Annotated in this window: 460 protein-coding genes, 9 tRNA genes, 2 rRNA genes and 5 pseudogenes (2 of these 476 running past the window's edge); 202 read left to right on the top strand and 274 right to left on the bottom strand. The window is 66.7% G+C overall.

Translation table 11 applies throughout. The annotated features are described in order from the left end of the window. Both N911_RS0102925 and N911_RS0102920 read left to right on the top strand, forming a co-directional pair. Positions 1–808, top strand: partial view of a motility associated factor glycosyltransferase family protein gene (locus tag N911_RS0102925; protein WP_029894179.1) — the end only. It extends 977 nt beyond the left edge of the window; 808 of the gene's 1,785 nt are visible here — the last part of the coding sequence; its start codon lies off the left edge, out of view; its stop codon occupies positions 806–808. Positions 809–849: 41 nt separating this feature from the next. Continuing rightward, a complete protein-coding gene (locus N911_RS0102920) occupies positions 850–2,484 on the top strand; it encodes an ArnT family glycosyltransferase (protein WP_035104268.1) in 1,635 nt (544 codons plus the stop codon). Between the two features lie 64 nt (positions 2,485–2,548). Here N911_RS0102920 and clpB read toward each other — a convergent pair whose 3' ends face one another. From clpB to N911_RS0102905, 3 genes are read right to left on the bottom strand one after another with little or no spacing between them, the layout of a single operon-like run. Further along, positions 2,549–5,167 carry an ATP-dependent chaperone ClpB gene (gene clpB, locus N911_RS0102915; protein ID WP_051693866.1) on the bottom strand — a complete coding sequence of 873 codons (2,619 nt, stop codon included), beginning with the start codon at positions 5,165–5,167 and terminating at the stop codon, positions 2,549–2,551. A 15-nt stretch (positions 5,168–5,182) separates the two neighbouring features. Next, positions 5,183–5,497 carry a chaperone modulator CbpM gene (locus tag N911_RS0102910; protein ID WP_029894173.1) on the bottom strand — a complete coding sequence of 105 codons (315 nt, stop codon included), beginning with the start codon at positions 5,495–5,497 and terminating at the stop codon, positions 5,183–5,185. A 3-nt stretch (positions 5,498–5,500) separates the two neighbouring features. Then, positions 5,501–6,514, bottom strand: coding sequence for a DnaJ C-terminal domain-containing protein (locus N911_RS0102905; protein WP_029894171.1), 1,014 nt, complete (start codon positions 6,512–6,514; stop codon positions 5,501–5,503). A 110-nt stretch (positions 6,515–6,624) separates the two neighbouring features. Here N911_RS0102905 and N911_RS0102900 point away from each other — a divergent pair, with 110 nt between their 5' ends. Then, complete coding sequence (locus N911_RS0102900) at positions 6,625–7,722, top strand: polysaccharide deacetylase family protein (protein ID WP_029894169.1); 1,098 nt, start codon at positions 6,625–6,627, stop codon at positions 7,720–7,722. Positions 7,723–7,778: 56 nt separating this feature from the next. Next, a complete protein-coding gene (locus tag N911_RS0102895) occupies positions 7,779–8,459 on the top strand; it encodes a Smr/MutS family protein (RefSeq protein WP_029894167.1) in 681 nt (226 codons plus the stop codon). A gap of 34 nt (positions 8,460–8,493) precedes the next feature. On the opposite strand, the gene N911_RS0102890 is transcribed toward N911_RS0102895, so the two are convergent. The 3 genes from N911_RS0102890 to N911_RS0102880 form a co-directional block, all read right to left on the bottom strand. Further along, positions 8,494–9,789: an IS5 family transposase gene (locus N911_RS0102890; protein WP_237559957.1), complete on the bottom strand. Its 1,296-nt coding sequence runs from the start codon at positions 9,787–9,789 to the stop codon at positions 8,494–8,496. A gap of 134 nt (positions 9,790–9,923) precedes the next feature. Continuing rightward, positions 9,924–11,498, bottom strand: coding sequence for a BTAD domain-containing putative transcriptional regulator (locus N911_RS0102885; RefSeq protein ID WP_029894165.1), 1,575 nt, complete (start codon positions 11,496–11,498; stop codon positions 9,924–9,926). A gap of 52 nt (positions 11,499–11,550) precedes the next feature. After that, entirely contained in the window at positions 11,551–12,336 is a 786-nt protein-coding gene (locus tag N911_RS0102880) for a ChbG/HpnK family deacetylase (protein WP_029894163.1), read from the bottom strand. 67 nt (positions 12,337–12,403) lie between these two features. Here N911_RS0102880 and N911_RS0102875 point away from each other — a divergent pair, with 67 nt between their 5' ends. From N911_RS0102875 to N911_RS0102860, 4 genes are read left to right on the top strand one after another with little or no spacing between them, the layout of a single operon-like run. Then, positions 12,404–12,703 (top strand): hypothetical protein, encoded by a 300-nt coding sequence (locus N911_RS0102875; RefSeq protein ID WP_138774319.1) that lies wholly within the window; start codon positions 12,404–12,406, stop codon positions 12,701–12,703. Positions 12,704–12,761: 58 nt separating this feature from the next. After that, positions 12,762–13,031 (top strand): helix-turn-helix domain-containing protein, encoded by a 270-nt coding sequence (locus N911_RS16550; protein ID WP_029894160.1) that lies wholly within the window; start codon positions 12,762–12,764, stop codon positions 13,029–13,031. Between the two features lie 51 nt (positions 13,032–13,082). Next, positions 13,083–13,331, top strand: a complete 249-nt coding sequence (locus tag N911_RS16545) for a helix-turn-helix domain-containing protein (RefSeq protein ID WP_035104267.1) — start codon at positions 13,083–13,085, stop codon at positions 13,329–13,331. A gap of 50 nt (positions 13,332–13,381) precedes the next feature. After that, positions 13,382–13,633 carry a hypothetical protein gene (locus N911_RS0102860; protein WP_035104266.1) on the top strand — a complete coding sequence of 84 codons (252 nt, stop codon included), beginning with the start codon at positions 13,382–13,384 and terminating at the stop codon, positions 13,631–13,633. 15 nt (positions 13,634–13,648) lie between these two features. Here N911_RS0102860 and priA read toward each other — a convergent pair whose 3' ends face one another. The 8 genes from priA to ftsH all read right to left on the bottom strand — a co-directional run bounded on the left by priA (position 13,649) and on the right by ftsH (position 23,569). Then, the gene (priA, locus tag N911_RS0102855) at positions 13,649–15,985 is read right to left on the bottom strand and encodes a replication restart helicase PriA (protein WP_029894156.1); all 2,337 of its coding nucleotides are present in this window, start codon (positions 15,983–15,985) and stop codon (positions 13,649–13,651) included. Between the two features lie 10 nt (positions 15,986–15,995). Continuing rightward, positions 15,996–16,709: a hypothetical protein gene (locus N911_RS0102850; RefSeq protein ID WP_138774318.1), complete on the bottom strand. Its 714-nt coding sequence runs from the start codon at positions 16,707–16,709 to the stop codon at positions 15,996–15,998. A 32-nt stretch (positions 16,710–16,741) separates the two neighbouring features. Then, positions 16,742–17,611 carry a UTP--glucose-1-phosphate uridylyltransferase GalU gene (gene galU, locus N911_RS0102845; protein ID WP_029894152.1) on the bottom strand — a complete coding sequence of 290 codons (870 nt, stop codon included), beginning with the start codon at positions 17,609–17,611 and terminating at the stop codon, positions 16,742–16,744. A gap of 37 nt (positions 17,612–17,648) precedes the next feature. Then, entirely contained in the window at positions 17,649–19,001 is a 1,353-nt protein-coding gene (gene glmM / locus N911_RS0102840; protein ID WP_029894150.1) for a phosphoglucosamine mutase, read from the bottom strand. An 8-nt stretch (positions 19,002–19,009) separates the two neighbouring features. Continuing rightward, positions 19,010–19,933 carry a CdaR family protein gene (locus N911_RS0102835; RefSeq protein WP_029894149.1) on the bottom strand — a complete coding sequence of 308 codons (924 nt, stop codon included), beginning with the start codon at positions 19,931–19,933 and terminating at the stop codon, positions 19,010–19,012. A gap of 3 nt (positions 19,934–19,936) precedes the next feature. After that, positions 19,937–20,680, bottom strand: coding sequence for a diadenylate cyclase CdaA (gene cdaA / locus N911_RS0102830; RefSeq protein ID WP_029894147.1), 744 nt, complete (start codon positions 20,678–20,680; stop codon positions 19,937–19,939). Between the two features lie 107 nt (positions 20,681–20,787). Continuing rightward, positions 20,788–21,648 (bottom strand): dihydropteroate synthase, encoded by an 861-nt coding sequence (gene folP, locus N911_RS0102825; protein WP_051693864.1) that lies wholly within the window; start codon positions 21,646–21,648, stop codon positions 20,788–20,790. Next, entirely contained in the window at positions 21,623–23,569 is a 1,947-nt protein-coding gene (ftsH, locus tag N911_RS0102820; protein WP_029894143.1) for an ATP-dependent zinc metalloprotease FtsH, read from the bottom strand. Before ftsH ends, folP begins: the two co-directional genes overlap by 26 nt. Positions 23,570–23,859: 290 nt before the next feature. On the opposite strand from ftsH, the gene N911_RS0102810 reads away from it, so the two are divergent. Next, the gene (locus N911_RS0102810; protein WP_029894141.1) at positions 23,860–24,054 is read left to right on the top strand and encodes a hypothetical protein; all 195 of its coding nucleotides are present in this window, start codon (positions 23,860–23,862) and stop codon (positions 24,052–24,054) included. Here N911_RS0102810 and argH read toward each other — a convergent pair. The 8 genes and pseudogenes from argH to dksA form a co-directional block, all read right to left on the bottom strand. Further along, positions 24,047–25,426 carry an argininosuccinate lyase gene (gene argH / locus N911_RS0102805; RefSeq protein WP_029894139.1) on the bottom strand — a complete coding sequence of 460 codons (1,380 nt, stop codon included), beginning with the start codon at positions 25,424–25,426 and terminating at the stop codon, positions 24,047–24,049. The two genes, N911_RS0102810 and argH, sit on opposite strands and share 8 nt — an antisense overlap. Continuing rightward, a pseudogene (locus N911_RS16540) lies at positions 25,426–26,621 on the bottom strand (argininosuccinate synthase). The gene argH and the pseudogene N911_RS16540 overlap by 1 nt, the downstream one beginning before the upstream one ends. After that, positions 26,618–27,544: an ornithine carbamoyltransferase gene (gene argF, locus N911_RS0102795; RefSeq protein ID WP_029894137.1), complete on the bottom strand. Its 927-nt coding sequence runs from the start codon at positions 27,542–27,544 to the stop codon at positions 26,618–26,620. The pseudogene N911_RS16540 and the gene argF overlap by 4 nt, the downstream one beginning before the upstream one ends. Positions 27,545–27,604: 60 nt before the next feature. After that, positions 27,605–28,006: an rRNA maturation RNase YbeY gene (gene ybeY, locus N911_RS0102790; protein WP_029894135.1), complete on the bottom strand. Its 402-nt coding sequence runs from the start codon at positions 28,004–28,006 to the stop codon at positions 27,605–27,607. After that, the gene (locus N911_RS0102785) at positions 28,003–30,261 is read right to left on the bottom strand and encodes an HD family phosphohydrolase (protein ID WP_051693863.1); all 2,259 of its coding nucleotides are present in this window, start codon (positions 30,259–30,261) and stop codon (positions 28,003–28,005) included. The genes ybeY and N911_RS0102785 overlap by 4 nt, the downstream gene beginning before the upstream one ends. A gap of 151 nt (positions 30,262–30,412) precedes the next feature. Then, complete coding sequence (locus tag N911_RS0102780) at positions 30,413–31,390, bottom strand: PhoH family protein (protein ID WP_029894131.1); 978 nt, start codon at positions 31,388–31,390, stop codon at positions 30,413–30,415. Positions 31,391–31,497: 107 nt separating this feature from the next. After that, positions 31,498–33,018: an NFACT RNA binding domain-containing protein gene (locus N911_RS0102775; RefSeq protein ID WP_029894129.1), complete on the bottom strand. Its 1,521-nt coding sequence runs from the start codon at positions 33,016–33,018 to the stop codon at positions 31,498–31,500. Positions 33,019–33,033: 15 nt separating this feature from the next. Next, on the bottom strand, positions 33,034–33,396 hold the full coding sequence (gene dksA, locus N911_RS0102770; protein WP_029894127.1) for an RNA polymerase-binding protein DksA: 363 nt from the start codon (positions 33,394–33,396) through the stop codon (positions 33,034–33,036). A 192-nt stretch (positions 33,397–33,588) separates the two neighbouring features. Between dksA and N911_RS0102765 the strand changes: the two genes are divergently transcribed. The 6 genes from N911_RS0102765 (at position 33,589) to N911_RS0102740 (ending at position 36,904) form a co-directional block, all read left to right on the top strand. Beyond that, positions 33,589–33,663: transfer RNA gene (locus tag N911_RS0102765), tRNA-Gly, on the top strand. A 6-nt stretch (positions 33,664–33,669) separates the two neighbouring features. After that, positions 33,670–33,744: transfer RNA gene (locus tag N911_RS0102760), tRNA-Cys, on the top strand. 7 nt (positions 33,745–33,751) lie between these two features. Continuing rightward, positions 33,752–33,826, top strand: a tRNA-Gly gene (locus N911_RS0102755). Between the two features lie 132 nt (positions 33,827–33,958). After that, positions 33,959–34,672 carry a class I SAM-dependent methyltransferase gene (locus tag N911_RS0102750; RefSeq protein WP_029894125.1) on the top strand — a complete coding sequence of 238 codons (714 nt, stop codon included), beginning with the start codon at positions 33,959–33,961 and terminating at the stop codon, positions 34,670–34,672. After that, positions 34,672–36,405, top strand: coding sequence for a YcaO-like family protein (locus N911_RS0102745; RefSeq protein ID WP_029894124.1), 1,734 nt, complete (start codon positions 34,672–34,674; stop codon positions 36,403–36,405). The genes N911_RS0102750 and N911_RS0102745 overlap by 1 nt, the downstream gene beginning before the upstream one ends. 181 nt (positions 36,406–36,586) lie before the next feature. Next, positions 36,587–36,904: a TusE/DsrC/DsvC family sulfur relay protein gene (locus tag N911_RS0102740; protein WP_029894121.1), complete on the top strand. Its 318-nt coding sequence runs from the start codon at positions 36,587–36,589 to the stop codon at positions 36,902–36,904. Between the two features lie 67 nt (positions 36,905–36,971). Here N911_RS0102740 and N911_RS0102735 read toward each other — a convergent pair whose 3' ends face one another. Continuing rightward, positions 36,972–39,695 carry a tetratricopeptide repeat protein gene (locus N911_RS0102735; protein WP_035104260.1) on the bottom strand — a complete coding sequence of 908 codons (2,724 nt, stop codon included), beginning with the start codon at positions 39,693–39,695 and terminating at the stop codon, positions 36,972–36,974. A gap of 60 nt (positions 39,696–39,755) precedes the next feature. On the opposite strand from N911_RS0102735, the gene N911_RS0102730 reads away from it, so the two are divergent. From N911_RS0102730 to N911_RS0102715, 4 genes are read left to right on the top strand one after another with little or no spacing between them, the layout of a single operon-like run. After that, entirely contained in the window at positions 39,756–40,124 is a 369-nt protein-coding gene (locus N911_RS0102730) for a molybdenum cofactor biosynthesis protein MoaE (protein WP_029894117.1), read from the top strand. Positions 40,125–40,183: 59 nt separating this feature from the next. Further along, positions 40,184–41,323 carry a glycosyltransferase family 4 protein gene (locus tag N911_RS0102725; RefSeq protein WP_035104258.1) on the top strand — a complete coding sequence of 380 codons (1,140 nt, stop codon included), beginning with the start codon at positions 40,184–40,186 and terminating at the stop codon, positions 41,321–41,323. Further along, on the top strand, positions 41,320–42,369 hold the full coding sequence (locus N911_RS0102720; protein WP_029894113.1) for a hypothetical protein: 1,050 nt from the start codon (positions 41,320–41,322) through the stop codon (positions 42,367–42,369). Before N911_RS0102725 ends, N911_RS0102720 begins: the two co-directional genes overlap by 4 nt. 2 nt (positions 42,370–42,371) lie before the next feature. After that, on the top strand, positions 42,372–43,106 hold the full coding sequence (locus N911_RS0102715; RefSeq protein ID WP_029894111.1) for a UPF0280 family protein: 735 nt from the start codon (positions 42,372–42,374) through the stop codon (positions 43,104–43,106). Positions 43,107–43,169: 63 nt separating this feature from the next. Here N911_RS0102715 and dnaA read toward each other — a convergent pair whose 3' ends face one another. The 7 genes from dnaA to N911_RS0102680 form a co-directional block, all read right to left on the bottom strand. Continuing rightward, positions 43,170–44,528: a chromosomal replication initiator protein DnaA gene (dnaA, locus tag N911_RS0102710; protein WP_029894109.1), complete on the bottom strand. Its 1,359-nt coding sequence runs from the start codon at positions 44,526–44,528 to the stop codon at positions 43,170–43,172. Between the two features lie 459 nt (positions 44,529–44,987). Then, on the bottom strand, positions 44,988–45,644 hold the full coding sequence (gene thyX, locus N911_RS0102705) for an FAD-dependent thymidylate synthase (protein WP_029894107.1): 657 nt from the start codon (positions 45,642–45,644) through the stop codon (positions 44,988–44,990). An 11-nt stretch (positions 45,645–45,655) separates the two neighbouring features. Then, positions 45,656–46,603 (bottom strand): Holliday junction branch migration DNA helicase RuvB, encoded by a 948-nt coding sequence (gene ruvB / locus N911_RS0102700; protein WP_029894105.1) that lies wholly within the window; start codon positions 46,601–46,603, stop codon positions 45,656–45,658. After that, positions 46,600–47,208, bottom strand: a complete 609-nt coding sequence (ruvA, locus tag N911_RS0102695) for a Holliday junction branch migration protein RuvA (RefSeq protein WP_029894103.1) — start codon at positions 47,206–47,208, stop codon at positions 46,600–46,602. Before ruvA ends, ruvB begins: the two co-directional genes overlap by 4 nt. Next, complete coding sequence (ruvC, locus tag N911_RS0102690) at positions 47,205–47,714, bottom strand: crossover junction endodeoxyribonuclease RuvC (RefSeq protein ID WP_029894101.1); 510 nt, start codon at positions 47,712–47,714, stop codon at positions 47,205–47,207. The genes ruvA and ruvC overlap by 4 nt, the downstream gene beginning before the upstream one ends. Continuing rightward, complete coding sequence (locus tag N911_RS0102685; protein ID WP_029894099.1) at positions 47,711–48,466, bottom strand: YebC/PmpR family DNA-binding transcriptional regulator; 756 nt, start codon at positions 48,464–48,466, stop codon at positions 47,711–47,713. Before N911_RS0102685 ends, ruvC begins: the two co-directional genes overlap by 4 nt. Positions 48,467–48,504: 38 nt before the next feature. Beyond that, positions 48,505–49,101, bottom strand: coding sequence for an RlmE family RNA methyltransferase (locus tag N911_RS0102680; protein ID WP_029894097.1), 597 nt, complete (start codon positions 49,099–49,101; stop codon positions 48,505–48,507). Between the two features lie 59 nt (positions 49,102–49,160). On the opposite strand from N911_RS0102680, the gene N911_RS0102675 reads away from it, so the two are divergent. Together N911_RS0102675 and N911_RS0102670 are read left to right on the top strand one after the other, a co-directional pair. After that, on the top strand, positions 49,161–50,660 hold the full coding sequence (locus tag N911_RS0102675) for a glycosyltransferase family protein (protein WP_029894095.1): 1,500 nt from the start codon (positions 49,161–49,163) through the stop codon (positions 50,658–50,660). A gap of 50 nt (positions 50,661–50,710) precedes the next feature. Beyond that, positions 50,711–50,786: transfer RNA gene (locus tag N911_RS0102670), tRNA-Ala, on the top strand. Positions 50,787–50,994: 208 nt separating this feature from the next. Here the strand turns inward: N911_RS0102670 and N911_RS0102665 are convergent. The 3 genes from N911_RS0102665 to N911_RS0102655 form a co-directional block, all read right to left on the bottom strand. Then, positions 50,995–51,318: an Hpt domain-containing protein gene (locus N911_RS0102665; protein WP_029894093.1), complete on the bottom strand. Its 324-nt coding sequence runs from the start codon at positions 51,316–51,318 to the stop codon at positions 50,995–50,997. A gap of 221 nt (positions 51,319–51,539) precedes the next feature. Continuing rightward, on the bottom strand, positions 51,540–52,604 hold the full coding sequence (locus N911_RS0102660) for a tetratricopeptide repeat protein (RefSeq protein ID WP_035104255.1): 1,065 nt from the start codon (positions 52,602–52,604) through the stop codon (positions 51,540–51,542). Between the two features lie 87 nt (positions 52,605–52,691). Continuing rightward, on the bottom strand, positions 52,692–53,453 hold the full coding sequence (locus tag N911_RS0102655) for an HD domain-containing protein (RefSeq protein WP_029894089.1): 762 nt from the start codon (positions 53,451–53,453) through the stop codon (positions 52,692–52,694). Positions 53,454–53,575: 122 nt separating this feature from the next. Here N911_RS0102655 and N911_RS0102650 point away from each other — a divergent pair, with 122 nt between their 5' ends. Both N911_RS0102650 and N911_RS0102645 read left to right on the top strand, forming a co-directional pair. Then, positions 53,576–53,974: a response regulator gene (locus N911_RS0102650; protein WP_029894087.1), complete on the top strand. Its 399-nt coding sequence runs from the start codon at positions 53,576–53,578 to the stop codon at positions 53,972–53,974. Between the two features lie 146 nt (positions 53,975–54,120). Then, on the top strand, positions 54,121–55,059 hold the full coding sequence (locus N911_RS0102645) for a Tim44 domain-containing protein (RefSeq protein ID WP_029894085.1): 939 nt from the start codon (positions 54,121–54,123) through the stop codon (positions 55,057–55,059). A 110-nt stretch (positions 55,060–55,169) separates the two neighbouring features. Here the strand turns inward: N911_RS0102645 and N911_RS0102640 are convergent, their stop codons facing one another. The 14 genes from N911_RS0102640 to N911_RS0102575 all read right to left on the bottom strand — a co-directional run bounded on the left by N911_RS0102640 (position 55,170) and on the right by N911_RS0102575 (position 68,782). Beyond that, entirely contained in the window at positions 55,170–56,255 is a 1,086-nt protein-coding gene (locus tag N911_RS0102640) for a glycosyltransferase family 4 protein (protein ID WP_029894083.1), read from the bottom strand. A 2-nt stretch (positions 56,256–56,257) separates the two neighbouring features. Continuing rightward, positions 56,258–57,211, bottom strand: coding sequence for an aminotransferase class IV (locus N911_RS0102635; protein ID WP_029894081.1), 954 nt, complete (start codon positions 57,209–57,211; stop codon positions 56,258–56,260). Then, positions 57,211–58,239 (bottom strand): aspartate-semialdehyde dehydrogenase, encoded by a 1,029-nt coding sequence (locus tag N911_RS0102630; RefSeq protein ID WP_029894079.1) that lies wholly within the window; start codon positions 58,237–58,239, stop codon positions 57,211–57,213. The genes N911_RS0102635 and N911_RS0102630 overlap by 1 nt, the downstream gene beginning before the upstream one ends. An 8-nt stretch (positions 58,240–58,247) precedes the next feature. Beyond that, on the bottom strand, positions 58,248–59,123 hold the full coding sequence (locus N911_RS0102625) for a methylenetetrahydrofolate reductase (RefSeq protein ID WP_029894077.1): 876 nt from the start codon (positions 59,121–59,123) through the stop codon (positions 58,248–58,250). Then, entirely contained in the window at positions 59,102–59,539 is a 438-nt protein-coding gene (locus tag N911_RS0102620; RefSeq protein ID WP_029894075.1) for a (deoxy)nucleoside triphosphate pyrophosphohydrolase, read from the bottom strand. Before N911_RS0102620 ends, N911_RS0102625 begins: the two co-directional genes overlap by 22 nt. 16 nt (positions 59,540–59,555) lie before the next feature. Further along, entirely contained in the window at positions 59,556–59,879 is a 324-nt protein-coding gene (locus N911_RS0102615) for a hypothetical protein (RefSeq protein ID WP_237559874.1), read from the bottom strand. Continuing rightward, positions 59,876–61,858: a ribosomal protection-like ABC-F family protein gene (gene abc-f / locus N911_RS0102610; RefSeq protein WP_029894071.1), complete on the bottom strand. Its 1,983-nt coding sequence runs from the start codon at positions 61,856–61,858 to the stop codon at positions 59,876–59,878. Before abc-f ends, N911_RS0102615 begins: the two co-directional genes overlap by 4 nt. 84 nt (positions 61,859–61,942) lie before the next feature. Then, positions 61,943–63,025, bottom strand: coding sequence for a 3-isopropylmalate dehydrogenase (gene leuB, locus N911_RS0102605; protein ID WP_029894069.1), 1,083 nt, complete (start codon positions 63,023–63,025; stop codon positions 61,943–61,945). A 24-nt stretch (positions 63,026–63,049) separates the two neighbouring features. Continuing rightward, the gene (locus N911_RS0102600; RefSeq protein ID WP_029894067.1) at positions 63,050–63,544 is read right to left on the bottom strand and encodes a 3-isopropylmalate dehydratase small subunit; all 495 of its coding nucleotides are present in this window, start codon (positions 63,542–63,544) and stop codon (positions 63,050–63,052) included. A gap of 15 nt (positions 63,545–63,559) precedes the next feature. Further along, positions 63,560–64,816, bottom strand: a complete 1,257-nt coding sequence (leuC, locus tag N911_RS0102595) for a 3-isopropylmalate dehydratase large subunit (protein ID WP_029894064.1) — start codon at positions 64,814–64,816, stop codon at positions 63,560–63,562. Further along, positions 64,801–66,336 carry a 2-isopropylmalate synthase gene (locus tag N911_RS0102590; RefSeq protein WP_029894062.1) on the bottom strand — a complete coding sequence of 512 codons (1,536 nt, stop codon included), beginning with the start codon at positions 66,334–66,336 and terminating at the stop codon, positions 64,801–64,803. Before N911_RS0102590 ends, leuC begins: the two co-directional genes overlap by 16 nt. A gap of 335 nt (positions 66,337–66,671) precedes the next feature. After that, on the bottom strand, positions 66,672–67,469 hold the full coding sequence (gene pssA, locus N911_RS0102585; protein WP_035104252.1) for a CDP-diacylglycerol--serine O-phosphatidyltransferase: 798 nt from the start codon (positions 67,467–67,469) through the stop codon (positions 66,672–66,674). A 9-nt stretch (positions 67,470–67,478) separates the two neighbouring features. Then, the gene (locus tag N911_RS0102580; protein WP_029894058.1) at positions 67,479–68,129 is read right to left on the bottom strand and encodes a phosphatidylserine decarboxylase family protein; all 651 of its coding nucleotides are present in this window, start codon (positions 68,127–68,129) and stop codon (positions 67,479–67,481) included. After that, complete coding sequence (locus N911_RS0102575) at positions 68,126–68,782, bottom strand: HAD family hydrolase (RefSeq protein WP_035104250.1); 657 nt, start codon at positions 68,780–68,782, stop codon at positions 68,126–68,128. The genes N911_RS0102580 and N911_RS0102575 overlap by 4 nt, the downstream gene beginning before the upstream one ends. Before the next feature lie 98 nt (positions 68,783–68,880). Between N911_RS0102575 and N911_RS0102570 the strand changes: the two genes are divergently transcribed. Genes N911_RS0102570 through N911_RS0102545 form a run of 6 tightly spaced genes read left to right on the top strand, consistent with a single transcriptional unit; the run spans position 68,881 to position 75,269 of the window. Then, a complete protein-coding gene (locus N911_RS0102570; RefSeq protein ID WP_029894055.1) occupies positions 68,881–70,062 on the top strand; it encodes an ATP-binding protein in 1,182 nt (393 codons plus the stop codon). 4 nt (positions 70,063–70,066) lie between these two features. Continuing rightward, positions 70,067–71,017: a YbgA family protein gene (locus tag N911_RS0102565; protein ID WP_029894052.1), complete on the top strand. Its 951-nt coding sequence runs from the start codon at positions 70,067–70,069 to the stop codon at positions 71,015–71,017. Positions 71,018–71,024: 7 nt separating this feature from the next. Then, complete coding sequence (locus N911_RS0102560; protein ID WP_035104248.1) at positions 71,025–71,888, top strand: aldo/keto reductase; 864 nt, start codon at positions 71,025–71,027, stop codon at positions 71,886–71,888. Positions 71,889–71,895: 7 nt separating this feature from the next. Further along, positions 71,896–72,765 (top strand): DMT family transporter, encoded by an 870-nt coding sequence (locus N911_RS0102555; protein ID WP_029894049.1) that lies wholly within the window; start codon positions 71,896–71,898, stop codon positions 72,763–72,765. Position 72,766: 1 nt separating this feature from the next. Next, entirely contained in the window at positions 72,767–73,669 is a 903-nt protein-coding gene (locus N911_RS0102550; RefSeq protein WP_029894047.1) for a DUF362 domain-containing protein, read from the top strand. Between the two features lies 1 nt (position 73,670). Continuing rightward, the gene (locus tag N911_RS0102545) at positions 73,671–75,269 is read left to right on the top strand and encodes a 4Fe-4S binding protein (RefSeq protein ID WP_029894045.1); all 1,599 of its coding nucleotides are present in this window, start codon (positions 73,671–73,673) and stop codon (positions 75,267–75,269) included. Here N911_RS0102545 and N911_RS0102540 read toward each other — a convergent pair. Continuing rightward, positions 75,259–76,110 carry a ribonuclease H-like domain-containing protein gene (locus N911_RS0102540; protein WP_035104245.1) on the bottom strand — a complete coding sequence of 284 codons (852 nt, stop codon included), beginning with the start codon at positions 76,108–76,110 and terminating at the stop codon, positions 75,259–75,261. The two genes, N911_RS0102545 and N911_RS0102540, sit on opposite strands and share 11 nt — an antisense overlap. 196 nt (positions 76,111–76,306) lie before the next feature. Between N911_RS0102540 and N911_RS17880 the strand changes: the two genes are divergently transcribed. Continuing rightward, complete coding sequence (locus N911_RS17880; protein WP_081859031.1) at positions 76,307–76,843, top strand: SOS response-associated peptidase; 537 nt, start codon at positions 76,307–76,309, stop codon at positions 76,841–76,843. Between the two features lie 49 nt (positions 76,844–76,892). Here the strand turns inward: N911_RS17880 and N911_RS0102530 are convergent, their stop codons facing one another. From N911_RS0102530 to N911_RS0102510, 5 genes are all read right to left on the bottom strand, one after another. Then, positions 76,893–77,246: a hypothetical protein gene (locus N911_RS0102530; RefSeq protein WP_035104243.1), complete on the bottom strand. Its 354-nt coding sequence runs from the start codon at positions 77,244–77,246 to the stop codon at positions 76,893–76,895. After that, positions 77,247–77,846 (bottom strand): DUF8043 domain-containing protein, encoded by a 600-nt coding sequence (locus N911_RS0102525; protein ID WP_029894039.1) that lies wholly within the window; start codon positions 77,844–77,846, stop codon positions 77,247–77,249. A 161-nt stretch (positions 77,847–78,007) separates the two neighbouring features. Beyond that, on the bottom strand, positions 78,008–79,570 hold the full coding sequence (locus N911_RS0102520) for a glycosyltransferase family 9 protein (RefSeq protein ID WP_035104241.1): 1,563 nt from the start codon (positions 79,568–79,570) through the stop codon (positions 78,008–78,010). Beyond that, entirely contained in the window at positions 79,567–80,217 is a 651-nt protein-coding gene (gene thiE, locus N911_RS0102515; RefSeq protein ID WP_035104240.1) for a thiamine phosphate synthase, read from the bottom strand. The genes N911_RS0102520 and thiE overlap by 4 nt, the downstream gene beginning before the upstream one ends. Beyond that, positions 80,217–80,501: an MTH1187 family thiamine-binding protein gene (locus N911_RS0102510; protein ID WP_029894033.1), complete on the bottom strand. Its 285-nt coding sequence runs from the start codon at positions 80,499–80,501 to the stop codon at positions 80,217–80,219. The genes thiE and N911_RS0102510 overlap by 1 nt, the downstream gene beginning before the upstream one ends. Before the next feature lie 159 nt (positions 80,502–80,660). On the opposite strand from N911_RS0102510, the gene N911_RS0102505 reads away from it, so the two are divergent. The 3 genes from N911_RS0102505 to N911_RS0102495 all read left to right on the top strand — a co-directional run bounded on the left by N911_RS0102505 (position 80,661) and on the right by N911_RS0102495 (position 83,349). Continuing rightward, a complete protein-coding gene (locus N911_RS0102505) occupies positions 80,661–81,980 on the top strand; it encodes a malic enzyme-like NAD(P)-binding protein (protein ID WP_029894031.1) in 1,320 nt (439 codons plus the stop codon). Between the two features lie 188 nt (positions 81,981–82,168). After that, entirely contained in the window at positions 82,169–82,741 is a 573-nt protein-coding gene (locus tag N911_RS0102500; RefSeq protein ID WP_029894029.1) for a TetR/AcrR family transcriptional regulator, read from the top strand. A 122-nt stretch (positions 82,742–82,863) separates the two neighbouring features. Then, positions 82,864–83,349 carry a chemotaxis protein CheW gene (locus N911_RS0102495; protein ID WP_035104239.1) on the top strand — a complete coding sequence of 162 codons (486 nt, stop codon included), beginning with the start codon at positions 82,864–82,866 and terminating at the stop codon, positions 83,347–83,349. 40 nt (positions 83,350–83,389) lie between these two features. Here the strand turns inward: N911_RS0102495 and selD are convergent, their stop codons facing one another. The 63 genes from selD to N911_RS0102190 form a co-directional block, all read right to left on the bottom strand. Beyond that, positions 83,390–84,442, bottom strand: a complete 1,053-nt coding sequence (selD, locus tag N911_RS0102490; protein ID WP_081859030.1) for a selenide, water dikinase SelD — start codon at positions 84,440–84,442, stop codon at positions 83,390–83,392. Beyond that, positions 84,439–85,332 carry a LysR family transcriptional regulator gene (locus N911_RS0102485; protein ID WP_029894024.1) on the bottom strand — a complete coding sequence of 298 codons (894 nt, stop codon included), beginning with the start codon at positions 85,330–85,332 and terminating at the stop codon, positions 84,439–84,441. The genes selD and N911_RS0102485 overlap by 4 nt, the downstream gene beginning before the upstream one ends. Positions 85,333–85,426: 94 nt before the next feature. Further along, positions 85,427–86,005, bottom strand: a complete 579-nt coding sequence (gene rplQ / locus N911_RS0102480) for a 50S ribosomal protein L17 (RefSeq protein WP_029894023.1) — start codon at positions 86,003–86,005, stop codon at positions 85,427–85,429. Beyond that, the gene (locus N911_RS0102475) at positions 85,995–87,035 is read right to left on the bottom strand and encodes a DNA-directed RNA polymerase subunit alpha (protein WP_029894022.1); all 1,041 of its coding nucleotides are present in this window, start codon (positions 87,033–87,035) and stop codon (positions 85,995–85,997) included. The genes rplQ and N911_RS0102475 overlap by 11 nt, the downstream gene beginning before the upstream one ends. A gap of 9 nt (positions 87,036–87,044) precedes the next feature. Continuing rightward, positions 87,045–87,671 (bottom strand): 30S ribosomal protein S4, encoded by a 627-nt coding sequence (gene rpsD, locus N911_RS0102470; RefSeq protein ID WP_029894020.1) that lies wholly within the window; start codon positions 87,669–87,671, stop codon positions 87,045–87,047. Positions 87,672–87,691: 20 nt separating this feature from the next. Continuing rightward, complete coding sequence (rpsK, locus tag N911_RS0102465; protein WP_029894018.1) at positions 87,692–88,081, bottom strand: 30S ribosomal protein S11; 390 nt, start codon at positions 88,079–88,081, stop codon at positions 87,692–87,694. A gap of 38 nt (positions 88,082–88,119) precedes the next feature. After that, positions 88,120–88,497 (bottom strand): 30S ribosomal protein S13, encoded by a 378-nt coding sequence (gene rpsM / locus N911_RS0102460; protein WP_029894016.1) that lies wholly within the window; start codon positions 88,495–88,497, stop codon positions 88,120–88,122. A gap of 12 nt (positions 88,498–88,509) precedes the next feature. After that, the gene (gene rpmJ / locus N911_RS17875) at positions 88,510–88,623 is read right to left on the bottom strand and encodes a 50S ribosomal protein L36 (protein ID WP_081859029.1); all 114 of its coding nucleotides are present in this window, start codon (positions 88,621–88,623) and stop codon (positions 88,510–88,512) included. Between the two features lie 27 nt (positions 88,624–88,650). Continuing rightward, complete coding sequence (gene map, locus N911_RS0102455) at positions 88,651–89,427, bottom strand: type I methionyl aminopeptidase (RefSeq protein WP_029894015.1); 777 nt, start codon at positions 89,425–89,427, stop codon at positions 88,651–88,653. An 11-nt stretch (positions 89,428–89,438) separates the two neighbouring features. Beyond that, positions 89,439–90,749, bottom strand: coding sequence for a preprotein translocase subunit SecY (gene secY / locus N911_RS0102450; protein ID WP_029894013.1), 1,311 nt, complete (start codon positions 90,747–90,749; stop codon positions 89,439–89,441). Between the two features lie 6 nt (positions 90,750–90,755). Continuing rightward, positions 90,756–91,226, bottom strand: coding sequence for a 50S ribosomal protein L15 (rplO, locus tag N911_RS0102445; RefSeq protein WP_029894012.1), 471 nt, complete (start codon positions 91,224–91,226; stop codon positions 90,756–90,758). Further along, positions 91,226–91,393: a 50S ribosomal protein L30 gene (rpmD, locus tag N911_RS0102440; RefSeq protein WP_029894010.1), complete on the bottom strand. Its 168-nt coding sequence runs from the start codon at positions 91,391–91,393 to the stop codon at positions 91,226–91,228. The genes rplO and rpmD overlap by 1 nt, the downstream gene beginning before the upstream one ends. A 12-nt stretch (positions 91,394–91,405) precedes the next feature. Beyond that, entirely contained in the window at positions 91,406–91,900 is a 495-nt protein-coding gene (rpsE, locus tag N911_RS0102435; protein ID WP_029894008.1) for a 30S ribosomal protein S5, read from the bottom strand. A gap of 12 nt (positions 91,901–91,912) precedes the next feature. Next, on the bottom strand, positions 91,913–92,272 hold the full coding sequence (gene rplR, locus N911_RS0102430) for a 50S ribosomal protein L18 (protein ID WP_029894006.1): 360 nt from the start codon (positions 92,270–92,272) through the stop codon (positions 91,913–91,915). Between the two features lie 14 nt (positions 92,273–92,286). Further along, entirely contained in the window at positions 92,287–92,823 is a 537-nt protein-coding gene (rplF, locus tag N911_RS0102425) for a 50S ribosomal protein L6 (RefSeq protein ID WP_029894003.1), read from the bottom strand. Positions 92,824–92,842: 19 nt separating this feature from the next. Further along, on the bottom strand, positions 92,843–93,226 hold the full coding sequence (rpsH, locus tag N911_RS0102420; RefSeq protein ID WP_029894001.1) for a 30S ribosomal protein S8: 384 nt from the start codon (positions 93,224–93,226) through the stop codon (positions 92,843–92,845). Positions 93,227–93,240: 14 nt separating this feature from the next. After that, positions 93,241–93,426 (bottom strand): type Z 30S ribosomal protein S14, encoded by a 186-nt coding sequence (locus tag N911_RS17870; RefSeq protein ID WP_081859028.1) that lies wholly within the window; start codon positions 93,424–93,426, stop codon positions 93,241–93,243. Positions 93,427–93,439: 13 nt separating this feature from the next. Further along, on the bottom strand, positions 93,440–93,979 hold the full coding sequence (rplE, locus tag N911_RS0102415) for a 50S ribosomal protein L5 (protein WP_029893999.1): 540 nt from the start codon (positions 93,977–93,979) through the stop codon (positions 93,440–93,442). A 4-nt stretch (positions 93,980–93,983) separates the two neighbouring features. Beyond that, the gene (gene rplX, locus N911_RS0102410; protein WP_029893997.1) at positions 93,984–94,319 is read right to left on the bottom strand and encodes a 50S ribosomal protein L24; all 336 of its coding nucleotides are present in this window, start codon (positions 94,317–94,319) and stop codon (positions 93,984–93,986) included. A 9-nt stretch (positions 94,320–94,328) separates the two neighbouring features. Next, positions 94,329–94,697 carry a 50S ribosomal protein L14 gene (gene rplN, locus N911_RS0102405; RefSeq protein WP_029893995.1) on the bottom strand — a complete coding sequence of 123 codons (369 nt, stop codon included), beginning with the start codon at positions 94,695–94,697 and terminating at the stop codon, positions 94,329–94,331. 16 nt (positions 94,698–94,713) lie between these two features. Beyond that, a complete protein-coding gene (gene rpsQ / locus N911_RS0102400) occupies positions 94,714–94,977 on the bottom strand; it encodes a 30S ribosomal protein S17 (protein ID WP_029893993.1) in 264 nt (87 codons plus the stop codon). Positions 94,978–94,981: 4 nt separating this feature from the next. Beyond that, a complete protein-coding gene (gene rpmC, locus N911_RS0102395; protein WP_029893992.1) occupies positions 94,982–95,173 on the bottom strand; it encodes a 50S ribosomal protein L29 in 192 nt (63 codons plus the stop codon). After that, positions 95,173–95,586 carry a 50S ribosomal protein L16 gene (gene rplP, locus N911_RS0102390; protein ID WP_029893991.1) on the bottom strand — a complete coding sequence of 138 codons (414 nt, stop codon included), beginning with the start codon at positions 95,584–95,586 and terminating at the stop codon, positions 95,173–95,175. Before rplP ends, rpmC begins: the two co-directional genes overlap by 1 nt. Next, a complete protein-coding gene (gene rpsC / locus N911_RS0102385; protein WP_029893989.1) occupies positions 95,586–96,224 on the bottom strand; it encodes a 30S ribosomal protein S3 in 639 nt (212 codons plus the stop codon). The genes rplP and rpsC overlap by 1 nt, the downstream gene beginning before the upstream one ends. A gap of 9 nt (positions 96,225–96,233) precedes the next feature. Then, positions 96,234–96,566 (bottom strand): 50S ribosomal protein L22, encoded by a 333-nt coding sequence (gene rplV / locus N911_RS0102380; protein WP_029893987.1) that lies wholly within the window; start codon positions 96,564–96,566, stop codon positions 96,234–96,236. Positions 96,567–96,580: 14 nt separating this feature from the next. After that, a complete protein-coding gene (gene rpsS / locus N911_RS0102375) occupies positions 96,581–96,862 on the bottom strand; it encodes a 30S ribosomal protein S19 (protein WP_029893985.1) in 282 nt (93 codons plus the stop codon). Between the two features lie 12 nt (positions 96,863–96,874). Further along, the gene (gene rplB, locus N911_RS0102370; protein WP_029893983.1) at positions 96,875–97,702 is read right to left on the bottom strand and encodes a 50S ribosomal protein L2; all 828 of its coding nucleotides are present in this window, start codon (positions 97,700–97,702) and stop codon (positions 96,875–96,877) included. Between the two features lie 4 nt (positions 97,703–97,706). Next, the gene (rplW, locus tag N911_RS0102365) at positions 97,707–97,997 is read right to left on the bottom strand and encodes a 50S ribosomal protein L23 (protein ID WP_029893981.1); all 291 of its coding nucleotides are present in this window, start codon (positions 97,995–97,997) and stop codon (positions 97,707–97,709) included. 1 nt (position 97,998) lies between these two features. Then, positions 97,999–98,619, bottom strand: a complete 621-nt coding sequence (gene rplD / locus N911_RS0102360; RefSeq protein ID WP_029893979.1) for a 50S ribosomal protein L4 — start codon at positions 98,617–98,619, stop codon at positions 97,999–98,001. Between the two features lie 10 nt (positions 98,620–98,629). Beyond that, positions 98,630–99,262: a 50S ribosomal protein L3 gene (gene rplC, locus N911_RS0102355; RefSeq protein WP_029893977.1), complete on the bottom strand. Its 633-nt coding sequence runs from the start codon at positions 99,260–99,262 to the stop codon at positions 98,630–98,632. A gap of 10 nt (positions 99,263–99,272) precedes the next feature. Further along, positions 99,273–99,590: a 30S ribosomal protein S10 gene (rpsJ, locus tag N911_RS0102350; RefSeq protein ID WP_029893974.1), complete on the bottom strand. Its 318-nt coding sequence runs from the start codon at positions 99,588–99,590 to the stop codon at positions 99,273–99,275. 3 nt (positions 99,591–99,593) lie between these two features. After that, a complete protein-coding gene (tuf, locus tag N911_RS0102345) occupies positions 99,594–100,787 on the bottom strand; it encodes an elongation factor Tu (RefSeq protein ID WP_029893949.1) in 1,194 nt (397 codons plus the stop codon). Between the two features lie 12 nt (positions 100,788–100,799). After that, positions 100,800–102,866, bottom strand: a complete 2,067-nt coding sequence (gene fusA, locus N911_RS0102340) for an elongation factor G (protein ID WP_029893973.1) — start codon at positions 102,864–102,866, stop codon at positions 100,800–100,802. A gap of 11 nt (positions 102,867–102,877) precedes the next feature. After that, positions 102,878–103,348 (bottom strand): 30S ribosomal protein S7, encoded by a 471-nt coding sequence (gene rpsG / locus N911_RS0102335; RefSeq protein WP_029893970.1) that lies wholly within the window; start codon positions 103,346–103,348, stop codon positions 102,878–102,880. 32 nt (positions 103,349–103,380) lie between these two features. After that, positions 103,381–103,752, bottom strand: a complete 372-nt coding sequence (gene rpsL / locus N911_RS0102330; RefSeq protein ID WP_029893968.1) for a 30S ribosomal protein S12 — start codon at positions 103,750–103,752, stop codon at positions 103,381–103,383. Between the two features lie 563 nt (positions 103,753–104,315). Beyond that, complete coding sequence (rpoC, locus tag N911_RS0102325; RefSeq protein WP_029893967.1) at positions 104,316–108,473, bottom strand: DNA-directed RNA polymerase subunit beta'; 4,158 nt, start codon at positions 108,471–108,473, stop codon at positions 104,316–104,318. A gap of 85 nt (positions 108,474–108,558) precedes the next feature. Next, positions 108,559–112,758, bottom strand: coding sequence for a DNA-directed RNA polymerase subunit beta (gene rpoB / locus N911_RS0102320; protein ID WP_051693860.1), 4,200 nt, complete (start codon positions 112,756–112,758; stop codon positions 108,559–108,561). Between the two features lie 226 nt (positions 112,759–112,984). After that, complete coding sequence (gene rplL / locus N911_RS0102315) at positions 112,985–113,374, bottom strand: 50S ribosomal protein L7/L12 (protein WP_029893963.1); 390 nt, start codon at positions 113,372–113,374, stop codon at positions 112,985–112,987. A gap of 33 nt (positions 113,375–113,407) precedes the next feature. Beyond that, a complete protein-coding gene (gene rplJ / locus N911_RS0102310; RefSeq protein WP_029893961.1) occupies positions 113,408–113,947 on the bottom strand; it encodes a 50S ribosomal protein L10 in 540 nt (179 codons plus the stop codon). A 166-nt stretch (positions 113,948–114,113) separates the two neighbouring features. After that, on the bottom strand, positions 114,114–114,821 hold the full coding sequence (gene rplA / locus N911_RS0102305) for a 50S ribosomal protein L1 (RefSeq protein ID WP_029893959.1): 708 nt from the start codon (positions 114,819–114,821) through the stop codon (positions 114,114–114,116). A 14-nt stretch (positions 114,822–114,835) separates the two neighbouring features. Beyond that, the gene (rplK, locus tag N911_RS0102300; RefSeq protein ID WP_029893957.1) at positions 114,836–115,258 is read right to left on the bottom strand and encodes a 50S ribosomal protein L11; all 423 of its coding nucleotides are present in this window, start codon (positions 115,256–115,258) and stop codon (positions 114,836–114,838) included. A 24-nt stretch (positions 115,259–115,282) separates the two neighbouring features. Continuing rightward, entirely contained in the window at positions 115,283–115,846 is a 564-nt protein-coding gene (gene nusG / locus N911_RS0102295; RefSeq protein ID WP_029893955.1) for a transcription termination/antitermination protein NusG, read from the bottom strand. An 11-nt stretch (positions 115,847–115,857) separates the two neighbouring features. Next, positions 115,858–116,157: a preprotein translocase subunit SecE gene (secE, locus tag N911_RS17320; RefSeq protein WP_029893953.1), complete on the bottom strand. Its 300-nt coding sequence runs from the start codon at positions 116,155–116,157 to the stop codon at positions 115,858–115,860. Positions 116,158–116,180: 23 nt separating this feature from the next. After that, a tRNA-Trp gene (locus tag N911_RS0102285) sits at positions 116,181–116,257 on the bottom strand. Positions 116,258–116,322: 65 nt separating this feature from the next. Then, positions 116,323–116,472, bottom strand: a complete 150-nt coding sequence (gene rpmG, locus N911_RS0102280; RefSeq protein WP_029893951.1) for a 50S ribosomal protein L33 — start codon at positions 116,470–116,472, stop codon at positions 116,323–116,325. A gap of 3 nt (positions 116,473–116,475) precedes the next feature. Continuing rightward, on the bottom strand, positions 116,476–117,669 hold the full coding sequence (tuf, locus tag N911_RS0102275) for an elongation factor Tu (protein WP_029893949.1): 1,194 nt from the start codon (positions 117,667–117,669) through the stop codon (positions 116,476–116,478). 50 nt (positions 117,670–117,719) lie between these two features. After that, positions 117,720–117,795: transfer RNA gene (locus N911_RS0102270), tRNA-Thr, on the bottom strand. A 41-nt stretch (positions 117,796–117,836) separates the two neighbouring features. Beyond that, a tRNA-Gly gene (locus N911_RS0102265) sits at positions 117,837–117,913 on the bottom strand. A 55-nt stretch (positions 117,914–117,968) separates the two neighbouring features. Further along, positions 117,969–118,054: transfer RNA gene (locus N911_RS0102260), tRNA-Tyr, on the bottom strand. A gap of 18 nt (positions 118,055–118,072) precedes the next feature. Further along, positions 118,073–118,148, bottom strand: a tRNA-Thr gene (locus tag N911_RS0102255). 217 nt (positions 118,149–118,365) lie between these two features. After that, positions 118,366–119,289 (bottom strand): UDP-3-O-acyl-N-acetylglucosamine deacetylase, encoded by a 924-nt coding sequence (lpxC, locus tag N911_RS0102250; protein WP_029893947.1) that lies wholly within the window; start codon positions 119,287–119,289, stop codon positions 118,366–118,368. Between the two features lie 124 nt (positions 119,290–119,413). Continuing rightward, complete coding sequence (gene prmC, locus N911_RS0102245; RefSeq protein ID WP_029893945.1) at positions 119,414–120,268, bottom strand: peptide chain release factor N(5)-glutamine methyltransferase; 855 nt, start codon at positions 120,266–120,268, stop codon at positions 119,414–119,416. Between the two features lie 10 nt (positions 120,269–120,278). After that, positions 120,279–121,340 (bottom strand): peptide chain release factor 1, encoded by a 1,062-nt coding sequence (prfA, locus tag N911_RS0102240; protein ID WP_029893943.1) that lies wholly within the window; start codon positions 121,338–121,340, stop codon positions 120,279–120,281. A 5-nt stretch (positions 121,341–121,345) separates the two neighbouring features. Beyond that, a complete protein-coding gene (locus tag N911_RS0102235) occupies positions 121,346–122,296 on the bottom strand; it encodes a DUF1385 domain-containing protein (protein WP_051694286.1) in 951 nt (316 codons plus the stop codon). Positions 122,297–122,322: 26 nt separating this feature from the next. Then, complete coding sequence (gene rpmE, locus N911_RS0102230; protein ID WP_029893941.1) at positions 122,323–122,541, bottom strand: 50S ribosomal protein L31; 219 nt, start codon at positions 122,539–122,541, stop codon at positions 122,323–122,325. 144 nt (positions 122,542–122,685) lie between these two features. Then, a complete protein-coding gene (locus tag N911_RS0102225; protein WP_051693858.1) occupies positions 122,686–123,660 on the bottom strand; it encodes an FAD:protein FMN transferase in 975 nt (324 codons plus the stop codon). Further along, positions 123,657–125,789: an RnfABCDGE type electron transport complex subunit B gene (locus N911_RS0102220; RefSeq protein ID WP_051693856.1), complete on the bottom strand. Its 2,133-nt coding sequence runs from the start codon at positions 125,787–125,789 to the stop codon at positions 123,657–123,659. Before N911_RS0102220 ends, N911_RS0102225 begins: the two co-directional genes overlap by 4 nt. A gap of 44 nt (positions 125,790–125,833) precedes the next feature. Continuing rightward, entirely contained in the window at positions 125,834–126,409 is a 576-nt protein-coding gene (locus tag N911_RS0102215; RefSeq protein WP_029893936.1) for an electron transport complex protein RnfA, read from the bottom strand. Then, positions 126,410–127,138, bottom strand: coding sequence for an electron transport complex subunit RsxE (rsxE, locus tag N911_RS0102210; RefSeq protein WP_051693854.1), 729 nt, complete (start codon positions 127,136–127,138; stop codon positions 126,410–126,412). It abuts the gene before it with no gap. Further along, the gene (gene rnfG / locus N911_RS0102205; protein WP_029893932.1) at positions 127,135–127,716 is read right to left on the bottom strand and encodes an RnfABCDGE type electron transport complex subunit G; all 582 of its coding nucleotides are present in this window, start codon (positions 127,714–127,716) and stop codon (positions 127,135–127,137) included. The genes rsxE and rnfG overlap by 4 nt, the downstream gene beginning before the upstream one ends. After that, positions 127,716–128,654, bottom strand: a complete 939-nt coding sequence (locus N911_RS0102200) for an RnfABCDGE type electron transport complex subunit D (RefSeq protein ID WP_237559873.1) — start codon at positions 128,652–128,654, stop codon at positions 127,716–127,718. Before N911_RS0102200 ends, rnfG begins: the two co-directional genes overlap by 1 nt. Then, positions 128,651–129,838, bottom strand: a complete 1,188-nt coding sequence (locus tag N911_RS0102195) for a 4Fe-4S dicluster domain-containing protein (RefSeq protein WP_051693852.1) — start codon at positions 129,836–129,838, stop codon at positions 128,651–128,653. The genes N911_RS0102200 and N911_RS0102195 overlap by 4 nt, the downstream gene beginning before the upstream one ends. Positions 129,839–129,841: 3 nt before the next feature. Next, positions 129,842–130,597, bottom strand: a complete 756-nt coding sequence (locus N911_RS0102190) for a cytochrome c3 family protein (protein ID WP_029893925.1) — start codon at positions 130,595–130,597, stop codon at positions 129,842–129,844. Positions 130,598–130,829: 232 nt separating this feature from the next. On the opposite strand from N911_RS0102190, the gene gpmA reads away from it, so the two are divergent. Beyond that, positions 130,830–131,573: a 2,3-diphosphoglycerate-dependent phosphoglycerate mutase gene (gene gpmA / locus N911_RS0102185; protein ID WP_029893923.1), complete on the top strand. Its 744-nt coding sequence runs from the start codon at positions 130,830–130,832 to the stop codon at positions 131,571–131,573. A 9-nt stretch (positions 131,574–131,582) separates the two neighbouring features. On the opposite strand, the gene N911_RS0102180 is transcribed toward gpmA, so the two are convergent. After that, positions 131,583–132,881, bottom strand: coding sequence for a cation:proton antiporter (locus tag N911_RS0102180; RefSeq protein WP_029893921.1), 1,299 nt, complete (start codon positions 132,879–132,881; stop codon positions 131,583–131,585). A 133-nt stretch (positions 132,882–133,014) separates the two neighbouring features. Here N911_RS0102180 and N911_RS0102175 point away from each other — a divergent pair, with 133 nt between their 5' ends. From N911_RS0102175 to N911_RS0102145, 8 genes and pseudogenes are all read left to right on the top strand, one after another. Then, positions 133,015–133,407, top strand: coding sequence for a hypothetical protein (locus tag N911_RS0102175; protein WP_029893919.1), 393 nt, complete (start codon positions 133,015–133,017; stop codon positions 133,405–133,407). A 4-nt stretch (positions 133,408–133,411) separates the two neighbouring features. Beyond that, a complete protein-coding gene (mutY, locus tag N911_RS0102170) occupies positions 133,412–134,551 on the top strand; it encodes an A/G-specific adenine glycosylase (RefSeq protein WP_341860288.1) in 1,140 nt (379 codons plus the stop codon). 14 nt (positions 134,552–134,565) lie between these two features. Further along, positions 134,566–135,492, top strand: a complete 927-nt coding sequence (locus N911_RS0102165) for an AEC family transporter (RefSeq protein WP_029893912.1) — start codon at positions 134,566–134,568, stop codon at positions 135,490–135,492. Between the two features lie 66 nt (positions 135,493–135,558). Then, positions 135,559–136,641: an HD domain-containing phosphohydrolase gene (locus tag N911_RS0102160; protein WP_029893910.1), complete on the top strand. Its 1,083-nt coding sequence runs from the start codon at positions 135,559–135,561 to the stop codon at positions 136,639–136,641. An 85-nt stretch (positions 136,642–136,726) separates the two neighbouring features. Beyond that, entirely contained in the window at positions 136,727–137,992 is a 1,266-nt protein-coding gene (thiC, locus tag N911_RS0102155; RefSeq protein WP_029893908.1) for a phosphomethylpyrimidine synthase ThiC, read from the top strand. 182 nt (positions 137,993–138,174) lie between these two features. Beyond that, a pseudogene (locus N911_RS19060) lies at positions 138,175–138,477 on the top strand (DEAD/DEAH box helicase); the annotation flags it as partial. Beyond that, complete coding sequence (locus N911_RS16525; protein WP_341860287.1) at positions 138,378–139,607, top strand: DEAD/DEAH box helicase; 1,230 nt, start codon at positions 138,378–138,380, stop codon at positions 139,605–139,607. The pseudogene N911_RS19060 and the gene N911_RS16525, both read left to right, overlap by 100 nt. Positions 139,608–139,811: 204 nt before the next feature. Continuing rightward, positions 139,812–141,104, top strand: a complete 1,293-nt coding sequence (locus N911_RS0102145; RefSeq protein ID WP_051693848.1) for an EAL and HDOD domain-containing protein — start codon at positions 139,812–139,814, stop codon at positions 141,102–141,104. Positions 141,105–141,204: 100 nt separating this feature from the next. Here N911_RS0102145 and N911_RS0102140 read toward each other — a convergent pair whose 3' ends face one another. The 3 genes from N911_RS0102140 to N911_RS0102130 are packed head-to-tail and all read right to left on the bottom strand — an operon-like array spanning position 141,205 to position 144,392. Continuing rightward, on the bottom strand, positions 141,205–142,689 hold the full coding sequence (locus N911_RS0102140) for a sialidase family protein (RefSeq protein ID WP_029893904.1): 1,485 nt from the start codon (positions 142,687–142,689) through the stop codon (positions 141,205–141,207). Further along, a complete protein-coding gene (locus N911_RS0102135; RefSeq protein ID WP_029893902.1) occupies positions 142,689–143,600 on the bottom strand; it encodes a dihydroorotate dehydrogenase in 912 nt (303 codons plus the stop codon). The genes N911_RS0102140 and N911_RS0102135 overlap by 1 nt, the downstream gene beginning before the upstream one ends. Beyond that, complete coding sequence (locus tag N911_RS0102130) at positions 143,601–144,392, bottom strand: iron-sulfur cluster-binding protein (RefSeq protein WP_029893900.1); 792 nt, start codon at positions 144,390–144,392, stop codon at positions 143,601–143,603. A gap of 74 nt (positions 144,393–144,466) precedes the next feature. Between N911_RS0102130 and N911_RS0102125 the strand changes: the two genes are divergently transcribed. Continuing rightward, positions 144,467–146,431 (top strand): peptidase U32 family protein, encoded by a 1,965-nt coding sequence (locus N911_RS0102125; RefSeq protein WP_029893899.1) that lies wholly within the window; start codon positions 144,467–144,469, stop codon positions 146,429–146,431. Between the two features lie 405 nt (positions 146,432–146,836). On the opposite strand, the gene N911_RS17315 is transcribed toward N911_RS0102125, so the two are convergent. The 6 genes from N911_RS17315 to N911_RS0102095 form a co-directional block, all read right to left on the bottom strand. Beyond that, complete coding sequence (locus tag N911_RS17315; protein ID WP_051693847.1) at positions 146,837–148,231, bottom strand: thioredoxin domain-containing protein; 1,395 nt, start codon at positions 148,229–148,231, stop codon at positions 146,837–146,839. A 497-nt stretch (positions 148,232–148,728) separates the two neighbouring features. Further along, complete coding sequence (locus N911_RS0102115) at positions 148,729–149,883, bottom strand: hypothetical protein (protein WP_029893897.1); 1,155 nt, start codon at positions 149,881–149,883, stop codon at positions 148,729–148,731. Positions 149,884–149,907: 24 nt separating this feature from the next. Beyond that, entirely contained in the window at positions 149,908–151,998 is a 2,091-nt protein-coding gene (gene sucD, locus N911_RS0102110) for a succinate--CoA ligase subunit alpha (protein ID WP_029893895.1), read from the bottom strand. Positions 151,999–152,094: 96 nt separating this feature from the next. Then, positions 152,095–152,523, bottom strand: coding sequence for an FKBP-type peptidyl-prolyl cis-trans isomerase (locus N911_RS0102105; protein ID WP_029893893.1), 429 nt, complete (start codon positions 152,521–152,523; stop codon positions 152,095–152,097). A 101-nt stretch (positions 152,524–152,624) separates the two neighbouring features. Beyond that, positions 152,625–154,877: an ATP-binding protein gene (locus N911_RS0102100; protein WP_051693845.1), complete on the bottom strand. Its 2,253-nt coding sequence runs from the start codon at positions 154,875–154,877 to the stop codon at positions 152,625–152,627. Further along, entirely contained in the window at positions 154,870–155,487 is a 618-nt protein-coding gene (locus tag N911_RS0102095) for a biliverdin-producing heme oxygenase (protein WP_081859025.1), read from the bottom strand. The genes N911_RS0102100 and N911_RS0102095 overlap by 8 nt, the downstream gene beginning before the upstream one ends. A 78-nt stretch (positions 155,488–155,565) precedes the next feature. Between N911_RS0102095 and N911_RS0102090 the strand changes: the two genes are divergently transcribed. Then, a complete protein-coding gene (locus N911_RS0102090; RefSeq protein ID WP_029893886.1) occupies positions 155,566–156,291 on the top strand; it encodes a lipid-binding SYLF domain-containing protein in 726 nt (241 codons plus the stop codon). A gap of 43 nt (positions 156,292–156,334) precedes the next feature. After that, a complete protein-coding gene (locus N911_RS16520; protein ID WP_035104233.1) occupies positions 156,335–157,384 on the top strand; it encodes a VgrG-related protein in 1,050 nt (349 codons plus the stop codon). Positions 157,385–157,434: 50 nt separating this feature from the next. Here the strand turns inward: N911_RS16520 and N911_RS0102080 are convergent, their stop codons facing one another. Then, positions 157,435–158,877, bottom strand: coding sequence for a diadenylate cyclase (locus tag N911_RS0102080; RefSeq protein WP_029893883.1), 1,443 nt, complete (start codon positions 158,875–158,877; stop codon positions 157,435–157,437). A 119-nt stretch (positions 158,878–158,996) separates the two neighbouring features. Here N911_RS0102080 and N911_RS0102075 point away from each other — a divergent pair, with 119 nt between their 5' ends. The 5 genes from N911_RS0102075 (at position 158,997) to N911_RS18425 (ending at position 163,445) form a co-directional block, all read left to right on the top strand. Then, positions 158,997–159,299, top strand: coding sequence for a late competence development ComFB family protein (locus N911_RS0102075; protein WP_029893881.1), 303 nt, complete (start codon positions 158,997–158,999; stop codon positions 159,297–159,299). A 128-nt stretch (positions 159,300–159,427) separates the two neighbouring features. Further along, complete coding sequence (locus N911_RS0102070; RefSeq protein WP_029893879.1) at positions 159,428–159,619, top strand: hypothetical protein; 192 nt, start codon at positions 159,428–159,430, stop codon at positions 159,617–159,619. Positions 159,620–159,831: 212 nt separating this feature from the next. Then, the gene (locus tag N911_RS0102065) at positions 159,832–161,292 is read left to right on the top strand and encodes a multiheme c-type cytochrome (protein WP_237559872.1); all 1,461 of its coding nucleotides are present in this window, start codon (positions 159,832–159,834) and stop codon (positions 161,290–161,292) included. 3 nt (positions 161,293–161,295) lie between these two features. Further along, positions 161,296–163,272 (top strand): monovalent cation:proton antiporter family protein, encoded by a 1,977-nt coding sequence (locus N911_RS0102060; protein ID WP_029893875.1) that lies wholly within the window; start codon positions 161,296–161,298, stop codon positions 163,270–163,272. Further along, positions 163,269–163,445: a hypothetical protein gene (locus N911_RS18425; protein ID WP_161781589.1), complete on the top strand. Its 177-nt coding sequence runs from the start codon at positions 163,269–163,271 to the stop codon at positions 163,443–163,445. Before N911_RS0102060 ends, N911_RS18425 begins: the two co-directional genes overlap by 4 nt. 1 nt (position 163,446) lies before the next feature. Here the strand turns inward: N911_RS18425 and N911_RS16515 are convergent, their stop codons facing one another. Genes N911_RS16515 through N911_RS0102040 form a run of 3 tightly spaced genes read right to left on the bottom strand, consistent with a single transcriptional unit; the run spans position 163,447 to position 167,435 of the window. Then, positions 163,447–165,876, bottom strand: coding sequence for a [protein-PII] uridylyltransferase family protein (locus N911_RS16515; protein WP_035104228.1), 2,430 nt, complete (start codon positions 165,874–165,876; stop codon positions 163,447–163,449). A gap of 5 nt (positions 165,877–165,881) precedes the next feature. Continuing rightward, positions 165,882–166,220, bottom strand: coding sequence for a P-II family nitrogen regulator (locus N911_RS0102045; protein WP_029893873.1), 339 nt, complete (start codon positions 166,218–166,220; stop codon positions 165,882–165,884). A 12-nt stretch (positions 166,221–166,232) separates the two neighbouring features. Then, a complete protein-coding gene (locus tag N911_RS0102040; RefSeq protein WP_029893871.1) occupies positions 166,233–167,435 on the bottom strand; it encodes an ammonium transporter in 1,203 nt (400 codons plus the stop codon). Positions 167,436–167,890: 455 nt separating this feature from the next. Here N911_RS0102040 and N911_RS0102035 point away from each other — a divergent pair, with 455 nt between their 5' ends. Together N911_RS0102035 and N911_RS0102030 are read left to right on the top strand one after the other, a co-directional pair. After that, complete coding sequence (locus tag N911_RS0102035) at positions 167,891–168,340, top strand: universal stress protein (protein ID WP_029893868.1); 450 nt, start codon at positions 167,891–167,893, stop codon at positions 168,338–168,340. Between the two features lie 75 nt (positions 168,341–168,415). Beyond that, positions 168,416–168,832 (top strand): RlpA-like double-psi beta-barrel domain-containing protein, encoded by a 417-nt coding sequence (locus N911_RS0102030; protein WP_029893866.1) that lies wholly within the window; start codon positions 168,416–168,418, stop codon positions 168,830–168,832. Here N911_RS0102030 and N911_RS0102025 read toward each other — a convergent pair. The 8 genes from N911_RS0102025 to N911_RS0101990 all read right to left on the bottom strand — a co-directional run bounded on the left by N911_RS0102025 (position 168,829) and on the right by N911_RS0101990 (position 174,649). Beyond that, positions 168,829–169,374, bottom strand: coding sequence for a hypothetical protein (locus tag N911_RS0102025; RefSeq protein ID WP_051693842.1), 546 nt, complete (start codon positions 169,372–169,374; stop codon positions 168,829–168,831). The genes N911_RS0102030 and N911_RS0102025 overlap by 4 nt on opposite strands. Positions 169,375–169,403: 29 nt before the next feature. Beyond that, entirely contained in the window at positions 169,404–170,012 is a 609-nt protein-coding gene (locus N911_RS0102020; protein ID WP_029893862.1) for a peptidylprolyl isomerase, read from the bottom strand. Beyond that, the gene (locus tag N911_RS0102015; RefSeq protein ID WP_029893860.1) at positions 170,009–171,169 is read right to left on the bottom strand and encodes a pyridoxal-phosphate-dependent aminotransferase family protein; all 1,161 of its coding nucleotides are present in this window, start codon (positions 171,167–171,169) and stop codon (positions 170,009–170,011) included. Before N911_RS0102015 ends, N911_RS0102020 begins: the two co-directional genes overlap by 4 nt. Positions 171,170–171,227: 58 nt before the next feature. Next, positions 171,228–171,551 carry a hypothetical protein gene (locus N911_RS16510; protein WP_029893858.1) on the bottom strand — a complete coding sequence of 108 codons (324 nt, stop codon included), beginning with the start codon at positions 171,549–171,551 and terminating at the stop codon, positions 171,228–171,230. Positions 171,552–171,553: 2 nt separating this feature from the next. After that, the gene (locus N911_RS16505; RefSeq protein ID WP_051693840.1) at positions 171,554–171,883 is read right to left on the bottom strand and encodes a cupin domain-containing protein; all 330 of its coding nucleotides are present in this window, start codon (positions 171,881–171,883) and stop codon (positions 171,554–171,556) included. A 103-nt stretch (positions 171,884–171,986) separates the two neighbouring features. After that, positions 171,987–172,826, bottom strand: coding sequence for a cyclic di-GMP-binding domain-containing protein, MshE-related (locus N911_RS17310; RefSeq protein ID WP_051693838.1), 840 nt, complete (start codon positions 172,824–172,826; stop codon positions 171,987–171,989). Next, on the bottom strand, positions 172,823–173,617 hold the full coding sequence (locus tag N911_RS0101995; protein WP_029893854.1) for a tetratricopeptide repeat protein: 795 nt from the start codon (positions 173,615–173,617) through the stop codon (positions 172,823–172,825). Before N911_RS0101995 ends, N911_RS17310 begins: the two co-directional genes overlap by 4 nt. 147 nt (positions 173,618–173,764) lie before the next feature. Then, a complete protein-coding gene (locus N911_RS0101990; RefSeq protein ID WP_051693836.1) occupies positions 173,765–174,649 on the bottom strand; it encodes an HD domain-containing protein in 885 nt (294 codons plus the stop codon). A gap of 243 nt (positions 174,650–174,892) precedes the next feature. On the opposite strand from N911_RS0101990, the gene N911_RS0101985 reads away from it, so the two are divergent. From N911_RS0101985 to N911_RS0101965, 5 genes are all read left to right on the top strand, one after another. Next, a complete protein-coding gene (locus N911_RS0101985) occupies positions 174,893–175,189 on the top strand; it encodes a hypothetical protein (RefSeq protein WP_029893851.1) in 297 nt (98 codons plus the stop codon). Then, complete coding sequence (locus N911_RS0101980; protein WP_029893849.1) at positions 175,189–175,593, top strand: hypothetical protein; 405 nt, start codon at positions 175,189–175,191, stop codon at positions 175,591–175,593. Before N911_RS0101985 ends, N911_RS0101980 begins: the two co-directional genes overlap by 1 nt. A gap of 275 nt (positions 175,594–175,868) precedes the next feature. Continuing rightward, positions 175,869–176,033: a hypothetical protein gene (locus N911_RS18420; protein WP_161781588.1), complete on the top strand. Its 165-nt coding sequence runs from the start codon at positions 175,869–175,871 to the stop codon at positions 176,031–176,033. A 79-nt stretch (positions 176,034–176,112) separates the two neighbouring features. Further along, positions 176,113–176,280, top strand: coding sequence for a hypothetical protein (locus N911_RS18415; protein WP_161781587.1), 168 nt, complete (start codon positions 176,113–176,115; stop codon positions 176,278–176,280). A gap of 139 nt (positions 176,281–176,419) precedes the next feature. Then, positions 176,420–177,370: an SAM-dependent methyltransferase gene (locus N911_RS0101965; protein WP_029893845.1), complete on the top strand. Its 951-nt coding sequence runs from the start codon at positions 176,420–176,422 to the stop codon at positions 177,368–177,370. Here N911_RS0101965 and N911_RS0101960 read toward each other — a convergent pair. Next, positions 177,332–177,580 carry a DUF2905 domain-containing protein gene (locus N911_RS0101960; RefSeq protein WP_029893843.1) on the bottom strand — a complete coding sequence of 83 codons (249 nt, stop codon included), beginning with the start codon at positions 177,578–177,580 and terminating at the stop codon, positions 177,332–177,334. The genes N911_RS0101965 and N911_RS0101960 overlap by 39 nt on opposite strands. Positions 177,581–177,589: 9 nt before the next feature. Here N911_RS0101960 and mnmM point away from each other — a divergent pair, with 9 nt between their 5' ends. Next, positions 177,590–178,195, top strand: a complete 606-nt coding sequence (gene mnmM, locus N911_RS0101955) for a tRNA 5-(aminomethyl)-2-thiouridylate-methyltransferase MnmM (RefSeq protein WP_237559869.1) — start codon at positions 177,590–177,592, stop codon at positions 178,193–178,195. An 11-nt stretch (positions 178,196–178,206) separates the two neighbouring features. Next, positions 178,207–179,118: an AEC family transporter gene (locus N911_RS0101950; protein WP_029893839.1), complete on the top strand. Its 912-nt coding sequence runs from the start codon at positions 178,207–178,209 to the stop codon at positions 179,116–179,118. A 320-nt stretch (positions 179,119–179,438) separates the two neighbouring features. Here the strand turns inward: N911_RS0101950 and arfB are convergent, their stop codons facing one another. The 3 genes from arfB to N911_RS0101935 are packed head-to-tail and all read right to left on the bottom strand — an operon-like array spanning position 179,439 to position 181,546. After that, positions 179,439–179,873 (bottom strand): alternative ribosome rescue aminoacyl-tRNA hydrolase ArfB, encoded by a 435-nt coding sequence (arfB, locus tag N911_RS0101945; protein ID WP_029893837.1) that lies wholly within the window; start codon positions 179,871–179,873, stop codon positions 179,439–179,441. After that, the gene (locus N911_RS0101940) at positions 179,870–181,255 is read right to left on the bottom strand and encodes an MATE family efflux transporter (protein WP_029893835.1); all 1,386 of its coding nucleotides are present in this window, start codon (positions 181,253–181,255) and stop codon (positions 179,870–179,872) included. Before N911_RS0101940 ends, arfB begins: the two co-directional genes overlap by 4 nt. 36 nt (positions 181,256–181,291) lie before the next feature. Next, positions 181,292–181,546, bottom strand: coding sequence for a hypothetical protein (locus tag N911_RS0101935; RefSeq protein WP_029893833.1), 255 nt, complete (start codon positions 181,544–181,546; stop codon positions 181,292–181,294). A gap of 46 nt (positions 181,547–181,592) precedes the next feature. Here N911_RS0101935 and recQ point away from each other — a divergent pair, with 46 nt between their 5' ends. Continuing rightward, positions 181,593–183,953: a DNA helicase RecQ gene (recQ, locus tag N911_RS0101930; protein ID WP_051693831.1), complete on the top strand. Its 2,361-nt coding sequence runs from the start codon at positions 181,593–181,595 to the stop codon at positions 183,951–183,953. Here recQ and N911_RS16500 read toward each other — a convergent pair. Together N911_RS16500 and N911_RS0101920 are read right to left on the bottom strand one after the other, a co-directional pair. Further along, positions 183,943–184,455: a hypothetical protein gene (locus tag N911_RS16500; RefSeq protein WP_029893830.1), complete on the bottom strand. Its 513-nt coding sequence runs from the start codon at positions 184,453–184,455 to the stop codon at positions 183,943–183,945. The genes recQ and N911_RS16500 overlap by 11 nt on opposite strands. A gap of 2 nt (positions 184,456–184,457) precedes the next feature. Next, positions 184,458–184,676 carry a hypothetical protein gene (locus N911_RS0101920; protein WP_138774315.1) on the bottom strand — a complete coding sequence of 73 codons (219 nt, stop codon included), beginning with the start codon at positions 184,674–184,676 and terminating at the stop codon, positions 184,458–184,460. A 147-nt stretch (positions 184,677–184,823) separates the two neighbouring features. On the opposite strand from N911_RS0101920, the gene N911_RS0101915 reads away from it, so the two are divergent. The 3 genes from N911_RS0101915 to N911_RS0101905 are packed head-to-tail and all read left to right on the top strand — an operon-like array spanning position 184,824 to position 186,433. Next, entirely contained in the window at positions 184,824–185,417 is a 594-nt protein-coding gene (locus tag N911_RS0101915) for an EF-hand domain-containing protein (RefSeq protein WP_138774314.1), read from the top strand. Positions 185,418–185,438: 21 nt separating this feature from the next. Next, complete coding sequence (locus N911_RS0101910; protein ID WP_029893824.1) at positions 185,439–185,978, top strand: hypothetical protein; 540 nt, start codon at positions 185,439–185,441, stop codon at positions 185,976–185,978. Beyond that, positions 185,975–186,433 (top strand): hypothetical protein, encoded by a 459-nt coding sequence (locus tag N911_RS0101905; RefSeq protein ID WP_029893822.1) that lies wholly within the window; start codon positions 185,975–185,977, stop codon positions 186,431–186,433. The genes N911_RS0101910 and N911_RS0101905 overlap by 4 nt, the downstream gene beginning before the upstream one ends. 1 nt (position 186,434) lies before the next feature. Here N911_RS0101905 and N911_RS0101900 read toward each other — a convergent pair whose 3' ends face one another. From N911_RS0101900 to N911_RS0101895, 3 genes are all read right to left on the bottom strand, one after another. Beyond that, on the bottom strand, positions 186,435–186,920 hold the full coding sequence (locus N911_RS0101900) for a MamS/MamX family magnetosome protein (protein WP_029893820.1): 486 nt from the start codon (positions 186,918–186,920) through the stop codon (positions 186,435–186,437). Positions 186,921–187,188: 268 nt separating this feature from the next. Next, complete coding sequence (locus N911_RS18580) at positions 187,189–187,356, bottom strand: hypothetical protein (protein WP_202593854.1); 168 nt, start codon at positions 187,354–187,356, stop codon at positions 187,189–187,191. A 77-nt stretch (positions 187,357–187,433) separates the two neighbouring features. Further along, a complete protein-coding gene (locus N911_RS0101895) occupies positions 187,434–188,108 on the bottom strand; it encodes an XRE family transcriptional regulator (protein WP_051694281.1) in 675 nt (224 codons plus the stop codon). Positions 188,109–188,171: 63 nt separating this feature from the next. On the opposite strand from N911_RS0101895, the gene N911_RS0101890 reads away from it, so the two are divergent. The 6 genes from N911_RS0101890 (at position 188,172) to porB (ending at position 192,438) form a co-directional block, all read left to right on the top strand. Further along, the gene (locus tag N911_RS0101890) at positions 188,172–188,534 is read left to right on the top strand and encodes a hypothetical protein (protein WP_138774313.1); all 363 of its coding nucleotides are present in this window, start codon (positions 188,172–188,174) and stop codon (positions 188,532–188,534) included. Positions 188,535–188,602: 68 nt separating this feature from the next. Further along, positions 188,603–189,046 (top strand): acyl-CoA thioesterase, encoded by a 444-nt coding sequence (locus N911_RS0101885; protein ID WP_029893814.1) that lies wholly within the window; start codon positions 188,603–188,605, stop codon positions 189,044–189,046. 40 nt (positions 189,047–189,086) lie between these two features. Further along, positions 189,087–189,875: an amidohydrolase family protein gene (locus tag N911_RS0101880; protein ID WP_029893812.1), complete on the top strand. Its 789-nt coding sequence runs from the start codon at positions 189,087–189,089 to the stop codon at positions 189,873–189,875. Positions 189,876–190,017: 142 nt separating this feature from the next. Continuing rightward, positions 190,018–190,311, top strand: a complete 294-nt coding sequence (locus N911_RS0101875) for a 4Fe-4S binding protein (RefSeq protein WP_029893810.1) — start codon at positions 190,018–190,020, stop codon at positions 190,309–190,311. Further along, positions 190,311–191,483 (top strand): pyruvate ferredoxin oxidoreductase, encoded by a 1,173-nt coding sequence (gene porA / locus N911_RS0101870; protein WP_029893808.1) that lies wholly within the window; start codon positions 190,311–190,313, stop codon positions 191,481–191,483. Before N911_RS0101875 ends, porA begins: the two co-directional genes overlap by 1 nt. After that, positions 191,476–192,438 carry a pyruvate synthase subunit PorB gene (gene porB / locus N911_RS0101865; protein WP_051693829.1) on the top strand — a complete coding sequence of 321 codons (963 nt, stop codon included), beginning with the start codon at positions 191,476–191,478 and terminating at the stop codon, positions 192,436–192,438. Before porA ends, porB begins: the two co-directional genes overlap by 8 nt. Positions 192,439–192,488: 50 nt before the next feature. Here the strand turns inward: porB and tsaA are convergent, their stop codons facing one another. Then, positions 192,489–192,971 (bottom strand): tRNA (N6-threonylcarbamoyladenosine(37)-N6)-methyltransferase TrmO, encoded by a 483-nt coding sequence (gene tsaA, locus N911_RS0101860; RefSeq protein ID WP_029893805.1) that lies wholly within the window; start codon positions 192,969–192,971, stop codon positions 192,489–192,491. Positions 192,972–193,006: 35 nt separating this feature from the next. On the opposite strand from tsaA, the gene N911_RS0101855 reads away from it, so the two are divergent. Then, the gene (locus N911_RS0101855) at positions 193,007–193,831 is read left to right on the top strand and encodes a sugar phosphate nucleotidyltransferase (protein ID WP_029893803.1); all 825 of its coding nucleotides are present in this window, start codon (positions 193,007–193,009) and stop codon (positions 193,829–193,831) included. A gap of 178 nt (positions 193,832–194,009) precedes the next feature. On the opposite strand, the gene N911_RS0101850 is transcribed toward N911_RS0101855, so the two are convergent. Both N911_RS0101850 and N911_RS0101845 read right to left on the bottom strand, forming a co-directional pair. Then, positions 194,010–195,206 (bottom strand): HD-GYP domain-containing protein, encoded by a 1,197-nt coding sequence (locus N911_RS0101850; RefSeq protein ID WP_035104223.1) that lies wholly within the window; start codon positions 195,204–195,206, stop codon positions 194,010–194,012. A 143-nt stretch (positions 195,207–195,349) separates the two neighbouring features. Next, positions 195,350–195,841: a hypothetical protein gene (locus tag N911_RS0101845; protein WP_029893801.1), complete on the bottom strand. Its 492-nt coding sequence runs from the start codon at positions 195,839–195,841 to the stop codon at positions 195,350–195,352. A 173-nt stretch (positions 195,842–196,014) separates the two neighbouring features. On the opposite strand from N911_RS0101845, the gene N911_RS0101840 reads away from it, so the two are divergent. The 6 genes from N911_RS0101840 to N911_RS0101815 all read left to right on the top strand — a co-directional run bounded on the left by N911_RS0101840 (position 196,015) and on the right by N911_RS0101815 (position 204,472). Then, on the top strand, positions 196,015–199,587 hold the full coding sequence (locus tag N911_RS0101840; protein WP_029893800.1) for an FAD-binding and (Fe-S)-binding domain-containing protein: 3,573 nt from the start codon (positions 196,015–196,017) through the stop codon (positions 199,585–199,587). Between the two features lie 4 nt (positions 199,588–199,591). Next, a complete protein-coding gene (gene ruvX, locus N911_RS0101835) occupies positions 199,592–200,011 on the top strand; it encodes a Holliday junction resolvase RuvX (protein ID WP_029893795.1) in 420 nt (139 codons plus the stop codon). Next, positions 200,008–201,027, top strand: a complete 1,020-nt coding sequence (gene mltG, locus N911_RS0101830) for an endolytic transglycosylase MltG (protein WP_029893793.1) — start codon at positions 200,008–200,010, stop codon at positions 201,025–201,027. The genes ruvX and mltG overlap by 4 nt, the downstream gene beginning before the upstream one ends. Before the next feature lie 550 nt (positions 201,028–201,577). Then, complete coding sequence (locus N911_RS0101825) at positions 201,578–202,774, top strand: quaternary amine ABC transporter ATP-binding protein (protein ID WP_029893791.1); 1,197 nt, start codon at positions 201,578–201,580, stop codon at positions 202,772–202,774. Next, a complete protein-coding gene (locus N911_RS0101820) occupies positions 202,771–203,607 on the top strand; it encodes an ABC transporter permease (protein WP_029893789.1) in 837 nt (278 codons plus the stop codon). Before N911_RS0101825 ends, N911_RS0101820 begins: the two co-directional genes overlap by 4 nt. A 28-nt stretch (positions 203,608–203,635) precedes the next feature. Beyond that, a complete protein-coding gene (locus tag N911_RS0101815; RefSeq protein WP_029893787.1) occupies positions 203,636–204,472 on the top strand; it encodes a glycine betaine ABC transporter substrate-binding protein in 837 nt (278 codons plus the stop codon). 77 nt (positions 204,473–204,549) lie between these two features. Here the strand turns inward: N911_RS0101815 and N911_RS0101810 are convergent, their stop codons facing one another. The 4 genes from N911_RS0101810 to N911_RS0101795 form a co-directional block, all read right to left on the bottom strand. Beyond that, positions 204,550–205,563, bottom strand: coding sequence for a glycosyltransferase family 2 protein (locus tag N911_RS0101810; RefSeq protein WP_029893785.1), 1,014 nt, complete (start codon positions 205,561–205,563; stop codon positions 204,550–204,552). Between the two features lie 21 nt (positions 205,564–205,584). Continuing rightward, a complete protein-coding gene (gene trpS, locus N911_RS0101805; protein ID WP_029893783.1) occupies positions 205,585–206,574 on the bottom strand; it encodes a tryptophan--tRNA ligase in 990 nt (329 codons plus the stop codon). Between the two features lie 10 nt (positions 206,575–206,584). Then, complete coding sequence (locus N911_RS0101800) at positions 206,585–207,223, bottom strand: site-2 protease family protein (RefSeq protein ID WP_029893781.1); 639 nt, start codon at positions 207,221–207,223, stop codon at positions 206,585–206,587. Between the two features lie 166 nt (positions 207,224–207,389). After that, positions 207,390–207,776 (bottom strand): response regulator, encoded by a 387-nt coding sequence (locus tag N911_RS0101795; protein WP_029893779.1) that lies wholly within the window; start codon positions 207,774–207,776, stop codon positions 207,390–207,392. A gap of 145 nt (positions 207,777–207,921) precedes the next feature. Here N911_RS0101795 and N911_RS0101790 point away from each other — a divergent pair, with 145 nt between their 5' ends. Genes N911_RS0101790 through N911_RS0101780 form a run of 3 tightly spaced genes read left to right on the top strand, consistent with a single transcriptional unit; the run spans position 207,922 to position 209,952 of the window. Beyond that, positions 207,922–208,119, top strand: a complete 198-nt coding sequence (locus N911_RS0101790; RefSeq protein ID WP_029893778.1) for a ubiquitin family protein — start codon at positions 207,922–207,924, stop codon at positions 208,117–208,119. Between the two features lie 4 nt (positions 208,120–208,123). After that, entirely contained in the window at positions 208,124–209,029 is a 906-nt protein-coding gene (locus tag N911_RS0101785) for a PP-loop family protein (protein WP_029893775.1), read from the top strand. Beyond that, positions 209,023–209,952, top strand: a complete 930-nt coding sequence (locus N911_RS0101780) for a bile acid:sodium symporter family protein (protein WP_035104220.1) — start codon at positions 209,023–209,025, stop codon at positions 209,950–209,952. Before N911_RS0101785 ends, N911_RS0101780 begins: the two co-directional genes overlap by 7 nt. On the opposite strand, the gene N911_RS0101775 is transcribed toward N911_RS0101780, so the two are convergent. Genes N911_RS0101775 through nth form a run of 6 tightly spaced genes read right to left on the bottom strand, consistent with a single transcriptional unit; the run spans position 209,942 to position 215,387 of the window. Then, a complete protein-coding gene (locus N911_RS0101775) occupies positions 209,942–210,421 on the bottom strand; it encodes a hypothetical protein (RefSeq protein ID WP_029893768.1) in 480 nt (159 codons plus the stop codon). The two genes, N911_RS0101780 and N911_RS0101775, sit on opposite strands and share 11 nt — an antisense overlap. 26 nt (positions 210,422–210,447) lie before the next feature. Continuing rightward, positions 210,448–210,924: a hypothetical protein gene (locus tag N911_RS0101770; protein ID WP_029893766.1), complete on the bottom strand. Its 477-nt coding sequence runs from the start codon at positions 210,922–210,924 to the stop codon at positions 210,448–210,450. Continuing rightward, the gene (locus tag N911_RS17305; RefSeq protein WP_051693827.1) at positions 210,894–211,991 is read right to left on the bottom strand and encodes a ComEC/Rec2 family competence protein; all 1,098 of its coding nucleotides are present in this window, start codon (positions 211,989–211,991) and stop codon (positions 210,894–210,896) included. The genes N911_RS0101770 and N911_RS17305 overlap by 31 nt, the downstream gene beginning before the upstream one ends. Then, the gene (locus tag N911_RS18220) at positions 211,955–213,382 is read right to left on the bottom strand and encodes a ComEC/Rec2 family competence protein (protein WP_051693825.1); all 1,428 of its coding nucleotides are present in this window, start codon (positions 213,380–213,382) and stop codon (positions 211,955–211,957) included. Before N911_RS18220 ends, N911_RS17305 begins: the two co-directional genes overlap by 37 nt. Positions 213,383–213,423: 41 nt before the next feature. After that, on the bottom strand, positions 213,424–214,674 hold the full coding sequence (gene murA, locus N911_RS0101760; protein ID WP_029893764.1) for a UDP-N-acetylglucosamine 1-carboxyvinyltransferase: 1,251 nt from the start codon (positions 214,672–214,674) through the stop codon (positions 213,424–213,426). Between the two features lie 50 nt (positions 214,675–214,724). Then, positions 214,725–215,387: an endonuclease III gene (nth, locus tag N911_RS0101755; protein WP_029893762.1), complete on the bottom strand. Its 663-nt coding sequence runs from the start codon at positions 215,385–215,387 to the stop codon at positions 214,725–214,727. A gap of 156 nt (positions 215,388–215,543) precedes the next feature. Here nth and N911_RS0101750 point away from each other — a divergent pair, with 156 nt between their 5' ends. The 3 genes from N911_RS0101750 to N911_RS0101740 are packed head-to-tail and all read left to right on the top strand — an operon-like array spanning position 215,544 to position 217,115. After that, a complete protein-coding gene (locus N911_RS0101750) occupies positions 215,544–215,837 on the top strand; it encodes a c-type cytochrome (RefSeq protein WP_029893760.1) in 294 nt (97 codons plus the stop codon). A gap of 18 nt (positions 215,838–215,855) precedes the next feature. Continuing rightward, a complete protein-coding gene (cutA, locus tag N911_RS0101745) occupies positions 215,856–216,191 on the top strand; it encodes a divalent-cation tolerance protein CutA (protein WP_029893758.1) in 336 nt (111 codons plus the stop codon). After that, positions 216,192–217,115: a carbohydrate kinase family protein gene (locus N911_RS0101740; RefSeq protein WP_029893757.1), complete on the top strand. Its 924-nt coding sequence runs from the start codon at positions 216,192–216,194 to the stop codon at positions 217,113–217,115. A 95-nt stretch (positions 217,116–217,210) separates the two neighbouring features. Here N911_RS0101740 and N911_RS17295 read toward each other — a convergent pair whose 3' ends face one another. Next, positions 217,211–217,987, bottom strand: a complete 777-nt coding sequence (locus tag N911_RS17295; protein ID WP_051693823.1) for a PEGA domain-containing protein — start codon at positions 217,985–217,987, stop codon at positions 217,211–217,213. 287 nt (positions 217,988–218,274) lie between these two features. Between N911_RS17295 and N911_RS0101730 the strand changes: the two genes are divergently transcribed. Both N911_RS0101730 and N911_RS0101725 read left to right on the top strand, forming a co-directional pair. Further along, positions 218,275–220,017, top strand: coding sequence for a YeiH family protein (locus N911_RS0101730; RefSeq protein WP_029893753.1), 1,743 nt, complete (start codon positions 218,275–218,277; stop codon positions 220,015–220,017). Between the two features lie 42 nt (positions 220,018–220,059). Beyond that, complete coding sequence (locus tag N911_RS0101725; RefSeq protein WP_237559868.1) at positions 220,060–220,356, top strand: hypothetical protein; 297 nt, start codon at positions 220,060–220,062, stop codon at positions 220,354–220,356. On the opposite strand, the gene N911_RS0101720 is transcribed toward N911_RS0101725, so the two are convergent. After that, a complete protein-coding gene (locus N911_RS0101720; protein ID WP_029893750.1) occupies positions 220,357–220,707 on the bottom strand; it encodes a hypothetical protein in 351 nt (116 codons plus the stop codon). 186 nt (positions 220,708–220,893) lie between these two features. Between N911_RS0101720 and N911_RS0101715 the strand changes: the two genes are divergently transcribed. The 13 genes from N911_RS0101715 to N911_RS0101655 all read left to right on the top strand — a co-directional run bounded on the left by N911_RS0101715 (position 220,894) and on the right by N911_RS0101655 (position 233,795). Beyond that, the gene (locus tag N911_RS0101715) at positions 220,894–223,350 is read left to right on the top strand and encodes a c-type heme family protein (RefSeq protein ID WP_029893748.1); all 2,457 of its coding nucleotides are present in this window, start codon (positions 220,894–220,896) and stop codon (positions 223,348–223,350) included. Beyond that, positions 223,347–224,738, top strand: coding sequence for a sigma-54-dependent transcriptional regulator (locus tag N911_RS0101710; RefSeq protein WP_029893746.1), 1,392 nt, complete (start codon positions 223,347–223,349; stop codon positions 224,736–224,738). The genes N911_RS0101715 and N911_RS0101710 overlap by 4 nt, the downstream gene beginning before the upstream one ends. Positions 224,739–224,804: 66 nt before the next feature. Further along, entirely contained in the window at positions 224,805–225,887 is a 1,083-nt protein-coding gene (locus tag N911_RS0101705; protein ID WP_029893743.1) for a phosphotransferase family protein, read from the top strand. Further along, the gene (locus tag N911_RS0101700; RefSeq protein WP_029893741.1) at positions 225,884–226,471 is read left to right on the top strand and encodes an adenylyl-sulfate kinase; all 588 of its coding nucleotides are present in this window, start codon (positions 225,884–225,886) and stop codon (positions 226,469–226,471) included. Before N911_RS0101705 ends, N911_RS0101700 begins: the two co-directional genes overlap by 4 nt. A gap of 70 nt (positions 226,472–226,541) precedes the next feature. Next, positions 226,542–227,891, top strand: coding sequence for a tRNA (N6-isopentenyl adenosine(37)-C2)-methylthiotransferase MiaB (gene miaB / locus N911_RS0101695; protein ID WP_029893739.1), 1,350 nt, complete (start codon positions 226,542–226,544; stop codon positions 227,889–227,891). Beyond that, the gene (locus N911_RS0101690; protein WP_029893738.1) at positions 227,885–228,376 is read left to right on the top strand and encodes a bifunctional nuclease family protein; all 492 of its coding nucleotides are present in this window, start codon (positions 227,885–227,887) and stop codon (positions 228,374–228,376) included. The genes miaB and N911_RS0101690 overlap by 7 nt, the downstream gene beginning before the upstream one ends. Continuing rightward, a complete protein-coding gene (locus tag N911_RS0101685; RefSeq protein ID WP_029893735.1) occupies positions 228,377–229,054 on the top strand; it encodes a histidinol phosphate phosphatase domain-containing protein in 678 nt (225 codons plus the stop codon). Positions 229,055–229,057: 3 nt separating this feature from the next. After that, complete coding sequence (locus N911_RS0101680) at positions 229,058–229,810, top strand: NAD-dependent protein deacylase (protein WP_272913344.1); 753 nt, start codon at positions 229,058–229,060, stop codon at positions 229,808–229,810. Positions 229,811–229,864: 54 nt separating this feature from the next. After that, a complete protein-coding gene (locus N911_RS0101675) occupies positions 229,865–230,542 on the top strand; it encodes a MotA/TolQ/ExbB proton channel family protein (RefSeq protein ID WP_035104216.1) in 678 nt (225 codons plus the stop codon). Positions 230,543–230,549: 7 nt separating this feature from the next. Continuing rightward, the gene (locus N911_RS0101670) at positions 230,550–230,978 is read left to right on the top strand and encodes an ExbD/TolR family protein (RefSeq protein ID WP_051693822.1); all 429 of its coding nucleotides are present in this window, start codon (positions 230,550–230,552) and stop codon (positions 230,976–230,978) included. A 3-nt stretch (positions 230,979–230,981) separates the two neighbouring features. Further along, positions 230,982–231,788 carry an energy transducer TonB gene (locus tag N911_RS18410; protein WP_029893727.1) on the top strand — a complete coding sequence of 269 codons (807 nt, stop codon included), beginning with the start codon at positions 230,982–230,984 and terminating at the stop codon, positions 231,786–231,788. 1 nt (position 231,789) lies between these two features. Beyond that, entirely contained in the window at positions 231,790–233,109 is a 1,320-nt protein-coding gene (locus N911_RS0101660) for a PD40 domain-containing protein (protein ID WP_029893725.1), read from the top strand. 68 nt (positions 233,110–233,177) lie between these two features. After that, positions 233,178–233,795: an OmpA family protein gene (locus N911_RS0101655; RefSeq protein WP_029893724.1), complete on the top strand. Its 618-nt coding sequence runs from the start codon at positions 233,178–233,180 to the stop codon at positions 233,793–233,795. Positions 233,796–233,868: 73 nt separating this feature from the next. On the opposite strand, the gene N911_RS0101650 is transcribed toward N911_RS0101655, so the two are convergent. Continuing rightward, on the bottom strand, positions 233,869–234,366 hold the full coding sequence (locus N911_RS0101650; RefSeq protein WP_035104214.1) for a phosphatidylglycerophosphatase A family protein: 498 nt from the start codon (positions 234,364–234,366) through the stop codon (positions 233,869–233,871). Between the two features lie 202 nt (positions 234,367–234,568). On the opposite strand from N911_RS0101650, the gene N911_RS0101645 reads away from it, so the two are divergent. Further along, positions 234,569–236,869 carry a methyl-accepting chemotaxis protein gene (locus N911_RS0101645; protein WP_051693821.1) on the top strand — a complete coding sequence of 767 codons (2,301 nt, stop codon included), beginning with the start codon at positions 234,569–234,571 and terminating at the stop codon, positions 236,867–236,869. A 75-nt stretch (positions 236,870–236,944) separates the two neighbouring features. Here the strand turns inward: N911_RS0101645 and N911_RS0101640 are convergent, their stop codons facing one another. From N911_RS0101640 to N911_RS0101610, 7 genes are all read right to left on the bottom strand, one after another. Beyond that, positions 236,945–237,166 (bottom strand): hypothetical protein, encoded by a 222-nt coding sequence (locus tag N911_RS0101640; protein ID WP_138774310.1) that lies wholly within the window; start codon positions 237,164–237,166, stop codon positions 236,945–236,947. Between the two features lie 126 nt (positions 237,167–237,292). Continuing rightward, on the bottom strand, positions 237,293–237,496 hold the full coding sequence (locus N911_RS0101635) for a 2-hydroxymuconate tautomerase family protein (protein ID WP_029893720.1): 204 nt from the start codon (positions 237,494–237,496) through the stop codon (positions 237,293–237,295). A 54-nt stretch (positions 237,497–237,550) separates the two neighbouring features. Further along, the gene (locus tag N911_RS0101630) at positions 237,551–237,961 is read right to left on the bottom strand and encodes a MarR family winged helix-turn-helix transcriptional regulator (protein WP_029893719.1); all 411 of its coding nucleotides are present in this window, start codon (positions 237,959–237,961) and stop codon (positions 237,551–237,553) included. Between the two features lie 10 nt (positions 237,962–237,971). Further along, positions 237,972–238,721 carry a sulfite exporter TauE/SafE family protein gene (locus N911_RS0101625; RefSeq protein ID WP_029893718.1) on the bottom strand — a complete coding sequence of 250 codons (750 nt, stop codon included), beginning with the start codon at positions 238,719–238,721 and terminating at the stop codon, positions 237,972–237,974. Between the two features lie 253 nt (positions 238,722–238,974). Next, entirely contained in the window at positions 238,975–239,361 is a 387-nt protein-coding gene (locus tag N911_RS0101620; protein ID WP_138774309.1) for a putative signal transducing protein, read from the bottom strand. A 120-nt stretch (positions 239,362–239,481) separates the two neighbouring features. Then, positions 239,482–240,573 (bottom strand): FkbM family methyltransferase, encoded by a 1,092-nt coding sequence (locus N911_RS17290; protein WP_051693820.1) that lies wholly within the window; start codon positions 240,571–240,573, stop codon positions 239,482–239,484. A gap of 24 nt (positions 240,574–240,597) precedes the next feature. After that, positions 240,598–241,197: a Maf family protein gene (locus tag N911_RS0101610; RefSeq protein WP_029893715.1), complete on the bottom strand. Its 600-nt coding sequence runs from the start codon at positions 241,195–241,197 to the stop codon at positions 240,598–240,600. Between the two features lie 180 nt (positions 241,198–241,377). On the opposite strand from N911_RS0101610, the gene N911_RS0101605 reads away from it, so the two are divergent. Beyond that, positions 241,378–241,821 (top strand): LexA family protein, encoded by a 444-nt coding sequence (locus N911_RS0101605; protein WP_051693819.1) that lies wholly within the window; start codon positions 241,378–241,380, stop codon positions 241,819–241,821. A 58-nt stretch (positions 241,822–241,879) separates the two neighbouring features. Continuing rightward, positions 241,880–243,136, top strand: coding sequence for a Y-family DNA polymerase (locus tag N911_RS0101600; RefSeq protein ID WP_029893713.1), 1,257 nt, complete (start codon positions 241,880–241,882; stop codon positions 243,134–243,136). 6 nt (positions 243,137–243,142) lie between these two features. Here N911_RS0101600 and N911_RS0101595 read toward each other — a convergent pair whose 3' ends face one another. The 5 genes and pseudogenes from N911_RS0101595 to N911_RS0101575 all read right to left on the bottom strand — a co-directional run bounded on the left by N911_RS0101595 (position 243,143) and on the right by N911_RS0101575 (position 248,423). Further along, positions 243,143–244,078, bottom strand: coding sequence for a DUF362 domain-containing protein (locus tag N911_RS0101595; RefSeq protein ID WP_029893712.1), 936 nt, complete (start codon positions 244,076–244,078; stop codon positions 243,143–243,145). Positions 244,079–244,081: 3 nt separating this feature from the next. Beyond that, positions 244,082–246,286 carry a hybrid sensor histidine kinase/response regulator gene (locus tag N911_RS0101590; protein ID WP_138774308.1) on the bottom strand — a complete coding sequence of 735 codons (2,205 nt, stop codon included), beginning with the start codon at positions 246,284–246,286 and terminating at the stop codon, positions 244,082–244,084. A 31-nt stretch (positions 246,287–246,317) separates the two neighbouring features. After that, entirely contained in the window at positions 246,318–247,199 is an 882-nt protein-coding gene (locus tag N911_RS0101585; RefSeq protein ID WP_081859018.1) for a transporter substrate-binding domain-containing protein, read from the bottom strand. A 91-nt stretch (positions 247,200–247,290) separates the two neighbouring features. Beyond that, positions 247,291–247,745, bottom strand: a pseudogene (locus N911_RS16490) (type 1 glutamine amidotransferase domain-containing protein). Between the two features lie 165 nt (positions 247,746–247,910). Beyond that, positions 247,911–248,423: an HD-GYP domain-containing protein gene (locus N911_RS0101575; protein WP_051693816.1), complete on the bottom strand. Its 513-nt coding sequence runs from the start codon at positions 248,421–248,423 to the stop codon at positions 247,911–247,913. Between the two features lie 102 nt (positions 248,424–248,525). Between N911_RS0101575 and hypF the strand changes: the two genes are divergently transcribed. Continuing rightward, positions 248,526–250,859 carry a carbamoyltransferase HypF gene (hypF, locus tag N911_RS0101570; protein WP_029893704.1) on the top strand — a complete coding sequence of 778 codons (2,334 nt, stop codon included), beginning with the start codon at positions 248,526–248,528 and terminating at the stop codon, positions 250,857–250,859. Here hypF and N911_RS0101565 read toward each other — a convergent pair. After that, positions 250,856–251,428, bottom strand: a complete 573-nt coding sequence (locus N911_RS0101565; RefSeq protein WP_029893702.1) for a BON domain-containing protein — start codon at positions 251,426–251,428, stop codon at positions 250,856–250,858. The two genes, hypF and N911_RS0101565, sit on opposite strands and share 4 nt — an antisense overlap. Before the next feature lie 197 nt (positions 251,429–251,625). Here N911_RS0101565 and fusA (N911_RS0101560) point away from each other — a divergent pair, with 197 nt between their 5' ends. Next, positions 251,626–253,686, top strand: coding sequence for an elongation factor G (fusA, locus tag N911_RS0101560; protein ID WP_029893700.1), 2,061 nt, complete (start codon positions 251,626–251,628; stop codon positions 253,684–253,686). Positions 253,687–253,767: 81 nt separating this feature from the next. Here fusA (N911_RS0101560) and N911_RS0101555 read toward each other — a convergent pair whose 3' ends face one another. The 3 genes from N911_RS0101555 to N911_RS0101545 all read right to left on the bottom strand — a co-directional run bounded on the left by N911_RS0101555 (position 253,768) and on the right by N911_RS0101545 (position 258,654). Further along, positions 253,768–256,893 (bottom strand): efflux RND transporter permease subunit, encoded by a 3,126-nt coding sequence (locus N911_RS0101555; RefSeq protein WP_029893698.1) that lies wholly within the window; start codon positions 256,891–256,893, stop codon positions 253,768–253,770. Between the two features lie 3 nt (positions 256,894–256,896). Beyond that, positions 256,897–258,138, bottom strand: coding sequence for an efflux RND transporter periplasmic adaptor subunit (locus N911_RS0101550; protein ID WP_051693814.1), 1,242 nt, complete (start codon positions 258,136–258,138; stop codon positions 256,897–256,899). Positions 258,139–258,291: 153 nt separating this feature from the next. Beyond that, on the bottom strand, positions 258,292–258,654 hold the full coding sequence (locus tag N911_RS0101545) for a hypothetical protein (protein WP_138774307.1): 363 nt from the start codon (positions 258,652–258,654) through the stop codon (positions 258,292–258,294). 81 nt (positions 258,655–258,735) lie between these two features. Between N911_RS0101545 and N911_RS0101540 the strand changes: the two genes are divergently transcribed. The 4 genes from N911_RS0101540 to N911_RS0101525 are packed head-to-tail and all read left to right on the top strand — an operon-like array spanning position 258,736 to position 262,487. Continuing rightward, complete coding sequence (locus N911_RS0101540) at positions 258,736–259,449, top strand: lysophospholipid acyltransferase family protein (protein WP_029893693.1); 714 nt, start codon at positions 258,736–258,738, stop codon at positions 259,447–259,449. After that, a complete protein-coding gene (locus N911_RS0101535; RefSeq protein WP_029893691.1) occupies positions 259,442–261,091 on the top strand; it encodes a ribonuclease J in 1,650 nt (549 codons plus the stop codon). The genes N911_RS0101540 and N911_RS0101535 overlap by 8 nt, the downstream gene beginning before the upstream one ends. After that, on the top strand, positions 261,091–261,654 hold the full coding sequence (locus N911_RS16485) for a lipocalin family protein (protein WP_081859017.1): 564 nt from the start codon (positions 261,091–261,093) through the stop codon (positions 261,652–261,654). Before N911_RS0101535 ends, N911_RS16485 begins: the two co-directional genes overlap by 1 nt. 59 nt (positions 261,655–261,713) lie before the next feature. Beyond that, entirely contained in the window at positions 261,714–262,487 is a 774-nt protein-coding gene (locus N911_RS0101525) for a fumarylacetoacetate hydrolase family protein (RefSeq protein WP_029893687.1), read from the top strand. 33 nt (positions 262,488–262,520) lie between these two features. On the opposite strand, the gene N911_RS0101520 is transcribed toward N911_RS0101525, so the two are convergent. The 3 genes from N911_RS0101520 to N911_RS0101510 are packed head-to-tail and all read right to left on the bottom strand — an operon-like array spanning position 262,521 to position 265,217. Next, positions 262,521–263,279, bottom strand: a complete 759-nt coding sequence (locus N911_RS0101520; RefSeq protein WP_029893686.1) for a flagellar motor protein MotB — start codon at positions 263,277–263,279, stop codon at positions 262,521–262,523. A 12-nt stretch (positions 263,280–263,291) separates the two neighbouring features. Continuing rightward, the gene (locus N911_RS0101515) at positions 263,292–264,047 is read right to left on the bottom strand and encodes a motility protein A (protein WP_029893684.1); all 756 of its coding nucleotides are present in this window, start codon (positions 264,045–264,047) and stop codon (positions 263,292–263,294) included. 39 nt (positions 264,048–264,086) lie between these two features. After that, entirely contained in the window at positions 264,087–265,217 is a 1,131-nt protein-coding gene (locus tag N911_RS0101510) for a FapA family protein (protein ID WP_029893682.1), read from the bottom strand. 272 nt (positions 265,218–265,489) lie between these two features. Here N911_RS0101510 and rpsB point away from each other — a divergent pair, with 272 nt between their 5' ends. From rpsB to uppS, 5 genes are all read left to right on the top strand, one after another. Continuing rightward, complete coding sequence (gene rpsB, locus N911_RS0101505; RefSeq protein WP_029893680.1) at positions 265,490–266,383, top strand: 30S ribosomal protein S2; 894 nt, start codon at positions 265,490–265,492, stop codon at positions 266,381–266,383. Between the two features lie 4 nt (positions 266,384–266,387). Then, the gene (tsf, locus tag N911_RS0101500) at positions 266,388–267,008 is read left to right on the top strand and encodes a translation elongation factor Ts (RefSeq protein WP_029893679.1); all 621 of its coding nucleotides are present in this window, start codon (positions 266,388–266,390) and stop codon (positions 267,006–267,008) included. Positions 267,009–267,133: 125 nt separating this feature from the next. Further along, positions 267,134–267,853 carry a UMP kinase gene (gene pyrH, locus N911_RS0101495; RefSeq protein ID WP_029893677.1) on the top strand — a complete coding sequence of 240 codons (720 nt, stop codon included), beginning with the start codon at positions 267,134–267,136 and terminating at the stop codon, positions 267,851–267,853. Between the two features lie 2 nt (positions 267,854–267,855). Continuing rightward, positions 267,856–268,410: a ribosome recycling factor gene (gene frr / locus N911_RS0101490; protein ID WP_029893675.1), complete on the top strand. Its 555-nt coding sequence runs from the start codon at positions 267,856–267,858 to the stop codon at positions 268,408–268,410. 2 nt (positions 268,411–268,412) lie between these two features. Beyond that, positions 268,413–269,132 (top strand): polyprenyl diphosphate synthase, encoded by a 720-nt coding sequence (gene uppS, locus N911_RS0101485; protein WP_029897642.1) that lies wholly within the window; start codon positions 268,413–268,415, stop codon positions 269,130–269,132. Between the two features lie 81 nt (positions 269,133–269,213). On the opposite strand, the gene N911_RS17285 is transcribed toward uppS, so the two are convergent. Both N911_RS17285 and N911_RS16475 read right to left on the bottom strand, forming a co-directional pair. Continuing rightward, positions 269,214–269,996, bottom strand: a complete 783-nt coding sequence (locus tag N911_RS17285) for a ribonuclease H family protein (protein ID WP_051693813.1) — start codon at positions 269,994–269,996, stop codon at positions 269,214–269,216. Then, positions 269,993–270,649 carry an MBL fold metallo-hydrolase gene (locus N911_RS16475; protein ID WP_202593853.1) on the bottom strand — a complete coding sequence of 219 codons (657 nt, stop codon included), beginning with the start codon at positions 270,647–270,649 and terminating at the stop codon, positions 269,993–269,995. The genes N911_RS17285 and N911_RS16475 overlap by 4 nt, the downstream gene beginning before the upstream one ends. 175 nt (positions 270,650–270,824) lie before the next feature. Between N911_RS16475 and N911_RS0101470 the strand changes: the two genes are divergently transcribed. The 14 genes from N911_RS0101470 to N911_RS18210 all read left to right on the top strand — a co-directional run bounded on the left by N911_RS0101470 (position 270,825) and on the right by N911_RS18210 (position 284,696). Next, entirely contained in the window at positions 270,825–271,046 is a 222-nt protein-coding gene (locus tag N911_RS0101470; RefSeq protein ID WP_029893673.1) for a rubredoxin, read from the top strand. 67 nt (positions 271,047–271,113) lie between these two features. Further along, positions 271,114–271,920, top strand: a complete 807-nt coding sequence (locus N911_RS0101465) for a phosphatidate cytidylyltransferase (RefSeq protein WP_029893671.1) — start codon at positions 271,114–271,116, stop codon at positions 271,918–271,920. A 7-nt stretch (positions 271,921–271,927) separates the two neighbouring features. After that, on the top strand, positions 271,928–273,142 hold the full coding sequence (gene dxr / locus N911_RS0101460; RefSeq protein WP_029893669.1) for a 1-deoxy-D-xylulose-5-phosphate reductoisomerase: 1,215 nt from the start codon (positions 271,928–271,930) through the stop codon (positions 273,140–273,142). Next, on the top strand, positions 273,139–274,215 hold the full coding sequence (gene rseP / locus N911_RS0101455) for an RIP metalloprotease RseP (protein ID WP_029893667.1): 1,077 nt from the start codon (positions 273,139–273,141) through the stop codon (positions 274,213–274,215). Before dxr ends, rseP begins: the two co-directional genes overlap by 4 nt. Next, entirely contained in the window at positions 274,181–274,963 is a 783-nt protein-coding gene (gene tsaB, locus N911_RS0101450) for a tRNA (adenosine(37)-N6)-threonylcarbamoyltransferase complex dimerization subunit type 1 TsaB (RefSeq protein WP_029893665.1), read from the top strand. Before rseP ends, tsaB begins: the two co-directional genes overlap by 35 nt. Positions 274,964–275,222: 259 nt before the next feature. Continuing rightward, positions 275,223–276,110, top strand: coding sequence for a flagellin N-terminal helical domain-containing protein (locus tag N911_RS0101445; RefSeq protein ID WP_029893663.1), 888 nt, complete (start codon positions 275,223–275,225; stop codon positions 276,108–276,110). 188 nt (positions 276,111–276,298) lie between these two features. After that, on the top strand, positions 276,299–277,186 hold the full coding sequence (locus N911_RS0101440) for a flagellin N-terminal helical domain-containing protein (protein ID WP_029893661.1): 888 nt from the start codon (positions 276,299–276,301) through the stop codon (positions 277,184–277,186). 236 nt (positions 277,187–277,422) lie between these two features. Then, positions 277,423–279,105 (top strand): flagellar filament capping protein FliD, encoded by a 1,683-nt coding sequence (gene fliD, locus N911_RS0101435; protein WP_029893659.1) that lies wholly within the window; start codon positions 277,423–277,425, stop codon positions 279,103–279,105. 18 nt (positions 279,106–279,123) lie between these two features. After that, positions 279,124–279,891 (top strand): flagellar export chaperone FliS, encoded by a 768-nt coding sequence (gene fliS, locus N911_RS18215; RefSeq protein WP_051693810.1) that lies wholly within the window; start codon positions 279,124–279,126, stop codon positions 279,889–279,891. A 3-nt stretch (positions 279,892–279,894) separates the two neighbouring features. Continuing rightward, complete coding sequence (locus tag N911_RS0101425) at positions 279,895–281,037, top strand: glycosyltransferase family 4 protein (RefSeq protein WP_081859015.1); 1,143 nt, start codon at positions 279,895–279,897, stop codon at positions 281,035–281,037. A gap of 300 nt (positions 281,038–281,337) precedes the next feature. Further along, complete coding sequence (locus N911_RS18405) at positions 281,338–282,153, top strand: glycosyltransferase family protein (RefSeq protein ID WP_051693808.1); 816 nt, start codon at positions 281,338–281,340, stop codon at positions 282,151–282,153. A 55-nt stretch (positions 282,154–282,208) separates the two neighbouring features. Continuing rightward, complete coding sequence (locus N911_RS0101415; RefSeq protein WP_029893651.1) at positions 282,209–283,021, top strand: nitrilase-related carbon-nitrogen hydrolase; 813 nt, start codon at positions 282,209–282,211, stop codon at positions 283,019–283,021. Positions 283,022–283,050: 29 nt separating this feature from the next. Beyond that, on the top strand, positions 283,051–284,316 hold the full coding sequence (locus N911_RS0101410) for a YIP1 family protein (protein ID WP_029893649.1): 1,266 nt from the start codon (positions 283,051–283,053) through the stop codon (positions 284,314–284,316). A 44-nt stretch (positions 284,317–284,360) separates the two neighbouring features. Next, positions 284,361–284,696, top strand: a complete 336-nt coding sequence (locus N911_RS18210; RefSeq protein WP_051693806.1) for a hypothetical protein — start codon at positions 284,361–284,363, stop codon at positions 284,694–284,696. Between the two features lie 189 nt (positions 284,697–284,885). On the opposite strand, the gene N911_RS18400 is transcribed toward N911_RS18210, so the two are convergent. Next, complete coding sequence (locus N911_RS18400; protein ID WP_161781586.1) at positions 284,886–285,038, bottom strand: hypothetical protein; 153 nt, start codon at positions 285,036–285,038, stop codon at positions 284,886–284,888. Between the two features lie 530 nt (positions 285,039–285,568). Then, positions 285,569–286,855, bottom strand: a complete 1,287-nt coding sequence (locus N911_RS0101395; RefSeq protein ID WP_081859204.1) for a radical SAM protein — start codon at positions 286,853–286,855, stop codon at positions 285,569–285,571. Between the two features lie 300 nt (positions 286,856–287,155). Here N911_RS0101395 and ahbC point away from each other — a divergent pair, with 300 nt between their 5' ends. From ahbC to N911_RS0101360, 7 genes are all read left to right on the top strand, one after another. After that, on the top strand, positions 287,156–288,403 hold the full coding sequence (gene ahbC, locus N911_RS0101390; RefSeq protein WP_035104208.1) for a 12,18-didecarboxysiroheme deacetylase: 1,248 nt from the start codon (positions 287,156–287,158) through the stop codon (positions 288,401–288,403). A 22-nt stretch (positions 288,404–288,425) separates the two neighbouring features. Beyond that, positions 288,426–289,394, top strand: coding sequence for a porphobilinogen synthase (gene hemB / locus N911_RS0101385; RefSeq protein WP_029893639.1), 969 nt, complete (start codon positions 288,426–288,428; stop codon positions 289,392–289,394). After that, positions 289,391–290,524 (top strand): heme b synthase, encoded by a 1,134-nt coding sequence (gene ahbD / locus N911_RS0101380; protein ID WP_035104206.1) that lies wholly within the window; start codon positions 289,391–289,393, stop codon positions 290,522–290,524. Before hemB ends, ahbD begins: the two co-directional genes overlap by 4 nt. 3 nt (positions 290,525–290,527) lie before the next feature. Further along, positions 290,528–290,989 carry a siroheme decarboxylase subunit alpha gene (gene ahbA / locus N911_RS18205; protein WP_029893637.1) on the top strand — a complete coding sequence of 154 codons (462 nt, stop codon included), beginning with the start codon at positions 290,528–290,530 and terminating at the stop codon, positions 290,987–290,989. Continuing rightward, on the top strand, positions 290,986–291,678 hold the full coding sequence (gene rpe, locus N911_RS0101370) for a ribulose-phosphate 3-epimerase (protein WP_029893635.1): 693 nt from the start codon (positions 290,986–290,988) through the stop codon (positions 291,676–291,678). Before ahbA ends, rpe begins: the two co-directional genes overlap by 4 nt. A gap of 115 nt (positions 291,679–291,793) precedes the next feature. Then, positions 291,794–292,246 (top strand): universal stress protein, encoded by a 453-nt coding sequence (locus N911_RS0101365; protein ID WP_029893633.1) that lies wholly within the window; start codon positions 291,794–291,796, stop codon positions 292,244–292,246. After that, a complete protein-coding gene (locus tag N911_RS0101360) occupies positions 292,243–292,950 on the top strand; it encodes a TrkA C-terminal domain-containing protein (RefSeq protein WP_035104204.1) in 708 nt (235 codons plus the stop codon). The genes N911_RS0101365 and N911_RS0101360 overlap by 4 nt, the downstream gene beginning before the upstream one ends. Here the strand turns inward: N911_RS0101360 and N911_RS0101355 are convergent. Further along, a complete protein-coding gene (locus tag N911_RS0101355; protein WP_051693805.1) occupies positions 292,939–294,309 on the bottom strand; it encodes an SH3 domain-containing C40 family peptidase in 1,371 nt (456 codons plus the stop codon). The genes N911_RS0101360 and N911_RS0101355 overlap by 12 nt on opposite strands. A 73-nt stretch (positions 294,310–294,382) precedes the next feature. Here N911_RS0101355 and N911_RS16465 point away from each other — a divergent pair, with 73 nt between their 5' ends. From N911_RS16465 to N911_RS18700, 9 genes are all read left to right on the top strand, one after another. Further along, positions 294,383–295,402 (top strand): GGDEF domain-containing protein, encoded by a 1,020-nt coding sequence (locus N911_RS16465; protein WP_237559866.1) that lies wholly within the window; start codon positions 294,383–294,385, stop codon positions 295,400–295,402. 63 nt (positions 295,403–295,465) lie between these two features. Continuing rightward, a complete protein-coding gene (locus N911_RS0101345) occupies positions 295,466–295,849 on the top strand; it encodes a chemotaxis response regulator CheY (RefSeq protein ID WP_029893626.1) in 384 nt (127 codons plus the stop codon). A gap of 304 nt (positions 295,850–296,153) precedes the next feature. After that, a complete protein-coding gene (locus N911_RS0101340) occupies positions 296,154–296,609 on the top strand; it encodes an Lrp/AsnC family transcriptional regulator (RefSeq protein WP_029893624.1) in 456 nt (151 codons plus the stop codon). Between the two features lie 15 nt (positions 296,610–296,624). Beyond that, on the top strand, positions 296,625–299,657 hold the full coding sequence (gene pruA, locus N911_RS0101335) for an L-glutamate gamma-semialdehyde dehydrogenase (RefSeq protein WP_029893622.1): 3,033 nt from the start codon (positions 296,625–296,627) through the stop codon (positions 299,655–299,657). A gap of 373 nt (positions 299,658–300,030) precedes the next feature. Then, entirely contained in the window at positions 300,031–300,261 is a 231-nt protein-coding gene (locus N911_RS0101330; RefSeq protein WP_029893619.1) for a hypothetical protein, read from the top strand. 2 nt (positions 300,262–300,263) lie between these two features. Continuing rightward, complete coding sequence (locus tag N911_RS18710; protein ID WP_237559865.1) at positions 300,264–300,440, top strand: TadE/TadG family type IV pilus assembly protein; 177 nt, start codon at positions 300,264–300,266, stop codon at positions 300,438–300,440. Positions 300,441–300,464: 24 nt separating this feature from the next. Beyond that, positions 300,465–300,647: a hypothetical protein gene (locus tag N911_RS18705; RefSeq protein ID WP_237559864.1), complete on the top strand. Its 183-nt coding sequence runs from the start codon at positions 300,465–300,467 to the stop codon at positions 300,645–300,647. 2 nt (positions 300,648–300,649) lie between these two features. After that, complete coding sequence (locus N911_RS16455; RefSeq protein WP_237559863.1) at positions 300,650–301,648, top strand: pilus assembly protein TadG-related protein; 999 nt, start codon at positions 300,650–300,652, stop codon at positions 301,646–301,648. Then, the gene (locus N911_RS18700) at positions 301,581–301,817 is read left to right on the top strand and encodes a hypothetical protein (RefSeq protein WP_237559862.1); all 237 of its coding nucleotides are present in this window, start codon (positions 301,581–301,583) and stop codon (positions 301,815–301,817) included. The genes N911_RS16455 and N911_RS18700 overlap by 68 nt, the downstream gene beginning before the upstream one ends. Positions 301,818–301,841: 24 nt before the next feature. On the opposite strand, the gene N911_RS0101315 is transcribed toward N911_RS18700, so the two are convergent. The 6 genes from N911_RS0101315 to lpxB form a co-directional block, all read right to left on the bottom strand. Further along, the gene (locus N911_RS0101315) at positions 301,842–303,419 is read right to left on the bottom strand and encodes a SidJ-related pseudokinase (protein WP_051693803.1); all 1,578 of its coding nucleotides are present in this window, start codon (positions 303,417–303,419) and stop codon (positions 301,842–301,844) included. Further along, positions 303,416–304,957 carry a hypothetical protein gene (locus N911_RS0101310; RefSeq protein ID WP_029893615.1) on the bottom strand — a complete coding sequence of 514 codons (1,542 nt, stop codon included), beginning with the start codon at positions 304,955–304,957 and terminating at the stop codon, positions 303,416–303,418. Before N911_RS0101310 ends, N911_RS0101315 begins: the two co-directional genes overlap by 4 nt. An 81-nt stretch (positions 304,958–305,038) precedes the next feature. Beyond that, positions 305,039–306,523, bottom strand: a complete 1,485-nt coding sequence (locus N911_RS0101305; protein WP_029893613.1) for a dihydrolipoyl dehydrogenase family protein — start codon at positions 306,521–306,523, stop codon at positions 305,039–305,041. Further along, entirely contained in the window at positions 306,516–307,250 is a 735-nt protein-coding gene (locus tag N911_RS0101300; protein ID WP_035104201.1) for a TVP38/TMEM64 family protein, read from the bottom strand. Before N911_RS0101300 ends, N911_RS0101305 begins: the two co-directional genes overlap by 8 nt. Positions 307,251–307,267: 17 nt before the next feature. Further along, positions 307,268–308,221, bottom strand: coding sequence for a glucokinase (locus N911_RS0101295; RefSeq protein WP_035104199.1), 954 nt, complete (start codon positions 308,219–308,221; stop codon positions 307,268–307,270). 77 nt (positions 308,222–308,298) lie between these two features. Then, positions 308,299–309,432, bottom strand: a complete 1,134-nt coding sequence (gene lpxB, locus N911_RS0101290; RefSeq protein WP_029893607.1) for a lipid-A-disaccharide synthase — start codon at positions 309,430–309,432, stop codon at positions 308,299–308,301. 124 nt (positions 309,433–309,556) lie between these two features. On the opposite strand from lpxB, the gene N911_RS0101285 reads away from it, so the two are divergent. The 11 genes from N911_RS0101285 (at position 309,557) to N911_RS0101235 (ending at position 317,493) form a co-directional block, all read left to right on the top strand. After that, entirely contained in the window at positions 309,557–310,498 is a 942-nt protein-coding gene (locus N911_RS0101285; protein ID WP_237559861.1) for a Gfo/Idh/MocA family protein, read from the top strand. A gap of 79 nt (positions 310,499–310,577) precedes the next feature. Further along, positions 310,578–310,820, top strand: a complete 243-nt coding sequence (locus N911_RS0101280; protein WP_029893603.1) for a hypothetical protein — start codon at positions 310,578–310,580, stop codon at positions 310,818–310,820. Between the two features lie 46 nt (positions 310,821–310,866). Further along, entirely contained in the window at positions 310,867–311,163 is a 297-nt protein-coding gene (locus N911_RS18200; protein ID WP_029893602.1) for a DUF5658 family protein, read from the top strand. A 70-nt stretch (positions 311,164–311,233) separates the two neighbouring features. Continuing rightward, entirely contained in the window at positions 311,234–312,061 is an 828-nt protein-coding gene (locus N911_RS0101270; protein WP_051693802.1) for a response regulator, read from the top strand. Positions 312,062–312,063: 2 nt separating this feature from the next. Next, complete coding sequence (gene kaiB, locus N911_RS0101265) at positions 312,064–312,342, top strand: circadian clock protein KaiB (RefSeq protein ID WP_029893598.1); 279 nt, start codon at positions 312,064–312,066, stop codon at positions 312,340–312,342. Next, positions 312,342–313,052, top strand: coding sequence for a phosphoribosylanthranilate isomerase (locus N911_RS0101260; RefSeq protein ID WP_029893596.1), 711 nt, complete (start codon positions 312,342–312,344; stop codon positions 313,050–313,052). The genes kaiB and N911_RS0101260 overlap by 1 nt, the downstream gene beginning before the upstream one ends. Positions 313,053–313,059: 7 nt before the next feature. Further along, complete coding sequence (locus tag N911_RS0101255) at positions 313,060–313,869, top strand: hypothetical protein (RefSeq protein WP_029893594.1); 810 nt, start codon at positions 313,060–313,062, stop codon at positions 313,867–313,869. Positions 313,870–313,938: 69 nt separating this feature from the next. After that, a complete protein-coding gene (locus N911_RS0101250; RefSeq protein WP_029893592.1) occupies positions 313,939–314,328 on the top strand; it encodes a hypothetical protein in 390 nt (129 codons plus the stop codon). Positions 314,329–314,382: 54 nt separating this feature from the next. After that, positions 314,383–316,896 (top strand): heavy metal translocating P-type ATPase, encoded by a 2,514-nt coding sequence (locus tag N911_RS0101245; protein WP_029893590.1) that lies wholly within the window; start codon positions 314,383–314,385, stop codon positions 316,894–316,896. Beyond that, positions 316,886–317,143 carry a cysteine-rich small domain-containing protein gene (locus N911_RS0101240; protein WP_029893588.1) on the top strand — a complete coding sequence of 86 codons (258 nt, stop codon included), beginning with the start codon at positions 316,886–316,888 and terminating at the stop codon, positions 317,141–317,143. Before N911_RS0101245 ends, N911_RS0101240 begins: the two co-directional genes overlap by 11 nt. Beyond that, on the top strand, positions 317,140–317,493 hold the full coding sequence (locus N911_RS0101235; RefSeq protein ID WP_029893586.1) for a hypothetical protein: 354 nt from the start codon (positions 317,140–317,142) through the stop codon (positions 317,491–317,493). The genes N911_RS0101240 and N911_RS0101235 overlap by 4 nt, the downstream gene beginning before the upstream one ends. Here N911_RS0101235 and N911_RS0101230 read toward each other — a convergent pair. Further along, positions 317,445–319,172, bottom strand: a complete 1,728-nt coding sequence (locus N911_RS0101230) for a glycoside hydrolase family 3 protein (RefSeq protein ID WP_051693800.1) — start codon at positions 319,170–319,172, stop codon at positions 317,445–317,447. The two genes, N911_RS0101235 and N911_RS0101230, sit on opposite strands and share 49 nt — an antisense overlap. A 287-nt stretch (positions 319,173–319,459) precedes the next feature. Between N911_RS0101230 and N911_RS17275 the strand changes: the two genes are divergently transcribed. The 8 genes from N911_RS17275 to N911_RS16440 all read left to right on the top strand — a co-directional run bounded on the left by N911_RS17275 (position 319,460) and on the right by N911_RS16440 (position 328,717). Then, entirely contained in the window at positions 319,460–319,798 is a 339-nt protein-coding gene (locus N911_RS17275) for a polysaccharide biosynthesis/export family protein (protein ID WP_051693798.1), read from the top strand. A gap of 12 nt (positions 319,799–319,810) precedes the next feature. Next, positions 319,811–321,460 (top strand): GNVR domain-containing protein, encoded by a 1,650-nt coding sequence (locus tag N911_RS17270; RefSeq protein WP_051693797.1) that lies wholly within the window; start codon positions 319,811–319,813, stop codon positions 321,458–321,460. Between the two features lie 360 nt (positions 321,461–321,820). Next, a complete protein-coding gene (locus N911_RS18695; RefSeq protein ID WP_051693796.1) occupies positions 321,821–322,453 on the top strand; it encodes a nucleoside-diphosphate sugar epimerase/dehydratase in 633 nt (210 codons plus the stop codon). After that, positions 322,377–325,934, top strand: a complete 3,558-nt coding sequence (locus N911_RS17260; RefSeq protein WP_237559860.1) for an exopolysaccharide biosynthesis polyprenyl glycosylphosphotransferase — start codon at positions 322,377–322,379, stop codon at positions 325,932–325,934. Before N911_RS18695 ends, N911_RS17260 begins: the two co-directional genes overlap by 77 nt. Continuing rightward, positions 325,931–326,731, top strand: a complete 801-nt coding sequence (locus N911_RS0101210; RefSeq protein WP_029893580.1) for an MATE family efflux transporter — start codon at positions 325,931–325,933, stop codon at positions 326,729–326,731. Before N911_RS17260 ends, N911_RS0101210 begins: the two co-directional genes overlap by 4 nt. Positions 326,732–326,775: 44 nt before the next feature. Then, the gene (locus N911_RS18395; RefSeq protein WP_161781585.1) at positions 326,776–327,183 is read left to right on the top strand and encodes a hypothetical protein; all 408 of its coding nucleotides are present in this window, start codon (positions 326,776–326,778) and stop codon (positions 327,181–327,183) included. Next, positions 327,068–328,342, top strand: coding sequence for a right-handed parallel beta-helix repeat-containing protein (locus N911_RS0101205; protein WP_029893578.1), 1,275 nt, complete (start codon positions 327,068–327,070; stop codon positions 328,340–328,342). Before N911_RS18395 ends, N911_RS0101205 begins: the two co-directional genes overlap by 116 nt. 18 nt (positions 328,343–328,360) lie before the next feature. Continuing rightward, positions 328,361–328,717: an Hpt domain-containing protein gene (locus N911_RS16440; protein ID WP_035104187.1), complete on the top strand. Its 357-nt coding sequence runs from the start codon at positions 328,361–328,363 to the stop codon at positions 328,715–328,717. Positions 328,718–328,808: 91 nt separating this feature from the next. Here N911_RS16440 and N911_RS0101195 read toward each other — a convergent pair whose 3' ends face one another. The 13 genes from N911_RS0101195 to sat all read right to left on the bottom strand — a co-directional run bounded on the left by N911_RS0101195 (position 328,809) and on the right by sat (position 345,245). Beyond that, positions 328,809–329,702, bottom strand: a complete 894-nt coding sequence (locus N911_RS0101195) for a tetratricopeptide repeat protein (RefSeq protein ID WP_029893576.1) — start codon at positions 329,700–329,702, stop codon at positions 328,809–328,811. A 119-nt stretch (positions 329,703–329,821) separates the two neighbouring features. After that, positions 329,822–330,550 (bottom strand): ABC transporter ATP-binding protein, encoded by a 729-nt coding sequence (locus tag N911_RS0101190; RefSeq protein ID WP_029893575.1) that lies wholly within the window; start codon positions 330,548–330,550, stop codon positions 329,822–329,824. 2 nt (positions 330,551–330,552) lie between these two features. Beyond that, positions 330,553–331,776, bottom strand: coding sequence for an ABC transporter permease subunit (locus tag N911_RS0101185; RefSeq protein ID WP_029893574.1), 1,224 nt, complete (start codon positions 331,774–331,776; stop codon positions 330,553–330,555). Continuing rightward, on the bottom strand, positions 331,760–332,677 hold the full coding sequence (locus N911_RS0101180; protein WP_029893573.1) for a branched-chain amino acid ABC transporter permease: 918 nt from the start codon (positions 332,675–332,677) through the stop codon (positions 331,760–331,762). Before N911_RS0101180 ends, N911_RS0101185 begins: the two co-directional genes overlap by 17 nt. A gap of 111 nt (positions 332,678–332,788) precedes the next feature. Next, entirely contained in the window at positions 332,789–333,961 is a 1,173-nt protein-coding gene (locus N911_RS0101175) for a branched-chain amino acid ABC transporter substrate-binding protein (protein ID WP_029893572.1), read from the bottom strand. A 53-nt stretch (positions 333,962–334,014) separates the two neighbouring features. Continuing rightward, positions 334,015–334,770, bottom strand: coding sequence for an ABC transporter ATP-binding protein (locus tag N911_RS0101170; protein WP_029893571.1), 756 nt, complete (start codon positions 334,768–334,770; stop codon positions 334,015–334,017). Positions 334,771–335,031: 261 nt separating this feature from the next. Continuing rightward, complete coding sequence (locus tag N911_RS0101165) at positions 335,032–335,718, bottom strand: hypothetical protein (protein WP_029893569.1); 687 nt, start codon at positions 335,716–335,718, stop codon at positions 335,032–335,034. Positions 335,719–335,735: 17 nt separating this feature from the next. After that, on the bottom strand, positions 335,736–336,983 hold the full coding sequence (qmoC, locus tag N911_RS0101160; protein ID WP_029893567.1) for a quinone-interacting membrane-bound oxidoreductase complex subunit QmoC: 1,248 nt from the start codon (positions 336,981–336,983) through the stop codon (positions 335,736–335,738). Between the two features lie 24 nt (positions 336,984–337,007). Continuing rightward, positions 337,008–339,302: a hydrogenase iron-sulfur subunit gene (locus N911_RS0101155; protein WP_029893565.1), complete on the bottom strand. Its 2,295-nt coding sequence runs from the start codon at positions 339,300–339,302 to the stop codon at positions 337,008–337,010. Between the two features lie 6 nt (positions 339,303–339,308). After that, complete coding sequence (locus N911_RS0101150) at positions 339,309–340,544, bottom strand: CoB--CoM heterodisulfide reductase iron-sulfur subunit A family protein (protein ID WP_029893563.1); 1,236 nt, start codon at positions 340,542–340,544, stop codon at positions 339,309–339,311. A gap of 183 nt (positions 340,545–340,727) precedes the next feature. Then, a complete protein-coding gene (gene aprA / locus N911_RS0101145; protein ID WP_029893561.1) occupies positions 340,728–342,731 on the bottom strand; it encodes an adenylyl-sulfate reductase subunit alpha in 2,004 nt (667 codons plus the stop codon). A gap of 51 nt (positions 342,732–342,782) precedes the next feature. Continuing rightward, the gene (gene aprB / locus N911_RS0101140; RefSeq protein WP_029893559.1) at positions 342,783–343,292 is read right to left on the bottom strand and encodes an adenylyl-sulfate reductase subunit beta; all 510 of its coding nucleotides are present in this window, start codon (positions 343,290–343,292) and stop codon (positions 342,783–342,785) included. Positions 343,293–343,964: 672 nt separating this feature from the next. Next, the gene (gene sat / locus N911_RS0101135) at positions 343,965–345,245 is read right to left on the bottom strand and encodes a sulfate adenylyltransferase (RefSeq protein ID WP_029893558.1); all 1,281 of its coding nucleotides are present in this window, start codon (positions 345,243–345,245) and stop codon (positions 343,965–343,967) included. Between the two features lie 310 nt (positions 345,246–345,555). Here sat and N911_RS0101130 point away from each other — a divergent pair, with 310 nt between their 5' ends. The 4 genes from N911_RS0101130 to N911_RS0101115 are packed head-to-tail and all read left to right on the top strand — an operon-like array spanning position 345,556 to position 351,296. Further along, positions 345,556–347,175, top strand: a complete 1,620-nt coding sequence (locus tag N911_RS0101130; protein WP_029893557.1) for a chorismate mutase — start codon at positions 345,556–345,558, stop codon at positions 347,173–347,175. Positions 347,176–347,183: 8 nt separating this feature from the next. Further along, complete coding sequence (locus tag N911_RS0101125; protein WP_051693794.1) at positions 347,184–347,447, top strand: hypothetical protein; 264 nt, start codon at positions 347,184–347,186, stop codon at positions 347,445–347,447. 15 nt (positions 347,448–347,462) lie between these two features. Then, the gene (locus tag N911_RS0101120; protein ID WP_029893553.1) at positions 347,463–349,391 is read left to right on the top strand and encodes an aconitate hydratase; all 1,929 of its coding nucleotides are present in this window, start codon (positions 347,463–347,465) and stop codon (positions 349,389–349,391) included. A gap of 3 nt (positions 349,392–349,394) precedes the next feature. Beyond that, on the top strand, positions 349,395–351,296 hold the full coding sequence (locus N911_RS0101115; protein WP_029893551.1) for a peptidylprolyl isomerase: 1,902 nt from the start codon (positions 349,395–349,397) through the stop codon (positions 351,294–351,296). A gap of 78 nt (positions 351,297–351,374) precedes the next feature. Here the strand turns inward: N911_RS0101115 and N911_RS0101110 are convergent, their stop codons facing one another. The 7 genes from N911_RS0101110 to N911_RS0101080 all read right to left on the bottom strand — a co-directional run bounded on the left by N911_RS0101110 (position 351,375) and on the right by N911_RS0101080 (position 360,013). Beyond that, positions 351,375–351,854, bottom strand: a complete 480-nt coding sequence (locus N911_RS0101110; protein WP_029893549.1) for a metallophosphoesterase family protein — start codon at positions 351,852–351,854, stop codon at positions 351,375–351,377. Positions 351,855–351,862: 8 nt separating this feature from the next. Then, positions 351,863–352,504 (bottom strand): HD domain-containing protein, encoded by a 642-nt coding sequence (locus N911_RS0101105; protein WP_029893547.1) that lies wholly within the window; start codon positions 352,502–352,504, stop codon positions 351,863–351,865. A gap of 2 nt (positions 352,505–352,506) precedes the next feature. Beyond that, positions 352,507–353,685, bottom strand: coding sequence for a bifunctional glutamate N-acetyltransferase/amino-acid acetyltransferase ArgJ (gene argJ / locus N911_RS0101100; protein ID WP_029893545.1), 1,179 nt, complete (start codon positions 353,683–353,685; stop codon positions 352,507–352,509). Positions 353,686–353,786: 101 nt separating this feature from the next. Next, on the bottom strand, positions 353,787–354,752 hold the full coding sequence (locus N911_RS0101095; protein ID WP_029893543.1) for a DUF481 domain-containing protein: 966 nt from the start codon (positions 354,750–354,752) through the stop codon (positions 353,787–353,789). Positions 354,753–354,889: 137 nt separating this feature from the next. Then, entirely contained in the window at positions 354,890–357,424 is a 2,535-nt protein-coding gene (secA, locus tag N911_RS0101090) for a preprotein translocase subunit SecA (protein WP_029893541.1), read from the bottom strand. A gap of 25 nt (positions 357,425–357,449) precedes the next feature. After that, entirely contained in the window at positions 357,450–358,622 is a 1,173-nt protein-coding gene (locus N911_RS0101085) for a (Fe-S)-binding protein (protein WP_051693793.1), read from the bottom strand. Further along, the gene (locus tag N911_RS0101080; protein ID WP_029893538.1) at positions 358,619–360,013 is read right to left on the bottom strand and encodes an FAD-binding oxidoreductase; all 1,395 of its coding nucleotides are present in this window, start codon (positions 360,011–360,013) and stop codon (positions 358,619–358,621) included. Before N911_RS0101080 ends, N911_RS0101085 begins: the two co-directional genes overlap by 4 nt. Positions 360,014–360,027: 14 nt before the next feature. On the opposite strand from N911_RS0101080, the gene N911_RS0101075 reads away from it, so the two are divergent. Both N911_RS0101075 and N911_RS18195 read left to right on the top strand, forming a co-directional pair. Beyond that, the gene (locus tag N911_RS0101075; RefSeq protein ID WP_138774305.1) at positions 360,028–360,576 is read left to right on the top strand and encodes a hypothetical protein; all 549 of its coding nucleotides are present in this window, start codon (positions 360,028–360,030) and stop codon (positions 360,574–360,576) included. 41 nt (positions 360,577–360,617) lie between these two features. After that, a pseudogene (locus N911_RS18195) lies at positions 360,618–360,743 on the top strand (IS5/IS1182 family transposase); the annotation flags it as partial. Between the two features lie 109 nt (positions 360,744–360,852). On the opposite strand, the gene smpB reads toward N911_RS18195, so the two are convergent. From smpB to N911_RS0101005, 15 genes and pseudogenes are all read right to left on the bottom strand, one after another. Continuing rightward, positions 360,853–361,326 carry an SsrA-binding protein SmpB gene (smpB, locus tag N911_RS0101070; protein ID WP_029893534.1) on the bottom strand — a complete coding sequence of 158 codons (474 nt, stop codon included), beginning with the start codon at positions 361,324–361,326 and terminating at the stop codon, positions 360,853–360,855. A 1-nt stretch (position 361,327) separates the two neighbouring features. After that, positions 361,328–363,109, bottom strand: coding sequence for a phosphoenolpyruvate--protein phosphotransferase (ptsP, locus tag N911_RS0101065; RefSeq protein ID WP_029893532.1), 1,782 nt, complete (start codon positions 363,107–363,109; stop codon positions 361,328–361,330). Position 363,110: 1 nt separating this feature from the next. Continuing rightward, positions 363,111–363,419, bottom strand: coding sequence for an HPr family phosphocarrier protein (locus N911_RS0101060; protein ID WP_029893530.1), 309 nt, complete (start codon positions 363,417–363,419; stop codon positions 363,111–363,113). Beyond that, entirely contained in the window at positions 363,416–364,171 is a 756-nt protein-coding gene (locus N911_RS0101055) for a PTS system mannose/fructose/sorbose family transporter subunit IID (protein ID WP_035104186.1), read from the bottom strand. Before N911_RS0101055 ends, N911_RS0101060 begins: the two co-directional genes overlap by 4 nt. A 67-nt stretch (positions 364,172–364,238) precedes the next feature. Next, the gene (gene rsmI, locus N911_RS16435; RefSeq protein WP_341860286.1) at positions 364,239–365,051 is read right to left on the bottom strand and encodes a 16S rRNA (cytidine(1402)-2'-O)-methyltransferase; all 813 of its coding nucleotides are present in this window, start codon (positions 365,049–365,051) and stop codon (positions 364,239–364,241) included. Continuing rightward, on the bottom strand, positions 364,984–365,394 hold the full coding sequence (locus N911_RS0101045; protein WP_029893526.1) for a YraN family protein: 411 nt from the start codon (positions 365,392–365,394) through the stop codon (positions 364,984–364,986). Before N911_RS0101045 ends, rsmI begins: the two co-directional genes overlap by 68 nt. Further along, on the bottom strand, positions 365,370–365,987 hold the full coding sequence (locus tag N911_RS0101040; protein WP_029893524.1) for a ribonuclease HII: 618 nt from the start codon (positions 365,985–365,987) through the stop codon (positions 365,370–365,372). The genes N911_RS0101045 and N911_RS0101040 overlap by 25 nt, the downstream gene beginning before the upstream one ends. Before the next feature lie 65 nt (positions 365,988–366,052). Then, positions 366,053–366,400 carry a 50S ribosomal protein L19 gene (gene rplS / locus N911_RS0101035; RefSeq protein WP_029893522.1) on the bottom strand — a complete coding sequence of 116 codons (348 nt, stop codon included), beginning with the start codon at positions 366,398–366,400 and terminating at the stop codon, positions 366,053–366,055. A gap of 9 nt (positions 366,401–366,409) precedes the next feature. Next, the gene (trmD, locus tag N911_RS0101030) at positions 366,410–367,687 is read right to left on the bottom strand and encodes a tRNA (guanosine(37)-N1)-methyltransferase TrmD (protein ID WP_029893520.1); all 1,278 of its coding nucleotides are present in this window, start codon (positions 367,685–367,687) and stop codon (positions 366,410–366,412) included. Between the two features lie 67 nt (positions 367,688–367,754). After that, positions 367,755–368,036, bottom strand: coding sequence for a ribosome maturation factor RimM (locus tag N911_RS18685; RefSeq protein WP_051693790.1), 282 nt, complete (start codon positions 368,034–368,036; stop codon positions 367,755–367,757). Between the two features lie 17 nt (positions 368,037–368,053). Then, a pseudogene (locus N911_RS19125) lies at positions 368,054–368,275 on the bottom strand (ribosome maturation factor RimM); the annotation flags it as partial. A 2-nt stretch (positions 368,276–368,277) separates the two neighbouring features. After that, on the bottom strand, positions 368,278–368,511 hold the full coding sequence (locus tag N911_RS0101020; protein WP_029893518.1) for a KH domain-containing protein: 234 nt from the start codon (positions 368,509–368,511) through the stop codon (positions 368,278–368,280). A 43-nt stretch (positions 368,512–368,554) separates the two neighbouring features. After that, positions 368,555–368,800, bottom strand: a complete 246-nt coding sequence (rpsP, locus tag N911_RS0101015) for a 30S ribosomal protein S16 (protein ID WP_029893516.1) — start codon at positions 368,798–368,800, stop codon at positions 368,555–368,557. A 57-nt stretch (positions 368,801–368,857) separates the two neighbouring features. Beyond that, on the bottom strand, positions 368,858–370,378 hold the full coding sequence (ffh, locus tag N911_RS0101010; RefSeq protein ID WP_029893514.1) for a signal recognition particle protein: 1,521 nt from the start codon (positions 370,376–370,378) through the stop codon (positions 368,858–368,860). A 122-nt stretch (positions 370,379–370,500) separates the two neighbouring features. Next, positions 370,501–370,893 carry a hypothetical protein gene (locus tag N911_RS0101005; protein ID WP_029893512.1) on the bottom strand — a complete coding sequence of 131 codons (393 nt, stop codon included), beginning with the start codon at positions 370,891–370,893 and terminating at the stop codon, positions 370,501–370,503. A gap of 62 nt (positions 370,894–370,955) precedes the next feature. Here N911_RS0101005 and N911_RS0101000 point away from each other — a divergent pair, with 62 nt between their 5' ends. Beyond that, positions 370,956–371,171 (top strand): hypothetical protein, encoded by a 216-nt coding sequence (locus N911_RS0101000; RefSeq protein ID WP_029893510.1) that lies wholly within the window; start codon positions 370,956–370,958, stop codon positions 371,169–371,171. Positions 371,172–371,202: 31 nt separating this feature from the next. Here N911_RS0101000 and N911_RS0100995 read toward each other — a convergent pair whose 3' ends face one another. From N911_RS0100995 to N911_RS0100985, 3 genes are all read right to left on the bottom strand, one after another. Then, complete coding sequence (locus N911_RS0100995) at positions 371,203–371,544, bottom strand: hypothetical protein (protein WP_029893509.1); 342 nt, start codon at positions 371,542–371,544, stop codon at positions 371,203–371,205. A gap of 154 nt (positions 371,545–371,698) precedes the next feature. Further along, a complete protein-coding gene (locus tag N911_RS0100990) occupies positions 371,699–372,889 on the bottom strand; it encodes a pyridoxal phosphate-dependent aminotransferase (protein WP_029893507.1) in 1,191 nt (396 codons plus the stop codon). 32 nt (positions 372,890–372,921) lie between these two features. Next, the gene (locus N911_RS0100985; RefSeq protein ID WP_029893505.1) at positions 372,922–374,352 is read right to left on the bottom strand and encodes a sigma-54 dependent transcriptional regulator; all 1,431 of its coding nucleotides are present in this window, start codon (positions 374,350–374,352) and stop codon (positions 372,922–372,924) included. Between the two features lie 141 nt (positions 374,353–374,493). On the opposite strand from N911_RS0100985, the gene larB reads away from it, so the two are divergent. The 7 genes from larB (at position 374,494) to N911_RS18390 (ending at position 380,803) form a co-directional block, all read left to right on the top strand. Beyond that, positions 374,494–375,264 (top strand): nickel pincer cofactor biosynthesis protein LarB, encoded by a 771-nt coding sequence (gene larB, locus N911_RS0100980; RefSeq protein ID WP_029893503.1) that lies wholly within the window; start codon positions 374,494–374,496, stop codon positions 375,262–375,264. Then, on the top strand, positions 375,261–376,319 hold the full coding sequence (locus tag N911_RS0100975) for a glycosyltransferase (protein ID WP_029893501.1): 1,059 nt from the start codon (positions 375,261–375,263) through the stop codon (positions 376,317–376,319). Before larB ends, N911_RS0100975 begins: the two co-directional genes overlap by 4 nt. Before the next feature lie 4 nt (positions 376,320–376,323). Further along, complete coding sequence (locus N911_RS0100970; RefSeq protein WP_051693788.1) at positions 376,324–376,980, top strand: phosphatase PAP2 family protein; 657 nt, start codon at positions 376,324–376,326, stop codon at positions 376,978–376,980. A 3-nt stretch (positions 376,981–376,983) separates the two neighbouring features. Then, positions 376,984–378,057: a glycosyltransferase family 4 protein gene (locus N911_RS0100965; RefSeq protein ID WP_029893497.1), complete on the top strand. Its 1,074-nt coding sequence runs from the start codon at positions 376,984–376,986 to the stop codon at positions 378,055–378,057. 79 nt (positions 378,058–378,136) lie between these two features. Further along, on the top strand, positions 378,137–379,489 hold the full coding sequence (locus tag N911_RS0100960) for a protoporphyrinogen/coproporphyrinogen oxidase (protein WP_029893495.1): 1,353 nt from the start codon (positions 378,137–378,139) through the stop codon (positions 379,487–379,489). Further along, on the top strand, positions 379,476–380,549 hold the full coding sequence (locus N911_RS0100955; protein ID WP_029893493.1) for a M24 family metallopeptidase: 1,074 nt from the start codon (positions 379,476–379,478) through the stop codon (positions 380,547–380,549). Before N911_RS0100960 ends, N911_RS0100955 begins: the two co-directional genes overlap by 14 nt. Further along, on the top strand, positions 380,546–380,803 hold the full coding sequence (locus tag N911_RS18390) for a DUF4911 domain-containing protein (protein ID WP_035104184.1): 258 nt from the start codon (positions 380,546–380,548) through the stop codon (positions 380,801–380,803). Before N911_RS0100955 ends, N911_RS18390 begins: the two co-directional genes overlap by 4 nt. Here the strand turns inward: N911_RS18390 and N911_RS0100945 are convergent. Next, positions 380,800–381,627, bottom strand: a complete 828-nt coding sequence (locus tag N911_RS0100945) for a TatD family hydrolase (protein ID WP_029893489.1) — start codon at positions 381,625–381,627, stop codon at positions 380,800–380,802. The two genes, N911_RS18390 and N911_RS0100945, sit on opposite strands and share 4 nt — an antisense overlap. Continuing rightward, positions 381,627–382,619 carry a glycosyltransferase family protein gene (locus N911_RS0100940; RefSeq protein WP_035104830.1) on the bottom strand — a complete coding sequence of 331 codons (993 nt, stop codon included), beginning with the start codon at positions 382,617–382,619 and terminating at the stop codon, positions 381,627–381,629. Before N911_RS0100940 ends, N911_RS0100945 begins: the two co-directional genes overlap by 1 nt. A gap of 113 nt (positions 382,620–382,732) precedes the next feature. On the opposite strand from N911_RS0100940, the gene N911_RS0100935 reads away from it, so the two are divergent. Beyond that, positions 382,733–383,494 (top strand): glycosyltransferase family protein, encoded by a 762-nt coding sequence (locus tag N911_RS0100935; RefSeq protein WP_051693787.1) that lies wholly within the window; start codon positions 382,733–382,735, stop codon positions 383,492–383,494. Positions 383,495–383,858: 364 nt separating this feature from the next. Beyond that, positions 383,859–385,058, top strand: coding sequence for a glycosyltransferase family 2 protein (locus tag N911_RS0100930; protein ID WP_051693785.1), 1,200 nt, complete (start codon positions 383,859–383,861; stop codon positions 385,056–385,058). A 63-nt stretch (positions 385,059–385,121) separates the two neighbouring features. Here N911_RS0100930 and N911_RS0100925 read toward each other — a convergent pair whose 3' ends face one another. The 3 genes from N911_RS0100925 to N911_RS0100915 all read right to left on the bottom strand — a co-directional run bounded on the left by N911_RS0100925 (position 385,122) and on the right by N911_RS0100915 (position 386,197). Continuing rightward, on the bottom strand, positions 385,122–385,475 hold the full coding sequence (locus N911_RS0100925) for an Hsp20/alpha crystallin family protein (protein WP_029893483.1): 354 nt from the start codon (positions 385,473–385,475) through the stop codon (positions 385,122–385,124). A gap of 11 nt (positions 385,476–385,486) precedes the next feature. Then, a complete protein-coding gene (locus N911_RS0100920; protein WP_029893481.1) occupies positions 385,487–385,900 on the bottom strand; it encodes an Hsp20/alpha crystallin family protein in 414 nt (137 codons plus the stop codon). Positions 385,901–385,993: 93 nt separating this feature from the next. Further along, complete coding sequence (locus N911_RS0100915) at positions 385,994–386,197, bottom strand: Trm112 family protein (protein ID WP_029893479.1); 204 nt, start codon at positions 386,195–386,197, stop codon at positions 385,994–385,996. Positions 386,198–386,264: 67 nt separating this feature from the next. On the opposite strand from N911_RS0100915, the gene N911_RS0100910 reads away from it, so the two are divergent. Further along, a complete protein-coding gene (locus N911_RS0100910) occupies positions 386,265–387,134 on the top strand; it encodes a PHP domain-containing protein (protein WP_029893477.1) in 870 nt (289 codons plus the stop codon). On the opposite strand, the gene larC is transcribed toward N911_RS0100910, so the two are convergent. After that, on the bottom strand, positions 387,086–387,865 hold the full coding sequence (gene larC, locus N911_RS0100905) for a nickel pincer cofactor biosynthesis protein LarC (RefSeq protein WP_051693783.1): 780 nt from the start codon (positions 387,863–387,865) through the stop codon (positions 387,086–387,088). The two genes, N911_RS0100910 and larC, sit on opposite strands and share 49 nt — an antisense overlap. A 56-nt stretch (positions 387,866–387,921) precedes the next feature. Here larC and N911_RS0100900 point away from each other — a divergent pair, with 56 nt between their 5' ends. Continuing rightward, a complete protein-coding gene (locus N911_RS0100900; RefSeq protein ID WP_029893474.1) occupies positions 387,922–388,596 on the top strand; it encodes a CBS and ACT domain-containing protein in 675 nt (224 codons plus the stop codon). Here N911_RS0100900 and N911_RS16425 read toward each other — a convergent pair. From N911_RS16425 to N911_RS0100835, 14 genes are all read right to left on the bottom strand, one after another. Then, on the bottom strand, positions 388,593–389,216 hold the full coding sequence (locus tag N911_RS16425; protein WP_341860285.1) for a DEAD/DEAH box helicase family protein: 624 nt from the start codon (positions 389,214–389,216) through the stop codon (positions 388,593–388,595). The two genes, N911_RS0100900 and N911_RS16425, sit on opposite strands and share 4 nt — an antisense overlap. Before the next feature lie 71 nt (positions 389,217–389,287). Further along, a complete protein-coding gene (locus N911_RS0100890) occupies positions 389,288–390,208 on the bottom strand; it encodes a CPBP family intramembrane glutamic endopeptidase (protein ID WP_051693781.1) in 921 nt (306 codons plus the stop codon). Further along, complete coding sequence (locus N911_RS0100885; RefSeq protein ID WP_035104183.1) at positions 390,205–390,549, bottom strand: hypothetical protein; 345 nt, start codon at positions 390,547–390,549, stop codon at positions 390,205–390,207. The genes N911_RS0100890 and N911_RS0100885 overlap by 4 nt, the downstream gene beginning before the upstream one ends. Next, positions 390,542–391,507 (bottom strand): metallophosphoesterase, encoded by a 966-nt coding sequence (locus N911_RS0100880; RefSeq protein WP_029893469.1) that lies wholly within the window; start codon positions 391,505–391,507, stop codon positions 390,542–390,544. The genes N911_RS0100885 and N911_RS0100880 overlap by 8 nt, the downstream gene beginning before the upstream one ends. Next, positions 391,504–392,856, bottom strand: coding sequence for an AAA family ATPase (locus N911_RS0100875; RefSeq protein ID WP_029893468.1), 1,353 nt, complete (start codon positions 392,854–392,856; stop codon positions 391,504–391,506). Before N911_RS0100875 ends, N911_RS0100880 begins: the two co-directional genes overlap by 4 nt. Next, a complete protein-coding gene (locus tag N911_RS0100870) occupies positions 392,850–394,472 on the bottom strand; it encodes a glycosyltransferase family 2 protein (protein WP_035104173.1) in 1,623 nt (540 codons plus the stop codon). The genes N911_RS0100875 and N911_RS0100870 overlap by 7 nt, the downstream gene beginning before the upstream one ends. A 57-nt stretch (positions 394,473–394,529) precedes the next feature. Further along, positions 394,530–395,276, bottom strand: coding sequence for a tRNA1(Val) (adenine(37)-N6)-methyltransferase (locus N911_RS0100865; protein WP_029893465.1), 747 nt, complete (start codon positions 395,274–395,276; stop codon positions 394,530–394,532). Beyond that, entirely contained in the window at positions 395,263–396,774 is a 1,512-nt protein-coding gene (murJ, locus tag N911_RS0100860; protein ID WP_237559858.1) for a murein biosynthesis integral membrane protein MurJ, read from the bottom strand. The genes N911_RS0100865 and murJ overlap by 14 nt, the downstream gene beginning before the upstream one ends. Before the next feature lie 152 nt (positions 396,775–396,926). Continuing rightward, positions 396,927–397,322, bottom strand: a complete 396-nt coding sequence (locus N911_RS0100855; protein ID WP_051693779.1) for a DUF4168 domain-containing protein — start codon at positions 397,320–397,322, stop codon at positions 396,927–396,929. Positions 397,323–397,583: 261 nt separating this feature from the next. Beyond that, entirely contained in the window at positions 397,584–398,243 is a 660-nt protein-coding gene (locus tag N911_RS18185; RefSeq protein ID WP_138774302.1) for a hypothetical protein, read from the bottom strand. 21 nt (positions 398,244–398,264) lie between these two features. After that, the gene (gene mutM, locus N911_RS0100850; RefSeq protein WP_029893459.1) at positions 398,265–399,080 is read right to left on the bottom strand and encodes a bifunctional DNA-formamidopyrimidine glycosylase/DNA-(apurinic or apyrimidinic site) lyase; all 816 of its coding nucleotides are present in this window, start codon (positions 399,078–399,080) and stop codon (positions 398,265–398,267) included. After that, positions 399,080–400,258, bottom strand: coding sequence for a ChaN family lipoprotein (locus N911_RS0100845; RefSeq protein WP_051693777.1), 1,179 nt, complete (start codon positions 400,256–400,258; stop codon positions 399,080–399,082). Before N911_RS0100845 ends, mutM begins: the two co-directional genes overlap by 1 nt. Beyond that, positions 400,249–401,514: a phenylacetate--CoA ligase family protein gene (locus tag N911_RS0100840; RefSeq protein ID WP_029893455.1), complete on the bottom strand. Its 1,266-nt coding sequence runs from the start codon at positions 401,512–401,514 to the stop codon at positions 400,249–400,251. Before N911_RS0100840 ends, N911_RS0100845 begins: the two co-directional genes overlap by 10 nt. A 154-nt stretch (positions 401,515–401,668) precedes the next feature. After that, entirely contained in the window at positions 401,669–402,946 is a 1,278-nt protein-coding gene (locus N911_RS0100835; RefSeq protein WP_029893453.1) for an adenylosuccinate synthase, read from the bottom strand. Positions 402,947–403,067: 121 nt separating this feature from the next. Here N911_RS0100835 and N911_RS0100830 point away from each other — a divergent pair, with 121 nt between their 5' ends. Further along, positions 403,068–404,510 (top strand): transglycosylase SLT domain-containing protein, encoded by a 1,443-nt coding sequence (locus N911_RS0100830; protein WP_051693775.1) that lies wholly within the window; start codon positions 403,068–403,070, stop codon positions 404,508–404,510. Here the strand turns inward: N911_RS0100830 and N911_RS0100825 are convergent. Continuing rightward, a complete protein-coding gene (locus N911_RS0100825) occupies positions 404,433–404,798 on the bottom strand; it encodes a hypothetical protein (RefSeq protein WP_029893449.1) in 366 nt (121 codons plus the stop codon). The genes N911_RS0100830 and N911_RS0100825 overlap by 78 nt on opposite strands. 213 nt (positions 404,799–405,011) lie before the next feature. On the opposite strand from N911_RS0100825, the gene N911_RS0100820 reads away from it, so the two are divergent. Both N911_RS0100820 and N911_RS0100815 read left to right on the top strand, forming a co-directional pair. Continuing rightward, positions 405,012–406,289 (top strand): IMP cyclohydrolase, encoded by a 1,278-nt coding sequence (locus N911_RS0100820; protein WP_029893447.1) that lies wholly within the window; start codon positions 405,012–405,014, stop codon positions 406,287–406,289. Positions 406,290–406,423: 134 nt separating this feature from the next. After that, complete coding sequence (locus N911_RS0100815; protein ID WP_029893445.1) at positions 406,424–408,466, top strand: ribonuclease catalytic domain-containing protein; 2,043 nt, start codon at positions 406,424–406,426, stop codon at positions 408,464–408,466. Positions 408,467–408,469: 3 nt separating this feature from the next. On the opposite strand, the gene N911_RS17250 is transcribed toward N911_RS0100815, so the two are convergent. Next, positions 408,470–408,895, bottom strand: a complete 426-nt coding sequence (locus tag N911_RS17250) for a cereblon family protein (protein ID WP_138774301.1) — start codon at positions 408,893–408,895, stop codon at positions 408,470–408,472. 115 nt (positions 408,896–409,010) lie between these two features. On the opposite strand from N911_RS17250, the gene plsY reads away from it, so the two are divergent. After that, entirely contained in the window at positions 409,011–409,598 is a 588-nt protein-coding gene (plsY, locus tag N911_RS0100805) for a glycerol-3-phosphate 1-O-acyltransferase PlsY (RefSeq protein ID WP_029893443.1), read from the top strand. Between the two features lie 352 nt (positions 409,599–409,950). On the opposite strand, the gene hflX is transcribed toward plsY, so the two are convergent. The 3 genes from hflX to N911_RS0100790 form a co-directional block, all read right to left on the bottom strand. Further along, on the bottom strand, positions 409,951–411,420 hold the full coding sequence (gene hflX, locus N911_RS0100800) for a GTPase HflX (RefSeq protein WP_482764176.1): 1,470 nt from the start codon (positions 411,418–411,420) through the stop codon (positions 409,951–409,953). Positions 411,421–411,602: 182 nt separating this feature from the next. Then, a complete protein-coding gene (locus N911_RS0100795) occupies positions 411,603–412,208 on the bottom strand; it encodes an IMP cyclohydrolase (protein WP_029893437.1) in 606 nt (201 codons plus the stop codon). Between the two features lie 154 nt (positions 412,209–412,362). Then, positions 412,363–412,929, bottom strand: a complete 567-nt coding sequence (locus N911_RS0100790; RefSeq protein WP_029893435.1) for a tetratricopeptide repeat protein — start codon at positions 412,927–412,929, stop codon at positions 412,363–412,365. 354 nt (positions 412,930–413,283) lie between these two features. On the opposite strand from N911_RS0100790, the gene flgB reads away from it, so the two are divergent. The 15 genes from flgB to N911_RS17840 all read left to right on the top strand — a co-directional run bounded on the left by flgB (position 413,284) and on the right by N911_RS17840 (position 425,790). After that, positions 413,284–413,691 (top strand): flagellar basal body rod protein FlgB, encoded by a 408-nt coding sequence (gene flgB, locus N911_RS0100785; RefSeq protein ID WP_029893433.1) that lies wholly within the window; start codon positions 413,284–413,286, stop codon positions 413,689–413,691. Between the two features lie 3 nt (positions 413,692–413,694). After that, positions 413,695–414,135: a flagellar basal body rod protein FlgC gene (gene flgC, locus N911_RS0100780; RefSeq protein ID WP_029893431.1), complete on the top strand. Its 441-nt coding sequence runs from the start codon at positions 413,695–413,697 to the stop codon at positions 414,133–414,135. A 12-nt stretch (positions 414,136–414,147) separates the two neighbouring features. Continuing rightward, positions 414,148–414,483, top strand: a complete 336-nt coding sequence (gene fliE / locus N911_RS0100775) for a flagellar hook-basal body complex protein FliE (RefSeq protein ID WP_029893430.1) — start codon at positions 414,148–414,150, stop codon at positions 414,481–414,483. 40 nt (positions 414,484–414,523) lie between these two features. After that, positions 414,524–416,134, top strand: coding sequence for a flagellar basal-body MS-ring/collar protein FliF (fliF, locus tag N911_RS0100770; protein WP_029893428.1), 1,611 nt, complete (start codon positions 414,524–414,526; stop codon positions 416,132–416,134). Next, positions 416,135–417,142 carry a flagellar motor switch protein FliG gene (gene fliG / locus N911_RS0100765; protein WP_029893426.1) on the top strand — a complete coding sequence of 336 codons (1,008 nt, stop codon included), beginning with the start codon at positions 416,135–416,137 and terminating at the stop codon, positions 417,140–417,142. After that, positions 417,129–417,875: a FliH/SctL family protein gene (locus N911_RS0100760; RefSeq protein WP_035104171.1), complete on the top strand. Its 747-nt coding sequence runs from the start codon at positions 417,129–417,131 to the stop codon at positions 417,873–417,875. The genes fliG and N911_RS0100760 overlap by 14 nt, the downstream gene beginning before the upstream one ends. Before the next feature lie 3 nt (positions 417,876–417,878). Continuing rightward, a complete protein-coding gene (locus tag N911_RS0100755) occupies positions 417,879–419,327 on the top strand; it encodes a FliI/YscN family ATPase (RefSeq protein WP_035104169.1) in 1,449 nt (482 codons plus the stop codon). A 100-nt stretch (positions 419,328–419,427) separates the two neighbouring features. Beyond that, entirely contained in the window at positions 419,428–420,783 is a 1,356-nt protein-coding gene (locus tag N911_RS0100750) for a cobyrinic acid a,c-diamide synthase CobB (protein WP_029893420.1), read from the top strand. A gap of 14 nt (positions 420,784–420,797) precedes the next feature. Further along, the gene (locus N911_RS0100745; protein WP_029893418.1) at positions 420,798–421,178 is read left to right on the top strand and encodes a DUF3568 family protein; all 381 of its coding nucleotides are present in this window, start codon (positions 420,798–420,800) and stop codon (positions 421,176–421,178) included. An 11-nt stretch (positions 421,179–421,189) separates the two neighbouring features. Continuing rightward, positions 421,190–422,281 carry a cobalt-precorrin-5B (C(1))-methyltransferase CbiD gene (cbiD, locus tag N911_RS0100740; RefSeq protein WP_029893415.1) on the top strand — a complete coding sequence of 364 codons (1,092 nt, stop codon included), beginning with the start codon at positions 421,190–421,192 and terminating at the stop codon, positions 422,279–422,281. Continuing rightward, positions 422,278–423,492 carry a bifunctional cobalt-precorrin-7 (C(5))-methyltransferase/cobalt-precorrin-6B (C(15))-methyltransferase gene (locus tag N911_RS0100735; RefSeq protein WP_029893413.1) on the top strand — a complete coding sequence of 405 codons (1,215 nt, stop codon included), beginning with the start codon at positions 422,278–422,280 and terminating at the stop codon, positions 423,490–423,492. The genes cbiD and N911_RS0100735 overlap by 4 nt, the downstream gene beginning before the upstream one ends. Before the next feature lie 73 nt (positions 423,493–423,565). Then, entirely contained in the window at positions 423,566–423,970 is a 405-nt protein-coding gene (locus N911_RS0100730) for a bacteriohemerythrin (RefSeq protein WP_029893412.1), read from the top strand. Further along, complete coding sequence (locus tag N911_RS0100725) at positions 423,970–424,374, top strand: secondary thiamine-phosphate synthase enzyme YjbQ (protein ID WP_029893410.1); 405 nt, start codon at positions 423,970–423,972, stop codon at positions 424,372–424,374. The genes N911_RS0100730 and N911_RS0100725 overlap by 1 nt, the downstream gene beginning before the upstream one ends. Then, positions 424,371–424,781, top strand: coding sequence for a bacteriohemerythrin (locus N911_RS0100720; protein WP_029893408.1), 411 nt, complete (start codon positions 424,371–424,373; stop codon positions 424,779–424,781). The genes N911_RS0100725 and N911_RS0100720 overlap by 4 nt, the downstream gene beginning before the upstream one ends. A gap of 52 nt (positions 424,782–424,833) precedes the next feature. Then, entirely contained in the window at positions 424,834–425,790 is a 957-nt protein-coding gene (locus N911_RS17840) for a Fic family protein (protein WP_081859005.1), read from the top strand. On the opposite strand, the gene N911_RS0100705 is transcribed toward N911_RS17840, so the two are convergent. Next, complete coding sequence (locus N911_RS0100705) at positions 425,757–427,007, bottom strand: ISL3 family transposase (protein ID WP_029893407.1); 1,251 nt, start codon at positions 427,005–427,007, stop codon at positions 425,757–425,759. The two genes, N911_RS17840 and N911_RS0100705, sit on opposite strands and share 34 nt — an antisense overlap. Positions 427,008–427,133: 126 nt before the next feature. Between N911_RS0100705 and N911_RS18385 the strand changes: the two genes are divergently transcribed. Then, entirely contained in the window at positions 427,134–427,301 is a 168-nt protein-coding gene (locus tag N911_RS18385; protein ID WP_161781584.1) for a hypothetical protein, read from the top strand. A gap of 194 nt (positions 427,302–427,495) precedes the next feature. Here N911_RS18385 and N911_RS0100700 read toward each other — a convergent pair whose 3' ends face one another. Both N911_RS0100700 and N911_RS0100695 read right to left on the bottom strand, forming a co-directional pair. Further along, positions 427,496–428,488, bottom strand: a complete 993-nt coding sequence (locus tag N911_RS0100700) for an NAD(P)H-dependent glycerol-3-phosphate dehydrogenase (protein WP_029893406.1) — start codon at positions 428,486–428,488, stop codon at positions 427,496–427,498. Positions 428,489–428,596: 108 nt separating this feature from the next. Further along, on the bottom strand, positions 428,597–428,908 hold the full coding sequence (locus tag N911_RS0100695) for a PilZ domain-containing protein (protein ID WP_029893404.1): 312 nt from the start codon (positions 428,906–428,908) through the stop codon (positions 428,597–428,599). A gap of 182 nt (positions 428,909–429,090) precedes the next feature. Between N911_RS0100695 and N911_RS0100690 the strand changes: the two genes are divergently transcribed. Further along, the gene (locus N911_RS0100690; RefSeq protein WP_051693772.1) at positions 429,091–429,873 is read left to right on the top strand and encodes an N-acyl homoserine lactonase family protein; all 783 of its coding nucleotides are present in this window, start codon (positions 429,091–429,093) and stop codon (positions 429,871–429,873) included. Here the strand turns inward: N911_RS0100690 and N911_RS0100685 are convergent. The 10 genes from N911_RS0100685 to N911_RS0100645 form a co-directional block, all read right to left on the bottom strand. Then, the gene (locus N911_RS0100685; protein ID WP_029893400.1) at positions 429,870–430,631 is read right to left on the bottom strand and encodes a substrate-binding periplasmic protein; all 762 of its coding nucleotides are present in this window, start codon (positions 430,629–430,631) and stop codon (positions 429,870–429,872) included. The genes N911_RS0100690 and N911_RS0100685 overlap by 4 nt on opposite strands. Before the next feature lie 7 nt (positions 430,632–430,638). Beyond that, positions 430,639–431,385 (bottom strand): S-methyl-5'-thioadenosine phosphorylase, encoded by a 747-nt coding sequence (gene mtnP, locus N911_RS0100680; protein ID WP_029893399.1) that lies wholly within the window; start codon positions 431,383–431,385, stop codon positions 430,639–430,641. A gap of 47 nt (positions 431,386–431,432) precedes the next feature. Further along, positions 431,433–431,954, bottom strand: a complete 522-nt coding sequence (locus tag N911_RS0100675) for an adenine phosphoribosyltransferase (RefSeq protein ID WP_029893397.1) — start codon at positions 431,952–431,954, stop codon at positions 431,433–431,435. 140 nt (positions 431,955–432,094) lie between these two features. Beyond that, a complete protein-coding gene (locus tag N911_RS0100670) occupies positions 432,095–433,012 on the bottom strand; it encodes an ABC transporter permease (RefSeq protein ID WP_029893395.1) in 918 nt (305 codons plus the stop codon). Then, positions 433,005–434,045 (bottom strand): ABC transporter permease, encoded by a 1,041-nt coding sequence (locus N911_RS0100665; protein WP_051693770.1) that lies wholly within the window; start codon positions 434,043–434,045, stop codon positions 433,005–433,007. The genes N911_RS0100670 and N911_RS0100665 overlap by 8 nt, the downstream gene beginning before the upstream one ends. Then, complete coding sequence (locus N911_RS19055) at positions 434,042–434,536, bottom strand: ATP-binding cassette domain-containing protein (protein WP_237559857.1); 495 nt, start codon at positions 434,534–434,536, stop codon at positions 434,042–434,044. Before N911_RS19055 ends, N911_RS0100665 begins: the two co-directional genes overlap by 4 nt. Continuing rightward, complete coding sequence (locus N911_RS18965; protein WP_341860284.1) at positions 434,488–435,513, bottom strand: ATP-binding cassette domain-containing protein; 1,026 nt, start codon at positions 435,511–435,513, stop codon at positions 434,488–434,490. Before N911_RS18965 ends, N911_RS19055 begins: the two co-directional genes overlap by 49 nt. Then, positions 435,506–436,168: a type I phosphoribosyltransferase gene (locus N911_RS0100655; RefSeq protein ID WP_029893391.1), complete on the bottom strand. Its 663-nt coding sequence runs from the start codon at positions 436,166–436,168 to the stop codon at positions 435,506–435,508. The genes N911_RS18965 and N911_RS0100655 overlap by 8 nt, the downstream gene beginning before the upstream one ends. Positions 436,169–436,228: 60 nt before the next feature. Further along, entirely contained in the window at positions 436,229–437,323 is a 1,095-nt protein-coding gene (locus tag N911_RS0100650) for a BMP family ABC transporter substrate-binding protein (protein ID WP_029893389.1), read from the bottom strand. A 73-nt stretch (positions 437,324–437,396) separates the two neighbouring features. Further along, positions 437,397–438,716: an amidohydrolase family protein gene (locus tag N911_RS0100645; RefSeq protein ID WP_138774404.1), complete on the bottom strand. Its 1,320-nt coding sequence runs from the start codon at positions 438,714–438,716 to the stop codon at positions 437,397–437,399. A 214-nt stretch (positions 438,717–438,930) separates the two neighbouring features. On the opposite strand from N911_RS0100645, the gene ercA reads away from it, so the two are divergent. The 3 genes from ercA to N911_RS0100630 are packed head-to-tail and all read left to right on the top strand — an operon-like array spanning position 438,931 to position 442,772. Next, positions 438,931–440,085, top strand: coding sequence for an alcohol dehydrogenase-like regulatory protein ErcA (gene ercA, locus N911_RS0100640; protein ID WP_029893385.1), 1,155 nt, complete (start codon positions 438,931–438,933; stop codon positions 440,083–440,085). Then, the gene (locus N911_RS0100635; protein WP_051693768.1) at positions 440,069–441,472 is read left to right on the top strand and encodes a sensor histidine kinase; all 1,404 of its coding nucleotides are present in this window, start codon (positions 440,069–440,071) and stop codon (positions 441,470–441,472) included. The genes ercA and N911_RS0100635 overlap by 17 nt, the downstream gene beginning before the upstream one ends. After that, the gene (locus N911_RS0100630; RefSeq protein ID WP_029893381.1) at positions 441,465–442,772 is read left to right on the top strand and encodes an O-acetylhomoserine aminocarboxypropyltransferase/cysteine synthase family protein; all 1,308 of its coding nucleotides are present in this window, start codon (positions 441,465–441,467) and stop codon (positions 442,770–442,772) included. Before N911_RS0100635 ends, N911_RS0100630 begins: the two co-directional genes overlap by 8 nt. Before the next feature lie 440 nt (positions 442,773–443,212). On the opposite strand, the gene N911_RS0100625 is transcribed toward N911_RS0100630, so the two are convergent. The 4 genes from N911_RS0100625 to N911_RS0100610 form a co-directional block, all read right to left on the bottom strand. Further along, a complete protein-coding gene (locus N911_RS0100625; RefSeq protein ID WP_051693766.1) occupies positions 443,213–444,181 on the bottom strand; it encodes a phosphotransferase in 969 nt (322 codons plus the stop codon). Next, positions 444,178–444,831: an HAD family hydrolase gene (locus N911_RS0100620; RefSeq protein WP_029893377.1), complete on the bottom strand. Its 654-nt coding sequence runs from the start codon at positions 444,829–444,831 to the stop codon at positions 444,178–444,180. Before N911_RS0100620 ends, N911_RS0100625 begins: the two co-directional genes overlap by 4 nt. A 304-nt stretch (positions 444,832–445,135) precedes the next feature. Next, a 5S ribosomal RNA gene (rrf, locus tag N911_RS0100615) occupies positions 445,136–445,250 on the bottom strand. Positions 445,251–445,301: 51 nt separating this feature from the next. Then, positions 445,302–446,059, bottom strand: a 23S ribosomal RNA gene (locus tag N911_RS0100610); it runs 2,180 nt beyond the window's last position.

Below are 446,059 nucleotides of genomic sequence, written 5' to 3'. Positions count from 1 at the left end.
AGGCGGCATCTCCACCTTCGTCATGAAGGACAAGGAGTACGTCATCGACGCGGGCGGCAACGTGGGCGTGACTCTGCTGCGCTTTCTGGAGTGGCTCGGGGCGGAGCGCATGCTGCTGGTGGGCCAGGACTTCGGCTGCCCCGGCGACCGCACCCACGCCGAGGGCCACCACGGCCAGCGCGCCCTGGATGGCAACAAGCAGTACACCCGCCAGGTGAAGGACGCCTCGGGCAACGCCATCGCCACCTCCCCGCAGCTCATCGCCGCGCGGCGAGACATGGAGGACGACTTGGCCCGGCTGCCCCTGCGGGTCTGCAATCTGTACGGAGGCGGCGCGGTTATCAAGGGCGCGGAAATGGTGGACTGGGAGACCATTGAGAACGAACGCCTTCTGCGTTCCAGCGCTCCCGAGGCCGTGGACGCGGTGCTGGGCAAGCTGGAACAGGCCGGGCGCTCCTGCCGCCGTCCCGCCTTCGAACACCGCTCCCACCGCTGGACGACCTCGCTGCGCAACGTGGAGAAGCGGCTGCACAAGCTTTTCAAGCACCTGGACCGCAACCAGTACGAGATCAACCAGACCCTGCGCCAGATAGGCACCTTCCTCAAGCAGGACCCCCTCTACACCCCATACCTCTTCAACGAGATCATGGACGTGGCCGGGTTCGTTCACGCCACGCGCGAGTACAGGCGGGCCGACTTCGTGCCCATCCGCGACATCCTCAAGCGCGCCGTGAACAAGGTCCGCCACATGGACCGCATGCTGTGCGTGGAAACCACCAAGAACAGCGGACAGTCACAGGCGGCCTGACGACCATTGCGTCGCCGGGCATGAGGGGATAAGACCCCCTCATGCTCGCCCGCGCACTGAACACGATCCACCAGGGGGCGCGCCAGCGCCCCTTCCTGTTTCTGGCCCTGGTCCTGGCCGCCATGTGTTTGACCATGCTCGACGCCAGGGCCTTGTGGTTCTCCGACGAGGTCCGCTACGCCAACGCCTTCCAGAACTTCCTGGACGGCCACTGGGTGGTGCTGCACCTCAACGGCGAGATGTACCCGGACAAGCCGCCCCTGTACTTCGGGCTGCTCTGGCTCATCTCCCTCTTCACCGGCGGGGCCACCATGCCCACCTTCATGCTGGGCGCGGCCGTGTCCGGGCTGTTCTTCCTGGGAGCCACCGCCTGGCTGGCCCGGAGCGTGGCCGGGTACGGCAGGGAGACCCTGCTCACCGCGGGAATCGCCCTTCTGGGCTGCTTCTATTTCGTGGGGCTGACCCACTACTCCCGCATGGACCTGCTTTTCGCCTCCCTCATCCTCGCCTCCCAGGCGCTGCTTTTCCTGGGCATGCGGGCCAAGCCCACCGGGTTCTCCTGGCTGGCCCTCACCGGCTGGCTGGCCTCCGCCCTGGCCGTGCTGACCAAGGGGCCGCTGGGCTTCGCCCTGCCCCTGGCGGCCATCGTGGTCTACCTTGCCTGGTCGGGCCGCCTGCGCCGCCTCTTCCGGCTGGACACGCTGGTCGGCCTGGGGCTGGTGATCCTCCTGGTGGGCGGCTGGCTGCTGGGGGCCTGGCTGGTGGAGGGGGACGCCTACGTCAACAACATCCTCTACAAGCAGGTCTACCGCCGGGCGCTGGACTCCTGGCACCATGAGCACCCCTTCTACCACTACCTGCTGACCCTGCCCCTGGTCTGGCTGCCCTGGACCGCCCTGCTGGCCTGCCTGCCGCTCAAGCGCCTGCGCGACGGCGGGTTCTGGCGCGGACTGTGGGCCTCGCGCAAAAACGCGGGCGGCCCGGCGTTCCTGTGGTGCAGCCTGCTGTCCGGCTTCGTGCTGCTGTCCAGCGTGCACACCAAGATCGTCATCTACGCCCTGCCCCTGTTCGCCCCGCTGGCCATCCTCACCGCCCGGGGCGTGCTCTCCCTGGAAGGTGAACGGCGCAAGCGGTTCTGGACCATCGTCACCGGCTACTTCCTGCTGCTGGCCCTGCTGGTGCCGCTGTTCGAGATCTTCACGCCCTGGCCCATCCCCGTGGGCGGCACCGGCCTGGTGCTGCTCTGCCTGGCGGGCACGGGCGCGCTGGTCCGGTACGCCTCCCGTCTGGGCACCGGCCCGGCCCTGGCGGCCATGGCCATTGGCATGGTGGTCACCCTCCAGCCCATCGGGCTCATCACCCTGCCCTCCCTGAACCCGGCCATGAGCCCCAAGGCCACGGCCGAGGTCATGAAGGACTACGTGGAGCGCGGCTACGAACCGGCCGCCCACAACACCTACGCCGGCATCTACACCTACTACCTGGGCCGCGAGTACATGGAGACCCAGGACCTGGAGAAGATCGGCCAGTTCGTGGAAGACAACGGCAAGGCGGTGGTGGCCTTCAAGAAGAAATACTGGCAGCGCTGGGAGGACAAGCCCGCAGACATGCGGGTTGTCTTCGAGCAATGGATCGTGGACCGGCCCTACGTGGTGGCCGTGACCACGGAAGAATAAAAAAGGGCCGGACGCCTCAGGCGTCCGGCCCTTTCGCTTCTCGTTCGCTCCGTCAGCCTCTCCCTCAGGCGGCCGTGCTTTCCCGCTCCTCGGGCTGGCCGAAGATCAGTCCTTCCTCGTCCGCGTCCACGGTCACGGCCTGGCCGTCGGTCAGCCTGCCGGAAATGATCTCCTTGGCCAGCGGGGTCTCCACGTTGGAGGCCAGGAACCGCTTCAGCGGCCGCGCGCCGTAGACCGGGTCGTAGGAGGCCCGGGCGATGAAGTCCTTGGCCGCGTCGGTCAGCTCCAGGTCCATCTTGCGGTCCTCCAGCCGCTGCCGCAGGCCGGTGAGCTGCAGTTCGATGATCTGCTTGAGCTGCTCCGGCAGCAACGGCTTGAAGAGGACGATGTCGTCCACCCGGTTGAGAAACTCCGGCCGGAAGGAACGGCGCAGTTCGCCCAGCACTTGGTCGCGGACGCCCTCGTTGAACTCCCCTTCCGGGCTGATGCCCTCCAGCATGTAGGTGGAGCCCAGGTTGGAGGTCATGATGATGATGGTGTTCTTGAAATCCACCGTGCGGCCCTTGGCGTCGGTCAGCCGCCCGTCGTCCAGGATTTGCAGCAGGGCGTTGAAGACGTCGGGGTGGGCCTTCTCGATCTCGTCGAAGAGGATGACCGAGTAGGGCTTGCGCCGCACCGCCTCGGTGAGCTGGCCGCCCTCCTCGTAGCCCACGTATCCCGGGGGCGCGCCGATGAGCCGGGCCACGGTGTGCTTCTCCATGTACTCGGACATGTCCAGCCGCACCATGTTGTCCTGGGAGTCGAACAGGGACTCGGCCAGGGTCTTGCACAGCTCTGTCTTGCCAACGCCGGTGGGGCCCAGGAAGATGAAGGAGCCGATGGGGCGGTACGGGTCCTTGAGCCCGGCCCGGGCGCGGATGACCGCGTCGGCCACCGAGTCCACGGCCTCGTCCTGGCCCACAACCCGCTCGTGCAGCTGCTCGGGCAGGCGCATGAGTTTCTCGCGCTCGCCCTCCACAAGCCGCGAGACAGGGATGCCGGTCCAACGGGAGATGATCTCGGCGATGTCCTCCGGCGAGACCTCCTCCTTGAGCAGGCGCGGGGCTTCGCCCTCGCCGCCTTCCTCGGTCTGGGCCAGGCGCTGTTCCAGGCCGTGCAGCTTGGAGTAGCGCAACTCGGCGGCCTTGTTGTAGTCGAGCTGCCGCTCGGCCTCCTCGATCTCGCGCTTGGTGCGCTCGATCTCCTCCTTGAGCTGGCGCACCGACTCGATGGAGCCCTTCTCGCGCTCCCAGCGGCTGGTCAGTTCGTCGCGCTCCTCCTTGAGGTTGGCCAGTTCGCCTTCCAGCTTCTCCAGCCTGTCGCGCGACTTGACGTCGGTCTCCTTCTTCAATGCCTCGCGCTCGATCTCTAGCTGCAGCACCTTGCGGTTCAACTCGTCCAGTTCGGTGGGCAGGGAATCGATCTCGGTGCGGATCATGGCCGCTCCCTCGTCGATGAGGTCGATGGCCTTGTCCGGCAGTTGGCGGTCGGTGATGTAGCGATGCGAGAGCACGGCCGCGTCCACCAGCGCGCCATCGAGGATGCGCACGCCGTGGTGCACCTCGAAGCGTTCCTTGAGCCCGCGCAGGATGGAGACGGTGTCCTCCACCGTGGGTTCGTCCACCATCACCGGCTGGAACCTGCGCTCAAGCGCGGGATCCTTCTCGATGTTCTTGCGGTACTCGTCCACCGTGGTGGCGCCGATGCAATGCAACTCGCCGCGCGCCAGCATAGGCTTGAGCAGGTTGCCCGCGTCCATGGAGCCCTCGGTCTTGCCCGCGCCCACGATGGTGTGGATCTCATCGATGAAGAGGATGATGCGTCCCTCGGAGGACTGCACTTCCTTGAGCACGGCCTTGAGCCGCTCCTCGAACTCGCCACGGTACTTGGCCCCGGCGATGAGCGCGCCCATGTCCAGGGAGAAAATGGTCTTGTCCTTCAGCCCCTCGGGCACGTCCTCACGCAGGATGCGCTGGGCCAGACCTTCCACGATGGCGGTCTTGCCCACGCCCGCCTCGCCGATGAGGCAGGGATTGTTCTTGGTGCGGCGGGAGAGTACGCGGATGCAGCGGCGGATTTCCGAATCCCGGCCGATGACAGGGTCCAGCTTGCCGTTGCGCGCCTCGTCCACCAGGTCGCGGCCGTACTTGGCCAGCGCCTCGTAGGTATCCTCGGGATTGGCCGAGGTGACGCGCTGCTTGCCCCGCACTTCATTGAGCACGGACAGCACCTTGTCCTTGTCCAGGCCGAAGGAGCGGTTGATCTTGCCCACCGGGCCGCCCTGGTCGCATAAGGTCAGAAAGACGTGCTCCACCGAGGTGTATTCGTCGTTCATCTTCTTGGCCAGGGCCTCGGACCCCACCAGGACTTCCTGCAGGCCGGGGGTGACGTACACCTGTCCCGGCTGGGCGCCTGGTCCGGTCACTTTGGGTATGCGGCCCAGCTCGTCGCGCACCGCCTTGGCGTATGCCTTGATGTCGTACCCGGCCTTCTCCAGCATGCTGGGCACCAAGCCGTTCTCCTGCTCCACCAGGGCCAGCAGAAGATGGGGCGCGTCCACCTGCTGGTGGCCGAAGGTGACGGCCACGTTCTGGGCCTCGGAGACGGCCTCCTGGGATTTTTGAGTGAATTTGTTCAGATCCATATCTGTGCTTCCTCCTTAGGAAAAATATCCGAGCCGGCGCAACTCACGCACCTGGTTTTCCAGGTCGGTGATACGGTCCAGCAGGTCCACGATGATGGTCCCGCCCACCGTGGGCAGGCCGAAGTCGTCGCAGATGCGGCACAGCTTCTTCATGCGGTAGACGTCCACGTCGGTGAACAGATAATCGCCTTCAGCCGTGCGCACCGGCTCTATCCAGCCCAGCTCCACCATGTCGGCCATGCGCTGGCCGCTGATGGGGGCGATCTCGACGAGCTGGGCCCAGGCGATGAGTTCAGACTGGGCAGGCAAGGTCTTTTCTCGCTTCCGCATACATCAACTCCGGGGGTTGAAATCGCTGGTCTCGGCCAACTTCTCCCACAGCTCCCGCTGTTCGTCGGTCAGTTCCCTGGGCAGCTTGATCAGCAGGCGCACGAACATGTCGCCCTTGTTGACGCCGCTGCCCAGCCCCTTGCCGCGCAGCCGCAGTTTCTGGCCGCTGGAGGAACCGGCGGGAATCTTCATCTCCACCCGGCCGTCCAGCGTGGGAACCTTGACCTGCGCGCCCAGGGCGGCTTCCCAGGGAGTCAGAGGGAGGTCCACGACGATGTTGTTTTCCTCCACCTTGAACCGCGAATGCGGGCGGATGTTGACCTTGAGGTAGAGGTCGCCGGCCTTGCCCCCGCCCATGCCGGGGTTGCCCTGGCCGGCCAGCCGGATGCGCTGCCCGCTCTTGATGCCGGGCGGGATGTTCACGTTGAGGGTCTTGGTCTGGTTGCGCGGGCGTCCATCCGGCCCCACGGCCTGCTCCTGCATGGAAATGGTCTTGGAACCGCCCCGGTAGGCCTCCTCCAGGGTGAGGCCCAGGGTGGCCTCGGCGTCGGAGCCGCGCCGCTGGCGAGGTCCGCCGAAGCCCGTGCCGCCGGTGAAGCCCGCGCGGCCGAACATGTCCTCGAAGCCCCCGGCCTGGCCGCGGCCGCCGCCACCGGCGAAGCCTCCGCCGCCTCCTCCGAAGATGAACTCGAAGAAGTCGGAGAAGCCTTCGAAGCCCGCTCCGCCGGGACCTCCCGCGCCGCCGAAGTGCCGTTCATACCCCGGCGGGGGCTGGAAATCCTGCCCCTGCTGCCAATTGGGGCCCAGGGAGTCGTAGAGCTTGCGCTTTTCGGGATCCTTCAGGACCTCGTACGCCTCCCCCACCTCCTTGAACTTGTTCTCGGCCTCGGGATCGTCGGGGTTGAGGTCCGGGTGGTACTTGCGCGCCAGCTTCTTGTAGGCTTTGGAAATCTCCTCCTGGCTCGCGCTGCGCGACACATCCAGGATTTCATAGTAGTCCTTGTACTTCACGCTCATCTCGGATAGCACTCCTTCGCGGTATCTCCGATTCCGGATTCAAGCCGGCACAACGAACACCATAAACCGCGCAAGCGGCTCGTCAATAATCTGACAGCAAAAAAATGCAGATGGCCCGCTCTCTTCCAGTCGCACTCTACCACTACATTTCCAAGCTTGCGAACGCCATTTCCGTTCACCCGGATACTTTCGCCTCGCACCTCAAGGCCATGGAACGAGGCGGATTCCGGGGCATCGGGCTGGACGAGGCCGTGGATTTCCTGGCTCGCGGCAAGGATTTGCCCAAGGGCGCGGCGCTGCTGAGCTTCGACGACGGATTTCTGGACAACTACGTCCACGCCTGGCCCATCCTGGCCGAGCGCGGCCATAAGGGCGTGGTCTTCGCGGTGACGGACCGCATCGGCCATGAATCTCCCCGCCCCACGCTTGCCGATGTGCGTGACAACGACGCCCTCGCCAAAGACCTGCCCCATGTGGACGAACCGTTCGGGCTGAACGAACTGGGCCATCGCCGCCGCCGCGACCTGTTTCTGAGCTGGCCCGAGGCCAGGCGCATGGAGGAGTCCGGCGTCATGGCGGTTGAGCCGCACACCGCCTCCCACGCCGAGGTGTTCCGCGCGGACGAGTACAACGGATTCTTCCAGCCCGGCCCGCGCTCCCGCACCTTCGACCGGGTGGGATTTCCCGTGCCCTGGGGGCTGCCCCGCTTCGCCACCGGCCCCGGGCTGACCACCCGGGCCTTTCTGCCTTCGGAGGAGCTGCTGGGCCTGGTGCACTCCCTGGTGCCCCAGGACAAAGCCGGGGCGCACGACTTTTTCCGCGACGAAGCCAACGTCCAGCGGCTGCGGCGAAAGATGGAGGCCCTGCCCCGCTCCCGATGGGGGCGGAAGGAAGAGCCGGGGGAGTTCGCCGAAAGGGTGCGGGAGGAAGTGGCCCGCTCGGTACGAACGGTGGAAAGCGAACTGGGCAGGCCCGCGCGCGCCCTGGCCTGGCCCTGGGGCGCCTACTCCCCCGAGGCGCTGGAGGCCGCCCGCGAGTGCGGTGTGGAGGCCATGTTCTGCACCACCACCGGCCCCAACCCGCCGGGCTCGCCCCTGCACGTGCATCGATTCAAGGCCCGCCAGCGGAGCGGGCTGTGGCTTCTCTCACGGCTGCACATCTGGTCGCGCCCCTGGCTGGGCGGCGCCTACGCCCGCCTCAAGCGCTGAGCCCTCCTCCTTGCGGCCCGGCCCGGGCATGACTATGCTCACAGGTGGAGGCAGCCATGTCCGACAATCCCTTCAAGAAGTTGAAGAAAATCAAGGTGGAACGGGAGAAGGCCGAACCTGCCCGGAAGGCCCCGTCCCCAGAGCCGCCTCCCCCGGACGAGGAGGACGCCTTTTTCAAAGCCATGTCCGGCGTCACTCCGCTGGACGGCAAAGAAAAAATCGCCTCCACCAAAAAACCGCCAGCCCCCCGTTCACCCGCCGAGGACGACTCCGCCAGTACCCTGGAAAAACTGGTCAACGGCGAGTTGGACTTCGAGTTGGAGTACACCGACGAATACATGCACGGCCACGTGCGCGGCCTGGATTCCAAGATATTCCGGCGTCTCAAGGCCGGAACGTACGCTGTGGAGACCCACCTGGACATGCACGGCATGACCATGGACCAAGCATACGACTCGTTGCTTTTTTTTCTGCGCGAGGCCTACCTGTCCGGCAACCGCACGGTGCTGCTCATACCGGGCCGGGGCCTGGGTTCGCCCATGGGGCGGGGAGTTCTGAAACGTGAGTTGCAGACCTGGCTGACGCGCGAGCCGCTGAAGCGGGTGGTGCTGGCCTACTGCACCGCCCAGCCGTCCCACGGCGGCGCGGGGGCCCTGTACGTGCTGCTGCGCAGAAAGCGCAAGGGGCAGGGCAAGGTCAATTTCGACCGCGCCGGCTTTTTCGGCGAGGAATGGTAGCTAGTCGGTCCTGAAAAAGGCCTTTCAGATTGAATCAGGCGTACTTTAGTCTGCCCCGACTCCAGGTTCCGAAGCAGAGCCAAGGGGCGAAAAGAGACAAAAAGTGCTTCAGTCCCCGCATCCACTTCTTGAAGTTGAACGCGGCTGCGGCCATCAGCAGGTTGATCGCATCACCGAGGGCCCCTTTCAGGAAGTTTTTGGCCATGCGGAAGTCGTGTTTGAGATGTCCGATCACCGGCTCGATGCCAGCGCGTCTGCGAAAACGTTGCCTGGCCTTTCGTCTCTGGTAGGGCGTGTCGCTTTTCTTCGGCCGGCCCGGAATCAGAATGCTCGTGTCACCGACTTTTTTGCGCCCCCTGTAACCCCGGTCACAGATGGCCGCCTCGGGGCAGGATTCCGTGATTTGCGAAACTTGCTCCAGAACATCCGGCAGGGTGTGACCGTCGAAAACGTTCTCCTTGAAGGACATGGCTCCTACGATCACACCGGTGGTCTTGGTCCAGGCGATGGAGGCCTTGCGTCCGAACTCGTACTTTTTGTGCTCTTTGCCCTTGCCGATGCAAAGCACGTCCGGTTCGTGCAGGCTGTAGGTCTTGTTCTTGTCGGTACGTTTCTGGTCATGGACCCGGCGGAAGAGCTGCATAGCTTCCCTGTGCCTGGCCAACGAATCCTTGGGCAGTTTGCGCTCAAGTTCGCGGATCAGGACGCCAGCCATGGTCCGAATGCGTTTGATGATCTTGCGACTCTTGAATCGCTGGCGCAGGAGGCCTGGCAATTCACGGCGGAAACTGCGGCGCAAGCTGATTCCTTCGAACTCGGCGATGGCCCTGCATCGCTTGATGACCTTGGTCAGAAGCTTCACGTCAGTGGGGAAGGTGATGTTCTTCTCCTGGACCGTGGTGTCCACGGCGATCTCCCGCTCCATGGCGTCGTCGCCGTGCAGACCCACCGAGACCTCGAAGATCAAACGCGCCCCACCCTCGCCGATGCGTTTGCGGAAATAAACCAAGTCCGTGGGGTCACAAGGAAGCCTCCACCGGAAATGCGTCTCACCGCAGAAGGCCTGATAGTAGGGGTTCCGGACCCAAGCCTCAATGACACGCTCGTCGCTCAGATTTTCAAGCTGCTTGAGGATCATGAGCCCGACCATGAGTCTGATGGGCTTTGCTGGACGACCATACTCACTATAGAGGCTAGAAAACTCCTGCTCGAACCTTTCCCAGGGGATGTTCGCTGCAAGCTTGAGCAGCGGGTCCTTGGGATTGAGCTGATCGATGAGGTCCTCGTAGAGGAAATTGCCCTGATCGCTTTTGGCTGGCTTGGCCTTCATCATCACTCCCGAACCGGTGACGGCGCGACCGGTTTCTTGCAGAATCACTACAGTTCCTGGTCGAGAATGATACATTGAATGCTACACTTTGTTAATTTTTTTCAGTGGCATGGATGTTTTTCAGGGCCGACTAGCTACTTGCCGAAGCGGAAGGGCGACTTGCCGGGGTCGATGTAGAGATCGTACTTGCTGGCCCGGTTTTCCTTGCGGCGCTTTTCCGCGGTTTCGCCGCCCGGCTTGTCCAGGTCGTACACCGCCCGGCCGTCCCCGGCGTGCTCCTTGAGGGCCTCGGTGCCCTCGCGCGCGCCCAGGTTCATGGCATCCATCTCCGAGGACTTGGCGTAGAAGCCATGGGCCACACGCAGGGCATCCGAGGCGCGCATGTCGCGTGCGCCTTCCGGACCGCCACGCAGCCGGCCGCCCAGGTCCCGGTACAGATCGCCCAGCCGCTGGTAGGCGCGCGACGCCTTCTCTTCCCCCGGATCCAGGGCCACGATGTCCTCGAACACCTTCTTGCAATCCTGGAACAGGTCCTCGTAACTCTCACCGTCCGTGATGAGGGCGGCCATGCCAAGCAGTGCAGAGCCGTAGTCCATGAGAAGGTCCACCCGCTCTCCATCGCTGAGCATGCTGGCGAGTGTGGGGTCGTTAAGGATTTCCACCAGCACGTCCTGCGACAGTTCGGGAAAGGCGTCGCCGCAGGCGTCGATGAGGTCCCGGCCCAGGCGCAGCGCCTCGCGCCGGGAGGACTCGGCCCTGTTTCTGCGGCTGGCCAGAAACTCCCGGTACGCCTCCCGCAGCACGCCCTCCGCCTTGTAGCGCTCGCCGAAAGCCAAGTAGAGGCGGCCGCGCAAAATCTTGCGGTCTGTGTTGATGGGGCTGACCCGGTCCAATTCCTCCAGGTAGGTCAGCTGTTTGCGCCTGAACCGTTTGGCCTCCTCCGGCGTGGCGTTGAAGGCGCCGGCCATCTGCCCATACAGGTCGGCCAGCCGCAGACGCGGCTCCAGGAACATCTGTGCCCTCTCCACGGCCAGAGCCGCCTCATAGGCGTCTATGGCCTCGGCCACCCGTTCCAGCCGTTCCAAGGCCTCGCCCATGACCACGTGGGCGCGGGGATAGGTGGGATAGCCGCCCACGGCCCGGCCGGCCGCCTCCAGGGCCTCCTCATGACGCCCTTCCCGCAGAAGCCGCCTGGCTTCCAGGTAGAGGGCCTTGTGGCGCGGCGGGGCGATGGTCTCCACGATCTTGGTGATGATGGTGTTCTGCGTGTAGGGCAGCACCACGATGTCGTCCGCACCCTTTTCCGTGAAGTAGGCCACCTTCTCCTCGAACATCTGGTTGGAGACGATGACCGCATGCACATCCCGCAACTGGGGATCGGCGCGCAACGACTCCAGAATGGTCACGTCGTCGCGATCGTTGTGGTCCAGAAAAAGGAAGGGCGTCCCTCCCCGGCCACGCAGGCGGTGCAGGGCCTCGTAGCCGAGCCGGGTGTCTGTGTAGAACTCGACCCGGCTCTCGCGGCTGGCCAGCTCGCCGGAGAGCATGCCCGAAAGCACGGTGTTGAACTTGGCGTTCTCGAAGACCACGAAGACGCCGCCCCGATCCAGAAACTCGGCGATCTCGCCCTTGTAGCCCTCGAAGGTGTCGCCATCCAGCCTGGGCGGAGCGAAGCTCCTTACCCTGCCGGTGCGGGTGGATTCGTCCATGTGTGTCTGTTTCCAAAGGGTTGCCGGAAAAGTACAATCCAACCTTACATTGTCAAGCGGCACCTTCCAGCGGGTCAAGCTCAGCGAAACCGACCAATACCGCCTCAAACCGCCGCGCCAGTGCCGGCATGTCCGCCTGGGCCAGGGCGTGCGTTTCGCGCACGCGCTCTTCGCGGTAGGAGCTGACGCCCTCCAACTCCTCCGGGGCGAACCCGGGATGGCACATCAGCTCCAGCGCCTGCCCGTCCTTGATCCCATTCAGTCCTTCGGCGATGACCGGCTCCAACCTCTCCGGGCTGGCCCCCGGGCCGAACCACGCCGTCAGGCAACCTTGGGGGGAGGGTACGCCCGCCAACCCGGCCCGGGCGGCCATGTCCGCGTCGCACACGCGCAGGGGCAGGCCGAACCGCCGGGCCAGCCGCAGCGCCACGGGCAGGAGATCGGATCGGAAATGCACGTGGTGGTGGCTGTCCAGATGGGTGGGACTTGCCCCCAATGCCTCGGCCACCGCATCGATTTGGGCCTCCCACTCCCGCTCCACCGCCTCGGGCCGGGGAGTGCCCAGCTCTTCGGGACGGAGTGGAAAAAAGCCGGAAGCGTCCACCAACCCGGCCCCCCGTTTTCTTTCCACCAATCCGCGACCGCCGGTCAACTGCAAGTGGACACCGCATCGCCCGGCCAATCCGCTTTTGTATGCGCGTATCCTTTCCAGCGAGCCGGACGCGCAAGCCATGGCCGTCGCCGAGGAAATGGCCCCGGCCTCCAGCAGATCAGCCACGGCCCGGCATATCCCCTCGGACAACCCGACGTCGTCCGCGTTGACGAGGAATCGCTTCATGGTCCCCCGCTTGCAATGTCCGTTCTCACGTCACACCGTTTTCACATTGCAACTGTACACAATTCCCATGTCTCCCCAAACGGATCCCGCACGGGATACCCGCATTCACACGGCGGTCAAGAGACTGCCCCCGAGAGTCAGGCTGGCACTGGGCTGGCTCCTGCTGCTGCTGGGCGTGCCACTGTACATCCTGCCCATCCCCTTGGGACTGGCGTTCATCGTGCCGGGCGTCTACCTGCTGTGCGGCGCATCCCCCGCTCTTGGCCGCCGGTTCGCCACGTTGCGGCGCTCCCTGCCACGCCTTGGCGGAAAACGCGGCACCGCTCGGGGAGGCCGGAGGCGGAAATCCGCCGGGTTGCATCCCTGAATAAGTAACCCCTTGCGATTCCTGTTGAACGTATGTATCTTCCCCAAAGGGGAAGGCTATGGAAGGACCGTTCGAGAGCGACTCGCTCCCCAGCCGGGAGCGTGATGACGACATGCTTCGCCTGGATTTGCACCAAGTTGACAGGCGTACCGCCCTGCGTACTTGGCTCGCCTACCATGGGGTCAGCGAATCCGATTTGGCCCGCAGGCTGGGCGTCAGCCCCTCCACGGTAGCCCGCTTCGTCGGCGGGCAACGCGCATCCAAAAACATCCTAGAGCGGCTCGTTCGCGAGGGGCTGCCGAGGGAACTTCTGGAGCGCGACGCCTGACACGGCCGAAAAGGCTTCAACTCAGGTCAATTTTTTGCCATACTGCGAGCCATGCGGCTCGTTCTGGATTTGAGCGCCGTGGACCGCGAGCGCGCCCTGCGCGCCTGGCTCGTGTACCATGGAATCGGAGAGAAGCGCCTCGCCGAACAATGCGGCGTGACCCCCTCCACCATCACCCGGCTCATCAAGGGTCAGCGCTGCTCCCGCAAGCTCATCGGCATGCTGGTGGACATGGGGATTCCCGCGTCCCTGCTGCCTTCCCCCGGTCCCGGACCCGGCCGTCCCCGCAAAACCGAATGACATTGAAATTTTCCTTTGAATAATCGGTAAGTTTTTGCCAAAATAACCGGATGGCGTTCGTGCTTGACTTGACCCGGGTCAACCCGGAACGGGCCATCAACGCGTGGCTCGTCTACCACGGCATCAGCAAGTCCTCCCTGGCCAAAGAGCTGAACGTGGATCCGTCATTCATCACCTACGTCATCCAGGGCAAACGCCGTTCCCGCACCGTTCACGCCGAACTCATCCGGCTGGGCATTCCCGAGGAGCTTCTGCCCTCCCCCGGCAATGGCCCCGGCCGTCCCCGCGTGAAAAAGGACTGAGCCCGCAGGTCGGCTCTACAGCATGTTCAGCGGATCGAGGTCCAGGTTGAGACGCAGGGGCGAGTCGCGTCCCACCGCGCTCCTGGCCTCGGCGTAGAGTGAGCGCAGATCCGGCCAAGCGTCGGCCTTGCACAGGCAGTGGAAGCGCAGCCTGCCCTTGAGCTGAGCCAGCGGAGCCGGGGCCGGACCCAGCATGCGCACCCCCAGTTCCGCTGCCCGCTCGCGCAACAGGCTGGAGAGCCGCTTCAGTTCCGATGCGCCCCCCTCGTCACCCGCCTTGTGGCTCAACCGGATGAGCCCCAGCTTGGCGAAGGGCGGGTAGCCGAAACGCCGCCGCATTTCCAGTTCCCGGCGGAAGAACCCCTCGTAGTCCGCCCGCAGCACGAAATTCCAGAACGGATGGGACGGGCTTCTTGTCTGGATGAGCACCCGTCCCGGCTTTTCCCCCCGCCCTGCGCGGCCGGATACCTGCACCAGCAGTTGAAAGACGCGCTCTGCGGCCCGGTAGTCTGGCAGATTCAACCCCAGGTCGGCGTCCGCGGCCACAGCCAGAGTGACGTCCGGGAAGTGGTGGCCCTTGGAGAGCATCTGGGTGCCCACCAGCACCTGGGCCTCGCCCCGGGCGAATTTGGCCAGGATGGCCTCCATGCGCTCCTGGTTGCGGCCCGCGTCCCGGTCCAGCCGCAATACGTTCGTGCCGGAGGGCAGCAGGTCGCCCAGTCGCTCCTCCAGCCGCTCCGTCCCTTCGCCCATGGGAAACATGTCCGCCTGCCCGCATTGGCCGCAGACGCAGGGGAAGGGGCTGGAATGGCCGCAGTAGTGGCAGAGCAGCCGCCCCCTTGCCTTGTGGAAGGTCAGGGACACCTTGCATTCGGGACAGCCCACCGGCTCACGGCAGACCTGACAGAACATGATGGGCGCGTAGCCGCGCCGGTTGAGCAGGATGACCGCCTGTTCCCCGGCTTCCACCGTGGCTTGCAGCGCCTCGGCCGTGGTGGAGCCGAGCGGCTCCGGCCCGGCCTGGGACATGTCCACCAGATCCACGCCCGGCAGCCTGCCTCCGCCCACCCGGTTGGCCAGGGTGTGTTTGACCATGGCCCCGCTCTCGCCCGCCTGGTAGGTTTTTACGTCCGGGGTGGCGGAGCCCAGCAGCAGCACCGCCCCGGCCCGCTCGCAGCGGAACCAGGCCACTTCCTTGGCTTGGTAGGAGAGCCGTTCCTCCTGCTTGAAGGACTCGTCGTGCTCCTCGTCGAGAATGACCAGCCCCAGGTCGCGTTGCGGCAGGAAAAGGGAGGAACGGGTGCCCACGACAACCGTCGGCTCCGGCGACCGGGCGGCCCGCTCGAACAGTTTCTCCCTCCTGGCGCGGGCCTGGTAGCCGTGGTGAAAGGCCACCTTCTCCCCCAAGGCGCCGTGGAAACGCCGGTACAGGGCCAGAGCCAGAGCCACCTCCGGGGCCAGCACCAGCACGGAGCGTCCCGCCTCCAGGCAGGCCCGGGCCAGATGCAGGTAGACCAGGGTCTTGCCGCTGCCGGTAACGCCGTGCAGCAGGGCCGGATGGAAAGCCCCGCGCTCCAGCGCCTCGCGCAAATTCCCGATGACCTCCGCCTGTTCCGCCGTGGGCTCCAACGACCAGGCGTCGTCCGCCGGCCCCTCCTTCTCCGGGGCCGGTTCCCAGGCCTCCCTGGCGATGCGCACCAGTCCCTTGTCCGCCAGGGCGGATACGGCACGGTCCGCTCCGTCGCCAAGGGCGGACTTGAGCACCGGAAGCGGCGTGTCCCCCCGTCCAAGAAGGAACTCCAGCACCTCTTCTTGCCGCTTGGCGCCGGGCCGGATGGGCCACGGCGGTTCGCACTCCAGAATGACGTACCGCTCCGCCTCGCGGGCCAGGGGGGTGGCCTGCCCCATTTCGCCGCGCATCCAGGCTCCGGCCAACCGCTCCAGTTCCCCCTGGTCCGCCTTGCGCAGCGCGGCCGCCTCCACCCGGCGCGGCCGTCCGCCGGAGCGGTCCTCAAAGGCCACTTTGGCGCTGCGGAACCCCTGTGGCAACAGCGCGGCCAGCACCTCGCCCAGCCCCCGGCACTGCCGCGCGGCCAGATTGCGGGCCATGTCCAGGTAGTCGGCGTCCAGCAACGGCTCGCGCTCCAGGGGCCAGAGCAGGGGCTTGACCTCCACTCCCGGCGGCGGGTCGGACTCGGTGTCCAGCAAAACGGCCGCTCGGGAGCCGTTGCCCAGCGGCGCCAGCACCCGGCAGCCAGGGAACCAGGCGTCCCGGGGCAAGTAGTCCGGCAGGGCGTAGGTCAGGATGGAATAGGGAGGGGAAAGCAGCAGGACGCTGACGAAGGGGCCCATGGGCCGCCTCCTATCTGGCCAGAAGGAACCAGGAACGGAGCGCGTCCAGAGGGGCGGGCTGCTCCGACGGCGTGGCCACTCCCGCCAGCCTTGAGCGCAGAGCATCCGGAGAGAACAGCTCCGGCCGCAGGCCCATGTTCGCCCCGCGCCACTGCAGGCTGAACTCAATAACCTCGTCCTCCCCGCCGGGAACGGCGTGGGTCGCCTTGCCCGCCTGGGGGAACCAGTTGACCTGGCTTCGCTTGAAATCTTTATAGTCCAGGGTCAGCCGCTCGCCGCTTGGGGCTTGCCTGACCAGGCGCATGACCACCTTGCGCTCGGTGTCGATCCAGGCGCGCCCCTCGCCGGAGCGGCCCAGCACGAGGCATGGCCTGTCGCGCAGGAAGGCGAAGGAACGCGTGTCGGCGTCCACCCCGAAACGCGTCAGCGTCTCCATGGGGTCGGCCATGCGCCAAGGCGCGGTGAGCGGCAGCGGAAACGAGGAGGCGGCGGGCCAGGAGGCGTAGAGCCGGTCGCCTGCGCCAACGGCCGCGGCCATGAGGCGGTCGCCCATCACCCATTCCTGCCGCCACCTTTCGTCGGATCGCCACAGGCGGGCGGTCTCGTTGCGGCTGAACTCGGCCCGGAGGGCGTAGTTGCGTAGCCCGGAGTAGGAGGTGCGCACCTCCTCCATGAACTCCTGCTGGTCCGGCAAAAAGGCCCCCGCCGGGAGACAGGTCAACATCCAAGCGAGGGCTGTCAGGATCGCCAGGCGGGTCAGCTGCAAGACAGCAACTCCCGAAGCCGCTGCACTAGGTCGTCGCGCAGATCCTCGTCGTGCAGGGCGAAGTAGATGTTGGCCGTGAGGTAATCCACCCAGTCCCCGGCGTCGAACCGCTGGCCGTGGATCTTCACCGCCAGCAGGCGGTTTGCCTTGGCCAGCCCCTGCAGGGCGTCGGTGAGTTGGATTTCACCGCCCACGCCGGGCTCCACCTTCTCCAGGTGCTCGAAAATCTCCGGGGTGAGCACGTAGCGCCCGATGACGGCCAGGCGCGACGGGGCCTCGCTGACCGGCGGCTTCTCCACCAGGTTGCGGACCTTGTACTTGCCGGGATTGATCTCCTCTCCGGCGATGATGCCGTAGTTGGAGACCTTGGACTGGGGAACCTCCATGACGCCGACCACGGCCATGTTCTCGCTGCGGGCCACGTCGATGAGCTGCTTGATGCCCGGCTCCGCGCCGAACAGGAGGTCGTCTCCCACCATGACCGCGAAGTTGTCGTTCTTGACCGCCTCGCGGGCGCAGAGCACGGCGTGGCCCAGACCCAGCTGGACCTTCTGCCGTACGGAGATGATGTTGACCATCTCGGCCACCTGCCGCACCTCCGCCAGGAGCTTTTCCTTGCCGCCGCGCTCCAGGACCCGCTCCAGGGTGAGGTTGTAGTCAAAGTGGTCCTCGATGATCTTTTTGTTCTGGTTGTTGATGAAGACCACGTTGTTCAGGCCGGAGGTCATGGCCTCCTCGACAACATACTGCACAGTGGGCTTCTTGTAGACCGGCAGCATCTCCTTGGGGATGTTCTTGGTGGCTGGCAGGGAGCGGGTTCCCCACCCCGCGACGGGAATGACGACCTTGTTGATGATCATGCGCGACCCCTTTTGGGAGGTTACAGTGTGTCCGTACTCAACGTAACCGTTTCCCGACCGTTTCCGCAATGTCCCTGGCCAATTCATCCACCAGGGCCTTGTCCTCGCCCTCCACCATGACACGCGCCTTGGGCTCGGTGCCGGAATAGCGCAGCAGCACTCTGCCCCGCCCGGCCAGCCGCTCCTCGGCCAGGGCCACGCATCTGGCTATCTCCGGTTCGTCGTCGAAAGGAATCTTGCACCCCACCTCCACGTTGCGCAGCACCTGCGGCATGGGGGTCAGCAGGTTGGCCAGCTCGGACAGCGGCCGCTGCTTCTCCACCATGATGCGCAAAAGCTGCAGCGCGGCCAGGATGCCGTCGCCGGTGGTGGCGAAATTGATGAAAATGATGTGGCCCGACTGCTCGCCGCCCAGCACCGCGCCCTCGCGGCGCATGGCTTCGGCCACGTAGCGGTCGCCCACCTTGGTGCGCAGCAGCCTCCCGCCGCACTCCTTCATGAACAGTTCCAGGGCCAGGTTGCTCATGACCGTGGCCACCAGGGTGTTGTTCTTCAACTCGCCGCGCTCCAGCAGGTCGCGGGCGCACAGGGCCATTATCTGATCGCCGTCCAGCACCCTGCCCTTCTCGTCCACCACGATGAGCCGGTCGCCGTCGCCATCCAGGGCGATGCCGATGTCCGCGCCCACCTCCATCACCTTGGAGGCGATGAGGCCCGGATGCGTGGAGCCGCACTCGTCGTTGATGTTCTTGCCGTTGGGCTCGCAGGCGATCTTGATGACCTTGGCCCCAAGCTCCTCCAAGGCCATGGGCGCGACCTTGTAGGAAGCCCCGTTGGCGCAGTCCAGGGCGATGGTCAGCCCCTCCAGGTTGATCCGGGTGGGGAAGGTCTGTTTCAAGGCCACAATGTAGCGGCCCAGGGCGTCGGAGATGCGGTGGGCGCGTCCCACTTCCTCGGGCGGCGGGTAATCCTCGAAGCCGTTGGAGAGGACCATGGAGGTGATGCGGTCCTCAATCTCGTCCGGCAGCTTCATGCCCGCTTCGTCGAAGAACTTGATGCCGTTGTCCCAGTGGGGGTTGTGCGAGGCGGAGATGACCACTCCGGCCGAAGCGCGCATGTTGCGCGAAAGGAAGGAGATCGCCGGCGTGGGCATGGGCCCCACCAGAAAGACGTCCATGCCCGCGGCGCAGAACCCGGAGGTCAGGGCCGACTCGAACACGTAGCCGGACAGCCGGGTGTCCTTGCCGATGACGATGCGGTTGTGGTGCACGCGGGAGGAAAAGACGCGTCCGGCGGCCAGCCCAAGCTTGAGGGCCACTTCCGCGGTCATGGGGTATTGGTTGACCCGGCCGCGCAGGCCGTCGGTCCCGAAGAGTCGTTTGTCGGTCATGCTGTCGCTCAGTTTTCCCGATCCGCCCGCTCGTCCCCGTCGGGCACGGCGCGGACTTCGTCGGGCTTGGCTTCCAAAAGGTTGTAGAATTTGGGCAGGGTGACATCCAGCCCGACCATGCCGCCCTCCGGCGGCAAACCGTTCAGAGGAGCGGCCCGCACCTCGATGCCCTCACGGAATCCGGCGTCCACCGTGAGATACCTGGGCACCTCAAGGTGCAGACGCACCTCCCCGGGGTCGAAGCGGTAGCCGCGCTTCGCCGAGTCCGGCAGACCTACCGGCATCTTGACCCAAATGTCCAGCAACTCGGGCCCGAAAAAGAGGCTGGCGAGAACGCCGGAGGGTTCCGCCTCCACCGTGGGCGGCAGGTCCAGGGCCACCTCCCGCGTGACCTCCTCGGGCCGGGGGGAAGGCAGATCCACGGGACGTGTCGGCACGGCCTCCAGGCCGTCCAGGTATCCCTCGGGGCCAATTACTTGGACCGTGGGCGGATCGGTCTCGGCGCGGCGAAAGCGCCAGCTGGCGTCCAACTCGCCCTTCCACTCCGGCCGGACCGCCATCTCCCGGCTGACCACCCTGTCCGCCCGCACGGTCAGCCGCGGCGGCTTGATCTCCAGGGCTCGCACCGCGCCGGAAAGGGGGAACTGCCCCGGATCAAGGTTGATTACGTTCTCCCCCGGTTCGAGCCCGGAGAGATCCAGGGTGTAGGCCATGTCCGCGGCGGCCAGGTTGCGGATGAGTGCGCTGGGACCGCGCACCCGCACCTCCACCTTGCCCACCAGGCCGTCCATGATGACCATGTCCGAAGGGGTATTGGAGGTGACGACCGGGGCCTGCACCCAGGTCTCCACGCGCTCCCGCCCGGAGACCAGGTACCAGGAGAACACGGCCAGCACCAAAGCCAGCAGGGCGTATTGCCAGTTCTCGCGCACGCCTTACCGCTCCAGCGCTTCCTTGACCTTGCCGAACAGGGAGGCCTCGGTCAGTCCGTAATAGATGCGGCCGCGCTCCACCAGGGAAATCTCCCCCCGTTCCTCGCTGACCACCAGAACCACGGCATCGGTCTCCTCGGTGATGCCGATGGCCGCGCGGTGGCGCGTGCCGAAGGCGCTGGACAGGGAGGCGTCGTGGGTCAGGGGCAGGATGCAGCTGGCCGCCTTGATGCGGTCTCCGCTTATGACCACCGCGCCGTCGTGCAGGGGGGTGTCGTGGAAGAAGATGGTGGTCAGCAGTTCGTCGGAGACCTTGGCGTCGATGGGCACGCCCTTCTCTATGACGTCGCCCAGGGGCACCCGCTGCTCGAAGACCACCAACGCGCCGATGCGCGGCTTGGCCATGGATGTCAGGGAAGTGATGACTTCTTTGAGTGTCCGTTCCCGTACTCCTCCCTTGCGCCAGAAACGCCCCGCGCCCACATCGGCCAGGGCCTTGCGGATGTCCTGCTGGAAGAGGATGATGATGACCAGGAAAATGGAGCCCAGGAAGTTGGCCAGGAACCAGTTGAGGGTGTAGAGCCCCAGCTCGCCGGACAAATAGTACAGGGCCAGCACCAACACCAGTCCATAGATGGCCGGAACCGCCCGGGTCCCCTTGAAGAGCAGGATCAGGCGGTAGTAGATGAAGGCCACCAAGCCGACGTCGAGCAGTTCGCGCCAGCTTATTTGGGAAGCGTCGAGCATGGCATCGGGTTCCTTGGCTGGCGCGGAGTACTCCCTGCGTGGAGCCGGTTCGCCATCCGGGACAATCTAGCCCCTTGTGCGGTTCGAGCGCAAGACGCGCGCCGAATTCATGGGGACATTTCCTCCGCCAGCAGCAGGGCGGAACGGACCAGTCCCACCTCGTGCACCCGGTGGATGCGCACCCCCCTGGCCTGCAGCAGGGCCGAGGCCGTGGCGGTCAACGGCGGCCGGTCGCCCGGCTCCGCTCCCAGCAGTTTGCCCAGCCAGGACTTGTTGGACAACCCCATGTAGACCGGACGGCCCAGCGCGGCCACCTCGTCGATGCGCTGCAAAAGCTCCAGGTTATGCTCCAGGCTCTTGCCGAAGCCGATGCCCGGGTCGAGGACGATGCGGTCCTCGGGAAGCCCGGCCCGCACCAGTTCGTCCATTTTCGCGGCCAGAAAGGAGCGCACATCGTCCACCACGTCGTCGTAGCGGGTCTCCAACTGCATGGTGCGCGGCTCGCCCAGCATGTGCATGAGCACGTACCCCGGCTTGTACTGGGTAAGCACGTCGGTCAGGCCGGGATCCAGGCGGGCGGCGGAAACATCGTTGACGATGACGGCTCCCGCCTCCAGGCAGGCCGCGGCCACCGACGCCTTGACCGTGTCCACGGCCACGGATGCCTCGGCGGCCAGCTCCCGCAACACGGGCAGCACCCGGCTCAGTTCCTCGTCCGCCTCCACCGGGGGCGCGCCCGGCCGGGTGGACTCGCCGCCCACGTCCAGCACGTCCGCGCCCTGGCCCAACAGGAAGCGGCCGTGGGCCACGGCCGCTTCCACGCCTGTGTTCCGCCCTCCGTCGTAAAAGGAGTCCGGGGTGGCGTTGAGGATGCCGCATACGAGAAAGGGGGCGGGGCCAAGGACCCCGCCCCCCTTGACGCGCCAGGACACCCCGGCGCGGCTAGTGGATGGGCTTGTCGTCGTCATCGTCCTCGTGGGTCCAGGTGAATTCGTCATCGTCCTCGCTGCGGCGGTCGTCCTCGCGGGCGGGCGCCCGGCGTCCCGCGCCGGGCTCGCCGTTGGCCCCGGGCTTGGGCATGGGGGGCAATTCCTTGCCCTCCATGAGCAGGTCGATGTCCGCGCCGGATATGGTCTCCCGCTCCAGCAGGGCGTCGGCGATCTTGTGCAGAACCTCGCCGTTCTGCTCCAGCAGTCCCTTGGTTTTTTCGTGCGCCTCGTCCATGAAGCGGCGCACTTCGGCGTCGATGAGCCGGGCGGTGTCCTCGGAATAGTCTCGGCTGTGGCCCAGTTCGCGGCCCAGAAACACCTGGTCGTTGTTCTCGCCGAAGGCCAGGGGGCCCAGCTTGTCGCTCATGCCGAACTGGCAGACCATCTTGCGGGCCAGCTTGGAGGCGCGGTCGATGTCGTTGCCCGCGCCGGTGGTGATTTCGCCCAGGTTCAGCTCCTCGGCCACCCGGCCGCCCAGCAGGAAGCAGAGCTGGTTGAGGAGGTAGCTCTTGGAGTAGCTGTGACGCTCGTCCACAGGCAAGGTCTGGGTGACGCCCAGGGCCATGCCGCGCGGGATGATGGTCACCTTGTGCACGGGGTCGGTGCCTGGCAGCAGCTTGCCCACCAGGGCGTGGCCGCCCTCGTGGTAGGCCGTGACCTTCTTCTCCTCCTCGGAGAGGATGACACTGCGCCGCTCCTTGCCCATGAGGACCTTGTCCTTGGCTTCCTCGAAGTCTTCCATCTCGACTTCGTTCTTGTTCAGCTTGGCCGCGTGCAGGGCCGCCTCGTTGACCAGGTTCTCCAGGTCCGCGCCTGAGAAGCCGGGCGTGCCGCGGGCGATGACCTCCAGGTCCACCTTCGGGGAGAGCGGGCTCTTGCGGGTATGCACCTGCAGGATGCGGGTGCGGCCGCGCAGGTCCGGAGTGGGCACCACCACCTGCCGGTCGAACCGGCCGGGCCGCAACAGGGCGGGGTCCAGCACGTCGGGGCGGTTGGTGGCCGCGATGAGGATGACCCCCTCGTTGGACTCGAAACCGTCCATCTCCACCAGCAGCTGGTTGAGGGTCTGCTCCCGCTCGTCGTGGCCGCCGCCCAGGCCCGCGCCTCGCTGCCGTCCCACGGCGTCGATCTCGTCGATGAAGATCAGGCAGGGGGCGTTCTTCTTGCCTTGGGTGAAGAGGTCGCGCACACGCGCCGCACCCACGCCCACGAACATCTCCACAAAGTCGGAACCTGAGATGGAGAAGAAGGGCACGCCCGCCTCGCCGGCCACGGCCCGAGCCATGAGCGTCTTGCCCGTGCCCGGGGGGCCCACCAGGAGCACGCCCTTGGGGATGCGGCCGCCCAGGCGGGTGAACTTCTTGGGGCTGGACAGGAAGTCCACGACCTCGGAAAGCTCCTCCTTGGCCTCGTCGACACCGGCCACGTCGGCGAATGTGACCCGGGTCTGCTCCTGGGTCATCATCTTGGCCTTGGAGCGGCCGAAGCTCATGGCCCCCCCGCGGCCTCCCCCGCCGCCCTGCATCTGGCGCATGAAGAATATCCACACGCCGATGATGAGCAGCATGGGGAACCAGTTGAAGAGCAGGCTCATGTACCACGGCACGTTGTCCGTTGGCTCGGCCACCACCTGGACGTTGTTCTCCATGAGCTTGTCCACCAGCCCGGTGTCTCCCTCTGGCCGGTAGGTCATGAAGCGCTCATCCTGGACCAACTTGCCCGAGATGCGCTCGCCCTGGATCTTCACGGAAAGGACCTCCCCCTGCTCCACGGCGTGGAGGAAGTCAGAGTAGGCCATCTTTTCCTCGGTGGCCTGCGGCTGGTTGAACAGGTTGAAAAGAACCACCATCACCAGTGAGATGGTGATCCACAGAACCAGATTCTTCGTGATGTTGTTCAATCCCGTCTCCTTTATGGGGATGGCGGCGCGTCGCCGCCCGGGCTGGATGGCTGCGGAAAGATGCCCCTATCTAATACCTCTCGCCACCCCGCGCAAGAACCGCGATGGCATCAATAACAAGCCCCCGTTCCCGTCTTGCCCGGGGGATAAAATGCGGGTAAATCGGACAAAACATCGATACTCCCAACCCTTGGAGAAAACATGACCATGCATGGCCCCACTGCTTTTTCCGCGCTCCGGCGGCGGGATGACGCGTTCGCCGCGACGTACGCCATCAGCGGAGTCCTGTGATGGTTACGCTCAAAGTGGCCATCCAGGCGGTGCGACGGGACCCGGAGGATGAAACCAAGGACCAGGAGCGCATGGTCATCTACGACGTCTCCGGAGAGACAGAGGAAGAGGCCGTGGCCGAAGCCAAGAGCCGCTTCGCCCTGGAAATGCAGCTCGACGGCTGGCAGATAGCCGGGCTGGGAACCATCAGGTAATCCACTCGGCCAGTTCCTCCATCTGCGCACGAACGGACTCCGGCCCGGTGGAGCCAGGCGTCACGCGCCTGGCCACGGCCGCGTCGTAGTCCAGCACCTCGAAGACGTCCTCGCCGATCAGCTCTGAGAAGCCGCGCAGGACGTCCAGGGACAGGTCCTCCAGGCCGAGGCCCTCGTCCTCGGCCTGGGCCACGGCCCTGCCGGTGACGTGGTGCGCCTCGCGGAAGGGCATGCCCTTGCCCACCAGATAGTCGGCCAGCTCCGTGGCGTTGAGGAAGCCTTCCTTGACCGCCCGGCGCATGCGCTCGGGCCGGAACTCCATCTCGGACATCATGCCCGCCAGCAGGGAGAGGGACATGGACAGGGTCCAGTCCGCGTCCAGGAAGGGCTCCTTGTCCTCCTGCAAATCGCGGTTGTAGGCCAGCGGCAGCCCCTTGAGGGTTGTCAGCAGGCCCACCAGCGCGCCGTACACCCGCCCCGTCTTGCCCCGCATGACCTCGCAGACGTCGGGGTTCTTCTTCTGGGGCATGATGGAGGAGCCGGTGGCGTAGGCGTCCGGCAGCCGCACGTACCCGAAGCCGGGGTTGGCCCAGAGGATGAGTTCCTCGCACAGCCTGGAAAGATGGGTCATGGCCAGGGAGGCGCAAAAGACCGGCTCCACCACGAAATCGCGGTCAGAGACCGCGTCCATGGAGTTGCGGAATACCTCGGGGAAGCCGACTTCGTCCGCCACCCGCTTGGGGTCCAGGGGATAGGTGGTGCCCGCCAGGGCGGCCGCCCCCAGGGGGGAGACCTTGATGCGCTTGAGGGAATCCTCCATGCGCTCGGCGTCGCGGCGCAGCATCCAGCAGTAGGCCAGCAGGTGGTGGGCCAGGCTCACGGGCTGTGCGGGCTGCAAATGCGTGCAGCCGGGCAGGATGGTATCCACATGCCTCGAGGCGCACTCCACCAGCACGGCCACCACGCCCTTGATGCCGCGAATCCACTCTTCCACCCGCGAGGCGATGTAGAGGCGGAAATCCAGGGCCACCTGGTCGTTGCGGGAGCGGCCGGTGTGCAGCTTCTTGCCCGTGTCGCCGATGATCTCGGTGAGCCGCGACTCCACGTTCATGTGCACGTCCTCCAGCTTGGTGCTGAAGGAGTACTCGCCGGACTCGATCTCCTGGCGGACCTGGTCCAGCCCCCGGACCATCTCCTCGGCCTCGTCACCGGTGATCACCCCTTGGGCGGCCAGCATACGGGCGTGGGCCATGGAGCCCGCGATGTCGGCCTCGTACAGGGCCATGTCGAAGCTCACCGACTCGGTGTACTCCTCCACCAGCTCGTCCGTGCCCTGGGCGAAACGTCCGCCCCACAGCTTCTCGTCGGCCATTATTTCCCCTTGGCGTAGCTGCGCAGCCGCAGCCCTTGCAGCTTGATGAATCCTTCCGCGTCACGCTGGTCGTAGACCGCGTCCTCCTCGAAGGTGGCCAGGTCGGCGTCGTACAGGGAGTTGGGCGAAGTGCGGCCCAGAGGGTGCACGCCGCCCTTGTAGAGCTTCAGCCGCACCTGGCCGGTGGTCCGCTCGGCCGCCCTGTCGAAGAAGGCCTGCAGGGCCTCGCGCTCCGGGGCGAACCAGAAGCCGTTGTAGACCATTTCCGCGTAGCGCGGAATGAGGGAATCGCGCAGATGCATCAGTTCGCGGTCCATGGTCAGGCCTTCCAGGTCGCGCCGGGCCACGTGCAGGATGGCCCCGCCCGGGGTCTCGTAAACGCCCCGCGACTTCATGCCCACGAAGCGGTTCTCCACCATGTCCACCCGGCCCACGCCGTGCTTGCCGCCGATGCGGTTCAACTCGGCCACGAGCTTGCCGGGCTCCATGCGCTTGTTGTTCACGGCCACGGGGTCGCCGTTCTCGAAATCGATGAGCACCACCCGCGGGGAGTCCGGGGCCTCCTCCGGGGGCACGGCCATGGAGTAGGTGTAGGGCCGCCCTCATCCCAGGGGTCCTCCAGCTCGCCGCCCTCGAAGGAGAGGTGCAGGAGGTTGCCGTCGCAGGAGTACGGCTTGGCCTTGGTCACGGGCACCGGGATGCCGTGCTCCTTGGCGTAGCCGATGAGGTCGGTGCGGGACTTGAAGTCCCACTCCCGCCAGGGGGCTATGGTGCGCAGGGATGGATCCAGGGCGGCCGCGGCCAGTTCGAAGCGCACCTGGTCGTTGCCCTTGCCGGTGGCGCCGTGGGCGATGGCCTGGGCCCCTTCCTTGTGGGCGATCTCCACCATGCGCCGGGTGATAAGGGGACGGGCGATGGAGGTGCCAAGGAAGTAGCGTCCCTCGTACACGGCCCCGGTGCGCAGCATGGGGAAGATGTAGTCGCGGGCGAACTCCTCGCGCATGTCCTCAACGTAGGCGGAGACCGCGCCGGTATTCAGGGCGTTGGCCTCCACGCCGTCCAGGTCCTCGCCCTGGCCCAGGTCGGCCGTGAAGCAGACCACGTCGCAGCCGTAGGTGTTCTTGATCCACTTCAGGACAACCGAGGTGTCCAGCCCGCCGGAGTAGGCCAGCACCACTTTCTTGATCTCGCTCATTGGGCTCCTCCCCTCTCCATATAAATCCATTCCAGAATGGCTTTTTGCATGTGCAGCCGGTTTTCGGCCTGGTCCCAGACGATGGAGGCTTCGCTCTCCATGACCTCGTCGGTGATTTCCTCGCCACGGTGGGCGGGCAGGCAGTGCATGACCCGCGCGCCGGGAGCGGCCCGGATCAGCAGGTCGGAGTTGACCTGGAAGCCCTCGAATACCCGCGCCCGCTTGTCCTGCTCCCCTTCCTGGCCCATGGAGGCCCAGACGTCTGTATTGACGAAGTCCGCGTCCTTCACGGCCTCGGCCGGGTCATGGGTCAGCTTCACCCGGGCGCCCTTTTCCAGGGCCAGATTCAGCACGCCCTCGTCCGGGCCGAAGCCCTCCGGGCAGGCCAGGGTCAGCTCGAAGGGGAACTGGATGGCTGCGTTGATCCAGGAGTGGGCCATGTTGTTGCCGTCGCCCACCCAGGCCACGCGCTGGTTGCCCAGTCCCTCCACGCCACCGTCGATGCGTTCGGCCAAGGTCAGCAGGTCGCTCATGACCTGGCAGGGGTGGTAGGCGTCTGACAGGGCGTTGACCACCGGCACCGAGGAGTAGCGGGACAGCTCGGCCAGCTTCTCCTGGCCGAAGGTGCGCACGATGAGACCGTCGCCGTAGCGGGAGACCACGCGGGCGGTGTCGCGCAGGGGTTCGTTACGGCCGAGCTGGGACTCGCGGTCGGACATGAAGATGCAGGAACCGCCCAGATGGCGCACCGCCACCTCGAAGGAGAGTCGGGTTCGGGTGGAGGCCTTTTCAAAGAGCAGGATGAGGGTCTTGCCCGCCAGGGTGCTCAACCGCAACCCGTTGCGCTTCAAGTCGAGCGCCCGGTGCAGCATGGCCTCGGCTTCCACCGCGGAAAGGTCGAGTATGGTCAGGAAATGGCGCATGGCTCTCCTCCGGATGAGAAAAGAGTCCTCATAGCCCGGCGGAAAGCGCTTGTAAAGCCGTCAGGATGCGGAAGGAAAGCCGGCGGCGTTCACGGTCGCCTCGGTCATGGCCTCCATCTCCGGGCCGTGGTCCAGTCCCGCCAGGTGCAGCAGGCCGTGGGCCAGGAGCCGGACCAGGTGCTCGCGCGGCTCCTGGCCGTAAAGAAAGGTCTCCCGCTGCAACGTGTCCACGGAGAGGACCAGCTCGCCCAAGCCTTCTCCGTCCTCAGCCGCCTCGAAGGATAGCACGTTGGTGGGGCCGGGCAGCCCGGCGTGGCGGCGGTTGAGAGCGGCCATTTCCGCGTCCCCCACCAGCCGCAGCCCCACCTGATCCGCGCCCAATCCCAGCGCGTCGGCCACGTCATCAAGCACTTCGGCCAGTTCACGGCGGGACAGGGGGAACTCCGGCGGCAGCGGGGTCATTTGATGACCTTCAGTCCACCGTCCAGCTTGCTGGGGTCGACCCCGGCCTGGCAGGAACGCTGCATCTGCTGCTGGGCGTCGAGTTGGCCGCTGGGATGCCGCATGCGTGACTCGGGCTTGCCCTCTCCCTCCGGCTTGGCCTGGTCGGGATATTCGATGCGCTGGTGGAACATGCCGGTAAGCACCCGCTGGAAGGCCTCGGACGCCAAGTGCAGGTCGCGCAGCGTCAGTTCCGACTCGTCCAGTTGCCCCTCGGTGAAGATGGTGCGGATGATGGTGTCGATGTGCCCCTTGATGCGGGAGTGGGTCGGGTCCACCAGGGTGCGCGAGGAGGCCTCGATGGCGTCCGCCAGCATGATCAGCCCGGCCTCCTTGGTCTGTGGCTTGGGCCCCGGATAGCGGTAGTCCTCCATGCGCACGCCGTCCTCGCCCTTGGCCTCGGCCTTCTCCTGGGCCTTGCGGTAGAAGCAGGTGATGAGGGAGGTCCCGTGGTGCTGCTGCACGATGTCGGAGATTTCCGGGCCCAGGCCGTGCTTGCGGGCCATCTCCACGCCCTTCTTGACGTGGGAGATGAGGATGAGGGCGGACATGGATGGGGCCAGCTTGTCGTGGCGGTTGGCCTGCCCGAACTGGTTCTCGATGAAGTAGTGGGGATTCTTGAGCTTGCCCACGTCGTGGTACAGGGCCGAGACCTTGGCCAGGATGGGGTCGGCCCCTATGGCCCGGGCACCCGCCTCCACCATGTTGGAGACCACCAGGGAGTGGTGGTAGGTGCCCGGCGCGTTGACCATCAGCTCCTGCAGCAGCGGCTGCTCCAGATTCATAAGCTCCAGCAGCTTGAAGCGGGAAGTGTAGCCGAAGACCAGCTCCATGACGGCGCCCAGGGAGAGGACCGTAAGCAGGGATATGGCCACGTTGCCGCCGGCTGAGACCGCGCCCTCGGCCAACCAGGTCATGTCGCGGAACTCCATCAGCCCAACGCCGCCCCAGGCCAGCACCGTGGCCCCCAGCAGGGGGAAGATGGAGCGCAGCATTTCCGAACGGGTGCGGGTGCGCTTGATGAAGAAGGTGTAGAACAGCGAGGTGATGAAGTAGAAGACGAACAGCCCCAGGCCGCCGCCGGCCAGCATGGCGCAGGAAAAGGAGACCAGCAGGCAGGAGAAGAAGGCCATCTCGTAGGTCAAAAACAGGGCCATGACCCCGCCCGCGCCGGCCACGGGCAGCAGGTAGGCGAACACCTCCGGCCGCACCGGGAAGGCAGTGAAACTGTCCGCAAGCGGTCCCTGCACCGCCAGCAGCCCCTTGGCCAGCAGCCCGAAGAGCAGCAGCACCGTGGCCAGGAACACGGCGTCACGGTCCAGGGGGAGCCGCCCACGGAATCCCAGGTGGCCAAGGTAGAGTCCCAGCACCAGCATCAGCCCGATGATGAAGGCCCCGGTGGAGACCAGCGGCTCGAAGTACTCCGGCCGCTGGGCGTACAGGGCCTGCAGCTTGACCTGCTGCTCCGGCGTGACACGCTCGCCCTGGCGGACGATGATCTCGCCTTGCTTGATCTGAGTGTAGACCGGCTCCACCGCGGCCATGACCTCGGCCTTGCGCGTGTTGGTCAGGCGGGTGTTGAGGGTCAGACTGGGCTTAAGCAGGGGGCCGACCAGAGCGAATACGGCGTTGCGGATGCGGAGCGGCCTGCCCAGGTCGCTCTTGAGCATGGTCTCCAGCGAGTCCCGCATGCCGGACATTTCAGGAATGGACTTAACCTCGTTCACCAGCCGCTCCTGGCCGGAGGAGGTGTCGCGGATAAGGATTGAGCCGTCCGAATGGGGCTTGAGCACTGTGTCGTCGGCCACCACGCCCGCGGCCAGCTTGTCCTTGATCCAGGGCAGCACCGGCCCCATGACCAGGCTCTGGAAGGAAGAGGACCGCCATATGTTGAAGGTCTGTTGCCGGACCTCGGCGTCCAGCTCCTCGGAGACCTGCCAGCGGACCCGCTCCAGATCGCCGGGAGGGGCGTCGTTGATGCGGGAGAATATGGAGTTGACGCGCTGCTCCATCCTGGAAGCCGCGCCGGGGTCGAGATCGAAGACCGGCGGTTGGGCCTCGGCCAGCTGGCGGCGCTTGCGGGCCGTGGATTCGGCGTCCTCGATGAGCAGGTCCTGGTTGGCGCTGACGTCCTGGTCGGCCACTTCACCGGCCACGTACAGCTTGTAGCCGGTATCGAACCGCACTCCGGCCAACAGGCTGAGCAGCAGAAGCACGCCGAGCAGGGCCGCAAGCCCCGTACTGGGGCGACGGCCAGGGAGGGGGCGGCGGGGGATTGGAGGCATCCCCCTGCGCGAAGACCCCGACCTCTTCTGCCCGCCGGGGTTCTTGGTGGGCCCGCCCTTGGCCGATTGGCCCTTGTGGTTGCTAGGTTTCTTGCTGCTTCCGTTCGTCCTGCTCATAAGCTCTCACGATGCGCCCCACCAGGGGATGACGGATGACGTCGCCCTCCTGGAAGCGCACGAAGCGGATTCCCTCGACCCCTTCCAGAACATTGGCCGCGTTGACCAGCCCGGAGGGGGCCCGGCCCGGCAGGTCGATCTGGGTCACGTCGCCAGTGATGACCGCCTTGGAGTTGAATCCCAGCCGGGTGAGGAACATTTTCATCTGCTCCGGCGTGGTGTTCTGGGCCTCGTCGAGAATAATGAAGGCGTCGTTGAGGGTTCGTCCGCGCATGAAGGCCAGGGGCGCCACCTCGATGCGGCCGGACTGGATCATTTCCTGGACCGTGGCGAAATCGAGCATGTCGTGCAGGGCGTCGTACAGCGGGCGGAGGTAGGGGTTGACCTTCTCCACCATGTCGCCGGGCAGGAAGCCCAGCCTTTCCCCGGCCTCCACCGCCGGGCGGGTCAACACCAGCCGCTTGACACGCTTCTCCTGCATGGCCGCAACGGCCATGGCCACGGCCAAGTAGGTCTTGCCGGTGCCCGCCGGACCGATGCCGAAAATCATGTCTGCCGAGCCGATGGCCTCCAGGTATTCCCTCTGTCCCGGCGACTTGGCCTGCACACTGCGCTTGCGGGAGACCTTGAACACCTGGGACCCGACGGCCTCCGGCACTTCGCCGGACTCGTCGCGGGCAACCGTGCGCCAGCCCTGGTCGATGTCCGTGTCATCCAGCTCGCGGCCCTTCTTGACCAGCTCGTAGAGCTGCACCAGCAGCCTGGTGACGTTCTCCAGTTGCCGCTCGTCGTCCGCGGAGAGGGTCAGCGTGGATCCCCGGGAGGAGATGTCCACACCGCTCAGCTTGCGGATGCGGTGCAGGTTCCTGTTGTGCGGGCCGAACAGTTCGCCCGCCTTGCCGCCGTCACCGAACTCAAGCCGGCGGCGCGTCTTCTCAGCCATTCGTCCCCCTGCTCCAGGCGCGTATTTCTTCCCTCTACCCCATTTTCAGCCATGGAGTCGAGGGGATTGCCTAATTGATAATCCCGTCATTCCGATGTGTTGTGGAATCAAGTGGAGTCCGGCTGTCCGGAACCACCCAGAATCAGGGCCGCTTCCAGCCCCGGATCGAGGGACACTCTAAACACCTCTTCCACCTTGTCCACCCGCACCAGCCCGTGCGGCGCGCCTTTAATCTTGCGCACCTCGCGCACCTGGGCGCACTGCACGTCCCCCACTCCGTCCGGGGCCAGCCCGCTGGCCAGCCCGGCCAGGGCGGCCGCCTCCTCCATGGAGCGGCGGGGAACCTCCTGGGAAGGGTGGTCTCGGCGCAGAACGACATGCGCGCCGGGCACGTCCTTGGCGTGGAACCAGTAGTCGAAGGGCGAGGCCGCCTGGCTGAGCAGCTTGTGGTTGGCCTTGGCGTTGCGGCCGCGCAGGGCCAGAAAGCCGTCCGAGGTGCGGTACGCCTTGACCTCCAGGTCGCGGTAGCGCTTGGGCAGCGCGGGCGAGACGGCCGCATCCCGTTCCCTTTGCTTGGCGGAACGCGGGGCCGCTTGCTCCTGGACGGGCGTGCGGAGTTCCTCGTGCAACTCCTCGCGTCGGCGGGCGACGTGCTCCAGACCGCGCCTCCCCTTGGCCGCCTTGCGGAAGAGCCGCTCCATGTTGGCCGCTGCGCTCAGCGCTGGGTCCAGGTTGACCGTCACCCGGCCGTGTTCGGGATGTTCCAGGACCAACTCGGAAGGCATCTTCTCGCCATCCCATTGGTGCAACACCAGGGACAGGGCCTCGGCCGCGGTCTGCTCGTCCACCATGGAGCGCAGCCGCGCCTCGTCGCGGTCCACGTGGGCCAAACGGCGTTTGGTTTTCTTGCGGGAGGACTTGGCCGCGCGTCCGGTGCGCTGGCGCTGCTCTTCGGAAGTGGAGAAAAAAAGCGGCTCATAGGCGGCCCTGGCCGCCTCCAGCGCGGATGCGTATGTCTCCGATGCCCCGCGCGGCGGCCAGGGCAGCGGATCACCCCCGCCGAAAGGCACGTGGAACGTCCCTTCGGCACCGTCGCGCAGGCGGTACAGCAGATCGCGGGCCTCGCTTTCGTCCAGGCGGCCGAAGGCCTCGCGCAGGGGCGGAGAGATGTGGGGATGCTCGCGCCAGATGTCGGGTTCGTCCAGAATGCGCGCCAAGTTCGGCCACTCGGGCTCGCCGCCCGGGGGCTCATCGCCGGAGAGCGCCTCGGCGCCGTGGCGGGCGTCCAGCAGCAGCCTGCGCGGCGGGTCTCCAAAAAAATCCAGCATTAGGCGAAGATTGGGCCAGTCGGCCTCCACCCCGGCCACGCGCCGTCCCCGGAAGTGTTTGCGCAAAAGCATGACCAGGCCGCCCGGACGTTCGCGCGACTGGGGCTTGGCCTGTGAGAGGAAAAGCAGGTTTTCCCCCCGGCCATGGCGGAAACAGAGCCATCGCCGGCCAGCGCCCGGCAGGTACAGCTCCAGCGCCAGTGTGTCGCCGGGGATGGGATCGATGACCGTATTCAACCGCGCGCCGGGCAGCAGTCCGCCCAGCTCAGTGGTCAGCGCGCGAAAAAAATTGGCCTCCATGGGCCGACCCTCCGCCTAGTCGCCGCGCTGATCCTCCTCGCGCTCGCGATTGCTCTTGCACTTGATGCACAGCGTGGTCACGGGGCGGGCCTTGAGGCGGGCCACGGCGATGTCCTCGCCGCAGTCCTCGCAAATGCCGAACGAGCCGTCCTCGATGCGGTTGATGGCCTCCTGGATCTTCTTGGCCAACTTCCGCTCCCTGTCCCGCAGGCGCAGGGTGAAGGAGCGGTCGGACTCGGCCGTGGCCCGGTCGGCCGGATCGGCGTAGACCTCGGGGCTGTCGCCCATGTCCTCGATGGTCTCCTCGCCGGTCCTGAGCACCTCGTCCAACTGTTCCTTGAGCAACTCGTGGAAGTAGTCGATGTCCTCTTGCTTCATTCCATTCTCCAGCGGAAGGCGGCCTTCCGCGTTGAAATTGGCCTTGGGGATTAAATCAATACAGCGTAAAAGGGAAGGGGGATCGGGACCAATTTCGCAAAGGGGAAAATCAGACGGAAATGGCGGAAAAACATGGAACCATGCTTGACAGCCCCCCTCCCCGGGGTTAAGAAGTCCCCCCTCGGCACGCGAGCGGGAATAACTCAGTGGTAGAGTGCAACCTTGCCAAGGTTGAAGTCGCGGGTTCAAATCCCGTTTCCCGCTCCACCTCGAGGCGGCATAGCCAAGTGGTAAGGCAGAGGTCTGCAAAACCTCCATTCTCCGGTTCAAATCCGGATGCCGCCTCCACTCCTTAGCGGGAGTAACTCAGTGGTAGAGTGCAACCTTGCCAAGGTTGAAGTCGCGGGTTCAAATCCCGTCTCCCGCTCCAGACATTTCCGGGCCGGTCCCCAACGGGGCCGGCCTTTTTCATGTCCCCACCCGTTAACATACTTTTTCGGTATAAATTGACGCCCCCTTCCAAATGGGCTACTTCCCCTCCGCAATTCCCAAGGAGTCCCACATGCCCAACGATCCCTTCGCCGGGCGCACCCTCGACGACCTGCTCGAGGAGGCCCGGAGCAAATACGACGTCACCTTCGAGACCATGGCCGCTGGCGAGCACAGCCTGGAGGTGCTGCAGTTGGCGGACATGGAAGCCTACGTGGAGCGGCTGGCCCGCGAGCTGCCCCCCAACACCCCGCTGGAGCTGCCCTTCTGGGCCAAGGTCTGGCGCACGGCCATCATTCTCTCCTTTTTCGTCCAGAAGCTGCCCGCCCAGGGCCGCAACCTGCTGGAAATTGGCGCGGGGGTCGGCGTCTGCGGCCTGTTCGCCGCCGCCCACGGCTTCAACGTGACCGTCACCGACATCCACCCCGACGCCCTTCTCTTCGCCAAAATCGGGGCGCTCAAGAACAGCCTGGACGAACGCGTGCGGGTGCTGCCCTGCGACTTCACCACGGACCGCCTCGGCGAACGGTTCGACGTGGTCCTGGGCTCCGAGGTCCTGTATATGGACGAGCACTACCGCGCCTTGACCAAGTTTCTGGGCGCCCACCTGGCCAAAGACGAGGACGCGGAGATCATCCTGGCCAAGGAGTACACCCGCAAGGCCAAGAAGTTCTTCAAGCTGGCCGAGCGGGACTTCGCCATCCGGTCCTCCACCATGGGCTTCAAGTCCGGCGAGGACGAGAAGCACCTGACCACCATCTACCGACTGACCCCCAGGGGAAGCTGATGCGACTCACCGAGTGCCCCAAGGTTTTCACTCGAGACCTGGACAAGGCCCTGCCGCCCGAGGAAACCGTCAAGCGCGCCCGGGCCATTCTGGAGGAAAAGGCCCCCGGCGTGCTCAGGGAGACCCGCCGGGTGGACACCGGACGATTGGGCATTCCGGTGTACATGTCCATGTACGGCCCGGCCGCCTCCGGGCTGGTTCCATTCCGCAAGCAGATGGGCAAGGGCGCTTCGCCCGAGCAGGCCGAGGCCAGCGCCCTCATGGAGCTTGTTGAGCGGTACAGCTTCTTCTCCCTCTTCGCGGACGAGGAGGCCTTTGTGAGCCTCACCTGGTCCGAGGCCGAAGAATTGTTCGGCCAGCGGCTCATGCCCATCTCCCAGGTACTGGCCTCGGTGGGCGACGACCTGGACGAGGACGCCGCCCGGGCCGTGCTGGACCTGGTGAAGTGGCGCTTCCGCCCGGCCCTGCGCGTGGGGACCGAAGAAGAGGTTATTGTTCCGGCGGACTGGTTCAAGCTGCTCAACGAGTTCAACGGATCCAGCGCGGGCAATGCTCCGGCCGAGGCCGTGCTGCAAGGGGCCTGCGAGGCCATCGAGCGTCACGTCTCCGCCGTGGTGGACCGCGACCGCCCGGAACTGCCCACCATCGAGATCACCCCCGGCGCCGACCCTGTGCTTGACGAGTTGCTGCACTGCTTCGCCGCGCAAGGGATCAAAGTGGTGCTCAAGGACTTCTCCCTGGGCCTGCCAGCACCCACAGTGGGGGCGGTGGCCTGGGACCCCGCAACCTTCCCCGCCCTCTCGGAGATCGTCTTCACCGCGGGCACGGCCTCCTCACCCGCCAAGGCCGCCATCCGCGCCCTGACCGAGGTGGCCCAGCTGGCCGGGGACTTCCGCACGGCCTCCCGCTACGAGCCCTCCGGCCTCTACAAGCCGCTGGCGCTGGACGACATCGGCTGGCTGCGCGCGGGCCCGACCGTCCCCCTTGAAAGCCTGCCCGACCTCTCGGCCGAGGACATCCGCGCCGAGTTGACCAAGCTGGCCGAGGCCATGGAGGAGCAGGACCTGCCCCTGTACGCCCTGGACCTGACCCGGGACGACCTGGACCTGCCCGCGGCCTACGTCTTCGCTCCGGGGCTGGCCTTTCGCGAACGCAGCAAGCACCCCTCCATCGGGCTGTACGTCGGCCGCCGCTTGGCCGAGGAAGAGGACCTTGAAACGGCCGTGCGGGGCCTGAAGGCCCTGGAGGAACACTACCCCCAGGCGCACTTCCTGGCCTTCTTCGAGGGCTTGGCCGCGCTGGCCTCGGGCGACGCGCGCGTGGCCTTCCTCAAGTTCGAGACGGCCGCCCCCATGCAGCCCGGCGATGAAGAGACCGCCCTGGCCAACTTCTACGCCGCCTACGCCCTGACTCAGCTGGCCGACTACCAGGGGGCCCTGCCCTTCCTGGACCGGGCCATCGAACTGGATACCGGGGCCAAGGAATACTTCAACCTGCGCGGGGTCTGCCGCTTCCGCCAGCACGAGTACGACCCGGCGGCGGCCGACTTCCAGTCAGCCCTGGAACTGGACTCCGGCTCGGCCATGGACCTGGCCAACCTGGGTCTGTGCCGCAAGCAGCAGGGACGGCTTGACGAGGCCGCGGACCATCTGCGCCAAGCCCTTGATCTGGACCCCTCGCTGGACTTCGCGGTCGAGCAGTTGCGGCTTGTGGAAGAGGCCGGCGGCCGTTGAAAGGCCCGCATGCCGCGGCCAAACAACGATTGACAAAGCCCAAATGGCATTTTAGAACCATTTCGCCTTGTAAATGGTGTCTGTCGGCCTACGGGGCCGAGAACGATAAGGTCCCCGACCTGATTGGCCGGGAGAGGGGGTACGCCCCCGGCACTTCAACACCCGTTAAGGAGGACGTGCAATGGCGACTGTTGAATTCAAGGGTAAGACCTTCGAGATTGATGAGGACGGCTTCCTGCAGCGCTTCGAGGACTGGAGCCCCGAGTGGGTGGACTATGTCAAGGAGCAGGAAGGCATCAAGGAGCTGACCGACGAGCACCAGAAGGTGATCGAGTTCCTGCAGGACTACTACAAGAAGAACGGCATCGCTCCCATGGTCCGCATCCTCTCCAAGGTCACCGGATTCAAGCTGAAGCACATCTACGAGCTGTTCCCCTCCGGCCCCGGCAAGGGCGCCTGCAAAATGGCCGGCCTGCCCAAGCCCACCGGCTGCGTCTAGGTCGATTCCGACCCGAGACAAAATGGGCGGTCGCTTCGGCGGCCGCCTTTTTTTACGCCTTTCCCGGCTACCGCGACCGTCCGCGGGCTTTGGCCTGGGTTCCCCCCTTCTTCTTCCCCGCCGCCTTCTTGGCGCGCTTGTCCTTTTGTTTTCGTGACTTGCGTCCGCTGCGCTCCTTGTCGAACTCCTCATTGAATATCTGGTTCTTCTTGCGGTCGAACATGATGGCCGTCTTCAGCGCGGCCGCGGCCATGGCCACTATGGACAGCACCAGCACCAGCCCCTTCTGCAATTGCCACTTTTGCTTCAGCACCAGGTCGGTGGCCCAGGACTCGTCCAACACGTTCTGGGAGAGGTAGACGATAAGGGGCACCAGCACCAGGGCCAAACCCAGGCCCACCAACTCCATCCAGATGAAGTTGCGCCCCAGAAGCAGGATGAAGAGGGTGGCGTCGCGGATGACACGCAACGTGACCAGACGGCCCTGCAGGACGTGGAGGCGGTCCTCCACCTCGCCGAGAAAGCCTTGCGCCTTGCGGAAGTTGTCGGCCACCTGGAGCTGCTGGGTCTTCATCCAGTTGAGCTTTTCCACGCAGAAGTTGAAATCCCGGTTGAACTCGCGCAACAGCTTGGGGAAGGGGAACCAGGAGGCCTCCCGCTGCACCTCCATAAGCCGCTCCAAAAGCGTCTTGACCCGTTTTTCGACCACCCGGATCTCGTTCTCGACCTTCTCCTGCATCTCCTTGGCGAGAACGGAAACACCTTGGCGCAGCCGCTGGTAAGCCACGTAGTTGTCCACCTTGGACAGCCGGTTGAGCCGCTCCACACGCTCCCCTGCCGATTCCATGAACTCGTGGTCCGGGGGGAACCACTGGTGCAGCTTGGAGTTGAGATCGTTGAGCTGGTTGCGGGCCTTTTCCGCCTCGTCCCTGGCCTCCTGCCAGACGTCCCACATGGACGAGAGAATGGCGAACCGCCCCCGATCCAGTTCCGGGTCGATGACGATGCGGTTGAAAAAGGTGGGGTCGCGTTCCACCAGGTCCTGCAGAATGCCCATGGCCTGCTCGGTGAAGCCCATCTTCACCAGGCAGACCGCCTGCCTGTAGAGCGGGTCCAGCCATGCCTTGGCCTGCTGCTCCGCTTGCTTGTAAAGGGAAATGGCTTTCTCGAACTCGAACTGGATCTCCTGAGCCCGCCCCTGCATGACGAAGAAAGTGGCCCGCTGCACAGGGGTGTAGCCGAGGCGCTCCGACTCCTGCAGGTAGAAGAAGGCCTGCTCCAGGTCCCCGCTCTCCATGTAGATGAGCGACTGCAGGGAGCGCGGCTGGTAGGAGCGGGGATAGCGGACCATGGCGTTGCCAAGGAGGGTCTCGGCGTTGGACTGGTTGTCCTTGCGCAGGGCTTCCATGGCCGCCCAGATAAACTCCCCTTCCTCCGGCCCCAAGGTGTCGAAAGCCCCCTGCCAGTCTTTGCCGCGCGAACGCCACACCCGACGCAGCATGCGTATCTGGAACGGCAGGGTGTTCTCGAACATGGCCTGGACCAGCACGTTGGGCCGGCCTTCGCCGTGCAGGAGCTTGCCCATGCCCTGCAAGGGTTCCTGCTGCAGGGCCTCGTCCACCTCCTTGGAAACGTCGGAGAATTCCTCCAGATTGATGTGGGCCAGCTTTTCCCACACCTCGGGATGCGCGGAGCGGAGCTGCCTGGAGGGGCATTCCGCGGGTGCGTGGTTTTTCAGGCCGCAGTAGAAGCATTCGTTGGCGGTACCGGCCACCATGCGCTTGGGCAGCTCAACCTGCAGCCGCCCGCCCTCGGACCCCGCCTCCCCCTCTTTGGAGATGGTCACGTAGCACCAGTTGTCGATGCCGAGCCGGTCGCTGAAGTAGGCAACTTGGTTGACCTTGAAGTCGTCGCCCAGGAGAAAGGCGTGGCGGTAGCTGAGATGCGGGTAATCCGGCGTGAGCCGCTTCCATTCCAGGTTGACCTTCTTAGGCAGGTCCTCGTTGAAGTGGAAGCCCTCCTTGCCCACCGCGACCACGACACAAGGCCAGTACAGCGCCTCCTGGTCGGACTTGATCTCCTTGACGGTGGCGATGACGTCCTTGCAGAAGCCGCGCAGGACGCGCAGGCTTTCGATGGGAACGATGAGAGTGCTTTCGTTGTAGAGGTATTTCAGCCCCATGCGCCGCAGCACGGGTTCCACACGGCTGAAGAAGGTGCGCCAGCCATTGACGAAGTCTCGGTCCTGGGAGTTGCCCAGGGGACGGATGATGACGTACCAGCCCAGGGAGGACTCGTAGGACTGGCCCGGGTCCGCGGCCATTCGCTTCCACTCCGCCGGGGCGAGGCCGGTGGCCTGGTTGACAGGCTCCATCTCCAGGCCGGGAATGGAGGCCGCGGCCTCCTGACACTTGGGGTGGATCAGGGCCTCGAAACCACCCGGCCCAATGACCTCCTGGCTGGAAAGGTCCGCGGCCACGGACACCGAGGTCTCCATGTCCCATCCCACCAGAAAGGACGCGGGAAGCACCTGGAAGAAGGTCTGCATGGGATTAAGCCTGGACCAGATCTGCAACCGGGCCAGGGCCTTGAAGACCTCCCTGTTGGAAAAAAACCACAGCGCCTGGGAAGGAGCCCCGGCCATGCGCAGACCGGCGTGCTCCTCCAGCGTCTGGGGCAGGGCCTTGGAAAGCTGGCCTGACCAGACCATCCACAGGCCGTAGCCGCTGGAAACCATGCGCGACTGCTTGACGCTTGGCAGATTGTCCAACAGTTCGGTGAGACTGTACATGGAAGCTCCGGGCGGCTATTCTGGGCGTCCATTGGAACACCACAAGCCTACGGGATGGTTATGGACATCGCAACTCGCCTGACCGAACTGAAAAAGGATCCCTCGTTCCGCCGCGACGTCGGCATGGTTCTCATTCACAACGGCGTCGTCCGGGGCACGTCCCGCGACGGCACCCCCGTGGAGTCCGTGGACATCCGTGTTGACCGCGACAAGGTCGACCAACTTGTCCGCGAATGCAACGCCCGCGAGGGCATCCACACCGTCCTGGCCGAGGCCTACGACGGCAACCGCGTGCCCGGCGACGACGTCCTTTACCTGGTCGTGGCCGGTGACATCCGCGAGAACGTCAAGGCCGCCCTGTCCGACCTGCTGGACCAGATCAAGACCCAGGCCGTCAGCAAAAAGGAACACCCTGCCGCGGCGGGTTAATTTGCAAGAAGCGGGCCTGCCAGGTTGCCCGCGGCTTTGAGTAGGGATACAACCCCGCCGTGGCCAACCAAGCAGACCCCGCCCACCCCAGGCCCGCCGCCGTGCTGGTGGAGCGTTTTTCCCCGTATGGCGGCACCGAGGCCTTCGCCATGCGCCTGGTCCGGGCCCTGACCGAGGCCGGGACGCGGGTGGAGGTGGTTTGCGCTCGCACAGAGACCGAAGCCCCTCCAGGCGTGGTTCTGCGCGTGGTGGGCAGGCCGCCGGGTCCGCGCGGCCTCAAGCTGGCCTGGTTCGCCTGGCGGGCCTCACGGCTGGCCGCATCCGGCCGCTACGGCTTCATCCTCAGCCTGGCCCCCACCACCCGCCAGGATCTATCCCGCGTCAGCGGCGGGCCCCAGCGCGTCTTCGAGCGCCTCTCCCTGCGCGCCCAACCACCGGGATTGCGCAGGCTAGCCAAACGCGTCCGCCGTATGCTCTCCCCCGGGCACCTGCTCACCCGGGCCATCCAGAAGCGCCAGTTCGCTCCCGGCAGCAAGCTGGTGGCCGTCTCCCACCGGGTCCGAGACTGGCTGCTGCGGGAACACCCCGGGCTGAACCCCGACGACGTGCGGGTGGTCTACAACAAGCCGGATCTCTCCCGGTACAGGCCGCCGCAAGCCGGGGAGCGCGCCGCGGCCAGGCGGGACTGGAACATACCCGAGGGAAGCAGGGCCATGGTTCTGGCGGGCACCAACTTCGACCTCAAGGGCGTGGCCACGGCCATTGCCGCTCTGGCGAAGCTGCCCGGGGAATTCCTGCTGCTGGTGGCCGGAGGCCGCAACCCGGGCCGCCATGCGAGGCTTGCTCGGGACCTGGGTGTTGCCGACAGGGTGCGCTTCCTGGGCCGGGTTGACGACATGCCGCACCTGTACCGCGCGGCCGACCTGTTCGTGCTGCCCTCCTTCTATGACACCTGCTCCAACGCCGTGCTGGAAGCCCTGGCCAGCGGCCTGCCCGCCATCTCATCCGCGGACAACGGCTCCAGCTTCTTCCTGCCCGAACGCTGGGTGGTGCAAGATCCCGGCGACGCGGCCGAACTGGCCGAGGCCATCCGAAGCGCGGCCGCCGAGGAGCCGCCCGAGCCCTTCGCCTGGCCTGAAAACGTGGAATGCGGCATCGAACCGTACGTCAGACACATCACGGAGGCGCTCAAACCATGAGCAGACCCCTTGTTTCCATATGCGCCGCGCTTGTCCTGTCCTTCCTCGCGCTCGTCCCGGCGGCCGCCGCCGAGACCGTGGAGGTGGAGGTCCGGGCCATGCGCCACCCCCAAGAACCCTACGAGAACGAGGAGGCCGCCCGTCTGCTGGCCCGCCGGAAAGCCGCCGCCCTGGCCCTTGAGGCCAGCCGCGCGGCCGCCCTGGGCGAGGCCGCCGAGCGGCTGGACGAACAGGAAAAGGAATTGTTCGCCGCCCAACGCGACGCCCTGCTCCGGCGCGCCAACGGCTATGTGCTGGACCTGCGGCTGGTGGATCAGGAAACGACCCGCACTGGGGCTGTACGCGTTACAGCCCGGGCGCGGGTGGACCTGGGCAGGGTGACACGCGATGCCGAGCGGTTGCGCGACATGGAGCGGCTGCTGGAATCCCCGAGGGTGCTTCCGGAAGAACCCGTCGCCGCCGACCCGGACCTGCGCCGCGCGGCGCGCACCGTGCTGACGGCCTTGCATCCCGTCCTGAACGACGTGGCCGAAGTCGTCTCTTCGGAAGCCTCCCCGCCCTACTTGCGCGTCCAGGCGGTCCCCGCCCTGACGGACAAGGGGCTGGAGACGACGCTTCTCCTGGCCTGGAACGAGGCGGCCGACCCGGCTGCCACTCTCTCCGGTGTCTCGCACCTGCCCGGCGGCGATCTGCGGCGGGCCGCTTTGCGCTGCGCCAAGATTCTGGAAGACCAGGCCAGAGCCGTGATTCCGGAAACCTGGCGGCGGGAAATGACCCGCCCCCGGGAGCTAACCTTGCTGGCGAGCGGCTTGGCGGGCGAGGACGCCGCCAAGCGCATGGCCGGGGACCTGGCCGTGATTCCCGGGGTGGAGTCGCCTCGGCTGGTGCGCTTCTTCCAGGGCCGAGGGACCATCCGGCTGCGCTACGAGGGAACGCCCGCCCTGCTGGCCAGGGAACTGGCCCTGGAGGGATTTCAAGCGGCGCGCTTCCGGGCCGATGTGACCCGCATTCTGGGCGAAACCATCCGCCTGCGCGCCGGGGAGTAGCCGTGGCCCACCTCTCCCCCTTCCGCGACTACCGACTGCGCACCGCCGCCCGGGAGGACGAGGCCCGCTTTCAGGTGGTGGTGGGCCAGTCCGACCTGCTCATCGCGGCGCGTCAGGACTTGAGCGAAACCGCCTGGATAATCCTGTCCCGCCTGCGCGGGGAGATCGAGGCCTTTGGTAGCCTGCACCCACCTTTTCTGGAGAGCCTAACCCCGGTAGCCGCGCCGGACACCGCCCCGCGCATCGTTCGGCGCATGGCTCGGGCGGCCGGGGCTGTGGGCGTGGGGCCCATGGCCTCGGTGGCCGGAGCCGTGGCCCAAGGGGTGGCCGAGGAATTGGCCGACGCCAGCCCCGACGTCTTGGTGGAGAACGGCGGCGACCTTTTCATCCTGGGGAACAAACCCAGGCTGGTGGGACTGTTGGCCGAACCGGAATCCGGCATGCTGCTGGGCGTGGAACTGGACAGTGGCCCGGTCGCCTTCTGCTCATCCTCCGGCCGCATCGGCCACTCCCTGAGCCTGGGCCAGGGGGACCTGGTGACGGTCCGCTCCGAAGACGCCGCCCTGGCCGACGCCGCGGCCACCGCTCTGGCCAACCGCCTCAATTCGCCGGACGACCTGCGCCGGGTCACGGACCAAGCGGCCCGCTGGCGCTCCCTGGGCGTGCGGGGGGTTTTCGCCCAGTGCGGCGGCTCAATGGCCGTGTGGGGCGACATGGAACTGACCGCCCTGGGTTGACGAAAAAAGGCCGGCCCGCACGCGGCGGACCGGCCTTCGGCAATTTCTCCCGAAGCATCGCCCCTACATTTCCAGAAGATCCATGGCCCGTTCCAATTGGCGTCCGTGGGGCGTTTTCATGGATATTTCCCGCTCCACCTTGGTGATGCCCTTGAGCACGGTGGAATGGCGGCGATTGAACCGCTCGCCGATGTCCTTGAGGGAGAGGTCGGTATACTTTCGGGCCAGGAAAAAGGCCGTGTTGCGGGCCATGACGATACCCTGCTTGCGGCTTTTGGACTTGAGGTCCGAGGCGTTGAGCCGGAAGGTGGAGCAGACCGCCTTGACGATCTGGTCCATGTCCGGGGAGTTCGGCTCCATCTCGTAGTTGGAGAGGACCTGCATGGCCAGGTCCAGGGTGATGCGCTGGTTGAGCAGCTTGGCCTTGAGCACAAGATTCTGCAGGCAACTTTCCAGTTGCCGCACATCGGAACAGATGCGCTCGGCCATGAGGGAGGAGACTTCCTCGGGGATGGACACGCTGTGGTAGCGCAGGGCCTTCTGCTCCACGATGCGGATGCGGGTTTCCAGGTCCGGGTTCTCGATGTTGGCCAGGAAGCCGGAGCCCACACGTGAGGCGAGCTGGCGGTCCACACCGGAGAGCTCGCGCGGCAGGAAGGAGGAGGTGAATACCACCTTTGCCCCCCGCGACTGCAGCGCCTTGAGGGTGCACAGCAACTCGTCCTGGATCTTCTCCTTGCCCTGCAGGAAGTGGATGTCCTCCATAAGCAGCAGGTCCACGCTCTCGCGGAACTCGGATTTGAAACGGCCGATATCCCCCTGCTTGAGAGCAAGGACCATGCGGGTGGCGAACTCCTCGGCCGTGAGATAGCGCAGCCGTACTGTGGAGGTGTTGGCCGTGCGGGCCAGATGGTCGCCTATGGCCTGCAGCAGATGCGTCTTGCCCAGCCCCGGAGCCGAGCAGAGGAAAAGCTGGTCCGCCTCCAGCGACTGCTGGCAGACGCTTTGCGAGGCGGCGTGGGCCAGGGCGTTGGAGGGACCGACCACGAAGTCGTCGAAGGAGAAGCGCCAGTTCTGCCCGCCCCTGGCCGCCGGGGCTCTGTTTCTCGCGGGAGCGGACTGTCCCGAAGGAATGACGCGGGTGGCGGACTCCACCAGTTGACCCCCGCCGGACTTGGCGCGTGGCGCATCGGACGCCTTGACCTCGACCTCCGGATCGCCTCCCAAAACCTGGGCCGCCGCCTCCTTGATGGAGTCCAGCAGCCTGTCCCGCACCCAGCTGGCCACGAACCCGTTGGGCGCGGTCAGTGTCAGCTTGCCGTCCTGCAGATCGGCATCCAGGGGCTTGATCCAGACCTTGAACAGACCGGGGTTCAAACGTTTTTCGAGGAGCGTTTTTATGTGTGCCCAACCGTGTTTCATGGGCAAAGGTAAAACCATCCTTTGGGCCATACCGCAACGTGGGATATGCCCCGCAAAGCCGGGGGAGGCTCGGCTGGTTATCTACAGCATAAGCCTCTGCAAGAAATGACGATTTCAAAGAAAAAGGGGATTTGCCGCTTGCGATGGGGTCGGCTGTGAGGGGCTTGAGCCGTGCCTTCCCGGCGAGGTCAAGAAGGTCTTGCCGAACGGATCAAAAAAGTTTTCCACAAGACATGATACAAATTACTTCAAATTTCAAACCGAAAATGAAATTTTCGAACTTACGCACATTGATGCCCATGACATTTGTGTCAAGAAAAAACTCACCTCTTCCCGGAGAAAAACTGAACAACATGCCGACACAATTAGCTATTTCTCGATAAACGTTGACGGGCGAATACAAAGAAGCCGGCCCACGGGACCGGCTTCGGAGTCATTTGGTAGGAATAAAATTGGCGATCACGCGGGAATTTCGGCGCTCCCGCCCCCGAACCGCTCCCACAGGTCGCTGAAAAGCACCGGCAGGCGGCGGTGGAAATCGGCCAGTACCGGCAGCATGCTCTGCCGCATCTGCGGGTGTGAGGCCGTATCGCAGCGCAGGCGGAAGACGTGACGCCATTCGCGCAGGTTGGCGGTCATGACGATCTCGGTCTTGAGGGAGTTGGGCAGTACGCTGCGCGCCTCCTGCGCCTTGGCCCCGGCCTCGATGAGACCCAGGTAGGCCTTCTCCGCCGCCTCCATGGCCTCGCGCCAGAGCACGTAGCGGCGGTCGTCCTCCTCCCAGAAAAAGGGGCGGATTACGGTGATCTCGTTGCCGAACTTCTCCTTGGCGTAGTTGGCGTACCGGGTGGACTCCTGGGAGTAGGCCGCCAGCCGGTGGCGGACCAGCTCGTGGGTCACGCCCCTGTCGCAGATGAAGCGCACGCTGGCGTTGGCGTGCTCGATGACCGACTCGTGCCCCCGGGCCACGATGCGGCCGATGAACTCCTCGGCCGAGCCCTGGCTGATGCGGTCCTCGGACTTGTAGCAGACACGCCCGGCCAGCTCGAGCAGGCGCAGCATCTCGTGGGACTCGGGAAAATGCAGAATCTCGTATGACGGCTCGATGACGCGCACCGGATGCCTCCTTAGATCATGTTCATGTGCTGATAGGCCTTGGCCGTGGCCACGCGGCCGCGCGGGGTGCGCTTGATGAAGCCGGATTGGATGAGGAAGGGCTCGTAGATTTCCTCCAGGGTGCGCACCTCCTCGGAGAGCCCCACCGCCAGCGTCTTGATGCCCACCGGCCCGCCCTGGAACTGCTCGATGAGCATCTTCAGGATGGCCCGGTCCATCTGGTCCAGACCCAGGGGGTCCACGTCCAGCCGGTCCAGGGCGGCGGAAGCGGAATCCGCGTCCACCGACTCCCTTCCGTCAACGTGGGCGAAATCGCGCACACGGCGCAGGAGCCGGTTGGCGATGCGCGGCGTGCCGCGCGCCCGCGCCCCTATGGCCAGGGCGGCCTCGCGGGTCACCTCCAGGCCTATGATGGAGGCGGTGCGCTCCACCACGCGGGCCAAGTCATCGGGCTGGTAGAACTCCAGCCGCTGGATGACCCCGAACCGGTCGCGCAGGGGGGAGGACAGCAAGCCGATGCGGGTGGTGGCCCCCACCAGGGTGAAGGGTTCGATGCCGATGCGAACCGAGCGCGCCCCGGGTCCCTCGCCCACGATGATGTCGATGGTGAAATCCTCCAGGGCCGGATAGAGAACCTCCTCCACGGCCACGGGCATGCGGTGGACCTCGTCCACGAAAAGGATGTCGTGGCGGCCCAGATTGGAGAGGATGGCCGCCAAGTCGCGCGGGCGCTCCAGAACGGGCCCGGAGGTGGAGACTATGTTCACCCCAAGTTCCGAGGCCAGGATGCGGGCCAGGGTGGTCTTGCCCAGACCGGGGTTGCCGTAGAACAGGGTGTGGTCCAGGGGGCGGCTCCGCTCCCGGGCGGCGTGGAGAAAGACCTCCAGGTTGGCCCGCAGGTCGTCCTGGCCGATGAAGTCCGCCAGGCGCGCCGGCCGCAGGGAATCGTCCGCCTTCACTGAAACTTCTCCCTGGCCAGCGCCTTGAGGGCGGCCCGCAGCGCTCCGGCCACGTCCAGGTCGCCCTCCTCGGCCAGCACGGCCCGCACCGCCTCGGCCGCTTCGTCCTCGCCGTAGCCCAGGTTCACCAGTCCGGACACGGCGTCGCTGAACACTGTGCCCTCGGGCTTCTCCGCGCTCGGCTTGGCCCCGAACCCTTCGGCCTTGAGCTTGAACTGCAGCTCCAGAAGTATCTGCTGGCCGGTCTTGCGGCCTATGCCCGAGACCTTGGTCAGGGCGGTCAGATCCTCCTCCACGGCGATGCGGTGCAGCTCGGCCGGATCGTAGGCGTCCAGCAGCGCCTGGGCCTTGCGCGGGCCAAGCTTGGAGATGGAGATGAGCAGGCCAAAGACACTCCGCTCGGTGGCGCTTTCGAAGCCGTACAGGTCCAGGGCGTCCTCGCGCACCACAAGCCAGGTGTGGAAGGCGGCCTGTTCGCCCGAGGAAGGCAGGCTGGACAGGCTGCGGCCGGCGAGGTGCACTTCGTACCCCACACCGCCCGGGGTGAGCAGCACGCAGGAGCGTTCGCCACGGTGGGCGACTTCCCCGGAAAGGTAGGCGATCATGCCGTCTCCATCATCTTGGCCAGACGGCGCTGGTTGAGATGGCACACAGCCACGGCCAGGGCGTCGGAAGCGTCTTCGCGCCAATCGGGTTTGACCCCCAGCAGACGGCCCACCATGAAGGCCACCTGGGACTTGTCCGCCCGACCGGTGCCCACCAGGCTCTTCTTCACCAGGGAGGGCTGGTAGTGGGACACTCCCACTCCGGCCACGGCGCAGGCGGCCAGCGCCGCGCCCCGCGCCTGGCCCAGCTTGATGGCGGATTGGCTGTTCTTGGAGACGAAGACGTTCTCCACCGCGGCCTCGTCTGGGCGGTGGGCGGCGATGAGGTCCGCCAGTTCGGCGTAGATGCGGCCCAAACGCTGGCAGACGTCGCCGGAGCCCAGGGAGAGGACTCCGGCGTCAACCAAGGACAGGACACCGGACCGCTCGGCCACCAGACCCCAGCCGGTGAAGCGCGAGCCGGGGTCCAGCCCCAGCACCACCAGTTCCACGCCGCCGGCGCTCATGCCGAGGCTTCCATCTCCGCCAGCACTTCGTCGGGCAGTTCGAAGTTGGCCCAGACGTTCTGCACGTCGTCGTGCTCCTCAAGGGCCTCGACCAGGGCCATCAGCTTGCGGCCGGTCTCGGCGTCCACATCTATGGTGTTCTGCGGGATCATGGCGCTTCTGGCGGAATCCGGGTTGTGCCCGGATTCGTCAAAGGCGGCCTGCACCTGGGCGAAGTCCTCGAAGGGGCATCGCACCTCCCAGTACTCGCCCTGGTCGATGACGTCCTCGGCCCCGGCTTCCAGGGCGGCCTCCATCATGGCCTCCTCGTCCCACCCCTCCTTGGGGAAGGTGAACACGCCGAAGCGGTCGAACATCCAGGCCACCGAGCCGGATTCGCCCAGATTGCCGCCACGCTTGGAAAAAATGTGCCGGATATCGGCCACGGTGCGGTTTTTGTTGTCCGTGGCCGCCTCCGCCAGAAAGGCCGCCCCGCCGGGGCCGTAGCCCTCGTAGACGATTTCCTCGAGGGACTCGGCCTGCAACTCGCCGGTGCCCTTCTTGATGGCGGTCTCGATGCGGTCCTTGGGCAGGTTGACCTGCTTGGCGGACTGGATGGCGTTGCGCAGGCGGGGGTTGGAATCGGGGTCGCCTCCGCCCAGCCTGGCGGCCAGCATGATCTCCTTGGCCGCGCGGGTGAACATCTTGCCGCGCTTGGCGTCCTGCGCGCCCTTGCGCACGCGGATGTTGGCCCATTTGCTGTGTCCAGCCATATTCTTCGTCTCTCCTTCCTGGAAAATGAATACGGTCGTTACTTGCCGCCCGAGTACCCGAGCCCCACGACGAAGATTTCCTTGCTCTCGCCGCGCGAACTCTTGGGCTTGAAGGTCTTGACCGTCTTGAAACGGCTCCGCAGGGAATCCACGAAGCCTTTGGTGTCGGGGCCCTCGAAATTCTTGGCCACGAAATTTCCGCCTCCTATCAACACTTCCTCGGCCAAGGCAAGCGCCTGCTCGCAAAGGTTGTGGGAGCGCGCCTGGTCTGTGAACTTGTGGCCGGTGGTCTTGGGTGCCATGTCGCTGATGACCGCGCCGAAAGGCCCTATTTCCTCCATGGCCGCCCGCATCTCCTCACCTGGCTCGAAGGCGTCCGCCTGGATGAAGCGGGTGTTGTCCGGAAATCCGGTGTCCGCTTCAGTGAGGTCAACGGCCAGCACCTTGCCCTCCGGCCCCACCACCTTGGCGGCGTACAGGCTCCAGGAGCCCGGCGCGGCGCCAAGGTCCAACACGCGCATGCCCTTGGACAAGACCTTGAACCGTTTATTGATCTCTTGCAGTTTGTATACAGAGCGGGCAGGGTAATTATCCCGCTTGGCTTGCTGGAAGTAATGGTCGCGGTACTTCTTCATGGCCCTGCGGAGACTACCCCAAACCGCCCCCAGCGTACAGCCCGCCGCGCCGCCTTCCCATGCCGAAACGCCCCCAACGCGCACGAATACTCGACGAAACCGGACGGCTGAAAAGCCTGCCCGCTGGGGAGGACCAGTTCATCTCCCAGGGCACGGGCCACGGCATGCTGGTTCTCGGGCTTGGCCCGGAACCCGGGCTGTTGGCGGAGCTGCTGCCGGAGACCGGCGTTTCCTGGCTGGAGGCCCCGCAGTTCACGCAGCAGATGGGGAAGCAGTGGCGCGCGGCCATCCCCTCCGGCTGGCGGGAACTGACTCCGCAGGAGGCCATGGACCAGCTGGCATCCGGAGAACGGGGGCTGCTCTACACACCGGCCCCGCGCCTTTTCCCCTCCTTCTGGAGCCCGGTCCTGGCTGCGGCCAGCTTGCCCTCCCCGCCGGAGGAAACGTCACGCGAGGTCTGGATGCCCGCCCGCGAGGACGGCCTGCTGGTGCGGGAAATGGCCGATGCCTTCACCCAGGCGGGATACGAGGTGCGCCTGCTGGACCCGGCCGCCCTGCCCCGGAGGTTGCCCGCCCTCCTCCGGGAACGCGCCCCGGAACTGTTCTTCAGCATCAATTTCCTGGGCCTGGACTCCCTGGGAGAGACCCACCACCTGCTGCGCCGCGCCGGAACCTCCGTGGCCGCATGGTGCGTGGACAACCCCTTTCATCTACTCTCAAGCCTCCGCGCCTCTTTCTGGCGGGACCTGCTGCTCTGCGTCACCGACGACTGGTTCGCCTCCCCGCTGCTGGACCACGGCGCCGGGCAGGTACTGCACCTTCCCCTGGCCGCCTGGCCGAACATGTTCGAGAACCTGGACAGCGCGCCGAACCAGGGCGTTGACGGGCGGCTGGCCTTCGTGGGCCGCTCCTCCTTCCCGGACAAGAAGGGATTCTTCGCCGGGGTACGGCTCCCTCTGGATGACTGGACAGCGGCCCAGGAAAAAATAGCCCGTGGCAACCGTCCGGATTTCGGCTGGTGGGCCGAAAAGCTGAACACCGGCCAGCTGTGGCCGGGCAGACAGGCCAGGAACCCCGGCTACGGAGCGGAGGAATCGGGCCGCGCCTGGCGGGCCGCCTGCCTGCGGGCGGCAGCCGGGGAGACGCCTCTGACTGTGTTCGGCGATACCGGCTGGCGCGATGTCCTGCCGGAAGACACGGACTTTCGCGGGCCTGTGGATTATTACGGTCCGCTGGCGGCCATCTACGCCCAGGCGCAGGCGGTGCTGGGTTGCACCTCGCCCCTGCTTCCGTCCGGACTCACCCAGCGCCACTTCGACGTATGGGCCGCGGGGGGACTGCTGCTGTCCGACGCCACACCGGGGCTGTCTCTTTTTCCCGACGAACTGACCCGGGAGATCAGCTTCGCCCATCCCGGGCGCATCGGCGGCATGTTCCAGCGCTTCGAACACCGCCCCGTTGAACGGGCCGACCTCATCCGCGCCTGGCGGGAGCTGATTCTGGCTGAGCACACCTACGCCCACAGGGCGGCCACGGTGCTGGACTGCCTGGGCGGCTGACCCGGCCCCTTGACCTCGGCCGCGTTTACCATTAGGTAGCGGTTCTCTTTGGGGACGTAGCTCAGTTGGGAGAGCGCCGCCTTCGCAAGGCGGAAGTCGGGAGTTCAAGTCTCCTCGTCTCCACCAAAGATTTCAAGCCCTTGCGGTACAATGCCCGCGAGGGCTTTTCTTTTGTCCATACGAAATACGTGGCCAGGGGCGCACGCCGTTCCGAGACCCGCTCGCGCGCACGTGTGGTGTTGGACGCGCCGACAGCGTTCAGACTCCCGGCTACACGGCGGAAAAAGAGCCGCCCTTGGGAAAGGCGGCGGGGGAGAAGGGCTGTCCGGCCCGGCTATTCCTCGAAAAACTCCACCTGGACCGTGTCCAGGTAGGAGCGGACGTCGTCCATGATCTCTCGGATGATGGCTTCCTCATGCCCGTTGGAGGCGGCGGTTTCCATCTCGCCGCCCAGCGCGCCAAGGCCCTCGAACCCGTACCCCAGGCCCGATCCCTTGATGCTGTGGGCGATGCGCTGCACCTCGCCCAGGTCGCCCTGGCCGAGCGCTTTGTCTATGGCGTCCAGTTCCTTGCGCACGTTGGCATAGAACCTGGGCAGCAAGGGTTCGAGTTCCGGATCGATGAATTCCCTGGGGCCGTCGGGTGTGGTCTGGTCCATTGCTCGCGCTCCGTTCCTCGCGGGCGGTTTGGTTGCTGGTTTTTCTTTCTGCTACCCTCGCCGCGACCGTTTTGCAACGGTTTGGCGACATCCAGGGACGATTCGGCCGTCTTTTCCAACGGACCAAGCACTGCGGAAACAGCGCCTTCATCCCGCAAACGCCCGGACTCATCGCTTATCCCGCGCGCTTCAGTCCCACCGCGTTCTAGAAAGCGCCGCGCCTAGTCTTCGTCCACCAGCGCCCCGGGGCGGTCATCGTCCCCGGCCCCCTCCTGTGCGGGGGCGGCCCATTCCTGGCCCGCGAGGTTCGCGTACAGTTTGCGGGCCTCGGTGAAGCCGGGCTTGCGGCTGAGGGCTTCGCGCAGGCTGGTGAGGGTCTCCTCGATGTCGCCCATGAAATAGTGGGCCTTGGATTTGTTGTAGTAGACGTTCTCATCGTCCGGCGTGAGCTTGATGGCCTGTTTGTAGGCGTGAAGCGCCCCGGCGTGGTCCCCCTCCTTGCGCAGCTTCACTCCGAGGGTGTTGAAGGGGTTGGGCGCGTCGTTCTCGTACTTGAGGATCTCGATGAAGAGTTCCTTGGTCTCCTCCAGCCGATCGAACTCGGCGTGCACGTTGGCCGCCTGCATGAGGTACTTCTTGTAGTTCTCGTAGTCGCCCTTGGCCTTGTAGGCGTCGGCCAGCCCCTTGAAGGCCTCGGCGAAGAGGGTGTTGATTTTGACCGCTTTCTTGAAGGCGATGATGGCCTTGCCGTACTTGCGCTTGTAGAGGAACTGGCAGCCCATGTCGTAGTACTTCTGGGCCTCGTCCTGCTCGGAGATGATCTCCTCGTAGGCCTCGATGGCGTCGTCGAACTCGCCCATGCTGACCATGTTCCTGGCCTCCTCCAATTGGATTTCCTCGATCTCGTTGAAGGATTCCAGGTTGAGGGCCAGCCGCACGTGGCGTTCGAAGGTGTCCATGGAATAAGGCCGCAGGATGTAGCCGGCGCATCCCGCGGAGATGCAGTCCAGAACCTTGTTCTTGCGGTTCTCCATGGTCACCATGACCACGGGTATTTGCTTGAGGTTCATGTTCTGCCGCAGCAGTTTCAGAAACCGTACGCCGTCCATATCCTCGAGCTCGGTGTCGCAGAGGATGAGGCCCGCGCTGTTGTGGGTGAGAAAGTCGAAGGCGTCGGAGCCCTTGAGGAAGTGCTTCACGGTCTCCGCGCCGAAGCCCTGGATGGACTGCCGGTCGCGCTTGCCGTGCAGTTCGCTGCGTGTGAGAATGAGTACGGTGTCCAGCATGAATTTCCTCGCCGCCCGACGGCCCTTCCTGGACAGTAGGCCGGGGGACCCCGCCTTGACAAGGCGGCGCTCGCTCCGCCCGTCCGCTTATCCCTCTTCCCGCAGGGCGGCGCGAAGCGATTCGCCCAGCCGCTCCACCTCCTTCCCCGGAGGAAGCCCAGCCAGAAGCCGCTCCAGGTGGCCCTTTTCCACGTAGGCGCGACGCGCGCGACCGGTATTGAGGTCGTGCACCCAGGAAAGCAGCAGCAACCGGAAATCGTTGCGATAGCGCATACGGGTGTAGTCGGCCAGTTCCCCGGCGGCCACACGCTCCAGCATTTCGCGGGTATAGGTCTCTGGTTCGTCCGCCAGCCCCAGGTTGACCACGTTCGCGGCCTCCCCCGTTGACTCCAGCCGCTCCAGCATCACCCGGCAGATGTCCAGCTTGTCCGCGTCGCGCACCATGCGCAGGCAGGCGTCGATGCCCAGCGGCAGGCCCTTGGGAGGAAAACGGCGGTTGTGCATGGCCACCGAGGCCAGCACAGCGCGGCGTTCGCCCGGCGGCAGTTCCGCCAGCAGTCCGCCCCGCTGCAGGGCCCGTACCGAGAGGGTGGCGTGGTTGGCGGAATCCGGGTCGGAGAAAGTGCCCCACTCCACGTACTGGGGAAAGCGGCCAAGATCGTGGTACAGGGCGGCCAGCAGGGGCACCCGGGCGGGGAGATTCGCGCGGCGAAGCCACTCCCCCTCCTCGGCCACGATGTCCTCGGCCTCAGCCAGCACCCGCAGGGAATGGTCGAGCTTGATGCGCAGCGGCTCGGGGTCCGCGCCGCGTTCCATGTATTCGGCCACCGCCTCATGGAAGCGGCGCACGTGGTCGACCGGCCCCTCCCGGACGGATGATGATAATTCGCGGCCCACTAAGCCTCCCGCCTTGATTTCACGCCAAAATACTCTAAGAATGGCGGCTGATCTATTCGCAACATGGAGGATTCATGCGCGCCCTCATCGTGGAAGACGACTTCACGTCCCGCAAGCTCTTGCAGAAAATACTGGCCCCCTACGCCGAATGCGACATCGCGGTCAACGGCCAGGAATCCGTGGAGGCCTTCCGCATGGCCCTGGACGAGGGCAGGCCCTACGATCTCATCACCATGGACATCATGATGCCGGAGATGGACGGGCAACAGGCGCTCAAGGAAATCCGGCAGATCGAAAAGGACCGCGGCATCCGTGGCTCCGACGAGGTCAAGGTGGTCATGACCACCGCCCTGGACGACCCCAAGAACGTGGTCGAGGCCTACTACAAGGGCGGGGCCACCTCCTACATCCCCAAGCCCATCGACAAACACATGTTTCTGCACCTGCTGCGCAACCTGGGGCTCGTGGAGTAGGTCCCCGGAGCGGACTCCCCACCAAAACGATCGGATTCCGGCGTTCTCCTCTTTACACCGGCGCGGTCCGGTTATACCTCTCACTTCGTGCCCGCGTTATCCGGCAACGCGGGTTCCGGCAACGCACTGTAGACAAAGGACATTCAATGCCCCGTCTTCTCAGTCTTTTCTGCATCGGCCTCATGCTCTTCGGAACGCTGGCCGTGGTCATGCCCGAGGACGCCGAAGCCAAACGCTTCGGCGGAGGACGCTCCTTCGGCTCCCGTTCGCTGTTCAAGAGCCCGGCCCAGAAGCCCGGCCCCAGCCAATCCGTCAACCGCCAGTCCGCGACCCGGCAACAACAGGGCGCGGCCAACCCCGGCATGCGCCGTTCGCCCATGGGCGGCCTGTTCGGCGGCCTGCTGGCCGGCACCCTGCTCGGCAGTCTCTTCATGGGCATGCCCTTCGGCGGCTTCGGCATGATGGACCTGCTGTTCATCGTGCTCATTTTCTGGATCGGCATGCGCGTCCTGGGGGCCATGCGCGGCAAGCAGCGACAGCCCAGCGGCCACGGCTCCGGCATGGATTCCGGCCCGCCTTCAGGCGGCGGCCAGCACCAGCGCGCCGAGCAGATGTGGGAACGCTTCCAGGGCGGACAGCGCTCCGGCCACGGCCCCGGCCCGGCCGCGCGCGACCTGGAGGACGAACCCGAGGACCAGAAGGTTGAGACGCCCGAGGGCTTCGACGCCGAAGAATTCCTGCGCGGCGCCAAGATAGTCTATACCCGGCTGCAGACGGCCTGGGACAACCGCGACTTGGACGACATCCGGCAGTTCTGCACCGAGGCGGTGGCCGACGAAATCGCCCGCCAAGCTGAGGATGACCCGGAGCCGAGCAAGACCGAGGTGCTCGTTCTGGAGGCCCGCCTGCTGGAAGCCAAGCGCGAGAACGGACGCACCACGGCCACGGTCTACTACGAGGCCACCCTTCGCGAGGACTCCGCCGCCCAGGCCCCGGAACAGGCCCGCGAGGTCTGGCACTTCGTGCGCGACGAGACGGACGGGGACTCCTCCTGGAAGCTGGACGGCATCCAGCAGGTGCAGTAGCGCTCCGCCCATACACCAACGGCTTCACAGGGCCGCCGCGTTCGCGCGGCGGCCTTTTTCTTTGCGGAAGGTTCGGGGAGGAAGCACCCCGATCGCCTTGGACCGATACCTTAGGGCGTGACGTAGAGGCTGTCGTAGAGGGCAAGATATTTGCCGCCCATGACCCGGTCGGTATATTCCCGCACGCGCTCCGAGCCCTTGGAGGCCAGCCTTCCGGCCAGCTCCGGCTCACGCAGGACGCGGGCAAGGGCCTGGGCCAGGGAGTCGGCGTCGCCGCGCCGGGACACCAGGCCGCTTTTGCCGTGCTCCACAAGCTCCAGAAAGGACGGCAGGTCCGAGACCACCACGGGCACCCGCGTGGCCCACCCCTCCTTGACCACGCCGGACGAGCCCTCGCCGTCCAGCGAAGGGGCGGCCAGCACGTCAAAATGCGGCAGCAATCCGCGCGAGTCCTTGCGCCCCAGAAAGGAAACCCGCTCGGACAGGCCCAGTTCACCGGCAAGCCTCTCCAACTCGCCGCGCAGCGGGCCGTCGCCAACGATCATGGCCTTCCAGGCGGGCAAATCCTCACGCTCCGACAGTTTGGCCAGGGCGCGCAGCAGGGTCCCGCAGCCCTTCTGCCGGGTCAGCGCGCCGATGAAGCCGATGGTCAGACGCCCTCCGGCGCGCCTGGCGGAGGGATCGCGCGGAGCGTAGCGGGAAAGATCGATGCCGGAGTGAATGACCTCCAGGTCCGCCTCCTCCACGCCGCAGGCATGCATGGCATCGCGGATCTCGGCCGAGACGCAAACCACCCGTTCGCCCCAGGTGTACTTCTGGCACCCCCACCAGCCCTTGGGCGGGTAGGAGACGCGGCGGGTGTGGATGAGCCGCAGCCGCGAACGGGCCAGCATGCGCAGGATGGCCGCCAGACCGGCGGAGCGGGCGCAGTGGGTGTTGACCAAGTGTGTCTCCGCGCCCTCGTCCAGCAGTTTGGCCAGGGCGCGGAAGCTGGATGGGGAGAACTCCCGGTGGGTGGGCAAGACCAGTGTGCGGATGCCCATCCCCTCGGCCTCCGCCAGAAGCGGAGCCCCGCGCGGGGCGGCCACCACCGGGGTGAAGCGGCCGCCCTCGCGCAGGTGCCGGGCCAGATAGAATACCTGCCGCTGGCCGCCGCGCATCTCGCGGCCCAGATCGAGCTGCACGGCCAGGGGCATGGTCAGCCCCTGGGCAGTGGGATGCCGTTCTCCTGCAGATCGGCCCGCAGCAACTCGCGCATGCGTTTAGCCACGGGTCCGGGGCGGACGTCGTGGATGGGCCGGTCGTTGTAGCGGACGATGGAGACGGCATCCGCGGTGGTGCCCACCACGATCAGCTCACGGGCGTCGTACAGTTCGTCCTCGCGAATCTTGCGGTGGGCTATGGGGTGTTCGGGATCGATGAGTTCCAGCGCGCGGCGCAGGGTGGTGCCGGGCAAACAGTTGTCGAATTCCGGCACAACGATGGTCCCGGCGCGGTCCACCAAACAGATGTTCTCCACCGCGCCCTCGGCCAGGAAGCCGTATTCGTCGAAGCAGATAGGGAAGTCGTAGCCCTTCTCCATCGCCTCGCGCTTCATGAGCATGTTGGGCAGATAGTCGATGGACTTGATGGTGGCCAAGTAGCTCTGCTTGGCCGGGATGGTGGTGCGGAAGGCGGTGGTGCCCTGCTCGTACGCCTCCTCCGGCTTGGGCTTGAAGCGGTAGGCCGCCACGTACAACGACGGCGTGGGGCACTCCATGACGTCGATACCGAAGCCGCCGGGCCCACGGCCCAGCAGCACGCGCACCATGCCGTCCCCGGTCCCCGCGGCCGCGGCGGTTTCCAGGATGATCTCCCGCAGCTTGTCGTCCGGCACCGGCGGGGCCAGATGGATTGCCCGGGCCGAGTGCTTCATGCGGCGCAGGTGCGGCTCCAGCTGGTACAGCTTGCCGTCGATCCACTTCATGGTCTCGAAAACGCCGTCGCCCCGGTGGACCAGATGGTCGTCCCAGAGCATGAGCAGCAGCCGGGGGTCGGTGCCGATGACCCCCAGCCGGTGCTCGTAGAAGGCCAGCATCTTGTCCGCGCCGGGCCGGTGCGCGCCGCGTAGCCGCTGGACGTATTCGTCGCTGTCGACGACGGGGATGGCCATTAGAGCACCCGCACCAAGTTGCGTTCGATGAGGGTCTCGGCGATCTGCACCGTGTTCAGGGCCGCGCCCTTGCGGATGTTGTCCGAGACGATCCACATGTTCAGGCCGTTCTCGATGGTATCGTCCACGCGGATGCGGCCCACGAACACGTCGTCCTGCCCGGCGCACTCCACCGGCATGGGGTAGACGTTCTCAGAAGGGTTGTCGAAGACGGTCACGCCGGGGGCCTGGGCCAGAATGCCACGCGCCTGTGCGGAGGTCAGCTTCTTGGCGGTCTCGATGTTGACCGACTCGGAATGGCCGAAGAAAACCGGCACGCGCACCGTGGTGGCCGTTACCTTCACCGACTCGTCGCCCATAATCTTCACGGTCTCGTTGACCATCTTCATCTCTTCCTTGGTGTACTCGTTCTCAAGGAAGGAATCGATGTGGGGCAGGCAGTTGAAGGCGATCTGGTGGGGATAGACCTCGGACTCCGCCTCCTGGCCGCTCATGAGCCGCCTCACCTGGTTCTCCAGCTCCACCATGGCCTTTTGGCCCGAGCCGGACACCGCCTGGTAGGTGGAGACAACCACGCGCTTGATGGTGGCTTCGTCATGCAGGGGCTTGAGCGCCACCACCATCTGGATGGTGGAGCAGTTGGGGTTGGCGATGATCCCCTTGTGCCAGTCGAGGTCGTGGGGGTTGACCTCGGGCACCACCAGCGGGGTGTCGTCGTCCATGCGCCAGGCGGAGGAGTTGTCCACCACAACGCAGCCCGCGCGGGCGGCGATGGGGGCGAACTTCTCGGAAGTGGAGCCACCGGCGGAGAAGAGCGCCAGATCGAAGCCCTCGAAGGAATCCTCGGTCAGTTCTTGCACCTGGATTTCGCCGCCCTTGTAGGGCAGCTTCATGCCCGCGGAGCGGGCGGAGGCCATGGGAACCACCTCCGAGGCGGGGAAGTCCCTCGCTTCCAGGGTCTTGAGCATTTCGCGGCCCACCGCGCCGGTGGCGCCGACCACGGCCACGCGGAATCGCACGTCGGACATACGGCCTCCTAGGCCAGGTTCAGGTTGTCGACTATTTCAAGGCAGGCGTCCGCCTTGTTCAGCGTATACAAATGCACTCCGGGCGCGCCGCCCTCGATGAGCCGCCGGGACTGCTCCGTGGCGAAGCGGATGCCCAGCTCGCGCACCGCAGCGTTGCCGCCCTTCTCATGGGCCTCCTCCAGCTCCAGGTAGAACTTACCGGGGATGGAGGCACCGCACATGGTCAGGATGAAGCGGATGGACTGCAGGCTCATGATGGGCAGCACGCCGGGCACCACCGGCACGTCCACGCCCATCCCCTTGAGCCGCTCCACATGGTCGAAGTACAGCCTGGGGTCGAAAAAGAGTTGGGTGATGAAGAACCCGGCACCGCGCTCGGCCTTGACCTTGCTCCAGTACAGGTCCTTGGCGAAGGACGGGGACTGGGGGTGCGCCTCGGGATAGGTGGCCGCGCCCAGGCCCATGTCGGGGTGGCGCTGGCGTACGAAGTCGATGAGGTCGGTGGCGTGCTGGAACCGCTCGTTGTCCGGCTTGAAGTCGGTCATGCCCCGAGGCGGGTCGCCGCGCAGGGCCAGCACGTTATCCAGGTCGTTGTCGCGGAGCTGGTTCAGAAAGTCGCCGATCTTCTTTTCGGAAGCGCCCACCGTGGTCAGGTGCACCAGGGGCTCGAAGCCGGTCTGCGCCTTGAGCCGGGAGGCGATCTCCAGGGTGTTGTCCTGGGTGGAGCCGCCCGCGCCGTAGGTCACGGAAGCGAACAGCGGCTTGGCCGCCTTGAGCTTGTCCGCCTCCTTGAAGAAATCAGGCCAGGCCTCGCGCTCCTTGGGGGGGAAGAACTCCAGGGACACGAAGGGCTTCCGCTGGTTCATCTGCTCTGTGATACGCATGGGTCGTCTCCTTGGGCCCGTGGCTGCATGAGATCGGCCAGGACGGGTTCGTCGGCCGGAAGGAAATCCAGGGTGCAGGCCTCGCCCGGCATGATCCAGGCCATTTCCTGCCCTTCCCTGGCGACGGGGTCCCCGGACGGCTCGCAGGCGTGGTAGAACAGCAGGCGGACCTTCAACCCGCCGTAATCATGGCGGACCTCCCGCCAGAAGCGGCAGCGTCCGCAGGCCAAGCCAAGCTCCTCGTCCAACTCGCGGGCCAGGGCCGCACGCGGCGCCTCGCCCGGTTCCACTTTCCCGCCCGGGAATTCCCAGTAGCCGGCCATGCGCGCCCCGGGGGGCCTGCGCACTGCCAGGAAGCGGCCCTCCCGCCAGATGACGGCGGCAACCACGTCGAGCCAGCCACGGTCCTGCGGCAAAACAGATCTCCCGGCCTCAGTTGGGCCGCACGTGCTCCATGACGTTGTCCAGATCGAAGGTCCGGGAGTCGTAGCCCCCGGGCCGGAGCGCGTAGCGGGTGATCTGCCACTGGTGGTTGTCGATGACGTCCAGGCCGCCCCGTCCGTCGGGGCCAAGGCGGGACGTCAGTCTGTCCAGGGCCTCTTCCACATCGACCCACGGGCCTTCATGGTCGATGTCCAGAACGGAATTACTAAAGGACAGGTTCTCAAATGGCAACTCGGTCTTCAATTTGGCGAAGTCCTCCTCGGTCAAACCAAAGACAGTACCGTATATGCGGAACTCGGTGATGTTCCTCACGCCTCGCCCTCCAGCAATTGCCGTTTGCGTTCCTCAAGCCCGGCTATCTCGGTTTCCAGCCCGGCCATTTCCTCGAAGATGCGCTCCTCGCGCTCCTGGAGGTTTTCATATTCCTTGCTCATGCGCAAAAAGGCCTCCTGGTCCGCGCAGGACGAGGGCTCGGCCATGATGGCCTCCAGCTCGGACTGGCGGTTGGCCACTTCCTCCAGCTCGGCCTCCAGCTTCTGAAAGCGGTCCTTGCGCGGGGTAAGCTCTTTGGACACCTCCGCCCTGGCCTCGGCCCGGCGGCGGCGCTCCTCCTTGCCCTGCTTGCCCGGCTTGGCGCGGGGCTTTTCCTCGACCTCCGCCTTGGGGGCGGGGCAGGCCGGGGCCTCCTTCTCCGCCTTGCGGCAGCGCTCGTATTCCTCGAAGCCGCCGAGATGCACGGCCAGCCCGTCCGTGGACAGGGCCCAGACCTCCTCGGCCACCTCGCGCAGCAGGTAGCGGTCGTGCGCCACCAGCAGCATGGTGCCGGGGAAGGCGCGCAGGGCCTCCACCAGGGCTTCGCGGCTTTCCAGGTCCAGGTGGTTGGTGGGCTCGTCCAAGACCAGGAAGTTGCAGCGCCCCATGAACAGCCCGGCCAGGGCCAGACGGCTTTTCTCGCCGCCGGACAGCCGGGACACGGGGCGGTCGAAGTACTCCTCGCCCAGCAGGAACAGCCCCAGCACCGAACGAAGCTCCTCCTCGGTGGCCTTGGGCCCGGCCATGCTCCGCATCTCGCCGACCACGGTGCGGGTCTGGTTCAGGGCCTCGGCCTGGTGCTGGGAGAAAAAGCCCAGTTTGGTCTTGCGTCCCAGCTCGGCCACGCCGGAGGTTGGCTTCTGGTCGCCGGTAAGCACCTTGAGCAGGCTGGACTTGCCCGCGCCGTTGGGCGCGGCCAGGGCCACCCGCTGCCCCCGGTAGATCTGGAAGGTCAGGGGGCCGCGCCACAGCGGCCCCTGGCCGAAGTCCAGGCTGACTCCCTCGGCCCGGGCCACCACCTTCTCCGGCCGCTCGGGCTCGGGCAGGCTGAAGGACAGGGTGCGGCGGGAGGCTGGAGCGGACAAATCCTCCAGCTCCTCCTGCATCTTCTCCACCTTCTTCAGCTTGGACTGCGCCTGGGCCGCCTTGCGCGCCTTGACCCGGAAGCGGGAGATGTAGGTCATGTGGCGGTCGATGGCCGCCTCGATCTTCGCCGCCTGCCGCTCGCGCACCATGTCGCGTTCGGCCGCCCAGTCCAGGTAGTGGGAGAAGTTGCCTTTGCGTAGCACCGGCCCGCCGGTCTCCAGGGCCAGGACGTGTGTGGCCACGTTGTCCAGAAAGACGCGGTCGTGGGCCACGAAGACCAGCGCGCCGTCGAAGCTCTTGAGGTATTCCTCCAGCCACTCCACGGCTTCCAGGTCCAGGTGGTTGGTGGGCTCGTCCAAGAGCAGCACCCGGTCGCCCTGCAGGATGACCCGGGCCAGCTTGGCCCGCTCACGCCAGCCGCCGCTGAACTCCCCCAGCCCGCGCTGGAAGTCTGCCTCCTCGAAGCCCAGCCCCATGAGCACGCTCTCGGCCTTGTGCTCCGGGTTGTAGCCGGAGCTGGCCTCAAGCTCCGCCTGCTCCGCGCCCAGCCGTTTCAGGGCGGCCTCGTCGCCGTCCGCCACGGCCCGCTCCCAGCGGCTCCAGAAGTCTGACCAGGAAGGGAACACCGACAGCACCCAGTTCAGCAGCGGGGTGTCCAGGTCGGCCTTTCCCATCTCCTGGGCGGCGTAGCCAACGCCCTCGCGGCCGGTGCGCACCTCGCCCCTGTCGGCCTCGGCCTCCCCGGCCAGAATGCGCAGCAGGGTGGACTTGCCCGAGCCGTTGGGGCCGACCACGGCCAGCCGCGCGCCCTCGGGCACATCGAAGGAAAGGGCCGCGAAGATATCGCGGCCCCCGAATGATTTATGCAGCTCGCGGACGCTAACGCCGCCCATGTTCAGTCCTCGCGGGTGAAGCCTTGTCCCGGTCACGGAGCGGCCGCACCGCCCCGCCGGGAGTGCGCCCGCCTCGGCGGGCGGTTATTCCTTGCCTAGCCGCTCCAGGGCCAGGCGGCCCATCTCGGCGCAGCCCACCTGTGTGGCGCCTTCTTCCATGATGTCCAGGGTGCGGTACCCCTCGCGCAACACGGCCTGCACCGCACGCTCCACGGTCTTGGCCGCGTCGGCCCGCTCCAGGGAGTAGCGCAGCAGCATGGCCACGGAGAGGATGGCGGCCAGGGGGTTGGCCTTGTCCTCGCCCGCGATGTCCGGGGCGGAGCCGTGGATGGGCTCGTACAGCCCGGGGTTGTGGCGGCCCAGGGAGGCCGAGGGCAGCATGCCGATGGAGCCGGTGATGACCGCGGCCTCGTCGGAGAGGATGTCGCCGAAGAGGTTGGAAGTGACCACCACGTCGAACTGGGAGGGGTCGCGCACCAACTGCATGGCGGCGTTGTCCACGTACATGTGGCTCAACTCCACCTCGGGGTATTCCTTGGCGGTCTCGGTGACCACGTCGCGCCACAACTGGGAGACCTCCAGCACGTTGGCCTTGTCCACGCTGCACAGGCGCTTGCCTCGCTTCATGGCCGTCTCGAAGGCCACGCGGGCGATGCGGCGGACCTCCGACTCGGTGTAGATCATGGTGTTGTAGGCCACGCGCTCGCCGTTGCGGATCTCCTCGCCCTTGGGCTTGCCAAAGTAGATGCCGCCGGTCAGCTCGCGCACCACCATGATGTCCAGCCCCTGGCCCACGATGTCCGGGCGCAGAAGGCAGGCGTGCTGCAACTCCGGGAAGAGCTGCGCGGGGCGGAGGTTGGCGAAGAGCTTCAGTTCCTTGCGGATGCCCAGAAGCCCCCGCTCGGGACGCTTGGCCTTGTCGATGTTGTCCCACTTGGGACCGCCCACCGCGCCCAGCAGCACGGCGTCCGAGTCCTGGCAGGCCTCCACCGTGGCCTGTGGGAGCGGGGTGCCGTCGGCGTCTATGGCCTCGCCGCCCAGCCGGGCGCGTTGCAGGCGCAGGTCCAGGCCGTAGAGTTCGTCCACCCGGGACAGGATCAGTTCCGCCTGGGCGGTGATCTCCGGGCCGATGCCGTCGCCCGGCAGGATGGTGATGGTATTGGCCATGTGCTCGTCTCTCCCTTGGCTCGCTTAGGCCGCCAGCCGCGCCTTGACGTATTCCACAAGGCCGCCCTTGTCCAGGATGTCGCGCATGAAGGGCGGCACCGGCTTGGCGGCTATTTCCACGCCGGCGGTTTCGTCAATAACAGCGCCGTTGGCCGCGTCAACCTGAAGGCGGTCGCCGTCGGCGATTTTTTCCACCTCCGGGCCGATCTCCACCAGGGTAAGCCCCATGTTGAAGCCGTTGCGGTAGAAGATGCGGGCGAAGCTGTGGGCCACCACCACCTTGATGCCCGCCCCCAGGATGGCCAGAGGGGCGTGCTCGCGGGAGGAGCCGCAGCCGAAGTTCTCTCCGGCCACCAGGATGTCGCCCTCGTCAATGCGCTGAATCCAGCCGGGCTCCAGCCCTTCCATGCAGTTTTTGCCCAGCTCCAGGGGATCGGTGCTCACCAGGAAGCGGGCCGGGATGATGGCGTCGGTGTCGATGTGCGCCCCGACCTTGTGGGCGCGTCCGCTGAATATCATGTCCTCGCTCCTTGGCTAGAGGTCCGCCGGGTTTGTGATGCGCCCGGTGACGGCCGAAGCCGCGGCCACCGCCGGAGAGGCCAGGTAAACCTCGGAGTCCAGGTGGCCCATGCGGCCCTTGAAGTTGCGGTTGGTGGTGGCCACGGCCTTCTCGCCCGCGCCCAGGATACCCATGTGGCCGCCCAGGCAGGGGCCGCAGGTGGGCGGGCCGATGACCGCCCCGGCGTCAAGGAAAATCTCGTACAGCCCTTCCTCCATGGCCTGCCGCCATATGGCCGGGGTGGCCGGGATGACCACCAGCCGCACGCCGTCCGCCGCCTTGCGGCCGCGCAGCACGTCGGCAGCCTCGCGCAGGTCGGTGATGCGGCCGTTGGTGCAGGAGCCGATGACTGCCTGGTCGATGCGGGTGTCCACCTCGCCCACATCCTTGACGTTGTCCGGCAGGTGGGGGCAGGCCACCTGCGGGGCCAGGGAGGAGGCGTCGATGCGCACCACCCGCTCGTAGACCGCGTCCGGGTCGGGGTGGATTTCCTCGGAGGCGGCGTGGCCGTGCGCCTTGGCGTATTCCAGGGCTTTGGCGTCCGCCGGGAAGAGCCCGGCCTTGCCGCCCGCCTCGATGGCCATGTTGGCCATGGTCAGACGACCTTCGATGTCCAGCTCGTCGGCCACTTCGCCGCCGAATTCCAGGGCCTTGTACAGGGCCCCGGCCACGCCGATCTCGCCGATGGTCTTGAGGATGAGGTCCTTGGCCCCCACCCACTCGGGCAGCTTGCCGGTCATCTCCACGCGGATGGTGGGCGGCACCTTGAACCAGGTCTCGCCCAGGGCCATGGCCGCGGCGATGTCCGTGGAGCCCATGCCCGTGGCGAAAGCCCCCAGGCCGCCGTAGGTGCAGGTGTGGGAGTCCGCGCCGATGACCACGTCGCCGGGGCCCACCAGCCCGATCTCCGGCAGCAGGGCGTGCTCCACGCCCGCTTGGCCGCCCTCGAAGTAGTTGACCACGCCCATTTCCCGGGCGAACTCGCGCACGCCGCGCACCTGCTCGGCGGAGTCGATGTCCTTGTTGGGGGTGAAGTGGTCCATGACCAGGGCCACCCGCTCGCGGTCGAACACTTCCTCCGCGCCCATGGCCTTGAAGGACTTGATGGCCAGGGGGGCGGTGATGTCGTTGGCCAGCACCAGGGAGACCCGGCAGCGGATGATGCGGTCCGGGACAACGTCCCCCTCGATGCGGTGCCGCTCGAGCACCTTTTCGGCTACAGTTGCGCCCATTTCCTCTCCTCCTTCATGCCCAGGCGGTTGAACGCGTTGAGATAGGCCTTGGCGCAGGCCACGATGATGTCTCCGTCGGAACCGCGCCCCACCGCCGACTGGCCGTTGTGGGCCAGCCGCACGACCACCTCGCCCTGGGCGTCGGTGCCGCCGGTGATGGCGCTGATGTTGAATTGTTCCTGGGTGGGCCGATAGCCCACCATCTCGCAAATGGTGTTGTAGATGGCGTCCACCGGGCCCATGCCGAAGCCTGAGAGCTTGCGCTCCTCGCCGTCCACGTCCATGACCACGGCGGCCGTGGGCGGCACGCCGCCGGAGGTGCCGGTCTGCACGCTCAGGGCGCGCAGGCGGTACTTGCCCTTGAGGCGGTAGACCTCCTCCAGGACGATGGCCTCCATGTCCTCGTCGTAGATGCGCTTCTTCTTGTCGGCCAGGGTCTTGACCGCGTCGAAGACCTGCTGCTTCTGCTCCTCGTCCAGGGAGAAGCCCAGCTCGGAGAGCTTGCTGCCGATGGCGTTGCGGCCGGAGTGCTTGCCCAGCACGATGTCCGTGCCAGCCCGGCCGATGCTCTCGGGAGTCATGATCTCGTAGGTCTGGCGGTGCTTGAGCATGCCGTCCTGGTGGATGCCGGACTCGTGGGCGAAAGCGTTGCGGCCGATGATGGGCTGGTAGGCGGAAATGCCCTGCCCGATGATCAGCGAGAGCAGGCGGCAGGAGGGGTGAATCTGCTCGGAGTCAACCCCGGTCTCGAAGTCGTGCAGGTCGCGCCGCACGTTGAGGGACATGACCAGCTGCTCCAGGGCGCAGTTGCCCGCCCGCTCGCCGATGCCGGAGAGCGTCACCTCGGCTTGGCGGGCGCCGTTGTCGATGGCCGCCAGGGTGTTGGCCAGGGCCAGGCCCAGGTCGTTGTGGCAGTGCACGGAGAAGGTGGCCTTGTCCGCGTTGGGCACGTTCTCGCGCAGGTAGCGGATGAGGTCGCCAAACTCCTGGGGCTGGGCGTAGCCCACGGTGTCCGGGATGTTGACCACCGTGGCCCCTTCTTCGATGACCGCCTCGGCCACCCGGGCCAGGAACTCGCGGTCGGAGCGGGAGGCGTCCTCGGCCGAGAACTCCACGTCGTCGGTGAAGTTGCGGGCCGTGCGCACGGCCGCGCGGGCCATCTCCAGCACCTGCTCCGGGGTCTTGCCCAGCTTGAATTCCATGTGGATGGGCGAGGTGGCCAGGAAGGTGTGGATGCGGGGCCGACGCGCGTCTTTGATGGCCTCCCAGGCGCGCTCGATGTCCGCGGGCAGGCTGCGGCACAGCCCGGCCACGATGGGCTTCTCCAGGCTGCGGGCGATGGCCTGCACCGCCTCGAAGTCCCCCTTGGAGGCGGCCGGGAAGCCCGCCTCAATGACGTCCACGCCCAGCCGTTCGAGCTGGCGGGCCAGGCGGACCTTCTCGTTGTGGTTCATGGTGGCGCCGGGCGATTGTTCGCCGTCGCGCAGGGTGGTGTCGAAAATGTGGACGCGTTCGCTCATGTCGCTTCCTCCTCGAAGCACGTGGCTCTTGTAACGGAGCCTGTATGGCGGAGCCGCGAGCCGCTGGCTCGGGCCGGGTCATGTCAGCGGTGCCGGATGTGCCCTAGGCTAGGGCGGAGGAGGATAGGGATAGGCGGAGGGAAAGAGGGGCGGAGGTGGATTGCACGCGTCCCGCGACGGGATTGACGCGGGACGCCGCGCGCGGTCTTTCGCGCGCTGCCTCGCGACTGGCTGTGTGGATGCGTGTCTTCATGTCGTTCCCTGCCCGGAGGGTTGGCGCGGCCGTGGCCGCTTCCGGGCTAAAGTCCATGCATAGCCCCGGGCCCGCGCCGAGGTCAAGAGGTTCCACTGCTCTCTTCCGGCTCATCGCGTGATTCCCCCCTGCCCTCGCCGAACAGGCCGGGACGGCGGCGCGGCAGGACAAGGAAGGTGTAGATGGGACCGGAAAGCACGTAGGCCCCCAAAAGCGGGAAAAGCAGCAGGGTGGGCTGGGAGGCCACCACCACGAAGAGCAGCACAGCCGCCACCAGGGCGGACAGGGCGTGGGCCCGCAGCCAGCCGTACTCCTTGAAGGAGAAGTAGCGCACCCGGGAGACCATGAGGAAGGAGAGCCCGTAGGCCAGCACCAGCCCCACCGGTCCGAGGACTGCCCCCGCCTCCCCGGGCAGGTTCTGCTCGAAGAGCACCAGGGCGGCCACGGTGCAACCCGCGGCCGGGGTGGGCAGGCCGGTGAAGAGCAGTTTGCCCGAGGTCTTGGTCTGGATGTTGAACCGCGCCAGGCGCAGGGCGGCGCAGGCGGTGAAGAGGAAAGCGGCGGCCAGCCCCAGCCGGCCGTACTCCTGCAGCTTCCACAGGTAGAGCAGAAGCGACGGGGAAACGCCGAAGGCCACCAGGTCGGCCAAGGAGTCCAGCTGCACGCCGAACTCCGAGGTGGTCTTGGTCAGCCTGGCGATCTTGCCGTCCAGGCCGTCCAGCACGAAAGAGACGAACACGGCCACGGCGGCCAGGCCGAAGCGGCCGTCCACGGCCAGGGTAAGGCCCAGGAAGCCGGCGAACAGGCTGGCCGTGGTCATGAGATTGGGCAGGATGTAGACGCCCTTTCCGCGGGGCTTGGCGATGAACTTGTCTTCCATGTGTGTTGCTCAGTCGGCCCGGCGTGGCGCGGCCACCGCGGTCTGTCCCGCAAGGACCCTCTCGCCGACGCCGACAAGGGGCTGATAGTCATGCGGGAGGTAGAGGTCAACTCGGGAGCCGAACTTGATCATGCCGAACCGCTCCCCCCGGCCCAGCCTGTCGCCAAGCTCCGCTTGGCAGACGATGCGCCTGGCCACCAGCCCGGCGATCTGCACCATGGTCCAGGAGCGGCCTTCATCGTCCTCCAGGGCCACGGCGTTGCGCTCGTTGTCCTCGCTGGCCTTGTCCAGGGAGGCGTTGAAGAAGACGCCGGGATGGTACGCGATGCGGGAAATCTCCCCGGCCACAGGCATTCGGTTCACGTGCACGTTGAATACGTTCATGAAGATTCCGACGCACACGCGCCGCTCCCCTGTCATGGGGTCCTCGCGCTCCCCCACGAGCACGACCCTGCCGTCGGCCGGGGCCACCGCCAGGGCGGAGTCCTCGGGCGGGATGCGCTCCGGGTCGCGAAAAAAATTGACCACGAAGCCGGTCAGCGCCAGGGCAAGCAGTGCCAACAGGGACCATTCGAGCAGAGCGAAAGCCACCACCGCCAGGGCGCACAAGCAGGCGAAGGGCAGTCCCTCGGGCCGGAATTGGGCGTGGGCGGGCCTCATGCGTCGTCTCCTTCCGATTCTTCGTGGGCGCGTTCGAGCAGGCCGGGGAAGTAGGTCTCGAAATCCCGGGTGAACTGGTGCAGATCCTCATACTGGATGGCGTGCAGCCCGCTCTCGCGGGCGGTGCGCACGTTGACCCCGGCGTCGTCCACCAGCAGGCTCTCGTCCGCCTTGGCGTCCATGTCGCGCAGGGCGATTTTGAAGAACTCCGGCTGCCCCTTGTGATAGCCGTAGTGGTAGCTGTTGAACACGCTGTCGAAATACATGGCGAAGCCCAACTCCGCCTGCAGCTCGTCCAGCCAGTTGGTCTGATCCGAAAGGATGGCCACCTTGAGTCCCTCCTCCCGCAGCAGGCGAGCCAGGTGCAGCATGTGGGGGCGAAGCCGGAAACGGGAGAGAATCTCCCGGCGCAAATCCTTGCCGGAGCCCTTCACGCCGAGCTGTCCACGCAGGTCGCTCCAGAAGTCCATCTCCGAGCAGTGGCCGGTGACGTAGCCGTTCTGAAAGATGACGTCGCGCACGTCGTTGAAGAAGCGGTCCGGGTCCAGGCCCTGGTCAGCGGCGATGGCATGGAGACCCGCCACGAACCCCTCCTCGGCCACGACTCCGCCGAAGTCGAAAAACAGGCAGCGGATGGAATGGGGATTGTCCATGCGCGGGACACTAGCCGGGGGTTATCGGCCCGTCAACGACGGTCGCTTTGCATTTTTCTTCCGCGTTGGTACAAGACCGGGATGCGAGGCAGACCATAATGCGCGAGATCGAAGCCCCCCTGGAGCGGTTGCGGTACTTCCGCAGCCAGTTGGCGGTTGACGATTCACTGGCTGAAGAACTGTCCCCCTACCGCGACGCCTTCGCCGAGCGACGCCGGGACATGGCCGAGGACCTCTTCCAGGCCATCAAGAACATCGCCCAGACCAAAATCGTCCTGCAGCACCAGACCTCCGAGACCAGGCTGAAACACAACTGGTCCGGCTGGTACCAGCGGTTGTGGATGAATCCAAATACGGACGAGTTTCTGGCCTCCCTGTGGCGCAGCGGCAGCAAGCACGTCTCCTTCGGCGTGGACCACCGCTTCATCTCCCTGGCCTACTTCCAGGCCCGGCGCTTCACCCACGGGCTCATCCAGGAGCTTGTGCCGGTGGAGGACCAGGCCCGGGTCATGCTGGCCGCGGACCGTCTTTTCGACCTCTGCACCCTGGTGGAGACAGACGCCTTCATCCAGTCCAACTCCAAGTGCGAACTGGACGTCATGTCCGGCGTGGCCCACCAGATACGCAACCCCCTGACCATCATCGGGGGCAACGCCATGCGGGTGCAGCGGGAAGCCCGGGAAGGGTCCCGCGAGCGGCAAGCCTCGCAGACCATCCTGGACGAGGCCAAACGACTGGAGCGCATGGTCCGCAACGTTGGGGTGTACATCGGGGCGCTCTCTTCGGTTCCCGGCTTTGTGGAAATCGACCTGGAGGACGTGCTGGAGCGGGCCTCGGAGACCCTCAGGCGGGAAAACAATCTTACGAAGTACAGCCTCGACATCGTCCTCACCGAGGACAACCGCCGCGTGCAGGGCGATCCGGAAATGCTGACCACCCTCTTCTCGCACCTGCTGCAGAACGCGGTGGAAGCCCTGGACCCGGACGACCCCTCCATCACTGTCACCTCAGGAAAGTGCCCCGCCTCTCCCAACTTCGTGGCCATACGAATCCGCAACTCCGGCTCCCTGCCCCAGGACACGGACGTGGAGGAACTCTTCACCCCCTTTCATTCCACCAAGTCCTTCGGTACGGGCTTCGGCCTGCCCATAGCCCGCCTGGCCACGCGAAAGAACTTCGGCTCCCTGGACATCCGCTCCGAGGAGGGCGGCGTGGTGGCCGAGGTGACTCTGCCCAGGCCGGGCACCATAGACGAATCCGGACTCTTTTTCAGGGCCTAGCAACATGCCAGACACCATCAAGCTCGGCGTCAGTTCCTGCCTGCTGGGCAACAACGTCCGCTACGACTCGGGCCACCAGCTCGACCGCTGGATACACGACGAACTCGGTCGCTTCGTGGAATTCGTGCCCGTCTGCCCGGAGGTGGAGAGCGGGCTGCCCATCCCCCGCGAGGCCATGCGGCTGGTGGGCGATCCGGACAACCCCAGGCTGGTGGGCCGCCGCTCCGGCGAGGACTTCACGGAACGGGTTCGCGGCTTCAGCCGCGAGGTGCTGCCCCGCCTGGCCGATGAGGACCTCTGCGGCTTCATCTTCAAGGCCAAGAGTCCCTCTTCCGGCATGGAACGGGTCAAGGTCTACACGGAGCAGGGCATGCCCGACCCCAAGGGCGTGGGCATCTTCGCCAGGGAGTTCATGGACCGCTTTCCCCTGCTGCCGGTGGAGGACGACGGCCGCCTGCACGACCCCCGGTTGCGAGAGAACTTCATCGAGCGGGTCTTCGTCATGAAACGCTGGCGGGACTACCTGGAATCAGGCTCGGGACTCGGCGGGCTGGTGGACTTCCACACCAACCACAAACTCCTCCTGCTCTCGCACAGCCAGAAGCATTACCGCGAAATGGGCAAGCTGGTGGCCGCGGGCAAGGAGTACCCGCTTGAGGATCTGGTGGACAACTACCAGCGCCTTCTCATGGAGGCCCTGTCCATCAAGGCCAACCCAAAGAGCCACTTCAACACCCTGGAGCACGTGGCCGGCCACTTCAAGGACGACCTCACCCCGGACGAGCGGCAAGAGCTGCGAGAAATCCTGCAACAGTACAAGGATCGCCACGTCCCTCTCATCGTGCCCGCCACCCTCATCAACCACTACGTGCGCAAATACGGCAAGGAGTACCTGGCCAGGCAGGTCTACCTCCATCCACACCCGGTTGAACTGCACCTGCGCAATCATGTGTGAGGACACCATGGACCAAGAAGCGACCGCCCTGCCCACCACGCCATTCGGACACGGCGGCCCGGCCGTTACCAGGGTCGGCCTGGGCGGCGAGGGCGTTCTGCGCACCTTTGGCGAGGACGCCGGAGCGCGCTCGGTGATCCGGGAAGCCAGGAAGCTGGGCGTGACCTACTTCGACACCGCCCCGGCCTACTCTGGCAGCCAGTCCTACCTGGGAGCCTACTGGCGGGAACACCCCGGCGAGCGCGAACGGGTGTTCCACACCTCCAAGTCCGCCCGCCGCGACCACGAGGGGGCCCTGGCCGACCTGCGCGACAGCCTGGAGCGGCTGGGCACGGACCATCTGGACCTGTGGCAAATCCACGACGTGCGCACCCAGGAGGACGTGGAGCGCATCGCCGCGCCGGACGGAGCGCTGGCGGCCTTCCTGCGGGCGCGCGAGGAAGGCCGCGCTGGCCGCATCGGCGTGACCGGCCACCACGACCCCGAGGTGCTGCTGCGCTGCGTCGAGGAGTGGCCCCTGGACGCGGTGCTGCTGCCGGTGAACCCGGTGGAAGGCGCGCTGGGCGGCTTTCTGGACAAGGTGCTGCCCGCCGCCCGGGCCAAGGGCATGGCCGTGGTGGGCATGAAGGTCTTCGGCGGCGGCCACTACCTCAACCCCAAGGCCTATCTCACTCCCACCCTGCTGCTGCGCTACGCCCTCTCCCAGGACATCGACGTGGCCATCATCGGCTGCGGCCTGGCCGACCACGTCCGCACCATGGCGGAGATCGCAGCCGGATTCCAGCCCATGCCGCCCGAGGCGCAGGAGGAACTGCTGGACTCCTTCCGCCCTCACGCCGCCCGCATGGTCTTCTACCGCGGCGTGACCTGATCCGGCCATGGCCTGGTTTCCAGTGGCCCTGGCCGTGGCCTTGCTGGCGGCCACCGAGGCCGCCCTGGCCAAGCGGCTCTTCGGCGACCTGCCGCCCTTGCAAATGGCCGCGGCCCCGCTCTTCTACGCCGCCCCGCTCTTTTTGCTTCTCCTGCCCCTGGCGCTGAGCCGCCCCGCTCCGGACCCCGCCTTCTGGTCCACCTACCTCTGGCTTTTGCCCCTCAATGCGGCGGGATTCCTCTGCCACATGGCGGCCGTGAACCTGGCCCCCATCTCCCTGGTCATGCCCTACCTCTCCTTCACCCCGGTCTTCGTGCTGCTGACCGGCTTCCTCATCCTGGGCGAGACCGCCAGCTGGGCCGGGGTTGGCGGCGTGCTGCTGGTGGTGCTGGGCAGCTGGGTACTCAACGCCGCCGAGGCCAGGAAGGGACCGCTGGCCCCGCTCAAGGCGCTGTGGCGGCAACCCGGGGCGCGGCTCATGCTGGCCGCCTCCCTGCTCTACTCCCTGTGCGCGGTGCTGGGGAAGAAGCTCATCCTGCACTCGGACCCTGTCTTCACCGCCGTATTCTTCTTCCTGGGCTTCGGCGGCCTGACCCTGGTCGGGCTACGGCTCACGGGCCGCATCCGCTTCGCCCCCCTGCTGGCACGCCCGCGAGCCGGGGCCGCCCTTGGCCTGACCGTGGCCGTCCACGTCTTTTGCCATCTGTGGGCCATCTCCCTGGTGCAGGCCGCCTACATGATCTCGGTGAAGCGATTGTCCGGTCTTTTCAGCGTCATCTACGGGGGGTTGCTCTTTCGGGAAAAAAACCTCAGCCTGAGAATGGCCGGGGCTTTTTTCATGTTCCTCGGCGCCCTGGCCATCACCCTGGGAGGCTGACATGGACAGACGGTCTTTCCTCACCCTGGCGGGCGCTGCCTGGTTCGCCTCGAACCTTTGGGGGCGCGGGCTGTGGGCCGCGACCGCCACCCCGGACGCGGCAGTCGTCACCGGAGGTCCAGGCGAGGCCGCCCGCGCGGCGGTGGAGATGCTGGGCGGCATGGGCCGCTTCGTGAAACCCGGACAGAAGGTTGTCATCAAGCCCAACATGAGCTTTCCCACGCCGCCGGAGAAGGGAGCCAACACCCACCCGGCCGTGGTGCAGGCCATCGCGGCCATGTGCTCCGAGGTGGGCGCGGCGGAAATCCACATCCTGGACAACCCGCTCTCCTCGGCTGAACGCTGCCTTGAAGCCTCCGGCATCCAGGAGGCTTGCAGGGATATGGGCGGGCGCGTGCAGGCCCTGACCGCGGACCGCTTCTACAAGGAGGCGGACATCGAGGCGGGCGAGGACATGAAGGAGAACGCCTTCGTGCGCGAGGTGCTGGAGGCGGACGTGCTCATCGCCGCGCCCACGGCCAAGTCGCACGGCGCCACCGGCGTCAGCCTGGGGCTGAAGGGCATGATGGGCCTCATCCGCGACCGGGGCGCGATGCATTGGCGCTACGACCTGGACACGGCCATCGTGGACCTCAACACCCGCCTCAAGGCGGACCTGACCGTGGTGGACGGCATGTTCGTGCTCTCCACCGGCGGCCCCTACGGCCCGGGCAAGGTGCTCAAGGAGGACACGGTCATCGCCTCGCCCGACCCCGTGGCGGCCGACGCCCTGGCCGTGGAGGCCTTCGCCTGGTACGGCCGCCGGTTCGAGGCGCGCCAGGTCAAGCACGTGCGCCTGGCGGCGGAGCGCGGCCTGGGCAGCATGGACACCGCCTCCCTGCGGGTGAAGCGGCTGGCCCTGTAGCATGGCCGCGCGACGGACGGTCCAGGCACTCTGCCTGGCCCTCTTTCTCTTCCTGGTCTGGGGCGGAAGTTCCTGGCTCCTGGACGGCCTGCTGCCCCGCGACCTGCTGGTCCGCTTCGACCCGGCCGTTTTCCTGGGAACCGCCCTGGCCGCCAGGGAACTGACCGTCCTTTTCCTGCCCGCCGTGGTGGTGCTGCTTTCCGCGCCGCTTTTGGGCCGCGCATTCTGCGGCTGGGTCTGTCCCCTGGGCTCCACCCTGGACGGCGCGCGGCGAATCACCGGCGGCAAGGCCCAAAGACTGCCCGGGTGGGCGGCCCGCCTCAAGTACGGCGTGCTTACGGCCGTCCTCGGCGCGGCCGCTCTGGGCATCCCCCTTGTCTTCTGGGCCGCCCCCCTGCCCCTGGCCGCCCGCTTCTACGCCCTTGGCCTGGGCGGTCCGGCCAGCCATGCCGCCGACCTGGGGCTGCGCCTCTCCCTGGAATGGAACCTGGGACTGCCCGCTTTCCCTGACTTCAAGCCCCGCGCATACGCCACCATGGTCTTCATTCTGGCCCTGTTCGGCCTGCTTTTCTGGCTGGCGAAGCGCTGGCCACGGGTGTGGTGCCGGGTCTGCTGCCCGGCCGGGGCGGCCCTGGCCGTGCTCTCGCGCAAACCGCTGCTGCGGCGGCGGGTGGCCGAATCCTGCACGGGCTGCGGAGCCTGTTTGCGCGTCTGCCCCACGGGGGCCATCGACGAGGAACACCCCGCCCAAACCTTCCCGGCGGAATGCCTGCAATGCCGCCGCTGCCAGGCGGCCTGCCCCGTGGGCGCGGTGGGCTATCTGCCCGCCGGGACGCCGCCGGAGGAGGCCCCCTCCCCCATGCGCCGCGCCCTGCTGGTCGGAGGCGCGGCCGGGCTTGGCTTAGGCGCGCTGGGGCTGGCCGGACCCTCCCTGGCCACGGCCAAGGGAGTGGTGCGCCCCCCGGGCAGTCCGCCCGAGCCGGAGTTTCTGGCCCGCTGCGTGCGCTGCGGGCTGTGCGCCGCGGTCTGCCCCACCAACACCCTCCAGCCCGCCTGGCTCGGGGCCGGGGTGCTGGGAGCCTTCAGCCCCAAGGTCACGCCGGTGGTGGGCTACTGCGATCCCCGCTGCCACGCCTGCGCCGATGTCTGCCCCACCCGGGCCATCCTGCCCGCCGCTTCCGGGCAGCGTTCCCAGGCCAAGCTGGGCACGGCCGAGGTGATCAAAAAGCGCTGCCTGGCCTGGGAGAAGCACCGCAAGTGTTTAGTCTGCGACGAGGTCTGCCCGTACGACGCCGTCTCCCTCAAGCCCGAGGAGGGCAACCCGGTGCGGGTGCCCCACGTGGACGCCAAGCGGTGCGCGGGCTGCGGCAACTGCGAGAAGCACTGCCCCGTGCCCGTGCCCAAGGCCATCGTGGTGCGGGCCGAGGGCGCGGTGCGGGTGAACCACGGACGGTTGGCGGAAGCCGCCCGGGCGCACGGGCTGAAGCTGGAGCTGGAGCCGGAGAAGCCCGGCGGCGGCTACCCCCTGCCGCCCACCCCGGGAGGCGCGGCGGACGGCGGAGAGGACTCCGGCGGGCTGCCGCCGGGGTTCACGCGCTAGCCCGGTAGCGGGGGTAGCGCGCCATGAGCCGGCGCACCAAGTCCGTGTCCGGGGTGTGGGGATTGGCCGCGCCCGTTGGCTCGGGCAGCACCAGCTCGTCCGCGAAGGGAGTCTGGGCCACCTTGGCTCGGAAGAGATGGCGGGCCAGGGTCTCCAGGGAGAGGACGTCGGCCGCGTTGTAGGCCAGCAGCGTTTCCAGGGCGGCCGGATTCCCGGTATTCTCGTACTCGTTCCAGAGGATGACCGCGAAGTAACCGTCCAGGCCGTCCATTTCACAGCGATCCAGGCCCACCGCCTTCTCCACCCGCTTCAGCCCGCCGCGCATGCCGATGGAGGCCAGGGCGTGCCGCAGATCGATGTGGGCGCGCGGCAGGCGGATGCGCAGCTCCCGCTCGAGGATGGGCACGTCGAACGAGGCCCCGTTGAAGGTGACCAGCAGCTTGTAGTCGCGGATGTCGTCCTCGAAGGCCTCCAGGTCGCGGCCGTGGACGTAGGTGCGCACGCTTTGTCCGTCGTACAGGGCTATGGCCGTGATGTGGTCCATGCCCCGGCCGCGCCCGGTGGTCTCGATGTCCACGTAGGCCGCTGAGTCGTGGAAATGGGAGAGCAGCCGCCAGGACTCGCTGCTGGGCAGCTTGGCGGCGAAGAACTCGGCGTCGCGAGCCTGCAGCCGCTCGGCGGATTCCTCCATGAGCACGGCCGCCTGGGCCAGCCTGGAAGGGCCGAGCAAATCCGGCCCCAGACGGGCCAGGTCCGGCCAGCGGCGGGCGCCGCCGGTCCAAAGGCGTTGTTCGGTCTTGGCCCCGATGCCGGGAAGGTGGCAGAATGTTCGCGTCAGCATGATCGGTGCGTACCCGAGGTGGGCATGCCCGGCAAGCCTGTCAAGGAGTCGACATGTGCGGCCGCTTCGCCCTGGGCATCCCCAAAAAAAATCTGGCCGAATGGCTTGAGGCCGACCTGCCCGACTACGCCCCCCGGCACAACATTCCGCCCGGCACGGACGTGCTGGCCGTGATCATGGACAACGGGGAAAACGGCTGGGAAGCTTTTTCCGCTGGGGATTCCTGCCGGTTTGGGCCGACCCCGGCCAGTCCAGGCGGCCCATCAACGCCCGGGCCGAAGGGCTGTTCGACAAGCCTTTTTTCCGCCAGGCCGCGCGGTCCAGGCGCTGCCTGGTTCCGGCGCAGGGATTCTTCGAGTGGAAACGGGGGGACGGCGGCAAGCGGCCCTTCTACCTGACAAACCAAGGGGACGGGCCCCTGGCCATGGCCGGAATATGGGAAGCAGCCCGCGACGGTGAGCCCGCCTGCCTGGCCGTGGTCACATGCCCGGCGGGGCCGGACGTATCGCCCATACATGACCGCCAGCCCGTCCTGATTCCGCGGAAACGGTGGGACGACTGGCTGGCACCGGGCACGGACCGTGAAACCCTGGAGAGAGTGACGCGCCCTTCCCCCACCGATTCGTTGCGGGCCTGGGAAGTGTCCCGGGCGGTCAACGACCTGTCCAACGACGGACAGGAGATGTTGCGGCCCGTGGCGAACGGTCCAGCGCGGCCAAGCCTCCTGGAATGAGGAAAAGGCCGGTCCGCGCTGGACCGGCCCAACATTCCGAGGGAGAGCGCTAGCCGCGTTTGTGAAAGAGCCGGTTGCGTTTTTCCGGAGTTCCGTTGGCAGCCTGCTTGTAGCCGCTGTACCGCTTGGTCTCCTGTCTGGCCCGCATAAGGTCCTGCCGCAGTTCGTCATGCAGCCGCTTGGCTTCGCCGGTGAGGCGGTTCTGCATGGTGCGCAGCTGGTTGAGCTTGCTCATGAGTTGTTCGGTCTTGGCGTCGTCGTCCATGGAGAGGATGCGCCGTATCAGCTCGTGGCGCTCGGCGGAACTCTGCTCGGCGAGTTCGAACTCGCCCTCCATGAGATGCTCCAGCTCGGCCTCGCTCATTTCCAGGGCCTGGTCGAGAAGACGAACTTTCTCGGACATCTAGGCCGCCTCGCGGATGTCCTCGCGGAGCTGGGCGATGACACTCTTCCAGCGCTGCACAGCGGGGACGTACTCGTATTCCAGCAGGTCGGAGACCAGGACCCAGTCCTCGTTCTCGGTGACCTCGACCATCTCGGTGAAGAGGTTGGACAACTCCTCGATGGCCTCGCCCAGCCGCTTGTGGTCCTTGAGGGAGTACTCGTCGCGCAGCACGCCGACGATGTTGAAGAAATCCCGGGTCACGTCGAGCAGGTCCTGGAACATGTCCAGGGCCTCGGCGTCGTCGGCCTGGCGGAAGAGCTCGGAGACCTGGCGGGCGCCCTTGTCCATGAGGGTGATGACCTTGTAGAGTTCGCGGGTTACACTCACGGCCATGTCGCTCATGGGCGCGGTGACGATTTCCAGGCTCCGCACCTCGTCCATGGGAATGTCCTCGGCCTGGTGGGGATAGATCTCGGAAAAGGATTCCTCGTTCAGCTTCACGTCGGTGACGACCCGGTCGGACATGTACCGGTCCCGCATGATGCTGTTCAGGATCTGCTCCAGGTTCTCGAACTGGCCGACGCTGAGGTCGACGGTGTTTCCGTCAACGGTGATCATTGTGCTCTCTCCTCGATGGTGTTCACTGAAAAACCGCGCTCGGCCGAATCTATTCAAGAAGCATGCCTACACGGCACAAGCATGCTTGACGAAAAAGCCGCTGTCTCGCGGCGAATGGAAGCGGAAAAGGGAGGGCCCCTCTCTCGGCGAGGGGAAGGGGATCAGGCCTCGGCGGGCGCCAGGCCCACTGCCCGGGAAAAGGCTTCCACAGCCCGTTGATGATGGACCACGACCTCCAGGAAGGAGGTCAGGTCGCCACCGCACTCCTCGCCCCGTGCCGTGAGAAGCCGTCCCAGGGGAGAGAGGCGGCGGTCCTCGCGCAGAAGCCCCACGAGCCGCTGCCAGTAGGCCAGGAACTTGGTCTTCAGCGCCGGTACGGGGTCGCGCAGCAGCACCTGCCCCTGCCGGGTGAGCAGCAGACATACGTCTCCGGCCTCACGCAGCACCTTGGCGGTCTCCGCCTCGGCCTCCGGGGAAAGCCGGGGCAGATTCGGCAGCGGCAGCGGGTCCAACCCGTCAAGGAACCGTCCGTAAACCGCCCGCTGGATGAGCACCCAGGCGTGGCGGTCATCCTGCGGCGCGCCACCCAGCCGCTCAAGCCCCAAATAGCCGGCCTTGTCGCGCACGGTGCGCCAGACGCGGACCCCTTCGGCCGCCCTGCCCGACGGGTCGCCGTCCAGCAGTCCGAGGCTAAGCCGGGTCACGGTCTCCGGCCGCACGGCCCGCCGACAGGCCTCGCCGCGCTGGCATGCCCGGCCGAAGGCGCAGGGGTGGCAGTCCATGTCCGGCTCCAGGCAGAGGCTTCCCTCCAGGAAGGGGCCGGTGTCCCACGGCTGGGCCGTGCACAGGAAGATGGCCGCCAGCGGGGTGCCCACGGCCGCGGCCAGGTGCATGGTGCCGGTGTCGTTGGTCGCGAGCAGGTCGCTTTCGCCCAGCGCCGCGGCCAGTTGCGGCAGGGAGGTGCGTCCGGCCAGGGAAAGTCCCGGCGCTCCGCACTCCGCCTGGAACCGCTCCGCCAGCCCCTCCTCGCCCGGTCCGCCCAGGACCAGGGGCGCCAGGCCGCGCTCGGTCCACATGGTCTCGGCCAGCCGGGCGAAGGAGGCCACTGGCCAGCGCCGCCTCTCCTCGCTGGCGCCGAGCTGCACCGCCAGCCAGCCTGACCTGTCCGCCGGGCCGGAGGCCAGCATCTCCGCCACCCGGGCCCTGTCGCCGGGGTCCGGCTGGCGCAGGCGGGTGGAGCCGACCTCGGACGCGTCCAGCCCGGCCACGCGGCGAAACAGGTCCGACACGTTGAACGGCGATGCCCCCCGGTGGGTGGCCGAAGTCTGCAAAAAGGCGGCCCACGGGCTCTGGTCCAGGCTGAAGCCGAACTCGTCCAGGCTCAGGCCCACCTGCTCGGCTTCCGGAAAAAGACGGGCCAGCAAACGGCCCGACACGGAAGGGGTGATGTTGACCACCCGTTCGGGCCCGAAGCCACGCTTGAGCCCCTCGGCCCACTCCCACAGGGCGGCCAGTCGCGGCCGCCAGTCCGAGCCCGCGCCCAGGAGCTTCGCTCCGGGCAAGGGAGCCACGTGCTCCACGCCGGTCAACAGACGCGCGGCGGGGGCGAAGTTTTCCAGGCAGGCCAGGGCCAGCCGGTCGCCGCGCGCGGCCAGCCCCGCCAGGGTGGGCTGCGACTGCACCAAGTCGCCGAAGCGGGTCAGGTTGACCACAAGGGTTCTCACCCGCCACCCTCCCTGCGGGCGACGGCCGCGTCCACCTCGGCCAACAATTCGGCGGCCGCCCGCCTCGGCGATTGGGCCGAGCAGATGGCCGAGACCACGGCCACGCCGTCCGCCCCGGCCTCCACGGCTCCTGCGGCGTTTAACCGCCCCAGGCCGCCGATGGCCACCAGCGGCAGGGAAGTGACGCCCCGCACGCTGGCCAGCCCCTCCTCGCGCAGAGCCTCGCCAGCGTCCTCCTTGGTGGAGGTGGGATGGATCGGGCCCACGCCCAGGTAGTCCAGGGGCATCCCCGCAGCCTGCCGGGCGTGCTCCACGCTCTTTACGGACAGGCCAAGGATGGCCTCCGGGCCGAGCAGTTCGCGGGCGTCCGCCGGATGGATGTCCGACTGGCCCACATGCACCCCGGCGGCCCCGATGGCCAGGGCCACGTCGATGCGGTCGTTGATGATGAGCGGAACGCCCCGGCGGTCCAAGCGCTCCCGAAGCTGGCGGGCCAGCTCCACGAACTCCCGGCCGCCGGAGGCCTTCTCCCGCAGCTGAACCACGGTGGCCCCGCCCGCCACGGCCTCCAGGACGACCTCCACGAGGTCGCGCCCCAGACAGAGGGGACGGTCGGTCACAAGGTAGACGCGTGGGTCGAACCGCACTAGGTCACACGCTCCACTTTCTCCTCCAGGCGGCCGGGACCGCCTTCGCGGGAGTCGATCTTGATGGTCATGTACACCCTGGGGTGTTTGGACCGCATAGCCTGATGGCAGCGGCCGACGACGTTCATCACCTCGTCCCACTCCCCTTCCAGGGTGGTGCCCATGGGCCCCACCTTGTAGTCCAGGCCTGATTCGCGAATGAGGGCCACAGCCCCGGCCACGGCCTCGCCCACGCTCTCGCCGGTGCCCATGGGAAAAATGGAGACTTCCGCAAGGATGCTCATTTGTTCCTCCAAAAAGGGTTTGGCCGATCCCATCGACGAGTATGGACCAGGAGGGGCCTCGGGGCAAGGGGGGGAGGCCTTTGGCGGTCTTTACTTCCCCGGGGGGGTCATATAGCGTGACGAACCGTTTTTACCCCGCTACAGCAAGGAGGTTGATGCATGGCACTCTTCACGCCGCAGGAGGCGCTGGACTATCACGCCCTTGGCCGCAAGGGAAAGGTGGAGGTGGTGCCCACCAAGCCCTGCCACACCCAGAAGCACCTCTCCATGGCCTACACCCCCGGCGTGGCCCTGGCCTGCAAAGAGATCGCCAAGGACCAGGAGCTTTCCTTCGAATACACGGCCAGGGGCAACCTGGTGGCCGTGGTATCCAACGGCACCGCCGTGCTGGGGCTGGGAAACATCGGCGCGGCCGCGGGCAAGCCGGTCATGGAAGGCAAGGGCGTCCTCTTCAAGGTATTCGCGGACGTGGACGTCTATGACATCAACCTTGCCGTCACCGACCCGGACAAGCTCATCGAGATGGTCAAGGCCCTGGAGCCCACCTTTGGCGGCATCAACCTTGAGGACATCAAGGCTCCGGAGTGCTTCCGCATCGAGGAGACCCTGAAGCGGGAGATGGACATCCCCGTCTTTCACGACGATCAGCACGGCACGGCCATCATCTCCGGCGCCGGGCTCATCAATGCCCTTGAAATCGCCGGCAAGAAGGCCGAAGACCTCGTCGTCGTGGTCTCCGGAGCCGGAGCGGGAGCCATCGCCTGCACCCGGTTCTACGAGTCCCTGGGCGTCAAGCGCGAGAACATCCGCATGTTCGACTCCCGCGGCCACCTGCACCAGGGCCGCGACGACCTCAACGAATACAAACGGGCCTACGCCCAGGAACAGGCCATCGGCTCCCTGGAGGAGGCCTTCAAGGGCGCGGACTGCTTCCTGGGTCTCTCCATGGGCGGGCTGGTCACCCAGGACATGGTCAAGGCCATGTCGGACAACCCCATCATCTTCGCCTGCGCCAACCCCGACCCGGAAATCACCTACGACGACGCCAAGGAAGCGCGCCCCGACGCCATCATGGCCACCGGCCGGTCCGACTTCCCCAACCAGGTCAACAACGTCCTGGGCTTCCCCTTCATCTTCCGGGGCGCGCTGGACGCCCAGTCCACGGCCATCAACGAGGAGATGAAAGTGGCCGCGGCCCAGGCCCTGGCCGACCTGGCCAAGGAGCCGGTGCCGGACTACGTCAAGCAGGCCTACGGCGTGGACCGCATGGAGTTCGGGGTGGACTACATCATTCCCAAGCCCCTTGACCTGCGCGTCATCGAGTTCGTCTCCACCGCCGTGGCCAAAGCGGCCATGGACACCGGCGTGGCCCGCAAGCAACTGGACCTGCCCGCCTACCAGAAGGAGCTGCGCGAACGGCTGGCCGCCTCCCGCCGCCGCGTGGAAACCCTGGTATCCAGCTACGGCCTGGACATCTGACACCGCGATACCGCCATCCCCGGGGCGGGCGGCGGCGCCGCCCGCCCCGTTTATTTACAACTCCGTTCATTTTTCCCAGCCCTTGAAAGGGGCGAAACAACATCCATCCGCGTCCGCGCCCGTTGACACGGGGCGTGCTTGGCAATATTCTGACTTTACTAATCGAACCACCATTCAGCGGACCACACATGGGAAAAATCTCCAAGATCGTCGAGGCGGCCGAGCACCTCTTCGCGGAACAAGGGTACGAGCACACCCCCGTTTCGGAAATCGCCAAACGCGCCGGTGTGGCCGGCGGAACGATCATTTACCACTTCAAGAACAAGGAAAACCTGCTCTTCATCGTCACCTGGCGGGTGCTCTATTCGCTGTACAAGCAGTCCCTTTCCGCCTGCGAGGCCGGAACCAACGGCCTGCGTACCGTGGAGTGCCTCATGGACGCCTTCTTTGACTTTCTTCGCGACCACCGCGGCGAATACCGCGTGCTGCTGCGCAACACCGCATTTGACACCCTGGACGTGGACGCCTTCCCCAACGCCGACTTGCGCCTGCTGCACGACCGGCATATGCAATTGATCGAGGACGCACTGCGGCGCGGAGCGGAAGATGGATCCATCAAGCCCGATTGCGGCGACGATGCCGCCCACATTCTCTTCGCCATGCTCATGGGCTCAGCCAGATTGCACATCTACCACGGCTACGACGTGGAATCCCTGCGGAACGAGGCCAGGGCCTTCGCTTCAGCCCGGTTGTCCGCCTGAATTCAAGCGGAAAATAATTGCGCTCCACCCGGCCCTCCTGAATACTAATTCAAACATTCGGGCCGGACCGGACCATGACTCGCGGCGAATCGGCCGGACGCTCCGCTTTCGAGGAGGGCGCAATGGATAGTAGCGGACAATACCTCACCTTCACCCTGGACCAGGAAGGCTTCGGGCTGGACATCTCCACCGTGCGGGAGGTGCTGGAACTGACCGACATCACCCGCATTCCGCGCACACCGGAGTTCATGCGCGGGGTCATCAACCTGCGCGGACACGCCGTGCCGGTCATGGACCTGCGGCGCAAATTCGGGCTGGAGCCAGCCGAGGACACGGTCAACACCTGCATCATCATCGTGGAGGTGGACATGGAGGGGCAGCAGGTGGTCCTGGGGGCCCTGGCCGACTCGGTGCGCGAAGTGGTGGACATTCCGGACGAGGCCATCGACCCGCCCCCCAAAATGGGCGCGGCCATTCGCACGGACTTCATCCTGGGCATGGGCAAAATGGGCGAGGAGTTCATTTTGCTGCTGGACATCGACCGCGTCTTTTCGGCAGAAGAATTGGCCGTGGCGGCGGAAGTCCGGGAAGAGGCGGAAGCGGCTTAGCCGGGCGCGCCTCGTGGCGGTTTGAATCGGCGCAACCGCTTCAGCGGATTGTCAGCACGGCGGGCAGGCTTTTGGCCTCGGCCACCTGGCCGATCACCCAGCACGGCTCGCCCCACTCCCGCATCCTGGCCCGCGTTTCAGCCAGACGGTCCGAGGGGACGCCGAACAGCAACCCGCCAGATGTCTGGGCGTCGAAGAGCAGGTCCCGGAGCGGAGCATCAACGCTCTCATCCACCTGGACAACCGAGGAACAGAAATCGCGATTGGCGTGGGAGCCCGCCGGCAATAACCCCATGCCCACCAGTTCAAGCGCTTCATCGAACACAGGAACATCCCCCGCCCGCAGCAGGACGGACACTCCGGAACCCTGCGCCATCTCCAGCAGATGCCCGCCCAGGCCAAAGCCCGTCACGTCGGTCATGCCGCGCACGCCGCATTCGGCAACCAGTTTCGGACCGGCTGTGTTGAGCCGGGAGCACCACGCATGCAGCGTTTCGGCGAAGCGGTCGGCGCCTTCCCAATTGGCCTTGAGCCCGGTGGCCAGCACACCGGTGCCAATGGGCTTGGTAAGCACCAGTGCGTCGCCCGGCCGGAGGCCGTCGTTGGTGGCCATGGAATCCGGATCGACCAGCCCGGAAACCGCCAGGCCGTATTTAATCTCGTCATCCTCCACGGAATGCCCGCCGGCCAGCACCGCGCCCGCTTGCAGAATCACGTCCCGGCCGCCTCGGAGCATATCGGACAACACGTGGCGGGGGGCGGTCTTGATGGGGAAGCAGACGATGTTCATGGCCGAAAGCGGCGTTCCACCCATGGCGTAAACGTCGGACAGGGCGTTGGCCGCGGCGATGCGGCCGAACTGGTATGCGTTGTTGACCACGGGGGTGAAGAAGTCGACGGTCTGCACCAGCCCGCCGCCACCCGGCAGGGCGACCACGGACGCGTCCTCGTTGTGCTCGGCTCCGGCCAGCAGGCGCGGGTCTGACGACACGCCGAGTTCCGCCAGGATGGCCTCCAGGTCCCCCGGAGGTATCTTGGCGGCTCAACCGGCGGCCTTGACCTTGTCCACCAGGGTGTAGGGCTCGTTCTTCATGGCGCGGACATCCGTGTTTGCAAATATTCCTGAAAAGCCAACGTGACAGGCAGGGCGTGCCGTTTGGCATGCCGGATGAACCAAAAACGGCGAGGCTCGCGAAAGCCGCGCAAGTACACGGCCCGCACGCCGAGGCTGGGCCCGTCCCGCTCCACCACCGCGCGCGAGGTGGTGGAAACACCCAGTCCCTCGGAAACGAGCCGCAACATGGCTTGCGTGGTCCCCACCGTGGCGGTTGCGGTCAATTTGGAATGATCCAGCCCCCGCGAGGCCAGCAGTGCCTCAAGAGCCGAACGGGTGGCCGAACCGCGTTCCCGCATGACCCAGGGCAGATCGGCCATATCCGCTGGGTCGATCTCCTCGCCGCAGGGAAAGTCATGAGCCGCCACGACAACCGTTTCGTCCTCCAGGAGAAGATCCGACAAAAGATCCCTTTCCGCTGGCTCCGCGCCCACCACGCCGCAGTCAAGCCGCCCATCCTCGACCATTCGGGCGACGTGGGAGCTGTCGCCGTTCTCCATATGCAACCGCACCCCGGGGTGAGCGCGAACGAATCCCGCCAACGGCGCAGGCAGGATGTAGGTGGCCGGGATTGTGCTGGCGCCCACGGACAGTTCGCCTGACACCTCTCCAGTGAGAGCGGCAATCTCGGCCCTGGCCGCCTCAAGACTCTGGAAGGCCTCGGCGGCGTGAGCATGGAGAATGGTCCCGGCCTGGGTGGGCGAGATGGTGCGGCCCAGCCTGTCAAACAGCCTTGTGCCCAGCTCTTCCTCCAGGCTGGCGATGTGGGCGCTAATTGTTGGCTGGGAAAGATGCAGCCGCTCCCCGGCGCGGGAGAAGCTGCCTAGTTCGTAGACCATGCGGAAAGCTTCCAGGCGTCGCATATCCATGCCCGATTCAATACATCGAATCCATCGATAGGAAAAGACAAAAAAAAAGGCGGGCCCTGGTTGGGCCCGCCCTGGAATCCGATATCAGTACAAACTATTCAGCCTTCTTCTCTTCCCCGGCCGGGGCTTCCTCGACGGGAGCCTCTTCGGTGGAGGTTTCCTCGGCAGGGGCCTCCTCCGCCTCGGCGACGGTCTCTCCTGCGGCGGGCTCCTCGGAAGCGGGCTCCTCGGCCTTGGGCTCGGCTTTCGCGGCGGCAGGCTTTGACTCTTCCTTTGCCTTCTTCTTGGGCGTGGGAGTGGGAGCCTCCTGACCGGCCTGTACGCTCAGTTCGATGACGGCCATGGGAGCGTTGTCGCCACGGCGGGGATCACCCAGCTTGACCACGCGGGTAAAGCCGCCGGGTACGCCCTGGAAACGGGGGCCGATTTCGTCAAAGAGCTTCTGGACCAGTTGGTGGTTCTCAAGCACCTTGTAGGCCTGACGACGGGCGTGCAGGTCATTGCGAAGGGCCAGAGTGACCAGGTTGTCCACCACTCTCCGCAGCTCCTTGGCCTTGGTCTCGGTGGTCCGGATGCGCTCGTGGGTCAACAGCGACCGCGCCATGCTGCGGAACATGGACTTGCGGTGCGACGGCTTCATGCCGAATTTTTTGCCGGCTCGTCTATGCCTCATCCTTTTCCTTCCTCTTCAGCCAGTCCTGGTACTTTTCCTCGAAGTTATCGATCTTCATGCCGAAGTCGAGGTCCAGCTCGTCCAGAACGCGACGGATCTCTTCAAGCGACTTGCGGCCAAAGTTCTTGGTCTTGAGCATCTCGTTTTCGGTGCGCTGAACCAGCTCGCCCACAGTGCGGATGTTGGCGCTTTTAAGGCAGTTGGTAGCCCGAACGGACAACTCCAGTTCATCGATGGACTTGAAGAGGTTGGCGTTCTCCTCGTCGGACGAAGCCCCGGAGGAGGCGTCCTCTTCGGAAGTCTGTTCGTCGAAGTTGATGAAGATGGAGAGCTGTTCCTTGAGAATCTTGGCCGAGTAGGCGATGGAGTCCTCCGGAGAGAGGGAGCCGTCGGTCCAGACCTCGAGAATGAGCTTGTCATAGTTGGTCATCTGGCCGACGCGGGCCTGCTCCACGGCATAGGCCACCTTCTTCACCGGGGCGAAGGAGGCATCCATGGGAATCAGGCCGATGTCGCCGGTATCCTCGTGCATCTCCGCGGGCACGTACCCCTTGCCCATGCGTACTTCCAGGGTGACGTGGAATTGCACGTCCTCGGAGAGGGTGGCGATGTGCTGGTCGGGGTTGAGGATGGTGACGTTCTGGTTTTCCTTGATGGCCGCGGCGGTCACATCGCCCTTCTTGTCCGCTTCGAGCACCAGGGTCTGGGGCTCTTCAGTGGACATGGCCAGGCGCACCTGCTTGAGGTTGAGGATGATGTCGGTGACGTCCTCGATAACCCCTTCGATGGTGGTGAACTCGTGCTGCACCCCTTCGATACGAGCGGAGGTGATGGCCGCGCCCTGCAGAGAGGACAGCAGCACACGGCGCAGGGCATTGCCGATGGTGGTGCCGAAACCGCGCTCCAACGGCTCGCAAACGAACTTGCCGTAGGTTTCGCTGGACTTGGCGTCCTTGACGATCTGCTCCGGCTTCACCAGCTCGGACCAGTTACGCGTATTAATGAGCTTGTTGCCTTGCTGAATCAGCATACGCTCCCCTTACTTGGAGTAGAGCTCGACGATCAGCTGCTCGTTGATGGGGAAGGTGATGTCTTCCCGCTGCGGGGTGGCCTTGACAGTGCCCTTGAAGTTGTCGCCGTCAACCTCCACCCAGTCGGGGCAGCCGCGGCGGGCGATGACCTGCTGGGCCTCCTGGATGACCGGGGTCTTGCGAGAGGATTCGCTGACAACCACCTCGTCGCCGGGCTTGATCTGCATGGACGGGATGTTGGCCTTGTGGCCATTGACGGTAAAGATGCCGTGGCGGACCAGCTGGCGGGCCTGGTCGCGGGAGTTGGCGAACCCCATGCGGTAGACGACATTGTCCAGCCGCTGCTCCAGAATGGCCAGCAGGTTGGCGCCGGTGACGCCGCGGCGGCGTTCGGCTTCCTTGAAGTACATGCGGAACTGGTCCTCGAGCACGCCGTACATGCGGCGCACCTTCTGCTTCTCTCGCAGCATCAGGGCGTAGTCGCTCAGCTTGGAGCGGCGGCGTCCCTGCTGTCCCGGGGGATAGGGACGGCGCTCGTAGGCGCACTTGTCAGTGTAGCAACGGTCGCCCTTCAAAAAGAGCTTGCCGGCCTCGCGGCGGCAGATGCGGCATTTAGGTCCGGTGTAGCGAGCCACGTCGCGGTCCTCCTCTTGGCTTAGACGCGCCGGCGCTTGGGCGGACGGCAGCCGTTATGCGGAATGGGGGTGATGTCGCGGATGAAGGACACCTTGAATCCGGCGTTGTTGATGGCGCGCATGGCGGCTTCGCGGCCGGACCCGGGGCCCTTGACCAGGATGCCCACTGTGCGCATGCCGTTTTCCTGAGCGCGGCGGGCCGCAGACTCGGCTGCAACCTGCGCGGCGAAGGGGGTGGACTTGCGGGACCCCTTGAAGCCGGACCCGCCGGCCGAGGCCCAGGAGACCACGTTCCCCTTCATGTCCGTGAAGGTAATGATGGTGTTGTTGAAAGTCGCCTTCACGTGGGCGATGCCGGAAGGTATGTTCTTTTTTTCCTTACGCTTGGTAGCGCGGCGCGGTTTGGCCATGATCTTCCTGCTCCGAATGGATTGGGGGTGAAATTCCCTTATTTGCCCTTCTTCTTGCGGCCAACCACGGAGGGACGAGGTCCCTTGCGGGTGCGGGCGTTGGCGTGTGTGGACTGGCCACGCACGGGAAGTCCGCGGCGGTGACGCAGGCCGCGATAGCAACCGATTTCCATCAGTCGCTTGATGTTCTGGGACGTCTCACGGCGCAGATCGCCCTCAACCTTGTGGTTGTTTTCGATCTCACGGCGCAAGGTGTTGACCTCTTCGCTGGAGAGCTCATCCGTATTCTTGGTCCATTCGACGCCGGTGGCGTCGCAGATGGACAGGGCCGTGGTGCGGCCGATGCCATAGATGTAGGTCAGCGCAATGTCCAACCGCTTGTTCCGGGGAAGTTCGACGCCTGCGATACGAGCCACGGTAAACCTCGCTTAACCCTGGCGCTGCTTGTGCCTGGGGTTTGCACAGATGACGCGCACGACGCCATGCCGTTTGATGATCTTGCACTTGGGGCACATTTTTTTCACGGACGGTCTCACTTTCATGAGCTTCTCTCCATCTCCTCGCGGGTGTCAGCCTGCCCGCGGGCTCAGGCTTAATATGTCGGGACCCTTGGCCGTCACCGCCACGGAATGCTCGAAATGGGCGGAAAGGCTGCCGTCCTTGGTAACGGCGGTCCAGTTGTCCTCCAAGACCTTGACCTCTGGCGAGCCGGTAGTGACCATCGGTTCGATGGCCAACACCATCCCCGCCTTGAGCGGAACATTTGTGCCGCTCGCAGGCACGAAATTGGGCACCTCGGGCTTTTCGTGCATTGCCCTGCCGATGCCGTGACCGACGAACCGCCGCACCACGCTGTACCCCCTGCCTTCCACGTATTCCTGGACGGCTCGGGATATGTCGTGGAGTGAATTCCCCGGCTTGACCTGCTCGATGCCACGCATGAGGGACTCTCTGGTGACGTCGAGAAGGGCGTTGGCTTTATCAGAAACACGTCCGACTGTAAAGGTCCTGGCCGCGTCTCCCACAAACCCGTTGTAGACCACACCGACGTCCACACTGACAATGTCCCCTTCCTCGAGTTGACGCTGGGAAGGAAAACCGTGGACGATCTCCTCGTTCACCGAGCAGCAGATGGCATAGGGAAAACCGTGATAGCCCTGAAACGCGGGCTTGACACCGTGTTCCCTGCACAACCGCTGGGCGATCTCTTCAAAGAGCATCGTTTGAACGCCGGGTGAGACCGCGTCCTGGATGGCGTCCAGGATGGAGGCAACGATGGCGTTGGCCCCACGCATGGTCTCGATTTCAGTGGCGTTCTTGATGAAGATGCCGCGGAACTTCTTCACCTCGTCCGCCCTTACCGCTTGCGGACCCGGCCAGTCTTCTCCATCAACCCCTCATACTGCCGCGAGATGAGATGGCTTTCCAACTTGCCCATGAAGTCCATGGCAACACCTACGACGATGAGCAGGGACGTGCCGCCGAAGTAGAAAGGCACGTCAAACTCGGCGATGAAGAGCATGGGCAGGACGCAGATGGCGGAGATGTAGATGGCGCCCCACAGGGTGATGCGCGCCAGCACCTTGTCGATGTATTCCTTGGTCTTGGCCCCGGGACGGATACCGGGGATAAACCCGCCCGACTTCTTCAAATTCTCGGATATCTGGTCCGGATCAAAGATGATCGCCGTGTAGAAGTAGCAGAAGAAGACGATCAGTCCCACGAAAATGACGTTGTACAGTATGGAGGTCGGCGTCATGTACTGCGAAAAGGTCTGCAGCCAGGCCACGTCAGAGAAGTTGGCGATGGTCGCCGGGAACATCAGGATGGACGAGGCGAAGATGGGCGGAATGACGCCGGCCGTGTTCACCCGCAATGGCAGGTGGGTGGACTGCCCCCCGTACATGCGCCGCCCCATCTGCCGCTTGGCGTATTGGATGGGAATGCGGCGCTGCGCCCGCTCCATAAAGACGATGAACACCAGCACAGCCACCATCAGGGCAGTGAGGAAGATAAGCAGGAAGACGCTCATTTCGCCCGCGCCCACCAGGCGGAACGTGTTCATGATGGCTGTGGGAAGCGAGGCCACGATGCCCGCGAAGATGATCAGGGAGATGCCGTTCCCTAATCCCTTCTCTGAGATCTGCTCGCCGATCCACATGATCATGGTTGTACCAGTGGTCAGGGTCAGAACCGTCATCAGCCTGAATCCCCACCCCGGCTCCAACACAACCGGCGTGCCCGTAGGCGACGTCATGGACTCCAGCCCCACCGCAATGCCCATGCCCTGGACAATGGTGATGAGCACTGTGCCGTAGCGTGTGTACTGGGTTATCTTCTTGCGGCCCTCCTGCCCTTCTTCCTTCTGCAACTTGGCCAGCTCCGGGCTGACCACTGTGAGCAGCTGGATGATAATGGAGGCGGAGATGTAGGGCATGATGCCCAGGGCGAAGATGGACACACGCGACAGTCCCCCGCCGGAGAACATGTCGAAGAGTCCGAAGAGGGTGTTGGAAGCGCTCTCGAAGAACTCCGCCAGGGCGGCGGTGTCCACCCCAGGTACCGGGATGTGGATGCCCACCCTGTAGAAGGCCAGCAGCACAAAAGTCCAGAAGAGCTTCTTGCGCAGTTCCGGCAGCTTACCGATATTTTCAACGCCCAGGGCCACGGATGCCTACCCTTCTTTGGAGTCCTGTTGGACGGGTTCGATGGGACGCGCCTCGCCACCGGCCTCTTCGATCTTGGCCTTGGCCTGCTTGCTGAAGCGATGGGCCTGGACCTTGAGCCCCTTGGGGGCATCGCCGCGGGAAAGCACCTTCACGGGCTTGTTCTTGCGGCACAGGCCCTTGCCATACAACTCGTCCAACCCGATCTCGCCGCCCTCGGGAAAGACCCTGGCCAAGTCGTCGAGATTGACAACCTCGTAGACCGTGCGGAAAGGATTCTTGAACCCGTGCTTGGGCAGGCGGCGCTGCAAAGGCATCTGGCCGCCCTCGAAACCGGCGGGCACGCCGCCGCCGGAGCGGGCGTTCTGCCCCTTGTGGCCCTTGCCGGAGGTCTTGCCCAGGCCGGAACCACGTCCGCGGCCGAGCCGCTTGCGGGTCTTCCGTTCTTCCGGGAAGGGATACAGTTCGTGCAGTTGCATTATTCGCTGACCTCCACCAGGTGCGCGACCTTCTTGACCATGCCCCGCACGGCGTCGTTGTCGGGAAGTTCCTTGACCTGGCGGATCTTCCGCAGGCCCAGGGATTTGACGATCTTCCGCTGCTTAGGCGTCGAGCCGATGAGGCTCTTCTTGAGAACGACCTTCATTGGCTTCTCCTGCTACTTGCGCGGGGTGCTCAGAGCCTTGCCGCGCAGGCGGCTGATATCTTCGGCACTGTCGATGTCCGCCAGGCCGGCGATGGCCGCCTTGAGCACGTTGTGGGGATTGTTGGTGCCGATGGCCTTGGTCAGGATGTCGTTGACACCGGCGGCTTCCATGACGGCGCGGACGGGGCCGCCGGCAATGATGCCGGTACCCTTGCTGGCCGGCTTGAGCACCACCCTCGCGGAGCCGAAGCGGCCCAGAACCTCGTACGGCAGGGTGCCGTCGAGAACGGGCACACTGATCATGTCCTTGCGAGCGCGCTCGGAAGCCTTGCGGATGGCCTCGGGCACTTCATTGGCCTTGCCCAGGCCCACACCGACCTTGCCATTGCCGTCGCCCACGACCACGAGGGCGGAGAAGCTGAAGCGCCGGCCGCCCTTGACCACTTTGGCCACGCGGTTGAGGTAGACGATCTTCTCAATCTGTCCGGAATCGTTGGTCTCGGCCATGTTGCCTCTTCCTTAGAATTCGAGTCCCGCCTCGCGGGCGCTGTCGGCCAGCGCCTTGACGCGGCCGTGGTACTTGTAGCCGTTGCGGTCGAAGACCACCTGGCTGATGGAGTTGGCCTTGGCCTTCTCCGCCACGTCCTTGCCCACCTTGACCGCGGCATCCTTGTCCAGCTTCACGGACTCGCCGGCCTTGGCCATGGAGAGGGTGGAGGCGGAGACAATGGTGCGGCCGTTCTGATCGTCCACCAGCTGGGTGTAGATGTGCCGGTTGGAGCGAAAGACCACCATGCGGGGCCGTTCGGCCGTGCCGAAAATCTTCTTGCGGATGCGCTGTTTGCGGCGCTTCCGGCGCTGTTCGTTGGTAAGCTTCATCTCGGTCTCCTGGCCTACTTGCCGCCGGACTTGCCGGCCTTGCGGCGGACCTGCTCGTCCACGTATTTGATGCCCTTGCCCTTGAACGGTTCGGGCGGACGCACCCGGCGGATCTTGGCGGCCAACTCGCCGACGAGCTCCTTGTCGATGCCCGACAGCGTCAGCTTGGCCCCGTCCACCTTGGCTTCGACGCCCTGGGGCAGAGGGAAGTTGACCGGGTGGGAGTACCCGACGCTCAGGACCACGGTCTGGCCCTGGACCTGGACCTTGTAGCCCACGCCTATGACCTCGAGCTCCTTGGTGAAGCCCTTGCTCACGCCTTCCACGCAGTTGGCCAGCAGAGTGCGGCGCAGGCCGTGCTGCTCGCGGGCGGTGCGGGATTCGTCGCGACGGCTCAGGGTCACGGAGCCGTCGGCCATCTCGACCGCGATCTTCTCGTGCAGCGGCGTGGAGAGGGTACCCTTGGGGCCCTTCACCTCGACCGCCTCCGATCCGATGGAGACCTCGACGCCCTGGGGCAGCGTGATGGGAAGTTTGCCGATTCTGGACATAATCGTTTCCTATCCTAGGCTACCAGATTTCGCAGAGCAGCTCGCCGCCCACATTCTCGGAGGAAGCGCGGCTGCCTTCCATGACGCCCCGGGAGGTGGAGAGCACGCAAATGCCCAACCCGTTGCGGACACGGGGGATTTCGTTGACTCCCACGTAGACACGGCGGCCCGGCGTGGAAACCTTGCGGGCACCGGCGATGAGCGGGCGTCCGTCAACATACTTCAACTTGATGGAAATGGTGTATTCGCCGACTTTGTAGTCCTCGACGAACCCCTCCTCCTTGAGGATGCGGGCCAAGTCGGCCTTCATCCGGGAGAGGGGAATCTCGACGTCGGCGTGCAGGGCCTGGTGGCCATTTCTGAGGCGCGCCAACATGTCGGCGACGGGATCAGTCACAGGCATGGTCGTTCTCCTTCTTACCAGCTCGACTTCCGGACCCCGGGCAGTTCGCCGCGAAGAGCCATCTGACGGAAACAGACGCGGCAGATGCCGTATCTCCTGAGGAACGCCCTGGAACGTCCGCAGCGGGGGCAGCGATTGTAGCCACGGCTGGAGAACTTGGGCTTGCGGGCGGCCTTCTCCCTGAGTGCTTTACGGGCCATGGAAATCGTCTCCTTACTTCTTGAAGGGCATGCCGAGCATGGTCAGCAGGCTCTTGGATTCCTTGTCCGTCGTGGCGGACGTGACGAAGGTGATGTTCATGCCCTTGGGCCTTTCGACCTTGTCGATGTCGATCTCGGGAAAGATGCTGTGGTCGCGCACGCCCATGGTGAAGTTGCCGCGGCCGTCGAAGCCTCGGTCCTTGACGCCGCGGAAGTCGCGCACGCGGGGCAGAGCGAAGTTGAACAGCCTGTCGATGAAGTCCCACATGCGTTCGCGGCGCAGGGTCACGCGGCAGCCGATGGGCATTCCCTCGCGCAGCTTGAAGGCGGCGATGGACTTTTTGGCCCGGGTGATGACCGCCTTCTGACCAGAGATGTTGGTCAACTCCGTAACGGCTTCCTCGATCAACTTGTGGTTCTGCGCAGCCTCTCCCAGTCCGATGTTCAACGACACGGACTTGATATGGGGAATCTGCATGGTCGACTCGTAGCCGAACTCCTTGGCGAGCTCGGGAGCGACCTTTTCTTTGTAGACGTTTGCAAGCCGGCTCATGAGCTTATCCCGCCTTGATGATTTCGTTGCACTTCTTGCAGTACCGCACTTTGTCACCGTCTTCGGTGTAGCGGTAGCCGACGCGGGTCGGATTGGTGCACGAGTCGCAAATGACGGCCACGTTGGAGATATGAAGCGGAGCCTCTTTCTCCTGAATGCCGCCCTGCTGGCCGGTGTAGGGATTGCCCTTGGTGTGGCGCTTGACCATGTTCACCTTCTCCACCAGCACCCGGTCCTTCTTCTTGAGGACGCGGAGCACCTTGCCGACCTTGCCCTTGTCCTTGCCGGCTATGACCTGGACCTTGTCGTCCTTGCGGACGCGATAATTCTTGGCTTCCATGGCTCCTCCTTACAGGACCTCGGGCGCCAGCGAGACGATCTTCATGAAATTGCGCTGCCGCAGTTCGCGGGCCACGGGGCCAAAGATGCGGGTCCCGACGGGCTCGTTCTGCTTGGAGAGGATGACGGCCGAGTTGGTGTCGAACTTGATGTACGTCCCGTCCGGCCGGCCGATCTCCTTGCGTGTGCGCACGATAACGGCGCGCAGGACTTCGCCCTTTTTGACCTTGGCGTTGGGCATGGCCTCCTTGACCGACACCATGACGATGTCGCCCACCGAGGCGTAGCGACGCTTGGAGCCGCCCAACACCTTAAGGCACATCACCTTCTTGGCGCCGGAGTTGTCGGCCACGTCGAGCTGGGTCTGAACCTGGATCATTGTTCTAATCCTTGCCTTAGACAGCCTTTTCCAAAACTTGCAGCAGATGCCACCGCTTGCGGGCGGAAAGAGGCCGCGATTCGATGATCTGCACCTTGTCGCCGACGCCGCACTCATTGCTCGGATCATGCGCCATGAACTTCTTCCGGCGGCGGATGTACTTCTTGAACAGCGGATGCTGGATCAAGGTCTGGACGTTGACCACGATGGTCTTGTCAGCCTTGTCGCTGACCACGATGCCGGTCAGGACCCGCTTGTTGCTCTTTGCGCTCTCGGCCATTGGGCTATCCCCTCTTACGCTCGTTCATCACGGTCAGGATGCGGGCGATATTCTTGCGAACCGCCTTCAACCGCTGGGTGTTCTCCAGCTGGGCGGTGGCGTGCTGGAAGCGGAGGTTGAACAGCTCCTGGCGGTACTCGCCCAGCTTTCCGGCCAGCGCCTTTTCATCCAGATCGCGGACAGCCTTGGTATCCATTACAGGCCCTCCTTGAACACGATGGTCGTCTTCACCGGCAGCTTGTGGGCAGCGCGGGTCAGCGCCTCGCGCGCCAGTTCCGGGTCAACGCCGGCCAGTTCGTACATCACCCGGCCGGGCTTCACCGGGGCTACCCAGCCCACGGGAGCGCCCTTGCCCTTGCCCTGGCGGACCTCGGCGGGCTTGGCCGTGATGGGCTGGTCGGGAAAGATGCGAATCCAGACCTTGCCGCCGCGCTTGACATGGCGGGTGATGGCGATACGGGCGGCCTCGATCTGCTGCGCGGTGATCTTGCCGTGCGAGACGGCCTTGAGGCCGAACTCACCGAAGGACACAGAGGTCCCGCGCTGGGCCTTGCCGCGCAGCCTGCCTTTCTGCCGCTTGCGGAATTTGATCTTCTTGGGAGCCAGCATTACTGTTCCACCTCGTCGAGAATCTCACCCTTGAATATCCACACCTTGACGCCGATGATGCCGTAGGTGGTCCTGGCTTCGGCGTAGCCGTAGTCCAGGTCGGCGCGCAGGGTGTGCAGGGGCACACGGCCGTCGCGGTACCACTCGGTGCGGGCGATCTCGGCCCCGGCCAGGCGGCCGGCGCAGGAAATCTTGATGCCCTCGGCGCCGAACTTGCGGGAAATGCCCACGGTCCGCTTCATGGCGCGGCGGAATGCCACGCGGCGTTCCAACTGATTGGCCACGTTCTCGGCGACCAGTTGGGCGTCCGTCTCGGGGCGGCGAATCTCAACCACCTCGATGTTGAATTCCTTCTGGAACTTCCGCCGCAGGCTCTCGCGGACCTTCTCGATCTCCACGCCCTTGCGGCCGATGACGATGCCGGGACGGGCGGTGTGGATGATAATGCGAACCTTGCCACCGGCGCGCTCGATCTCGATGCGGGAAATGCCCGCGTGATAGAGCTGCTTTTTGGTGAACTTCCGGATCTTGTCATCTTCCATGACGTTGGCCGGATAGTCCTTGCTGGCGAACCAGCGAGAAAGCCAATTTTTGTTGTACCCCAGGCGGAAGCCGTAGGGATGTACCTTTTGACCCATGACGTCCCCTTAGCTCTCGTCGACAACCACGGTGATGTGGCTGGTCCTTTTGCGGATGCGGTAGGCCCGGCCCATGGCCCGGGGCATAATCCGTTTCCAGGTGGGGCCTTCGTTGATCTGGACGTGCTTCACGAACAGGGAGTCAACGTCCACGCCGGGGAGCTGCTCGGCGTTGGAAACGGCCGAATGCAGAACCTTGGAGAGAACCTTGGCCGGCTTCTTGGGAGTGAAGCGCAGCATGTTCAGGGCGTCCTCAACCGGCAGGCCCTTGATATTGTCGGCCACAAGCCGCGTCTTGCGAGGCGAGACGCGAATGAATTTGGCGACTGCTCTAGCTTCCATGGTTCATGCGCTCCTTACCGCTTGGCCTTGCTCTTTTTGTCGGCGGCATGGCCGTGGTAGGTCCTGGTGAGCGAGAACTCGCCCAGCTTGTGGCCGACCATGTTCTCGGTGACGAACACAGGCACGAATTTCTTGCCGTTGTGCACGGCGAAGGTCATGCCGACCATTTCGGGTATGACGGTGGAGCGCCTGGACCACGTCTTGATGACGCGGTGGTCCGACGTCTCGGATGCTTTCTGCACCTTCTTGAGAAGGTGGTCGTCCACAAAGGGACCTTTCTTCAGCGACCTGGGCATGGCTTCCTCCTCTTACTTGCCGCGGCGCTTGACGATCAGCTTGGACGAGGGCTTGTTGGGATCGCGAGTCTTGTAGCCCTTGGCCGGAGCGCCCCACGGAGAACAGGGGTGCCTTCCGCCCGAGGACCGGCCCTCGCCGCCGCCCAGAGGGTGATCGATGGGGTTCATTGCCACGCCGCGGACCTGGGGACGGCGGCCCTTCCAGCGGTTCCTGCCGGCCTTGCCCAGGGAAATGTTCTCGTGCTGGATGTTGCCGACCTGGCCGACGGTGGCGGTGCAGGTGGCCAGCACGTTGCGGATCTCGCCGGAGGGCAGGCGCAGCAGGGCGTATTTGCCCTCCTTGGCGACCAGCTGGGCGTAGGTGCCGGCGGCACGGCAGAACTGGCCCCCGCGGCCGGGGTGCAGTTCAATGTTGTGCACGATGGTGCCGGTGGGGATGCGCCCCAGGACCATGGCGTTGCCGGGCTTGATGTCGGCCTTTTCGCCGGCCAGCACGGAGTCGCCCACCTTCATGCCCACGGGCGCCAGGATGTAGCGCTTCTCGCCGTCGGCGTAGTGCAGCAGGGCAATGCGGGCGGAACGGTTGGGATCATATTCGATGGTGGCCACCTTGGCGGGCACCTCAAGCTTGTTCCGCTTGAAATCGATGATCCGGTAGAGCCGCTTGTGACCGCCCCCGCGCCGCCGGGAGGTGAGCCGTCCGTTGTTGTTGCGGCCGCTCTTCTTGGTCAGCCCCTCGGTGAGGGACTTCTCGGGCTGCGTCCGGGTGATCTCCGCGTAGTCGGAGACCGTCTGGAAGCGCCGGCCGGGCGAGGTGGGTTTGAGCTTGCGAACTGCCATGGTGCTACACTCCCTCGAAGAACTCGATCTTGTCGCCGGCGGCCAGCGTGACGTAGGCCTTCTTGTGGCCGGAGACCTTGCCCACCGGGCGGCCCCAACGGGACCGCACACCGGGCTTTTTGCGCGTGACAGTGACCTTCTCGACCCTGACCTTGAAGGCCTGCTCGACGGCCTTCTTGATCTCGATCTTGTTGGCGCTGTCATGGACGTAGAAGACGACCTGGTTGCCGTCCTCCTTGACCATGGTGGCCTTCTCGGAGATGACCGGTTTGAGCAAAATCTGCGTGTAGTCCATTTTACTTCAACCTTTCCTCGAGGCTGTTCACGGCGTCCTTGACCACCACCAGCTGGGGGTACTTCAGAACATCATAAACATTGAGCTTTTCCGCCTCGAGCAATTTCACGTGAGGCAGATTCCGGGCCGAAAGAGCGAGAGTATTATCAGCGCCCTCGACAACAATCAAGGCCTTTTTCAGTCCCAGCTTGCCGATAATTTCGGCGAAATGCTTGGTCTTGGCCTCGGGCAGCTCCAGCTTGTCCACCACGGTCAGGCGATCGTCGGCGGCGCGGGTGGAAAGGGCCATCTTCAGGGCCAGTGAACGCACCTTCTTGTTGACCTTGATCTCGTAGCTGCGCGGGGTGGGCCCGAAGGTGGTGCCACCGCCCCGCCACAGGGGGGAGCGAATGGTGCCCGCACGGGCGCGGCCCGTACCTTTCTGGCGCCACGGCTTGCGTCCGCCGCCGGAGACCTCGGAGCGGCCCTTGGTCTTGTGGGTGCCAGCCCGGGCGGCGTTGCGCTGGGCGCGCACCACCAGGTTGAGGATCTCGGGCTTGACCTCAACCCCGAACACTTCGGGAGCGAGATCGAGGCTGCCCACCTCGGCGTTGGTCTGGTCGACTATTTTCACGGTAGCCATTGTCGCTCACCTAGTCCTGCTTGCGGACCATGACGAGTCCGCCCTTGGCGCCGGGCACCTGGCCCTTGACGAGGATGACATTGTCCTCGGGGCGCACGTCCACGATCTCCAGGTTCTTGTATGTCACCTTGCGGTCGCCCATGTGCCCCGGCATCTTCTTGTTCTTGAAGATCTTGGAGGGGAAGGTGCAGTGACCCACGGCTCCGGGAGCGCGGTGCACCTTCTCGGCGCCGTGGGAGGCGCGGGAGCCAGCGAAGTTATGGCGCTTCATGACGCCCTGGAAGCCCTTGCCCTTGCTGGTGCCGGTCACTTTGACCCGCTCGCCGGGCTTGAACATCTCCACGGTCAACTCGCTGCCCACCTCGTACTCCGAAGCCCCGTCGAAACGGAACTCGCGCAGGTCTCGGAAGAAGCCCTGGCCAGCCTTGGCCTGGTGCCCCTTGCCGGGCTTGTTGAGCTTGCGCTCGGCGACCTCGCCATGCCCCACCTGCAGCGCGGTGTAACCGTCCTTGTCGGCGGTCTTGATCTGGACCACCGGGCAGGGTCCCGCCTCCAGGACGGTCACGGGGGTGATGGTGCCGTCCTCGGAGAAAATGCGGGTCATGCCCACCTTGCGGCCCAGGATTCCGATATTCTTGGCCATGACGCCCTCTCTACAGTTTGATTTCCACGTCCACGCCGGCGGGCAGGGACAGCTTGCCAAGCGCGTCCACGGTCTGCTGGGTGGGCTCGAGGATGTCCAGCAGGCGCTTGTGAACACGCTGCTCGAACTGCTCGCGCGACTTCTTGTCCACGTGCACGCTCTTCTGGACCGTGGTCTTGTGGATATTGGTCGGCAGCGGGATGGGCCCGGCCAGGGCGGCACCGGTATTGCGCGCCGTATCCACGATCTCGGCCACCGCCTTGTCGAGAATGCGGTAGTCGTACGCCTTCAGTTTGATGCGAATGCGATCGCTGGTCATGGTGGCCATGATTTACTCCTCGATCTCGGAGACCACGCCGGCGCCCACGGTGCGGCCGCCCTCGCGGATGGCGAAGCGCAGGCCGGGCTCCATGGCGATGGGCGCGATCAGCTCCACCAGGAAGGTGGCGTTGTCGCCGGGCATGACCATTTCCACGCCCTCTTCCAGCGTCACCACGCCGGTGACGTCGGTGGTGCGGAAGTAGAACTGCGGACGGTAGCCCGAGAAGAACGGCGTGTGGCGGCCGCCCTCTTCCTTGTTCAGGACGTACACCTCGGCCTTGAACTTCTTGTGCGGCGTGATCGTCTTGGGACGGGCCAGCACCTGGCCGCGCTCCACGTCCTCGCGCTTCACGCCGCGAAGCAGCACGCCCACGTTGTCGCCCGCCTGGCCCTGGTCGAGAATCTTGCGGAACATCTCGACGCCGGTGCAGGTGGTCTTCATCGTGTCCTTCATGCCCACGATCTCGATCTCCTCGCCCACCTTGATCACGCCGCGCTCGACGCGGCCGGTGACCACGGTGCCGCGGCCGGAGATGGAGAAGACGTCCTCGATGGGCATCAGGAAAGGCTTGTCGATGTCGCGCTGCGGCTCGGGAATGAAGTCGTCGCAGGCTTCCATCAACTCGATGATGGGCTTGCAGTCGTCGGACTCCGGATCGTCGCTCTCCAGCGCCTTCAGCGCGGAGCCGCGCACAACCGGGGTGTCGTCGCCAGGGAACTCGTAGCCGGTCAGCAGCTCGCGGACTTCCAGCTCCACCAGCTCCAGCAGCTCCTCGTCATCCACCATGTCGCACTTGTTCAGGAAAACGACGACGGCGGGGACGCCGACCTGGCGGGCGAGCAGGATGTGCTCGCGGGTCTGCGGCATGGGGCCGTCGGTGGCGGCCACGACCAGGATGCAGCCGTCCATCTGGGCGGCGCCAGTGATCATGTTCTTGATGTAGTCGGCGTGCCCGGGGCAGTCCACGTGGGCGTAGTGACGGTTGGGCGTCTCGTACTCCACGTGCGCCGTGGCGATGGTGATGCCGCGCTCTTTCTCTTCCGGGGCCTTGTCGATCTGGTCGAAGGCCACGAATTCGGACCAGCCCTTGGCGGCCAGGGTCTTGGTGATGGCCGCGGTCAGCGTGGTCTTGCCGTGGTCGATGTGCCCGACGGTGCCGATGTTTACGTGCGGCTTATTGCGCTCGAATTTGGCTTTGCCCATGGTTCGTCTCCCCTATTGCTTGATGATTTCGTCCGCCAGGCTCTGGGGGACGCGTTCATAGTGATCGAATTGCATGGTGAAGGTGGCCCGGCCCTGAGTCTTGGAGCGCAGGTCGGTGGCGTATCCGAACATCTCGGACAGCGGCACGTGGGCGTTGACCACCTGCGAACCGCCCTGGGCGTCCATGCCTTGAACCTTGCCACGGCGGCCGTTGAGGTCGCCCATGACGTCGCCCAGGTACTCCTCGGGGGTGACGGCCTCGACGGCCATGATGGGTTCCATCAGCACCGGGTTGGCCTTGCGGACCGCTTCCTTGATTGCCTGGGAACCGGCTATGTAGAAGGCTTGCTCCGAGGAGTCGACCTCATGGTAGGAACCGAAGGTCAGTTTGACCTTGAGGTCCACCACCGGGTAGCCGGCGATGATGCCGGCTTTGAGGGCGTCCTGGATGCCTTTGTCCACGGAGGGGATGTACTCCTTGGGGATGACGCCGCCCTTGATCTCGTCGCTGAACTCGTAACCGCCCTCGGGGTTGGGCTCCACGGTGATGACCACATGGCCGTACTGGCCGCGGCCGCCTGTCTGCTTGGCGTGCTTGTGGTCGATCTCCACCTGCTTGGAGATGGTCTCGCGGTAGGCCACCCGGGGGGCGCCCACGTTGGCATTGACCTTGAACTCGCGCAGCAGGCGGTCGACGATGATCTCCAGGTGCAGCTCGCCCATGCCGGCGATGAGGGTCTGGCCTGTCTCCTCGTCGGACTTGACGCGGAAAGAGGGATCCTCCTTGGCCAGCTTGGTCAGCGCCTCGGAGAGCTGGTCGCGGTCAGCCTTGGACTTGGGCTCGATGGCGACCTCGATAACCGACTCGGGGATCTCCATGGACTCAAGGCGAACCAGGTTCTTAGAGTCGCAGAGGGTATCGCCGGTGGAGGTGGTCTTCAGGCCCACGGCGGCGACGATGTCGCCAGCGCCCGCCCACTTGATCTCCTCGCGCTTGTTGGAGTGCATCTTCAGCAGGCGGCCGAGACGCTCCTTCCGGCCGGAGGTGGCGTTGTGCACGGTCATGCCCTGCTCAACGTGCCCGGAGTAGATGCGCAGGAAGGTCAGGTGGCCGACGAAGGGGTCGGTCATCAGCTTGAAGGCCAGGGCAGCCAGCGGCTTGTCGTCGTCACACTCGCAGATGACGGCCTCGCCGGAGTCCACGTCCTCGCCGCGGATGGCACGGACCTCGTCGGGAGAGGGCAGGTAGTCCACCACCGCGTCCAGGAGGGGCTGCACGCCCTTGTTCTTGAAAGCGGAGCCGCACATCACCGGGGAGATGGATAGGTTGAGAACGGCCAGCTTGATGCCGCGACGGATTTCGTCGGGGGTCAACTCCTCGCCGCCCAGGTACTTCTCCATGAGGTCCTCATCCTCTTCGGCGATGGCCTCGACCATCTCCTGGCGCAGTTCGTTGAACTGCTCCTGGAGGTCCTCGGGGATGGGCTCATAGGTGGTGTTGGCGCCCAGGGTCTGCTCGTCGAAGAAGATGGCCTTGCCCTCGATGAGGTCGACGACACCCTTGAACTCGTCTTCCTTGCCGATGGGAATTTGCAGAACCACCGGCTTGGCGCCCAGACGGTCCTTGAGAGTCTGGGTGGCGCGGAAGAAATCGGCGCCGACGCGGTCCATCTTGTTGATGAAGGCGATGCGCGGGACGCCGTAGCGGTCGGCCTGGCGCCAGACCGTCTCGGACTGGGGTTGCACGCCGGCCACGGCGTCGAACACGGCCACGGCGCCGTCGAGGACGCGCAGGGCGCGCTCGACTTCCATGGTGAAGTCAACGTGGCCCGGGGTGTCGATGATATTGACGCGGTGGTCGCGCCAGAAGCAGGTGGTCGCGGCGGAAGTAATGGTGATGCCGCGCTCCTGCTCCTGCGACATCCAGTCCATCACGGCCTCGCCGTCGTGCACCTCGCCGATCTTGTGGGAGACACCCGTGTAGAAGAGGATGCGCTCGGTCGTCGTCGTCTTGCCCGCGTCGATGTGGGCCATGATGCCGATGTTGCGCTGCTTCGGAATGGGAACTACTCGAGCCACGATGATCTCCCCTACCAGCGGTAGTGCGCGAAGGCCTTGTTGGCCTCGGCCATGCGATGGGTGTCTTCTTTCTTCTTCACCGCGCCGCCGCGATTGTTGTAGGCGTCCAGCAGCTCGTTGGAGAGCTTGTCGGTCATGCCTTTTTCATTGCGGTTGCGGGCGTAGAGAACCAGCCAGCGGATGGCCAGAGTGACCTGGCGGTCATGGCGAACCTCGACCGGCACCTGGTACGTGGCGCCGCCCACGCGCCGGGACTTGACCTCGACGTAGGGCTTGACGTTATCCAGGGCCTTCTCGAAGGCCTTGATGGGCTCTTCCGAGGTCTTTTCAGCCAGAGCATCCAGGCTGCTGTAGAAAATCCGTTCCGCAGTGCCCTTCTTGCCGTCGCGCATCATCCTATTGATAAAACGGGCGGCAAGCACGCTGCGGTACTTGGGATCAGGCAGATGTTCCCTCTTGGGGACGGGTCCTTTACGGGGCATGTGACGTCTTCCCTCCTACTCCCGAGAATGAACTACTTGGGCCGCTTGGCGCCGTACTTGGAACGGCCCTGGCGACGGTCGTTGACGCCGGCGGTGTCAAGGGTGCCGCGAATGATGTGAAAACGGACGCCGGGCAAGTCCTTGACGCGGCCGCCGCGGATCATGACCACCGAGTGCTCCTGCAGGTTGTGCCCCTCGCCAGGAATGTAGGCGGTGACTTCATACCCGTTGGTCAGGCGCACGCGGGCGACCTTCCGCAGAGCGGAGTTGGGCTTCTTGGGCGTGGTGGTATAGACACGGGTGCAGACGCCGCGACGCTGCGGGCAAGCCTGCAAGGCTCGGGTCTTTTTCCGCTTGATCGCCGCCTTGCGGGACTTGCGGACGAGCTGGTTGATGGTGGGCATAGCCTCTCTACCTTCTCCATTCATTCGGTTGTGCGCCGATTCGGATTCCTGCGCGCAAAGACCGCTGGACCTAAGTTAAAGCGGTCCGACTGTCAAGCGCTGGGCGCCGGAAGACAAAAACTTTTTCGCGGGCCGGCACGAGGCCGGCTCACCTGGACGGCGGCGCTAAGCGACACCGAAAAGGACATACGGAAGCTCCGGGCCGCCGCGCACACGCGGAGTAACGCCCGACAACCGCGCAACAAGCGCGGAATCAGCTTCCCGGGGGACCATCCGTGAGGTGATGGCCGGAAGGTGTGCCGCCCGGCGCCAGGCGCCCCGGACGGGTTGACTTCCACCCGCCAATCGGCGGGAGCAAGCGGTTTAATTGATGCACGCGAAGCCGATCCCGCAAGACATGTCTTTCGTGGCCTTGCGAGGCCGGCTTGGGGTACATCCCCGCCTGACGAACCAGCGACCTATATACCAATCCACCCCGGGCTGGCAACCCCTTTCGCCAAAAAAATCGGGACCGCCCCCAGTAAAGGAGGCGGCCCCGGGTGGATTTTTCCGTGCGGCGGTGGCTACTCGCCGCCGTACATGGGCTGTTCGCTTTCCAGTTCCTCCAGGAACTTGTCCGGGCGCTCCGGCTGCTCGGGAACCTCGATGCCGCAGTCCATGTAGCGGCGGTAGCCCGTGCCGGCCGGGATAAGGCGGCCCACAATGACGTTCTCCTTGAGGCCGCGGAGGTGGTCTTCCTTGCCCGCAAGGGAGGCCTCGGTAAGCACCTTGGTGGTCTCCTGGAAGGAGGCGGCCGAGATGAAGGAATCGGTGGTCAGGGAGGCCTGGGTGATGCCCAGCACCAGCGGCTCCGCCACGGCGGGTTTGAGCCCCTCGCCTGTGCAGCGGTTGTTCTCGTGCATGAAGCGCATCTTGTCCACCTGTTCGCCCACCAGGAAGTTGGTATCCCCGGGGTCGGTGATGCTGACCTTCTTCAGCATCTGCCGCACGATGGTTTCGATGTGCTTGTCGTTGATGGCAACGCCCTGGAACCGGTAGACATCCTGGATCTCCTCCACAAGGTAGCGGGCCAGGTGCTTCTCGCCCTTGATCTTGAGAATGTCGTGCAGCTCGGGGTAGCCCTCGGTGAGCAGCTCGCCCGCCTCCACGAAGTCGCCCTCGGTGACGGTGATGTGCTTGCCCTTGGGGATGAGGTATTCCTTGGCCTCGCCGATCTCCGGGGTGACGATGATCTTGCGCTTGCCCTTGGTCTCCGGCCCCCAGTTGACGGTGCCGTCGATCTCCGAGACCACGCCCAGGTCCTTGGGCTTCCGCACCTCGAAGAGCTCCGCGACGCGGGGCAGACCGCCGACGATGTCCTTGGTCTTGGAGGACTCGCGCGGCTTGCGCGCGATGGTCTCGCCCGCCTTCACCGAATCGCCGTCCTGGATCATCAGGATGGCGCCCACGGGCAGCTGGAATTGGGCCAGGGTCTCGCCGCCGGGGCGTTTCTTGACCTTGCCCTTCTCGTCCACAATGGAGATGGTCGGCTTGAGGTTGGTGGAGCGGTACTCCATGATCGTCCGGGTGGAGCGGCGGGTCGTCTCGTCCACCTTCTCCTGGTAGGTCTTGCCCTCCAGGATGTCGGAGAAACGCACCTCGCCCTCGACGTCGGTGACGAAAGGCTCGTTGAAGGGGTCCCATTCGGCGATCAGATCGCCCTTCTTCACTTCCTGCTCGGGACTGACGTAGAGCTTGGCGCCGGAGGGCAGGATGTACTTCTCCCGCTCGCGGCCCTGCTCGTCCACCACGCCCACCTGGCCGGACTTGTTGAGCACCATCCAGGCGCCCTCCTCGCTTTCCACCGTCTTGACGCGGTGCAGCGCCACGCGGCCGGTGTGCCCCGCCTGGATGGAGGAGCGCTCGATCTCGCGGGAGGCCGTGCCGCCGATGTGGAAGGTGCGCATGGTCAGCTGGGTGCCGGGCTCGCCGATGGATTGGGCGGCGATGATGCCCACGGTCTCGCCCACGTTGACCAGCCTGCCCCGGGCCAGGTCGCGGCCGTAGCAGGAGGCGCAGACGCCCTGCTCGGAAACGCAGGTCAGAACCGAGCGAATGGTCAAGGAGCTGATGCCCTTGTCGTCGATGATCTGGGCATAGTGCTCGTCGATCATGGTGTTCTCGGGAATAAGGACCTCGCCGGTCTCCTCGTCCAACACCGGGAACATGGTCAGCCGCCCCAGCACGCGCTCGGAGAGCTTCTGCTCGATGGAGCCGGACTTGACCAGGTGGGTCAGCTCGATGCCGTCGACCGTGCCGCAGTCGCGCTCGGAAACGACCACGTCCTGCACCACGTCCACCAGGCGGCGGGTCAGGTAGCCGGAGTTGGCCGTCTTCAGGGCCGTGTCGGCCAGACCCTTCCGCGCGCCGTGGGTGGAGATAAAGTACTGCAGAACCGACAGCCCCTCGCGGAAGGAGGAGGTGATCGGCGTCTCGATGATCTCGCCGGAGGGCTTGGCCATGAGGCCGCGCATGCCGGCCAACTGACGCATCTGGTCCTGGTTGCCCCGGGATCCGGAGTTGATCATCATGAAGATGGGGTTGAAGCTCATGTCCTTGCGCTCTTCCCCGGTCTTCTCGTTGGTGCGCACGTCCCAGGAGATGCGGCTCATCATGGCCTTGGCCACGTCCTGGGTGCACTTGGTCCAGACGTCCACCACCTTGTTGTACTTCTCGGTGCGGGTGATGATGCCGTCCTGGTACTGGCTCTGGATGTCCTCCACCTCTGTGGAGGCGTCGTCCAGATAGGTGGCCTTTTCCTCGGGAATCTCAAGGTCCTTCACGCCGATGGTCACGCCGGCGCGGGTGGCGTACTCGTAGCCCATGTCCTTGAGCTTGTCGCAGAGGATGACCGTGGCCTTGGTGCCGGCATAGCGGTAGGCCTCGGAGACGAGGTTGCCGATGGACTTCTTCTTGAGGACGGTGTTGACCTTCTCGAAGGGCACGCCGTCGGGCAGGATCTCGGAGACCAGCACCCGGCCCGGAGTGGTGTCGTGGATCTGGCCGTCGATGCGCACCTTGACCCGGGCGTGCAGGGTGACGTGGCCCGCGTCCAGGGCCGCCTGCACCTCGAAGGGGTTGGCGAAGGTCATTCCCTCGCCCTTTTCGAAGGAACGCTCCACGGTCAGGTAGTACAGGCCCAGGACGATGTCCTGGGTGGGCACGATGATGGGCTGGCCGTTTGAGGGCGACAGAATGTTGTTGGTGGACATCATCAGCACCCGGCACTCGATCTGCGCCTCCACGGAGAGGGGCACGTGCACGGCCATCTGGTCGCCGTCGAAGTCGGCGTTGTAGGCCGAGCAGACCAGCGGGTGCAGGCGGATGGCCTTGCCCTCGACCAGGATGGGCTCGAAGGCCTGGATGCCAAGCCGGTGAAGCGTCGGGGCGCGGTTGAGGAGGATGGGGTACTCGCGCACCACCTCTTCAAGGATGTCCCAGACCACCAGTTCCTCGCGCTCCACCATTTTCTTGGCGCTCTTGATGGTGGTGGCCAGCTCCCGCTCCTCCAGCTTGGAATAGATGAAGGGCTTGAACAGCTCCAGGGCCATCTTCTTGGGCAGGCCGCACTGGTGCAGCTTGAGGTTGGGGCCGACCACGATGACCGAGCGGCCGGAGTAGTCCACGCGCTTGCCCAGGAGGTTCTGGCGGAAACGGCCCTGCTTGCCCTTGATCATGTCGGACAGGGACTTCAGCGGGCGGCCGTTGGTGCCGGTGATGGCCCGTCCGCGGCGGCCGTTGTCGAACAGGGCGTCCACGGACTCCTGCAGCATCCGCTTTTCGTTGCGGATGATGATGTCCGGCGCGCCCAGCTCCAGCAGCCGCTTGAGGCGGTTGTTGCGGTTGATGACGCGGCGGTAGAGATCGTTGAGGTCGGAGGTGGCGAAGCGGCCGCCGTCCAGGGGCACCAGAGGGCGCAACTCGGGCGGGATGACCGGGATGACCTCCTGGATCATCCACTCGGGCCGGTTGCCGGACTCAAGGAACGCCTCGACAATCTTCAGCCGCTTGGTAAGCTTCTTTTTCTTGGTCTGCGACTTTGTGGTGGAGCTTTCCTCGCGAAGCTGGGTGCGCAGGGTCTCCAGGTCCAGCTCCTCGATGATCTCGCTCACGGCCTCGGCGCCCATGCCCACGCGGATGGCGTCCTCGCCATAGTGGTCGATGACCTGGAAATACTGGTCCTCGGAAATGACCTGGTGCCGCTTCAGGTTGGTGTCCTTCGGATCCATGATCATGAAGGAGTCGAAGTAGAGCACTTTCTCCAGATCGGACATAGTCATGTCCAGCAGGGTGCCGATCTTGGAAGGCAGGGTCTTGAGGAACCAGATGTGGGCCACGGGGGCGGCGAGTTCGATGTGGCCCATGCGCTCGCGGCGAACCTTGGAGGCGATGACCTCCACGCCGCACTTCTCGCAGACGATGCCGCGATGCTTCATGCGCTTGTATTTGCCGCAATTGCATTCGTAGTCCTTCACGGGACCGAATATCTTGGCGCAGAACAGCCCGTCTCGCTCGGGCTTGAAGGTGCGGTAATTGATGGTTTCCGGCTTCTTGACCTCGCCGTAGGACCACTCCCGGATCTTTTCGGGAGCGGCCAGGGAGATCTTGATGGCCTTCACGCCACGCGCCGACGCGTTGGTCGAGGCGGTGGGGCGGAAGGAGAAGAGGTCGTCCAAGGTCATCGTTCGGCCCTCTCAGGTCTTGAGGTGGAAAGTATGTCATCGCGGCCCGGGGGGTTCCCCGGGCCGCGTCGCGGTCTCTCGGGAGCTACTCCTCGGAGGTCTCGGACTTGGCGGCGCTGTCCTCGCCGAAGACCTGCTCGGCGGCCTCGCGGGCGCTGAGCTCCTTTTGCGGTTTTCTCGGCCCATGACGTTCGTGGCCGCCTCCCTTGCCCTCTTCGGGGATGAGGGAGACGTCCAGGCCCAGGGACATGAGCTCCTTGACCAGCACGTTGAAGGACTCGGGCAGCCCGGCTTCCAGGAAGTTGTCGCCCTTGACGATGCGCTCGTACATCTTCACGCGCCCGCCCACGTCGTCCGACTTGACGGTCAGGAACTCCTGCAGCAGGTGCGAGGCGCCATAGGCCTCCAAGGCCCAGACCTCCATCTCGCCCAGCCGCTGGCCGCCGAACTGCGCCTTGCCGCCCAGCGGCTGCTGGGTGACCAGGGAGTAGGGGCCGGTGGAGCGGGCGTGAATCTTCTCGTCCACCAGGTGGTGCAGCTTGAGCATGTACATCACGCCCACCGTCACGCGGGAGTGGAATGGGTCGCCGGTGCGGCCGTCGTACAGCGTGGACTTGCCGTCCGTGGGCAGATTGGCGCGGTCCAGCCAGGACCAGATTTCCTCTTCGGAAGCGCCGTCAAAGACAGGCGTCTTGGCCACGATGCCGCCGGAAACGGCCTTGACCGCGTCCACCAGATCGTCGTCGTCCATACCGTCCACCAGCTCGGCGATCTCCCGGGAGCCGAGGACGTCCTTGACGTCGTCGCGCAGGGCCTTCATGTGGGCACCCTCCTCGAGCATCTTGTTGAGCTGCGCGCCCAGTTCGCGCGCCGCCCAGCCCAGGTGGGTCTCCATGATCTGCCCGATGTTCATGCGCGAGGGCACGCCCAGGGGGTTGAGCACGATGTCGATGGGGGTGCCGTCGGCGAAGTAGGGCATGTCCTCGATGGGCAGGATGTTGGACACGACGCCCTTGTTGCCGTGGCGGCCGGCCATCTTGTCGCCCACCGCCAACTTGCGCTTCACCGCGATGTAGACCTTGACCATCTTGATGACGCCCGGGGGCAGGTCGTCGCCCTCGGTCACTTTCTCGCGCTTCTTCTCGTAGACGTTCCTGATGAACTTGACCTGGCGGTCGTATTCGTCAAGTAGCTCGCGCACGGCCTCGTTGGCCTCCTTGGAAGCGAACATGCCGGCAAGCTTCTTCACCGGGACCGAATCAAGAATCTCCCGGCTCAGCGGAGTGTTGGCCTCGGCCAGGACCTCGCCCTTGCGGGTTCCCATGAGGGTTTGTCCGATGCGGCGCTTGCCGCAGACGTCCCAGATGCGGTCGCGGGTGGACAGGACCAAGCCGTGCAGATGCTGCTCCTCCTTGCGGTCCAACTGGGCCAGCTCGTGGTCCTCGATCTCGCGGGTGCGGTCGTCCTTCTCGCCGGAACGGCGGTTGAAGACCTTGACGTCGATGACCGTGCCCTCGATTCCCGGCGGAACCTTCAGGGAGGTGTTTTTCACGTCGCGCGCCTTGTCGCCGAAGATGGCCCGCAGGAGTTTCTCTTCCGGGGTGAGCTGGGTCTCGCCCTTGGGGGTGATCTTGCCCACCAGGATGTCGTCCGGGCCGATCTTGGCGCCGATGCGGATGATGCCTGAACCGTCCAGGTTGCGCAGCATTTCCTCGCCGACGTTGGGGATGTCGCGGGTTATCTCTTCGGGTCCGAGCTTGGTGTCGCGGGCGACCAGCTCGAACTCCTCGATGTGCATGGAGGTGAACACGTCCTCGCGCACAGTGCGCTCGGAGATGAGGATGGAGTCCTCGTAGTTGTAGCCACACCAGGGCATGAAGGCCACCAGCAGGTTCTTGCCCAGGGCCAACTCTCCGTTCTCGATGCCGGGACCGTCGGCCAGCACGTCGCCCTTGTCCACTTCCTGGCCGAGCTGCACACGCGGTTTCTGGCCGAAGCAGGAGTTCTGGTTGGATTTGTGGAACTTCTGCAGGTCGTAAGCGCGCACACCGCCGGTCTCGGGGAAGACGTCGCCCTCGTAGGCCACGACCACCCGGTCGGCGTCCACGGAGCTGACCACGCCCTTGGCCTCGGCCAGAATGCAGGCCCCGGAGTCGCGGGCGACCACACCTTCCATGCCGGTGCCCACGATGGGCTGCTCCGTGCGCAGCAGGGGCACGGCCTGGCGCTGCATGTTGGACCCCATGAGCGCGCGGTTGGCGTCGTCATGCTCCAGGAAGGGAACCAGCGCCGCGGAGATGGAGACGATCTGCGAGGGGGCGATGTCCTTGAGTGTGACCTCCTCGGCGGGGATCATCTGCACGTCGCCGTGCATGCGGGCCGTGACCAACGGGTTGACGAAGGTGTTGTCCTCGTTCACCGGCGCGTTGGCCTGGGCGATGACCTCCTCGGCCTCGCGGGAGGCGTCGAGGTAGACAACCTCTTCTGTGACCTTCTTGTCCTTGACCACCAGATAGGGGGTCTCGATAAAGCCGTAGTCGTTAACCCGGGAGTAGGTGGTCAAGGAGACGATAAGCCCGATATTCGGGCCTTCCGGCGTCTCAATGGGGCAGATGCGGCCGTAGTGCGAGGTGTGCACGTCGCGTACCTCGAAGCCGGCCCGCTCGCGGGTCAGGCCGCCGGGGCCAAGGGCCGAGAGGCGGCGCTTGTGCGTGACCTCGGAGAGCGCGTTGGTCTGGTCCATGAACTGCGACAGCTGGGAGGTTCCGAAGAACTCCTTGAGGACCGCGGCCACCGGCTTGGGGTTGATGAGGTCGTGCGGCATGAGCGTGGCCACTTCCTGCAGGCTCATGCGCTCCTTGATGGCCCGCTCCATGCGCACCAAGCCGATGCGGTACTGGTTTTCCACCAACTCGCCCACGGGGCGCACACGGCGGTTGCCCAGGTGGTCGATGTCGTCGGCGGGGCCGTGAGTGTCCTTGAGCTTGTTCAGGACCTTGATGGCCTCCAGGATGTCCTCGTTGGACAGAGTGCGGAGGTCGGCGGGCTGATCCAGGCCGAGCCGGGAGTTGAGCTTGTAGCGCCCCACCGGGGAGAGGTCGTAGTAGTCCGCGTTGCGGAAGAGGTTCTCGAAGAACGAGGAGGCGATCTCCGGGGTCGGCGGGCTGGACGGACGCAGGCGGCGATAGATCTCGATCTGGGCCGTTTCCTGGTCGTTGGTCTTGTCCTGCATCAGCGTGTCGCGGATGGAGGGCGAGACATCGGTGCCCTTGGTGTGTAGCATGGGCAGACGCTGGATGCCGGCGTCGCGCAGGGCGTCGAGGATGTCCTGGGTGATCTCGGCGCCGGCCTCGGCCAGCACTTCGCCGGTTTTTTCGTCCACCATCTCCTTGGACAGATAGAGACCGTAGACGGACTCAGGCTCCACCTCGAACCGCTCCACACCGTTCTCGCCCATGAGCCGCCAGGCTTTCTTGGTGATGGGCTTGCCCGCGGCGGTGAGCACGTCGCCCTTGGGCGTGGTGATGTCGGTGTAGGCGCTCTCCTTGCGGTAGAAGCGCTTGTCGAACTCGCGGTAGACACGCTCGCCGTCGATCTGGAAGTACTCGGTGTCGTAGAAGTAATCCAGGATATCCGCGCCGGTCATGCCCATGGCTTTGAACAGGATGGTGGCGGGCATCTTCCGGCGGCGGTCGATGCGGACGTAAAGGATGTCCTTATGGTCGTAGTCGAAGTCCAGCCAGGAGCCACGCATTGGTATGATGCGGCAGGAATAGAGGACCTTGCGCGAGGAGTGGGTCTTGCCCTGGTCGTGCTCGAAAATGATGCCGGGGGAGCGCTGCAGCTGGTTTACGATGACGCGCTCGGTACCGTTGATGATGAAGGTGCCCTGCTCGCTCATCAAGGGGACGGTGCCAAAATAGATGTCCTGTTCCTTGATGTCGCGGATGGTCCGGTTCTCGGTCTCCTCATCCACGTCAAAGACCACCAGCCGCACCTTGATGCGGATGGGCGCCTCGTAGGTCAGGCCCTTGGCCATGCATTCGGGAATGTCGTACTTGGGCTCGCCGATCTCGTAGCTGACGTATTCGAGACTGGCCGTGCGGTTGAAATCCTCGATGGGGAAGACCGATCGGAAAACGCCCTCGAGCCCCTTCTCCTGCCTGCTGGCGGGGGGCACGTCCATCTGGAGGAAATCCTGATAGGAGTCCACCTGCAGATTGAGCAGATTGGGGATCGCGAGGGTGTTCTTGATCTTGCCGAACTTCTTGATGAGCTGACCCATGGTTTCCTCGTCACGGATTGGCTTGCGGCGTTAGGGGCCCGCCTCCGGCCGGTCACGCCTCTAGGCGTTGTTCCGGGCGGCGGCGGTTCTGGAACCCGGGGCCACGTCCGCCACGCGGGGCCCGGGTGTGGCGGTGGGACCGCCGGAAAAATGAACGGGCGAAAGGGCGCAAAACTCCCTGGGAAGTCCTGCGCCCTTCGCGCCCGAAGGCAGAGCGGCCTGACCGCTACTTGATCTCGATTTCAGCGCCAGCTTCTTCAAGCTGCTTCTTGGCCTCCTCGGCCTCGTCTTTGGAAACGCCTTCCTTGAGGGGCTGGGGAGCCTCGTCCACCTTGGCCTTGGCTTCCTTGAGGCCCAGCCCGGTGAGGGCGCGGACGACCTTGATGACCGCGATCTTGTTGCCGCCGGGGGACTTGAGCACGACGTCGAACTCGGTCTGCTCTTCCTCTTCGGCTCCGCCTTCGGCGCCGCCGGCGGCGGGGGCGGCCGCAGCGGCCACGGGGGCGGCGGCGGACACGCCAAACTTGTCCTCGAGCTCCTTGATGAGCTCGGCCAGTTCCAACACGGTCATGTTGGAGATGAAATCGATGACTTGCTCTTTGGTAACATCAGCCATGGGAATGTTCCTCCACTGGTTTGGTCAGGAAGTCTAGGCCGCCTCGGCGCCCTCGTCCTTTTGGTCCTTGATGGCCGTAAGAACGTTGAGCATGCCGCGGGGCACGTTGGCCAGAAGGCCCACGAAGCTCTGAGGCACCGCGTTCATGGTGCCCAGGAGCTTGCTGAGAAGCTCCTCGCGGGACGGCAGTTTGGAGAGATCCTTGACCGCCTCTTCCTCCAGGAGCTTGCCCTGCAGGCTGGCGAATTTCAGCGCCAGCTTGCTCTTGGGAAACTCCTTCTGGAAGGAGGTAAAGACCTTGGCCGCCACCACCGGGTCGTCGTACCCGAAGGCGATGGCGTTGTTCTCCGTGAGCCGCTCACCCACGATTTCGTGGTCGCTTTCGGCCAGGGCGATGCGGGCCAGGGTGTTCTTGACCACCTGGAAGGAGACACCGTTTTCGCGGCACTTGACGCGAAGGCCGGTCATCTCCTCAACCGACATGCCCTTGAAATCGGCCACGACGGCGATGGACGCGCTCTGCGCAGCACCCTTGAGGCTGGCGATGACTTCCGCTTTTTCAGCCCTGTTCACAACCAACTCCTCACACGATTTGCCGGCTGAGAGTGGAGCCAAACCGTGAACCTCGGCGGGAAATTAAGGGCCTTCGGCCCGCCCGCTGTCTATGGCTCACAATCCCATGCCGATCCATTTCGCCCGGGTCGCGGTCAGGGGACGTCCCTGGCCGCTCCCGCGCGATCTATCCCTCTACGAACTTGCGGACGCTGCCGGGGTCGATCTTGAACCCGGGGCCCATGGTGGTGCTGACGGCCACAGCCTTAAGGTAGGTGCCCTTGGCGGTGGCCGGCTTGAGACGGATAACCGTATCAACCAGCGTACGCATGTTGTCGAGAATCTTGTCCGGGCCGAAGGAGACCTTGCCCAGCGGAGCATGGAGCACGCCGGCCTTGTCGACCTTGAACTCCACCTTGCCCGCCTTGAGCTCCTTGACGGCCGAGGCGACATCGAAAGTGACGGTGCCCGTCTTGGCGTTGGGCATCAGGCCGCGAGGGCCAAGAATGCGGCCGATCTTGCCAACCTGGGCCATCATGTCCGGGGTGGCGATGGCCTTGTCGAACTCCAGCCAGCCGCCCTGGACCTGCTCGACCAGGTCCTCGGCGCCGACTACGTCGGCACCGGCTTCCTTGGCCTCGCCCTGCTTCTCGCCCTTGCAGAAGACGGCCACGCGGACGTCCTTGCCAAGGCCGTGCGGCAGCGAGCAGGCGCCGCGGACCATCTGGTCGGAATACTTGGGTTGCACGCCCAGGTTCAGGGCGATGTCAACGTTCTCGTCGAACTTGGCGAACGCCTTCTCGATGGCCTGGCGGACGGCGTCCTCGACCCCGAGCCGCTCATTGGGATCGATGCCCTCGTTGGCCTGGCGATATTTCTTTCCGTGCTTCGGCATGGCCGTATTTCCCCTTACTTGACTTCGATGCCCATGCTGCGGGCGGTGCCCAAGACGCTTTTGACCGCGGCGTCCATGTCGGCGGCCGTGAGATCGGGCATCTTGGTCTTGGCGATATCTTCCACCTGGTCCATGCTCACCGAACCAACCTTGGTCCGGTTGGGCTCGCCGGAGCCGGACTCGATCCCCGCGGCCTTCTTCAACAGGATTGCCGCGGGCGGGGTCTTGGTGATGAAGTCGAAGGAACGGTCTCCGTAGACCGTGATGATGACCGGAATGATCATCCCCTTCTGGTCCTGCGTCTTGGCGTTGAACGCCTTGCAGAACTCCATGATGTTCACGCCGTGCTGGCCCAGGGCCGGACCCACCGGCGGAGAGGGGTTGGCCGATCCGGCGGGAATCTGAAGCTTAATCTTGCCGATGACTTTCTTGGCCATGACTGTATCCTCGTGCGGTGTGCGCTAGCTCTTGCTGACCTGGACGAAATCCAGCTCGACGGGGGTCTGGCGCCCGAAAATGGACACCGAGACGCGCAGCTTGCCCTTGTCGTAATTGACTTCCTCCACCGTGCCGTTGAAGCCGGAGAAGGGACCATCGATGACCCGAACCTCGTCTCCCCGCTCGAAATGGAACTTGGGACGGGGCTGCTCCTGGCGCTGCTCCATCATGGCCAAAATCTTCTCGGCCTCGGAGTCGCGCATGGGCGTGGGGCGCATTTTGCCGCCCACGAACCCGGTCACGCGGGGGATGTTCTGCACCAAGTGCCAGGAGTGGTCGGTAAGCGCCATCTGCACCATGACGTAGCCCGGATAGAACTTGCGGGTGGAGGTTTTCTTCTCCCCCTTGACCAACTCAATGACCTTCTCGGTGGGCACCACGACCTGCTTGATCTGGCCGTAGTCCTGACCGGTCCGCATCATCTCCTTGATGGTCTGTTCAACGCGCTGCTCAAACCCGGAATAGGTGTGCACGATGTACCAGCGCGCCTTGGGCTCTTGCTGCCCGGAATCCTGCGACTGCGCCATGATGAACTACCTTACGAGAGAATGGCCTGGACAATCTTGGACAGAACCACATCCGCCAGCCCCAGGAACAGGGCCATGACGAACGTCAGAACGAGCACGGCCACGGAGGTGGCCACGGTCTCCTTGCGCGCGGGCCAAGTGACCTTCTTCAGCTCGATCTTGGCCTTCTCAAGAAAATCGCGAAACTGCCTGACCTTGGCGGCCGGCCCCGCCTGCTCCGCGGCCTGGGTCTTGGCTTGGCCCTTGGTCTGCCCCTTGGTCTGACCCTTGGCCTGGCCCTTGCCCTTGCCGTTTTTGTTCTCTTTGGCCATTTCTCGCGCCTGGTGAAAAAGTGTGGCAGGCCAGGAGGGACTCGAACCCCCAACACCTGGATTTGGAGTCCAGTGCTCTGCCAATTCGAGCTACTGGCCTGCGTCTCCCCTCCCTTGCGGGAGGGAGAATCGGACCGCGGCTGGACGCCGCGGTCCGCTCGACACCTACTTGGTTTCCCGGTGCGCCGTGTGCTTCCGGTCCCAGGGGCAGTACTTCTGCAACTCAAGCCGCCCCGTGGTGTTCTTCTTATTCTTGACCGTGGAGTAGTTGCGGCGCTTGCATTCGGTGCACTGCAACTGGATGATGACGCGCATTCGCTACTCCTCGATCTCGGAGACCACGCCGGCGCCCACGGTGCGGCCGCCCTCGCGGATGGCGAAGCGCAGGCCGGGCTCCATGGCGATGGGCGCGATCAGCTCCACCAGGAAGGTGGCGTTGTCGCCGGGCATGACCATTTCCACGCCCTCTTCCAGCGTCACCACGCCGGTGACGTCGGTGGTGCGGAAGTAGAACTGCGGACGGTAGCCCGAGAAGAACGGCGTGTGGCGGCCGCCCTCTTCCTTGTTCAGGACGTACACCTCGGCCTTGAACTTCTTGTGCGGCGTGATCGTCTTGGGACGGGCCAGCACCTGGCCGCGCTCCACGTCCTCGCGCTTCACGCCGCGAAGCAGCACGCCCACGTTGTCGCCCGCCTGGCCCTGGTCGAGAATCTTGCGGAACATCTCGACGCCGGTGCAGGTGGTCTTCATCGTGTCCTTCATGCCCACGATCTCGATCTCCTCGCCCACCTTGATCACGCCGCGCTCGACGCGGCCGGTGACCACGGTGCCGCGGCCGGAGATGGAGAAGACGTCCTCGATGGGCATCAGGAAAGGCTTGTCGATGTCGCGCTGCGGCTCGGGAATGAAGTCGTCGCAGGCTTCCATCAACTCGATGATGGGCTTGCAGTCGTCGGACTCCGGATCGTCGCTCTCCAGCGCCTTCAGCGCGGAGCCGCGCACAACCGGGGTGTCGTCGCCAGGGAACTCGTAGCCGGTCAGCAGCTCGCGGACTTCCAGCTCCACCAGCTCCAGCAGCTCCTCGTCATCCACCATGTCGCACTTGTTCAGGAAAACGACGACGGCGGGGACGCCGACCTGGCGGGCGAGCAGGATGTGCTCGCGGGTCTGCGGCATGGGGCCGTCGGTGGCGGCCACGACCAGGATGCAGCCGTCCATCTGGGCGGCGCCAGTGATCATATTCTTGATGTAGTCGGCGTGCCCGGGGCAGTCCACGTGGGCGTAGTGACGGTTGGGCGTCTCGTACTCCACGTGCGCCGTGGCGATGGTGATGCCGCGCTCTTTCTCTTCCGGGGCCTTGTCGATCTGGTCGAAGGCCACGAATTCGGACCAGCCCTTGGCGGCCAGGGTCTTAGTGATGGCCGCGGTCAGCGTGGTCTTGCCGTGGTCGATGTGCCCGACGGTGCCGATGTTTACGTGCGGCTTATTGCGCTCGAACTTCGCCTTGCCCATGGTGCGTCCCCTTGGTCTTGCGGTGAAGGGTTACGTTTACTTGAAAAATCTGGAGCCCACGACCGGATTTGAACCGGTGACCTCATCCTTACCAAGGATGTGCTCTACCTCCTGAGCTACGTGGGCCGATACGCGGCAGGGCCGTCGCGACAACTGCTGGAACGCGGTGGAGCGGGAAACGGGACTCGAACCCGCAACCCTCAGCTTGGAAGGCTGATGCTCTAGCCAATTGAGCTATTCCCGCCGACGCGCCGTAGTCGCTGCGACAGCTTCTGCCTCCTACAGCCTGCGTCAAAAAATGGTGGAGGGGGGAGGATTTGAACCTCCGAAGGCATACGCCGACAGATTTACAGTCTGTTCCCTTTGGCCACTCGGGAACCCCTCCATGAGAAAGATCTGCATCTGGAGCTGGCGATGGGACTCGAACCCGCAACCTGCTGATTACAAATCAGCTGCTCTGCCAATTGAGCTACGCCAGCCCGCGCAAGAGAGAGCTTGTTACATTCGACTGTTCGTCGTGTCAAGCCCTGGCGCGGTGCCGACGGCCTCCGCCAGTCCATCGGTCCCTGCGACCGGAAACAGGCCCAATACGCACTGACAGACAAAAACGCAAGCCCAAATTTTCATCGCCGGCAAAAAAATCGCGGCCCTCCCCTCGGGAAGGGCCGCGGAAAATTCCCATTCGTTTTCGGAAGCCTAGGCCACCGCGGGCTGCCCCACAGGCTCGGCGCCGGGCACGTACCCTTCACGCGTCTCCGTGGGCCTGCTGAGCGTGACCTCTCGCAGGTACTCCCCGGAGTTGTCCACCAGGTAGCGCAGAAACTCGTTGTTCAGACCGTGCCCGGAGGCGAAAACTTGGAAGTGCCCCCACAGGGGAAGCTCGGCCACGGCCATGTCGCCCGCGAAGTCCAGCACCTTGTGACGCACGAACTCGTCCTTGAAGCGCAGGCCGTCCTCGTTGATGACGTTATACTCGTCCAGGACCACGGCGTTCTCCAGGGAGCCGCCCAGGGCCAGGCCGTTGGAGCGCAAAAATTCCACCTCGCGCAGGAAGCCGAAGGTGCGCGCCTTGGCCAGCTTGCGGGAGAAAGACTCCGGGGTCAGGTCGATGGAGAACCGTTGGTCGCCGATGCGGGGGTGATCGAAGGAAATTGTGTAGTCCACCCGGAATCCCTGGTAGGGCTTGGCCCTGATCCACTTGTCCTCACGCTCGAAATCCAGCTCGCGGGTCAGGGCCAGGACGCGCTTGGGAGCCGACTGCACCTGGGTGCCGGCCATGCGGAGTAGATAGACGAACGGCGCGGCGCTGCCGTCCATGATGGGCAATTCTCCGCCTTCGGCCTCCACACGGATGTTATCCACGCCCATGCCGCGCACAGCCGCCATGAGGTGCTCCACGGTGGAGAGGGAATCCTTGCCCCGGGTCAGGGTCGTGGCCAGGCGGGTTGACTGCACCGCCTTGGGGTCCGGCTTGAGAAAACGGGTGCCCTCGCCGTCGCGAAGACAGAAGAGGATTCCCGTGTCCTCGGGAGCCGGCCGCAAGGACAGGGAAACCTTGCGGCCACTGTGCAGTCCGATGCCGGAACAGGATATGGCTTTACGAATTGTCTTTTGGAACATGCGTCCTCCGCCAGCCACCGGAGCAAAAACCATGCCTCATGTCAACACTCTGAAATAAAAGAACAATTTTAAAGAGAACCCAGCCACGAATTGTTGCATTTCCACACCTTTTGGTGTTTTTGCATCATTCTGGAGACTTGGCGCACAGCACCCGGTCCAGGCCAGCCAGGTCCTTACGGATCACAGGATGAACGAGTCCCGCGCCCCGGGCCAGTTCCAGACAGGCAGCACCCTGGGAGGCCCCCATCTCCATGAGCAGCCAGCCACCCGGCCGCAGCGCCCGGGCGGCTTCCGGCAGAAGCGCCCGCACGCAGTCCAGGCCGTCCTCCCCCGCTTCCAGCGCGCCCCGAGGTTCATGAAGCCCCACGCCGGGAGGCAGGCAGGCGAATTCTTCGTTGGTGACGTACGGCGGATTGGCCACCACCAGGTCCAGCCGATCGGAAGCCAGGGGAAGGTCGGCGAAGTCAGCCAACAAACAAGCCACGCGAGAATCCGCCTTGAGCCGCTGGAGATTGTCCCGGGCCACGTCCAGGGCCCCGGGCGAACGGTCCATCGCCACGCCGGACGCCAGGGGAAACAGGCATGCCAGCGCCGCAGCCAAAGCACCGGAGCCGGTTCCAAGGTCGGCGAAAGTCAGGGGCTCGGATGGGTCGAAAAGCCCGCGCGCCTCGTCCACGATTGTCTCGGTGTCCGGCCTGGGGATGAGCACGTCCGGGGTGACGCGCAGGGTCAGGCCGTAGAACTCCCGCTCGCCCAGCACATAGGCCAGGGGTTCGCCGCTTGCCCGGCGGGCCAGCAGCTCGTCCGCGCGGTTGCGCTCGGCCTTGGATAGGTTGCGTTCGCGGGCCAGGAAGAGGCCTGTGCGGTCCAATCCCAGAACATGGGCCAGCATCGCGCCCGCCGCCAGACGCGGAGCGTCGGCTCCGCCGCGGATCAACTCCGCCTCGGCGGAGCGCAGCCAGCCGCCAACGGTCTCCATGGCGGGCCGCTCAGTCCTGTTTGAGGGATTCGGCCTGGGCGTTGGCCGCCAGAGCCTCGATCATCTCTTCCAGTTCGCCTTGCATGAAGGCGTCCAGCTTGTAGAGGGTCAGGTTGATGCGGTGGTCGGAAACCCGGCCCTGGGGGAAATTGTAGGTGCGAATGCGGCCGGAACGGTCGCCGGAACCCACTTGCGAGCGGCGGGCCTCGTCCTCGGCGTTCTTGCGCTCCTCCTCCATGATCTGCAGCAGGCGCGCGCGCAGAACCTTCATGGCCTTGGCCCGGTTCTTGTGCTGGCTCTTCTCGTCCTGGCAGGAGACCGCGATGCCGGTGGGCAGATGCGTTATGCGCACGGCCGAGTCAGTGGTGTTGACGTGCTGCCCGCCAGCGCCGGACGCGCGAAAGACGTCCACCCGCAAATCGCCGGGATCGATCTCCACGTCCACTTCCTCGGCCTCCGGCAACACGGCCACGGTGGCCGCGGACGTATGGATTCGCCCCTGGGACTCGGTCTCGGGGACACGCTGCACGCGGTGCGTGCCGGATTCGTACTTCAGCCAGGAATAGACGCGGTCGCCCTTGATGCCGGCGATGACTTCCTTGAAGCCGCCGGAGTCGGTTTCACTCTCGCTGAGGATTTCCAGGGTCCAGTTCTTGCGCTCCGCGAAGCGGGAATACATACGGAAGAGGTCCGCGGCGAACAGGGCGGCTTCGTCCCCGCCGGTGCCCGCGCGAATCTCCAGAATGATGTTCTTCTCGTCCAGGGGATCCTTGGGCAGGAGCAGGACGTGCAGCCGCTCCTCCAGTTCGGGCAGCTGTTCGCGGATGGATTCGATCTCCGCCTTGGCCATCTCCTTGATGTCCGGATCGCTGTCCGAAAGGAGCTCCTTGTTGTTCTCCAGTTCGGTGGTCAGGCTCTTGTGCTCGCGGTAGGCCTCGACCACCTCGGAAAGACTGGCCAGTTTCTTGGCCAATTCGGTGTAGCGTTCCTGGTCGCTGTACACCTCGGGCTTGCTCAACTCCTGCTCAAGCTCCGTGTAGGACTGCTCCAGCGAGTCCAATTTGGAAAACATATCGCTCACGCCGCGGCCTCCGTCTTGCGCTCCAGCCCCACGGCGGCGCGCAGGGCGGCTTCGGCCACCTCGAGCTGCGACTCGTCCGGCTCGTAAGTGGTCAGCATCTGCATGCCCATGCCCGGAGCGGAGAGCATCCTGCCCAGAAAGGAATTGCCCAGCTTGCCGGAAACCTTGATGAGCTCATACGCCAGACAGCTCACCGGAACCATGAGCCCCAGCTTGACCACCAGGGTCCAGGCGTGGCGCAGCACGGTGGACTCCGGGGACCACACCGAGAGCACAAGGGGCACCAGCACGGCGAACAGCAGGATGGAAAAGGCCACCACGAACAAAAGGAAGGTGGTGCCGCAGCGCGGATGCAGGCGGGAGTGGCCGGCGGCCAGGGCCGGGCTCACGTCGCCCGAGGACTCGTAGGCCCAGATGCTCTTGTGCTCCGCGCCGTGGTACTGAAACACGCGGCGGATGTCCGGCATGAGGGAGATGGCCAGAATGTAGAGGATGAACACGGCCAGCTTGATGACGCCGTCCCAGGCGTGGAAGCTGAGGCTGTCCAGGTCGCCCGCAAGGCCGATGGAGGTGAGCCCCATGGAGGCCAAATGCGGCAGGACCACGAACAGCCCCAGGGCCATGGCGAAGGCGAAAACCACCGTGCCCGCCAGGGCCCAGTTGCTCATTTCGCTCCCCTTGCCCTCGGCCTTGGCCTCTTCTTCCAGGGCCACCCGCGCGGAGTGGTTGAGGGAGGTCACGCCGTTGACCATGGTCTCCACCAGCACGGGGAAACCACGCACAAAGGGAATACGCGCCAGACGCCCGAGCCCCAGCGAACGCCAGGGGCGGCTCTGCACGTCGATCTCGCCCGAGGGCTTGCGCACGGCCACGGCGAGACGCGAACCGCGACGCATCATCACCCCTTCAAGCACGGCCTGCCCGCCCACGGTCTGGGGGGCGGCCATCAAGAGAAGCCGCCGCAGTCCGTTCACTATTTGCCCTGCTGGAACTTGGCGTACTTCTTCTTGAAGCGGTCGATTCGGCCGGCGGTGTCCACGAAGCGCTGCTTGCCGGTGAAGAACGGATGGCAATTGGAGCAGATCTCCACGCTCACCTCGTCGCCGGACTTGGTGGACAGGAGGCTCTCCTCGTAGCCGCAGTTGCAGCGAAAAGTGGTCTTGCTCACGTTGGGATGGATGTCTTTCTTCATTGTCCTTCTCTCCTGGTGCGTCGGGAAGAGGGGGGATATAGCGCTCCCTGGCCCGCTTGGCAAGGGGGTCTTTCACAACCCCAATCGCGATGATAGCAATTTATTGTGCCGGAAAAGCATTCCGCCGTCATCCCCGGCAAGGGGTCAGCCCCGCAAGGTGTTCCAGCCGGGGCTGGCGATAGCGCCGCCATCCCGGGAGACCAGCCGCGCATGCCGGCCGGGCCCGAGCCATTCCAGCCCTCGCCTTGGGCCGCCCACCAGCAGGGCCGTGGCCAGTGCGTCCGCCTCGCCGCAGGTGGGGGCGTGGGCGGTGGCCTGCGCCTGTCCACGCGGCGAGCCGCCCCGCGCGGGATCCAGAATATGGTGGAAAAGCTCTTCCGGCCCGTAGGAGACCTCGTAGCCGCCGGAAGTAGCCAGACCACCAGATGTAAGAGCCAGGATTTCGCGCCGCCCGCCCAGCGGATTCTCCACAGCCACCAGCCAGGGCTCGCCCCGCTCGGTGCGGCCGGAAACGCGCACGTCGCCCCCGGCGTTGACGCAGTAGTTCGACACCCCGGCGCGTTCCAGCGCTTCCGCCATGCGGTCCACGATGACGCCCTTGGCCGCGCCGTCCAGGGTCAGCCCCATGCCGGACTTTTCAAAGCGCAGCTCGCGGCCGCGAACGGAAAAACCGTTCATGTCCGCAAGGGCCAACGCCTCGCGCACGGCCCCGGGGTCGTCCGAGCCGCTTTCAAGCACCCTCTGCGCGGGCAGGACCAGTGGGTTGAAGGCCCCTGCCGTGCGGGCGTGGAGATCGTGGCATCGCCCGGCCAGATCGGCCAGTTCCGGCGGCGCGTCCACCCTGCTCCGCTCGTTGAGCACACTAACCGGCGAGGCGGGGTTGAATCGCGAAAAAATCGGCTCCAGGGACTCCATGGCCCGAAAAGCAAGCCCCACCGCCTCCTCCGCCCGGTCGCGGGAGGCGTCCGCCGCGACCACGGCGACGAAGGTGCCCATGCCTGTGCGCAGTTGCTGGGCCACGACGCGTCCGTCCAGCCGCTCCGCCCCGGCGAAGGCGGGCACCAGGCACCCCGCGGCGGCCGTGGCGGCCAGCCCCAGAAAACGGCGGCGGGAAATCACGGCCTGGCCTCCTTCAACGGAATGTCGTCCAGGGAAATCTCCTGGCCAGAGGCCTGGAATTCTTTCCTGCCCATGATGCTCAACGCCTCGGGGTCCTTGTTGTAGCAGGTGGAGCCGCAGCGCAGGCAGCGGGCGGCCTCCAGCTTGAGTTCGCGCTCGGAAATGGTCTGTTCCACCTCGCGGAAGTTGCATTCCCGCTCCTCGGCGCACAGTTCCGGCTGGCGCACACGGGGAATCTTGCCCACGCCCTCCAGGTCCTGGAACAGGGTTTCCTCGATGGGGCGGCGTTGCAGATTCACCGGCACGGGAATCTCGCCCTGTTGGAGGTAGTAGTGGATGCCCCGGGCCGCCTTGCGCCCGCCGCCTATGGCCGTGACCACCAGCGCGGGGCCGCTGACCAGATCGCCCGCGGCGAACACGCCCTCGATGGAGGTCTGCATGGTGTCCTGATCCACCACGATGGTCTTGCGCTTGGAGATGTCGCAGGCCTCTTCCTCGATGTAGCAGGTGTCAGGGTACTGGCCGATGGCCGCGATGAGCATGTCGCAGTCCATGAGCGACTCCGACCCTTCCTTGGGCACCGGCCTGCGGCGGCCGGATTCGTCCGGTTCGCCGAGTTCCATCTCAAGATATTCAAGCTGCTTGACGCGGCCGGATTCGTCCTTGACGATGCGGGATGGATTGGCCAGCAGCCGAAACGCCACGCCCTCCTCCTTGGCGGCGTGGATTTCCTCCTTGTTGGCCGGCATCTCCGCCTCGGTGCGGCGGTACATGATGGTCACGTTCGCGTTTGTCCGCCGGGCGGTACGGGCCGCGTCCACGGCCGTGTTGCCGCCGCCCACCACGACCACGTTCCGGCCGATCTCCGGTTCGCGGCCCAGGGAAAACTCGGTCAGAAACTCGGTGCCCGGCCAGACGCCCCTGGCGTCCTCGCCCTCCACGCCCAGGCCCCGGTTGAGCCAGGCGCCCATGCCCAGGAAGAAGGCCTCGTAGCCCTCGCTCCGCAGGGAATCGACGGTGAAATCGTGGCCAAGCTGCTGGTTGGTGTGGGCCTCGATACCAAGGTCCAGGATGGACTGGATTTCCCAGTCCAGCACGCGCTTGGGCAGCCGGTATTCCGGAATGCCGTAGCGCAACTGGCCACCCAGTTCGGGCTGGGAATCGAAAATGGTCGGCCGATGGCCCAGGCGGCGCAGGAAATAGGCGCAGGACAGCCCGGCCGGGCCTCCGCCGATGACGGCCACCCGCTTGCCCGTCTCGTTGGCGATGGACAGTTCCACCCGGCCGTTCTCCATCTCCCAGTCCGCCAAGAAACGCTTGACGTAGTTGATGCCCACGGGGTCGTCCACCAGGGCGCGGCGGCAGTACCCCTCGCACGGCGCGGGGCAGACCCGGCCGATGGAGAGAATAAGGGGGTTGCGCTCCTTGAGGGTGAGAATGGCGTCCTCGTACAGGCCCATCTTGGCCTGCTCGATGTACTGCGGAATGTTGATCTGGGCCGGGCAAATCTGGCGGCAGGGAGCCAGACACTCCCCGGTGGTGTTCAGATGCAGCAGGCGGGCCGGGGTGGAGACGATGGTCATCACCCCGCGCGGGCAGACATCGGCGCAACGGCCGCAGGCGCGGCACTTGGCCGGGTCGATTTCCGGCACGCCCTTGGCGGTCATGCGCATGGCGCCGAAGGGGCAGGCGCGCACGCAGGTGCCCAGCCCCAGGCAGCCGTAGCCGCACTCCTTGGAGCCTCCGTGCAGAAGCGCCTGGGCGCGGCAGTCACGCACGCCCTCGTATTGGTACTTCTCCGCGGCCCGGCGTCCGCCCTGGCAGTCATGGAAGGCGAGTTCCGGCTCTCGGAGCATGACCTCCAGTCCCAGAACCCCGGCAACGGCCTCGGCGGTTTCCGGGCCGCCGGCCACGCACACGTTGGTCCCGGCCTCGCCCTTGACCACGGCCTGGGCCACCCCGGCGCAGCCAGCGTAGCCGCAACCGCCGCAGTTGATGCCCGGCAGCACGGCCTCCACCTCGGCGATGCGGGGGTCCTCCTTGACGTAGAGAAGCCGCGAGGCCACCGCCAGCACCACGGCGGCGCCGAATCCAAGGGCCAGCAGGAAGAGGACGGATGTTTCAACCATCATCTAGTCCAATGTAATGCCGCGCGCGGACTTGGCAAATCATCCTAGATCATCCCCTGGAAGGCGAAGAAGGCCAGGGACATGAGCCCGGCCATGACCAGCCCGGCGGCCGTGCCTTCCATGGCCTTGGGCATCCGCGCCACCAGCAGTCGCTCGCGGATGGCGGAGAGCACCACCAGGGCCAGCATGAAGCCCGCGCCGGAGGCCAGGGAAAAGACCACGGCCTCGGTGAAGGTCAGCTCCTGCCGCTGCACCAGAAGGGCGATGCCCATGACCGCGCAGTTGGTGGTGATAAGCGGGAGGAAGATGCCCAGCGCTGTATACAGCGGCGGGATGACCTTCTTGAGGAACATCTCCACGAACTGCACCAGCGAGGCGATGACCAGGATGAAAACGATGGTCTGCAGGTAGCCCAGCCCCAGGGGAGTGAGGGCGTAGCGCTGGATGAGCCAAGTGATGACGCTGGCCATGAAGGCCACGAAAACCACCGCTCCGCCCATGCCCATGGCCACCTTGCGGTCCTTGGAGCAGCCCAGGAAGGGGCAATTGCCCAAGTACTGCGCCAGGACGATGTTGTTCACGAAGATGGCCGACATGACCATCAGGAAGTAGTCGTGCATCTACGACTCCTGCTTTTCCTTGCGGAAATCCTCGAGCCCGGGCGGCAGGCCGCCCGCCTCCATTTCCTCCACCCCCTCGCGCCTGTAGCAGGCCCCGGCGCAGGTGGCGCAGCCGCCGTGCTGGGCCGGCGCGCGCCCTTCCAGGCGGCCGATGACATTCATGGCCGCCAGCATCAGCCCAAGGCTGACGAAGGCCCCGGGAGCCTCGATCATGAAGGCGAAGGGTTCGAAGGAAGCGGGCATGACGGCCGCGCCGAACAGCGACCCCGCCCCGAGCAGCTCGCGCAGGCCGCCCAGCACGGTGAGGGAGGCGGCGAAGCCCACTCCCATGCCCAGGCCGTCGGCCGCGGCCAGGTGCACCGGGTTGCGCGCGGCGAAGGCTTCGGCCCGGCCAAGGATGAGGCAGTTGACCACGATGAGGGGAACGAAAATGCCAAGGCGCTGGTAGAGCGGGTAGCTGAAGGCCTGCATGAGTTGCTCCACCGTCACCACCAGGGTGGCGATGATGACGATGTAGGCCGCGATGCGCACCTTGGCCGGAATGAGCTTGCGCAGGGAGGAGACGATGATGTTGGCCAGGGTGAGCACGAAGATGACCGCCACGCCCATGCCCAGACCGTTGGAGGCGCTCTTGGTCACGGCCAGCACCGGGCACAGGCCCAGCACGATCTTGAAGGGCGGCAGGTCCCGCCACAGCCCCTTGCTGAATTCCTTCCAGAGCCTGTTCATGAGCCGAATGCCTCCCGCAGACTGGGGGCGATAGCCCGGTAGTCCTCCACCGCCTTGTTGACGGCGGAAATGGCCGCCTTGGAGGAAACGGTGGCACCGGAGACGGCGTCGATGTCCCCTCCCCCGCTGCGCAGGATCAGCTGGGAGAAGGGATGGCCGCCGAACTGCCTGGTGAAGCCCGGCAGAGTGACCCGCGATCCCACCCCCGGGGTCTCGCGGTGGGTGGTCACGGCGATGCCGGTCAGCGCCTCCTCGCCCACCTCGAAGCCGACCATGACGCCCAGCGGGCCGCCGTAGCCCTCGGCGGTGCGCTCCAAGGCCACGGCCCGCAGCTCACCCCCGGAGACGGCCGGAAAGACCACCGCCTCGCCGCCATCCGGCATCACGAAGGAGCGGCGATCCATGATGGGGTCGTTGTCGTGCGGCGGCAGAACGGCCATGACCGCCGGGCCCTTGACGTGGGTCAGGATCTGGTTTTCGATCTTGGGTTCGGTCCACTGCTTGACCGAGGCCAGCAGAAAACCGGACCCGGCGCAGATGCAGGTCAGGACAATGATCATGCGCAGGCCCTCGCGCATCACCGACCTCCCCTGGCGAACGCCTTGGGCCGCAGGTTGTCCAGCAGCGGCGTCAGCAGATTGGCCAAAAGCACGGCGAAAGGCGCGGCCTGGGTGTAGACCCCGTACTGGCGTATGAGCACGGTCATGGCCCCGGCGAAGAGGCCGTAGACGATCATGCCCCGCTTGGAGACCGGGCTGGAGCCCCACTCGGGAGCCAGGAAAAAGGCCGCGAACACGGTGCCGCCAGCCAGCAGATGAAAAGCCGGGGAGGCAGCCTCGCCGGGCAGGGCCATCTGGAAGACCCAAGCGGCCCCGGCCAGCCCGGCCAGGTAGGCCAGGGGGATGGCCGGACGCAGCCTGCCCGTGGCCAGCAGCAGCGCGCCGCCCAGCAGCAACGCGGCCACTTGGCTGTCGGCCACGCCCCCGAGCTGGTCGCCGAAGAACATGGCCAGCTTGTCCATCTCGGCAGCCGCCCGCGGTCCGAAGTATTTAAAGACGCTCACCGGCGACTCCAGAGCGGTCTGCAGCACCGAGAAATCAGGGTTCATGGGCCCCTTCCAGGAAACGCGGCAGACGGCCCAGCCCACCACGGCCGGGTTGAGCGGATTGCCGCCCAGGCCGCCGAAAGCCATCTTGCCCAGGGCTACGGCCGTGGCCGACCCCACCGTGACAAGCCACCACGGCGCCGTGACCGGCACGAGGAAAGCGAAGGTCAGGCCGATGAGCAGGGCGTTGCCGTCGCCGATGGAGGACGGCCGCTTCATGGCCCGGCAACACAGCCACTCCACGGCCACTGCCACGGCCATGGACAAGGCCATGACCCGCACCGCGGGCAGCCCGTACAGCAGCGCGGCCATGACCGCGGCCGGCAGCATGGCCAGCAGCCAGGAAGCCATGAGTCCACGTGTGGTGCGGCCGCAATGGGAATGCGGGGGGCAGGAGACGGTCAGCTTCACGACCAGATCCTCCGAAGCCATGCCCTGGCACGGTCGCGCAGGGCGCGGTGCTCATCGGGCAGCCAGTCCTCGGTCTTGTCCAATTCGGTCTTGGCCAGCCGGATGTACTGCAGCATGGGACGGCGGGCCGGGCAGACCCAGGCGCACAGGCCGCACTCCAGACAGGAGTACAGGTCCAGGTCCGCGGCCCGATCGTAGTAGCCGAACTCCGCCTGACGGGCCATGAGGCTTACCGGGATGCGTGCCGGACAGACGCGGTCGCACTCGCCGCAGTTGATGCAGGCGGCGTCCTCGTACTCCGGGCCTTCGGAGGCCGCAACCAGGGTCAGGGCGTAGGTGTCGCGGCTCACGGCTGCGGAAAGCTCGTACTGGGCCGCGCCCAGCATGCGTCCGCCCAGGGCCACCCGGTCGCCGTCCCCGGGCTTCAGCCCGGCGGCTTCCAGCATGTGCCCGGCGCTCACGCCGATGGGTACCCGCCAGTTGTCCCCGCCGCAGGTCAGCACCGTCTCGGTGAGGGGGCGGCCGGTGCGGGCAACCCGGCCGATGCGCCACAAATCAAGCACCGTGGCCACGGCCACGTCCCCTGGCCATTCGCGCTCGGTAACGGCCCGCGCGGCCAGGGAGTCCAGCCCGTTGGGATGGACCGGCTCCACCCGCACCACGGGGTTGGGCCCCAGGGCGGGCTGCCCCTCGGGGGCGACAAGAAAGATTCGGGACGGTCCGACCACGGCCTGCACCTTGGCCAACCCGGCCAGCAGGGTCTCCATCTCGTGGGTCAGAAGCTGCTGGTGCACCGAGCTCCCCGGCTCGGGATTGACCCCGTTGACCACCAGTTCCTTGGCCGGCTTGATGCGGCGCATGTCCACGCCCTTGCGGGTCAGTGAACGCCGCAGGGCATCGGCCGAGGCCGTATCCAGCTTCCCGCTCTCTTCGGGCTGCACGTCACGGCTGGCACGGATGGTCACGGACTCGCCCTCGACCTTCTCCACCACGCCGCTCACCGGGGCGTGGAGGTCGCCGCCGAGATCGTCCTGGTGCTTGGCGATGCGCTGTCCCGCGCCCACGGTCTCGCCTTCGCCCACGGCCAGCCCCTGGTAGGCGAGGCCAAGGCGGAACACGTCGGCCGCGGGCGGCTCGCGCAGGGGGGCAACATCGCCCAGAAGTCGCAGTTCATCACGCGCCACGGTTTATTTCTCCGACAGATGGCACTGGCCGCACTCGCGCACCTCCTCGTCGGCGCGCCACGGCCCCTTGCCCTGTTTCTCGTGGCAGCCCATGCACTGGCCATGGAAGGCCTCCTTCTCCGTGGGCACCAGTTTCTCGTTTGGTTTGTCGTGGCAGTCGGAGCAATCGGCCGGGTTCCGCATGTCCTGCTTGAGCATGTCCTTGTGGGAGTGGCAGTTGGAGCAGCCGGCCAACTGTTCCTCGAACATGTCCGCGTGGCAGGAGCGGCACTTGGGGTGGACCGCGTCACGCAGGGAAGGCATCGGCCCCGACGCCTCCCCGCCGTGGCACTCCCGGCAGTCCGCGGGCCGGGGATTGACCTCGTCCATGTGGTGACAGGCGGCGCAGTCGGCCACCTCTTCGTGCAGGATGTGGTCGAAGATGGGTTTGTCCCACTCCAGGTGGTGGCAGGTGGCGCAGGTGGCCTTGCCCTCGAACCAGTCGATGTGGTTGCGGCGGAACTCGTCGTCGAATTCCGCCGGATGGCAGCGGGTGCAGGGCACTTCCTTGTCCGGGGCCTTGGTGGCGTGGTGGCAGGTCTGGCAGTCGATGTCGTAGCCTTCGTGGGCGGCGTGGTTGAAAACCACCGCCCCGGCGTTGTTACGCAAAAGCACCTTGCGCGGCACCTCCGGCTCCGCCCGGGGGGTCAGGTAGCCGGCCAGGGCTGCCAGAAAGAGGAGCGCGGCCAATATGGCGACGATTCGGGAGCGCTTGTCCATGTGATACTCGAAAAGCAAGTGGGCGCGCTGCGCCCCGGGTCCGGCTACCTGTCAGGTTGCCGCAGACAATGAAAAATCATGTCACAAAAACACCGTGAACGTAAACATTTGACCAGGAATTCACAATAGCTGGGCTGAAACGGCGCTTTTCCACACCAATACCCCATTGACCGCACCGCTCCTTTTTGCTGACATCTTCAATGGAACATCCCCAAAAACAATGAGGCGCGCCATGTACACCCTGGTCCTTCTGCGTCACGGACAAAGCACCTGGAACCTTGAGAACCGCTTCACCGGCTGGACCGACGTGGACCTCACCGAACAGGGCGCCGCCGAGGCCCGCAAATCCGCCGAACTGCTGCTGCGCGACGGCTACGACTTCGACGTCTGCCACACCTCGGTGCTCAAGCGGGCCATCCGCACATTGTGGATAGTCATGGACGACATGGACCGCATGTGGCTGCCCGTGCGGCGCGACTGGCGGCTCAATGAACGCCACTACGGCGCGTTGCAGGGGCTGGACAAGGCGCAGACAGCCAAGGAGCACAGCGACGAACAGGTCCACATCTGGCGGCGCAGCTACGACGTTCCCCCACCCCCCCTGGAAAGGACCGACGAGCGCTGGCCCGGGCACGACCGCCGCTACGCCTCCCTCTCCCCGAACGAGATCCCCCTGCACGAGAGCCTGGAGATGACCATCCGGCGCACCCTGCCCTGCTGGCACGATGTCATCGCCCCGCAGATCAAAGAGGGCAAGCGGCTTTTGGTCTGCGCCCACGGCAATTCCCTGCGCGGCCTGGTCAAGTACCTCGACGACATCCCGGACGACGAGATTCCGGGGCTGAACATCCCCACCGGCGTGCCCCTGGTCTACCGGCTCGACGCGGGCCTCAAGCCCAAGGAGAGCTTCTACCTCGGCGATCCCGAGGAGGTGGAAAAGGCGGCCAAGGCGGTGGCCAACCAGGCCAAGGGGTAGGCCTTCCGTCTAGTTCCCGCCTTCCCTGGATCCCTTACGCCTTCCGCCCAGCCTGCGGGGCAGGGGCCAGCGGAATACGCGAGCGTGTTCCGGACGGCTGCGCGGGATGCCGCTGACCCAGCGGGCATATGCATTGGACAGGGGCCCGGCCGTGACGCCGTGCAGCAGAACGCTCAGCCCCACTGTCAGGGAGACCGTGGTGGTCAGGGTGTCCTCGCCGGGGATGGAGAAACGGTCCATGACCAGCAGGGCGAAAAGGAATGAAGCCACCCCGCGCGGACCGAACCAGCCCAGAAAGAGCCACGTGGGTGCCCGCAGCCGCTTGCCAGCCATGGCCGCGGCCACCGGCAGCATGCGGACGGCGGTCAGGCTGAGCAGGGCGTAGGTCCAGATGCGCCAGTCCGCGGCCAGCACGGCGTCCGGCAGGAACACCGCGCCGAAAAAGAGGAAGATGAGCAGGGTCAACAGTTCGCCTTCCGCCTCGTTGAACTCGTGCAGCTTGCGGCACAGTCCCTTCCCTTTGGCTCCCAGGGTCAGCCCGGCGGTGAAGGTGGCGATGAAGCCGTTGCCGTGGATGGACTCGGCCAGGGCGAAGGCCAGCACGGCCAGGGCCAGTGCGGAGAGGCGCTGGAAGGGGTCGCTGACGTCCCCCTTGTCCGTGAAGTAGTTCACCAGCTTGCCCCCGAAGTGGCCCACCAGATAGCCCGCCAGCGGCCCCAGCGTGACCTGCATGAGGGCGAACCGCACCCAGAAGCCAAGGCCCTGGCTGCCCGGTTCCTCCGCCTCGCAAAAGGAAATGGCGATGAGCAGAAGCGGCAGCACCAGCCCGTCATTGAGGCCGGACTCCACGTTGAGGGACTGGCGGACGCGCACCGGCACCCCCTCCTCCGTGACCACGGCCTGCCCCAGGGCTGCGTCCGTGGGGGCCAGGGCGATGGCCAGGGCGAAGGCCTCGGCGGGCAGCAGGCCGGGGAGGAATCCCCAGGCCGCGGCCGCTCCCAGCAGGACGGTGAGGGGAAGCCCGATGGTCAAAAGCCGCACGGGCAGATCGTGGCTGCGCCGCAGCTGGGTGACGTTCATGCGCGAGGCGTCGGAGAAGAGGATCACCACCAGCGTCACCTCGGCCAGCATGTGCAGTGCGTGGTTCTCCAGGCGAAGGGGAACGATGTCCAGGACGAACGGCCCCAGGATCAGGCCCACCGCCACGAAGGCCATGGGCGGGGTCAAGCTGGCCCGGCGCAGCTTTTCCGAAAACAGGCCGTAGGCCAGCAGGGCGGTGGCCAGAAAGGCCAGTGCGTGCGGCGGCATGCGGACTCCTTTCACCATTCTATGCCATCGCCCGGCCGCACTCGCAACGCCGCGCGGCCTTGACAGAGGGGCGGGGTTTGCCCATCTCTCCCCTTTGCCCCACGTCAATCAGGAACAATCCACCGGAGGACGCATGACCACCGTTGCCTACGAAACCGTATTCACCCCTGCCAAACTGGCCGAAATCTTCCCTCCCGAGCGGGCGGACCAGTACTTCGAGGCCCTCTTCGGCGACGCCTCGGAGGGCGCCTTCGACATCGCCCTGGAATACGTCGGCGAGCAAGACGGCGAGCTGCGCTTCCGCTTCCGCCTGGACCAGCGCCCAGGACAATGCCTGCGCTGCAACCTGACCCAGGGGCTGCCCCAGGTGTTCTCCCGCCATCCCATCATCGACGTGGCCGGCACCGTTCGCTCCATTGAGCGGCTGGCCGGACTGGACGAGGGATCGCTGGACTGGTCCCTGGGTTCCACAGAGCAGCCCTCGGCCGAGACCCACGCCATCCCCCTGCTCCTGAAGAAGGCCTGATTCCGTGGACCGCCCCTCCCCGGGCGCGGCCCGGGAAATGGCCGACGCCCTGGCCGCCTGGTTCGAGGCCAACGCCCGCCCCCTGCCCTGGCGGCGTTCCTACCGCCCCTATGAGGTCTGGGTCTCGGAAATCATGCTCCAGCAGACCCAAATGGAGCGGGGCGTGGAGGCCTTCACCCGCTGGATGGAACGCTTCCCCGACCCCGAGGCCCTGGCCCGGGCCGGGGAGGACGAGGTGCTCAAGATGTGGGAGGGGCTGGGCTACTACAACCGCGCCCGCAACCTGCATCGGGCGGCCGGGATGGTGGTGGAGCGCCACGGCGGGGAGGTACCCGCCGATCCGGCCGCGCTGCGGGCCCTGCCCGGCGTTGGGCCGTATACCGCAGCTGCAGTGGCCTCCATCGCCCATGGGCGCGATGTGCCCCTGGTGGACGCCAACGTGGGCCGCCTTTTCTCCCGCCTCTTCGACATCGACCAGCCTTTGCACCTGAGCGCCACCAAGCGCGCCCTGGATGGACTGGCCGCAGACCTGCTCCCGCCAGGCCGGGCGCGCATGCACAACCAGGCCCTCATGGAGCTGGGCGCGCTGGTCTGTACGCCCAAGAGCCCCCGCTGTTCGGCCTGCCCCCTGGATACGCGCTGCCGGGCCAAGTACCTGGACCTGGTATTCGAGCGCCCCGTACCCGCCAAGGCCGCCGAGTACATCCCCATGGACGTGGCCAGCGGCCTGCTGATCCATGACGGCGGGATTCTGGTGCAAAAACGCCCCCCGGCCGGGGTTTGGGCCGGGCTGTGGGAATTCCCCGGCGGCGCGGTGGAGGAGGGCGAGACTCCGGACCAGGCAGTGGTGCGGGAATTCCTGGAGGAAACCGAGCTGGAGGTCGCCGTGGCCGCCCCCCTGCCCCGCGTCCGCCACGGGTACACCCGCTACCGCGTTACCCTGCACCCCTTTCTGCTGACCCTGGCCGGGCGGCCGCGTCAGCCCGCCCTGCACGCCGCCCAGGAGTCCCGCTGGGCAGGAGCCGAAGAGCTGGCCGGCCTGGCCTTCCCCGCCGGGCACCGCAAGCTGCTGGACAAGCTGGCCGCCTCCGGGCGGCTTGACAGACTGCTCGCCGGAGGAGCAATCGAAGAGGAACCCTCGTAACCACACCCTCCGGCATGCAGACAGTCCTCACCTCCCTGGCCCCAATCTTTTTGCTCATACTAGGCGGCTACGCCTTCAAGCGGGCCTCCTTTCCCGGACGCGACTTCTGGCCCCTGGCCGAACGGCTGACCTACTACGTACTCTTCCCCGCCCTGCTGGTGGACAAACTGGGCTCGGCCGACCTGTCCGGCCTGCCCGTGGCCGGGCTGGCCGCCAGCCTTGCCACCGCCGTTCTCCTGGTCTCCGGTGCGCTGGTGGCCATGCGCAAGGCGGCCCATCCCTTCGGCCCGGCCTTCACTTCCGTGTTCCAGGGCTCCATCCGGCCCAACACCTACGTCGGGCTCTCCGCCGCCTGGGCCATGCTGGGCGGGGAGGGTGTGGCCCTTTCGGCCGTGGCCCTGATGACCCTGATTCCCCTGGTCAACGTGCTCTGCGTGACCGTGCTGAACCACTTCGGCCTGGGGAGCACCGGCCGATTGCGCCAGGTGCCGGGCAACCTGCTGCGCAACCCCCTCATCCTGGCCTGCCTGGCCGGCATCGCCCTCAACGCGTCCGGGACGGAGCTTCCCAGAGTGGCGACCGACATTCTGGACGTGCTTGGCGGAGCCTCCCTGCCTTTGGGCCTGCTGGCCGTGGGCGCGGGGCTGCGTTTCGGCAGGCTGCGGCGGGACGCGCGCGGCATCGCCGCCTCCAGCGTGCTCAAACTGCTGGTGCTGCCCCTGGCGGCCGTTCTCCTGGGGCTGGCCTTCGGCGTGCACGGCCCCTCACTAACGGTGGCCGCCCTGTTCACGGCCATCCCCGCCTCGGTCTCCTCCTTCATCCTGGCCAGGCAGTTGGGAGGCGACCACGAATTGATGGCCTCCATCATCACTTTCCAGACACTGGCCGCGGCCGCGACCATGCCGCTGCTGCTCTCGCTTCTGTCTCCTTTGTGGACCTGACCGTCCGGACGGTCTTGCATTTCATGCCGAAACAGGCGATTTTCGCAGCATTCCGGGAGGGGGTTCATGAACGGAGATACGGCCCGAGTACTGGTCGTGGACGACGACCTGCTCAACCGCAAGGTTCTCGAGGGCATGCTGACCGGGCTGGGGCACGAGGTGGTCACGGCCGCCAGCGGCACCGAGTGTTTCGAAAAGCTGGACGAGAGCGTGGACCTGGTCTGCCTGGACGTGATGATGCCGGGCCTGGACGGTTTCGCCTGCACCCGCGCCATCCGCGAGGATCCGCACCACGGGGACCTGCCGGTGCTCATCATGACCACCCTCTCCAGCCGCGAGGACCGGCTCAAGGCTGTGGAGGCCGGAGCCAACGACTTCATCTCCAAGCCCATCGACCTCATGGAGGTCCGCGTCCGCACCGAGTCGCTGTTGCGCATGAAGCGCTCCCGCGACGAGGTGCGCCGCTACCAGGAGCAGCTCGAGGATATGGTCCAGGTGCGCACAGAGGCCCTGCAACTGGCCGTCGAAAATCTCAAGGAGCAGCAGCGGCACACCCTCTCGGCCCACCAGGAGGCCATCCACTGCCTCTGCTCCGCGGCCGAGTTCAAGGACACGGAGACCGCCCATCACATCGTGCGCATCGGCCACATGTGCGGGGTGCTCGCCGAGGCCATGGGACTGCCAGCGGACGAGGCCGAGACCCTGCGCCACGCCGCTCCCATGCATGACGTGGGCAAGATCGGCGTGCCAGACGCCATCCTCCTCAAGCCTGGCCCCCTCTCCCCCGAGGAATGGGACGTCATGCGGGACCACGCCCGCATCGGGGCCAAAATCCTGAGCGGCGCCACCTCCAGCCTGCTGGAGACCGGCTCCCTCGTCGCCCTGACCCACCACGAGAAATGGGACGGCAGCGGCTATCCCCAGGGACTGGCCGGGGAGAACATCCCCATGTGCGGCCGCATCACCGCCCTGGCCGATGTATTCGACGCCCTGACTTCGGCGCGCCCCTACAAGGAACCGTTCTCCGTGGAAAAGGCGTTGGACATCATGGCCGAGGGGCGGGGCAGCCACTTCGATCCCACCCTGTACGACGTATTCACGGCCAACATCGACCAAATCCTGCGCATAAAAGACGATTTCCGCGACTGATCCTCGCGGCTGGACGGGATTGCCACCGGCCTCGCACCGGGGTATTATCCCCGCCTTTGCAAATCAATCAGCCGCGAGGAACCCCATGTCCATACTCCGCACCAACGCCGCCCTGGCCGAGCTTGCCCAGCGGTGGCTGCCCGAACTCTGCCCACTGGAAGGACTCGCCCCCCGGGAAGCATCCAAGGCCATCGAAGCCGGGACCATGGTTCTGCTGGGCAACCCCGCCCACCCGGACCTGCGCCCCTGCTTCATCGGCCAGCCCTCCAGGGTGAAGGTCAACGCCAACATCGGCACCTCGCCCCTGGCCTCGGACGCCGAGGCGGAGGCCGAAAAGCTGCGAGCCGCCTACGACGCCGGGGCCGACGCGGTCATGGACCTGTCCACCGCGGGCGACCTGGACGCCATTCGCCTGGGCATGCTCCGCGCCACTCCCCTGCCCCTGGGCACGGTGCCCATCTACGCCGCGGTGCAGCCGCTGCTGGACTCCGGCGGGGACGCGGCCGATCTTTCCCCGGATGACCTGCTGGCCGAAATCGAGAAGGAAGCCAAACAGGGCGTGGACTTCATGACCGTGCACTGCGGCGTCACCCGCGAGGGCGCGGCCGCGGCAGAGGACCGGCTCTGCGGCGTGGTCTCGCGCGGCGGCTCCATCCTGGCCCGCTGGATGCGCGCCCACGGCCGGGAGAACCCCCTCTTCGAACGCTACGACGAGATTCTGGAAGTCGCCCGCGAGCACAACGTCACCCTCTCGCTGGGCGACGGCCTGCGCCCCGGCGCGGGGCACGACGCGGGCGACGCCGCCCAGACCCTTGAGGTCATCGCCCTGGGCCGCCTGCAGGCCCGCGCCCTGGAGTACGGGGTGCAGTGCATGATCGAGGGGCCGGGCCATGTGCCCCTGCAAGAGGTGGAGGCGCAGGTGCGCACCATCAAGCGGCTGACCAACAACGCCCCGCTTTACGTCCTCGGCCCCCTGTGCACCGACTCAGCCCCCGGCTACGACCACATCGCCGGAGCCATCGGCGGAGCCACCGGGGTGCGCGCCGGAGTGGACTTCCTTTGCTACCTGACCCCGGCCGAACACCTCACCCTGCCCGACGCCTCGGACGTGCGGCAGGGCGTCATGGCCTCCCGCGTGGCCGCCCAGGTGGGCGAGGTGGCCCTGGGCCGCCCGGCCGCCGTGGAGCGCGACCGGGCCATCTCCGCCGCCCGCAAGGCGCTGGACTGGGACGGCATGGCCTCCCTGGCCCTGGACCCCGAGATGGTCCGCAAGCGCCGCGAGGCGCACGCCCAGGAGAAGGAGTGCGCCATGTGCGGCAAATTCTGCGCCTTCAAAATGCAGCAGCCGTAGAGGCGACTTGGTCGGAGCTGTAGAGGAAGCGCGGCAGAACGAAAATTGGCGAGGAGCTTGACTTCCGCTGGCGGGAGATTAGTTCTCTATCTGTTCTGATGCGGAATCCGGATTGAAGGGCCCGGCGTGGTGCCGGGCCCTTTACATTGCCCGCGATTTGATGCATCAGACCCTATCTCAGCGTGACTGGACGCGCGGATTTTCTTGCCCCGGCCCCATCCGGGCCCGTTTTCCCCCCGTCCCAGAGACCTGCCAGAACATTTCCGGCCCGCCGGAACCGCGGCCGCCGTCACGCGCCGTCGCGGGATGTTCCTCTTCACCCTGGAGTCTTCGTGACCTTCGATTCTTTTTCCTTTGACCAGCGCATCAGCGCTGGCATCGCCGCTTGCGGCTTCGAAACGCCTACACCCATTCAGGAACGCGCCATCCCCGAGGTTCTGTCCGGCCGCGATGTGCTGGGCCTGGCCCAGACCGGCACCGGCAAGACCGCCGCCTTCGCCCTGCCCATCCTGCAGCGCCTCCTGGATGCCGACGCCGCCAAACGCGGCCCGCGCGCACCCTCATTCTGGCCCCCACCCGGGAACTGGCCCAGCAGATCCACGACAACTTCGTGGAGCTCGGCAAGCAGACCGGCATCCGCTGCGCCGCCGTGTTCGGGGGCGTTGGCTTCGGCCCGCAAATCAAGGCTTTCCGCCAGGCCACAGTGGTGGTTGCCTGCCCCGGCCGCCTGCTGGACCTGCTCAACCAGGGCGTTGTCGAACTGGACAAGGTGGACACCCTGGTGCTGGACGAGGCCGACCGCATGATGGACATGGGCTTCATGCCCGATATCAAGCGCATCATGGGCCGGTTGCCCAAAAAGCGGCAAAACCTGCTCTTCTCGGCCACCATGCCCAAAGACATCCGCGCCCTGGCCGACTCCATCCTCAACGACCCCGCCACGGTGCAGGTGGCCCACTCCGCGCCGGTCAAAAGCGTCAGCCACGCCTTCTACCCCGTGGCCCAGCACCTCAAGGGCAACCTGCTTGAAGCCCTGCTGGACGAGACCGAGCACGAGTCCGTGCTCATCTTCACCCGCACCAAGCACAAAGCCAAGAACCTGGCCAAGAAGCTCAGCAGCAAAGGCCGCGAGGCCACCTTCCTGCAGGGCAACATGACCCAGAATCAGCGCAAGAAGGCGCTGGACGGCTTCCGCTGCGGTCGGTTCCGGATCATGGTGGCTACCGACATCGCCGCGCGCGGCATCGACTGCGACCGCATCAGCCACGTCATCAACTTCGACGTGCCCGACACCGCCGAGACCTACACCCACCGCATCGGGCGCACCGGCCGCGCCGGCCGCACCGGCCAAGCCCTCAGCCTGGTCACGCGCGACGACCAGCGGCTGATGAGCGATATCCAGCGGGTGGTGAACAAGCGCATCGACCGCTGCCACGTGGACGGCTTCGACTATGACAAGCCCAAGCCCGCGCAGCAGCCGGGTGAGCGCCGCTTCGACGACCGCGACGGACGCCCCGGCAACAAGGGCGGGCGTCCCGGACACAAGGGCGGACGACCCGGCGGCCAGGCCAAACGCCAGCAGCAGAAGGGACGCGGCCGGCAGGCCCGCACCTAGCCTCCACACCGCGCCGGGGACGTCCTCTTCGGCGTTCCCGCCCCACCACCATAGCGATTCACGGAGGCCCGGCCGCAAGGCCGGGCCTTTTTACTCCGCCGCCCTTCAGCCGCGCCAAAAGCGCCGGCAGCCGCCGGACCTTGCAAAAAGGCCTTGTGTGAGCCATTGTCCCGTTTCGGGCCTGGGGGGTGCCCGGGAGACCATATGATTCAGCAACCGAGCGAGACAGCATACACCCCGACATTTTTCGCCCGGCAACCAATTTTCACCCGCTCGTCCGAGGTATGGGGATACGAATTCTTCTACCGCGACCGGCGGGACGCCGAGACCGCCAACATTTCCGACAGCCACTTGGCCACTCTGGAAGTGGCCGCCTCGGCCTTCATCCATCCCGACACGGGCAGGCAGCAGACCAAGTTCGGCCTGATCACCTTCGACGAGCGCTCCATCCTCGAGGACCTGCCGCTGGCCCTGCCCTCGGGCATGGCGGTCATCAAATTCGCCGAGCCGGACAGCCTCTCCCGCCAGTTGCTGGGCGCCCTGCGCCGCCTCAAGGAGGAAGGCTACCGGCTGGCCGTGGACAACTTTACGGCCGAGCAGCAGTACGGCGACCTCTACAAGCTGGCTGACGTGCTGGTGGTGGACGCCCTGGAAAACGACGACTTCGACCTCAAGCGGCTGCTGGCCGGCGCGCGCCGGTACGACGCGGATGTGCTGGCCAAACGCGTGGAGGACCGCCAGCGCTACCACGCCGTGTCGTCCATGGGCTTCGACCTCTTCGGCGGCTTTTTCTTCCAGAAGCCGGAGATCGTGCCCGGCCGCAAGCTGTCCTCCAACGAGGCCTCCCGGCTGAGCCTCTTCCGCATCCTGGAGCGAAGCGAACCGGATTTCGACGAGTTGGCCAGGATGGTGGAGACCGACGTCTCCATAAGTTACCGTCTGCTCTCCTACCTCAACTCCGCAGCCTTCTCCTTTACCCGGAAAATATCCTCCATCAAGCAGGCGGTGGTCATCCTGGGGTGGAACAAGGTCCGCAACTGGCTGCGCCTCATCATCCTCACCGACCTCGTGCCCGAGGGCAAGACGCATGAAATTCCCTACCTTTCGGCCATCCGGGGCAAATTCCTGGAACGGGTGGCTTTGGGGCAAGGCATGCCGGAGGCTACGGCCAACGAGATTTTTCTACTGGGCCTGTTCTCGCTGCTCGAGCCCATGCTGGACGCGCCCATGGATCGGATTCTCAAAAACGTCCCCCTGGATGACTCCATCAAGGCCGCCCTGTGTGGCGACGAGAACGAACACGCCCTGTGGCTGGAATTGGCCGCCTGCTTCGAAAAGGGGGATTGGGACCGTCTGGACACCCTCATGCGCGAGCTGCGGCTGGAACCGCTGGAGGTTGCCCGCGACTACTATGAGTCCCTTGTCTGGGCCAACTCCTTTTTCGGTTTCAAGCGCCGGGACGAAGCGGGCGCGGCGGAGGAAAAAGCGGAGGAGTGAGCCGGGACAACGCCGCCCGCCTCAAGACGGATGTGCCCGCGCATGGCGAATCTTGCGCGGGCACGTCCGCTTTGCGGCACTTCGCTCAGCGCCTGATGGCTCAGGCGAAGTCGTCCTCGTTGAAATGGATTCCCACCACCTTGGACGAAAAGCCGCGCCTGTACCCCTCGCCCGGCTCGACCACGTGGGTGGCGCAGAAAAAGCGGCCCGGCTCGGGCTCGCACCATCCGGAATAGCCCATGTCGCCGCCCCACACGCCGCGCTGGTTCCACAGCTCCAGCACCCGTCCGGCGGCCCAGGCGTCCGGCGGTCCCTGCTCCGGGTTCCAGTCCAGCAAGTAATCTCGCTGACGGCACGGCTCGATGACCCGCTGGCGCATGCCGCGCAGCAACCAGCGCGGCTTCTCCCCGAAGGAATCCAGAATGATCGGCCTGGCATCACGGTCCATGGCCACGCGCCGCTCCCTACGGCGGCCGTCCACACGCAGCACGACCCGCCCCGGCTCATACCAGAAATGTAGCCGCCGCGCGCCTTTCTCCAGAGGCAGACGCCGCGCACCGGAGGCCTCGGCCCGCGCGCCGTCCCGCTCCACGCGCCACCACACTCCGCCGAAGCGAACCCGCACCGCGCCGGAAAGGACCTCCGCGTCCAACTCCAGCTCAGCCCGGGCCGAGGCTGGGTCGGTCAAGGGGCGCAGGGCGTATCGCGCGCCCGCGCCGCACTCCAGAGCATCGCCAATCACAGCGCACTCCCCTCCGGCCGCTCCGTGCACCGCGAACTCCCCCAACTCGGAGAGGTCGCCCAGCCAGGCGGCCACACCCGGCTCCGGCCCCACGTCGCGGTAGGTGACGAGCAGCTTGCCCGAGGCGGTAAGGCCCACCGTGGGCCGGTGGCCGATGAGCGGGGTGGGCCGGGGATCGGACCAGGTGTGCCCCTCGTCCTCGCTGACAACGAAATACATGGGCTCGTAGACCCCGGAGTTCTCCCGCAGCAGGGCCAGGATGCGTCCGTCCGGCAGGCGGGTGAGCGATGCCTCGCAGAGCACCAGGCAGGGGTCGTGGTTGAGCACGGACAGGGGCTGGAAGGAGCGCCCCCTGTTATAGCTGAGGTAGGCCATTTGTTCGGCCGGGGCCTGGGCGATGCGCGGCTGGGCAGCTTGCCCCCGGTGGGTGTGGCCGCAGGTGAGGACTCGCTCGCCGTCCAGGGCCATGGGCCGGTCCAGCATGTCGTGGGCCAGGCCTCCCGCCTCCTGGGTGGCCCAGGTACGCCCCTCGTCCAGGGAAAGGTGCAGGCAACGCCCCGCTTCGTTGATGACGGCCAGCTCGCACGCGTCCAGCCGGGCGATACGAGGGCAGTGGGCCGCGCGGGGATGGAGAATGCGCGCCTCCCCCCAGCTCCGCCCGCCGTCCGGGCTCTCGCGCAGCAGCAGCCGCTGGCGGCGCGGAGTATGGTGCCCCTCGGTCTCGCGATAGACGCAGAGAAGCAACCCGTCCTTCAAGGCGAGCACGTCGGGAAAGCTCAGGTAGTGGCCGGGCCGGTCGTCGATGACCACGCGGCGGTCGCTGCGACCGTGCAGGCTGCGCATCAGGTTTCCAGGGAGCCCCGGTAGGCGTCCAGGCTCTCGATGCCCAGTTCGCCCGCCAGCTTTTCCAGCTCGTCCACCAAGTCGAAGGCGAAGTCCGGCCGGATGAAGTTGGCCGTGCCCACCTGGACGGCGCTGGCCCCGACCAGCATGAACTCCAGGGCGTCCTCGGCCGAGGAGATGCCGCCCAGCCCCACCACCGGCAAGGAGACGGCCCGGGCGATCTGGTACACGCAGCGCAGGGCCACCGGCTTGATGGCCGGACCTGACAGCCCGCCAACAATGTTGGCCAGGGCGGGCTTGCGGGTGCGCACGTCCACGGCCATGCCCACGAGGGTATTAATGGCCGACACCGCGTCGGCCCCGCCTTCCTCGGCCGCGCGGGCGGCCAGGGCTATGTCGTCCACGTTGGGGCTGAGCTTGATCATCACCGGCGTATTCCCGCTCCGCTTCTTGACCTCCTCGGTCACGCGATGGACCACGGAGGGGTCGCGTCCGAAGGCCGCACCGCCGCTCTTGACGTTGGGGCAGGAGACGTTGACCTCCAGGGCGGCGATGCCCTCCTCTCCGGCCAGCACCCCGGCCAGTTCGCCGAACTCCGCCTCGTCGCAGGCGTAGAGATTGGCGATGATCGCGGTCCGGTCGTGGGGCAGGCGGGGCAGTTTCTGCTTGAGAAACGCCTCCACCCCGATGTTCTGGATGCCGATGGCGTTGAGCATGCCGCAGGGGGTCTCGGCGATGCGGGGCATGGGGTTGCCCTGCCGCGGCTTGAGGGATAGCCCCTTGACCACGATGCCGCCCAGCTTGGACAGGTCGCCGTAGCGGGAAAACTCCAGGCCGTAGCCGAAGGTGCCGGAGGCGGTCAGCACGGGGTTCTTCAGCCGCAGGGGGCCGACGGAAACGGACAGGTCCATCTATTCCTCCCACTCCAACTGGTCCGCCCAGAAAACGGGGCCGCGCGTGCAGCTCTGCACCAGGCCGTCGCGCTTGTGGTGGGCGGCGCAGCCCAGGCAGGCGCCCACGCCGCAGGCCATGCGATTCTCCAGGGAAACCTGCATCCACGCGCCGTACTTCGCCGCCAGCCTGGCCGCCGTGCGCAGGAACGGGTGCGGCCCGCAGGCCAGCACCAGCCCGCCGCGCCCGGCGAATTCACTGATGCGCTCCTCCAGCAGGCTGACGAAACGCTCCAGTTCCTCGCTGGTGCGCTGGCGGAAGGTCTCGGTCTTCCAGTCGCCTTCCAGCACTGCCTGGGGGTAGGCGGTCAGGGGCAGGGTGTGGCCCAGCAGCAAATGAAGGTTTTCCGGCTTGGGATGGCGCAGGGTATAGCCGATGAATGGAGCCAGCCCCACTCCCCCAGCCAGCAGAAGGGTAGGCGTGTCGCGCTCCACGGTCAGGGAGGTGCCCAGCGGCCCCCAGATGTCCGCTTCGTCCCCGGGCTCCATCTGCGCGATGTGGGCGGTGCCCCGCCCGGCTTGGCGGATGAGCAGGCTCACCCCCTCTTCGTCGGCCCAGGCGATGGAGAACGGCCTGGCCCAGAGGGGATCGAAACGGTAGGTAAAGGGGCGGAGCATGAGGAACTGGCCGGGCGACCAGTCCGCCTCCTTCCATCCCGGCGAGGAGAGGGTCAGCAGGAACTGCCAGCCCTCCGGCTCGTCCAGGTCGGTGCGGGCCAGGACCTTGACTTGGGCTCGGGGCTTGTCAACCATTGTGCTCTCGTTTAGCGTGTCGCGCCCTCTCGCCGGACTTTCCCGGCGGGCACCTTCCGGAGGTCTCTCATACAATGAACGCAGCCACCCCGCAAATACTCGCGCCCGCGGGCGATCCCGATTCCTTCCTGGCGGCCCTGGCGGCCGGGGCGGACGCCGTGTACGCCGCGCCCAAGCATTTCAGCGCCCGCATGGAGGCGGACAACTTCGGCGTGCGCGAACTGGGACGGCTGCGCGAATTGGCCGAAAAACGCGGCGCCGAATTGCACGTCCCCCTCAACGTCATGCTCAAGCCGGACGAGGTGGAGCAGGCGGGGCGCATGCTGGCCCGGCTGAGCCGCGACGCCGCGCCCCACGCCCTCATCTTCTCCGACCCGGCCGTGCCCGCCCTGGCCCGGGCCGCGGGGTTCAAGGGGCGGCTGAACCTCTCCACCCTGGGCGCGGCCACCCATCCCGCCGCCATGGCCCAGGCCGCAAGGCTGGGCGTGGAGCGGGTCATTCTGCCGCGCGAACTGACCATCGACGAAATCCGCCAGTTCGACCAAGCCCGGCCGGAAGGAGTGGACCTTGAGGTCTTCGTGCACGGCGCGCTGTGCTACGGCGTCTCGGGCCGCTGCTGGTGGTCCAGCTTCCTGGGCGGCAAGAGCGGCCTGCGCGGGCGCTGCGTGCAGCCATGCCGCCGGTATTACTCCGGCAAGGGGGCGCAGGGCCGCCTCTTCTCCTGCCGCGACCTCTCCCTGGACGTGCTGGTGAAGCTGCTGGCCGAGACCCCTGGGGTGGCCTGCTGGAAGATCGAGGGCCGCAAGAAGGGGCCGCACTACGTCTACTACACCGTGGCCGCCTACCGCGCCCTGCGCGACGGCCAAGGCTCGGCCGACTCCAAAAAGCTGGCCATGGACCTGCTGGAACAGGCCCTTGGCCGCCCCTCCACCCACGGCTCCTTCCTCCCGCAGAAGCCGCATCCGGTGGTCACTCCGGCCACCTCCACCGCTTCCGGCCTCTTCGTGGGCAAGATCGGCAAGCCATACCAGGGCAAGGCCCCCCTCACCCCGCGTCAGCCCCTGCTCAAGGACGACCGGCTGCGGGTGGGCAGCGAGGACGAGCCCGGCCACATGACCCTGCGGGTGACGCGCAACGTGCCCAAGGGCGGCCGCTACGACATCCGGCCCAAAGACAAGATGCCCCGGCCGGGCACCCCCGTGCTGCTCATCGACCGCCGCGAGCCCGAACTTCTGGAAGCCCTGGCGGCCATGCGCAAGGAACTGGAGGCCATTCCCACGCGCAAGCCCTCCAAGAGCCCGTTCAAAGCACCCAAGCTGAAACCCGCTCCACCACCCAAACGCATGCAGCGTCTGGACGTGCACCGCCGCCCGCCCTCCGGCCGGCCGGCCGGGGAGGTCGGCATCTGGCTCAAGCCCGGCTCGCCACGGGATGTGAACCGCACCATGCGCCAGCGGCTGTGGTGGTGGATGCCCCCAGTGCTGTGGCCGGGCGAGGAGGAATGGGCCCGGCTGGCCCTGCGCGACGTCATCACCTCCGGGGCGCGGCGCATCGTGCTCAACGCCCCCTGGCAAATGGACCTGCTGCCGGAAGGCACCGAGGCCGAAGTCTGGGCCGGTCCCTTCTGCAACCTTGGCAACCCCCAGGCGGTGCAGGCCATGGCCGAACTCGGCTTCTCCGGGGCCTTCGTCTCGCCTGAGTTGCCGCGCGAGGACCTGCTGGCCATGCCCCTGGCCAGCCCCCTGCCGCTGGGGCTGGTGGTCGGCGGCATGTGGCCGCTGTGCCTCTCCCGCCACCTGGCCGACGAGGTCAAGGTCGGCATGCCCTACTTCAGCCCCAAGGGCGAACCCCTCTGGGCGCGCACCTTCGGGGAAACCACCTGGGTCTACCCCGGCTGGCCCGTGGACCTGTCCAAGGAAATCCCCGATCTGCGCCAGGCGGGCTACACCATCCTGGCCAACCTCCACGAGTCCAAACCCAAATCCGTCCCCCACGCCCAACGCATCTCGGAATTCAACTACCGGCTGAAACTGCTGTAAAAGCGGGGAAGAAGGGCTGGGGAGAATACAGGACGTCGACCGGGGTGGAAGCTCAGGGCGGCTGGGGAGGAAGGAAACCTTTTTTTCGCTTGAATAAGGTTTCCTTCCTCCCCCACACCAGCCCACCATCCTTGCAAAAAATTCGCATACCTCTCGCTTCGCTCGGGGCGAGATACTATGTGAGCCGGGGGTTTCCAGCCCAATTCCGCGTCCAACGCATGTGAAGCCGGACAGCCGGGGCATCCGTTTTAACCGGGTGGACGTGCCCCACACTCACCCAAACGCCGGGGTACTCCCGCTCGCGATCCCACCGCGCGCCATCCCGCGAATACACATGCAAAGTTACTTTGCCGCAGGGTCCAGAGGGCGCGCAGCCCCTGGTCGCCCGAAGGGCGAAATGCTTTTTTACCACAGCCCATGGCTGTGATCCTTTGCCCGGGACTTCTTTCTCCGCAGCCGGATACATCGCTGCTCTTCTTCCTCGATGATGCGGATAGCTTCCTTGTGGGAGCGCATGCCGCGCTGCATGCGGCCGTTGATGAAGAATGTCGGGGTGGAGACGACGCCAACGGACCGCCCCTCGTGGAAGTCGTTATCCACTTTGTCCTTGTGCCGTCCCTGCTCCAGGCATTCGCGAAACGGCTTGGTTTCAAGCCCCAACTCTCCGGCGACGTCCACCAGTCCGTCGAACCCGGGATAGCCGCCCAGGACGAACATCCTGTCCTGGTATTCCCAGAAGGCGTACTGCTCACGCGCGCAGAGCGCGGCCCGGGCCATGACGTCCGCGCCCCGATGCATGGGCAGGGGAAAATTCATGAACACCCAGCGAACCCGCCCCTGAAAATGCTCCTGGACCTTCTTGGCTTCCTCGTGCGCGTTCCCGCAGGCGGGACACATGTAATCGGAGAATTCAACCACCACGACCTCGGCGTCGTCGGGCCCCTTGGCCGGGCTGCCGGTCACATCCAGATTCACGCACGGCAGCGGAGGCGGGCGCATGAGTATCTCGATTTCATGATTGGCGGCCAGTTCGTCGGCGAATTCCTCGATGCGCTTGTGACACTCCTCGTCGTCTGATTCCAGTCCGCACAGGGCGTGCTCCTGGACGAGCCTGCTCAACTGGATGCCCCTCCGCTCCGCCTCCAGCCGCAAGACCTCTTCGCGTAGAAATGTGTCGAGCATGTCGCGCTTGAGGCGGAATACCTCCATCTGGTGCTGGTGAATGTCCTGAATCAGTGGCCGCTGGATTTCATCCTCGGTGATGGGGCGGCCGTCCACCTTCGCCGCCACGCCGTGATCCTCGGATTCGTATTCGCTCGATTCGTCCTCGGACTCCAGTTCCCCCTCGTTTTCAATGTTCAGCCAAACGCCTGAGACAATGTAGAAAAAGAGAGCCGTGGCCGCCGCTTCCCAGAGCATTCCGGGAGAGGCCGCAAGGGCTGCCAGCCCAACTATGGCCACAGCGTTCAGGACGCAGAAGATGCAGAATATTCGAGCCACGACCAATATGCGAACAAAGGTCAGCTCGAATCCCAGACCGGCCATGACGAACCAGAATACGAACGGGTCCGCCCAGAACACGGCCGCGAGCAAGACCACGTAGAACACCACCCCCCATACCGCCACCGGAACGGCCAGCAGCGAGAACCGGGCCGTTCGCCGGCACCCTGATCCGAACACGCTGCACAATCGGCTGACCCAGTCCACCCTGTTCTCGAGGAGCGAGAGGATGGACATGGCGAGGCCGAAGCCGATCAGCAGAAGGAAGAGAACGGCCCGCGTGGTGAATTCAAGAGTCATGACGCCCCCCTGGGAAGCGGGTTGTACACAGCGTTCCGCTCGGGACAGCCGCCAAGCACCGGACCGCTTGGCGACGGAAGCCTTTTACATGGGACACCGCTCACACGTGCATGAATTTATACCACAGGCCTTGTGAAAACTGTCAAGCAAAGAGCAAAAAGGTGTGGAATGGGAGAAGCTGTGTCAAACGCCTATGTGTCAACGGCATGAGGCCGGCGCTGGTGCGTGGGAGAACGTGGGGAAAATCCGCTTTTCCCCGCCAGAGACGCTTGGAAGGATCGGCAGGCTCCAGCCCGGCTGGGCGGCACATGAATCGGCAGCCAGGAAGCCCGGCGAGGTTTTTCCGGGTGGAAAGGCGCCAACAACAAATTCGCCGTGGTGCTCCCTGGCTTTTCACCTGCCGCCCGCCAACCCGCGAACACAAATGCAAACGTAGTTTGCTGCGGGTCCAGGGCCGCGCAGGCCCTGGTCGCCCGAAGGGCGAAATCTTTCCCTTCCTACAGCTCCCCGGCTTCTTCCAGCAGCAGCCTGGAGAGATCGCGCAGGGCCGCCCCGGCTTCCTCCAGGGAAGCCCGCCAATCCGGGAAGTCCTGGTGGCGGCGGTAGGCCCAGGTGGTCAAGTAGAGGACCTCGGCGTCGGAGAGCACCACATCTCCGGCGGCCTTGCGCACGCGGGCGGTGAGTCGTTCGCGCATCTGCTCGCGCCGGGCGATGGCCCGTTTGATTGCCGCGCCGCGCTCGTCCACCTGTTCCGGGCTGAGGTTCTCGCGGCTGTCGAACTTACGGTGGGCTTCCAGGACCATATCCGCGGCCTGCTGGTGATCGGCCACAAGGCCCATCAACTTGGGGGCCTTGGCCAGGGCATCGAAGATGCGCCCGGCTCCGTCGGCCTGGGCTGCGAAGGCGCGGAGCATGCCCCGGATGTCCGCGTCGGAGAGGGCGCGACGTTCGAATTCGCCCTCGCCCAGACGATACTCGCGCATGGCCTCCTCCGCCTGGCGCACCAGGGTGTCGGCGAACTCGGCGGAGTAGAGGTCGGCCAGGTATTCGATGAAGCCGGGCTGGAAGGCGTAGCCAAGGATTTCCTTGCGCATGGCCAGGGCGGAATCCGGTCCTCGGCCGAAGGCGTCGCGGTCCAGGCCGAAGCGCATGTTCAGCGCCTTGAAGGTCAGCCTGTTCAGGGGCTCGTCCGAAGGGTTGGCCCGGGTGCGCGGGGGCAGGTAGCGGGAGACGCAATACTCCGCCAGCTCGTCCACGAAGGAGAGGGGCACCACGGCGTCCTCGACCATCTCGCCCTGCAGGGAGGGCGGCCGCGGTGTTTCTTCCCCGGCGGCGTTTTTCCCGCCACTTGGGGCTGTTGGTTCGCGGTCTGGCTGCGGCGGCGGGGCGGGCTCATCCTGTTCCGCTTCTTCGCCAGAAGGCTGCTGGAAGGGAGCCGTGGCGTTGTCGTCAAAGGAGGGCGGGGGCAGGTCCACGCCCTCTTTTTCCAGGGTCTCGCGGGCCGTGTCAGGACGTTGCTCGGCCTCTTCGGCCATCTCCGCCCCGCTGTCCGGCTCCACGTCCACGCTCTTGCCCGCGAAGTAGAAGGCGAGGTAGCCGGCGGCCACCACGGCCAGGAGGTAGATGATGTAGGAACGCTTTATTCGCGCCATGGTGTCCTCGCTCGCAAGTTCGGTTCACTCGAGCAGCCCGGCCATGACGCCGGGAATGCTCTCCAGGTCCGGGCACAATTCGACACCCGCCGAGCGCAGTGCGTGGATCTTGCTCGCCACCTCGCCGCTCGACTCCTCCAGAATGGCCCCGGCGTGGCCCAGGCGACGGCCCGGCGGGGCTGTGACCCCGGCCAGGAAGGCGGCCAGGGGCTTGGCGAAGCCGGTGCGCAGCACGTGCTCGGCCAGCCGCTCCTCGGCCCGGCCTCCGATTTCGCCTAGAAGCAGTACCGCGTCAGTTTCCCCGTCATCGGCCAGCATGTCCAGGGCTTCGGCGAATCCGCCGCCCACGAAGGGGTCGCCGCCGATGCCCAGGGCCAGGCTTTGCCCGATGCCCGCGCGGGAGAGCCGGGCGGCCGCCTCGTAGGTAAGGGTTCCGCTGCGGGAGAGGATGGCCACGCGCCCGGGGGTGAAGGGGTCCACGGGCATGATGCCCGCCTTGGCCCGGCCGGGGGCGATGACGCCGGGGGTGTTGGGGCCGATGAGCCGCGTGCCGAGTCGCTCGAGTTTGGGGAGAAGGCGCAGCATCTCCTGCTGGGCCACGCCCTCGGTGATGCAGACCACCCAGGGAACCCCGGCGCGGGCGGCCTCCAGAATGGCGTCCGGGGCGAAGGAGGCTGGCACGAAGACCACGGAGAGTTCCACGTCGTGCTCGCGCACGGCCTCTTCCACCGAGTCGTGGACCGGCAGGCCGTGCACGGTCTGTCCGCCCTTGAAGGGCGTCACCCCGCCCACGACGTTGGTGCCGTAATCCAGCATGCGGCGGGTGTGGCCAGCGGCGACCTTGCCGGTGATACCCTGCACCAGCACCCGGGTCTCCCCGGTGAGGCGCAGCGCGTCGGGCTGTGAACGCTCCCCCGTGTCCAGGACCACGGGCAAGGCGGCCCCGGGATTGGCCTCGTCCTCCGCGCCGGGGGCTGGTCCGTTCCATTGCACCCGGGGCCCCATGTTGCCGAGCAGCTCCAGGGCGCTGGGCATGGTTTCCGCCGGGTGGATGCCCTTGAGGTCCAGGTCGGCCAGCAGTCGCCTGCCCTCCTCTGCCCCATTGCCTGCCATGCGGACCACCAGTGGCTTTTCCGGCGCTCGGCCGTCCAGGGCGCTTTGCAGGGCGCGGGCCACGTCGGCGCAGGAAAGGATGCCGCCGTACAGGTTGATGAACACCGCCCGCACCCGGGTGTCGCCAAAGAGCAGGTCCAGCCCCCGGCGCATGCGGGCCACGTCGGCCGCGCCTCCCAGGTCCAGGAAGTTGGCCGCGGGCAGCCCGGCCAGGTTGAGGGTGTCCATGGTGGCCATGGCCAAGCCGGCGCCGTTGGCCAGCAGCCCCACCCAGCCGTCCAGGCCCACGTAGGCCAGTCCGGCGGCGCGCGCCTCGCTTTCCTCCGGGGTGTGGTGCAGGGGTTCGAAGAACCGCTCCAGCTCCGGGTCGGCGGCCAGGGAGGCGTCGTCGATTTCCACCTTGCCGTCCAGGCAGAGGAAGGACCCGTCCGGCGTGACGGCCAGGGGATTGATCTCCGCCAGCAGCAGTCCCCGATCGCGCACCGCTTCGAACAGCCGCCCCACCAGGGCGGCGAAGTCGCGGAACATGTGGGGGGGAAGGCCGAGGGCGAAGAAGGCGGCCCGCACCTGATGCGGCGATGGACCGTCCGGCAGATCGATGTCCTGCACCAGAGTGCGGGAGTCGTCCGCGGACTCCACATCCACCCCGCCCGCGCCGCGCACGGCCAGGACCAGCCCGCCGCGCTCGCGCGAGACCGCGAAGGAAAGGTACAGTTCCCGGTCGATGTCCGACCGGGGTTCCAGGCGGACCAGCCGGGTGGGCTTGCCGCCGATGCGAAGGCCCCACAACCGGTCAAGGGCGGGTTCCAGATCCTCCGCCCTCTCCACCGCCACCACTCCGCCCGCCTTGCCGCGTCCGCCCGCCAGCACCTGGGACTTGGCCACCCAGGGAGGATCAAACGGAACGGCCGGCCGCTCATCCGCGCTGAGCAGAACGCCCCGGGGCACGGGCAGTCCGGCCTCGCGGAAGAGGGCCTTGCTGCGGTGCTCGTCCAGCAGCATGCGACCTCCTTGCTTCCAGGCCGCAGACACTACATGAAAAAGGCCCGCCCCGGAAGCCTTCCGGGACGGGCCTTTCGAGCCGTATGGAAAACGAGGCTACTCGATCTCTTGCAGCGTGATCTCGAAGGTGAGGTTCTGCCCCGCGAGGGGGTGGTTGGCGTCGAGGGTGATCTCCTCTTCGCCGATCTCGGTGACCACCACGTGGGCGGGCTCGCCGGTCTCGGTGGTGAACTGCAGCATCATGCCCACTTCGGGCTGGATGTGCTCGGGAATCTGTTCCTTGGAGATATTGGCGCTGAGGCCTTCCTGATAATTGCCGTAGCCATCTTCCGGGCCAAAGCTGATGGTGGTGGATTCGCCTTCCTCAAGGCCCACCACAGCATTCTCGAACCCGGGGATGACCATCTGGTCGCCCACCTTGAACTCCAGGGGCTCGCGGCCCTCGGAGGAATCGAACACGGTGCCGTCATCCAGCTTGCCGGTATAATGGACCTTGACCTTGTCGCCTTCTTTGGCCTGGGCCATGGGAAAAACTCCTTGTCTTGTTCTTGGAAAAACCTGCCTCGAATTGGTAAGCGACTCTAGCTGAGCGCCTCAATGTTGTCTAATGCCCCAAAACGGGGTTGTCACCCCCCGCAAAGGGGTAAATTGAAGTAAAATGTGGTTTCTTCCCCGGGTTCGGACTCCACTTTGATGGAACTTTCGTGCCGTTCCAGTATCTTGGCCACCATGGCCAAACCGGAACCAGTGCCGCCGCCCCACTCCTCGCGGCCGTGCAACCGCTTGAACATGCCGAAAATGTCGCCGTGGTGCTCTTGCTCGATGCCGATGCCGTTGTCGCGGACGTACAGCCAAGCTTCACCGTTCGATTCGTCGGCGCCAAGCTTGATCCACTTTTCGGCCTTGTCATTGTATTTGAGGGCATTGGAAATCAGGTTGTTGTAGACCTCGCCGATCTTGACCGGATCGCAGCTGACACACGGCAAGGGCTCTGGAATCCGCACCTCGAAGCCCTTCCGCTCGACCGAGGTCCGCAGAAGCTCGAGGACGTTCTCCACAACCTCGTTCAGGTCGCACTCCTGGACACGAAGCTCCGTCCGCCCCATGCGCGAATATTCCAGCAGGGCGTCCATCAGTCCCGTCATGCGCTCCGAGAGCCCCTTGATGCGCTCCAGCTTGTGGATCCCTTTCTCGTCCAGCTTGTCTCCGTGGTCGCGCAGAAGGGTCTTGGAATGGAACTGCAGGCCGCGAAGCGGCTCCTTGAGGTCATGGGAGACCACATAGGCGAAGGAGTCCATCTCCGCGTTCTTCTCCCGCAAGCGCTCGTTGACCAGCCGCAGTTCCCGGTTGGCCCGGGTGATGGCTTCGTCCACCAGGTTCACCCGCAACCTGGAGGCGGCCTCCTCCTCGGCCCGGCTCCAAGGCTCGGCCCGCCCGCGCACCTCCTGCTTCCACAACTCGAAGGATGTGCGGGGATGCAGGACCAGGCCGGACTCCCCCTCTTTCGCCCGGACCGGTTTCTCCGGGTTGCCGCCCCAGGAGACGACGCGCGCCCGCTCCGGACGCAGCCAGAGCACGTACTCGTGCCGGTCGCGGTTTATGGCCCCGGCCAGCACGCCGCAGGCGGTCTCTTGAATGTCCTCGAACCCGGGCAGGTCCTCGGGCAGGGACTGGCTGGCCCACAGCCCGCCGGTGTCGCGCTCGGCTATGGCCGCGGCCAGCTCGCGCAGCCGCTTCTCTGGCGGCAGCGGTCCGAGGCCGCGCACTTCACCGCGCCAGATGACGGCCACCGCCTCGGCCCCGGCCACGTCGCGCAGATCCGGGCTGCCGGTGAGCAGGGCTTCAAGGAAATCATCGGCTTGCTGCATCCGCCCAGTCAGTTCCCGACGCAGGGAGTCCTTCTCGCGCAGGGCGTCGTACTCGCGCATGGCCTCCCGCTCGGAAATGAGCAGGGCCACGCTGTCGCCCACCAACTCGCACGCGCGTCGCAGTTCATAGGAGGGATAGCGGGGGCTCCGGTGGTCATGCAGGGCGATGATGCCCCACAGTGTCTCCCGGCGGTTGAGGGCGATGGACATGGAGGCCGTCACCCCCATGTTGCCCAGGTATTCGCGGTGGATGGGCGAGACGCTGCGCAGCCCCACCAGGGAGAGGTCCAGCGGCTCGCCGGTGAGCGGATTCCCCCCCGGGACCAGGTGGGCGGGCTGGTAGGCACTGTCCGCGATGAGGCGCACCTTGTTCAGGGAGTACAGGGCCCTGGCCTGTTTGGGGATGTCCGATGCCGGATAGCGCAGCCCCAGATAGGGCGTCAGGTGATCCGCCTTGTCCTCCGCCACCACCTGCCCGTTCCACTCCTTGTCGAAGCGGTAGACCATGACCCGCTCGAAGCCGGTCAGGTCCCGCACCACGCACACCGCCGCCTCGAAGAGGTCTTGCAGGCCCTCGGTCCGCTGCAAATCGGCCATGGCCAGACGGATGCGGCGGGCCAATTCAATCGCGTCCCGGTCGCGCGAGGGCTCCAACTCGGCCAGCAGGAGCCCCTGGGAGCGGTGCAGGGCCAGGTCGTAGGGCGCGTCGTCCGCGGCCAGCCGGACCCGCATGGGGTTGGCTCGCTCCAGGTCGTCCTCGGCCAGGGCGCGATGCAGGCCATCCGTCTCATCCAACAACTCTTCGAAGCCGGTCCCGAGCAGGTCCTTCGCTTCCTTCCCCAGAAAATCCTGGACGTTATCCGAAACCACAGCGATTGTCAGGTCCGGTTCGCGCAGGGCCAGAAAAAGACCGTGAGGCTGGATGGCTCCGGGAATGTGGATGGGCTCGCGCTCGCAGGAGGACAGGTCCACCTCGCGGCCGGCGTCGTCGATGTATGTCCCCTCAGCCACTCGTTCCTCCAAGCCAGTCGTTCACCAACTCGAAGCCCCGCCGGGCGGAATCCACGAACCGGCGGCGATGGCCGGCATCGGGCAGCAGTCCGGCCGCTTCCCGGCGAAAGGACCGCCACATGGGAGCCACGTCCGCACCGGCGGAATCGAAATAGGCGCATCCGCGTCCGGCGAGACCGAGGCTTTCCCTGGTCGCGGCGGCCAGCACCTTGCCGCCCAGCCTGGATCCTTCCAGGATATAGAGCACGCCAAGGGCCTCGGAGGGCTCGTTCATCGTGGGCAGGCTCTCGCAGCGGGGCAGGGCGTCGATCTCCGCCCGCGACAGGCCCAGAAAAAGCAGGTCGTCCTCAAGATGGGAAAGCCGCCGCCTGGAGGACAACTCCATCAGCCCCTCCAGCGCCCGGCCAACTGTCCGCTCGGCGGGTGCCACGAACCCGTGCAGGCGGGCCAGGGCATCGCGGTATTCCTCCAGACCGGCGGTCTTGTCCCGCACCCGCGACAAGGGGCTGTGGTATTCTGCCCGGTCGTGCAGGTCCATGACCGCCTCGCGCACCACACTGAACAGTCCGTCAACATCACCAGGGACTTGCGATTCGATATGACACGGCATTGCCCTTCCCTACCTGAATCAACCGTTGGTGTATACGAGGCTCTTTCCCTGTCCGGCCGCAGGCTGTAGTATGCAGTCATGATCATAATTCCGCGTCGAATCCGCTCGCCGCTGCCGCTGTTGCTGGCGGTCCTTCTCCTGGCCGCCTGCTCCGCCAAGAACTCCGGAACCCCGCCGCCCGAGCCGGAGATTCCGCCGCATCTGGCCGACGTGCTGGAGCAATCCGCACTGGCCGTGGAACGGCTGGCGGCCAAGCCGGAAAACGCCGCCCTGGCCGAACTGCTGCCCAACGCGCGCGCCGTGATGGTATTCCCGGAAGTCACCGGCGCGGGCATCGTTTTCCAAGGCGGCTCGGGCCGGGGTGTACTCACGGCGCGAGTCGGGGTGGACGGCGGCTTCGGCCCGCCGGTATTCTACAAGCTCACCTGGCTGGGCGCGGGCGTGCAAGCCGGGTTCAGCAAGACATCCCTGCTCTATCTCGTCATGGACGACGACACCCTGGACGGACTGGTGGAAAACTCCATGGACCTGGGAGCTGACGTGCGTCAGGTGAGCGGCGAGGAGATGGCCCGCGACCAGGTGGCCCTGAGCGAGGCCCTGGGCGGGGTGGTGCTCTTCACCGACGCCACCGGATACGAGCTGGGCGCGCAGGTCAAGACGCAGCTGATCACGGCCTCCCGCAGCGGTGTTCGCCAGTCCTATGGGGACAACGCCACCATGCGCGGAGTGGCGCTGGGCCACGGCGCGGCCGTGCCCGGGTCCGCCCGCCCGCTGATGCGCGCCCTCCGCGCGGCCTCGGAGTAAGCGGCACGCTCTTTGCTTCCTCCTGCCCCAAGCGGAGTGAAGCATGAGCCACATCCCCCTGAAAGCCACGCAAATCAACCATTTCGACCACGCCGTCGAACTGCCGGAAAACCGACGCCAGTCGCCTCAAGCGGACTTCGGCGCCACGCTGCAGTCGGTGCAGGCCAACATGGAACTTTCCATGGCCAACCGGTTCCTGGAGCAGTCCATGGCCCAGGAAGGAGGCGGCACGGCCGCCTCGGGCACCCCCTTCTCTCCGCAGGACATGGGCTCCTCCATGCGCATGGACATGCTGGCCACCCTGACCAAGCTGCAGGAGTCACACCAGGCCGAGAACCAGCCGAAGCAGTCCACGCAAGACGGGACGAACCCGGCCGAACACGCGCTATCTGCGGACAACGCGGCCCAATCCGCCGAACAAACCGGCGAGGAGACGGGGAAGCAGGACATTCCCGGCAGGCTGGCCACCCTGTTCGAGTCCGGGGGCGACCCGGGCCGCATCGGCTGGGACCGCATGGGAGGCACCTCCTACGGCATCTTCCAGCTTTCCTCCAGACAGGGCACGCTTGAGGACTTCATCGGCTTTCTGCGCCAGCAGGCGCCGGAACTGGCCTCCCGGCTGGAGGGCGCGGGCGAGGGGAACACCGGCTCCACCCAAGGAGCCATGCCCGACGCCTGGCGGGAGCTGGCCCAGGACCTGCCCGAGCGGTTCGCCGAGCTGCAGCGAGCCTTTGTGGGCGACTCCCACTACCGGCCCGCCCTGGAGGGCGTGCTGGAAAACCTCGGCCTGAGCGGGCTGAAGGAATCACAACTCCCCGAAGCCCTGCGCGAGGTGCTCTTTTCCACCTCGGTGCAGCACGGCGCGGGCGGAGCGCAATCCATCTTCAACCGCGCCCTGGAGTCCCTGGGCGGGCTGGACTCCGGCGGGCTGGACGGCAACCTGGTCCGCTCCCTCATCGACAAGGTCTACGAGATCCGTTCCGGACAGTTCGGCGGTTCCACCGAGCGGGTTCAGGAGGCGGTGCGGAACCGCTTCGCCAGCGAACGGAACATGGCCCTGGCCATGCTCTCGGGCGACTCCATGCTCGGGTAAGCCTGAAAGGCCGACCCGTCCTGCGCGCGGGCGTCGTTTTTCCGACGCCCCTAGAATCCCGCCTGGCGCAGCCAAGCGTCCAGGCGCGGCGGCGGGGCCAGCAGGCTGGAGAGGGGTTTCCAGGCGCACCTGGCCGTCAGCTCCACCCCGCCCTGCAGGATGGACACCGGCCTGTCCGACGACACCACGACGACCACCATGTCCTGATGCATCTGCGTGAAGCGCAGGGCGGAGTTGTAGCGCGCCCCACGCGCCCGGCTTTCGCCCGGCACGCTGGCGCCGTCCAGCAGGCAGGCGAAGCCGTGCAGCCGCAGGTCGCGGCCGATGTGCAGCGCGCCGTCCACGCGGGCCAGGGAACTGGCGAGGTAGCGCGCGTGAGGCTGCCCCAGGTCCAGCGGCTCGGTGAGATGGTGGCCGGTCATAGGTGTGGAGGCCCCGCCCAGATCCACCACCACGGTGGTGCCGTGCCCCCGGTCCTGGGCTGCGTGCACGATTCCGGCCACGATCTTGAACAACTCGTTGGAGGTGGAGGGATCCAGGTCCGATTCCAGCAGAATCTCCTCCAGTTGCACCATCTTGGCCTTGCGGGTGGTGGATTGGAAGGACCCGTCAGAGAAGCTGCACACAGGTTCGCCGTCCAGCAGCAAAAAGCCGTGGTTCCCACGGAAGTCCGCGATCAAGCTCCCCGGCGGCGGCTCGTCCCCGGCCACGCCCATGATGCGCTTGCCGTCGGAAACCAATGCCAGGGCGGGGTTGTCCTCCACAGAGGTCAGCATCTTGCGCACATGCTTGGAGTTGGCCAACTCCGGCTCCTCCATCCTCGGGAAACGTGCCAGAAACTCCATGGTTCCCATCAGTTCCGGCTCCACGAAGAGGAGTCTGCCCCGAGGCCACTTCCCCTCCTCCACCGTCTTGGAAATGTTCAGCACCGCGTCCAGGGTGGGGTAGATGCGCAGCTGGGTGTCCCAGCCCATGCGCATATTGCGCTCGTCCACAATGTGGTCGCGCACGGCGTGGGGTGTGTAGCCCTGCAGCAGGTGCCCCGAGGTGCCCAGGCACATAACGTTGTCCGTGGCCAGGTCCTGGGCCAGCAGCCTGGCGGCGTGCTCCAGCCAGCGCCGGGTGGGCCCCACGGAACACATGTCCGGGTGGTGCTCGGTGAACCACATCTGGTGGGCGATGGCCGGGGAGGCGCCGCCGAAGGCGATGAGTCCGGACAGGGACAGCGGCTCGCGGGGGACCATCTCGGTGCGGCGAGCCGAAGTCATGGCCCTGGCGGTCTCCCGCCACTCGTCCGAGTCAAGGTAGAGTTCCTTGAGCTTCCGCTCGTGCCCGGCCAGCAGGTTCTGGGGATCGTAGACCCGGGGGTGGTCGTCCGGGGACACGGCGTAGACCAGGGCGGCGCGGCTGGGTTGCGAGAAATGGGACAGCCCGTCGGACAGGCCGTCCAGAATGTGGAAGATGCAGAGATTGACGAAAGAGGTTCCGGTCATGGTGTGCCTCGCGGGCCGCAGTATTGCCCAATTGCGCTCTGTGGACAAGCCGTTCCCCGGCGCATTTCCCTTTGCCCGGACCGCCATGTGCGGTATGGGGATGCATGGAGGAACGAGCCATGGAAGACATCGAGTTGCTCTGCGGCAAGTGCGTGTCCAAGGTGCGCAACAAAAACGAACAGCGCGTGGCCCGGCTCATGCCCGGTGTCATCCGCGAGGTTTTGGGCGACGCGCCGGACCCGCTCGACGTGGAGGATATCTATGCCCTCTGCCTGAACAACCTCAGGCCGCGCTACGTGCAGACCGGCAGCATCGTGTTGCGGGAGCCGGTGGACGATGAGGACATTCTCGACGAGTTGCGGCGGGCCGCGACGCAAGTGCGCAAACACCCCAAACACGGCCAGAAACAGCCGGCGGACTAGGGAAGGGTTTGCTGACCGCCCTTGGCTGTTTTTTTATGATACCATAATGTATAACTTTTTTTCACTCGGCTCCGATCCTGCATGGGAGTTCGCACCCCGGAACGAACATCCCAGCGGAGGTATATCCCATGAGCGCCCGTCCACTCGACCACCAGCCCGACATCCCCTGCGTGCGCCGCCAGGGCCCCGCGCCCGCACGTCTGGTCAAAGCCCTGCGCGACAACCGGGAAGAGCAGCCCGGGCACCCCCGGGAAAACGGCCTGGATCAAGCCCACGACCCCATCGATCCGGACCGCGTGGCAAAGCTGCTGGACCTGTAGCGGCCCACGCGACCTGCGCGTCCCCGCCGCATGAGCGGGGACGGCGCTTCGCCCCCCTTCCTCTCAGCCTCCGAGGGCATCCGCCCCGGTTCCCCTGGACATCATCCGTTTCGCAGGTCATATATATATCTGTACCGTAACGCCCCGCGTGGGCAAACCACCCCGGACCGACCATGCGATTTCTTCCATTTTTCCTGCTTGCTTTTCTCGTTATGCCCGCGTCCGCCCAGTCCGCCGACGCGCCTTCCCTGTCCAGCGCCACCCAGGACTGCCTGTCCTGCCACGAGACCCTGCACCCGGGCATCGTTGAAGGATGGCGTTCCTCCCGCCACCGGGCCGTGACCCCGGGCGAGGCGATGCAAGTGGAAGGAAACGCCCGCAAGGTGTCCAGCGAGGACGTGCCCGAGGAATTGCGGGGCACGGCAGTGGGCTGCGCCGAATGCCACACTATCCGGCACGACGCCCACGCCGACACCTTCGACCACATGGGCTACCAGGTACACATCGCCACCAGCCCGGACGACTGCGCCACCTGCCACGCCACCGAGCGGGAGCAGTACAGCGACAACATCATGGCCCACGCCCGGGCCAACCTTACGAAAAACCCGGTCTTCACCGACTTGGTGCGAACCATCAACGGCGTGCCTTCGCGCAACGATCAGGGCGAGATGGTGCAGGCCGAACCCAGCCACGCGGCCAACGCGGACGCCTGCTTCTACTGCCACGGCACCGAGCTGGAAGTGACCGGCACCAAAACGCGCGACACCATGTACGGCCCCATGGACTTTCCGGTCATCAAGGGCTGGCCCAACAACGGAGTGGGCCGCGTCAACCTCGACGGCTCCAAGGGATCCTGCGCGGCCTGCCACACCCGCCACACCTTCGCCATTGAGCAGGCCCGCTCCCCGGCCACCTGCAAGGAGTGCCATAACGGCCCGGACGTGCCGGCCTACAAGGTCTATTCCGCCTCCAAGCACGGCAACATCTACGAGGGAATCGGGAAGAAGCGCTGGAACTTCTCCAATGTGCCATGGACCGTGGGCAAGGACTTCACCGCCCCCACCTGCGCCACCTGTCACATCTCCCTGGTAACGACTCCCGAGGGCGAGGTGGTGGCCGAGCGAACCCACGCGGTCAGCGACCGCCTGCCCTGGCGCATCTTCGGGCTGCCCTACGCCCACCCCCAGCCCAAGGAGCCCACCACCCACACCATTAAAAACGCCAACGGGCTGCCCTTGCCCACGACACTGGACAACGAACCCGCCTCCGAGTTCCTCATCGACAAGGAGACCATGGACGAGCGGCGGGAAACCATGCAGGCGGTCTGCCGCTCCTGCCACGGCGAGGCATGGGTGGACGGCCACTGGGACAACTTCGAGCAGGTCATCCAGGAGACCAACCAGACCACACTGGCGGGCACGCGGATCATGCAGTCCATCTGGGAGGACGGACTGGCCAAGGGCCTCGCCCAGGGCGACTCCATCTTCGACGAATACATCGAGCGCACCTGGAGCACCACGTGGCTGTTCTACGCAAATACGGTGCGCTTTTCCTCGGCCATGGCCGGGGGCGGTGACTACGGCGTCTTCGCCGACGGCCGCTACCAGCTCATGCGCACCATCCGCCAGCTTGAGGACTGGCGCGACCTGCGGACCGGAGTGGAGCGCGAATAGGGTATGCACGCGCCGCCGCTGCTCGACGCCATAATCCTGGTCCTGTGCGTCTCGGCGGGGATGGTCTTTCTCTGCCACCGGCTGCGCCTGCCCGCCAGCGTTGGCTTTCTGCTGACGGGCGTGGCCATGGGCCCGCACGGGCTGGAGGTGGTCCACTCCGCCCACGACATCGAAATCCTTGCCGAAATCGGCGTCATCCTCCTGCTCTTCGTCATCGGCCTGGAGTTCTCGGTCAAGCGGCTGGGCTCCATCAAGCGGCTGGCCCTGGCCGGTGGCGGCGGGCAGGTGCTGCTCACCCTGGGAGCGGCCGCCCTGCTGGCCCTGTTGCTGGCGGGACGGGAGTTGCCCGGGGCCGTCTTTATCGGTTTCATCACCGCCCTGTCCTCCACCGCCATCGTGCTCAAGCTGCTCAAGGACCGAGGCGAGATAGACGCGCCCCACGGAAACGCCTGCCTGGCCATACTCATCTTCCAGGACATCGCCGTGGTGCCCATGATGCTGCTGATTCCGCTTCTGGCCGGGCAAGGCGGCGGCAGCCCCATGTGGGACCTGGCGGTGATGGTGGGCAAGGCGGGGCTGCTGGTGGGCGGCGTGCTGGTGCTGACCAACACCGCCGTGCCCTGGCTCCTGCACCAGGTGGCCCGCACCCGCTCCAACGAGACCTTTCTGCTGGCCATCGTGGGCATCTGCCTGGGCGTGGCCGCGCTGTCCAACGCCCTGGGCATGTCCTTCGCCCTTGGGGCCTTCCTGGCCGGGCTGACCATATCCGAGTCGGAGTACAGCCACCAAGCCGCGGCCTCCATTTTGCCCTTCCACGACGTGTTCCTGAGCTTCTTCTTCGTCTCCATGGGCATGCTGCTGGACGTGGGCTTTGTCCTCTCCAACCCCTGGCTGGTGCTGGGGCTGGCTCTGGGGCTGGGGGTGCTCAAGTTCACCCTGGCGGCCGGGGCGGGACGGCTGGCGGGCCTCCCACTGGCGGCCAGCCTGCTGACAGGCTTCGCCCTCTTCCAGGTAGGGGAGTTCTCCTTTGTGCTGGCCAGGCAGGGCGAGGCGGTGGGGCTTCTGCCCCAGCGGGAATACCAGCTTTTCCTGGCTGCGGCCGTGCTGACCATGGTGGCCACGCCCTTTGTGCTGGCCGCCGGGTCGCGGGTGGCCAGGGCCACCAGCCGACTGCACCTGCCCGCTCCCGGACGCCCCCACACGGGCGGGCACAAAGAGTTGCGCGACCATCTGGTGGTCATCGGCTTCGGCCCCACCGGCCGCCACGTGGTGCAGGCGGCCAAGGCTTGGCGGGTGCCCTACTGGATCATCGAGGGCAATCCGGACACCGTGCGCACCGAGGCCTCCCACGGCGAGCCCATCTCCTTCGGCGACGCCACCTCCTCCCACATCCTGGAGGAGGCGGGGATCGAGAACGCCCGCATGGTGGCCGTGGCCGTGTCCGACCCGGTGGCATCCCGCAGGGCCGTCGACCAAGTGCGCCGCCTCAACCCGCGTGTGCGCATCCTGGTGCGCTCCACCTTTCTCACCGATCTCAAGGAATTCCGCGACATGGGCGCGGACGACGTGGTAACCTCCGAGATGGAGGCCTCGGTGGAGATGGTGGCCCGGATGCTGCGCACCTGGCTGGTGCCGGAGCGGGAAATCGACGGGTTCCTGGAGGAGTTGCGCGCCGGGGACGCCATGGCCCGCCCCACGGTGCGCCCGGAGTTGGTGGAAACCAGATTGCCGGACATGAAGGTGGCGCACGTGCGGGTGGAACCGGGCGCCGGGGCGGAAGGCAAAACCCTTGGCGAGCTGGCCTTGCGCAAGGAGCATTCCGTATCCATCTTGGCCATACGCAAGCAAGGACAGAACGTCCGGCTCACGCCGGGGGCCAACGACCTGGTGGAGGTGGGCGACCTGCTCCTTCTGGCGGGTGAACCGGAGCAGGTGCGCCAGGCCCGACGCAACCTTTTCGCCTCCCCGGAGACGGCATGAACCCCCTCTTTTTCAACATGATCAACCTCGTCCGCAAGCTGGCCACCAAGGTCTGCCCCACCTGCGGCAAGCGCCACGACAGCCAGGAGCACCGTGAGCGGTGCCCCAGCTGCGGAGACCGCATGGTGGAGGAGAAGAAGCGGGACGAGGACCGCGACGACGACGAGTCCTGACTCACTCCGCCAGGACGTCCAGCAGGGCGCGGCGCAGCTCCTCCCGCAGGGCCGGAGGCCCCAGGCTGGCCCCCTGCGGCCCCCGCACCCGGAATACATCGCCAATGCGCCCCTCGGACGTGGAGGCCCGCGCCCAAAGAATGCGCAGGTCGAAATCCGCCAGCACGCTGGCCAGATCGAAAAGTCGCCCCAGCCTGTCCCCGGCCTCCACTTCAATGGTGGCCGGAGCCCCATCCTCCCCGTCCGACAGCCGCACCACGGACCCGGGCGCGGGCGCGTCCGGGCCGGGGGCCAGGGGCGAGGCCCGCTTTTGGGCCAGCCGGTAGGCCAGGTCCAGCTTGCCCGTGGCGGCCCAGCGCACGTCGCGGGCCACCCGCTCGCCGAACTCCTCCGCTGCCGCCGGGGGCGGCTCCACCAGAAAGACGTCCAGGGCCATGCCCTGCCCGCCCGGGGAAAAGGTGTGGGCCGAGGCCTCCAGGATGGACGCCCCGTGCAGGCCGCAGGCCCCGCAGAGCATGGCGAAGAGGCGCGGCTGGTCCGGGGCGACGATGGTCAGCTCCACCGCGCCCAGATCCAGGCGATCCCTGGCGCGCTGCACCACCAGCCCCAGTCCGGCGAAACGTGAGGTGCGCCGCGCCCGGTCCTCCTCCGCCGCCCGCAGGTAGTCACGGTACAGGTCCAGATGGGCCGCCATCTCCTCCGCCGGGGTGCGCAGCAGATAGCGCGGCGGAGCGGCGTCCAGAAAGCGTTCCGCCTCGGCCTTGTCCGGGGCCAGGACCCGGAAGCGGTCGCGGCGGCGAAGGATGGTCTCCGCTGCGTGGGGCTCGGCCAGCGCCCCGGAGGTAAACTGGGCCAGAGCACGGCGGACGAAGTCGCCCAGCAGGTGCTCCTGCCAGTCGCCCCAGGCGCGCGGCCCGGTGGCCGAGCCGTCCGCCGCCGCAAGCGCGGCCAGGGAGGCCAGCCGCTCCGGGGAACCGCACAAAGCGGCCGCGCGGGCGGCGGACGTCTCATCCGAAGGGTCGCCCCGCTGGGCGGCCAGGGGCAGCAGCAGATGGCGCTCCACCAGAAAGGCCACCTCCTCGATCACCCCCTCCGGCTCGCCCAATCGGCCCAGCACCACCCGCGCCAAGTCCGCGCCGCGATGCTCGTGCTCCTCCCCGCCCTTGGCCGCGTCATGCAGCAGTCCGGCCAGCACCAGGGCGCGGCGGCTCCCGGCGCGGGGCAGCATCTCCCGCACCGTCCGGGGCGTGTCGTCATCTGGCGCGGCAAGCCGGGCCGCGGTGCGCAGGGCGTGGCGGCCGTTGGCCAGCTCGTGCAGGCCGTCCATGGGAGTGAAGTGGGCCGTGGCAGTGAACTCCGGCAGCAGCCCGTCCAGCCCGCCCAAATCCAACAGGCGGCAGGCCCGCTCCCAGCCGTTGGGCGCGGCCAGCAGGTCCAGCAGGGCGTCCAGAGATACCTGGGATTCCGGGCCCAACCGCGCGGTTCGGGAAAGAGAGGATCGAATCGCCTCGCGCTCCGCAAGGCCGGGGGGCGGCCCGTCGGCCAGGAGGCCGCAGAGACGGGGGAAGGAACGCAGCCGCGCGTAGGAGGGGGCGCGGCCGTACAGGACGGACTCCAGCCCCAGGTGCACGGTTTCCATGGCCCGGTGCAGTTCCCCCAGCATCCAGGGGACCTCCTCCCCCGCGAACCCCATGGCTTGCGCCACTGCCCGGTGGTGGGGGTGTTCCAGCCGCTCGGCGGGCTTGTCCCGCTGCAGGTGCAGCGCCCAGCGGGCGGCCACGAGCATCGCCTCGGCCCGGTCCAGGGCCCCGGCTTCCAGGGGCGGCACAGGACGGCCGGAAAGCCGGGCCAACCAGCCGATGGAGGCGGCGTCGCGCCAGCCGCCCCGGCCCATCTTCAGGTCCGGGGAAAGCAGGGAATACGGCCTGCGCCGCTCCAGCAGCCAGTCGCGGAACGCGCCGGGGTCCACCCGCCGCGTCAGCCCAAGCCGCAGGTCGCGAACGAGGCCGGACCGCTCCTGGCCGGGGAGGGGGCGGGCATCCAGCAGTTCGGCCGCCACCTTGGGATCGGAGGATGCCAGATCCAGACATTCCTCCAGGCCGCGCAAACTGTAGTCCACCCGCAGTCCCGCGTCCCACAGGGGGCGTATCAGGCGGCGGGTCAGCTTGGCGGCGGCCTCCTCGCCGGGTGGTTCGGGGAACAGGAAAAGCAGGTCCAGGTCGGAGCCCGGGCAGAGCGCGCCCCGTCCGTGGCCGCCTTGGGCGAGGCAGAGGGAGCCTCCCCAGTCCCCGCCCGCCAACTCGGCCAAGCAGGCGTCCGCCAGCCGGGCGTGGTCTCCGGCCAGAGAACGCAAAGCGGCCGGACCGCGAGCCCTGGTTTCAAACAGGGCCCGCCGTCCGGCCAGCAGTCGCTCCACGGCCAGGGGGGACATGCCCCCTAAAGGGCTTCCGGACCGGATTCGCCGGTACGGATGCGCATGGTCTCGTCCACGGGGGAGACGAAGATCTTGCCGTCTCCCACCTCGCCGGTTGCGGCGGCCTTGCTGGCCGCCTCCACGATCTCGCGGACGCGGTCGTCGTCGACCACCACGTCGATCTTGGCCTTGGCCACGAAATCCACTTGGTATTCGGCGCCCCTGTAGACCTCCTTATGGCCTCGCTGCCTGCCGAAGCCCTTGACCTCGGTGACGGTCATGCCGGTCACGCCGGCGCGGGTCAGGGCGTCCTTGACTTCCTCCAGCTTGAAAGGCCGGATGATGATCTCGATCTTCTTCATGTCAGGTCTCCTTTAGATCTGGTACCCGGCCTCGGAGTGCTCGGCAACATCCACGCCGCGCACCTCGTCCTCGTCGTTCACACGCAGGCCGAAGAAAGCGTCGGCCAGCTTGAGCAGGATGAAGCTGGCGGCGAAGCAGTAGACCCAGGTGGCCACCACGGAGACGAACTGGATCCAGAGCTGCTCCGGGTTGCCGTGGAACAGGCCCTCGGCGCCGATGGAGGCAAACAGGCCCGTGGCCAGAGCGCCCCAGGTGCCGCCGATGCCGTGGATGCCGACCACGTCCAGGGAGTCGTCGTAGCCGAGCTTGGTCTTGAGCAGCACGCCGCCGTAGCAGATGCCGCCGGCAAACAAGCCGATGACGATGGCGGGCATGGGAGTGACGAACCCTGCGGCCGGGGTGATGGCCACCAGTCCCGCCACCGCGCCGGAGACCGCGCCCAGGGTGGTGGGCTTGCCCGCGTGTTTCCACTCCACGGCGATCCAGCCCAGGGCTCCGGCGGAGGCGGCCAGGTGTGTGGCCACGAAGGCGGATGCGGCCAGGCCGTCCGCGGCCAGGGCGCTGCCCGCGTTGAAGCCGAACCAGCCGAACCAGAGGATTCCGCCGCCAAGCAGGGTCATGGGCAGGTTGTGCGGCATGTGGGGCTCCTTGCGGAAGCCCTTGCGCGGGCCGATGACCAGGCAGGCCGCCAGCGCGGCCGCGCCGGAGCTCATGTGGACCACCGCGCCGCCCGCGAAGTCAAGCGCGCCCATCTCGCCCATCCAGCCGCCGCCCCAGACCCAGTGGCACATGGGGGCGTAGACCACCAGCAGCCAAGCCACGGAGAAGGCCAGGAAGGCGGGGAAGCGCATGCGCTCGGCGAACGCGCCGGTGATGAGCGCGGGGGTGATTACCGCGAACATGCACTGGAAGATCATGAAGGTCAGGTGGGAGAGGTTGTCCGCGGGGGAGTTCTCCACGCCCATGCCCACGCCGGACAGGCCGACGAAATCCAGTCCGCCGATGAAGCCCCCGATATCCGTTCCGAAGGACAGGGAGTAGCCCAGCACGGCCCAGACGACGCTGACCACGCCGATGAGGATGAAGCTCTGCATGAGGGTGCCGAGCACGTTCTTTGCCCGGACCATTCCGCCGTAGAACAGCGCCAGCCCCGGGGTCATGAACATGACCAGGGCGGCGCAGATGAGGATGAAACCGGTATCGGCCGCGTTCATTGTCGTCTGCCTCCTTATGCAACCATGTCAAACACAAGGGGCGGACTAGCACGGCCCATGCCATACCAATACAAAAATGAAATTGTTGACTTTATTGAAATTGAGACTTGCTCTACTTTTTACCAAAAAGTTAAAGCATATACATTTCAAAAAACTGCGTAGATACATGAATTAAAAAACAAATATTTCCAAAGCATTACATACTCACTCGAAATCACTCCCTTTCGGCTATTGCTATATATACTGAATATTTTCAGTGCATTGCTTGCATTTGCAAAAATGAAGGAACAGGCCCGAAACGTGCTTCGCTTTTGTCACCACGCCGCCCCGTCTGGTTGGCCCCGGGGCTCGAACCGCCCTTATGGCGGCGCATGTTTGCTTGACGCGATTTCTGTGCTAGGCAGGAGGCAACTGTACCAGCCAGACGTTTCAATCAGCATCGGAGGTGATCGTTCATGGACGTGAAGACTATTCTCTGGCCCACCGACCTTTCCAAGAAGTCAGTCAAGGCGGCCCCCCACGTGGTCGAGATGGCCCAGAAGTATGGCGCTAAGGTGGTCGTGCTCTATGTGGCCGTCGACCTGTGTTCCTATTTCCCTGCCTACGGAAACTATCCCAGCGGCCAGGAAATCGAGAAATTCCAGAGTTGGGAGATGGAGAACGCCAAAAAGCGACTGGAGAAAGTCTGCGAGGAAGAATTCAAGGCCTGCCCGAACCTTGAGATGAAGCTTGTCACCGGCAAGGCGGCGGAATCCATTCTGCAAACCGCCAAGGCCGAGGACGTGGACATGATCGCCATGACCGGCAGCGACTACGAGCACATCGACTCGGGGCACGTCCAGTTCTCCGAGGTGGCCCGCAAGGTCGTGGAGCAATCTCCGGTTCCGGTGCAGATCATCAAGTAGCCATTCCCATGGGAACGGCCGCCTCCAGCCCTTGCGCGCGCGGGGCGGCCGCCCTCACCCGCTACCAGACAGAGCATGCAAAAAAACCGGGTCGCCATCGCCGTATTCTCCGCCCTGGCCTTGGTGGCCGTCCAGGCCGCCTTTCTCCACCATACCGACCCCCGCACGGGGTGGCGCGAGATGGAGGTCACGGTCACGGCCTACACCTCCACTCCCGGACAGACCCAGGGCGACCCGTACGTTGGCGCCTGGAACAACCGCCTCACGCCCGGGGAGCGGGCCATTGCCGTGTCGCGCGACCTGCTGCGGCACGGGCTGGAAAACGGGGAAAAGGTCTGGATCGAGGGCTTCGACAAGCCTTGGGAGGTGCGGGACAAGATGAACCGTCGCTATGAGCGCCGCATCGACCTCTATTTCGGCGACGACTACAGCCGCGCCCGCGAGTTCGGACGGCAGACGCGGACCATTCGCTGGACAGAGGAAAGCGGCTAACCCTGTCCGCTTCCGCTTTTCTTCACGCCTTTTTGGGCCCCGCCCCGCGCGGAGGCTTGGTTTTCCGCCCCCTTCCCCGGCCCATCCGGGTTGGCCGTCTTGGCCTTGCCGCCCTTTTGGCGGTTCTTCAGGCGGGTCAACGCCTTGGCCGCCTTCTCTTCCTCGCCCGAGGCACCCAGGTGGTGCATCTCGCCCTTGGGCGATATCCAGTGCCAGCCAGCGGGCTTTTTCAGCAGCCGCGCGCCCTCGCGCTCCAGTTCCGCCCGGGCAAGGGAGCCGGAGAGTGATTGCCGCGCATCCCTGGCCAGATTGCTGGCGGTGAAGAAGGTCTCCGAGCTCCGAAAGACCTCCAGCGCGCCCTGCACCATGTCCAGAAGCGGAAACTCGTCCGCCTTCTTGCGGCCGGTGAGGACGCGCTCCAGGGACTGCAGATCCTTCTTCAGGTCGCGCAATTCGGCCAAGGCGTTCTGTCGGGACGACTCGGCCTTTTCGTCCAGCGTCTGCAGCAGCCGATCCGGGTCCGGTTCCTTGCCTGAAGCCATGCGCCCTCCCGCTGTTGCGGTTCCCACGTTCAATTAACCTGCCCGGACTCTATCACCCGCACGGCGGTGATGACCGGCGGCTCCTCGGGAACGTCCGGCATGCCGCGCACCGTGGTGGTGGGCAGCCGGTGGATGGCCTCCACCGTTCGCATGCCGCGCTTGACCCGGCCGAACACGGTATAGCCCCAGCGCCCCCTGGCCTCCCCCCTGTGGTCCAGGGCGGCGTTGTTCATGAGGTTTATGTAGAACTGCGCCCGGGCGCTGTGGGGGTCTTCCGTGCGGGCCATAGCCACGGTGCCACGGGTGTTGCGCACATCGGAGCGGGCCTCGTTCCCGATGGGCGGGAAAGGCGGCTCGCGGAATTCCAGACCCGGTTCGAAGCCGCCGCCCTGGATGACGAAGTCCTCCACCACGCGGTGAAAAATTGTTCCCTCGTAGTGGCCGTACTCCACATGAGCCAGAAAGTTCTCCACGGTTATTGGGGCTTTGCCCGGCCACAGCTCGATGAGGATGTTCCCCATGGTGGTCTCGATGCGCACCAGGGGACGCTCGGCTTTCCCAGCGGCGGACTCGTCGGCCGCCCAGGCGTGCGCGGCCAAGGCCGCCAGCAGAAGCAGACAGAACAGAATGCGTTTCATGCGTTTTCTCCGGCGATTTCGGCCAGCTCACACAGCGGGCCGCGCAGGTCGTCGAGGTAGGCGGACAGCATGTCCTCGGTCATGTCGCCCATGTGGCCGATGCGGAAGCAGACCCGCTCACCGCTTTCCTCCAGGGCGACGTTGAGTTTGGAGTAGCCGGGGTCGAACAGGTAGCCCTTGGCCCGCATGGTCTCCTTGAGGGCCTTGAGATCGGCCACCCCGGCCCCGCGCGGCGCCCGCAAGCAACTGAGGGTGGGCGAACGAGACCCCGGGGCGGCCAGCATGTCGAAACCATCCAGGGAATCGGCGAACTCCTCCACCATGCTCCGCATGCGCTTGTGCCTGGCGAAGCGGTTCTCCATGCCCTCCTCCTCCATGATGTACGTCAGCTGCACGGCCATCTGGTTGAGCAGGGTCGTGTTGGGCGTGGTCAGAGTCTGCCCTGCGCGGGCCTTGGCCGCGTGGCGGGCGAAGTCTGTGACGTAGCCCTTGTCAGCCACCCGGCCCGCCTTGTCCAGGGCCTCGTCCGAGACGAAGGCGATGCCGAAGCCGGCGGGCAGCGCGAGGCTCTTCTGAGTGGAGGAGCAGTAGCAGGCAGCGCCCATGGACTCCAGGTCCACCGGCGCGCCGCCAAGCAGGCTGACGCCGTCCACCAGGGGCAGGACCCCGTGCTCGCGCGCCACCCCGCAGGCGGCGGCCACGTCGGAAATAACGCCGGTGGATGTCTCGTTGTGGGTCAGGGTGACCACGTCCGGACGGTGCTCCGCCAGGGAGGCCTCAAGCACTTCCAGGTCCACCGGCTGGCCGGGAGCGAAGCGCAGGGCGGCCGCCTTGCGCCCGCAGGCGCGGGTGATGGTGTGGTACAGTTCGCCGAAGGCCCCCACCACCACGTTGAGCACGTTCTCTCCAGGGGCGGACAGGCTGCGGATGGCGGCCTCCATGGCCGTGGTGCCGGAGCCGCCCAGAAGCATAGGCAGCCACTCCTCCCCGGCCCCGGCCAGGGCGCGCAGGTGGGTCTGGATGGGCCCCATGCGTTTGGCGTTCTCGCTGTCGCGGTGGCCGAACTCCGGCAGCGCCCCGGCCCGGCGGACTTCCGGGCGGACGTAGGTGGGGCCGGTGATGAAAAGTCGCAGGTCGTCGAATTCTTCCAGGGGCATGTCGTCTCCTCGCTTTGGGAAGAGGCGTAAATACCCCCCGGCCCCGGGGGCTGTCCAGCTAGGCCAGCAACCCGCCTATAACGGCCCCCAGCAGCAGCATGCCGATGTTGGCCAAATAGAAGACCAGGCCAATGCCGCCGAAGACCACCCCCACCAGGGCCAGCCCGCTGAGGAAGGAGGAGAAGAGCATCACCATCAGGGCCAGGATGACGCCCGGCAGCAGCGCGGCCAGCAGGCCGTTACCCACGCCGCCGGCCTTCTTGCCTCCCACCAGTCCGGCCAGAAGCGGCCCCAGCACCGGCAACCAGAACAGAAGCAGGGAAATGACGGCCATCCAGATGATGCCCGCGGTGATGCTTCCCTTCTTGCGCAGTTCATCCATGCTCACATCTCCACGTGGTTGAAATCGTACTCGCCGACGCCCTGCACCAGCAGGAACACGCATTCCTCTCCGCTTTCGTTGCGCAGGGCATGCGCTCTGCCGGGCTCCACGGTGGCCGAATCCCCGGCCAGAAGCTCGAATCGCTCCTCTGGGTCGTGGACCCGCAGCACCATTTGCCCCTTGAGGCAGAAAAAGTGGTCCGCGACCCAGGAATGGTAGTGGGTCGGCACACTCTGCCCAGGCCCTATACGCATTCTGAACACGGACAGGGTCGACGTCCTGGCGACGTCTTCCCGTCCCAATACCGCGAATCCCGGCCGTTCGTTCACCATGTTGTCTCCTTGCGCGGGCGCCGGGCCCGGTCTGGACGCCGGGCATGACGCTTCCAGGACATCTTATGGCAGACCGGTGGGAAAAAGAAAACGACCGCCCCGGTCATTCGGTCCCGGCCCCCTCGGCCTGCCAGGGAGCCACCCAGAACAGTGCCATGGCCCCGGCTGGAGTAACCAGCCGCATTGCCGCGCCGTCCACCGGCCAGTCCACGCGGCCGGGCCGAGCCCCGGCGCATGTGGCGGAGAGGCCCCGCCGCGCGAGGCGTCCCCGGGCGTAGCGCATGACCGTGTTCACCAGGGACAGCCCATCCGCCGGACCGTCCCCGGCCATGCCGCTCAGGATGTCCGATCGCAACAGGAAAGTGAACCGGAAGCATCCCATGCCCTCCACGTCCAGATCGGAACTGCAACGGAAGTCCCCGGGTCCGGCCTTTTCCGGCACCCGGCCGAGGGGGTCGGCCTTGACGCTGATGCCCAAAAAGCGCGGAAATGCCGTGCCCACCGCCCGCAGCATGGCGCGCGTGACCACGTACTCCGCCTGCCCCTGGAGCACGCGCCCGAGAAGATCGCCGCGGCGCTCCTCCAGCGCGGCGAACTCGTCCAGCAGGGCGCCCATTGTCTCCGGATCCACATGGCCCAGTTCCACCAGAACCTCGCCCAGGAGCATGTTGGTCACGTTCTGGGAAAAGAGCAGGTCGTCGAGGTCGCCCCGCTCGATATGCCCCCTGCGAACGGCCAGGTCGCCGAATTGGCAGTCCTCGCGGCTCTGGGCGGCGAGGACCTCCTCGACCTGTTCCTCGGTGAGCAGCCCCCGCGCCACGGCCAGGGCTCCTATGCGGCGGTTGCGCTCCCGCTGCACCCGCACGGCCTCCTGAAGCTGCCCGGGCTCCACAGCCCCGCGCGCCAACAGGTAGAGGCCAATGAAGTTGACGTCCGCGCTCACCAGTCTTCCTCCAGAAAGATGTCCCGGCCGAAATCCCGCTCCCCTTCCGATTCCTCTCCGCGAGGTTTCACAAGATATTTCAGGAAGCCTTTGGCTTCGGGAAAGTCCGGCCGCATCTCCAGGGCCCTTTCCAGAAAGTGGACCGCCCTGTCCGAACGCCCCTTGGCGTGCAGCGCCCGGGCGAAGTTGTACAGCAGGTTCTCGTCGTCCTTGGTGAACTGCCTGGCCCGGGCGTAGTATTTCACCGCCTGGCTGAACAGGCCCGCCTTGCGCAGCTTGATGCCGAATTCGTTGAAAAGGTGCTTGTGCTCCGGCTCGAAAGCCGCGTTCAGCCTGACAAGGCGGCGGAAAACAAGATCTGCCTTCTCGGTGTCCCCCCTGTCCAGGTAGTTCAGACCGAAGCCGAAGGTGGCCCGCACGTTGTCCTCGTCGATGCGCAGGGCCTTCTTGTATTCCATCTCCGCGGAAAAGCTCTGCTTGTTGTCCCGATAGCGGTCCGCCTTGGCGATGGTCTTTTCCAGGCTGCGCATGGCCGGGTAGACCGCGTTGTGGTAAAGATCCGGCTCCGGCGTGTACTGCCGCAGAAAATCCTCCTCTGGCACGCGCCAGGAGTTGCCAGAGGGAACGGAGTTGTCGTTGAGATAGCGCACGTCGAACTGGCCGTCCTGGCGTTTCTCAGCCAAAACGTAAAATACCTGCACGTTCTTGCGCTTGGTGGCCCCCTCCCCCACTCTGGAGGCGGACGAAATGGAAAACGCGCCTTTGAAGCCGGCGTCGAACCCATGCGTCACGGTCCGTATCTCCCCCTCTTCCGCGCTGCCACCGGGGCGCGCGGCCAAAGCAGGCTGGCTTGTTCGACCGGAAATGGCAAGGGGGTATACATCGACGCGGAAGCGACGAGTGCGCGACGCGGCCTGTCAGGAGGCTTTTCGCGGGCTTCAACCGCCGTTTTCGGGATTGAGTTTTTCAGCCGCCCTGTCGCGCCAGGTGGCCAGCACGGTCTGGAGGTACTCCAGGTTGCGCCGGATGGAGTCCTGGTAGGGGTCCACCTCCAGGTCCCAGCGGGCCCGGAAGTGAGGCAGCATGTAGCGGTCCACGCCGTCCAGTTCCTCGTCCATGCGGCGGCGGGCCACGTGCTCGTAGAACCCCTGGGTCTTGCGTAGCAGGTCCAATTCCGACTCGAAGCCCTCCACCTCGGCCTCGTGGAATTCGCGGTAGAGGTAAAAGAGCTTCTCCAGGTACCAGCGGTCTGCCACCTGGGCCAGCAGATCGGCCGCGCCGAGCATCTTCCCCAGCGTCTCTCTTCCCGGGGTGGAGAAGGACAGATCGGAAGGCGACACGGACAGGTTGGTGCAGCGGATCATGCCCGCGCAGTCGCGGATATCCCTCCCCCGCGCGCCGCGCCGGCCCAGATAGTCGGAAAGGAACTGGATGCCCCGTTCCTCGTGGCCCACGGTGTACTTCGCACCGGAACCTTCTGTGTCGTCATCGCGCTGGATGTAGCCCACGTCGTGGAAGATAGCCGCCATGTGCAGAAGAAGCAGATCCCGGGCGGGAAAGGGACGGCCGGAAACGAAGGCTCCGTGCGCCAGCCGGGCGGAGGCCAGGGAGACGGCCAGGGTGTGATCGAGGTCGTGGTAGGCGGTGGTACAGGCGCGGTAGCCCGGATACTCGCCCCGGAACAGGCGGACCACGTCGGCGTAGGCCAAGCGCATGGCCTCGGTGTCCGTCTCCGGGTCGATCTCCTCGAAGAGGTGGAGAATCTCCCCCAGATTGCTCCACGGATCGGTGGCGGGAAGGGGGTTGGCGTCCTGTTCCGGCATGCTCACTCGGTGCCCGGTTCTGCCTCGCGCCCCGGATGGTCCGGACCGCTCTTTGGGCATACCTTCAGTACGGATGGAAGGCAACGGTCTTGCCTCCACCTCCTCATGGCGGGTAAGAGGACGCTATGAGTCCGCCCGCGACCTGCTCCGCGCCGCCCCAGCCAAGCGCGCTGCCGGGATGGATGTAATGGCCTTCCCGGCTCGCCGGCCGGGCTTCACCAGGAAATACAACGAGAGAGAAGCATGTTCGAGAACATCGACGACATCACGGTCAATTACGAGGAAAACGGCGAACAGCTCGTCGAGGAGCTGGATAAGGTTGTCCTGACCCGCGGGGCCTGGACGACCATCCTCTTCCGCTTCCGCCAGTACGAGGCCAAGCTGGACGGCTTTGGCCCGGACAAGTACGCCATCCGCCGCTACCGCAAAATGGGCGGCACGTTCAAGCCACAGTCCAAGTTCATCATATCCAACGCCAAGCAGGCGAATCTCATCGCCGAAACGCTGCACAAGTGGGCGGCGGAAGCAGGGGAGGAATGATGGGCCGCCTTTCCACCGGCCAAGTGAACGCCCTGGCCGAGGGCTATGGCGAACTGGCCCGCTCCCTGGACGCGTTTCTCGGACGCAGAGGGCTGCCGGACGACGCCGAGGCGCGGGAGCGGGCCGCCCGCCGCAGGCGCGCCCTGAGCGAACTCGCGGAGAACCTCACCCCGGAGTTGCTGGACGTGGAGCTGGGAAAAGAGTCGGCCCATCTGGTTCCGGCCGTGGAGCAGCTGGCCCACGACGTGCGCAGGCTGCGCCTGCACGACTTCGCCCTGTCCCTGTGCGGGGCGGGGCTGGAACTGGCCGCCGCCCTGCTGCGGAACGAACCGGAGCAGGTTCGAAACATGCTGTATCGCCTGGGTTTCCTTCCTCCGTTCCACCCTCCGGAAGCCAACGCCTGATCACCCCGCAATAGACTGCTGGATACATTCTGCCGCCAAACCGGAGCGTACATTTTTTTCCGCCTCCCCTCCGCATGATTTTCACTAGGGAGCCAGACGGTTCATGGAAATAGGACCGTCGAATCCTCCCGTTCGAGGTGAAAAAATGAACACCGCATGCAGACATGCTCCCCAAAATGATGTAATGCTGGAAGTAAGCCTTTTTTACCCGGACAAAGACTGAGCGGCAGCGGCGCGAAGTCGTATATTCGGGGGACTTGCTGGAGGGTAAGGCAATGGTTTACTTCATCATCCTGGCAGCGATCGTCGCCTTGGCCTGGGGCATGGCTCTGCATTTCGCCTCGCGCACCGACCAACGCAGGACCCCCTTGCGACGGCTCGATTTCGAACTCTACAAAAAACGTGAGCTGAACCAGCGCGGTCTGGCCGGACGCACCTAGAGGCCCATCTCACCCGGGGTCAGTGATGCACACCGCCGTAGCCGCCATTTCCCGCGGACGCGGCATGGGGGGTAGTTCCATGCAAACGGCTGTCATCGCTTTGCTCATACTGCAGGCCGGTGTCATGGTCGCGGCCGCTCTGCTTCTGTTCCGCGAGGAAGATGAACGGAACAAGGACGAGGAGGAGACCTCCCAGGAGGGGCCCGCTTGCGATCTCAACCGTATGCGGAGCACTCACCTGGTCTGAACGGGCTTGGCTCGCCTTCGGTTTTGTCCTAGGTTCTCCGGCTTGGCGGGTGATAAGCCCGCCGCCGGAGAACCACATGCCGCCACATCCAGCACCAATTCGCGGCCTGCCCGCCGAGCGCCGGGCGGAGGGCTGAACCCTGTCCCTGGCCGTATACCAGGCCGCGCCCGGCTTCGCCTTTGAACTGGCCGCGGAGTTGGACTTTCTGGGCGTGGACGTCATCGAGCGCCGCGACCCCCTCTTTCTGACCCCCGGCCCTGTGCGTGATGTTGCCTGGGCGCAAAACACCTGGCTCGAGCCGCGTTTTCTGCCCGCGCCGTCCATCGGTAAGGGCGCCGCCGGCCTCAAGTCCATCCAGCGCAACTGGGATATGGTGGAGACGGACGAGGCGGGACAACGCCGCCGGGCTGAGCTCATCCGCCAGAAGCTTCCGCCGGTGAAGGCCCGGCCCCTGCCCTTCGGCCACCCCGCGCCCACCGCCCCGCTGGGGGCCTGGACCCTGTGGAAACCCGACTCTATCCTGGCCTCGCCGTCCACGAGCAGCCCCTTTCCGCAGGGCCGCGTTCTGTTCGAGGAGGACCGCGAGGGGCCGCCCAACCGCGCCTATCTCAAGCTGTGGGAGCTGTTCACCCTGCTGGGCCGCGCGCCCGAACCTGGCGAGATGTGCCTGGACCTGGGCGGCAGCCCGGGCGGCTGGGCCTGGGTGCTGGCGCGCCTGGGGGCGCGGGTCGTAAGTCTGGACAAGGCCCCGCTAGACCCCAAGGTGGCCGCCTTGCCCGGCGTGGAAGAGCGACTGGGCAGCGCCTTCGCCCTGGACCCGGCCGAGGCGGCCCGGGCGGACTGGTTCTTCTCCGACGTCATCTGCTACCCCGGAAGGCTGTGGAAGCTGCTTTCCCGCGTCATGGAGGCCGCGCCGGGGCTGAACCTGGCCTGCACGGTCAAATTGCAGGGCGAGGTCACGGACTGGACGGAACTGGCCCCCTTCCGCGACGCCCACGGCTCGCGTCTGCTGCACCTCTGGCACAACAAGCACGAACTGACCTGGGTGCGGCTAGCGGCCGAAAAAACGAATGATCCAGATGACAAGTGAGACCACCAGGCTGAGAAGAACGCCCGTGGCCAGGGGGAAGTAGAACTTGAAGCCGGGGCGGTCGATGACGATGTCGCCCGGCAGGCGGCCGGGGCGGAGCCAGTCCGGCCAGCCCTGGGGCAGCCCGACCTTGCCGCCCAGCCACAGCGCGCCGCCGAAGACGACCAGCACCAGCCCCACGACCATGATGACGCGCCCGATATCCTGCATGGCCGCATTGTGAGACGCCACGGAGAGATTGGCAAGATGCTCCTGGAATCCATCCACACCCTGCTCCAGCAAGCCATCCATCCCGGCGACGCCGCGGTGGACGCCACCGTGGGCAACGGCCGCGACACCCTCGCCCTGGCCCGTGCCGTGGGGGACGAGGGGCTGGTCTGCGGCTTCGACGTGCAGGAGGCGGCCCTGGCCCGCGCCCGAACCAGATTGGACCGCGAGGGCGTCTCGCCCCGCGTGCGTCTGCTCCACGCCGGACACGAGACCCTGGCCGAACGCCTGCCCGGGGAACTTCCCGCCCCGCTGCGGGAACGGGTGCGGGCCGTCACCTTCAACCTGGGCTTCCATCCCGGCGGGGACCGCTCAATCATCACCCGGCCGGAGTCCACCCTGCCCGCCCTGGATGCCGCCCTGAACCTGCTGGCCCCCGGCGGGCTGCTGTCCGTGGTGGCCTACGCCGGGCATCCCGGCGGCGAGGCGGAGCGGGAGGCGGTTGCCGCCTGGATCGACGATCTGCACGAATCCCGCCTGCTGCGCCTGGAGGACCCAGCCCGCCCCGCCATAACCGCCTGGCTGATCCGCGTGGCGGATGCCTCCGGTGTGAGGTAGGCTGGACGGCCATGGACAACATCCTGCTGGTGGCCGTCTGCCTGGCGGCCGGGGCCCTCTTCCGCGCCCTGCGCGTGCTGCCCGACTCCGCTCCCAAGGTGCTGACCGCCCTGGTCCTCAACCTGGCCCTGCCTGCGGTGGCCGTGCGCTATGCCCACCAACTCCCCCTGCGGGCGGACCTGCTCTTCGCCGGCCTCATGCCCTGGCTCACCTTCTTCCTCGGCCTGCCCCTGCTGTGGCTGGGCTGCCGCGCCCTGAACCTGGACCGGACCACCTACGCCAGCCTGGCCCTGACCTGCGCCATGGGCAACACCGGCTTCGTGGGCCTGCCCATGATCGAGGCCTTCTACGGCCAGGAGTGGATGTGGGTGGGAGTGCTCTGCGACCAGACCGGCACCTTCCTGGTGCTCAGCCTGCCCGGCCTTTTCCTGGCCACCTGGTTTGCGGGCAAGAGGCCCAGCCTGGCCGCGTCCCTCAAGCGCATCGCCACCTTTCCGCCCTTCTGGGGGATGTTGCTGGGGCTGGCCACACGTCCCCTGGCCTACCCGGACTGGTTCGCCGGGTTGCTGGAGGGTCTCAGCCACACGCTGACCCCGCTGGCCATGCTGGCCGTGGGCTGCTCCCTGCGACCGGTCTTTCCCGCCTCGGCGCGGCGCGCGCTGTGCCTGGGGCTGACCTACAAGCTACTACTGGCCCCGGTCATGATGCTGGGGCTGTACGTGGGGCTCTTGGACCTCTCGGGCGATGCGGTGCGGGTGACGCTGTTCGAGGCGGCCATGCCGCCCATCGTGCTGGGCTCGGTACTGGCCATGGAATACGACCTGGAAGCCGACCTGCCGCCCGTTTTGCTGGGGGCGGGCATTCCGCTGTCGCTGGCCACGCTGCCGGTATGGTGGTGGGTGCTGGAACGTGTGGTTCCATAAACGCGCGAAAACGAGAGAATTCGCCCTGAGGCGCTGTACCGGTTATCCGGCCCCTTTCCGTGCCTCCCAGGCCGGGAATCCGGGGGGAGGCTGAAAGTTCACGCGCATCTTGGCGAATTCTTTCCGGCGCTCATTCGCCGCGTATGGGCCTGGTGATTAACGGTGGCTACCCTCCGTTTCGTGTCCAAGCCAGCCTGCCCAAGGCCGTCTCAGGCATTGACTCCTTTTTACGATTCGCGGCCAGGGCTGTAAAGCGAAAACCTGGATTTTCCTCCAAATCGCCGCCTCATGGGCGCTTTCAGACCTTTTTGGAATGGCATTCAGGAGTCCCTGTCCACCTTGCCGCGCAGGGCCTTTTTTCTCCCCCGCTGCTTCTTGGCCTCCAAACGGCGCTTTTTGGCCGCCTTGCTAGGCTTGGTGGGCTTGCGCCGCTTGGCTCGCGCCAAGCCGAACCGCAGCAATTCTTCCAGCCGCTCCAATGCCAGTTCCCGGTTGCGGTGCTGCGACCGAAAATCCGAGGCCGTGACCAGCAGCTCCCCCTTGGCGGTCATCCTGGAGGCCAGCTTTTCCCGCAGCCGCTCGCGCTGCTGTTCGGTGAGGTACGGCGAGGAGGCCACGTCCAGCCGGGCCGTGACCGAAGTGTCCGAGGTGTTGACGTGCTGCCCGCCCGGTCCGCCGGAGCGGGAAAAGGACAACTCCACCTCGTCCGCCGGGATGACCACACCCGGATGCGGACGCAACGTGCCGCCGCTCATGATTCGCCTCCCCTGCGCCGGATCTCGTGGGCAAGGATGCGCCGGGCGATGAGCATGGTGCCACCGGCGGAGAACCAGACGATGCCGAAAATGCCCCACCAAATGCCCGCAAGCCCCACGTCGAAGACCTCGGTGGCCAGCCAGAAAACGGCCACAGGAGCGGCCACCTGCCTGAACAGCCCGATCCAGATGGCGAAGAAGGGCCGTTTGGCGCCCTGCAGGGCGGCCACGTGCACGAAAAGAATGACGTAACCGTACAGGGCGAAGGCGGCGATGCGCAGGTAGGACACGCCCGCCTCCACCACGGCCGGGTCGTCGGCGAAAAGGCGCATGGCCGGTTCCGCGATGGTGAAGACCACCACCGTGCCCCCGGCCATGATCCAGAAGCCGTAGCGCAGGCACAGTCCAAGCGCCTCGTGCACCCGCTCGAACCGACGGCCCCCCATGTTCTGGGCAACGATGGCCAGGGCGGCCACGTTGAGCCCGATGGTGGGCAGCAGCACGATCTGTTCCACCCGGGTGGCGATGCCGTAGGCGGCCACCGGCTCCTGGCCGTACTTGGCCACGAAATAGATTATGACGAAGATGCCCAGGCCAATGGTCATGAAGTTGAGCACCGATGGGAAGCCCTGGCGCGAGATGTCCGCGAAGGCCCGCCGCCTGGGCATGAGGTTGCCGCGCCAATGGCCGCGCGTCAGCCCGGTGGCCGCCAGCCTGCGCCACAGGTAGACGCAGCCCATGACTTCCACCGCCAGGGTGGCCAGGGCGATGCCGCGCACGCCCATGGCGGGCAGCCCCAGCCCGCCGAAGATGAACCACGGGTCCAGGGCGGCGTTGAGCAGGCAGGCCAGGACCAGGAAGTTGCGTAAGGCGCGGGTGTCGCCCTGGGCCTGCAGCGCGGCGTTGAGCATGTTGACCCAGATGAAAAGCGGCGCGCCCAGGAAAATGGTGTCCATGTACTCCAGGCAGATGGCCAGATAGTTCCCCTGCGCGCCCAGCGCCCGGAAAAGGAAAGGGGATGCCGCCGGGCCGACGAACATCAGCGCCAGCCCCACCAGCCCGCCGAAGACCACCCCCTGCGCGGCGAACATGGCCGCCTCCCCCTCGTCTTCCTCGCCCAGGGCGGTGCCGATGAGGGCCGTGGCTCCGGTGGACAGGCCGGTTGCCAGGGAGGTGATGATAAAGAACAGGGGAAAGGAGAGGGACAGGGCGGCCAGGGCGTCGGTGGACAGCCTTCCGGCGAAGAAGGTGTCCACCACGTTGATCATGGTGTGGAAGAAAAAGCCCACGGAGACGGGCACGGCCACCCGGCGGATAAGTCCGGGGACGGGGTCGCGGGTCAAATCGCCCCGGTTGCGCGCGGCTGCGGGTTTTTCGCTCATGGATATTCTTCGCTGCGGGGGTTCGGGCCGGCGGATTCAGCGGCGGCGCCGTTTGCGGCGCATGACCAGCCCCAGCAGAGCGGCCGCGCCGCCCACCAGGGCCAGGGTGTGGCCGTGGGCGCGGAACCAGACCAGCCAGGGCAGTGCCGGATGGTCGGAGAGGCCGAGGTCCAGGGCGGGCTCGGCCAGCACGGCGCGCAGTTCCCCGCCCAGGGCGCGGGTGGCAAGCCACTCCCCGCCCAGGCCCAGGGCCACGCAGCCCAGTCCCAGCGCCACAAGGTGTCCTCGCATGCTTTACCTCCGCCCCCGGCTTGCGTAGCTTGCCCTGCCAGCACCCATGAGGCAAGCCACACCCCGCGAAATACTCAAGACCGTCTTCGGGTTCGACGCCTTCCGCCCCGGCCAGGAGGAGATCATCTCCCACATCATGGACGGGGGCGACGCCCTGGCGCTCATGCCCACTGGCGGCGGCAAGTCGGTCTGCTACCAGATACCGGCCCTGCTCAGGCCCGGCCCGGCCGTGGTGGTCTCGCCGCTCATCGCCCTGATGCAGGACCAGGTGGCCGGGCTGCTACAGGCGGGCGTGCGCGCGGCCACCCTCAATTCCTCCCTGGCCGCCGAGGCCCAGCGGGCGGTGTTCGACGGCCTGCGCGCCGGGAAGCTGGACGTACTCTACCTGGCCCCGGAGCGGCTCATGCAGCCGAGGTTCCTGGATTTCCTGGCCGGGCTCTCGCCCAGCCTGCTGGCCATCGACGAAGCCCACTGCGTCTCCCAGTGGGGGCATGACTTCCGCCCCGAATACCGCCAGCTGGCCGTGCTGGCCGAACGTTTCCCCGGCGTGCCCCGGCTGGCCCTGACCGCCACGGCCGACGCCATCACCCGCGACGACATCCTGCGCCAGCTGGACATGGAATCGGCGCGGGTCTTCGCCCAGGGCTTCGACCGCCCCAACATCCGCTACACCGTGGTGCCCAAGGACCATCCCGGCCGCCAGCTGCTGGACTTCATCCGGCGCGAGCACCCCGGCGAATCAGGCATCGTCTACCGCATGACCCGCAAGGGCGTGGAGGCCACCGCCGCCCAGTTGAACAAGAACGGCGTGCGCGCCCTGGCCTACCACGCCGGGCTGTCCTCCGAGGAACGGCGGCTGGCGCAGGAGGCCTTCATGCGCGAGGAGGGCCTGGTCATGGTGGCCACGGTGGCCTTCGGCATGGGCGTGGACAAGCCGGACGTGCGCTTCGTGGCCCACCTGGAACCGCCCAAGTCCCTGGAGGCCTACCACCAGGAAACCGGCCGCGCCGGGCGCGACGGCCTGCCCGCCGACGCCTGGATGACCTACGGACTGCAAGACGTGGTGGCCCTGCGCAAGAACCTGGGCGTGGGCGAGGGGGACGAGCCGCATAAAAAGGTGGAGCGGCTCAAGCTGCTAGCGCTTCTGGGCTTTTGCGAGACCGCAGGATGCCGCCGTTGCGCCCTGCTGGAATATTTCGGGGAACCACCGGATGCGGGCTGCGGCAACTGCGACACCTGCCTGCAGCCGGTGGACGCCTGGGACGGCACCGTGGCCGCCCAGAAGGCCCTGTCCGCCATCTACCGCACCGGGGAGCAGTTCGGCTCCCGCCATCTCATCGACGTGCTGCTGGGCCGCGACACCCCGGCCATGGCCAAGTGGGGGCACGACCAGCTGCCCACCTTCGGAGTGGGAACGGAGCTGGACCAGGACGGCTGGCGGTCGGTCTTTAGGCAGCTCACCGCCCTTGGCGGCCTGGATTTCGAGATCATCGGCCACGGCCGCCACGTGCTGCGGCTGAACGCGGAAAGCTGGGTCGTGCTGCGCGGCGAAAAGGAGGTGCGGCTGCGCCGCGACGCCAAGCCCCCCCGCCGCAAGACCACCCGCACCCGTCGACCGCGCGCCCTGGACGACCTAACCGACGAGCGCCAAGTGGAGCTGTTCGAGCGTTTGCGCGGGCTGCGCAAGGAACTGGCCGAGCGCGCCGGGGTGCCGCCCTACGTCATCTTCCACGACCGCACCCTCATGGACATGGTTCTGCGCCAGCCCACCAGCCTGACCGAGCTGGGCGAGATAGGCGGCGTGGGCAAGGGCAGGCTGGACAAGCACGGCCGGGCCTTTCTGGACGAACTGCTTGACCACTACCGCGCCCACGGGGTGGACCCGGACCAGGAGCGCCAGGACGAACCCGCCCGCCCCAAGTCCAAACTCGGCGCGGTGGAGCGCACACTGGATGTCTTCGGACAGTGCGGCGACCTCATCGAGACCTCGCGGCGGCGCGGTCTCAAGCCATCAACGGCCTGGAAACATCTTTCGCGGGCGGTGGAGCGCGGGGAGCTTGGGGAATCGGAACTGCCTGACAAACCGGGTGGATACGCGCGCGGGCCATCCGGGGGAACGGCCGAGACCAGCCTGCACCTGTTCCGGGAATGCGGCGACGCCCGCGAGGTGGCGGACAAACGGGGCATGGCCGAGAACACCATCTGGAACCATCTGGCCAAGGCCGCGGAAAGCGGACGGCTCTCCCCGGACGAGGTGGGGCTCTCCCCGGAGGACGTGGAGCGCATCCGGGAGGCGTCCGAAGCCATCGCCCGGGACGAACCCAAACCGCTTACCTGGCTGCGCGACGAATTGAGCGGAACCTACGACTTCGGACCGTTGCGGGTGGCTCTGGCGTTCAAGGGGTAGCGTCCCCTTCCGGAGTCTCCCCCTTCCCGACGGGCTCCTCCTCGCCGGACCCGGCGGCCGGAGCGTCGGACAGCTTCGGGGGGCTCCCGCCCTGCTGCTCCTGCTGCATGGCCAGCCGGGCGGTGTGGTGGTCGATGTAGTTCATTTCCAGGCAGGCTTCCACCGGGTCCTTGCCGCTCTTCTCGGCCAGCTTCTTGGCCTGGATGTATTGGTTGAGGCTGATTGCCCGGCTCCTGAGCAGCCAATCCACGCCCTCTTCCTTGCCTTCAAGCTGTTCCCTGGCGGCCAGCCGCTCGAACATGCGCAGCGACTCCCGCGAATCCCGCAACCGCTCGTTGATCTTCTCCAGGGTGCGGCGCTTGCGCTCCAGCATCAGCTCCAACTCCGCCTCGCGTCTGCGGATGACGCGCATACGCTTGCGGTGCCACTGGAAGATGTAGCGGTTGACGTACAGCGCCATCACCAGGATGACCAAGCAGATTATGAGGAAACCGACGCCCATGGCTAGAAATCTATCTCCCTCTTGATAGACTCGATCCTGTCCTCGGTGGTCTTGAGGTCGATTTTCTTATCCTGGATTTCCCGGCTCAAGGCCTCAAGGCGTTGCTGGGTCTTCTCTTCCTTCTCCTCCAGGTCGGCGGAGCGGTTCTTGATCTCGTTGTCGAACTGGGAATAGCGCGCGAGAACATACAGGGCCAGTATCAGGCCCATGACGATCGTCATCAGAAAGAAACCGAGTGTGCTCATTGCGTCGCGCTTTCGGGGGACTATGCGGGAAGCGATGCGGAACGTGGTGGTTTCTATCACCTCCCCCGCGCGACCACAACCACAGGTTGACTCTCCAGGGCAAAGCGGCTACGGCTCACCACCGTGCATACACCAAATTCCCGCTCCCCGCGCCCGCTCGGCATCGCCCTGTTCTGCCTCCTCTGTCTGCTTTCGCAGCCAACCGCCGCCGAGGAGGACGGGCCAGCGTGCATCGGCGTGGCCAATCTGACCCACGAGCGGATTGAAATGGCCTCCAAGACGGGCAGCCTGCTGCGTGGCGGAATCGCCCCCCGCAGCCTGGACTCCGTGTGCTGCCCCGCCGCATCGTCGCTGTGCTTCGACCTCACCGGCGGGGTGGCCAAGGTCAAGTTCACCCGGCCGGACCCCAACGGTCTGGACGAGTTCTCCGGCACAGGTTGCCGCAAACCCCGCATCAAGCCGGGCGAAACCATCGAGGTGGACTACGCCCGAGACGGCCGGCACATCGTCTGCCGCTCCGTGGACCCCGCCAAGCACGCCCCCGAACTGGCCGAGCTGGACACGGACGGCGACGGCTCCGTGACCCACGAGGAGGCCGCCAAGCGGCGCATCAGCCTCCAGGAGCTGCAACTCCTGGACGACAACGCCAACGGCCGTCTGGACCCCTGGGAATATGAACGCGACAGGCCCAACCTCTTCAAAGGGTATTCCTTCTAACCGCTTTCCCTTGGACATTCCGTGAGCAAAATACACATAACCGACCTCGACCCCGAACCGGAGTTCGACCTCTTCTACTTCCTTTCCATATGCGGTGAGGAACGCATGGAATCAGGCGTTTTGGAGAAGATGGAAGAGTTGTGGAACAAGTGGGTTCCCCTGCTCAAGGCGTACAAGCTTTCCCCCGATGTCGGGCCCCGCGCCAAGGGACATCTGCTCCTGCATCTGGACAAGCAGGTGGAGGATGACGTGGAAGCGGTCTGGCAGGACTCCCCTGCCGACGGCCTCTTCGCCCACAACCTGGCCATCGCCCTGGTTATGTCCGCCGCCGCCGACATGGTGCCGGAGCTCGACGCGGGCGGCTGCGCCCCGGTTGTTCGGCCAAGCAAGGATCTGCAGCGCGCCTTCAAGCGGCTCGGCCTGGTCTGGAACGAGGAAGGCACGGTCAACCGGCAGTACGCCGTATTCACCCCCCTGCCCTACGCCGGAGGCTGCCCCATCTGCCACCTCAAGGACTCCTGCCTCAAGAGCACCACCCGGAATCAGGGAGCCAAAGCATGAGCCGCGAGGCCGGACTGCGCGAACACATCCGCACCGTGCTCATGAACCGGCTGGACAATGAGGAGGACCGCCGCCAGGAGGCGGTGCGGGACTATCTGGCCGTGAGCGTGCCCGGCCTGGAGACCCAGGCAGCTGAAAACCTGGCGGCCATGGTGCCCGAGACCCTGCCCGACCTGTACGAGAAATGGGTGGGCATGTTCTGCGACCGCCTCTTCGAGACGGTGCCCATGGAGCAGGTCGAGGAACTGTGCAAGGGCGACAGGGAGAACACCGCCGCCCTTACGCTGGTCTACATCATGTACCTGGAGTCGGCCACCATGGAGAAGCAGATGGCCGAGGATCTTGCCGCCTATGGCCTGGAACACGCCCGGGACGAGGACGGCGGCTCGGCCGCGGCCACCTACATCCGCGCCCGCATGGCCGAGCTGGGCCGCGAGGCCAAGAAGAACTCCTGAACTAGTCCTCCAGCTCCTCCTTGACCAACTCCGCCTCGCTCAGCCCCCAGTAGGGCCGCCCCGTCTCCGAGGAGCGCATTTTCACCTCGAAAAGCTCCTTGAGCCGGATCTTGGCGGCCATGAACACCCGCCTGCCGTCGATCTCGGCGAACGCCCCCTTGACCTTGATGCGGTCGCCCGGCTTGAAGCCCACGGGCACGAAATCCAGGAAGCCCTTGGGGCCGAGGTGGATGGTGATCCGCTCCCCCTCCCGTGTGTCCATGACGACGCCCAGGCCGGTGGTCATGCCGTCCAGGGGCTTGACGTCGAAGAATTCCACCAGCTCGCCCTTGAGGCTCTCGTACCTCTCCGGGTCGTAGTACCGGTTGTAGCGGCTGCCCTCTTCCCATCCACGGATGGAAACCTGGCCCTGCGCCGCGGCCAAACCGGCCAGGAGCAAAACGAGGAAGAAGGCGAGGGCCGATGTCAGCGAGAGCGTGCGGGTCATGGAGTTCTCCTTTTCGGACGCGCGACCGCGTTTTCCTCCCTTCTACCCACCCACGGGCTTTCCGGCAAGGTCGGGAGCGCCTTTCAGCCGCTCCCCCGCCTCCGAGTTCGGCCGTACCCGGCGGAGAATCCTTCCTGCCCGATCCTTTTCAGACAACCACGCCAGCGACCCGACCATGCGCGGACACCTTGCGAAGGTCCTCCGCGCAGAGCGGTTTTTCCACCCTGCCCTTCCAACAGGGTCGGTACGCTTCGGGCGCGCGCCCGTCCTAGTTCAGGGCGTCGATGTGCAGCATGGAGCCGCACGAGGGGCAGACATGGAGCGTACGGCCGGAGTGCAGGCTCACGGACCAAAACACCGGGCGTACCCCCCGGTTTCCGTTGAGACGGTACTGAACCCAGATGTCCCGGCCGCAGGTGCAGCGACGACGTTGCATGGCGTCCCTCCAATGTTCTTTGCTGGCAACTTTCTGTTTATACATGTTAACAGACCCGCCAAAAAAATTTCGCCCGTTCAGCGGTACTCCCGGCCGAGCCAGACAACCTTGCCGATGATCCGCGCCTGCATGGCTTCGTCGCCGCGCAGCACCACCGGGGCGTAGTCAGGGTTGTCCGAGTGCAGCACCACCGCGCCGGGGCGCTTTTCCACACGCTTGAGCATGACCGTGTCCTCCAGGCCCACGGCGTATATGCCCCCGGCCAGCACGCGCTGCTGGCTCTGATCCACCAAGGCGGTATCCCCCTCGCGGACCTCCGGCTCCATGGAATTGCCGAATACGTCCATGAGCACCATGGAGGCGGGATCGCCCTTGCGGTTCAGCCACTCCCGGCGGAAGGCGTGGTATCCCTCCACACAGCCCTCCACCTCGAAAGAGCCGCCGCCCGCGCACAGCCTGGCCTGGACCTTGGGCACCGCGGCGAAATCCTCCCCCGCCAGGCGACCGCCCTCCACGCCGCCCTCAAGCCAGTCCGGGTCCACGCCAAGACGCTTGGCCAGCTTCCAGACCCAGCCTTCGGGCACCACCCCGCGCCGCTTGGCCTGGGTGACGGCCGAGCGGTTGACCCCGAGCATACCGGCCAGCTCCTGCTGGGAACCGATCAACCCCTTGTGGGTCAGACGCTGATAAAATTCATCGAAATCGCTCACGACAACTCCCTGTTCACCTTTGTTAACAAAGCCTCGATTCATGGACAAGCTTTTTTTCACCAATAATCATTGTTGCCATCCCGCGCCACTCTGTACCTTTTTCCCATGTCGGACAGCGACCATACCCACTCCCCCGACTCCCGAGCACCGGAGGAACTCAACGCCGACCTGCTTGTCTCGGCGCTGGTCATCGGCGAACTGCGACGCAACCAGGCCTGCACCCTGCGGGTGGTCGCCGGGGTGGCCTGTCTGCTGGGACTCTACGTGGCCACCGGTTTCGACTTCGTCCTCACCGGCAGGCTGGCTGTCATCGCTTGCCTGCCCCTGGCCGTATTCTGCGTTCTGCTCACCCTGCGCACCAACGCGAAACTGCGCACCGCCAGGCGCGACCTGGACGCCAAGTCGCAACGCCTTCGCGAGATGGGCGTCAGCCTGCCCCCGCTGCGCGACCTGCGCCCCCGCCGCTGATCCGCTTCCAGGCCGGGGATGCATTTCCCGCCTGTTTGCGGTATGTCTCCCTCCCTTTGGAGGATCACATGCCCCAAACCGATCCACTGCGTCACAAAGATGAGTTTCCGACGCCCGACGCCTTTTTCCGGCTGCACGTATCCTACGGCGAGACAGACAAGGCCGGGGTGGCCTACTACGGCGAATACCTGCACTGGTTCGAGCGCGCCCGCTCCCAGCTCATCCGCGAGCGCGGCATGAGCTACTCCGAAGTGGAGGAGCGCGGCATCCTGCTTCCGGTTCGCCAAGCCAACCTGCGCTACCTGCGCCCCGCCCGCTATGACGATCCCGTGGCCGTGCGCTGCGCCATCTGCGAGTGGGGGCGCGCCCGCGTCACCTTCGCCTACCAGATCTGGGGGCCGCCGGAGGAATCCACCCTGCTGGCCGTTGGCGAAACCGAACACTCTGCCGTGGGCCCGGACTGGAAGCCCACCGCCGTGCCCGGCTGGCTGCGGGAGTTGTTCACCAGCTAACCGCCCTTCCCCGGATCATCCGGTAAAGGATTTGCGCGACGTGCTCCTGGACGTCCATACCCACGCCTTTCACCCCAAGATCGCCCACAAGGTCCTGGCCCAGCTCAACGGCCATTACGGCATCGAGCCCATGGGCGACGGCACCCCGGACGATCTGCTGACCCGGCTGCGGGCGGCAGGCCTGGACGGGGCCGTGGTTCACACCGCGGCCACCGACCCCTCCCAGGTGATTCCCGCCAACGCCTGGTCCCGCGAGCTGTCCGCCGCCCACCCGGAATTGATCTGCTTCGGAGCCATGCACCCGGACTTCCCCGACCCGGCCACCGAGTTCGACCGCCTGGCCGAGGCAGGCGTGCGCGGCCTGAAATTCCATGCCGACTTCCAGGGGTTCCGCCTGGACGACCCCCGGCTGTACCGGCTTTTGGAGCTGGCCGGGGACCGCTTCGTGGTCATGTTCCACGTGGGCGACACACTCCCTCCCGGGGAGAACCCATCCTGCCCCTACACCATGCGCGACCTGGTCCGCGCCTTTCCGGACACACCCATGATCGCCGCCCACCTCGGCGGCTACCTGCACTGGCCGCATGCCGCCGAGGTGCTGGCCGGGGAGAGGGTCTACCTGGACACCTCCTCCAGCCTGGACTTCATCGAAGACGCCGTGCTGCGCGACATCTTCCGCCGCCATCCGCGCGAGCGCATCCTCTTCGGCAGCGACTATCCCCTTTTCGACCCGGCCCGCGAGGCGGACAAGCTCTGCCGCCGCCTGGGCCTCTCCAGCGCCGGACTGGAGGAAATGCAGGCCGCCGCCTCCGCCCTGCTGGCGGCCTGATTCCCGGCCGCATCCGTTCAACCGGCCAGCCCGGCCGTTTACCGAAGAGCTTTGCCGCATCCGCAGCCTTCTGCTATTCTGCGAGTCCGTGGATGTCTCCGGCCCGCCCCTCGCGCGCGCCGGCCCAAGCAAGGAGGATGACATGTCGGACAAGGCTCTTACCGCCTGGCGGGACCTGGCCCTGGGCGCGGCCATCACCAGGCCGGGCAGCGCGGCCGATCTGAAGACCGGGGACTGGAAAACGCTGCGGCCCAAGGTGGACGAGGAAAAATGCATCAAGTGCGCCTTGTGCGGGGTGTACTGCCCCGAATTCTGCATCTCCGAGAACGAGGAGGGCTACTGGCACTCCGATCCCTTCTACTGCAAGGGGTGCGGCATCTGCGCCAACGAGTGCCCCAAGGACGCCATCACCATGGTGCTTGAGGAGGACGACTAATGGGCAAGCGCATCGGCACCGAAGTCTCCCTTGGTGTGGCCGAGGCGGCCAGGCTGGCCAACGTGGACGTGGTCTCCGCCTATCCCATCACCCCGCAGACCCATATTGTCGAGGAACTCTCCGAGTACGTGGCCAACGGCCATCTGGACGCCGAGTTCATCCCGGTGGAGTCCGAGCACTCGGCCATGAGCGCCGCCGTGGGCGCGGGCGCGGCCGGGGCCAGGGTGTACACGGCCACTGCCGCGCAGGGACTGGCCCTGATGCACGAGATCCTCTTCATCGCCTCCTCCATGCGGTTGCCCATGGTCATGACCGTGGCCAACCGCGCCCTTTCCGGCCCCATCTCCATCTGGAACGACCATTCCGACATCATGGCCGAAAAGGACATCGGCTGGGTGCAACTTTTCGTGGAAAACGGGCAGGAGGCGCTGGACCTGACCCTGGCGGCCTTCGCCATCGGCGAGGACCACCGCGTGCTGCTGCCGGTGGCCGTGAACATGGACGGCTTCATCCTCTCCCACATGATCGAGCCCATGGTGGTGCCGGACCAGGAGGAGGCGGACGCCTTCCTGCCGGCCTACGAGCCCGCCATGCGGCTGGACCCCAAGAACCCCGTGACCATGGGGCCGGTGGGCATGCCCGAGGTCTACACCGAGGCCAAGGTGCAATGCGAGCAGGCCCTGCTCGGCTCCAAGCCGGTGGTCAAGGAAGTGCTGGACCGCTTCGCAGATCAGTTCGGCCGACGCTACGAGCTGGTGGAGAAAAACGGCAAGGAGAACGCCAAAGCCCTCTTCCTGACCATGGGCGCGCTGGGCGAGACCTGCATGACCGCCGTGGACGGCCTCATCAAGGACGGCGAGGACGTGGGGCAGGTGCGGCTGCGGCTGTGGCGGCCCTTCCCCGAGGAGGAGTTCCTCGAGGCCTGCCGGGGCGCGGAACGCATCATCGTCATCGACCGCGCCCTCTCCCCAGGCTGCATCAACGGCCCCTTGGCCGTGGACATCAAAAGCCTCTTCTACGGCCGCGACGACGCACCGGAGATCGTCAACGTCATCGCCGGGCTGGGCGGTCGCGACGTGACCACCGAGGACTTCCGCGAAATATACGCCCGGGCGTCCGGCGGCGAGCTGGACGGCGGCTACACCGTCTGGGGGGTCAAGAGTTATGCATAAAGAAATTCAGTTCCCCGGCTTCAAGAAGATCACCGCCAAGAACATGCCCTGGGACAAGGTGGTGGCCTCCGGTCACCGCGCCTGCCAGGGCTGCGGCGAGATACTGGCCATGGGCATGGTCATGAAGGCCGTGGGCCGCGACGCCATCGTGGCCAACGCCACCGGCTGCATGGAGATCGTCACCTCCCCCTACCCCCAGTCCGCCTGGGAGTGCCCTTGGATCCACGTGGCCTTCGAGAACACCGGGGCCGTGGCCTCGGGCATTGAGGCCGGGCTCAAGGCCCTGCACCGCAAGGGCCGCGTCCAGGGGGAGATGCCCTCGGTCATCGCCTTCGGCGGCGACGGGGCCACGGCGGACATCGGGTTGCAGTCGCTTTCCGGCGCGCTGGAGCGCGGGCACAACTTCGTCTACGTCTGCCTGGATAACGAGGCCTACATGAACACCGGCATCCAGCGCTCCTCCTCAACGCCGTGGGGCGCGTCCACCACCACCTCCCCGGCGGGCAGCAAGTCCAAGGGGCAGCGCACCTTCAAGAAGAACATGCCGGCCATCGCCGCGGCGCACGACATCCCGTACGTGGCCACGGCCTCGCCCGCCTTCCACCTGGACCTCATGAACAAGGTGCGCAAGGCGGTCAGCGTGGAGGGCCCGGCCTACCTGCACATCTACTCGCCCTGCCCCACGGGCTGGCGCTGCAAGCCGGAACAGTCCATCGAGGTGGCCAAGCTGGCGGTCACCTCCAAGGTATTCCCCCTGTACGAGGTCATCGGCGGGGAGTGGCACCTGAAAAAGACGGCCAAGCCCAAGCCGGTGGAGGAATACCTCAAGACCCAGCGCCGCTTCCGCCACCTGACCCCGGACGACATCGCGATCATCCAGGAGCACGTGGACTGGGAGTACGCCCGGCTGGAACGGCTGGCGGCCATGACCGACAGCGTGGAGGACGAGGAATAGCCTCCCGCGCGGCGTCGCCAAGGGCGGTCCCGGCCGGGGCCGCCCTTTTTTCAGGCGAATCGGCCGTCGGAGCGGGCGGACTCTTCGCCCTCGCGCGCCTCGAGCCAACCGGAGCGCACCTCGCCGTGGGGCGCGTCGAAGCGGGGAACATACGGCTTGATGTCCAGCACCGGCGTGCCGTCCAGCACGTCCACGTCCAGCAGATGCGCCACGCCGCCCTCCACCCGCTCCAGCCGCAGCACGGAGATGCCGATGGGGTTGGGCCGGGTTGGCGCGCGGGTAGCGAACAGCCCTTTGGGCTCCCCGTCCAGAAAAGGCGTCACCTCCGGGCTGTACGGCCCGGCGCGGTGGAAGTGGTACAGGAGGTAGACGTGGGAAAAGCCGTCCAGATCGGCCAGGGCCGGGGCGTATCTCGGGTCCAGCTCCACCCGGCCGCGCTCGCCGCGCGCCCCGGCGGGCTGGATGGGCATGCCCTCGGGCTGGGCGTGGGGCGAGCGCAGCACGCCGATGGGATGGTAGGTGATGGCGTCCATGGCCGCACTTTCCTCCCGGCGCGGGAGCGGGTCAAGTGGGCCGCGCGCTGATCGTCCCGGCCGCGGGCTTCGGCACCCGCATGGCCTCCCTCACCGGCGGCCGCGCCAAGGAGCTCCTGGAAATCGGCGGCCGCCCGGCCATACTCTGGGCCATGGAGGAAGGCGCGGCCCTGGGGGCGGAGCTGGCCGTGGTGGTCGTCCGCCCCGGCAAAGAGGGCATCGCCCGGCTGCTGACCGACCTTGACGCCTACCGCGACGCCTTTCCCGGCTCCGTGGAGCGCATGGTCCGGCTGCGCGACATCCTCCCCCTGTATTTCGTGAACCAGCCCGCCCCGCGCGGCGAGGCGGACGCGATGTTGTGGGCGGCGGAAGCCTGCCCAGGCCTCCCCCTGGCGGTGCACTACCCGGACAACGTCGCCCCGCGCGGCGGCGCGCTGGCGGCCCTGGCCGAAGGCGCGGCCCCGGAGGAGCACGTGGTGGGACTGATGGATCCGGAGGGCGTGCCGGGCGTGGGCGACTCCGGCCGGGTGGACCTGGCGCGGAGCGAGGACGAATCGCGGCGCATCACCCGCTTCCTGCCCAAGGGCAGGGGCCACTTCACCCCGCGCTTCCCCGGCGAGTTGCGCACCTGCGGCATCCATCTGGCCGGGCCGGACTACCCCGCATATCTGGACGAAGCCGTGCGCCGCCACCCCGAGGGCGAAGTCACCGACTCCATGGTCCGCCGCCTGATGCTGGCGGCGGGAGTGACCTTCCGCGCCAGGCGCCTGCCAGGCCCGGTGTACGACGTGGGCACGCCGGAGGGGTACGCGGCCTGCCGGGCGGTGTATGCGCAATACAGGCGCGGAAAAGAAGGATAAGAGGGGCGCGCGCGAGAAGAGCGCGTTGAGAAGGGGTTGCCGATGCGACCGCGAGGGGCTATTCTCGCTTTTGCCCGGGCAGGGGTGGAAGCGCTCTCCGTATCCCCCTGTCCGGGGGCCCTCTGGGACGCTCCAGGCTCGGCCCAGTTCACGCCGGAATTCCCCGGCGTTTTTTTCGCTATCCGCTGCCCAGCAGCCGCATGACGTCGATCTTGTAGTCCCTCGGGTCAAGGGACTCGGCGATTTCCAGGCGTTGGGGCTCGGGGCCCCTGGCGCGTTCGGCCAGGTCCACGACCTCGGCGCGGCGTTGCCGCATCTTGTCGTCGAAAACGATCTTCACCGAGGGGCGCAGGGGCTGCTGGGCGTTGGTCTCGCAGACCACGCCGTAGTGGCCGTTGGACAAGCGTACGAAGCTGCCCACGGGGTAGATGCCCATGGACTTGATGAAATGCTCCACGTACGCGCCCTGGAACTGCTTGTCGCGCTGCTGGTACATGACGCGGAAGGTCTCGGACGGGGTGCGCGCCCGGGCGTATGGGCGCTCGGAGGTCATGGCGTCGTAGGCGTCCACCACGCCCACGATGCGGGCGGCCGGGTGGATATCCTCGCCCCGCAGGCCGGTTGGGTAGCCCTGGCCGTCGTACCGTTCGTGGTGCTGCAGCACCACGGACAGCACCCTGGCGTCGGATTTGCGCTGCCGTTTGAGCAGGTTGTAGCCTTCCAGGGCGTGATCGTAGGCGCGCCGCAACTCCTCGCCGTACAGCCGCCCGGGCTTGGAGAGCAGGTTCTCCGGCAGGCGGGCCTTGCCCACGTCGTGCAGCAGCGCGCCCACGCCCAGGCGGCGCAGGTCCTCGCCGTCCATGCCCAGGTGCATGCCGAAAACCAGGGCCAGAATGCTGCAGTTGACCGCGTGATGGTATTCATATTCCAGTGTGGAGCGCAGCCTGGTCAAGGAGACGGCCGCGGACTCGTTGCGCCGCACGCTGTCGCCCAGGTCGTCCACCACGGCCTCGGCCGCGGCCTGGTCGATGATGCCGTCGCGCCGGGCGGACTCCATGATCTGCCTCGCGTAGCGCAGCCCCTCGGTGTACACCTTGGAAGCCACGGGAATCTCGTCGGCGAAGGGAACCTTCGGCGGCACCTGGACGAAGGGCAGGGCATCCCCGCCCTTGTCCCGCACGGCGTCGTCCAGGGCGAGGCCCTTCTCGGTGTCGATCTCCACCTCCACCACGCCGCGCCGCCGCAGGGATTCGATCTGCTCAATAGTGGTTATGGGCATGCGCGGGCTGGACACGGGCTCGTCCCACGTGCCCGCGCCGAAGCGTTCCACGAACATGCCGATTTTCAGCTCGTCGAGCTTGATCCTGCGAATCATCGGTACGCCTTCAAGATGGAGGACAGGTTTTTGGAGTTAGTTACCCGCTCGGCGGGGAGTTGGCAAGGAGGCCGCAACGGGAGTGGATTCGGAAGCACACGGAAAAATTGCGAATACGCTGAAAGCCGGACGTCGCGGCCGCTTCAGGCCGTGTCCACGGCCCCCTCGAAGGCCCAGCGACCCAGCGGGGTTTTGCCCTCGAAGAAGGCGTCCACCTTCTCCCGCTCCTCTTCGGCTATCTTGAGGTCGGAAACGGTCATTTCCACATCGCCGCCGCCGTGGATGGCCAAGCCGCGCTCGATGAAGTCCGCCAGCACGAAGGCCGCCCTTATCTCCATGCCCTCGGGCCTGGCGGGCCAGACCACCCGCATCCGCAGCACGTGCTCGCGGTCCTCGCCACGGCTGAGCAGGTTGCCGGTGCGCACCAGGGAGTTCAGGGCGCGCTTGGGAAAGACACCGGCCCACTTGGCCAGGGAGGAGGTGAACAACGGTTCCACGGCAAGGTAGTAGTTCGGGTCCAGCTTGCAGGCCACGGACTTGCCCGGTTCGTTGAGGATGCCTTCGGCCCGGGCGTACTGGTTGGCCAGCCCCCGCTGCAGTCGTTCGAGAACCTGTCCGTAATCGGTGAGCGGCATGGTCTGCTCCCATAGGCTGGGGTTCACACCCCTATACGCCCGGCGGGCCGCTTCTGACAAGGCTTCGGCCCCGGCCTTGCCATTCAGCGGACAAAGCCTTACCGTCTTACCCTTGCCGGACGAGGACCACGGTCCGTCGCCCACCATCCTCACCAAACCATTGCGTTTACATCATGCCCCAAAAAGGCCCTCACATTTCCATTTCCTATGATCGGCTCGCCCCTCGAGTGCTTGGAATCCCCAAAGCCGAGCTGGACACCTGGCCGGAAGGCGTCCGCGGCCTGGCCGCGCAGGTGGCCGGCGAACTGTTCCTGGTGCGCTACAACCCCTTCATCGACCCCGAGATGGTGCGCACCTCGGTGCGCGAGCGCATGAGCAAGATCCTGCCCTCCCTCTCCAACGACTACGCCGACGCCCTGCACAAGGCCGTGGCCGGTTTCTGGCGCGACTTCGACCAGGACCAGGAGTTCAAGGACCAGGTGCTGGAACGCCTGCGCAAGCTGCTGCCGCCGGAAGCCATTGTCTCCTCGCGCGGCTCGCTCATCGAGACGGCCACCGACGCAACCGATTTGCGCATGGAACTGCCCATGGTCCTGCTCACTCCGGATTCCCCGGAGCAGGTGCGCGACATTGTCCGCCTGGCGGACGAGATGGGCTTCCACATCATTCCCCGGGGCGGCGGCACGGGGCTGACCGGCGGGGCCATTCCCGCCCTGACCCGCACGGCCATCGTCTCCCTCTCCAAGCTCAAGCGCATCGAGGACATCGACGAGGAAAACCGCATCATCTGCGCCGAGGCCGGGGTCATCACCCTCACGGCCATCAAGGCCGCGGAGGAGCACGGCCTGCTCTTCACCGTGGACCCTGCCTCCAAGGCGGGATCGTCCATCGGCGGCAACATCTCAGAGAACTCCGGCGGCCCCTTCGCCTTCGAGTACGGCGTCACCCTGGACAACATCGCCTCCTACCGCATGGTCACGCCCAAAGGCGAACTCATCGAGGTCAAACGGCGGGACCACCCGCGCCGAAAGATCCTGGAGGGCGACGAGGCCTCTTTCGACGTGTACGGGGAGAACGGCGAGTACTCCCACACCGTGACCCTCTCCGGTGCGGACATCCGGGGCACCGCCCTGGGCAAGGACGTCTCCAACAAGTTCCTGGGCGGCCTGCCCGGCGTGCAGAAGGAGGGCGTGGACGGCATCATCGTGGAGGGCTGCTTCACCCTGCATCCCCGCCCCGAGCTGTCCCGCACCCTGTGCCTGGAATTCTTCGGCCGCTCCATGCACAACGCCATGCTGGTCATCAAGGACATCGTGGCCCTGCGCGACCGCATCCGCGAAGAAGGGGACCTGGTCAAGATCTCCGCCCTGGAGGAGTTCGGCTCCAAGTACGTCCAGGCCATCAGCTACGAGAAGAAGTCGGAGAAGTACGAGGGCGAACCCATCTCCGTGCTGCTCATCCAGCTGGACTCGGACGACGAGGCCGCCCTGGACGAGGCCGCGGGCACCATCATGGACATCGCCCACGCCTTCGAGAACGTGGACGTCTTCGCCGCCACCAGCCGCAAGGAGGCGGAGCACTTCTGGGAGGACCGGCACAAGCTGTCGGCCATCGCCCGCCGCACCTCCGGGTTCAAGATCAACGAGGACATCGTCATCCCCCTGGAGGTCATCCCCGAGTTCTCCGACTTCCTGGAGGGGCTGAACCTGCACTACATGGCCGTGGCCTATCGCCGCGCCCTGAAGCAGGCCACCGACCTGCCCGGCGTGGACCCCGGCGACGAGTACGTGGACCAGGAGTTCGACTTCGTTAAGAACATCTTCCGGGGCAAGACCACCATCTGCGACCTCTCCGACCAGGAGCTGGAAGTCCAGGCCAACTACTTCTTCCGCCACCTGGCCACCATCTACCCGGGCGAGGCGGACGAGCTGGAGTCCATCCGCAAGAAGATGGGCGAAACCCGCGTCATGGCCGCCAACCACATGCACGCGGGCGACGGCAACTGCCACGTCAACTTCCCGGCCAACTCCAACGACCCGGACATGCTGGCCCTGGTGCACGAGGCCGTGGGCAAGGTCTTCGGCAAGGTCATGGAGCTGGGCGGCGCGGTCTCCGGCGAGCACGGCATCGGCATCACCAAGATCGGCTTCCTGGAGGAAGGCAAGCTGGACGCGCTCAGGCGCTACAAGGCCAAGGTGGACCCGCGCGGGGTCATCAACCCCGGCAAGCTCACCCGCCGCGAGTTGACCGTGGAGCCGTACACCTTCTCCTTCAACCGGCTCATTCAGGACCTGGGCACCACCGCCTTGCCGGACAAGGAGCGCCTGGCCCGCCTGCTGGAGGAAATCCAGACCTGCACCCGCTGCGGCAAGTGCAAGCAGGTCTGCGCCATGTACCACCCCCAGGCCGGGCTCATGTACCACCCGCGCAACAAGAACCTCAGCCTGGGTGCCATGGTGGAGGCGCTGTATTACGGCCTGCTGCAGACCGGCAAACCGGACCAGCGCCTGCTGAACGAGCTGCGCGACCTCATGGAGCACTGCACCGCCTGCGGCCGCTGCCTGGGGGTCTGCCCGGTGAAGATCGACTCCTCCAAGGTGGCCCTGCACATGCGGGCCTTCCTGGACGAAAAGCATTCCGGCGGCCACCCCATCAAGAAGCGCGTGCTGCACTTTTTGGCCTCCTCCCCGGACAAGCGGCTACCGGTCACGGCCAAGGCCCTGGCCCTGGGGCAAAAGCTTAACAACCTGGGCCTGGGGCTGGTGCCGCAGGCGTGGCGGCGTCGCATGGAGAATCCGGCCCTGTCCGGTCCCGGTCCGGAACTGGGCTTCGCCAACCTCTCGGAAAGCTTGAAGCTGTCCGAGGCCTTCATCCTGGCGCCGGAGGACGTGCAGAGCGGCCGCGACGTGCCCGAGACCGTGTTCTACTTCCCCGGCTGCGGCGCGGGGCTTTTCTACCGCGAGATCGGCATGGCCGCCTCCGCCCTGCTGCTGGCCGAGGGAGTCAGCGTCATCCTGCCGGACGTGCATCTGTGCTGCGGCTACCCCCTGCTCTCCCAGGGCCTGGAGGACGCCTACCTGAACAACTACGGGGCCAACGTGGCCAAGCTGCGCAAGCTGCTCTCCAAGGCGGAGCGCAAGGGCTTCCGCCCCCAGACCGTGCTGACCTCCTGCGGCACCTGCCGCGAGTCCCTGGACCGCTGGGGCGTGGCCACCACCTTCGGCCGGGGCGTGGAGCACAAGGACGTGGCCCAGTACCTGCTGGAGCGGTTGCCCGCGCCCATGAACGGCGGCGCCCCCATGCTCTACCACGCTGCCTGCCACGCCGAATGGACCGGACAGCACCCGGCCAAGGCCGGCGAAGTGTACCGCGACGCCCTGGCCGAGCACCTGGGCACGGACATCCGCCTCTCTCCCGGCTGCTGCGGCGAGTCCGGTCTGGGCGCCATGACATCGCCCAAGATCTACAACCGGTTGCGGAGCAAGAAGCAGGACCAGTTGAAGCTGGACCTGCCCAAAGTGCCCGCCGAGTCCCCCCTGCTGGTGGGCTGTCCCTCTTGCAAGGTGGGCATCAAGCGCTGCCTGCTGGGCATGGAGGGGACCGAAGGCGCGGCCGAGAGGCAGGTTCTGCACACCCTGGAGCACTTGGCCGAGGCCAGGCTGGGCCCGGACTGGAAGCGGGAGTTCGTCCGCCACCTGCGCGCCGCCAAACCGGAGGACGGCCTGCGACTGCTGGAGGTGGCCTAGGGCCATGCGCTGGCTGGGCATCGACTACGGCACCAGGAAGCTCGGCCTGGCCTTGAGCGACCCTGGAGGCTCCATGGCCTTCCCGCGCGGGGTGCTGGAGAAGCGGGACAACGAGCAGCTGTATGGCGACCTGCTGCGCCTTATCCGCGAGGAGGGCGTGGAAGGGCTGGTGGTGGGGCTGCCCCTGCGCCTAAACGGCCAGGAGAGCTTGACCACGCGCCAGGCCCGCAACTTCGGCAACCGGCTGGCCGCGCGCGCCGGGCTGGAGGTGCGTTTCGTGGACGAGCGGCTGACCACGGCCGAGGCGGAGAGCCTGCTGCGCGAGGCCGGAGCATCCGACCGCAAGGATGTCCGCGACGCCCAGGCCGCGGCCCTCATCCTGGAAAACCACTTGGCGGCGCAACGCGACGAGGCGGGGCAATGAGGCGGGCCGCTCCGGCGCTGCTGACCATGGCCGCGCTGCTCCTGGCGGGAGCCGGGTTGTTCGGCCTGCGACTGGGTCTCGATTTCCTGGCCACCCCGCCGGAATCCGCCCCCCGCGAGGTGGTGGTCACGGTGGAACCCGGCTCCACCTTCGCCCGGGTGGCGCATCAGCTGGCCAACGAGGGGTTGGTCTCCGACCCCGAGGCCTTTGTGCTTTTGGGACGGCTGACCGGCAACCTGCGCTCCCTCAAGGCGGGGGAGTTCCGGCTCGACGCCTCCTGGGGCCCCATGCGCACCCTCGACGCCCTGACCCGGGGCCAAGGGGTCCTCTACAAGCTTTCCGTGCCCGAGGGGCTGACCTGGCGAGAGACCGCCACCCTGGTTGAACAAGCCGGGTTGGGCTCGCGGAAGAGCTTCCGCATGGCGGTCCACGACTCCGAACTGCTGGCGGAACACGGCATCCCGGCGGATTCCGCCGAGGGCTACCTCTTTCCGGAAACCTACTTTTTGCCCAAGCCGCGCGAAGGGAACGCCTACCCAGCGGCGCGGGCCATGCTGGCGCAGTTCCACGAGGAGGCCGAATCGGTCTGGCCGCGGGGCCTCCCCTCGCCGGACAAGCTGCACCGGCTGGTCATCCTGGCCTCCCTGGTGGAGAAGGAAACGGCCGCGCCTTCCGAGCGCAAGCGCATCGCGGGGGTCTACGCCAACCGTCTGGAGCTGGGCATGCTGCTGCAGTGCGACCCCACGGTCATCTACGGCTTGGGCGACGAGTTCGACGGCAACCTCACCCGCGACCATCTGCGCGACCGGGACAACCCCTACAACACGTACCGCCACCGGGGCCTGCCCCCGGGCCCCATCTGCTCGCCTGGCCTTGCCGCCCTTGAGGCGGCGGCCGATCCCGAGGAACACGATTTCCTCTACTTCGTCTCCAAAAAGGACGGCACCCACCACTTCAGCCGCACCCTGTCCGAACACAACCGGGCGGTGCGCCGTTTTCAGCTCGGACGGCGGTAGAGTTCCTTGTCATCAATGGTTCCGGCGGGTTCCTGAATATCCGTTGCGGAGCGTGTGGCGTGGAGAGTTCCGTTCCAACTGCAGACAACACGGTGGTTTCGCGCGCTCCATCGCCCCGATTACGGCCGTTCCTCGTATCTTCCGGAATCCATGGCGACGTCCGCCGGCACTTGAAGCTGCGACGGACCGCCAAGCAACGGAAGGCAGGGCGTTCATCATCCCGGCGCAGCATTTCCCCTGGCATTTTTTCGGACAACAACGTTTAGTATCCGAAGCTATTCACGCCTTACTGCATCATATAATTCTGCATCGCGGAAAGATTCGGCACTTTCACTATGACACACCGCACCGCTGTGCAGTATGAATTGCAATATACCCACCACGAATCCATACCATCGCCCCACCAATCCGCAGCAAAATCGCCGCAAAAGACAGCCTGAGGGCAGAAAAACTTGACGGCTGGCGATTATCTGCTAGGATTCGGATATTCGCGTCGCTACGCCTGCAAACCTCCAAACCTTCGTTTCAAAGGGTACAAGATGGTGAGCTAATGGGTACTATTCGAGTTGAGAATCTGTACAAAATCTTCGGGCCCCACCCTGAGCGGGCCTTCTCCATGCTCGAACAGGGCATGAACAAAGACGAGATCATGGAGAAGACCAAGCTCGGCGTGGGCGTCAACAACGCCTCTTTCGAGGTGCGCGAGGGCGAAATCGTCGTCGTCATGGGCCTGTCCGGTTCGGGCAAGTCCACCCTGGTGCGCTGCATCAACCGCCTCATCGAACCCACCGCCGGCAAGGTGTACGTGGACGACGAGGACGTGACCACGATGAACGAGAAGGAACTTCGGGACCTGCGGCTGAAAAAGCTGGGCATGGTCTTTCAGAACTTCGCCCTCTACCCCCACCGCACCGTGGGCCAAAACGCCGAATACGGCCTGGAAATCCAGGGCATCGACCCCTCCGAGCGGAAGCGCCGAGCTGACAAGGCGCTGGATATGGTAGGTTTGGGCGGCTGGGGCGACTCCTATCCCAGCCAGCTTTCCGGCGGCATGCAGCAGCGCGTGGGCTTGGCCCGCGCCCTTGCCCTGGACCCGGAAATCCTGCTCATGGACGAGGCCTTCTCCGCGCTGGACCCCCTTATCCGCCGCGACATGCAGGACGAGCTGATCAACCTGCAGGAAGAGATGCACAAGACCATCATGTTCATCTCCCACGACCTTGACGAGGCGCTGAAGCTGGGCGACCGCATCATCCTCATGAAGGACGGAGCCATCGTCCAGGAAGGCACCCCCGAGGACATCCTGACCAATCCGGCCAACGAATACGTGGCCCGGTTCGTGGCCGAGGTGGACATCACCAAGGTCCTCAACGCCGAGTCGGTCATGCGCAAGTCCGAGGCCGTGGCCTATCTGGACCATGACGGCCCCCGCGCCTCCCTGCGCAAGATGAAGAAGAGCGGCATTTCCTCCCTCTTCGTGCTGGACAAGGACCACAAGGTGCAGGGCGTCATCACCGCCGAGGACTGCGCCAAGCAGGCCGAGAAGGGCCTGCGGGAAATCTCCTCCATACTGCACACGGACTTCGAGAAGGTCCTGCCCGACGCCCCGGCCCAGGACCTCATCGCCATCATCCATGACCATCCTTATCCGGTGGCCGTCGTGGACGAGCGCGACCATCTCAAGGGCGTCATCGTCCGCGGCTCGCTGCTGGGCGCCATCGCCGAACGCGGGAGGACTTCCGAATGACGATACCCGGCATTCCCATCGGGGAAGCGATCGAAGCGATCATCAACTTCCTCGTCACCAACTTCGCCTTCATCACCAAAGCCTTTTCCGGCGTCATGGAAACCGGCCTGAAACTGCTGGAGACCGGGCTGGAATTCATTCCGGAATGGCTCTTCATCATTCTGGTCATGGCCCTGGTTTGGAAGATCACCAAAAGCAAGGGCATGGTCCTCTTCACGCTGGTCGGCTTCCTACTCATCTGGTCCATGGACCTGTGGGACGCCACGCTGTCCACCATCGCGCTGGTTATCATCGCCACCCTGGTGGCCATCGTCATCGGCATCCCCGTGGGCATCGCCTCGGCCATGTCCAACATCGTCTACCGTATTGTCTTCCCAATCCTGGACGTCATGCAGACCATGCCGGCCTTCGTCTACCTCATCCCGGCCATCCCCTTCTTCGGCCTGGGCAAGGTTGCGGCCATCTTCTCCACCGTGGTCTTCGCCATGCCTCCGGCGATCAGGTTGACATGCCTGGGCATCAAGCAGGTGCCCCATGAACTTGTGGAATGCGCCAACGCCTTCGGCTCCGACCGCTGGCAGAAGCTCTTCAAGCTGGAGCTTCCCCTGGCCACGCCGACCATCATGGCCGGCGTCAACCAGACCGTCATGCTGGCCCTGTCCATGGTCGTCATCGCCGCCATGATCGGCGCGCGCGGCCTGGGCGGCGAGGTCTGGAAGGCCATTCAGCGCATGAATATCGGCAACGGTTTCGAGGCCGGCATCGGCATCGTCATCGTGGCCATCGTTCTGGACCGCGTGCTCCAGCAATTGGGCAAGCGGCAAAAAACCTAAGAGTCACTTGAAGAACAGGAGGATTGAAATGAAGAAATTGCTTATGTTCGCCGCCGCGCTGGTGCTGGCGTTCTCCGCCATCCCGGCCCATGCCGCCAAGGGAACCGTGGAACTCGCCTACGTTGAGTGGGCTTCCGAGGTGGCCTCCACCAACGTGGTGAAGTACGTGATGGAAGAAAAGATGGACTACGAGGTGGTCATCACCCCCGTGTCCGTGGGCCCCATGTACGCCGCCGTGGCCGCTGGCGACGTTGACGGCATGGTCGCCTCCTGGCAGCCCCTGCAGGAAGCCAACCTCAAGGCCGTCGAGAAGGATCTGGTCAACCTCGGACCCAACATGACCGGCGTGCAGTCCGGCCTGGTGGTGCCCCAGTACGTGACCATCGACTCCATCGGCGAGATGAAGGACCACGCCGACAAGTTCGGCGAGCGCATTGTGGGCATCGACCCCGGCGCCGGCGTCATGCAGAAGACCGAGCAGGCCATCGACGAGTACGGCCTGGACAACATCGATCTCATCGACGCCTCCGGCGCCATGATGACCGCCTCCCTCAAGGACGCCATCCGCAACAACGAGTGGATCGCCGTGACCGGCTGGACCCCGCACTGGAAGTGGGCCGTCTGGGACCTGAAGTACCTCAAGGACCCCAAGGGCGTGTACAAGGAAGGCACCATCCTGACGCTGGTGCGCAAGGGCCTCAAGGACGACATGCCCGAGATCTACACCTTCCTCGACAACTTCAACTGGACCCCGGATCAAATGGCCTCCGTCATGAGCTGGGTGCGCGACGGCATGGAGCCCGCCGCCGCAGCCAAGAAGTACGTCGACGAGCACCCCGAGCAGGTCCAGTCCTGGCTTCCGTAAGCTAGGCTGACGCCGCATAAAAAAAGGCCGTCCGGCACATGCCGGGCGGCCTTTTTTTATTTCGGACCAGGCGGAAATCAGGCGGCCAGGATGTAGTCCCTGCCCTCCACCCTCCCCGACTTCTCCAAAAAATCCCGTATCTCCTCCCGCGCTCCGAGGCTGCCCACGTACACGGCCACGAAGGCATCGCCCGGAATGTCCTCGCGGGCAATCACCGGCAGGCCGCTCACCTTCTGCCCGATCTTGCGCGAGTCGATGTCCACGAAGCCCTGGAACTTTACGCCGTGCTCCAGCAGATGCGCCGCGTTGCGGCGGGAGACTTTGCCCGCGCCCCATACCCATAGCCGGGGATGGCGCGGGTTGTTCCCCGCCAGCCAGCGGGCCAGGTAAGTGGCCTTCATGCGGTGGAATGCCCCGGGCGCGTAGCGGGGGTCGGTGCGGGAGAGCCGCTCAGGCGAGTCGGTCCACTCCACCAGTTCATCCGCCAGCTTCTCCATACGCACCCCGGTTTCCAGCCATCGCAGCCACAATTCGTAGTCCTCGGGAAAATCGCCGTGGCGGTAGCCGCCCAGGCGCACCGGCAGGTCCGCGAGGAACATGACCGAAGGGTGGGCCAGGGGGGATTCGATGAAGCGGTTCAGGGCGATACGCCCGGAGTCGAGGAGGGAATTGGTCCAGTCCACGTAGCGGGCGTACCCGGCGCAGGCCTCCCGACAGCCGCCGAAGCCCACCCGGCAGGCGGAAAGGCCCAGATCGGGGTCGGAATCTAGATGGTGGGCCTGCCGCTTCAGCCGTTCGGGATGGCAGGCGTCATCCGCGTCCAGCCGGGCCACGTAGCGGCCCCGGCAGGCCGCAAGCCCGGCGTTGAGCGCGCCGACAATGCCGGTGCGCGGCAGGGTCATGGGGCGAATGCGCGGATCGCGCCCGGCCCACGTGGCGAGCACTCCGGGGGTGGCGTCGTCCGAGCCGTCGTCCACCACCACCGCTTCCCAGTCTGAAAGCGTCTGGCGGGTCAGACTCTCCAGGGCGCGGTCCAGGGTGGCCGCGCCGTTGTGGACCGGCAGCAGCACCGAGACCTGTGGGTCGGCCACGCCGCCTCCTCGCGCGGAGCTCTAGAAGTTGAAGCCGATGAGCTCGCGGACCCGCTCCATGGTGGCTTGCGCCTCCTCGCGGGCGCGGTCAGTGCCTTGCTTGAGCACGTCGGCCAGCAGGTCGGGATCGCGCTCGTACTGGGCGCGGCGGGCCTGGATGGGCTCCAGGAACTCGGCCAGCCGCTGGGCCAGGAGCTTCTTGCAGTCGCCGCAGCCGCGCGTAGCCGCCCGGCAACCCTCCTGCACCTCGTCGAGCAGCTCGGTGCCTTCCAGCAGCTCCAGGTAGGGGTAGAGGTTGCAATCCTCGGGCTCGCCCGGATCCTTGAGGCGCTGGCGCTTGGTGTCCGTGAGCATGGACATGACCTTGGGCCGGATCTCGTCCATGGAGTCCTTGAGGTGGATGGCGTTGCCGTAGCTCTTGGACATTTTGCGGCCGTCCAGCCCGGGCAGCTTGGCCGAAGTTGTCAGTTTGGCCTCGGGCTCGGGGAAGAATTCGCCGTAGAAGTGGTTGAAGCGCCGCACGATCTCCCGCGACAGCTCCAGATGGGGCAGCTGGTCGTGGCCCACCGGCACGTAGCGCGGACGGTAGATGACGATGTCCGCGGCCTGCAGCACGGGATAGCCCAGAAAGCCGTAGGTGGAGAGGTCCTTGGAGGACTCCTGGCGCACTTCCTTGTAGGTGGGATTGCGCTCCAGCCAGCCCACGGGGGTGATCATGGACAGCAGCAGGTGCAGTTCGGCGTGCTCCTTGACCATGGACTGCTGGAAGAGGACGCACTTTTCCGGGTCCAGGCCCGCGGCCAGCCAGTCCATGACCAGCTCCGGCACGAACTCCTTGATGCGGGAGGGGTCGGCGTAGTCCGTGGTCAGGGCGTGCCAGTCGGCCACGAAAAAGAAGCACTCGTTCTCGCGCTGCATCTTTTCCCAGTTGAGCAGCACGCCGAAGTAGTGGCCGAGGTGCAGCGGCCCGGTGGGCCGCATGCCGGAAACAATGCGGTTGTTGGCTTGCATGGGATATCCCTTACAAAAGCAGGTTGGCGAGGAAATTGACCATCGGCAGCAGGATTTCCCCCAGCATGCCTGTCACGGCCAGCAGAATGACGATGATGAAGCCGTAGCGGCCCAGGGATTCGTACTGGTAGGCCGCCTGGCGCGGGAGAAAGTAGGAGAGCACGTTGCTGCCGTCCAGGGGCGGGATGGGCAGCAGGTTGAAGCAGCCCAGCACCAGGTTGATGAGCATGCCCCATTGGCAGATGCCCGCCAGGGGCACCAGTATGGAGCGCATGGTGGGGTCGGCCACTTGCAGCGAGGCCAGCACGGCGAATAGCTGTGACAGCACGGCGGCCAGAAGGAAATTGGTCATGGGTCCAGCCAACCCAACCAGCATCATACCCTTGCGCGGATCCTTGAAGAAGCGCGGGTTGACCGGCACCGGCTTGGCCCAGCCAATGAGCTGGGTGATGACCAAAACCAATGTTCCGACAACATCCAGATGCTTCAGCGGGTTGAGGGTCAGCCGGCCCGCGAACTTGGCCGTTGGGTCGCCGAGTCGGTAGGCCACGTAGCCGTGGGCCGCTTCGTGGAAGGTGATGGCCAGCAAAAACCCGGGCAGGATGAGCGCGAGCTTTTGCAGGGTACGGGCCAGGTCGAATTCAAGCATGGGGTTTGGCGGATCCTCTTGGCGGGCTGAAAGCGGCCGCGCGGAAACGGCGCGGCCAGCGGGACAATCGTCCACAGGCTGCTAGCAGAAAGGGGGCGGAAGGGCAAGAAGCGGCCCGGGCGCGCTCGGCGTCCGGGCCGCGTTCCAGGCGGGTTGGCAGCCGGGGCTAGTGCTTCTGGGAAAGGGCCTTCTTCATGGCCAGGTCGACCTTGGACTTGAGTTCGCTCAGGTCCACCGACTTGACCACGTAGTAATCCGCAGCGATGGATTTGAGGTCGTGCTGAAAGGAGTCGTAGGCGGTAGAGAGGATGACCGGCAGGTCCTGGTCCTGGGAGCGTATCTCCTGCAACAGGTCAAGCCCGGAGCGGTTGGCCCCCAGCTTGATGTCCAGGATGACCACCTTGGGTTTCTCCCGCTCAAGCAGTTCCAGGATGTCCTCTTCGCCGCTGGAGGTGGCCACGGTCATGCCCTCGGCCTCCAACTCCTCGCGATAGAGCATGCGGATATGCTTCTCGTCATCGACTACGAGCACTTTCTTCTCAGGTTCGGCCATGTGCGCTTCCTCCGCTGTGTCTCTCCCGTATTGTATGAAGGATTTCCACCTCTCGGTCAATACGCCCCCGGCAAAACCAGCGGATGGAATGGAAAAACCGGGAGGGGTTGCCAGCCGCCCCGGGGGCGGTTATTGACACCCTCCCATGCTCCACGTACGCGTCGAACCGGAAACCGAGGCCCACGAAATGCACGGCGTGCGCACCGTGCGCAAGCTCCTCAATGTCCTGAACCTGCGGGAGACCGACGCCTTGGTCATCCGAGGGGACGAACTGCTGACTTCGGACAGGCACCTGGACAACGGGGATGAAATCCTCGTGCGGCCGGTGCGTTCCAGGGGGTAGAGCCTTGAAGTGCCGCCGCTGCCGCGCAACCGCCCAGGTCAAGCTGCCCTCCCACCACACCGGCTTCTGCCCGGAGTGTTTCGACGTATTTTTCTCCCGCCAGGTGGCCAAAGCCATCAAGGACCACTCCATGATCCGCCCCGGCGAACGGGTTCTGGTCGCCCTGTCCGGCGGCAAGGACTCCCTGGGCCTGGCCCGCGAACTGGCCAGGCAGGGGCACGACATCACCGGCCTGCACGTCTACCTGGGCATCGCTGGCTCCTCGGACCAGGTGCTCGGCAAGGTGGATGCCTTCTGCCAGCGTGAATCCATCCCCCTCCAGGTGGCCTCCGCCCCGGAGGAGGGGCTGGCCATCCCCTTGATCAAGGAATGCCTGACCCGGCCGGTCTGCGCCGCCTGCGGGGCCATTAAGCGCCACCTCTTCAACAAGGCGGCCATGGACGGCGGCTTCGAGGCCCTGGCCACCGGCCACAACCTCGACGACGAAACCGCCAGGCTGTTCGCCAACACCCTGCGCTGGGACGACGCCTACCTTGCCGACCAGGGGCCGGTGATGCCCGCGAGGCAAGGGTTCGCCCGCCGCATCAAGCCGCTGTACCGGCTGGGCGAGTACGAGACCGCGGCCTACGCCTTCCTGGCGGGCATCGACCACGGCACCGCCGCCTGCCCCTACTCCCCCGGCGCCTCCTTCACCCACCACAAGGAACTGCTGGCGGGCCTGGAGGAACGGAGTCCCGGGGCCAAGCTGCAATTCTACGAAAACTTCCTCAAGCGGGGCCGTCCCGCCTTTGAAAAGGCCAGGGAGGCCCCGCCGGATCTGTCCCCCTGCCTGACCTGCGGTTTTCCCACACAGCGCGAGACCTGCACGGTCTGCGCCATGCGGGAGGCGGTTCGGGAGGCGGCGTGCTGAACCGGGCGGCGGCCTGCGTGGAGCGGGGCTTTCTGCCCCTGGCCGTTGGCTTTTCCCTGGCCGCCCTGCTCCATCCGCCGCTGTTCACCTGGCTGGCCCCGCACATCCCGTTGGGGCTAGGCATCATCATGTTCGGCATGGGCATGAGCCTGGAACCCGCCGACTTCAAGGCGGTGCTGCCCCGCTGGCCCGCCGTGCTGGTGGGCGCGGCGCTGCAGTTCGGGGCCATGCCGCTTTTGGCCTGGGCCACCGCCCGCGCCCTGCATCTGCCTCCCGAGGCAGCCCTGGGGCTGGTGCTTGTCGGGGCCTGCCCCGGCGGCACGGCCTCCAACGTCATCGCCTATCTTTCCCGCTCGGACACCGCCCTGTCCGTGGTCATGACCTTCTGCTCCACCGCCTTGGCCCCCATCCTCACCCCCACCCTGGTGCACTGGCTGGAGGGAGCGCGCATCGCCGTGGACTGGCGCTCCATGGCCGAGTCGGTATTCTGGATAACCGCCTTCCCCCTGTTCGACGGCCTGATTCTGCGCAGGCTGCTGCGGCACAGGCTGACCCCGGTGCTGCGGGTATTCCCCTCCGTCTCCATCCTGACCATCTCGGCCATCATCGCCTGCGTGGTGGGGCTCAACCAGGCCACCATCCTGGCCCTGCCCTGGCTGGTGGCCCTGGCCGTGGTGGTGCACAACCTGGCGGGATTCGGCGCGGGCTACGGACTGACGCGGCTGCTGGGCTTCGACCGCGTCACCGCCCGCACCGTGTCCATCGAGGTGGGCATGCAGAACTCGGGGCTGGGGGTGGCCCTGGCGGGCAAGTTCTTCGGCGCGGCCCATGCCCTGCCCGGCGCGCTCTTCTCCCTGCAGCAGAACTTGGTGGGCATTGTCCTGGCGCGGCTGTGGTCGCGCGGACGGCCGCCTATTTGCTGAGGAACTCCCCCAACTCTATTCTGAATTCGTCGCCGCCCAGCGGATCGGGGGTTGCCGCGAGGTCGCAGGAGACGCACACTGAGAGGTGCATCTCCCGGTAGGGATCATCCGCCAGGCAGGTCACCTCCACGCTGCGGCCGGGCTCTTCCTCGACGGTCTCCAACTCGCCGGAGACCGATTCCCGGCCGTCCACGGCCGCCTTGACCTTGGCGGAGGACCCTCCCGACGCGTAGGTCGCTCGCAAGGTGCACCTGGCCCGCTGGCTGGGGCTCATGCCCAGCAGGGTGAAACGCAGGGGATGGTTCCGGCAGTCCTCGGGCACCGGCTTGACCACCGAGCGAATAACCTCCCTGTCCGGATTGGTGGCCGCCGGTCCCGCCCGCCAGTTGACCAAGCAGAAGTCCAGTTCCCCGCCATACGCCGGAGAGGCCGCCAGCAGGCAGGCCACCGGGAGAAGCGCGGTCCACAAGCCCGCTCGTCCCGCAATGAAGCGCGTCAGTAGTCCAGGAATCGCTCAAGCTCCTTTTCGAACGCTTTCCGCTCCTCTGCGTCGCCACCGCAGGAGACGCACACGGTGACGCGCATGGCCCGGTACTCGTTCTCGGCTAGACAGGAGCCGCGCACTTGCCGTCCTGGCTCGTTCACGGCGGACTCCAGGACGACAGTGCCGGACTCCAGGCCCTCCACCAGCACCTCCACCGGCCTGGAGGAGCCACCCGAGGCGTAGGCCACCTCGAATTCGCAGACAGCGTACTGCCGCTCCTCGCCTCCCGAATAGGTCACCCGGACATCCTTGCCCTGGCAGGAGGGAGGCAGCTTCACGTCCACGTCGTGCCGGGCCTCGGAGGAGCCGTGGATGCTCACAGGCGGCGAGGTGAAAGGCTCGTGGCAGTGCTTGAAATCGTCGCCCGCGGCTATGGCCGGGACGGCCAGAAGCAGGCTCAGGGCGAGAAGGCGGAGAGCTTGAACCATGGTCTGGAGGGTAGGCCCACCCGTCCGATTTGGCAAGCATCCCGGGGGAAAGGGGCGGGCAGCCGGGTGCGGATTTCCAGCGGCGCGTCAGGGGCTTGCCAGCGGAAGGCGAGTTCGCCGCGCGATGCGGTGGTCAGCAGGGGAACACCCCGGCGGGCCATGGCCGCCCGCACCTTGGGGCCGGGAAAATCGAAGCGGCCCAGGTAGCCGCAGGAGGCGGCGGCGACTCGCGGGTCCGCCCGATCGTACAGCGCGGGGGAGAGGCTGTTGTCGCTGCCGTGGTGGGGAAGCACCAGCAGTTCGGCGGACAGGTTCGCCTCGCGCCGCAGCAGGGTCTTCAGCCCCTCGCCCTCCACATCGCCCGGCAGCAGCGCCAGCGAGCGGCCGTTCCAGAGAAGCCGCAGCACCAGGGAGTCGGCGTTGAGGTCGCCGGTGAGCGCGGCCGGGTGCAACGCCTCCAGCCGCAGCCCCCGCCCCAGGTCCAGTTTATCCCCGGCGCGCAAGCGGCGAGTGGAGATGCCTCCGGACTTGAGCGCCGATTCCAGCCGTTCCATGAAGCGGGTGTCCGAGGTCTGTCCGGTGGAGGCGAACAGCTCCGGATCGAAATGTTCCGCCACCCAGGCCAGCCCGCCGCCGTGGTCCACCTGGGGGTGGCTCAAAAGCACACGCTGAAGGCGCGGGGAGCGGTCCGCCAGCAAAGCCGGGGCCACCAGCGCCTCGCCCACGTCGAAATCCCCCGGGAACCCGCCGCCGTCGATGAGGGTGCGCCCGCCGTCCGGGCCGCGCACCAGCACGGCCTGCCCCTGCCCCACGTCGAGAAGCCGCACCTCCACCCCGCGCTCAAGCCACCCCGAGGCCACGGGCGCGGCCAGCAGGGCCAGGGCCAGCGCGCCGGGCAGCAAATTCCTCCGCCGGGGTGAGACCAGCCAGCAGCAAAACAGCCAGTACCCAGCCGCGCCCAGCCAGCCGGTGCGCGCTCCGGCCACGGTGGGGGCCAGTCCGGCCTCATCGCCCAGCCGCAGTGTCTCGATCATGCCCCGCACAGCCAGCCCGCCCCGGCCAGACACCAGCGGGCCGCTTCCTCCGCTCCGGGAAGGGCGGCCAGGGCCAAACCGGCCAAGTCCAGCGGCATGACCGCCGCGCCCAGCAAGGGCAGCCAGACCGCGTTCCACAGCAGGTTGGCATGGATGACGCCGAAGCTGTGCAGAAGCAGCGGCAGCAGGGCGATGTTGGCACACAGGCTGACGCCCAGCAGGCAGCCCAGCCACAACGCGGGCAGGCGCAGCCAGGCTGGGCGGCCGTCCAGCAGCCGGGAGAGTCCCCGCCGCACCAGCGGCGCGCCCGCCAGAATCCCGGCCACAGCCACCACGGAGAGGCGCAGCCCCAGGTCGAATACCGAAAGGGGGTTGAGCAGCAGAATCAGGGCCACGGCCGCCAGCAACCCGTCCAGCAGGCCGCGCGGCCGCCCAAGCCAAAGAAGACCGCCCCAGGCCGTGAACATGAGGAAGGCGCGCACGAGCGAAGGCCCGGCCCCGCCCAGCCAGAGGTAGGCCAGGGCCAGGGGCAGGCCGCAGAGCACGGCCAGCTTGGGCAGGGGCAGCACCAGGAGAATGCCCGGCCGCAGCCTCGCCGCCAGCCAGGCCAGGGCCGCCCCCAGCCCCGCGGCCAACCCCAGATGCAGTCCGGAGAGCGCCAGGGAATGGGCCAGGGAAGCCTGTCTGAAGAGATCGACGGTTTCGCGGTCCAGGCCGAAGCGGTCGCCGGTGGCCAGGGCCGCGGCCAGCGCTCCCCCCTGCCCGTTCGGAGTCAGCCCGGCCACCCGTTCGGCGATGTCCGCCCGCCGCCGGTCCAGGCCGCCCTCTCCCGCCTTGAGCAGTTCGGGGTCGCCCCACCACCGCTGGCTCCAGGCGCGCCAGAACACGCCCTGCCGTGCCCAGTAGAAGCGCAGGTCCCAGTTCTCCTCCCCGGCGAAGCCCCGCTGCGGCTTCACGCGCAGCCGGGCCGCCAGCCGGTCGCCGGGCTTGGGACGAAACACGGGCTCCCGCCACGTCCAGGCCAGCTTGCCCGGCAGGTCGCGCCATCCGGCTTCGCCCGGGCGGCAGCGCACCTCGTTCAGAATAACCCGCGCCTCGCGCCCCGGCTTGCCCTCCACCGCCTCCACCACGCCCTCCACCCGGGCCTTTTCCCCGCGCAGCATCCAGTCCGGGGTGGCCTGGGGCGCGGCGGGCATGGCGGCGTGGGCCGCGGCCAGTCCCACAGCGAAGGACAGGGCCAGCAAAAGCGGGCGCGCCCGGCAGTCGGCCAGGCGCGCCAGAACGAACCAGAGCAAGAGCAGCCCGCCCAGGGCGGGCCAGAAATGGCGAAGCGCCAGACAGCCCAGGCCGAAGGCCGGGACCAGGGTCTGCCAGGTGAAGAGGGCGGCCCCCGCGCGGGGGGCCTGGGAACGTGTCAGGTCCACGGCCGGTCCGGGAACGGCTTGGCGGCTTGGGACCCGGGGAATCAGCCCTTGACGCGGCGGATGCGGGCGCCCACCGCGCCCAGTTTTTCCTCCAGCCGCTCGTATCCCCGGTCCAGGTGGTAGATGCGCTGCACCTCGGTGGAGCCGGAGGCCACCATGCCCGCCAGCACCAGGGAGGCGCTGGCGCGGAGGTCCGAGGCCATGACAGGCGCGCCGGCGAGCTTGTCCACGCCGCGCACGATGGCCGTGCTCCCCTTGATCTTGATGTTGGCGCCCATACGGTTCAGCTCCATGACGTGCATGAAGCGGTTCTCGAAGATATTCTCCTCCACCGTGCCCACGCCCTTGGCCAGGCACATGAGGGTGGTGATCTGGGCCTGCATGTCCGTGGGGAAGCCGGGGTACGGCTGGGTGTCCACGTCCACGGCCAGCAGTTCCTTCGCGGCGCGGACCATGACGCCCTCCGGGGTCTCCTCCACGCCAACGCCCATCTCGCGCAGCTTGTTGACCACGGATTCCAGCTCGTGGAAGGGGCAGTCGCGGAGAAAAATCTCGCCGCCGGTGAGGGGCGCGGCCATCATGTAGGTGCCCGCCTCGATGCGGTCGGGCATGACCTTGTACTCGCAGCCGGTGAGCGAGGGCACGCCCTGGATGGTGATGACGCTGGTGCCGTGACCGCTGATCTTCGCACCGCAGGCGTTGAGGAAGTTGGCCAGATCGGCCACCTCCGGCTCGCGGGCGGCGTTCTCCAGGATGGTCTCGCCCTCGGCCAGGGCGGCGGCGGTCATGAGGTGCTCGGTGCCGCCCACGGTGGGGAAGTCCAGCACGATGTGCGCGCCGCGCAGCTTGTCGCAGGATCCGTAGATGTAGCCCTCGGTCAGTTCGAAGGTGGCGCCCATGCGCTCCAGCCCCTTGAGGTGCATGTCCACCGGCCGCGCGCCGATGGCGCAGCCGCCGGGCAGGGCCACCTTGGCCTCTCCCAGGGCGGCGATGAGCGGGCCGAGGCAGAGCACCGAGGCGCGCATGGTCTTGACCAGCTCGTACGGGGCGTGGGGGTCGAGGTCGCCGCACTCCACCACCACGGTGCCGTTTTCGAAGCTGGTCTGGCAGCCGAGGATGTTCAGCAGCTTGCAGGAGGTGCGGATGTCCGCCAGATGCGGCACGTTGGTCAGCTCAATGCGCCCGCGCGGCAGGATGCAGGCCATGAGAATGGGCAGGGCGGCGTTTTTGGAGCCGGATATGGAAATCTCCCCGGAGAGGGGGCCGGATGGTTCGACGATGAGTTTGTCCATGGAAAAGCGTGGGGGGTTGGGGTTGATTCGGGCGGGCCAATCCTTGCCGCTCAGGCCGACTTTGTCACCCCTTTTTTGGGGCACAGGTCGTTCGCCTGACAGATCGAGCACTTAGGCGTCCGGGCCACGCACACGGCCCGGCCGTGGTGGATAAGAAGCTGGTTGATCTCGGCCCAGATGTCCCGCTCGAAGGCCTCGCAGAGATCTCGCTCGATCTTGTCCGGCTTGTCCGAGTCGGTGAGGTCCAGCCGGAAGGCCAGCCGCTTGACGTGGGTGTCCACGGCGATGCCCTCCACCACTCCCAGCGCCTGGGAGAGCACGATGTTGGCAGTCTTGCGGGCCACGCCGGGCAGGGCGACCATCTCCTCCATGGTAGGCGGCAGCCCGCCGCCGTGCTCCGCGACGATCTTTTCCGCGGCGGCCTGCAGGTTTTTGGCCTTCTGCCGATAGAACCCGGTGGAACGGATGACCGCCTCCACCTCCTCGCGGTCCGCCCCGGCCAGTTCCCCGGGTCCGGGCCAGCGGCGGAAGAGCTCCGGCGTGACCTGGTTGACCCGTTCGTCGGTGCACTGGGCGGCCAGCACCGTGGCCACCAGAAGCTGCCACGGCGTGCCGAAATCGAGGAAAGAGAGCGTCTTGGGATATTCAGGCCGCAGCCGCTTGTAAATGGACCGGGCACGCCCGGCCCGGTCGGAAGCAGTGGATGTGGACATATTCACCCGCTCGTGGATGGCTGTTGCATACTACGGAACCGTGGGGCCGCATTGTGCTGTGAACGATTGCGGAAGTACACCCGTTGCGCGCAGCGCCGCCATGGAGTACAAGAACTCGATTTCAATTGCACCCAACCCCCCTTGCGAGGCAAACGCATGTCGGTGCTGATGAAGGTACTGTGTCTACTGGCCTTCGTTCTGGTGTTCGCGGCCATGACCACCCATACGGGCAGGGCGTCGGACGACGGAGAACGAATCCTCAACAATGTCTGCAACCAATGCCATTCCCACGAGCGCGTCTGCCGCAACCTCGGACGCGACGAGGGATTCTGGGACGCCACCGTGAACCGCATGCGCGGCAATGGCGCCCCCCTGTCAGATGAAGATATCGAGACCATGGTGACGTTCCTTTCCGGCCTGGAAAAGAACGCCCCCGTAGTCTGCGAATAAGGCAACAAAGGAGCAGCCATGTCCCTGGCCGCCGTGTACGTGACCTTTCCAGACATGGACACCGCCCGCCGCGTTTCCCGCGAGCTGGTGGAAAAGAGCTACGTGGCCTGCGCCAACCTCTTCACCCAGGTGACGTCCATCTACGAGTGGGAAGGCAAGATCGAGGAGGACGCCGAAGTCATCCTCATCGGCAAGACCCGCATGCGCGACGTGCCCAAGGTCATCGCCGCGGTGACCGAACTGCACCCGGACGACGTGCCCTGCGTCACGGCCATGCCGGTGCTCAAGGCCAACCCGCCCTACGCCGAATGGGTGGAGGAAATCTGCGCCCGGTCCGACGAGGGAGAGGCCTAGGTGAACATCTTCGTCTCCGGCTCCCTGGCCCTGGACCGCATCATGACCTTTCCGGGGCGCTTTCAGGACCACATCCTCCCGGAAAAGCTGCACATCCTTAACATCTGCTTCCTGGTGGAGGGCCTGGAGGAGCGGTTCGGCGGTACGGCCGGGAACATCGCCTACAACCTTTCCCTTCTCGGCGAATCGCCCACCATCCTGGCCACGGCGGGCAAGGACTTCGACGACTACGCCAAGCGGCTGCGCGCACTCGGCCTGACCATGAAGGGCATCCGCCACGTGGCGGACTTCACGGCCTCGGCCTACATCACCACGGACCAGTCGGACAACCAGATCACCGGCTTCAACCCCGGAGCCATGAAGCGGCCCTCGGAGTTCGACTTCGACCGCGTCCCGCCGGGCGACGCCCTGGCCATCGTCTCGCCGGGCAACGTCACGGACATGGTGGAGTATCCCCGCAAGCTGCGGGAATTGAAAATCCCCTTCCTCTTCGACCCCGGCCAGCAGATCCCCGCCCTTTCCGGCGAACAGCTGGCCTCGGCCATCGAGGGCTCGGCCGCCCTGGTCTCCAACGACTACGAACTGGAAATGATCATGAAGGCCACCGGCCTGGGCGTGGACGGCCTGCTGGAGCTGACCTCGGCGGTTGTCACCACCCTGGGCGGCGAGGGCTGCGTGGTGCGCGAAAACGGCGGGGAGAAACGCGTTGGCGCGGCCAAGCCCGACCGCGTGGCCGACCCCACCGGCGCGGGCGACGCCTTCCGCGCGGGTTTGATCAAGGGGCTGGCCGAAGGGCGCGGCCTGCCCGACGCCTGCCGCCTGGGCGCGGCCTGCGCCTCCTTCTGCGTGGAGTTGCCCGGCACCCAGGAACACACCTTTTCCATGGAAGAGTTCCAGACCCGGCTGGACACGGTGCCCGCCTAGCAAACCTTGCGGCCGGAAATGCAAAAGCCCCGCACGGCTCGCCGTGCGGGGCTTTTGCGCGTTCATGTTCCGCGCCGTCCGGCGCGGTGCGGCCGTTATTCCGAGGAATCGGAATCCGAGTCGGATTCGGAGTCCGAGCCGGAGTCGCCTCCCGCGGCTTTCTCCAGCAGGTCCACGGCCTCCAGCCCGGCTTCCACCGGGTTGACGTGCACGCCCACGCTGGCGCTGGTGGAGGTCTTGGTTTCGCTGTAGGAGCCGTCGCCCTCGTGGTGCTTGGAGGTGTGGCTCTTCTTCCAGGTCTTGTCGCCGCCCACGGTGGGCCCGGCGGCGGCCGCCTCCTTGGCCACGTCCTTGAGGGTATCCTCGGGGTTGTCCTCGATTTCCTTGGTCATGGTGGCCGGCTCGGTGGTTTTCACGTTGTCCGCCTCGGCCACCTTCTTGGCGCCGGACGCCGCGCCGCCCACGGGCGTCATCTTCACCACCACGGAAGTGGGAGACAGGTCGTAGGCCATGCCGTTGCCTTCCTGATAGCCCGCGCTGAGCAGGGCGTTGGCCACCGCACCCTCGGGGTTGGCCCCGTTGGCGCTGGCCTGAAGGCCCTCGGCCGTGGCGTCGCGGGCCACGCCCGCGGTGTCGTAGACCTGCTTTATCCGCACGTCGGACTGCTCATAGCCGTCGTGCTTCAGGGTCAACACGTGCGCCTGGGTCCGGGTCAGGGTCACCTCGCACGGGGTCTGGCAGACCTCCTTGCCGTCGGCGAAGACCGTGGCCCCCGCGGGATTGCTACTCACCGGAATATTCTGCGTGGCCGGCCCGCACGCGCCCAGCCCCAACGCCAGCACGGCCAACAGAATAAGATTGCTCCACTTCATGGTACCACCCTCCAAACGATTGATTCTGGAAAGCCCCAAGTACACGGACTCGAATCTGGCCACAAGAAATATCATCGCCGGAGTCTGAAACTGCCAACCCCACTTGCCCAGTTGCCAATCCAGCTTTGCACACCCGCGAGCCGCTCAACAAGTATAAACAAATATTTCAGAATATTAACTCCTTGTCCAAACTGGCACGAGGCTTGCCTATGGGGTTTCCCGAATGGGAAACAGCGGGCGACCCCAGGCGGGCGCAGCCCGAAAATCACCAAGGAGGAATGTGGCTGATGTCTGAGGAAACCAAGAACGACGTTGTCGTTGACGAGGCGGGCAGCAAACTGTCCGACCTCTGGAAAAAGGAGGATTACTGGGCCATCTGGCTCGGTTTCTTCCTTCTCATCGTGGGCGGGTTCATCTACCTGAACATGCAACCCGCGGGCATGCAGGAGACCTTCGCCCAGGCAAACCAGGTCATGGAGCAAGAGGCCGAACGCGCCCCCTTCAAGACCGTGGCCTACTACGAGGCCACCCTGGAGAAGGAGAAGATCAAGGCCCGCAACTCGCCCATCGGCAAGTCCATCAAGTCCTTCCTGGGCAAGCCCAAGGGCTGGACCACCAACCCCCTCAACGCCTTCATCATGTCCGAGGCCCAGGCCGAGGCGCTGAACCAGAAGAACATGCCCAGGTTCGAAGCGGCCCAGCAGCGGGCCATGGAGGCCAGGCAGGCCGCCCTTGAAGCGCAACGGGCCGCTGCCGGTGCCAACTTCCAGGACCAGGCCCTCAACGAGCGGGCCCAGAACCAGATCGAGAGCTGGCTGCAGGCCAAGGCCGCCGTGTCCTCCGCCAAGAAGAAGGTCTCCCACTCGGCCTACAACCTCATCCCCACCCTGCTGGCGCTGATGGTGGTCATGGGCCTGTTCTTCGCCGTGGGCATCCGCTTCATGGGCAAGGACGCCAAGGGCTTCATCAAGGGCTTCGTCTTCGTCTTCGGCCTGGCAGTGGTGGCCTACCTGATGTCCTCACAGACCACCATGAAGCAGTACGGCATTGGCTACGCCGCCTGGGCCATCGCCATCGGCATGCTCATCTCCAACACCGTGGGCACCCCCAAGTGGGTCAAGCCCGCCCTGGAGGTGGAGTTCTTCATCAAGACCGGCCTGGTGCTCCTCGGCGCCGAGGTGCTCTTCAACAAGGTCATCGCCATCGGCGTGCCCGGCATCTTCGTGGCCTGGGTGGTCACCCCCATCGTGCTCATCTCCACCTTCATCTTCGGCCAGAAGGTCATCAAGCTGCCATCCAAGACCCTGAACATGGTCGTCTCGGCGGACATGAGCGTCTGCGGCACCTCGGCGGCCATCGCCACGGCCGCGGCCTGCCGCGCCAAGAAGGAGGAGCTGACCCTGGCCATCGGCCTCTCCCTGATCTTCACCTCTATCATGATGATCGTCATGCCCATGATCATCAAGGCCACGGGCATGCCCTACATCCTTGGCGGCGCCTGGATGGGCGGCACCATCGACGCCACCGGCGCGGTGGCGGCCGCGGGCGCGTTCCTGTCCGAGAAGGCCCTGTACGTGGCGGCCACCATCAAGATGATCCAGAACGTGCTCATCGGCGTGACCGCCTTCGGCGTGGCCATCTTCTGGTGCACCAAGGTGGAGTGCAAGGAAGGCCAGAAGGTCTCCTGGATGGAAATCTGGCACCGCTTCCCCAAGTTCGTGCTGGGCTTCCTCACCGCCTCCATCGTCTTCTCGCTGATCTACACCTCCCTGGGCACCGACGCGGGCTTCACCCTGGTCGACCAGGGCGTGCTGCGCGGCCTCACCCGCATCTGCAGGGGCTGGTTCTTCTGCCTGTCCTTCGCCGCCATCGGTCTGGCCACCAACTTCCGCGAGCTGAAGCACTACTTCAAGGGAGGCAAGCCCCTCATCCTGTACGCCACCGGGCAGTCCTTCAACCTGTGCTTCACGCTGCTCATGGCCTACATCATGTTCTACCTGGTCTTCCCGGACATCACCGCCAAGATCTAGGTACACACCCTCCCCACCACATACCCCTCGCGGGCGGACACTATGTCCGCCCGCGAGGGCGACTTCAACGAGGACGACATGGAAAACGCATCCCCGCTCAAACGCTGGCTCTCCTTCCTGCTGAGCCTGGCCGTGACCGCGGCCTTCATCTGGGGAATCTGCCCGGCGCTGCGCGAGGCGTCCGCACCCATCAAGCAAATGGCCGACTTCGTGGACGAAACCGGCATCGAGACCGGCGCCTTCTACTACACGGACGTGGAGATTGTGGGCCACGCCGACCTGGGCGCGCGTTCCACCATCGAATACCCCCCGCGCGGCCCGGCTCCAGTCAAGGAGTAGCTACTCCTCTGTGCGGAACAGGGCGTCGAGGTCGCTGGAGAAATTTTTGAAGAAAACGGCCATGCGGGCGACGCAGGCAAGCAGGTAGACCATCTGCTCGGCTGTGGACCCGCCGAGGCCGAACGAGTCCAGATACACCCTGAAGGAGGCCAGCAGGGCCAGCATGCAGAGCAGCGACAGCGCCAAGTGGCCGTGCAGCCGCATGAGCATCGCCCGGCGGCCGATCCACCCCTTGCGATTGAGGACCACGGCGGCCACCGCTCCCAGAAAACCCTTCCAGGCACGGGAGAAGAGGTCCACGGAGACAAGCCCCATGGCCGCGGCCAGAACGAGTTGCAGGGACATGGACATGGCGCCTCCCTTGCCGGGGTTGGCACGGCCCCGCCGCGCGGCGGATACTTTTTTTCCTCTACCCTCCCTGGTATCCCTCGGGCTATTCCCGGTCAAGCCGGGCCCTTGCCGGGGGGCTTGCTTTTTTCTCCGGGAGCGTTACCACTCCCCTTCCCGCGCATCCCGCGCCGCGCATCGGACGAGCCTATGAAACTGTTCCATCCATCCACCATCCAGTCCCGCTTCCTGGCAGCCATGGCCGTGGCCGCCCTGGTCATCGGGGGCCTCTTCGCGGCCGGATTCTACCTGCACATGCGCCAGATCCTGGAGCACGAGGTGCGCGACAAGGCGGAGATCGTCTTTCACCAGGTCGACGCCATCCAGCACTACGTGCGCTCCACCCTGCGCCCCACCATGTACCAGGAGATGCCGGAAAAGTTCGTCATCGAGGCCATGTCCTCCTCCTACGTCTCGCGCAAGGTCACGGCCCGCGCGGGCAAGGGCGGCGGGCCGCGCCTGTACCGCCGGGTGGCGGTGGACGCCCGCAACCCGGACTTCGAGGCCAACACGGTGGAGATGGATCTCATACGCCACTTCCGCGACAACCGGGAGCTGGAGCTCTGGCAGGGATACAAGAAAATCGACGGGGAGAAGCATTTCGTCATGGCCAGGCCGGTTCGCTTCAAGGAATCCTGCCTGCGCTGCCACGGCGACCCGGCCGACGCTCCGCCCGAATTGCTGGACAAGTACGGCGACCGGGGCTTCGGGCACGAACTGGGCGCGGTGGACGGCCTGGATTTCGTCGGCCTGCCCGTGTCCGCCTCGGTGAGCACCATCCGCTCCAAGGTCATGGCCTACCTGCTCATTTTCTGCCTCTCCGCCCTGCTCTTCCTGGCCGCTGTGCACCTGGTATTCAAGCGGGTTGTCTCGGACAACCTGCGCAGCCTGACCTCAATCTTCCGCCGCCACTTCACCGACGCCAAGGGCGAACGGCTGCTGCGCGACATCGAGAGCCGCGACGAGTTGAGCTCCATGGTGGAGGGCATGGAGATGCTGGGCGAGCACCTCTACGACACCCGCCGGCGCCTCAGCGAGTACGCCTCCAAGCTGGAGGTCATGGTGGACGACCGCACCCGCGAGCTGGCCCGCCAGTTCGAGGAGCGGCAGGCGGACGTGGAGCTGTTCGTGCGGCTGCTGGCCGGGCTCAACTCCTCCCAGACGCGGGGCGAGTTGTGGAAGCGCGCCCTGCCACGCATCGCCGAGCGGTTTGACCTGGCCCGGGCGGGCTACGTCTGCGGCTTCTCCCTTTCCTCCTTCCACGCCTGGCCGGACCCGGAGCGGCGGCCCGAATTGCCTGACAACTGGAAGGAACTGCTCACGGAGTCCAAGCCGCACATCGAAAAACACGCCGCCTTCATCCCGGTGGAGTCCGGCGAGGGCAGCCCCGAGGGGCTGCTCTGCCTGTGGACCAAACCGGATGGCTCCTTCACCGACGAGGACGCCGAAGTGCTGCGCGCCCTGGGGCGGCAGCTGGGCATCGCGGCCGAGAACCTGGGCTCCCTGGACAGCCTGCTGCGCCACACCGCCAACCTCCAGGCCATCTTCGAGGGCATCCGCGACCCCCTGCTGCTGCTGGATTCCTCCGGCCACGTGGTGGTGCGCAACCAGGCCGCCCGCGATCTGGCCCGCGAACTGGGCCTGGGCACTGCCGAGGAGCCGGGCGACGCCTCCCTGGTGCCCCACCTTTGCGCGGGCACGGACGAGGGAACGTGCGACATCCCCGCCCTGGCGCTGGAAGGTCGCTACCTGGCCCGCGAGGTCAATCTCGACTGCGGCCGCTCCTTCCTGCTGCGCTTCCACCCCGTGCCCGGCGGGCCGGAGTCCGGCGGACGGCTCATCGTCTCCGCCCGCGAGACCACGGCGGAGAAACGCATGCTCTCGCAGATCAACCGCTCGGAGAAGCTGGCCACGGTGGGCAAGCTGGCCGCCGGGCTGGCCCATGAGATCAACAATCCCCTCGGGGTCATCCTCTGCTACGCCGAGCTCATCAAACAGGGGACAGGGCAGGGAACGGAGCAGGACGCCGCCCGCGACGACGTGGAGGTAATCATCAAGCACACCCGCCAGGCCCAGCGGGTGCTGCGTGATCTGCTCAACTTCGCCCGGCCCAAGGTGGCCACGGACCAGGCCACGGACCTCCGCAAGGTGGTGGGCGAGGTGGCCCAGGTATTCTCCGTGCAGGCCGCCAAGAAGAGCGCCGAGCTCCGCCAGGAGTGTTCCGACGACTTGCCGCCCGTGGGCGTGGAGCCGCAGGTTGTGGAGCACATCGCGGCCAACCTCATCCTCAACGCCCTGGACGCGGCGCCGGACGAGGGCGGCGTGGTCCGCCTTCGGGCCGCCCTTGACGAGGAGGCGCGCGAGGTGGTGCTGGCTGTGGATGACAACGGCCCCGGGATACCGGAGGAGGACCTGGGCAACGTATTCGATCCCTTCTTCTCCACCAAGGAGGTCAACCAGGGCTCCGGCCTGGGCCTGACCGTGATCTACGCCTTCATGTCCGACCTGGGCGGCGGGGTGGAGGCCTCCCGCTCCGACCTGGGCGGGGCCAGAATCGAGCTGCGCTTCCCCCTGGACGAGGCGCGGCGGAAGGAGGGAGCGGCATGAGCGACCGCATCCTCATCGTTGACGATGAGCGTGACTTCGCCCGGGGGCTGGCACGGCTGGTCTCCTCGGAGTTTCCCGATGCCGAAACCGACGCGGTCTTCTCCGGGGAGGAGGCCCTGGCCGAACTGGGCCGGGGAGGCGTACGGGCCATGCTCACCGACCTGCGCATGCCGGCCATGAACGGCCTCAGCCTTCTCAAGCGCGCCCTGCGGGACCACCCCTCCCTGTCCGCGGTGGTGCTCACCGCCCACGGCACCATCGAGACCGCCGTGGAGGCGCTGAAGCTGGGGGCCACGGATTTTCTGACCAAGCCGGTGGAGCCGCAGCAGCTCTTCCGGGCGGTTCGGCTGGCCCTGGAGCGCTCCCGCCTCATGGCGGAGAACGAGCGGCTTCGCGGCCTGGTGGAGGGCACCGAGGGCAAGCTTCTGGGCGAAAGCCCGGCCATGGAGTCGCTGCGCTCGGCCATCGCGGCCGTGGCCCAGTCCGACTACACCGTGCTGGTGCAGGGCGAATCCGGCAGCGGCAAGGAGATGGCCGCGCGGCTGGTGCACGACTTAAGTCCCCGCGCGGAGAAGCCCTTCCGCTCGGTGAACTGCCCGGCCATTCCGGAACACTTGCAGGAGTCGGAGTTGTTCGGCCACGTGAAAGGGGCCTTCACCGGCGCGGACCGCGACCGGCGCGGCATGATCGCGGCCGCGGCCGGGGGCACCCTGCACCTGGACGAGATCGGCGACATCTCCCCCACCATGCAGACCAAGCTGCTGCGCTTTCTGGAGGAGCGGGAGGTGCGGCCGGTGGGCTCCTCCGAGACCATCCGGGTGGACACCCGCGTGGTGGCCTCCACAAACCAGGACCTGGCCGCCCTGGTGGCGGACCGCTCCTTCCGCGAGGACCTCTACTACCGCCTCAACGTGCTCACCCTGCGGGTGCCGCCCCTGCGCGAGCGCAAGGAGGACGTGCCCCTGCTGGCCGGAGCCTTCCTGAGCCGCGCCTGCCGGGAGTTGGGCTCCGGAGAGAAGGTGCTTTCGCCCGACGCGGTGGGCGAACTGAGCCGCCGCGACTGGCCCGGAAACGTGCGCGAGCTGCAGAACTTCATGCGGCGGCTGGCCGTATTCAGCCCCGGCGAGGAAGTGGACGTGACCGCCGTGCGCCTGGCGGACGGCGGTCACGCCCCCGGAGTCCCGGACGGCACCTCGGCCGCCCCCCTGCCCTTCAAGGACGCCAAGGCGCGGCTGGTGGATGAATTCACCCAAGGGTACATGCGCGAACTCATGGAGCGCACCAAGGGCAACGTCAGCCAGGCGGCCCGCGAGTCGGGGCTTTCCCGGGTCGCCCTGCAGAACACCCTGGCCCGCATCGGCCTCGATCCCGAGCGATTCCGGGGCTGACCTTTCGGCGCGCTTCACGGACGGCCTTCATTGGGCTATCCTGGGTCTAAACGGAGTTGAACGCCAATGATCGATCTCGGACCCGAGCGTTTGCAGGCCTTTGTCCAGAAGGCCTTCGGCCAGGGCGCCACACTGCTGGACTACGGCGACATCGGCTCCCTGGACAAACAGGGCATCAAGAAATTCGGCTACGGCAAGCCCGTGCGTTTCAAGCTGCGGCTGGCCGACGGCACGGAGCGGCAGGCCGTCCTGTCCGTGATGAAGGGGGACAAGTACGGCCACCAGCACATGTGGGACCGCGCCTCCATCCTGCTCTTCCAGTACGAGACCTCGGAGCGGCTGGACCGCCACGTGAAGCCCTTGAGCGTGGGATACGTGGACGGCCGCGGCGAGTTGCACCCCATGGAGCGGCCCAGTGAGTTCTTCCTGGTCACGGAAATGCTTCCGGGCCACGACTACTACCAGGAGCTGGCCCGCATCCGGCAGGGCGACTTCCGGTCCAAGGACCGCAAACGCGCCACGGAGTTCGCCCGCTGGCTGGCCGGCATCCACGCCAGGAAGAAGAACGACCCGCCCCTGTACCATCGCCGGGTGCGCGACCTGCTGGGCTCCAGCGAGTGCATCATGGGCATGGTGGACGAAGCCTACCCCCATCCCTACGCACCTTTCCCGGACGAGCGGTTCCGGAACCTGGAAAAGGCCCTCATCGACTGGCGCTGGTTCCTTCGTGACAAGTCCCACCGGCTGAGCCAGGTGCACGGCGACTTTCACCCCTGGAACGTGCTGGTGGAGGACCACGGGTTCCACGTGCTTGATCGGAGCCGGGGCGAATGGGGCGAACCAGCCGGGGATTTAGCCTCCATGGCCGTGAACTACCTGCTGCTGGCCCTGCTGGACAAGGGGCGCCTGGAAGGCCCCTTCGCCGATCTGTGGCACCGCTTCTTCGAGAGCTACCTGGCCGAGAGCGGAGACACCGAGGTGCTGTCCGTCATCGCCCCCTTCTTCGTCTTTCGCTGCCTGGTGGTGGCCTCGCCTGAATGGTACCCGGACCACCCCGAGGAGGTGCGGGCCGCCCTGCTGCACTTCATGGAGCGGGTGCTGGCCGCGGAACGCTTCGACTTCACAGACACAGGGAGATACCTCCCGTGAGCCGGGGCAGGGGCTGGGCCGCCTGGTTCACCGGGCTGCCCGGCTGCGGCAAGTCCAGCGCGGCCGGGGCCGTGGCTCAGGCGTTGCGCAAGCGCGGCATGGACGTGGCCTACCTGGCCATGGACGAAAAGCGGAAGCAGTACGTGCCCAACCCCAAATACACCGAAGAGGAGCGCGAGCGGGCCTACGCCATGTTCGTGGACGAGGCCGCCTTCCTGGTGCGCGGGGGCAAAGGGGTGGTCGTGGACGCCACCGCCCACCGCCGCGCCTGGCGAGACCGGGCCCGGCGGGTCATCCCCGTCTTCTGCGAGGTCCAACTGCGCTGCTCCCTGGAGACGGCCATGGAACGGGAGTCCGCCCGGCCCGAAGGCAAGGTCATGGCCGACCTCTACGCCAAGGCGCTGGAGCGCAAGCGCACCGGCCGCGAGGTGGAGGGCCTGGGCCCTGTGCCCGGCGTTGACGAGCCGTACGAGGAGAACCCGGACGCGGAGCTGGTCATCGACGCCGAGAACCAGGACCGGCGCGAGGTTCGCGCCCGCGCCCTGTCCTTCATCTCCCTGTGGCTTCTGGACGCCCTGTCCTGACTTGACCCCGCCGCCGGGCGCGGGCAGAGAAGCCCTTTACTTCCACCTTGCAGACCTTAGTTAGCCCACGATGCGATTCCACATCCACACGTTCGGCTGCCAGATGAACGCGGGCGACTCCCGCTGGCTTGCCCGCGCCCTGCGAGCCCGCGGCTGGGAGGAGGTCGAGTCCGACCAGGCCGCCGCGCACGTCATCAACACCTGTTCCGTGCGGGCCAAGCCCGAGGAAAAGGTGGCCAGCCTGGCAGGCCGCCTGGCACCGGTGGTGCGACGCAACGACCCCGAGCGCGGTTTCGTGGCCGTGGGCGGCTGCGTGGCCCAGCAAAAAGGGGCGTGGTTCCTGGAACGCTTTCCCCACGTACGGCTGGTTTTCGGAGCGGACGGCTTGGCTGGCGCGCCCGGCGCCATGCAGCGCGTGGCGGACGACCCCGCCGAGCGCTTGAGCCTGCTGGATTTCGCCGACGGCTTCCTCTCCCGCCCCGCCTACTGGGAGGGCGAACGGGTGCCGCCGCAGGCCTTCGTGACCATCATGCAGGGCTGCGACAACTACTGCGCCTACTGCATCGTGCCCTACGTGCGCGGGCGGCAGAAGTCCCGGCCCTCGGCCGAGATCCTGGCCGAGTGCCGTGAACTGGCCGCCAAGGGGGCGCGGGAGATCACCCTGCTGGGACAGAACGTCAACGCCTACGGCCTGGACCCCGAGGGCGACGGCACCGGCTTCGCCGGGTTGCTGCGGGCGGTGACGGCCATCCCGGGCGTCGACCGGCTGCGCTTCACCACCTCCCACCCCAAGGACCTCTCCGACGAGGTGGTGGCCGCCTTCGGCGAGCTGAACAACTTGGCCCCCAATCTGCACCTGCCCATGCAGGCCGGCTCGGACCGGGTGTTGCGCCGCATGGGCCGCCGCTACGACACGGCCCGCTATCTTTCCCTGGTGGAGGGGCTTCGGGCCGCCCGGCCTGACATCACCCTGTCCACCGACCTCATCGTGGGCTTCCCCGGCGAAACCGAGGAGGAGTTCCAGCAGACGCTGGACCTGGTGGCCCATGTGGGCTTCGAGTCCAGCTTCTCCTTCAAATACAACGACCGCCCCGGCGTGGCCGCCGAGCGCATGGAAGGCAAGGTCCCCGAGGAGATCAAGGCGGACCGGCTGGCCCGGCTGCAGGCCCTGCAGGACGAGCTGACCGAAGCCTCCTACGCCGCCCGCGTGGGCGCCGAGGCGGACGTGCTCTTCGAAGGGGCCAGCCGCAAGCCGGACCCGGATGGCGGGGTTTCCTGGATGGGCCGCGACCCATGGGGCCGGGTGGTGAACATGCCTTCCGAAAACGGGACCGATTTGACCGGCTCCATCGCCCGTGTCACTATAATCGAGGCAAAGAAACATTCCCTTTCCGCCAAGCCAGCGGGGTCGCCATGGTAGAGATGCACGTGTTCGGACTGGCCGTGGACGAAGATTCCCAAGTGCCTGTCCTCATCCTCAAGGATTCCGAGGAATCCCGGGTCCTGCCCATCTGGATAGGGGCCATGGAGGCCATGGCCATTTCCATGGCCCTCAACGACGTCTCCCTCCCCCGCCCCATGACCCATGACCTGCTGCTCAACTCCATCCGCGACCTGGGCGGCGAGGTCCGCGCCGTGGAGGTCGTCTCCCTGGTGGACGGCACCTACTACGCCGAGATCGAGGTGCTCCGGGGCGAGGACGTCATCCGCATCGACTCCCGCCCTTCGGACGCCGTGGCCCTGGCTCTGCGCTGCGAGGCCGCCATCCGCGTTGCCGAGGCCGTGCTGGAGGAGGCCGGGACCGACGACAAGGTGTCGGGCAAGCCGGTGCTGCGCGGGGACGACGCCCAACAGTGGAACGAATTGCTGGAGCAGTTCGACCCCGAAGACAAGTACAAGATGTAAATGATAGACTTGCACACCCACTCCACCTTCTCCGACGGCGCGCTCATCCCGGCGGAGCTGGCCCGCCGCGCCCGCGTGGCAGGCTACAAGGCCCTGGCCGTCACAGACCACGTGGACCTCTCCACCCTGGAGCACGTCATCTCGAACGTGCGCCGCCTGGCGGCCAACTATTCGGCCCACATGGACATCGACATCATCCCCGGGTGCGAGATCACCCACGTGCCGCCGCCCCTCATTCCCGAGACCATCCGCCTGGCCCGCGAGGCCGGGGCGGAGATCGTGGTGGTGCACGGCGAGACCGTGGTGGAGCCCGTGGCCCGGGGGACCAACCTGGCCGCCATCGAGGGCGGGGCGGACGTGCTGGCGCACCCCGGCCTGCTCACCCCGCAGGACGCGGCCCTGGCCGCCGAACGCGGCGTGCTGCTGGAGATCACCACCCGCAAGGGCCACAGCCTGACCAACGGCCGGGTGGCCGCCCTGGCGCGGGAGCACGGCGCGACCCTGGTCATCAACAACGACGCCCACGCCCCCGGCGACCTGATTGGTCCGGAGCTGCGCAAGGCGGTGGCCCTGGGCGCGGGTCTGAGCGACGAGGAGTACCTTCGCGCCGAGGCCAACTCCCGCGATTTCCTCTCCCGACTCAACGCCGCCGGCCGGGCGGCCGTCACCCTGGACTGACCCGTGAGCGCGGCGCTGGACGAACAACTCGAACGCGCGGCCGGGGCCCTGCGTCGAGCCTCCCGCGCCATGGCCTTCACCGGCGCGGGAATCTCCGTGGCCAGCGGCATCCCGGACTTCCGCAGCCCAGGCGGGCTGTGGAGCCGCTACGACCCCGACGAGGTGGCCACCCTCCAGGCCCTGCGCACCAACCCGCGCGGGGTGTGGGAGTTTCTGCTGGAGGCCAAGGACGTTTTCGGCAAGGCCGAGCCCAACCCGGCGCACAAGGCCCTGGCCAAGCTGTCCGAATGCGGCCTGCTGGACGAGATCGTCACCCAGAACATCGACGGGCTGCACCAGGCCGCCGGTTCGCCCGGGGTCATCGAGTACCACGGCGGGCTGCGGCGTTTCCGCTGCATGTCCTGCGCCAGGGAGCACCCGCCTGAAGAGGCCGCCGGCCTGACCCTGGAAACCATCCCCTGGCGCTGCTCCTGCGGCGGGGTGGTGCGGCCGGACATCGTATTCTTCGGCGAGGGCATTCCCCCGGACGCGGCCCGCGCCGCGGACGAGGCCGTGGCCGCGGCCGACTTCTGCCTGGTGGTGGGCGCTTCCGGCGAAGTGCAGCCCGCCGGGCTCATCCCCTCGCGCATCAAGGCCAAGGGCGGCGTGGTTGTGGAGGTAAACCTCGGACCGACCTCCTACGACCGGGTCAGCGACATCCGCCTGGACGCCCCGGCGCAGGAAGTCCTGCCCCGCCTGGCCGAGTTGGCCTGTTGAACTGGCTGGCGCTTCGCCGTATCATCCGCCAGTCATCCAGCAAAGGAATCCTTCATGCAAGACTTGTTTCTGACCGTATTCACAGAAGGTTCGCCCATCATCCAGGGCGTGCTCATCCTGCTGCTTTTCATGTCCGTGCTCTCCTGGGCGGTCATCATCTACAAACTGGTCACGCTCAGCCGGGCCAAGTCCCGCTCGACCGTCGACTACGAGGCCTTTCAGCAGGCGGGCGACCTGTCCTCGGCCATGCGCTCCATGAACCCGGCCTCCCCGGTGCGGGAGGTGGGTTACTTCGCCCTGCGCGAACTCAAGCGGCTGGAGAAGCTGGAGTTCGAGGCCTCGGTCAAGGGCAAGCTGGCCACTGACAACGTGCGCCGTGCCCTGCGCCAGGGTGTCAGCTTCGAGCTGGGCCGCAAGGGGGCCTCGCTGTCGGTGCTCTCCACCTGCGCCAACGTGGCTCCCTTCCTGGGGCTGTTCGGCACGGTGTGGGGCATCATGCGCTCCTTCCAGGCCATCGGCATACAGAAGACCGCGTCCCTGGCCGTGGTCGGCCCGGGCATCGCCGAGGCGCTGACCACCACGGCCATCGGCCTGGCCGTGGCCGTTCCCGCGGCCATCGCCTACAACGCCTTTCTGGGCATGCTGGGCAACCTGGAGACGGTTCTGGTCAACTTCTCCTCCGCCTTCCTCAACCGCATGCAGCGCGAACTGGCCTGGATAGCCAACGACTGAGGCGCCCATGCCCTTTGAAGACGAACTGCGCCCCCGCACCGCGAGCCCCTTCCTGGCGGAAATCAACCTCACTCCGCTGGTGGACGTGGTCTTCGTGCTGCTTATCATCTTCATGGTCACCGCCCCGCTCATGACCCAGGGCGTGGAGGTGGACCTGCCCCAGACCCGCACCGTGCGCGAACTGCCCATGGACTCGGGGCACCTGCTCATCAGCGTGAAGGAGGACGGAGGCATCTTTCTGGACGAGTACGAAGTGGAGCTCGGCGGCCTGGAAGAACGCCTGCGGCCTCTGGCCAAAGAGGACAAGTCGGTCTACCTGCGGGCCGACCGCGACGTGCCGTACGGCCGCGTGGTGCAAGTGATGGGCGAGATTAAGGCCGCCGGCGTGGACCGCCTGGGCATGGTGGCGGAACGGGAAGAGGACGACGCGTCCTGATTCATGCGCTCGCGAACAGCCCTTCTCCTCTCCGTCGCCCTGCACGTGGTGCTGCTGCTCAGCGGCTTGCTGTGGGCCCGGCACGCCCCCAAGGTGGTGCGGCTGGATCAGCCGGTCTACCAGGTGGAACTGGTGGAGTTGGCCGAGCCGGAACCTCCCAAGCCCGAACCCAAACCGGAGCCGCCCAAACCCAAGCCGGAACCGAAACCCGACCCCAAGCCCGAGCCAAAGCCCGAGCCTAAACCGGAACCCGCGCCGCCTCCCAAACCCAAGCCCAAAGCCATCAGCCCCAAGAAGACCGAACGACGGGTGAAGCCCAAGCCGAAGCCCAAACCGGCGGAGTCGCCGGAGAAAACCATGGCCGAGGCATTGGAGGAAGCCAAGCGCAAGGCCGAGGAAAGAAGAAAACAGGCCGAGCAGGAAGCCAAGCGCCGCGAGGAGCAGCAGCGCCGGGAACTGCAACAGGAACTTTCCCAGCTCCGCCAGCAGGTGGAGCAGGAGCGCGCCGAGGCGCAGCGACAACGGCAGGCCGCCGGACAGGCCCAGATCTACGCCGTGGTGGTCAAAAACATCATCCGCGAAAACTGGCGCTTCCCCTCGGTGCGGCGCGACCGCAACCTCTCGGCCACGGTGGAGATAGACCTCGCCCCAAGCGGCGCCATCACAGACGCCCGCCTCATTTCCCCTTCGGGCCGCGACGACTTCGACTCATCCGTGCTCAAGGCGGTGCACGAGATCGAGACCCTGCCCGAACCGCCGCCGGGCATCTCCACCCTCCGCATCAACTTCAACGAAGAGGACCTGACCTGACATGCAGATCATCCGCCTCGCCATACTCATCTGCCTCGCCCTGGCTCTGGCCGTACCGGCCGCCGCGCGCGAGACCCTGACCATCGACATCTACGGCCCCGGGCAGACCACCCTGAACATGGTCGTGGCCCCGCCGCTTTCCGGCGAGGGCGGCCAGCCCCAGCCCCTGGCCGCCGAACTGCGGGGGCGTCTCCTGACCGGCTTGTCCTACCTGCCCTTCATCAAGCAAGTGGCCGGCGAGAGCATCCTGGGCGGCGGAGCGGCCCTCAAGGGAGCCACCTCCCGTTCCATCGACTTCAAGCGGTTCCGCCTGAGCCAAGTGGACCTGCTGCTGACCCAGAAGTGGATGGGTTCGGCCGACGGCTCCTCCACAGTGGAGCTGCGCCTCTACGAGGTCTTTTCCGGCAGCCTGCTCACGGGCAAGGCCTACTCCGAGGTGCGGGCGGACGACGTGAACCGCGTGGCCGACGCCTACCTCTCCGCGGTGATGAAAACCCTCACCGGCCGCGGCGAGTTCTTCGGGGCCACCCTGGCTTTCGCCCGGGGCGAGGAGGACCGCACTGCCATCTGGTCCACCCGCAGCACCGGCTGGAACGCCAAGCGCCTCATCAGCGTGGAGGGCAAGGCCCTCACCCCCAACTTCCAGCCCGACGGCGACGCCCTGGCCTTCACCCACGTCGGCGAGACCAGCCACCGCCTCGGCATCTGGCGGCGCGATACCGGCAAGACGACCCTCCACCCCATGCCGGGCAACACGGTCATTGGCCCCTCCTTCACCCCGGACGGCAGGGTGGCGGTCACGCTCAACCCCCGCGGTGAGCAGAACATCTACCTGCTGGACGAGGACTACAAGCCGGGCAAGCCGCTCGTCGAGAGCTGGGCCATCGACATCTCCCCCTCATTCGACGAGTCCGGGGGGAAAATGGCCTTCGTCTCGGACCGGCTGGGCAATCCCTATGTCTTTATGCTGGACCGCGATTCCGGGGATTCGGAGCGCGTCACCTATCAGGGCCGCTACAATACCTCGCCCTCCCTGAGCCCGGACGGCACCCTGCTGGTCTACTCCCGCCGCACCCCGGACGGACACCGCATCTTCCTGCACGACCTGACCACGGGCAAGGAGCGGCAGATCAGCTTCGGCCCGGGCAACGACGAGGACCCGGCCTTCGCCCCGGACGGCTACTTCGTGGCCTTCGCCTCCTCGCGCGGCGGCTCCTACCAGATTTACCTGACCACCCGGCACGGCGACGCGCCCATCAAGGTTGAGACCGGCGAGGGCGAGGCCCGCCACCCAACCTGGGCATATGGCGGCGAGCTTTGACATTTGATGAAAACCGGCTACAACCCCAAGCGTAAGCCGAACAAACCCCGTCCATGAGGAGGGCTCCCATGCAGACCGTCTTCCGCCTACTGACCATCGCCCTGCTCGCCGCCATGCTGAGCGCGGGCATGGGCTGCACCAGCAAGCAGTCGCAAAGCGGCCTTCCCAAGGGCGCCACCGGCGCGGCCACCGAAGGCCAGGCCGCCGAATCGGCCCGGGAAGGCCAGGAGGCCATGACCCAGGAGGAGCGCGAGGCGCTCAAGCAACGCGAGCTTGAGGAACGCCGCCTGGAAGAGCAGCGCCGCGCCCGCCAGGAAGAGCGCCGCACGGAGATGATGCAGGAAGACATGGCCGAGCTGGCCACCATGATCAACTTCGCCTTCGACTCCTTCGAACTGAGCGACGAGGCGCGGGACATTCTCCGCGCGAAGGCCGAGATCCTCAAGGAGCACGAGGACCTGCGGCTGGTCATCGAGGGCTACTGCGACAACCGGGGCACCGAGGAATACAACCTGGCCCTGGGCGAGCGCCGCGCCAGGGCCGCCTACGAGTACCTGGTGCTCCTGGGCATCTCGCCCAACCGCATGAACATCGTCAGCTACGGCGAGGAGGACCCCATCGACCCGGCCAACAACGAGGTCGCCTGGGCCAAGAACCGCCGCTGCGAATTCAAGGTGGTCAAGTAGACGGCGCGACGGGATTCATACGACGAGTGCAAGGCCGGGAGCGGATTCGCTTCCGGCCTTTTTTTCGTCCGCGTCAGGCCAGCATTGCCCGCGCCGCCCAGAGCAGCCCGGCCGCGCCCGCTCCGGCCAGCACGTCGTCCAGCATCACGCCGAAGCCCTCCGGCAGCCAGTGCTCGGACCGGCGCACGGGCCAGGGCTTGGCGATGTCCAGCGCGCGGAAGAAAACGAACCCGGCCGCAAGCCAGGGCCAGGAGGCCGTGGCCGCCAGGGGCAGCAGGGCCAGCCATTGGCCCACCACCTCGTCGATGACCACCATGGAGGGGTCGTGCCGGGCGGACATGCGCTCCACCCTCGTGGCCGCCCAGCCGCCCAACAGGAACATCCCCGCCAGGACAGCCAGCTGAACCGGCCAGGAAAGGGGCAGAAACAGAAGCGGCGCCAGCAGCACGGCCACGGCCGATCCGCAGGTGCCCGGCATGACCGGTGAACGGCCCACGAAACCGAGGGTGGACAGGGAAAGCAGCAGGGCGTCGCCAGTGGTTTCCGGTGTGATGGGTGGTTGGTCTCGCATGGCCCGGCAGATTACCCGAGAGCCGGGCAAAGGTCGATGGGCTGGAACAGGCCTAGCCGCCGGGCGACGCGGCCTTTGCGCATTCTTGATTTTTCCGGGAGTAAATGTAAGATTTTCAGACGCGGAGCGTCTCCGCACCCCCCTTCACTGTCCCGCCTCGCGCCGCGAATTTGCACAGAGCATCAGGAAAAGGTCTTTCATTATGCGTTTCGACAGCATTAACGGACGCTTGCTCGTCTTTACTTTCCTTATCGTGGCCGCCTCCATCGTGGCCCTCATCGCCTACGCTTCCAGTTCCTCCTACCAGGCCATTTTGGAAGTCCAGACCAAGCAGATGGAGGAGCTGAACGGCTCCCTTCGCAGCACCCTGGCGGACTTCGTGGACGAATCCGCGGCCAAGGCCGAGGCCATGGTCAAGAACGAGCAGATGGCGGGGGTGCTGTACGGCGGCTCCGGCCGCTACGCCAAGAAGCAGCTGGCCGCCTACCTGGAAGCCTTCGACGTCTTCGTGGCCGGGTGGATGTATGATTCCGACGGCGCGGTGAAAGTGGGCATGAACGCGGACGGCGAAAAAATCGAAACCGAGGACGTGGCGGGAACATCTTACTTCCGTGCCACGGCCGATGGCGATGTGTACGTGGGCGACCGCGTGAACACGGGTCAATACTCGGGCCGCAAGGTGTTTCTCATCGCCCAGCCCGTGTTCAACCTGTTCGAAAAGCTGGCCGGCGGTTTGGCCGTGGCCGTGGACTTCCAGTCCTTCGCCGAGGAATACATCCTGCCCGTGGAGATCGGCAAACGAGGCCACGCCTTCCTGCTGGACTCCGCCGGGCGGGTTATCGCCCATCCCGAGGGGGATATGGTTGGCACCACCTTCTCCGCCCTGCCCGCAGAGGTCGGCGCGAACGAAACCGCCTTCTCCTACCAGTGGCGCGGCGAGGACATGCTGGGCGTGGCCTCCACCGTGCCGCGCACGGACTGGGTGCTGGTCACATCCGCCTACAAGGCGGACATGGCCTCCCGCGCCGTGGACCAGCGCAACATCCTGGCCGTCATGGGGCTGATCGCCGTGGCCGTGTTGGTGGCGGCCATCTTCCTGCTGGTGCGGCGCATGGTCACCGGCCCCATCTCCCGCATCCAGGCCTTCACCTCGGCCGTCTCCCGCGGAAACCTCTCGGCCAGTCTGGAGGGCTCCTACCGCTTCGAGCTGGCCGACCTCTCCCGCGACGTGGGCGGCATGGTTGACGAGCTCAAGGACAAGCTGGGCTTCTCCGACGGCGTGCTGGAAGGGATTTCCACCGCCTTCCCCTACCTGGTGCTGGACAACCAGGGCCGCATCACCCGGGTGAACGACCTCCTGCTGCAGGCGCTTGGCAAGACGGGCCAGGCCGAGGAATACCACAGCCTGACCGCCGGGGAGTTCTTCTACGGCGACGCCAGCCGCGAAACCCGCTCCACCCGCGCCCTGGAGGACGAAACCCGCGTGGAGGGGGAGATGGAAGTGGAGCGCGACGGCCAGTCCGTGGTGCTCAACGTCAACGCCACCCCCATCTTCGACATGGACAACCGCAAGATGGGCGTATTCACCCTCTACTTCGACCTGACCCGCATCCGCGCCCAGGAACAGGAAATCCGCGAGCAGAACGACAAGATCACCGCCGTGGCCGAGGACGCCACCCGCATCGCCCAGGAGGTCTCCGAGGCCTCGGACAACCTCACCGGGCAGGTGGAGCAGGCCTCGCGCGGGGCGGAGAACCAAAAGGAGCGCACCGCCGAGACTATGCAGGACGTGCGCCGCCTCAACGAGCGCGTGACCGAGGTGGCCGAGAGCGCCTCCACCGCGTCGGACAACGCGGACGAGGCCAGGGAAATGGCGGTCAAGGGCGAGGACGTGGTGGCCCGGGCCGTGGAGGCCATCAACGACGTGGACCGCCAGGCCGCCGCCCTGCAGGAGAACATGGACCAGCTCAGCAAGCGCGCCCGGTCCATCGGTGAAATCATCACCGTCATCCAGGACATCGCCGACCAGACCAACCTCCTCGCCCTCAACGCGGCCATCGAGGCCGCCCGCGCTGGCGACGCCGGGCGCGGCTTCGCCGTGGTGGCCGACGAGGTGCGCAAGCTGGCGGAAAAAACCATGTCCGCCACAACCGAGGTCACCGAGGCCATCTCCGGCATCCAGGGCGACGCGGAGAAAAGCGTCTCCGCCACCTCGGCTGCGGCCGAGGCCGTGGCCCGCTCCACCGAGCTGGCCCGGGAGTCGGGCGAGGCGCTGTCCGGCATCGTGCGCATCGTGGAGGGCACGGCCGAACGGGTGCGCTCCATCGCCCAGGCCTCGGAGGAGCAGTCCGAGGCATCGGGCAAGATCATGGCCGCGGTGGAGGAAATCGGGGGGATTTCCCAGGAAACCGCCGACGGCATGGTTCAGGCCGCCCAGGCCATCGAGGGCCTGGCCAGCGAGTCCGACGAACTGCGGCGGCTCATGGAACGCATGCGCAAATAGCGGGCCGCCCGCCCCGCCAAGGCTCCAGGCACGAAAAAGGCCCGGGGGATGCGATCCTCCGGGCCTCTTTGTTTTTTAGACTGAAAACTCGCCTTCGTGTCTCCGTAAGAAATCGAAGAATTCCTCCCAAGTGAGATAGCGGGAATTCTTGTCCCCCTTGTCCCTCCACCAGAAGGAACCACGGCCAATGGACAGATGTCCCAGGACTTTGTTGTCCTTTTTGATGGTCATCTGCATGGCCGAGCCATTCCTGGGGAGAGTGAAATTGTACATGTGCGACGTGACCTGATGCGGCATAAACCCATCTCCTTTTCGTTTTTCGAAAGACAAATACAGATTAATGCCGCAAATAGCAACGAATTGTCGATATCGACAGAGAGTGGCCTCTCCGCTCAGGCCAGCCGGAAAAGAACGAGCCCCGACCTACATCCCCCGCTTCCGCCGCTCGGTCACCGGCACGCCGCCGATGCCCCAGTTGTCCGTCTCCACCTCGTCGATGACCACCACCGTGGTCTCGGGGTTCTTGCCCAAAACGTCCCGCAGCAGCTCCGTCACTCCGGAGATGAGACGCTCCTTCTCCTCGGCCGTGGCCCCCTCGCGGGTGATCTTGATGTTCACGTACGGCATGGCGTCCTCCTTTTGGGCAGAGGACGCCATGGCGGCGCGGGAGTCAAGCCCGGGCTAGAACCGCTCGTTCATGGCGGTCAGGCAGCGCAGCAGGGCCTCGCGATCCTCCTTGGGGCAGGCAGCGAGCAGCTCCTCGGTCAGCCCCAGGTGGAGCCGGTCGTGCTCCTCGAAGAGTTCACGCCCCTTGGCGGCCATCTCCACGATGATGGAACGGCGGTCCGTGTCGTGGGCGCGGCGGCGGGCGTACTCCTTGGCCTCCAGCCGGTCCACCAGCACGGTCAGGGTGCCGGTGGTCACGCCCATGCGCTCGGCCAGCTCCTTCATGCGCATGGGGCCGTGGATGCCCAGCACCTCCAGGGTGTGCATCTGCGGCAGGGTTATCCCCTTCTCCCGCACCACGTCGTGCTCCCAGGAGGAAAGCTTCTCGAAAAACTCCACCACCGCATGGTTGATCCTGTCGATCATGCCCCGTCCTTTAGGCTGTGGCCGAATACAGGCTGTACGCCCCGAAGGCGATGGTCAGCACGCCCGCCGCGCGCATCATCACCGGCTCCACCCAGTCCTGCTCCAGAGTTCGCAGGAACCCGGCCGCCTTGAAGATGGCGTAGATGACCGCCGCCAGGGCGATCGCCGTGCCCAGGGCGTAGAGCGCGAAAACAGACGTTCCCTTGAGAATGCTGCCCGAGTCAATGGCGTAGGTGTACATCATGGCCACTGTGGGACAAGGCACGATCATGTTCACGAAGCCGATGACGAACAGCCCCCAGAAGGTGATGGTCTTGGCCTCGCTCGCCTTGGGCGGATGGAAGTGGCAATGGCCGAGGTGATCGTGGTCGCTCTCGTGATGATGGTGGTGCGTGTCCCCGTGGTGCTCGTTGTGGCCGTGGTCGTGGTCGTGCTCGTGGTCGTGGCTGTGCAGCAGGTTGGGCTTGACGATGAGGATCAGGCCAAGGGCGAGCAGGATGAGGAAGGTGATGCTATCCACGTAGAAGGCGAAAGCCGGCGGAATGGCCAGGGAAACCGCACCCAGCGTCAGCCCGATGCCCAGACAGGCCAGGGTGGTGCCGATGATGAAGGCGGCCGTGAGATACATCACCCGCCTGCCACGCTTCTCGCCGTAGACGAAAGGCGCCAGCACAAGCCAAGAGTGCCCGCACGGGTTCACCCCGTGAATCAACCCCAGCACCAGACTGCTCTGCAAGGCTACCCAGAATACCGAATCCATATGCGACTCCATTCCCTTGATTTGCGATTAGCTTGATTATCAAACTTGACTACTCAGGTATAGTTTGACTGTCAAGCTAACTATCCGACCTCTTCCTGCTGGAAGGAGCATGATTCCTTCACAGCGCGGGAACGGGAGATCACTCTGAAAGAGCGACAAGATTTCGGATACACAGAGGAAGCACCGCGCTTGGCGGGACAAGCGGGGTCAGATGGAGTACGCGGGAACGAGGGCTGGTCGGGCCAAGTGCGGCTTAACCCCGCCAAGTGTGCCCACAGTCCCGGCACCGCCACTGCTTGCGGAAGAGGAAGGGCACGCCAAGCAGAAAATATGAAGCGATCACGCCCAGCACGGGCCAGCGCTCGCCGCGCACGTTGGAGCCGCCGCAGGCCGGGCAGCGGGACACAGTCCCGGACGCGTCCTTCCCCTGGAACTCATGGACCACCCGTCCGGCGCGCTCCGCGTCCTCAGCGTGCACCCGCAGCTTCACCCCGCCCACGGCGTTGGCGTACAGCCAATTGGCCCCCACCACCCCCTCGTCCTCCACAACGGCCGGGATGCCCTCGGCTTCCAGTTCCTGCTGCATGAGCCGCACCTCCCAGGAATGGAGGCTGGTGAATACTATGGGGAATTCTTCCATGGCGAATGCTACCACAAATTCACGGCACTTACTCTACTCCGCCTCCTGTATCGCGTTCAGATGATGAAGGCCGAAGCTGGCACCGTCGGTCATCCCTCGGCGACGATGCATGGGGGGAGGTCACTGTCCACCACCAGGGGTATCGTACACGTAGCAGACGATTTCTCCCAGGGACTCCGGGCCCTGGTGGCGGACGAGGCTGAGGCGGGACCCGGGGCGGAGTTGCGCCGCCAGCAGGGGAATCTCCCAGAGGTCTTCGGGGCGGTGGTAGACGGACAAGGCCAGACGCGGCCTGTGGGCGCGGGTTGTCTCCCGCGCTCCGCGCAGTGCGTCGAGGTCGGCCCCCTCGAGATCGGTCTTTATCAGCGTGGGCCTGATTCCCCTGGCCGCGCAGAAGGAATCGAGCGTCGTCGACCGCACCCGCTCCCCTTTGCCGCCTATTCGCGCGGACGACCCGGCCCCGGTGAACGGCACGTGGCCGTCCTCCCCGGATAAGGCCATGGGAACCGCCTCCACCACCCGCTCCGCCCCGGCCCGCCGCACCGCGCCCTTGAGCGCGGCCAGATTCGTCCTGTCCGGCTCGAACGCGAATATTTTGGCGCGATTATTCGCTGCCGAGGCGAATGAGAGCGCTGTGTCCCCATCAAACGCCCCGGCGTCGATTATCACGTCCCCAGCGCGGGGCGCCGTGCCCGGATGGAAATAGAGCGGAATGGCGGGCAGGGGCAGCAGCCCGAGGTCGCGGGAGAGGCGGAAGGCGAGGATGGCGTCGAAGAGCTCCAGGGAGGGTTCGTCGGTGAACAGCCGCCTGGCGGCGTGGATCCGGTCAAGATTGTCCGCGATGCGCCTGGGATCGAAATGAGGGGCGAACATGTCGTGGCACAGGGGAAGGAAGCCGTCCAGAACCGGGAAATCCGCCACGGATTTCAACTCGTGCGCCAGCTCGACCCCGCCCAGATCGCACACGCATATGCCGGTTGTCGGCGGCATGGTTTGCAGAGCATGCGCCTGGATGCGTTCGAGCCCGCAGGCGCTCCGTCCGCCGCCCTCCTCGGCCAGGATGTACTCAGGATGCACGTCGTGCCGCTTCAGCAGTGGCAGGACCTGGTGCAACAGTCGCTCCCCCGCCAGGATCAAGGGCGAGAACGCCCCCAACCGCGTGAGAACGCCCCGCCAGTTGCCGAGCATGGCAACCAGATCAACGCTGCTCATCCCGGCATCATCCCGTCGGCGGCGTCACGATGACTCGCAAGCCACCACCCCCCAAGCCATCAACACCTCCATCACCTCCGCCAGCGGCAACCCGACCACGTTGGTCCAGGAGCCGCTGATGGATTCCACCAGGGCGGCGGCCTCGCCCTGGATGGCGTAGGCCCCGGCCTTGTCCCGGGGTTCTTCCGAGGCGGCGTAGGCTTGCAGGATTTGGGCGGGGACCGGAGCGAAGCGGACGGTGGTGGCCACGGTGAAGGCGTGGGGCGGGCGGTTGGGGGAGACGAGGGCGCAGCCGGTGACGACCTGGTGGTCGTTGCCCGCAAGCTGCTGCAGCATGCGCAGGGCGTCCCCGGCGTCGCGGGGCTTGCCCATGACCTCGCCGTCCGGGGCCACCACGGCGGTGTCCGCGGCAAGCACCACGGAGCGGGGGAAGCGGGCCGCCACCTCCAGCCCCTTGAGCCGGGCCATGCGGCCCACGTAGTCCGGGGCCGCCTCGCCCTCTTCGGCCGGGGGCTCCTCCATGCGGGCCGGGCTTACCTGGAAGGCGATTCCGGTGCGCGAGAGCAGTTCCCGCCGCCTGGGCGAGGCCGAGGCCAGGACGATGTGCGCCGTTTCCCGATACATAGGCGGATTCTCCGAATGATTCCCTGGGCTGGTGTGCGGACGGAACGCCCCGCCGGGGCGGGGGAAGCGCAAGCCTGCCCAAGCCGACCACCCCGGTCAAGCCTTGACCCGTTCCCGCGCTCCGGCTAAAAGTAAAGTCAATGCGGACATTGTCCGCAAAATCGTACAACCGGAGCGCGCATGGCCGCCAACCCCATACTCCGCGCCGCGGGCCGCCCCAGCCCGCACGCCGCGCGGCTGGCCCGTCCCCTGCTGCTGGAGGCGGTGCAGGCCGGGTTCCCGTCCCCGGCGGACGACTACCTGGACACCGCCCTGGACCTCAACGAGCACCTGGTGGAGAACCCGGCGGCCACCTTCTTCATGCGGGCCGCGGGCGATTCCATGGAGGGCGCCGGGGTGCGCGACGGCGACATCCTGGTGGTGGACCGCGCCCGGCAGCCGCGCCAGGGCAGCATCGTGGTGGCCTCGGTGCACGGCGAGCTGACCGTCAAGCGGTTCCGCACCAGGGACGGCCGCGCCCTGCTCCTGCCGGAGAACCCGGACTACGCCCCCCTGGTGCTGGACGGGGACGAGGAACTGGACATCTGGGGCGTGGTCACCTTCGTCATCCACAAGGCGGGCTGATTCCGCGCCAGCCGCCCTCGAACTCCAACAGGCCGCTTTCCAGCCCCAGGTACGCACCATGTTCGCTTTGGTGGACTGCAACTCCTTCTACGCCTCCTGCGAGCGCGTCTTCGCCCCGCACCTGGCCCGCCGCCCGGTGGTGGTGCTGTCCAACAACGACGGCTGCGTGGTGGCCCGCTCCGCCGAGGCCAAGGCCCTGGACATCCCCATGGGCGCGCCCGCCTTCAAATGGGAGGCGGTCTTCCGCCGCCACGGCGTGGCCGTGTTCTCCTCCAACTACGCCCTGTACGGCGACCTCTCGGCGCGGGTCATGCGGGTGCTTTCCGCCGCCGCGCCGGACATGGAGGTCTACTCCATCGACGAGGCCTTTCTGGACCTGCACGGGCTGCGCGGCGATCTTTCCGGGTACGTCGCCCGGCTGCGGGAGCAGGTGCGCCGCTGGACCGGCATTCCCGTATCCATCGGCCTGGGCCCCACCAAGACCCTGGCCAAGGCGGCCAACAAGCTGGCCAAGCGGGGCGGCGGCGTGTTCACCCTGCGCGGCGGCGACGGCGACGACCCGCACCTGCGAACCCTCGACCCCGGCGACGTGTGGGGCGTGGGGCCTCGCCACGCGGCCATGCTGGGGCACCACGGCGTGCGCCACGCGGCCGGGCTGAAGCGGATGGACCGCGACCTGGCCCGCAAGCGCATGAGCGTCACCGGGCTGCACACCGTGCTGGAGCTGCGCGGAATGCCCTGCATCGACCTGGAGCGCGTCCCCCCGGCCAAGAAGGCCATCTGCTCCTCCCGCTCCTTCAGCCGCCCGCTGACCGATCCGGACCAGTTGCGGGAGGCCCTCAGCCTGTACGCCGCCCGGGCCGGGGAAAAGCTGCGGCGGCAGGGCTGCGCCTGCGCCCACGTCTCCGCCTTCATCCGCACCAATCCCTTCAAGGAGGGCGCGCCCCAGCACCAGGGCATGCTGGGCACGGCTCTGGAGCACCCCACGGCGGACACCGCGCGCATCGCCCGCGCGGCGCACGCGCTGCTGGAGCGGCTGTTCAAGCCCGGCTACGGCTACGTCAAGGCGGGGGTGCTGCTGTCCGGCATCGAGCCGGAGGGCGGGCGGCAACTGCGCCTGCTGGGCCATCCCGAGGGCGACGACCCGCGCCGGACGGAGCTGATGCGGACCATGGACCGCGTCAACGCCCGCTGGGGGCGGCGGACGCTGCACTCCGCCGCCTCCGGCATCCACAGGCCGTGGTCCATGCGGCGCGACCGCCTCTCCCCGGCCTACACCTCGCGCTGGGACGAGCTGCCCGTGGCCGCGTGCTAGGCCGGGCTATTTGAAGCGGCGGACGAAGCTCTTGAGCCGTCCCTTGAGCAGGCGGAAGGGGTCGAAGGTCACGGGCGACAGGCGGCCCGGCATCTCAAACCCGCTGGCGTCGAAGGACTCAGGGCGGTCCAGGGGGAAGGAAAGGTTCTCGGCGAAGGCCCCGGGCAGGCCGCGCTCCCTGGCCTCGCGCCACAGGGGCACCTCGTCCGGCGTCACGCCCAGCAGGCCGTACAGGGCGGTGTCCAGGGCGAAGGGGTCGCGGCAGGCGGCCAGCATCCCCAGGTGGAACGGCTCCCCGCCCTGGGGGCCGTCCACGTGCATGGCCTCCACCCCGTCCAGCAGGGAGACGCCCGGCGGCAGCGCGGCCGCCACGTCGCAGAGCATGGACTCGAAGCGGTTGGCCTTCTCCCCCATGCGGGCATGGGCCAGGGCCTTGCGCGCCCCCACCACGCAGCCGAAAAGATTCTTGGCCGCCAGGGTCAGCCGCACCTGTCCGTGCGCCTTGGCCTTGGGCAGGTTGCAGATCAGGTCCGCCTCCAGGGCGGCGCGCGAGACGCCGATGCAGCCGCCGTCGGCGAAGTCCAGGGGCACGGCGCGGCCCAGCCCCCGGATGGGCACGTCCAGATCGGCCAGGGCCTGGGGATACCCCGCCGCCCGGGCCACCGAGGCCGCGCTGCCGAAGGCCGGGGAATCCCCCACCCAGGGGTCGGCCCCCGCCTCGCGCAGCGCCAGGCAGGCCGCCCGCACCACCTCCGCCCGTGTGCAGGTCAAAAGGGGGTTCTTGGGAGAGACCAGATTGGGCTTGACCAGCACCCGCGCCCCGCGCAACCGCTGCACCCCGGCCGCCGCCAGGCAGCGGCGCGCGGCCTCCAGCAGGCCGAAGGCGTCGTAGCCTGGGACGGCGGCCAGGGCCACCGGGATGGAAGATGTGCCAGCGGACATGGCCTAGGCGGCGTGCCGGTGAATGGCTTTCAGCAGGGAGGCCTTGCTGTACGGCTTGGGGAGGTGCTCGGTGCAGCCCGCGGCCAGACTCTCCTCGCGGTGCTCCTCAAGGCTGTGGGCGGTCAGGGCCACCACGGGCACGGGCTCGCGTCCCAGGCGTTCCTCCTCGGCGCGCAGGCGGCGGGTGGCCTCGTAGCCGTCCATGACCGGCATCTCCAGATCCATAAAAACCATGTCGTATTCCGTTTCGCGGAACATTTCCAGCGCCTTGCGCCCGTCTCCCGCCCAGTCCACGCGGTGCGGAGTGTTCCGCAAAAACCGCTCGAAGAGCAGGCGGTTGTTCTGGTTGTCCTCCACCAGCAGCAGGCGCAGTCCGTCTCCCCGCATCTGGGCGTTGTCCGCGGGGGCTTCCTCCAGCTCCTCCATGCCGAGTTCGGCCCGAGGCAGAGGCAGAACAAAGGAAAAGCGGCTGCCGCCACCGGGCGCGCTCTCCAATTGGATTTCCCCGCCCATGGCCTCCACCAGCCTGCGGCAGATGGCCAGTCCCAGTCCGGTGCCGCCGAACTCGCGGGTGATGGAGGAGTCGGCCTGGGTGAAGATATCGAAAATGCGGGTCTGCTGCTTCCTGGGGATGCCGATGCCGGTGTCGCTCACCGTAAATCGGATTCTGGGGATGTCACCGTTTTCCCGCCGACTCACGTCCAGCGTCACGCCACCTTGCCTGGTGAACTTGATGGCGTTGTGCGCCAGGTTGGTCAACACCTGCCTGATGTGGTGGTAGTCGCCGAGCAGGGCGGCGGGCAGCGAATGGTCCAGGCCGCAGTGCAGGTAGAGTCCCTTTTCCTGGGCCTGGGGCCGCAGCAGGGAACATATCTCGTCCACCAGCACGCGCGGGTCGAACGGCTCGGCCACGATGGTCAGGCGGCCGGACTCCACACGGGAGAGGTCCAGGATGTCGTTGAGCAGGCTGAGCAGGGTCTCGCCCGCGTTCTCCAGCAGGGAGACGTATTCCTCCTGCTCGCCGTTCAGCCTGGAGTCGCGCAGCAGGTCCACCATGCCCAGCATGGTGTTCATGGGCGTGCGGATCTCGTGGCTCATGGAGGCAAGGAACTCGCTCTTGGCCTGGTTGGCCCTGCGGGCCTCGTCGCGCGTCCGGATAAGCTCCCATTCCATGGCCTTGCGCCCGGTGATGTCGAAAAAGGAGTCCAGCGTGGCCGGTTTGTTCCGGTAGCCGATGACCACGGCCACGTTCTCGACCCAGATGTCGCGCCCGTCCAGGGTGCGCACGCGCATCTCGTAGCGCGAGGGCACGTCCTCCCCGCGCAAGCGCAGGCGGTGCCGCTCCCGGATTTCCCCCCGCATGTCCGGGTGGACCATGGAGAGCACGTCCTTCGGCAGCTCCCCCTCCGCGCCGAGGATATTTCTTGCCGCGGGGTTGGCGTAGCGCAGCTTCCCGTCCTGAAGGATGATGATGCCGGCGGGCAGGGACTCGGCCAGCACGCGGAAGAGCCTCTCGCTCTGGGCCAGGGCCCGCTCCTGCTCGTCCAGGCTGGCCAGCAGCCGGTTGTAGGCCTCCACCACCACGCCCAGTTCGTCGTCGGACCGCCAATCCACGGGTTCCCGGCTGTGCTGCTTGTCCGCCTTGCGGATGGACTCCAGCAGGCGGTTCAGGGGCTTGGCGATCTTGCGCCGCTGGATGACGGCCGCGCTGGCCGCGATGGCTCCGGCCAACAGCAGGGTCAGGAGCAGGTCTTCCCCCAGCCCTCCGGCCATGACCTGCCCCAGGGTGGGCGGCCGCAGGACCACGCGCAGACGGCCGATCTCCTCCCTGCCGCCGATCTTGAGCGGTGCCTCCAGAAGCAAGTTCCCACCGTCTCCGAAGCTCTCGCGCGGCCCCGCCTGGATGCGGAAGTCCCCTTTGGCCCCGGTGACGCGGACCGCGTCAACCGCCGGGTGGAGCAGCATGCTCCGCGTTTGGGTTTCCAACAGTCCGTAGTTCATCTGCCAGGCCAACTCCGCCAGAACCGGGGCCTGCGCCCGCAGCAGGCGGCGGCCGGACTGGTGCAGGTCCCGCTTGGTGGAGTTGTACTCCAGCCAGCCGGAAACCAGGGTGAAAACGAGAAAGCACCCGAGGAAGACGGACAGCGCGGCGGTCAGGAACTTGCCGCCCAGGCTCCGCCGGATGCCTTGCTTAAACGGAGGGCTCACGCCGGAGGCACCCCACTTCCCGCGCATGCCGTCATCGGCCACTCTCGCCGGCAAGCATGGGGCTTGCGATCATGGATCCGAAATGGCTGTGGTAGCCCTCCGGAACCAAGCCCTCCATGTGCGAAATATAGATGGACTCCAGCCGCCGCAGCGCTTCCCTGTCCGAAAGCGCGCTGTTTATGGCTGCAACCACCCGTGTTCCCCATGAAGTGTTCGTGCAGGCCGCATGCCCCAGCATCCACCGGCCCTCTTTGATACGGGCGTACTCCACGTCGTCGAGGTTGCCTCTTTTCTCCATGGCCAGGCGAAGCTCCGGAATGGAGCCTATGTAGACGTCGATGCGCCCGGAAAGGAGCATGTCCAGCCTGCTTTCCGTGTAGGTATCCTTATAGAATACCTTTACGTTTTCCGCGTTTCCATGCTCGGCGATGATCTCGTCCAGTTCCTCGCCATTGCTCAAGCCTTCCATGTCCCCAAGCAGATAGTCGCCCGAATCAAGCACCTCCGCCAAGGAGAGCGTTTCGCTTCCCGTGCCGAAATCCGGCCGCTCCCCGGCGCGAAAGACCATGACCAGCGGAGGCACCAGGCGCAACGGCCGCGAGTAGACCAGAAAGTCCTCCCGTTCCGGAGTGCGAACGATGCCGAAAATACACAATTCCTCCCCCCTCCTGGCGGAGGCGAACATCCGCGAGGCGGGCATGAAGGTCATCACGTGGCCGTATCCCTCCATGCGTTCGTCGAGAAGCTCGATAACGTCTGGCGCTATACCTTCGGGTCCATCCTCCCCGGACATGAAAAGGGGCGGAAAGTCGAAGTAGGGCCAAGTGACGACCTCCTCGGCCCTCGACTCCAGGCACAGGGCCAGAAGCAACACTGGGGTTAGAAGCAGTTGGATTGCGGATAATTTGATCATGCGGGCGGCTTGTATAGGTCAAATGCTTGCAATTGAAAAGGTACGGAGAAGGCGGGCGCGGACCGGAGAACCGGTGCGCGCCCAGGGAGAATCAGCCCGCAAGCTTGGCCATGATCTCCCGGTTGAAAGCGGGGATGTCCGGTGGATGGCGGGAGGTGACGTACTGGCCGTCCACCACCACCTCCTCGTCCACGTAGTCCGCCCCGGCCTCCTTGAGTTCCGAGGCCACGGACTTGTAGCTGGTGGCCTTCACCCCGCGCATAAGCCCGGCGCTGATGAGAATCTGCGGGCCGTGGCAGATGGCCGCGATGGCTTGGCCGACTCGGCGAACCGCTTGGCGATGTCCAGCACCTCGGGAATCTCCCGCAGCTCGGCCGGGGCCTTGCCGCCGGGCAGCACCAGCATGTCGTAGCCGTCCAGGTCCCCGGCTTTTATGTCCTTCACTGACAGGTTGGCCTCGATGGTGTACTCGTGCTTGCCCTTGATCTCGCCCTTCTCCGGCGCGGCCAGGTCCACTTGGTAGCCCGCTTCCTGCAACCGGTACATGGGGGCCAGCAACTCCGTGTCCTCGAAACGGTCCGCGGATATTACCAGGACTTTTCTCGCGTTCGGCATGACTGCCTCCTTTCTTGGGAATAGTCTTTCAAGAATAAACCAGAAAGGGGGATGCTTGGCAACGGAACCGGGGGCTGAACACATTCCATCCGGATATCAGGAATTCGTAAACAGCAGCGGAGCGCGGGAAAGCAGCAGGTCCGCCAGGCGGCGGTCGAAGCGGCGGCCTCGCTCGGCACGGATGACGCCCAGGGCCTCCCGAACGCTCAGGGACGGCTTGTAGGCGCGCTCGGCAACCAGCGCGTCGAAGGCGTCGGCCAGGCTGGTCATGCGGGCCAGCATGGGGATGTCGGAACGGTCGCGCCCGGCGGGATAGCCCCGGCCATCCACGCTCTCGTGGTGGCAGAGCACCACCCGCGCCACCTCCGGGTCCGCCCCCCGCCGCAACAGACGCGCCGCTCCACGGGCCGGATGGGTGCGCATGAGGGCGACCTCCTGCTCGTTGAGCGGACCGGGCTTGGCCAGCAGCCCGGGCGGCAGGTCCTCCTTGCCCAGGTCGTGCAGGGCCGCGCCCTGGACAAGGCGATTCAGCTCCGGGTCGCTCAGGCCCCACCACCGGCCCAGTTTCAGGGCCAGCCGGGCCACGCTACGGGAATGGTCGGGCTGCATGCGGCACTGTCTCCGCACGCACTATCGGCATTTCCAGGCGAAACCTTACCCCCGCTTCCGGTCCGGCTTGACGCCGCCCCCCGCGCGGGGCATGCACGCCCGATGAAGCGGACGCGATTCACCGTCACAGGGCAGGTCCAGGGGGTCGGCTTCCGGCCCTTCGTCTACCGCCGCGCGGTCAAGCGCGGCCTCACCGGGCACGTGGCCAACACTCCCGACGGCGTGGTGGTGGAAGTGCAGGGGCCTTCCGAGGAAGTGGAGGGCTTCGGCCGCGACCTGGCCGAACGCGCCCCGCCCCTGGCCCGCATCGTATCCCTGGACCGGGAGGAGGCCCCCCAGGTGGAGGGCGAGGAGTCCTTCGCCATCCACAAGAGCAGCGCCGGGGAGGGGCACAACGTGCTCATCTCGCCGGACACCGCCGTCTGCGCCGACTGCCTGCGGGAACTCTTCGACCCGGCTGACCGCCGCTTCCTCTACCCTTTCATCAACTGCACCAACTGCGGCCCCCGCTACACCATCACCCGCTCCATCCCGTACGACCGGCCCGAGACCTCCATGGCCTGCTTTCCCCTGTGCCCCGCCTGCCGGGAGGAGTACGAGGATCCGCTGGACCGCCGTTTCCACGCCCAGCCCAACGCCTGTCCGGAGTGCGGGCCGCGCGTGTGGCTCACCGACGCCGGGGGCGAAAAGCTGGCCGAGGGCGGAGAGGCGCTGGAGAGGCTGGCGGAGGAACTGAACAGGGGCCGCATCGCGGCCGTGAAGGGGCTGGGCGGCTTCCACCTGGCTGTAGACGCGGCCGACCAGGGCGCGGTGGCGGAACTGCGCCGCCGCAAGCACCGCCACGGCAAGCCCCTGGCGGTCATGGTCCCGGACCTGGAGGCGGCCCGCGCCCTGGCCGAAGTGAACGAGGCCGAGGCGGAGCTGCTGGCCGGGCCGCAACGGCCCATCACACTGCTGCGCGCCCGCCCGGACGCGGGCCTGGCTCCAGGGCTTTCGCCGGACACGGAATACCTCGGGGTAATGCTGCCCTACACCCCGCTGCACCACGTGCTTTTCCACCATTTCCGCGCGTTGCGGGACAGCCCGCCCGCCCTGGTCATGACCTCGGGCAACCGCTCCGGCGACCCCATCGCCCTGGGCAACCGCGAGGCGCTGTCGCGGCTTTCGGACATCGCCGACCTCTTTCTGCTGCACGACCGCGACATCCTCATCCGGGCGGACGACTCCGTGACCCGGGTGCTGCCCGCCGGCCCCGATTGCCCGAAAGCAGTCGAAACGACCCGCCGCACACAGTTTCTGCGCCGGGCGCGCGGCTGGACGCCCTCGCCCGTTTTCCTGCCCGGGGACGGCCCCCGCGTGCTGGGCGTGGGGCCGGAGCTGAAGAACACCCTCTGCCTGAGCAAGGGGGACCAGGCCTTCGTCTCCCAGCACATCGGGGACATGGAGAACCTGGAGACCTTCGGTTTCCACCAGGAGATCCAGGAGCACCTGCGGTCCATCCTGCGGGTGGAGCCGGAACTGCTGGTGCACGACCTGCACCCGGACTACATGACCACCCGGTACGCGGCCGAACAGGACCGCTGGCCCACGGCCGGGCTGCAGCACCACTTCGCCCACGCCCACGCCGTGCTGGCCGAAAACCGCTTCGAGGAGCCAGCCCTGTGCCTGGCCCTGGACGGCACCGGCTTCGGCGAGGACGGCGGCCTGTGGGGCGGGGAGCTTTTGTACGTGGACCCGGCGTCCCTTGCGCACCGCCGCCTGGCCCGACTGGCCCACCTGCCCCTGCCCGGGGGCGAACAGGCCATCCGCCAAGTGTGGCGCATGGGGCAGGCCGCCCTGCACGCCCTGGGCGAATCGCCCGAGGGCTGGCCGTGGATGGAGCGCGAGGCCCAGGCCGCCGGGGTGGTGGCCCAGATGCTGGCCAAGGGGCTGAACTGCCCGCCGTCGTCAAGCTGCGGCCGCCTGTTCGACGCCGCCTCCGCCCTGCTGGGGCTGTGCCGGAAGATCGACTACGAGGCCCAGGCGGCCATTCTGCTGGAGGAGGCCCAGGCCCGGGCCGTGGAGGGGGCCTACCCCCTGCCCCTGCGCGAGGCGGACGAGGCCGGGGTGCGGGTCATGGATTCGCTGGAGCTGCTGGCCGCCCTGGTGGCGGACGTGCGTGCCGGAGTGGGGCGGGACGCGGCGGCCCGCCGTTTCCACGCCGGGCTGGCGCGCGGGCTGGCCGACGCGGCCGAGACCATGGCCCGGGAGGCCGGAACCCGGACCGTGGCCTTGTCCGGCGGCGTGTTGCTCAACCGCACCATGGCCGTGGACCTGCCGCGCGAACTGGCCGCGCGCGGCCTGACCCCGCTGGTCCACCGCGAGCTCCCTCCGGGCGACGCCTGCGTCTCCCTGGGGCAGGTTGCCTGGGGGCGGCGGCTGCTGGCCCTGGGCTAGTCCCCGGACGGGGCGTTGTACACCCGCAGATACGAGGTCACGCCCGCGGTCTTGGGATGACGCCCGGCGATCTCCACGGACCGATCTATCTCCGCTTGGCTGCCGAGCAGCCCCGTCAGGAAGACGTGGCACTGCGGCGTGGCCAGATGCACGTTGGGCGCGGGCACCAGCTTGTCCGCGATGAGGTCCTTGTTCAGGCTGGCCCGCAGGTCCAGCCACTCGCTCTTGGAGCAGGCGTTCGGGTCCGGCTCCAGCAAATCCACCGTCACGGCCTTCACTCCCTCCACGGAGGCGGCGACCTCCCTGGCCCGCTCCCCCATGCCGGGCGAGGTGCGCACCCCCACCAGGTACACGTGGCCCAGGAAGGTGGAGGACGAGATGTCCATGGCGCTGACGTCGTCGGCGTCGATGAGCCTGGCGGTAACGGTGGAATTGATCTTCTGGTCGTCGGTCTGCTGGGAGACCGTGCGCTCGTCCACGGCGGAGCCGTAGATGGTGGTGCACCCGGAAACGTCCAGCAGCAGGGCGACAAGGAAAACAGCCAACGGAACGGCGAATCGGATCGGCATGGAAACCTCCTTAGGCAAAACAACATGAAAACCTATTCATTCAGACAGGTTGAAGAACATTTCCAACCACGGCGGCTGCTTGACAAGCTCGTGTCACAGTCCCTATAGCTTGAATCCTTGTATTCCTTTTTTCTAGCCCAACAGGCGGAAAAGAGGAATGGTTTTTGGCCGCAACCGACAAGGGAAGGAGAGTGGGTGTGTCGGATGGACTTCAGGGGCAGCGCACCTATGCGCTGGTTGGACACGGCGGCTCGGGCAAGACCATGGTGGGCGAGATGCTGCTTTTCGCGGCCGGAGCCACCAACCGCCTCGGCAACACCGAGGAGGGCAACACGACGCTTGATTACGAACCCGAAGAGGTCAAGCGGGGGGGCAGCATCCAGCCCGGTTTCGCCCGCTTCGACTGGAAGAAGAACCCGCATTTTCTCATCGATTGCCCCGGGGACAGCAACTTCTCCGGCGACCTTCCCTTCCTGCTCACCGCGGCCGACGGCGCGGTGCTGGTCATCGACGCCGTGGACGGGGTCAAGCCGCTGACCCGCAAAATCTGGTCCCAGGTGGCCGACGCCGGGCTGCCCGCCCTGTGCTGCCTGACCAAGATGGACCGCGACCGGGCCGACTTCGAGGCGGCCTTCGCTTCCCTGCAGGAACAGTTGGGCATCCGCCCGGTGCTGCTCTACGTGCCCATCGGCCAGCGCGAGGACTTCAAGGGCGTGGTGGACGTGTTCGCGGACAAGGCCCTGTTCTTCGACGGCAAGGGCGGCTTCACCGAGGGCGCGGTGCCCGGCGACATGGCCGAGGAAGTGGCCGGACTGCGCGAGACCATGGTGGAAAACATCGCCGAGAGCGACGAGGAGCTCATGGAGACCTACCTGGAAGAGGGCGAACTCTCCCCCGACCAGGTGCGCAAGGGCCTCTCCAAGGGCGTGGCCGCTGGCGAACTGGTGCCGGTGGTGCCCGCCTCCGCCCTGCAAAACGCCGGCGGCCAGCAGCTTCTGGACGCGGCGCAGGACCTGCTTCCCTCCCCCCTGGACCACCCCGCCTGGGTTGGCGAAGACGGAAGCGAGCGCGCCTCCTCCCCGGACGAGCCGGTGGCCGCCTTCGTATGCAAGACCATCGTGGACCCCTTCGCGGGCAAGCTTTCGGTGCTGCGCGTCCTCTCCGGCACCCTCTCCCCCGACTCCACCCTGCTCAACCCTGACAGCGGGGCCAAGGAGCGCGTCGGCTCCCTCATCCTGCTCAAGGGCAAGGAGCAGAACGGGCTCAAGCAGCCCATGGGCCCGGGGGCCGTGGTGGCCGTGGCCAAGCTCAAGGAGACCCACACCGGCGAGACCCTGTGCGACGAGAAGAAGCCCTTCACCCTGGACCGGCCCGCCCTGCCGCCGCAGCTCATCACCTACGCCCTGGCCCCGGCCGAGAAGGGCGACGAGGACAAGGTCTACCAGGCCATGCAGAAAATCGTGGAGGAGGACGTCACCCTGCGCCTCTTCCGCGACGAGGAAAGCTCCGACATCCTGCTCTCCGGCATGGGCCAGCTGCACATCGAGACCAGCGTGGAGAAGGCCAGGCGCCGCTACAAGGTGGACGTGGTCCTGAAGACCCCCAAGGTCCCCTACCGCGAGACCTTCAAGGGCGAGGCCGACGTGCAGGGCCGCCACAAGAAGCAGTCCGGCGGGCGCGGGCAATTCGGCGACTGCTTCGTGAAGATCGAACCCTTGGGCCACGGCGAGGGCTACGAGTTCGTGGACCAGATTGTGGGCGGGGCCATCCCCCGGCAATACATCCCGGCCGTGGACAAGGGCATCCAGGAGGCGGCCCGGCGAGGCTACCTCTCCGGCAACCCGGTGGTGGACTTCAAGGTCTCCCTGTACGACGGCTCCTACCACTCGGTGGACTCCTCGGAGATGGCCTTCAAGGTGGCCGGCTCCCTGGCCTTCAAGAAGGCCTGCGAGCAGGCGGGCATGAAGCTGCTGGAGCCCTACATGCTGGTGGTGGTCAGCGTGCCCGACCAGTACATGGGCGACGTCATCGGCGACCTCTCCGGCCGCCGGGGCAAGGTGCTCGGCTCCGACTCCACCGGCGGCGTCACCGAGATCAAGGCCCACGTGCCCATGAACGAGATCCTGCGCTACGCCCCGGATCTGCGGTCCATGACCGGCGGCCAGGGCCTCTTCACCATGGAGTTCTCCCACTACGAGGAAGCACCGCCGCACATCACCGAGAAGGTGATGGAGGAAGCCAAGGCGGAAGCCGGATAGCCCCGCTTTCCCTGTTCAATGAAAAAGGCCCCGTCCCTGGCCAGGGACGGGGCCTTTTTCATGCGCCTCGGGCCATGCGGTTCACTTCGGGCCTTTGGCCGGGCGCACCCGCTCCGCCAGGCGGCGGATGAGGGTGTAGAGGCTGGGCACGAAGAGGGTGGCCAGGACCACCGCCGAGATCATGCCGCCGAAGACGGCCGTGCCCAGGGCGTGCCTGGAGGCGGCGCCCGCGCCGCTGGCCACGACCAGGGGCACCACGCCCAGGATGAAGGACAGTGAGGTCATGAGGATGGCCCGAAAGCGCAGCTTGGCCGCCTCCAGGGCCGCCTGGTCCGGCGGCAGACCGCCCTCCTCCTGGCGCATCTTGGCGAACTCCACGATGAGGATGGCGTTCTTGGCCACCAGCCCGATGAGCATGACCAGCCCGATCTGGCCGTAGACGTCGAAGTCCAGCCCGCGCAGAAGCTGCGCCCCAGCCGCGCCCAGCACGCCGAAGGGCACGGCCAGCAGCACGGCGAAGGGGATGGTCCACGACTCGTACAGCGCCGCCAGGAAGAGGAATACCATGACCACGGCCAGGGCCAGGTTGCCGCTGGCCTTCCCCGCGGCCAGCTTCTCCTGGTAGGCCGTGCCGGTCCACTCGAAGCCGTAGCCCGGCGGCAGGGATTCGGCCGCCGCCTCCATGCCCGCCAGCGCCTGCCCCGAGGAATAGCCGGAGGCGGCCTGACCGTTGATGGAGATGGAGCGGTAGACGTTGTAGTGGCTGATGGACTCCGGCCCGGAGGTCAGCTCCGCCGAGACCAGGGACTCCATGGAGACCATGTCCCCCTCCTCGTTGCGCACATGGAAGTCGCCCAGGGAGGAGACGTCGGAGCGGTACCCGCTCTCCGCCTGCAGCATGACCTTGTAGTTGCGGCCGAAGCGGGTGAAGTCGTTGGCGTAGTAGCCGCCCAGGAAGGTTTGCAGGCTTGAGAAAATCTCGGTCAGCGGCACGCCGAGCATCTTGGCCTTGTCCCGGTCCAGGTCCAGGCGCACCCTGGGCACATCCGTGGAGAAGGTGGTGTAGGCGAAGCCCACCTCCGGACGCTGGTTGGCCTGGCCGATGAACCGCCCGGCCACCTCCTGGAACTCGTCGATGGAACGGCCCGAGCTGTCCTGCAGCTCCATGGTGAAGCCGCCGGTGCTGCCCAGCCCGGGAATGGACGGCGGAATGAAGCACATGGCCTGCCCGTCCTTGATGCCCGCGAAGTGCGCCCGCGCCCCCGCGATAATGCGCTTCAGGGTGAGTCCCTGGGGGAGCCGCTCGTCCCAGTCGGTGAGGGTCACGAAGAGCGCCGCGTTGTAGGAGGTCTGGGAGGAGTCGAGGATGTTCATGCCGCCCAGGCTCATGATGTGGTCCACGCCGTCGGCCTTGGTCAGGTAGTCCTCCAGCTTGGCCACCATGGCGTCGGTGCGGCGCAGGGCGGCCCCCTCGGGCAGTTGGGCTGAGACGATGAAGTAGCCCTGATCCTCCTGGGGCAGGAAGCCCGAAGGCAGCCTGCTCTGCAAAAAGGCCGCGGCACCGAAAAAGATCGCCAGCAGGACCACAGCCAGCACTCCGCGCCGCAACAGGCCCTGCACCCCGGCGGAGTAGCCGGAGGTGAACTTCGCGAAGGCGGCGTTGAACACGCCGAAGAAGCGGCCAAGCAGCCCCCCGGCCTCCTTGCGCGGCCCCAACAGCAGGGCGCACAAGGCCGGGGAGAGGGTCAGGGCGTTGACGGTGGAGATGAGCACGGCCAGGGCCAGGGTGACGCCGAACTGCTCGAAGAGCCGTCCGGTGAGACCCGCCATCATGGCCACGGGCAGAAAGACCGCCACCAGCACCAGCGAGGTGGCCACGATGGGGCCGGTGACCTGCCGCATGGCCTTGTGGGTGGCCTCCCGGGCGGACAGCCCCTCGTCGTCGATGAGCCGCTGCACCGCCTCCACCACCACGATGGCGTCGTCCACCACCAGGCCGATGGCCAGCACCAGCCCGAAGAGGGTGAAGGTGTTGATGGAGAAGCCCACGCCCATGAACACGGCGAAAACGCCGATGAGGGAAACGGGCACGGCCACCATGGGCACCAGCGTAGCCCGGAAACTCTGCAGGAAGATGAACACCACCGCGAAAACCAGCAGCAGGGCCTCGGCGAAGGTCTTGACCACCTCGTCTATGGAGGCGTTGACGAATTTAGTGGTGTCGAAGGGGACGAAATACTCCAGCCCTTCGGGGAAGGCCGCGGACAGTTCCTCCATGCGGTCCAGGACCTTTTGCGAGACTTCCAGGGCGTTGGCCCCCGGCTGGAGATAGATGAGCAGGTTGGTGGCCGGTTCGCCGTCCACGCGGGAGAAGGCGTTGTACCCTTCGGCACCCATCTCCACCCGGGCCGCGTCGCCCAGGCGGACCACCTCGCCGTCCGGTTCGGCCCGCAGGATGATGTCCTTGAACTCCCCCTCCGTGACCAGCCTGCCTTGCATCCGCACCGAGTACTGGAAGGCTTGGTCGTCCGGGGCCGGGGGCTGGCCCAGTTGTCCGGCCGGGGCCTGTGCGTTCTGCTCTCGCACGGCGTTGATCACGTCCGTGGCGGTCAGCCCCAGGCGGGAAAGGCGGGAGGGGTCCAGCCATATCCGCATGGAATAGTCCTCGGAGCCGAAGACCTGCAGGCTGCCCACGCCGTTTATGCGGGCCAGCTCGTCCCGCAGGTTAATCAGGGCGTAGTTGTTCATGAAGAGGTTGTCGTACACCCCTTTGGGCGAATGCAGGGTGACCGCCATGAGCATGGAGGTGGAACGCTTCTTCACGGCCACGCCGGTGCGGGTGACGTCAGCGGGCAGTTTGGGGGTGGCCAGGGCCAGGCGGTTCTGGACCTCCACCGCGGCCATGTCCAGGTCCGTGCCGGTCTCGAAGGTCACGTCCAGGCTCATGGTGCCGTCGTTGGAGCTGACCGAACTCATGGAGAGCATGTTCTCCACGCCGTTGATCTGCTCCTCGATGGGCGTGGTCACGCTCTCCTCCACCACCTCGGCCGAGGCGCCGGGGTAGGCGGCGGTGACGCTGACCACCGGCGGGGTGATATCCGGGTACTGGGCCACTGGAAGCTCAACCAGGGCCAGCGCGCCCAGCAGGGTGATGACTATGGAGACGACCGAGGCGAAGATGGGGCGGTCTATGAAGAAACCGACCACGGCCTAGCTCCCGGAGGTGGCGTTGGAGGACGCTTTCGCCGTGGCGTTGGCCGACGCCGGGGGAGCGCTGTCGCCGTCCGCCCCGCTTTTTTTCGCCTGGACCACCTTGGTCTTGACCGCCTCGCCCGGCCTGAGGCCGGTCGTGCCGGACACCACCACCAGCGCGCCCTCTGCCAGCCCCTGCTTGATGATGCGCCCGGCCGCCACGGTCTCGCCCGGCACCACGCCGGCGCGCCTGGCCTTGCCCTGGCCGTCCACCACCCAGACCATGGGCTTGGATTGCAGAAAGAAAAGGGCCTCCTCCGGCACCACGATGGCCCCGGACAGCCGCCCGACGGGCAGCCGCACGCGCACGTACTGGCCCGGCAGCAGGGCAGCCTCAGGATTGGGCACCACGCCCCGCGCCTTGAGCGAGGCCGTGCGGTTGTCAATGGCCCGGTTGGCCATGTCGAACTCGCCGGGGTGGGGGTAAGGGGTTCCGTCGCCCAGCAGCAGCCGGATGTTCACCGCCCGCTGTTGCGGGTCCTTCTCGTCGAAGGCCCGCCCCTGCGCGATGGCCCGCTTCTGGAAAACCAGCAACAACTCGTCCGGCAGGGAAAAATCCACGTACATGGGATCCAGGGTGGAGATGGTGGCCAACCTGGTGCGCTCGGCGGAGGAGACGAGCGCGCCCACATTGACATCGGCCCGGCCTATGCGGCCAGTAAAGGGCGCGCGCACCTCGGTGTAGCTGAACTGGGTGGATGCCTGCCGGACGTTGGCCTTGCTGCGCTGCACCGCCTGCTGGGCTTCTTCAAAGGCGGTCTTGGCCTTGTCGAACTGGTTGCGGCTGACCGCGCCGGACTCTACCAGCTCCTTGAAGCGCTCGTACTCGCGTTTGGCCAGGGACAGGCTGGCCTGGTCGCTCTTGAGCTGCGCCCTGGCCGCCTTGAGGGAGTCGTCCAGGCTCTGCGGCTCGATGGTGAAGAGAAGTTGCCCGTCCTCGACGATGGCCCCCTCGGCGAAATGGCGCTCCAGCACCCAGCCGTCAACGCGGGCGCGGATGTCCACGGTGCGACGGGCCGCGACCGTGCCGGGGAACTCCCTGCTGGTGACAACGTCGCGGGGCTCGGCCCGCACCACGTCCACTTCCCTGGGAGAGGAAGCCGCCCCGTTTCCGGGGGGGCCGTCCTGGCCGCAGCCGCAGAGAAGCGCGACCAGCGCCAGCCCCGCGGCCAGGGAAAAGATTGCTCGGAAACAGCGCATCACCCACCTCCCATCCAACTGGTATCAAATCCGTTCATGCCTGTACCGCATACACGGAAGCAGCGCTACCGCCGCCTTTTACCCGGAAAAAAGCGGCGGTAGCGAAGGAATTTGGCCCTAAATCGCCGTGGGAGGGGCGTCGGCATTCCGACGCTAATGCACGTGGCCGGTGCGGCGCACGCCCCACTGGTCGCGGGGGATGGGCAGGCAGAAGGTGCGTTCGGAGAGGCGGGAGCAGAGCATGAGGTCGCCGGAATCCTCGTCCCAGTACACGCCGTCCAAAAACAGGGCCAGGGCCTTGGCGTTGCTCAGCCCGCCCACGTTCCCGGCCGGGGCGTGGGCGGCCAGCATGGCCTCGCCCGCGGCGCGGATGGTTTTCAGGGCGGCGGACGTCAGGGACACGTCCTCGTAATCGATGCGGTGCATGGCCTCGCCCGGTCCGGCGAACTCGGTGAGCATGGTGGCGGCGTACTGCGGGTTCACGGCGTCCTCCAGATGTTTGACGTCCCGCCCCATATTGAGCAACGGACGTGCCAAGCCGTATCACCGCTTGTTTCCCGGGGTCTTTTGGGCTACCGTCCCTGCGGTCGAAACGCCATGCGAACAGTATTCTTCTACCTCATATTCATCCCGGCCACCCTGGTGCTGGCCTCCACCAGCCTGCTCGTCCCCAGGCTGGCGGACTGGGTGCATCGCAACTGGTCCGGCATCGCCCTGTGGGCCGCGGGTGTGCGGGTTGAGGCCGACCTGGACGCGCTGACCCCGGGAGAGCCGTACGTTTTCCTGGCCAACCACCAGTCCATGTTCGACATTCTGGTGCTCTTCAGGCTGCTCTCCGGGCATCGGCTGCGCTTCGTGGCCAAGGAGTCGCTGTTTCGCATCCCCATCTTCGGCCCGGCCATGCGCCGCGTGGGACACGTGCCCATCGACCGGGGCAATTCCCTGGCGGCCATGAAGAGCCTGGACCGGGCCGCGGCCGAGGCCGGGCGGGAGGGCATCTCCCTGCTGGTTTTCCCCGAAGGCACCCGCAACCCGGACCCGCACGACTTTTTGCCCTTCCGCACGGGCGGCATGATCCTGGCCCTGAAAGCGGCCAAGATCGGCCTGCGCACCGCGCCCCTGGCCATACGCGGGTCGGGCGGCGTGATGGCGGCCAAATCGCTGCGCGTGCGATCCGGAACCGTTTTCGTCCGGGCGCTGCCCCCCTTCAACCCGGCCGAACACTACACGCTCAAGCAGCGCGACGTTTTCCGCGACGACCTCCGCCGCCAGTTGCGCGACGCGTATATGGAGCTTGGATTACATGGATAGTTTGACGCTGACCCCCCTGGGGGGTCTCGGCGAGATAGGCATGAACTGCATGCTGCTGGAGACCGACCGGGACATGGTCATGGTCGACTGCGGCCTGATGTTCCCCGAGGAGTACCTCTTCGGGGTGGACGTGGTCATACCCCGCTTCGACACCGTGCTGGCCAAAAAGGACAAGCTCCGCGGCATCGTCCTGACCCACGGCCACGAGGACCACATCGGCGCCCTGCCCTGGCTTTTGCCCTATGTGGACGCGCCCCTGTACGGCTCCCGCTTCACCATGGCCCTGGTGGAGTACAAGCTGCGCGAGCACGGCCTGGAGCCCTACGTCACCTGCAACACCGTGCGCGACCACGAGCGCGTGCAGCTCGGCGAGATGGCCGTGAACTTCATCCCGGTCTGCCACTCCATCATCGAGGGCTTCGGCCTGGGCATTGAGACTGCGGCCGGGCGCATCGTCCACTCCGGCGACTTCAAGGTGGACCGCACGCCCTCCAACGGCCACGTCACCGACCTCGACGCCTTCTCCCGCTTTTCCGGGGAAGACTGCGCCCTGCTGCTGTCCGACTCCACCAACGTGGAACGGGAGGGGTTCGCCCTGGCGGAATCGGAGATCCACGCCAGCCTGGACCAACTCTTCACCGAGTGCTCCGGCCGCATCCTTTTCACCCTCTTCGCCTCCCACATCCAGCGCATGCAGGAGGTTTTCGACCTGGCGGCCAAGCACGGCCGAAAGGTGGCCGTTTCCGGCCGCAGCCTGTGGCGCAACATCGACCTGGCCCGCGAGCACGGCTACCTGCGCATCGAGCCCGGGGTGTACATCGACCTGGACCGGGCCAACGACTACCCGGATTCCGAGATGCTGCTGCTGCTCACCGGCTCCCAGGGCGAGCCCCTCTCCGCCCTGACCCGCCTGGCCATGGGCGAGCACCGGCAGATCAACGTCCACTCCGGCGACCTGGTGATCATGAGCTCCCGCTTCATCCCCGGCAACACCCGGGCCATCACCAAGGTCATCAACCGCCTCTACAAGCTGGGGGCGGAGGTCATCTACGAGAAGGTGGCCGGCATCCACGCCTCGGGGCACGCCCACCGCGCCGAGCTGGCCATGATGCTGGACGCGGTGAAGCCCAAGTTCTTCTTGCCGGTGCACGGCGAATACCGCCACCTGGTCAAGCACTCCCGTCTGGCCGTGGAGCGCGGCGTGGCCCCGGAGCGGGCCATTGTTCTGGAGGACGGCCAGCCGCTCACCCTTTACCCCGACGGCACCATCCGCCGCGAGGAAAGCGTGCCCGTGGAGCACATCTACGTGGACGGCAAGGGTGTGGGCGACGTGGGCGTGACCGTGCTCAAGGAGCGGCAGCTTCTGGCCGGGGAGGGGCTGGTCATCGTCAACCTGGTCATCGACGAGGAATCCGGCGAGATAACCCTCGGCCCGGACATCCTCTCCAAAGGCTTCATTTTCGAACAGCACTACGCCCACTACCTCGAAGACGCCAAGTGCATCGTGCTGGACATCTTCGAGAACGTGCCGCCCTCGCAGACCGAGAAGCTCAAGGAGCGCATCCGCTCCTCCCTGCGCCGCTTCTTCCGCAAGGTGCTGGACCGCGACCCGGTGGTGGTGCCGGTGGTCATCCGCATCTGATGCGCCGCGCCGCCCTCCTTGTCCTGACCGCCGCCCTGGCCCTGGGCGCGGCCGCCTGCGGCCCGCCGCCGCCTCCCCTGCCCACGGCGGAGAACGTGGACCTCTCGCGCTACATGGGCCGCTGGTACGCCGTGCAGCACATCCCCACCTCCTTCGAGGCGGGCTGCGCCTGCACCCGCGCCGACTACACCCCGCTGGAGGACGGCCGGGTGGGAGTGGTCAACACCTGTTTCAAGGACGGCGAGTGGGAGGAGGCCGAGGGCGTGGCCCGCCGCAAGGAGCCGGACGACCCCTCCCGGCTGGAGGTGTCCTTCTTCGGCCCCTTCTGGGGCGACTATCACATTTTGGCCGTGGACAATGCCTACCGGCATGCCCTGGTGGGCGCTCCCGACCGCGACTACCTGTGGATACTGGCCCGCTCCCCCGAGGCCGACCCGGCCGTGATCGAGCGGTTCCGGGAAAAGGCCGCGCGGCTCGGCTTCGACACACGGCGGCTGCGCCCCGTGCCCCGGACGGGCTGCCCGCCCCGCCAGGAGAAGCCGGGAGCGCAGGGAGCGGATTAGACACCCCCGCCCGGCTCTGGTAGCTTTTCCCGGATTCATTTTCCCCCGAGAGGAGCCCCATGCGCATCATCCGCGTCCGCCACAAAGGCCACGTCTTTTACGCCTCGCTCATGGACAAGAGCGTCATCTGCCTGAACAAGGAACTCGGGCTGGAGGACCCTATCCCCCTGGACGAGGTCGCGGTTCTGCCGGTGGTCACGCCGTCCAAAATCGTCTGCGCCGGGCTGAACTACGCCGGGCACTGCGAGGAGATGGGCCGCGAGCCGCCCGAGGAGACGCCGCTCTTCCTCAAGCCGCCCACGGCCATCGCCGGGTCCGGGCAGCCCATCGTGCTGCCCCGCGGCGTGGGCCGTGTGGACTACGAGGCGGAACTGGCCGTGGTCATGGGCAAGACGTGCAAGGACATCGCCCCGGAGCAGGCCACGGAACACATCTTCGGCTACACCTGCGCCAACGACGTCACCGCGCGCGACCTGCAGGCCAAGGACGGAATATTCGGCCGGGCCAAGGGCTTCGACACCTTCTGCCCCATCGGGCCGTGGATAGAAACCGAGGTGGAGGACCCGTCCAACCTGTCCCTGCGCACCCTGATCAACGAGGAGGTGCGGCAAGAGGGGGCCACCTCGGACATGCTCACCCCGCCGCTGGACCTGGTCAGCTATGTCTCCCGCGTCATGACCCTCAACCCCGGCGACATCATCCTCACCGGCACCCCCGCCGGTGTGGGACCCATCCAAGAGGGCGACGAGGTGCGGGTGGAGATCGACAACGTGGGCATCCTCATCAACCCCGTGGTGGCCAGCGAGGAAGCGGTTTCCGGGCCGTTGCAGTAGCCCCCGGCCCGGCCTTCCGCCCCGGCTGGGCCGCTACCAGCGGAAATCGTCGGTGGGGGGCCGGTAGAAGAACTCCACCCGCCGGTTCAGCTCGCGGTTGCGCTCGGTGTCGTTGGGCACCAGGGGGCGGGAATCGGCGTAGCCCACCGCCTTGAGCCGGGTGGTGGAAATGCCCTGGGCGTGGATGTAGCGCAGGGCGGAGGCGGCCCTGGCCGCGGAAAGCTCCCAGCCAGTGGGGTAAGCGCTCTCCCGGCTCTTCTCCCTGGCGGTGTGCCCCTCGACGATGCAGTCGTAGTTGTGCTCCTTGAGCACCCGCACCACCTTGTCCAGCACCTTTCTCGCGCCCGGCATGAGCTTGGCCGTGCCCGGCTCGAACATGGCCCGTCCGTTGACCCGGAAAAGCACTCCGTCGTCCTCGGCCGAGACCTTGACCCGCTCCTTGAGGTCCGGGTCCTGGCTGATGAGCCGCTTGATCATCCGGGCCAGGGCCAGCTGCTGCCGCTGCTGGTTCTTGAGCACGATGCCCTTGGCCTCCAGCTTGGAGGGGGAAAAGGCGGCGTACTCCGCCTCGGGCCGCTTGGTCTGCACCCCGAAGGCGTCCTTCATGGAGCCCATGGCGTCCTTGAACTTCTGGATGTCCATTTCAGCAAAGGACAATAACAGCACGAAAAAGCACATCAGCAGGATGGCCATGTCCGCGAAGGTGGACATCCATTCGGGCGCGCCGCCGGCCTCCTGTGGAGTGTCCGGTTGCACCTTCCTGGGCGGCGGAGGCGGTTGCTGCCTGGCCATGGCCGCTTTCGGCTACCCCTCGCCCTCGCGGGAAGCGGGGGGCAGGAAGGAAAGCAGCTTCTCGCGCACCAGATGGGGATGCTCGCCGTTGAGAATGGACAGCACTCCCTCCATGGCCACGTTCAGCACAAGCTGCTCGTCGTTGGAGCGCTCCTCCAGCTTACGGGCCACCGGCAGAAAGACCAGGTTGGCCATGACCGCCCCGTAGAAGGTGGTCAGAAGGGCCACGGCCATGGCCGGGCCGATGGCCTCGGGCTCGTCCAGGGTCTGCAGCATGTTCACCAGCCCCACCAGGGTGCCGATCATGCCGAAGGCCGGAGCCGCGCCCCCCAGCCCCTTGAAGACGTTCTGCCCCCGGCGGTGGCGCTGCTTGAGAAAATTGATCTCCGACTCCAGGATCGACTGCACCTGGGCCTGGGAGGAGCCGTCCGCCACAAGCCGCACGCCCTTCTTGAGGAAGGGGTCGTCGATCTCCACCTTCTCCAGGGCCACCAGGCTCTCCTTGCGGGCCTTGTCCGCCAGGGAGACCACCTGCTCCACCAGCTCCTGGGGGTTGGGGTCCTTGGCCAGAAAGGCCTTCATGGCCACCTTGAAGGAGGAAATGACCGTCTTCAGGGGAAACATGACCAGCGTGGCGGCCATGGTTCCACCCACCACGACCACCAGCGAAGGCGCGTCCACGAAGGCGAACAGGTTGCCGCCCAAGAGGATGGCCCCCACGATGAGTCCCAGCCCCCCGACGATGCCGATAAGAGTCGCTATATCCATGTCGAGTGTTTTCCCGTTCGTTGCCGTGAGGCCGTTCCCTTACGGGCCGGCCTCCTCTCCGAGCAGGGCGGGCGAGGAGACGCTGATCCGCCCGTCCTCGTAGGTGAAACGGACGTTCTCCATGAAATCCCCCACCCCGTAGAAGGCCTGGCCGATGCTGATCTCCGCGCCGGGACGCACTTCGCCGGGCACGACCACTACGCACCGCTCCAGCGACCCGGGGGCTTGGATCCGCTCCCAGATTCTCGCCCTGCGCGCCTTGAGTTTCTCCAAGGCCCCGGCCCGGACGAGCCGCCTCCCTTCAAGCTCCTCGGCCAGCGCTCCGCCCCGCCTGCGCAGGGCCTCCCAGCGCTCCATCTCCTCTTCCAGCTCCTCCACCCGGCCGCCGAGCACCTCTTCCTCGTGCAGCAGGAAGGGGTCGTAGCCCAGCACGATCTGGGTCGAGGTGGACAGCCCCCCGCCGAGCTGCTCCCCCACGTAGACGAAGGAACCGCCGCGGACCACGCCGCCCACCAGCCGACCGCGAACCACGAGCTTGCCGCGCACGCTGATTTCGTTGTGCATGGCCGCGCCCTGCACCAGAATGTTCTCCCCCGCCTTGAGCCGGGCGTTCTCGCAGAACCCCAGGCGCATGGATTTGGCCGCGTGCAGGTATCCCCCCTCGGCCCCCTTGACCCCCGTCTCCACCACGATGGAGCCCCGGGCGCGCAGCCTGGCCCCCTCCACCGTGGACTTGGACAGGATGTTGCGGGCCCGCAGCCTGAACCCCGAGCGCACTCCCCCGTGCAGCACCATGTCCCCGGCGAAGGTGATGTTGCCGGTGTGGTAGTCCACGTCGCGGCGCACGTTGAGCACGCTCTTCACCGTGATCCGGCCGCCCTCGTAGAAGACGTAGCCGCTGGCCGCCGCCAGGAGCCGATCCGCGTCGGAGGGGTCGAACTCGGTGTTGGGGCCGGCGGGGATGGTCCTGTCGGGCAGCACGAACCGCTGGTCCAGCCCGGCGGCCTCGTCCTCGTCCACGCGGCGCAGCCGTGCCAGCTCCTGCCCCCGGTTGACGCTCTGCACGTACCCCAGGTCGAAATGGTTGACCCGCCCGGACTGGTTCTCCCTGGGAGCCAGCCGGGTATGGTCGAAATCGGGATTGAAGGCGTGTTCCAGGTAGTACGGCACCAGTCCCCCTCCCCTGCCGCCCTGCCGGGCTTTCCGCGCCGGACCGAGTCCCCCTTTCCGGCGTTTCGGAGTCGGCGAAGATACGTCGCTCGCATACGGGGGTCAACGCGAAGTCCGGGAAAAATACCCGGACCGCGGCCCGGGGGTTGTCAAAAATCCCCGGTTGGGTTAAGGGGTCCTGTTTCAACCAAACCACACGTCCCGCGCTGGCCGCTGGGTGGCCCGAGACAGGGCTTTTCGGCCGGGGACGGAGGAACAACCCAGGAGGACCCATGGCATACGTGACCATGAAGCAAATGCTGGAGACCGGAGTCCACTTCGGCCACCAGACCCGCCGCTGGAATCCCAAGATGCGCCCCTACATTTTCGGGGCCCGCAACGGCATCCACATCATCGACCTGCAGCAGACCGTCAAGCTGTTCCAGAAAGCCCACGACTTCATCGCCGACACCGTGGCCAACGGCGGCCAGGTGGTATTCGTCGGCACCAAGCGCCAGGCCCAGGACTCGGTCAAGGCCGAGGCCGAGCGCGCCGGCCAATACTACATCGTCAACCGCTGGCTGGGCGGTACGCTGACCAACTACCAGACCATCCGCCGCTCCATCGACCGCCTCAAGAAGCTTGAGGGCATGTTCGAGGACGGCTCCATCAACAAGTACGGCAAGAAAGAAATCGCCATGTTGACCCGGGAGATGCGCAAGCTCCAGGACAACATCGGCGGCATCAAGGAACTGGAGGGCCTGCCCCAGGCCGCTTTCGTCATCGACCCCAAGCGGGAAGACATCGCCGTCAAGGAGTGCCGCAAGCTGGGCATCCCCATCGTGGCCGTGACGGACACCAACTGCGATCCCGACCTCATCGACTACGTCATCCCGGGCAACGATGACGCCATCCGCGCCATCAAGCTCTTCGTGACCCACATCGCCGACGCCTGCCTGGAGGGCAAAGCCCGCCAGGACGAGCGCGGCCAGGAAGAGGAGCCCGCCAAGGCCGAAGCCCCCAAGGCCGAAGCCGAAGCCCCCGCGGCCGGCGCCGCGGCCGAGACCCCGGCCGTGAACGAGCCCGAGTCCGCGGCCGCCGACGTGGAGAAGGCCGAGGAACAGGTCCCTCCGGATACCGGCATGGAAGAGAAGGAACAGACCGCCAGCACCCCCCAGGAGGGATAACCCCATGAGCATCAGCGCCGCCCAAGTGAAATCCCTGCGCGATAAAACCGGCGCGGGCATGATGGACTGCAAAAAGGCCCTGGCCGAAACCGGCGGGGACGAGGAGAAGGCCATCGCCTGGCTCCGCGAGAAGGGCATGGCCAAGGCCGCCAAGCGCGCCGGCCGCACCGCCTCCGAAGGCATCATCGGCCACTACGTCCACGCCAACAACAAGATCGGCGTGCTGGTCGAGGTCAACTGCGAGACCGACTTCGTGGCCAAGGCGGACCAGTTCAAGGAGTTCGCCAAGAACGTGGCCATGCAGATCGCCGCGGCCCGTCCCGTGTGCCTGACTCCCGAGGACGTGCCCGCCGACCTGGTGGCCAAGGAGCGCGAAATCTTCAAAAAGCAGGCCATGGACGAGGGCAAGCCCGAGCACATCGCCGAGAAGATCGTCGAGGGCCGCCTGAACAAGTTCTACAAGGAAATCTGCCTTCTTGAGCAGCCCTACATCAAGGACGACAAGCTCGCCGTGAAGGACCTGCTCAACGAACTGGTGGCCGTTCTGGGCGAGAAGGTCGAGATCGGCCGCTTCCAGCGTTTCGAGATCGGCGAGAATATCGAAGAGGAATCGGGCGAGGAATAATTCCGCCGATTGATGACGTTACCAAGCGGGCCGATTCCACGGCCCGCTTTTTTTTGCCCGTTGCCAAGCCTCCCGCGTGGAGGTAGGACAGGGCGGACTGAAACTCCAGCGAGGGAAGGCAGCCAATGGCCGATCTGCGTTTCAAACGGGTACTCCTCAAACTCTCGGGCGAGGCCCTGGCCGGGAACGAGCCGTACGGCATCGACCCCAAGGCCATGGACATCCTCAGCCAGGAACTGGAGAACGTGGCCGGGCTGGGCCTGGAAATGGTCCTGGTCATCGGCGGCGGCAACATCTTCCGCGGCGTCTCCGAGTCGGCCAAGGGCATGGACCGCGCCTCGGCCGACTACATGGGCATGCTGGCCACGGTGTTCAACGCCCTGGCCGTGCAGGACGCCCTGGAGAAGCGCGGCGTGGACACCCGCGTACTCTCTGCCATCTCCATGCGCGAAGTGGCCGAACCGTTCATCCGCCGCCGGGCCATCCGCCATCTGGAGAAGGGCCGGGTGGTCATCTGCGCCGCGGGCACGGGCAACCCCTACTTCACCACCGACACGGCGGCCGCCCTGCGGGCCATGGAACTGCGCTGCCAGGCCATTTTCAAGGCCACCAAGGTGGACGGCGTCTATGACAAGGACCCCGTGAACAATCCCGAGGCCACCATGTACAAGAACCTGACCCACATGGAGGCCCTGGAGCGCAGACTGCGGGTCATGGACAGCACGGCAATCTCCCTCGCCATGGACAACGACCTGCCAATCGTCGTATTCAACCTTTTTGCCCAGGGGAACATCAGCCGCGTCGCCCAGGGCGAAGACATCGGCACTACGGTATCAGGAGGCTAGCCATGGAATCCGTGAAGAAGGACGCCGAATCCCGCATGAAGAAAGCCGTGGAGAATCTGCAGAAGGACTTCTCCAAGTTGCGCACCGGACGCGCCTCCACCGCTTTGGTGGAAGACCTCCCCGTGGATTACTACGGAACGCCGACGCCCATGAACCAGTTGGCTTCCATTTCCGTCCCCGACCCCCGCACCCTGACCATCCAGCCCTGGGACAAGGGGGCCTTCGGCAACATCGAAAAGGCCATCCAGAATTCCGACCTGGGCCTGAACCCGGTCAACGACGGCAAGATCATCCGCATCAACATCCCCCAGCTCACCGAGGAGCGGCGCAAGGAACTGGTCAAGCTGGCCAAGAAGTACACCGAGGACGCCAAGGTGGCCATCCGCAACATCCGCCGCGACGCCAACGACGCCCTGAAGAAGCTGGAGAAGGACAAGGAGATCAGCGAGGACGATCTGCACCGGGCGCAGGACGAGATCCAGAAGCTGACCGATTCCAACGTGGCCCAGGCAGAGGACGTGCTGGCGGCCAAGGAAAAGGAAATCATGGAGCTCTAGCCCTGGGCGAGACAAATCAGCCGCGCCGCCTGCCCAGCCACCTGGCCGTCATCATGGACGGCAACGGCCGCTGGGCCGAGCGGCGCGGCCTGCCACGCAGCAAAGGCCACAAAGCGGGCACGGAAGCCGCCAAGAACCTCGTCACCCGCTGCCGGGAACTGGGCGTCACCCACCTGACGCTCTACACCTTCTCCCGGGAGAACTGGCGGCGGTCCAAGGAAGAGATCGGCTTCCTCTTCGACCTGCTCGGCGACTTCCTCAAGCGGGAGCTGCCCTCCCTGATGGAGCAGTCCATCCGCCTGCAGGTGCTTGGCCAGCTCTCTGAACTGCCCTTCGCCACCCGCCAAGTGCTCTCCCACACCATGAAAAAGACCCGGGACAACAAGGCCATGACCCTCAATCTGGCCCTCAACTACTCCTCCCGGGCGGAGATCGTACGGGCGGCCCAGCAGCTTCTGCGCGAGGGCGCGGACCCTGAGGAAGTCACCGAGGAGGAATTCGCCTCCCACCTCTACACCTCGGGCCAGCCCGACCCGGACTTGGTCGTCCGCACCTCCGGGGAAATGCGCATCTCCAACTTCCTGCTCTTCCAGTCCGCCTACGCGGAGTACTACTTCACCGAGACCCTCTGGCCGGACTTCGATGCGGCCGAACTGGACAAGGCCCTGGCCGCCTACGCCGCCCGCGAACGCCGCTTCGGCGGCCGCCCGGCCGCGGGCTGATCCACCGGGAGAATGCAGCAAAGAATAAGCGCGCCCGGCCAGCCGGGCGCGCTTTTTTCGTTCTCGCCGCGAAGTCCGTGCTCAGGCCGCCCACTTGGCCCCGGCCCTGGCGCACAACGGATCGTCCGCCAGGGAGTCCAGTTCCCGCAGGGTCTTGTAGGTGCGCCAGGAGGTGCGGATCAGCGGCGGCGGGTGGCGGCGGTGCTCCCAGACGTATCGCCGTGTGGCCGGGTCGCCCGGGGATCCGGAGCCGAAGTCGCCGTAGACCGAGCGCAGGGCGTCGTACTCCAGGTCCGAGGCGTGGCGGGCCAGGATGGAGGCGGCCGAAACGACGACGTGGTTCTCGTCCGCCCGGTGCTCGGGCTGAAAGACCAGGTCGCGCAGGGGCGGCAGACGTTCCCAGCACACCCCCTTGGCGGCCAGCTCCCCGGCCCGAGCGGGGTGGCAGGCCTCGGCCAGCCTGGAGAAGAACAGGGCGCGGCTGACCTCCCAGTTGTCCACCCAGACCTCGCCCAGCCCGTCCGCGCCCAGCCCGTCCGCGCCCAGCCCGCGGGCCATGTCCGCCAGCAGGTCCAGCGCGGTCAGCATCTCCCACTGGTTGAGGTTGAGGGACTTGTCGTCGATGCGCTCGGGGCCGATGGGCCGCACGCTCCAGGCGTGGGCCGTTTCCTTGATGCGCGCGGCCAAGTCGTCGCGATTGGCCCGGGAGAGCAGCTTGGAGTCCTTCACGCCCATCCGCTTCCACTGCCACGTCACCTTGCGCGGGGCGGTCACCCCGGCCACCATGATGGAGCCGATGCAGGGGCACTTGGTGGCGTCGTCCACGCCGGTGAGGATGTCGCGGGGATGCTTTCTCTTCTTCATGTTCCGTCCAGTTCGTCCAGGTCGATTGTCATGCCGTCGTAGCCGGTCAGGGCGCGCACCCCTTCCTCCCCGCCCAGGTCGCGGATGGTCCGCCGGGCCTTCTCAGCCCCCATCTTGTAGAACCAGGAGCCGAAGTGGATGAAGCAGACGGTCCGGGTCAGCCCTTGAAGAGGCTGAGGAGGTCGGGAACGCCGGTGTGGCCGTAGATGCGGCCGGTCCTCGTCGTCGCGGCGCACCATGCCGCCCTTGCGCAGGAAACTGGCCTCGGTGATCACCAGATCGCTCCCTTCAATAAGATGGTGGTGCTCCTTGTTGATCCAGATGAGGTCGCCGGTGACGAGCAGCTTCCGGCCGCCCCGCTTGATGAGATAGGCCTGGGAGGCCACCTTCAGGGAATGGTGTGTGGAGATGGGCGTCACCGCGTATGGCCCCAGCCCGATTGGGGCATCAACCACCCGGTAGGCCACGCCCTCCACCTTCGGCCCCTTCTCCGGGGCATACACGGCCAGGGGGCGGTCCACGCTCGTCTTGCCCGGCTTGCGGGCGAACCAGGCGTGGTCCGGGTGCAGGTGGGTAAGCAGCAGCCAGTCGGGCTCGCGCAGCATGAATTCCGGCTCGCCCGCGTCCACAAGCATGCGTCCGTCAATCAACACGCCCGTCTGGCGGCTGTGGTACGGAGCGGAAGGTTCAATCTCCCCCCTGGCGCCGAGAATCTCGATGCGCATTCGCCCGGATTAGCTGGGGCCGGGAGAGCGACCTGTCAAGCGGTTTCGTGTTGACTTTCCCACCACTCATTCTAATGTGGAAGGAGGAAAAAAGGAGTCATCCATGAGCCAACCGGAAGAAATGTACCAGTGCCAGACCGTCAACTGCGGCTACATCTACGACCCGGACCGGGGGGACCGCAAAGGCAAGATACCCAAGGGAACCAAATTCGAGGACCTGCCCGACAGCTGGCGCTGCCCCATTTGCGGAGCCACCAAGAAGTGCTTCCGGCCGCTGGCCGGGCCTGGGTCCACCAAGGAGTGCGAAACGCCCACAACCACCTAGGCGGTAGCCGCCTTGCCCCGGGGACGGAATGGATGTACCACCGGGGGCGCCCCACAAGGTGAACCCCATGCAAGCATCCTCCCTCGTCCCCCGCCTGGCAACCGGAGCCGTCCTCGTCGCCCTGCTGGCCGTTGTGCTGACAGTGGGCGGTTGGGCATTGTTCACCGCCGCCCTGTTGGTCAGCCTGCTGGCCATGGTGGAATACTACGGCCTGTTCTGGCCGGGGCGCCAAGGCTGGGGAAAAAAGCTCATCGGCGCGGGCGTGGCCGTGGTCCTTTTCCTGGCCGTGCGCCAGCAGGACCCGCTGTTGGTACTCTCCGCCCTGGTGCTGGCCTTCTGGGCGGGCAACCTCTTTTTCCTGATCTGCTACGACGTCCGGCCCGACGAGACCAGCTACTTCAACGCGGCCGTCCTGGTTTCCGGCGTCCTGTACGTCCCGCTGGCCCTGCAATTCCTCATCTTCATGGAGCCCGTGGAGATCATCTTCGTGCTGCTGGCCACGGCAGTGACGGATACCGGGGCCTACTTCGCGGGTGGCGCCATCGGCGGACCCAAGATATGGCCCGCCATCAGCCCCAAGAAAACCTGGGCCGGCAGCCTGGGGGGCGGTGCCCTTTGCGTGCTGGTCTGCCTGGGATACGGCCTGTGGCTGGGCGAGGCCGGGGCTGGGGACTGGCTGCTGGCCGGTCTGGCCCTGACCATCGCCGCCCAGCTCGGCGACTTCTTTGAATCGGCCCTGAAACGGTGGCGCAATGCCAAGGACTCGGGCAACCTCCTGCCCGGGCACGGCGGCATCCTCGACCGCGTGGACGGCCTTTTGCTGGCCGCCCCGGTCTACGCCGCCCTGCGCGCCATCCAATCCGGTTTTTTCTGATCCGAATATGCAGACATACATTTCCTCCCTGCCGCCGCGTCGACCCGCGGCCGCTCCCCGCTCCCTCAGCCTGCTGGGCTCCACCGGCTCCATCGGCACCCAGGCCCTTGAGGTGGTCCGCGCCCATCCGGACCGCCTGCGGGTGGCCGCCCTGGCCGCTGGCCGCAACGCCGAACTGCTGGCCCAGCAGGCGGCTGAGTTCCGCCCGTCCCTGCTCTGCGTCATGGACAAGGAGACGGCGGACAGGCTGCGGCCCCTGCTGCCCGGGGGCTACGCCCCGGACATCCTCACCGGCGAGGAGGGCTGCGTGGAGGCCGCCCGCTTGGAGGACGCCGACATGGTGCTTTCCAGCATCGTGGGCGCGGCCGGGCTGCGGCCCACACACGCCGCCGTGGCCGCGGGCAAGATGGTGGCCCTGGCCAACAAGGAATCCCTGGTGCTGGCCGGGCACCTGGTGCGGGAGATGTGCGCCGAGACCGGCGCCACCATCCTGCCGGTGGACTCCGAACACAACGCCCTCTTCCAGGCTGCGGCCTTCGAAGAGGCCCGCGCCCTGCGGCGGCTGGTGCTGACCGCCTCGGGCGGCCCCTTCCGCCACAAGGAGGCCTCCTTTCTGGAGAACGTCACCCCCAAGCAAGCCCTGAACCATCCCAACTGGTCCATGGGGGCCAAGATTTCCATTGACTCGGCCACCCTCATGAACAAGGGGCTGGAGGTCATCGAGGCCTGCCACCTCTTCGGTGTGGACATGGATCGCGTGGGCGTTGTGGTCCATCCCCAGTCCATCGTGCACTCCCTGGCGGAGTTCGTGGACGGCTCCATGCTTGCCCACATGGGCGCGCCGGACATGCGGGTGGCCATCGCCCACTGCCTCTGCTTCCCCGAGCGGGTGGGCACCGGCGTGGAACCAGTGGATCTGGCCAAGCTGGGCGGGCTGACCTTCGAGGAGCCGCGCTGGGACGACTTCCCCTGCCTGCGGCTGGCGCGCGAGGCCTACGCCGCCTCCCGCTCGCACCCCATCGTGCTCAACGCGGCCAACGAGGTGGCGGTGGAGCTTTTCCTGGCCGGACGCCTGCCCTTCCTGGGCATTCCCGGCCTCATCGACTCCTGCCTGGCGGCCCATGACGGCCGTGCGGCCGAAGACCTGGAATCCATTCTCGACCTGGACCGCGAGGCCAGGCAACGGGCCAGGGAGCTGGCCCGTGCCGGGGAGGCGGCATGATCAACGTCCTGGCCGTCATCCTGGTCCTCGGCGGGCTCATTTTCTTCCACGAACTGGGGCACTTCCTGCTGGCCCGCCTGTTCGGCGTGGGGGTGAAGGTCTTTTCCCTGGGCTTCGGCCCCACCCTGTGGGGCTTCAAGCGGGGACAGACCTCCTACCGCGTCTCGGCCGTCCCCCTGGGCGGCTACGTCTCCATGGTGGGCGAACAGCCCGGGGCGGAACTACCCGAGGGCTTCACCCCGGAGCAGAGCTTCACCAACAAGCCCGCCTGGCAGCGCATGCTCATCGTGGCCTCGGGGCCGGGCTTCAACTTCCTGCTGGCCTTCCTGCTCTACTGGAGCCTGCTGGTATTCGGCGGGGCCGAGGCCATCCACCTCAAGGTGGGCGAGGTCATCGAGGGCGGTCCAGCGGCCGAAGCCGGCATCCAGAGCGGCGACCGCGTGGTGCGCATCAACAGCCAGCGCATGTGGTTCGGGGACGAGTTGCCCCAGGCCGTGCAGAAGGCGGGCACCGACGGGGCGGTGAACATGACCGTGCGCCGCGACGGGCAGGTGCGCCGGGTGGACGTCGCCCCCCGGGTCATGACCCGCCAGGCCCCCTCGGGCGAGGAGATCACCCGGCCCATGGTGGGACTGACATTCGCCTACGAGCGGGTGCCGGTGCGCTTATCCCTGGCCAGCACGCCTCTCATGGCGATGGAGAAAACCTGGACCCTCACGGCCCGCATCGTGAAAGGCATCGGCGATCTCATCACCGGCGCGGTGTCCACCAAGGAGCTGGGCGGCCCCATCATGATCGCCCAGGTGGTGGCCAAGTCCGCGGAGCACGGCCTGGCCACGGTGTTGCAGATGGCCGCCTTCCTCAGCCTCAACCTCGGCCTCATCAACCTGTTCCCCATCCCGGTGCTGGACGGCGGACACATCGTCTTCTTCGCCTACGAGGCCACCACCGGGCGGCGCGTGCCGGAGACCGTGCAGGCCATCGCCCTGCGCATCGGGCTCCTGCTGCTGCTCCTGCTCATGGGATTCGCCATCTACAATGACATCGCCAGGCAGTTCACCCCACCGGCCTGATACCGTCCTGGCCGTCTGCGGCTGCGAGTCGCTGCTTCTCCTGGCGCTGGCCCGGCGGGATGGAGAAGCCGCCTCGGTGGCGGCCTCCCTGGCCCTGGACACCGGTGGGCGCAGCACCCCGGTGCTGCTCCCGGCTGTGGAGTCGCTGCTGCGGCTGGCCGGGATGAAGGGGGCGGACCTGGAGGGCATCGCCTGCGCCCGGGGACCCGGCTCCTTCACCGGCATCCGGGTCTGCCTGGCCGCGTCCGCCGGACTGGCCCGGGGCTGGGGGCTGCCCCTGGCGGGACTGGACTACCTGCCCCTGTTGGCCGCCTCCGCCCCGCCCTTCACGGACGGCGTGCTGGCCGTTATTACCCATGCCCGGCGCGGGCAGGTCAACCTGCAGTTCTTCGCCCCGGGCGGCCGCCCCCTGGACGCCCCGCGCATGGCCGGGGCGGACGAGGCCGCCGGGCAATTGGCCGCCTTGCCCGGCCCGGTGCGCGTCCTGGGCAGCGGCTTGCGCCGCAACCCCGATTCCTTCGGGCATCTCGCCGAGCCACTCCCCCTTCCCGCGCGGTACGACCACCCCGCGCCCCACGCCCTGGCCAAGGCCGCCCTGGAGGCGGACTACGCCCGCGACCTTCCCGAACCGCTCTACCTGCGCCCCTCGGACGCCGAGGAAAACCTGGAACGCATCGCGGCCCAGCGCGGCCTGGCCACGGACGAGGCCCGCCGCCGCCTGCGGCGCGCCGAGAACGGCTCCAGCTGACGGGCCCGCGCGCTCTCACCACACCCACCGCAAACGAACCCGCGCCTCGCGGGACGTACACGCTCGTGCGCCGGACATTCCACGCCCGGCGCATTTTTTTCTTTTCCGGCTAAAGATCGATGAACCCGCCGCCGATACCTTCTGATAGAGGCGGGCGTCTATCACAGGCCGCTGGGAGTTGCGAAAAAGGACCCCCGGGGGAAGCGGCCGACGCCCACAACGGCACGGAAGCCGACAACAATTCAAGGAGGAACGGCTTATGTCTCTGGTTATCAACCACAACCTCATGGCCCAAAACGCGGCCCGCAACCTGCAGACTTCGTACAGCAACCTGGGCACCTCGGTGGAGCGCCTCTCCTCCGGCCTGCGCATCAACTCCGCGGCCGACGACGCCGCCGGGCTGGCCGTCCGCGAGCTCATGCGCGCGGACATCTCGTCGCTCAACCAGGGCGTGCGCAACGCCCAGGACGCTGTCTCCATGATCCAGACCGCGGACGGCGCGCTGCAGATCATCGACGAAAAGCTCATCCGCATGAAGGAACTGGCCACCCAGGCCTCCACGGGCACCTACAACTCCGACCAGCGCCTGATCATCGACTCCGAATACCAGGCCATGGCCTCGGAGATCACCCGTATTGCCAGCGCCACGGACTTCAACGGCATCTACCTGCTCAACGGCAACCTCTCCGGCGACTTCAGCGGCGCCGGGCTGGCCTCCACCGGCCAGATGAAGGTCCACTTCGGCGCGGGCAACGACTCGGCCGAAGACTACTACTACGTCAGCATCGGCGACTCCACCGCTTCCGCGCTGGGCGTGGGGCTTGCCGCCGGGACCGACGCCGCGGGCGCCTCCATCTCCACCCAGGAGCTGGCCCAGGGGTCTCTGGAAGCGCTCAACGACGCCATCATCTCCAAGGACAAGATCCGCGCCAACCTCGGTTCCCTGCAGAACCGCCTGGAGAACACCATCACCAACCTCCAGGTGCAGGCCGAGAACCTGCAGGCTTCCGAATCGCGCATCTCCGACGTGGACGTGGCCACCGAGATGACCGAGTTCGTCCGCCAGCAGATCCTGTCCCAGTCCGCCACCGCCATGCTCTCCCAGGCCAACAGCCTGCCGCGGCTGGCCACCCAGCTGCTCGGCTAGCCCGGACAGCCGACAGGCCTCTCCATTCCGGCCCGTCCGCCTCCCCCGGCGGACGGGCCGATTTTTTATTTCCTCCCTAAAGGGTTTTTCCAAACCGCCGATGAGGAAGGCACAGCGGCCAAGAAGGCCACGGAAAACCCCTCACGCGTAAGGAAACGCGTGCAAAACCCCGATTCAAGGAGGAACACATGTCACTGGTTATCAACCACAACCTCATGGCCCAGAACGCGGCCCGCAACCTGCAGACCTCGTACAGCAACCTGGGCACCTCGGTGGAGCGCCTCTCCTCCGGCCTGCGCATCAACTCCGCATCCGACGACGCCGCCGGGCTGGCCATTCGCGAGCTCATGCGCGCGGACATCGCCTCGCTCAACCAAGGCGTGCGCAACGCCCAGGACGCTGTCTCCATGATCCAGACCGCAGACGGCGCGCTGCAGATCATCGACGAAAAGCTTATCCGCATGAAGGAACTGGCCACCCAGGCCTCCACGGGCACCTACAACTCCGACCAGCGCCTGATCATCGATTCCGAGTACCAGGCCATGGCCTCGGAAATCACCCGTATCGCCAGCGCCACGGACTTCAATGGCATCCAACTGCTCAACGGCAACCTCTCCGGCGACTTCAGCGGCGCCGGTCTCAAGGCGCAGGGCGAGATGAAGGTCCACTTCGGCGCGGGCAACGACTCGGCCGAGGATTACTACTACGTGCGCATCGGCGACTCCACCGCTTCCGCCCTGGGCGTGGGCATCGGGGCTGGTCCGGACGCCGCGGGCGCCTCCATCTCCACCCAGGAGCTGGCCCAGGCCTCGCTGAACGCCCTCAACGACGCCATCATCTCCAAGGACAAGATCCGCGCCAACCTCGGTTCCCTGCAGAACCGCCTGGAGAACACCATCACCAACCTCCAGGTGCAGGCCGAGAACCTGCAGGCTTCCGAATCGCGCATCTCCGACGTGGACGTGGCCACCGAGATGACCGAGTTCGTCCGCCAGCAGATCCTGTCCCAGTCCGCCACCGCCATGCTCTCCCAGGCCAACAGCCTGCCGCGTATGGCCACCCAGCTGCTCGGCTAACTCCGGCAGCCGCACACAGGCCGCACATGTCAAGGCCCCCCGGAGACGGGGGGCCTTTTTTCGCCCCGGCCGCGCATTCCCACCTCGCGGACGGGTATTTTCCCTCAAGTCTTTGGCCCATACTGCCGATACGTCTACGGGGAGGCGAGGATTGTTTCCACGGGCTGGCACCCATCTTGCTTTTCACACTGCGGGGAGCCGCCACCCGGCAAAAACAGCCTCCCCACGGGACGAACATGGTCAACTCCGAACTTGAATCCGGCGCCATACGTTTCACGGGCCTCGGCTCCGGCACCGACTTCGACTCCATTGTGGAGAAGCTCGTCCAGATCGAGGGCATCCAGAAACGGCGCTTCGAACACTGGAAGGAGACGTGGGAGCTCAAGCAGGAGGGGTTCAACGAGCTCGAAACCCAGCTTTTCTCCCTCAAGTCGACCCTGGAGGGATTCGACCGCCCAGGCGAGTTCCTGACCAAGGACGCGGAGTCCACCAACCCCGACGCCCTCACGGCCACCGCCGGGGCGGACGCCGAGGACGGCACCTACACCTTTTCCGTGAACCAGCTGGCCCAGACCCAGATCGTGACCATGGACACGGCCGAGTCCGACCTCACGGATCAGGTCAACTCCACCGGCTCCAACGCCACCTTCGCCTACAACTACCAGGGCACGGAATTCCAGGTGGACGTGCCGGACGGCACCACCCTCTCCGGGCTGGTCAACGCCATCAACAACGACCCGGACAACCCCGGGGTGCGCGCCTCCACCATCAAGGTCAGCGATACCGAATACCACCTGCAGATACGGGGACTGGACACCGGCGCGGACAACACCCTGGTGGTCAGTTCCAACTCCAATCTCACCGGCTATACAGCGGCGGACGACACCATCACCCAGCAGGCCCAGGACGCGGAACTTCGTATCAACGGCTACCCGTCCAACGCCTGGATCACCCGCTCCACCAATTCGGTGGACGACGTGGTGGAGGGGCTCAACCTGCTGCTCAAGGACGTCACCGGGTCCAACGCCTCCATCAACGTTTCCGTGGAAACGGACCGGGCTTCCATCGAGGAGAACATCCGCACCTTCGTGGACAGCGTCAACGAGGTGCGCCAGATGATCATCGACCTCACCGACTTCGACGAACTCAAGGAGCAGGGCAGCCTGCTCACGGGCAACTACGGTGTGGAGATGATTTCCAAGAACCTCAAGGACATCGTCGCATCCAAGGGCGTCGGCTTCGACTACTCGGACGACACCTATTCCGCCCTGTCACAGATCGGCATTCTCACCGAGGCGGACGAGGGTTCTTCGCAAGCGGGCCTTTTGACAATCGACCAGGAAGCCCTGGACGAGGCCCTGAACAACGACCTCGAGGCGGTGGCCTCCATCTTTTCCGCCTACTACGACGGCAAGACCGACTCCTCGGACTTCATCTTCGCCTCCTCCCTGGAAGGCACCACCGAGCCGGGCACCTACGACGTGTCCTACGAGGTGGACGCGGGCGGCAACGTCATCAACGCCACCATCGGGGGCGTAGCGGCCAACTACGACGCGTCCAACCAGCAGCTCACCGCCCAGTCCGGCGATCCGCGCGGCCTCTCGGTGCAGGTCAACAACCTCACCCAGGGCACTTACTCGGGGGAAGTGCGGCTGAAAGTCGGCAAGACTACGCAGATGGTCGACGAACTGAAGCAGCTGACCAACTCGCAAGAGGGCACGCTGTCCATTCTGGAAGACAACTACCAGAACATCATCGACAACATCGACCGCAAGATCGAAAACGAGGAACGCCGCCTGGAACAGTACCAGCGGCGGATGAAGAATCGCTTCGCCCGACTGGAAGCGACCCTGCAGAACTACAACGGCATCCAGCAAAGCCTGCAAAGCCAGATGAGCCAGCTGAGCGGCCAAAGCTAAGCGATAACGGAGCGGGACATGCAAAACGCGGCACAGGCGTACCTGCACACCCAGGTCAACACCACCAGCCAGAGCGACATCCTCATTCTGCTCTACGACGGAGCCGTGAAGTTCCTCAACCAGGCCATCACGAGCATCGAAAAGAAGGACGTCAAGCAGAAGGGCATCGAGCTGGGCAAGGCCACGGACATCATCAACGAGTTGCAGTCCAGCCTGAACAAAGAGAAGGGCGGCGAACTGGCCGAGAACCTCTCCCGCCTCTATTTCTACTGCAACTCCAAACTCCTGCAGGCCAACCTGAAGCTGGACGCCGACGCCGTGCGCGAGGTCATCAAGATCCTCGAAGGCTTGCGTTCCGCCTACGCCCAGATACGCGACCAGCAGGGCGGCCAGCCCCAGGGCCAGCAGGCCGCCTCACGTCCGCCCAGCCTGGGCGCGGCGGCAGCGGCCGCTGCCGCCGCCCGCCAAACAGGCGAGGGCCTCGGCGGCCAGTCCGCCCCGCGCGGAGTGGGCGCCTACGGCAAGACCAGGCCCAAGACGGAGGCCTCTCCGGAAAGCGGCCAGGAACGCCCCGAGGCGAACGGGATGGCTCAGCCGCAGGCCGAACAGGCCGCCGAGCGGACCGCCTCCCAGGAGCAACCGGCCCAGGCGTCCGCGCACCCCGCCGCCCAGGAGGCCCATCCCGACTCCGGCGACCAGGAGCAGACGGCTCGGACAGGTCCGCTGTCCCCGGCCCAGATCCTTCGCCGACGGGCCGTTTCCGCCTACTTCAACTCCGGGGCCTAGGCCGTGTCCGCCCCCCGGCCCGCGCGGGTGGTGCACTACGCCAGGGCCCTGGGTCCGGGCGGCACGGAAAAGACCCTCCAGATCCTGGCCTCCGGCCTGGACCGAGACCGCTTCCAGCCCGTCGTCCTGGCCCTTGAGGACGGCCCCCGCCGCCGCCTCTTGCAGGAAGCCGGGGTGGAGGTGCGCGTCAGCCCCGATCCCCTGCCCGTCTTGCAACGCCTGCGTCCGGACATCGTCCACGTCCACCGAGCGGGCTGGCCCGAGCCGGACCTCATGCGGCCGCTGAAGTTGGCGCGCGTTCTCCGGGTGGTGGAAACCAACGTTTTCGGCCGCCACGACCCCTCGCCGCTGGGACGTCTGGCCCACCGCATCCTTTTCGTCTCCGAGTTCTGCCGCCGCCGCTACGGGCTGGTCCACTCCATCGACGTGGAAGGGCCGCGCTACGACGTGCTGTACAACCCGGTGCGCACCGACGCCTACGCCCATGTGGAACCCGACTTCTCCCGTCCCGTTGTGGGCCGCATCTCCCGGGCCGATCCGGGCAAGTGGTCGCCCCTGGCCATGGACATGCTGCCCCGCCTGCTGGCCGAGGTCCCCGAGGCCCGCTACCGGGTCATCGGCGGCACGAAGGAGGCCCGCGCCCGGGCTTGCGAACTGGGCGTCGCCGAGACGGTGGACTGGCTCGACCCGGTGCTGGGCGAGGACGAGCTGGCGGCATTCCTTGCCGGGTGCTCGGTCTTCGCCCACGCCAACGCAGCTGGTGAGAGCTTCGGCATGGTCATCGCCGAGGCCATGGCCGCCGGATTGCCGGTGATCACCCACCCCAGCGAGGGCCTGCGCGACAACGCCCAGCTTGAACTGGTGGAGCACGACCGCACCGGACTGGTGGCCGCCACGGCCGAGGAGTACGGCCAGGCCGTGGCTTGGCTGCTGCGCCACCCGGAACACGCCCGCGCCATGGGCCGGGCCGGGCGGGAAAAGGCCCGAAGGCTGTACGACGCCCGCGCGGTGGTTGCCCGCCTGGAGGAAATCTACGACCGGGTGCTTGCCCAGCCGACCTCCCACGGCGTAGGTTCCGGCCATGGCCGCGGCGCATCCCTTCTTTCTGCACACCCGGGCGCAGATGGGCTTCAGGCTGGGTCCTGAACGCACACCGCCCGAACCGCCCTCCCCCGACCGGCTCCACGACATGACCCGGCGGCTGCTGCGCGCCTGGTCCCGCCTGCGCCCGCCGCACCTGCTCCTGCTGGGGCTGGCCTCGGGGGCGGTGGCCGGGGCCGTGGCCCGGGAGCTGCCCGACGAGGCCGCCCTGCTGGTTTCCGAGCCGGATGTGGAGTTGGCGCGGACCGTGGGCCCGGACTGGTCAGGGCCGGACAGCCGTCATCAGGTGCTGGCCGACGCCTCCCCCCTGGCCCATGCCATGCTCTGGCCCAGGCCGGTTTGGGCGTGCCCGGCTTCCCCGCCCCGCTGGCCCTGGTCAACCCCGAGCTGTCCCCGGACGAGCGCGCCGGAGTGGCCCCCCTGCGCGAGGCGGCCGTCGCCCTGCCCTGGCTGGCGGTCGACGCTTCCGGCGGACCGACACCGAACCTCACCCTGGCGGCCATCCTCCATCCGGACGAACCCGGCCTGGACCGCTTTTTCGCCCAGATTCCGGCCTGGGTGGAGCAAATCGCCGTGGTCTGGGACGGCCGCCGTCCGCACACTTTTCCGGACGACCCCAGGCTAACTGATGCGACGCGGCCATTGGACGACTTCGCAGCCCAGCGCAACGCCTGCCTGGACCTGTGCGCCGGGGAGTGGGTGCTGTTTCTGGACGGGGACGAGTTGCTGCCGGACTGGGGCTGGAAGGAGGTGCGCCGGGTGCTGGCCGCGCCCCCGGCCGAGGCCCTGGCCCTGCCCCGGGCCACCCTCTACCCGGACGCGGAGCACGCCAAGGTGGGTTACGGCCTGTGGCCGGACGTCCAGCTGCGGCTGTTCCGCCGCACGGAATCCGTCCGGTTCGAGCGGCCCGTGCACGAGCGGCTGACCGGCCACCAGGGCCCGGCCGCCCTGCTGCGCTCCCCGGCCATCCTGCACGAATCGAGGCTGCGCAAGACCCCGGAACAGATCCTTGCCAAACTGGACCGATTCAGGGAAGCCGGGGGACCGTCCCACATGCTCAATCCCGACTACCCCAGCCGCCCCCTGGTGGAGTTGCCCGGCTCGACCCCCGTCCCCGGCGGCTCTCCGGAAGCCCTTGTCCTTCCGTCCAAGGGGTCTTAGTATCCCCCTCTCGACCGGCCGGCGCGGCCGGTCCGCTTGTTTTTCCGGAGGCGTTTTGAAACTTTCCCTCGGCGCGATACAGACTCCCGTGGTCCAGGACTGGGACGGCCTGCGTCCCTGGCTGGAAGAGATCGCCTGGCGCGACGGCCCCTGCCTGTGGCTGCTGCCGGAGTTGGTCATCGGCGGCTTCGACTACCCCCGCCGCCAGGAATGGCTGGAGAACACCCGCCAAGCCATGCCCCGCATCCAGCAGTTCGCCTCGGAATCGGAACAGGCCCTGGCCGGGAGCTTTTGGGAGGAGCGGGACGGCCGCCTGCACAACACCCTGTACTTCTTCCACCCGGACGGCGACGCGCCCCGGGTCATCTACCGCAAGCAGCACCTCTTTCCCGGCGTGGAGGAAAGCCGTGTATTCACTCCCGGCGAGACGGATGTGGATATCGTGGAGTGGCAGGGCCTGCGCCTGGGCGGGGCCATCTGCTTCGACCTGCGCTTTCCCGAGCTGTTCCGCGTGCAGGCCGCCGAGGGTGTGGACGTCTTTCTGGTGCCCGGCCAATGGCCGCGAACGCGGCTGACCCACTGGCGGCGGCTTTTGGCCGCCCGGGCCATCGAAAACCAGTCCTTCGTCCTGTCCTGCAACGCGGTGGGCGAGACCCCGCTGGGGGTCATGCCCGGCCACTCCTGCCTCATCTCGCCGTGGGGGGACGTGGTCTTTTCCATCCTGGCCGGAGCGGGGGTCAAATCCGGCCCCCTGTCCACAAGCCACCTGCAGCGGGCGCGGCGGCTCTACACCACCCGCGCCGACCCCTTCTACACAGTCCAGCCCACTCCCCGGACCAACCTTGATTCGACCCCGGGGACAGGGTAAGGCGAATAAACTCCGAGGCTTCGAGCAGCATGCAGATAGTTTGTCCCAACTGCGGTTTCAGCCGCGACGTGCCCCGGGAGAAGATCCCGGCCACGGCCACCAAGGCCACCTGCCCCAAGTGCAAGACCAAGTTCACCTTCGACGGCGAGATCGTGGAGCTGGGCCAGCCGGCGCCGCAGCCCCCCCGCGAGGAAGCCGAGCACCCCGAGCCGCCACGGGAGGAACCCAAACCGCCGCGCGTCGAGCCCGAGGCTTCCGAGCCTGAGCCCGGGGAGCCCGTTTCCGCCGAGCCGGCGGAGCCGGAAGAGCCCGCCCCCACCGAAGATACGCCACCGTCCCCATCCGGCAACGAGGCACCCGCTCCCTGGCAGCCCGTGTCCATGGAGCAAGAGGAACCCGCTGAGGAGGCCCGGCCCGGACCCCACGCGCCAGAAGCGGACGAGGTGCCCAGCCACCCCGTGTCCACGGAGCCGAAGGAGGAGGACGAGGACCGCGCCCCGCCGCGCCGCCCGGATTCCGAAGGGGAGCAGCGGGGCGACATCTGGCACCGGCTGGAGTCCATGGACCTGCCCGAGGACGAGCCGCCCCTGCGCGGCTCCGGAGGTCAGTCCGGCTCCGGCCGCGAGCGGGAGCGCGAGCGCACCCACTGGGAGCCGGTCTCCGAGGCTCCGCCCAGTGTGGCCCCGCCCTGGGAACAACTCAACGAATTCGGTTTCTTCAAGGGGCTGTGGGAGACCATCACCCGGGTCATGTTCCACCCCACCCTCTTCTTCGAGGCCATGCCCCTGGGCAAGGGCGTGCTGCGCCCCCTGGCCTTCTACGTGCTGGTCTCCCTGCTCTCCTACCTGCTCTCCCTGCCCTGGGTTGGCCCGGCCTGGGAACACCTCTCCCAGGGCGTGAACAGCCCGGCCATGCAGGACATGGCCAGCGGCCTGAACTCCAGCCTGTCCGCGCCCATCCTCAGCGTGCTGGTGCGGCCGTTCATGGATGTCATCCAGATATTCTTCCTGACGTCCGTCATCCACGTCAGCCTGGTCATCCTCCAGGCCGCCAAAGGAGGCTTCGAGGGCACCTTCCGGGTCATGGCCTACAGCGTGGCCCCCACGGTCCTTTTCGTGGTGCCCTTCCTGGGTGTTGTGGCGGCCGTGCCCTGGTCCTTCTTCATCCTCATTCGGGGCTTGCGGGCCGTGCACCAGACAGGGTTTGGGCAGGTCATCCTGGGGCTTTTGCTGCCTTTGCTGGCCCTGGTGGCCATCGCCACCACGGCCTTCTCCCTGGCGCCGGGGGCGGCGTAGGCACGTTCCTTGCTCAACGGGGACAGACGCGACGGAGAACGGACATGCTGCACCGCCTGCGCGCCCTCCTGGCCCGGTTGACCGGCCGCGCTCCCGACAGGGACGGCCTGCGGCCGGAGGCCATTTCCGCCCTGGCCCGCGAGGTGGGGGACCTGGCCCGGGCGGCCGGAGCCCTGGGCGGGGAGAAGGACAAGCTGCACGCCAGACTCAGGCGCATCCAGGCGGAGATGGACCAGCTGGCCGACTTGGCGGACAAGAAGCGCTTCCGCAAACTCTCCAAGGAGAAACGGCGGCAGCTGCGCGACAGCCTGCACCGCTCGCGCGAGCAGCTTCTGGAAAAGGTGGGCTCGGCCGAAGCGCCCACGTCCCGCCTGCAGTAGCCGTCCGCCTCCGCCGCCCAACGGCAACCCGGAGAGCGTCATGAAACCGACATTCCGCCCGGCGGCGATTTTCCTTTCCGCCCTGTTCGGCCTGCTTTTGCTGGCGGGCTGCTCCAACGTGCAGCCCCGCGTGGCCGAACCCCACAAGGTCCTTCTGGACCAGCGGGTGAACACGTCCCGCCTGGCCGTCTACGCGCGGCCGGGCGAGGCCCCGCGCCAGGAGCTCTCGCTGCTCTTCACGCCAATGGTCCTGCGGGTGGACATCAACAACCCCCGGCTCATCGGGCGGCAGGTAACGCAGTCCGTGTGGCAGGCCTGGACCCGCATGGAAGTCCTGGGCACGCAGGAGTACGACGAGTCAATCTACTACCACGACCGGCAATCACTGGCGCGGGCGGCCCGCCGCAAGGGCGCGGACCTGGTGGCCTCGGGCGAGATAACCCACTTCATCGACGGCGGCCGGGGCGGCGACTCGGCCGTGGCCTTCCGGCTGGACATCTTCGACGCCGTGACCGGGCAAATGCTGTGGTCCATGGCCCAGTCCGGGCGCATGGAGGCGGTCATGACCGAGGACTACATTTTCTTCAAGCGCGAGTACCGCCTGCCGGAAAAGCCGGTCCACGCCGTCATCACCCGCATCGCCGAAACCATGGGACTCGAAGTGCGGGACTGGGCGAGGACGCACGGCGACTTGCGCAACATGCCGTCGCAATCCGAACGGCAACCCGCCGGCGAACAGTCCGCCCCGCCTCCACCGCCCCCGCGCGGGGTGAGGAACCGGCGGAGTAAACTCCGCGGGAATGGTTTCGCGGCGAACAAAACGGAAAAGGCCCCGCCGGGCGCATCCGGCGGGGCCTTTTCCGTTGCCCGCCTCAGGTGCGGGCGAACCGGGCCAAGGCGTGGCGGTCCGGCGGCTCGCGGCCGTCGAAGAAGCCGCAGGCGCGGTAGTAGCGCAAATCCTCCAGCCAGGTCCGCCGCCACTCCCTGTCGCGCGCCAGGCGCGAGACGGTGGCCACCGGGCTGCGGAACAGCCCCGTCAGGGGCCAGGCCATTTCCGAGGGGTCGCGGAAGCACTCCCAGTCGCACAGCAGGCAGTCCGGGTCCGGCCCCAGGGCGTTAAGATCCATGTCCCAGAATTTGCCCAGGTTCTCGCCGCCCCGGTAGCCGCAGGGAAATGTGTCCATGTTGGCGGCGCCGATGAAGAAGAAATCCACCCCGCCCCGGCACGGCGCGGGCTTCTCGGCCGCGTCGCCACCGTACTGCCGCCGCAAGGCCAGCAGGGCGGACAGGGGCGAGAAAATACGCAGCCGAGAGCGGTGCGCGTGGATGGCCTCGGTCAGGGCTTCGAAAAGCGGCTTCTTCTCGCGCGGGGTGAAGTTGACGCGGTCGTCCAGGCTTGCCGCCCGGTAGACGGTATCGGCATCGTCCCCGCCTCTCATGGGATAGCAGGCATTGGCCATGGTGAAGCCAAGCTCGGCCGCCCGCAGGTAGAAGCGGTTGAAGGCCAGCAACGCGCGCTGGCGGAAGGCCGCCTCGTCGAATGGTTCGCCGGGCACGGGGCGCGGCAGGGGCTCGGGCCCGCCGGTGCACCGGTTGATGCCCAGGTTCACCGCGGGGTACAGGCCGCGCCGATGGAAAATCTCCAGCCCCCTGGCCAGCCCCTCGGCTACGCCCGGCAGCCCCCGATTGCGCTCGTGGGTGGACGGGTCGGCCGAGTCCAGGCTTATCCAGAATGTGTACACTCCTGCCTCGGCCAGGGCATCGGCCACCCGGGCGATTCGGTCGGCGCGCCCCGGCTTGTCCGCTCCGGCGAAAACGTAGCCGTTGGTGCCGGTGCGGGTGTAGGGGATGCCTGCCCGCCGGGCGTGGCGGATGAGGGGGGCTATCCGCTCCAGGCAGAGCAGGGGCTCCCCGCCGGTGAAGGAAATGGAGCGCACTCCCTTGGCGGCCATGGAGTCGATGAGCCGCCTGACGCGGTCCTGGTCCAGGGTGGACCGCTTGAAGGCGTTGGAGCGCCGCATGCCGCACTGCGCGCAGTCCGCGTTGCAACGCTCGGTGTACTGGATAACCACCTGGCCGGGCAGTCGGCCGGTGGCCAGACGGCGCAGCGTGTCGAGCCGGACGAAAGGATTGCCGGACGGGATCGTTTGGCGTGCCATGGAATCCACCGGGTAGCCGAGCCGGGTTACGGGCGCATGACGCATTGCCATCCCGGCGGAAAGTATTACCTCCAGTGTGCCGGAAGCTGCGTCCCGGGTGGGCTCTGTTCTTCCCCGGGCTTTTGTGCTAGCAGGCCGGTACAAAAACACCATGACCCAGACCGCCGCACACACGCCCCGCCCCAAGGCGCATGAAAAGCGCAATCCCCCGGCCCACTTGCCTGTGCGCCAAGGGGCGATTCGCACCAGCGCGCCCAGAGCCAGGGCCCCAGGCGGCTCTTCATCCCCCGGAGGTTCGACGTGATAGGCATTTCCAAACTGTACTGCGGCTCGGTGGAGGCCTCCGACGCCCTGCGCTACGGCCGCCACTCGGGCAAGCTGCCCTCGCACCTGCTGCAGTTCTCCAAGGACAAGAAGCCGGTGGTGGTCTGGAACATGACCCGCCGCTGCAACCTGCGCTGCATCCACTGCTACGCCCAGGCCGTGGACGAGGAAGGTCGCGACGAAATCTCCACGCCCCAGGCCAAGGAGATCATCGACGACCTGGCCGACTACGGTGCGCCGGTGATGCTCTTTTCCGGCGGCGAGCCCCTGGTCCGCCGCGACCTCACCGAGCTGGCCTCCTACGCCACCTCCAAGGGCATGCGGGCGGTCATCTCCACCAACGGCACCCTCATCACCAAGGAGAAGGCGCGCGAGCTGAAGGAAGTGGGGCTGTCCTACGTGGGCATCTCCATGGACGGCGGCCGCGAGGTGCACGACAAGTTCCGCGCCGTGCCCGGCGCCTTCGATAAGGCCGTGCGGGGCATCGAAAACTGCCAGGCCGAGGGGCTGAAGGTGGGGCTGCGCTTCACCATCAACCGCCACAACTACGTGGAGGTGCCCAAGCTCTTCGATCTGCTGGAAGAGCTGGAAGTCCCCCGCATCTGCTTCTACCACCTGGTCTACGCCGGTCGCGGCTCGGAGATGGTCAAGGAAGACCTGGACCACAGCCAGACCCGCGAGGTGGTGCACCAGATCATGGACCGCACCCGCGACCTGTTCGACCGCGGCCTGGAGAAGGAAGTCCTGACCGTGGACAACCACGCCGACGGGCCGCTGGTCTGGCTGCGGCTGCTCAAGGAAGATCCCGCCCGCGCCGAGGAGGTGCTGAAGCTCCTCTCCTGGAACGAGGGCAACTCCACCGGCCGGGGCATCGGCTGCATTTCCTGGGACGGCTCGGTGCACCCGGACCAATTCTGGCGCAACCACACCCTGGGCAACGTCCTGGAGCGCCCCTTCTCCGAGATCTGGACCGACGAGTCCAACGAGTTCCTCATGCGGCTCAAGGACAAGCGCCCCCACGTGGGCGGCCGCTGCGCCCGCTGCCGCTTCCTCAACATCTGCGGCGGCAACTTCCGCGCCCGGGCCGAGGCCGTGCACGGCGACGTCTGGGCCGAGGACCCGGCATGCTACCTCACCGAGGACGAAATCGCGGGCGAGCCGGTGAAGCCCATCGAGGTCAACGACGAACCGGCGGAAACCGAGGGCTGCCCCTGCTCCCGCTAGCGAGCCGCGAAAGGTGGACATGATGGATTTCTTCCGAGGACGCCGCCTGCGCCGCAGCGAGCCCATGCGGCGCATGGTGCGCGAAACCGAACTCACCAAGGCCGACCTGGTGCAGCCCTACTTCGTGGTGCAGGGCAAGGGCGGGGACTTCGAAAAGCCCATCGCCTCCATGCCCGGCCAGTCCCAACTGGGCCTGGACGCCCTTCTCAAGCGGGTCGAGGGGGCGCACAAACGCGGCCTGACCTCCTGCATCCTCTTCGGCATCCCCGAGGAGAAGGACCCGGAGGGCTCCGGGGCCTGGAAGGAGGACGGGGTCATCCAGGAGGCGGTGCGGGCGCTCAAGCGCGAGTTCCCCGAACTGGTGGTCATGACCGATGTCTGCCTGTGCGAGTACACCTCCCACGGCCACTGCGGGCTGGTGGAGGGCGAGGCCATCCTCAACGACCCCACGGTGGAGCTTCTGGCCAAGACCGCCCTGTCCCACGCCCGGGCCGGGGCGGACATCGTGGCCCCCTCGGACATGATGGACGGGCGGGTGCAGGCCATCCGCGCCGCCCTGGACGGCGAGGGCCACGCCGACCTGCCCATCGTCTCCTACGCGGTCAAGTACGCCTCATCCTTCTACGGTCCCTTCCGCGAGGCGGCCGAGGGCGCGCCCTCCTTCGGCGACCGCCGCTCCCACCAGATGGACCCGGCCAACCGCCGCGAGGCCCTGCGCGAGGCCGAGGCCGACCTGCTGGAAGGGGCGGACGCCGTCATGGTCAAGCCCGCCGGGGCTTACCTGGACGTCATCCGCGACCTGTACGAGAACTTCGCCGCGCCCGTGGCCGCCTACCAGGTCTCGGGCGAGTACGCCCTGATCAAGGCCGCCGCCGAGCGCGGCTGGCTGGACGAACGGGCCGTGGCCCACGAGTCCCTGCTGGCCATCCGCCGCGCCGGGGCCAAGATGATCCTCTCCTACTTCACCGAAGCCATGCTGGACGAAATATGAGCGAGCATCCCCACGCCAAGCAGGGCGGGCATCCCCACGCCGGAAGCGGGCCGCCCCGGAAAACCCTGGACGACGGCACCCCGGCCTGCCGCCTCATCGCCTGGGAAGTGACCCGGGCCTGCAACCTGGCCTGCAAGCACTGCCGGGCCGAGGCGTGCGACATGGCCTACCCCGGCGAGCTGTCCACCGAAGAGGCCAAGGCCCTCATCGACACCTTCCCCGAGGTGGGCGAGCCAATCATCATCTTCACCGGCGGCGAGCCGCTCTTGCGCCATGACATCTTCGAGCTGGTGCCCTACGCCAAGTCCAAGGGGCTGCGCTGCGTCATGGCCCCCAACGGCACCCTGCTCACCGAGGAAAACGCCGCGCGGCTGAAGGAGGCGGGCATCGAGCGCTGCTCCATCTCCATCGACGGCCCCTCGGGCGAGCTGCACGACGCCTTCCGGGGCGTGGAGGGAGCCTTCGACGGGGCCATGCGCGGCATCGAGCACCTCAAGAAGGCCGGCATGGAGTTCCAGCTGAACACCACGGTCACGCGCGGCAACCTGCCCTACTTCAAAGACATCTTCCGTCTTGCCCGCGATCTGGGCGCGGCCGCCTGGCACATCTTCCTGCTGGTGCCCACGGGCCGGGCCGCCCAACTGGGCGAGGAGATCATCACCGCCGAGGAGTACGAGAACGTCCTCAACTGGTTCTACGACTTCCGCAAGACCACGGACATGCAGCTCAAGGCCACCTGCGCCCCCCACTACCACCGCATCCTGCGCCAGCGGGCCAAGGAGGAGGGCATTCCGGTGGACTTCGAGACCTTCGGCCTGGACGCGGTCTCGCGCGGCTGCCTGGGCGGGGTGGGCTTCTGCTTCATCTCCCACTCGGGCCAGGTGCAGCCCTGCGGCTACCTGGATCTGGACTGCGGGCAGGTGAAGGAAACGTCCTTCCCGCAAATCTGGCGCGAGTCCCAGCAGTTCAACAACCTGCGCAACCCGGCCACCTACACCGGCAAGTGCGGCGTCTGCGAGTTCGAACGGGTCTGCGGCGGCTGCCGCGCCCGCGCCCAGACCATGCGCTCCGGCTACCTGGACGAGGAGCCCCTGTGCTCCCACACCCCGCGCAAGCTGCGCCAGGAGTAAGCCATGGACGACCTGGACCGGGCCATCCTGGACATCATCCAGTCCAACTTTCCCCTGACCCCCAGGCCGTACAAGGCCATTGGGGACGAGGTGGGGCTGACCGAGGCCGAGGCCCTGGCCCGCGTGCGGGCGCTGAAAAATAGTGGCGTCATCCGACGCATGGGTGCCAACTTCAACTCGCGAGGGCTGGGCTGGCACTCCACGCTGTGCGCGGCTGAGGTGCCCGGGGACAAGCTGGAGGAGTTCACGGCCGAGGTGAACCGCCACCTGGGCGTGACCCACAACTACCTGCGCCGCCACCGCCTCAACGTCTGGTTCACCTACATCGGCCCCAGCCCGGAGTTCGTGGCGGACAAGCTGGCGGCCATCACCGAGTCCACCGGAATCCCCATCCGCAACCTGCCGGCCACGGACATGTACAAGATCAAGGTCGACTTCAAGATGCAGCAGGGAGAGACAGCATGAGCCAGGGCAAGGAAATCATCCTCGCGCCGTCCATCCTCTCGGCCGACTTCTGCCGCCTGGGCGAGGAAATGAACGCCCTGGAAGAGGCCGGGCTGAAATGGATCCACATCGACGTCATGGACGGGGCCTTCGTGCCCAACATCTCCATCGGCCCGCCGGTGGTGGAGTGCCTGCGCAAAAACTCCAACCTCTTCTTCGACACCCACCTCATGGTGGACCGCCCCGAACGGTACGTGGACGACTTCGCCAAGGCCGGGTCCGACCTCATCTGCGTGCACGCCGAGGCCACGGTCCACCTGGAGCGGACTTGCGCCCGCATCGACGACCTTGGCGCCAAGCCCGCTGTGGCGCTCAACCCGCACACGCCGCTGGAGATGATCCGCTACCTGCTGCCGCAGCTGCACATGGTGCTCATCATGAGCGTCAACCCCGGCTTCGGCGGGCAGGCCTTCATCCCCTTCTCCCTGCAAAAGATCCGCGAACTGCGGGCAATGATCGACGAGGCCGGGGCGCGGACGCTGATCCAGGTGGACGGCGGCGTCACCCCGGAGAACGTGGCCGACTTGGTGGACGCGGGCGCGGACGTGCTGGTCTCAGGCTCGTCCTTCTTCAAGTTCCCGCCCTACGACAAGCGGCACGAGATGTTCCTCTTCCTGGCGGAAAACCGCTTCGCCCAGGACGGCATGTAGCCTCTTTCGCCCTCGATACCGTCAAGGGCCGGGACGCCAGCGCGCGTTCCGGCCCTTTTTCCTTGCTCCGAGACGGCCCTTTGCTATGCTGAGGGAAATTTCCGGGAGGTCCACCATGTTCCGGACGATCCTCACCGCCCTGACCTTTTCCGAGGCCGGACTGGCCGCCGCGGGCAAGGCCGCTGGCATGGCCCGCTCCTGCGGCGCCCGCCTGATCTTCTTCCACGCCCTGGACTACCGCCTCAAGGCGCAGGGCGAGGACTCGCCGGCCTGCAAGCTTTCCTGTGAACAGGCCATCTCCTGCTACCGCCGCGAGGTGGAGCCCATGCTGGAAGGACTTGATGACGTCGACTTCCAGTGCCGCCCCGCCGATCCGGCCCTGGAGATATGCCGCCTGGCCAAGACCGAGCACGCCGACCTCATCATCCTGGGCTGCCACCAGAGCCGCCTTTCCTCGGGCATGGCCCTGGGCCGGGTGGACTACACGGGCATGACCATTCTGGAAAAGGCTCCCTGCCCGGTCATGCTCGTTCCCGCGGAGCCGGAAAAGGAGGCCCCCGCCGCATGATCGCGGTCCTGACCTTCCTCATCGTCGTCTCGCTCTCGCTCATCGTGACCCGCATCGCGGCCGTGGCCCTGGCACACACCGGGCTCTCGGAGGCGGTGGCCAGCTTCCAGGCCCGCTCCGCCTTCTCCGGGGTGGGCTACACCACCATCGAGTCCGAATCCATCGTCAACCACCCCGTGCGCCGCCGCATCGTGCTGCACCTCATGCTGCTGGGCAACGCCGGGCTGGTCACGGCCATCTCCTCCCTGGTCATCACCTTCATGGACGTAGCCGGACCAAGGGCCTCCCTGCTCCACCTGATCATCCTCCTGGCGGGCCTTATGCTGCTGTGGCGGCTGGCCGCCTCCAACTGGGTCAACTACCACCTCTCCAACATCATCACCTGGGCGCTCTCCCGCTACACGGACGTGGAGGTGCAGGACTACGTCAACCTGCTCCACCTGGGGGAGTACCGGGTCACGGAGATGCGGCTGGAGGAGGACTACTTCGTGGTGGGGCACAGCTTGCAGGATCTGCACCTCAAGGACCTGGGCATCCAGGTGCTGGGCGTCACCCACCCTGACGGCAGCTTCACTGGCACACCGGGCGGCGACCTGGTGCTGCGGGCCGACGACCACCTGCTCCTCTACTGCCGCACCGGTGCCATCCGCTCCATCAACTGGCGGCGGGGCACGGAATACGGCCAGGACGAGTCAGTTGGCTGAAGCGGCGGAGTCCGGCCGCTGAAAGGGAAAGGCCAGGCCGGTGAGGCGTTCGATGAGCAGTCCCTCCGGCCGCCGCAACGCGTCCAGTTCGTCGCCGGGACGCAGGGAGGTGATGACGGCCCGGCCGATGATCCGTCGCCCCGCGCTTCCCTCGCCCCGTGTCTTGACGCCCCAGGTGGCGTGGAAGGCGGCCGCCTTCCCGCGCCACTGCCCAAGGTAGAGCATGACGTGCCCGGGCATGGCCAGCAGGGTGGCCCAGGGCGCGGCCCGGCGGCGGATGATCCGCTCCTTCTCCTCCATGGACAGCCCGGTCAGATCGACCACCCGCCCTGCTTCCGCCTGCTTGCTTGAATTGCGCGGCATGGCCATTCCCAGCGGGGCCAAGAGGTCCATGACCGCCTGGGAACAGTCGCGGCCGCCATACAACCCGCCCCAGCCGTAGGCTTGGCCGAGCATCTCGTCCATGAGACGGGCCAGGCTCAGGCGGGTGGCGGGCAGGGGAAAGGGCTCGAAGGTTCCGGCGGACGCGGAGCCGGGCCAGGCGACCGCCCGCCGCCCGGCCGTGGCCAGGGGAACCAGTGGCCGCCACTCCCCGTCGGCAAACTCGGCGGGCAGGACCATACCCACCCGCGCCCGGAAGCGAAATTCCCCGTCCGCCCGCACGGGCTGGCGGTCGCGGACCACCGCCGCCAGGGGCGCGGCCCGGTACCGCAGCCGAAAGGACTCCCCGGCCCAGGCCAGATCGCCCACCTCCATCCAGCCGAAGGTGTACCCGCACTCCACCAGCGCCCAGCCCCCGTCGCGGGAAAGGTGGGAGACATACAGCGGCGTGCCCGCCCACACCGAGGAATTCTGGTTGTAGTCAAAGGGAAAGCCCTCTCCCGCCAGGGCCGGGTCGCGGAAGACCGGCTCGCTGCTGGGCAGCACCCGCAGGTCGGCGTTGGCCACGGCCACGGCCGCCCGGCCAAGGTTGGGGTAGGAATCCAGGCCGGCCCGCTCACGCATGGCTTGGTACCATGCGCCGGAAACGGGGCGCAGGTCCTGGCGGAAGGCGGACTTGCGCGGAAAGGAGGCGAACCCCCAGGCCACGGTTTCGCGGGAGTACTTCGGCTCGCCCCGTTCCCAGGGGGAGAAGAGACGGTTGACGAACTCCTCCGCGCGACCATCCCGCTCCTTTGGCGCCAGCAGCGGTCGCGCCTTGTCCGCCCCGCCCAGGTAGGCGAAAGGCGTCTGGGGCATGGCGGCCAGGTCGGCCACCGGCGGGGTATCCGGAGCAGCCGGAGCCGGGGCGGAGGCGGGGGCACAACCGGACAGCAGCAGGGACGCCAGCAAAACCGGCAGCAGGGCGCAAGCTCGCATGCGGCCATGCTATCCGCCCGCAATGACCGTGTCCATCTTGAGATACGAGCGCGTCAGGGGTAGAAGTCCCCCCATGGACAGTGACTCGTGGGTCAGAATGCAATCCGCCATGCGCGAGATGGCCGACCTCTACCGCCAGACCCTGGAAACCTTCGCCAAGTTCAGCGGATGCATCGAGCACGTCCAGACCATGACTTCCCTGGAGCAATTGCCCGCCTACCTGGAGGACATCCAGGCCAGGCTGGCCATGGACAAGGCCTGCTTGGTGCTGGAGGCCGAGCGTTTCGAGGGATTCGTACCCCAGGGGGTACGCGCGGCCCCGGCGAAGGAAATCGCGGCCGCCGAGGGGCTGCCCTACATCGGCCCCGCGGCCGCCCTGCCCTGTCCCGGCCTGTTCAGCTGCGGCGAGCCGCCGCCCGGCTCCTGCTACGTGCGCGGGCTGCCGGACAAATACAACCCCGGGCGCACCGTGGGGGCCATCGGCCTTTTCGATCCCGACCCCGAGCGCTTCCACCCGGACAAGGCCACCGACTTCCTGGACCACTTCTGCGTCCTGTTGGGCCACGCGGTAGTCACTGTGCGCGACCACGACCAGCTCACCCGCGACGCGGTCATCGACCAGCTCACCGGGCTGCACAACCGCCACTACCTGAACAGGCACGCCCCGCGTCTCATCGCCCTGGCCCACCGCAGGGGGTTGCCGCTTTGCCTGCTCTTTCTGGACCTGGACCGCTTCAAGCCGGTCAACGACCGCTTCGGCCACGAGGCGGGCGACGCCGCCCTCAAGGAGGTGGCCGAGCGGCTGCGGCGCGAGGTGCGCGGCTACGACATCCTGGTGCGGCTGGGCGGGGACGAGTTCGTGGCCGTGCTGCCGGACGCCTCAGGGACCGAGGCCGGGGGATTGGCCCTGCGGCTGGCAGAACTGGTGGAGACAATCGATCTCGATGGGCTGCTGGGCCGGGAGACGGGCATGCGCCTCACCCTGTCCGCCGGACTGGCCGAACTGGAGCCGGACGAGGACCTGGAGGGCTTGCTCCATCGGGCCGACAAGGATATGTACCGCCGGAAGCGATCGAACCAAGGGGACGGATGACCCGTTCATCCACAGGCGAACACGCGGCGGATCGAACCGCCGCCGCGACGCGGGAGAAATACCATGGGCTATGACAAGAACATGCGGGTGCTGGTTGTGGACGACTTCTCCACCATGCGCCGCATCGTGAAGAACATCCTCAAACAGATCGGCATGACCAACGTGGTGGAGGCGGACGACGGCACCACCGCCTGGGACCTGCTCAACCGCGAGCCGGTGGACTTCATCGTTTCCGACTGGAACATGCCCCAGATGAGCGGCATCGAGCTGCTGCGCAAGGTCCGCGCCTCCGAGGAGTTCGCCGACCTGCCCTTCCTCATGGTCACGGCCGAGGCCCAGCAGGAGAACATCATCGAGGCCGTGCAGGCCAAGGTCTCCAACTACATCGTCAAGCCCTTCACCGCCGAGACCATGCAGCAGAAGATCGACAAGATCTTCGAAAAATAACCGGACCGGGCGGCCGCCCCCGCCGGTCCCTTTTTTCGCGCCGCCCTCCCCCGGGCGGCGCACCCTTTTCCGCCCCTGAAAACGTGCGGCGAAGCCCCGGCCGAGGGCTCCGCCGCGTTCTTGCCTCGGCCGGGAAAACCCCAGAACAACAAACCCGGCCGGGAGCAACAGGAGTGGTTCGTCCCCTTCCTTGTCGGCCTTCTTCCGTTTTTCTTTACCCTGTTTTCGTATTCTCGGCGTTCCGCCTCTTGACTTCCGATCTGGATTGAGGAAATCGTTCTTTTGCAGGAGGAAAAAGAGAACGATGGACGCAGTTGACACGCATATCCTGAACATCCTTCGGGACAACGCCCGCATTTCCAACGCCGAGCTGGCCCGCACCGTGGGCATGGCTCCTTCGGCCGTGCTGGAGCGGGTCCGCAAGCTGGAGCGCAAAGGGGTCATCGAGCGCTACGAAGCGCGCATTAACCCCAAGGAGGTCGGCCTCTCCCTGACCGCCTTCACCTTCGTCCACGTGGAGGAGGGGGTGGGCACCCTGGACACCGGCCAGAAGCTGGCCGCGCTGCCCGAGGTGCTGGAGGCCCACTACACGGCCGGATCGGCCTCGTACCTGCTCAAGTTGCGCGTTTCGGACACCGAGGGTCTGGCGCAGCTGCTGCAACGCATCGGGCGCATTGAGGGCGTGCGCGACACAAACTCCACCATCGTCTTGCGCACCCTCAAGGAGACTTCGGCCCCGGCCGTGGTCGAAACCCCCTAACCCGTGGAGGACGGCATGGCTGAATCCGTGGACATCGCCACCCTGGACGCCGGCATCGAGCGGCGCGGCAAGCAATTTTTCGACTCCATCCGGGGCGAGACCCCCGGTCTCTTTTCCAAGGGCCACTGGACCGGCAAGGTCATGGATTGGGCCATGCGCAACGAGGACTTCAAGGTGCAGCTGTTCCGTTTCGTGGACGTGCTGCCCTACCTCAACACCTCCGAGAACCTGCAGCGCCACATCGAGGAGTACTTCGCCGGCAACGAGTCCGGCGACATCCCCTCGGTGCTCAAGTGGGGCGCGGAGAAGTCCGGCATGTTCGGCGGCTTCGCGGCCAAGGCCATGGGCAAGGTCATCCGGGGCAACATCGAGTCCATGGCCAAGCAGTTCATCATCGGCCAGAACACCCGCGAAGCCCTGAAAACCCTGCGCAAGCTGCGCAAGGACGGCTTCGCCTTCGCCGTGGACTTTCTGGGCGAGGCCACGGTCAGCGAGGCCGAGGCCGACGCCTACCTCGAGGGCTACCTGGAGCTGCTGGACGCCCTGGACGCGGAGCAGTCCAAATGGAAGGCGCTGGACGCCAAGGGCGACAAGGACTGGGGACATCAGCCCAAGATCAACGTCTCGGTCAAGCCTTCGGCCTTCTACTCCCAGGCCAAGCCCCAGGACGTGCCCGGCTCGGTGGACGGCATCATGGAGCGCATCCGCCCCATCTACCGCAGAATCATGGAGATGGGCGGGGCATTGTGCATCGACGTGGAGCAGCTCAAGTACAAGGAAATCACCCTGGAGCTGTTCAAGCGGCTGCGATCCGACCCCGAGTTCCGCGACTACCCCGAGCTGTCCGTGGTGCTGCAGGCCTACCTGCGCGACACCGACCAGGACCTCGAGGACCTGCTGGACTGGGCGCGGGCCGAGGACCTGCCTTTCGGCATCCGCCTGGTGAAGGGCGCCTACTGGGACCAGGAGACGGTCTGGGCCATGCAGGCTGGTTGGCCCGTGCCGGTGTGGACCAACAAGGCCGAGTCCGACGCCGCTTTCGAGCGCCAGTCAAAGCGGATTCTGGAGAACAGCGACTTGGTCTACTACCAGTGCGGCTCGCACAACATCCGCTCCATCTCAACCGTCATGGAGCTAGCCAAGGCCATGGGCGTGGACGAGAGCCGCTACGAGTTCCAGGTGCTCTACGGCATGGCCGAGCCCGTGCGCAAGGGGCTGAAGAACGTGGCCGGGCGGGTGCGGCTCTACTGCCCGTACGGCGAGCTGCTCCCGGGCATGGCCTATCTGGTGCGCCGCCTGCTGGAGAACACGGCCAACGAGTCCTTCCTGCGGCAGAGTTTCGTGGACGAGGCGGACGTCTCCCGCCTGATGGAGAACCCCGAGCGCACCCTGACCCGCGAGGTGGAGTGCAGCCCCACGACGCATCCAGAGCCCAAGGCCGGGCCGAACGGGCTGACCCCCTTCAAGAACGATCCCATGATCGACTTCACCATCAAGGCCAACCGCGCCGCCTTCACCGAGGCCATCCGCACCGTGCGGGGCAAGATGGGACGCACCTACCCCCTCTTCATCAACGGCCGCGACGTGGAGACGGACGACGTGCTGGAGTCCACCAACCCGGCCGACACCTCCGAGGTGGTGGGCCGCATCTGCCAGGCCGGGGTGGGCGAGATCGACGACGCCATGGCCGCGGCCGACCGCGCCCTGCTCACCTGGCGCGACACCCCGCCCCGCGAGCGGGCCGAGTACCTGCTCAAGGCCGCGGACGTGGCCCGGAGGCGCCTCTTCGAGTTGTCCGCCTGGCAGGTGCTGGAGGTGGGCAAGCAGTGGGACCAGTCCTACCACGACGTCACCGAGGCCATCGACTTCCTTGAATACTACGCCCGCGAAATGGTCCGCCTGGGCGACCCCAAGCGCATGGGCAACGCCCCGGGCGAGCACAACCACCTCTTCTACCAGGCAAAAGGCGTGGCCGCGGTCATCGCGCCGTGGAACTTCCCGCTGGCCATCTCCGTGGGCATGTGCTCTGCGGCCATCGTGGCGGGCAATCCGGTCATCTACAAGCCCTCCCACATCTCCTCGGTCATCGGTTACGGCCTGGTGGAGCTGTTCAAGGAGGCCGGCCTGCCGGACGGCGTATTCAACTACTGTCCCGGCCGTTCCCGGGTCATGGGCGACCATCTCATCGAGCATCCCAAAACCGCCGTCATCGCCTTCACCGGCTCCATGGAAGTGGGGCTGCGCATCCAGGAGAAGGCGGCCAAGGCGCAGCCCGGCCAGGACCACTGCAAGCGGGTCATCGCCGAGATGGGCGGCAAGAACGCCATCATCATCGACGACGACGCCGACCTGGACGAGGCCGTGGTGCACACCCTCTACTCCGCTTACGGCTTCCAGGGGCAGAAGTGCTCCGCCTGCTCGCGGGTCATCGTGGTGGACTCCATCTACGACCGCTTCATGGAGCGGTTGGTGGAGGGCGCCAAGTCGGTCAAGCTGGGCCCCGCCGAGGATCCGGCCAACTTCATGGGTCCGGTGGCGGACAAGAGCCAGCAGAAAACCGTGGGCGAATACGTGGAGCTGGCCCGCCAGGAGGGCGAGATCCTGGTGGAGCGCATGCCCGAGGACACCGACGGCGCCTGCTGGGTGCCCCTGACCATCGTCTCCGGCATCAACCCGGAGCACCGCATCGCCCAGGAGGAGATCTTCGGCCCGGTGCTGGCGGTCATGCGCGCCAAGGACTACGACCAGGCCATCGAGTGGGCCAACGACACCCGTTTCGCCCTCACCGGCGCGGTTTTCTCCCGCAGTCCGCAGCACCTGGAACGGGCCCGGCGCGAGTTCCGTGTGGGCAACCTCTACCTCAACCGGGGCTCCACCGGCTCCCTGGTCCACCGCCAGCCCTTCGGCGGCTTCAAGATGTCCGGCGTGGGCTCCAAGGCGGGCGGCCCGGACTACCTCATCCAGTTCATGGACCCGCGCTGCGTGACCGAGAACACCATGCGCCGGGGCTTCACGCCCATCGAGGACGACGACGAGTGGGTCTGCTGACCCGCTGGACGTCTCCAGCTTGACGCGTCAGGGGAGGGCCGTCCGGCCCTCCCCTTTTTTTGGAAGGCTTTGAAACCGCTCCACGCTTCGTGGAGAACCCACGCTTCCTGGTCTCCCCCCCCCGAATTCACCGCACTCCGCAACCAGCTTTTCAGCATATTCAAAGAATGCGAAATTGGCACCGAGCTTGCTCTTTGCCGGACATGCGGTATCTCAAACGACTCCTTCGCTGCCAACGGGGCCTGACCGCCGTGGAAACGGCGCTGATGCTGCCCCTGTTCATGCTCATCCTCATGGCGCGATGGATTTCGGCCGCCTCTGCTGGCACTAAAACATCGTCAGCTACGCCGCCCAGGAGGGCGCGCGGCTGGCGGTGCTCAACGGCCCGACCCTGGACGACATTGAAAAGACCATCAACGACAGGCTGGCCGAGGGCGGCCTGGACACCGCCCCCGTGGTGAGCGTCAGCGAACGCGCACCCCGCGAGCCGGTCTCGGTCCAGGTCACGGTGGACTTCTCCTTCCTGACCATGATGGATGCCTTTGCCGAAATCTTTGCCATTGAAGATGTCTCGGCGACCTCCGTCATGATCGCGGAGCGATGACCATGCGCGCTTTCCGTTCCGAAAAGGGCAGCGTGAGCGTGGAGTTCGCCCTGACCATGGCCTTTCTGGTCTTTCCACTGTTCATCGGCACCATCGACGTGTCCAGGCTTGTGGGGGCCAAGACCGCCCTGACCCGGGCCGCCCGGGAGGGGGCGGTAGCGGCCTCCCGCGCCATGTAACCGTTGCCCGCCGTGGAGAACGCCGTGCAGGGCTCCGGCCTCGATCCGGCCCAACTGGTCCTGGAACGGACCGACTACGATGACCCCAAGGCCGGGCCAAGCGTACGTGTGGAACTGACCTATCCGCTGGACGGATTCTCCATGTTTCCGGTGGACGAATTTATTCCCCAGGGCCTGACCGCCTCGGCCACGACCAAGATGGAGTGACCATGTTCAGGCTTCACACCGATCAACGAGGCGTCGCCAGCCTCATCCTCGGTCTCTCCCTGGCCATGGTGGTGGGCTTCACCGCCCTGGCCGTGGACGTGGGCTACATGCACATGGAAAAGGCCCGGCTGCAGACCGCGGCGGACTCCGCCGCCCTGGCCGGTGTCCAGGCCCTCATCTCCGCGGGCGACGACCACGCCGAGGTGCGCGACACCGCCCTGGCCGTGGGCCGGGCCAACCTGTCCCAGGACGAGAAGCCCGAGCAGGCCCTGCAGGACGGGCACGTCAGCCTGCTCAAGGACGGCGTTGCCGCCTTCACCGGAGCCAACCAGGTGGAGGTCACGGCCGGACTGGCCGCCTCGCGAGGCAACGCCCTGAACCTGTTTTTCGGCCCGGTCATCGGGCGCGACACCGCGGACATCAGGGCCACGGCCAGGGCGGGCCTCTCCGGGGCCTGCTCCTCGCGCTGCGTGAAGCCCTTCTCCATCCCCACCAAGTTCGCCTGGGACGACACCTGCGAGTCCCCCGGCTCCTCCTACTACCGCAACGGAGAGATGGACAGCGACAGCGCCTGCGAAAAGAACTCCATCATGATCATCGGCTACGGCGACGAGGACGTTGGAACCCAGGTCACGCTCAAGCCGGGCGACCCGTCCGACGCGGTGGTGCCCAGCCACTACAATCTCATCAATCTGCCGCCCGTGAACAAGGGGACGCCCGTCACCGGAGCGAGCGAAGTGCGCGAGAACATCCGGGGCTGCGAGGGCTCCAACAACCAGGCCGTGGTGGAGAAGGACGACGAACTGCAGCTGGAGCCGGGCAACACCACCGGCCCCACCAAGCAGGGCGTGAAGGAGGTTCTTTCCGAGGACCCCTACGCCACCTGGGACGACGCCACCAACTCAATCCAGAACAGCCTCTTCGCCGACCCCCATGCAGAGTCCCCGTGTGGCCATCATCGCCTTCTACGATCCCCGGCATCCGCCTGTCTCGGGCCGTAACTCCATCTACGTGGCCCAGCTCGGCGCGGTCTTTCTGGAAAGCATCGACGGCAAGGGGAAGGTCACGGCCCGCTTCATCCACGCCGTGGCCAAGGACCCCATCGACTCCGACCAGGACTGCATGCTCAAAACCACCCGCATGGTGCTGGATTCCTCCCGGGGCGGCTAGGCCGCCCCGGGCGTGGGAAGAAACTCAGGCCGCCGTGCCGCCCTCTCTCGGCTCAGGGCTGGACGGGGCGGCGCGCAGCGCGTCCAGGGCCCGTCCTCCGATGCACTGGGCGGAGCAAGCCGCGGCGTACTCGATGAGCTCCGGCAGGGAAATGAGGTTGTTGAAGCGGCCCAGGTGCGGCCCGGTGACAAGCTCGATCTCGTCCGCGCCGCGCTTCAGCCCCTCGGCCCGCGTACGGTCCACGCCCCTGGCCACCAGGAAATCCACGAACGTCCGGTCGTCCATCTCCTCCTGATCCACCACCCGCAGCACCTCGGTCATGTGGCTGTCCACGCCCATGGCCCCGATCATGCGCTTGGCCAGCCAGGAGGTGTTGTAGGCCGCCCTGCCCTTCCAGGGACTGCCGCGGAAGCCGTGGTGGAACTCGGTGAAGCAGCGCCGCATGACCCGCTCAAGAAGCTCCAGATCGAAGAGATGGCGCGCGTCCACCGGCTCGTCCCGGGCATCCAGCCCCACCAGGGAGCGGTCGCGGGCTCGGAAGTAGCTGCCCGCCACAAGCCCCATGGACAGGAAAAGCGAGCCCAGCCCCTCGTGCAGGGCCGCCCCGGTGCGCACGGGGACGAGGTGCTCGAAGTCGCGGGGCCCTGTGCGGCCGAAGTTGGGGTGGCGGCAGGATTCCAGCCAGCGGTCCAGCCGCCCCATGCGCCGCCACTGGTAGACGCCCTCGTCCGCCCGCCTGCCCTGGGCCGTGCGGTTGTGGAAGAGCGGGATGGGGGCGTCGTGCACCACGCCCCGCGAGGCAAGCCAGCCGAAAAGGCGGGCAGAGCGGGCCATCATCCCCTCGAAGTCCTCGGGGTCGGGCACGGAGCCGCAGGGAAGCTCGTTGGGGTAGGCGAAATAGTCGGGCCGGCAGCGGTAGGCCAGGCACCAGCCTTCCTGATGCATGCCCGGCACCGGCGGGTCGCTCAGCCGCACCATGTCGAGGACTTCGGGGGACTGGAAGGAAACCGGTGCGTCCGCCCCTTCCAGGCGGCTCATCCAGGCCGCCTCCAGGGCCAGCCCGGCCGGGTCCTCGCCCGGTTTGGCCAGCTTCAGCACGGCCAGGTCGCCGTCCGCCAGGGGAAAAAGCAGGCTGCGGCCCGCCCGGCGGGGCCTGCCGTCCAGATCAACCCCGGACAGCACCTCGGCCGTTCGCCTGCTCCGCCCGGGGTCCGGCTTTTCCGGCTCGGCCCGCATGCGACCCAGGCCGGGATCCAGTTCGCCCAGCACCCCGGCCACGGCCAGCCGCGCCTTGCGGGTACCCTCCCGCAACAGGGAAGAGAGGGTGTTCATGGCCCGCTGGGAAATCTCCGGCCCGGACTCGGGCCCCAGCAGGCAGGCCACGCCCTGGGCCGCCTCGCGGTACAGGTAGTGGGCGTTGCGCTGGGCGTCGTGGCCGAAGTTGTTCAGGATGAGCTCCAGGGCGCGCACGGACTGCTCCGGCACGCGCGAGGGGTCGCGGGCCACCTCTTCCCGCAGGGAGCGGGCCGAGAGGTAGGTGGCGGAGAACTCCTTCTGGATGGCCCGGGAAGCGGCGTCCGCCTCGGGATAGTAATGGGTCACGCGCCCTCCCGGCCGGGCAGCCTGGAGATGACGTGGCGCGAAAGGACCTCGTCCAGCGGGTCGGGGTTGAACAGGTCGGCCGCCCGCACCGGCAGGTCCGCTGGCTGGGGGTCCATGTTCTCGATATCCTCCAGGGAGACCAGCTCCGCGAAGCCGTCCTCCACCATGTCGTCCAGCAATCGAAACTCCGTGTCCAGCACCCAGGTGTGCTTGCCGTAGGGCAGCAGATCGAAGAGCAGCGTGGTCATGGCCCCGGCCACGATGTTGATCTCGCCCATGAGGTCGTCGGTTATGTCGTGCACGTGGACCAGCCGCCGCTCGTACTCCGGCGGCAGCTCATAGCTGGCCAGCTGCAGCTCGGGGCGCTCGTCCGGCTTGAACTTGAAATAGACGGTGTAGCCCAGGTCCATCATGCGCATCATGCAGCGGCCGATGTACGCCGTGTCGCCCCAGAACTCGTAGGGCACAAGCACGTTCTTGCGGTGAAACCGCCCGGTGCGCTCCCGTCGGTAGGCGTAGCCGTGCTTGTTGGCCCCCTGCAGGAAGTAGCCCTCGGGAAAGTCGCCGTGGCGGCGCATGACCCGCTCCCAGTACGGCCCCCAGACCACCACGTTGTCGAACCACAGGTGTTCCTCGCGGGAGAAGCCCTCCATGACGTAGCCCGCCTGCCTGCGTCCGTACATGCCCAGCTGGTAGCCCACCGAGGGCACGCCAAGCTCCTTGCAGGCCGCCAGCGCGCCGTAGACCATGCCCGCGTCGTCGATGCCGAAGAAACAGCCCGGCGGATCGTTCCGCATGGTCTCCACGTGCAGCCGGTACTCGTGCACGTTCTGGGACATGCTCCACTCGGTGCGCTCCACCATCCCGGCCAGAAAACGCCGAGTGAGACCGTCGAAGCCGGACAGGTTGTACTCGCTGGAGAACAGCCGGGGGCCGGGGCATTGGCGGTAGAGAAAGTAGACCGGATGGGGCTGGGCGTCCTTCTCCCTAAGCAGCTTGCGGCTGGGCGAGTAGCAGAAGACCGGGTCCACGCCCTTGTCCTCGAAGACGTCCAGCATCTGCTTGGAGCGGAAGTCGCTGGGGCCGTAGCGGAAGAAGAGCAGCCGGTCGAGCAGTCGCGGGGCGATGGCCCGGTTGTGGGCCACGATCTCCCTGTGGCGGGCCAGATGCTTGCGCTCGCGGCGGCGGCTAGGCGTGGGGTGCAGCAGCTCCCAGATGCGGGCGAAGTTGCGCTTGTCCTTGAACACCGGGCGCAGGCCGCGCTTCTCGAACTCCCGGATGAGGCCGCCGTACTGCGCCAGCCGGAAACACATGCGCCAGTAGATGGTGTTCACCTGGGAGGCGTACCAGTTGAAACCGTCCAGGAGGTAGTTGTTCCGCAGCCGGTTGCCCCGGGCGTCGCGCAATTCGTGGATCGCGAACAGCAGGTCCAGCGCGGCCTCGGTGTCGTTGCGCGGGTGGTAGGTATGGCGGCGGCCCAGGACATCGCGCCAGGTAACGATGCCACTGGAGCCTTCGGTGACGAATGCGAACGGCATGGGGCTTCCAGCGCCGGGAATTGCGGCGGAGAACCGCGCGGCGCGGCTCCCGCTTACCCCACATGCGGGGGCGAGGGCAAGTCAGCCCCGCCCGCCCTCCTCGGCCTCTTCAGGCATTTCGCAGGCCCGGCCCTTGTAGTGGAAGAGGAAATGCAATCCTTTCTTGACCGTGTCGGAAAAGACCTTTCTGGAAAAGACCGACCCGGCCACCTTCTTGTTGATCTCCGCCAGGGTGGGATAGGGATGCACCGCCCCGGCCAGGGTGGAAAACTTGACCTTGCCGTTGAGCGCGGCCACCCACTCGCCCACCAAATCGCCCGCGCCGGGCCCGGCGATCTGCACCCCCAGCGGATTCTCCGAGCCGTCCAGCAGCAGCTTCAGCGTGCCGCGCCCCTCCCCTTCGGCCTGGGCGCGGTCGTTCTCCGCAAAGTCCTCCGTCCAGACCTCGTACTCCACCCCGTCCCGCTTGAGGGCGGCCTCGTTACGGCCGATGCTGGCCAGCTCCGGCTGGGTGTAGGTGCACCAGGGCAGCCAAGTGTAGTCCGCCTTGCGCGGCAGGCGGAAGACGGCGTTGGAGACCACGATGCCGCCCTCGTATCCGGCGGCGTGGGTGAAGAGGTATTTGCCCGTGGCGTCGCCGCAGGCGAAAATATGCTTTTGCGAGGTGCGCATCTTGGCGTCCACCTCGATGCCCTTGCGGCTGTGCTTCACCCCGGCGTTGTTCAGGCCCAGTCCGTCGGTGGCGATGTCCCGCCCCAAAGCAGCCAGAATCTCGTGGCCCTTGACCGTCCATTCCCGGCCGTTCTTGGCGAAAACCACCTCCTTGTGGCCGCCCGCCACGCGCACGCTCCTGATCTCCGTGCCCAGGTGGAACTTCACCCCCTCGCGCTCCAGGCTCTCCAGCACGATGGAGGCCATGTCCGGGTCCTCCTTGGTCAGAATTTGCCCCGACCGCTGGATGACCGAGACCTGGCAGCCCAGCCGCTGGAAGGCCTGGGCCATCTCGCAGGCGATGGGCCCCGCTCCCAGCACGATGAGGGACGGCGGCAGCGCCTCCAGGGAGAAGATGTCCTTGTTGGTCAGGCAGCCGGCCTCGCGCAGGCCGGAGATGGGCGGCACGGCCGGCTCCGAGCCGGTGGCCAGCACCCAGCGTTTGGCGCTCACCCGCTGGCCGTCCTCCAATTCCACCTGATGCTCGTCGGTGAAGCGTGCGCGGCCAAAACGCACCTCCGCGCCCAGGCGGCAGAACCGCTCCGGGGAGTCGTGCTTCTGGATGGTGTCGATGACCGACTGGATGCGCTCCGCCACCCGACGGAAATCCACCTTCTCCGGGATGACCCGGGGCAGGCCGTAGCGTTCGGCGCGCTTCATCTCGTGGTAGGCGCGGGCGGTGCGGATGAGGGTCTTGGAGGGCACGCAACCGTAGTGCAGGCAGTCCCCGCCCAGCTTGGGCTCCTTCTCGATGAGCACCGTCTTGGCGCCCAGCTGGGCCGCCCCGGCCGTGACCGTCAGCCCGGCCGCGCCGCCGCCGATGACCCCGATGTCGTAGTCGAACTTCTCACCCATCGCCTCGCTCCCCGCCGGTTTCCGGCTCGACCTCGTCGGCCCGTTTGCCCCTGACCCACCGCATGACCTTCCTGGCCGCCAGGGGGAACAAGCCCAGGGCGGCGAAGGAGAGAATGATGTCCAGGGAGAAGATGTCGCCCACCGACCGCACCTGCCCCAGCTGTACCCCGGCGTTGACGTAGACAGCGGTGCCCGGAAGCATGCCCACCTGGGAGACCCAGTAGAAGGTCCGCAGGGCCATGTCCGTCAGCCCCACCACCAGGTTGATGGCGAAGAAGGGAAAGACGGGGATGAGGCGCAGGGTGAAGAGATAGAAGGCACCCTCGCGCTTGATGCCCGCGTTGATCTTCTCCAGCTTTTCCCCGCCGAAACGCGCCTTGACCCAATCGCGGAAGAGGTAGCGGGCCACGGCGCAGGCCAGGGTGGCCCCGATGGCGGAGGCGAAGGAAACCACGACCAGCGCGGGCAGAAACCCGAACACCGCCGCGCCCGCCAGGCTCATCACCGCCGCGCCGGGCAGGCTGAGGGCGGCCATGAGCACATAGACGGCGAAGTAGCCGCCCAGCATGGCCAAGGTGTGCTGGGCGTAGAGTTGCTCCAGGCTCTCGCGGGAGGCCTTGAGGTTCTCCAGGGTCAGCTTCTGGTGCAGGTCCAGCAAAAAAAAGGCCGCCGCCGCGGCCGCGATGATGGCCACGATGGCCAGCTTATTCCAGGTCTTGGCTGTCACGCGTACTCCGGCATGGTTCAGCTTCCGCCCAGTCCGGCCCGCTGCGCGCCGTACAAGGCCGCGCCCCACAGCCCGGCCTCCTCGTCCCGGTTGAGCCGCACCGGGATGTCCCGCAGCAGTTCGGGATAGGAGGGAGAAGAGACGAATTCCTCGCGGAAGGCGTCGTTGTCCACCAGGAAGGGGTTCTTGGCGGCCACCCCGCCGGACAGCACCACACCGCCAAGGGCGGCCGTGGCCAGGGTCCAATTGCGGGCGGCCCGGGCATAGAAGCGGGCGAAGAGGCGGGTTGTCTCCGAGTCGGGGCCGATTTCCGCGGCCACCTCGCGCGGCTTACGTTTGCGGCCGGTGAGGAAGGCGTGCAGCGCGGCCAGGCCGGAGCCGGAGACCACGGCGTCGCCGTAAGCGTACGGGATGTCGCGCTCACGGCGCAGAAAAACGTGGAATGCCTCCTCCTCGTCGCCCACGAAGGGAAAGGCCATGTGCCCCCCTTCCGAGGCCACGGCCAGAAAGCCCGCCTCGCCGCCCGGCAGGGTGACGCTGTACCCAAGGCCTGTGCCCGCGCCGATGACCGCAAGCGCGCCCTCCGGGTCCGCCGCGCCGTCCTTGACCGGGTGCGAGGCCTCCATGGAACGCGTGCGGGCGGCGTAGCCCTGGGCCACGAAATCGTTGATGAGGTGGGTCTTGGCGGCCAGCTTGGAGTCCAGCTCGGCCAGGTCGAAGTGCCAGTCGATGTTGGCGGCCCGGGCGAATGTGCCCCGCTCCACCGGGCCGGGCACGGCCAGGACCAGGGCGTCCGCCCCCGCCGGGTCCAGCCCCTCGGCCTGCAATCCGGCCAGCAGGTCAGGCAGGGAGGCGGCCGAGGCCGTGTCCAGGGTGACGGAATCCCCAGGTTCCAGATCGCGTCCGGAAACGGAAAAGAAGCGGAACCGGCTGGAGGTGCCCCCGATGTCGGATGCCAGAATGCGCAACATATCCGGCTCATAGCAGAACCGGGAGAATATGGGCAAGGCGCGGGGAAACAATTCGCCGGAAGCGGGCGGAATACCATTCAGGGCAGCCGGCCCAGCTCCGTCAGGTCCTGGATGATGCTGGAAGCGGCCCGTCCCGGCGCACCCGGCTCGCCCATGCGCTCGGCCAGGTCGGCCAGCCGCTGGCGCACGGCCTCCAGTTCGCCGGGAGGCAGCCATCGCCGGGCATGGGCGGCGATGGTTCCGGCCGAGGCCTCGTCCTGCAACAGTTCGGGAAAGACCCGCTCGCCCAGGATGAGGTTGGGCAAGGAAATGTGCTCCACTTTGATGATGCGTTTGGCCAGGGCGAAGGTGAGCCCGGAGAGGCGGTAGGCCACGATGGTCGGCGTGCCCAGCAGGGCGGTCTCCAGAGCAACGGTGCCCGAGGCGGCCCAGGCCATGTCCGCCCGCTTCATGGCCGCGTAGCGGCCGTCCGGCCGCACGATGTCCATGGGCACGCCGCCCGGCCAGTCGGCGCGGATGCGCTCCTCGCTCACCGAGGGGGCTCGGGCCAGGGAGAAGCGCAGGTCCCGCCCTTCCCCCAGAAGCATGGCCGCGGCCGCGCCGAACTCGGGCAGCAGGGCGTCCACCTCTTTGGCGCGGGAGCCGGGCAGCACCAGCACCCGCCCCGGCTCGCGCTCAACCTCGGCCAAGTCGGGGCGCTCGGCCAGCTCGTCCAGCAGGGGGTTGCCCACGTACTCGGCCCGCGCGCCGTGCTCGGCGTAAAAGGCCTCTTCGAAGGGCAGGATGCAGAATATCCCGCGGGCCACCCGGCTGAGGAAATTGACCCGCCCCTTGCGCCAGGCCCAGACTTGGGGGGAGATGTAGAAGTAGACCGGGATGCCCAGGCGGCGGGCCATGCGGGCCACCTGGAAGGTGTAGTCCGGGGTGTCCAGCAGCACCACGGCGGCCGGGCGCAGCCGTTTCAGCTCGCGCCAGGTGCGCCACAGCAGCTTGCCGACGCGCGGCAGGGAGGCGACGACCTCGGTCAACCCCAGGGCGGAGAGGTCGCGGATGTCCAGGCGCGTCTGGACCCCGGCCGCCCGCATGTACTCCCCGCCCATGCCCGTCAGGCGCAGGTCCGGGCGGCCTTTGAGCAGCGCCCTGGCCAGGGCCGCGCCGTGCATGTCGCCGGAGACTTCGCCCGCGTTGATCCAGATGTGGTTTTGGGGCATGGCTTCTTCTTGAAATCGGGCTGGGGGAGGTCTATTCTCACGCGCCGACGAACATGAGTTCTTTGCCGGGGAAAGGCAACCACCTTTCCCCTTTTTCGCAACACCTGACAAGAGACGAAAACACATGACCGATAGCAAACGCATGCGTGTGGCCGTGGTCGGCCTCGGCTGGATGGGCCGGGTGCATCTCCGCAACTACTCCCAGATGCCCAAAGTGGACGTGGTCGGCGTCATGGACACCAACGAGGAAGTCCTGGAGACCGTGGCCAACGAATTCGACGTGCCCACTTTCACGGACATCGACCCCCTGCTGGACCAGGGCCTTGACGCCCTGAGCATCTGCGTGCCCACAATCCACCACCAGAACCTGGCCATGAAAGCCATCGAGCTCTCCATCCCCCTGCTGGTGGAAAAGCCCCTGGCGGCCACAGTGGAAGAGGGGCGCAACCTGGTGGAAACCGCCAAACAGCGCGGCGTGCCCCTCATGGTCGGCCACATCGAGCGCTTCAACCCGGCGGTGCAGCGCGTGGCCCAGCTGCTGGACGGCGACGACCAGATCATCTCCATCATGATCGAGCGCGTGGGCCCCTACCCGCCCCGCATCCAGGACGTCGGCGTGGTGCGCGACCTGGCCTCCCACGACATCGACCTCTGCTGCCACCTTTCCGGCTCCCGCTACCGCGACATCTGCGCCTTCACCTCCCGCAACATCGGCGAGCACGAGGACACGGTGGTCATTTCCGGCGAGATGGACAACGGCGTGCTGGTGCAGATGAACTGCAACTGGATCACGCCGTACAAGTCGCGCCACATCCGCGTGGCCACCAACACGCGCTACATCGAGGCCAACCTCATCACCCAGCAGGTCAAGGAATACAGCAAATTCGAGAGCTACCAAGCCAGCTACAACGTCCGCGAATGGCCCATCGTCTTCAAGGAGCCCGTGCGCGAGGAGCTGATCCAGTTCCTCGAGGCTGTTCAGACCGGCGGCCGGCTGCCCATCACCGGCGAGGACGGGCTGTACGTGCTGGAGACCATCGAGCGCATCACTCCGCTGTCCGCCTGATTCCCCGGGTGCTTGCCTTTGCGAAGCATCCCGCGTAAAAAGGGAAATTATTCACATAACGTTGTCACGAGGAGAAACCATGCCCGAGAACATCCAGAAGTCCATGGGCGTTATGGCCGCCGTGTTCGCCCATCTCGGCAAGATTTCCAAGGAAGAGGCCCTGAAGATGTCCGGTCTGTCCGAGGCAGCCTTTGAAGAGGTCTACAACAAGGCGGGCAACGTCGCCAGCAAGATGCAAAAGACCGAGTCGAACAAGGTGGAGCACTTCTTCAACGCCCTGGGCGAGGAAGTCGACGACTACATGAAGACCTACTTCATCTAGTTCCCCCACGGGCCGCCGCTTCCGCGGCGGCCCGCGCTCCTCGCCCGTGCTCGACTGGCTCCTGGCCGCCCTGACGGCCGTCCTTCAGGTTCCCGACATCCTGACCACCAACGCCCTGCTCAGCCGGGGCGGAAGGGAGCTGAATCCCGGCGTGCGCCTGCTCATGCGCCTTTTCCGCCGCCGCTGGTGGTGGGCCAAGCTGGCCATCGCCCTTCCCGCGACCGCCTTTCTGGCGGCCAGTCCCGACCCCCTGGCCACCTGGGCCCTGGGCCTGGTCGCCCTGCTCCACGTAGCCGCAGTCTGGTCCAATCTCCGCCAGTTGCGACGCACCAGCCGACCTTGACCCCCGCCCGTGAAACGGGCACCTTTTTTACCGATAATCCCACAAACCCGTTGGCATCGGATACGCGCCCATGAGCAAGACCAACGTCTCCCTGCTCCTCATCGAGGACAACCCGGACGACGCCGAAATGATATCCGAACTGGTGGACCGGGTACCCGGCGTGACGTTCGATTTGCGCCACGAGACCAACCTTTCCGATGGGCTCCGCGCCCTGGGCGAGGTGGGAGCGGACCTGGTGCTGCTGGACCTCATGCTGCCCGACTCCAGCGGCCTGGAGACCCTGCAGGCCGTGCTGGAGGCTCCTCGGGTCCTCCCCATCGTCATCCTTACCGGCCACGGGGACGAATCCCTGGGGGTCAAGGCTGTGCAGATGGGGGCCCAGGACTTTCTGGACAAAAACACCGTCAGCGAGGAAATGTTCTCCCGCTCCCTGCGATACGCCGTGGAACGGCAGCGGTTGCGGGAACAGATCAACGGCGAGGAGGCGACCTGCGGCGGCTCACTCTCCCTGCGCGGCCGCCTCATGGGCTCGGCCGACATCTCCCAGACCGCTCCGGAGGCGTTCGGGGACTTCGTGGACCGCTACGGACGCCTCCTCGATCTGGCCGCGGAGAACCGCATTTACAAGGAGCAGCACGATGTCTCCTCCGCCCTGCGAGAGTTCGCGGGCGAACTGGTCTACCTCAAGGCCGGCCCCAAGGACCTGGCCGATGTGCACACGGAAGCCCTCGAGCGCAAACACGGCGAGATCGACGTGCCCAAGCGATACGCCTTGTACCTGGATGAGGGGCGCATGCTGCTGGTGGAGTTGATGGGCTACCTGGCCTCCATGTACCGCGAAACCTGCCTGGGCTTCCCCTCGGAAAAACCGGCGCGGACCGAGCGCAAAGCGAGCTGAGAATGGCCGACCACTACGTGCTGACCCTCTACGTGACAGGCAAGACCCCCACCTCGGAGCGGGCGGTGGCCAATCTGCGGAAGATCTGTGACGAAGATCTCAAAGGACGCTACGAGCTGCGCATCGTGGACATCCTGGAGCGTCCCCAGTTGGCCGAGGACGAGAAAATCCTGGCCACCCCAACCCTCATCAAGGAGCTGCCGCCGCCTCTGCGGCGCGTCATCGGCGATTTGTCCGACCGCGACCAGGTCCTGCTGGGCCTGGACGTCTACCCCGCCTGATGGACGCGCCGCGCCTGCCACCGCGCCTGGTTCAGATCGCCGGGGTGCGCGGCCGCGAAGAGGCGGTCATGCTGCTGGACGCGGGCGCGGATTTGCTGGGCCTGCCCCTGCGCCTGCCCGTGCACGACCCAGACATGAGCGAGGACGAGGCCGCCGCCCTGGCCCGCGACGTGGGCGGGGAGCGCGTCTGCCTGATAACCTACGAGTCCAACCCGGCCGAAACCGCCGCCCTGTGCCGCAGGCTGGACGCCGGGGCGGTGCAGCTGCACGGAGGCCATCCCCCCGGAACCCTGGCGGCGGTGCGGAGCGCCCTGCCGCGCACCCTGATCATCGCCTCCCTCATTGTGCGCTCGCCCGACTCCGCCCCCCTGCTGGCCGAGGCCGAAGCCCTGGCGCCCCACTGCCACGCCTTCATCACCGACACCTTCGACCCCGCCACCGGAGCCAGCGGGGCCACCGGCCTGACCCACCCCTGGGAGGTGGACCGGGAGCTGGCCCGCCGCTGCGGACGCCCCCTCATCCTGGCCGGGGGGCTTACCCCGGACAACGTGGCCGAGGCTGTGCGGCTGGTGCGCCCCGCCGGGGTGGACGCCCACACCGGGCTGGAGGATGCGGACGGGACCAAGAACCCAGACAAGGTGCGCCGTTTCGTGGCCGAGGCGAAAAAATCATTGGCCGCCCCCTCAAGTTCCCATCCTCCTGTCCGATAAGGGGGATATGCAGGTCGATCCGTACCAGGCGTCCTTTTTCAACGCCTTCCAGACCGCCGGGCGCGGCGCGGGCGCCTCCGGACAGCAGGCCGGGGCGGACATGGTGCCCGCCCAGCCCTCGCCGGAACAGGCGCAGCGGAGCTCCCGGGGCTTCGGTCTGTCCGTGGCCCAGCGGCTCGACGCATCCGACTCCCTGCTTCCGGGCAAGGACGAGGAGGCGGGCAGGAAGTCCCAGATCGGCAACGAACTGGCCGAGTCCCTGGCCCGCACCTCCAGCTGGCTGCGGGACCGTTTCGGCGAGCAAACCGCATCCGCCTTCCAGGGGCTGGTCTCCAGCGCCGCCGGGTCCGGCGGCGAGGCGGCCATGGGCGAGGCCATGCTGCGGGCCGTGCGCATGGTGGACTCGCAGCACGGCCTGGCCGCGGGCGACTCCTTCATCAGCCAGCTCAACGGCGATCTCAACCATGCCGTCAACAAGGCCTTCGCGGACGGCTTCAACCAGGTCATCTACGCGGGCAACGGCCAGGGAAGCCCCTTGCGGTCCGTGGCCAAGACGGCTGTTGACGGCGTGGCCGCCCGCTTCGGCCAACAGGCCGCGGACCAGGCCGAGGCACTCCTCATGGAAAACCTCTCCTCCCGGGGCGCGCGCGGACTCCGTCAGGGACTGGGCGAAGTCATGGACATGCTGGAATCGGACTACGGGGCCGACGCGGACCAGGCGCGGCAAGAGCTTGACACCCTTTTCGGCCAAGCCGCCTCCCGCCCCGCGCCCGGCACCGCTCCGGCCAAGGGCGGGCTGCTGGACGCGCGGGCCTGATCCGGTATAGCCTGAGGAGCGGCACCACTTCCGGCCCGACCCTTTCCGGGCCCATCACCGGAGCACGGCATGGGCAGACCCTCCAGACCAGACCCGGCCGCCGCCTGCCTCATCTGCGGCCAGGCCAAGACTCGCTTGATCTCGTCCAGGCGTCCTGCGCGGGACCTCTTCCGCCCGCGCCGCGTCTACCTGTGCTCGGGCTGCGGCTGGGGCGTGGTGCACCGCCCGGCCACCCGGCGCGGCCACCTGCTGGCGGCCGCCTTTCTGCTGCCCCTGGCCGTGTTTGGGGCAAGCCACATCGAGGCCGACCCGCGTCCGGAGCCGTCCGGTTGGCAGGTCCGCCGCGCGGTTGAGCCAGCCTGGCAAATCCGCCGCGCCATGCCCGTCTCTCCGTCCTCCGTGGCCGTGAACCCCGGCGGCAACACCCTCAGATTACCCGTCTGCCCCCCTCCCGACTGATCTCGCGTCTTGCCTTGCCGCGTTCCGCGTCCCATAGTAAACGGGGAGGCTTGCATGGCTGACGAACTCGAACATCTCCACGCGCCAATCACGGGCATGCACTGCGCCGCCTGCTCCACCCGCATCGAAAAGGTGCTGGGCGGCAAGGATGGTGTGCGCTCGGCCTCGGTCAACCTGGCCGAGGAAACCCTGGACGTGGACTACGACCCCGCGTCCATAACCCCGCACGACATCGCCGAGGCGGTGGGCGGCCTGGGCTTCGGCCTGCGCCTGCCCGGGCCGTCCGGGGACGGCGTGCGCGCCGTGGAGCTGGACATCAAGGGCATGCACTGCGCCGCCTGTTCCACCCGCATCGAAAAAGTGGTCGGCTCCATTGACGGCGTGGAGAGCATGGAGGTCAACCTGGCCGGGGAGTCGGCCCGGCTGGCCTTCGATCCCGCCCGCGTCTCCCTGCGGGACGTGCGCCGCCGCATCAAGGACCTGGGCTTCACCGCCAGCCAGCGCACCGAGGCCGCCGGAGAGGAGGAGCGCCGCCGCGAGGAAGCCGCCGAACGGCTGGCCCGGGCGCGGCGCAGGCTCATCCCGGCCTTCGCCTTCGCCCTGCCCCTGCTGGTCTTCTCCATGGGCCATATGCTGGGCATGCCCCTGCCCCGGGGCGTGGACCCGGCCCACTCGCCCCTGGCCTTCGCCCTGGTCCAGCTGGGGCTGACCCTGCCCGTGGTCTGGGCCGGGCGCGGCTTCTACCTGCGCGGCTTTCCCGCCCTGCTGCGCCGCGCCCCCAACATGGACTCCCTGGTGGCCATGGGCACCGGCGCGGCCCTGCTCCACTCCTTTGTCCAGACCGCCCTCATAGCGGCCGGGTCGCAGCCCGCCATCCGCGCCCACGACCTCTACTACGAGTCCGCGGCCGTGCTGCTGGCGCTCATCTCCCTGGGCAAATATTTCGAGGACCGCTCCAAGCTCAAGACCTCCTCGGCCATCCGCTCCCTGATGGAACTGGCCCCGCGCACGGCCGTGCTGCTGGGCTCGGACGGTTCCCGCGAGGAGATTTCCCTGGACGAGGTTGAACCGGGCGACACCCTGCTGGTGCGCCCCGGAGAAAAAGTGCCCGTGGACGGCACGGTGGTCGAGGGCCGCTCCAGCCTGGACGAGTCCATGCTCACCGGCGAGTCCATGCCCGTGGGCAAGGAAGTGGGCGACGCCGTCACCGGCGGCACCATGAACCTCACCGGCTCGCTGACCATGCGGGCGGAGAAGGTGGGGTCCGAAACGACGCTTTCCCGCATCGTGGAGCTTGTGCGCCGCGCCCAGGGCTCCAAGGCGCCCATCGCCAACCTCGCCGACACGGTGAGCTACTACTTCGTCCCCGTGGTCATGCTGCTGGCCGTGCTGGCCGGAGCGGGCTGGCTGCTTTCAGGTGCCGAGGCGGCCTTCGCCCTGCGCATCTTCATCGCCGTGCTGGTCATCGCCTGCCCCTGCGCCATGGGCCTGGCCACGCCCACCTCCCTTATGGTGGGCATGGGCCGGGGGGCGCAGCTGGGCGTTCTGGTCAAAAGCGCCCAGGCCCTGCAGGCGGCCGAGAAGGTGGACACCGTGGTCTTTGACAAGACCGGCACCCTGACCCTGGGCAAGCCCTCCCTGACCGACGCCCTGCCCGCGCCCGGCATGGACGCGGATGAGTTGCTGCGGCTGGCCGCCGGAACCGAGGGCGGCTCCGAGCACCCCCTGGCCCGCGCGGTGCTGGAAGCGGCCAAGGAGCGCGGGATACGCCTTCCCAGGGTTTCCGATTTCCAGGCTGTGCCCGGCAAGGGCGTGCGGGCCGATGTGGACGGCCGCGCCGTGCTGGTGGGCAACCGCGAGCTGCTGGCCGACGCCTCGGCTGAGGGCGTCGAATCCGCCAACGAGACTGCCGCCCGCCTGTCCGGCCAGGGCAAGACCCCCCTGTGGGTGGCCGTGGACGGGAAGTACGCGGGCATGCTGGGCGTGGCCGACACGGCCAAGGACGAGGCGGCCGAGGTGGTGGGCCAGCTCAAGAATCTGGGCCTGACCGTGGTCATGCTCACCGGAGACACCGAAACCACCGCCCGGGCCGTGGCCTCGTCCATGGGCATCGACCGGGTCATCGCCCGGGTGCTGCCGGACCGCAAGGCCGCCGAGGTGGAGGCCCTGCAGCGCGAGGGCGGCGTGGTGGCCATGGTGGGCGACGGGGTCAACGACGCTCCTGCCCTGGCCCGCTCCGACGTGGGGCTGGTCATGGGCTCCGGCACCGACGTGGCCATGGATTCCGGCGACGTGGTGCTCATGGGCGGCGACCTGCACGGCGTGCCATCCGCGCTCTCCCTGTCCCGGGCGGTCATGCGCAACATCCGCCAGAACCTGTTCTGGGCCTTCGCCTACAACGCCATCGGCATCCCGGTGGCCATGGGCCTCCTGACACTCTTCGGCGGGCCAACCCTCAACCCCATGATCGCGGGCACGGCCATGGCTCTGTCCTCGGTTTCCGTGGTAACAAACGCTTTGCGCCTGCGCGGGTTCAAGGCCGGAACCGAATCTCCCCATGCAGCATAGCCACCGCTTCTTCAGCAATCGCGACTGCCAATACTTCCCCTGCCACGCCAACTGCGACCCGGAGGCGTTCAACTGCCTGTTCTGCTTCTGCCCGCTGTACTTCATCGACTGCGGGGGGGACTTCCGGCTCACGGAGAACGGGCTCAAGGACTGCACGCCCTGCGCCATTCCGCACTGCCCCGACGGCTACGACCACGTGCTGGCCAAGCTCAAGGAAGAAATGGCCCGCCGCCAGGGGGACTTGTGATCCCGCACGACCAGGACCCGGTGCTTCGTTTCGTGGTGCTGCGGCTGGCCAGGCGCTTTTTGCCCGCCCGGGTCTACCTGCTCAACCCGCACGACCGGGGCGAAGGGCTGACCGGCCAGCGGTTCGAACTGGCCGTTGTGGCGGATGAACCGCCCAGCGACCGCAAGGCCGCGGTGGACTCCCTCTTCACCGAACCCGATTTCGAGCTGGCCGTCCACCTGTACACGCCGGGCGAGTGGCGCGCCGGGCGCAAGGATCCGGCCCATCCGGCGGCCAGGGCGGAAAAGTCCGGCGCGCTGGTCTACGGAGAACCAGGGGACGGTACCGGGGACGGCTCCCCGGAGAACTGACCCGCGCCGCGCGGGGCCACCCCCGGCAGGTCAACCGGCAGCCGGCCCTGGGCCCGCGTCTCCCCGGCGGTGAAGCGGGCCAGGGCGTCCAGGCAGCCGGGATGGGGGCCGTAGCAGGCCAGGTAGGTGCCGGTCCCTTCCAGATGCAGGGCGTCGTACGGCGATCCCAGGGCGGCCACGGCCACCTCTTTTTCCCCAAGGGCGCGACGCAGTTCGCTCTGTCCGGGATCGCGCCCGGCGTCGAGGGTGCAGAGCAGCACCCGTTCCCCCACCTGCTCCGCCAGCGCATCGACCTCGCTTTCCGAAGGGTCGTCCGGGTAGGCCAGAGTCTCGGCCCAGGGCAGGTGCTCGGCGAAAGCGTCGGACACGTCTGGAACTGATTCCGGGAACAGCACGGTCAGCCCGCCGCCGGATGGCAGGGGAAAGAAGCCGGGCTCGTCCCGCACCAGGGTCAGGGCCTTCGAGGCCACGGAAAAAGCCAGCCGGGCGTGCTCAGGCGACCCCGCCCGGGCGGACAGCACCTTTGGATCGCCGGACGCGAACTCGCCCGAGGGCAGACGCTCCTTGGCGGCCAGCACCCGCGCCACGCGCCTCTCGACCTCGGCGCGGGGGATGCGGCCCGAACGCACCGCATCCTCCAGGCCGCGCATGGCCCCGCGTTGCAGCGCGGCCGTCTCCTCCCCCCGGCCGCGCACGTACAGGTCCGCGCCGAAAAGCAGCAGGTCGGCGCCCGCCTCGAAAGCACGCAGGGCGGCTTCCTTGGGACCGTACTTCTCCATGATGGCGCCCATGAACAGCGAGTCCGTGACCACCACCCCCTCGAACCCCATGTCCTCGCGCAAGAGCCCGGTGAGCACCTCGGGCGAGAGGGTCGCGGGCAGGTCCGGCTCGCCGGTCAGGGCGGGCGCTGCCACGTGGGCGGTCATGACCAGGGGAACGTTCGCCTCCATCGCCGCCCGGAACGGGGGAAGCTCCACCCGCTCCAGCCGGGCGCGATCCGCCTTGATGCGGGGCAGGCCCAGGTGCGAGTCCACGTCCGTGTCGCCGTGGCCGGGAAAATGCTTGGCCGAGCAGAGCACGCCGCCCTGGCCGTAGCCCTGGATGGCCGCCAAGCCGTACTGGCCCACCTTGGACGGGTCGGAGCCGAAGGAGCGCGTGCCGATGATGGGATTGTCCGGGTTGGAGTTGACGTCCACCACCGGGGCCAGGTTGCAGTTCACGCCGGAGGCCTCCAGCTCCTGGGCGGCCAGGTCGGCCAGGCGGCGGGCGTTCTCAGGCTCGCCCGCTGCGGCCACGGCCATGTTGGAGGGCAGCCGGGTGAACCCCCGGCGAAGCCGCTGCACCGCTCCGCCCTCCTGGTCCACGGCCAGCAGCACGGGCGGCAAGCCATGATCGCGGGCGGCTCGCTGCACTTCGCTGGAGAACCGCCGCAGCTGCCCCGGCGGGGCGGTGTTGCCGCTGACGCCGTAGAGCATCAGCCCGCCCACCTTGTCCTCCTCCACCAACCGCTTGACCTCGCCCGAATACTCCAGGCCCGGAAAGGTCAGCAAAAAGAGCTGTCCCACCAGGGCGCGCGTGTCCATGGCGCGGGCCTCGGCCAGATGGTTCGCCGAGCGCGAGGCGCAACCGGCGGTCGGCAAGAGCAGTCCCAGCAGAAGAACAAGAAGAAGCGGTCGCATGGTATCCTCCGGTTGCCTGCGGACATACACCCCCACAACCGGGAAAGCAAAGCCTCGCCTCGCTGGACGGGCAGAAAAGTGTTGTCCGGCGCGCACCATGTGCGCTACACAGGTTTTTCACGAAGGAGCCGAAGTGAGGGTCGGCGGCCGAACAGAACGGAGGGGGAACGTCCACGCCCGCTGACACCGAGTCAGCGACTTTCCCGACACATGTCCGGTTCACGCCGTACTCGCCCTTCACGCGGCCCGCACCCACGGGTCCGGCCCTTCGTCGAGGGGAAGCGACCATGACCGGGAACAATACCACACATGCCACGTGCCGCCAGCCGGTCGGCACGATCCGGGCGGTCCTGCGCGCGGCGCTGTGGCTGGGCGTTCTGCTGTCCCTGCTCTCCGCCTGCGCCATGCCCGACCCCGCCATGACCCGCGACGAGGCGGGCCCCACGCCGCCCCAGCGCCGCGTGGGCTTCCGCCCGGGCGACGTCCTGGAATTCAAGTTCTTCTACACCCCGGAACTCAACGAGGTGCAGACCATCCGGCCGGACGGCCAAGTCTCCCTGCAACTCGTGGGTGAAGTGGAGGCCGCGGGCAAAACCGCGGGCGAGCTGACCGCCGAATTGAAATAACGGTACTCCGAGGTGCTGCGCGACCCAGAGGTGACGGTGGTGGGCCGCGACCTGAAGGGCCAGCGAATCTTCGTCACCGGGGAGGTCAACGCTCCCGGGCCGATGGAGCTGGACGGCCCCATGAGCGCCCTGGAGGCGGTCATGTTCGCCGGGGGCTTCGACACCTACACGGCCGAGCCGGACCCCGGACAGCTGGAGGAGCGGGCGGTGAAGGCCTTTCTGGAGTCTCTGCGAGTCGATGTCTCCTCGGAATCCAACATCATCACCGTGGGCTACCAAGCCTATTCCCCCAGGATGTCCCGGCGTGTCCTGGCCACGGTGCTGGACCTCTTTCTGGACAAGCATATCCAGGTCCACCGCAGTTCCGAGTCCCTTTCCTTCTTCCAGGAGCAGAAGGCCACCCTGGAGGCCATGTTGGAGGAAGACGAAAACCGCCTCAACCAGCTGAAGAAGCGGGCCGGGACGGGGTCGCTCGCCGATGAGCAGACCATCGTCATGAACCGCATCAACCAACTCACGCGCGAAATCGAGACCACGGAGAACAACCTAGCCTCGGCCGAAGCCAAGATACTGACCTTCGAGGCGGCGCTTAGGGACATGCCCAGGCGCATCCTGTCCAGCAAGACCACCGGCATGCGCAACGTCACGGCGGAGCGGCTCACGGAGCAGCTCATGGACCTCAAGCTCCAGGAGCAAAAGCTCCTGGCCCGCTACCGCGAGGACGCCCTGCCCGTGCAGAGCGTGCGCGAGGAGATCGCCCGCGCCGAGGAGATGCTTGCGGGGCAGGAACGGCCCCGCACGGAGAACACCGAGTCGGTCAACGACGTCCACCAGCGCATCCTCTCCTCCCTGCTCATGGAGGATGCCGACCGCAAGGCCCGGTCGGCCATGCTGGTCTCCCTCAAGGAGCAACGCAAGGAGGCCAGGGGCGAACTGGAACGGCTTATCGACCTGGAGAACGACATCTCGCGCCTGGAGCGGCAGCTCAAGCTGCACCAGGAAAACTATTTCAAGTACGCGGATAAGACGGAACAGGCCCGCATCAACCGCGCGCTGGAGACGGAGCGCATCTCCAACATCTCCATCGTGCAGTCGCCCATCCAGCCTATCAAGCCGACCAAGCCGCGCCGCGCCCTGAACATCGTGCTGGGCTTCTTCCTGGCCCTGTTCGGCTCCCTGGGCTTCGCCTTCGCCGCCGAGTACCTGGACCAGACCTTCAAGCGCCCCGAGGGGGTGGAGGAAACCCTGCAGGTGCCCGTCTTCGCCTCGGTGCCGGAAACCGGCAAGAGCATGCCCGTGGGCGCGGAGGCCACCAAGCGGACCCTGGACCACTTCAAGACGCTGCGCGACGGCATCTGCTTCTCCGGCATGTGCAATGGCGGCGGCAACAGCCTGGTGGTCACGGGCTGCCACAAAGGCGAAGGGGCCACCTCCACCGCCCTGAACCTGGGGCGGGTGCTGGCCGCGGGCGAAGACCAGAAAGCCCTGGTGGTGGACGCCAATCGCGCGACCCCGGCGTGCATCAGGCCATGGGCATCGACCTCTCGCCGGGATTCGTGGACCTGCTGCTGGGCTCCAACGGCGATCCCGGCCGCCGCATCCGCGAAACCGGCATCCCCGGCCTGTACGTCCTCCCGGCCGGGGCCGTGCGGGAGGAGGTGACCATGCTCACCGAATCCAAGCTCCTGGAGTCCAAGCATTTCGACAAGCTCCTGGAGGAGTGGCTGCAAACCTACGACTACGTGATATTCGACACCGCCCCGGCCGCGGCCAACTCCTCCACAGCCGGGCTGGCGGCCAAGTCCAACGGCGTGGTCTGGGTCATCCGTTCGGAGACGGTGCGCAAGCAGGTCTGCCTCTACGTCAAGGATCTCTTCAACCAGGTCGGCGCCAAAGTGCTGGGCTGCGTCTACAACCGCCGCCGCTTCCACGTGCCCAGGCGGCTGTACCGCAGGCTGTAGCCCGGCAGGCGCGAGGGCGAAGCATGCCAGCCGCCGGAAATACGTCTGACTGGAGTTCGCCGTGGTCCTGACGCGCCGCTATGCCCTGTGGGGGCTGCGCGTCCTGGAAGGCGCGGCGGTGGTCGCCGCCCAGGCGGTGGCCGCCCTGGCCGCCACCGCGGGGCCGGCAGCGGTACTGCCCGGCCTCTTTCGCCCGGATTTACCGGGAGCGCTTGGCCTGCTGCTCTTCGCCGCGCTGTGGAGCGGCCTCTACGACGTCTTTTCCCTGTACCGCTACGCCGCCCTCTTCCGTGTTGAGGACAACCTGGCGCGCCTGCTCCTGGCCACCCTCTGCGGCGCCCTGACGGTCACCGCCCTGGCGGCCGTCTTCCATGTGCGTGGCGTGGGCGCGGTCTTTCTGTCGGTCTTCTGGGCATCCGCCTGCGGGCAGAGCCTGCTGGCCAGGCTCTGCGCCAGGCGTTGGCTGCGCGGCCGCCGGGGCGAGGGACTCAAGCGGCGCGTGCTCATCGCGGGCACCAACGAACGCGCCCTGGAATTCGCCCGGAACATCCAGTCCAAGCCGAAGGGCTACCGGCTGGCGGGCTTCGTGGACAACATCTGCCACCTCGACGACTCCCTTGAGCTGCGCGACTGCGGGGTGGTCTGCGACTTCGCCTCCCTGCCCGGACTACCTGCGCTCCAACGTGGTGGATGAAGTGGCCATCTGCCTGCCCATGAAGTCCCTGTACGACACCGCCTCCGAGATCGTCTCAGCATGCGAGGAGCAGGGAGTGGACGCGGTGCTGCACGCCCATCTCTTCGACCTCGGTGATCCCCGGCAGCCCCGGCGCAACTTCCGCCCCGACCTGGTGACGACCGTTTTTTCCTCCTCCCTCGGGGAGGCCTCCATGGCGGTCAAGCGGCTGCTGGACATCGGGCTGTCCGGTTTGGCCCTGGTGCTGCTCTCCCCGCTGCTGCTGGCCGTGGCCGCGCTGGTGAAGCTGGAGCGCCCCTCGGGGCACTGCCTCTTCCGGCAGAAGCGTGTGGGCTACAACAAGCGGCTCTTCACCTGCTACAAGTTCCGCACAATGACCCCGGACGCGGAGAAGCGTCAGGCCGAACTGGAGGAGCGCAACATTTCCGGCGGCTCCACCTTCAAGGTGCCGGACGACCCGCGAGTGACCCGCCTGGGCAGGGTGCTCCGCAAGTCCTCCCTGGACGAGCTGCCGCAGCTGTTCAACGTGCTGCGCGGCGACATGAGCCTTGTCGGCCCCCGGCCCCTGCCGGTGCGCGACGTGGAGCGGTTCAAGGAGGACTGGCCGCGCCGCCGCTTTTCCGTGAAGCCGGGCATCACCTGCCTGCGGCAGATCAGGGGGCGCAACCGCATCGGCTTCGAGCGATGGATGGAACTGGACATGGAGTACATCGACAACTGGTCGCTGTGGCTGGACCTGAAGATCCTGGTCCTGACCATCCCGGCCGTGCTCCGCTCCGAGGGGCCTAATAGGATGACCCCGGAAATCAGCTTCGCCGTCGTCACCCACAACAACGCGGACACCGTCCGCGCCTGCCTGGAGTCCGCCCTGGACTGCGGCCTGGACTGCGAGGCGCTGGTGGTGGACAACGGCTCCACCGACGGCACGGCAGAGGTGGTGCGCCGCGACATCCCCGGGGCCCGGCTTCTCGAAGCGGGAGCCAACCTGGGTTTCGCCAGGGGCATGAACCTGGCCCTGGCACACGCCCGGGGCGAGCTGTTCTTCCCCCTGAACCCGGACGCCGCCCTCGCGCCGGGGTCGGCCCGGCTGCTGCGCGACGCCCTGCTGGCCGATCCCGGGGCCGGAGGCGCCTCCCCTCTGCTGGTGGACGAGGACGGCCGCCCCTACCCCGTCTCCCTGCGCCCCTTTCCCTCTCCCGGACGGGCCGCGCTGCGCTGGTTCGGCCTGAAATCCCTGCTGCGCGGCCCCCCGCGCCTCGACCCGGCCGGTCCCCCACGCGCCGTGGACTGCCTCACCGGCGCGGCCATGCTCCTGCCCAAGGAGGTTTGGCTGGAGCTGGGCGGGCTGGACGAGACCCTGCCCATGTACCTGGAGGACATGGACCTCAGTCGGCGGCTGAAGCGTTCCGGCCGCACGCGGCTGCTGGTGCCCCGGGCCAGGGCGGCGCACGTCGGCCGCGTGAGCGCGGCCTCCTCGCCCCGACTGCGGGAGCTAATGCAGGCCGAGGACGGGCAGGCTCCCTGGCTCTTTCTGCGCCGCTACCGGGGCCGCGCCGCCGCGGCCGCCTTCACCTGGGCTGTGGGCGCGGGGTGTTTGCTGCGATCCCTTTTCTGCCTGCTGGCCGGTCCCCGCGCGCCCCGCGCCGCTTGCGCCCGCGCCAGGGCGCTGCTGGCCTGGAGCCTGAAAAACAAGGACCGCTTCGGCCAGCGCTTCCGCGCCCTGTTCGACGACGCCCGTGTCCCGGCGCGCACTTCGAGGAACCGGGGGAGAGGGCTGATGCGCGTCTCCCTGCTGATCCACAACCTCGACCGGGCCGACGCCCTGGACCGCTGCCTGGGTTCCCTCTTGGCCCAGGACCACCGCCCGCTGGAGGTCGTCGTGGCCGACGCGGGCTCCACTGACGGCTCCCTGGAGATCATCGAGTCCTGGCTGCCGCGCTTCCACGGGGCGGGCATCGGGGCCGTCCTGCACCGGGTGGAGCCCGCCGGGGTGGCCGCCTCGCGCAACCATCTGGCCTCCCTGGCCACGGGCGAGGCCCTCTTCTTTCTGGACAACGACGCCCTGACCGACCCCGGCGCGGCCCGCACCGCCGCCTCCATGCTGCGGGCCGATTCCTCCCTGGCCGTGCTCTCCTTCAAGGTGCTGCTGCGTGACACCGACGGCATGGACCCCACGGCATGGGTTTTCCGCTGCGACCCCGATGCCTGGGCTAATCGCGAGTTCGAGACGTGCACCTTCGCGGGAACCGCCTTCTGCGCGCGGGCCGAGGACTTCCGCGCCGTGGGCGGATTCTGGGAGGAGCTGGTCTACTCACGCGAAGAGGAGGAAGCCGCTCTGGCACTCATGGACCGGGGCCGCACGCTGCGCTTCACCCCGCGCATCCGGGCCCGCCATTTCCCCCACCCCTCGGGCCGGGCCTCCTGGGAAAAGCGGCGGCGCATGGAACTGGAAAACGGCCTGCTCATCTACCTGCGCCGCCTGCCCCGCCCGTCCGGACACCTGCTGGGCGCGGCCCGGCTTGTCTCCATGTCCGCCCACATGCTGCTGCGCCGCGAAGGGGGACTGCCCGGCCTGTGGGCCCGCGTCCCCGCCGCCCTGGCACGCTGGCGACGCATGGGCCGCCCGCGCCGTCCGGTGGGTTGGGCCACCCTGGCCCGTTTCCTGCGGCTAAGCCTGCGCCCCAAGCCAGTCGAACCGCCGCGCGAACCGTTTTCGCCCCGCCGGGTAAACGTGTTGGGCGCGCCCTTCGACACCCTGGATTTCGAGGAAACCGTCCTGCGGCTGCGCCACGCCATGAACACGGGCCGCCGCCTGCGGGTGGCCACCGGCTCGGTGGACTTCGTGATGAAGGCCCGCCGCCTGCCCGCATTCCGCCGCAGCCTGTGGAGCGCGGACCTCAACACCGTGGACGGGGTGCCCATCCTCTGGGCCGCCTGGCTGTTGGGCTGGAGGCTGCCCGGACGGGTCAACGGCACGGACCTGGTCTGGCGGCTGGCGGCCGTCTCGGCCGAGACAGGGCAGGGTGTGGCCCTGGTGGGCGGGAAATACGAGAACACCCTGCGCGCCGCCGAGGAGCTGCGCCGTGCCCACCCGGGTGCCGTGGTGCATGCCCTTCACACGCCGCACCCCCTTACCGCTGACGACGCGCGCGACCTGGCCCGGCGTGTGCGCGGGACCGGCGCATCCGCCGTGCTGGTGGCCCTGGGCGCGCCCCGGCAGGAGTACTGGCTGCGCGACCACCTGGCGGCCAGCGGCTGCGCCGTGGGCATCGGCGTTGGCGGGGCCTTCGACATCATTTCCGGCCGCACACCCCGCGCCCCGCGCCTCATGCGAGACAACGGCTTCGAGTGGCTGTGGCGGGTGAAGCAGGAGCCCCTGCGGCTGGGCCGCCGCTACTTCATCAAGGACATGCCCTTTGTGGGGCTGGTTCTTCTGGAAAAGCTGCGCCGCATGCTGTACGATGAAGGGGGCGGGGCGTGAGACCGGCCGCCGCCGTCGATCCCCTGCGGCTGGCCGGGCTGGCCGGATTCCTGCTCGCCTTCGGGGCGATGACCTACGTGGCCACCCAGATGGGCGTGGTGGCCCGCTACACCGGCCCCTTCCAGATCGCGGACAACCTCATGGTGCTGCCTTCCACCCTCTCGGCCACCCTCTTTCCCGCAGTAAGCTCCCTGCGCGGCGGACGGGACCGCGCCTCCCTGCACGCCCTCACCGCCTCGGCCCTCAAGGGGCTGGGGCGGTGCATAGGGCTCATCGTCATCGGCCTCACCGCCGCGGGCAACGAGGTGGTTCTGGTCTTTCTGGGGACGGACTACCTTGGCGCGCCCGTGGACGTTTTCCGCCTGCTGTGCCTGGGTTTTCTCATCAACGCCCTGGCCTTCGTGCCCTACTCCATCGTGCAGGGCGTGGGGCGTCCGGACCTGGTCGCCAAGTGCCACGTGGCGGAACTGCCCCTGCATCTGGGAGCGCTGGCCCTGGTCGCGCCCTGGCTTTCCATTCACGGCGTGGCCCTGGCCTGGGTGCTGCGCGTCGGGCTGGACGCCGGGCTGCTGTTTTATTTCAGCAGGCGGCTGGAAGGCTTCTCCTTTCGCGAGACCGCCCGACTTGGCGGGCGGCGGACCGGTCTGCTGCTCGGCGCGGGGCTGGCCTGCGCCTGGGCGCTTTCCTCCTGGCCGGATATTGGCGCGGCCGCGCGAGTGGCGCTGGCCGCCGCACTGGTGCTGGCCTGCGCCGCGGCTGCCTTGGCTTGGTGCCTGACCCCGGACGAACGCGGCTAGGTCCGCGCCTTTGTGCGGGAGCGCGGCCGCACCGGGAGGGAGGCATGAGGCTCCGCCTTGTCCTCCTGCTGGTCGCCCTGCTGCTGGCCCTGCCCGCCTCGGCCCAGGCGCGGGATTTTTTTGTGGACAGCCGGGAGGGCTCCGACCTGGGGCCGGGCACCCGGGAGAAGCCCTGGCGCAGCTTGGCGCGCGTCTCCCGGGCGCTGCTTCAACCCGGCGACCGGGTGCTTTTCCGGCGGAACCGAATCTTTCGCGGCACGCTGCGCCCCGGTTCATCCGGCACGGCCGAGCTACCCATCGTCTACTCCGCCTACGGCCGGGGGGGGGGGGGGGGAGATGCCCAGCCTGCGCGCCACCCGCTCCCTGAACGATCCCTGGGACTGGGTGCGCGACGGCGAGGAGTTGTGGCACGCTCCTGGAATCGCCGGGAACCCCGGCCCGGCGGCGCTTGACGGCTGCGCGGGGCGGGAGCGTCCTTCCCCGGACTCCCTGGAGCGCACAGGCGATTACCACCTCGACGCCTCGCGGGCGCGGCTCTACATGCGCTGCCCGGTCAATCCGGCCGAGCGCGGCGCGGAAGTGGCGGAAGAGGATTTCGTCATCGGTCCGGTGGAGGCCGACCACCTCGTTTTCAGCGGCCTGGACCTGCGCCTGGCCCGGACCACCGTGTTTCAGGGCTGGGGAGGCCTCGGGCTGGTTCTGCGAAACTGCCGCCTGCTGTTCGCCCGGGACAATCTGGTGCAGCACAACAATCACGGCGGCGGCCTGCGCCTGACTGGCTGCCTGCTGGCGGAATGGAACCTGGGCAACAAGCGCGCCTACGCCGTGCAGGCCATCGACCGCAGCGGGCCGGTGGACATCGAGATCTGCCGTTTCGAGGCCGTGCGTTCCGGCGGGGGCGATGACCACACCGACGTGATGAACGACGACCGGGGCTGGGTGCGCACGGTGCGCGGCTGCGCCTTTCTGGGACGCGGCGGTAATCTGGCCGACGAGGGCGTGGTTCTGTGGCGGCTGCACACCGGGGCGGACGAAGCTGTGGTGGCAAGCAACCTCTTCATCGGCCTGGGCGGCTCGGCCGTGGAGGTGCAGGAGCCCGGGTTCCGCGGCGCGCGGCCGCGCATTCAAGTGCGCGGCAACCGCATCGAGGGCGCCGTTCTGCGGGGCGACCTGGACAAGGAGGCGTTGCGGGTGCGCGGCGTGGAAAAGGGCGTTGAGGTGACGGTCATCGGCAACGTGATCCGTGATACGCCCCCGAGCGGAAACGAGCACAACGGGGTTGAACTGCGTTCCTCCACCGGCGTCGCCATCCGGGGCAACCGCGTCTCCGGCGCCCACCATGGGCTCCGCCTGGCGGGTGACACAGAGGGAGTGGTGGTGGAGGACAACGTGCTGACCGGCAATCGCGGGTACGGGCTGTCCGCCTTCCCCGGCTCGGACGCCAAACTGCGCGGCAACCGTTTTTCCGGCAACCGCCGGGGAAGGATCAACGGCATCGCGCGGGGCGTGGTAGCGGAACCGGCCCGCCCGGAAACCCCGGAGGCGGCTCCCAAACCTCCGCGAACACCGGCGCTTCCCGATTGTCTCGCCGCCGGCGATCAGCTACCTTGAACGAACGGAGGCCGTTCCATGCATGAGGCGGACGATCGCAGGATACTCGACACGGAACTTTCCCTGCGGCGATTGGAGGGTGAGCGGGAGTTTCTGGCCGAGCTGTACCGCATGTTCCTCGAGGACTCGGTGCAGCGAAGACGCACGCTGGAGGAAGCGCTGTCCAGGGGGGAATACCAGGACGCGGCCAAGGCCGCGCACTCCCTCAAGGGGATGTGCGGCACCATCAATGCCCCCGCCCTCATGGAGCTTGCCCTGGAGATGGAGAAGGCCTGCCGCGGCGAGGACGACGACCGCATCGAGGCGTTGCGCGGCCCGTTGCGGAAACTCTTGGACGAAGTGCTGGGACGTATCGAGGCCTTTCTGGCCACCTGATCCGGCGGCCGTCCAGCTTCGGAAACGCCGTTTCCAACGCGGCTCGTGGAATGAATACCGGGCATCGCCCGGTGGCAAGCTCGACTGGCCTTCAGCCGCTGTTTTCTTCCGAGGCTCCGGCCACGGCTTCCGCGCCGTTTTCCGCCTCCAGCGGGGCTTCCGAGCCTTCCCCGCCCTGGTCGATGGCGGCCAGAAACTTGGCCGCCTCCTCATTGTCCGGGTCCAGCTTCAAGGTCATGCAAGCCGTTTTGCGAGCCTGCTGCGGCTTGCCCCACTCCCAGAACAGGCGGGTCATGTTGATGTAGATGTTGGGGTGGTGGCCAAAGACACTGATGGCCTGCTTGAACAGTTCCAGCGCCTTTTCGTACTCCTTGAGGAAGCGGTAGGAGTTGATGGCCAGCTTGTAGGCGCGCATCTCCTGGGGGTTCTTCTTGACCGCCTCCAGGGCGTAGGTCAGCACGCTCTCGTATTGGCGCGCCTTGTAGAACTTCTCGGCCACGTCCATGAGCACGTAGGAGTCGCCGTCGCTCTCCTCCAGCAGTTTGCGCACCATGCCCGAGGCCTGCATCTGGTCGCCCTTGAGCAGATACTCCTCCATCTTTTCCAGCAGCGCCTTTCGGCGGCGCTCCGCCTCCCGCGCCTCCTCGTCGTCCTCCCCGCCACCGTTCTTCATGTCCTCCAGGATGGAGCGCAGTACCGTGGCCAGACGCTGGTAGGCGTCGCGCTCGGCCCCCTTTTTGTACTCCAGGGGCTGATCCAGGTAGGGGTGCAGTTCCGGGAAGGCGTTGAGCCCGGTCATGAGCTCGCCAAGGCTGTATTCGATCTCGATGCGGTCGGGCCCCATGATCTGGCGGCCGGAGGTCAGCTGCAGTTTGATGGCGGACAGCAACTCGGCCATGCACTTCACGGCCTGATGCTTGTTCATCAGGGCCTTGGCCTTGCCGATGTGCGTCTTTATGTCCTTGGCGGGATTGTTCAGCGGCATGCGCACGTCCGTGCTGGTTGGCTACTGCTTCATCCAGCCAATACCAGTTTGCCCCGACATTGCAAGGGGTTTAGGACGGGCGACCTCTGAATACGGATTCAGCGGAATGCTTGTCGCTGCTATTCGCCCAGGTAGGCCTTGCGTATCTCCGGGTTGTCCATCAGCTTGTCCGCTTGGTCCTCCATGACCACGCGCCCTGTCTCCAGCACGTAGCCCCGGTGGGCCAACTGCAGCGCCAGGTTGGCGTTCTGCTCCACCAGGAGGATGGTCACGCCCTGCTCGCGGTTGATGGTCTCCACGATGGAGAATATCTGTTTGACGATGAGAGGGGCCAGCCCCAGGGAGGGCTCGTCCAGCAGAAGCAGCTTGGGGCGGGACATGAGCGCCCGCCCCAGGGCCAGCATCTGCTGCTCGCCGCCGGAGAGCGTGCCGCCCGCCTGCCGCCGACGCTCCTTGAGCACGGGAAAATAGTCGAAGACCATGTCCATGTCGTTGGCCACGTCCGTCTTGTCCCGGCGGAAGTAGGCCCCCATCTCCAGGTTCTCGAACACGGAAAGACGCGGGAAGATGCGCCGCCCCTCGGGCACCTGGCACAGCCCCATCATGGGCAGTTTGTCCGCGCTCACGGCGGTGATGTCCCGCCCCTTGTAGTGGACCGACCCTTCCGTGGTGGGTACCACATTGCAGATGGTCATCAGGGTTGTGGACTTGCCCGCGCCGTTGGCGCCTATCATGGTCACGATCTCTCCCTGGCGGATGACCAGGGAAATGGAGTGCAGGGCCTGGATGCGGCTGTAGTGGGCGCTGACATTGTCCAGCTTGAGTATGGGCTCGGCGGAGACGTCCATATCTACTCTGCCTCCTCGCCGCGCTTGCCCATGCGCTTGGCCGGAATGAGGCCCGCCGGACGCACCACCATCATCAGGGTCATGGCCCCGCCGAAAGCCAGCATGCGGTACAGCTCGAACTCGCGGAATATCTCAGGCAAGGCGATGAGGGCCAGCGCGCCCAGAATGACGCCCGGAATCGACCCCAGCCCGCCCAGCACCACCATGGCCAGCACCAGGGCCGACTCCAGGAAAGTGAAGGATTCCGGCGAGACAAAGCGCATGCGGGCGGAAAAAAAGGCGCCCGCCAGCCCACCGAAGACCGCGCCGGAAGCGTAGGCCATGAGCTTGAGGGTGAAGGTGTTCACCCCCATGAGCTCGGCCGCGGTCTCGTCCTCGCGGATGGCCTCCCAGGCCCGGCCGATGCGGGAGAAGTTCAGCCGCCGCACGGCGATGATGGTGAAGATGGCCAGGGCCAGGATGACGTAATAAATGTGGTCCAGCTGTTTGAGCCAGAGGTGCTCCAGGGTGAAGCCGTCGGCGAAGTCGGGCAGCCAGATTCCGGGCGCGTTGATTCCCAGGATGCCGTTGGGGCCGTTGGTCAGGCTCATCCAGTTGTTGAGCAGGATGCGGATGATCTCGCCGAAGCCCAGTGTGACGATGGCCAAGTAGTCGCCGCGCATGCGCAGCGTGGGGTAGCCGATAATGCACCCGGCGATGGCCGCCAGCACCGCCGCCACGGGAAGGCTCAGCCAGAAGGGGATGGCGAAGTGCACGCTGAGCAGGGCGTAGGTGTAGGCACCCACCCCGTAGAAGGCGATGTAGCCCAGGTCCAGCAGGCCGCACAGGCCGATGACGATGTTCAACCCCAGCCCCAGGCAAATGTAGATGAGCACGTTGACGGCCACGTCCTGGGCGTAGCGCTCGGTCCACATGGGGTAGGACAGGGCGAAGCCGATGAGCACCGCCAGCCACAGCCAGCGCGGGGCCATGGCGTAGACCCGCGCCCCTTTCTCGCGCACCCGCTCCAAGGGGGTGGTGACGAACTCCAGCGCGCCGGACTTGTTGAGCTGGTAGACGAGCATGACGGCCACGGCCACCGAGGAAACGTAGCCCCAGACCTCGAAGGTCTCGGCGAAGGTGAGCGAGCCGTCGGGGTGGATGCCGAGCAGGGGCCACAGCAGGACGAAGAACCAGCCCAGGCCCAGCAGGAAGAGCAGCCAGCTCCGCTTAGACCCGAGTGTCATCGACGTTCTCTCCCATGATTCCGGTGGGCATGAAGTACAGCACGGCGATGAGGATGATGAAGGCGAATACGTCCTTGTACTCGCCGCCGTGGGGCACGTAGGCTGCGGCCATGATCTCCACCATGCCGATGATGAAGCCGCCGATCATGGCGCCGGTGATGTTGCCGATGCCGCCCAGCACGGCCGCGGCGAAGGCCTTGATGCCGGGCACGAAGCCCATGTCGTAGCGCACGGAGCCGTAGTACAGGCCGACCATGATGCCGGCGGCCGCGGCCAGCCCAGCTCCGATGGCGAAGGTCATGGAGATGACCCGGTTGGAATTGATCCCGGCCAGGGAGGCCATGACCTTGTCCTGGGCCGTGGCCCGCATGGCCTTGCCGATGCGAGTCTTGAAAACCAGGGCGTTGAGCCCGAAGAGCAGCGAGGCGGTGACGCCGAGGATGATGATCTGCATCACGGAGACGCGAACCCCGCCCAGCATGACGGCGCCGGAGACCAGCTCGGTGGGGTATGCCTTGTCGTACACGCCCTGGGTGAGCATCAGCCCGTTCTGAAGGAAGATGGACATGCCCAGGGCGGAGAGGAGCACCGCCAGACGCGAGGAGTGGCGCAGGGGCTTGTAGGCCACTTTCTCCACGGCCATGGCCAGAAGCGCGCAGTAGCCCATGGTCAGCGCCAGCGACAACCCCAGGCAAAGCCAGGGGTGGGTCTGCATGAAGCCCTGCCCCGCCAGCCAGGAAAGGATGATGACGCCCATGTACCCGCCCGCGGCGAAGAACTCGCCGTGGGCGAAGTTGATGAGCTGGATGATGCCGTAGACCATGGTGTAGCCCAGGGCGATGAGGGCGTAGACCCCGCCCAGGGTGATCCCGTTGATGAACTGCTGAATGAAAAAATCCATGGTCGCTTCCGCAAGAGATGAGTGGTCCCCGTGCCCGCCCGAGGGCGGGTGCCTCCCCCGCTGGTTGTCATGAGCGGCGGCCCGCTCGGGGCCGCCGCCATGTGGTTTGAGCTAGTAGGTCTCGCCGGTGGCCGGGTTCCAGTAGTTGGCGAACTTGCCGTCCTGCACCTGGCGGATGATGTAGTTGGAGCCGGAGTCGCCGTTCTCCTTGAAGGAGATGTGCTTGGTGGCGCCCTGGAAGTCCATGCCCAGGATGGCCTCGCGCAGGGCCTGCGGATCGGTGGACCCGGCCTGCTCGATGGCCTTGAGCAGCACGGTGGCGGAGTCGTAGGCGTAGCCGGAGTAGGCCCCGGGCTCGCCGTACTCGGCGTAGGCTTCCTTGAATTCCTTGTAGGCCTCGGTGGACTCGTCGATGTAGCCGAAGGTCAGGTAGACGCCGTTGGCCGCGTCCTTGGCAATCTCGATGAGTTGCGGGTGGTAGACCGCGTCCTGGGCCACGATGTCCGCGCCTATGTCCATGCGGTCGGCCTGGATGAGCATGAGGGCGCCGGTGGAGGAATTCTGCAGGGACATGTAGAAGACGTCGGGTTGGACGTCCTTGATCTTGGTCAGCACCGCGGAGAAGTCCTTGTCGCCCTGGTTGACGTGGTCGTGCTCAATGACCTCAAGCCCCTGCTCCTTGGCGAGCCGCTCAACGTTGTCGGCCAGGCCCTGGGAATAGGTGGTCTTGTCGTCCACGATGTAGAGGGTCTTGGCGTCCAGGAAGTCCTGCATGAACTGCACGGCCACCACGGCTTGGTCGTCGTCGCGGCCGCACACGCGCCACATGTTCTGCAGGCCGCGCTCGGTGACGTTCTCGTTGGTGGAGGCCGGAGTCAGCATGGGAATGCCCGCCTCGGCCACGATGACCTCGGAAGCGGGGATGGTGGAGCTGGAACAGTAGGCGCCGACAACGCCCTTGACTTTCTCGTTGACCAGCTTGTTGGCCGCTGCCACAGCCTGCTTGGGGTCGCAGGCGCTGTCTTGGGGTAGGAATTCGATCTCGGAGTATCCGGGAATACCGCCCTGCTCCTCGACCACGGAAATGGCCGCACGCACGCCGTTGGCGATGTCGTTGCCGTCCGCCGCGTAGGGCCCGGTGAGCGGGCTGAGGCTGCCGATCTTCAGCGGCTGGGCCTCCTGTTCGGCGGTCCCGCCCTCGTCCGTGGGCTCGTCCGAACTGCAGCCGATGGCGCCGCCGAGCACCAGTGCCAAGGCGGCGAAGCAAAGAATCCATTTCCTCATGACGTTTCCTCCCGTGTGAAAGTCCATCTCGGGTTAAGGCAACCAGGCCGGGTTCACTGCCCCAGATACGCCTGGATGACACGCTGATCGCGCTGCACCTCCTCGGGGCGGCCCTGGCAGATCAGGTCGCCGTGGTCCAGCACGGCCACGCGGTGGCTGATGCCCATGACCACCTTCATGTCGTGCTCCACCATGAGCACGTTCACGCCTGTTTCGGCGATGCGTTGAATGATGTCCATGAGCTGGCGGCTCTCGGCGGGGTTGAGTCCCGCCGCGGGTTCGTCCAACAGGATGGTCTTGGGCTGGCTGCCCAGGGCCCGGGCGATCTCCAGCCGCCTCTGCAGCCCGTATGGCAGGTTGCGCGCCACCTCATGGGCCTTATCGTCCATGCCCACGAAATCCAGCGCCTCCAGGGCGCGCTGGCTGATGTGCTCCTCCTCCTCGCGCTGGGAGCGGTTGCGCAGAACAGCCGAGAACACTCCGCTTTGGGTGCGGCAGTGCTGGGCAACCATGACGTTCTCCAGAGCGGTCATGGCCGTGAAGAGGCGGATGTTCTGAAAGGTGCGGGCGATGCCGCTGGAAAGGACCTGGTGGGGTCGTTTACCCAGGATGGAAACGCCGTCGTACTCAACCTTTCCCGAATAGACCTTGTAGACGCCGGTGATGACGTTGAAAATGGTGGTCTTGCCGGCGCCGTTGGGGCCGATGAGCCCCATTATCTCCCCTTCCCGCAGATCGAAGGAGACATCGGCCAGGGCCTGCAGGCCCCCGAACCGAACGCACACGTCTGTCAGCTTGAGATGCGCCATAGCGTCCGTTAGCTACTATGAAAAGCGGCGCTGAATCAAGAACAAAGATTTCACGTAATTGTCAGTAAAATCCAGACGTGGAGTTGCATTTTTCGCGAGATTGCATTGGCAACCGAATAATATTCGCAACACACCAGACTCTGAGCGATGATTTCGAAGCCTGTTTAAGGATCAGGAGAACAGACACAAAAAAACCCCGGCCGGCGCGCGGCCGACCGGGGTGTTTTGCTTACGAAAACGGCAAAGCCGCTTGTGGCGATTTTACCACTCGGAGTCGCCGAAGGGGTCGCCGCCGAAGCCGAAGTCGGCCTCGGGCTCGCCGCCCGCCTCGGGGGCGCCGGTGCCGGCGGCCGGGGCGCCGCCCTCGCCGGTGGGGGCGGCCTTGAGGATGGCGATGATGGAGTTCTTGGCCTTATCCACTTCGCCGGCCAGTTCGGTGATCTGGTTGTTCAGATCGGTGACCTTCTCCTCGGCGGCGATGAAGACCTTCTCGCCCTCACCCTTGCCGGAGGCCTCAAGGGCTTCGTACTTGCCCTTGTAGTCGGCCATGGCCTTTTCGGTCTCTCCCAGCTTGCCCTTGGTCTCGGCCAGCTCGCTTTCCAGCTGCTGGATCTTCTCGTTCTGCTCGTCGATCCGCTGGCGGTACTCCTTGAGCGTGGAGAAGATCTCGTCGGCCTTGGTCTTTTCCTGGTCGGGCAGCTCCTGCATGGAGACGTTGTCGCCCAGGCCCTGGACCTGACCTGCGGTCATCTTGGCCAGTTCGGGGTGCTGTTCGTAGACCCAAGCCTTACCGAGCGCGGAGGCGAAGGGGTAGAACTCGTCGTCGATATCCTTGCCGGTCATGAAGGAGACCAGTTCGACGATGTTCTGCTTCTGGGCCTCCTTGCCCTCGCCTTTGATGTAGGCGGCGAAGGTGCTCATGGGGAACGTCTTGCGCGCTTCAGCCATGGTGGAATCCTCCCTTGTTAGACAACAAATATTTTTTCCTCTCTGGGTTCCATGGAAACGCGGCCATGCTTGCGGGCGTAGATCAAGGCCGCAGTCCTATATACCAAATGCCCAAGCTTGGACCAGGGCAGGTAGGCGAAGAGCATCCAGACGGACACCAGATGCACGTAGTACATGGGGTAGGCCAGGGTGGCCACGTTGGCCAGGCGCAGCAGCTCGCATCCCACGCCGGTCAGGCCCACGATCCAGATGACGCCCAGCAGGTACCAGTCGTAGAAGCTGGAGCCGTGCTTGGAGGGGTCCTGGTTCATGCGGCGCGTGGTCAGCACCGTGATGCCGTACAGGAAGGCGATGGCGCCCACGTTGGCCAGAATCTTGATCGGGTGCCACAGCGGCATGGGGGTGTGCCCGATGACCTGCATCCACTCAATGATCTTGCCACCCCAGTGGCCTACGGCCACGGCCGAGGTGACGATGAACAGGGCGACGAAGGCGTAGAACAGGGTCAAGTGGCCCTTGAAGCGCTTTTCATCGTTCTCGGTATCACCGCACTGCTTCCACTTGGTGTGGGGGATGATCTGGCAGGCGATGACTTCCTTGGTGGCGTCCCACCAGGAGATCTTCTCCGCTCCGCCGATAACGAAGGTCTCGGGAATGTCGAAGGAAGCGAAGAGCTTCTTGACACCCCGGTAGAAGATGAAGGCGACCGCCAAAGCCGTCAGGCCGTAGATGGGGTCGATGGTGTAATCGCCCGGGAAGAGGCCGCCGTAGATGACCTCTCCGCCCTTCTCGACGACCTTCCAGCCGTGGTCGGAGGCCTCGAAGTACGGGAAGGCGGTGCCCAGGATGCCGGCGCGGATGATCCAGATGACGAGCCAGATGGCCGCCGGGATGCCCGCGAGGATGGGCAGGTAGCGGGACGAGCTCATCCACTCGCCCACGATGTTCGGTTCCACCAGCTTGCGGTAGGCCATGTTGCGCAGGGCGGCCAGCAGGTCGCCCGGCTTGGCCCCGCGCGGGCAGAGATCGGAACAGGTGCCGCAGTTGTGGCACAGCCAGATGTCGATGTCGTTGACCAGTCTGTCCTTGAGGCCCCACTGCGCCCAGACCATCTCCTTGCGGGGATAGGGATTCTCGGCTGGAGAGATGGGGCAGGCAACGCTGCAGGTCGCGCACTGGTAGCACTTCTTCAGCGTATCGCCGCCCACCTCCTGCAGGTCCTTGACGAACTGCAGGTCCGGCTGAATGCGAACCGGTTTGGTCATATTCTTCCTCCCTTGGACTTCGGCCTAGTATCCCTTGAAGGGGTTGGGACCCAGCTTCAGGACGTAGTTCATGAACTCGTCGATGAGGCGCGGAATTTCGGCGTACTCGTCGATGGCCACCTGTTTCTGCACCACGCGCTCCGGTTCGACACCAAGCCGGTTGAGGGACTCGGCCACGTTCTCCATGCGGCGGTTGCACAGCTCGGAGCCCTTCATGAAGTGGCACTGGTAATCCTCGCCGTACTTGCAGCCGAGCAGCAGCACGCCATCGGAACCCTTGGACATGGCGTCGGCGATCCAGATGGTGTTCACCGACCCCAGGCAGCGCACCGGAACCACGCGGATGTACGGGCTCCAGCGGTGTCCGCGCATGGCGGCCATGTCCAGGGCGGGATAGGCATCGTTCTCGCAGGCCAGCACGATGGCGCGGGGACCGCCGTCCTCGATCTTGGGCGGGATTTCCATCTGCTTGATAACGGTGCCGATCTGGTCGACGGAGTAGTTGTCGAAGCTGATGACGCGCTCGGGGCAGGCACCCATGCAGGTGCCGCAACGACGGCAGCGCGTCGGGTTGGGCATCGGCGTTCCCTTGGGATCGTCGTCCAGCGCGCCGAAGGGGCATTCCTCGGTGCAGCGCTTGCACTGGGTGCAGCGCGTGAAGTTGAACACGGGGTAGGAACGGTCGCCCGAGCGCGGGTGGACCGCCATGCCCCGGTTCAGCGAGGTGATGCACTGGATGGCCTTGAGCATGGCGCCGGCCGCGTCCTCGCGGGCCGTGGCCATGGACATGGGCTGGCGCACGCAGCCGGCGGAGTAGATGCCGGTGCGGCGGGTCTCGTAGGGGAAGCAGATGTAGTTGGAGTCGGCGAAGCCGTCGAAGAGCTCCAGCTCCGGCAGGACAGGGCCCTGGCGGTACTGCAGATTGACGACCTCGGACAGCGCGGTGGTGGGCACCATGCCCGTGGGCAGGACCACCATGTCCACCGGCAGCTCGACGTATTCGCCGAGCAGGGTGTCGCGGGCCACGACCACCAGATCGCCGCCGGATTCCTCGCGGATGGCCTCGATGGAGCCCTTGGTCATCATCACCCCGGACTTGTCCTGGGCCGCTTTGTAGTAGCGTTCGTTGATGCCCGGCACCATCATGTGGTCGTAGAATACATAGGCCTGCCCGTCCTCGATTCCGTCGGCCACGTAGCCGGCCTGCTTCAGGCCCACCAGGGAGTTTAGCTCGGAGGAGTAGGCCAGGTGCTTGCAGGTCTCGAGGTTCTGGAAGGTGAGGACTTCCACGTCCTCCTCTTCCTCGTCGGCCCCCTTCTTCTCTTCCTGCGGCTCCTCGGGCTCTTCCTCGGCCTGGGCGGCCTCCTTCTCAAGCCCCTTGCTCACGCAGACGCCGACATCGACGATGAAGGCCACGTTCTTGGCGGGCTTTCCGTCCGAGGGACGAACCATCTTGCCGTCGCGGGCCATGATCTCGAACTCGGAGGAAGTGGCCACGTTCTTGAATTTGCCGTAGCCCAGGGGTTCCAGGTAGCCCTTTTCCTGCGGCTCCCAGCCGGTGGCCATGACCACGGCCCCAACCGGAATCTCCTCGCCGCCGACCTTGGCCGTGTACTGGCCGGGAGCGCCGTCGAGCTTTTCCAGGGTGGCGGAGGTCTTGACCGTAATCTTGTCGTTGGACTCAACGGCCTGGATCATCTCGGCCAGGCCGGTGTTCACGTTCTCTGTCCAGGGGTGGGCCAGGGGGAAGGACTTGGCCAGGTTGCGGGCCTTGCCGCCAAGCTCGGCCTCGCGCTCCACCAGGACGACGTCGTACCCCGCGGCCGCGCCGCCCATGGCGGCGTTGAGGCCGGTCCAGCCACCGCCCAGCACCAGGATGGTCTTGGTGCCGTCGGGGACTTCCGGATCGGGGAAGCTGGTTTTCTGCAGCTTGACCACGCCCATTTTCAAGTAGTCCTGAGCCATCATGCGCAGTTCCCGCGGCGCCTCGGTGCCCTCCTCGGGCAGGGTGCCGTCCGGGTTGCGGTAGGCCATGGCGCACTGCTCGCGCAGGTTGACCCGCTCCACCAGGACGCCGTCGAAATCGAACACGTCCCAGTCGTACCGCGGCGAGGGGCCGCAGACGCAGACCGCGTCGATGGTTTCGGCGTCGATGTCGGCCTGGATCAGCTTGCGTCCATCCTCGGAGTTCAGCCGGGGGTGGGTCTTCACAGCCGCCAGGTCGGCGAACTCCCCCTTGATGAACTCGGCCAGTTCGTCGGCCTTGAGGTAGGGCCCGACGCTGGATTCGTCGATATAGACTCCGATCTTCTCGGGCATGCCAGCTTACCTCCCTTTCACCGTTTGAATCGCTTTCAGAGCGGCACCGGTCGCTGACTGGGCCGACTTCATGACGTCCAGGGGCAGCTTAGCGCAGCCGGCGGCGTAAATGCCCTTGTCCTCGCCACCGATGATGAAGCCTTCCTCGTCGACCTCCAGGCCGGCGGGCAGCTTCTGGCCGGCCAGGGAGGGCTGCATGCCCGTAGCCAGGACCACCATGTCGAAGGTCTCCTCGCCCTTGATCCCGGTGACGGCGTTTTCCACTGTCAGCTTGACCTTGTCGCCGGCGGGCTGGGCATCGGCCACCTTGCCCTTCACCGCGCGGATCTTGGGATCATCAAGGATCTTGTTCTTGAAGTTGTCGTAGCGGCCCGGGGTGCGCAGGTCGATGTAGAAGATGCTCACCCTGCAGTCGGGGTGCTGCTCCCGCAGGTAGGCCGCCTGCTTCAATGAAGCCATGCAGCAGATGTAGGAGCAAAAGCCGAGATGGTTCTCGTCGCGGGAGCCGGCGCACTGCACGAAAGCCACGTTCATGGGCTTCTCGCCGTCGCTGGGGCGCACGATATTGCCCTTGGTGGGGCCGGAACCGGAGGCCAGCCGCTCCATCTGCATGTTGGAGATCATGTTGGGAATCTGCCCGCCGCCGAGGTTGGTCAGATTGGTCATGTCGTAGGGCTTCCAGCCAGTGGCGTACACGATGGAGCCCACATTGAGGGTGACTTCCCGCTCTGTCTCCTCAAGGTCGATGACCTCGAGTTCGGAGAGCTTTTTGAGATCGGCCTCGGTGCAGGCGTCCTTATCCAGGACCCAACGCTGCGGAAAGGCGAAGGGCATGTCCAGATGGAGCGCCTTGCGTTTGGAGAGACCGAACTCGAACTCGTTGGTGACGTCCTTCTCCAGCCCTTCGGCCACTTCGGTGAGCTGGGCTGAACCGGGGCCCACGTGGCGGGGCTTGATCTTGACGGTGACCTCGTAGTCGCCTTTGCTTCCCTTGATGCCGCCCACTTCGGCCTGCGTGAAGAACTTGACGTTCTTGTTGTTTTTGATGCGCTGGAACTGGATTTCCAGGCCGCAGGACGGGGGGCACAATTTGGGGAAGTACTTGTTCAACTGCGCCACGCGGCCGCCAAGGAAGGGCGTCTTCTCGACGATGAATACTTCATGGCCGACTTCGGCGGCTTCGAGCGCGGCGGTGATCCCGCTGAATCCGCCTCCGACAACCAGAATGCTCGAATTCGACATATACTGTCCTCCCTGGTCAGACATTCGCAGACTTCAATAAAATGGCCCAAACCCAAACCGCAAGCACTTTCAACCCCATTCCGGCTCGGGCTCAGGCCATTTTGTCCTGTATGCGACCAGTCCCCGAAAAACGAGAAAAAGGCGGCTGCGGGCCTTTGACCCGCAGCCGCCGAGGCACCCGTGCTACGGATGCATGGGATCGGGGATGATCTGGTAGTACGGCCGCTTGAAGAGGCGGGTCTCGCCCTTCTCGGGATCGTACTTGGAGTTGACGAAGCACTTCCACTTGGCGTCGTCGAGGCCCATGAAGTCACCGCGGTAGTAGAAGCCGGGGTAACGGGACTCTTGACGGAAGTGGATGTGCTGCATGTGCAGGCGCACGGTCCACAGGCGGTGGAACTGCTCCCAGCAGCGCAGCAGCTCGTGCAGGTCACGGGCGGCCAGCTTGCGGGAGTCCTCCTCCAGCATGCGGAGCAGGTCGAAACCGGTCTCCAGCAGGGAGGCGGAGGTGACGTACATGGTGCCCACACCACCACCGTACTCGTCGGTGGCCTTGATGAGGCGCATCATGAAGTTCTTGGGGGAGATGTACTCGGGGTTCACGACCGGGTCCGTGGACACGGCGCTGTGAGCCTTGAAAGTCTCCCAGGGCTGGTAGATTTCCTTCTTCAGCTCCTCGCCGGACTGCTTCAGCGCGGGCTTGAAGTCCTTGTGGTCGATGTACCAGCGCACCATCTGCTTGCCGCAGATGCGTCCCTCGGCGTGGGAGCCGGAGGAGAACTTGTGGCCGGAGGCGCCCACGCCGTCGGCGCAGGTGAAGAGGCCGTTGACGGTGGTCATGCGGTTGTAGACCTTGCCGTTGTCAGCCTTGACCTTGTACTCGTCGGGGACCCAGTCCTCGTCCGGACCGGAGACCCAGATGCCGCAGCAACCGGAGTGGGAGCCGAGCAGGTAGGGCTCGGTGGGCATGATCTCGGAGCCGGTCTTCTCGGGCTCGATGTCCATGCAGGCCCACAGGTTGGCCTGGCCGACGCACATGTCGAGGAAATCCTCCCAAGCCTCGGACTCCAGGTGCTTCTGGCCTTCCGGAGAGAGGTTCTTGAAGGTCTCCTGCAGGGCGGTGGCGGTGTCCATGTAGATCGGACCGCGGCCCTCGCGGATCTCGCGCATCATCATGTGGTTGCGCAGGCAGGTGGGGATGATGGGACCGTGGGCGTAGCCGCGATCCTCGTAGGGCTTCAGCATGGCGCGGTTGGTGGCGCAGTAGTCCTCGCCCTTGTAGTTCGTGGCCTTGGCCTTGAACAGCAGGAACCAGGCGCCGACCGGGCCGTAACCGTCCTTGAAGCGGGCGGGAACGAAGCGGTTCTCCATCATGGTCATCTCGGCGCCGACCTGAGCACACATGGTGTAGGTGGAGCCGGCGTTCCAGACGGGGTACCAGGCGCGGCCCATGCCCTCACCGGTGGAGCGGGGGCGGTAGACGTTCACCGCGCCGCCGCAGGCGACCAGGGCGGTGTTGCACTTGATAACGTAGACCTTGTTCTCGCGCAGGGAGAAGCCGACGGCACCGGCGATGCGGTTGGGCTCGTTGGCGTCCAGCAGCATCTTCACGATGAAGATGCGCTCCATGTAGCGCTCTTCGCCCAGGGCCACCTTGGCGGCCTCGGCGACGATGCACTTGTAGGACTCGCCGTTGATCATCATCTGCCAGCGGCCGGAACGGACCGGGGGATCGCCGGCACGCAGGGACTTGCCGGCCTTCTTGGCGGCGGCGCCGTCGAGGTTGTGGTCGCCTTCCTTGATCCAGCAGGGCAGGCCCCACTCCTCGAACAGATGGACGGAATCGTCGACGTGGCGGCCCAGGTCGAAGATCAGGTCCTCACGGACGATGCCCATGAGGTCGGTGCGCACCATGCGCACGTAGTCGTCGGCATCGTTGTCGCCAAGATAAGTGTTGATGGCGGACAGGCCCTGGGCCACGGCGCCGGAGCGCTCCATGGCGGCCTTGTCGCACAGCAGGATCTTGGCTTCGGGGGCGTACTTGTCGGCCCAGCGGACCGCCTCGAAAGCGGCGCCGCAGTTGCCCATGCCGCCGCCGACCATCAGGATGTCGACATCCATTTCGATGAGCTCGGGCTCATCGATGGCCACGCCCTGGGAGGGGATTTTCACCGGAATGGTGGGCATATCTCTCTCTCCTTCTCTTATTGATCGTTACTGCAGTTCCCTACCGGCAACCTAGCGGTTGGCGGTGCCGGGCTCGCAGACCATGTCCTGCCAGCACTGGTCGGTTTCCAGCTCGGTCACCTCGAGCTTCTTGCCCAGCACTTCCTTGGGCTTGGCCAGCTCGGTCTCGGTGAAGAGCAGCTCGTCTTCCAGGTCGCCCACTTCGGGCTTGCCTTCGTACGGCTTGATGGAACCTTCCGGGGTGGTCCGGATGGGGAACTTGAAGCGCTTCACGTTGCCGTTGCGGAACTTGACGGTCCACATGATGTCTTCGGCCGAACGCATGGGGATGGACGTGCCGCCCATGGGGGCGAAGTCGGCGTAGGGACGGGCGGTGATGGCGCCCTGGGGGCAGATTTTCACGCAGGAGTAGCACTCCCAGCAAGCCTCGGGTTCCTGGTTGAACGCCAGCATCTGATCTGGATCCAGGATCATGAGGTCGTTGGGGCAGATGTACATGCAGGCGGTCTTTTCGCCGCCCTTGCAGCCATCGCACTTGGACGGATCGACATAGGTAGGCATAATGCAACCTCCTAACCGGGTGATGTGTTGTTGGTTTTCCAATGCCTCTATTAAAAAAAGCAGAGAGAACGCCCCATGTCCTCCCTGCTTTCTTGCGCAATCACGAATCGGGCCGAAGCCAGCAGAAGCTTCCGCTCATGCAAGTTGTGCTGGTCACACCGAAATGCTTCATCGCCTTCAATTCGTCTTCCCCACTCGCGTTTGTGCAAGAATTAACAAGGCCCACCTGGCCAGTCAAGGAGAAAGTGAAACTTGTCTCAATCTCCCGGGGCGAACCCGCTGGTTTTATCCCGCGGCAACTCCCCAGCCCGGCAGGCCAACCACAAAGCAGACTCTTTTTCCGGCTGCCTTGTCCGAAAAAATGAAGCGAACCCGCTGAAAAGCCTAAGGAAATCACTAGGCCTTGGCTCTTGTGGCGATGTGGAACATAGCCCGTCGTGCAAAAAAACGCAAGGGCTTTGCGCTCTTTTTTGGACAAGCTTAACGTTTGTAAAACCAGTATCTTATTTGAACCATATTCGCCCCGTCCCGTCCCTCAGCCTTCCTGTCGCGAGCCCACTCCGACCTCAAGCGCAGCGGGACGGAGACCTCGCGTTCGGAAATTCCCAAACAAAAAAAGGGGCGCCCCGTTGCCGGGACGCCCCCTTCGCACGAGGTGTGCGTTGGCGATGCTTACTTCATGGAGTCGCCGGAGGCGGCCTTCTGCATCTTGACCTCGACCTTCTCGGTCAGGCCCTCGTAGTACTCGCGCAGGATGTCCAGGACCTCTTCGCGGCCGAAGTGGTCGGGGATGGACTCGCCCTCGGACAGGGCCTTGCGCAGCTTGGTGCCGGACAGGATGACGCGGTCTTCCTTGGTGTGGGGGCAGGTCTTCATGGAAGCCATGCCGTCGCACTTGTGGCAGTAGAAGGTCCAGTCGATCTTCATGGGCTCGCACTTGAGCGCCTTGCCCGGCTCGGGGCACTCTTCGTTGACGTAGGGGATCTTCTCGAAGATCTCCTGGGCCTCGAAGAGGGTGTAGAAGTCGCCCACACCGGCGTGGTCACGGCCGATGAGCATCTTGTTGATGCCGTAGTTCTGGCGGAAGGTGGCATGCAGCAGGGCCTCGCGGGGACCGGCGTAGCGCATGTCCAGGGGGTAGCCGGCGTTGATGACGTTGTCCTTGACGAAGTAGCCGTCGATCAGCGTCTGGATGCAGCGGATGCGGACGTCGCCGGGGATGTCGCCGGGCTTGAGGTTGCCGATGAGGGAGTGGATGACCACGCCGTCGCAGACTTCCACGGCGATCTTGGCCAGGTACTCGTGAGAGCGGTGCATGGGGTTGCGCAGCTGCAGGGCGGCCACGTTGGACCAGCCGCGCTTTTCCATCTCGGCGCGCATCTGGGCGGGGGTCATGTAGACGCCGGGGAAGCGGGTGGCGTAGTCGCCCTCGGAGATGACCTTGACCGGGCCGGCCAGGTTGTACTTGCCCTGGGCCATGACGTACTTCACGCCGATGTGCTCGTCCTCGGCGATCTCCCAGAACTTCTCGGAGTCCTCGCCGTTGCCCTTGAAGACAAGGTCGCACTCCCAGCGCTTGTTCTCGTCGGTCATCTCGAACTTCTCTTCCACCAGCATGGTGGCGTAGATGACGCCGTCCTTGCCCTTCAGGGCGATCTCGTCGCCTTCCTTGACGTCCTCGTCATTGGTGTCCAGGCACACGGGCACGGGCCAGAAGGTGCCGTCGGCCAGGGTGTAGCTCTCGCAGACGCTCTTCCAGTCGGCCTTGCTCATGAAGCCGCTCAGCGGCGAGAAGCCGCCGATGCCCATCATGATGACGTCGCCCTTGGCGCGGTCGGAAATTTCGATGGCCTTGAGGCCCTGGGCCTTCTTGGTCTCGGCCTCGAGCTCGGCGCCGGCGAGCAGGCACTCGACCAGGCCCTTACCGCCATGAGGGGGTACGAGATTCGACATGATCCGTCTCCTTTTCGTTGGGTGTTATCCCTAGTTCGCGTCGGCGGGTATGGCCCTCGAGCCTACCGCCTGGGCTTCGGTGCAACCGGGAGTTCCTACTTGTGAAAAATACAACAAAATGTCAAGCGACACACGAAATCTTTTATCTTTCCGAAATAATTTCATTTTGCCATGCGTGTCGTTATTTGCCCATACGAACCGCTCCCAGAGAACCTCCGGAAGCGGCCTCGCCGGAGCTTGTCCCCCTTGCGTCCAGCCCGGATTGCGTCTAAGGAAACGGATTCCATCATCGAGGAAAATCCCGGATTACATGCCCGATACAAAACGCCCCTCCCGCACCGGCAAGGGCCTGAGCCAGGAAGTCATGGACCTGGACAGGCGCATATTGGAACTACTGGACAAGCGCACGCGCCTCATGGCCAAAGCCGCCCAGTCTCGCCGGCGCAAGAAACTCCCGCTGGCTGAGGCCGCACAGGAGCGCGCCCTGTGGTCCAACTGGGCCGAATGGGCCCGTTCCATGAACATTTCCGAACGGCTGGCAAAGAAGCTGTTCGTGGCCATCAACTCCATGGGCTACGAAGCGGCCGAGGCCGGTCCGGGTCGAACAGACCCCTTCAGATTGACGCCGCCCCACGGCCCCATGAACCTGGTCTCGCCCGGCCCGTCCTCGGACGCGCACGCCCGTTGCCTGGCGGTGCTTGCCGCCTCCCGGGGCCAGCCGGTCTCGCTGGCGCCCCTGGTCTTTTCCGACGGCCTCATCGAGTTGGCCAAGGGGTTGAACCAGGTGGGCGGCGGCCTGGGCTGGGAGCACGACACCCTCTCCGCCCGCGCCACGACCCCGGTCTCCTTCGACAAGGCCACGGTCTTCGCCGGGCAGGACATGTTCACCTTCCTGTTGCTGCTCTTCCAGGCCCTGGGCCAGGAGGCCACCGGCTGCCGCTTCTCCGGCGGGCCGGAACTGAAGCTGGCCGAACTGGGGCCGCTGATGCGCTTTCTCCCCGAGATGGGGGCCAGGCTGGCGCCCATCGACCGCCGTTCGCCCGGTCTACCAGCCAGGCTGGAGGCAGGCGGAGGCGCGCCCGAGACGATCGACGTGCCAGACGACCTGCCCGAGGGCAGCGCGGCCGCCCTGGCGTTGGCCGCCTGGCGCTTCCCCGGCGGACTGACCATTCGCTTTTCCCAGGACGCCCCACCCGCCAGGGGGCTCTCCGACGCCCTGCGCGCCCTGAGCGTAGCCGGCATCGAGGTGAAATCCGGCCCCGGCGAGGTGGCCGTTTCCCCCGGACAGCCCGAGCTTCCCGAGGAACCCGGGCTGACCATGGACCCCCTGCTCTGCCTCTACCCCGCGGCCATGGCCCGCCTTCGCGGCGGCCGGGTTGAGCTTTCCGGCTCCTGGCCCGGGGACGACCCCGAGGCGCAAGGCGCGCTGGACCTGCTCGCGGCCTGCGGCCTGCCCCCCGACACGGCCAATGGCCTGGCGGCTGTCGGGTCCTCGGTCTGGACCGGGGCAGCCACGCTGGAGCCCGCCACCCATCGTCTGGTCCCCCTGGCCTGCGTACTGGCAGCGGCCGCTCCAGGGGGGGCCGAGGTCGTGCCGCCCCCGGGCTACGAGTACTCGGGCGAGGCCAGCCGCGTGCTGCACCGCACGGGCAAGGAATGCGAGGTGGAAGGCGCCACCCTGCGCATGACCCCGGGATTCTCCCAGGAGCCGCCCATGCAGGTCACCGCGCCCACAGCGGAGTGGGCCCTGGCCCTGGGCGTTCTGTCCCTGGTCCGGCCCGGCATCGCCCTGGACAACCCCGGCGCGGCTTCATCCCTGTGGCCGGGCTTCTGGAGCTTCTTCAACCGGCTGCCCGCTCCGGAGGGCGGCATCTTCGCCCGCAAGCCCGAGCCGGAGCAGCCCAAACGCCGCCGCATCCGCATCCGCTAGGAGCATCCATGCAGGACGACATCGAATTGTTGCAGGCCGAGGTCGCCGCCTTCAAAGCGGAAAAGGAAGCCTTGGAGGCAGAGATCAAACGGCTGCTCTTCGACGAAGACATCGCCGCCGGCCGATGCCACGCCCAAGCCCTGCATAAGAACCGTCAGGAAAAGATGCGACTGGAAACCGAATTGTTGGCCCGGCGGAACAAAATACGCCGCCTCCAGGGCGAATCCCCTGGCGAACCGCCGCCCAACCTGGACAAGGGCTTCCCCTTCTGATCGCTGGAGCACGATATGGCTGAAAACCTCACTCGCACCATACTGGCCGAACACTTGGTGGACGGGGAACTGACCCCGGGGGCGGAAATCGCCCTGCGCATCGACCAGACCCTGACCCAGGACGCCACCGGCACCATGGCCTACCTGCAGTTCGAGGCCATGGGCGTGGACCGCGTGCGCACCGATCTCTCGGTGAGCTACGTGGACCACAATACCCTGCAAATGGGTTTCCGCAATCCCGACGACCACCGCTACCTGCGTAGCGTGGCCGCCAAATACGGCATCGTCTTTTCCCCGCCGGGGCTGGGCATCTGCCACCAGCTGCACCTGGAGAACTTCGCCAAGCCCGGGGCCACCCTCATCGGCTCCGACTCCCACACCCCCACCGCCGGAGGCATCGGCTCCCTGGCCATGGGCGCGGGCGGGCTCTCCGTGGCTCTGGCCATGGCGGGCGAGCCGTACCGCATCCCATGCCCCAAGGTGGTCCGGGTCAACCTCACCGGCGAACTGACCGGCTGGGCCTCGGCCAAGGACGTCATCCTCCACCTGCTCGGCGAGCTGACGGTGAAGGGCGGCGTGGGCCGTGTCTTCGAGTACGCGGGCGAAGGCGTGGCCGGGCTGAGCGTGCCGGAGCGGGCGGTCATCACCAATATGGGCGCTGAGCTTGGGGCCACCACCTCCATCTTCCCTTCCGACGAGCGGACGCGCGAGTTCCTGCGCTCCATGGGCCGCGAGGAGGATTTCCGCGAGATGGTCCCCGCCCCGGACGCGGCCTACGACGAGGAAATCACCATCGACCTCTCCGCCCTGGAGCCCCTGGCGGCCGCGCCGCACATGCCTGACATCCGCACCACCATCCGCGAGCTGGACGGCATGAAGGTTGACCAAGTCTGCATCGGCTCCTGCACCAACTCCTCCTACTCCGACCTCAAGACCGTGGCCAACCTGCTGGCGGGGCGCAAGACGTCCGACGAGACCGACCTGCTCGTCTCCCCCGGCTCCAAACAGGTGGTCAAAATGCTGGCCGGGGAGGACCTGCTGGAGCCCATGCTCGACTGCGGGGCGCGCATTTTGGAATGCGCCTGCGGCCCGTGCATCGGCATGGGGGGCTCCCCGCCGTCCGGCGGGGTCTCGGCCCGCACCTACAACCGCAATTTCGAGGGGCGTTCGGCTACCCGCGACGCCAAGATATTCCTGGTCTCCCCGGCCACCGCGGCCATGACCGCCCTGCGCGGGGAGTTCGCCGATCCGGCCACCTGGGGGGAGCCGCCGCTCAAGCCCGAGCTGCCCGAGCACGCTCCCTCCATCCGCCACCTCTTCGCCTACCCGCCCGAGGGGGGCTCCGGCGTGGAGATCAGGCGCGGTCCCAACATCGTTCCCCTGGAAGAATTCGATCCCCTGCCCGGAACCATCGAGGCGGAGATCGCCCTCAAGGTGGGCGACGACATCACCACCGACCACATCCTGCCAGCCGGGGCGGAGATCACCGCCCTGCGGTCCAACATCCCGGCCATCAGCCGCCACATCTTCTCCCGCGTGGACGAAGGCTTCGTGGAACGCGCCGATGCCCTGGACGCCTCGGTTGTGGTGGGCGGCGAGAACTACGGCCAGGGCTCCAGCCGAGAGCACGCCGCCCTGGCCCCTCGCCACCTGGGCGTGCGGGCCGTCATCGTCAAATCCCTGGCCCGAATCCACCGCGCCAACCTGGTCAACTTCGGCATCCTGCCGCTGCTTCTGGCGGACAAGGCGGATTACGACAAGCTTGCCCAGGGCGGCCGCCTGACCATCCCGGCGGGAGAGGTCACCCCCGGCGGCGAGATCGAGGCCGCCACGGACTCGGGCGAGACCGTGCGGCTGGTCAACGACCTGGCTCCCTCGGAGTTGGAGGTCATCCGGGCCGGCGGCCTGCTGAACCACGTCAAGCAAACCAAACAGAGCGGATAAGCCATGCTGGAAGTCATTCGCCGCAACGCCCAGAGCTGGGGCGTCAAGCTCCTCTTCGGCATCATCGTCCTGGTCTTCGTCTTCTGGGGCGTGGGCTCCTTCACCGACTCCAACTCCAACGTGGTGGCCTACGTCAACGAGACGCCCATCACCCTGGACGAGTACAGGCAGCATTACGAGCAAAGGCTGGAGCAGGTGCGCCGGCAAATGCCCGAGGCGGACGAGGAGACCCTGCGCCAGATGGGCTTCCGCCGCCAGGTGCTCAACGAGCTGGTGGACGAGAAGCTGCTTCGCCAGAAGGCCAGCGAATACGGCCTGCGCGTGCCCGACGCCGAGGTACAGCAGGCCATCGCCGAAATCCCGGCCTTCAGGGACCAAAACGGTCGGTTCGACCGCGAAATCTACAAGAAGCTGATCCTTTCCCAGGGCATGACTCCGGCCCAATTCGAGGCCGGATACCGGTCCTCCATCCTCATGCAGACCATGACCGACTATCTGGTCACCCCGGCGGTGGTCACGGACGAGGAGGCCAGGGAGATATTCCGCTACGCCCGCGAGGAAGCCCGTGCCGACTACGTCCTTTTCCCGCCCGGGGAATACATGGAGTCCGTGAAGGTCGAGGAGAAAGACGTCCAGGCCGCCTACGAGGAACAGCGGGAGCGCTTCACCGTGCCCGCCCAGGCGGAGATCGCCTACCTGGAGTTCACTCCCGAGGCGCTGGCCGACCCGGCCGACGTGACCGAGGAGGAGGCCCGCCGGGCCTACGAGAACAACCCCGACGCCTACACCCGCCAAGCCCGGGTCAAGGCCCGCCACATCCTGCTTCGTGCGCCGGACGACGCCTCCGGTGAAAAGGCCGAGCAGGCCGAGGCCAGGCTTGAGGAAATCGCCGCGAGGATCGACTCCGCCGAGGAGTTCGCGGCCGCGGCCAAGGAATACTCCGAAGGCCCCAGCGCCCCGTCCGGCGGCGACCTGGGCTGGTTCCCCCGGGGCTCCATGGTGGAGTCCTTTGAGAAGGCCGCCTTCGACGCCGAACCCGGTTCCCTGGTTGGCCCGGTGCGCACCCAGTTCGGCTACCACCTCATCTGGGTGGAGGACAGGCAGGAGGCCGGCGTGCTTCCCTTTGAGGAAGCGGAGCTTGACGTGCGGCAGAACGTGGCCCGCGACAAAGCCGCTGGCAAAGTAACAGACCTGCTGGACGAAGCCATCGCCCGCGTGGCCGCCGGCGAGAGCCTGGAGCAGGTGGCCGAAACCCTGGGGATAGGCCTGCGCCACGCCGGACCTTTCCCGCAGAACCAGGGCCCTTCGCGGCCTTCACTCTCCCAGGAGGCGGTGCAGCGACTGTCCACCCTCACCCCCGGCGACACCCTGGACGAGCCCCTGTCCATTGAAGGCGGCTACACCCTGGTGCAGCTCACCTCCCAAACGCCGTCCAAGGTGCGGCCCCTGGAGGAAGTGCGGGAAACCATCGTCACCGAGCTCAAGCGAAAGGAAGCCATGGTGCTGGCCGAGGAGGAGGCCGCCTCCGTGGCAGCCGCCCTGCACGACCCGCAGAAGCGGGAGCGGGCCATGGAGCGCATCCAGGACCGCATCAAGACCACCGAGGCCTTCACCCGCCAGGGCTTCATCCCCGGCCTGGGCATGAACGAGCGTTTCGCCGCAGCCGTTTTCGTGGCCGAAGAGGGTGATTGGCTGGACGAGCCCTACCTCTCCGAGCGTGGCGCCTTCATCGCCCGCCTGTCCGAGCGCACCCCGCCCACGGACGCGGAGTGGGCCGAGGCCAAGCAGTCCTTCATTCAGCAGCTGAAGCAAAGCAAGCGCCAGCAGCTCTACCAGGGCTTCATGTCCGAACTGCGCGGGGAAGCCACCATTGAGATCGCCAACAAGCGGGTGCTGGGCGAATAGCTCCGGCACCGCTTCCAGAACGAAAAAGGGCGCTCCCTGGCCAGGGAGCGCCCTTTTTCGTGGGAAAACCCTGTCCATCTAGTCCGGAACCACATGGCGGGCGCGCAGTTGGCCGCCCTCCTCCTCCACCAGAGCCATGGAGCCGCCGTCGCGGCGCAGGCTGCCGGGGTTGAGCAGCCAGGTATCGCCCATGCGCACCCAGGTGAACTGATGGGTGTGGCCGAAGCAGATCAGGTCGACCCCCTCGCCGAAGGCCTCGTAGACTTTGCGCGGAACCTGCGAGCGCGGCCCCCAGCCGTGGGTTACGCCGATCTTCCAGCCGCCCGCCTCGGTCCGCAGCATGGGCGGCAGGTCGCAACTCACCCGGTACTCGCACATGTTGCCGCTCACGGCACGCACGTCCGGGTGCACGGCCCGCAGCCAGTCGATGACGTCCACGCCGGTGACGTCGCCGCAATGGATGAGCACGTCCACGCCTTCCAGATAGCGGTGAAAGACACGCTCAAACCAGGGCGTGGGAGATTCCAGATGGGTGTCGGAGATGACGGCCAGCCGCATGGCTCGGGCTACTCCCCGTCCGGCTCGGGAGTGTGTCCGTTCTTCCGCTCCCACCAGGACCGATCAGGCCCCAGGAACCACCAGTCGGTGTGGTCGGTCTCGGCGATGCGCCTGGCCAGGGTTTTGCCCTCCTCGGTTCGCAACCGTTCCAGGGCGCATTCGATCCACTTCACAGCGTAGGGGTTGCCCAGGTCCTGCTGCTCCTTGAGGTTGAGGATGAGATCCACCTGGTCGGCGTCCTGGGCGAGCCGAGCCTCCACCGTGTCCACCTCCTCCAGCTCCTCCCAAAAAGGCAGGATGGCCTCGGTGAGGCCGGTGCCGGACAGGGTATCTTGCAGAGCCCGGGTGCGGCGGGACTCGTTGTACATGCGGTTGACGTAGTTGAAGTCGCCGGTGCGCGCTTCGTGCAGGTCGTGGAAGAGGCAGAGCATGGCTGTTTTGGACTCGTCCGCCCCGGCCATGCGGGCCAGCACGAAACCCACCAGGGCGGTGCGAAAGGAGTGTTCCGCCACGTTCTCCGAGCCGGTGCCCAGGAACTGGTAGCCGGTGCGCGGGGTCTTGCGCAGCATGCCCGCCTCGAACAGGAAGTCGGCCAGTCGGGTGAGGCGGTCCCGAGACTTGGTATTGGCGCGCGCGTCGCACTTGGTCATGGTCAGGTCCGGTAGTCGGCGTTGATGGAGACGTATTCGTGGGTCAGGTCCGAGGCAAGCAGCATGTACTCGCCCGGGCCGTCGCCCAGGGAGACGTTGATGTGCACGTCCTGCTTGCGCATGAGCGGGGCCAGCACGGCGTCCAGGTCGCCGTCCATGGGGCGGCCCCGGTCGAAAATGGTGATGCCGCCGATGGCCACTGAGACGCGGTCCGGATCGAACTGCGCCCCGCTGCGGCCCAGGGCGGCCACGATGCGGCCCCAGTTGGCGTCGCGGCCGAAGAGCGCGGTCTTGACCAAGGGGGAGTTGCCCACGGCGCGGGCGGCCCACTCCGCCTGTGAGTTGTCCCCGGCGCCCACCACGGTCACGCGCATGACCTTGGTGCCGCCCTCGGCGTCCTCCACGATCATGTAGGCCAGGGACTGGCAGACGTCCTCCAGGGCATCCATGAAGGCTTCGTCGTTCTCGTCCAGGCTCACCCCGGAAGCCCCGCCGGCCAAGCCGATGAGGCAGTCGTTGGTGGAGGTGTCGCCGTCCACTGTGACGCGGTTGAAGCTGCGGTCGGCCGCGCGCGAGACCATGCGCCGCCAGGCTTCCGGCTCCACCCGGGCGTCGGTGAGCACGAAGCCCAGCATGGTGGCCATGTTGGGGCAGATCATGCCCGCGCCCTTGGCCAGCCCCAGGATGCGCACCTCTTGGCCGTTCACGGAGAGCGACCGCCAGGCCAGCTTGGGGAAGGAATCGGTGGTCATGATGGCCTTGGCCACCTCCACCGGCCCGACCTCGCCCAGGGATTCCTTGAGCCGCGGCAAGGCCGCCCGCCACTTGTCCAGCTTGAGGTGCTGGCCGATGACCCCGGTGGAGGCGGGCAGCACCTCCACCAGCTCGCACCCGGCCAGCTCGGCGGCCATCTCCAGGGTCAGGCGGCAGTTCACCCGGCCCTCGTCCCCGGTGCAGGCGTTGGCCTGGCCGGAGTTGACCAGCAGGGCGCGGGATTCGCGCAGGGTGCACAGCGTTTCGATGCACTGCTGCACCGGCGCGGCCTTGAAAAGATTGGTGGTGAACACGCCTCCGGCCGAAGCTGGCCGCTCCGCCAGGATCAGTCCCAGGTCGTAGCGGCCCTCGTGCTTGAACCCGGCCTTGGCTGCCGCGAAGCGGAACCCCTTGGGGCTTGGTACCATGCTGTCTTCCTCGCAGGATGCTGAAATAGTCGTTCCTCCGGCCACTCTGAGGCCGCCGGGGGCATCCGTGATAGACCCTCGCCGGGAGGATGGCAAGGCGGCTACAGCCCGCCGAAGGACCACCCCAGGGTCAGGTAATAGCGCTCGTCCCAACGGGTCTGCTCCGGGGGCGGATCGTTGCGCCAGTCGTAGTCGTAGCGGAAGGACAGGTCGAAGCCGTTGCCCAGGGGGAAGCGGATGCCCTGCCTGGTCTGGGCCACGGCCTCCTCGCTCTCCTTGAAGGAAACGAAGCCGTGGGAGACCTGGAAGAGCTGCGCACGGCCGGGCCATATCCAGAAGGAGAACTCGCTGCTGGCCTGGCCCGCGGGAAACTCCTCGTCCGCCTTGCCGTTCTGGTAGTTCTCCCAGATGTAGGCCGGACCGCCCTGCATCTCCCAATTCCAGCGGCCGGAATCCAGGATGACGTAACCGGCGTGGCCGCCCAGGGCCAGGCGACGCTCCAGGTCCGCCTCGTGGTCCGCCTCGGCCGAGCCGCTGGCGCCGATGAAGAAGCGTTTGCTCAGGAAGCGGTCGTAGCTGGTCCGCAGCAGCCAGTTGGACTCGATGGTGGAGCCGGAGTCGGCGGCCCAGTTGTGCTCGCCGTAGCCCTTGTAGCGGTTGTCGCCCTTGCGGGCGGTGATTTCGCCCTCCCCATGCACGGACTCGGTCTCGGTGTTGCCGTTGGCCTTGTCCCAGCCCGCGCCCAGGCGGCCCTTCACCCGCCAGGCGTCCGGGTCGGTGGCCACCGAGACCACGTTCTCGCCTGGCGATATGCTGGAGGCCTGCCATTCGCTGTCGTCCTTGCCGTACACGGCCACAGGCTTGTCCGTCTCCAGCCGCTCCACCTTGTCCCAGGAAACCGAGACCTCTCCGGCATACTCCGTTTCGAAAAGCAGCTTGCCCTTCTCCATGCGCACCAGCGCGCCGGTCAAGCGGTCGCCGTTGGCCATGAGCAGGGTGTCCGCCCGGGCGGCGAAGGGGGTCAGAACGAGAACGGCCGCCAGCAGGGCGGCGATACGGATCGGCATGGGGTCCTCCTTGGCTTGGCGAGCATACGGCATACCCGTTCATGCGGTCTCGCGGCAACCCGATGGCGGCAAAAGAAAGCGGCCGGAAGGGCATCCCCCTTCCGGCCGCTCGCCGTGAACGATTCCGGGCCTTCAGCTCACGAACCGCAACATTTCTTGTATTTACGCCCGGAACCGCAGGGACAAGGGGCGTTGCGGCCGGTCTTGGGCTTGTCGCGCTTGACCGTGCGGTCCGGCTGGTCGTCATCGCCGCCGCCCGCGTACTGCAGCTCCGTGTTTTCCTCGTGCTTGAACTCCTCCTCCTTGACCTCCGCCTTGATGCGCAGGTGGCACAGGGAGAAGAGGGCGTTCTCCTTGATGCGGTAGAGCATCTCCTGGAAAAGCTCGAAGCCCTCCTTCTTGTACTCCTGCTTGGGGTCCTTCTGGCCATACCCGCGCAGGCCGATGCCGTCGCGAAGATGGTCCATGTTCAGAAGGTGTTCCTTCCAATTGCGGTCCAGGGAGTCCAACAGGAAGTAGCGAAGAATCTCGGTGAAATGGTCCGGAGCCTGGTCGCGCAGCCCGTCCAAAATGGACATGACCCACTTCCGGGCGGTCTCGCGGTCGGGCACGGCGCCGTCGTATTCGTCCATGCGCTTGACGTCGAAGACCTCTTCCAGGCGGGCGCGCACGTGCGCCTCCATATCCTTGTCCTGGTCCTCATCCTTGTCCTTCTCTTTGCCCTTGTCCTTGTCCGACTCCAGGGCCTGATAGAGATCCTCGAGGATGTCCTCCACGAAGCCGTCCACCACGTCGCGCAGCTCGTCGGCGGTCATGATCTCGCGGCGCTGGGTGTAGATGACCTCGCGCTGCTGGTTCATGACGTCGTCGTATTCCAAGAGGGTCTTACGTATCTCGAAGTTGTGCGACTCCACCCGGCGCTGGGCGTTTTCGATGGCCCGGGAGACCATCTTGTTCTCGATGGCCTCGCCCTCCTCCATGCCCAGCTTCTCCATGAGGCCGGAGATGCGGTCGGAGCCGAAGAGGCGCATGAGGTCGTCGTCCAGGGCCAGGTAGAAGCGGGAAGCGCCGGGGTCGCCCTGGCGGCCGGAGCGGCCGCGCAGCTGGTTGTCGATGCGCCGCGATTCGTGGCGCTCGGTGCCCAGGATGAACAACCCGCCCTGTTCCACCACGCCGTCGCCCAATTTGATGTCCGTGCCGCGTCCGGCCATGTTGGTGGCGATTGTCACCTTGCCCAACTGGCCCGCCTCGGCCACGATCTCCGCCTCGCTCTCGTGGTGCTTGGCGTTGAGCACGTTGTGCGGCACCTTCATCTTCTTGAGCATCCTGGAGATCAGCTCGCTCTTCTCGATGGACACGGTGCCCACCAGCACGGGCTGGCCGCTCTTGTTGAGGTCGGCGATGTCCTGGGCGATGGCCTTGAACTTGTCTTCCTGGGTCCGGTAGATGACGTCGGCGTGGTCCTGGCGGATCATGGGCCGGTGGGTGGGGATGACCATGACGTCGAGGTTGTAGATCTGCTTGAACTCCACCGCCTCGGTGTCGGCCGTGCCGGTCATGCCGGACAGCTTGTCGTACATGCGGAAGTAGTTCTGGAAGGTGATGGAGGCCAGGGTCTGGTTCTCCGCCTTGACCTTGACCTTCTCCTTGGCCTCCAGCGCCTGGTGCAGGCCATCGGAGAAGCGGCGGCCCGGCATGAGGCGGCCGGTGAACTCGTCCACGATGACCACCTCGCCGTCCTTGACGATGTAGTCCTTGTCGCGGGTGAAGAGCTGGTGCGCCTTGAGCGCTTGCAGGATGTGGTGCTGCAGGGTGATGTGGCCGGGGTCGAAGAGGTTCTCCACGTTGAGGATCCCCTCGCACTTGACCACGCCCTCGTCGGTGAGCATCACCGAGCGCGCCTTCTCGTCCAGGGTGAAGTCCTCGTCCCGCTTGAGGCGGGGGATGATGGAGTCGATCATGCCGTACTGGGCGGTGGACTGGTCCGCCTGCCCGGAAATGATGAGCGGGGTCCGCGCCTCGTCGATGAGAATGGAGTCCACCTCGTCCACGATGGCGTAGTGGTGCTCGCGCTGCACCAGTTGCTCCGGCGCGAAGGCCATATTGTCGCGCAGGTAGTCGAAGCCGAACTCGTTGTTGGTGCCGTAGGTCACGTCGCAGGCGTAGGCCTCCCGCCGCTCGGCCGGGGTCATGCCGTGGGTGATAACGCCAACGGAAAGCCCGAGGAAACGGTAGATCTCGCCCATCCACTCGGCGTCGCGGCTGGCCAGGTAGTCGTTGACCGTGACCACGTGCACCCCCTTGCCGGTGAGGGCGTTGAGGGCCACGGGCAGGGTGGCCACCAGGGTCTTGCCCTCGCCCGTCTTCATCTCGGCGATCTTGCCCTCGTGCAGGACGTGGCCGCCGATGATCTGGACATCGAAGTGGCGCAGCCCCAGCGTGCGCACGCTGGACTCGCGGACGATGGCGAACACCTCGGGCAGAATCTCGTCCAGGTCGCGGCCGCCCTGGACCTCGTCGCGCAGTTCCATGAACCGCCCGCGCAGGCCGTCGTCGTCCAGCTTCTGGATCTCTGGCTCCAGTCCGTTGACCTTGTCCACCACGGGGGAGATCTTCTTCAGGTGGCGGTCGGCCTGGGAACCGAACAGCTTCTTGGCGATGAAATCGAGCATGTATGTCTCCTGCGTGCAGGGAAGATTACGTGTTGTCCACGGCCAGGGCGTCCAGCCAGTGGTCCGCCCCGGCGCCGGTGGGCGCGGTGGCGGAAAGCTGCACCACGCATCCGGAGCAGCCGGTCAGCACGCGGGCGTCTTCCGCGCCGCCCGCAACCAGCCGCTCCCACAATGTTCCGGCCACAGCTTGAGAAAGATCGGGCGCGCCGAGCTGCATGACGCCGCCGAAACCGCAGCAGGCGTCCTCCGGACCTCGCTTCAGCCTCCCGCCCAGGGCACGCTCCAGCAGGGGGCCGTCGCGGTCGCCGCCGGAGCCGTGGCAGGGGCGGTGGTAGACGATGCGGGCGGGGGCCTTGTCCAGCACTTCGAACTCCGCGCCCTCCAGCAGCCCGGCCAGCGGCTTCACCGCCTCCAGCCAGGCCTCGCGCTCGCCCTCCTCCCAGCCCAGGTCGGCCCGGGCGTAAGCCCGCAGGCCGCAGCGGCAGGTGGCGCAGAACACCGCCACCAGGGGGCGGCCCGCATCGCGCCAGGCTTGCAGGTTGGCGCGGCGCAGCCGGTCCCGCTCCTGAAGCAGCCCGGCGTGGCCCAGGGTGCAGCCGCAGCAGGCAAAGCCGGGATCGGCAACAGTCTCGAAGCCCAAGCCCGTAAGCAGGGCCGTGGCCTTCCTCCGCCACTCGGGCCGAGCGTGGCGGGCAGTGCAGCCGGAGAAAAGTACGGCCTTTGCCCGCTGGTCGCAAGGGAACTCCCCGGTTGTGACAAAACGCACCCGCAGCCAGGGCTCGGGAGCCGGGCGCGGACCGTCCAAAGCGCGGGCGGCGGCGATGGCCGGACTCTTTGGCAGGGGCAGCCTGGAAGCTGTCCTGGCCAGGGGCCACAGCGCCCCGGCCCAGTTTATCCAGCGGCCCCAGACCCACTCCCGCCAGCCGGAGTTTTCCGCGCGCATTTCCGCGGCCAGGTCCGGGGCGCACAGCCCCTCGGGGCAGGCGGCCTCGCAGCGGCCGCAGGAAAGGCACAGCGCGGCCAGTCCGGCCGCATCCCCGGCGTCCACTTCCCCGGTCTCGCTGCCCTGGCGCAGCACGAACTTGGCCCGGGGGGAAAGCTCCTCGCGGTTGGTGGCCGCGAACAGGGGGCAGACCGCCAGGCAGCGGCCGCAACCCACGCAGCGGACCGTGTTCTTTTCGGCGTGCAGCCCGCTCACAGCGCCTTCCCAGGATTGAGGATGCCGCTCGGGTCGAAGGCCGCCTTGACGCGGGCCATCAGCCCCCGCTCGGCCGGGCCGAGCTGCATGCCCAGGTAGGGCGTCTTGACCTGCCCCACGCCGTGCTCGCCGGTGAGGGTGCCGCCCATCTCCACCGAGGCGCGCAAAATCTCCTTTTTGGCCTGGGGCGCGGCCTCGGCCTGGGCCGGGTCGGACTCGTCGTACATGATGTCCACGTGGATGTTGCCGTCGCCCAAATGGCCGAAACAGTACACGCCCACGCCGCGCTCACGGCCGATGGCCTTGTAGCGGGCCACGGCCTCGGCCACGCGGCCGCGCGGCACGGCCACGTCGTCGTTGCTCTTGTTGGGGGCGATGAGATGCATGGCCGGGGAGATCATGCGCCGCAAGTCCCACAGCGCCTCCTCGCCCTCCTGGTCGGTCCCCAGCTTCACGAAGGTGGGCGTGGAATCGGCCAGGGCCTCGCGAAGCCGCTCGATCTCCGCCCCCACGGCCACCCGGGAGCCGTCCAGCTTGAACAGCAGGCAGGCCCCGGTGCCCTTCGGCCAGGGCACCTCGCCGCCCGACTTGGCGCGGGCCTTCTCCAGCGCGCCCAGCACCCCGGAATCCATGAACTCCAGCGCCGACGGCAACAGCCCGGCCCTGAACACCGCGCCAGCGCCCGCAAGCGCGCGCTCCAAATCCTCGAAGCCAGCCAGCAGCGAGGCCGAGGCCTCGGGCAGCGGCAGCAGCTTGAGCACCGCCTCGGTGATGACCGCCAAGCTGCCCTCGCTGCCCACCAAAAGCCGCGTCAAATCCAGCCCGCAGACGTCCTTGTGGCAGCGCGACCCGGCGCGGATGACCTCGCCGCCCGGCAGCACCGCCTCCAGCCCCAGCACGTGGTCGCGGGTGACGCCGTACTTCAGCGCCCGCATGCCCCCGGCGCAGGTGGCGATGTTGCCGCCGATGGTGGAGACGCCCACCGAAGCCGGGTCCGGCGGGTAGAACAGCCGCCGCGACTCCAGGTCGGCCTGCAGTTTGCCGGTGACCACCCCGGGCTGCACCCGGGCCACGAAATCCGTTTCGGAAATCTCCAGCACCCGGTCCATATACAAGGTGGAAAGCACCACCCCGCCCTCCGGCCCGGGAATGCCGCCCGCGGCCACGCCCGTACCCCGAGCGCGCGGCGTCACCGGCACGCCCTCGGCCTGGGCCCAGCCCAGAAGCTCGGATACCTCCTCCGTGGTCCTCGGCCGCACCACGGCCCAGGCCGGGCCGCCCGTGCGGCGGGAGGCGTCCACCCGCGCCGGGTGCGTTTCCGCCGGGGCCAAGGCAAGTTGGTCGCCGGGAAAAAGTCGTTTGAGAAATGCGGTCTGGGATCGGTGCAGCATGAATCGGCTCGCGAATGAGGCAACCCGTTCTCTTAATCACCGTGGAAGCTCATGGCAAGGCGGCCTTGACCACCCCGCCGGGTCGTGTAATCAACCTCTCCCCCATCGAGAGGAAACCAACCATGCTCCAGACCCAGAACCTTCTCCGCGCTTGCCTGGCGGCCGGCCTGCTGGCTTGCCTTCTGGCCTCGCCAGCCGGGGCCCGTGGCCCATCGGGCAAGCTTCAGTTCCGTTTCGAGAACACCCCTGCCGGGGGCCGCGCCGTGCTCTCCCTGCAACCCGGCACAGACAGGACATGGCGGCTGGTCAGCCTGACCAGCCCGGCCGACGGCGGCCTGCCCCACCCGGAAATCGTCCTCACCAACCAGATGCTCATGGTGGAGGACAAGGGAAGCAAAGGCGGCGACATTGAAATGGAGCTCAACCTCACCTGCCCCGAACCCTGCCACTACGTGCAAGGCGTGGTCGAACTCCCGCCCCAAGCCTCCCTGGTCGTGGGCACCAAACAGGTGGTCCAGCGCATCCGGGAATCCGGCGGCTGGGACTTCGTGCTGCGAAGATAAGCGCTTCAGAAGCCGAAAAAACAAAGGGGGCAGGATACCTGTCTTGGCTTTATCGCTTCAGGAAGCTTCTGGTCAGGTTTGAAAAGCTGCATTCAACTCATTTGGCATTAACCCATCTGGCGGCCGCCATCATCGCTCTGAGAAAGACAGGAATTATCTACGGATAAATTCTTAGTTTGCCTCGGGTCCAGGGCCGAGCAGGCCCTGGTCGCCGAAGGCGAAATGCTTTCCCGGCCCTGGTCGCCCGCCGAAGGCGAGATCTTCCCCTCTTCCAGCCTAATACTTTTCGGACAACTGCCGTTTCGCCTCGCGGTCCAGATCCCTCTGCTTCAGGGCGTCTTTTTTGTCGTGGAGGCGTTTGCCCCGGGCGAGGGCGATTTCCAGTTTGAAGCGGCCGCGTTTAAGGGTGAGTTTGACCGGGATGACGGAGAGGCCTTTTTGTTCCTTGCGGCCGCGCAGCATGTCGATTTCGCGGGCGTGGAGGAGGAGTTTGCGGGGGCGTTCCGGGTCGTGTTGGGCGTAGCCCGCGTTTTCGTAGGGGGCGATGTGGGCGCCCACCCAGAAGGCCTCGTTGCCCCGGAAGTCCACGTGGGAGTCCTTGAAGGAAACCTTGCCGTCGCGCAGGGATTTGACCTCGGAGCCGGAGAGGGAGAGCCCGGCCTCGTAGGTGTCCAGGAACTCGTATTCGTGGCGGGCCTTGCGGTTGAGGGCCACGGTCTTGCTGGGCGCTTTGGCGGTGTCGTTGGCCATGTCAGTTGGCTTCCTCGATGTCCAGCAGGGAGGAGTAGAAGGTCAGTTCCTCGGGGTAGCGCTGGTAGATGATGTCGCGCACCAAGCGGTTGGTGCGGGAGACGGTGCGTGATTTGAGGACCATTTTCAGCAGTTCTGTGCACTCGTCCATGTCCGTCTGGCGAATGATGCGCTTGATGCCGGGGACGGCCTGGGGGCCCATGGAGAGGGAGTCCACGCCCATGCCCATGAGAATGGGCACGCAGAAGGGGTCTGCGGCCATTTCGCCGCACAGCCCCACCTCGATGCCGGACATGTGGGCGGCGTCCACCACCTGCTTGATCATGCGGACGATGGCCGGGTGCAGGGGCTGGTAGAGGTAGGAGACCCCGCGGTTGGTGCGGTCGATGCCCAGGGAGTACTGGATGAGGTCGTTGGTGCCGATGGAGAAGAAGTCCACCTCCTGGGCCAGGAACTCGGCCACCATGACGGCCGAGGGCAACTCCACCATGATGCCGAAGGGCATCAGCGGGTCGAAGTCGCGGCCTTCGCGCTTAAGCTCGGCCTTGGCCTCGTTGAACACGGCCTTGGCGTAGCGCAGTTCCTTGAGGCCGGAGATCATGGGGAACATGATGCGGATGGGCCCGTAGATTCCGGCCCGCAGCACGGCCCGCACCTGGGTCTTGAAGATGTCCGGGTGGCGCATGCAGAAGCGGATGGCCCGCATGCCCAGGGCGGGGTTGGACTCCTCGAAGCCGCCGAAGTGGGAGAGCATCTTGTCCGCGCCGATATCCAGGCTGCGGATGGTCAGGCCGCGTGGGGCCAGGATGGAGGCTAGGTCGGAGTACTCCTCGAAGAGTTCTTCCTCGTCCGGCAGCTGGGAACGGTTCATGTAGCTGTATTCGGTGCGATACAGACCCACGCCCTCCCCGCCGTTGTCGATGACCTGGGCCACCTCCTCGAAGAGCTCGATGTTGGCCATCACCTCCACGCTGTAGCCGTCGCGGGTTTCCCCGGGCAGGTGGCAGAAGCGGATGATGGACTTCTGGTAGGCCTCGAACTGGTCGCCCAATTCCTCGTAATGTGCCAACTCCTCGTCGTCCGGTTCCACCAGGATGCGGCCCTTGAGGCCGTCCACCACCACCAGGTCGCCGTCCTGGACCTTCTCCTCCAATTCGTCCACGCCCACCACGGCGGGGATTTGCAGGGAGCGGGCCAGGATGCCGGTGTGGGACGTCTTGGCGCCCAGGGAGGTGGCCAGGCAGAGGATCTTGTCCAGGGACAGCTCCACGGTGTCGGCCGGGGTGAGGTCGTGGGCCATGAGGGCCACACGGCCCTGCACGTGGGAAAAGTCGGTCAGCTCGCCGGAGAGTTGGATGAGGACCCGTTCGGCCACCATGCGCACGTCGTTCATGCGCTCGCGGATGTAGGGGTCCTCCAGGGCGGAGAAGGCGTCGCGCAACTCGCCCACCGCCTTTTCAAGGGCCCATTCCGCGTTAATGCGGTGCTCCTTAACGAAGTTCACGGCCTTGTCGGTGAGCTTTGGGTCTCGCAGGATCATCAGATGGGAGTCGATGATCAGGGCGTGGTCGCGCAGTTCGCGCGGGACGCGCTTGCGCAGTCCCTCCAGGTAGTCCTCGGTCTGGGCGAAGGCCTGTTTCAGGCGCTCGGTCTCGCCCTCGACGGCTCCCTCGGACAGCGAGTGCCTGGGGACGTGCTCGAAGCGGTTGCGGTTGAGGAAGACCGCCTTGCCAATGGCTATACCGGAGGAGACGGGGATGCCGGTTATGGTGTACCTGGCCACCCTACCCCCCGTCCTGGGCTTCGAAATGGTTGCGGAAGAGGGATTCAAGGTGGTCCAGGGCCTGCGGCGCGTCGCTTCCGTGGGCGCGCAGTTCCAGGGCGGAGCCGCCCGCCGCGGAGAGGGTGAGGATATCCAGGATGGACTTGGCGTCCACTTCCTGTCCGCCGGCGGCCAGACGTATGTCCGACTGGAAGCGCTGGGCCTCCTTGGCCAGGCGGGCGGCCGGGCGGGCGTGCAGACCCATGTCGTCCAGCACGCAGACGTGGCGCACCATGGGGGAATTTTCGCGGTGTTCTTCGTGCATCGTCATACCATTCGGGCCATCCAGGGCCACAGCACATACCCCGCCACCAGGCCGAGGACAACCACCTCGCGCGGCAATCCCAGCCTTCTCACCAGCCAGGCCGCGGCTCCCAGCAGGGAGCAGGACAGCAGCCACTTCCACCACACCATCTCTCCGCGCCAGAGCATGGCCCAAAGCAGGATGATGAGCAGGCCGTTGGCGTACTTCAGCCTTCGGCCCCAGTTGATGAGGTTCAGCCGCTTGAGCCTGGGCAGCGCGCCGAGGCCGTGGCGGACGCCCGTAACAAGCCCCATGAAGCGGAACCACTGCAGGGCGACGACCAAACCGGCGCCCCATACCACGGCCGCCGCGTGATTTGAAGAGGCCACGAGGCAGACGGTGGACAGGGCCCAAAAGGGGACCAGACCTCCGCCGAAAAAGGAATCGCCGATGGCCGAGAGCGTATAGGAAGCCGTGCGCTTGACCTCCTCCAGGGTCTTGGGCTTGATCTCCCCCCGGGCGATGGCCGCCTCCAGGGAGAGGAACACCCCCGCCAGCATGGGCGCGAAGAAGGGGTGCGAGTTGTAGTGTTTCAGGGCCCGCCGCCTGGCCCGGCCCAGTTCGGCCGGGTCGGAATGCAGGGCGCGCAGGCCGGGGTCCATGGCCAGCCCCAGGCCGATGTTCTGCATGCCGCGCGTGTTGAAGCAGGCGCCCACAAGGTAGGTGCGCAAAAAAATGCGCCAGATTGTGCGCGAGTCGATGCCGGTGAGCGCTGCCATGCTCAGTCGCTTGTCTCGGACGGGGTGGGGGGCAGATCGCGGAGGGCCTCGTAGGCCTCTTTGACTGTTACCCCCTCCAGTCGCTCCGCGGTACGCCGGGCGATTTCGCGGGTTTGCCGCCCCGCTCGGCCTCCTCGCGGAGGACCCGCTCGATCTCATCGGAACCGGCCCGGCCGCGCACCGGCGGCCCCACCAGAACCGTAACCTCTCCCTTCAGCGCCTCGGCCGAATCCTCGGCCTTGGCGGCCAGTTCATCCAGACATCCCAGGATAAACTCCTCATGCTGCTTGGTCAATTCGCGGGCCAGACAAGCCTCCCTCTCGCCGCCCAGAATCCCGGCGGCCAGGGCCAGGGTTTGCGGCAGGCGGGAGGGGCGCTCGAAGAAAGCCAGGGAGGCGGGCAGCTCGGCGTACGGCTGAAGGACGCGACGCAGGTCGCCTTTGGAGCGGGGCACGAACCCCAGGAAAGCGAAGGGCAGCGGCGGCAGTCCGGCGGCGGACAGGGCGGCGGCCGGGGCGAAGGGACCAGGCACGGGCGAGACATCGAAGCCGGCCTCGCGAACGGCGCGCACCAGCCGGTAGCCGGGGTCGCCCAAGAGCGGGGTGCCCGCGTCCGAAACCAGGGCGGCGGAACGGCCGGAGTCCAGGACGCCCAGCACGCGCTTCACCCGCGCTTCCTCGTTGTGCTCGTGCAGGGAGAGGAAACCGGGCGAGGGGATGCCCGCCCGCTGGCACAGCAGGCCGCTGCGGCGGGTGTCCTCGGCCAGGATCACCGCCACGTCGGACAAGACCTCCCGCGCCCTGGGCGTGAGGTCAGAAAGGTTGCCAATGGGCGTGGCCACCACCCAGAGCCTGGGCGACGTCCACGACGTCCTGGACATGATGCACCTCGTACCCGTCGTTCCCGGCCGTGACCGCCGCCAGATCGAAGCGGCAGGCCAGATGCCAGGCATCGTTTTCCGAGAGCCACAGGGAGGCGGCCCGGACCAGCCGCTCCGCCTTTTGCCGCCCCAGCGACTCCACCGCCCGCGTGGGGCCTCCCTCGTCCCGCGTCTTAACCTCCACGAAAACCACCACCTCCCCGTGGCGGCAGACGAGGTCGATTTCCAGCGAGCCGCTCCGCCAGTTGCGGGCCAGCACTTTGAAGCCTCTGCGCCGCAGGTATTTTTCCGCGGCCTTCTCCCCGGCTCCGCCGCGTTTCAGGTGTCCAGGCCCGGCAGGCACAGATTCTCCTGGCTCGGCGGCTCCTCGCGCACGCCCTGAAAGGTGGCCCGGTGCATGTGGCAGGGTCCCAGCCGGCGGATGGCCAGCCGGTGCGCGCGGGTGCCGTAGCCCTTGTGTTCGGCGAAGCCGTAGCCGGGATAGCGGCGGTCGAGCCGGGTCATGAGGTGGTCGCGGAAAACCTTAGCCACCACGGAGGCGGCGGAGATGACCGGCTTCCTGCGGTCGCCGTCCACCACGGCCTCCTGCAGAAAGCCTTCCAGCAGGATGGTCTGGTTTCCGTCAATCTGCAGCCGCTCCGGGCGGAGCTTGAGACGCAGCACGGCCCGCCCCATGGCCAGCTTGGTGGCGTGGAGGATGTTGCAGGCCTCGATCTCGCGCGGCCAGGAAACCCCGATGGCCCAGGCGCGGGAGATGGACTTGACGGTCAGGGCCAGCTCGCCCCGACGCTTTTCGGTGAGAAGCTTGGAGTCGGTCAGGCCCGGCAGGCGGGCCTTGTAGCCCTTGGGAAGGATGACGGCCGCAGCCACCACCGGTCCGGCCAGGCAGCCCCGACCGGCCTCGTCGACACCGGCGGTAAGCGGAATCCGCGCCACGCTCCCTCCCGGGCTGGCCGGGCCGGCGGGGGGCGTTGTGCCCCCGCCGTGCGGCCGGTAAGCGGTTAGATCTGGCTGCGGGTGCGGATGCGGGCGGCCTTGCCCTTGAGGTTGCGCAGGTAGTAAAGCCGGGAACGGCGCACGCGGCCGCGGTTGACTACTTCCACGCGCTCGATGAAGGGCGAATGCATGGGGAACACGCGCTCCACGCCCACGCCGTCAGACACCTTGCGCACGGTGAAGGTGGAGTCGGTGGTGCCCTTGCGTTTGCGGATCACGGCCCCCTGGAAGACCTGGATGCGCTCCTTGTCGCCCTCGATGATGCGGAAATGCACCTTGACGGTGTCGCCCGGGCGGAACTGGGGGATATCGATGCGTTGGTGTTCGCGCTCGATCTTCCTGACGATGTCCATGTTAGCCTCCTAGAAGATATCTGCCAATATTCTGTCCACCGTCACGGCGGCCGCCGCCCGGACCGACAGATGATTGTATTCGTCAAACGGCCGCAGGGGTCGAAGCACCGCGTCGACCCGCTCCATGACCTCCCGCGCCAGCCCGTGCCCAGTGCCCAAGAGCAGCAGAACCGGCTCGTCGCTCAGCCAGCGGCGCACGTCCTCGGGAACCGCCGTACCCGCTCCCCTGGCCGATGTGGCCACCACGCGCGGCTTGCGCCCGGCGGTTTCGGCCATGTCGCGGATGGCTTCGTCCAGATCGGTGGCCAAGCGCACGTTCGCCACGGCCTCTGCCCGATCCGGATTGGCCCGGCCGCCAGCCCCTTTTGTCCAGTGGGAAATCAATGTTTCCGCCAGCTTGCGCTGATCCTGGAGGGGCGTCACCACGTACAGGCCTCTCAGCCCGTACGAGCGGGAAACGCGGCTTATATCGTGCAGGTCGAGATTGGTCAAGGATGTTGAGCCAACCTTTCTTTCACCGGTGATGACCGGGGCGTGCACCAAGGCCAGGGCCAGATTGCGGCCACGCCGGGTGGTGCGCTCCGAACGCAGAAAACGGATGTCCGTCTTGTCCAACCTGGCCTCGGCCAGCAGGTCGGGCCGCCTTTTCAGGGTGTTCAGCAGGGACTGCCGCCGCCGCCAGTCGCGGATGCGGGCGTGGTCCCCGGAGCGCAGCACCTCCGGCACGGCCAGGCCCCGGAAGGTTTCGGGCCTGGTGTAGTGGGGGTACTCCAGCAGTCCCTTGGAAAAGCTCTCCTCCTCGCCCGAGGCCTGCTTGCCCATGAAGCCGGGCTTGAGCCGGGCCACCGACTCCACCAGGCACAGGGCCGCGGCCTCGCCGCCGTTGAGCACGGCCTGCCCCACGCTGACCCGCTCCAGGGGGAACAGCTCAGCCACGCGGTCGTCGATGCCCTCGTAGCGGCCGCAGACCAGGGTGATGTTCTCCTCCCCGGCCAGTTCGCGGGCCAAGTCCTGGTCAAGCGGGCGGCCCGCCGGGTCCAGGTAGAGCATGCGCCCCGGCTCGGGAACGGACTCCAGCGCCTCGGCCAATGGGCCGGGGGACATGACCATGCCCGGCCCCCCGCCGTAGGGGGTGTCGTCCACGCTGCGGTGTCGGTCGCGGGCGAAATCGCGGGGGTTGACCAAGTCGAAGGAGACCACCCCCGCGTCCACCGCCTTCCCCATGAGCCCGGCCCGCAAGGGGCCGTCGAAATACTCGGGGAAGATGGAAAGGAGGGTTAATCGCATGGCTGGCTCGGGATGGCGCGCCGGCTGTACAAAGAGGCGTCGGCCCCGGCCCGGCCGCGCCCGGCGGCTACTCGCCGCCCAGGTAGATTTCCAGCAGCCCCTCGGGGGGATCGATGCGCACGAAGCCCTCTTCCGGGCTGGCCTCCAGGATGAACTCCTCGGCCGCCGGAAAGAGGACCTCCGCGCCCTCTCCGGTGCGGATGGTCCAGACCTCGGTGGGGTCGTCCTCCACCCGCTCCACCACCCCCAGGGGGGTGTCGTCCGGCAGCAGCACCCGCAGGCCCTCCAGCTCAAAGAGGTAGATATCCTCGTCGGGCTTCTCGGGCAACTCGGCCAGATCCGCCAGCACCTCGGCCCCCGGCGCTCCTCGGCCTGGTCGCGGCCGTCAATGCCGCGCACCTTGAGCAGCACGCGCCCCTTATGCACGCGGTGGAACTCCACCTCGCGCGGGGCGCGCTCCCCGGAGAGCCAGACGCGTGCCAGCCCCGCATAGACGTCGGGCGACTCGGCCCAGCTATCCACTGTCAATTCGCCACGCAGGCCGTGCGGTTTGACCACACGGCCCAGGGCGACGAGGCGCGGGGGCATAGCTATTCGAGGATTTCCAGCACGCAGCGCTTCCTGGCCTTGGAGGAGGCGGCCCCGAGCAGGGTGCGCATGGCCCGCGCCGTGCGTCCCTGCTTGCCGATGACCTTGCCCAGGTCCTCCTTGGCCACTTTCAGTTCGATGACCGAGGTCTGCTCGCCCTCGATCTCGGTGACTTCGACTTCGTCGGGGTTGTCCACAAGCGACTTGGCAACGTGTTCGATCAGATCCTTCAACATGGCAACCTCCGATACCCCGCGGCGACGACGCCGGCGCGGTCCGCTAGATCTGCATTCCGGCTTTGCGGAAGATGGAGCGGACCGTGTCGGAAGGAGTCGCGCCCTTGTCGAGCCACTTCTGCACCTTTTCCTGCTCGACCTTGATTTCCTCGGGGTCGACCATGGGGTTGTAGTGGCCCAGGTATTCCAGGGCGCGGCCGTCGCGGCGGGTTGCGCTGTTCACGGCGACAATGCGGTAGAAGGGACGCTTTTTGGAGCCCATCCGGGTGAGGCGAAGCTTCAAGGCCATTTTCCTACTCCTGTTACGATACTAAAGTGGTTAGGGCAAAAAGCAAGCAAAAAGGGGTTACTTCTTGCGCTTGCGCTTTTTGCGGTCCTTTTTCTTCTTTTTCTTGGTGAAAGAGCTTTTCGGGGGGCCGCCCTCGCCGCCGGGCATGCCGGGCATGCCTCCCATGCCGCCCATTCCGGGCAGTCCGGCGTGGGCTCCGCCCGGGCCTTCGCCGCCCATGTCGGGCAAGCCGCCGCCCAGGCCGGCAAGATTGGGCATGCCGCCCTTCTTCTTGCCCTTGCCCCCCATCATCTTCTTCATCATCTTGCGCATCTGCTCGAAATTCTTGACCAGCTTGTTGACCTCGGCCACGTCGTGCCCCGAGCCCCGCGCGATGCGCTCCTTGCGGGACGGGTTGAGCAAATCTGGATTCCTGCGCTCCTGGTTGGTCATGGAGGAGATGATGGACTCCACCTTGGCCAACTCCTTCTCCGGCATCTGCGCGTCGCCGAGCTGTTTGGTCATCTTGCTCATGCCGGGGATGAGCTTCATGACCCCTTCCAGGGAGCCCAGCTTCTTGATGCGCCGCATCTGGACCCGGAAGTCCTCGAAGTTGAAGGACGCCTTGCGGAGCTTGGTCTCCAGCTCTTCGGCGTCCTCGTCCTCCATGGAGGTCTGGGCCTTCTCGATGAGGGTGAGCATGTCGCCCATGCCCAGAATGCGCGAGGCGATGCGGTCCGGGTGAAAGACCTCCATCTCGGTCAGGGCCTCGCCCATGCCCACGAACTTGACCGACTTGCCCGTGACCGACTTGATGGACAGGGCCGCGCCGCCGCGGGCGTCGCCGTCCATCTTGGTCAGCACCACGCCGGAGACGTCCAGCTGCTCGTCGAAGGCCTGGGCCACGGTGACGGCGTCCTGGCCGGTCATGGCGTCGGCCACGAACAGGATTTCGTTGGGCTGCACGCCGGACTTGATGTCCGCCAGCTCCTGCATGAGCGGCTGGTCCACGTGCAGCCGGCCCGCGGTGTCGAAGAGGACCGTGTCGCAGCCCTCCTCCTTGGCCCGCTTGATGGCGTCGCGGCAGATGTCCACCGGATTCATGTCCGAGGTGGAGGGATAGACCGGGACGTCGATCTGGGCGGCCAGCTTGGTGAGCTGGTCGATGGCCGCGGGGCGGTAGACGTCCGCGGGCACCAGGTAGGGCTTGCGGTTCTTCTCCTGGCGCAGCCACAGGGCCAGCTTGCCGGAGGAGGTCGTCTTGCCCGAGCCCTGCAGGCCGACCATCATGACGGAGGCGGGCGGCGGGCCGGAAAGGTCCAGCTCGTAGGTCTCGCCGCCGAGCAGCTCGATGAGCTCCTCGTGGACGATCTTGACCACTTGCTGGCCCGGCGTGAGGGAGCCCATGACCTCCTGGCCCAGGCACTTCTCCCTGAGCCGGTCCACGAACTCCTTGACCACCTTGTAGTTGACGTCCGCCTCAAGCAGGGCCAGGCGCACTTCGCGCAGGCCCTCTTTGACGTTCTCCTCGGTCAGCTTGCCCTGACCCTTGAACCGCTTGAATACGCCGTCGAGACGTTCGCCGAGACTTTCGAACATATTGCTCCCCGGGCGGCGGACGCACTCCCGCCCCGATAAAGACGGTGTCCGTTACATGAGCGGGGGTGGGGAGTCAAGAAGGGATTGGCTCCGGACGTGCCGGGAACCGGAGCGCACGCGGCTCAGGCCGTCTTGTCCAGCAGGGAAAGCGTCCTGCTCCGGCCGCCCGCGCCGCGCAGGACGAGGTTGCCGTTCCGCAGGTTCAGGGACTCGGCCTCGAACCCGGCCTTCTCCCCCAGCCGCTCCAGCCTTTCGGGGTCCTCGGCCAGCCACTGGTCGATGGCTTCCTGGCTGGCCCCCTTCTCCTCGATGTCCTCGCGCAGATTGTCCAGCATCTCGGCCATGGGGTCCACCTTCTCGCCGATGGGTTCCATCTTGAACTTGTCGAAGAACCCGGAAAGACCGCCGCCGCCCACGACCTCCCGCCGGGAGGTGGGGCCCTCGATGGTGTGGGCGTCCTGATTGAGGTTGCGGAAGGAATAGATTCCGTTTCCCGCGCCGTGGGTGTCCAGCATACACTTGGTATCGGCGCGTTCGGCCCTTGCCTTTAGCCCCGGCCTCGGCCATTGTGCCGCGCATGGATCTCAAGTCGAGCCTCAAGCGGGCGGCCAACCTGGCGGAGGAAGAAGGCGAGCCCTTTGTCGTGGGCCTGGAGGACCGCCACTGGCGGGTGGTGCGGCTGGACGACCCGGCCTCGGACCTGTTGCGCCCCGCCTTCATCGTGGACGCGGACGGCCTGCGCTACCCCGAGGACCACGAGCGGGTCCGCCACCTCATCGCCCAGGGCGAGTGAACCGCCCGCCACTCCGCGCGGCGGGCGGCGGCTACTTCACCGGCCAGTCTATCTCCCAGGTGGTCAGAAAGACCTTCTCCAGACCCAGTTCCGTCCGCACCTCTTCCTCGATGGCCCTGGCCATGCCCTTTTCCGCCGCCACCCAGAAAGTCAGGTTGTCCTCGACCTTCTTTTGCCCGTGGTACATGGAGCCGCCCCGGGTGCGGGCCATGGTCCAGCCTCCGGCGGTCTCGTCCAGGTAGTCGGTCAGCCGCTCCATCTTGGCGTCCCCAAGTCCCTCGGGCACCACGAACATGTGCATGACCCCCTCCCCGGCCAGGGCGGGGGCGGTCAGGACGAGGGACAGCAGCAGGGCGAACAGGGCAATGCGCATGGGGTTCTCCTTGTTTTTCCGCAGCCTAGCACGCCGCGCGCGTGAAGCACCACCCCTCTCCCTCGCCGCGCCGCTCCCTGGCGACATGACGAACAATCCCCCGGCGCAGCATGGACGCCGGGGGATTTCATACCTGTGCGTTTCTTTCAGCCCGCTATGCGAAAGCTTGGCGAGCTTTTGCGAATCCCGGCGCGGCGCGGCGGATGACGTCCTCGCCCACGCAGAAGGCCAGGCGGAAGTAGCCGGGGCAGCCGAAGCCCGAGCCGGGCACGGCCAGCACAAGCTCCTCCTGCAGGCGGGCGCAGAAAGCCACGTCGTCCCCACCCGGGGCCTTGGGGAAGAAGTAGAATGCCCCCTTGGGCATGGTGAACTCGTAGCCCGCCTCGGTGAGCACCTCGGCCATGGCCTTGCGCCGGGCCTCGAACACCGAAATATCCACGCTGGCGCCCAGCACCTTGAGCAGCACCTGCTGCCCCAGGGCGGGAGCGTTGACGAAGCCCAGGATGCGGTTGGCCAGGGTCAGCCCGGCCAGCAGCTTGTCCTTGTCCGGCATGGAGGGGTTCACGGCCACGTAGCCCACCCGCGCCCCGGCCAGGGAGAGGTTCTTGGAGAAGGAGCTGATGACCACGGCGTGCTCGTACATGGGCAGCACCGGGGGCACGGTTTCCCCGTCGTACACCAGGAAGCGGTAGGGCTCGTCCGCGATGAGGTAGATGGGGCGGCCGAACTCCGCGGACTTGGTGCGCAGCAGGTCGGCCAGGGCGGACTGTTCGCCGAAGCCGTAGACCGCGCCGGTGGGGTTGTGCGGCGAGTTGATGATGACCGCCCGCGTCTTCTCGGTGATGGCCCCTTCAATGGCTTCCAGGTCCAGGCCGAAGTCGGGCTGGTGGGCGGGCACGGGCTTGAGCGCGCCGCCGTGGTTCTCGCAGTAGAAGCCGTACTCCACGAAGAAGGGCGCGGGGGTGATGACCTCGTCGCCCGGCTCCAGCACGGCCTTGAGCATGCAGTTCAGCCCCCCGGCCGCGCCGCAGGTGACCACCACGTGCTCGGCGGAGAGGTTCTTGCCCTGCTCGCGGGTTATCTCCTCGGCCAGCCGCTTGCGCAGTTCCGGGTAGCCGGGGTTGGGCATGTAGCCCGCGGCGAAGGGATTGCCCATGGTCTCGGCCACCTGGCACAGGGCCTCGCGCACCTCGGGCGGGGGCGGCAGGTCGGGGTTGCCCAGGGAAAAGTCGCAGACGGCCTCGGCCCCGTGCTCCTGTTTGAGCCGGGCGCCTTCCTCGAACATCTTGCGTATCCAGGAGGAACGCTCCAGATAGCTTTCCACTTGGCTGGAGAGGGCGGACATGGCGGTCTCCTCGAAGGTCGGATTTTACGTGTTCAGGGTATGTCGATGCCCTGCTTGCGGTACTCGTTGAGCTTGTTGCGCAGGGTGCGTACGGAAATGCCGAGCGTTTCGGCGGCCTGGGTGCGGTTGCCGCTGGTCTTGTCCAGGCTGCGCAGGATCATCAGCTTCTCCATCTCGTCCAGCCGCTCCACCTCCTCGGGGAGCTGCATGGACTCCGGCCCGGGCTCATCCGCTCCGGTTTCGCAGGCGCAGGACCCGCCCGCCTCGCCGAACTCCTCGGGCACTTCCCAGGAGTCGGGATCGAGCAGGAAATGGGATGTCTGGATGGGCCCCTTGCCCGCCAGCAGCACGGCCCGCTCCATGAGGTTCTGCAGCTCGCGCACGTTGCCGGGCCACTCGTAGTCCAGCATCCAGGACCTGGCCTCCTCGGAGAACTCCAGTCGGGGCAGGCCGTAGGCCTTCTGGAAGGTGTCCACGAAGAAGCGGGCCAGAAGCAGCACGTCCTCGCCGCGCTCGCTCAGGGGCGGCAGCCGCAGGGGGATCACGTTGAGGCGGAAGTAGAGGTCCTGGCGGAACCGCCCCTCCTCCACGTATTCCTCAAGGTTGCGGTTGGTGGTGGCCAGCACCCGCGCGTCAACGGACACGGTCTCGGTGCCGCCCACGCGATCCACCTCGCCCTCCTGCAGCACGCGCAGCAGCTTGGCCTGCAAGCCTACGTCCATTTCGGAAATCTCGTCCAGGAGGATGGTGCCGCCCTGGGCCAGCTCGAACTTGCCCAGCTTGCGGGAGATGGCCCCGGTGAAGGCCCCCTTCTCATGGCCGAACAGCTCGGATTCCAGCAGGTGCTCCGGCAGGGCGGCGCAGTTGACCGCGATGAAGGGATTGCCGGCGCGGTCGGAGTGCTCGTGCAGGAAGCGGGCGAACTTCTCCTTGCCCGTGCCGGACTCGCCGGAGATGAGGACGGTGGCCTTGGAGGGGGCCACCTGTTTGGCCAGGGCCAGCACCCGCAGCATGGAGGGGTGCTTGCCGATGATGTCCGCGCCGGGTTTTGGCTGCTTCCTGGGCGCGGGGGCGGCGGCCGGTCGCGAAGCGGCCTGGGGCTCCTCGCGGGTCTTGGGCAGCAGGGCCTCGATCTTTTCCCAGGGAACCGGCTCCAGCCAGTAGTCCTTGGCCCCCAACTCAAGCAGCTTGCGCGCCTCGTCCGCCGAGCCCTTGTCCGCGAAGACCACCACCGGGGGGAAGGCGCCCATGGCCTCGGCCGAGGCCCCCAGCAAACTCTCCACCTTGTAGCCGGGCAGGCGCGCCTTGGAAAAGATGACCTGCGGCCGCGCCTTCTCCACGTCGGCCAGCGCGCCGCGCAGGCTTTCGGCCTGGCCCACGTCGTACCCCAGCTCCTTGAGCCGGGGAAAATGGGCGGTCACGGTGGTGGCTGGGGCGACGAAGAGGACGCGCTTGTCTGGCACGGAGATGTCTTTTTTTTCAGCTTGCCCCCGGCGTAGCGGGCCGGACGGGACGATTTTCGGCCTTGTATACAGACTATCCGGCCCGGAGACAATGCCCGCGCGCGTTGACCTCGCGCCCGGGCGCCGGTAGCTTGCCGAGCCATGGATCAAACCAGTCTGAAACGCCTGCTCGAAGAGGTGGCCTCCGGGGCCGTGAGCACGGACGAGGCCCTGGCCAGGCTGCGCCTGCGCGCCTCCGCATCCCTGGCCGAGGGCGTCACCCTGGACCTGGACCGGGAGGGCCGCTGCGGCCAGCCCGAGGTGGTGCTGGGCCAGGGCAAGACCCTGGAGCAGATCAGGGCGGCCGTCTCCGGCCTGGCCGATGCGGGCCAGCGCGCCCTGGTCACCCGTCTGGACCCCGGGCACGGCGAATCGCTGCTCGCGGATTATCCACAGGGGCTGCACCTTCCCGAAGCCCGCCTGTTCGTGCTTGGCCCGAGCGCATCGGAAATCGGCCCGCCCTGGCCGGAAAGCGGCGAGGCCATGGTGATCTCGGCCGGTGCCGCCGACCGCGCCGTGGCTTTGGAGGCGCTGGCCACCGCCCGCTTCTACGGCGTGTCCGCGGGGATGGCCTCGGACGTGGGCGTCTCCGGGCTGCACCGGCTGCTGCCCCACGCCAAGGCGCTCACCGAGGCCAGGCTGCACATCGTGGTGGCGGGCATGGAGGGCGCGCTGCCCTCGGTGGTGGCCGGGCTGTTCGGCAAGCCGGTCATCGCCGTGCCCACCTCGGTGGGCTACGGCACGGGCCTGGGGGGCTTGTCCGCGGTGCTGGCCATGCTCAACTCCTGCGCCGCCGGGGTGGCCGTGGTCAACGTGGACAACGGCTTCGGGGCCGGGGCCATGGCCGCCAAGATCATCGGAGAGGCCCGTTGAGGGTCTGGTTCGTCAACTCCACCCGCCGCTGGGGCGGGGTCAAGACATGGACCCTGGACCTCGTCCAGTGGCTGGCCGAGCACGGGCACGAGCCGGTCGTCGCCTGCCGTCCGGGTCCCTTCGCGGACAAGGCGGTGGAGCTGGGCGTGGAAACCCACGTCTTCGACTTCGGGGTGGACTTCTCCCCCAACCGCATCCGCTGGTTCACCAGCGCCTTCCGGGCGGCCCGGCCGGACGCGGTGGTCTGCAACGTGGGCAAGGACCTGCGCACGGCCGGGGTGGCGGCGCGGCTGTCCGGCATCCCGGTGGTCCACCGGGTCGGCCTGCCCGGCGACATGCGCAACGTCCCCAAGGTGCGGCTGCTGCATGCCTTCATCAAGCCCAGGGTTCTGGTCCCCTGCGAGTTCATCAAGTTTGGCCTGCGGGAAAACCTGCCCTGGCTCAAAGACGAGGAGATCACCGTCATCCGCACAGGCAAACCCTGCGCCGGGGAGGAGACCCCGCCGCCGGACGGCCCTTTGCGCCTGGTGGCCACCTCCCAGCTGAACCCGGACAAGGGGCACGACGACATGCTGCGCGCCCTGGCCCGTCTGGCGGAAGAAGGGTATGCTTTCCGCCTGGACGTGCTGGGCACCGGCAGCGAGGAGGAGCGGCTCAAGGAGCTGGGCCGGGAGCTGGGGCTGGACGGGCGGTTGACCTGGCACGGCTTTCAGCGCAATGTGCGTGCCTTTCTGCGCGCCGCCGACGTGTTCGTGCTGCCCTCCCGCTCCGAGGGACTGCCCAACACCCTGCTGGAAGCCATGGCCCTGGGGCTGGCCCCGGTGGCCCGCGACGTGGGCGGCGTGCGCGAAATCTGGCCCGAGGCCATGGATTTTCTGCTGGCCGACGCCCGGGGCGATGGCGAAGGGATGTACCCCCCGCTCAAACGGGTGCTGGACGCCCCGCCGGACGAACTGGCCGGATACAAGCGCATCGCCCTCAACGTCTGCCGCGAACGGTTCGACCAACAGACACAGGCCCGCCGGGTAGCGGAATGGCTGGCCGGACTAAACTGACCGGATGAAACACCTTCTTCGCTCCGCCCTGCCCCTGTTGGGCCACTGGCTGCTGGCTTCCCTGCCGCTGCTGCTCATGCTGGCGGCCATGCACCTCTTCCTGGGCTCGCTGGAGTCCATCGACATGCACTGGCGGGTGCACCGGCTGGAGCACCCCGACTTCCGCCGCTTCATGGACATCTTCACCGACTGGGGGCACCTGCCGCTCTATTTCATCCTCTTGTGGATGCTGGTGCGCGGCTGGCGGCGCGGCATCGCCCGCGACGTACGCTACGTGCTGACCTTTGCCGTGCTGCAGGCCTTTGTGGGTTTCCTGCTGGTGCGCATGATGAAGATCGGCTTCGGCAAGCCCCGGCCGGACACCGGCGGGCTGGCCCGCCCCATCACCATGGACCCGTCCTACCACGGCATGCCCTCGGGCCACACCACCGAGTCCTTCGGCGCGGCCCTGAGCGCCGTTTTCGGGCTGAAACGCTGGTGGCTGACCCCGCTTCTGGGCTGCTACGCCGCCGCCACCGCCTTCAGCCGCGTCTATTTTTCCAACCACGACAGCCTGGACCTGCTCATGGGCTGGCTGCTGGGCTCCTACGTGGCCTTCGGCGCCGCCTTCCTGGCGGACGTGCGCTGGCGCAACATCTTCCGCATCTCCACCTGGACGTAGGCCGTGCGCATCGTCCTGCTCACTTCCTCCTCCACCCGCAGCGGCGGATCGCTGCAGGCCTATTATCTAGCCCGGGAATTGACCGACCGGGGCCACGAGGTGCGCTTCGCCGTGCCCCGCGACTCCTCCCTGCCGGAGATCGACCCCGGCCTGCACTGGCTGCTGCTGCCCAGGGAGCGCAAGCACTGGCGGGCGGAGATCGAGAAGATCATGGCCCCGCCCACGGTGCTGCACGCCTTCCACAACAAGGCCTGCAAGCTGGCCGCCTGGTGGGGGCTGCGCCTGCGGCGCAAGGGCAACGTGGTGCTGCTCAACCGAGGGGTCTGCTACCGCCCCGGCAACCCCCTGCCCTACTGGTCGCCGGGGGTGGACGCCTACACGGTCAATTCCCAGGCCTGCGGCCGGGTGCTGCGCCGCCTGGGCACCCCGCGCTCCAAGCTGCACGTGGTGCGCAGCGGCGTGCCCGCCTCGCGCGCGGAGCCGCACCGCTCCCCCGCCGACGTGCGGGCCGAGCTGGGCCTTGAGCCCGGCCAGACCGTGGTGGGCAGCGTGGCCGGGGACAAGCCGGTCAAGGGCGTGGACGTGCTGGTCCGGGCCGTGGCCTCCCTGGAAGACTTTTCCGGCCGCTGCCTGATCATCGGGGCCAACCCGGACAAGTGGCGGCCTCTGGCCGAGGAACTGGGACGGCCGGAGCGGTTCGTCTTTGTGTCGCGCACCCCGCAGGTGGCCGACTACCTCCAGGTCATGCACCTCTTCGTGCTGCCGTCGCGCTCGGAGTCCATGCCCAACACCCTGGTGGAGGCGGTCATGGCCGGTCTGCCCGTGGTGGCCACCCGGGTGGGCGGCGTGCCGGAACTGGTGGACGGCAACGGATTGCTGGTGCCCCCCGACGACCCCGCGGCCATGTCCCGGGCCATTGGCGAGAGCCTGGCCAACGAGGTGGGCCGCCGCGCCTGGGCCAAGCGCAGCCTGGAGCTGGCGGAAAACTACACCCTGGCGGCCAAGGCGGACCGGGTGGAGCGGCTCTACGGCTCGCTGCTGCTCAAGCGCGGGCTGGCCTACCAAAGCACGCTCTAGCCCCGCGCGGCCCTGGCCCGGCTGGCAAGCATCTTGCTTCCCTCGCGGCGCGAGAACCTTTTGCCGCCAAGGAGGGCGCGTGCACGTCGACTACCTCATCCTGGGCGCTGGCCCCACCGGCCTGGGCGCGGCCAACCGGCTGCGGGAACTGGGCTGCGAATCCTTCCTTATCCTTGAGCGCGAGGACCACGTGGGCGGACTGTCCGCCAGCTTCACCGACGCCCGGGGTTTCACCTGGGACATCGGCGGCCACGTGGCCTTTTCCCACTACGAGTACTTCGACCGGCTGCTGGACGGCCTGCTGGGGGACGACCGCCTGGAGCACCAGCGCATCTCCCGGGTGCGCTGCGCCGGGACGTGGGTGCCCTACCCCTTCCAGAACAACGTCCGCCACCTGCCGCCCAAGGAACGCTGGGAGTGCCTGCGGGGCCTGCTGCCCGGCCGCCGCCCCGAGGGCCAGCCAACCAATTTCAAGGAGTGGTTCCGCCACGTCTTCGGCGACGGCATCGCCCGGCTGTTCATGGAGCCGTACAACTTCAAGGTGTGGGCCACCCCGGCGGAGCTGATGGGCTTCGGCTGGATCGGCGAGCGGGTCAGCCTGGTGGACCTGGAGCGCGTGGCGCGCAACCTGGCCCTGGATGAGGACGACGTGGCCTGGGGGCCGAACAACACATTCCGCTTTCCCCTGCACGGCGGCACGGGCGAGATATTCCGCCGCCTGGCCGCGCGGGTGGAGGATCGCATCATCCTGAACAGCCCGGCGGCCGAGGTGGATGTGGAGGGCAAAACCGTGCGCACCCCTGACGGCCGCGAGTTCGGTTACACCCACCTGCTCTCCACCATCCCCCTGGACCTGCTGGCCGGGGAGATGATTCCCCAGTCCCCGGAGGCCGTGCGACGGGCTGCCGGAAACCTGGCCCACAACAGCGTGCATGTGGTGGGCGCGGGCGTAGAAGGTCCGGGCACGGACGACACCTGCTGGATGTACTTCCCGGAATCGGACTGCCCCTTCTACCGGGTGACCAACTTCCACAACTACTCGCCAAACAACGTGGCCCGCCCCGGCGAGCAGCGGGCGCTGATGACCGAGACGTCCTCATCGGAGCACAAGCCGGTGGACAAGGCGGGGCTGGCCGGGCTAACGGTGGACGGCTTGCGCAACGCCACCCTGCTGGCGGGGTCCGAGGAGCCGTGCTCCGTGTGGGAACACGACGTGGAATACGGCTACCCGGTGCCCACCCTCGAACGCGACGCCGCCCTGTCCGTCATCCAGCCCTGGCTGGAGGCCCGGGGGGTGTTTTCCCGGGGCCGCTTCGGCGGCTGGAAGTACGAGGTGGGCAACATGGACCACTCGGTCATGCAGGGCGTGGAGTGGGCGCAGCGAATGCTCAACCGCGACCCGGAGACGACCTACGTTCATGACGCCGAATGATCCCTATCTGGCCCGCCGCGAGCGGGTGCGCGAAAAAATGGCCGGCCTGGGGCTGGACGCCCTGCTGGTGGCACACGCCGCCAACCGCTACTACCTTTCCGGTTTCGAATTGCACGACCCGCAGTGCAACGAGTCCGCGGGCATGCTGCTGGTGCGCTCCGACGGCCGCGACGTGCTGCTCACGGACAGCCGCTACCGCGACGCCGCCCTGCGGCTGTGGCCCGAGGAATACCTGCACATCTACCAGGCCCCCAAGCTCAAGGACATCGGCTCCTTCCTGGCCTCGCAGAACCTGGGCACCCTGGGCTTCGAGTCCGAGGCCTTGAGCCACGCCACGGCCACCGCTCTGGAGGAGCACCTGCCCATGAAGGGCGTGGCCGGCATCGTGGAGGAGCTGCGCCAGATCAAGGACGAGACCGAGATCGAGGCCCTGCGCGCCTCGGCCCGGCTCAACCACGATCTGATGAACGACCTGCCGAAGCTGCTCAAGCCCGGCATGACCGAGGCGGACGCCGCCTGGGAGATCGAGAAGTACTTCCGCGAGCGCGGGGCCACGGGCATGGCCTTCGAGGCCATTGTGGGCGTGGGCCCCAACGCCGCCCTGCCCCACGCCATCCCCGGCGCGGAGAAGCTGCCCGAGGAAGGGCTGGTGCTGGTGGACACCGGCGCGCGCTACCAGGGCTACAACTCCGACCAGACCCGCACCCTGTGGCTGGGCGACACCCCCTCCGAGCGGTTCCGCCACGTGCGCGACCTGGTGCGCCGCGCCCAGCGCGCGGCCATGGAGGCGGTGAAGCCCGGCGTGGAAGTGCGCGAGCTGTACCTGGCCGCCCGCAAGGTCTTCGAGGAGGCCGGGGAGGCGGAGCACTTCACCCACGCCCTGGGCCACGGCATCGGCCTGGAGACGCACGAACCGCCCTCCCTGGGCCCCACCTCGCAGGCCATCCTCAAGCCGGGCATGGTCTTCACCATCGAGCCGGGCCTGTACTACGGCGACTGGGGCGGGGTGCGCTGGGAGCACATGATCCTGGTCACCGAAGACGGCTTCGAGGTGCTGTGAGCGATACCCGGCAAAGCGGCCCGCGCTCCGTGGGCCGCTACCTGGAGCTTGCCCCCTCCTCCATCGCCCTGTTCCGCTTCCTGCTGGAGCCGTGGGGCCACCTTGCCCAGTTCACCGTGCTGGACTCCCGCCGGGCGGTCATCAAGGTGCTCTGCGCGCCGGGCCAGGAAAAGCGGCTGGACCGCGCCCTGGCCTGCGTGGCCGAGGAAGTGGACTTCCGGGAGATACCCGCGCCGAAGAGGGCGGCGGACTAGTCCAGGCCGAAGAAGGCCTTGGCGTTCTCCCCGGTGCGCCGCCAGGCCTCTTCCGGGGTCACGCCCACCACCCCGGCCAGTTTGGCGCAGGTGAAGGCCGCCAGGGCGGGCTCGTTGGGCTTGCCCCGCCAGGGCTCGGGCGAGAGGTAGGGGCAGTCCGTCTCCACCAATGTGCGCTCCAGCCCCATGAAGGCGGCGGCCCGGCGCAGCTCGTGGTTGGCCTTGTAGGTCAGCGGGCCGGGCAGGGAGACGTGGCAGCCCAGGTCCAGCACGGCCCGCGCCAGCTCCGTATCCCCGCCGAAGCAGTGCCAGAGCACGGGATAGCCCTGGAATCCCTCGGCCCGCAACACGTCCAGGGCGTCCAGGTCCGAGGCGCGGGAGTGGATGACCACGGGCTTGTCCAGTTCCCGGGCCATGTGCAGCTGGGCCGCGAAGGCCTCCTTCTGCACGCCGTGCTCCACCCGCTCCCAGTAGTAGTCCAGGCCGATCTCGCCCACCGCCCGCAACCGGGGGTCGTCGGCGAAGGCGCGGGCCATGGCCCCGGTGTCCTTGGCGGAAAAAGTGTCGGCGTCGTTGGGGTGGACGCCCAGGAGGAAGAAGACCTCCGGGTGGCCGGCGAAGAGTTCGCGCCCGGCCAGGTAGGCCTCGTGCCCCAGAAAGACCTGCCCCACGCGGGACACCCCGGCCTCGGCGGCGCGGGCCAGCACGCCCGGCACGTCGTCACGCAGCCGCTCGATGTCCAGGTGGGCGTGGGAATCCACCCCCACGCGGGGCAGCTCCAGGGTGGCCGGAGAGGGGCGCGGAGTCTTTCTCTTCTTGCCCATCAGTCCGCTCCCTTCAGCTTGTGCCACAAGGCTTCTGCCGCTTGGGCCTGCTGTTCGATACCGTAGGCCCGGGCGGTGGCGCGGGCCTGTTCAAGCGTCGTTTCCAGGCGCGGGTCGCCCTCGCGCCACCAAGCCTGGGCCTGCTCCAGCGCCTCCACGGCGGCGGGGACGTCGGCGTCGGCGCACCACAGCCCGTTACCGCCCCAGGGGGTCTCGCGCACGGGCCACCAGGGCTCGAACGCGCCGGGAAAATCGCCCGCCTGGCGCATGTAGTCCGTGCCCCCGAAACCGGTGAAACCGGCGCACAGGCAGCCGGAGGCCATGGCCTCCAGCGGCGGCAGGGGGCAGCCCTCGGGGAAGCCGGTGGCCAGAAATACGTGGGCCGCGGCCAGGGCGGAGGCCACCCCTTCGGGCGGCAGGCCGTCCACGGGCAGCCACTCCACCTCGCCGCCGCCGTGGTTGCGGGCGGCGAGGGCCTCGCGGATGCGCTCCGCCTGGGCCTTGTTCTTGCGCGGCATGAAGGCGATGCGCAGCGGGCCGTCCGGCTTTGCCCCGGACTGGCCGAAAAGATCCAGGTCGATGGAGGGGCGCAGCACCTCCGCGCCCCGGCCGAGCATGCGCTCCACGTACCAGCCCACGGGCTGGGACACGGCCAGGAACGAGACGTCAAGCTGCCGCCAGTCCACCCCGTGCGGCAGGCCGGAGAAGAGGTAGGCCCAGTTCTGCACGTAGACCAGGCAGCGGGCGCGGGCGTTCAGCCCCGGAGCCAGGGCGTTGACCCAGCCCTCGGGCACCAGCCACAGATCGCCCGGCTCCAGCCGCAGGTCGTCCCAGGCCGTGCACGGCAGGTCGTCCGGCAGCTCGGTGGCGTCCTCGCGGGGCACCAGCACGGTCTCGTGCCCGGCCCGGTTCAGGCAGCGGGCCAGGCGCAGCAGCACGAAAACCCCTCCGGCGGCCCGCCGCACCGGGGGGATGAAGACGTATGTTCGCATGGCGGGCATTCTGCCCCATCGTCGGGGCAAGTCAACCGCGCCCGGAGGCGCTCGCAGGGGTTCTTCTCCGGGAAAATCAGTGCTAGAGGGGAGTTGCCTCGCGGAGCCAGACCATGCAGCCATCCCTCGCCGTCGTCATCCTCCACTACGGTGACCCAGCCGTCACCTCCGCCCTGCACCGGCAGTTGCTGGACACCGACCCGGCCTGGGCGGACCGGATACACGTGCTGGACAACGCCGCGCCCCAGCCCTACCCGGACGCCTGGAAACGGCTGCCGGAAAACATCTACTGGAAGGGCGGGCTGGAGTTCTGCCTGGATCACTTCCGCAAGGCGGGATGCAGCCACCTGTGGTTTTTGAACAACGACCTGACCTTCCGCTGCCCGCCGCCGGTCATCGAGCGGGCTTGGCAGCGGCTGCGGGTTCTGGACCGGGCCCTGGGCGAGGTGGGGGCGTATCATCCGGCCCTGACCCACAACGTCTACCACCCGCAGATGGCGCAGGACGGCCGCTTGCAGGTCAGCCGGGTGCGGCTTTTGGACGGCGTGGCCCCTCTCCTGAACCTGGCCGCCGTGGAGCGGGCCGGGGGGCTGGACGCGCCTGACAACCCCGTGGGCTACGGGGTGGAGCTGTGGCTCTCCCACCGACTGGACATGCTGGGCTACCCGCTGGTGGTGGACCATCAAGTCTGGGCCCGCCACGCCTACCACAAAGCCGCCGGTAATGACGAACGGTTCTGGAAGCTGGCCCACGCCTGCCAGGACGTCTTTTTGAAGCGAACCTTCGGCGAGGACGCCAGGGAACGCATCAAGGCGCTGCAGGAACAACGTGAGGATTTCGCCGCCATGCCCAAGCCCCGAAGGGGCGGCGCGTGATCCGCGACCACCTCGCCTCCCTGCCCGCCGACCTGCTGGACCCGCTGCTGACAGGCTCCACCGGCGGGCTGCACCTGCTGCGGCTGGCCAGGGCCGCCCTGGACGCCGGGCTCACCGAGACCGCCGGGGGGATGCTGCTGGCCGCCTGGGAGCACGACCCGCTGAACGGACAGGCCGCCTCCCACGCCCTGGCCGTGTCCGGGCAGGCGGCGCATCCGGATGTCTCCGCCCTCTGGCGGACGCTGGACAAGGCCGCACCGGCCTCGCGCCGCCCCCGGCCGATCCCGCCCGCCGCCTGGAGCAGCTCGCCCGGAGCATCCCCAAGCGGCCCGGCGACCTGTCCGCCTGGCGGGAGTTCATCGACTTGGCCCCATACAGCGGCACATCGTCCCTCTGCCTGGACCTGCTGCGCGCCCACTGGCCGGAGGACCTGGCCGCGCTGGCCGCCCCCCTGGCCCTGCGGCTGCACCTCGTGCGCGGGGACGCGGACGGCGCGGCGGAAACCGCCCGCCAGCCGGGTCCGTGGAGGGGCTTTCCCCTGTTCGAGCAGGCCGCCGCCCACGCCCTGCTGCTGACCGGACGCCGCGACGAGGTCCTTTCCCGCCTGGCCGGGCTGGTCCGCGCCCATCCCTGGAACACCCAGGCCGTGCTCAAGCTGCACGACCTGCTGGGCCAGGAGGACCGGCAGCGCGCCCCCCTGGACGGAACCTGCGGCGTACTCCTCTTCTCCTGCAACAAGGCGGACGACCTGCGAGCCACCCTGGGCAGCCTGGCCGAATCCGAAGCCGCCAGCCTGCCAGTGCGCGTGCTGGACAACGGCTCCACCGACGGGACGCGGGACATGCTGGATGGCTTCGCCGCCTCCGGGCGGCTGCCCGGCCTCTCTCCCCTGCACCTGCCGGTGAACATCGGCGCGCCCGCGGCCCGCGACTGGCTTCTCTCCCTGCCGGAAGTGCGCGACCTGGACTACGTTGCCTTTCTGGACGACGACGTGGACTTGCCGCCGGACTGGCTCTCCCGGCTGGGCGCGGCCGTGGCCGCCTACCCCGGGGCCTCGGTCTGGGGCTGCAAGGTGGCCGAGTTCGACCGCCCCGGCCTGGCCCAGGCGGCCGACTTAACCCTGCTGCCCGGCGAAGGGGAGGCCCCCTTCGCCGTCAGCGACCTGCACCTGCAGGGGCCGGACCTGGGGCGGTTCCAGTACCTGCGGCCCTGCATCTCGGTCATGGGCTGCTGCCACCTCTTCCGCACGGCCGATCTCATCGCCTCGGGCGGTTTCGACATCCGCTTCTCCCCCACCCAGTTCGACGACCTGGACCGCGACCTGAGCGCCGCCCTGGCGGGCAAGCCAGCCGTGTACCAGGGCTTTCTGCCCGTGGCCCACCGCAAGCGCAGCGGCGGCCAAGTGCGCGACGAGGCCGCCGGAGGCAACGCCAGGGGCAACCAGACCAAGCTCTTCGCCAAGCACGGTCCGCGCGCCGGGGAGTTGTTCCACTCCCAGCGCCGCTGGCTGGCGGACGACCTGCTGGGCAAGGCCGCCCGGCTGGACGAGGATTTTCCCGGGTGATGCAAAAACGGCGCGGCCCCTGAAGGAGCCGCGCCGCGTGCGTGGATAATGGTGATGCCGGGCCTATCCGGCCTGAATTTCGATGCGCTTGGGCTTTTCTTCCTCGCGGCGGGGCAAAAAGAGTTCCAGCACGCCGTTCTTCAGCGTGGCCTGGATGTTCTGCCTGTCCACCACCTCGGACAGGGTGAAGCTGCGGCGGTACTCGCCGGAGCCGAACTCAACAGCAATGAGGCTGGCCCCTTCCTTCTCGTACTCGTACTCCGCCGGAGCGGAGACCACCACCTCGTTCTCGCGCAGGTCGATGGCCAAGTCCTCGCGCTTGACGCCGGGCATGTCGAGGAAGATGTGGAAGCCGTCCTCCCGCTCCAGGATGTCGGTGGCGGGACGGGCCACGGGAAGCTTGCGTTCCTGGTTCATGGCAACCTCCTCTACGCGCCTTCGATGGAGATTTTTCGGGGCTTGACCGACTCCGACTTGGGCAGGACGACGGTCAGGACGCCGTTGGCCATGGTGGCCTGAATCTTGTCCCGGTCCACCGGCACGCCCAGGGTGACGATACGTTGGAAGGCCCCGGTGGGCCGCTCCTGGCGGAAGTACTTACCCTGCTCCACCTTGCGCTCGCCCTTGATGACCAGCGACTTGTCCGTCAGCGTCAAATCCAGGTCCTCCATGGCCACGCCCGGAATCTCGGCGCGAATGGTGATGGTCTCCTGGTCCTCGCTGATGTTCAGGGGGGGATAGGCGACGCCTTTCTGGCTGAGGTTGAAGGGCCGGTAGAACTCCTCGAAGAGCCGGTCGAACTGCCGGGGCATGTTGTAGAACGAGCTGAAATCAATGACCATGATTCCCACCTCCTCTAGGGTGACGCTCCTTTGGGGTCAAAGCGTAGAATAGACCGGTGGAGCGGTTTGTCAATAGAGGGGCGGGCGTCCTGGTCAGCTCTTTTTTGAGGGGCGCTTGCGCTGCCACTGATCCATGGGAATGGCCTCGTCCACCAGCATAATGGGGATGCCGTCCTTGACCGGATAGGCAACATTGCAGGCGGCGCAGAGCAGGCCGTCCTCCTCGGGGGTGAGTTCCAGCCCGCCCTTGCACTTGGGGCAGGCGAGTATGTCCAGCAATTCCTTGTTCAGGGCCATGGTAGTCTTCTCCTTGCGCTTGGGCTGGCGAAGGCGCACCATAGCCCCAAGCAAAGCGGAGAACAAGGTGATCGATCTGCATACCCATTCCACAGCCTCGGACGGCACCGTGCCGCCCGGGGAATTGGCGGTCATGGCCCGGGAGGCGGGACTTTCCGCCTGGGCCCTGACCGACCACGACACCACGGCAGGCCTGTCCAAAGCCCTGGACGCCTCGCTTCGGGAAGGCGTGGACTTCGTGCCCGGCGTGGAGCTTTCCGTGCGTGACGAGTCCGGGGCCTATGACCTGCTGGGGCTGTGGGTGCCCACCCGCGCCCCGGCCCTGGAGCGCGCGCTGGAGGAGTTGAACCTGGCCCGCGCGGAACGCAACACGGCCATCGTGGACAAATTGGCCGGGCTGGGGCTGGATGTCTCCCTACGGGAGGTGGTGGACTTGGCCGAAGGCACCGTGGGCAGGCCGCACATGGCCCGGCTGCTGGTGGACAAGGGCTACGCCCGCTCCATCCCCGAGGCCTTCGACCTCTACCTGGGCACCCGGGGCAAGGCCTACGTGCCCAAGGCCGTGCTCACCCCGGCCGAGGCCATCGGCCTGCTCAAGGACGAGGGAGCCACGGTTCTGCTGGCCCATCCGGCCATCTACGACCTGCACGTGCGCGACATCGAGGCGCTGTGTGCCCGACTCAAGGAGTACGGCCTGGACGGGCTGGAGGCGTACTACTCCGAGCACACCCGCAACAAGACCTACGAGTACCTTTGCCTGGCCAAGCGTCTGGACATGGTGGTGGGCGGCGGCTCGGACTACCACGGCTCGGTGAAGCCCAACCTGCGCCTTGGGCGCGGCAAGGGATTCCTGGAAGTCCCCGACAGCGTGCTGGACAACCTCAAGGCCTACCGGGCCGCGCGGGGTCTGCCCTCTCGGGTGCCAGCGGAATCGTAGAGAAAGGCCCGCAGCCCGGCTTCAGCGCCCGGAATCTCGCGGGTGCCGAAGGCGGTGGCCGTGGCGCGCAGCACCCCGTCCGGCCCATGGCCGAAGCGGTCCACGGCCTGGTCGATGAGCAGCGCGCCTGTGGGGGTGATGATCTCGCCCACAACCTCCGTGGAACGCACCGGCTTGCCTTCCAAGAGCGCGGCCGTGGCGGGCGCGGGCAGGGGCAGGCGGCCGTGGGCGCAATCCACCTCGCCCCGGAACCAGGGCAGGGCCGCGCAGACGACTTCCTCCACGCCGAGCCGTTCCAGCGCCCAGAAGGCCCCGGCCACGTCCACCACGGTGTCCACCGCGCCCACCTCGTGAAAATGCACCGACTCGATTCCCGTGCCGTGCACCCGCGCCTCGGCCTCGGCCAGCCGGGTCAGGGCGCGGGCTGTCCGCTCGCGGGCGCGGGGCGGCAGGCCCATGGCCTCCACCACGGCCAGCAGGTCGGGCAGGTGGCGCAGGGGCTGGGCCCCGGGGGCGTCGATGGCCAGGCCCCATCCGGCCAGCCCTTGGCGCTGGCGGGGTTCGAGGGCCAGGGAAACGTCCAGGCCGCCCGCGCGCAGCATGCCCGCCAGTTCGTCCAGGTCGGTGCCCAGCGCGGCCAGTGAGGCCAGCAGCATGTCCCCGGCCATTCCGCCCGACGGGTCGAGAAACAGGCCCAACGGGCCGCCTTTGTCTTGAAAATCGCTCGTCATCGTGCCATATCCCGCCATATCGACCGCTTGAACCAAAGCCAAGGAGCCCGCTCACGATGCTGGTCAAGAACTGGATGACCAAAGAGGTCGTCACCGTGCGCCCCGAGGAAACCATGATGAAGGCGTCCAAGCTCATGAAGGACCACGACATCCGCCGCCTGCCGGTGGTGGATGACAAGGGCCGCCTCACGGGTATCGTCTCGGACCACGACGTCAAGGAGGCCTCCCCCTCCAAGGCCACCACCCTGGACGTGCACGAGCTGTACTACCTGCTCTCGGAGATCAAGGTCAAAGACATCATGACCCAGAATCCGCTTGCCCTGCACCTGGAGGACACCGTGGAGAAGGCCGCGGTGGTCATGACCGACCGCCACGTGGGCGGGCTGCCAGTGGTGGACGACGACAACGTGGTCCGGGGCATCATCACCGAGACCGACGTTTTCCGCGTGCTCATCGACATCACCCGCGTGCGCGACGGCGGGCTGCAGATGGCCTTCACCCTCTCCCGCGAGCCGGGCGCGCTGAAGCCCGTGCTGCAGGACATCGCCCAGCACGGCGCGCGCATCCTGTCCATCATGACGGTCTACCCCCCGGGCGACCCCAACCGCCGTGCCTACATCCGCATCGCGGAGATGGACCGCTCCCAGACCAACGCCCTGCGCGAGGAGCTGGAAAAGAAATACAACCTGCACTACTGGCTGCGCGACAACCTCGACGCCATCACCCGCTAGTCCACGCCGCGGTCCGCCGCGAACTCCCCGTCCGTTCCGCCCTGGGCGGACGGGGATTCCTCCCCCTCTCCCTGCAGAATCCGCAGCCTGGCCCCGTCGCGGCCGGGCTCCAGCCCGTATATCCGGTCCACCTTGAAGGAAAAGCGGTCCAGGTGGTGGTGGCTGATGAGCAGCACCTGCACCCCCAGCTTGTGGGCCACCGCCTTGACCACTCCGGTCAGGCGGGGCACCAGGTCCGGCTTGAGCCAGCAATCCTGCTCGTCCAGCACCAGAAAAGGTCGGTGCCGGGCGGGGTCCAATTGCGACAGGGCCACCAGCCGCAGCCCCACCGAGAGGATGTTGCACACCGAGCCGCCCTGCCCGGTGAGAATGTCCTCCTCCTGGCCGTCCTGCTCGATGGTGAAGGTGATGTGCAGCTTGCCCCGCTGCACGTCGCGGACGGCCCTCACGGTGCGGTCCTGGCCCAGGATGTCGCGCACGGCCAGGGTGAGGTTGGAGGTGATTTCCTCCAGCACCCTGCCGAACAACTCGGAGGACAGCTCGTCCAGCCGTTCCGAGGCGCGGGGGCGAGCTCCAGGAACTCCCGCGCCGAGGTCAGCTCCGCCCTGGCGCGCAGCCACTCGCCGTGGCGCTCCTCGGCTCGGGCCTGCAGTCGTTCCAGGCGGGAGGACAATTCGCGCAGTCCGCTCACCTAGGCCTCCGGCTCCACCGGCGCGGTCCGGTTGTCCGGTTCCGGGGTGGCGGGCGGTTCGTCCCCGTCCGCACCACCGAGGCGGCCGGTGGAGGCCACCCAGGCGGCCAGCCCGCCCAGCGGCAGCCAACCCAGCATGCCCAGGAAGGCGGCCGCCGGGGTGAAGCCCTGGATGACGCCCAGGGAGACCAGGGAGCCGCCCACCGCGTTGCAGGAGGCATGGGCCAGGCAGACCGGCCAGATGGACCCGGAGGACCGCCGCAGCCAGCCGAAGATGATGGACAGGAAGATGAGCGACACCGTGAACACGGCCATGCCCAGCACCGGATACTCCGGGAAGTTGTAGCCGCGCAGGTTGAGCGGCAGGTGCCAGGCCGACCAGACGACACCCGTGACCACGGCCGCGGCCAGGGGGCTGCCCGGGAAGATGCGTCGCTGCAGATACCCCCGCCAGCCGAACTCCTCGCCAAAGAGGATGAACACCGCGGGCAGGGCGGCGGTGAGGCAGCTGCCGATGACAGGGAAAAAGCCGGATTCGCCCAGCGCGGAGGCGGAGCGGCCACTCGCCTCGGCCAGCCTGGCCAGACCGGCCTCGAAGGTCAGGTCCACCTCGGCCGCGCCCAGGTACTTGGCCAACACCAGCACCAGCAGAGCGGCCGGCAGGGGGAAGAGCCAGGCGAAGAGGTAGTGCTTCCACCCCTGGCGGATGCGCGGGGCCAGCCCGGCGTCGCCGAAGTATTCTTTGGTGACAAGGATGCGCACGGCCAGGGCGGCCACGGCCGGGGCGAAGGCCCCGTACAGCACCTGGGTGATGAACTGGCTCTCGCCCGGACTCCAGCCCTGCCCGGCCAGGGCCTCCCACACACCCCAGGCGATGCCGAAGGTCAGCAGCAGGTAGACACCGACGCCGGTCCGCCTCACGCGTCCTCCCCGTTGCCGGAAGTGTCTTCCGCGCCGCCTCCGGCGGCTTCCTCGGCCTGGCGCAGCCCCTGGTCGATGGCCTCCAGGTGCTCTCGGTACTCGGCCACCAGCCGGGCGTTCTCGGCCCGTTTTTCCTCCAGCAGACGGGCCAGTTCCCCGGGATCGTCGGAGCCGTACTCCTCCCGCGCCCTGGCCTTCACCTCGTCCAGCCGCTTTTCCAGGCCGTCCAGCTGCTCCTCGGTGCGGACCTTCTCCTCGCGCAGCTTTTCATACCGCTCTTTCAGTCCGCCAAGCTCCCGTTCCAGCTCCTGGTCGGACTTGGGTTCGCCACCGTTAGTCATGGCGTGTCACCTCCGTGTAGAGTTCCCAGATGAGGCCGGTTTCCGGCTCCTCCGGGTCGAGATAGTCGGTCAGGAAATCGCGCAGCCCCGCGCCCTCGGCCGTTCGCCGCCAGGCAAGCCGCTCCAGCCCGTCCAGAAAATCGGCCCGGGTGCGGCCGCTCTCCTCTTCGGTCTCGGGCGGCAGTTCTTGGTCGGGAAACACGTCCTCGAAGGGCAGATGGGGCAGCTCCACCCGCTGAATGTCCTCCGCCCCGGGACGCCAGACCGCCCCGGCCGGGACGCGCTCGCGGGTGCGGCGGGTGAAGGTCAGCCGGGTGATGTTGCCGGGGTTGGCGTAGCGGGTGGCCCCGGCGGCCAACGTGGGCTGGGGGCGGTGGATGTGGCCGTTTATCACCCAGTCCACCCCCGGAATCTCCCGCAGCTTGACCTGCTTCTCGGGAAACTCGGGGAAACTCAGGTTGTGGTGGGCCAGCCAGATGACCTCGTCGTCGTCCGGGCCGCGCTCCACCGCGCGCGGCAGGGGAAAGCCGTCCGGCGAGGCCCCCACCAGCACCCGCTTGCCGCCCGCCAGCAAGCGGAACCACGGCCCTTCGGCGTCCATGAGCCGCACAGCCCCGGCCTGCCGCAGCACGGCGATGGAGCAGTCCTCGGTGAGGCGGGCCTGGTACTTGTCGTGGTTGCCCACCAGCACCCATGGCCTGCGCGGGCCGAACAGACGCATGAGCTCCACCAGAATCTGGTTGGGGTTCTCGCGCGGCCAGTGGAAGAGGTCGCCCAGGATGACCGGCTCCAGGTTGTGCTCGAGCGCGTAATCCAGCCCCGCGCGGAGCTTGTCCAGCACCTGCTCGGCGTAGCCCTCCAGCCGCTGTCCGGGCGGAGTTCCGGCCACGTGCGGGTCGGCCAGGAAAAAGAGGCCGTCGGCCCTTCTTTCGGGGAGGGTTTCGGGAAAATCGCTCACGCGCGTTCCTCCTGGGCGGCCAGTTCGCCCAGCACGTGGGCCGCGTCCGCCTCCTGGCCGCACAGGGGACAGGCCCCGGTGGCGGCCAGCAGTTCCTCCACCTCGCCGCGCACCCGGCGCAGCTCAGCCTCGCGCTTGTCGCGGTCGGCGGCCAGCTTCTTCCGCTCCGCCTCCAGGTCGGCCACCTGCCGCAGCAGCCGCTCCAGGGGCGCTGGGTCCTCGGGGCGCGGCGGCGGGGGCGGCTCGCCCAGGGCCCCGGCCCGGGAGGCCAGGCGACGGCGCTGGGCGTTCAGGCGCGTGATCTCCGCCCGGGCGGCCTCCATTTCAGTCACGGGATGCGGCGCGGGCGGCGGAGCGGGCTCGGCCAGGATGTCCGCGCGGGCGCGGGCGTCCGCCCGCTGGGTGCGCAACCTGTGCAGCTCCGCCATGGCCCGACGCAGGGCGCGGGTATCGAACAATTCCGGCGGACTGGAAAGCGGGGACAGCGCATCGGCGCGGACTCGCGCCCGGCGCTTGGCCTCGGCCAGCCGCTCCCGCTCCGCCATGGCCTCGGCCAGTTGGCGGGCGAGAAAAAGCTCGGGCGCGCGGCGCAGGGGGCGCAGGGCTTCGGCGCGTTGGCACAGGGCGGCCCGCCTGTCGCGCAGCCGGGCTATATCTTCCCCTACCCGCTCCATTTCCGGTATGAGCCGCTCAAACCGCTGGCTGGCCGCCTCCACCGCTTCGGCCCGCTCGGTAAGCAGCCGCAGTCTCGGCAGATCAGCCAGGGCGTCCAGCTCTCCGGCAAGTTCGGCCATGCGCCCGGTCAGCCGCCGTTCCTCGCGCTTGGCCTCCTTCACCCGCCGGTCCAGGGCCTTCTGCATCTCGATGAGGTGGGCGGTCTCCGTGGATGCGGCGAAGAAGGAGGCCACGACCCCGCCGTGGCGGTTGAGAAGAAAAATGGGCTCGCGCTGGTTGCCGATGTGCACGTCGATGGAGTCGCCCGTCTCCAGGCTGACCGGGTCCAGCCGCAGAAGGTCGCGCACCTCTTGGGGCACCTCGCCCTTCTTCAGCTTGTGGTATTCCTCCGCCTCCTCCGCGCCGGGGCGGTAAACGCGGTAGTGGGCGTTTTTCGGCTTGCGCACCCACTCCACCCAGGTGCCGTCCTCAAGCTCGGCCGCCACCCGCGCCTCCTTGGCCCCGTGGCGGATGAAGTACTTGGGCGTGGGATTCATGGCCAGGCAGCGCAGGGCCTCCACCACGGCGGACTTGCCCACGTTGTTGGGGCCGGTGAGCACGGTGACGCCGGAGGCCAGCTCGATCTCGGTGCTCTCGTGGGCCAGGAAATCGGTCAGCAGCAGCCGCTTCAGCACGTTACCTCCCGCAGCTTGGCGGCCAGGTCGGCGGCCAGCCGGTCGGCGTCCTCGACCATCAGCTGGCGGGCCTCCTCCAGGGGATGCATGGCCTTGAGCTTGACCGCGTTGCCGCGCGCCCCGGCGTCCTCGCTGGCGGAACTGAGCGAGGCCTTGCCGCTGCCCTTCTTGTGGCGCACGGACAAAAAGCCCTGGTAGGCGGCGTAGCGGCCCCGGGCGGCCAGCCGCAGGTCGCGCTCCAGGTCGTCGTACTGCGAGGGGGAGAGGTGGATGGAGAAGGGGCCGCCTTCCAGCAGCTCCGCCGTGCGGAAGAGGTGGCAGCAGCCCGTCACCGAGAGGCAGGGGCGAATGTAGCCGAACTGGCCCAGGTCAGGAGCCTCGGTGTGGGTTCCGGCCACGCGGAAGTCCTCGCTCTCCGGCTGGGCCGGGTCGCCCTCGGGCATGAGGTGGAGGTCGGCGTGCTGCACCACGTGGGGCGAGCCGTGCTCCACCACCTTGCAGCCCCAGACGTAGGCCTCGGGATGCGCCCGCACGGCCGCGCCCAGCCGGGCCAGCCAGTCGGGCGGCAGGTCCACGTCGTCGTCCAGGTAGCAGCAGTAGGCGGCGGCTTGCACGCTTGGCAGGCTGGACAGCCAGTTGCGGGCCGCGGCCGCGCCCACGTTCACCGGCAGCTCCACGGTCTCAATGCGGCCGCAGGCGCACTGCCGCCAAGAGTCCAGCACCTCCGGCGTGCGGCCTCCGGAGCCGTTGTCCAGTACAACCACCCGCGCGCCGTCCGGCAGGTCGGAGGCGAACAGGCTGGACAGGGTGGCGTCCAGCAGGTCCGGCTTGCCGTAGGAATAGAGCAGCACGGCCACGTCCCCGTCCAGGGGCGCGGTTTCCCGGTCGCGTCCGGTGGCCAGATCGTACAGGCGCAGAGGCAGGTGGACCTGCCAGGGGCGGAAGCGCACGGCCTGGCGCAGCAGGTCGGCCGCCTCGTCGCGGCCGCCCAGGCGGCGACGGGCCTCGGCCCGGGCGGAGAGCACCCAGACACTCTCCCCGGCTCCGGCGTAGGCGGCTTCCGCCTCCTCCAGCCGGTCGCGGGACAGCAGGCTGTCGCCGCGCACCCGCGCGGCCAGGGAGGCCATGGAGTCCGGCAGGCGGGGGTAAAAATGGTCCTCGAACCATTCCGGCTCGGCCGCGAACAGCCCGAAGGAATAGGCCTGGTCCCACCAGAAGCTGTTCTCCGGCTCCTCCGCCAGCCGCCCGGCCAGGAAACCCAGCACCTTCCCGCCGTCGCGCCGGGCCATGAGGCGCTGGTAGTAGGCCAAGCTTTGCGGGGGCTTGCGGCGGGCGGCCATCTCCGCCAGCACGGCGTCGCGGGCTGGGTCCGGGGTCTCGGCCATGTCCCGTGCGTGCTGGGCCAGCTCGCCGTTGAAGGGCGCGGCCTCCCAGGCGGCCAGCAGGGCGTGGCGGGAAACGCGCGAGGTGGCCGCTCGTTGGTCCGGGTCGGTCAGCCGCTCCAGGGCGGCGTTGCCGGTGCGCACAGCGGCCAGCAGGGAGTCGCGGCCCAGGCCGCCGCGCAGCAGGACCGCGCGCAGATCGGAAGGAAGTCCATGCAGGGGATCGGGGGTCATGTATCGCTCCGGGGCCGGGGCGGCCCCCAGGGAATTTCCATCATCGGGCCGGTAAAATCAACCGTTCCCGGCGCGTCGCGGATTGGCCGCCAGCCAGGGGCAGAAATCCAGGGCCTCTGCCGTGACCGCGCCCGCCGCATCGTACAGGGTCAGTTGCGGGGCCAGCTCCAGGCCGGGGCGGCCGTTTTTCAGCGCCCGCACCAGCACCAGCCGCACCGGCCCGCCCCTCCTACCTTGCACAGGCCTGACCAGCTTGGGTTCCAGCCTGGCCGCCCGCAGGGCGGCAAACAGGTCGACCAGCCGCTCCGCCAGGAATACCGCGCACAGCGGGGCGCGGTTGGCCAGCAGGTAGGCCGCCGCGCGGCAGAAATCGTCCAGGCTCCCCTCTTCCGCGAAACGCGCCCCCTGGCGTGCGGGCGCGGCTTCCCGCCCGCTGCCGGGCCGCCGGTACGGGGGGTTGCAGATGGCCTGGGACCAGGACTCCGGAGCCAGGTCAGGGTGGCCGCGCACCTCGCGCACGTCAGACTCATATACGCTGGTGCGCCCGGCCAGCCCCAGCAGGTCGGCGTTGCGGCGGGCGCAGGCGGCCATGTCCGGGTCGCGGTCAAGGAGTCCTACGCGGGGCGCGCCCCGCAGGGCCAGCCCCAGACCGGCAGCGCCGCAGCCCGCGCCCAGATCGATGGTGGCCAGGCAAGGGTCGGCCAGGCTGGCCAGCAGCAGGGCGTCCGCACCGAAGCGGAATCCCCCCTCGGGCTGGTTCAGGCCGCGCGGAAAGGCCGCCCGCGCTTCCTCAGGCCCGGCCACGCCGCCTCCGCAGGGCGTCGAAGAGCAGTTTGGCCTCGGGGAGCCCGGCCAACCGCACCGCTCCCAGGTAGGCCGCGGCCCAGGCGGGGATGAGCATCAGGGCGACCAATCCGCCCAGCTCGCGGCTCCACCAGGCCCCCAGGCCCACGCCCAGGGAGAGCAGGCCGCAGATAAGCGCCGAACGCGCCGCCCGGGGCCAGCCGCCAATGCGGACGCGGTAGGCCCAGGCCAGCATTCCGGCGTTGGCCCAGCCCGCGACGGTCACGGCCAGGGCCAGCCCCGTGTGGGCCATGGGCCCCATGAGCAGCCAGCCCAGCCCCACGTTGAGCACCATGCACACGGCCGCCACCAGCACCGGGGTGCGTGTGTCCTCCAGGGCGTAGAAGGCGGAAACCAGCGGCCGCACCAGGGCGATGGCGGGCAGCCCCGCGGAATAGGCGATGAGCGCCGAGGCCGTGGCCTGGGCGTCCGCCGGGGTGAAGGCCCCCCGTCCGAAGAGCAGCGAGACCAGCGGCTCGGCCAGGCCGATGAGCCCGGCGGCCGAGGGCAGGGAGATGAGCAGGATGAGGCGCAGGGCGGTGTCCGTGGTGGAGCCGAACCGCTCCCACTCCGCCCGCGCGGCCAATTGCGACAGCCCCGGCAGGGCGGCCGTGGCGATGGCGATGCCGAAGACGCCCAGGGGGAACTGCACCAGCCTGTCCGCGTAGTAGAGCCAGGAGACCGAGCCTTCCGGCAGGAAGGAGGCCAGCAGGGTGATGAGCAGGATGTTCACCTGATACACGGCCGCGCCAAAGACCGTGGGCCCCATGAGCCGGGCCACCCGTCCTGTGCCCTCGGCGCGCGGGTTCCACTCCCCCCGCCAGGAGAAGCCCCTCGCCGCCAGGGCCCGCTGCTGCATGAGCCACTGCGCCCCCCCGCCCAGCAGCACACCCCAGGCCAGGGCTTGCGGCACGGACAGGCCCAGCGCCCAGGCGGACAGGGCCGAGCCGATGAGGGCCACGTTCAGGGCGCACGGGGCCAGGGCGGGCATGAGGAAGTGGTCCAGGGAGTTGAGCACGCCCATGCACAACCCCACCGCCGAGATGAGGATGATGTAGGGGAAGCAGATGCGGATGAGATCGGCGGTCAGGCCGAAGCGGGCGGGATCGTCCACAAAACCCGGGGCGATGAGGGCGGTGAGGGGTTCGGCCAGCAGCACGGCCGCTATGGTCAGCCCGCCCAGGATGAGCAGCAGCCAAAACTGCACCGACCGCGCCAGGGCGAAGGCCGCCTTGTCCCCGCTCTTCTCCCGCAGCCGGGTGAAGACCGGGATGAAGGCCATGGTCAGCGAGCCTTCGGCGAACAGGCGGCGCAGCAGGTTGGGCAGGCGGAAGGCCACGAAAAAGGCGTCCGCCCCGGCCCCCGCGCCCAAGGCGAAGGCCACCACCACGTCCCGCGCGAACCCCAGAACGCGCGAAGCCAGCGTCGCCCCGCCCACGGTGGCGGCGTTACGGGCCATGGAACGCGACATGGAGGCGGTGTAGCAGGATTCGGGGCGGCTGGCGACAGGGGAGGCGGCGCCCCGTCGCCGTCAAACGCAACAAAAAAAGGCGAGCGGTGGCCGCTCGCCTTGGGGCGCCCAGGGTGCGGGCGCGGTATGTCCGGCGTTCCCTACCGGGTCTTGGACTTGATCATCTGGCCGACCTCGGCGCGGAGTTCCTTGTCGGAGCGCATCTGGCCGGAGATGTTCTTGAAGGTCTCCACGTCGAGGTTCTGCGCCTCCACGGCCCGGACCATCTTCTGGTTCATCTCAGCCTGCATGCGCTGCATCTTCTCGCGGTCCTCCATGCCCTGCATCTTCTGCACGTACTCGTTCTGAATCTCGCCCAGCTTGACGTAGGCGGAGGCGAACTTGTCCAGCGTCTGCTGGCTGTACTCCTTCTGGGGCGCGGCCTGGGTCTGGTCCTGGGACTGGGCCATGGCCGGGACGGCGGCAAAGGCGAGCAGCGCGGCGGCCAGCACGCTGAACAGGGCCGCCCGATTGGTGGAAATAAGCCTGGTGATCATTATGGGGTTCCTTCTTGTCTGTGCTTTTGAACGAACACGCGCCATGCCCTCCGTACAGGCACGGCCCGCGACGTTGCGTTGCCGGGGCATCGCATCGGCGCAAGCGCCGGATGCGGAGCCGAACGCGCACAATACATGTTCACATCACATGGTCAAACGCCGCCCTGTGGCCTAGTTGCGCTTGGGCTCAAGCCACCTTACATCGTGTCAGTCCGCTTCGGGGAGGTGGGGGCAATCTTAGGGTTGGAACTAGATAAGCCATTAGCGATTGCCTACTTCACTCTCGATAATATCTAAGATATCCAATTTGTTGGACACCTTTTCCCCAGTCGACTCAGAAAAGAATCTATACAAATAAGATATTACAACAAATAGCAAGATACCTTGAAGAGATATCAATGCCGCCTGATCACCAACCGGAGTGAGAAGCCTATCAAATATCAAAACTGCCGCACCACTAAGTATACCTGCAAAAAAAGAACAATGAAAAACGAACTTTTTACTGAATTCATCTTTGACACTTGCCCTCTTGTTGAGACGGGTGCGCAAAAAATCAAAATCTATGTCGGCAAATTTCACTCTAAATTTATCAAGCACCTTCTCAGCCACAATCTTAGAGATAAGATAAACAAAAGGAATTTGATTGCGTTTACCCGTAAAAGCTAGCTCTACACCCTCTTTGCAAGTACTTGCAACAGCAGCAAAACCCACTAGAAAAACAACCCCAAGCCAATAAAAACCGTCATAACGCAAGAAGCCCACCAATACAAACATAACTAGAGATAGAGCTGGAAAAATACAGAATAATACTTTCCTCCAAATTTTAGCGTAATTAAGATAAAACAAGTACCGCTTGGCGTATACTTTATCAATTGCAGAGATGGCTTCAAAATCTTGTTGGTGAAATTGATTAGAAGACAAAAATATACTCCTTAAGCATTGCTAGCCCTTCTGGCAGCGGGGGCAGTAGGTGGAGGTGCGGCCGGCCACGGTGGCCGCTTGCAGTTCGGCTTGGCAGCGGGGGCAGGGGTGGCCCTTTTTGCCGTAGACCTGGAAGGAATTCTGGAAGGAGCCCGCGTCGCCCCGGGCGTTGACGTAGTCGCGGAAGCTGGCGCCGTTCTCGGCGATGCCCTGTTCCAGGGCCGCCCGGAGCGCGGCGTACAGACGGTCCAGCCGCTTGGCGGAGAGGCGGTCCGCCTTGGCGTCGGGGCGGATTTTCGCGGTGAACAGGGCCTCGTCCGCGTAGATGTTGCCCACCCCGGCGATGACCTTCTGGTTGAGCAGCAGCGCCTTGACCGCCCCGCGGCGGCCCGCGAACAGCTTCCGGAACCCGGCCGCGTCCAGCTCCAGCGGCTCCGGCCCCATGGTGCGGTAGAGGTCCATGGCGGCCAGTTCGCCGGTGCTGAGGCATCGCAGCCAGCCGAACTTGCGCACGTCGCGGAAATGCAGGGGCACGCCGCCGGAGAGGCGCATCTTGATGTGGGTGTGGTTGTCCGCCTGAAAATCCTCCGGCGGCACCCACAGCCGGCCGGTCATCTTCAGGTGCGCGACCAGCATGCCCCGGTCCAGGTCCACCAGCAGCATCTTGCCGCGCCGCCGGACGCCTTCGATGCGGCGGCCCACCACCCGGCTCGCGAAGGTCTCGGCGCAGCCGCCGCAGGACTTGGCCCAGGTGACCTCGGCCGCCTCGATGGTGCGGCCGACCACCAAGGGGGCCAGCCCCCGGGCGATGGTCTCCACTTCCGGCAGTTCGGGCACTAGCCGTCTCCGGAATCGGCCTCGGGCTCGCCTTCCCCGCCGCCGGGGCCCATCTCGTGCTTGAGGGGGATGGAGATTTCCAGCCGCTCCCCGGCGCGTTCGATGGTCATGCGCAGCGGCTCGCCCGACTGCATGGCCTCGAAGCCCGCCTTGTGCAGGCTGGACAGTCCTTCCACGGGCTCGCCCCCGGCCCGCGCCACGCGGTCGCCGCGCCGCAGCCCGGCCTCCTCGGCGCGGGTGCCCTGGCGGACTTCCTCCACCAGCACCGCGCCGCCCTCTTCCTTGAGGGTCATGCCCAGGGAGGAACGGTGGGAAGCGGGGCAGAATACGTACAGGTCGGCGCCTTCCAGCGGGCCGTCTCCGCGCCAGGGCAGCAGGGAGGCCACCCGGACATCCGGGGCCAGTTCGCCCAGCCGGTGCTCGATGCCCCAGCCGCTCTCCACGTGGCCCGCGCCCACCAGCACCACCACCGGCGGTCCCTGTTCGCGCAGCACGTCCAGGGCGGATGCGGCCATGACCGTGTCCCACAGCGACTGCACGCGGATGAACCGCTGAAAACCCTCCTCGTCGCCCTCCTCCTTGCCGTGCTGGAGGAAGGGCTCGCGCAGGGCCTCGCGCTGCTCCCCGGTGGGCGGGATGATATTTTCCGGCAGCATGGCCCGCTGCTCGTCGGGCAGGTCCGCCTCGGTCCCGTCGCCCACGGCTCCGGCCACCCGGCGGCTGACGTTGAGGGGGTGGACGGTCAGGTCCAGCTCGGCAGCCGATTGAAATACGGGCTCGTACAACTCGAAGTCGTAGCCCCAGGCGTCCTGCCAATCCAGGGCCTCGGGCAGCTCGTCCACGGTCAGTTCGGCCCGGTTGAAACGGGAAAGGGTGTCGGCGCGGTCCAGGGGGACCATCTCCAAGCCGATGGAGGGCTCAAGCCCGGCGCGGGCCATGGCACGGATGACGGCCACCTGGGCGGCGTGGTCGCAGCGGGAGGTGTGCCCCTCGCCCAGCAGGACCACGTCGGCCTCGGCCACGCGGGCGGCCACGTCTTCGGCCGAGAGGGTGTCGCCCGATGCGCCGAGGAAGGTGCCCGGCTCGGGCGTGGGAGGCGGCGGCGCGGGCCTGGGGGCGCACGCGCCCGCCAGGCCCAGCACCGCCAGCGCGGTCAGCAGTCTGGCTATCAGTCCCACTGCCTCTTGTCCTCGATGGGCCGGATCTGCGGCGGCAGGGTGCCCGGGGCCAGGACGTCGAGGGTGGGCCGCAGCTTGATGCGCTCGCGGAAGGTGTGCAGCAGCTCGTCCTCGCGGCGGAAGTTGGTCGCCTCCACGTACAGGGTCATCTCGTCGATGCCCTCGGGGTTAGTGACCTCGATCTGCCAGCGCTTGATTTCCTCGAAGCGGGACATGACCTGCTCCACCTGGTGCGGGTAGACGAACATGCCCATGATGCGGGCGGTGGTGTCCACACGGCCCACGATGTTGCCCAGGCGCGGCGTGGAGCGGCCGCAGGGGCAGGGGGAGTGGTCGATGTAGGACAGGTCGCCGGTGGCCAGGCGGATGAGGGGATAGGTCTTGTTGAAGGCCGTGACCACGATCTCGCCCACCTCGCCGTCCTTGAGCGGGATGCCGGTGTCGGGGTGGCAGATCTCCACGAAGCAGCGGTTGGCGATGTGCAGGCCGGTCTTATGGTAGCACTCGTAGCCGATGCAGCCCACGTCCGCCGTGCCGTAGCCCTGGCGCATGATAAGATCGAACTTCTTCTCGATCTGGTTGCGCATTTTCTCGGAGAACTTCTCGCCGGTGACGAAGGCCACCTCCATGAAGAGGTCCTTGCGCAGGTTCAGCCCCATCTCCTCGGCCTTCTGGGCCAGGTGCATGAGGTAGGAGGGCGAGCCCACGTAGCCTGTCACCCGCAGCTTCTGCATGATGTCCAGCTGGGAGGCGGTGTTACCCGGTCCGGCCGGAATGACGGCGCAGCCCAGGTTTTTCAGCGGCTCCTCGAACATCAGCCCCGCGGGGATGAGGTGGTAGTTGAGGGTGATCTGGGCCACGTCGCCGGTGCGGTAGCCCGCGGCGTAGAAGCCCTCGGTCCAGCCCCAGTAGTCGTCGGAGCGGTCCTCGGGGTCGAAGATGGGGCCGGGCGAGAGGAAGATGCGGCGCAGCTCGCCCAGGTCCTTGGTCAGCAGGCCGCCCAGGCGGGGCCCCATGGACTGCAGGAAGATGAGCTCCTTCTTCTTGAGGATGGGGATGTGCTTGAGGTCGGAGAGGCTCTTGAACTTCTCCGGCTGGAACTGGGCGCGGTCGAAACGCTTCTTGACGTCCTCGGAATAGCGGTAGGCGTAGGTCAGCAAATCCTTGAGCTGGATAAGGTAGTATTGCCTGCGCTCGGATTCGTCGAGAACCTCCTTGCGCGAATAGATGCCTTCGGTGCGGTCCTTGCGGGTCATGAAACAACGTCCTCCTGCAACGATGAAATATATGGGCCGCCGCCCACCCGGGCGGAGGGTGCCATTCTATAAGGAATCGGAAAGAAAAAGGCAAGGGGAAGCCAGGAAAGCACCGAGCGGCGGGGCTTTCCGGGCTTTTAACCGAAGGCGGGAATCAGCCGGGGATGATGGTCTGTTCGCGGCCCGGGCCCACTGAAACCACGGAGCAGCGCACCCCGGCCAGTTCCTCGATGCGGGCCACGTAGTCGCGGGCCGCCCGGGGCAGGTCGTCCAGGGAGCGGGCCTCGGAGATGTCCTCCTTCCAGCCCGGAAGGGTTTCGTAGACGGGCTTCACGCCTTCCAGCGCGCCCTGCTCCTGCGGGGGATAGTCCAGGGTCCGGCCCTCGTATTCATAGGCGGTGCAGATCTTCAGTTCGTCCAGCCCGCCCAGCACGTCCAGTTTGGTCAGGGCCAGGGAGGTGGGGCCGTTGAGGCGCACGGCCTCGCGCAGCAGCACCACGTCCAGCCAGCCGCAACGGCGCTTGCGGCCGGTGGTGGCGCCGAACTCCGCGCCCTTCTCGCCCATGTGCACGCCGCAGGCGTCGTCCAGCTCCGTGGGGAAGGGGCCGGAGCCCACGCGGGTGGTGTAGGCCTTGACCACGCTGACTACCTCGTTCAGTCGGGAGGGGGCGCAGCCGGTGCCGGCCGCGGCGTTGCCCGCCACGGTGTTGGAGGAGGTGACGAAGGGGTAGGTGCCGTGGTCGATGTCCAGGAAGGTGCCCTGCGCGCCCTCGAAGAGCACGGACCGGCCGGAATCCATGTATTCGCCGAGGGTGCCGGGCACGTCCTGGATGTAGGGCAAAAGCCGCTCAGCCAGGGTCTCGAGCCCCTCCATGACGCTGTCCGCGCTGATGGCCTCGCCGCCGTACATCTCAAGCAGGGCGTTCTTTTCCGTGAGGGCGCGCTCCACCTTTTGCCGCACCAGGTCCATGTCGGCCAGGTCCGAGGCGCGCACGCCCACGCGGGATGCCTTGTCCTCGTAGCAGGGGCCGATGCCGCGGCCCGTGGTGCCGATCTTGCCCCCGGCCAGGGCGGCCTCGCGGGCCGCGTCCAGGGCCTTGTGGTAGGGCAGGATGAGATGGGTGCGGCGGGAGACCATGAGCCGCTCCGGCCCGGCGGGCACGTCCTTCTCGATCAGCGTGTCGACCTCCTTGAGGAAGACGGCGGGGTCGAGGACGACGCCGTTTCCGATGAGGCATATCTTGCCGGGGTGGAGGATGCCCGAGGGGATGAGATGCAGGATGAGGGTGCGCCCCTCCACCACCAGGGTGTGGCCGGCGTTGTTGCCGCCCTGGAACCGGACGATGGCTTCCGCCCGCTCCGTGAGCAGGTCCACGATCTTGCCCTTTCCCTCGTCGCCCCACTGGGCGCCCATAACCACCGTATTTGACATGGCTCGCTCCATGCTGAAAAATTGCACGTCCGGGATATCGGCGCGTTTCCACAAAGACCCTTTGCGGTAAAGGGTCGCCGGATAGTTGTCAATCCGCGCCGCGCCCTTCCCGGCCACGACCATGCCCTTCACACACACCCGAGTCCACCACACCTGGCTGGCTGTGGCCCTTCTGGCCGCGATCCAGTTGGGCCTTCTGTTCCTGGTGCCGGAACCCGACCGGCGTGCCGGTCCTCCCGGTACCCTGGTGGTGGCGGCCGCGCCCTCGGAGCTGGTCCGTTCCACGCTGGGCCCCTACGGCCCGGGCTTCGAGACCGAACTTGTCCAGGCCTTTTGCGAGACCGCCGGGCTAAAGCCGCGCTGGCGGCATATCAATCATTGGTCAGAGGGCTGGCGGCTTTTGGCCTCGGGCGAGGCGGACGTGCTTATCGGCCCCGGCCTCACCCCGCCCGAGTGGGTGCGGGAGGAGGTCCGCTCCGGCCCCAACTACCTGCCCTCCGAGGTGGTGTTGCTGCACAACAACCGCAAGTTCCCCCTTTCCGATCCGGCCAGGTTGTGCCGGGTGCCGCTTCTGCTGCAGGAAATCCCCGCCCTGCCCGGCCTGCTGGAGGAGTACACCCGCACGGAGGCGGACTGCGCGCCGCAAGGTGAAGTGCTGACCACCGGACCCGAGTTGCGCCCTCTGCTGGAGATGATGCGCGGCCACGCCGCGCGCTTCGCCGCGGCCGACGACCGGCAGTACCGCCTCTGGCAACCGGTGGTGGACGAGGTGCGGCCCACCAGGCGGACCGGCAAGCGCATCTTCCGCAACTGGCACTGGCGCGCCGCGGACAAGCGCTTGGAGAAACGCCTGCCCGGTTTCTGGGAGGAGCGGGGCAAGGAACTGGCCGCGGACCTGGCGGTGCGCTACCTGAGCTTTTTGCCGCGCGAGTTCGACTATTACGAGCAGTGGCATCTGCGGCAGATGGTGCGCTCCAAGCTGCCCCTGTACCGCGAGACCATCCTGGAGGCGGCCCGGGCCAACAACCTCGACCCCCTCTTCCTCACCGCGGTCATCTACCAGGAGTCGCGCTTCGACGTGCACGCCAAGAGCTACACCGGCGTGCGCGGTCTGATGATGCTCTCCCTGGCCACGGCCGAGACCCTGGGCGTGGCCGACCGCACCGACCCCGGACAGTCCATCCGGGGAGGGGCGCGCTACCTGCGCCACCTGCACGACCGAATCGACCGCCAGGGGCTGTCGCCCTGGAACCGCTGGTTCGTGACCCTGGCCGCCTACAATCAGGGGTTGGAGCACGCCCGCGACGCCATCGACCTGGCGGGCAGACGGGGCACGGACACCAGCCGCTGGCGCAACGTCAAAAAGGCCTTTCGGCTGCTGACCCGCCGCCGCTACTACTCGCAGGCGGACCACGGTTACACGCGCGGCCACGAGGCCGCGGAGTACGTGGCCAACATCAGGCTGTTCTACTACACGCTGCGGGGACTAGCCGTCGTCCCGGGGAACGAAGCGGAGCACCTTGCCCCGCTTCTGGCCGCCGTTCCGGCCGGATGGCCCGGCTGATTCGCCCCGGCCTTCCTCCTTGGCGGGAGTCTCGGGCTCGGGCGCGGGCTCCGGCGAATGCGTGGGCCGCTCGGCGTCGGGCTCGGCGGTGCGCGACCAGTGGTGGTTGAAAAGCTGGTTCTTGAACCGCACGGCCTGGATCATGCCCAGGACCAGCACAGCCTCCTCCCAGCGCTGGCTCGGCTCGAAGCGGTCCACCTGGTCGGCGTACCGCTCGAAGAGCGAGGTCAGGGACGCCTCATCGAAGGCGTTGAGTTGCCTGGCAAGTTTCAGAAGCGCCTTGTCCACGTATCGATCCTCCTGGAAATCACTGGCGGGTCGCGTATGCCGGGGGCGGCGCGCCTTCGCGCCGGACTCGCCCACGGCCGCCTCGCCGCCAAGACGGAAACCATAGCAGAAGCGGGCCCGGCCCGAAAGGGCCACCCTGGAAGCGGCGCGAGACAACCGGGACGTTTTCTGCTAGGTTGGCCGATTCTTCGAAACGACGCCAAGGAGGCTGTGGTGAGCGACCTCAAGAAGATGTACCGCGCGATGTCCGAAGACCCCTTCCCGGCCGAGATGTCCATCACCCTCGGCGACTCCACCGTGCGCTTCGCCAAACGCACCTGGACCATCGACGGCCGGGAGAAGGGGCTGCGCTACGGCGAGAACCCGGACCAGCCCGCCGCCCTGTACGAGCCGGTGGAAGGCTCCTTCGAGGTGGGCGGCGTTGCCCTGCGCGGCTCCGGCAAGGGGCTGGTCAGCGCCCTGACCGAGGAGCACATGCTCCAGGCGGGCAAGCATCCGGGCAAGATCAACCTCACCGACGTGGACCACGGGCTGAACATCCTGCAGTACCTCTCCGCCAAGCCCGCCGTGGTCATTCTCAAGCACAACAACCCTTCCGGCGCGGCCTGGAGCGACGACGGCATCGCCGAGGCCTTCCAGAAGGCCTTCCTGGCCGACCGCATCGCCGCCTTCGGCGGCACCATCGTGCTCAACCGCGCGCTGGACAAGGCCACGGCCGAGCGCATCAACCAGGCCTACTTCGAGGTGGTGGCCGCCCCCTCCTTCCAGGCGGACGCCCTGGATCTGCTCAAGAGCAAAAAGAACCTGCGCATCCTGGAGATTCCGGGCATCAACGACCTGGAAACCCTGGCTTCCGAGCCCTTTTTGGAATTCAAGTCCCTGGTGGACGGCGGCCAGGTGCTGCAGTTCTCCTTCCGCAACCGCATCCGCGCGGTGGAGGATTTCCTGCCCGCCCAGGCCTCGGACAAGGAGGGCAACGAGTACACCTCCCGCGCCCCCACCAGCCAGGAGGCCGAGGACCTGCTTTTCGCCTGGGCCGTGGAGGCGGGGGTCACGTCCAACTCGGTCATCTTCGCACGCGACGGCGCCACCGTGGCCATCGGCACCGGCGAGCAGGACCGGGTGGGCTGCGTGCAGATCACTGTTTCCAAGGCCTACACCAAGTACGCCGACCTGCTCTGCTTCCAGGAAACGGGCCGCTCCCTGTACGAACTGATGCACCAAGCCGTTACCGACGAGGAGGCCGCGGCCGCGTACCGCGACATCGAGGCCAGGGCCGAGGCCGCCCGCGGCGGACTGGAGGGGTCGGTGCTCGTCTCCGACGGCTTCTTCCCCTTCCGCGACGGGGTGGACCTGGCCTTGGAGCAGGGCGTCACGGCCATCGCCCAGCCCGGCGGCTCCATCCGCGACGCCGAGGTCATCCAGGCGGTCAACCAGGCCACCCCGCAGGTGGCCATGGTCTTTACCGGACAGCGCTCCTTCAAGCACTAGGGCGGCCGCCGCGCCCGCGCACTCGAGGCGGGGGATACGGCCGGCACGCGAGAGCTCCGGCCGCACACCCCGCCCCGAGCCTATGAACTTACAGACCCGACGCGCAGAGACGAAGCGGTAAAAGAGCAACTCGCATGTCGCAGACCGACCAACGCCCGGGCCCCGGCTGCCTGGTGGAATACATGCTGGGCAACCAGCCGCACCTGGCCTGGGTGCGGGGAGACAACGGCAACAGCCTCTCCCTGCTCACCCCCACGGGCAAGGAGATGAAGCTGGCCGCCGGACGCGCCCTGCCGTGGGCCGGGCCGTGCTACTCTCCGGAATCCAGCCGGGAGGACATCCTCAAACTCCTCACCGCCCATGAGCGGCGCCGCAACGAGGCGGCCGCCCTCATAGACGCCGGTGAGTTGTGGGAGATAGCCGGGGAAGAGGTGGAGGCCGCCCCGGCTTCCTTCTTCGCCGAGCTGCTGGGCCAGTCACCAGACCCGGATGCCGTGGCCGCCGCCGGACGCGCCCTTCTGGCCTGCAAGACGCACTTCAAGTTCGACCCGCCGGATTTCCATCTTCTCACCCCGGAGCAGGTGGAGCGGAGGCGAGCCGAGGCGGAGCGGGCGCGGCTGCGCGAGCGGCTGGTGAGCGAGGGCCGGGAGTTCGTCAAGGCGCTGTGGAACGCGCCCAAGGACAAGGCGCCCGCCCCGCCCGAGGACGAGGAGACCTCCGCGCGGCTGGCGGACATGCTGCGGGCGCTGGTGCGCGACCCCGAGGACAAGGAGGCCGCCCCCCTGTGGCGGGAGCTGCGCAAGGGGCTGCCCGACCACCCCCACCAGCCCCTGCTGCTGGCCGAGAAATGGGGCATCCTGTCCCGCCACCACAACTTTCACCTGGACCAGGCGGACTTCGCCTGGGGCGACGACTGGTGGAGCGGACAGGACGAGGAGGTGCGCCGCCAGGAGGAAGCGGTGCGCGCCGAACTGCCCGAGCCCGCCGTGGAACCGCGCCTGATCTCCATCGACGCCTCCACCACCCGCGACATAGACGACGCCTTCGACGTGCGCCGCGACGGAGAGGGCTACGCCATGGACATCGCCCTGGCCTGCCCCACCTTCGCTTACCGCTTTGGCACCGAACTGGACGAGGCGGTACGCCACCGGGCCACCTCCCTCTACCTGCCCGAGGGCGAGGCGCACATGATGCCCGAGGCCCTGGGCTGCCACCTTTACTCCCTGGTGGCGGACGAGGCCCGGCCCGCCCTGCTGCTCTCCTTCCGCCTTTCCCCCACGGGAAAGGTGCTGGAGCGGAGCCTGCGCTTCATCCCCGTGCGTGTGGCCGAGAACATGACCTACGAGCGGGCCGAGGAACTGGCCGCCGGGGACCCAGGCTCCATGCCCGCCGTGGGCTACGAGCTGGCCGAGAAGCTGCGCGCCGGACGGGTGGAGGACGGGGCCATCGTCATCGACCGGCCCGAGCCGTGCGTACAGCTTGAGCCCCGGGACGGGGACGTGGAGGTGGCCGTCTACACCAAGGAGGAGACCCCGCGCTCCCAGCTGCTGGTCAGCGAGGCCATGATCCTGGCCAACCGCGCCTGCGCCGAGCTGGGCCGGGAGCATGGCCTGCCCATGCTGCACCGCACCCAGGACCTCAACCTGCCCCCGGAGTACGCCGGAGTCTGGTCCGACCCCCTGGACATCTACCAGGCGGTCAAACAGATGGGCCCGGCGCTTCTGGAGATCGACCCCAAGCCGCACCGGGGTCTGGGGCTGGACGCCTACGCACCGGCCTCGTCTCCCCTGCGCCGCTATCCGGACCTGATCAACTGCGCCCAGCTGCACGCCTGGGCCACGGGAGCCGAACCGCCCTTCACCCGGCAACGGCTGGAGGAAATCACCCCCCGGCTGAGCGCCCGGCTGGATGCCGCCTCCCGAGTGCAGCGTTTCCGCCCCCGCTACTGGAAGCTGCTGCACGTCAAGCAGCACCCGGAGATCACCTGGCCCGCCGTGGCGGTGGAGGAAAACGGCCCCCTTGTCACCTTCGCCGTGCCCGACCTGCAAATCTTCGCCCGCGCGCCCAAGGATCTGGTGGGGGACAAGTTCATCCCCGGCCAGCGCTTCCTGCTGCGCTTCGGCAAGACCGACCCCCTGCGCAACGAAATCCGCGTGGCCGAGGCAATCGAGGAATAGCGGCTACTCGCCGCGCTCTTTCAGCCGGGAGGGGAGCAGGCCGTGGAAGGCGGTCTCGCCGGTGAAGCGCCAGCCCAGGTGGATGTTGCAGCGGGCGCAGACCACCACTTGCCAGGCGTGTCCCGGAAACCAGGAGAACTCGTGGCTGCGGGGCCCCAGGCCGGTGGCCCCGGGAGCCGGGCCGTAGACCGCCACCTCGAAGACCAGCCCGTGCGGGTTGGCGAAGGTGTGGCGGTGCCCCCCGCCCCGCTCGATGGCGTAGACCCGGCGGGTGATGGGCAGCCCGCAGGCGGCGCAGAGCAGGTCGTCCTCCTCGCCCCCGCCGTCCTCCTCCGGCTCGTCGAAGTCCACGGGCGCGTCCCGCTCGTCCGGCTGCTCGCGCAAAAGCCACAGCGGCGACGGTCGATCCGCATGGAGACTGTGGGGCATGGTCCGCAGCATATAGCCATGATGCCACATTTCCGCCCTCTGATGGAAGGGCCGTCTTGCCTCGGCAGGGCTTTTGGGCCAGGATGTCCGGCGTCCAAACCCAAGGAGAATCCCCATGTTCCTGACCCTGGGCTGGCTGGCCCTGACCTACTTCATCGGCTCCATCCCCTTCGGCCTGTTCATCTCCCGCATCGTCTGCGGGGTGGACCCGCGCACCGCTGGCAGCCGCAACACCGGCGCCACCAACGTGGCCCGGCTGTGCGGCACGCGCTATGGCGTCGCCGTGCTGGCGCTGGACCTGCTCAAGGGCCTTCTGCCCGTGTGGGCGGCCACCACCTTCAGCGACAACTGGGTGTTCCTCTCCCTGTGCGCCCTGGCGGCCATCGTGGGCCACATGCACTCCTGCTTCCTGGGGCTGTCCGGCGGCAAGGGCTTCGCCACCTCCATCGGCGCCTTCCTCGCCCTGGCCTTCGGCCAGACCCTCTTCGCCGTCATCCTCACCCTGCTGACCATCAAGGTCACGGGCTACGTCTCCATGGGCGCGCTCTTCTTCGGCGCGGCCATGCCCGTGCTCCTGCTGCTCACCGCCGAATGGGGCTTCATCCTGGCCGCCCTGGCCATGGCCGTGCTCCTCTACTGGAAGCACAGCGAGAACATCGGCCGCCTGGCCAGGGGCGAGGAAAAGAGCTGGAAGAAAAGCTGACAAGCACTTGACACTATACGAATATGATTTATAATCTGAAATTGTGGTCTGTGAAATTCACATAGGCGTCGGCGGCTGGTGACTTCCACGTAAGGAGGTCTATACGATGCTGATATTCAGAATCATTGAGATCTTGGTGACGTTGATTGATATTATGACGTATCTGTATAACGTACTGGCATAAATCATCTCGCCAATTTCACTCATAACTGCTGAACTTGATGACGATACTCAAACTAATTGAGTCTGCAAGAACAACTCCGGAAATATTAGAAAATAAACGACAAACCTAGAAAGAAGCATCATATCAACTCATCATAGGCCACTGCACCTGCCGCCGCGCCACACATCTTCAAGAAATCACCGTCATCTCGTCCGGCGGCGGCTCTTCCAGGCGGAAGAGAATTTCCTCCACCAGTTCCTCCAGGGTGTCGCGGCGTTTGGCGAAGATGGGGATGCCCCAGCCCAGGGCGTTTTTGACCAGGGCCTTGTCCTCGTCGCCCAGCAGATCCCACTTGTTCAGGGCCAGCACGCGGGGCACTGTGGCCAGGTCCATGTCCGCCAAAATGTTCTCCACCGCCTCCACGCGCTCCTCCAGTTCCGGGTGGGAGGCGTCGGCCACGTGGACCAGCAGGTCCGCCTCCTCCAGTTCCTCAAGGGTGGCCAGAAAGGCCTCGCGCAGTTCCTTGGGCAGCTCGCGGATGAAGCCCACCGTGTCCGTGAGAATGACCTCCCGTTCGCGCGGGAAGCGGATGCGACGGGTGGTGGGGTCGAGGGTGGCGAAGAGCTTGTCCTCGGCCAGCACCTCGGAGCTGGTCAGGGTGTTGAGCAGAGTGGACTTGCCCGCGTTGGTGTAGCCCACCAGCGCCACCACGGGCACGCCGCTCTTGGCCCGGCGCTGGCGGCGCAGGCCGCGCCGCTTGCGCAGTTCCTTGAGATCCTTGCGCACGCGGGTGATGCGGTCGCGAACCCGGCGGCGGTCGATCTCCAGCTTGGTCTCGCCCGGGCCCCGGCCGCCGATGCCGCCCGCCAGCCGGGAGAAAGCCTTGTTCTGCCCCACCAGCCGGGGGAGGGTGTACTGCAGCTGGGCCAGCTCCACCTGCAGCTTGCCCGCCTTGGTGGTGGCGTGCTGGGCGAAGATGTCCAGGATGAGTTGGGAGCGATCCAGCACCTTGCGCTCGGTGACGTCCGCCAGGTTGCGCAGTTGGGCCGGGGTCAGCTCGCGGTCGAAGATGATGACCGAGGCCCCGCCGCGCAGGGCCTCCACTTCCAGCTCCGCCAGCTTGCCCTTGCCCAGGATGGTCTTGGGGTTGACCTTGGCGATGCGCTGGGAGACCCGCCCGGTGACGGCCAGACCGGCCGTGCCCGACAGGTCGGCCAGTTCGTCCAGGGAGGACTCCTGCCTGCCCTTGGGCTCCGGCCCCACGTGCACCAGCAGGGCGCGCTCCTGGCCGGTGACCTCCCGGCCGGCCTCCACCCGGGCCAGCTCCTCCTCCAGCGCCTCGGCCTGGGCGGTGAAGTCCGCCTCCACCCGGTCCCACGGCTTCAGTTCGGACACGTCCCAGGTCTCGCCGTCCGGGTTGGGCGGCAGGATGTGGGCGTGCTGCATGCGCCGGGGGCGGCCCTCGCCCCCCACGGTGAGCACGGCCACCGAGTCCAGGCGCAGGAAGAGCAGGTCGGTGAGGTCCTCCTGGGTGAGGCCGTCGTCCGAGAGGTGGGTGTGCAGCAAGCGCAGGCCGCGCAGCCGCCCGCCGGACTGGCGGAAGCGGCCCAGGTCCGGGATGTAGATGGAGGAGGCGTCGCCGCAGATGACCATTTTCACCCGGCCCAGGCGGTCGATGAGCAGGCCGATCTGGCGACCGGTGTCGCTGGTCAGGTGGGCCAGCTCCCCGGCCTGTTCCGGCGTCAGCCCCCCCTGGCTGGGGAAGCGGCGCTGGTACAGGCGGGAAACCGCCTTGAGCTGGGATGGCTTGAGGCCTTCGGTGTGGCCTTGGACCTTGGTCGCTATGGCTGTTCCTCGGTGCGGAAAAGGTAGTCGGAAATCAGGGCGTCGTACTTGCTGACCCGCCGGAAGGTCTCCGCGGCCAGTTCCTTGCGCAGGGCCAGGGAGACCCGCATGCCGTTCTCCGCCAGTTCCTCGCGCACGCGCTGGTAGTGGCCCGGCGAGGGGACTACCAGCATGGAGTGGTAGTTCTTGGCCGCGGCCCGCAGCAGGGTGGGGCCGCCGATGTCGATCTGCTCCACGGCCTCGCGCAGGCCCAGTCCCTTGCGGGCGGCGTCGGCGAAGTCATACAGATTGACGCAGACTAGGTCGAAGGGCTCGATGCCCAGTTCGGAAAGGGTCGAGAGGTGGTCCGGCTCGTCCTTGTCCGCCAGGACCCCGGCGTGGATATGGGGATGCAGCGTCTTGACGCGTCCGCCCATGATCTCGGGGAAGCCGGTCACCTCGGAAACGCCGGTGACGGGCAGGCCGCCTTCCTCCAGCATGCGCTTGGTGCCGCCGGTGGAAACCAGCGTCACCCCGGCGTCGGCCAGGTATTTGGCGAACTCGGGAAGTCCGGATTTGTCCGTAACGCTGAGAAGGGCGCGCCGAACAGGCAAAAAGTCCATGCACAGTCTCCTTTCTTGAGAGCGGAACTGTGCCGGATTTGCCCCGGCTTGGCAAGCCGGGCCCCTCTCCAGCGCCCGGTGCGCCCCGCCCCGGCCCGTTTCGGGCCGGGGGCGGAACGCCGGATGGGAGGGGAGTCTGTCGGACCGTTTTCGGCTACGCGGCTTCGCGCAGCTGGTCCAAAAGCTGTCTGGCGGCGTCGTTTTCCGGGTCGGCCTCGACGATGCGCTCCAGGTGCTGCCGCGCGTCGCCGTTCTCGCCCAGGCTCATCTTGCAGCCCGCCAGGGAGAAACGGATCTCGTGCTTGTGCGGGTCAAGCTCCAGATAGCTCTCCAGGTGCGGGATGACCTCGTTCAGCCGGTTCAGGGCGTGGCCGAGGCGGATGATGCCGTACAGGGCGATCATGTTCTCCGGGTTCTTCTCCAGGGCGGCGGCGAAGTGGCCGAAGGCCTCCTCCTCCATGCCCATCTCCGACTTGCACAGGGCCATGCCGGAGAGCGACTTGTCGTCGGTCTGGATGTCGGCGGCCTTTTCGTACAGGTGCAGCGCGGCGTCCAGATGGCCACGGTGCACGGCGATGGTGGCCAGTCCCAGATAGGGGTCGGGGTGCACGCCATTGGAGGACGCGGCCTTCTGGTAGTACTCCTCCGCCTTCTCCAGGTCGCCCATGAAGAGGTAGCACTCGCCCAGTTCCTTGTTGATCTCGTAGTCCAGGTGACTCATGACTCCCTCCGTCCGCGGGCCGTTCCCATAACAGCCCCTTGGGATCGTTTTGGGCCGCTGGCGGCCCGGATGGTTTTTCCCGGTTGGAGCCGGGCGCTGGGGAAGAAGCAACCATCATGCCAAACACCCCGGCGCCAAAATCGTCCAGCCGCATTCCGTTTTCGGACACGCACCGGCCCGACTTGAGGCCATCCCTTTGACGAGGTGGGCTCCCCCACCTCTTCCGAAACCCCTCCAAAACAATTTTTACCCTGCTATTCATGGCACTTGAGTGGCATGGAATGGCTCTTGCTTTATCCGCCGCGAATCCCGTGAAAGCCCCGCAGGGAGGCCCGGGACCAAGGAGAACGCCCCATGAAGCTTTTCACGCCCTACATGAACCTCATGCACAAGGCCATGGACCTGAGGCTGGAGCGTCAAAACCTCGTCATGGGCAACCTGGCCAACATCACCACCCCAGGCTACCAGCCCAGGGAGATCCATTTCGAGAAGGAGCTGCAGAACGCGCTCAACCAGGACGCCCAGGGAAGGATGACGCGCACCAACGGCGAACACATGCCCTCCAAGTTCGACCCCACCTCCTTCGACGCCGCGGTGGACAAGGGCTTCGACGTGCGCGTGACCCACGGCGAGGACCAAGTGGACCTGGATAAGGAGATGGCCACCATGCAGAAGAACGCCATGCAGTACAACACCCTGGCCACACTCATGAAAAAACATTTCGACGGCCTGACCAAAATCATCATGGACGGGAGCAAGTAAGCCATGGACTTCATGAGCGCACTGGACGTGGCCGCCTCGGGTCTTTCCGCCGAGCGCAGCTACCTGAACATCATTTCCATGAACCTGGCCAACATCAACACCACGCGCACGCCCGAGGGCACGCCCTACGTGCGCAAGTCCCTCAACTTCGAGAGCACCGACGTCTACTCACCCTTCTCCAAGGAGATGTGGGACGCCAACAACCGCGAGCTGCAGGGCGTCAAGGTTTCCGGCGTGGTGGAGGACCAGCGTCCCTTCAAGGAAGTCCACGACCCGGGCCACCCCGACGCCAACGAGGAGGGCTACGTGCTCTTCCCGGACATCAACGTGGTGGAGGAGATGGCCAACATGATCACGGCCATGCGGTCGTACGAGGCCAGCGCCGCCTCCATCGAGGCCGCCAAGCAGATGTACGGCAAGGCCGTGCTCATCGGACAGGGATAAGGAGGCATCGTCATGGCAGTAACCCCCATCGGCAACGCCGCGCTCAAGGCCTACCAGCAGGTGGCCCAGGACCGGCAGCAGAAGATGCAGCAGGTCCAGTCCCAGGTCCAGAAGACCGAGCAACAGCCCCGTTCCTTTTCCGAGACGGTCACGGACTCCCTCAAGGAAGTCAACGAGCAGCAGTTCAAGGGCGTGGACATGGTGGAGAACTTCGCCACAGGCAAGAACACCAACGTGCATGAAGTGATGATCAGCCTGCAGAAGGCCGGGGTGGCCATGAGCATGACCTCGGCCGTGCGCAACAAGGTCATGACCGCCTACAAGGAAATCATGCGCATGTCCCTGTAGGGGACGCGCGGTCACACCACCACGGTACGGGAGCTAGCAGATGTCCGCCGCCTTGAACAACACCTGGGAAAAGATAACCTCCTTCTGGGGGGGCCGGACCGCGGCCCAGCGCATCCTCATCGGCGGCCTGGCCGCCTCGGTGGTGCTGGCCTTCATCCTCATGGTCTACTGGCTGAACCAGCCCAACTACAAGGTCCTCTACAGCAAGCTCTCGCCGGAGGACGCCAACCGCGTGGTCGGCGTGCTGGAGGGCCAGAACGTCCCCCATAAGCTGGAGGACTCCGGCACCACCATCCTGGTCCCGGCGGACCAACTCTACGACATCCGCCTCAAGGTGGCCGGCGAGGGCGTGGTCCACGGGCAGGGCATGGGCTTCGAGCTGTTCGACAACGTGCAGATCGGCCAGACCGACTTCGTGCAGCGCATCAACTACCAGCGCGCCCTGCAGGGCGAGCTGTCCCGCACCATCACCGAATTCCCCGAGGTGGAGCGCGCCAGGGTGCATCTGGCCATTCCGGCCAAGAGCCTGTTCATCGAGGAGGAGGCCCCGCCCACCGCCTCGGTGGTGCTGCAGCTGGTCGAGGGCCAGGAGATCGAGGGCAAGCAGGTCCAGGCCATCGTCAACCTGGTGGCTTCCTCGGTGGAAGGGCTGGACAAGTCCAACATCACCATCGCCGACACCCGCGGCCAGGTGCTCTTCCAGCCGGACGCCGAGGATTCGGTCTCCGGCATGACCATGGCCCAGCTGGACTACAAGAAGCAGATCGCCCGCAGCCTGGAACAGCGCATCGAGCAGCTGCTCATGCCCATCGTGGGCGGCCCCGGCAAGGCCGTGGCCCGGGTAAACCCGAAGGTGGACTTCTCCCAGAAAACCATCACCAAGGAGCTGTACGACCCGGACAACACCGTGGTCCGCTCCGAGACCCGCTCCTCCGAGACCACCTCCGGCCAGGCCAACATGGAGGGCGGCGCGCCCGACGCGAACTTTCGCGGCGACGGCTTCACCGGCTCCCTGTCCTCCCGCGAGTCCGAGCGGGAGAGCCGCACCACGAACTTCGAGATCAACAAGGAAGAGCAGCAGATCGTGGCCCCGGTGGGCGAGTTGCAGCGCCTCTCCGTGGCGGTTATCGTGGACGGGAAATACGAGAAGCAAACGACGGAGGATGGCTCCACCGAGTCGGTCTACGTGCCCCGCTCCGAAGAGGAGATGCAACAGATCCGCGAGCTGGTGCGCAACGCCGTGGGCTTTGACGAGGCCAGGGGCGACACCCTGGAAGTGACCTCCACCTCCTTCGGCGGCCCGGATCTCTACACCGAACCCTCCCTGCTGCAGACCATGATGGAGTACATGCAGCGGCTGGGCAAACCGTTCCTCAACGGCCTGCTCATTTTCCTCTTCCTCATCCTGGTGGTGCGGCCGGTCGTCCTGGCCCTCATCAAGCCCCGCGTGGCCGAGGAGGAAGTGGAGGAACTGGTGGGCCTGCCCGAGGCCGAGGACCGCCTGGCCCTGGAAGAGGGCGTGGAAGAGGAGGCCCTGGACCTGCAGCGCAGGCTGGAGAACGCCAAGGCCCAGGCCCTGCAGCTCTCCGAACAGGATATGGACCAGGCGGTGGCCGTCCTCAAGAACTGGCTCAAGCAGGAGGCGGCGTAAATGGCCCAGCAGGGCGACTTCACCGGCAACGAGAAATCGGCCATCCTGCTTCTCGCCCTGGGCGAGAAGTTCACCTCCGAGGTCTTCAAGCGCATGGAGCGCAACGAGATCGCGGCCGTCTCCAGGTCCATGCTGGAGTTGGAGAGCGTGCCCAAGGAGCAGGTCGAGGAGGTCCTACGGGAGTTCAACGAGACCATGGCCTACGGCCAGGAACTGCTCATGGGCGGCGTGGACCAGGTCAAGAAGCTGCTGACCAAGTCCCTGGACGGCGACACGGCCAAGTTCATCATGGACCAGCTGGAGCTGGACGCCGGCCCCGCGCCATTCCGCGAGCTGGAGAACGTTTCTCCGCGCATCCTGGCCCAGATCCTGCGCAACGAGCATCCCCAGACCCTGGCCCTCATCCTGGGCCACCTGCACCCGGACCAGGCCGCGGACCTGCTGCAGAACCTTCCCACCGGCGTGCGCTCCGAGGTGCTCATGCGCTTGGCCAAGCTGGAGGCCGTGGCCGAGGACATGCTCATGGAAGTTGACAAGGTGCTGCAGTCGCAACTCATCGCCATGGGCGGCAAGGAAGGCAAGAAGGTGGGCGGCGTCAACGCCGTGGCCGAAGTGCTCAACGCGGTGGACCGCCAGACCGAGGAGGAGGTCCTCTCGGAGATCGAAGAGGAATCCGCCCAGATGGCCGAGGAAATCCGCAACCTGATGTTCGTCTTCGAGGACGTCAAGGGCCTGGACGACCGCTCCATCCGCGAGCTGCTCAAGGAGGTGGCCAACGACGAGCTGACCACCGCCCTCAAGGGCGCCTCGGACGAGCTCAAGGAGAAGTTCTTCAAGAACCTCTCCGAGCGCGCCGCCACCATGATCCGCGAGGACTTGGAGATCATGGGCCCGGTGCGCCTGTCCGACGTGGAGTCGGCCCAGCAGAACATCGTCAAGGCGGTGCGCAGGCTGGAGGCCGAGGGCCGCATCGTCATCGGCCGGGGGTCCGGCGATGTCTTCATCTAAGTCCACGGGCCGCGTCTTTCTGGGGGTGGACACCCCCGGCCCGGAGCAAACCTCCCTGCAGGAGCTGGAGGGCAAGCGCCGCCCGGTGTGGGACGAGAGCACCAACCAGGAACTCATCGACCGCGTCAAGAACAAGGCCACGGAGATGGCCAAGTCCATCGTGGCCGAGGCGGAACAGCAGGCGGAACAGTTGCGCAAGGAGGCCACGGACAGGGGCTATCAGGAGGGCGTTGAGCAAGCCCGCGAGCAGATCGAGGCCGAGCAGACCGCCCTGGCCGAGTCAGTGGGCCGCGCCCTGACCAACGTGGCCAACCAGGCCTCCCGCGTCTGGGAGTCCCAGCGCGAGGACTTCGTGGCCCTCATCCGCCTGGCCGTGCGCAAGGCCGTGGCCGTGGAGTACGACGAGCGCAAGGAGGAGGCCCTGGACAAGATTCTGCACGAGTCCCTGGAGGCCATCGACTCCATGCGCCAGCTGACCATCCGGGTCAACCCGGACGAGGCGGAGCTGGTGGAGGCGCTGGTCAACCACGTGCGCGACCGCTTCCCCGCCCTGGAGCGCTTCACGGTCAAGCCGGACCAACAGATCGAGCTGGGGGGCATGGTCATCGAATCGGACGAGGGCATGGTGGACAACACCGTGGACACCCGTCTGGCCCAGATAGAACCCCTTTTCGAGCACCTGCGCTCCGGCGAGGCCCCGCCCTTCCCGGACGAGACCAAGGAGAACGGCTAGCCCATGGACCCCAAGGGATGCCTGCGGCTCTTCGAGGCCGTGGAGCCGTCCATCACCTACGGCAAGGTCAGCAAGGTCGTGGGCCTCATCGCCGAGGGGCGCGGCATCAAGGCCCCCCTTGGTTCGGTCTGCTCCTTGCTGCCCGAGGACGACTCCGCGCCCATCCCGGCGGAGGTGGTCGGCTTCCGCGACGGGGCGCTGCTCTTCATGCCCTACTCGGAACTGCGCGGCACCCGCCCCGGCTCGCTCATCCGCAACTCGGCCACCCCGCCGCTCATGCCCGTGGGCGAGCAGTACCTGGGCCGGGCGGTGGACGCCTTCGGCCAGCCCATGGACAAGGGCGAGCCCGTCACGCCCGGGGACTACAACCCCCTCTACTGCGAGCCGCCCAACCCCCTGGACCGGCCCCGCATCTCCGAGCCCCTGGACGTGGGTGTGCGGGCCATCAACTCCCTGCTCACCCTGGGCAAGGGGCAGCGCGTGGGCATCATGGCTGGGTCGGGTGTCGGGAAATCGACGCTTTTGGGCATGATGGCCCGCTACACCAAGGCGGACGTCAACGTCATCTGCCTGGTGGGCGAGCGCGGCCGCGAGGTGGTGGAGTTCATGGAGCGCGACCTGGGGCCGGAGGGCATGAAGCGCTCGGTGCTGGTCATCGCCACCTCGGACACCTCTCCCCTCATCCGCATGCGCTGCGCTTACGCCGCCACCTCCATGGCCGAGCACTTCCGCGACCAGGGCAAGGACGTGCTGCTGATGATGGACTCGGTGACGCGCTTCTGCATGGCCGGGCGCGAGGTGGGCCTGGCCGCGGGCGAACCCCCCACGCGCGGCGGCTACACCCCCTCGGTCTTTTCCGCCCTGCCCAAGCTGCTGGAGCGGGCAGGGCGCAGCGGCAAAGGCTCCATCACCGGCATCTACACCGTCCTGGTGGACGGCGACGACCTCACCGAGCCCATCGCCGACGCCACCCGCTCCATTCTGGACGGCCACGTGGTCCTCACCCGCGAGCTGGCGGACCAGGGCCACTACCCCTCCATCGACGTGCTGCGCTCCGTCTCGCGCCTGCGCACGGACATCACCTCCACCCAGGAGCAGGCCGCCGGGCGGGTGCTGGTGCGCAACCTCTCCACCTACCGCCGGGTGGAGGACATGGTGAACATCGGCGCCTACCAGCGCGGGGCCAACCCGGAAATCGACAAGGCCCTGGACCTCGTCGGCCCCATCAACAAATTCCTGACGCAGCTCGTGGAGGAGCAGTCCTCCATCGAGGACTCCATGCAACAGATGGTGGAGCTGGCCGCCACCGCCGACCCCTCCGTGGCCAAGCAGGGCAACGGCCAGAAGCAGGGGCAGGGCAAGCAGCAGAACCAGCAGCAGAACGGCCAGAACAAGCAGCAGGGCCAAAAGAAGCAGCAGCCGGCGGATCCGCAATTCAAGCGATCCTCCTGACCTCCGGCGCTTCCCGCGCTCCCCCCTCGTCGAGCCGCGCGACCTGAAAAAATCCGCTCCGGGGTTTCCCTTCCGCCCCGATTTCCTCTATATCCGGCCCATGCGCGGCGTGGTTGTGGCCGGAACCCGCAGCGGTTGCGGAAAGACCTCGGCCGCCCTCGGTCTGGCGGCGGCCTTGTCCCGCCGCGGCCTGCGGGTGGCCCCCTTCAAGTGCGGTCCGGACTTCATAGACCCCGGCTTCCTGGAAGCGGCCTCGGGACGCCCCTGCCACAACCTCGACTCCTGGATGTGCGGCCCCGGCGGCGTGCGGGAAATCTTCGCCCGCCACGTCCAGGGTGCGGACGTGGCCGTCATCGAGGGGGCCATGGGCCTGTTCGACGGCTTCGGCCTCACCGAGGAGGGGTCCGCCGCCCACACCGCCAAACTGTTGGGGCTGCCCGTGCTGCTGGCCGCGGACGCCTCGGCCATGGCCCGCTCGGCCGCGGCCATGGTGCGCGGCTACCTGGACTTCGACCCGGAACTCGCCTTTTGCGGCGTGCTCCTCAACCGCGTGGGCTCCCCCCGCCACGGCGAGATTCTCCGCCAAGCCCTGGCCCAGTCCGGCATCGACCTGCCGGTGGGCATCCTGCTGCGCGACGAGGGGCTGGCCGCTCCCTCGCGCCACTTGGGGCTGGTGCAGGCCGAGGAGCACCTGAACCCGTCCCGCCTGGGTGCCCTGGCCGAATGGGTGGAGTCCTCCCTGGATCTGGACTCCCTGCTCGACACCCTGCCGGAGTGCGACCCAGCCCCGTCCGCCGACCCCGAGCCCGCCCCGCCACGGGCGCGCATCGGCTTGGCCTGGGACCCGGCCTTCCGTTTCTACTACCACGAAAACCTGCGGCTGCTGCGGGCGGCGGGCGCGGAACTGGTGCCCTTCTCCCCGGTGGCCGACCGCCGCCCCCCGGAGAACCTGGACGGCCTGTACCTGGGCGGAGGCTACCCAGAGCTGCACGGCCTGCGCCTGTCGGACAACGCCTCCATGCGCCGGGCGGTGCGCGGCCTGGCTGAGTCCGGCCTGCCCATCTACGCCGAGTGCGGCGGCTTCATGTTCCTCATGGACTCCCTGGTCATGGACACCGGACAACTGTGCCGCATGTGCGGCCTCTTCCCCTACCGGGCCACCATGAACGCCCGCTTCTCGGCCCTTGGCTACCGGGCCGTGGAAACGCGACAGGACTCCATCCTCGGCCCCGCCGGAACCCTGGCGCGGGGACACGAATTCCATTACTCCTCCATCCCGGAGGAGACCTACCGCCAGGCCACCCTCTTCAGCACAGCCGACCGCAACGGCCCCAGAGAGGGGCCCGAAGGCTTCACCCGCCACCAAACGGCGGCTTCCTACATTCACTTGCATTTCGGTTCCAACCCCGCGCTGGCCGCCAATTTCGTGACCGCCTGCGCCAAAGGGGCCGACTAACCCGGAGGATCCTCATGCGACGCCAATACGGACTTCCCCTTCTTCTCGTGGCCATGCTCCTGCTCTCCGGCTGCGCCGCGGTCATCGCGGGCACGGCGGCCGTGGCCGGAACATGGGCCTACATGGACGGCTGGCTCAAGCGCGACTACTACGCCTCGGTGGAGAACACCCTGGAGGCCTCGGCCCTGGCCTGCGAGGACATGGGCTACCGGGTCACGGACCGTTCCTTCGAGCCGGACGAGGCCGAGGTGCGCGCCGAGAACGATGAGGAACGTGTCTGGGTGGACATCGACTGGATCGCGCCCGGCACCGTGACCGTGGCCATCCGCGTGGGCTGGCTGGGCGACAAGGAGGCATCGCGGCAGATCCACAAGAAGATCGAGGAACGGCTCTAGGAGGGTCGCGCGTGGCATCGGCGAAGCGCGGGGAACTGCGCGAGGGATTTACCACGGGCACGGCGGCCGCAGCCGCGGCCAAGGCCGCCGCGCTGCTGCTCCTCGGCCGCACCCTCGGCGAGGCCGTGGACGTACCCCTGCCGGGCGGCGGCCGCCTGGCTGTCCCTCTGGCCGGAGTCTCCCGCGAGGGCCCCGCCGCCCGGGGCGCGGTGCTCAAGGACGCGGGCGACGACCCGGACGTCACCGGTGGCGCGCGCATCGAGGCGATTGTCCGGCTGACGCCCAACCCCCTGGTGGCGGTGGAGGGCGGACGCGGCGTGGGCCGGGCCACCCTGCCCGGCTTGCCTGTGCCCCCCGGCCGGGCGGCCATCAACCCCGCGCCCCGCGCCCAGATCGAGGCGGCCGTGCGCGAGGCCCTGGCCGGCCGGCCGGGCGGCGCCTCGGTGGTTGTGGAGGTGGAGGGCGGCCAGGAACTGGCGCGCCGCACCATGAACCCCCGCCTGGGCATCCACGGCGGGGTCTCCATCCTGGGCACCCGGGGCACGGTGAAGCCGTTTTCCCACGAGTCCTGGGCCGCCACCGTGTCCGAGGAGCTTTCCGTGGCCCGGGCCCTGGGCTGCGGCGCCGCCTTTCTCTGCACGGGCGGCCGCAGCCTCAGGCTCTTGCGCCAGCGTTTTCCCGAGGCCCGCGACGAGGCCTTCGTCCAGGCGGCCGACTTCTTCGAGCACGCCTGCGCCGAGGCCGCCCGGCTGGACTTCCCCCGCGTCGTTTGGGGGGTCTTCTTCGGCAAGCTGGTCAAGCATGCCCAAGGCATGGCATATACCCACGCCCACAGCGGAGAACTGGATTTCAACGCCCTGGCCGCGTTGGTGGCCCGGGCCGGGGCCAACCGCGCCACCGCCGAACGCGTGGCCGGGGCCAACACCGCCCGGCAGGCCCTGGGCCTGCTGGACGAGGCCGCCGCCGGCCGCCTGGCCGGGCTGCTGGCGGAGCGGGCCAGGGGCCACGCCCTGGCCTTCGCCGGACGGCCCATCCGCGCGGAGTATTTGGCTTTCGACTTGGACGGGCGGCTTCTGCACGACGACACAAAGGGACAGACGTGAACAAGATCGACGTAGTGGGCCTGGGGCTGAACCCGGGCAAAGCCCCCGAAGGGGTGCGCGAACTGGCCGCCCGGGCGGAGGTGTTGGCTGGGGGGAAGCGGCAGCTTGACGCCTTTCCCGACCTTGAGTGCGAACGGGTGGTGCTCTCCTCCCCCCTGGAGGAAACCATCGACACCCTGCGCGGGCGCGCCGAGGAAGGCAAACGGGTGTTGGTGCTGGCCGACGGAGACCCCCTCTTCTACGGCATCGGCCGCCGCCTGGCCGAGGCCCTGGGCAGGAACAGCCTGCGCATCCATCCCGGCGTGACCACCCTGCAGACAGCGGCCGCCCGGCTTGGTCTGCCCTGGCACGACATCCGCATGGTCTCCCTGCACGGCCGCTCGGACTACGCTCCCCTTTTCGCCGCCCTCACCGGCAAGGACTGGGTGGCCGTCTTCACCGACGAGGAGAACACCCCCGCCGCCATAGCCCGCGCCATGATGGAACGCGGGGCCGAGGACTTCTCCATGTGGGTCTTCGAGGACCTGGACAGCGAGTCGGAGCGTGTGGGCACCTACCACCTGCGCCACGTGGCCATGGAGCGGTTCTCCAGCCTGAACCTGGTGGTGCTTGAGCGCATCCGCTCGCCGCGCGTGCAGTTGCGCCTGGGCATCCCGGACGAGGACTTCGCCCACGAGGCCGGGCTGATCACCAAGTGGCAGGTGCGGGCAGTGGGACTGGCCGCCCTGGCCATCCAGCCCTCCTCCACGGTTTGGGACCTGGGCGCCGGCTCCGGCTCTGTGGCCATCGAGGCCGCTTTCCTGGCCCGCGAAGGCCGGGTGGAGGCGGTGGAGCGCGAACCGGAGCGGTTCGAGCAGCTCAAGGAGAACGTGCGCCGCACCGGTGCCTGGCTGGTCCGCCCGGTGCGGGGCGAGGCCCCGGCCTGCCTGGACGAGCTGCCCGACCCCGACCGCATCTTCATCGGCGGCGGCCTGGGCGAGGGGGACGACCTGCTGCGCGCCGCCTGCCAGCGGCTGCTGCCCGGCGGACGGCTGACGGCCCATGCCATCCTGCTGGACTCGCTGAGCCGCATCAAGGCGCACTTGGCCGAGTTGGGCTGGCCCCACGCCATCCAGCAGGTGCAGTGCAGCGTGTCCGAGCCGCTGGGCGCGGACGAACGGCTGAAGAGCGGCAACCCGGTCTTCATCGTCAGCGCGCGCAAGCCGGAGTGATTCTTCCGGGCGCGTCCGTTGCCCCTGGCGGGCAAAGCACGTATTCTGGGGACAAGCATCCAAGGGAGACCGCATGCCGCAAATCGAGTGGACAGACGACCTCAGGATCGGCGTGGAGCGCATCGACGCCCAGCACGAGAAGCTGACCGGCCTGATCAACGAACTCTACTACGCCTACATGCAGGGCCGTGAGCAGGACGTGCTGGCCAGGACCATCCGCGAAGTGAGCGACTACACCCTCTACCACTTCGCGGACGAGGAAAAGCTCATGGCCGAGATCGGCTATCCCGAGCTGGAGGCGCACAAGGCGCGCCACCGTGAATTCGCCAACAAGACCATCGGTTTTCTGCTGGCTTCGGTGGAAAGCGGCGAGAACCTGACCCCGGAGGTGCTGGACTACCTCACCGACTGGTGGCTGAACCACATCCAGCGCGTCGACGCCACCATCGCCGAGCACATCGAGAAGGAGTCGGCCTGATGCTCACGCTCTCCGTCACCTCCCGCAAGCGCGAAGAGTTGATCGACATCACCCAGGACGTGCAGGACATGGTGTCGGAGAAGAGCTGGGGCGAGGGCGCCCTGTTGCTCTACTGCCCCCACACCACCGGCGCGGTGACGGTCAACGAGGGCGCGGATCCGGCCGTGGCCCGCGACATCGCCGTGAACCTGGGCAAGCTCATCCCCCACAAGGACGACTACCGCCACGCCGAGGGCAACTCCGACGCCCACATCAAATCCAGCCTCACCGGCTGCGGCCAGCTTCTGCCGGTCAGCGGCGGCGAGGTGCGGCTGAGCACCTGGCAGCGCGTGTTCTTCTGCGAGTACGACGGCCCGCGCTCCCGCAGGCTGTGGGTGCAGTGGCTGCCCGGGGAGGATGGATGACCCCGCGCATCAAATGGGACGAGTCCTACCACGTGGGCGTGGAGGCCATGGACCGCCAGCACGACCACCTGACCGGCCTCATCAACGAGCTGTTCGAGGCGTACATGGCCGGACGCGAGCGGGAACACCTGGCCGCCACCATCCGCGAGCTCTCGGACTACGCGGGCTACCACTTCGCCACCGAGGAGCGGCTGATGCTGGAGCACGACTATCCCGAGACCTCGGCCCACCTGGACCAGCACCTGGAGTTCACCGACCGCGTCCTGGGATTTCTGGGCGACTACGCCGCGGGCAAGAACGACCTCTCGGCCGAACTGCTGGACTACCTCACTGACTGGTGGACCAGCCACGTGAGCGGCACGGACAAGAAACTGGGCGATTTCCTCAACGAAGTGGGCGCGGTCTGAGGTTCTGGGCACTTTATCATCCAAATTGAAATCCGACACATCCACAAATCAAATGCGCAAATCCCCCGTTCGCTATCATCTTGGAAAATTTCCACCAACCAATATTGACCTTGAAAGGCTTTTTCCTCTTATCGGCCCAGCAACTATTGCGCTAGGTAGATACGATGGCCTCCTTTCAGCTATTCCCAACAAACATGTCCTGCTCTCTCCTCTGACAACCCAAGAGGCTGTTCTTTCATCAAAAATCGAGGGAACAAATGTAACTATAGGTGAGGTTCTGGAGATTGAAGCGGGGGGTGAATCCGAACGCATGACACAGCCCAAGAGGGATGATGCCGAGGAGGTACTGAATTATCGCAAGGCCATGATGGCTTGCACCAAAGAAATGGAACAAAGGCCTCTTTCCCAACATATCCTTAGAGCGGCGCATGACATTTTGATGCGTGGTGTCCGTGGCAGAAACAAATCACCTGGACAATACCGCAAAGAGCAAAACTGGATTGGTTCAAAGGGGTGTACCATCGAAGAAGCGAGCTTTGTTCCGATCCCTCCTGAGCATCTTCAAAATGGCATGGACGACTGGGAAAGGTATATACAAAGTGAAAATGTGTTTGATGCGCTTGTCCAACTAGCCGTTATGCACGTCGAATTCGAAGCGCTGCATCCATTTGAAGATGGAAACGGCAGACTCGGACGAATGCTCATTCCACTTTTTTTGTATCAACGAAAGCTGCTATCCAGCCCGGATTTTTATATGAGTGGCTATCTTGAAGAGAACCGCGATGAATATTTGGAATGTTTACGGGCTGTCTCGCGTGATGATGCCTGGACCGATTGGTGTATTTTTTTCCTCAAAGGCATCACTGAACAGGCGAACGCCAACGACCGGAAAGCCCGCGCGATTCTCCAACTCTATGAAAGACTCAAAACGCACGTTGTGGATGTCACACATTCCCAGCAGGTCCTTCCGGGATTTCAGTGGGTGGCTCCGGTTTTGCAGGCCGGATAGAGGTCCAATCCACCACAGAAGAAGTAGATCGCCGTCTTGAAGTGCTCTTTGTTCCTGTAGCCGCAAGCTCGGCGTTTGATTGCCATGATCTTGCTGTTCAGTCCCTCGGCCACGGCGTTGGTGATTCGATGCCGGCAAAAGGTCACCACGTTGTCCATGTGAGCTCTCAAGGTCTGGGCCACCTTCTTCATCGGCGTGATCCGGGATCGCGTGGCCCAACCGCACCATTTCTCCAGGAACCTCTTTGCCCAGCCAGGGCTCATGTAGCCCCACAGATCCTGCAGGCTTTCCTTCATGGCCCAGGCTTTGGCCGTCTTCAGGTTGGCCTGCTTGAGGTCATCGAACCGAGGTCTGTGCTTATCCGGCAGACGGCTTTCGCCGTAAAGCCACAGGTATCTGGTGCCCTTGAGGATTGACTCCCCTTCGGCCATCAGGGCCTTGTGTTCCTGACGCCGGACAGTGTCCACCGCTTTCCCCACGTGTTGCATGACGTGGAAACGGTCAAAGACGATTTTCCGGCTTGCCTCAGGGATCCACTTCATAGTGGCCGAAAAATACGGCTGCCACATGTCCATGCTCACGGCCCGCACTGCTTCCAGCTGCTCGCTACTCAGGCTTTGATAATACGCCTCGAGGCTCGCCGTTCGGCGATCTTCAGCAACATGCTCAACTGTGCCCCTCATCAGATCGCAGACGACGGTCATGTACTTGTGTCCCTTGCGGAAAGCCTTCTCGTCCACCCCGAGGTAGTGGATATTGCGCTGTTCCTTGCGGCTCAAGCCTCTTTTGACGGCTCGTTCCATGATCCCCCAGGTCTCGTCCCAGGAAATACGCAACAGCCTGCGTGCACCTTCGATGGTCGAACAGGCCGTAATCACGTCAATGGCCATGCGCTCCATGAGCAGGGTGAAACGAGAATGGGGAGCGGCCCAGGGGACCTGTGCTTGGCGTACGCCGTGATCAGGACAGTTAACTCGTGGAATACGTGCATGAAGAAATGTCTTGAACTGGCAGGTATCTAGATGTCTCCATGTCCGTTCTTCGGCATGATCCCGGCAAGCCAACTCTCGCCCGCACTCTGGGCAAGACCAAAGAGCGCCAGGCTCATGATCGATCCACACATCCACTCGCCCAGCCCCAGTCTGGAGCTTCACGTCATCCACATGCCAGGGGTGGTCAATGCCAAGAATCTGAGCATAGAAATCGATGTCCCTCATGAGCAATGTCTCCTCTAGAACAGAGGACTACCTCAGGCTGCTACCCACGACAATTCCGGAAGAACCTCCCAGCATGCCATCAGGGCTGTTGACTTCATTTTCAACACTCCGATTTTCTTCACTCCCTTGTTTATCAAGGAATCCGACATCCCAAGGCCAACAGCCAGCCGCATCCTCTCCCTTCTGCGCGACGAAAAGATTCTCGTCACCGTCCGCGAAAGTAGCGGTCGACGCCCAGCCTTGTATTGCTTCCCTGAACTTCTCAGCATTGCCGAAGGGGAAAAGGTTTTCTGAGTCTCACATAATAGACACAAAGCATTTTGCGTCTCATATTCGAGAAATAATGAGCCACAAGCCAGACAGTCGTTCACACATGAGACGCAATCGAACCCAAAACAAAGGCGTCTGACGGCTTACGTCGGCATCGAAAGTAAAACCCCGGGCACGCAACGCGCCCGGGGTTTCTTTCTCTGCGCAAAACGCCCCGGCTATTCCTGCTTCAGTTCCCGGGCCATGAGGGCGGCCACGGCTTCCTTGGGGTCGCGGTCGTGATTCAGCACGCCGTGCACGGTCTCGGTGATGGGCAGCTCCACGTTGTGGCGTTTTCCGAGTTCGTAGACCGCCTCGGTGGTCTTGACCCCTTCGGCCACCATCTTCATTTCGTCGAGGATGTCCAGCAGGGTCTGCCCCTTGCCCAGCCGCAGGCCGACTTGGCGGTTGCGGGACAGCTCGCCGGTGCAGGTCAGCACCAGGTCGCCCATGCCGGCCAGGCCCATGAAGGTTTCACGCTTTCCGCCCATGGCCGCGGCCAGGCGGGTCATTTCGGCCAGGCCCCGGGTGATGAGGGCGGCGCGGGCATTGGAGCCGAAGCCCAGGCCGTCGGACACGCCGGCGGCGATGGCGATGACGTTCTTGATGGCCCCGCCGAGTTCCACCCCGCGCACATCGGGGTTGGTATAGACCCGGAAGGTGTCGTTGGAGAAGGCGGCTTGCAGTTGCGGGGCCAGTTTCTTGTCGGCACAGCCCAGGGCCACGGCCGTGGGCAGTCCCCGGATGACCTCGAAGGCGAAGGAAGGGCCGGAGAGCATGGCGAAGCGTGGCTTGAGGGAGGACAGCGCCTCGTCCACCACCTGCGACATGGTGGCCAGGCTGCCCCGCTCGATGCCCTTGGAGGCGCAAATGACCACGGGGTTCTTGGCGAAATGCTCCCGCTTGTCCGTGAGTATCTGGCGGAGGAACTGCGAGGGCACGGCCAGCAGGTAGGCATCCGCGCCCTCCATGACCTTGCCGGTCTCCTGGTAGGGTCGGACGTTCTCGTTCAGCTTGACGCCCGGCATGTACCAGGTGTTCTCGCCCTTGTTGCGTATTTCGGAAAGCAGATCGCGCTCGCGCACCCAAAGCCGGGCCTCGTGCCCGTTTCTGGCCAGCAGGTCGGCCAGGGTCGTGCCCCAGCTTCCCGCGCCGATGACCGCCACTCGCATGTCCGCTCCTTGGTGTTGTTGGCGAAAGGCAGGCAACCTACCCGGCGCCCGGTTCTCTGGCAAGACCCTCAAAGCCGCCGTCGTGCGTGGCTCACGGGTTGGTCCGGTTCAGACCTTTCCTTTGGCGAAATGGCTCGCCAGCGGGGTTTCGGCCACCTCCAGGGGATCGTCGAACTGCACCCCGAACTGCCCGGTATCCGGCCTGACCCAGCGGACGTAGCCGCGCATGCCCACCAGCGCGCCGAAGTCCTCGTGGCTCATGCCCTCCACCTGGACCCGGCCGCCCTCCGCGGGCATGTCGAGGTCTCCACTGTTCTCCAGCCGGCAACCCTGGTCGGAAACGTCCAGCACCCGGACCCGGTAAAGCTGCCCCTGGTCCACGCGCACGTAGCCGATGAACCCCCGCTCCCGGCGGCGCATGGGGAAACGTGGGAGATTACGTCTGTTCGAAAGGGCCATGCGTTCCTCGATGCGGCACCATCCCGCAATGCATACATATAGACCGTGCCCGAGGGCAGGGTCAAACCCGGTTGCCTCGCCGCCCGCCAGGGGCTACCCTGCCTGCGGCGGACTTCCTGTCACCGGGCGAAGGAGAGAACACCATGGCCCAGTGGCGCATACACCCCCTGGTGATGGGCTCCAAGGTCTTCGACAAGTCCATGATGACCTACCAGCACCATCCCGGGACCGAGTACACCATACCCATCTACACCTGGTACCTCCAGGGGGATCACGGCGTTGTCCTGGTGGACACGGGCGAGGCGCACCCCATCCGTTCCGAGGCGCGGGAGGCGGCCATCGGCGCGTCCATCGTCACCTTCGAGGAGGGGCTGGGGGCCTTCGGCCTGAAGCCGGAGGACGTGGACACGGTGGTCCACACGCACCTGCACGCCGACCACTGCGAGAACGACGCGGCCTGCGTCAACGCCCGCATTTACACGCACCAAGCCGAGCTGGACAACCTGGAAGCCTTTCACCCCCTGGACTACCGCTACCTGGACGAACACATGGAGGGTGTGCTGGAACGGGGACAAGTAGAGTGCGTTGAGGACGGCCGGGAGATCCTGCCCGGCATCCGGGTGCGCCACCATCCCATCCACACCGAGGGCGGCCTGAGCGTCTACGTGGACACCCCGCGCGGCCTGGCCGTGATACCCAGCTGCTGCCTGCTGTGGGAGAACTTTTACCCGCCCAGGGAAATCCGGGCCATGGAGGTGGAGGCAATCCCGCCGGGAACGGTCTGCTCCCCCAAAGCGGCTTACGACATGATGCTGGAGATACGGCAGGAGGCGGACTTCCTGCTGCCCCTGCACGAGCCCAGGCTGGCGCGGCTGCGAGCCATCCCCGACGACTGGCCGGAGGCGTGGCCGGAAGACGAAGGCTAGTCCAGCCAGCGGACGCGGATTTCCTCCAGGCGGCCGCTGTCCCGCAGTTCGGACAAGGCGCGGGAGAACTCCCCGGCCAACTCCGCCCGGGGCGAGGCGCGGGAGCTGCCCAGACGCAGCCCGCCCTCCCCCGGGTGGCCGTACACGCAGCGGCGCACGCGGCCGGAGAGGCGGAGGGCCTTGACGTACCAGCCGCAGGCAGCCTCGGGGCAGGCCACCACCTCCACCTCGCCGCGCACCAGCAGCAGAAGGGATTCCTGGGGACCGCCCGTTTCCCGCTTGTCCAGGGAATTGTCGGCCTTGAAACGGGGAAAGCGGGCGGGTTCCGCATCCACGGCGATGCGCAGCCCGTGCAGATCGCCGTATTCGCGGATTCGCCAGGGAGAGTCAGCGCGGACGAAAAAGGCCGTGCCCGAGCGAGGCGCGTAGGACGGCTCCAGCCAGTCCACGCTTTCCCTGTCCAGCGGCGTCAGGCCGCCGGACAGGTCCACGGTGCCGGCCTCGATCATCTGGCGGCACTCCCCGTCCTGGCAGGGTTGAAAACGGACGGACACCCCCAGCTTCTCCCCCACGGCCGTTAGCAGGTCGGGCAGCAGCCCGGCGACCTCCTCCCCATCGACGATGGAGTACGGCGGGGCGTCGGGCGCGGCCGCCGTCAGCGCGGTGGCGTTGTCCGCGTCCTCCGTAGCGGCGGCCGGGAGCGGGAACACGGCCAGCCCCACGACCACGGCCAGGAGCAGAACACCGCGCGCGGCCACCGCCGCCCTACTCCAGCGCCGCGATGACGCGGCGCAGCACGCCGGTCACCTTCTCGGCGTTCTGCTGGAAGATGCGCAGAATCTCGTCCCAAGTGACGGGCTCCTCGTCGGTTTTCCAGCAGTCGTAGTCCGTGGACATGGCCAGGGCGGCGTAGGGCAGCCCGGCCTCGTTGGCCAGGGCGCACTCCGGGGCCACGGACATGTTGATGACGTCCGCCCCCCAGGCGCGGAACATGTGCGACTCCGCCCGGGTGGAAAAGCGCGGCCCCTCAATGGTGACCACGGTGCCGCGTTCGTGGTGGGGGATGTCCAGCTCGCGGCAGGCGTCGATGCACAGCCCGCGTAGCCGCTCGTCGAAGGGGTCGGCCATGGGGGTGTGCACGGGGGTGTGCGGCTCGAAGCGGTCGTGGAAGGTCAGGTCGCGGCGGCGGGTGAAGTCGATGAACTGGTCCAGGACCACCAGGTGCCCCCGGTCGATCTCCTCGCGCAGGCTGCCCACGGCGGTGGTGGCCAGCACCACGTCACAGCCCGCCTCCTTCAGCGCCCAGATGTTGGCCCGGTAGTTGACCTGAGTGGGCGGATGGGTGTGGCTGCGGCCGTGGCGGGCCAGAAGCGCCACCTCCCGCCCGGCTATCTCGCCGTGGCGCAGGGTGGAGTTGGGCTGGCCGAAGGGGGTGTGGACCTCCTCGTCGCGGGGGGACTTGAGGATGTCGGGGTTGTCCAGGCCACTGCCGCCGATGATGCCGATGCGCATGCGCCGCTCCTCGCGGATTGTCTGTGCTCTCCGGGCCGTGGCCCGGGCTATTCGATGGTCAACAGGCACTTGTGGTCGTGCCCGAACTCCTTCATCTTCACGCCGCCGTCCAGGAAGCCCAGTTCGATGATGAAGCCGACTCCGGCGATCTCCGCCCCGGCCTGCTTGAGAAGCTCCAGCACGCCGCCCACGGTGCCGCCGGTGGCCAGCAGGTCGTCGATGACCAAGACCTTGTCGCCCTCCTCGATGGCGTCCACGTGCATGCACAGGGTGTCGGAGCCGTACTCCAGCTCGTAGGTCACCTCGCGGGTGTCGTAGGGCAGCTTGCCGGGCTTGCGGATGGGCACGAAGGGCAGGCCCATCTTGTAGGCCAGGGGCGCGCCGAAGATGAAACCGCGCGCCTCGGCCGCGGCGATCTTGGTGGCCCCGGAATCCTTGAATTTCTCGGCCAGCTCGTCGATGGCGTAGCGGAAGGCCTCCGGGTCGGACAAAAGCGGGCTGATGTCGAAAAAGACGATGCCCTCTTTGGGATAATCGGGAATGTCGCGGATACGTTCGCGCAGGTCCATGGCGCTCTCTCCCTTGCTCGTTGCTGTGGCGCGGGCAGCATACCCGCTCGCCCCCCGGAACGAAAGCTCCGGGCGGGCCGTTGGAAACTCATGTCATGGATGGGCAGGAAAGCGGCAAAGGGGTGCTTCCCGCCCCGTCCTCAGCCCTCGCGGCTGAAGGGCAGCCCCAGATCCCTGGGCGGGCCGCCGCGTTTGGAAACCGTGTTCACCAGCACCAGCACGGCGATAGTCAAAAGGTACGGCAGCATGCGCAGAACCGCCGGGGGGATGAGGTCCGATCCCGTGGCCTGGAAATAGAACTGCAATGCCGTGAACAGCCCAAAGAGCACTGCCCCGGCGAAGGCCCGGAACGGACCCCAGGCCGCGAAGATGACCATGGCGATGGCGATCCAGCCCTGCCCCGCGGTCATGCCCGCCTTCCAGCCCGGAGTGTAGGCCAGGGACAGCGAGGCCCCGGCCACCCCGGCCAGCGCGCCGCCGAAGGCGGTGCACAGGGTGCGCACCCGGGCCACGGAAACTCCGGCGGCGTCGGCCGCGGCCGCGCCCTCGCCGCAGGCGCGAATCTTCAGCCCGGTCTCCGAGCGGAACAGCACCCACCACAGCACGGGGATGAGCAGGTAGGCCAGGTAGGCGAAGGCGTTCTGGCGGAAAAGAATTTCGCCCAGCACCGGGATGTCCGCCAGCAGGGGCACGTCCAAGGCGGTCAGCCGCACGCCCTGGTCGCCGATGAGAGGGCGGCCCAGGAAGGTGGACAGCCCCATGCCCAGAATGGTCAAGGCCAGGCCGGAGAGCACCTGGTTGGAGCGCAGGCCCACGGAGAAGAGGGCGTGCAGCAGGGCCATGAGCGTCCCGGCGGCGGCCGCGGCCAGCACCGCCAACAGGGCTGAGCCGGTGGCCAGCCCGGTGGCGAAGCCGCACAGCGCGCCCATGAGCATCATGCCCTCCACGCCCAGGTTGAGCACACCGCTACGCTCGGCCACTATCTCGCCCAGGGCGGCCAAAAGCACCGCCACCGAGGAACGCACCGCGATCTCGGCCACAAAGACGAAATCACCCATTGCCCGCCTCCAGGGCGGCTTCCCGCCGCCGGGCCAACCGGCCGCTCAGCTTCTCCCCGGTCAGGAAACCGAACAGGAGCACCGCCTCCAGCACCAGGGAAATGGACGAGGGCAGGCCAAGTTGCGACTGCAATTGATCGCCACCCACCAGCAAAAGCCCTAGGCCGGCGGCCGCCACGGGCACGGCCAGAAAATTGCGCGAGGCCAGCCAGGCCACGATGATGCCGTCGTAGCCGTAGCCCACGGCCAGCCCCTCCTGCAAACGGCCGTGGATGCCGCAGACCTCCCCCGCCCCGGCCAGTCCGGCCAGCGCGCCGGACAGCAGCATGACCAGCACGGTGCGGCTCTTGGCGCTGAACCCGGCGTAACGGGCCGCCTTGGGGCTCTGCCCGATGACCCGCACGGAGTAGCCGAAGCGGGTGCGCTCCAGCACCCACCACAGGGCCACGGCCAGCGCCACGGCCAGCGGCAGGCCCAGATGCACCCGACCCGTCAGCCGGGGCAGTTCCGCGGCCAGGGGGAGGGCGGCCGTGCCGGGGAAACCGAAGCCCATGGGGTCGCGCCAGGGGCCGTAGTAGAGGTGCTCCATGAGCAGGATGGCCACGTAGTTGAGCAGCAGGGTGGTCAGAATCTCCGAGGCCCCGAAGCGGGCCCGCAGCCAGCCCGGCACCCCGGCCCACAGGCCGCCGCCCAGCGCCCCCGCCAGCAGCACCGCCGGGACCATGAGCCAGCCCGGCAGGCCAGGCGCCGCGAACAGGGCGAACCCGGCGGCGAACACCCCGCCCATGACCAACTGCCCCTCGCAGCCGATGTTCCACAGAAGCATGCGCGCGGCCAGGGCCACGGCCAGGCCGGTGAGCAGCAGCGGAGTGGCCTTGACCAGGATTTCCGTGATTGCGTAGCCCGAGCCCAGCGCGCCCGAGGCCATGACGCCGTAGGCCGTCAGCGGATTGACCCCGAAGGCCAGAAAGATGCACGCGCCCACCGCCACCGCGATGCCGACCGCCAGGATGGGCGCCAGGGCGTTCCTCACGCCGTTTCCCCCTCTTCCACCCCGGCCATGAGCAGGCCCACCCGGCCCATGGTCTCGGGGTCCGAGGTTTCCAAAACATCCATGATACGCCCCCGGAAGATGACCGCGATGCGGTCGGCCAGGCTGAAGGCCTCCTTGAGATCGCCGGTGACAAGCAACACCCCCGCCCGCTGGCGCATTGCCAGCAGGGCGTTCCAGACCTCCTCGGTGGCCCGCACGTCGAGCCCCTGGGTGGGCTGCTCCGCGATGAGCACCTCCGGCTGGCGAGACAACTCGCGGGCCAGGATGAGCTTTTGCAGGTTGCCGCCGGACAGTGCCCCGGCCGTGGCCCAGGGACCGGGCGCGGCGATATCGAAATTGGCCATGGCCTCGTACGCGTCGCACTCGGCCTCGTCCAGGTCCAAAAGCCAGCCGGTGGAGCGGGTCAGCAGAAAGTTCTCGGTCAGGTCCATGCCCGCCACGCTGCCCTCGCCGTCGCGGTCCTCGGGCACGTAGGCCAGCGAGGGATGCCCCGGAACTTCGCCGCGGGAAACTCGACGTCAAGGCAGGACACGGTGCCCTCGCCCGCCGGTTCCACTCCGGCCAGGGCCTTGGCCAGCCGCGACTGCCCGTTGCCCGCCACCCCGGCCAGGGCCACCACCTCGCCCTTGCGCACCTCCAGGTTCACGTCCGCGAAGGCGGGGGACGGCCCCGCCCCGCGCAGGCCTCGAGCGCGCAGCACCACCCCGCCCTTCTCCACCGGCTCCTTGTCCACGGAGAGCACCACCTCGCGGCCGACCATCAGCCGGGCCAGCTCGCGGCGGTTGGAGATGTCCGAGGGGCGCAGCCCACCGGCCACGATGCGGCCCCGGCGGAGAATGGAGATGACGTCGGCGGTGCGCATCACCTCGTCCAGCTTGTGGGTGATGAAGACCAGGGCGTGCCCCTCGGCCTTGAGGCGCTCCATGATCTCGAACAGGGAGTCCACCTCTGGCGGGCTGAGGGAGGAGGTCGGCTCGTCGAAGATGAGCACTTTGGCCCCTCGGGCCAAAAGTTTGAGGATTTCCACCCGCTGCCGCTCGCCCATGGAGAGGTCGGCCACGCGCGCGTCCGGATTCACGGCCAGGCCGTAGCGTTCGCCCAGGGCGCGCAACTCCCGCCGCCCCACGCCGGGCACGGCCAGCCGCACGTTCTCTGCCGCGGTGAAGGAGTCCACCAGCATGAACCGCTGGTAGACCATGCCGATGCCCGCCTCCCAGGCCTTGGCCGGGGAGGTGAAGCGTGTCTGCTCGCCCCGCAGCAGGATGGCGCCCTCGTCCGGGCGGTAGCGCCCGGCCAGCATGGACATGAGGGTGGACTTGCCCGCCCCGTTCTCGCCCAGCAGGGCATGCACCTCGCCAGGGTGCAGGTCGAGGTCTATGCGGCGGTTGGCCTTGACCGGGCCGAAGGACTTGGACAGGCCCCGGCAGGCCAGAAGCGGTTCAGCCATGGCTTTGGTCGTCGCGGCGCGGCTCGGGCAGGGTGGCCAGGGAATGCACCGGAGCGGAGAGGCGGATGTGCCCGTCCCCTTCGCGCGCTGCGCAGAAGATGCCGAGCACCTCGGGGCTGGGCTTGCCCGCCCGCTCCAAGGCCGCGTCGAGGAGGTCCACCAGCCCGATGATGGTGCCGCCGGAGGAGACCACGTCGTCGATGACGAGCACCCCCCGGTACGCCTTGGCCAGGATGTTGATGTCGCGCTCGTACAGGGCCAGCATCTTGCCGCCGGAAGTAACGGACTCCGAGCCCACCTGCACCAGCGGCCGGGCGTCGGCCTCCATGTGCGGCTTGACCCGGTTGTAGGCCACGGCCACAGCGTCCAGCCCCAGGGAGTGGGCGGCCACCTGGGTGAGTTGCAGGGCCTTTTCCACCACCGTCAGGATGGCTACGCCTTCCAGGTCCGGCACCGCGCCCCGGATGCGCTGGGCCATGAGCAGCCCCATGTCATGGTTGAGCTTGATCTGCCCCACCAGGTTGAGGGAGGCGATGCGCACGTGCCCCCCGTCCGAGGGCACGCGCACCCAGGGCAACTCCACCTGGTAGTCGAGCCCGGGGACATCCAGCAGGTGTTTTTCCCCCGACTCGGGGGCGGCGGCGTAAATGGACATGGGCACCTCGCGGAAAAATGAAGCCGGGCCCCCGGAGCGGGGACCCGGCGGAATCGCGGTCTACTGGGGAATCTTGCCGTCAACGCCCTTGATGAAGAAGCGCTTGGTGAGCAGGTCCTTGTCCGAGGGGGACTCGCCCTCGGGGTACAGCACCTGGCCGTCCTGCCCGATGACCGGCCCGGCGAAGACCTCCACCTCGCCGGCTTCGATCCTGGCGACCTCGGCCATGACCTTGTCGCGCACGTCCCGGGGCACGTCACCGTGGAAGGGGGAAAGCTCCACGATATTCTCGTCCAGGCCGCCCCAGAAGGAGTCCGCCTCCCACTGGCCGTTCAACACGTCGCGCACGGCCTGCACGTAGAAGGGTCCCCAGTTCCACAGCGTGGAAACCAGGGCGCAGTCCGCGCCGAAGCGGGCGGCGTCGGTGCCGTAGCCGATGGCCGGGGTGCCCATGGCGCAGGCCGCCTTGGAGGAGTCCGGGGTGTCGGCCATCTGGCGGATGAGGTCGTGGCCGCGCTTGACCAGCGTCTCGGCCAGGGTGGTCTCGTTGATGGGGTCGCGCCAGGAGTTGAGCCAGACCACGGTGTTCAGCTTGTCCGCGTCGTACTCCGCGCCGCGCTCCTCCAGCCCCTTGCGCAGGCCGATGGTGAAGGCGTCGATGCCCCGGATGGGCTCGGGGATGGGCTGGGTGGCCACGGTGCCCACGTCTTTGTAGCCCATCAGGCCGGACATGTACCCGGCCAGGTATTCGGTCTGGTACATGCGGCCGAAATAGTTGCCCATGTTTTCGGACTGCTTGTAGCCGGAGCAGTGCTCGAAGGCGGTGTCGGGAAACTCGCGGGCCACCTTCAGCATGGGCTCCATGTAGGCGAAGGTGGTGCCGAAGACGATGTCGTAGCCCTTGGCGGCGTAGTCGCGGATGACGCGCTCGGCGTCGGAGGGGCTGTGAATGTTCTCGGTGTAGGCCACCTCCACCTTGTCGCCCAACACGTCCTGCATGTGCTTGATGCCCTTGTAGTGGGCCTGGGTCCAGCCCTGGTCGTCGATGGTCTCCAGCAGCACGAAGGCCGCGCGGACCTTTTCGGCGGCCGCTTCCCCGGCCATGGCCGGAACGGCCAGCATGGCGGCCAGCACGGCCGCGATGACGAAACGCATGGTTCCTCCTCCTCGTAATCCAGACAGTGTGTGCGTGTGAAACGAATAGCTTTTGCGCCAAATGGGCTTGTTGTCAAACCACCTTGCCCCGCGCCCAGGAGGCCGCCTCTTCCATGTCCTCACGCAGGGCCTCCGCGTCCAGGTGGGGGAACACCCCGTCGCGGTAGACCACCCGGCCGTCCACCATGGTCATAACCACCTCTCCGGCCGTGGCCGCGTACACGCAATGGGAAACGGGATTGTAGAGCGGCATCAGGCTGGGGGCGTCCAGGTCCAGGGCGCACATGTCCGCCGCCCGGCCAGGTTCGATGGCCCCCAGTTCCGGCCAGCCCACGCATTCCGCGGCGCGGCGGGTGGCCATGTCCAGCACCGCCTCGGCGGGAAGCAGGGTGGGATCGCGGCTCACCGCCTTGGCCAGCAGAGCGGCGGAGGTCATTTCCTGAAAGAGGTCGTGGTCGTTGTTGGAGGCCGGGCCGTCCGTGCCCAGGCCAACCGTAACCCCGGCCGCCAGCATGTCCGCCACCCGGGCCGCGCCCGAGGCCAGCTTCATGTTGGACTGGGGGCAGTGGGCCACGGCCACGCCGGTTCCGGCCAGCAGGTCGATCTCCTCGTCCGTGATGTCCACGCAGTGGGCCAAAAGCGTCCCTTCGCCCAACGCACCGGCCCGGCGAAGGACCTCCAGGGGGCGCACGCCGAGCCTCTCCACCACCTGGGCGGTCTCGTCCGTGGACTCGGCGGCGTGGGTGTGCAGCAAAAGCCCCAGGTCCCGCGCGGTTTCCACGCAGGCCTCCAGGATTTCCGGAGAGGCCAGGTAGGCGGAATGAGGAAGCACGGACGTGCGCACACGGGGATGGTCCCGCCAGGCCCCGGCCTGCTCGCGGGTGAGGTCCAGGGCGGCCCGCCAGTCCGGGCAGGCGCTGGTGGGGAAGGAAAAGACGCCCTCGCCCACCACGGCGCGGATGCCGGTGGCGTCCACCGCCCGGCGCACGCCGGGGGTGTGCAGGTAGCCGTCGCAGAAGCAGGTCACGCCCGAGGCCAGCATCTCCAGGCAGCCCCAGGCCGCGCCGGTCTCCACCAGGTCCTCGGTGAGCGCCGCCTCCACCGGGAAGATGTGGTTTTCCAGCCACTCCATGAGGGGCAGGTCGTCGGCCAGCCCGCGCAACAGGGTCATGGGCGAGTGGGCGTGGCAGTTGACCAAGCCGGGCAGCAGCAGCGACCGCCCCAGATCCAGCCGCTCGGCCGGACGGAAGGCGGCCTCGATTTCCCTGGCCGGTCCGGCCGCCATGACGCTGCCGAAGGCCACCGCCACGGCGCCGTCCCGCAACACCCGCCGCTCCGCGTCCTGGGTGAGAACCACGTCCGCGGTGACGAGGAGATCGCAGGGCTTTTGCACTGGCTGGTCCATGATCGCTCCATGTTGTCGTCCGGGGCTGGCACGAGCCCGCGCCCGCAAACCAGGGTTTATTGACCCATGGCCGCCCGCCGGGTCAAGGCCGGGCCGAACGCCTTCCACCGCCCGGTCACTTATGGATTGCCCCCGGACGCGTTTCTTTTTAGGTTGGACGAATACCCGGACTCGCTGACACGGCTGGTCATGGAGAGGAAGCATGCTTGAATTGCGCAAGTTCGTCGCACCGGAATTCGTCTTCGGCGCCGGAGCCGCCGGAATGGCGGGGCGTTACGCCCGCAACCACGGCGGCCGCGTGGCCCTGCTGGTTGCGGACGAGGGAATCCGGAGCGCGGGCTGGGCGGCCCAGGTGGAAGAAAGCCTCGCCGAGGCCGGACTTCGTGTAATCCATTTTTCCGATGTCTCCTCCAACCCGCGCGACGTGGAGGTCATGCGCGGGGTGGAGGTCTACGCCCGCAACGCCTGCGACTGCCTGGTGGCCGTTGGCGGCGGCAGCGTCATGGACTGCGCCAAGGGCATCGGCATCTCCCACGCCAACCAGCGCCACGTGCTGGAGTTCGAGGGCGTGGACAACGTGGACAGACCCGGGCCGCCCCTGGTCTGCATCCCCACCACGGCCGGCAGTTCGGCCGACGTCTCCCAGTTCGCCATCATCAACGACACCCAGCGGCGAGTGAAAATCGCCATCGTCTCCAAGACCGTGGTGCCGGACGCCGCCCTCATCGATCCCATCCCCACCACCACCATGGGCGAGGAACTGACCGCCCACACCGGGCTGGACGCCCTGACGCACGCGGTTGAGGCCTACGTCTCCAACGCCGCCTCGCCCATGACCGACCTGTACGCCCTGGAAGCGGTTCGCCTCATCTCCGCCAATCTGGAGGGCGCCGTGAACAAGCCGCGCGACCTGGAGGTGCGTGGCCGCATGACCCTGGGGAGCATGTACGCCGGGCTGGCCTTCTCCAACGCCATCCTGGGCGCGGTGCACGCCATGGCGCACAGCCTGGGCGGTTTCCTGGACCTGCCCCACGGCATGTGCAACGCCATTCTCCTGGATCACGTCATGGCTTACAACTACGAATCTTCCCCGGAGCGCTTCCTGAACCTGGCCCGGGCCATGGGCGCGGACATCCCGGCGGGGACTCCGGCCGAGGAAGCTCGCGAGGCCGCCCTGGAACCGGCCCGCGGACTGAAACGCCTGGCCGGAGTGACCCAATCCCTTGGCGACCTGGGCGTTCGGCCCGAGGACGTTGCCCATCTGGCCTCCATGGCCGCCCAGGACCCCTGCCTGCTGACCAATCCCCGGGCCGCGGACGAGGCGGCCATCGCCCGCATCTATGAGCAAGCCCTCTAGACAGGCAAAAGGCTCCCTGCGCGACGCCCTCATCGGGCTCGGCGAGCGCTCCGTCTCCAAAAGCCACTATCCGCAACTTAAGGAGAAGATCGCCGAGTTGGAGCAGTTCCGCACCATCATGGACCTCTCCAGCGACGTGGTGTTCCTGGTGGACGGCCGCGACGGCCGCATCACCGATGTGACCGGGGATCTGTCCATGCTCGACGCCTCGCGGGAGAAACTGCTTGGCCGACCCATCACCGGCCTGCTCACGCCCAAGGGTGGGTCCCGTTTCCACCGCGCCTTGGTGCGCGGCGGGGGAACCGTGCGCCTGGACACAGAGGCCTCGGCCATGCGCCTGGACGGGCGGGAAATCCCCCCTCTGGAAATGAACGTGCGCGTGGTCAGCGTGGACGGACGGCGGCTGGCCGTGGCCTCGGCCAGGGACGTGACCGCCCAGGTGCAGGTGCGTGAGGAGCGCGAGCGCGCCCACCACGAACTGGAACGCAAGGTGGACGAGCGCACCCGCGAGCTGCGCTCCGCCGTGGAGCGGCTGCAGAACGAGGTGCGCCGCCACGCCGCCACCGAACGGCGCTACCTGCAGGCCAAGGAAAAGGCCGAGGAAGCCAGCCGGGCCAAAAGCGAATTCCTCTCCGTGGTCTCCCACGAGTTGCGCACCCCACTGACCGCCATCCGGGGCTTCGCCCAGATCATCACCCGCAAGCTGCGCGGTGAGATTTTCCCGCGCCTCAAGCCGGAGGACGAAGCGGCGGAAGACAAACTGACCCGGACCACCTCCCAGGTGGAGGACAACCTGGACATCATCACCCAGGAAAGTCATCGGCTGACCGGCCTCATCGACGACCTGCTGGACATCTCCAGCCTGGAGGCGGGCCGGGGCGACTTCAAGCGCGAGGCCGTGGACATGGCCGAGGTCATCCGCCGGGCCGGGATGGCCTGCCAGGACCTTTACCATCGCAAGGGGCTGCCCCTGGAACTGGAGATCGCCCCGGAGATGCCCTACGTGCTGGGCGACTTCGACCGGCTCATCCAGGTGCTGGTCAACCTGCTGACCAACGCGGCCAAGTTCACCAACTCGGGCGGGGTCTCGGTGCACGCCTGGAGCGGCGGCGATCACGTGCTCATCGCGGTGTCCGACACCGGCGAGGGCATTCCCGACGACAAACAGGAAGGCATTTTCGAGAAATTCGTGCAGGCCAGGGGAGACTCCATGAAGGACCGGCCCACGGGCACCGGCCTTGGGCTGGCCATCAGCCGACAGATCGTCCTGCGCCACGGCGGGGACATCTGGGTGGAGTCGCTGCCCGAGCGGGGCAGCACCTTCTTCTTCTCCCTGCCCACGGTGAAAGCCTGCCCCTACCCCAGACAAGGAGACGACAATGGCTGAGAGACGCCTGGGACCGGAAACCCTGGCCCTGCACGCCGGGCAAAAACCGGACAGCCAGACCAACGCCCGGGCCGTGCCCATCTACCAGACCACCAGCTACACCTTCGACTCGGTGGAGCACGCCGCTGACCTCTTCGCCCTGCGCCAGTCCGGCTACATCTACTCCCGCATCATGAACCCCACCTGCGAGGTGCTGGAGTCGCGGCTGGCCGCACTGCACGACGCCGCCGGGGCCTGCGCCACCGCCTCCGGCATGGCGGCTGTGTTCTACGCCGTGGCCACCATTTGCCAGGCGGGACAGAACTTCGTTTCCGGCTCCAACCTGTACGGCGGCACCCATACCCTCTTCGCCCACACACTCAAACGTTTCGGTATCGAATGCCGCTTCGTGGATTCCTCCGATCCGGAGAACTTTCGCCGGGCCGCGGACGAGAACACGCGGCTGCTCTACATGGAATCCATCGGCAACCCGCGCTGCAACGTGGACGACTTCGAGGCCATCGCCAAGGTGGCCGACGAACTGGGCGTGCCCTGCGTGGTGGACAACACCGTCTCCCCGCCGCCGCTGCTGGACCCTTGCGATCACGGAGCGGACATCGTGGTCTACTCCCTGACCAAGATCATCGGCGGACACGGCACCACCATCGGCGGCGCGGTGGTGGACAAGGGGAGCTTCGACTGGGAGCGCGGGGGCAAGTACCCCGAAATCACCGAGCCGGACCCCACCTACCACGGCCTGGATTTCACCGAGACTTTCTGCGACCTCGAGGGCGGAACCAGGGGATGCATGGCCTACATCCTCAAGCTACGCACATCGCTCCTGCGCGACACCGGGGCCTGCCTGTCGCCCTTCAACGCCTTCCTCATTTTGCAGGGCATGGAGACACTGCCCCTGCGGGCCCGCGCCCACGCGGAAAACGCCCGCAAAGTGGCCGAGTTCCTGGCCGGGCATCCCAAGGTGGACTGGGTCAACTACGCCGGACTACCGGACCACCCGGACCACGAGCGGGCCAAGCGCTACCTGCCGCTGGGGCCGGGGGCGGTGTTCGGTTTCGGCCTCAACGGCGGGCGCGAGGCCGGGCAGCGGTTCATCGAGTCGGTGGAACTGTGCTCCCACCTGGCCAACATCCTCGACGCCAAGACCCTGGTCATCCACCCCGCCTCCACCACCCACTCCCAGATGGGGGAAAAGGAATTGGAGCAGGCCGGGGTCTCGCCGGAGATGGTTCGCATCTCTGTTGGCCTGGAGACGGTGGAGGACATCATCGCCGACCTGGACCAAGCCCTGGCCCGGACTTAGGCCGCCGTCGTCGTCCTCGGCGAAAACCATGACCGGCAACTGCTTCAAGGCGTGTCGCAGCCTGTCTTCGCAGGCACGGTCGGCGAGCAGCCGCTCCACGCGCAGGCGGAGCTCGTCGCCGGAAAAGGGAAGCCGGAGTACGTCCGACGCCCCGTTGGCCAGCGCGGCCGCGGCGTCCTCAGGGCCGTCCGCAAGAGCCAGGACCGGCCCGGGCAAAGACTGCGACTCGGGCACTTTCGCGGCTGGAGACAACAGGCAGACATCCGCGCCTGGCTCGCACCAGTCGGCCTGGGGCAGGGCGGCGCGCAACCGCCGCAAAATGTCGTCCGGCACCTCGTGGGCCGCTATCTTCAGAGACATTCGCTCCACCGTGGTTGATCACGCGGGCGGCGAGACCCGCGCGTCAGCGGTACAGCATTTCCCCGACCGGAAAAAGGGGGTCAGCCGCCCTTGCCGCCTCTCGCCCAGTGCGCCTCCAGCCTGGGACGCAGGCGGAGAAGCAGGTCCAGGTAGTCCAGTTCCTGCTGCAGCAGACCGCGCTCGCCGCCGCGCAGCCACTCCGCCAGCCAGCCCAGTCGCAGGGCAAGGGTCAGGTTGAAGAGAAGCGGTCCCTCATCCTCAACCAGATACCCCGCCGCCAGCAAGTCGCCCAGCATGGCGGAGGAAGCGCCCCGCGCCAGGGCACGCGGATCTTCGAAACCAAGGCAGCCAAGGCAGACGGCCAGATCGTACAGGCGCGGCCGCGCTCCGCAGAACTCCCAGTCGATGACCGCCCTGATGCCGCCCGCTTCATCCCAGATAACGTTGCCGGGGTGGAGGTCGCCATGGCGCAGGGTGGTGGGCAAAGATGCGTACTCGGCCAGGAACGGCGTCAGGGCGTCCAGGGCGGGGCGGATACGCGAGAGCACGCTGGGCTCGCGTACGGCCAGCTTGGCGCGCAGGTCGTCCGCAAAAGCGTCCAATCGCCACGGCAGGTCCGGCGGATCGGCGGGCGCTGGCGTGTCAGGGTGATCCAGTCGGAGCATGAAGGCGGCCAGGGCGTGTCCGCGCGCCTCCTCGAATACGTAGTCCGGCTGCGGCAAGGGGACACCGCGCACAAACGGCGTCAACCGCCAGCAGTACTCCATGGCCTGGGTGGCAAACTCACCACTCCGGCTGCGAAGGGGAGCTGCCACCTGCTCCATGCCGCCACGATGCAGTTCGAACAATGTGCGGGCCACGCCCTCGCGCCGCCGCCTGCCGATGATGGGCAGCCGCTCCAGCACAAAAACCTCGCCGCGTTCGTCCTCGATGGCTGTGCGCGCAAGGCAACGCTCGGGTGAACCCGGAAGGTCGATGTCGCGGCGCATGCGGTGAAAAGCGACGCCGAACAGGGAACAGACGTCGCGCAGGGTGGAGTTGAGGCTCACGTCACCATGAGGTCGGCCAGATCGGCCGGGGAGTCAAGCACCACGTCCGGGTTCATGGCCAGGCAGGCGGCGGGATCGCCGTATCCGTAGGCGGCCCAGACTACGCGCGCGTCGATGTTGCGGCCGAACTCCAAATCGGCAGCGCTGTCGCCCACCATGACAACGCGGCCCGGTTCCTCGCCGTAGAAAGCGGGCAGAATAGCTTGGCGGTACATCTGCGGGTTTGGCTTCTTGGGCCGGGGCGGGGCGTCACCGGCAACGGCCGAGACAAACGGCCCGAAGCCGGCCTCCTTCACCGAGCGGAGCAAGGCGGGCTCGCCCTTGTTGGAGACTACCGCCACTTTGGCCCCCAGCCCATGCAACCGGGCCACCGCCTCCACCGCACCGGGAAAGGGGCGGCTCAGGGCGTGGGCTTCGGCGTCATACACCGCCCGCCAGCTCAGCACCCAGTCCGGCATGTCCGGTTTGGCGATGTCCGGGTTGAGCCGACCAAGATAATACTCCAGCCCGCGCCCGTCACGAATAGCCCCGCGAATTGCGGCCTCGGCCGGCTCCGCCAACCCGGCCCGCCGAAACGTCTCCCGCGTGGCGTGGATGATGGAGGGCATAGTATCGAACAGGGTGCCGTCGAAGTCGAAGAGTAGAATCATAGGCCAGACTTGACTTGCTTGTTGATTCGAAATATCGAATTATGCAACCTAAAAAAAACTAAACCAGGAGTTGTAACATGCCATCTCCGTACAAGCGCCGCAAAGGTAACGACACGTGGCATTGGTGCGGCAATTGCTCCAATTACCCCAAAAGCGGTGACGTGGAAACCAGCCCCACCAAACCGTCTTCCGGTGAACTGTGCAATGAATGCCTAGCCAAGGACAAAGCCAGCAACTGCAAGTAAACACTAAAAAAAAAAGCCCCCGGATCTCTTTTTGAGAACCGGGGGCTTTTGGAAATGAGCCCTGGCGGCGACCTACTTTCCCACGGATTAGTCCGCAGTATCATCGGCGATGCGGGTCTTAACTGCCGAGTTCGGAATGGGATCGGGTGTGACCCCCGCTCTGTGGCCACCAGGACAAATGCCTTCAAGTATATGAATGGCAACGAGGAGCGCGTTGTAAGTATGGGGAGTAAGCCGCACGATCGATTAGTACCGGTCAGCTCCACGTGTCGCCACGCTTCCACCTCCGGCCTATCCACCTGGTGGTCTACCAGGGATCTTCAGGGAGCCGAAGCTCCAGGGAGAACTTATCTTGAGGCAGGCTTCCCGCTTAGATGCCTTCAGCGGTTATCCTTTCCGAACGTAGCTACCCAGCCGTGCCGCTGGCGCGACAACTGGAACACTAGAGGTTCGTCCACCCCGGTCCTCTCGTACTAGGGGCAGCCCCTCGCAGTTCTCCTGCGCCCACAGAGGATAGGGACCAAACTGTCTCACGACGTTTTAAACCCAGCTCGCGTACCACTTTAAACGGCGAACAGCCGTACCCTTGGGACCTGCTCCAGCCCCAGGATGTGATGAGCCGACATCGAGGTGCCAAACCGCGCCGTCGATGTGAACTCTTGGGCGCGATCAGCCTGTTATCCCCGGCGTACCTTTTATCCTATGAGCGATGGCCCTTCCATGCGGGACCACCGGATCACTAAAGCCGACTTTCGTCCCTGCTCGAGATGTCTCTCTCACAGTCAAGCCCCCTTCTGCTTTTGCACTCGACGGCTGGTTTCCAATCAGCCTGAGGGGACCTTTGCGAGCCTCCGTTACTGTTTGGGAGGCGACCGCCCCAGTCAAACTACCCACCAGACGCTGTCCCCGCGCCGGATGACGGCTACGGGTTAGGGCCCTAGACTGGCAAGGGTGGTATTTCAAGGATGGCTCCACGCATACTG

Origin of the sequence: Desulfohalovibrio reitneri (genome assembly GCF_000711295.1) — a bacterium.
Lineage (GTDB): Bacteria > Desulfobacterota > Desulfovibrionia > Desulfovibrionales > Desulfovibrionaceae > Desulfohalovibrio > Desulfohalovibrio reitneri.
Note: the sequence above shows the minus strand (reverse complement) of the source record. Positions and strands in the feature narration are given on the sequence as shown.

Bases quoted from the DNA above. Each gene is read 5' to 3' on its own strand.
- N911_RS0102540 (WP_035104245.1), bottom strand. From the start codon at position 76,110: ATGCTGACGCGAACATTCTGCCACCTTCCCGGCATCGGGGCCAAGACC.
- N911_RS0101285 (WP_237559861.1), top strand. From the start codon at position 309,557: ATGACCGATAGCAAACGCATGCGTGTGGCCGTGGTCGGCCTCGGCTGG.
- N911_RS18410 (WP_029893727.1), top strand. From the start codon at position 230,982: ATGCGCTCGCGAACAGCCCTTCTCCTCTCCGTCGCCCTGCACGTGGTG.
- N911_RS0101685 (WP_029893735.1), top strand. From the start codon at position 228,377: ATGATAGACTTGCACACCCACTCCACCTTCTCCGACGGCGCGCTCATC.
- N911_RS0102590 (WP_029894062.1), bottom strand. From the start codon at position 66,336: ATGAGCGAACGCGTCCACATTTTCGACACCACCCTGCGCGACGGCGAA.
- N911_RS0102860 (WP_035104266.1), top strand. From the start codon at position 13,382: ATGGCGTTCGTGCTTGACTTGACCCGGGTCAACCCGGAACGGGCCATC.
- N911_RS0101705 (WP_029893743.1), top strand. From the start codon at position 224,805: ATGATCGATCTCGGACCCGAGCGTTTGCAGGCCTTTGTCCAGAAGGCC.
- N911_RS0100745 (WP_029893418.1), top strand. From the start codon at position 420,798: ATGCGACGCCAATACGGACTTCCCCTTCTTCTCGTGGCCATGCTCCTG.
- N911_RS0102165 (WP_029893912.1), top strand. From the start codon at position 134,566: ATGCAGACAGTCCTCACCTCCCTGGCCCCAATCTTTTTGCTCATACTA.
- N911_RS0101410 (WP_029893649.1), top strand. From the start codon at position 283,051: ATGCAGATAGTTTGTCCCAACTGCGGTTTCAGCCGCGACGTGCCCCGG.
- N911_RS0102730 (WP_029894117.1), top strand. From the start codon at position 39,756: ATGGACATCGCAACTCGCCTGACCGAACTGAAAAAGGATCCCTCGTTC.
- N911_RS0102685 (WP_029894099.1), bottom strand. From the start codon at position 48,466: ATGGCTGGACACAGCAAATGGGCCAACATCCGCGTGCGCAAGGGCGCG.
- rsmI (WP_341860286.1), bottom strand. From the start codon at position 365,051: ATGTCCAGGACGTCGTGGACGTCGCCCAGGCTCTGGGTGGTGGCCACG.
- rpsC (WP_029893989.1), bottom strand. From the start codon at position 96,224: ATGGGTCAAAAGGTACATCCCTACGGCTTCCGCCTGGGGTACAACAAA.
- hypF (WP_029893704.1), top strand. From the start codon at position 248,526: ATGAAGCGGACGCGATTCACCGTCACAGGGCAGGTCCAGGGGGTCGGC.
- N911_RS0101710 (WP_029893746.1), top strand. From the start codon at position 223,347: ATGAGCGACCGCATCCTCATCGTTGACGATGAGCGTGACTTCGCCCGG.
- N911_RS0101600 (WP_029893713.1), top strand. From the start codon at position 241,880: ATGTTCGCTTTGGTGGACTGCAACTCCTTCTACGCCTCCTGCGAGCGC.
- N911_RS18700 (WP_237559862.1), top strand. From the start codon at position 301,581: ATGCAGAGTCCCCGTGTGGCCATCATCGCCTTCTACGATCCCCGGCAT.
- fliE (WP_029893430.1), top strand. From the start codon at position 414,148: ATGGCAGTAACCCCCATCGGCAACGCCGCGCTCAAGGCCTACCAGCAG.
- N911_RS0102745 (WP_029894124.1), top strand. From the start codon at position 34,672: ATGCGACTCACCGAGTGCCCCAAGGTTTTCACTCGAGACCTGGACAAG.
- N911_RS0102145 (WP_051693848.1), top strand. From the start codon at position 139,812: ATGATTCAGCAACCGAGCGAGACAGCATACACCCCGACATTTTTCGCC.
- N911_RS16500 (WP_029893830.1), bottom strand. From the start codon at position 184,455: ATGGGCGTCGGTTTCCTCATAATCTGCTTGGTCATCCTGGTGATGGCG.
- N911_RS17295 (WP_051693823.1), bottom strand. From the start codon at position 217,987: ATGAAGTGGAGCAATCTTATTCTGTTGGCCGTGCTGGCGTTGGGGCTG.
- N911_RS0100915 (WP_029893479.1), bottom strand. From the start codon at position 386,197: ATGGCCCTGAACAAGGAATTGCTGGACATACTCGCCTGCCCCAAGTGC.
- N911_RS0102650 (WP_029894087.1), top strand. From the start codon at position 53,576: ATGCGCGCCCTCATCGTGGAAGACGACTTCACGTCCCGCAAGCTCTTG.
- N911_RS0101020 (WP_029893518.1), bottom strand. From the start codon at position 368,511: ATGTTGAAGGATCTGATCGAACACGTTGCCAAGTCGCTTGTGGACAAC.
- pssA (WP_035104252.1), bottom strand. From the start codon at position 67,469: ATGGAAGACAAGTTCATCGCCAAGCCCCGCGGAAAGGGCGTCTACATC.
- N911_RS0101640 (WP_138774310.1), bottom strand. From the start codon at position 237,166: ATGCCGCATCAGGTCACGTCGCACATGTACAATTTCACTCTCCCCAGG.
- N911_RS0101790 (WP_029893778.1), top strand. From the start codon at position 207,922: ATGCTCCACGTACGCGTCGAACCGGAAACCGAGGCCCACGAAATGCAC.
- N911_RS0100725 (WP_029893410.1), top strand. From the start codon at position 423,970: ATGCTCACGCTCTCCGTCACCTCCCGCAAGCGCGAAGAGTTGATCGAC.
- N911_RS0101255 (WP_029893594.1), top strand. From the start codon at position 313,060: ATGCAGGTCGATCCGTACCAGGCGTCCTTTTTCAACGCCTTCCAGACC.
- flgC (WP_029893431.1), top strand. From the start codon at position 413,695: ATGGACTTCATGAGCGCACTGGACGTGGCCGCCTCGGGTCTTTCCGCC.
- N911_RS0100650 (WP_029893389.1), bottom strand. From the start codon at position 437,323: ATGCGTTTCGTCATCGCGGCCGTGCTGGCCGCCATGCTGGCCGTTCCG.
- lpxB (WP_029893607.1), bottom strand. From the start codon at position 309,432: ATGCCCCAAAACCACATCTGGATCAACGCGGGCGAAGTCTCCGGCGAC.
- N911_RS0101920 (WP_138774315.1), bottom strand. From the start codon at position 184,676: ATGACGATCGTCATGGGCCTGATACTGGCCCTGTATGTTCTCGCGCGC.
- galU (WP_029894152.1), bottom strand. From the start codon at position 17,611: ATGATCATCAACAAGGTCGTCATTCCCGTCGCGGGGTGGGGAACCCGC.
- murA (WP_029893764.1), bottom strand. From the start codon at position 214,674: ATGGACAAACTCATCGTCGAACCATCCGGCCCCCTCTCCGGGGAGATT.
- N911_RS0101170 (WP_029893571.1), bottom strand. From the start codon at position 334,770: ATGGCGCATCTCAAGCTGACAGACGTGTGCGTTCGGTTCGGGGGCCTG.
- N911_RS0102565 (WP_029894052.1), top strand. From the start codon at position 70,067: ATGCCAGACACCATCAAGCTCGGCGTCAGTTCCTGCCTGCTGGGCAAC.
- N911_RS0100730 (WP_029893412.1), top strand. From the start codon at position 423,566: ATGCCGCAAATCGAGTGGACAGACGACCTCAGGATCGGCGTGGAGCGC.
- N911_RS0100695 (WP_029893404.1), bottom strand. From the start codon at position 428,908: ATGCGCCGCCGGGAGCGGGGGTTCATCGGCTACGTGCGCGTGGACCAG.
- N911_RS0100700 (WP_029893406.1), bottom strand. From the start codon at position 428,488: ATGCGAGTGGCGGTCATCGGCGCGGGAAGCTGGGGCACGACCCTGGCC.
- N911_RS0102175 (WP_029893919.1), top strand. From the start codon at position 133,015: ATGACCACCGTTGCCTACGAAACCGTATTCACCCCTGCCAAACTGGCC.
- N911_RS0101240 (WP_029893588.1), top strand. From the start codon at position 316,886: ATGCAGCATAGCCACCGCTTCTTCAGCAATCGCGACTGCCAATACTTC.
- N911_RS0101180 (WP_029893573.1), bottom strand. From the start codon at position 332,677: ATGGATTTTTTCATTCAGCAGTTCATCAACGGGATCACCCTGGGCGGG.
- rpsL (WP_029893968.1), bottom strand. From the start codon at position 103,752: ATGCCCACCATCAACCAGCTCGTCCGCAAGTCCCGCAAGGCGGCGATC.
- N911_RS0102880 (WP_029894163.1), bottom strand. From the start codon at position 12,336: ATGAAGCGATTCCTCGTCAACGCGGACGACGTCGGGTTGTCCGAGGGG.
- N911_RS0102105 (WP_029893893.1), bottom strand. From the start codon at position 152,523: ATGGCCCAGGCCAAAGAAGGCGACAAGGTCAAGGTCCATTATACCGGC.
- tsaA (WP_029893805.1), bottom strand. From the start codon at position 192,971: ATGGACGCCATCACCTACCATCCCATCGGCGTGCTGCGCTCGCCCCAC.
- N911_RS0102665 (WP_029894093.1), bottom strand. From the start codon at position 51,318: ATGGACCAGACCACACCCGACGGCCCCAGGGAATTCATCGATCCGGAA.
- plsY (WP_029893443.1), top strand. From the start codon at position 409,011: ATGTTCCTGACCCTGGGCTGGCTGGCCCTGACCTACTTCATCGGCTCC.
- N911_RS0102630 (WP_029894079.1), bottom strand. From the start codon at position 58,239: ATGTCCGACGTGCGATTCCGCGTGGCCGTGGTCGGCGCCACCGGCGCG.
- argH (WP_029894139.1), bottom strand. From the start codon at position 25,426: ATGGCCGACGAGAAGCTGTGGGGCGGACGTTTCGCCCAGGGCACGGAC.
- N911_RS0101305 (WP_029893613.1), bottom strand. From the start codon at position 306,523: ATGGGTGAGAAGTTCGACTACGACATCGGGGTCATCGGCGGCGGCGCG.
- N911_RS0101535 (WP_029893691.1), top strand. From the start codon at position 259,442: ATGGATAGTTTGACGCTGACCCCCCTGGGGGGTCTCGGCGAGATAGGC.
- rpoB (WP_051693860.1), bottom strand. From the start codon at position 112,758: ATGGGTCAGCTCATCAAGAAGTTCGGCAAGATCAAGAACACCCTCGCG.
- rplO (WP_029894012.1), bottom strand. From the start codon at position 91,226: ATGCAACTGCACGAACTGTATCCCTTCCCGGAAGAACGGAAGACCCGC.
- mltG (WP_029893793.1), top strand. From the start codon at position 200,008: ATGAGGCGGGCCGCTCCGGCGCTGCTGACCATGGCCGCGCTGCTCCTG.
- hemB (WP_029893639.1), top strand. From the start codon at position 288,426: ATGGATTTCTTCCGAGGACGCCGCCTGCGCCGCAGCGAGCCCATGCGG.
- N911_RS0102885 (WP_029894165.1), bottom strand. From the start codon at position 11,498: ATGGACGAATCCACCCGCACCGGCAGGGTAAGGAGCTTCGCTCCGCCC.
- N911_RS0100720 (WP_029893408.1), top strand. From the start codon at position 424,371: ATGACCCCGCGCATCAAATGGGACGAGTCCTACCACGTGGGCGTGGAG.
- N911_RS0102850 (WP_138774318.1), bottom strand. From the start codon at position 16,709: ATGTTGACCTGTCTCCCGGCGGGGGCCTTTTTGCCGGACCAGCAGGAG.
- N911_RS0101005 (WP_029893512.1), bottom strand. From the start codon at position 370,893: ATGCTGGACACCCACGGCGCGGGAAACGGAATCTATTCCTTCCGCAAC.
- N911_RS0101605 (WP_051693819.1), top strand. From the start codon at position 241,378: ATGGCCGCCAACCCCATACTCCGCGCCGCGGGCCGCCCCAGCCCGCAC.
- N911_RS0101800 (WP_029893781.1), bottom strand. From the start codon at position 207,223: ATGCTTGAATTCGACCTGGCCCGTACCCTGCAAAAGCTCGCGCTCATC.
- N911_RS0102735 (WP_035104260.1), bottom strand. From the start codon at position 39,695: ATGTACAGTCTCACCGAACTGTTGGACAATCTGCCAAGCGTCAAGCAG.
- N911_RS0101635 (WP_029893720.1), bottom strand. From the start codon at position 237,496: ATGCCGTACGTGAACATCAAGATCACCCGCGAGGGGGCCACGGCCGAG.
- clpB (WP_051693866.1), bottom strand. From the start codon at position 5,167: ATGGATCTGAACAAATTCACTCAAAAATCCCAGGAGGCCGTCTCCGAG.
- N911_RS0101935 (WP_029893833.1), bottom strand. From the start codon at position 181,546: ATGCGAGGACACCTTGTGGCGCTGGGACTGGGCTGCGTGGCCCTGGGC.
- N911_RS0101000 (WP_029893510.1), top strand. From the start codon at position 370,956: ATGGATCTCAAGTCGAGCCTCAAGCGGGCGGCCAACCTGGCGGAGGAA.
- N911_RS0102675 (WP_029894095.1), top strand. From the start codon at position 49,161: ATGCCGAAACGCCCCCAACGCGCACGAATACTCGACGAAACCGGACGG.
- N911_RS0100885 (WP_035104183.1), bottom strand. From the start codon at position 390,549: ATGACTAACGGTGGCGAACCCAAGTCCGACCAGGAGCTGGAACGGGAG.
- N911_RS0101730 (WP_029893753.1), top strand. From the start codon at position 218,275: ATGTCTGAGGAAACCAAGAACGACGTTGTCGTTGACGAGGCGGGCAGC.
- rplB (WP_029893983.1), bottom strand. From the start codon at position 97,702: ATGGCAGTTCGCAAGCTCAAACCCACCTCGCCCGGCCGGCGCTTCCAG.
- N911_RS0101340 (WP_029893624.1), top strand. From the start codon at position 296,154: ATGGACGCAGTTGACACGCATATCCTGAACATCCTTCGGGACAACGCC.
- dnaA (WP_029894109.1), bottom strand. From the start codon at position 44,528: ATGAAACACGGTTGGGCACACATAAAAACGCTCCTCGAAAAACGTTTG.
- nth (WP_029893762.1), bottom strand. From the start codon at position 215,387: ATGTCCACATCCACTGCTTCCGACCGGGCCGGGCGTGCCCGGTCCATT.
- secA (WP_029893541.1), bottom strand. From the start codon at position 357,424: ATGCTCGATTTCATCGCCAAGAAGCTGTTCGGTTCCCAGGCCGACCGC.
- N911_RS0101770 (WP_029893766.1), bottom strand. From the start codon at position 210,924: ATGGTTCAAGCTCTCCGCCTTCTCGCCCTGAGCCTGCTTCTGGCCGTC.
- rseP (WP_029893667.1), top strand. From the start codon at position 273,139: ATGATCAACGTCCTGGCCGTCATCCTGGTCCTCGGCGGGCTCATTTTC.
- trmD (WP_029893520.1), bottom strand. From the start codon at position 367,687: ATGCGATTAACCCTCCTTTCCATCTTCCCCGAGTATTTCGACGGCCCC.
- N911_RS0100920 (WP_029893481.1), bottom strand. From the start codon at position 385,900: ATGGTCATTGATTTCAGCTCGTTCTACAACATGCCCCGGCAGTTCGAC.
- N911_RS0102560 (WP_035104248.1), top strand. From the start codon at position 71,025: ATGGACCAAGAAGCGACCGCCCTGCCCACCACGCCATTCGGACACGGC.
- rplF (WP_029894003.1), bottom strand. From the start codon at position 92,823: ATGTCCAGAATCGGCAAACTTCCCATCACGCTGCCCCAGGGCGTCGAG.
- N911_RS0102900 (WP_029894169.1), top strand. From the start codon at position 6,625: ATGGCCCGCTCTCTTCCAGTCGCACTCTACCACTACATTTCCAAGCTT.
- rpsH (WP_029894001.1), bottom strand. From the start codon at position 93,226: ATGCCTGTGACTGATCCCGTCGCCGACATGTTGGCGCGCCTCAGAAAT.
- tsaB (WP_029893665.1), top strand. From the start codon at position 274,181: ATGACATCGCCAGGCAGTTCACCCCACCGGCCTGATACCGTCCTGGCC.
- N911_RS16520 (WP_035104233.1), top strand. From the start codon at position 156,335: ATGAGCCACATCCCCCTGAAAGCCACGCAAATCAACCATTTCGACCAC.
- N911_RS0102475 (WP_029894022.1), bottom strand. From the start codon at position 87,035: ATGCTGATTCAGCAAGGCAACAAGCTCATTAATACGCGTAACTGGTCC.
- sucD (WP_029893895.1), bottom strand. From the start codon at position 151,998: ATGCTGCTGGACGAGCACCGCAGCAAGGCCCTCTTCCGCGAGGCCGGA.
- N911_RS0101075 (WP_138774305.1), top strand. From the start codon at position 360,028: ATGAGGCAACCCGTTCTCTTAATCACCGTGGAAGCTCATGGCAAGGCG.
- kaiB (WP_029893598.1), top strand. From the start codon at position 312,064: ATGGCCGACCACTACGTGCTGACCCTCTACGTGACAGGCAAGACCCCC.
- N911_RS0102640 (WP_029894083.1), bottom strand. From the start codon at position 56,255: ATGCCCCTGGCCGTGCAGCTCGATCTGGGCCGCGAGATGCGCGGCGGC.
- N911_RS0100635 (WP_051693768.1), top strand. From the start codon at position 440,069: ATGAGCAAGCCCTCTAGACAGGCAAAAGGCTCCCTGCGCGACGCCCTC.
- N911_RS0101905 (WP_029893822.1), top strand. From the start codon at position 185,975: ATGAGCCGCGAGGCCGGACTGCGCGAACACATCCGCACCGTGCTCATG.
- N911_RS0101120 (WP_029893553.1), top strand. From the start codon at position 347,463: ATGGCTGAAAACCTCACTCGCACCATACTGGCCGAACACTTGGTGGAC.
- N911_RS0102115 (WP_029893897.1), bottom strand. From the start codon at position 149,883: ATGGCGCGAATAAAGCGTTCCTACATCATCTACCTCCTGGCCGTGGTG.
- rpoC (WP_029893967.1), bottom strand. From the start codon at position 108,473: ATGACCTTGGACGACCTCTTCTCCTTCCGCCCCACCGCCTCGACCAAC.
- ffh (WP_029893514.1), bottom strand. From the start codon at position 370,378: ATGTTCGAAAGTCTCGGCGAACGTCTCGACGGCGTATTCAAGCGGTTC.
- N911_RS0101895 (WP_051694281.1), bottom strand. From the start codon at position 188,108: ATGAATCGAGGCTTTGTTAACAAAGGTGAACAGGGAGTTGTCGTGAGC.
- N911_RS0101545 (WP_138774307.1), bottom strand. From the start codon at position 258,654: ATGGGGCGGGACGTCAAACATCTGGAGGACGCCGTGAACCCGCAGTAC.
- N911_RS0102600 (WP_029894067.1), bottom strand. From the start codon at position 63,544: ATGATATTCAGCGGACGCGCCCACAAGGTCGGGGCGCACATCGACACC.
- N911_RS0102635 (WP_029894081.1), bottom strand. From the start codon at position 57,211: ATGGCCATCCCCGTCGTCGACAGCGACGAATACGTCCAGCGGCTACGC.
- N911_RS0102545 (WP_029894045.1), top strand. From the start codon at position 73,671: ATGGCCGCGCGACGGACGGTCCAGGCACTCTGCCTGGCCCTCTTTCTC.
- N911_RS0102015 (WP_029893860.1), bottom strand. From the start codon at position 171,169: ATGCCCCTGGAAGAATTCGACGACCTGCGACTTTTCATCACCGGCCCC.
- N911_RS0101465 (WP_029893671.1), top strand. From the start codon at position 271,114: ATGCAAGCATCCTCCCTCGTCCCCCGCCTGGCAACCGGAGCCGTCCTC.
- N911_RS0102235 (WP_051694286.1), bottom strand. From the start codon at position 122,296: ATGGCCGCCCCCCAGACCGTGGGCGGGCAGGCCGTGCTTGAAGGGGTG.
- N911_RS0102645 (WP_029894085.1), top strand. From the start codon at position 54,121: ATGCCCCGTCTTCTCAGTCTTTTCTGCATCGGCCTCATGCTCTTCGGA.
- N911_RS0102125 (WP_029893899.1), top strand. From the start codon at position 144,467: ATGAACGCAGCCACCCCGCAAATACTCGCGCCCGCGGGCGATCCCGAT.
- N911_RS0101670 (WP_051693822.1), top strand. From the start codon at position 230,550: ATGCCCTTTGAAGACGAACTGCGCCCCCGCACCGCGAGCCCCTTCCTG.
- cutA (WP_029893758.1), top strand. From the start codon at position 215,856: ATGTCCCTGGCCGCCGTGTACGTGACCTTTCCAGACATGGACACCGCC.
- arfB (WP_029893837.1), bottom strand. From the start codon at position 179,873: ATGAGCGGCGGCACGTTGCGTCCGCATCCGGGTGTGGTCATCCCGGCG.
- tsf (WP_029893679.1), top strand. From the start codon at position 266,388: ATGAGCATCAGCGCCGCCCAAGTGAAATCCCTGCGCGATAAAACCGGC.
- N911_RS0101345 (WP_029893626.1), top strand. From the start codon at position 295,466: ATGGGCTATGACAAGAACATGCGGGTGCTGGTTGTGGACGACTTCTCC.
- N911_RS0100620 (WP_029893377.1), bottom strand. From the start codon at position 444,831: ATGATTCTACTCTTCGACTTCGACGGCACCCTGTTCGATACTATGCCC.
- argF (WP_029894137.1), bottom strand. From the start codon at position 27,544: ATGCGCCATTTCCTGACCATACTCGACCTTTCCGCGGTGGAAGCCGAG.
- N911_RS0101395 (WP_081859204.1), bottom strand. From the start codon at position 286,855: ATGGCACGCCAAACGATCCCGTCCGGCAATCCTTTCGTCCGGCTCGAC.
- N911_RS18965 (WP_341860284.1), bottom strand. From the start codon at position 435,513: ATGGCTGAACCGCTTCTGGCCTGCCGGGGCCTGTCCAAGTCCTTCGGC.
- secE (WP_029893953.1), bottom strand. From the start codon at position 116,157: ATGGCCAAAGAGAACAAAAACGGCAAGGGCAAGGGCCAGGCCAAGGGT.
- N911_RS0101080 (WP_029893538.1), bottom strand. From the start codon at position 360,013: ATGCTGCACCGATCCCAGACCGCATTTCTCAAACGACTTTTTCCCGGC.
- N911_RS0101115 (WP_029893551.1), top strand. From the start codon at position 349,395: ATGCTGGAAGTCATTCGCCGCAACGCCCAGAGCTGGGGCGTCAAGCTC.
- tuf (WP_029893949.1), bottom strand. From the start codon at position 117,669: ATGGGCAAGGCGAAGTTCGAGCGCAATAAGCCGCACGTAAACATCGGC.
- N911_RS0102485 (WP_029894024.1), bottom strand. From the start codon at position 85,332: ATGGATATGCGACGCCTGGAAGCTTTCCGCATGGTCTACGAACTAGGC.
- N911_RS0100795 (WP_029893437.1), bottom strand. From the start codon at position 412,208: ATGGACTTTTTGCCTGTTCGGCGCGCCCTTCTCAGCGTTACGGACAAA.
- rpsG (WP_029893970.1), bottom strand. From the start codon at position 103,348: ATGCCCCGTAAAGGACCCGTCCCCAAGAGGGAACATCTGCCTGATCCC.
- N911_RS0101885 (WP_029893814.1), top strand. From the start codon at position 188,603: ATGCCCCAAACCGATCCACTGCGTCACAAAGATGAGTTTCCGACGCCC.
- rplR (WP_029894006.1), bottom strand. From the start codon at position 92,272: ATGAAGCTTACCAACGAACAGCGCCGGAAGCGCCGCAAACAGCGCATC.
- N911_RS0101565 (WP_029893702.1), bottom strand. From the start codon at position 251,428: ATGCCGATCCGATTCGCCGTTCCGTTGGCTGTTTTCCTTGTCGCCCTG.
- N911_RS0100940 (WP_035104830.1), bottom strand. From the start codon at position 382,619: ATGCGAACATACGTCTTCATCCCCCCGGTGCGGCGGGCCGCCGGAGGG.
- N911_RS0102740 (WP_029894121.1), top strand. From the start codon at position 36,587: ATGGCGACTGTTGAATTCAAGGGTAAGACCTTCGAGATTGATGAGGAC.
- N911_RS0101720 (WP_029893750.1), bottom strand. From the start codon at position 220,707: ATGTCCATGTCCCTGCAACTCGTTCTGGCCGCGGCCATGGGGCTTGTC.
- rpsS (WP_029893985.1), bottom strand. From the start codon at position 96,862: ATGCCCAGGTCGCTGAAGAAAGGTCCCTTTGTGGACGACCACCTTCTC.
- N911_RS0102080 (WP_029893883.1), bottom strand. From the start codon at position 158,877: ATGACCGGAACCTCTTTCGTCAATCTCTGCATCTTCCACATTCTGGAC.
- N911_RS0101165 (WP_029893569.1), bottom strand. From the start codon at position 335,718: ATGGCTGAAGCGCGCAAGACGTTCCCCATGAGCACCTTCGCCGCCTAC.
- N911_RS0101660 (WP_029893725.1), top strand. From the start codon at position 231,790: ATGCAGATCATCCGCCTCGCCATACTCATCTGCCTCGCCCTGGCTCTG.
- prmC (WP_029893945.1), bottom strand. From the start codon at position 120,268: ATGGAGACCGTTGGCGGCTGGCTGCGCTCCGCCGAGGCGGAGTTGATC.
- dksA (WP_029894127.1), bottom strand. From the start codon at position 33,396: ATGAAGCAAGAGGACATCGACTACTTCCACGAGTTGCTCAAGGAACAG.
- fliS (WP_051693810.1), top strand. From the start codon at position 279,124: ATGCAAAACGCGGCACAGGCGTACCTGCACACCCAGGTCAACACCACC.
- nusG (WP_029893955.1), bottom strand. From the start codon at position 115,846: ATGGCGCAGTCGCAGGATTCCGGGCAGCAAGAGCCCAAGGCGCGCTGG.
- ahbD (WP_035104206.1), top strand. From the start codon at position 289,391: ATGAGCGAGCATCCCCACGCCAAGCAGGGCGGGCATCCCCACGCCGGA.
- N911_RS0102495 (WP_035104239.1), top strand. From the start codon at position 82,864: ATGGATAGTAGCGGACAATACCTCACCTTCACCCTGGACCAGGAAGGC.
- N911_RS0100970 (WP_051693788.1), top strand. From the start codon at position 376,324: ATGAAACACCTTCTTCGCTCCGCCCTGCCCCTGTTGGGCCACTGGCTG.
- N911_RS0101795 (WP_029893779.1), bottom strand. From the start codon at position 207,776: ATGGCCGAACCTGAGAAGAAAGTGCTCGTAGTCGATGACGAGAAGCAT.
- N911_RS0101985 (WP_029893851.1), top strand. From the start codon at position 174,893: ATGTTCGAGAACATCGACGACATCACGGTCAATTACGAGGAAAACGGC.
- N911_RS0101060 (WP_029893530.1), bottom strand. From the start codon at position 363,419: ATGACGATGCACGAAGAACACCGCGAAAATTCCCCCATGGTGCGCCAC.
- prfA (WP_029893943.1), bottom strand. From the start codon at position 121,340: ATGTTTTCCAAATTGGACTCGCTGGAGCAGTCCTACACGGAGCTTGAG.
- N911_RS16505 (WP_051693840.1), bottom strand. From the start codon at position 171,883: ATGGTGAACGAACGGCCGGGATTCGCGGTATTGGGACGGGAAGACGTC.
- N911_RS18415 (WP_161781587.1), top strand. From the start codon at position 176,113: ATGCAAACGGCTGTCATCGCTTTGCTCATACTGCAGGCCGGTGTCATG.
- glmM (WP_029894150.1), bottom strand. From the start codon at position 19,001: ATGACCGACAAACGACTCTTCGGGACCGACGGCCTGCGCGGCCGGGTC.
- larC (WP_051693783.1), bottom strand. From the start codon at position 387,865: ATGACGAGCGATTTTCAAGACAAAGGCGGCCCGTTGGGCCTGTTTCTC.
- N911_RS0100655 (WP_029893391.1), bottom strand. From the start codon at position 436,168: ATGTCCATTTACGCCGCCGCCCCCGAGTCGGGGGAAAAACACCTGCTG.
- N911_RS0102095 (WP_081859025.1), bottom strand. From the start codon at position 155,487: ATGCCGTGTCATATCGAATCGCAAGTCCCTGGTGATGTTGACGGACTG.
- recQ (WP_051693831.1), top strand. From the start codon at position 181,593: ATGAGGCAAGCCACACCCCGCGAAATACTCAAGACCGTCTTCGGGTTC.
- N911_RS0100900 (WP_029893474.1), top strand. From the start codon at position 387,922: ATGCTGGTCAAGAACTGGATGACCAAAGAGGTCGTCACCGTGCGCCCC.
- N911_RS0102525 (WP_029894039.1), bottom strand. From the start codon at position 77,846: ATGATCACCGTTGACGGAAACACCGTCGACCTCAGCGTCGGCCAGTTC.
- N911_RS0101950 (WP_029893839.1), top strand. From the start codon at position 178,207: ATGGACAACATCCTGCTGGTGGCCGTCTGCCTGGCGGCCGGGGCCCTC.
- N911_RS0102875 (WP_138774319.1), top strand. From the start codon at position 12,404: ATGTCTCCCCAAACGGATCCCGCACGGGATACCCGCATTCACACGGCG.
- N911_RS0101960 (WP_029893843.1), bottom strand. From the start codon at position 177,580: ATGCAGGATATCGGGCGCGTCATCATGGTCGTGGGGCTGGTGCTGGTC.
- N911_RS0101095 (WP_029893543.1), bottom strand. From the start codon at position 354,752: ATGCCGATCCGTATCGCCGCCCTGCTGGCGGCCGTTCTCGTTCTGACC.
- N911_RS0101175 (WP_029893572.1), bottom strand. From the start codon at position 333,961: ATGAGGAAATGGATTCTTTGCTTCGCCGCCTTGGCACTGGTGCTCGGC.
- N911_RS0101585 (WP_081859018.1), bottom strand. From the start codon at position 247,199: ATGATCAAATTATCCGCAATCCAACTGCTTCTAACCCCAGTGTTGCTT.
- rpmD (WP_029894010.1), bottom strand. From the start codon at position 91,393: ATGAAGGTCGTTCTCAAGAAGAGCCTCATCGGCTCGACGCCTAAGCAG.
- dxr (WP_029893669.1), top strand. From the start codon at position 271,928: ATGCAGACATACATTTCCTCCCTGCCGCCGCGTCGACCCGCGGCCGCT.
- rplV (WP_029893987.1), bottom strand. From the start codon at position 96,566: ATGGAAGCTAGAGCAGTCGCCAAATTCATTCGCGTCTCGCCTCGCAAG.
- rpmE (WP_029893941.1), bottom strand. From the start codon at position 122,541: ATGAAGAAAGACATCCATCCCAACGTGAGCAAGACCACTTTTCGCTGC.
- ruvX (WP_029893795.1), top strand. From the start codon at position 199,592: ATGCGCTGGCTGGGCATCGACTACGGCACCAGGAAGCTCGGCCTGGCC.
- rpsQ (WP_029893993.1), bottom strand. From the start codon at position 94,977: ATGGCCGAGAGCGCAAAGAGCAACAAGCGGGTCCTGACCGGCATCGTG.
- N911_RS0101630 (WP_029893719.1), bottom strand. From the start codon at position 237,961: ATGATCGACAGGATCAACCATGCGGTGGTGGAGTTTTTCGAGAAGCTT.
- N911_RS0102920 (WP_035104268.1), top strand. From the start codon at position 850: ATGCTCGCCCGCGCACTGAACACGATCCACCAGGGGGCGCGCCAGCGC.
- N911_RS0101750 (WP_029893760.1), top strand. From the start codon at position 215,544: ATGTCGGTGCTGATGAAGGTACTGTGTCTACTGGCCTTCGTTCTGGTG.
- rpsJ (WP_029893974.1), bottom strand. From the start codon at position 99,590: ATGGCCACCATGACCAGCGATCGCATTCGCATCAAACTGAAGGCGTAC.
- N911_RS0100755 (WP_035104169.1), top strand. From the start codon at position 417,879: ATGGACCCCAAGGGATGCCTGCGGCTCTTCGAGGCCGTGGAGCCGTCC.
- N911_RS17840 (WP_081859005.1), top strand. From the start codon at position 424,834: ATGCGCAAATCCCCCGTTCGCTATCATCTTGGAAAATTTCCACCAACC.
- N911_RS0102140 (WP_029893904.1), bottom strand. From the start codon at position 142,689: ATGCGCAGCCTGCACGGTCGCAGCGACCGCCGCGTGGTCATCGACGAC.
- rpsE (WP_029894008.1), bottom strand. From the start codon at position 91,900: ATGGCCGAGACCAACGATTCCGGACAGATTGAGAAGATCGTCTACCTC.
- N911_RS0101190 (WP_029893575.1), bottom strand. From the start codon at position 330,550: ATGGACGTCTCCGCCGAGCCCATACTCAAGCTGGACAATGTCAGCGCC.
- N911_RS0101980 (WP_029893849.1), top strand. From the start codon at position 175,189: ATGGGCCGCCTTTCCACCGGCCAAGTGAACGCCCTGGCCGAGGGCTAT.
- N911_RS0101890 (WP_138774313.1), top strand. From the start codon at position 188,172: ATGTCGGACAGCGACCATACCCACTCCCCCGACTCCCGAGCACCGGAG.
- N911_RS0101540 (WP_029893693.1), top strand. From the start codon at position 258,736: ATGCGAACAGTATTCTTCTACCTCATATTCATCCCGGCCACCCTGGTG.
- N911_RS0100670 (WP_029893395.1), bottom strand. From the start codon at position 433,012: ATGGGTGATTTCGTCTTTGTGGCCGAGATCGCGGTGCGTTCCTCGGTG.
- N911_RS0102215 (WP_029893936.1), bottom strand. From the start codon at position 126,409: ATGCACGACTACTTCCTGATGGTCATGTCGGCCATCTTCGTGAACAAC.
- N911_RS0101675 (WP_035104216.1), top strand. From the start codon at position 229,865: ATGCAAGACTTGTTTCTGACCGTATTCACAGAAGGTTCGCCCATCATC.
- N911_RS18210 (WP_051693806.1), top strand. From the start codon at position 284,361: ATGCTGCACCGCCTGCGCGCCCTCCTGGCCCGGTTGACCGGCCGCGCT.
- tuf (WP_029893949.1), bottom strand. From the start codon at position 100,787: ATGGGCAAAGCCAAATTCGAGCGCAATAAGCCGCACGTAAACATCGGC.
- folP (WP_051693864.1), bottom strand. From the start codon at position 21,648: ATGACGACGACAAGCCCATCCACTAGCCGCGCCGGGGTGTCCTGGCGC.
- N911_RS0101515 (WP_029893684.1), bottom strand. From the start codon at position 264,047: ATGGATATAGCGACTCTTATCGGCATCGTCGGGGGGCTGGGACTCATC.
- rplL (WP_029893963.1), bottom strand. From the start codon at position 113,374: ATGGCTGATGTTACCAAAGAGCAAGTCATCGATTTCATCTCCAACATG.
- N911_RS17285 (WP_051693813.1), bottom strand. From the start codon at position 269,996: ATGAAGAAGAGAAAGCATCCCCGCGACATCCTCACCGGCGTGGACGAC.
- N911_RS18425 (WP_161781589.1), top strand. From the start codon at position 163,269: ATGAACCCCCTCTTTTTCAACATGATCAACCTCGTCCGCAAGCTGGCC.
- leuC (WP_029894064.1), bottom strand. From the start codon at position 64,816: ATGGGCGCAACTGTAGCCGAAAAGGTGCTCGAGCGGCACCGCATCGAG.
- N911_RS0100925 (WP_029893483.1), bottom strand. From the start codon at position 385,475: ATGAACCAGGAACGCAAGCTTCCCGTGGCCCGTCCCGCCACCGACATC.
- gpmA (WP_029893923.1), top strand. From the start codon at position 130,830: ATGTACACCCTGGTCCTTCTGCGTCACGGACAAAGCACCTGGAACCTT.
- N911_RS0102075 (WP_029893881.1), top strand. From the start codon at position 158,997: ATGGAAGACATCGAGTTGCTCTGCGGCAAGTGCGTGTCCAAGGTGCGC.
- flgB (WP_029893433.1), top strand. From the start codon at position 413,284: ATGAAGCTTTTCACGCCCTACATGAACCTCATGCACAAGGCCATGGAC.
- rpsB (WP_029893680.1), top strand. From the start codon at position 265,490: ATGGCATACGTGACCATGAAGCAAATGCTGGAGACCGGAGTCCACTTC.
- argJ (WP_029893545.1), bottom strand. From the start codon at position 353,685: ATGGTACCAAGCCCCAAGGGGTTCCGCTTCGCGGCAGCCAAGGCCGGG.
- N911_RS0101110 (WP_029893549.1), bottom strand. From the start codon at position 351,854: ATGCGGCTGGCCGTCATCTCCGACACCCATCTGGAATCTCCCACGCCC.
- N911_RS0102025 (WP_051693842.1), bottom strand. From the start codon at position 169,374: ATGGCTTCAGGCAAGGAACCGGACCCGGATCGGCTGCTGCAGACGCTG.
- rpmG (WP_029893951.1), bottom strand. From the start codon at position 116,472: ATGCGCGTCATCATCCAGTTGCAGTGCACCGAATGCAAGCGCCGCAAC.
- N911_RS17870 (WP_081859028.1), bottom strand. From the start codon at position 93,426: ATGGCCCGTAAAGCACTCAGGGAGAAGGCCGCCCGCAAGCCCAAGTTC.
- N911_RS0101575 (WP_051693816.1), bottom strand. From the start codon at position 248,423: ATGCAGCCCGACCATTCCCGTAGCGTGGCCCGGCTGGCCCTGAAACTG.
- N911_RS0101645 (WP_051693821.1), top strand. From the start codon at position 234,569: ATGCGTTTCGACAGCATTAACGGACGCTTGCTCGTCTTTACTTTCCTT.
- N911_RS0102180 (WP_029893921.1), bottom strand. From the start codon at position 132,881: ATGCCGCCGCACGCACTGGCCTTTCTGGCCACCGCCCTGCTGGCCTAC.
- rplS (WP_029893522.1), bottom strand. From the start codon at position 366,400: ATGGACATCGTCAGGAAGATCGAGCGCGAACACCAACGCATCGATATC.
- N911_RS0102070 (WP_029893879.1), top strand. From the start codon at position 159,428: ATGAGCGCCCGTCCACTCGACCACCAGCCCGACATCCCCTGCGTGCGC.
- porA (WP_029893808.1), top strand. From the start codon at position 190,311: ATGGGCAAGCGCATCGGCACCGAAGTCTCCCTTGGTGTGGCCGAGGCG.
- qmoC (WP_029893567.1), bottom strand. From the start codon at position 336,983: ATGACCAAACCGGTTCGCATTCAGCCGGACCTGCAGTTCGTCAAGGAC.
- N911_RS0101295 (WP_035104199.1), bottom strand. From the start codon at position 308,221: ATGTTGCGCATTCTGGCATCCGACATCGGGGGCACCTCCAGCCGGTTC.
- fliD (WP_029893659.1), top strand. From the start codon at position 277,423: ATGGTCAACTCCGAACTTGAATCCGGCGCCATACGTTTCACGGGCCTC.
- N911_RS0102130 (WP_029893900.1), bottom strand. From the start codon at position 144,392: ATGGTTGACAAGCCCCGAGCCCAAGTCAAGGTCCTGGCCCGCACCGAC.
- N911_RS0102910 (WP_029894173.1), bottom strand. From the start codon at position 5,497: ATGCGGAAGCGAGAAAAGACCTTGCCTGCCCAGTCTGAACTCATCGCC.
- N911_RS0101725 (WP_237559868.1), top strand. From the start codon at position 220,060: ATGTCCGCCCGCGAGGGCGACTTCAACGAGGACGACATGGAAAACGCA.
- N911_RS0102020 (WP_029893862.1), bottom strand. From the start codon at position 170,012: ATGAAACGCATTCTGTTCTGTCTGCTTCTGCTGGCGGCCTTGGCCGCG.
- N911_RS0100955 (WP_029893493.1), top strand. From the start codon at position 379,476: ATGACGCCGAATGATCCCTATCTGGCCCGCCGCGAGCGGGTGCGCGAA.
- N911_RS0101690 (WP_029893738.1), top strand. From the start codon at position 227,885: ATGGTAGAGATGCACGTGTTCGGACTGGCCGTGGACGAAGATTCCCAA.
- porB (WP_051693829.1), top strand. From the start codon at position 191,476: ATGCATAAAGAAATTCAGTTCCCCGGCTTCAAGAAGATCACCGCCAAG.
- N911_RS0102045 (WP_029893873.1), bottom strand. From the start codon at position 166,220: ATGAAGAAGATCGAGATCATCATCCGGCCTTTCAAGCTGGAGGAAGTC.
- N911_RS0100935 (WP_051693787.1), top strand. From the start codon at position 382,733: ATGCAGCCATCCCTCGCCGTCGTCATCCTCCACTACGGTGACCCAGCC.
- N911_RS0101360 (WP_035104204.1), top strand. From the start codon at position 292,243: ATGATCGCGGTCCTGACCTTCCTCATCGTCGTCTCGCTCTCGCTCATC.
- rplN (WP_029893995.1), bottom strand. From the start codon at position 94,697: ATGATCCAGGTTCAGACCCAGCTCGACGTGGCCGACAACTCCGGCGCC.
- N911_RS0101205 (WP_029893578.1), top strand. From the start codon at position 327,068: ATGCCCAGCCTGCGCGCCACCCGCTCCCTGAACGATCCCTGGGACTGG.
- N911_RS0101840 (WP_029893800.1), top strand. From the start codon at position 196,015: ATGCCCCAAAAAGGCCCTCACATTTCCATTTCCTATGATCGGCTCGCC.
- N911_RS18420 (WP_161781588.1), top strand. From the start codon at position 175,869: ATGGTTTACTTCATCATCCTGGCAGCGATCGTCGCCTTGGCCTGGGGC.
- N911_RS0101610 (WP_029893715.1), bottom strand. From the start codon at position 241,197: ATGTATCGGGAAACGGCGCACATCGTCCTGGCCTCGGCCTCGCCCAGG.
- N911_RS0101715 (WP_029893748.1), top strand. From the start codon at position 220,894: ATGAAACTGTTCCATCCATCCACCATCCAGTCCCGCTTCCTGGCAGCC.
- trpS (WP_029893783.1), bottom strand. From the start codon at position 206,574: ATGCAAGCCAACAACCGCATTGTTTCCGGCATGCGGCCCACCGGGCCG.
- N911_RS0101250 (WP_029893592.1), top strand. From the start codon at position 313,939: ATGGGCAGACCCTCCAGACCAGACCCGGCCGCCGCCTGCCTCATCTGC.
- N911_RS0102660 (WP_035104255.1), bottom strand. From the start codon at position 52,604: ATGCTGGACACCGTACTCATTCTCACACGCAGCGAACTGCACGGCAAG.
- N911_RS0102030 (WP_029893866.1), top strand. From the start codon at position 168,416: ATGCAAAAAAACCGGGTCGCCATCGCCGTATTCTCCGCCCTGGCCTTG.
- N911_RS0102065 (WP_237559872.1), top strand. From the start codon at position 159,832: ATGCCCGCGTCCGCCCAGTCCGCCGACGCGCCTTCCCTGTCCAGCGCC.
- N911_RS0102040 (WP_029893871.1), bottom strand. From the start codon at position 167,435: ATGAACGCGGCCGATACCGGTTTCATCCTCATCTGCGCCGCCCTGGTC.
- N911_RS16515 (WP_035104228.1), bottom strand. From the start codon at position 165,876: ATGTCCCCCCTGGCCGTGGAGCGACTGCTGGCCGGACGGCGGGCCCTG.
- N911_RS16455 (WP_237559863.1), top strand. From the start codon at position 300,650: ATGTTCAGGCTTCACACCGATCAACGAGGCGTCGCCAGCCTCATCCTC.
- N911_RS0101195 (WP_029893576.1), bottom strand. From the start codon at position 329,702: ATGCCGCTGAACAATCCCGCCAAGGACATAAAGACGCACATCGGCAAG.
- N911_RS0102625 (WP_029894077.1), bottom strand. From the start codon at position 59,123: ATGCGTATCACAGAGCAGATGAACCAGCGGAAGCCCTTCGTGTCCCTG.
- N911_RS0100870 (WP_035104173.1), bottom strand. From the start codon at position 394,472: ATGACCCCCGATCCCCTGCATGGACTTCCTTCCGATCTGCGCGCGGTC.
- N911_RS17315 (WP_051693847.1), bottom strand. From the start codon at position 148,231: ATGACTCTTGAATTCACCACGCGGGCCGTTCTCTTCCTTCTGCTGATC.
- abc-f (WP_029894071.1), bottom strand. From the start codon at position 61,858: ATGGGCGGCGTTAGCGTCCGCGAGCTGCATAAATCATTCGGGGGCCGC.
- N911_RS0101815 (WP_029893787.1), top strand. From the start codon at position 203,636: ATGAAGAAATTGCTTATGTTCGCCGCCGCGCTGGTGCTGGCGTTCTCC.
- N911_RS16440 (WP_035104187.1), top strand. From the start codon at position 328,361: ATGCATGAGGCGGACGATCGCAGGATACTCGACACGGAACTTTCCCTG.
- pyrH (WP_029893677.1), top strand. From the start codon at position 267,134: ATGGCCGATCTGCGTTTCAAACGGGTACTCCTCAAACTCTCGGGCGAG.
- N911_RS0101845 (WP_029893801.1), bottom strand. From the start codon at position 195,841: ATGCCGCTCACCGATTACGGACAGGTTCTCGAACGACTGCAGCGGGGG.
- fliF (WP_029893428.1), top strand. From the start codon at position 414,524: ATGTCCGCCGCCTTGAACAACACCTGGGAAAAGATAACCTCCTTCTGG.
- ahbA (WP_029893637.1), top strand. From the start codon at position 290,528: ATGGACGACCTGGACCGGGCCATCCTGGACATCATCCAGTCCAACTTT.
- N911_RS0102580 (WP_029894058.1), bottom strand. From the start codon at position 68,129: ATGAGGCCCGCCCACGCCCAATTCCGGCCCGAGGGACTGCCCTTCGCC.
- N911_RS0102160 (WP_029893910.1), top strand. From the start codon at position 135,559: ATGAACGGAGATACGGCCCGAGTACTGGTCGTGGACGACGACCTGCTC.
- N911_RS0100835 (WP_029893453.1), bottom strand. From the start codon at position 402,946: ATGTCAAATACGGTGGTTATGGGCGCCCAGTGGGGCGACGAGGGAAAG.
- rpsP (WP_029893516.1), bottom strand. From the start codon at position 368,800: ATGGCCTTGAAGCTTCGCCTCACCCGGATGGGCTCCAAAAAGCGTCCC.
- N911_RS0101310 (WP_029893615.1), bottom strand. From the start codon at position 304,957: ATGCCGTTCGCATTCGTCACCGAAGGCTCCAGTGGCATCGTTACCTGG.
- rplD (WP_029893979.1), bottom strand. From the start codon at position 98,619: ATGGCTACCGTGAAAATAGTCGACCAGACCAACGCCGAGGTGGGCAGC.
- N911_RS0102190 (WP_029893925.1), bottom strand. From the start codon at position 130,597: ATGGACAAGCGCTCCCGAATCGTCGCCATATTGGCCGCGCTCCTCTTT.
- N911_RS0102035 (WP_029893868.1), top strand. From the start codon at position 167,891: ATGGACGTGAAGACTATTCTCTGGCCCACCGACCTTTCCAAGAAGTCA.
- N911_RS0101245 (WP_029893590.1), top strand. From the start codon at position 314,383: ATGGCTGACGAACTCGAACATCTCCACGCGCCAATCACGGGCATGCAC.
- N911_RS0102775 (WP_029894129.1), bottom strand. From the start codon at position 33,018: ATGGAGGCCAATTTTTTTCGCGCGCTGACCACTGAGCTGGGCGGACTG.
- rplQ (WP_029894023.1), bottom strand. From the start codon at position 86,005: ATGAGGCATAGACGAGCCGGCAAAAAATTCGGCATGAAGCCGTCGCAC.
- N911_RS18710 (WP_237559865.1), top strand. From the start codon at position 300,264: ATGCGCGCTTTCCGTTCCGAAAAGGGCAGCGTGAGCGTGGAGTTCGCC.
- N911_RS0102890 (WP_237559957.1), bottom strand. From the start codon at position 9,789: ATGAAGGCCAAGCCAGCCAAAAGCGATCAGGGCAATTTCCTCTACGAG.
- rplX (WP_029893997.1), bottom strand. From the start codon at position 94,319: ATGGAAGCCAAGAATTATCGCGTCCGCAAGGACGACAAGGTCCAGGTC.
- N911_RS0101850 (WP_035104223.1), bottom strand. From the start codon at position 195,206: ATGATTCGCAGGATCAAGCTCGACGAGCTGAAAATCGGCATGTTCGTG.
- N911_RS16510 (WP_029893858.1), bottom strand. From the start codon at position 171,551: ATGGATGAACTGCGCAAGAAGGGAAGCATCACCGCGGGCATCATCTGG.
- N911_RS18395 (WP_161781585.1), top strand. From the start codon at position 326,776: ATGAGGCTCCGCCTTGTCCTCCTGCTGGTCGCCCTGCTGCTGGCCCTG.
- N911_RS0100790 (WP_029893435.1), bottom strand. From the start codon at position 412,929: ATGAGTCACCTGGACTACGAGATCAACAAGGAACTGGGCGAGTGCTAC.
- N911_RS0100690 (WP_051693772.1), top strand. From the start codon at position 429,091: ATGGCCCAGTGGCGCATACACCCCCTGGTGATGGGCTCCAAGGTCTTC.
- N911_RS0101820 (WP_029893789.1), top strand. From the start codon at position 202,771: ATGACGATACCCGGCATTCCCATCGGGGAAGCGATCGAAGCGATCATC.
- pruA (WP_029893622.1), top strand. From the start codon at position 296,625: ATGGCTGAATCCGTGGACATCGCCACCCTGGACGCCGGCATCGAGCGG.
- rpe (WP_029893635.1), top strand. From the start codon at position 290,986: ATGAGCCAGGGCAAGGAAATCATCCTCGCGCCGTCCATCCTCTCGGCC.
- ercA (WP_029893385.1), top strand. From the start codon at position 438,931: ATGCTTGAATTGCGCAAGTTCGTCGCACCGGAATTCGTCTTCGGCGCC.
- N911_RS0102550 (WP_029894047.1), top strand. From the start codon at position 72,767: ATGGACAGACGGTCTTTCCTCACCCTGGCGGGCGCTGCCTGGTTCGCC.
- N911_RS0100815 (WP_029893445.1), top strand. From the start codon at position 406,424: ATGTCGCAGACCGACCAACGCCCGGGCCCCGGCTGCCTGGTGGAATAC.
- N911_RS0101990 (WP_051693836.1), bottom strand. From the start codon at position 174,649: ATGCCGGAACAGGACGCCAACCCCCTTCCCGCCACCGATCCGTGGAGC.
- rpmJ (WP_081859029.1), bottom strand. From the start codon at position 88,623: ATGAAAGTGAGACCGTCCGTGAAAAAAATGTGCCCCAAGTGCAAGATC.
- N911_RS0100675 (WP_029893397.1), bottom strand. From the start codon at position 431,954: ATGGACCTGCGCGAACGTATCCGCGACATTCCCGATTATCCCAAAGAG.
- larB (WP_029893503.1), top strand. From the start codon at position 374,494: ATGGATCAAACCAGTCTGAAACGCCTGCTCGAAGAGGTGGCCTCCGGG.
- N911_RS0100840 (WP_029893455.1), bottom strand. From the start codon at position 401,514: ATGACCCGCAAGGACCGCACCGAAGGCATCTATTCGCGCAAGGAGGTT.
- N911_RS0101470 (WP_029893673.1), top strand. From the start codon at position 270,825: ATGAGCCAACCGGAAGAAATGTACCAGTGCCAGACCGTCAACTGCGGC.
- N911_RS0102570 (WP_029894055.1), top strand. From the start codon at position 68,881: ATGCGCGAGATCGAAGCCCCCCTGGAGCGGTTGCGGTACTTCCGCAGC.
- N911_RS0101185 (WP_029893574.1), bottom strand. From the start codon at position 331,776: ATGACACTCGGGTCTAAGCGGAGCTGGCTGCTCTTCCTGCTGGGCCTG.
- N911_RS0101940 (WP_029893835.1), bottom strand. From the start codon at position 181,255: ATGAGCGAAAAACCCGCAGCCGCGCGCAACCGGGGCGATTTGACCCGC.
- ybeY (WP_029894135.1), bottom strand. From the start codon at position 28,006: ATGACCCCGCTGCCGCCGGAGTTCCCCCTGTCCCGCCGTGAACTGGCC.
- N911_RS0100705 (WP_029893407.1), bottom strand. From the start codon at position 427,007: ATGAGGGACATCGATTTCTATGCTCAGATTCTTGGCATTGACCACCCC.
- N911_RS0102500 (WP_029894029.1), top strand. From the start codon at position 82,169: ATGGGAAAAATCTCCAAGATCGTCGAGGCGGCCGAGCACCTCTTCGCG.
- rplP (WP_029893991.1), bottom strand. From the start codon at position 95,586: ATGCTGGCTCCCAAGAAGATCAAATTCCGCAAGCGGCAGAAAGGCAGG.
- rplK (WP_029893957.1), bottom strand. From the start codon at position 115,258: ATGGCCAAGAAAGTCATCGGCAAGATTAAGCTTCAGATTCCCGCCGGA.
- miaB (WP_029893739.1), top strand. From the start codon at position 226,542: ATGCGATTCCACATCCACACGTTCGGCTGCCAGATGAACGCGGGCGAC.
- N911_RS0101355 (WP_051693805.1), bottom strand. From the start codon at position 294,309: ATGCGAGCTTGCGCCCTGCTGCCGGTTTTGCTGGCGTCCCTGCTGCTG.
- N911_RS0100990 (WP_029893507.1), bottom strand. From the start codon at position 372,889: ATGTCCGCCCTCTCCAGCCAAGTGGAAAGCTATCTGGAGCGTTCCTCC.
- N911_RS0101230 (WP_051693800.1), bottom strand. From the start codon at position 319,172: ATGCGACCGCTTCTTCTTGTTCTTCTGCTGGGACTGCTCTTGCCGACC.
- N911_RS0101130 (WP_029893557.1), top strand. From the start codon at position 345,556: ATGCCCGATACAAAACGCCCCTCCCGCACCGGCAAGGGCCTGAGCCAG.
- fliG (WP_029893426.1), top strand. From the start codon at position 416,135: ATGGCCCAGCAGGGCGACTTCACCGGCAACGAGAAATCGGCCATCCTG.
- rplC (WP_029893977.1), bottom strand. From the start codon at position 99,262: ATGGCCAAGAATATCGGAATCCTGGGCCGCAAGGTGGGCATGACCCGC.
- N911_RS0101655 (WP_029893724.1), top strand. From the start codon at position 233,178: ATGCAGACCGTCTTCCGCCTACTGACCATCGCCCTGCTCGCCGCCATG.
- aprB (WP_029893559.1), bottom strand. From the start codon at position 343,292: ATGCCTACCTATGTCGATCCGTCCAAGTGCGATGGCTGCAAGGGCGGC.
- N911_RS0101620 (WP_138774309.1), bottom strand. From the start codon at position 239,361: ATGGAAGAATTCCCCATAGTATTCACCAGCCTCCATTCCTGGGAGGTG.
- ruvC (WP_029894101.1), bottom strand. From the start codon at position 47,714: ATGAGCGCCGGCGGCGTGGAACTGGTGGTGCTGGGGCTGGACCCCGGC.
- N911_RS18580 (WP_202593854.1), bottom strand. From the start codon at position 187,356: ATGCAACGTCGTCGCTGCACCTGCGGCCGGGACATCTGGGTTCAGTAC.
- N911_RS0101445 (WP_029893663.1), top strand. From the start codon at position 275,223: ATGTCTCTGGTTATCAACCACAACCTCATGGCCCAAAACGCGGCCCGC.
- N911_RS17275 (WP_051693798.1), top strand. From the start codon at position 319,460: ATGACCGGGAACAATACCACACATGCCACGTGCCGCCAGCCGGTCGGC.
- ruvA (WP_029894103.1), bottom strand. From the start codon at position 47,208: ATGATCGCCTACCTTTCCGGGGAAGTCGCCCACCGTGGCGAACGCTCC.
- N911_RS0102530 (WP_035104243.1), bottom strand. From the start codon at position 77,246: ATGTCCGAGAAAGTTCGTCTTCTCGACCAGGCCCTGGAAATGAGCGAG.
- N911_RS0102780 (WP_029894131.1), bottom strand. From the start codon at position 31,390: ATGGCTGAGAAGACGCGCCGCCGGCTTGAGTTCGGTGACGGCGGCAAG.
- N911_RS17290 (WP_051693820.1), bottom strand. From the start codon at position 240,573: ATGAGCAGCGTTGATCTGGTTGCCATGCTCGGCAACTGGCGGGGCGTT.
- murJ (WP_237559858.1), bottom strand. From the start codon at position 396,774: ATGGCCCGTAACGCCGCCACCGTGGGCGGGGCGACGCTGGCTTCGCGC.
- N911_RS0101440 (WP_029893661.1), top strand. From the start codon at position 276,299: ATGTCACTGGTTATCAACCACAACCTCATGGCCCAGAACGCGGCCCGC.
- N911_RS0101365 (WP_029893633.1), top strand. From the start codon at position 291,794: ATGTTCCGGACGATCCTCACCGCCCTGACCTTTTCCGAGGCCGGACTG.
- N911_RS0100945 (WP_029893489.1), bottom strand. From the start codon at position 381,627: ATGGGCAAGAAGAGAAAGACTCCGCGCCCCTCTCCGGCCACCCTGGAG.
- N911_RS0101270 (WP_051693802.1), top strand. From the start codon at position 311,234: ATGAGCAAGACCAACGTCTCCCTGCTCCTCATCGAGGACAACCCGGAC.
- N911_RS0102905 (WP_029894171.1), bottom strand. From the start codon at position 6,514: ATGAGCGTGAAGTACAAGGACTACTATGAAATCCTGGATGTGTCGCGC.
- rnfG (WP_029893932.1), bottom strand. From the start codon at position 127,716: ATGCGCGAGGGCCTGCGCATGATCATTGTCCTGACCTGCATCTGCGCC.
- N911_RS0101900 (WP_029893820.1), bottom strand. From the start codon at position 186,920: ATGACCCGCACGCTCTCGCTGACATCGGCCCTCGCCTTCTTCCTCGTT.
- N911_RS0101105 (WP_029893547.1), bottom strand. From the start codon at position 352,504: ATGACCAAGTGCGACGCGCGCGCCAATACCAAGTCTCGGGACCGCCTC.
- mtnP (WP_029893399.1), bottom strand. From the start codon at position 431,385: ATGCGCATCGGCATCATCGGCGGCAGTGGCCTGGACAACCCCGACATC.
- rplE (WP_029893999.1), bottom strand. From the start codon at position 93,979: ATGAGCCGGCTTGCAAACGTCTACAAAGAAAAGGTCGCTCCCGAGCTC.
- N911_RS0100630 (WP_029893381.1), top strand. From the start codon at position 441,465: ATGGCTGAGAGACGCCTGGGACCGGAAACCCTGGCCCTGCACGCCGGG.
- thiC (WP_029893908.1), top strand. From the start codon at position 136,727: ATGTCCATACTCCGCACCAACGCCGCCCTGGCCGAGCTTGCCCAGCGG.
- N911_RS16550 (WP_029894160.1), top strand. From the start codon at position 12,762: ATGGAAGGACCGTTCGAGAGCGACTCGCTCCCCAGCCGGGAGCGTGAT.
- N911_RS0102895 (WP_029894167.1), top strand. From the start codon at position 7,779: ATGTCCGACAATCCCTTCAAGAAGTTGAAGAAAATCAAGGTGGAACGG.
- smpB (WP_029893534.1), bottom strand. From the start codon at position 361,326: ATGGCCAACGACACCGCCAAAGCGCCCAGCAAGACCGTGGCCCTCAAC.
- sat (WP_029893558.1), bottom strand. From the start codon at position 345,245: ATGTCGAATCTCGTACCCCCTCATGGCGGTAAGGGCCTGGTCGAGTGC.
- N911_RS0102060 (WP_029893875.1), top strand. From the start codon at position 161,296: ATGCACGCGCCGCCGCTGCTCGACGCCATAATCCTGGTCCTGTGCGTC.
- N911_RS17250 (WP_138774301.1), bottom strand. From the start codon at position 408,895: ATGCCCCACAGTCTCCATGCGGATCGACCGTCGCCGCTGTGGCTTTTG.
- N911_RS0101155 (WP_029893565.1), bottom strand. From the start codon at position 339,302: ATGCCCGAGAAGATCGGAGTCTATATCGACGAATCCAGCGTCGGGCCC.
- rplA (WP_029893959.1), bottom strand. From the start codon at position 114,821: ATGCCGAAGCACGGAAAGAAATATCGCCAGGCCAACGAGGGCATCGAT.
- rplW (WP_029893981.1), bottom strand. From the start codon at position 97,997: ATGGACTACACGCAGATTTTGCTCAAACCGGTCATCTCCGAGAAGGCC.
- lpxC (WP_029893947.1), bottom strand. From the start codon at position 119,289: ATGTTCCAAAAGACAATTCGTAAAGCCATATCCTGTTCCGGCATCGGA.
- N911_RS0102090 (WP_029893886.1), top strand. From the start codon at position 155,566: ATGATCATAATTCCGCGTCGAATCCGCTCGCCGCTGCCGCTGTTGCTG.
- N911_RS16485 (WP_081859017.1), top strand. From the start codon at position 261,091: ATGCGCCGCGCCGCCCTCCTTGTCCTGACCGCCGCCCTGGCCCTGGGC.
- N911_RS0101595 (WP_029893712.1), bottom strand. From the start codon at position 244,078: ATGTCCGCTGGCACATCTTCCATCCCGGTGGCCCTGGCCGCCGTCCCA.
- frr (WP_029893675.1), top strand. From the start codon at position 267,856: ATGGAATCCGTGAAGAAGGACGCCGAATCCCGCATGAAGAAAGCCGTG.
- rpmC (WP_029893992.1), bottom strand. From the start codon at position 95,173: ATGGATACCAAGGCTGTCCGCGATCTGGATGAAAAGGCGCTGGCCGGA.
- N911_RS0101520 (WP_029893686.1), bottom strand. From the start codon at position 263,279: ATGGCCAGGCAGCAACCGCCTCCGCCGCCCAGGAAGGTGCAACCGGAC.
- N911_RS0101550 (WP_051693814.1), bottom strand. From the start codon at position 258,138: ATGCGCTGTTTCCGAGCAATCTTTTCCCTGGCCGCGGGGCTGGCGCTG.
- N911_RS0102220 (WP_051693856.1), bottom strand. From the start codon at position 125,789: ATGGTTGAAACATCCGTCCTCTTCCTGCTGGCCCTTGGATTCGGCGCC.
- N911_RS0101875 (WP_029893810.1), top strand. From the start codon at position 190,018: ATGTCGGACAAGGCTCTTACCGCCTGGCGGGACCTGGCCCTGGGCGCG.
- N911_RS0102510 (WP_029894033.1), bottom strand. From the start codon at position 80,501: ATGAGCATCCTTGCGGAAGTCTCCATTTTTCCCATGGGCACCGGCGAG.
- N911_RS0100830 (WP_051693775.1), top strand. From the start codon at position 403,068: ATGCCCTTCACACACACCCGAGTCCACCACACCTGGCTGGCTGTGGCC.
- N911_RS0101825 (WP_029893791.1), top strand. From the start codon at position 201,578: ATGGGTACTATTCGAGTTGAGAATCTGTACAAAATCTTCGGGCCCCAC.
- N911_RS0102720 (WP_029894113.1), top strand. From the start codon at position 41,320: ATGAGCAGACCCCTTGTTTCCATATGCGCCGCGCTTGTCCTGTCCTTC.
- N911_RS0101150 (WP_029893563.1), bottom strand. From the start codon at position 340,544: ATGTCGAATTCGAGCATTCTGGTTGTCGGAGGCGGATTCAGCGGGATC.
- rpsK (WP_029894018.1), bottom strand. From the start codon at position 88,081: ATGGCCAAACCGCGCCGCGCTACCAAGCGTAAGGAAAAAAAGAACATA.
- N911_RS16465 (WP_237559866.1), top strand. From the start codon at position 294,383: ATGGACAGTGACTCGTGGGTCAGAATGCAATCCGCCATGCGCGAGATG.
- N911_RS0100995 (WP_029893509.1), bottom strand. From the start codon at position 371,544: ATGCGCATTGCCCTGTTCGCCCTGCTGCTGTCCCTCGTCCTGACCGCC.
- N911_RS0100855 (WP_051693779.1), bottom strand. From the start codon at position 397,322: ATGATCACCAGGCTTATTTCCACCAATCGGGCGGCCCTGTTCAGCGTG.
- leuB (WP_029894069.1), bottom strand. From the start codon at position 63,025: ATGGCCAATACCATCACCATCCTGCCGGGCGACGGCATCGGCCCGGAG.
- N911_RS0102750 (WP_029894125.1), top strand. From the start codon at position 33,959: ATGCCCAACGATCCCTTCGCCGGGCGCACCCTCGACGACCTGCTCGAG.
- N911_RS0101625 (WP_029893718.1), bottom strand. From the start codon at position 238,721: ATGGATTCGGTATTCTGGGTAGCCTTGCAGAGCAGTCTGGTGCTGGGG.
- N911_RS0100750 (WP_029893420.1), top strand. From the start codon at position 419,428: ATGCGCGGCGTGGTTGTGGCCGGAACCCGCAGCGGTTGCGGAAAGACC.
- N911_RS0102575 (WP_035104250.1), bottom strand. From the start codon at position 68,782: ATGGACAATCCCCATTCCATCCGCTGCCTGTTTTTCGACTTCGGCGGA.
- N911_RS0101055 (WP_035104186.1), bottom strand. From the start codon at position 364,171: ATGGCAGCGCTCACCGGCATCGACTCGCGCACAATCTGGCGCATTTTT.
- N911_RS0100760 (WP_035104171.1), top strand. From the start codon at position 417,129: ATGTCTTCATCTAAGTCCACGGGCCGCGTCTTTCTGGGGGTGGACACC.
- N911_RS0101125 (WP_051693794.1), top strand. From the start codon at position 347,184: ATGCAGGACGACATCGAATTGTTGCAGGCCGAGGTCGCCGCCTTCAAA.
- N911_RS0102555 (WP_029894049.1), top strand. From the start codon at position 71,896: ATGGCCTGGTTTCCAGTGGCCCTGGCCGTGGCCTTGCTGGCGGCCACC.
- N911_RS16545 (WP_035104267.1), top strand. From the start codon at position 13,083: ATGCGGCTCGTTCTGGATTTGAGCGCCGTGGACCGCGAGCGCGCCCTG.
- N911_RS0102680 (WP_029894097.1), bottom strand. From the start codon at position 49,101: ATGAAGAAGTACCGCGACCATTACTTCCAGCAAGCCAAGCGGGATAAT.
- N911_RS0102505 (WP_029894031.1), top strand. From the start codon at position 80,661: ATGGCACTCTTCACGCCGCAGGAGGCGCTGGACTATCACGCCCTTGGC.
- N911_RS0102810 (WP_029894141.1), top strand. From the start codon at position 23,860: ATGGTTACGCTCAAAGTGGCCATCCAGGCGGTGCGACGGGACCCGGAG.
- cdaA (WP_029894147.1), bottom strand. From the start codon at position 20,680: ATGCTCGACGCTTCCCAAATAAGCTGGCGCGAACTGCTCGACGTCGGC.
- N911_RS0101650 (WP_035104214.1), bottom strand. From the start codon at position 234,366: ATGCGAGACCAACCACCCATCACACCGGAAACCACTGGCGACGCCCTG.
- rsxE (WP_051693854.1), bottom strand. From the start codon at position 127,138: ATGAACAGGCTCTGGAAGGAATTCAGCAAGGGGCTGTGGCGGGACCTG.
- priA (WP_029894156.1), bottom strand. From the start codon at position 15,985: ATGGGCCCCTTCGTCAGCGTCCTGCTGCTTTCCCCTCCCTATTCCATC.
- N911_RS0101280 (WP_029893603.1), top strand. From the start codon at position 310,578: ATGCCCGAGAACATCCAGAAGTCCATGGGCGTTATGGCCGCCGTGTTC.
- N911_RS0101525 (WP_029893687.1), top strand. From the start codon at position 261,714: ATGCGCATCATCCGCGTCCGCCACAAAGGCCACGTCTTTTACGCCTCG.
- aprA (WP_029893561.1), bottom strand. From the start codon at position 342,731: ATGCCCACCATTCCGGTGAAAATCCCCTCCCAGGGCGTGGCCATCGAT.
- N911_RS0101260 (WP_029893596.1), top strand. From the start codon at position 312,342: ATGGACGCGCCGCGCCTGCCACCGCGCCTGGTTCAGATCGCCGGGGTG.
- N911_RS0102135 (WP_029893902.1), bottom strand. From the start codon at position 143,600: ATGGACCTGTCCGTTTCCGTCGGCCCCCTGCGGCTGAAGAACCCCGTG.